The 461,373-nt window shown below is 72.9% G+C and carries 385 protein-coding genes, 5 tRNA genes and 1 riboswitch (2 of these 391 running past the window's edge); of the genes, 158 read left to right on the top strand and 232 right to left on the bottom strand.

The annotated features are described in order from the left end of the window. On the top strand, window positions 1-1,385 hold the 3' portion of the coding sequence (locus ACZDYF_RS02455; protein WP_475052857.1) for a cation:proton antiporter. It extends 316 nt beyond the left edge of the window; 1,385 of the gene's 1,701 nt are visible here — the last part of the coding sequence; its start codon lies off the left edge, out of view; its stop codon occupies window positions 1,383-1,385. A gap of 9 nt (window positions 1,386-1,394) precedes the next feature. Here the strand turns inward: ACZDYF_RS02455 and ACZDYF_RS02450 are convergent, their stop codons facing one another. The 3 genes from ACZDYF_RS02450 to ACZDYF_RS02440 form a co-directional block, all read right to left on the bottom strand. Continuing rightward, the gene (locus tag ACZDYF_RS02450; protein ID WP_191790808.1) at window positions 1,395-2,186 is read right to left on the bottom strand and encodes a M15 family metallopeptidase; all 792 of its coding nucleotides are present in this window, start codon (window positions 2,184-2,186) and stop codon (window positions 1,395-1,397) included. A gap of 211 nt (window positions 2,187-2,397) precedes the next feature. Next, window positions 2,398-3,519, bottom strand: a complete 1,122-nt coding sequence (locus tag ACZDYF_RS02445; RefSeq protein ID WP_191790809.1) for a hemolysin family protein — start codon at window positions 3,517-3,519, stop codon at window positions 2,398-2,400. Then, on the bottom strand, window positions 3,516-4,979 hold the full coding sequence (locus ACZDYF_RS02440) for a hemolysin family protein (protein WP_475052846.1): 1,464 nt from the start codon (window positions 4,977-4,979) through the stop codon (window positions 3,516-3,518). Before ACZDYF_RS02440 ends, ACZDYF_RS02445 begins: the two co-directional genes overlap by 4 nt. A gap of 221 nt (window positions 4,980-5,200) precedes the next feature. Here ACZDYF_RS02440 and ACZDYF_RS02435 point away from each other — a divergent pair, with 221 nt between their 5' ends. The 3 genes from ACZDYF_RS02435 to ACZDYF_RS02425 all read left to right on the top strand — a co-directional run bounded on the left by ACZDYF_RS02435 (window position 5,201) and on the right by ACZDYF_RS02425 (window position 11,220). Beyond that, entirely contained in the window at window positions 5,201-5,962 is a 762-nt protein-coding gene (locus ACZDYF_RS02435) for a response regulator transcription factor (protein WP_225227495.1), read from the top strand. Then, window positions 5,959-7,113: a sensor histidine kinase gene (locus ACZDYF_RS02430; RefSeq protein WP_475052840.1), complete on the top strand. Its 1,155-nt coding sequence runs from the start codon at window positions 5,959-5,961 to the stop codon at window positions 7,111-7,113. The genes ACZDYF_RS02435 and ACZDYF_RS02430 overlap by 4 nt, the downstream gene beginning before the upstream one ends. A gap of 255 nt (window positions 7,114-7,368) precedes the next feature. Then, window positions 7,369-11,220: a multifunctional oxoglutarate decarboxylase/oxoglutarate dehydrogenase thiamine pyrophosphate-binding subunit/dihydrolipoyllysine-residue succinyltransferase subunit gene (locus ACZDYF_RS02425; protein ID WP_475052834.1), complete on the top strand. Its 3,852-nt coding sequence runs from the start codon at window positions 7,369-7,371 to the stop codon at window positions 11,218-11,220. An 89-nt stretch (window positions 11,221-11,309) separates the two neighbouring features. On the opposite strand, the gene ACZDYF_RS02420 is transcribed toward ACZDYF_RS02425, so the two are convergent. Next, a complete protein-coding gene (locus tag ACZDYF_RS02420; RefSeq protein ID WP_204809648.1) occupies window positions 11,310-12,305 on the bottom strand; it encodes an aldo/keto reductase in 996 nt (331 codons plus the stop codon). A gap of 148 nt (window positions 12,306-12,453) precedes the next feature. Between ACZDYF_RS02420 and ACZDYF_RS02415 the strand changes: the two genes are divergently transcribed. Together ACZDYF_RS02415 and ACZDYF_RS02410 are read left to right on the top strand one after the other, a co-directional pair. Further along, window positions 12,454-13,368 carry an aldose 1-epimerase family protein gene (locus ACZDYF_RS02415; RefSeq protein ID WP_475052821.1) on the top strand — a complete coding sequence of 305 codons (915 nt, stop codon included), beginning with the start codon at window positions 12,454-12,456 and terminating at the stop codon, window positions 13,366-13,368. A gap of 88 nt (window positions 13,369-13,456) precedes the next feature. Then, complete coding sequence (locus ACZDYF_RS02410; RefSeq protein WP_307824175.1) at window positions 13,457-14,062, top strand: GDSL-type esterase/lipase family protein; 606 nt, start codon at window positions 13,457-13,459, stop codon at window positions 14,060-14,062. 148 nt (window positions 14,063-14,210) lie between these two features. On the opposite strand, the gene ACZDYF_RS02405 is transcribed toward ACZDYF_RS02410, so the two are convergent. From ACZDYF_RS02405 to ACZDYF_RS02395, 3 genes are all read right to left on the bottom strand, one after another. Further along, window positions 14,211-15,008: a DUF4097 family beta strand repeat-containing protein gene (locus tag ACZDYF_RS02405; protein WP_239528040.1), complete on the bottom strand. Its 798-nt coding sequence runs from the start codon at window positions 15,006-15,008 to the stop codon at window positions 14,211-14,213. Window positions 15,009-15,112: 104 nt separating this feature from the next. Next, a complete protein-coding gene (locus tag ACZDYF_RS02400; RefSeq protein ID WP_191790816.1) occupies window positions 15,113-15,715 on the bottom strand; it encodes a PadR family transcriptional regulator in 603 nt (200 codons plus the stop codon). Next, on the bottom strand, window positions 15,715-16,692 hold the full coding sequence (locus ACZDYF_RS02395) for a DUF4097 family beta strand repeat-containing protein (protein WP_364074439.1): 978 nt from the start codon (window positions 16,690-16,692) through the stop codon (window positions 15,715-15,717). The genes ACZDYF_RS02400 and ACZDYF_RS02395 overlap by 1 nt, the downstream gene beginning before the upstream one ends. A gap of 148 nt (window positions 16,693-16,840) precedes the next feature. On the opposite strand from ACZDYF_RS02395, the gene ACZDYF_RS02390 reads away from it, so the two are divergent. Further along, window positions 16,841-16,915, top strand: coding sequence for a 50S ribosomal protein bL37 (locus ACZDYF_RS02390; protein ID WP_156968370.1), 75 nt, complete (start codon window positions 16,841-16,843; stop codon window positions 16,913-16,915). Between the two features lie 189 nt (window positions 16,916-17,104). Here the strand turns inward: ACZDYF_RS02390 and rsrA are convergent, their stop codons facing one another. Both rsrA and ACZDYF_RS02380 read right to left on the bottom strand, forming a co-directional pair. Further along, window positions 17,105-17,428 carry a mycothiol system anti-sigma-R factor gene (gene rsrA / locus ACZDYF_RS02385; protein WP_191790818.1) on the bottom strand — a complete coding sequence of 108 codons (324 nt, stop codon included), beginning with the start codon at window positions 17,426-17,428 and terminating at the stop codon, window positions 17,105-17,107. Next, a complete protein-coding gene (locus ACZDYF_RS02380; RefSeq protein ID WP_475052814.1) occupies window positions 17,425-18,234 on the bottom strand; it encodes a sigma-70 family RNA polymerase sigma factor in 810 nt (269 codons plus the stop codon). The genes rsrA and ACZDYF_RS02380 overlap by 4 nt, the downstream gene beginning before the upstream one ends. A 159-nt stretch (window positions 18,235-18,393) precedes the next feature. On the opposite strand from ACZDYF_RS02380, the gene ACZDYF_RS02375 reads away from it, so the two are divergent. The 5 genes from ACZDYF_RS02375 (at window position 18,394) to hisN (ending at window position 23,204) form a co-directional block, all read left to right on the top strand. Beyond that, window positions 18,394-18,939 carry a ferritin gene (locus ACZDYF_RS02375; RefSeq protein WP_191790819.1) on the top strand — a complete coding sequence of 182 codons (546 nt, stop codon included), beginning with the start codon at window positions 18,394-18,396 and terminating at the stop codon, window positions 18,937-18,939. A 199-nt stretch (window positions 18,940-19,138) separates the two neighbouring features. After that, window positions 19,139-19,753, top strand: coding sequence for a DoxX family membrane protein (locus ACZDYF_RS02370; protein ID WP_191790820.1), 615 nt, complete (start codon window positions 19,139-19,141; stop codon window positions 19,751-19,753). A 176-nt stretch (window positions 19,754-19,929) separates the two neighbouring features. Then, window positions 19,930-21,273 (top strand): 3-phosphoshikimate 1-carboxyvinyltransferase, encoded by a 1,344-nt coding sequence (aroA, locus tag ACZDYF_RS02365; protein WP_475052807.1) that lies wholly within the window; start codon window positions 19,930-19,932, stop codon window positions 21,271-21,273. Continuing rightward, the gene (gene rsgA / locus ACZDYF_RS02360; protein WP_475052805.1) at window positions 21,273-22,421 is read left to right on the top strand and encodes a ribosome small subunit-dependent GTPase A; all 1,149 of its coding nucleotides are present in this window, start codon (window positions 21,273-21,275) and stop codon (window positions 22,419-22,421) included. The genes aroA and rsgA overlap by 1 nt, the downstream gene beginning before the upstream one ends. Window positions 22,422-22,424: 3 nt before the next feature. Continuing rightward, entirely contained in the window at window positions 22,425-23,204 is a 780-nt protein-coding gene (gene hisN, locus ACZDYF_RS02355) for a histidinol-phosphatase (RefSeq protein WP_400274693.1), read from the top strand. Between the two features lie 150 nt (window positions 23,205-23,354). Here the strand turns inward: hisN and ACZDYF_RS02350 are convergent, their stop codons facing one another. The 3 genes from ACZDYF_RS02350 to ACZDYF_RS02340 are packed head-to-tail and all read right to left on the bottom strand — an operon-like array spanning window position 23,355 to window position 25,976. Next, entirely contained in the window at window positions 23,355-23,879 is a 525-nt protein-coding gene (locus ACZDYF_RS02350; RefSeq protein ID WP_191790824.1) for a DUF6912 family protein, read from the bottom strand. Window positions 23,880-23,883: 4 nt separating this feature from the next. Continuing rightward, the gene (locus ACZDYF_RS02345) at window positions 23,884-25,290 is read right to left on the bottom strand and encodes a CpaE/TadZ family protein (RefSeq protein WP_475052800.1); all 1,407 of its coding nucleotides are present in this window, start codon (window positions 25,288-25,290) and stop codon (window positions 23,884-23,886) included. Then, entirely contained in the window at window positions 25,287-25,976 is a 690-nt protein-coding gene (locus ACZDYF_RS02340; protein ID WP_475052798.1) for a hypothetical protein, read from the bottom strand. The genes ACZDYF_RS02345 and ACZDYF_RS02340 overlap by 4 nt, the downstream gene beginning before the upstream one ends. A 177-nt stretch (window positions 25,977-26,153) precedes the next feature. Between ACZDYF_RS02340 and ACZDYF_RS02335 the strand changes: the two genes are divergently transcribed. Then, the gene (locus ACZDYF_RS02335; protein WP_191790826.1) at window positions 26,154-26,369 is read left to right on the top strand and encodes a helix-turn-helix domain-containing protein; all 216 of its coding nucleotides are present in this window, start codon (window positions 26,154-26,156) and stop codon (window positions 26,367-26,369) included. Window positions 26,370-26,466: 97 nt separating this feature from the next. Here ACZDYF_RS02335 and ACZDYF_RS02330 read toward each other — a convergent pair whose 3' ends face one another. Continuing rightward, window positions 26,467-26,991 carry a hypothetical protein gene (locus ACZDYF_RS02330; RefSeq protein ID WP_475052790.1) on the bottom strand — a complete coding sequence of 175 codons (525 nt, stop codon included), beginning with the start codon at window positions 26,989-26,991 and terminating at the stop codon, window positions 26,467-26,469. 172 nt (window positions 26,992-27,163) lie between these two features. Here ACZDYF_RS02330 and ACZDYF_RS02325 point away from each other — a divergent pair, with 172 nt between their 5' ends. After that, window positions 27,164-28,285: a LysM peptidoglycan-binding domain-containing protein gene (locus ACZDYF_RS02325; RefSeq protein ID WP_475052785.1), complete on the top strand. Its 1,122-nt coding sequence runs from the start codon at window positions 27,164-27,166 to the stop codon at window positions 28,283-28,285. Window positions 28,286-28,392: 107 nt separating this feature from the next. Beyond that, a complete protein-coding gene (locus tag ACZDYF_RS02320) occupies window positions 28,393-28,920 on the top strand; it encodes an Rv3235 family protein (RefSeq protein ID WP_475052780.1) in 528 nt (175 codons plus the stop codon). 31 nt (window positions 28,921-28,951) lie between these two features. Here the strand turns inward: ACZDYF_RS02320 and secA are convergent, their stop codons facing one another. From secA to mtrA, 7 genes are all read right to left on the bottom strand, one after another. Continuing rightward, a complete protein-coding gene (secA, locus tag ACZDYF_RS02315; RefSeq protein WP_475052777.1) occupies window positions 28,952-31,972 on the bottom strand; it encodes a preprotein translocase subunit SecA in 3,021 nt (1,006 codons plus the stop codon). 186 nt (window positions 31,973-32,158) lie between these two features. Continuing rightward, a complete protein-coding gene (locus ACZDYF_RS02310; protein WP_191790830.1) occupies window positions 32,159-33,430 on the bottom strand; it encodes a winged helix-turn-helix domain-containing protein in 1,272 nt (423 codons plus the stop codon). 95 nt (window positions 33,431-33,525) lie between these two features. Continuing rightward, window positions 33,526-34,173: a ribosome hibernation-promoting factor, HPF/YfiA family gene (gene hpf, locus ACZDYF_RS02305; protein WP_400274695.1), complete on the bottom strand. Its 648-nt coding sequence runs from the start codon at window positions 34,171-34,173 to the stop codon at window positions 33,526-33,528. A gap of 97 nt (window positions 34,174-34,270) precedes the next feature. Then, complete coding sequence (locus tag ACZDYF_RS02300; protein ID WP_475052772.1) at window positions 34,271-35,257, bottom strand: ComF family protein; 987 nt, start codon at window positions 35,255-35,257, stop codon at window positions 34,271-34,273. Between the two features lie 190 nt (window positions 35,258-35,447). After that, window positions 35,448-37,178 (bottom strand): LpqB family beta-propeller domain-containing protein, encoded by a 1,731-nt coding sequence (locus tag ACZDYF_RS02295; RefSeq protein WP_475052769.1) that lies wholly within the window; start codon window positions 37,176-37,178, stop codon window positions 35,448-35,450. Then, window positions 37,175-38,863, bottom strand: coding sequence for an MtrAB system histidine kinase MtrB (gene mtrB, locus ACZDYF_RS02290; protein ID WP_475053183.1), 1,689 nt, complete (start codon window positions 38,861-38,863; stop codon window positions 37,175-37,177). The genes ACZDYF_RS02295 and mtrB overlap by 4 nt, the downstream gene beginning before the upstream one ends. A gap of 101 nt (window positions 38,864-38,964) precedes the next feature. Then, window positions 38,965-39,648: an MtrAB system response regulator MtrA gene (gene mtrA / locus ACZDYF_RS02285; protein ID WP_030150009.1), complete on the bottom strand. Its 684-nt coding sequence runs from the start codon at window positions 39,646-39,648 to the stop codon at window positions 38,965-38,967. A 207-nt stretch (window positions 39,649-39,855) separates the two neighbouring features. On the opposite strand from mtrA, the gene ACZDYF_RS02280 reads away from it, so the two are divergent. The 6 genes from ACZDYF_RS02280 to ACZDYF_RS02255 all read left to right on the top strand — a co-directional run bounded on the left by ACZDYF_RS02280 (window position 39,856) and on the right by ACZDYF_RS02255 (window position 47,111). After that, window positions 39,856-41,148, top strand: a complete 1,293-nt coding sequence (locus tag ACZDYF_RS02280; protein ID WP_475052764.1) for a proline-rich domain-containing protein — start codon at window positions 39,856-39,858, stop codon at window positions 41,146-41,148. After that, window positions 41,145-41,894 carry a DUF4129 domain-containing protein gene (locus ACZDYF_RS02275; RefSeq protein ID WP_475052759.1) on the top strand — a complete coding sequence of 250 codons (750 nt, stop codon included), beginning with the start codon at window positions 41,145-41,147 and terminating at the stop codon, window positions 41,892-41,894. The genes ACZDYF_RS02280 and ACZDYF_RS02275 overlap by 4 nt, the downstream gene beginning before the upstream one ends. Next, on the top strand, window positions 41,891-43,150 hold the full coding sequence (locus ACZDYF_RS02270; RefSeq protein ID WP_475052756.1) for a DUF4350 domain-containing protein: 1,260 nt from the start codon (window positions 41,891-41,893) through the stop codon (window positions 43,148-43,150). The genes ACZDYF_RS02275 and ACZDYF_RS02270 overlap by 4 nt, the downstream gene beginning before the upstream one ends. An 83-nt stretch (window positions 43,151-43,233) precedes the next feature. Beyond that, on the top strand, window positions 43,234-44,337 hold the full coding sequence (locus ACZDYF_RS02265; RefSeq protein ID WP_475053181.1) for an AAA family ATPase: 1,104 nt from the start codon (window positions 43,234-43,236) through the stop codon (window positions 44,335-44,337). 24 nt (window positions 44,338-44,361) lie between these two features. Next, complete coding sequence (locus tag ACZDYF_RS02260) at window positions 44,362-45,654, top strand: DUF58 domain-containing protein (protein ID WP_475052751.1); 1,293 nt, start codon at window positions 44,362-44,364, stop codon at window positions 45,652-45,654. A 275-nt stretch (window positions 45,655-45,929) separates the two neighbouring features. After that, window positions 45,930-47,111, top strand: coding sequence for a winged helix DNA-binding domain-containing protein (locus ACZDYF_RS02255; protein ID WP_475052747.1), 1,182 nt, complete (start codon window positions 45,930-45,932; stop codon window positions 47,109-47,111). A 25-nt stretch (window positions 47,112-47,136) separates the two neighbouring features. On the opposite strand, the gene ACZDYF_RS02250 is transcribed toward ACZDYF_RS02255, so the two are convergent. After that, window positions 47,137-48,126, bottom strand: a complete 990-nt coding sequence (locus ACZDYF_RS02250) for a stage II sporulation protein M (protein WP_204809664.1) — start codon at window positions 48,124-48,126, stop codon at window positions 47,137-47,139. 118 nt (window positions 48,127-48,244) lie between these two features. On the opposite strand from ACZDYF_RS02250, the gene ACZDYF_RS02245 reads away from it, so the two are divergent. Continuing rightward, window positions 48,245-49,066: an RDD family protein gene (locus ACZDYF_RS02245; protein WP_191790837.1), complete on the top strand. Its 822-nt coding sequence runs from the start codon at window positions 48,245-48,247 to the stop codon at window positions 49,064-49,066. Here ACZDYF_RS02245 and ACZDYF_RS02240 read toward each other — a convergent pair. The 5 genes from ACZDYF_RS02240 to ahcY form a co-directional block, all read right to left on the bottom strand. Then, window positions 48,978-50,204 (bottom strand): acyltransferase family protein, encoded by a 1,227-nt coding sequence (locus ACZDYF_RS02240; RefSeq protein WP_475052735.1) that lies wholly within the window; start codon window positions 50,202-50,204, stop codon window positions 48,978-48,980. The two genes, ACZDYF_RS02245 and ACZDYF_RS02240, sit on opposite strands and share 89 nt — an antisense overlap. A 309-nt stretch (window positions 50,205-50,513) precedes the next feature. Then, window positions 50,514-51,173 carry a response regulator transcription factor gene (locus ACZDYF_RS02235; RefSeq protein WP_191790839.1) on the bottom strand — a complete coding sequence of 220 codons (660 nt, stop codon included), beginning with the start codon at window positions 51,171-51,173 and terminating at the stop codon, window positions 50,514-50,516. Window positions 51,174-51,252: 79 nt separating this feature from the next. Continuing rightward, complete coding sequence (locus ACZDYF_RS02230; RefSeq protein WP_475052725.1) at window positions 51,253-52,728, bottom strand: sensor histidine kinase; 1,476 nt, start codon at window positions 52,726-52,728, stop codon at window positions 51,253-51,255. 128 nt (window positions 52,729-52,856) lie between these two features. Then, complete coding sequence (locus ACZDYF_RS02225) at window positions 52,857-54,290, bottom strand: hypothetical protein (RefSeq protein ID WP_475052721.1); 1,434 nt, start codon at window positions 54,288-54,290, stop codon at window positions 52,857-52,859. A gap of 213 nt (window positions 54,291-54,503) precedes the next feature. Then, window positions 54,504-56,036, bottom strand: coding sequence for an adenosylhomocysteinase (gene ahcY / locus ACZDYF_RS02220; RefSeq protein ID WP_475052715.1), 1,533 nt, complete (start codon window positions 56,034-56,036; stop codon window positions 54,504-54,506). A 552-nt stretch (window positions 56,037-56,588) separates the two neighbouring features. On the opposite strand from ahcY, the gene ACZDYF_RS02215 reads away from it, so the two are divergent. The 3 genes from ACZDYF_RS02215 to ACZDYF_RS02205 all read left to right on the top strand — a co-directional run bounded on the left by ACZDYF_RS02215 (window position 56,589) and on the right by ACZDYF_RS02205 (window position 59,928). Next, window positions 56,589-58,010 (top strand): quaternary amine ABC transporter ATP-binding protein, encoded by a 1,422-nt coding sequence (locus tag ACZDYF_RS02215; protein WP_475052709.1) that lies wholly within the window; start codon window positions 56,589-56,591, stop codon window positions 58,008-58,010. Beyond that, on the top strand, window positions 58,007-58,882 hold the full coding sequence (locus tag ACZDYF_RS02210; RefSeq protein WP_191790844.1) for an ABC transporter permease: 876 nt from the start codon (window positions 58,007-58,009) through the stop codon (window positions 58,880-58,882). The genes ACZDYF_RS02215 and ACZDYF_RS02210 overlap by 4 nt, the downstream gene beginning before the upstream one ends. A 128-nt stretch (window positions 58,883-59,010) precedes the next feature. After that, window positions 59,011-59,928 (top strand): glycine betaine ABC transporter substrate-binding protein, encoded by a 918-nt coding sequence (locus tag ACZDYF_RS02205; RefSeq protein ID WP_475052702.1) that lies wholly within the window; start codon window positions 59,011-59,013, stop codon window positions 59,926-59,928. Between the two features lie 133 nt (window positions 59,929-60,061). On the opposite strand, the gene ACZDYF_RS02200 is transcribed toward ACZDYF_RS02205, so the two are convergent. The 4 genes from ACZDYF_RS02200 to rfbB form a co-directional block, all read right to left on the bottom strand. Further along, the gene (locus ACZDYF_RS02200; RefSeq protein ID WP_400274704.1) at window positions 60,062-61,006 is read right to left on the bottom strand and encodes a cation diffusion facilitator family transporter; all 945 of its coding nucleotides are present in this window, start codon (window positions 61,004-61,006) and stop codon (window positions 60,062-60,064) included. Between the two features lie 172 nt (window positions 61,007-61,178). After that, window positions 61,179-61,397, bottom strand: a complete 219-nt coding sequence (locus ACZDYF_RS02195; protein WP_475052698.1) for a Trm112 family protein — start codon at window positions 61,395-61,397, stop codon at window positions 61,179-61,181. A 10-nt stretch (window positions 61,398-61,407) separates the two neighbouring features. Beyond that, window positions 61,408-62,886: a phosphomannomutase/phosphoglucomutase gene (locus tag ACZDYF_RS02190; protein WP_475052695.1), complete on the bottom strand. Its 1,479-nt coding sequence runs from the start codon at window positions 62,884-62,886 to the stop codon at window positions 61,408-61,410. Window positions 62,887-62,938: 52 nt separating this feature from the next. Beyond that, window positions 62,939-63,934 carry a dTDP-glucose 4,6-dehydratase gene (gene rfbB, locus ACZDYF_RS02185; RefSeq protein ID WP_475052690.1) on the bottom strand — a complete coding sequence of 332 codons (996 nt, stop codon included), beginning with the start codon at window positions 63,932-63,934 and terminating at the stop codon, window positions 62,939-62,941. A gap of 160 nt (window positions 63,935-64,094) precedes the next feature. On the opposite strand from rfbB, the gene rfbA reads away from it, so the two are divergent. Next, on the top strand, window positions 64,095-64,961 hold the full coding sequence (rfbA, locus tag ACZDYF_RS02180) for a glucose-1-phosphate thymidylyltransferase RfbA (RefSeq protein WP_475052686.1): 867 nt from the start codon (window positions 64,095-64,097) through the stop codon (window positions 64,959-64,961). 10 nt (window positions 64,962-64,971) lie between these two features. Here the strand turns inward: rfbA and rfbD are convergent, their stop codons facing one another. After that, window positions 64,972-65,832 (bottom strand): dTDP-4-dehydrorhamnose reductase, encoded by an 861-nt coding sequence (gene rfbD / locus ACZDYF_RS02175; protein ID WP_475052683.1) that lies wholly within the window; start codon window positions 65,830-65,832, stop codon window positions 64,972-64,974. Between the two features lie 110 nt (window positions 65,833-65,942). On the opposite strand from rfbD, the gene ACZDYF_RS02170 reads away from it, so the two are divergent. Further along, window positions 65,943-66,572 carry a dTDP-4-dehydrorhamnose 3,5-epimerase family protein gene (locus ACZDYF_RS02170; RefSeq protein WP_475052681.1) on the top strand — a complete coding sequence of 210 codons (630 nt, stop codon included), beginning with the start codon at window positions 65,943-65,945 and terminating at the stop codon, window positions 66,570-66,572. A gap of 9 nt (window positions 66,573-66,581) precedes the next feature. On the opposite strand, the gene ACZDYF_RS02165 is transcribed toward ACZDYF_RS02170, so the two are convergent. Beyond that, on the bottom strand, window positions 66,582-66,935 hold the full coding sequence (locus ACZDYF_RS02165) for a DUF3499 domain-containing protein (RefSeq protein WP_030150032.1): 354 nt from the start codon (window positions 66,933-66,935) through the stop codon (window positions 66,582-66,584). Between the two features lie 109 nt (window positions 66,936-67,044). Here ACZDYF_RS02165 and ACZDYF_RS02160 point away from each other — a divergent pair, with 109 nt between their 5' ends. Continuing rightward, the gene (locus ACZDYF_RS02160) at window positions 67,045-67,596 is read left to right on the top strand and encodes a metallopeptidase family protein (protein ID WP_307824181.1); all 552 of its coding nucleotides are present in this window, start codon (window positions 67,045-67,047) and stop codon (window positions 67,594-67,596) included. Window position 67,597: 1 nt separating this feature from the next. Here the strand turns inward: ACZDYF_RS02160 and ACZDYF_RS02155 are convergent, their stop codons facing one another. The 3 genes from ACZDYF_RS02155 to ACZDYF_RS02145 all read right to left on the bottom strand — a co-directional run bounded on the left by ACZDYF_RS02155 (window position 67,598) and on the right by ACZDYF_RS02145 (window position 73,272). After that, window positions 67,598-69,310: a DUF5719 family protein gene (locus ACZDYF_RS02155; RefSeq protein WP_475052672.1), complete on the bottom strand. Its 1,713-nt coding sequence runs from the start codon at window positions 69,308-69,310 to the stop codon at window positions 67,598-67,600. Window positions 69,311-69,315: 5 nt separating this feature from the next. After that, complete coding sequence (locus ACZDYF_RS02150; protein WP_475052667.1) at window positions 69,316-72,834, bottom strand: glycosyltransferase; 3,519 nt, start codon at window positions 72,832-72,834, stop codon at window positions 69,316-69,318. A 108-nt stretch (window positions 72,835-72,942) separates the two neighbouring features. Next, complete coding sequence (locus tag ACZDYF_RS02145) at window positions 72,943-73,272, bottom strand: WhiB family transcriptional regulator (protein WP_036570549.1); 330 nt, start codon at window positions 73,270-73,272, stop codon at window positions 72,943-72,945. A gap of 150 nt (window positions 73,273-73,422) precedes the next feature. Here ACZDYF_RS02145 and ACZDYF_RS02140 point away from each other — a divergent pair, with 150 nt between their 5' ends. From ACZDYF_RS02140 to ACZDYF_RS02125, 4 genes are all read left to right on the top strand, one after another. Next, window positions 73,423-74,241 carry a TIGR03089 family protein gene (locus ACZDYF_RS02140; RefSeq protein ID WP_475052665.1) on the top strand — a complete coding sequence of 273 codons (819 nt, stop codon included), beginning with the start codon at window positions 73,423-73,425 and terminating at the stop codon, window positions 74,239-74,241. 198 nt (window positions 74,242-74,439) lie between these two features. Continuing rightward, window positions 74,440-75,432 (top strand): ATP-grasp domain-containing protein, encoded by a 993-nt coding sequence (locus tag ACZDYF_RS02135; RefSeq protein ID WP_475052661.1) that lies wholly within the window; start codon window positions 74,440-74,442, stop codon window positions 75,430-75,432. Further along, on the top strand, window positions 75,429-76,082 hold the full coding sequence (locus tag ACZDYF_RS02130) for an HAD family hydrolase (protein ID WP_475052658.1): 654 nt from the start codon (window positions 75,429-75,431) through the stop codon (window positions 76,080-76,082). Before ACZDYF_RS02135 ends, ACZDYF_RS02130 begins: the two co-directional genes overlap by 4 nt. Continuing rightward, entirely contained in the window at window positions 76,079-76,888 is an 810-nt protein-coding gene (locus ACZDYF_RS02125) for a polysaccharide deacetylase WbmS family protein (RefSeq protein ID WP_475052656.1), read from the top strand. The genes ACZDYF_RS02130 and ACZDYF_RS02125 overlap by 4 nt, the downstream gene beginning before the upstream one ends. 69 nt (window positions 76,889-76,957) lie before the next feature. On the opposite strand, the gene lhgO is transcribed toward ACZDYF_RS02125, so the two are convergent. From lhgO to ACZDYF_RS02105, 4 genes are all read right to left on the bottom strand, one after another. Then, window positions 76,958-78,151: an L-2-hydroxyglutarate oxidase gene (gene lhgO / locus ACZDYF_RS02120; protein ID WP_475052654.1), complete on the bottom strand. Its 1,194-nt coding sequence runs from the start codon at window positions 78,149-78,151 to the stop codon at window positions 76,958-76,960. 73 nt (window positions 78,152-78,224) lie between these two features. After that, entirely contained in the window at window positions 78,225-80,489 is a 2,265-nt protein-coding gene (locus ACZDYF_RS02115) for an N-acetylmuramoyl-L-alanine amidase (protein ID WP_475052648.1), read from the bottom strand. Window positions 80,490-80,875: 386 nt separating this feature from the next. Next, window positions 80,876-81,928: a lysylphosphatidylglycerol synthase transmembrane domain-containing protein gene (locus ACZDYF_RS02110; protein ID WP_475052645.1), complete on the bottom strand. Its 1,053-nt coding sequence runs from the start codon at window positions 81,926-81,928 to the stop codon at window positions 80,876-80,878. Continuing rightward, window positions 81,928-82,812, bottom strand: coding sequence for an acyl-ACP--UDP-N- acetylglucosamine O-acyltransferase (locus ACZDYF_RS02105; protein ID WP_475052643.1), 885 nt, complete (start codon window positions 82,810-82,812; stop codon window positions 81,928-81,930). The genes ACZDYF_RS02110 and ACZDYF_RS02105 overlap by 1 nt, the downstream gene beginning before the upstream one ends. Window positions 82,813-82,914: 102 nt before the next feature. Here ACZDYF_RS02105 and ACZDYF_RS02100 point away from each other — a divergent pair, with 102 nt between their 5' ends. Beyond that, window positions 82,915-84,015 carry a DegT/DnrJ/EryC1/StrS family aminotransferase gene (locus ACZDYF_RS02100; protein WP_475052638.1) on the top strand — a complete coding sequence of 367 codons (1,101 nt, stop codon included), beginning with the start codon at window positions 82,915-82,917 and terminating at the stop codon, window positions 84,013-84,015. Next, window positions 84,015-84,980 (top strand): Gfo/Idh/MocA family protein, encoded by a 966-nt coding sequence (locus ACZDYF_RS02095; protein WP_475052635.1) that lies wholly within the window; start codon window positions 84,015-84,017, stop codon window positions 84,978-84,980. Before ACZDYF_RS02100 ends, ACZDYF_RS02095 begins: the two co-directional genes overlap by 1 nt. Before the next feature lie 85 nt (window positions 84,981-85,065). On the opposite strand, the gene ACZDYF_RS02090 is transcribed toward ACZDYF_RS02095, so the two are convergent. The 3 genes from ACZDYF_RS02090 to ACZDYF_RS02080 all read right to left on the bottom strand — a co-directional run bounded on the left by ACZDYF_RS02090 (window position 85,066) and on the right by ACZDYF_RS02080 (window position 87,681). Then, window positions 85,066-85,524 carry an acyltransferase gene (locus ACZDYF_RS02090; protein ID WP_475052632.1) on the bottom strand — a complete coding sequence of 153 codons (459 nt, stop codon included), beginning with the start codon at window positions 85,522-85,524 and terminating at the stop codon, window positions 85,066-85,068. After that, window positions 85,524-86,456 (bottom strand): NAD-dependent epimerase/dehydratase family protein, encoded by a 933-nt coding sequence (locus tag ACZDYF_RS02085; RefSeq protein ID WP_475052628.1) that lies wholly within the window; start codon window positions 86,454-86,456, stop codon window positions 85,524-85,526. The genes ACZDYF_RS02090 and ACZDYF_RS02085 overlap by 1 nt, the downstream gene beginning before the upstream one ends. A gap of 85 nt (window positions 86,457-86,541) precedes the next feature. Beyond that, window positions 86,542-87,681 carry a DegT/DnrJ/EryC1/StrS family aminotransferase gene (locus tag ACZDYF_RS02080; protein ID WP_475052622.1) on the bottom strand — a complete coding sequence of 380 codons (1,140 nt, stop codon included), beginning with the start codon at window positions 87,679-87,681 and terminating at the stop codon, window positions 86,542-86,544. A gap of 70 nt (window positions 87,682-87,751) precedes the next feature. On the opposite strand from ACZDYF_RS02080, the gene ACZDYF_RS02075 reads away from it, so the two are divergent. Continuing rightward, window positions 87,752-89,767 (top strand): SpoIID/LytB domain-containing protein, encoded by a 2,016-nt coding sequence (locus tag ACZDYF_RS02075; protein WP_475052619.1) that lies wholly within the window; start codon window positions 87,752-87,754, stop codon window positions 89,765-89,767. 112 nt (window positions 89,768-89,879) lie between these two features. Here ACZDYF_RS02075 and ACZDYF_RS02070 read toward each other — a convergent pair whose 3' ends face one another. The 8 genes from ACZDYF_RS02070 to ACZDYF_RS02035 all read right to left on the bottom strand — a co-directional run bounded on the left by ACZDYF_RS02070 (window position 89,880) and on the right by ACZDYF_RS02035 (window position 99,979). Then, window positions 89,880-90,890 (bottom strand): glycosyltransferase family 2 protein, encoded by a 1,011-nt coding sequence (locus ACZDYF_RS02070; protein ID WP_475052616.1) that lies wholly within the window; start codon window positions 90,888-90,890, stop codon window positions 89,880-89,882. Beyond that, entirely contained in the window at window positions 90,883-93,144 is a 2,262-nt protein-coding gene (locus tag ACZDYF_RS02065; RefSeq protein WP_475052612.1) for a hypothetical protein, read from the bottom strand. The genes ACZDYF_RS02070 and ACZDYF_RS02065 overlap by 8 nt, the downstream gene beginning before the upstream one ends. Further along, window positions 93,137-93,862 (bottom strand): ABC transporter ATP-binding protein, encoded by a 726-nt coding sequence (locus tag ACZDYF_RS02060; protein WP_475052609.1) that lies wholly within the window; start codon window positions 93,860-93,862, stop codon window positions 93,137-93,139. Before ACZDYF_RS02060 ends, ACZDYF_RS02065 begins: the two co-directional genes overlap by 8 nt. Further along, entirely contained in the window at window positions 93,862-94,731 is an 870-nt protein-coding gene (locus ACZDYF_RS02055) for an ABC transporter permease (RefSeq protein ID WP_475052606.1), read from the bottom strand. Before ACZDYF_RS02055 ends, ACZDYF_RS02060 begins: the two co-directional genes overlap by 1 nt. Continuing rightward, entirely contained in the window at window positions 94,728-96,689 is a 1,962-nt protein-coding gene (locus ACZDYF_RS02050) for a glycosyltransferase (protein WP_475052603.1), read from the bottom strand. The genes ACZDYF_RS02055 and ACZDYF_RS02050 overlap by 4 nt, the downstream gene beginning before the upstream one ends. Next, complete coding sequence (glf, locus tag ACZDYF_RS02045; RefSeq protein WP_475052598.1) at window positions 96,686-97,873, bottom strand: UDP-galactopyranose mutase; 1,188 nt, start codon at window positions 97,871-97,873, stop codon at window positions 96,686-96,688. Before glf ends, ACZDYF_RS02050 begins: the two co-directional genes overlap by 4 nt. A 239-nt stretch (window positions 97,874-98,112) precedes the next feature. Next, window positions 98,113-98,997 carry a glycosyltransferase gene (locus tag ACZDYF_RS02040; protein ID WP_475052595.1) on the bottom strand — a complete coding sequence of 295 codons (885 nt, stop codon included), beginning with the start codon at window positions 98,995-98,997 and terminating at the stop codon, window positions 98,113-98,115. Continuing rightward, window positions 98,990-99,979, bottom strand: coding sequence for a glycosyltransferase (locus ACZDYF_RS02035; protein ID WP_475052592.1), 990 nt, complete (start codon window positions 99,977-99,979; stop codon window positions 98,990-98,992). Before ACZDYF_RS02035 ends, ACZDYF_RS02040 begins: the two co-directional genes overlap by 8 nt. An 876-nt stretch (window positions 99,980-100,855) precedes the next feature. On the opposite strand from ACZDYF_RS02035, the gene ACZDYF_RS02030 reads away from it, so the two are divergent. Further along, a complete protein-coding gene (locus ACZDYF_RS02030) occupies window positions 100,856-101,815 on the top strand; it encodes an LCP family protein (protein WP_475052590.1) in 960 nt (319 codons plus the stop codon). 18 nt (window positions 101,816-101,833) lie between these two features. Here ACZDYF_RS02030 and ACZDYF_RS02025 read toward each other — a convergent pair whose 3' ends face one another. The 3 genes from ACZDYF_RS02025 to ACZDYF_RS02015 all read right to left on the bottom strand — a co-directional run bounded on the left by ACZDYF_RS02025 (window position 101,834) and on the right by ACZDYF_RS02015 (window position 105,943). Then, window positions 101,834-103,972, bottom strand: coding sequence for an acyltransferase family protein (locus ACZDYF_RS02025; RefSeq protein WP_475052588.1), 2,139 nt, complete (start codon window positions 103,970-103,972; stop codon window positions 101,834-101,836). Between the two features lie 144 nt (window positions 103,973-104,116). Beyond that, the gene (gene purE, locus ACZDYF_RS02020; protein WP_475052584.1) at window positions 104,117-104,659 is read right to left on the bottom strand and encodes a 5-(carboxyamino)imidazole ribonucleotide mutase; all 543 of its coding nucleotides are present in this window, start codon (window positions 104,657-104,659) and stop codon (window positions 104,117-104,119) included. A 3-nt stretch (window positions 104,660-104,662) separates the two neighbouring features. Then, entirely contained in the window at window positions 104,663-105,943 is a 1,281-nt protein-coding gene (locus ACZDYF_RS02015; RefSeq protein ID WP_475052580.1) for a 5-(carboxyamino)imidazole ribonucleotide synthase, read from the bottom strand. A gap of 101 nt (window positions 105,944-106,044) precedes the next feature. Between ACZDYF_RS02015 and ACZDYF_RS02010 the strand changes: the two genes are divergently transcribed. Continuing rightward, a complete protein-coding gene (locus ACZDYF_RS02010) occupies window positions 106,045-106,659 on the top strand; it encodes a GtrA family protein (protein ID WP_475052575.1) in 615 nt (204 codons plus the stop codon). On the opposite strand, the gene ACZDYF_RS02005 is transcribed toward ACZDYF_RS02010, so the two are convergent. Next, the gene (locus ACZDYF_RS02005; RefSeq protein ID WP_191790877.1) at window positions 106,656-108,008 is read right to left on the bottom strand and encodes an ATP-binding protein; all 1,353 of its coding nucleotides are present in this window, start codon (window positions 108,006-108,008) and stop codon (window positions 106,656-106,658) included. The two genes, ACZDYF_RS02010 and ACZDYF_RS02005, sit on opposite strands and share 4 nt — an antisense overlap. A gap of 33 nt (window positions 108,009-108,041) precedes the next feature. Then, window positions 108,042-108,725, bottom strand: a complete 684-nt coding sequence (locus tag ACZDYF_RS02000; protein WP_191790878.1) for a response regulator transcription factor — start codon at window positions 108,723-108,725, stop codon at window positions 108,042-108,044. A gap of 331 nt (window positions 108,726-109,056) precedes the next feature. Between ACZDYF_RS02000 and ACZDYF_RS01995 the strand changes: the two genes are divergently transcribed. The 5 genes from ACZDYF_RS01995 to ACZDYF_RS01975 all read left to right on the top strand — a co-directional run bounded on the left by ACZDYF_RS01995 (window position 109,057) and on the right by ACZDYF_RS01975 (window position 119,575). Next, window positions 109,057-110,631, top strand: coding sequence for a sensor histidine kinase (locus tag ACZDYF_RS01995; RefSeq protein ID WP_475052565.1), 1,575 nt, complete (start codon window positions 109,057-109,059; stop codon window positions 110,629-110,631). Beyond that, window positions 110,628-111,350, top strand: coding sequence for a response regulator (locus tag ACZDYF_RS01990; protein ID WP_191790880.1), 723 nt, complete (start codon window positions 110,628-110,630; stop codon window positions 111,348-111,350). Before ACZDYF_RS01995 ends, ACZDYF_RS01990 begins: the two co-directional genes overlap by 4 nt. Before the next feature lie 286 nt (window positions 111,351-111,636). Next, a complete protein-coding gene (locus ACZDYF_RS01985; protein ID WP_475052556.1) occupies window positions 111,637-112,473 on the top strand; it encodes an ABC transporter ATP-binding protein in 837 nt (278 codons plus the stop codon). A 23-nt stretch (window positions 112,474-112,496) separates the two neighbouring features. Next, window positions 112,497-115,130 (top strand): ABC transporter permease, encoded by a 2,634-nt coding sequence (locus ACZDYF_RS01980; RefSeq protein WP_475052551.1) that lies wholly within the window; start codon window positions 112,497-112,499, stop codon window positions 115,128-115,130. Between the two features lie 110 nt (window positions 115,131-115,240). After that, window positions 115,241-119,575, top strand: coding sequence for an FtsK/SpoIIIE domain-containing protein (locus ACZDYF_RS01975; protein WP_475052544.1), 4,335 nt, complete (start codon window positions 115,241-115,243; stop codon window positions 119,573-119,575). A 2-nt stretch (window positions 119,576-119,577) separates the two neighbouring features. On the opposite strand, the gene ACZDYF_RS01970 is transcribed toward ACZDYF_RS01975, so the two are convergent. After that, window positions 119,578-120,051 carry a hypothetical protein gene (locus tag ACZDYF_RS01970; protein WP_475052541.1) on the bottom strand — a complete coding sequence of 158 codons (474 nt, stop codon included), beginning with the start codon at window positions 120,049-120,051 and terminating at the stop codon, window positions 119,578-119,580. 221 nt (window positions 120,052-120,272) lie between these two features. Here ACZDYF_RS01970 and ACZDYF_RS01965 point away from each other — a divergent pair, with 221 nt between their 5' ends. Then, on the top strand, window positions 120,273-120,521 hold the full coding sequence (locus tag ACZDYF_RS01965) for a WhiB family transcriptional regulator (RefSeq protein WP_030150075.1): 249 nt from the start codon (window positions 120,273-120,275) through the stop codon (window positions 120,519-120,521). A 109-nt stretch (window positions 120,522-120,630) separates the two neighbouring features. On the opposite strand, the gene ACZDYF_RS01960 is transcribed toward ACZDYF_RS01965, so the two are convergent. Further along, window positions 120,631-122,118: a sensor histidine kinase gene (locus ACZDYF_RS01960; RefSeq protein ID WP_475052537.1), complete on the bottom strand. Its 1,488-nt coding sequence runs from the start codon at window positions 122,116-122,118 to the stop codon at window positions 120,631-120,633. Between the two features lie 123 nt (window positions 122,119-122,241). Here ACZDYF_RS01960 and ACZDYF_RS01955 point away from each other — a divergent pair, with 123 nt between their 5' ends. The 6 genes from ACZDYF_RS01955 (at window position 122,242) to ACZDYF_RS01930 (ending at window position 129,072) form a co-directional block, all read left to right on the top strand. Continuing rightward, window positions 122,242-122,748, top strand: coding sequence for a DUF2505 domain-containing protein (locus tag ACZDYF_RS01955; protein WP_475052533.1), 507 nt, complete (start codon window positions 122,242-122,244; stop codon window positions 122,746-122,748). Between the two features lie 310 nt (window positions 122,749-123,058). Beyond that, window positions 123,059-124,393 (top strand): ABC transporter substrate-binding protein, encoded by a 1,335-nt coding sequence (locus ACZDYF_RS01950; protein ID WP_364074578.1) that lies wholly within the window; start codon window positions 123,059-123,061, stop codon window positions 124,391-124,393. Between the two features lie 103 nt (window positions 124,394-124,496). Then, the gene (locus ACZDYF_RS01945; protein ID WP_364074581.1) at window positions 124,497-125,624 is read left to right on the top strand and encodes a carbohydrate ABC transporter permease; all 1,128 of its coding nucleotides are present in this window, start codon (window positions 124,497-124,499) and stop codon (window positions 125,622-125,624) included. Then, a complete protein-coding gene (locus ACZDYF_RS01940; protein ID WP_138823337.1) occupies window positions 125,621-126,550 on the top strand; it encodes a carbohydrate ABC transporter permease in 930 nt (309 codons plus the stop codon). The genes ACZDYF_RS01945 and ACZDYF_RS01940 overlap by 4 nt, the downstream gene beginning before the upstream one ends. Then, entirely contained in the window at window positions 126,547-127,998 is a 1,452-nt protein-coding gene (locus tag ACZDYF_RS01935) for a GH1 family beta-glucosidase (protein ID WP_475052527.1), read from the top strand. Before ACZDYF_RS01940 ends, ACZDYF_RS01935 begins: the two co-directional genes overlap by 4 nt. Before the next feature lie 57 nt (window positions 127,999-128,055). Then, complete coding sequence (locus ACZDYF_RS01930) at window positions 128,056-129,072, top strand: LacI family DNA-binding transcriptional regulator (protein WP_475052524.1); 1,017 nt, start codon at window positions 128,056-128,058, stop codon at window positions 129,070-129,072. Between the two features lie 10 nt (window positions 129,073-129,082). Here ACZDYF_RS01930 and ACZDYF_RS01925 read toward each other — a convergent pair whose 3' ends face one another. After that, a complete protein-coding gene (locus ACZDYF_RS01925) occupies window positions 129,083-129,457 on the bottom strand; it encodes an SdpI family protein (protein ID WP_475052521.1) in 375 nt (124 codons plus the stop codon). Window positions 129,458-129,739: 282 nt separating this feature from the next. On the opposite strand from ACZDYF_RS01925, the gene ACZDYF_RS01920 reads away from it, so the two are divergent. Then, window positions 129,740-130,468 carry an anaerobic ribonucleoside-triphosphate reductase activating protein gene (locus tag ACZDYF_RS01920; protein ID WP_475052519.1) on the top strand — a complete coding sequence of 243 codons (729 nt, stop codon included), beginning with the start codon at window positions 129,740-129,742 and terminating at the stop codon, window positions 130,466-130,468. Between the two features lie 69 nt (window positions 130,469-130,537). On the opposite strand, the gene ACZDYF_RS01915 is transcribed toward ACZDYF_RS01920, so the two are convergent. Continuing rightward, a complete protein-coding gene (locus ACZDYF_RS01915; RefSeq protein ID WP_475052516.1) occupies window positions 130,538-134,074 on the bottom strand; it encodes a proline dehydrogenase family protein in 3,537 nt (1,178 codons plus the stop codon). A gap of 53 nt (window positions 134,075-134,127) precedes the next feature. Here ACZDYF_RS01915 and ACZDYF_RS01910 point away from each other — a divergent pair, with 53 nt between their 5' ends. The 3 genes from ACZDYF_RS01910 to ACZDYF_RS01900 all read left to right on the top strand — a co-directional run bounded on the left by ACZDYF_RS01910 (window position 134,128) and on the right by ACZDYF_RS01900 (window position 137,133). After that, window positions 134,128-134,895 carry a helix-turn-helix domain-containing protein gene (locus tag ACZDYF_RS01910; protein ID WP_475052513.1) on the top strand — a complete coding sequence of 256 codons (768 nt, stop codon included), beginning with the start codon at window positions 134,128-134,130 and terminating at the stop codon, window positions 134,893-134,895. Between the two features lie 51 nt (window positions 134,896-134,946). Beyond that, complete coding sequence (locus ACZDYF_RS01905) at window positions 134,947-135,717, top strand: aldo/keto reductase (protein WP_191790895.1); 771 nt, start codon at window positions 134,947-134,949, stop codon at window positions 135,715-135,717. A 102-nt stretch (window positions 135,718-135,819) separates the two neighbouring features. Next, the gene (locus ACZDYF_RS01900) at window positions 135,820-137,133 is read left to right on the top strand and encodes a Glu/Leu/Phe/Val family dehydrogenase (RefSeq protein ID WP_435876361.1); all 1,314 of its coding nucleotides are present in this window, start codon (window positions 135,820-135,822) and stop codon (window positions 137,131-137,133) included. 118 nt (window positions 137,134-137,251) lie between these two features. Here ACZDYF_RS01900 and ACZDYF_RS01895 read toward each other — a convergent pair whose 3' ends face one another. Then, window positions 137,252-138,088: a tryptophan-rich sensory protein gene (locus tag ACZDYF_RS01895; RefSeq protein ID WP_475052510.1), complete on the bottom strand. Its 837-nt coding sequence runs from the start codon at window positions 138,086-138,088 to the stop codon at window positions 137,252-137,254. A 128-nt stretch (window positions 138,089-138,216) separates the two neighbouring features. Between ACZDYF_RS01895 and ACZDYF_RS01890 the strand changes: the two genes are divergently transcribed. Next, the gene (locus ACZDYF_RS01890; protein ID WP_475052507.1) at window positions 138,217-138,537 is read left to right on the top strand and encodes a hypothetical protein; all 321 of its coding nucleotides are present in this window, start codon (window positions 138,217-138,219) and stop codon (window positions 138,535-138,537) included. On the opposite strand, the gene hemQ is transcribed toward ACZDYF_RS01890, so the two are convergent. From hemQ to ACZDYF_RS01850, 8 genes are all read right to left on the bottom strand, one after another. After that, window positions 138,522-139,256 carry a hydrogen peroxide-dependent heme synthase gene (gene hemQ, locus ACZDYF_RS01885; RefSeq protein ID WP_191790899.1) on the bottom strand — a complete coding sequence of 245 codons (735 nt, stop codon included), beginning with the start codon at window positions 139,254-139,256 and terminating at the stop codon, window positions 138,522-138,524. The genes ACZDYF_RS01890 and hemQ overlap by 16 nt on opposite strands. 67 nt (window positions 139,257-139,323) lie before the next feature. Continuing rightward, window positions 139,324-140,520 carry a ferrochelatase gene (locus tag ACZDYF_RS01880; RefSeq protein WP_191790900.1) on the bottom strand — a complete coding sequence of 399 codons (1,197 nt, stop codon included), beginning with the start codon at window positions 140,518-140,520 and terminating at the stop codon, window positions 139,324-139,326. Window positions 140,521-140,648: 128 nt separating this feature from the next. Then, window positions 140,649-141,536 carry a carbohydrate ABC transporter permease gene (locus ACZDYF_RS01875; protein ID WP_475053180.1) on the bottom strand — a complete coding sequence of 296 codons (888 nt, stop codon included), beginning with the start codon at window positions 141,534-141,536 and terminating at the stop codon, window positions 140,649-140,651. A gap of 221 nt (window positions 141,537-141,757) precedes the next feature. Then, window positions 141,758-142,630, bottom strand: a complete 873-nt coding sequence (locus ACZDYF_RS01870) for a carbohydrate ABC transporter permease (protein WP_475053178.1) — start codon at window positions 142,628-142,630, stop codon at window positions 141,758-141,760. Window positions 142,631-142,973: 343 nt separating this feature from the next. After that, window positions 142,974-144,359: an ABC transporter substrate-binding protein gene (locus ACZDYF_RS01865; protein ID WP_475052502.1), complete on the bottom strand. Its 1,386-nt coding sequence runs from the start codon at window positions 144,357-144,359 to the stop codon at window positions 142,974-142,976. Between the two features lie 43 nt (window positions 144,360-144,402). Next, entirely contained in the window at window positions 144,403-146,115 is a 1,713-nt protein-coding gene (locus ACZDYF_RS01860; protein ID WP_475052500.1) for a glycoside hydrolase family 13 protein, read from the bottom strand. A 347-nt stretch (window positions 146,116-146,462) separates the two neighbouring features. Beyond that, on the bottom strand, window positions 146,463-147,482 hold the full coding sequence (locus tag ACZDYF_RS01855) for a LacI family DNA-binding transcriptional regulator (RefSeq protein WP_239527429.1): 1,020 nt from the start codon (window positions 147,480-147,482) through the stop codon (window positions 146,463-146,465). 62 nt (window positions 147,483-147,544) lie between these two features. After that, window positions 147,545-147,910 (bottom strand): ACT domain-containing protein, encoded by a 366-nt coding sequence (locus ACZDYF_RS01850; RefSeq protein WP_204809704.1) that lies wholly within the window; start codon window positions 147,908-147,910, stop codon window positions 147,545-147,547. Between the two features lie 119 nt (window positions 147,911-148,029). Between ACZDYF_RS01850 and ACZDYF_RS01845 the strand changes: the two genes are divergently transcribed. From ACZDYF_RS01845 to ACZDYF_RS01820, 6 genes are all read left to right on the top strand, one after another. Beyond that, complete coding sequence (locus tag ACZDYF_RS01845) at window positions 148,030-149,787, top strand: beta-N-acetylhexosaminidase (protein ID WP_475052495.1); 1,758 nt, start codon at window positions 148,030-148,032, stop codon at window positions 149,785-149,787. After that, on the top strand, window positions 149,784-151,397 hold the full coding sequence (locus tag ACZDYF_RS01840; RefSeq protein WP_475052493.1) for an N-acyl-D-amino-acid deacylase family protein: 1,614 nt from the start codon (window positions 149,784-149,786) through the stop codon (window positions 151,395-151,397). Before ACZDYF_RS01845 ends, ACZDYF_RS01840 begins: the two co-directional genes overlap by 4 nt. Beyond that, entirely contained in the window at window positions 151,397-152,239 is an 843-nt protein-coding gene (locus ACZDYF_RS01835) for an IclR family transcriptional regulator (protein WP_475052490.1), read from the top strand. Before ACZDYF_RS01840 ends, ACZDYF_RS01835 begins: the two co-directional genes overlap by 1 nt. Continuing rightward, entirely contained in the window at window positions 152,236-153,636 is a 1,401-nt protein-coding gene (locus tag ACZDYF_RS01830; RefSeq protein ID WP_475052487.1) for a type III PLP-dependent enzyme domain-containing protein, read from the top strand. The genes ACZDYF_RS01835 and ACZDYF_RS01830 overlap by 4 nt, the downstream gene beginning before the upstream one ends. A 46-nt stretch (window positions 153,637-153,682) precedes the next feature. Continuing rightward, the gene (locus ACZDYF_RS01825) at window positions 153,683-154,090 is read left to right on the top strand and encodes a RidA family protein (protein ID WP_138823291.1); all 408 of its coding nucleotides are present in this window, start codon (window positions 153,683-153,685) and stop codon (window positions 154,088-154,090) included. A gap of 111 nt (window positions 154,091-154,201) precedes the next feature. Beyond that, on the top strand, window positions 154,202-155,440 hold the full coding sequence (locus tag ACZDYF_RS01820; RefSeq protein ID WP_475052479.1) for an AAA family ATPase: 1,239 nt from the start codon (window positions 154,202-154,204) through the stop codon (window positions 155,438-155,440). Window positions 155,441-155,455: 15 nt separating this feature from the next. On the opposite strand, the gene ACZDYF_RS01815 is transcribed toward ACZDYF_RS01820, so the two are convergent. From ACZDYF_RS01815 to ACZDYF_RS01790, 6 genes are all read right to left on the bottom strand, one after another. After that, window positions 155,456-156,688 carry a glycerate kinase gene (locus ACZDYF_RS01815; RefSeq protein WP_475053175.1) on the bottom strand — a complete coding sequence of 411 codons (1,233 nt, stop codon included), beginning with the start codon at window positions 156,686-156,688 and terminating at the stop codon, window positions 155,456-155,458. A 61-nt stretch (window positions 156,689-156,749) separates the two neighbouring features. Then, window positions 156,750-157,847, bottom strand: a complete 1,098-nt coding sequence (locus ACZDYF_RS01810) for a hypothetical protein (RefSeq protein ID WP_475052473.1) — start codon at window positions 157,845-157,847, stop codon at window positions 156,750-156,752. A 191-nt stretch (window positions 157,848-158,038) separates the two neighbouring features. Further along, window positions 158,039-159,937, bottom strand: coding sequence for an alkaline phosphatase (locus ACZDYF_RS01805; protein WP_191790931.1), 1,899 nt, complete (start codon window positions 159,935-159,937; stop codon window positions 158,039-158,041). 195 nt (window positions 159,938-160,132) lie between these two features. After that, entirely contained in the window at window positions 160,133-160,732 is a 600-nt protein-coding gene (locus tag ACZDYF_RS01800; protein WP_475052459.1) for a CE1759 family FMN reductase, read from the bottom strand. Beyond that, window positions 160,729-161,235: a MarR family winged helix-turn-helix transcriptional regulator gene (locus ACZDYF_RS01795; RefSeq protein WP_475052451.1), complete on the bottom strand. Its 507-nt coding sequence runs from the start codon at window positions 161,233-161,235 to the stop codon at window positions 160,729-160,731. The genes ACZDYF_RS01800 and ACZDYF_RS01795 overlap by 4 nt, the downstream gene beginning before the upstream one ends. A 153-nt stretch (window positions 161,236-161,388) precedes the next feature. Continuing rightward, window positions 161,389-162,150 carry an isoprenyl transferase gene (locus ACZDYF_RS01790; RefSeq protein ID WP_191790934.1) on the bottom strand — a complete coding sequence of 254 codons (762 nt, stop codon included), beginning with the start codon at window positions 162,148-162,150 and terminating at the stop codon, window positions 161,389-161,391. Window positions 162,151-162,538: 388 nt separating this feature from the next. Here ACZDYF_RS01790 and trhA point away from each other — a divergent pair, with 388 nt between their 5' ends. Beyond that, the gene (gene trhA / locus ACZDYF_RS01785; protein WP_225227141.1) at window positions 162,539-163,225 is read left to right on the top strand and encodes a PAQR family membrane homeostasis protein TrhA; all 687 of its coding nucleotides are present in this window, start codon (window positions 162,539-162,541) and stop codon (window positions 163,223-163,225) included. A 71-nt stretch (window positions 163,226-163,296) separates the two neighbouring features. Here trhA and ACZDYF_RS01780 read toward each other — a convergent pair whose 3' ends face one another. From ACZDYF_RS01780 to mca, 3 genes are read right to left on the bottom strand one after another with little or no spacing between them, the layout of a single operon-like run. Next, window positions 163,297-164,145: a carbon-nitrogen hydrolase family protein gene (locus ACZDYF_RS01780; protein WP_475052439.1), complete on the bottom strand. Its 849-nt coding sequence runs from the start codon at window positions 164,143-164,145 to the stop codon at window positions 163,297-163,299. 1 nt (window position 164,146) lies between these two features. After that, window positions 164,147-164,557 (bottom strand): hypothetical protein, encoded by a 411-nt coding sequence (locus tag ACZDYF_RS01775; RefSeq protein WP_475052436.1) that lies wholly within the window; start codon window positions 164,555-164,557, stop codon window positions 164,147-164,149. Further along, the gene (gene mca / locus ACZDYF_RS01770) at window positions 164,554-165,423 is read right to left on the bottom strand and encodes a mycothiol conjugate amidase Mca (protein ID WP_191791079.1); all 870 of its coding nucleotides are present in this window, start codon (window positions 165,421-165,423) and stop codon (window positions 164,554-164,556) included. Before mca ends, ACZDYF_RS01775 begins: the two co-directional genes overlap by 4 nt. 166 nt (window positions 165,424-165,589) lie before the next feature. Between mca and ACZDYF_RS01765 the strand changes: the two genes are divergently transcribed. The 3 genes from ACZDYF_RS01765 (at window position 165,590) to ACZDYF_RS01755 (ending at window position 168,160) form a co-directional block, all read left to right on the top strand. Continuing rightward, window positions 165,590-166,081, top strand: coding sequence for a DUF4307 domain-containing protein (locus ACZDYF_RS01765; RefSeq protein WP_475052433.1), 492 nt, complete (start codon window positions 165,590-165,592; stop codon window positions 166,079-166,081). A gap of 276 nt (window positions 166,082-166,357) precedes the next feature. Beyond that, the gene (gene greA / locus ACZDYF_RS01760) at window positions 166,358-166,840 is read left to right on the top strand and encodes a transcription elongation factor GreA (RefSeq protein WP_191790938.1); all 483 of its coding nucleotides are present in this window, start codon (window positions 166,358-166,360) and stop codon (window positions 166,838-166,840) included. A gap of 336 nt (window positions 166,841-167,176) precedes the next feature. Next, window positions 167,177-168,160 (top strand): endonuclease domain-containing protein, encoded by a 984-nt coding sequence (locus tag ACZDYF_RS01755; RefSeq protein WP_475052429.1) that lies wholly within the window; start codon window positions 167,177-167,179, stop codon window positions 168,158-168,160. 165 nt (window positions 168,161-168,325) lie between these two features. Here ACZDYF_RS01755 and ilvA read toward each other — a convergent pair whose 3' ends face one another. The 3 genes from ilvA to ACZDYF_RS01740 are packed head-to-tail and all read right to left on the bottom strand — an operon-like array spanning window position 168,326 to window position 172,190. After that, the gene (gene ilvA, locus ACZDYF_RS01750) at window positions 168,326-169,492 is read right to left on the bottom strand and encodes a threonine ammonia-lyase (RefSeq protein ID WP_475053174.1); all 1,167 of its coding nucleotides are present in this window, start codon (window positions 169,490-169,492) and stop codon (window positions 168,326-168,328) included. Window positions 169,493-169,542: 50 nt separating this feature from the next. Then, window positions 169,543-170,961, bottom strand: coding sequence for an AI-2E family transporter (locus ACZDYF_RS01745; RefSeq protein WP_475052426.1), 1,419 nt, complete (start codon window positions 170,959-170,961; stop codon window positions 169,543-169,545). Continuing rightward, complete coding sequence (locus ACZDYF_RS01740) at window positions 170,958-172,190, bottom strand: cystathionine gamma-synthase (RefSeq protein ID WP_204809718.1); 1,233 nt, start codon at window positions 172,188-172,190, stop codon at window positions 170,958-170,960. Before ACZDYF_RS01740 ends, ACZDYF_RS01745 begins: the two co-directional genes overlap by 4 nt. Window positions 172,191-172,364: 174 nt before the next feature. Here ACZDYF_RS01740 and msrA point away from each other — a divergent pair, with 174 nt between their 5' ends. Continuing rightward, entirely contained in the window at window positions 172,365-173,027 is a 663-nt protein-coding gene (msrA, locus tag ACZDYF_RS01735) for a peptide-methionine (S)-S-oxide reductase MsrA (protein ID WP_475052422.1), read from the top strand. 159 nt (window positions 173,028-173,186) lie between these two features. On the opposite strand, the gene ACZDYF_RS01730 is transcribed toward msrA, so the two are convergent. Further along, complete coding sequence (locus ACZDYF_RS01730) at window positions 173,187-174,098, bottom strand: glycoside hydrolase family 19 protein (RefSeq protein ID WP_475052419.1); 912 nt, start codon at window positions 174,096-174,098, stop codon at window positions 173,187-173,189. 237 nt (window positions 174,099-174,335) lie between these two features. Further along, a complete protein-coding gene (locus tag ACZDYF_RS01725) occupies window positions 174,336-175,109 on the bottom strand; it encodes a phosphatase PAP2 family protein (protein ID WP_475052415.1) in 774 nt (257 codons plus the stop codon). 189 nt (window positions 175,110-175,298) lie between these two features. Here ACZDYF_RS01725 and ACZDYF_RS01720 point away from each other — a divergent pair, with 189 nt between their 5' ends. Next, window positions 175,299-176,084: a CPBP family intramembrane glutamic endopeptidase gene (locus tag ACZDYF_RS01720; protein ID WP_225227146.1), complete on the top strand. Its 786-nt coding sequence runs from the start codon at window positions 175,299-175,301 to the stop codon at window positions 176,082-176,084. Between the two features lie 31 nt (window positions 176,085-176,115). Here ACZDYF_RS01720 and ACZDYF_RS01715 read toward each other — a convergent pair whose 3' ends face one another. From ACZDYF_RS01715 to ACZDYF_RS01705, 3 genes are read right to left on the bottom strand one after another with little or no spacing between them, the layout of a single operon-like run. Continuing rightward, entirely contained in the window at window positions 176,116-176,751 is a 636-nt protein-coding gene (locus tag ACZDYF_RS01715; protein ID WP_475052412.1) for an SRPBCC family protein, read from the bottom strand. Further along, window positions 176,748-177,155 carry an ArsR/SmtB family transcription factor gene (locus ACZDYF_RS01710; protein ID WP_475052408.1) on the bottom strand — a complete coding sequence of 136 codons (408 nt, stop codon included), beginning with the start codon at window positions 177,153-177,155 and terminating at the stop codon, window positions 176,748-176,750. The genes ACZDYF_RS01715 and ACZDYF_RS01710 overlap by 4 nt, the downstream gene beginning before the upstream one ends. 46 nt (window positions 177,156-177,201) lie before the next feature. Beyond that, on the bottom strand, window positions 177,202-178,170 hold the full coding sequence (locus ACZDYF_RS01705) for a LysR substrate-binding domain-containing protein (protein ID WP_475052404.1): 969 nt from the start codon (window positions 178,168-178,170) through the stop codon (window positions 177,202-177,204). Between the two features lie 59 nt (window positions 178,171-178,229). Here ACZDYF_RS01705 and ACZDYF_RS01700 point away from each other — a divergent pair, with 59 nt between their 5' ends. Continuing rightward, a complete protein-coding gene (locus ACZDYF_RS01700) occupies window positions 178,230-178,673 on the top strand; it encodes a DUF5997 family protein (RefSeq protein ID WP_204809723.1) in 444 nt (147 codons plus the stop codon). Between the two features lie 130 nt (window positions 178,674-178,803). Here the strand turns inward: ACZDYF_RS01700 and ACZDYF_RS01695 are convergent, their stop codons facing one another. Next, entirely contained in the window at window positions 178,804-179,112 is a 309-nt protein-coding gene (locus ACZDYF_RS01695) for an Rdx family protein (RefSeq protein ID WP_475052399.1), read from the bottom strand. Window positions 179,113-179,147: 35 nt separating this feature from the next. Next, window positions 179,148-179,759 carry a LysE/ArgO family amino acid transporter gene (locus tag ACZDYF_RS01690; protein ID WP_204809724.1) on the bottom strand — a complete coding sequence of 204 codons (612 nt, stop codon included), beginning with the start codon at window positions 179,757-179,759 and terminating at the stop codon, window positions 179,148-179,150. Between the two features lie 69 nt (window positions 179,760-179,828). Between ACZDYF_RS01690 and ACZDYF_RS01685 the strand changes: the two genes are divergently transcribed. Further along, window positions 179,829-180,698, top strand: a complete 870-nt coding sequence (locus ACZDYF_RS01685; RefSeq protein ID WP_475052393.1) for a LysR family transcriptional regulator ArgP — start codon at window positions 179,829-179,831, stop codon at window positions 180,696-180,698. Window positions 180,699-180,832: 134 nt separating this feature from the next. Further along, on the top strand, window positions 180,833-182,008 hold the full coding sequence (locus tag ACZDYF_RS01680) for a class I SAM-dependent methyltransferase (RefSeq protein ID WP_475053168.1): 1,176 nt from the start codon (window positions 180,833-180,835) through the stop codon (window positions 182,006-182,008). 40 nt (window positions 182,009-182,048) lie between these two features. Here ACZDYF_RS01680 and ACZDYF_RS01675 read toward each other — a convergent pair whose 3' ends face one another. Further along, the gene (locus tag ACZDYF_RS01675; protein ID WP_191790950.1) at window positions 182,049-182,453 is read right to left on the bottom strand and encodes an FKBP-type peptidyl-prolyl cis-trans isomerase; all 405 of its coding nucleotides are present in this window, start codon (window positions 182,451-182,453) and stop codon (window positions 182,049-182,051) included. Between the two features lie 105 nt (window positions 182,454-182,558). On the opposite strand from ACZDYF_RS01675, the gene ACZDYF_RS01670 reads away from it, so the two are divergent. From ACZDYF_RS01670 to ACZDYF_RS01655, 4 genes are all read left to right on the top strand, one after another. Further along, window positions 182,559-184,544 (top strand): glycoside hydrolase family 15 protein, encoded by a 1,986-nt coding sequence (locus ACZDYF_RS01670; RefSeq protein ID WP_475052386.1) that lies wholly within the window; start codon window positions 182,559-182,561, stop codon window positions 184,542-184,544. Window positions 184,545-184,625: 81 nt separating this feature from the next. Next, window positions 184,626-185,480 carry an alpha/beta fold hydrolase gene (locus ACZDYF_RS01665; protein WP_475052382.1) on the top strand — a complete coding sequence of 285 codons (855 nt, stop codon included), beginning with the start codon at window positions 184,626-184,628 and terminating at the stop codon, window positions 185,478-185,480. Further along, window positions 185,473-186,072 carry a TetR/AcrR family transcriptional regulator gene (locus ACZDYF_RS01660; protein WP_204809728.1) on the top strand — a complete coding sequence of 200 codons (600 nt, stop codon included), beginning with the start codon at window positions 185,473-185,475 and terminating at the stop codon, window positions 186,070-186,072. Before ACZDYF_RS01665 ends, ACZDYF_RS01660 begins: the two co-directional genes overlap by 8 nt. Before the next feature lie 59 nt (window positions 186,073-186,131). Further along, window positions 186,132-186,830 carry a hypothetical protein gene (locus ACZDYF_RS01655; RefSeq protein ID WP_475052373.1) on the top strand — a complete coding sequence of 233 codons (699 nt, stop codon included), beginning with the start codon at window positions 186,132-186,134 and terminating at the stop codon, window positions 186,828-186,830. Between the two features lie 105 nt (window positions 186,831-186,935). On the opposite strand, the gene ACZDYF_RS01650 is transcribed toward ACZDYF_RS01655, so the two are convergent. The 3 genes from ACZDYF_RS01650 to ACZDYF_RS01640 are packed head-to-tail and all read right to left on the bottom strand — an operon-like array spanning window position 186,936 to window position 189,782. Further along, window positions 186,936-188,336 (bottom strand): cystathionine beta-synthase, encoded by a 1,401-nt coding sequence (locus ACZDYF_RS01650; protein WP_191790955.1) that lies wholly within the window; start codon window positions 188,334-188,336, stop codon window positions 186,936-186,938. A gap of 7 nt (window positions 188,337-188,343) precedes the next feature. After that, complete coding sequence (locus ACZDYF_RS01645) at window positions 188,344-188,835, bottom strand: hypothetical protein (RefSeq protein ID WP_204809730.1); 492 nt, start codon at window positions 188,833-188,835, stop codon at window positions 188,344-188,346. Between the two features lie 59 nt (window positions 188,836-188,894). Beyond that, window positions 188,895-189,782 carry a Bax inhibitor-1/YccA family protein gene (locus tag ACZDYF_RS01640; RefSeq protein ID WP_475052368.1) on the bottom strand — a complete coding sequence of 296 codons (888 nt, stop codon included), beginning with the start codon at window positions 189,780-189,782 and terminating at the stop codon, window positions 188,895-188,897. 286 nt (window positions 189,783-190,068) lie between these two features. Between ACZDYF_RS01640 and ACZDYF_RS01635 the strand changes: the two genes are divergently transcribed. From ACZDYF_RS01635 to ACZDYF_RS01615, 5 genes are all read left to right on the top strand, one after another. Next, a complete protein-coding gene (locus tag ACZDYF_RS01635; protein ID WP_191790958.1) occupies window positions 190,069-191,043 on the top strand; it encodes an ABC transporter ATP-binding protein in 975 nt (324 codons plus the stop codon). Next, entirely contained in the window at window positions 191,040-191,888 is an 849-nt protein-coding gene (locus ACZDYF_RS01630) for an ABC transporter permease subunit (protein ID WP_191790959.1), read from the top strand. Before ACZDYF_RS01635 ends, ACZDYF_RS01630 begins: the two co-directional genes overlap by 4 nt. A 167-nt stretch (window positions 191,889-192,055) precedes the next feature. Continuing rightward, entirely contained in the window at window positions 192,056-193,405 is a 1,350-nt protein-coding gene (locus ACZDYF_RS01625; RefSeq protein ID WP_475052356.1) for a sensor histidine kinase, read from the top strand. 113 nt (window positions 193,406-193,518) lie between these two features. After that, window positions 193,519-194,163 carry a response regulator gene (locus ACZDYF_RS01620; protein WP_191791084.1) on the top strand — a complete coding sequence of 215 codons (645 nt, stop codon included), beginning with the start codon at window positions 193,519-193,521 and terminating at the stop codon, window positions 194,161-194,163. A 101-nt stretch (window positions 194,164-194,264) separates the two neighbouring features. Beyond that, on the top strand, window positions 194,265-195,542 hold the full coding sequence (locus ACZDYF_RS01615) for an alpha/beta hydrolase family protein (RefSeq protein WP_475052354.1): 1,278 nt from the start codon (window positions 194,265-194,267) through the stop codon (window positions 195,540-195,542). Between the two features lie 72 nt (window positions 195,543-195,614). On the opposite strand, the gene ACZDYF_RS01610 is transcribed toward ACZDYF_RS01615, so the two are convergent. Beyond that, window positions 195,615-198,833, bottom strand: a complete 3,219-nt coding sequence (locus ACZDYF_RS01610; protein ID WP_475052351.1) for an efflux RND transporter permease subunit — start codon at window positions 198,831-198,833, stop codon at window positions 195,615-195,617. Window positions 198,834-198,990: 157 nt separating this feature from the next. Between ACZDYF_RS01610 and ACZDYF_RS01605 the strand changes: the two genes are divergently transcribed. Then, window positions 198,991-199,509 (top strand): MarR family winged helix-turn-helix transcriptional regulator, encoded by a 519-nt coding sequence (locus ACZDYF_RS01605; protein WP_191790964.1) that lies wholly within the window; start codon window positions 198,991-198,993, stop codon window positions 199,507-199,509. Between the two features lie 66 nt (window positions 199,510-199,575). Here the strand turns inward: ACZDYF_RS01605 and ACZDYF_RS01600 are convergent, their stop codons facing one another. Then, on the bottom strand, window positions 199,576-200,814 hold the full coding sequence (locus tag ACZDYF_RS01600; RefSeq protein ID WP_475052340.1) for an MFS transporter: 1,239 nt from the start codon (window positions 200,812-200,814) through the stop codon (window positions 199,576-199,578). A gap of 128 nt (window positions 200,815-200,942) precedes the next feature. Here ACZDYF_RS01600 and ACZDYF_RS01595 point away from each other — a divergent pair, with 128 nt between their 5' ends. From ACZDYF_RS01595 to ACZDYF_RS01575, 5 genes are all read left to right on the top strand, one after another. Then, window positions 200,943-201,497: a MarR family winged helix-turn-helix transcriptional regulator gene (locus ACZDYF_RS01595; RefSeq protein ID WP_475052334.1), complete on the top strand. Its 555-nt coding sequence runs from the start codon at window positions 200,943-200,945 to the stop codon at window positions 201,495-201,497. Window positions 201,498-201,584: 87 nt separating this feature from the next. Continuing rightward, the gene (locus ACZDYF_RS01590; RefSeq protein ID WP_400273671.1) at window positions 201,585-202,214 is read left to right on the top strand and encodes an ArsR/SmtB family transcription factor; all 630 of its coding nucleotides are present in this window, start codon (window positions 201,585-201,587) and stop codon (window positions 202,212-202,214) included. Next, window positions 202,211-202,438 carry a hypothetical protein gene (locus ACZDYF_RS01585; protein WP_475052330.1) on the top strand — a complete coding sequence of 76 codons (228 nt, stop codon included), beginning with the start codon at window positions 202,211-202,213 and terminating at the stop codon, window positions 202,436-202,438. The genes ACZDYF_RS01590 and ACZDYF_RS01585 overlap by 4 nt, the downstream gene beginning before the upstream one ends. 126 nt (window positions 202,439-202,564) lie before the next feature. Beyond that, the gene (locus ACZDYF_RS01580; protein ID WP_475052327.1) at window positions 202,565-203,197 is read left to right on the top strand and encodes a ClpP family protease; all 633 of its coding nucleotides are present in this window, start codon (window positions 202,565-202,567) and stop codon (window positions 203,195-203,197) included. Beyond that, window positions 203,197-203,802 (top strand): ATP-dependent Clp protease proteolytic subunit, encoded by a 606-nt coding sequence (locus tag ACZDYF_RS01575; protein WP_204809740.1) that lies wholly within the window; start codon window positions 203,197-203,199, stop codon window positions 203,800-203,802. Before ACZDYF_RS01580 ends, ACZDYF_RS01575 begins: the two co-directional genes overlap by 1 nt. Before the next feature lie 65 nt (window positions 203,803-203,867). Here the strand turns inward: ACZDYF_RS01575 and ACZDYF_RS01570 are convergent, their stop codons facing one another. Next, window positions 203,868-204,632, bottom strand: coding sequence for a DUF6882 domain-containing protein (locus tag ACZDYF_RS01570; RefSeq protein WP_475052319.1), 765 nt, complete (start codon window positions 204,630-204,632; stop codon window positions 203,868-203,870). A 106-nt stretch (window positions 204,633-204,738) separates the two neighbouring features. Next, window positions 204,739-205,176 carry a helix-turn-helix domain-containing protein gene (locus tag ACZDYF_RS01565; RefSeq protein ID WP_191790973.1) on the bottom strand — a complete coding sequence of 146 codons (438 nt, stop codon included), beginning with the start codon at window positions 205,174-205,176 and terminating at the stop codon, window positions 204,739-204,741. Between the two features lie 155 nt (window positions 205,177-205,331). Here ACZDYF_RS01565 and ACZDYF_RS01560 point away from each other — a divergent pair, with 155 nt between their 5' ends. After that, window positions 205,332-205,727, top strand: a complete 396-nt coding sequence (locus ACZDYF_RS01560) for a VOC family protein (RefSeq protein ID WP_191790974.1) — start codon at window positions 205,332-205,334, stop codon at window positions 205,725-205,727. 16 nt (window positions 205,728-205,743) lie between these two features. Here the strand turns inward: ACZDYF_RS01560 and ACZDYF_RS01555 are convergent. The 5 genes from ACZDYF_RS01555 to ACZDYF_RS01535 all read right to left on the bottom strand — a co-directional run bounded on the left by ACZDYF_RS01555 (window position 205,744) and on the right by ACZDYF_RS01535 (window position 210,468). Continuing rightward, window positions 205,744-205,817, bottom strand: a tRNA-Leu gene (locus ACZDYF_RS01555). Window positions 205,818-205,921: 104 nt separating this feature from the next. Continuing rightward, window positions 205,922-206,779 (bottom strand): oxygenase MpaB family protein, encoded by an 858-nt coding sequence (locus ACZDYF_RS01550; protein ID WP_475052311.1) that lies wholly within the window; start codon window positions 206,777-206,779, stop codon window positions 205,922-205,924. 202 nt (window positions 206,780-206,981) lie between these two features. Beyond that, window positions 206,982-208,538, bottom strand: a complete 1,557-nt coding sequence (locus ACZDYF_RS01545) for an NAD(P)/FAD-dependent oxidoreductase (RefSeq protein ID WP_400273745.1) — start codon at window positions 208,536-208,538, stop codon at window positions 206,982-206,984. Between the two features lie 188 nt (window positions 208,539-208,726). After that, window positions 208,727-210,139 carry a hypothetical protein gene (locus ACZDYF_RS01540; protein ID WP_475052309.1) on the bottom strand — a complete coding sequence of 471 codons (1,413 nt, stop codon included), beginning with the start codon at window positions 210,137-210,139 and terminating at the stop codon, window positions 208,727-208,729. Next, window positions 210,136-210,468 carry a PadR family transcriptional regulator gene (locus tag ACZDYF_RS01535; protein WP_191790979.1) on the bottom strand — a complete coding sequence of 111 codons (333 nt, stop codon included), beginning with the start codon at window positions 210,466-210,468 and terminating at the stop codon, window positions 210,136-210,138. Before ACZDYF_RS01535 ends, ACZDYF_RS01540 begins: the two co-directional genes overlap by 4 nt. Before the next feature lie 302 nt (window positions 210,469-210,770). Here ACZDYF_RS01535 and ACZDYF_RS01530 point away from each other — a divergent pair, with 302 nt between their 5' ends. After that, a complete protein-coding gene (locus ACZDYF_RS01530) occupies window positions 210,771-211,673 on the top strand; it encodes an endonuclease domain-containing protein (RefSeq protein WP_475052298.1) in 903 nt (300 codons plus the stop codon). 58 nt (window positions 211,674-211,731) lie between these two features. On the opposite strand, the gene ACZDYF_RS01525 is transcribed toward ACZDYF_RS01530, so the two are convergent. The 11 genes from ACZDYF_RS01525 to ACZDYF_RS01475 all read right to left on the bottom strand — a co-directional run bounded on the left by ACZDYF_RS01525 (window position 211,732) and on the right by ACZDYF_RS01475 (window position 224,648). Further along, a complete protein-coding gene (locus ACZDYF_RS01525; RefSeq protein ID WP_475052292.1) occupies window positions 211,732-212,685 on the bottom strand; it encodes a Ppx/GppA phosphatase family protein in 954 nt (317 codons plus the stop codon). 114 nt (window positions 212,686-212,799) lie between these two features. Then, window positions 212,800-213,264 carry a DUF501 domain-containing protein gene (locus tag ACZDYF_RS01520; protein WP_475053162.1) on the bottom strand — a complete coding sequence of 155 codons (465 nt, stop codon included), beginning with the start codon at window positions 213,262-213,264 and terminating at the stop codon, window positions 212,800-212,802. 369 nt (window positions 213,265-213,633) lie between these two features. Beyond that, window positions 213,634-214,572 (bottom strand): FtsB family cell division protein, encoded by a 939-nt coding sequence (locus ACZDYF_RS01515; protein ID WP_225227125.1) that lies wholly within the window; start codon window positions 214,570-214,572, stop codon window positions 213,634-213,636. Window positions 214,573-214,793: 221 nt separating this feature from the next. Continuing rightward, a complete protein-coding gene (gene eno, locus ACZDYF_RS01510; protein WP_191790982.1) occupies window positions 214,794-216,074 on the bottom strand; it encodes a phosphopyruvate hydratase in 1,281 nt (426 codons plus the stop codon). A gap of 259 nt (window positions 216,075-216,333) precedes the next feature. Further along, complete coding sequence (locus ACZDYF_RS01505) at window positions 216,334-217,107, bottom strand: nucleoside triphosphate pyrophosphohydrolase (RefSeq protein ID WP_475052287.1); 774 nt, start codon at window positions 217,105-217,107, stop codon at window positions 216,334-216,336. A 74-nt stretch (window positions 217,108-217,181) separates the two neighbouring features. Continuing rightward, a complete protein-coding gene (locus tag ACZDYF_RS01500; protein ID WP_475052282.1) occupies window positions 217,182-219,284 on the bottom strand; it encodes a carbohydrate-binding module family 20 domain-containing protein in 2,103 nt (700 codons plus the stop codon). Between the two features lie 239 nt (window positions 219,285-219,523). Further along, window positions 219,524-220,357, bottom strand: a complete 834-nt coding sequence (locus ACZDYF_RS01495) for an ABC transporter ATP-binding protein (RefSeq protein ID WP_475052278.1) — start codon at window positions 220,355-220,357, stop codon at window positions 219,524-219,526. Next, window positions 220,354-221,232 carry an ATP-binding cassette domain-containing protein gene (locus ACZDYF_RS01490; protein WP_475052275.1) on the bottom strand — a complete coding sequence of 293 codons (879 nt, stop codon included), beginning with the start codon at window positions 221,230-221,232 and terminating at the stop codon, window positions 220,354-220,356. Before ACZDYF_RS01490 ends, ACZDYF_RS01495 begins: the two co-directional genes overlap by 4 nt. After that, on the bottom strand, window positions 221,229-222,170 hold the full coding sequence (locus tag ACZDYF_RS01485) for an ABC transporter permease (RefSeq protein WP_475052272.1): 942 nt from the start codon (window positions 222,168-222,170) through the stop codon (window positions 221,229-221,231). The genes ACZDYF_RS01490 and ACZDYF_RS01485 overlap by 4 nt, the downstream gene beginning before the upstream one ends. Beyond that, window positions 222,167-223,135 (bottom strand): ABC transporter permease, encoded by a 969-nt coding sequence (locus tag ACZDYF_RS01480; RefSeq protein ID WP_475052268.1) that lies wholly within the window; start codon window positions 223,133-223,135, stop codon window positions 222,167-222,169. The genes ACZDYF_RS01485 and ACZDYF_RS01480 overlap by 4 nt, the downstream gene beginning before the upstream one ends. Before the next feature lie 10 nt (window positions 223,136-223,145). After that, window positions 223,146-224,648, bottom strand: coding sequence for an ABC transporter substrate-binding protein (locus ACZDYF_RS01475; protein WP_475052261.1), 1,503 nt, complete (start codon window positions 224,646-224,648; stop codon window positions 223,146-223,148). Window positions 224,649-225,170: 522 nt separating this feature from the next. On the opposite strand from ACZDYF_RS01475, the gene ACZDYF_RS01470 reads away from it, so the two are divergent. Then, a complete protein-coding gene (locus ACZDYF_RS01470) occupies window positions 225,171-225,866 on the top strand; it encodes a hypothetical protein (RefSeq protein WP_475052258.1) in 696 nt (231 codons plus the stop codon). 75 nt (window positions 225,867-225,941) lie between these two features. Next, window positions 225,942-227,033 carry an acyltransferase family protein gene (locus ACZDYF_RS01465; protein ID WP_475052255.1) on the top strand — a complete coding sequence of 364 codons (1,092 nt, stop codon included), beginning with the start codon at window positions 225,942-225,944 and terminating at the stop codon, window positions 227,031-227,033. On the opposite strand, the gene mfd is transcribed toward ACZDYF_RS01465, so the two are convergent. The 4 genes from mfd to ACZDYF_RS01445 all read right to left on the bottom strand — a co-directional run bounded on the left by mfd (window position 226,996) and on the right by ACZDYF_RS01445 (window position 234,038). After that, window positions 226,996-230,694, bottom strand: coding sequence for a transcription-repair coupling factor (mfd, locus tag ACZDYF_RS01460; RefSeq protein WP_475052252.1), 3,699 nt, complete (start codon window positions 230,692-230,694; stop codon window positions 226,996-226,998). The two genes, ACZDYF_RS01465 and mfd, sit on opposite strands and share 38 nt — an antisense overlap. A gap of 283 nt (window positions 230,695-230,977) precedes the next feature. Beyond that, complete coding sequence (locus ACZDYF_RS01455; protein ID WP_475052248.1) at window positions 230,978-231,475, bottom strand: hypothetical protein; 498 nt, start codon at window positions 231,473-231,475, stop codon at window positions 230,978-230,980. A 182-nt stretch (window positions 231,476-231,657) separates the two neighbouring features. Next, window positions 231,658-232,806, bottom strand: coding sequence for a GNAT family N-acetyltransferase (locus ACZDYF_RS01450; protein WP_475052245.1), 1,149 nt, complete (start codon window positions 232,804-232,806; stop codon window positions 231,658-231,660). A gap of 68 nt (window positions 232,807-232,874) precedes the next feature. Continuing rightward, window positions 232,875-234,038 (bottom strand): GNAT family N-acetyltransferase, encoded by a 1,164-nt coding sequence (locus ACZDYF_RS01445; protein WP_475052241.1) that lies wholly within the window; start codon window positions 234,036-234,038, stop codon window positions 232,875-232,877. 261 nt (window positions 234,039-234,299) lie between these two features. Here ACZDYF_RS01445 and ACZDYF_RS01440 point away from each other — a divergent pair, with 261 nt between their 5' ends. Further along, entirely contained in the window at window positions 234,300-234,965 is a 666-nt protein-coding gene (locus ACZDYF_RS01440; protein ID WP_475052236.1) for a phosphatase PAP2 family protein, read from the top strand. Window positions 234,966-234,997: 32 nt separating this feature from the next. Here the strand turns inward: ACZDYF_RS01440 and ACZDYF_RS01435 are convergent, their stop codons facing one another. Continuing rightward, window positions 234,998-236,170 carry a glycosyltransferase family 4 protein gene (locus tag ACZDYF_RS01435; RefSeq protein ID WP_475052231.1) on the bottom strand — a complete coding sequence of 391 codons (1,173 nt, stop codon included), beginning with the start codon at window positions 236,168-236,170 and terminating at the stop codon, window positions 234,998-235,000. 84 nt (window positions 236,171-236,254) lie between these two features. Between ACZDYF_RS01435 and ACZDYF_RS01430 the strand changes: the two genes are divergently transcribed. Next, window positions 236,255-237,358: a glycosyltransferase family 4 protein gene (locus ACZDYF_RS01430; RefSeq protein ID WP_475052226.1), complete on the top strand. Its 1,104-nt coding sequence runs from the start codon at window positions 236,255-236,257 to the stop codon at window positions 237,356-237,358. 6 nt (window positions 237,359-237,364) lie between these two features. Here the strand turns inward: ACZDYF_RS01430 and ACZDYF_RS01425 are convergent, their stop codons facing one another. After that, window positions 237,365-240,739 (bottom strand): hypothetical protein, encoded by a 3,375-nt coding sequence (locus tag ACZDYF_RS01425; protein ID WP_475052221.1) that lies wholly within the window; start codon window positions 240,737-240,739, stop codon window positions 237,365-237,367. Between the two features lie 106 nt (window positions 240,740-240,845). Between ACZDYF_RS01425 and ACZDYF_RS01420 the strand changes: the two genes are divergently transcribed. The 7 genes from ACZDYF_RS01420 (at window position 240,846) to ACZDYF_RS01390 (ending at window position 248,077) form a co-directional block, all read left to right on the top strand. Beyond that, window positions 240,846-241,970: a glycosyltransferase family 4 protein gene (locus ACZDYF_RS01420; RefSeq protein ID WP_400273764.1), complete on the top strand. Its 1,125-nt coding sequence runs from the start codon at window positions 240,846-240,848 to the stop codon at window positions 241,968-241,970. Window positions 241,971-242,089: 119 nt separating this feature from the next. Further along, window positions 242,090-243,298 carry an ABC transporter ATP-binding protein gene (locus tag ACZDYF_RS01415; protein WP_475052212.1) on the top strand — a complete coding sequence of 403 codons (1,209 nt, stop codon included), beginning with the start codon at window positions 242,090-242,092 and terminating at the stop codon, window positions 243,296-243,298. Between the two features lie 2 nt (window positions 243,299-243,300). Next, window positions 243,301-244,119, top strand: coding sequence for an ABC transporter permease (locus ACZDYF_RS01410; RefSeq protein ID WP_475052209.1), 819 nt, complete (start codon window positions 243,301-243,303; stop codon window positions 244,117-244,119). 20 nt (window positions 244,120-244,139) lie between these two features. Next, complete coding sequence (locus ACZDYF_RS01405; protein ID WP_475052203.1) at window positions 244,140-245,342, top strand: glycosyltransferase family 4 protein; 1,203 nt, start codon at window positions 244,140-244,142, stop codon at window positions 245,340-245,342. Then, window positions 245,339-246,499 carry a GNAT family N-acetyltransferase gene (locus ACZDYF_RS01400; RefSeq protein WP_475052198.1) on the top strand — a complete coding sequence of 387 codons (1,161 nt, stop codon included), beginning with the start codon at window positions 245,339-245,341 and terminating at the stop codon, window positions 246,497-246,499. The genes ACZDYF_RS01405 and ACZDYF_RS01400 overlap by 4 nt, the downstream gene beginning before the upstream one ends. A gap of 29 nt (window positions 246,500-246,528) precedes the next feature. Beyond that, a complete protein-coding gene (locus ACZDYF_RS01395; RefSeq protein ID WP_138823125.1) occupies window positions 246,529-246,717 on the top strand; it encodes a hypothetical protein in 189 nt (62 codons plus the stop codon). Window positions 246,718-246,844: 127 nt separating this feature from the next. Further along, entirely contained in the window at window positions 246,845-248,077 is a 1,233-nt protein-coding gene (locus ACZDYF_RS01390) for a GNAT family N-acetyltransferase (protein ID WP_475052190.1), read from the top strand. Here the strand turns inward: ACZDYF_RS01390 and ACZDYF_RS01385 are convergent. Continuing rightward, window positions 248,049-252,473: a LamG-like jellyroll fold domain-containing protein gene (locus tag ACZDYF_RS01385; RefSeq protein ID WP_475052188.1), complete on the bottom strand. Its 4,425-nt coding sequence runs from the start codon at window positions 252,471-252,473 to the stop codon at window positions 248,049-248,051. The genes ACZDYF_RS01390 and ACZDYF_RS01385 overlap by 29 nt on opposite strands. Before the next feature lie 208 nt (window positions 252,474-252,681). On the opposite strand from ACZDYF_RS01385, the gene ACZDYF_RS01380 reads away from it, so the two are divergent. The 4 genes from ACZDYF_RS01380 to ACZDYF_RS01365 all read left to right on the top strand — a co-directional run bounded on the left by ACZDYF_RS01380 (window position 252,682) and on the right by ACZDYF_RS01365 (window position 256,899). Then, window positions 252,682-254,040 carry a hypothetical protein gene (locus ACZDYF_RS01380; protein WP_475052183.1) on the top strand — a complete coding sequence of 453 codons (1,359 nt, stop codon included), beginning with the start codon at window positions 252,682-252,684 and terminating at the stop codon, window positions 254,038-254,040. Window positions 254,041-254,170: 130 nt separating this feature from the next. After that, window positions 254,171-254,908 (top strand): protein kinase family protein, encoded by a 738-nt coding sequence (locus tag ACZDYF_RS01375; RefSeq protein WP_191791014.1) that lies wholly within the window; start codon window positions 254,171-254,173, stop codon window positions 254,906-254,908. Window positions 254,909-255,013: 105 nt separating this feature from the next. Next, entirely contained in the window at window positions 255,014-255,856 is an 843-nt protein-coding gene (locus ACZDYF_RS01370) for a polysaccharide deacetylase family protein (protein ID WP_191791015.1), read from the top strand. After that, a complete protein-coding gene (locus tag ACZDYF_RS01365; RefSeq protein ID WP_475052167.1) occupies window positions 255,853-256,899 on the top strand; it encodes a glycosyltransferase family 2 protein in 1,047 nt (348 codons plus the stop codon). Before ACZDYF_RS01370 ends, ACZDYF_RS01365 begins: the two co-directional genes overlap by 4 nt. 40 nt (window positions 256,900-256,939) lie before the next feature. Here the strand turns inward: ACZDYF_RS01365 and ACZDYF_RS01360 are convergent, their stop codons facing one another. Then, window positions 256,940-257,926 (bottom strand): glycosyltransferase family 2 protein, encoded by a 987-nt coding sequence (locus ACZDYF_RS01360; protein WP_475052164.1) that lies wholly within the window; start codon window positions 257,924-257,926, stop codon window positions 256,940-256,942. A 78-nt stretch (window positions 257,927-258,004) separates the two neighbouring features. On the opposite strand from ACZDYF_RS01360, the gene ACZDYF_RS01355 reads away from it, so the two are divergent. Genes ACZDYF_RS01355 through ACZDYF_RS01340 form a run of 4 tightly spaced genes read left to right on the top strand, consistent with a single transcriptional unit; the run spans window position 258,005 to window position 263,809 of the window. After that, a complete protein-coding gene (locus ACZDYF_RS01355; RefSeq protein ID WP_475052161.1) occupies window positions 258,005-260,152 on the top strand; it encodes a glycosyltransferase in 2,148 nt (715 codons plus the stop codon). Then, a complete protein-coding gene (locus ACZDYF_RS01350) occupies window positions 260,149-261,573 on the top strand; it encodes an O-antigen ligase family protein (protein ID WP_475052156.1) in 1,425 nt (474 codons plus the stop codon). The genes ACZDYF_RS01355 and ACZDYF_RS01350 overlap by 4 nt, the downstream gene beginning before the upstream one ends. Then, window positions 261,570-262,643, top strand: a complete 1,074-nt coding sequence (locus ACZDYF_RS01345; RefSeq protein ID WP_475052150.1) for a glycosyltransferase family 4 protein — start codon at window positions 261,570-261,572, stop codon at window positions 262,641-262,643. Before ACZDYF_RS01350 ends, ACZDYF_RS01345 begins: the two co-directional genes overlap by 4 nt. Continuing rightward, on the top strand, window positions 262,640-263,809 hold the full coding sequence (locus ACZDYF_RS01340) for a glycosyltransferase (protein ID WP_475052144.1): 1,170 nt from the start codon (window positions 262,640-262,642) through the stop codon (window positions 263,807-263,809). Before ACZDYF_RS01345 ends, ACZDYF_RS01340 begins: the two co-directional genes overlap by 4 nt. Here ACZDYF_RS01340 and ACZDYF_RS01335 read toward each other — a convergent pair. The 10 genes from ACZDYF_RS01335 to ACZDYF_RS01290 form a co-directional block, all read right to left on the bottom strand. Further along, window positions 263,769-264,977, bottom strand: a complete 1,209-nt coding sequence (locus tag ACZDYF_RS01335; RefSeq protein ID WP_475052138.1) for a glycosyltransferase — start codon at window positions 264,975-264,977, stop codon at window positions 263,769-263,771. The two genes, ACZDYF_RS01340 and ACZDYF_RS01335, sit on opposite strands and share 41 nt — an antisense overlap. Next, window positions 264,974-266,812: a polysaccharide biosynthesis tyrosine autokinase gene (locus ACZDYF_RS01330; protein WP_475052135.1), complete on the bottom strand. Its 1,839-nt coding sequence runs from the start codon at window positions 266,810-266,812 to the stop codon at window positions 264,974-264,976. Before ACZDYF_RS01330 ends, ACZDYF_RS01335 begins: the two co-directional genes overlap by 4 nt. After that, window positions 266,809-268,011 (bottom strand): glycosyltransferase, encoded by a 1,203-nt coding sequence (locus ACZDYF_RS01325; protein WP_475052133.1) that lies wholly within the window; start codon window positions 268,009-268,011, stop codon window positions 266,809-266,811. The genes ACZDYF_RS01330 and ACZDYF_RS01325 overlap by 4 nt, the downstream gene beginning before the upstream one ends. A gap of 184 nt (window positions 268,012-268,195) precedes the next feature. After that, window positions 268,196-268,795, bottom strand: a complete 600-nt coding sequence (gene pth, locus ACZDYF_RS01320) for an aminoacyl-tRNA hydrolase (RefSeq protein WP_138823097.1) — start codon at window positions 268,793-268,795, stop codon at window positions 268,196-268,198. A 141-nt stretch (window positions 268,796-268,936) separates the two neighbouring features. Next, complete coding sequence (locus ACZDYF_RS01315) at window positions 268,937-269,539, bottom strand: 50S ribosomal protein L25/general stress protein Ctc (RefSeq protein ID WP_191791024.1); 603 nt, start codon at window positions 269,537-269,539, stop codon at window positions 268,937-268,939. Window positions 269,540-269,828: 289 nt separating this feature from the next. Continuing rightward, the gene (locus ACZDYF_RS01310; protein WP_475052124.1) at window positions 269,829-270,524 is read right to left on the bottom strand and encodes a GOLPH3/VPS74 family protein; all 696 of its coding nucleotides are present in this window, start codon (window positions 270,522-270,524) and stop codon (window positions 269,829-269,831) included. A 62-nt stretch (window positions 270,525-270,586) separates the two neighbouring features. After that, window positions 270,587-271,261 carry an SIMPL domain-containing protein gene (locus ACZDYF_RS01305; RefSeq protein ID WP_475052120.1) on the bottom strand — a complete coding sequence of 225 codons (675 nt, stop codon included), beginning with the start codon at window positions 271,259-271,261 and terminating at the stop codon, window positions 270,587-270,589. Between the two features lie 165 nt (window positions 271,262-271,426). Next, entirely contained in the window at window positions 271,427-272,410 is a 984-nt protein-coding gene (locus ACZDYF_RS01300; protein ID WP_138823089.1) for a ribose-phosphate diphosphokinase, read from the bottom strand. Next, window positions 272,407-274,107, bottom strand: a complete 1,701-nt coding sequence (gene glmU / locus ACZDYF_RS01295; protein WP_204809778.1) for a bifunctional UDP-N-acetylglucosamine diphosphorylase/glucosamine-1-phosphate N-acetyltransferase GlmU — start codon at window positions 274,105-274,107, stop codon at window positions 272,407-272,409. The genes ACZDYF_RS01300 and glmU overlap by 4 nt, the downstream gene beginning before the upstream one ends. 17 nt (window positions 274,108-274,124) lie before the next feature. Continuing rightward, window positions 274,125-274,196: transfer RNA gene (locus ACZDYF_RS01290), tRNA-Gln, on the bottom strand. A gap of 245 nt (window positions 274,197-274,441) precedes the next feature. Between ACZDYF_RS01290 and ACZDYF_RS01285 the strand changes: the two genes are divergently transcribed. The 4 genes from ACZDYF_RS01285 (at window position 274,442) to ACZDYF_RS01270 (ending at window position 277,894) form a co-directional block, all read left to right on the top strand. Continuing rightward, window positions 274,442-275,053, top strand: coding sequence for a TetR/AcrR family transcriptional regulator (locus tag ACZDYF_RS01285; RefSeq protein ID WP_191791028.1), 612 nt, complete (start codon window positions 274,442-274,444; stop codon window positions 275,051-275,053). A gap of 100 nt (window positions 275,054-275,153) precedes the next feature. Further along, window positions 275,154-276,089 (top strand): ABC transporter ATP-binding protein, encoded by a 936-nt coding sequence (locus ACZDYF_RS01280; RefSeq protein WP_475052114.1) that lies wholly within the window; start codon window positions 275,154-275,156, stop codon window positions 276,087-276,089. Continuing rightward, a complete protein-coding gene (locus ACZDYF_RS01275; RefSeq protein WP_475052111.1) occupies window positions 276,086-277,312 on the top strand; it encodes an ABC transporter permease in 1,227 nt (408 codons plus the stop codon). Before ACZDYF_RS01280 ends, ACZDYF_RS01275 begins: the two co-directional genes overlap by 4 nt. Before the next feature lie 81 nt (window positions 277,313-277,393). Next, on the top strand, window positions 277,394-277,894 hold the full coding sequence (locus ACZDYF_RS01270; RefSeq protein ID WP_191791031.1) for a MarR family winged helix-turn-helix transcriptional regulator: 501 nt from the start codon (window positions 277,394-277,396) through the stop codon (window positions 277,892-277,894). A gap of 50 nt (window positions 277,895-277,944) precedes the next feature. Here ACZDYF_RS01270 and ACZDYF_RS01265 read toward each other — a convergent pair whose 3' ends face one another. The 13 genes from ACZDYF_RS01265 to ACZDYF_RS01205 all read right to left on the bottom strand — a co-directional run bounded on the left by ACZDYF_RS01265 (window position 277,945) and on the right by ACZDYF_RS01205 (window position 295,522). Further along, window positions 277,945-279,828 carry an ABC-F family ATP-binding cassette domain-containing protein gene (locus ACZDYF_RS01265; protein ID WP_475052108.1) on the bottom strand — a complete coding sequence of 628 codons (1,884 nt, stop codon included), beginning with the start codon at window positions 279,826-279,828 and terminating at the stop codon, window positions 277,945-277,947. A 131-nt stretch (window positions 279,829-279,959) separates the two neighbouring features. Beyond that, window positions 279,960-280,898 carry a 4-(cytidine 5'-diphospho)-2-C-methyl-D-erythritol kinase gene (locus ACZDYF_RS01260; RefSeq protein ID WP_191791035.1) on the bottom strand — a complete coding sequence of 313 codons (939 nt, stop codon included), beginning with the start codon at window positions 280,896-280,898 and terminating at the stop codon, window positions 279,960-279,962. Then, entirely contained in the window at window positions 280,895-281,815 is a 921-nt protein-coding gene (gene rsmA, locus ACZDYF_RS01255) for a 16S rRNA (adenine(1518)-N(6)/adenine(1519)-N(6))-dimethyltransferase RsmA (protein WP_191791036.1), read from the bottom strand. Before rsmA ends, ACZDYF_RS01260 begins: the two co-directional genes overlap by 4 nt. A 68-nt stretch (window positions 281,816-281,883) precedes the next feature. Then, window positions 281,884-283,020, bottom strand: coding sequence for an aggregation-promoting factor C-terminal-like domain-containing protein (locus tag ACZDYF_RS01250; protein ID WP_475052100.1), 1,137 nt, complete (start codon window positions 283,018-283,020; stop codon window positions 281,884-281,886). Between the two features lie 562 nt (window positions 283,021-283,582). After that, a complete protein-coding gene (locus tag ACZDYF_RS01245; RefSeq protein WP_475052094.1) occupies window positions 283,583-284,737 on the bottom strand; it encodes a transglycosylase family protein in 1,155 nt (384 codons plus the stop codon). 562 nt (window positions 284,738-285,299) lie between these two features. Continuing rightward, window positions 285,300-286,454, bottom strand: a complete 1,155-nt coding sequence (locus ACZDYF_RS01240; RefSeq protein WP_475052094.1) for a transglycosylase family protein — start codon at window positions 286,452-286,454, stop codon at window positions 285,300-285,302. A gap of 554 nt (window positions 286,455-287,008) precedes the next feature. Further along, on the bottom strand, window positions 287,009-288,196 hold the full coding sequence (locus ACZDYF_RS01235; RefSeq protein ID WP_225227129.1) for an aggregation-promoting factor C-terminal-like domain-containing protein: 1,188 nt from the start codon (window positions 288,194-288,196) through the stop codon (window positions 287,009-287,011). Window positions 288,197-288,331: 135 nt separating this feature from the next. After that, a complete protein-coding gene (locus tag ACZDYF_RS01230) occupies window positions 288,332-289,261 on the bottom strand; it encodes a TatD family hydrolase (RefSeq protein WP_475052090.1) in 930 nt (309 codons plus the stop codon). A gap of 2 nt (window positions 289,262-289,263) precedes the next feature. Continuing rightward, on the bottom strand, window positions 289,264-290,901 hold the full coding sequence (metG, locus tag ACZDYF_RS01225; protein ID WP_225227130.1) for a methionine--tRNA ligase: 1,638 nt from the start codon (window positions 290,899-290,901) through the stop codon (window positions 289,264-289,266). Between the two features lie 96 nt (window positions 290,902-290,997). After that, entirely contained in the window at window positions 290,998-292,227 is a 1,230-nt protein-coding gene (locus tag ACZDYF_RS01220; protein ID WP_475053159.1) for a PQQ-dependent sugar dehydrogenase, read from the bottom strand. A 144-nt stretch (window positions 292,228-292,371) separates the two neighbouring features. Continuing rightward, complete coding sequence (locus tag ACZDYF_RS01215; RefSeq protein ID WP_204809784.1) at window positions 292,372-293,568, bottom strand: aminotransferase class I/II-fold pyridoxal phosphate-dependent enzyme; 1,197 nt, start codon at window positions 293,566-293,568, stop codon at window positions 292,372-292,374. Window positions 293,569-293,632: 64 nt separating this feature from the next. Beyond that, on the bottom strand, window positions 293,633-294,796 hold the full coding sequence (locus tag ACZDYF_RS01210; RefSeq protein WP_475052083.1) for a DsbA family protein: 1,164 nt from the start codon (window positions 294,794-294,796) through the stop codon (window positions 293,633-293,635). 198 nt (window positions 294,797-294,994) lie between these two features. Next, window positions 294,995-295,522, bottom strand: coding sequence for a MarR family transcriptional regulator (locus ACZDYF_RS01205; RefSeq protein WP_191791042.1), 528 nt, complete (start codon window positions 295,520-295,522; stop codon window positions 294,995-294,997). 109 nt (window positions 295,523-295,631) lie between these two features. Between ACZDYF_RS01205 and ACZDYF_RS01200 the strand changes: the two genes are divergently transcribed. Beyond that, window positions 295,632-296,237, top strand: coding sequence for an isochorismatase family protein (locus ACZDYF_RS01200; RefSeq protein WP_475052077.1), 606 nt, complete (start codon window positions 295,632-295,634; stop codon window positions 296,235-296,237). A 57-nt stretch (window positions 296,238-296,294) separates the two neighbouring features. On the opposite strand, the gene rsmI is transcribed toward ACZDYF_RS01200, so the two are convergent. Beyond that, window positions 296,295-297,359, bottom strand: a complete 1,065-nt coding sequence (rsmI, locus tag ACZDYF_RS01195; RefSeq protein ID WP_475052074.1) for a 16S rRNA (cytidine(1402)-2'-O)-methyltransferase — start codon at window positions 297,357-297,359, stop codon at window positions 296,295-296,297. Between the two features lie 25 nt (window positions 297,360-297,384). Between rsmI and ACZDYF_RS01190 the strand changes: the two genes are divergently transcribed. Next, a complete protein-coding gene (locus ACZDYF_RS01190; protein WP_475052072.1) occupies window positions 297,385-299,082 on the top strand; it encodes a dolichyl-phosphate-mannose--protein mannosyltransferase in 1,698 nt (565 codons plus the stop codon). 120 nt (window positions 299,083-299,202) lie between these two features. Here the strand turns inward: ACZDYF_RS01190 and ACZDYF_RS01185 are convergent, their stop codons facing one another. The 3 genes from ACZDYF_RS01185 to ACZDYF_RS01175 form a co-directional block, all read right to left on the bottom strand. Beyond that, on the bottom strand, window positions 299,203-300,666 hold the full coding sequence (locus ACZDYF_RS01185; protein WP_475052065.1) for a family 20 glycosylhydrolase: 1,464 nt from the start codon (window positions 300,664-300,666) through the stop codon (window positions 299,203-299,205). A 124-nt stretch (window positions 300,667-300,790) separates the two neighbouring features. Continuing rightward, entirely contained in the window at window positions 300,791-302,452 is a 1,662-nt protein-coding gene (locus tag ACZDYF_RS01180; protein WP_475052062.1) for a hypothetical protein, read from the bottom strand. A 107-nt stretch (window positions 302,453-302,559) separates the two neighbouring features. Then, complete coding sequence (locus tag ACZDYF_RS01175; RefSeq protein ID WP_475052060.1) at window positions 302,560-303,648, bottom strand: fatty acid desaturase family protein; 1,089 nt, start codon at window positions 303,646-303,648, stop codon at window positions 302,560-302,562. A 272-nt stretch (window positions 303,649-303,920) separates the two neighbouring features. Between ACZDYF_RS01175 and ACZDYF_RS01170 the strand changes: the two genes are divergently transcribed. Together ACZDYF_RS01170 and ACZDYF_RS01165 are read left to right on the top strand one after the other, a co-directional pair. Then, window positions 303,921-304,469 (top strand): DUF4190 domain-containing protein, encoded by a 549-nt coding sequence (locus tag ACZDYF_RS01170; protein ID WP_475052055.1) that lies wholly within the window; start codon window positions 303,921-303,923, stop codon window positions 304,467-304,469. Between the two features lie 121 nt (window positions 304,470-304,590). After that, window positions 304,591-304,893, top strand: coding sequence for a hypothetical protein (locus ACZDYF_RS01165; protein WP_191791048.1), 303 nt, complete (start codon window positions 304,591-304,593; stop codon window positions 304,891-304,893). 67 nt (window positions 304,894-304,960) lie between these two features. On the opposite strand, the gene ACZDYF_RS01160 is transcribed toward ACZDYF_RS01165, so the two are convergent. The 5 genes from ACZDYF_RS01160 to ACZDYF_RS01140 form a co-directional block, all read right to left on the bottom strand. Further along, a complete protein-coding gene (locus ACZDYF_RS01160) occupies window positions 304,961-305,821 on the bottom strand; it encodes a carbohydrate kinase family protein (RefSeq protein ID WP_475052049.1) in 861 nt (286 codons plus the stop codon). Between the two features lie 33 nt (window positions 305,822-305,854). Further along, window positions 305,855-306,655 carry a carbon-nitrogen hydrolase family protein gene (locus ACZDYF_RS01155; protein WP_475052045.1) on the bottom strand — a complete coding sequence of 267 codons (801 nt, stop codon included), beginning with the start codon at window positions 306,653-306,655 and terminating at the stop codon, window positions 305,855-305,857. A 327-nt stretch (window positions 306,656-306,982) separates the two neighbouring features. Further along, window positions 306,983-307,058: transfer RNA gene (locus ACZDYF_RS01150), tRNA-Ala, on the bottom strand. Between the two features lie 85 nt (window positions 307,059-307,143). Further along, a complete protein-coding gene (locus ACZDYF_RS01145; RefSeq protein WP_475052039.1) occupies window positions 307,144-308,550 on the bottom strand; it encodes a hypothetical protein in 1,407 nt (468 codons plus the stop codon). Window positions 308,551-308,631: 81 nt separating this feature from the next. Continuing rightward, a complete protein-coding gene (locus tag ACZDYF_RS01140) occupies window positions 308,632-309,297 on the bottom strand; it encodes a GNAT family N-acetyltransferase (protein ID WP_475052035.1) in 666 nt (221 codons plus the stop codon). 240 nt (window positions 309,298-309,537) lie between these two features. Between ACZDYF_RS01140 and ACZDYF_RS01135 the strand changes: the two genes are divergently transcribed. Further along, complete coding sequence (locus tag ACZDYF_RS01135) at window positions 309,538-310,176, top strand: 5-formyltetrahydrofolate cyclo-ligase (protein WP_138823037.1); 639 nt, start codon at window positions 309,538-309,540, stop codon at window positions 310,174-310,176. A gap of 157 nt (window positions 310,177-310,333) precedes the next feature. Here ACZDYF_RS01135 and ACZDYF_RS01130 read toward each other — a convergent pair whose 3' ends face one another. Further along, on the bottom strand, window positions 310,334-313,030 hold the full coding sequence (locus tag ACZDYF_RS01130; RefSeq protein ID WP_475052030.1) for a penicillin acylase family protein: 2,697 nt from the start codon (window positions 313,028-313,030) through the stop codon (window positions 310,334-310,336). Window positions 313,031-313,201: 171 nt separating this feature from the next. On the opposite strand from ACZDYF_RS01130, the gene ACZDYF_RS01125 reads away from it, so the two are divergent. The 3 genes from ACZDYF_RS01125 (at window position 313,202) to mscL (ending at window position 314,935) form a co-directional block, all read left to right on the top strand. Beyond that, a complete protein-coding gene (locus ACZDYF_RS01125) occupies window positions 313,202-313,534 on the top strand; it encodes an FmdB family zinc ribbon protein (protein WP_475052026.1) in 333 nt (110 codons plus the stop codon). A 99-nt stretch (window positions 313,535-313,633) separates the two neighbouring features. Continuing rightward, entirely contained in the window at window positions 313,634-314,320 is a 687-nt protein-coding gene (locus ACZDYF_RS01120; RefSeq protein WP_475052023.1) for an SAF domain-containing protein, read from the top strand. A 141-nt stretch (window positions 314,321-314,461) separates the two neighbouring features. After that, window positions 314,462-314,935: a large conductance mechanosensitive channel protein MscL gene (gene mscL, locus ACZDYF_RS01115; protein ID WP_475052020.1), complete on the top strand. Its 474-nt coding sequence runs from the start codon at window positions 314,462-314,464 to the stop codon at window positions 314,933-314,935. Between the two features lie 129 nt (window positions 314,936-315,064). Here the strand turns inward: mscL and ACZDYF_RS01110 are convergent, their stop codons facing one another. The 3 genes from ACZDYF_RS01110 to ACZDYF_RS01100 all read right to left on the bottom strand — a co-directional run bounded on the left by ACZDYF_RS01110 (window position 315,065) and on the right by ACZDYF_RS01100 (window position 320,510). Then, window positions 315,065-315,295: a hypothetical protein gene (locus tag ACZDYF_RS01110; RefSeq protein WP_191791056.1), complete on the bottom strand. Its 231-nt coding sequence runs from the start codon at window positions 315,293-315,295 to the stop codon at window positions 315,065-315,067. 88 nt (window positions 315,296-315,383) lie between these two features. Next, window positions 315,384-319,493, bottom strand: a complete 4,110-nt coding sequence (locus ACZDYF_RS01105; protein ID WP_475052018.1) for a hypothetical protein — start codon at window positions 319,491-319,493, stop codon at window positions 315,384-315,386. A gap of 372 nt (window positions 319,494-319,865) precedes the next feature. Next, entirely contained in the window at window positions 319,866-320,510 is a 645-nt protein-coding gene (locus ACZDYF_RS01100) for a vitamin K epoxide reductase family protein (RefSeq protein ID WP_475052015.1), read from the bottom strand. Between the two features lie 708 nt (window positions 320,511-321,218). On the opposite strand from ACZDYF_RS01100, the gene ACZDYF_RS01095 reads away from it, so the two are divergent. Next, entirely contained in the window at window positions 321,219-322,463 is a 1,245-nt protein-coding gene (locus ACZDYF_RS01095) for an alpha/beta hydrolase (RefSeq protein ID WP_475052011.1), read from the top strand. Window positions 322,464-322,499: 36 nt separating this feature from the next. On the opposite strand, the gene ACZDYF_RS01090 is transcribed toward ACZDYF_RS01095, so the two are convergent. The 6 genes from ACZDYF_RS01090 to ACZDYF_RS01065 all read right to left on the bottom strand — a co-directional run bounded on the left by ACZDYF_RS01090 (window position 322,500) and on the right by ACZDYF_RS01065 (window position 327,647). After that, window positions 322,500-322,575 (bottom strand) — tRNA-Arg (locus ACZDYF_RS01090). A 46-nt stretch (window positions 322,576-322,621) separates the two neighbouring features. After that, on the bottom strand, window positions 322,622-323,692 hold the full coding sequence (locus ACZDYF_RS01085) for a glycoside hydrolase family 6 protein (RefSeq protein WP_475052008.1): 1,071 nt from the start codon (window positions 323,690-323,692) through the stop codon (window positions 322,622-322,624). Window positions 323,693-323,897: 205 nt separating this feature from the next. Next, window positions 323,898-325,097 (bottom strand): ABC transporter permease, encoded by a 1,200-nt coding sequence (locus tag ACZDYF_RS01080; RefSeq protein ID WP_475052005.1) that lies wholly within the window; start codon window positions 325,095-325,097, stop codon window positions 323,898-323,900. Beyond that, complete coding sequence (locus ACZDYF_RS01075; RefSeq protein WP_475052003.1) at window positions 325,091-325,927, bottom strand: ABC transporter ATP-binding protein; 837 nt, start codon at window positions 325,925-325,927, stop codon at window positions 325,091-325,093. Before ACZDYF_RS01075 ends, ACZDYF_RS01080 begins: the two co-directional genes overlap by 7 nt. After that, window positions 325,924-326,958 (bottom strand): peptidoglycan-binding protein, encoded by a 1,035-nt coding sequence (locus ACZDYF_RS01070; RefSeq protein WP_475052001.1) that lies wholly within the window; start codon window positions 326,956-326,958, stop codon window positions 325,924-325,926. The genes ACZDYF_RS01075 and ACZDYF_RS01070 overlap by 4 nt, the downstream gene beginning before the upstream one ends. A gap of 71 nt (window positions 326,959-327,029) precedes the next feature. Continuing rightward, complete coding sequence (locus ACZDYF_RS01065; protein ID WP_475051998.1) at window positions 327,030-327,647, bottom strand: hypothetical protein; 618 nt, start codon at window positions 327,645-327,647, stop codon at window positions 327,030-327,032. Between the two features lie 116 nt (window positions 327,648-327,763). Between ACZDYF_RS01065 and ACZDYF_RS01060 the strand changes: the two genes are divergently transcribed. After that, window positions 327,764-328,420: a response regulator transcription factor gene (locus tag ACZDYF_RS01060; RefSeq protein WP_191791062.1), complete on the top strand. Its 657-nt coding sequence runs from the start codon at window positions 327,764-327,766 to the stop codon at window positions 328,418-328,420. Continuing rightward, a complete protein-coding gene (locus ACZDYF_RS01055) occupies window positions 328,417-329,790 on the top strand; it encodes a sensor histidine kinase (protein ID WP_475051994.1) in 1,374 nt (457 codons plus the stop codon). Before ACZDYF_RS01060 ends, ACZDYF_RS01055 begins: the two co-directional genes overlap by 4 nt. On the opposite strand, the gene ACZDYF_RS01050 is transcribed toward ACZDYF_RS01055, so the two are convergent. The 3 genes from ACZDYF_RS01050 to ACZDYF_RS01040 form a co-directional block, all read right to left on the bottom strand. Then, the gene (locus ACZDYF_RS01050) at window positions 329,723-331,201 is read right to left on the bottom strand and encodes an ATP-binding protein (protein ID WP_475051989.1); all 1,479 of its coding nucleotides are present in this window, start codon (window positions 331,199-331,201) and stop codon (window positions 329,723-329,725) included. The two genes, ACZDYF_RS01055 and ACZDYF_RS01050, sit on opposite strands and share 68 nt — an antisense overlap. A 108-nt stretch (window positions 331,202-331,309) precedes the next feature. Next, window positions 331,310-331,909, bottom strand: coding sequence for a dihydrofolate reductase (locus tag ACZDYF_RS01045; protein WP_475051983.1), 600 nt, complete (start codon window positions 331,907-331,909; stop codon window positions 331,310-331,312). Then, a complete protein-coding gene (locus ACZDYF_RS01040; RefSeq protein WP_400273806.1) occupies window positions 331,906-332,718 on the bottom strand; it encodes a thymidylate synthase in 813 nt (270 codons plus the stop codon). Before ACZDYF_RS01040 ends, ACZDYF_RS01045 begins: the two co-directional genes overlap by 4 nt. 108 nt (window positions 332,719-332,826) lie before the next feature. Here ACZDYF_RS01040 and ACZDYF_RS01035 point away from each other — a divergent pair, with 108 nt between their 5' ends. From ACZDYF_RS01035 to ACZDYF_RS01025, 3 genes are all read left to right on the top strand, one after another. Next, window positions 332,827-333,303 carry an OsmC family protein gene (locus ACZDYF_RS01035; RefSeq protein ID WP_191791066.1) on the top strand — a complete coding sequence of 159 codons (477 nt, stop codon included), beginning with the start codon at window positions 332,827-332,829 and terminating at the stop codon, window positions 333,301-333,303. Between the two features lie 64 nt (window positions 333,304-333,367). Then, the gene (locus tag ACZDYF_RS01030; RefSeq protein ID WP_475051974.1) at window positions 333,368-334,390 is read left to right on the top strand and encodes a hypothetical protein; all 1,023 of its coding nucleotides are present in this window, start codon (window positions 333,368-333,370) and stop codon (window positions 334,388-334,390) included. Further along, a complete protein-coding gene (locus ACZDYF_RS01025) occupies window positions 334,387-334,953 on the top strand; it encodes an SRPBCC family protein (protein WP_475051972.1) in 567 nt (188 codons plus the stop codon). The genes ACZDYF_RS01030 and ACZDYF_RS01025 overlap by 4 nt, the downstream gene beginning before the upstream one ends. A 135-nt stretch (window positions 334,954-335,088) precedes the next feature. Here ACZDYF_RS01025 and ACZDYF_RS01020 read toward each other — a convergent pair whose 3' ends face one another. Then, window positions 335,089-336,024: a PadR family transcriptional regulator gene (locus ACZDYF_RS01020; protein WP_475051969.1), complete on the bottom strand. Its 936-nt coding sequence runs from the start codon at window positions 336,022-336,024 to the stop codon at window positions 335,089-335,091. Between the two features lie 387 nt (window positions 336,025-336,411). Here ACZDYF_RS01020 and ACZDYF_RS01015 point away from each other — a divergent pair, with 387 nt between their 5' ends. The 5 genes from ACZDYF_RS01015 to ACZDYF_RS00995 all read left to right on the top strand — a co-directional run bounded on the left by ACZDYF_RS01015 (window position 336,412) and on the right by ACZDYF_RS00995 (window position 341,988). Next, a complete protein-coding gene (locus ACZDYF_RS01015) occupies window positions 336,412-337,362 on the top strand; it encodes a dimethylarginine dimethylaminohydrolase family protein (RefSeq protein ID WP_475051963.1) in 951 nt (316 codons plus the stop codon). Beyond that, on the top strand, window positions 337,359-338,621 hold the full coding sequence (gene rocD, locus ACZDYF_RS01010; RefSeq protein WP_475051956.1) for an ornithine--oxo-acid transaminase: 1,263 nt from the start codon (window positions 337,359-337,361) through the stop codon (window positions 338,619-338,621). Before ACZDYF_RS01015 ends, rocD begins: the two co-directional genes overlap by 4 nt. A 10-nt stretch (window positions 338,622-338,631) precedes the next feature. Next, window positions 338,632-339,897 (top strand): aspartate aminotransferase type Ic, encoded by a 1,266-nt coding sequence (locus tag ACZDYF_RS01005; protein ID WP_475051953.1) that lies wholly within the window; start codon window positions 338,632-338,634, stop codon window positions 339,895-339,897. A gap of 181 nt (window positions 339,898-340,078) precedes the next feature. Further along, complete coding sequence (locus tag ACZDYF_RS01000; RefSeq protein WP_475051951.1) at window positions 340,079-341,146, top strand: ATP-binding cassette domain-containing protein; 1,068 nt, start codon at window positions 340,079-340,081, stop codon at window positions 341,144-341,146. Continuing rightward, entirely contained in the window at window positions 341,146-341,988 is an 843-nt protein-coding gene (locus tag ACZDYF_RS00995) for an ABC transporter permease (RefSeq protein WP_475051946.1), read from the top strand. The genes ACZDYF_RS01000 and ACZDYF_RS00995 overlap by 1 nt, the downstream gene beginning before the upstream one ends. A 76-nt stretch (window positions 341,989-342,064) precedes the next feature. Here the strand turns inward: ACZDYF_RS00995 and ACZDYF_RS00990 are convergent, their stop codons facing one another. From ACZDYF_RS00990 to ACZDYF_RS00980, 3 genes are all read right to left on the bottom strand, one after another. Further along, a complete protein-coding gene (locus ACZDYF_RS00990; protein ID WP_475051939.1) occupies window positions 342,065-343,009 on the bottom strand; it encodes a universal stress protein in 945 nt (314 codons plus the stop codon). 187 nt (window positions 343,010-343,196) lie between these two features. Next, a complete protein-coding gene (locus tag ACZDYF_RS00985) occupies window positions 343,197-343,847 on the bottom strand; it encodes a C40 family peptidase (RefSeq protein WP_364074252.1) in 651 nt (216 codons plus the stop codon). 137 nt (window positions 343,848-343,984) lie between these two features. Further along, window positions 343,985-344,147: riboswitch (cyclic di-AMP (ydaO/yuaA leader) on the bottom strand. A 259-nt stretch (window positions 344,148-344,406) separates the two neighbouring features. Next, window positions 344,407-345,123 carry an iron-dependent transcriptional repressor DtxR gene (locus ACZDYF_RS00980; RefSeq protein ID WP_475051931.1) on the bottom strand — a complete coding sequence of 239 codons (717 nt, stop codon included), beginning with the start codon at window positions 345,121-345,123 and terminating at the stop codon, window positions 344,407-344,409. A gap of 133 nt (window positions 345,124-345,256) precedes the next feature. Here ACZDYF_RS00980 and serC point away from each other — a divergent pair, with 133 nt between their 5' ends. Beyond that, window positions 345,257-346,390, top strand: coding sequence for a phosphoserine transaminase (serC, locus tag ACZDYF_RS00975; protein ID WP_475051927.1), 1,134 nt, complete (start codon window positions 345,257-345,259; stop codon window positions 346,388-346,390). Between the two features lie 124 nt (window positions 346,391-346,514). On the opposite strand, the gene ACZDYF_RS00970 is transcribed toward serC, so the two are convergent. The 5 genes from ACZDYF_RS00970 to ACZDYF_RS00950 form a co-directional block, all read right to left on the bottom strand. Further along, on the bottom strand, window positions 346,515-347,861 hold the full coding sequence (locus tag ACZDYF_RS00970; protein ID WP_191789490.1) for an MFS transporter: 1,347 nt from the start codon (window positions 347,859-347,861) through the stop codon (window positions 346,515-346,517). Next, a complete protein-coding gene (locus tag ACZDYF_RS00965) occupies window positions 347,858-348,325 on the bottom strand; it encodes a MarR family winged helix-turn-helix transcriptional regulator (RefSeq protein WP_204809811.1) in 468 nt (155 codons plus the stop codon). The genes ACZDYF_RS00970 and ACZDYF_RS00965 overlap by 4 nt, the downstream gene beginning before the upstream one ends. A 51-nt stretch (window positions 348,326-348,376) precedes the next feature. Then, a complete protein-coding gene (manA, locus tag ACZDYF_RS00960) occupies window positions 348,377-349,663 on the bottom strand; it encodes a mannose-6-phosphate isomerase, class I (RefSeq protein ID WP_475051921.1) in 1,287 nt (428 codons plus the stop codon). Window positions 349,664-349,679: 16 nt separating this feature from the next. Continuing rightward, window positions 349,680-351,152, bottom strand: a complete 1,473-nt coding sequence (locus ACZDYF_RS00955; protein WP_191789493.1) for an NCS2 family permease — start codon at window positions 351,150-351,152, stop codon at window positions 349,680-349,682. A 98-nt stretch (window positions 351,153-351,250) separates the two neighbouring features. Then, window positions 351,251-352,768, bottom strand: coding sequence for a sugar transferase (locus ACZDYF_RS00950; RefSeq protein WP_475051918.1), 1,518 nt, complete (start codon window positions 352,766-352,768; stop codon window positions 351,251-351,253). Between the two features lie 639 nt (window positions 352,769-353,407). Here ACZDYF_RS00950 and ACZDYF_RS00945 point away from each other — a divergent pair. Continuing rightward, a complete protein-coding gene (locus ACZDYF_RS00945; protein ID WP_475053157.1) occupies window positions 353,408-353,692 on the top strand; it encodes a DUF2530 domain-containing protein in 285 nt (94 codons plus the stop codon). Here ACZDYF_RS00945 and ACZDYF_RS00940 read toward each other — a convergent pair. Genes ACZDYF_RS00940 through ACZDYF_RS00925 form a run of 4 tightly spaced genes read right to left on the bottom strand, consistent with a single transcriptional unit; the run spans window position 353,689 to window position 359,597 of the window. Next, complete coding sequence (locus tag ACZDYF_RS00940) at window positions 353,689-354,933, bottom strand: MFS transporter (RefSeq protein WP_475051914.1); 1,245 nt, start codon at window positions 354,931-354,933, stop codon at window positions 353,689-353,691. The genes ACZDYF_RS00945 and ACZDYF_RS00940 overlap by 4 nt on opposite strands. Further along, window positions 354,930-358,214, bottom strand: coding sequence for a sacsin N-terminal ATP-binding-like domain-containing protein (locus ACZDYF_RS00935; protein ID WP_475051911.1), 3,285 nt, complete (start codon window positions 358,212-358,214; stop codon window positions 354,930-354,932). Before ACZDYF_RS00935 ends, ACZDYF_RS00940 begins: the two co-directional genes overlap by 4 nt. Continuing rightward, complete coding sequence (locus tag ACZDYF_RS00930) at window positions 358,211-359,215, bottom strand: DUF3027 domain-containing protein (protein ID WP_475051908.1); 1,005 nt, start codon at window positions 359,213-359,215, stop codon at window positions 358,211-358,213. The genes ACZDYF_RS00935 and ACZDYF_RS00930 overlap by 4 nt, the downstream gene beginning before the upstream one ends. A gap of 1 nt (window position 359,216) precedes the next feature. After that, entirely contained in the window at window positions 359,217-359,597 is a 381-nt protein-coding gene (locus ACZDYF_RS00925) for a cold-shock protein (protein ID WP_030144143.1), read from the bottom strand. A gap of 230 nt (window positions 359,598-359,827) precedes the next feature. On the opposite strand from ACZDYF_RS00925, the gene ACZDYF_RS00920 reads away from it, so the two are divergent. Then, window positions 359,828-361,801 (top strand): DUF3352 domain-containing protein, encoded by a 1,974-nt coding sequence (locus tag ACZDYF_RS00920; RefSeq protein WP_475051902.1) that lies wholly within the window; start codon window positions 359,828-359,830, stop codon window positions 361,799-361,801. Between the two features lie 36 nt (window positions 361,802-361,837). Here ACZDYF_RS00920 and ACZDYF_RS00915 read toward each other — a convergent pair whose 3' ends face one another. Both ACZDYF_RS00915 and ACZDYF_RS00910 read right to left on the bottom strand, forming a co-directional pair. After that, window positions 361,838-362,320: a GbsR/MarR family transcriptional regulator gene (locus ACZDYF_RS00915; RefSeq protein WP_475051897.1), complete on the bottom strand. Its 483-nt coding sequence runs from the start codon at window positions 362,318-362,320 to the stop codon at window positions 361,838-361,840. Further along, window positions 362,317-363,123 (bottom strand): alpha/beta fold hydrolase, encoded by an 807-nt coding sequence (locus ACZDYF_RS00910; RefSeq protein WP_475051892.1) that lies wholly within the window; start codon window positions 363,121-363,123, stop codon window positions 362,317-362,319. The genes ACZDYF_RS00915 and ACZDYF_RS00910 overlap by 4 nt, the downstream gene beginning before the upstream one ends. Before the next feature lie 81 nt (window positions 363,124-363,204). On the opposite strand from ACZDYF_RS00910, the gene ACZDYF_RS00905 reads away from it, so the two are divergent. Together ACZDYF_RS00905 and ACZDYF_RS00900 are read left to right on the top strand one after the other, a co-directional pair. Further along, window positions 363,205-365,787, top strand: coding sequence for a helicase-associated domain-containing protein (locus ACZDYF_RS00905; protein WP_475051889.1), 2,583 nt, complete (start codon window positions 363,205-363,207; stop codon window positions 365,785-365,787). A 48-nt stretch (window positions 365,788-365,835) separates the two neighbouring features. Then, window positions 365,836-367,503 carry a DNA repair helicase XPB gene (locus ACZDYF_RS00900; protein WP_191789502.1) on the top strand — a complete coding sequence of 556 codons (1,668 nt, stop codon included), beginning with the start codon at window positions 365,836-365,838 and terminating at the stop codon, window positions 367,501-367,503. A 657-nt stretch (window positions 367,504-368,160) separates the two neighbouring features. Here ACZDYF_RS00900 and ACZDYF_RS00895 read toward each other — a convergent pair. After that, the gene (locus tag ACZDYF_RS00895; protein WP_475051883.1) at window positions 368,161-368,760 is read right to left on the bottom strand and encodes a TetR/AcrR family transcriptional regulator; all 600 of its coding nucleotides are present in this window, start codon (window positions 368,758-368,760) and stop codon (window positions 368,161-368,163) included. Between the two features lie 119 nt (window positions 368,761-368,879). On the opposite strand from ACZDYF_RS00895, the gene ACZDYF_RS00890 reads away from it, so the two are divergent. Then, window positions 368,880-369,833: an alpha/beta hydrolase family protein gene (locus ACZDYF_RS00890; protein ID WP_475051875.1), complete on the top strand. Its 954-nt coding sequence runs from the start codon at window positions 368,880-368,882 to the stop codon at window positions 369,831-369,833. A gap of 553 nt (window positions 369,834-370,386) precedes the next feature. On the opposite strand, the gene ACZDYF_RS00885 is transcribed toward ACZDYF_RS00890, so the two are convergent. From ACZDYF_RS00885 to ACZDYF_RS00870, 4 genes are all read right to left on the bottom strand, one after another. After that, window positions 370,387-371,412 (bottom strand): hypothetical protein, encoded by a 1,026-nt coding sequence (locus ACZDYF_RS00885; protein ID WP_475051872.1) that lies wholly within the window; start codon window positions 371,410-371,412, stop codon window positions 370,387-370,389. After that, window positions 371,409-371,990: a SigE family RNA polymerase sigma factor gene (locus ACZDYF_RS00880; protein WP_475053151.1), complete on the bottom strand. Its 582-nt coding sequence runs from the start codon at window positions 371,988-371,990 to the stop codon at window positions 371,409-371,411. The genes ACZDYF_RS00885 and ACZDYF_RS00880 overlap by 4 nt, the downstream gene beginning before the upstream one ends. A 436-nt stretch (window positions 371,991-372,426) precedes the next feature. Then, the gene (locus tag ACZDYF_RS00875; RefSeq protein ID WP_475051868.1) at window positions 372,427-373,332 is read right to left on the bottom strand and encodes an alpha/beta fold hydrolase; all 906 of its coding nucleotides are present in this window, start codon (window positions 373,330-373,332) and stop codon (window positions 372,427-372,429) included. After that, window positions 373,325-374,350 (bottom strand): NADP-dependent oxidoreductase, encoded by a 1,026-nt coding sequence (locus ACZDYF_RS00870; protein WP_475051863.1) that lies wholly within the window; start codon window positions 374,348-374,350, stop codon window positions 373,325-373,327. Before ACZDYF_RS00870 ends, ACZDYF_RS00875 begins: the two co-directional genes overlap by 8 nt. A 108-nt stretch (window positions 374,351-374,458) precedes the next feature. Here ACZDYF_RS00870 and ACZDYF_RS00865 point away from each other — a divergent pair, with 108 nt between their 5' ends. Further along, a complete protein-coding gene (locus tag ACZDYF_RS00865; RefSeq protein WP_191789508.1) occupies window positions 374,459-374,866 on the top strand; it encodes a winged helix-turn-helix transcriptional regulator in 408 nt (135 codons plus the stop codon). 199 nt (window positions 374,867-375,065) lie between these two features. On the opposite strand, the gene ACZDYF_RS00860 is transcribed toward ACZDYF_RS00865, so the two are convergent. Beyond that, window positions 375,066-375,767: a DUF5701 family protein gene (locus ACZDYF_RS00860; protein WP_475051856.1), complete on the bottom strand. Its 702-nt coding sequence runs from the start codon at window positions 375,765-375,767 to the stop codon at window positions 375,066-375,068. A 169-nt stretch (window positions 375,768-375,936) separates the two neighbouring features. Here ACZDYF_RS00860 and ACZDYF_RS00855 point away from each other — a divergent pair, with 169 nt between their 5' ends. Both ACZDYF_RS00855 and ACZDYF_RS00850 read left to right on the top strand, forming a co-directional pair. Beyond that, window positions 375,937-378,060: a TPM domain-containing protein gene (locus tag ACZDYF_RS00855; RefSeq protein WP_475051853.1), complete on the top strand. Its 2,124-nt coding sequence runs from the start codon at window positions 375,937-375,939 to the stop codon at window positions 378,058-378,060. Between the two features lie 84 nt (window positions 378,061-378,144). Next, window positions 378,145-378,942 carry a PspA/IM30 family protein gene (locus ACZDYF_RS00850; protein ID WP_191789510.1) on the top strand — a complete coding sequence of 266 codons (798 nt, stop codon included), beginning with the start codon at window positions 378,145-378,147 and terminating at the stop codon, window positions 378,940-378,942. 74 nt (window positions 378,943-379,016) lie between these two features. Here ACZDYF_RS00850 and ACZDYF_RS00845 read toward each other — a convergent pair whose 3' ends face one another. Both ACZDYF_RS00845 and ACZDYF_RS00840 read right to left on the bottom strand, forming a co-directional pair. Beyond that, complete coding sequence (locus tag ACZDYF_RS00845; protein WP_475051850.1) at window positions 379,017-379,313, bottom strand: Dabb family protein; 297 nt, start codon at window positions 379,311-379,313, stop codon at window positions 379,017-379,019. An 87-nt stretch (window positions 379,314-379,400) separates the two neighbouring features. Continuing rightward, entirely contained in the window at window positions 379,401-380,159 is a 759-nt protein-coding gene (locus ACZDYF_RS00840; protein ID WP_475051846.1) for a type 1 glutamine amidotransferase, read from the bottom strand. Between the two features lie 147 nt (window positions 380,160-380,306). On the opposite strand from ACZDYF_RS00840, the gene ACZDYF_RS00835 reads away from it, so the two are divergent. Further along, window positions 380,307-380,915 (top strand): NYN domain-containing protein, encoded by a 609-nt coding sequence (locus ACZDYF_RS00835; protein WP_204809824.1) that lies wholly within the window; start codon window positions 380,307-380,309, stop codon window positions 380,913-380,915. 81 nt (window positions 380,916-380,996) lie between these two features. Here the strand turns inward: ACZDYF_RS00835 and ACZDYF_RS00830 are convergent, their stop codons facing one another. Then, on the bottom strand, window positions 380,997-382,196 hold the full coding sequence (locus tag ACZDYF_RS00830; RefSeq protein WP_475051838.1) for a winged helix DNA-binding domain-containing protein: 1,200 nt from the start codon (window positions 382,194-382,196) through the stop codon (window positions 380,997-380,999). A gap of 170 nt (window positions 382,197-382,366) precedes the next feature. Here ACZDYF_RS00830 and ACZDYF_RS00825 point away from each other — a divergent pair, with 170 nt between their 5' ends. From ACZDYF_RS00825 to ACZDYF_RS00800, 6 genes are all read left to right on the top strand, one after another. Then, complete coding sequence (locus ACZDYF_RS00825; RefSeq protein ID WP_030144130.1) at window positions 382,367-383,116, top strand: response regulator transcription factor; 750 nt, start codon at window positions 382,367-382,369, stop codon at window positions 383,114-383,116. Further along, entirely contained in the window at window positions 383,113-384,849 is a 1,737-nt protein-coding gene (locus ACZDYF_RS00820) for a sensor histidine kinase (RefSeq protein WP_475051835.1), read from the top strand. Before ACZDYF_RS00825 ends, ACZDYF_RS00820 begins: the two co-directional genes overlap by 4 nt. 62 nt (window positions 384,850-384,911) lie before the next feature. Continuing rightward, window positions 384,912-385,649: an HD domain-containing protein gene (locus tag ACZDYF_RS00815; protein WP_475051832.1), complete on the top strand. Its 738-nt coding sequence runs from the start codon at window positions 384,912-384,914 to the stop codon at window positions 385,647-385,649. Between the two features lie 200 nt (window positions 385,650-385,849). Beyond that, the gene (locus tag ACZDYF_RS00810; RefSeq protein WP_475051827.1) at window positions 385,850-386,140 is read left to right on the top strand and encodes a WXG100 family type VII secretion target; all 291 of its coding nucleotides are present in this window, start codon (window positions 385,850-385,852) and stop codon (window positions 386,138-386,140) included. 72 nt (window positions 386,141-386,212) lie between these two features. Further along, entirely contained in the window at window positions 386,213-387,814 is a 1,602-nt protein-coding gene (locus ACZDYF_RS00805; protein WP_475051822.1) for an outer membrane protein assembly factor BamB family protein, read from the top strand. A gap of 20 nt (window positions 387,815-387,834) precedes the next feature. Then, entirely contained in the window at window positions 387,835-388,788 is a 954-nt protein-coding gene (locus ACZDYF_RS00800; protein ID WP_475051816.1) for a 4'-phosphopantetheinyl transferase family protein, read from the top strand. A 16-nt stretch (window positions 388,789-388,804) separates the two neighbouring features. Here the strand turns inward: ACZDYF_RS00800 and ACZDYF_RS00795 are convergent, their stop codons facing one another. The 18 genes from ACZDYF_RS00795 to groL all read right to left on the bottom strand — a co-directional run bounded on the left by ACZDYF_RS00795 (window position 388,805) and on the right by groL (window position 420,346). After that, complete coding sequence (locus tag ACZDYF_RS00795) at window positions 388,805-389,962, bottom strand: FecCD family ABC transporter permease (protein WP_475051813.1); 1,158 nt, start codon at window positions 389,960-389,962, stop codon at window positions 388,805-388,807. Next, window positions 389,959-390,999, bottom strand: coding sequence for a FecCD family ABC transporter permease (locus tag ACZDYF_RS00790; RefSeq protein ID WP_475051811.1), 1,041 nt, complete (start codon window positions 390,997-390,999; stop codon window positions 389,959-389,961). The genes ACZDYF_RS00795 and ACZDYF_RS00790 overlap by 4 nt, the downstream gene beginning before the upstream one ends. Further along, entirely contained in the window at window positions 390,996-391,991 is a 996-nt protein-coding gene (locus ACZDYF_RS00785; protein WP_475051804.1) for a thioesterase II family protein, read from the bottom strand. Before ACZDYF_RS00785 ends, ACZDYF_RS00790 begins: the two co-directional genes overlap by 4 nt. After that, window positions 391,984-392,880 (bottom strand): siderophore-interacting protein, encoded by an 897-nt coding sequence (locus ACZDYF_RS00780; protein ID WP_475051801.1) that lies wholly within the window; start codon window positions 392,878-392,880, stop codon window positions 391,984-391,986. Before ACZDYF_RS00780 ends, ACZDYF_RS00785 begins: the two co-directional genes overlap by 8 nt. Next, window positions 392,877-394,232: an enterobactin transporter EntS gene (gene entS / locus ACZDYF_RS00775; RefSeq protein WP_475051797.1), complete on the bottom strand. Its 1,356-nt coding sequence runs from the start codon at window positions 394,230-394,232 to the stop codon at window positions 392,877-392,879. The genes ACZDYF_RS00780 and entS overlap by 4 nt, the downstream gene beginning before the upstream one ends. Next, entirely contained in the window at window positions 394,229-394,474 is a 246-nt protein-coding gene (locus ACZDYF_RS00770) for an MbtH family protein (protein WP_475051791.1), read from the bottom strand. The genes entS and ACZDYF_RS00770 overlap by 4 nt, the downstream gene beginning before the upstream one ends. 3 nt (window positions 394,475-394,477) lie before the next feature. Further along, window positions 394,478-398,554 carry a non-ribosomal peptide synthetase gene (locus ACZDYF_RS00765; RefSeq protein WP_475051786.1) on the bottom strand — a complete coding sequence of 1,359 codons (4,077 nt, stop codon included), beginning with the start codon at window positions 398,552-398,554 and terminating at the stop codon, window positions 394,478-394,480. Then, window positions 398,551-406,905, bottom strand: coding sequence for a condensation domain-containing protein (locus ACZDYF_RS00760; protein ID WP_475051781.1), 8,355 nt, complete (start codon window positions 406,903-406,905; stop codon window positions 398,551-398,553). The genes ACZDYF_RS00765 and ACZDYF_RS00760 overlap by 4 nt, the downstream gene beginning before the upstream one ends. After that, on the bottom strand, window positions 406,902-410,324 hold the full coding sequence (locus ACZDYF_RS00755) for an amino acid adenylation domain-containing protein (RefSeq protein WP_475051779.1): 3,423 nt from the start codon (window positions 410,322-410,324) through the stop codon (window positions 406,902-406,904). Before ACZDYF_RS00755 ends, ACZDYF_RS00760 begins: the two co-directional genes overlap by 4 nt. Beyond that, entirely contained in the window at window positions 410,324-411,352 is a 1,029-nt protein-coding gene (locus ACZDYF_RS00750; protein WP_475051777.1) for an ABC transporter substrate-binding protein, read from the bottom strand. Before ACZDYF_RS00750 ends, ACZDYF_RS00755 begins: the two co-directional genes overlap by 1 nt. A 102-nt stretch (window positions 411,353-411,454) precedes the next feature. Next, the gene (locus tag ACZDYF_RS00745; protein ID WP_475051775.1) at window positions 411,455-411,709 is read right to left on the bottom strand and encodes a phosphopantetheine-binding protein; all 255 of its coding nucleotides are present in this window, start codon (window positions 411,707-411,709) and stop codon (window positions 411,455-411,457) included. Then, window positions 411,706-412,539 carry an ABC transporter ATP-binding protein gene (locus ACZDYF_RS00740; RefSeq protein WP_475051772.1) on the bottom strand — a complete coding sequence of 278 codons (834 nt, stop codon included), beginning with the start codon at window positions 412,537-412,539 and terminating at the stop codon, window positions 411,706-411,708. The genes ACZDYF_RS00745 and ACZDYF_RS00740 overlap by 4 nt, the downstream gene beginning before the upstream one ends. Then, window positions 412,536-413,882 (bottom strand): lysine N(6)-hydroxylase/L-ornithine N(5)-oxygenase family protein, encoded by a 1,347-nt coding sequence (locus tag ACZDYF_RS00735; RefSeq protein ID WP_475051769.1) that lies wholly within the window; start codon window positions 413,880-413,882, stop codon window positions 412,536-412,538. The genes ACZDYF_RS00740 and ACZDYF_RS00735 overlap by 4 nt, the downstream gene beginning before the upstream one ends. Beyond that, window positions 413,879-415,612, bottom strand: a complete 1,734-nt coding sequence (locus tag ACZDYF_RS00730) for a (2,3-dihydroxybenzoyl)adenylate synthase (protein ID WP_475051765.1) — start codon at window positions 415,610-415,612, stop codon at window positions 413,879-413,881. Before ACZDYF_RS00730 ends, ACZDYF_RS00735 begins: the two co-directional genes overlap by 4 nt. Further along, complete coding sequence (locus ACZDYF_RS00725; RefSeq protein ID WP_475051763.1) at window positions 415,609-416,892, bottom strand: isochorismate synthase; 1,284 nt, start codon at window positions 416,890-416,892, stop codon at window positions 415,609-415,611. The genes ACZDYF_RS00730 and ACZDYF_RS00725 overlap by 4 nt, the downstream gene beginning before the upstream one ends. A gap of 99 nt (window positions 416,893-416,991) precedes the next feature. Further along, the gene (locus ACZDYF_RS00720; protein WP_191789532.1) at window positions 416,992-417,783 is read right to left on the bottom strand and encodes a 2,3-dihydro-2,3-dihydroxybenzoate dehydrogenase; all 792 of its coding nucleotides are present in this window, start codon (window positions 417,781-417,783) and stop codon (window positions 416,992-416,994) included. Further along, complete coding sequence (locus ACZDYF_RS00715; protein WP_475051760.1) at window positions 417,780-418,439, bottom strand: isochorismatase family protein; 660 nt, start codon at window positions 418,437-418,439, stop codon at window positions 417,780-417,782. The genes ACZDYF_RS00720 and ACZDYF_RS00715 overlap by 4 nt, the downstream gene beginning before the upstream one ends. A 272-nt stretch (window positions 418,440-418,711) precedes the next feature. Continuing rightward, window positions 418,712-420,346 carry a chaperonin GroEL gene (gene groL / locus ACZDYF_RS00710; RefSeq protein ID WP_056645303.1) on the bottom strand — a complete coding sequence of 545 codons (1,635 nt, stop codon included), beginning with the start codon at window positions 420,344-420,346 and terminating at the stop codon, window positions 418,712-418,714. Window positions 420,347-420,582: 236 nt separating this feature from the next. Here groL and ACZDYF_RS00705 point away from each other — a divergent pair, with 236 nt between their 5' ends. Next, complete coding sequence (locus ACZDYF_RS00705) at window positions 420,583-422,037, top strand: glycoside hydrolase family 15 (RefSeq protein ID WP_475051756.1); 1,455 nt, start codon at window positions 420,583-420,585, stop codon at window positions 422,035-422,037. Between the two features lie 10 nt (window positions 422,038-422,047). Here ACZDYF_RS00705 and ACZDYF_RS00700 read toward each other — a convergent pair whose 3' ends face one another. The 4 genes from ACZDYF_RS00700 to ACZDYF_RS00685 all read right to left on the bottom strand — a co-directional run bounded on the left by ACZDYF_RS00700 (window position 422,048) and on the right by ACZDYF_RS00685 (window position 424,890). Continuing rightward, window positions 422,048-423,538, bottom strand: a complete 1,491-nt coding sequence (locus ACZDYF_RS00700) for a phytoene desaturase family protein (protein WP_475051753.1) — start codon at window positions 423,536-423,538, stop codon at window positions 422,048-422,050. A gap of 5 nt (window positions 423,539-423,543) precedes the next feature. Beyond that, complete coding sequence (locus tag ACZDYF_RS00695) at window positions 423,544-423,747, bottom strand: cold-shock protein (protein WP_475051751.1); 204 nt, start codon at window positions 423,745-423,747, stop codon at window positions 423,544-423,546. Window positions 423,748-423,869: 122 nt separating this feature from the next. Next, a complete protein-coding gene (locus ACZDYF_RS00690; protein ID WP_475051748.1) occupies window positions 423,870-424,538 on the bottom strand; it encodes a LytR C-terminal domain-containing protein in 669 nt (222 codons plus the stop codon). A gap of 31 nt (window positions 424,539-424,569) precedes the next feature. After that, entirely contained in the window at window positions 424,570-424,890 is a 321-nt protein-coding gene (locus ACZDYF_RS00685) for a DUF3263 domain-containing protein (RefSeq protein ID WP_191789537.1), read from the bottom strand. A 262-nt stretch (window positions 424,891-425,152) separates the two neighbouring features. Between ACZDYF_RS00685 and ACZDYF_RS00680 the strand changes: the two genes are divergently transcribed. Beyond that, window positions 425,153-425,809, top strand: coding sequence for a uracil-DNA glycosylase (locus ACZDYF_RS00680; protein WP_225226752.1), 657 nt, complete (start codon window positions 425,153-425,155; stop codon window positions 425,807-425,809). Between the two features lie 102 nt (window positions 425,810-425,911). Beyond that, window positions 425,912-426,733, top strand: coding sequence for an SGNH/GDSL hydrolase family protein (locus tag ACZDYF_RS00675; protein ID WP_307824216.1), 822 nt, complete (start codon window positions 425,912-425,914; stop codon window positions 426,731-426,733). Window positions 426,734-426,854: 121 nt separating this feature from the next. Here ACZDYF_RS00675 and ACZDYF_RS00670 read toward each other — a convergent pair. The 4 genes from ACZDYF_RS00670 to ACZDYF_RS00655 all read right to left on the bottom strand — a co-directional run bounded on the left by ACZDYF_RS00670 (window position 426,855) and on the right by ACZDYF_RS00655 (window position 430,909). Beyond that, window positions 426,855-426,927, bottom strand: a tRNA-Thr gene (locus ACZDYF_RS00670). A gap of 129 nt (window positions 426,928-427,056) precedes the next feature. After that, complete coding sequence (locus ACZDYF_RS00665) at window positions 427,057-427,899, bottom strand: DsbA family protein (protein WP_204809848.1); 843 nt, start codon at window positions 427,897-427,899, stop codon at window positions 427,057-427,059. Window positions 427,900-428,033: 134 nt separating this feature from the next. Further along, window positions 428,034-428,648: a hypothetical protein gene (locus ACZDYF_RS00660; protein ID WP_191789540.1), complete on the bottom strand. Its 615-nt coding sequence runs from the start codon at window positions 428,646-428,648 to the stop codon at window positions 428,034-428,036. Between the two features lie 50 nt (window positions 428,649-428,698). Continuing rightward, window positions 428,699-430,909: a serine/threonine-protein kinase gene (locus ACZDYF_RS00655; RefSeq protein WP_475051731.1), complete on the bottom strand. Its 2,211-nt coding sequence runs from the start codon at window positions 430,907-430,909 to the stop codon at window positions 428,699-428,701. Between the two features lie 120 nt (window positions 430,910-431,029). Here ACZDYF_RS00655 and otsA point away from each other — a divergent pair, with 120 nt between their 5' ends. From otsA to ACZDYF_RS00635, 4 genes are all read left to right on the top strand, one after another. Beyond that, window positions 431,030-432,520, top strand: a complete 1,491-nt coding sequence (gene otsA / locus ACZDYF_RS00650) for an alpha,alpha-trehalose-phosphate synthase (UDP-forming) (RefSeq protein WP_225226723.1) — start codon at window positions 431,030-431,032, stop codon at window positions 432,518-432,520. Beyond that, window positions 432,517-433,413, top strand: coding sequence for a trehalose-phosphatase (otsB, locus tag ACZDYF_RS00645; protein ID WP_475051727.1), 897 nt, complete (start codon window positions 432,517-432,519; stop codon window positions 433,411-433,413). Before otsA ends, otsB begins: the two co-directional genes overlap by 4 nt. A gap of 247 nt (window positions 433,414-433,660) precedes the next feature. After that, window positions 433,661-434,785 carry an ABC transporter ATP-binding protein gene (locus ACZDYF_RS00640; RefSeq protein WP_191789543.1) on the top strand — a complete coding sequence of 375 codons (1,125 nt, stop codon included), beginning with the start codon at window positions 433,661-433,663 and terminating at the stop codon, window positions 434,783-434,785. A gap of 130 nt (window positions 434,786-434,915) precedes the next feature. Then, a complete protein-coding gene (locus ACZDYF_RS00635) occupies window positions 434,916-436,157 on the top strand; it encodes a DUF4032 domain-containing protein (RefSeq protein WP_364074118.1) in 1,242 nt (413 codons plus the stop codon). A 33-nt stretch (window positions 436,158-436,190) separates the two neighbouring features. Here ACZDYF_RS00635 and ACZDYF_RS00630 read toward each other — a convergent pair whose 3' ends face one another. The 5 genes from ACZDYF_RS00630 to ACZDYF_RS00610 all read right to left on the bottom strand — a co-directional run bounded on the left by ACZDYF_RS00630 (window position 436,191) and on the right by ACZDYF_RS00610 (window position 441,512). Next, on the bottom strand, window positions 436,191-436,907 hold the full coding sequence (locus tag ACZDYF_RS00630; protein WP_475051720.1) for a DUF1275 family protein: 717 nt from the start codon (window positions 436,905-436,907) through the stop codon (window positions 436,191-436,193). A gap of 131 nt (window positions 436,908-437,038) precedes the next feature. After that, window positions 437,039-438,061, bottom strand: coding sequence for a 23S rRNA (guanosine(2251)-2'-O)-methyltransferase RlmB (gene rlmB / locus ACZDYF_RS00625; protein WP_191789546.1), 1,023 nt, complete (start codon window positions 438,059-438,061; stop codon window positions 437,039-437,041). Between the two features lie 95 nt (window positions 438,062-438,156). After that, window positions 438,157-439,596, bottom strand: a complete 1,440-nt coding sequence (gene cysS / locus ACZDYF_RS00620) for a cysteine--tRNA ligase (protein WP_364074114.1) — start codon at window positions 439,594-439,596, stop codon at window positions 438,157-438,159. Window positions 439,597-439,700: 104 nt separating this feature from the next. Further along, window positions 439,701-440,096, bottom strand: a complete 396-nt coding sequence (locus ACZDYF_RS00615) for a PPOX class F420-dependent oxidoreductase (RefSeq protein ID WP_191789548.1) — start codon at window positions 440,094-440,096, stop codon at window positions 439,701-439,703. A gap of 87 nt (window positions 440,097-440,183) precedes the next feature. After that, window positions 440,184-441,512 (bottom strand): alanine racemase, encoded by a 1,329-nt coding sequence (locus ACZDYF_RS00610; protein ID WP_475051704.1) that lies wholly within the window; start codon window positions 441,510-441,512, stop codon window positions 440,184-440,186. 36 nt (window positions 441,513-441,548) lie between these two features. Here ACZDYF_RS00610 and ACZDYF_RS00605 point away from each other — a divergent pair, with 36 nt between their 5' ends. Then, a complete protein-coding gene (locus ACZDYF_RS00605) occupies window positions 441,549-442,952 on the top strand; it encodes a D-arabinono-1,4-lactone oxidase (protein ID WP_475051702.1) in 1,404 nt (467 codons plus the stop codon). 5 nt (window positions 442,953-442,957) lie between these two features. On the opposite strand, the gene ACZDYF_RS00600 is transcribed toward ACZDYF_RS00605, so the two are convergent. Then, entirely contained in the window at window positions 442,958-443,632 is a 675-nt protein-coding gene (locus ACZDYF_RS00600) for a TetR/AcrR family transcriptional regulator (protein ID WP_475051696.1), read from the bottom strand. A 212-nt stretch (window positions 443,633-443,844) separates the two neighbouring features. Between ACZDYF_RS00600 and ACZDYF_RS00595 the strand changes: the two genes are divergently transcribed. Then, the gene (locus ACZDYF_RS00595) at window positions 443,845-444,414 is read left to right on the top strand and encodes a hypothetical protein (protein ID WP_475051691.1); all 570 of its coding nucleotides are present in this window, start codon (window positions 443,845-443,847) and stop codon (window positions 444,412-444,414) included. 55 nt (window positions 444,415-444,469) lie between these two features. On the opposite strand, the gene ispF is transcribed toward ACZDYF_RS00595, so the two are convergent. The 3 genes from ispF to ACZDYF_RS00580 form a co-directional block, all read right to left on the bottom strand. Then, a complete protein-coding gene (gene ispF / locus ACZDYF_RS00590) occupies window positions 444,470-444,955 on the bottom strand; it encodes a 2-C-methyl-D-erythritol 2,4-cyclodiphosphate synthase (protein WP_475051687.1) in 486 nt (161 codons plus the stop codon). Next, entirely contained in the window at window positions 444,952-445,701 is a 750-nt protein-coding gene (gene ispD, locus ACZDYF_RS00585; RefSeq protein ID WP_191789554.1) for a 2-C-methyl-D-erythritol 4-phosphate cytidylyltransferase, read from the bottom strand. Before ispD ends, ispF begins: the two co-directional genes overlap by 4 nt. A gap of 171 nt (window positions 445,702-445,872) precedes the next feature. Continuing rightward, entirely contained in the window at window positions 445,873-446,355 is a 483-nt protein-coding gene (locus ACZDYF_RS00580) for a CarD family transcriptional regulator (protein WP_030144079.1), read from the bottom strand. Window positions 446,356-446,705: 350 nt separating this feature from the next. Here ACZDYF_RS00580 and ACZDYF_RS00575 point away from each other — a divergent pair, with 350 nt between their 5' ends. Further along, window positions 446,706-447,191 (top strand): hypothetical protein, encoded by a 486-nt coding sequence (locus tag ACZDYF_RS00575; RefSeq protein ID WP_191789555.1) that lies wholly within the window; start codon window positions 446,706-446,708, stop codon window positions 447,189-447,191. A gap of 222 nt (window positions 447,192-447,413) precedes the next feature. Beyond that, window positions 447,414-447,953: a septum formation family protein gene (locus ACZDYF_RS00570; protein ID WP_204809858.1), complete on the top strand. Its 540-nt coding sequence runs from the start codon at window positions 447,414-447,416 to the stop codon at window positions 447,951-447,953. An 80-nt stretch (window positions 447,954-448,033) separates the two neighbouring features. Here ACZDYF_RS00570 and pstB read toward each other — a convergent pair whose 3' ends face one another. From pstB to pstS, 4 genes are all read right to left on the bottom strand, one after another. Further along, window positions 448,034-448,813: a phosphate ABC transporter ATP-binding protein PstB gene (gene pstB / locus ACZDYF_RS00565; protein ID WP_191789557.1), complete on the bottom strand. Its 780-nt coding sequence runs from the start codon at window positions 448,811-448,813 to the stop codon at window positions 448,034-448,036. 65 nt (window positions 448,814-448,878) lie between these two features. After that, complete coding sequence (pstA, locus tag ACZDYF_RS00560) at window positions 448,879-449,967, bottom strand: phosphate ABC transporter permease PstA (protein WP_191789558.1); 1,089 nt, start codon at window positions 449,965-449,967, stop codon at window positions 448,879-448,881. Continuing rightward, on the bottom strand, window positions 449,967-450,950 hold the full coding sequence (gene pstC, locus ACZDYF_RS00555) for a phosphate ABC transporter permease subunit PstC (RefSeq protein ID WP_204809859.1): 984 nt from the start codon (window positions 450,948-450,950) through the stop codon (window positions 449,967-449,969). The genes pstA and pstC overlap by 1 nt, the downstream gene beginning before the upstream one ends. A gap of 133 nt (window positions 450,951-451,083) precedes the next feature. After that, window positions 451,084-452,220 (bottom strand): phosphate ABC transporter substrate-binding protein PstS, encoded by a 1,137-nt coding sequence (pstS, locus tag ACZDYF_RS00550; RefSeq protein ID WP_475051674.1) that lies wholly within the window; start codon window positions 452,218-452,220, stop codon window positions 451,084-451,086. Window positions 452,221-452,546: 326 nt separating this feature from the next. On the opposite strand from pstS, the gene ACZDYF_RS00545 reads away from it, so the two are divergent. After that, entirely contained in the window at window positions 452,547-454,430 is a 1,884-nt protein-coding gene (locus ACZDYF_RS00545; RefSeq protein WP_475051669.1) for a BCCT family transporter, read from the top strand. An 84-nt stretch (window positions 454,431-454,514) separates the two neighbouring features. On the opposite strand, the gene ACZDYF_RS00540 is transcribed toward ACZDYF_RS00545, so the two are convergent. Together ACZDYF_RS00540 and ACZDYF_RS00535 are read right to left on the bottom strand one after the other, a co-directional pair. Further along, window positions 454,515-455,216, bottom strand: a complete 702-nt coding sequence (locus tag ACZDYF_RS00540; RefSeq protein ID WP_191789560.1) for a response regulator transcription factor — start codon at window positions 455,214-455,216, stop codon at window positions 454,515-454,517. Then, entirely contained in the window at window positions 455,213-456,661 is a 1,449-nt protein-coding gene (locus ACZDYF_RS00535) for a sensor histidine kinase (protein ID WP_475051665.1), read from the bottom strand. Before ACZDYF_RS00535 ends, ACZDYF_RS00540 begins: the two co-directional genes overlap by 4 nt. Window positions 456,662-456,830: 169 nt before the next feature. Between ACZDYF_RS00535 and phoU the strand changes: the two genes are divergently transcribed. Continuing rightward, window positions 456,831-457,499 (top strand): phosphate signaling complex protein PhoU, encoded by a 669-nt coding sequence (gene phoU, locus ACZDYF_RS00530; protein WP_191789746.1) that lies wholly within the window; start codon window positions 456,831-456,833, stop codon window positions 457,497-457,499. Between the two features lie 100 nt (window positions 457,500-457,599). On the opposite strand, the gene ACZDYF_RS00525 is transcribed toward phoU, so the two are convergent. Beyond that, window positions 457,600-458,337, bottom strand: coding sequence for a phosphoglyceromutase (locus ACZDYF_RS00525; protein ID WP_030144068.1), 738 nt, complete (start codon window positions 458,335-458,337; stop codon window positions 457,600-457,602). A gap of 135 nt (window positions 458,338-458,472) precedes the next feature. Between ACZDYF_RS00525 and ACZDYF_RS00520 the strand changes: the two genes are divergently transcribed. After that, complete coding sequence (locus tag ACZDYF_RS00520) at window positions 458,473-458,910, top strand: nitroreductase family deazaflavin-dependent oxidoreductase (protein ID WP_475051661.1); 438 nt, start codon at window positions 458,473-458,475, stop codon at window positions 458,908-458,910. Window positions 458,911-458,956: 46 nt separating this feature from the next. Here ACZDYF_RS00520 and mshA read toward each other — a convergent pair whose 3' ends face one another. After that, window positions 458,957-460,192, bottom strand: a complete 1,236-nt coding sequence (gene mshA, locus ACZDYF_RS00515) for a D-inositol-3-phosphate glycosyltransferase (protein ID WP_475053147.1) — start codon at window positions 460,190-460,192, stop codon at window positions 458,957-458,959. Window positions 460,193-460,221: 29 nt separating this feature from the next. Next, window positions 460,222-461,373, bottom strand: partial view of a lactonase family protein gene (locus tag ACZDYF_RS00510; protein ID WP_475051659.1) — the 3' portion only. 3 nt of this gene lie beyond the right edge of the window; only the last 1,152 of its 1,155 coding nucleotides appear in the window; its start codon lies beyond the right edge, outside the window; its stop codon occupies window positions 460,222-460,224.

Below are 461,373 nucleotides of genomic sequence, written 5' to 3'. Positions count from 1 at the left end.
CCGACCTGCCGTTCGCCGCGGCGCTCGTGCTGGGCGCCGTCGTCGCTCCACCCGACGCGGTCTCCGCGGCCGCGGTCGGCCGACGGCTCGGGCTGCCCCGCCGGGTCATGACCCTGCTCGGAGGCGAGAGCCTCATCAACGACGCGACCTCCCTCACGCTGTACAAGGTCGCCCTCGCCGGCGTCGCGACGGGTGCCTGGGTGTGGACCGAGGGCATCGGGGTCTTCACGCTCGCCGTCGTGGTCGGCGTGGGCGTCGGGCTCGTCATGGGCATCGGGATGCATGCCGCCCGCCTGCGGCTCGCCGACCCCCTCCTGACGAGCGTCGCCGGGATCATCCTCCCCTTCGCGGCCTACTGGATCGCCGAGGAGCTCAGCGGGTCGGGGGTGCTGGCCGTGGTCGCCGCAGGCCTCTACCTGGGCCACACGGCCCCGACCGCGGGCTACGAGACACGACTCGTCGAGGAACCGCTGTGGGACAGCCTCGACCTGCTGCTCGAGGCCATCACGTTCGCGCTCATCGGGCTCCAGCTCAAGTCCGTCGTCGAGACCGTCGTGGACTCCGACGAAGGGCTCAGGACGGCGGTCTGGGTGTCGCTCGCAGCCCTCGCCACGACCATGGCGATCAGGCCCTTCTGCGTCTTCGCGACGTCCTGGCTCGACCGTGTGCACCTGCCCGGCTCGAGACGCGCGCGCGGCGACCGGCTCGACTGGCGCGAGTCCCTCGTCGTCTCGTCCGCAGGCATGCGCGGTGTCGTCACGCTCGCCGCCGCGGCCGCGATCCCCGTGACGCTCGGCGGCGCCGAGTTCCCCGGCCGGGCCACGATCCAGCTCGCGGCCTTCACGGTCGCGATCGGCACGCTCCTCCTGCAGGGCGTGACGCTGCCCTGGGTCATCCGGGCGCTCGGCGTCGGCGGAGAGGACGAGGCCGCGAGCGACGCCGCCGAGGAGGCACGGGTCCGCCGGCTCATGGCCGAGGCGCAGGCCGAGGCCATCGCGCACGCCACGAAGGAGTGGGCACCCGTGATCGGGGAGGAGAAGGCCGAGGCCACCCGAGCGGCGATGTCCGCCGCGATCGTCGGTCGCGCCCAGGCCGCGGCCCGTCTCCTGTCCCCCGAGTCCGAGGCCGAGGAACCGGTCGAGCAGGCCCCCGTCCGGGCGCGCCCCACGGGCGGACGCGCCTTCCCCGTCGCCCGGCCCGGCGACCGGTCGGAGGACCTTCGGCGGCTCAACGCGCTGCGCGCCGACATGAACAGGGCTCAGCGACAGGTGCTGGTCGACGAGCGCGACGCGGGACGCCTCAACGAGGCCGTGATGCGCAGGATCCTGCGCGAGCTGGACATCGAGGCCGAGGCGCTGGCCGAGTCCTGGGTCAACCGGATCTGACGGGACCCGTCAGAGAAGGCCACCGTGCTCGACGACACCCTCGGTGAACTCGAAGTGCCACGGTTCGTAGGCGCCGCCACCGCCACGCTTGGCCCACGACGGGTTGGCCCAGCCGTACAGACCGCCGTTCTTGTTGATCCACGAGTAGACCTCGCGGTTCCCCGTCTCGCTCGAGCACAGGTCGATCGCGAGGCCCCAGCCGTGGAACGAGGTCCCCGGCTTGGCGGCGAACGCCCCGCGCGACCCCTTGAGGGAGACCTGCGAGGCGATCGTCCGGTAGCTCGAGACCAGGCACATGTCACGGCCGAACGTCGACCGGAAGGCCTCGTTCATGGCCGACAGCGCCACCGCCGCGTCCGGACGCAACGACTCGCCCGGCTGCCACAGGTCGCACAGCTCGTGGCCCGTGAGCTTGCCGTTGGCGCTCGTGACCTTGACCGTCGGGTCGCAGTCGGGCAGCGGGGCACGTTCGACCGAACGGCTCGCGGCCTGGGTCCGGCCGTCGATCTTCGGAGCCGACGCGACGTACTCCGACGTGGCCTCGGCCGCGGTCGGGTTGTTCACGAGGTCAAGCGCGCTCGGGCCGGTCGGCCTGCCGTCCGGCCCGAAGGGGGCCGCCGGGCCGTCCTGCGCACCGGCCGAGAGCGGCATGGCGATGGTAGCGACCGCGAGCGTCCCGAGGACCGCCATGCGAGGGGCCCAGCGCTGATGAGAGGGGATCTCCGCCCGACGACGTCCCTTGTGCCCGGTCTCCGCCTCGCGCCGAGCGCGCCGGGAGTCGGAGGACTGGGACGTCGACATCGACTCCACCGGACCTCCGCTCGAAGAACCACCCGGACACCTCACGGTGGCCAGGGCGGCACTGACGACATGAACGCCGCACCTCGCAGAAGGGATGAGCCTCCTGTACCGGAGGAACCGTGCGAGACGAAGCATCGGACACGATATCCGTGGGCGCGTGGGAAGCCAAGTCCCCTGCTCAACGAGCTGCGGGCGGCCCGAGGCGACCCGCTCAGTGCACGCGCCGCTGCATCGCGTCCCGCACCTCGCCGACGAGCTCCTCCAGGATGTCCTCGAGGAAGACGACGCCCAGAGCGCCCGGACCGCGGTCCGGTGCGGCGCCGTCGGGCAGCGCGGTCACGACGACCGAGCCGTCCGAGACGCCGCCCTCGCGCTCCGAGGTCCCCTCGTCCACGCGCGCCAGGTGCGCGCCCGAGCGCTGCATGGCGCGCAGGGTGTCCTCGATCTCGTCGCCCGGCTCGGCCGTCGCGAGCGCGCGCACCCGCCACGACGGCACCGGCCGGAAGCGGTCCTCACCGCTCGCGTACAGCACGTCCTTGAGGTGCAGGTACCCCACGAGCTCGCCGTGCACGTCGGCCACCGGGAAACGGCTGAACCCCGTCTTGGCGACCAGGCGCTCGATCTCGTCGGGCGTGCACCCCTCGACCACCGTCACGAGACGGTCGACCGGCACCATGACCTCGGCCGCCGTGCGCTCCGAGAACTCGATGGCCCCCGAGAGCAGGCCCTGCTCGTCCTGCAGGAGCCCCTCGGCCTGCGAGTGCTCCACGATCGACTGCACCTGCTCGGCCGTGAAGACCGACGCGACCTCGTCCTTGGGCTCCACCCCGGTCCAGCGCACCACGTGGTTCGCGAGCCAGTTGAGCGAGACGATGATCGGCCTGAGGATGCGACCCAGCACGACGAGCGGCGGACCGAACCACATGACGGCCTTCTCCGGTCCCGACACCGCGAGGTTCTTGGGGACCATCTCGCCGAGCACGACGTGCAGGTAGACCACGATCGCCAGCGCGATCACGAAGGCGATCGGGTGCGTCAGCGACGGGCTCACACCCAGGGCGTGCAAGGGCACCTCGATGAGGTGCGCGACGGCCGGCTCCGCGACGACACCCAGCCCCACCGAGCACACCGTGACGCCGAGCTGGGCGCACGCGAGCATGAGCGAGACGTGCTCCATGGCCCACAGGACCGTCTGCGCCCGGCGGTTGCCCTGCGCCGCGAGCGGTTCGATCGCGCTGCGCCGGGCGGAGATGATCGCGAACTCCGCGCCCACGAAGAACGCGTTCGCGGCCAGGAGGAACAGGCCCAGGAGGAGGGCTGCGGTCGAGCTCATCGCGCACCTCCGGGCGTCCGGGGGGAGCCGCCCGCGCGCGGGGCCGCGCCCGGCGGGGGTCCGGGCGGCGCGAGCACTCGCACCCGCAGACGCTCGACGCGGCGCCCCTCCATGGCCTCGACCCGCAGCACGACGTCGCCGGCCCGGACCTCGTCACCGACCTCGGGCACCCGGCCCAGGTCGGCCATGACGAGCCCGCCCAAGGTCTCGTACGCACCGTCCTCGGGGACCTCGAGCGCCGTCGACTCGCGGAGCTCGTCCGGCCGGATGACCCCCGGCACGATCCACGAGCCGTCGGTCCCGCGGGCCACCCCGGCCCGTCGGGGGTCGTGCTCGTCCGCGACGTCCCCCACGAGCTCCTCGACCACGTCCTCGAGGGTCACGACCCCCGACGTCCCGCCGTACTCGTCGACGACCACGGCCATCTGCAGGCCGAACCCGCGCAGCTCGACGAGGAGCGGCCCCAGTGCGACCGTCTCCGGGACGCGCGGGGCGTCGACCATGAGCGCGGCCGCGGGCACCTCGGCGCGACGCTCGTGCGGCACCCCCACGGCACGGCGCAGGTGGACCAGGCCGAGCACGTCGTCGCGGTCCTCACCGATCACGGGGAAACGGGAGTGCCCCGAGGTGCGGGCGAGCGCCACGACGTCCTCCGCCGTGTCGTCGCGACGCAGGACCACCATGCGCATGCGGTCCGTCATGACGTCGACCGCGCTGAGCTCGTCGAGCTCGATCGAGTTGGTCAGGAGCGTGGCCACCGAGGTGTTCAGGGTGCCCTCCTGGGCCGACCGCTTGACGAGGGCCGCGAGCTCGGACGCGGAGCGCGCGCCCGACAGCTCCTCGCGCGGCTCGACGCCCATGCGGCGCAGGATCGCGTTCGCCGAGCCGTTGAGCACCGAGATGACCGGGCGGAAGAGCTTGGTGAACTGCCGCTGGACCGGGACGACCTGGCGGGCCGTCGCGTACGGGGTCGACAGCGCGAAGTTCTTGGGGATGAGCTCGCCGAAGAGCATCGAGAAGAGGTTCACGACGACGAGCGCCAGGACCACCGCCAGGACCGTGGCCGCGCTCGCGCCGAGGGCCGTGCTCCCGAGGGCGTCGCCGATGAGGTTCTGGAGGGCCGGCTGGGCCGTGTAGCCGAGCAGGATGGTCGTGATGGTGATGCCGACCTGCGCCGAGGAGAGCTCGGTCGACAGGTGCTTGAGACCGGCCCGGACGCTGCGGTCGCGGCGGCTGCTGCGCGCCTGCGTCCCGGGGACGTCCGCCTCGCGCGCGCCGTCCGGCGCCGCACCTCGTGCCGTGCCCTGCCCGGCGACGTCGGCGTCGTCGTCCTCATCGCTCCCCGGCCTGGCCAGGACGGCGGGGTCGAGGGTCACGAGGGAGAACTCGCTCGCCACGAAGACTGCGGTACCTGCGGTCAGGAGCACCCCCAGCGCGACCATCAACCAGTCGCCTACCACGGGGTGCTCCACGGATATCGGGGTGCGCTCTTCATCGTGGAGACGATGTTATCGGGCCAAGGCGCGGCGTCCATCCGGAGCGGGTGCGCCGCTCCCGGCTCCTGACCAGCACCGGACGAGCACCTGACCAGCACCGAACGCCCACCGGAACACCACGGACACCGGCCGATCTTCCGTCCGTCGTGCGACCATCGTCGCCCCCTTTGTGCCACGCTGGTGCCATGACAGCCAGCGCATTCCCCACCGGCACCGGCGCGACGAGCGCTGGTGGTCCCGCAGGCACACCCGCGCAGTCCGCGAACATCCTCGTCGTCGAGGACGAGCCGGCGATCGCCACGGCCATCGCCCAGCGCCTGAGCGCCGAGGGCTGGCGCGTCGAGGTCGCACGCGACGGGCTCTCGGGCGTCGAGGCCGCGACCCGCCTGCGACCCGACGTGATCGTGCTCGACGTGATGCTGCCGGGCATCGACGGCCTCGAGGTCACGCGCCGCATCCAGGCCGAGCAGCCCGTCCCCATCCTCATGCTGACGGCGCGCGACGACGAGACGGACATGCTCATCGGGCTCGGGGTCGGCGCCGACGACTACATGACCAAGCCGTTCTCGATGCGCGAGCTGGTCGCCCGGGTCAAGGCGCTCCTGCGGCGCGTCGACCGCGCGGCCCAGGCGGCGACGTCGACCCCCACGGACCCGCCCATGGTCGTGGGCGACGTCGTGATCGACCGCGCCCAGCGGCGCGTGCACCGCGCGGGCGAGGAGGTCCACCTGACCCCCACCGAGTTCGAGCTGCTCGTCATGCTGGCCAGCTCGCCCAAGACCGTCCTCACGCGCGAGCGTCTCCTCGCCGAGGTCTGGGACTGGGCCGACGCGAGCGGGACCCGCACGGTCGACTCCCACATCAAGGCGCTGCGCCGCAAGCTCGGACCGGACCTGATCCGCACGGTCCACGGGGTCGGGTACGCGTTCGAGCCCCCGGTCGCGTGACCTCCGGCCCCCGGACCATCCGCCCCCACCTCCCGGACGTCCGGCCCCTCGACTCGTTCCGGTCGCTCAAGATCAAGCTCGGCGTGCTGGTCTTCGCGACCGTCACGCTCGCGGTCCTCATCACGTGGCTCGGGCAGCAGAACAAGCTCGGCCCGACCCGCACGTTCCCCCTCGCGATCGTGCTCTCGCTCCTGCTCACGCAGATCCTGGCGCGCGGCATGACCTCTCCCCTGCGCGAGATGACGGCGGCCGCGCAGTCCATGGCCGACGGCGACTACACCCGGCGCGTGCGAGCGACGAGCCGCGACGAGGTCGGCCAGCTCGCGGTCGCGTTCAACATCATGGCCGAGGACCTGGCGTCATCGGACCAGATGCGGCGAGAGCTCATCGCGAACGTGTCGCACGAGCTGCGCACCCCCATCGCGGCGCTCCAGGCCCAGCTCGAGAACGTCGTCGACGGCGTGAGCGAGGCGAACCCGGCGACCATGGAGATGGCGCTCGCCCAGACCGAGCGCCTGACCCGCCTCGTGACGTACCTCCTGGACCTGTCCCGGATCGAGGCGGGTGCTGCGGCCCTCAACTTCCAGGACATCCCGCTCGGCGACTTCCTGGAGGAGAACGCCGACGCCGTCTCGATGGTCGAGGCCGGCAAGCAGCTCCAGTACGTGGTCGACGTGACCCCCGAGGACCTGACGCTGCCCGCGGACCCCGAGCGGTTGCGCCAGATCATCACCAACCTGCTCCAGAACGCGATCCGGCACTCGCCCCAGAACGGCGAGATCCGCCTCGAGGCCTACCCCGTGGACGACGACGTGGTGATCGAGGTCATCGACCAGGGACCGGGCATCGCGAAGAAGGACCGCGAGCGGATCTTCGAGCGCTTCGCGCGGGGCAACGCCCCCTCGCAGGGCCACTCGTCGACCGGGGGGACCGGGATCGGGCTCGCGATCGTGCGCTGGGCGGTCGACCTGCACGGCGGCCGCATCGAGGTCGCGGACTCCCTGCAGGGCGCGACCATGCGACTGACCTTCCCTGCCCGTCCTCAGCCTCACACGACGGGGCTGCCGGACGACCTTCCGGAGATCCTGGGACATCCCGGGACACCTCGGCCGACCGGCCAGGAAGGGCGCTCTCCGGACGCCACCGAGTGAGATCTTCGTCACACTCGGTGGCGTCCATACCCGGGGATGGTCTAAACGACCTGACCTTTGGTCAGCGAACAGGTCGCTGTTGCCCCCCTGTTTGCCTCTGGCAGACGTCCCGTGAAGAACCGGCCGACACCCTGCACATTTCCGCCGACCAGCGCCTCGGCGAGCGGGTGGGAGGGCCTAGGCTTGACGGGTCCGGTTCCGGACTAGGTACCCGATATCCAGTGACGATCAGTGGTGAAAGTGGGCGATCCTCGCGTGTCCCCGAAGGCTGAGTCAGAGTCGATCAGCGCAGCAAGTTCTGTGTTCGGCGCCAACGAATGGCTCGTCGACGAGCTCTACGAGCAATACCTCAAGGACAAGAACGCGGTCGACCCCGCGTGGTGGGAGTTCTTCGCGGACTACCGTCCCGGGGACAAGGCGAGCGAGGTGAACGGGAGCAGCACGCCTGCCGCCCCCGCCGCCGGGACCACGACGCAGCCCGTCGCGACCCCGGCCCCCGCGGTCCAGATCCCGGCGAACGCACCGGCAACGCCGCCGGCCCGCACGGCCGCCGTCCCCGCGACCGACGGCTCGGCCGCCGGCGAGTCGGCGCAGCGCCCCAAGTCTCCCGTGGTCCCCGCCGACCCGACCGTCAACGCCGCGATCGCGGCCGTGAAGGCCAACCGCCCGGTCGCGACCGCGCAGCCGGCGACGGCCCCCTACGCCGCGGTCGCCGCTGCGAAGTCGAAGTCCGACACGCCCGACGCCGCGGACGACGTCCAGAAGCTGCGCGGCCCCGCCGCGCGCGTCGTCGTGAACATGGAGGCGAGCCTCGAGGTCCCCACGGCGACCTCCGTGCGCGCCGTGCCGGCCAAGCTCATGGTCGACAACCGCATCGTGATCAACAACCACCTCGCCCGTGGGCGCGGCGGCAAGATCTCGTTCACGCACCTCATCGGGTACGCGCTCGTCGAGGCCCTCGGCGAGATGCCGGCCATGAACGCGAGCTACACGCAGCTCGACGGCAAGCCTGCGGTGAACAACCCGGCGCACGTCAACTTCGGTCTCGCGATCGACCTCGCCAAGCCGGACGGCACCCGCCAGCTCCTCGTGCCGAGCGTCAAGAAGGCCGAGCAGATGGACTTCGCCCAGTTCTGGGCGGCCTACGAGGACCTGGTCCGCCGGGCTCGCGGCAACAAGCTCACGGTCGACGACTTCGCCGGCACCACGATCTCGCTCACCAACCCCGGTGGCATCGGCACCGTGCACTCGGTCCCGCGCCTCATGCAGGGCCAGGGCACGATCATCGGCGTCGGCGCCATGGACTACCCCGCGGAGTTCGCGGGCGCCTCGGTCGAGCAGCTCGCGCGCCTCGGCGTCTCGAAGGTCCTGACGATCACGTCGACCTACGACCACCGCATCATCCAGGGCGCCCAGTCCGGCGAGTTCCTGCGCATCCTCGGCACCAAGCTGATCGGAGAGGACGGGTTCTACGACCGCGTCTTCGCTGCGCTGCGCATCCCCTACGAGCCGGTCCGCTGGACCCGCGACAACACGACGGACGCCGAGATCGAGGCCGCCAAGCCCGCCAAGATCGCCGAGCTCATCCACTCGTTCCGCTCGCGCGGCCACCTCATGGCGGACACCGACCCGCTCGCCTACCGCCAGCGCAAGCACCCGGACCTCGACGTCCAGACCCACGACCTCACGCTGTGGGACCTGGACCGCACCTTCCCCACGGGCGGGTTCGGCGGCAAGACCAAGTCGACGCTGCGCGACATCCTCGGCCTGCTGCGCGACTCGTACTGCCGCTCGATCGGCATCGAGTACATGCACCTCGCGGACCGCGCCCAGCGCCGCTGGCTCCAGGAGCGCCTCGAGTCCGGGTACGCCCGCACCCCGCGCGAGGACCAGCTGCGGATCCTGCGCCGCCTGAACTCCGCGGAGGCCTTCGAGACCTTCCTGCAGACCAAGTTCGTCGGCCAGAAGCGCTTCTCGCTCGAGGGTGGCGAGTCCGTCATCCCGCTGCTCGACGCGGTGCTGTCCAAGGCGGCCGACGGCGGCCTCGACGAGGTCTGCATCGGCATGGCGCACCGTGGCCGCCTCAACGTCCTCGCGAACATCGCGGGCAAGAGCTACGCGCAGATCTTCGCGGAGTTCGAGGGCAACCAGGACCCCAAGAGCGTCCAGGGCTCGGGCGACGTCAAGTACCACCTCGGCACCGAGGGCACGTTCTCGGCCGAGTCGGGTGCGCAGACGCGCGTCTACCTCGCGGCCAACCCCTCGCACCTCGAGGCGGTCGACCCGGTGCTCGAGGGCATCGTGCGCGCCAAGCAGGACCGCATCGACCTGGGCGGCGACGGGTTCTCCGTCCTGCCGATCCTCATCCACGGCGACGCGGCCTTCGCGGGCCAGGGCGTGGTCCCCGAGGTCCTGAACCTCGCGCAGCTGCGCGGGTACCGCACGGGCGGCACGATCCACGTCATCATCAACAACCAGGTCGGCTTCACCACGGGCCCGTCCTCGTCGCGCTCGACGCTCTACTCGACCGACGTCGCCAAGGGCTACCAGGTCCCGATCTTCCACGTGAACGGTGACGACCCGGAGGCGTGCGTGCGCGTCGCCGAGCTCGCCTTCGCGTTCCGCGAGCAGTTCGACCGCGACGTGATCATCGACATGATCTGCTACCGCCGCCGCGGGCACAACGAGGGCGACGACCCCTCGATGACGCAGCCGCTCATGTACAACCTGATCGAGGCCAAGCGCTCGGTGCGCAAGCTCTACACCGAGAACCTCGTCGCACGCGGCGACATCACGCTCGAGGAGGCCGAGCACGTCCTGCAGGACTACCAGGCCCAGCTCGAGCGCGTCTTCACCGAGACCAAGGAGGGCGGCTTCACCCCGTCGCCCGCGACCGAGCCCGTCGCGGGCCTGGAGCGTCCTGAGTCCCAGCGTGAGGACGCCGGCACGATGGTCGGGTGGAAGACCGCGATCGACCAGTCGATCATCGAGCGCGTGGGTCAGGTGCACGTCTCGCCGCCCGAGGGCTTCACGGTCCACCCCAAGCTGGCTCAGCTCCTCGAGAAGCGCAACCAGATGTCCGCCAACGGCGGCATCGACTGGGGCTACGGCGAGCTGCTCGCGTTCGGCTCGCTGCTCGTGGAGGGCACGCCCGTGCGCCTTGCCGGGCAGGACTCTCGTCGCGGCACGTTCGTGCAGCGCCACGCCGTCCTGCACGACCGCGAGACGGGTGCCGAGTGGACCCCGCTGCTGTACCTGTCGGCGGACCAGGCGAAGTTCTGGGTCTACGACTCCTCGCTGAGCGAGTACGCGGCCCTCGGCTTCGAGTACGGCTACTCGGTCGAGCGTCCTGACGCCCTGGTGCTGTGGGAGGCGCAGTTCGGCGACTTCGTCAACGGCGCCCAGACCGTCATCGACGAGTTCATCTCCTCGGCCGAGCAGAAGTGGGGCCAGAACTCCTCGGTCGTCATGCTGCTGCCGCACGGCTACGAGGGGCAGGGGCCGGACCACTCGTCGGCGCGTATCGAGCGCTTCCTGCAGATGTGCGCCGAGAACAACCTCACGGTCGCGCAGCCCTCCACACCGGCGTCGTACTTCCACCTGCTGCGTCAGCAGGCGTACGCCCGCCCGCGTCGTCCGCTCGTGGTGTTCACGCCCAAGCAGCTGCTGCGTCTCAAGGCGGCCGCGTCCGGGGTCGAGGACTTCACGACCGGCACGTTCCAGCCGGTGCTCGGGGACCCGACGGCGAACCCCGCGTCCGTGGACCGCGTCCTGCTCTGCACGGGCCGCGTCTACTACGACCTGGTCGCCGAGCGCGCCAAGCGTGGGGACGACAAGACGGCCATCGTCCGCCTCGAGCAGCTCTACCCGCTCGACGTGGACGGCATCCGCCGGGAGCTCGCCAAGTACGCGGGCGCCGAGGTCGTGTGGGTCCAGGACGAGCCGGAGAACCAGGGTGCGTGGTCGTTCGTCCACGTGAACCTGCCCGAGGACCTGCCTCGCGTCCGGGTCGTCTCACGCCCCGCGTCGGCCTCGACCGCTGCCGGTACGGCCAAGAAGCACCAGGCACAGCAGGCCGTCCTCCTCGAGCAGGCGTTCGCCCGCTGAGCAGGACCCGCACGCTGAGCCTCTGAGGGCTACGACGAAGGCCGCCTCCCTGGACGGGAGGCGGCCTTCGTCGTGCGTGCGCGGGAGGTCTACCAGCGGCCGTGGACCTGCTCGCGCAGGTAGCGGTCGTAGATCTCCCGGACGCCCGACGCGAAGAGGGGGCCGAGCACCTCCGCGGAGCCGGCCTCGGCGTTGGCGCGGGCCTGGTCGACGTTGCGGGCCCCCGGGATCACGGTCGAGACACCGGGCTGCTGCCAGATCCAGGCGATCGCGGCCTGGGCCGGGGTCACGTCGGGTCCGAGCACGTCGTGCACGAGCGCGGTGAACTCCCCCGCCGCGGTGAGGCCGGTCGCGAAGTCGACCCCGGAGAAGGTCTCGCCGACGTCGAACGCGGAGCCGTCGCGGTTGAAGCTCCGGTGGTCGTTCTCGGCGAACGTCGTCTCGCGCGTGTACTTCCCGGACAGCAGGCCCGACGCCAGCGGGACGCGGGCGATGATCCCCACCCCTGCCTCGGAGGCCGCGGGGAGCACCTCGTCGAGGGGCTTGAGCCGGAACGCGTTGAGGATGATCTGGACCGTCGCGACGCCGGGGCGCGCGATGGCCGCGAGCGCCTCGTCGACGGTCTCGACGCTCACGCCGTAGGCCGCGACGGCCCCCTCGGCCACGAGCGTGTCGAGCGCGTCGTACACCTCGTCGTCGTCGACGACCGACGACGGCGGGCAGTGGAGCTGGACGAGGTCGAGCCGGTCGGTGCGGAGGTTGCGGCGCGAACGGTCCGTCCACTCGCGGAAGTTCGCGAGCGTGTAGCTCGCGGGCTCCTGCGGGGCTCGTCGGCCCATCTTGGTCGCGACCGTGATGCCTGCGCCGGGGTTGTCCGCGAGGTAGGACCCGATGATCTCCTCGCTGCGGCCGTCGCCGTAGACGTCGGCGGTGTCGAAGAAGGTCACGCCCGACTCGGCCGAGGCGTCGAGCACGGCGCGGGCGTCGGCCTCGCTGACCTCACCCCAGTCCGCCCCGAGCTGCCAGGTGCCGAGCCCGACGACCGAGACCAGTCGTCCGGTGCGTCCGAGCACTCGTCGTTCCATGTGTTCCTCCTCGTCCTGCGGGTGGTGCTCCCGCTCCCGGAAGGACCGGGGACGGTGCGTCGCTGGGCCGTGCCCCCGAGAGGGTGGCGCAACCGGGTTCTACTGTCCCTGCTCGACGGGCGTTCCGCACCCAGTAACGTGTGTGATCGTGAACATCCACCCGCCCTCCGGTTCCCAGATCCACATCGAGCACAGTGACCACCGTGCCACGCTCACGGAGGTCGGTGCGACCGTCCGGACGTACTCGGTCGCCGGCCGGGACGTCTTCACCCCTTTCGGCGAGGACGAGATCGCCCCCGCGTCGCACGGGGCCGTATTGCTCCCCTGGCCCAACCGCCTGCGCGACGGGCAGTACACGTTCGACGGGATCGAGCACCAGCTCCCGGTCACCGAGGTGCCGCGGAGCACTGCCATCCACGGCCTGGTGTGCTGGGAGCGCTGGGACGTCGTCGAGCAGTCCCCCTCGGCCGTGACCTTCGAGCTGCACCTCGTCCCCACGCCCGGCTACCCGTTCGCCCTCGTGGCCCGCGTCACGTACGCGCTGAGCGACGCGGGGCTGCGCGTCACGGCCCGCACGACGAACGTGGGCACGACCGACGCACCCTACGGCGTCGGGTTCCACCCGTGGCTGTCCCCCGGCGACGCATCGGTCGACGAGTGCACGCTGCGCCTCGACGCGCGCACGCGCGTCACCACGGACGATCGGCTGCTGCCGACGGGCACCGAGCCCGCGGCGGGCGACTACGACCTGCGTGAGCCCCGCCTGCTCGCGGGCATCGACCTCGACGACGCGTACGTCGACGTCCTGCGGGACGAGGACGACCTGTCCTGGATGCGCCTGGCCGCTCCCGACGGCCGCACGGCAGCGGTGTGGATGGACCCCTCGATGGGCACGTGGCAGGTGTGCACCGGCGACCACGTCTCGGCGGCCGGGTACCGGCGCACGGGGGTCGCGGCCGAGCCCATGAGCTGCGTCGCGGACGCGTTCCGGACGGGCGAGCGCCTCGTCCGGCTCGCCCCCGGGGCCTCGCACGAGGCCGTGTGGGGTGCGACGCTCCTCTGACGCGATGCCGCCCGACCGGCCGGACATCCCGCACGGGAGCCCGGTCGTGACAGACAATGGTGCGCGAGCGAACGAGGAGCACATCACCGTGGGAGAACCTGAAGTACGGATCTGCGTGGTCGGCGACGAGCTGAGCGCGGGCGTCGGCGACGCCAAGGGCCTCGGCTGGGCCGGGCGCGTGGTCGCGCGCACCCGTTTCCCGGGGACGGCGATGATCTTTCCTCTCGCGATCCCGGGCGAGACGACGACGGCGATGAGCCAGCGCTGGGACGCCGAGACGACCAGGCGTTTCGACCACGACCCCGAGGCCGACAACCGGCTCGTCCTCGCCCTGGGCCGTCACGACCTCGACGCGGGCCTGTCGGTCGCGCGGTCGCGCCTGAACCTGGCGAACGTCCTGGACGTGGCCGAGCACCGTCGTCTGCCGACGTTCGTCGTCGGCCCGCCGCCGGGCCGTCCCGAGGACAACGACCGGGTCGCCGAGCTCTCGGCGGCCTTCGCGGACGTGGCCAACCGGCGGCGCGTCCCGTACGTCGACACGTTCACGCCCCTGGTCACGCACGAGCAGTGGCTCGCGGACCTCGCGACGAGCGGCGGCGGGTACCCGGGCCAGGCGGGCTACGGCCTCATGGCCTGGCTCGTCCTGCACACGGGCTGGCACGCGTGGCTCGGCCTGCCCGACGACGTCACGTAGGCCGGGCGTCCGGCCCGCCGAGGGCGACGCTCCCGCCCGCCGAGGGTGGCCGGACCGGGCTGATGCGACGACAGCGGCCTGCGGCCGCCCCGTGCAGGGGCGACCGCAGGCCGCTGTCACGTCTCCGGGCGCAGGCCGCCCGGTGTCGTCAGCCCCGCGAGACCGTGAGGTTGCCCGAGACCGTGCTGACCGACACGTAGGCGCCGCTCGTGCCCTCGGAGTGGTCCACGGACGTGGTGCGGGACTGCGCGCTGGGGACGGGGGCGCCGTCGAGCACGACCTTGCCCGTGACCGCGCGCGCCTTGAGGTTGACCCCCGCGCCCTCGCTCAGTCGCAGCGTGACGTCGCCCGAGACGGTCTTAGCGGTCACGAGAGGTGTCGTCTCGCGGGCCTCCACGACCACGTCCCCGGTGACCGTGCTGATCGTGACCCGTCCGAGCGCGCCCTCGGCCTCGACGCGGCCCGAGGCGGTGCCGACCTTGACGTCCCCGTCGTGCGTGGTGACGGCGACGCGGCCCGCGACGGTCTTGACCGAGAGCGGACCCACGGTGTCGGTCACGGTGACCGCCCCGTCGGCAGTCGTGACCGACACGGGGGCGCGCGTCCCGCTGACGGTCGCCGCCGCACGCGCGGTCGCGATCTTGACGGGCAGGTGCGCCGGGAGCACGACCCGCAGTGTCGCGGTGTCCTTGTCCTTCAGTCCGCGCACCCGGTCCACGACGCCCTCGACGCCGTCGAAGTCGTACGCGATCTTCAGCTCGCCCGCGTGCGTGGTGACCCGCAGGGGCCGCGGGCTCACGTCGGTCACGTCGACGGTCGCGCCGGACTCGCGGCTCGGGTCGCTCACGACCTCGACCGCCCCGTTGTTCAGGCCCACGACGAGCGACGCCACGTCGGCGACCTCGATCTGCTGCGGTGCTGCGATGACCCAGGACTCGGTTCCCATGTCGTTCTCCTTCGTCGTCTGCGTGCGGTGCTGGTTCGTGTCGTGCTGGTTCGTGTCGTGCGGGCCGTACCGGTCGACCGGACCCTCCGCCGCGGGGCCGCCCGTCACGGCAGCGTCCCCCGGACCGCCCGCCGGGCGGAGTCCAGGACCGTCCGCAACGTCTCGAGCGTCAGCTCGGTGACCGCGCTGCTCGCGTCGGCTCGCCGGAGGTCGGCGCGGACGTCGTCGCGGAACCGCTGCACCATGGCCTCGGCCTCGACACGGCGGGCGTAGGACTCGCCGCGGCGAGGGTCCGGGGTGGCGGCGGGCCGCGGGCGGACACGCGCCTCCTGGGCCGCGGCCGCGAGCTCGGCGCGCAGCCCCTGCATCGAGCCCTCGATGTCGGCGCGCAGGGCGTGCGCCCGGGTGCGCACGGTCTGGGCGATCCCGTCCTCGAGCGCCGCGACGTCCGCCCGGCGGGCCGCGACCTCGGCCCTCCCGGCGGGCGTGAGCTCGTACGTGGACTTGCGGGCGCTGTCGCTGCGCCGCACGAGGCCCTCCCCCTCGAGCCGGGCGAGGCGCGGGTAGATGGTGCCGGCGCTGGGGCGGTAGGTCCCCCCGAAGCGGTCGCTCAGCTCGGTCATGAGCTCGTAGCCGTGCTTGGGTCCGGACTCGAGCAGCGCGAGGAGGTAGAGCCGGAGCTCTCCGTGGGCGAAGACGGAGGCCATCAGCGGTCCGCCGGTCCGTCCGCGGGCCCGCCGCCGGTCCACGTCGCCCGGCTGTCCGCCGTGCCCCACGGGGCGCCGTAGCCCGGGTACGCGTCGGTCGGGGCGTCGTCGTACGACCACGGGTGGGCGCCGGTGCCGGTGGCCTGACCGGCGGGACCGTCCCACGCGGCGGCGTCCGCGGGCTCGCCGCGCAGCACCGTGACGTTCCCCGAGACCGAGTTGACCTGGAGCTTCTTTCCCGGGGTCCCGGACGGGCCGGCCTGGCGGTAGGCGCCGCCGGGCGTGCCGCGGTGCTCGACGCCGTCGACCACGAGACGACCGCTCACGCAGCGCAGCGTGTAGTCGAGGTCGTCGGGCTCGGGGACGCGCACCAGGACGTCGGCCGAGACCGCGTTGACGTTCATCACGTCGGGCGTGGCGCTCGAGTCGAGCGTGACGTTCCCGGAGACGGTGTTGAGCTTGACGTCGGTCAGCGCCCCGGAGGCCGTGAGGTCGCCCGAGACGGAGTCCATGACGAGGGTGCCCACGTGGTCGCGGACCGTGACCTCGCCCGAGACCGTGTCGACGCGGACCGCGCCTGTCGTCTGCGTCGTCATGACCGAACCGCCTACCGTGGCGACCGAGACCTTCGCCTGGGTGCCGGCGACGAGGCCGTCGCCGCGCACGGTCGCGAGCTTGACCCGCACGTGTGCGGGCACGCCGACGTAGACGTCCGCGCGGTCCTTGCCGCGGTAGTTGCGGAACGAGTCGAGGAAGCCCTGCCACCCGCCCGTGGGCGAGTACCCGACCGTGAGGCGGTCGCCGTCGAGACGCACCTCGAGCGGGCGCCCCTCGATCGAGTGGACCTCGACCCGGACGCCGGGCTCGTCGTGCACCACGACGTCGATGCGTCCGTTGAGCAGGTTCGCGTCGAGGCGGGCCACGGGCCCGACGTCGATCGTCTGCGGACCGGTCACGGTCCAGTTCTCGGTCGCCATGTCTCTCCTCGCGTTCCTGCGGTGTCCCACCCGGTCCCATGAACGCGATGTATCGCGTTTCTGGTCACACGATATATCGCGTCTTGGACCAGGACAAGCCCCAGATGTGGGAACATGGAGCAGACAGAATCCGGCGTGAGGAGCAATCATGAGCAAGCGCGGACGCAAGCGTCGCAGCCGCAAGGGCAGCGCAGCGAACCACGGCAAGCGCCCCAACGCCTGATCACGAGCCCGCCAGGGCCGCGATCACGCGCCCTGCGGGCGAGTGCGACGAAAGGGCCCGTCCTCACCTCGGTGAGGACGGGCCCTTTCGACGTTCGCGGGAGGCGGCCCGACACGGCCGCGGCGGACGGGAGGCCGGCCCGCGCAGGAGCGGAGAGGTGCCCGACGGCGTCACTCCCCGGACGGCGCGTCAGATGCCCTCGACGACCGTCGTCGTACGCAGTACGGTGAACTGCGCCTGGATGCGCAGCCGAAGCTCGACGGGAGCCTGCTCGTGGCACGAGCGGCGCACGAGCTGCTTGACCAGCTCCTCGGCGCTCAGCTCGGCCAGGCACGGCGAGCAGTGCGCGACGTGCGCACGCATGCGCACCTCGTCGTCGGAGGTCATCTCCGAGTCGAGGTACTCGTACAGGTGCTTGAGCGCGTGCTCGCACTCGGTCTCACCCTCGGTCGAGTGGGGGATCGGCACGATGACCTCGTCCTGTGCCTCCGTGCCCACGTTCTGCTGACTCACGACTCACCTCCGGGGGTCTTGGCCCCCACCAGTCCTCGGTCCTTTGCGTAGTCGCTCAGGAGATCACGCAGCTGGTGCCGACCACGGTGGAGCCGCGACATCACGGTCCCGATCGGCGTGCCCATGATCTCGGCGATCTCCTTGTACGGGAAGCCCTCGACGTCCGCGTAGTACACGGCCATCCGGCGGTCCTCCGGCAGCTCCTGGAGAGCCTTCTTCACGTCGGAGTCCGGGAGCCGGTCCAACGCCTCGGCCTCGGCCGAGCGCAACCCCTGCGACGTGTGCGACGCCGCGCGGTGGATCTGCCAGTCCTCGACGTCCTCTGCCGCGGACTGCAGCGGCTCGCGCTGCTTCTTGCGGTAGTTGTTGATGAACGTGTTGGTGAGGATCCGGTAGAGCCACGCCTTGAGGTTGGTGTCCGGGCGGTACTGGTGGAACGCCGCGAACGCCTTGGTGAACGTCTCCTGGACCAGGTCCTCCGCGTCGGTCGGGTTGCGCGTCAGGCGCAGCGCCGCCGAGTAGAGCTGGTCGAGGTACACCAGCGCGTCGCGCTCGAAGCGCGCCGAGCGGGCCGCGTCGTCCTCCGTGGAGGGGGCCCGGTGGGTGTCCTCGGCGTCATCGGCGCCCGAGAGGTCGCCTGCGCTGCTGCTGCTGATCTGGTCCGTCATCGACAACGAGCCTAGTCCTCCTGCCGGTCGGGTGTCCGCCGAGAGCGCAGAAGGTGCGACCGCGCCGAACGGCACGACCTCGAGGCTCGGTGCGGCGGGGGCGCTGACGGCCGCTTCCGCTTCCAGTACACATGTCACGCTCAGCACAACCGCCGGGTGCCCCCTGACATTCCCGCAGCCGCCTGATGCCGCGGGTCCCGCCTCCGCGGGGCGGGCGGAGGGTCAGGCGAGCCTGTGCTCAGCGAGGGCAGGCAACCATCGGGTGTGCTCGGGCGCGATCCTCGCTAGCGTGACCGCATGACGACCACGACTCCCGACTCCCGGTTCCGCACCCTCCTGCGCGAGCAGGTCGGCCACGAGCTCGACGCCCACCAGCAGTACATCGCGATCGCCGTGTGGTTCGACGCGCACGACCTGCCCCAGCTCGCCGCGCACTTCTACCGCCAGTCGGTCGAGGAGCGCAACCACGCCATGATGATCGTCCAGTACCACCTCGACCGTGACCTGGAGATCTCGATCCCCGGCACGGGCGCGGTGCGCAACGACTTCGACTCGGTGCTCGAGCCTCTCCAGCTCGCGCTCGACCAGGAGAAGCAGGTCACCGACCAGATCGAGGCCATCTTCCGCGCGGCCCGCGAGGAGGGCGACGCCCTGGGCGAGCAGTTCCTGCTGTGGTTCCTCAAGGAGCAGGTCGAGGAGGTCGCGTCCGCCACGACGCTCCTGACGGTCGCCCGCCGTGCCGGCGAGAACCTGTTCGACCTCGAGAACTACGTGGCCCGCGAGACCATCGGGGACGGCGGAGAGTCCGCGGACGCCCCCGAGGCGGCCGGCGGAGCGCTCTGACCTGACGAGCTCACGGACGGAGCCGGGCCGGTCCCGGCTCCGCCCTCGAACACCCCGCTCCCGGCGCGTGCGACCCCGAGGGTGCACGCCCGGTGGCATGCTGAGCAGCGATGGGACAGGCTGGGTCGACCGGGGGCGGCACCAGCGTCCCGGTGTCCGCCGCTCTCACCGGCACCCGCTCGACGAAGGAGACCCACCGATGCTGCTGCGTCACGTCGCGAGGCCCATGCTGGCCTCCTGGTTCATCTACGACGGCGTGCAGGCCGCCCTCAAGCCCGCGGAGCACGTGCGCGCCGCCCGGCGGGGCGTGAGCCTCGTCGGCCAGCAGCTCGGCGTCGAGGAGCCCCTCAGCGAGAAGCAGGTCTCGGCGCTCGTCCGCGCGCACGGCGCCGCGACCGCCGTGGCCGGGCTGTTCCTCGCGGTCGGCAAGGCCCCACGGACCGCGGCCCTCACGCTCGCGGCCCTGAGCGTCCCCCTCGCGGTCGTCAACCAGCCCTTCACCCCGAGCGACGTGCCTCGCGACGTGCGCACCCGCAAGTTCGTGGCCAACCTGGGCGCGATCGGCGCGGCTCTCATCGCCGGGGCCGACTACGAGGGTCGCCCCGGCGTCCGCTGGCGCGTCGACCGCGCCCGCAAGGACATCGACCTCGCCAAGAACGCCAAGCACCAGGTCGACGCGGCCAAGCACAAGGTCGAGTCCGTGACGGACAAAGCCACGCACGCCGTGACGGCGAGCACCCGCAAGGCGGGCAGGACGGCGCGACGCGCCGCGAGCTCGGCGACCGGTGCCGTCAAGGGCGCCGTCTCGCACTGACGGCACTGACGGCACGCCCGGCACGCCCGGCGCGCCCGGCACGCCCGGCGCAGCCGACGCGTCGCTCACCGCAGCCGGACCACGGCAGGTGAGCGACGCCGTCGGGCCGCGGACGGGCCCGGCCGAGGACCGGACGGAAGGCCCTTCCCGAGTCCCGGTGCCATAACCTGGGGCATGTGACCAGCGACCTTCCTGCCGCCCGCCCCGCCGAGACGACCCCCGCGCTGCCGGCGTGGCCCGCGCCCAGCCGGACGGGCACGACCGCCGGTGCCCCGCTCGACGCGACCGTCGCGGTCCCGGGCTCCAAGTCGCTCACCAACCGCCTCCTCGTGCTCGCGGCCCTCGCCGACGGGCCCGGCGTGCTGCGCGGCGCGCTCCGCAGCCGCGACACCGACCTCATGGCCGCGGCGCTGCGCGACCTGGGCGTGGGCATCACCGAGGGCGACGACCCGAGCGAGCTGCACGTGACGCCCGGCGCGCTGCACGGCCCCGCCGAGATCGACTGCGGCCTCGCCGGGACGGTCATGCGCTTCGTCCCCGCGGTCGCGGCCCTCGCCGACGGCACCGTGCGGTTCGACGGCGACGAGGGCGCTCGCGTGCGCCCCATGGGGCCCGTGCTCGACGCGCTGCGCGACCTGGGTGTGCCGGTCGAGGGCAAGGACACGCTGCCGTTCACCATCACGGGACGCGGCGCGGTGCGCGGCGGGCACGTCGACGTCGACGCGTCGGGGTCGAGCCAGTTCGTCTCGGGCCTGCTGCTCGCCGCCGCGCGCTTCGAGGAGGGCGTCACACTGCGCCACACCGGCCCGACGCTGCCGAGCGTGCCCCACATCGACATGACCGTGGAGGTCCTGCGCGAGGTCGGCGTCGAGGTCGACGACTCGCGCCCCACGATCTGGACCGTCTCCCCCGGGCCGATCGCCGCGCGCGACGTGTACGTCGAGCCCGACCTCTCGAACGCCGGGCCGTTCCTCGCCGCGGCCCTCGTGGTCGGCGGGACCGTGCGCGTCCCCGGCTGGCCCGCCGTCACGACCCAGCCGGGCGCCATGATGGCCGAGCTCCTCACCGCGATGGGCGGCCGCGCCGAGCTGGCGGACGGGGTCATGGCCGTGACCGGGACGGGCGAGATCCGCGGGATCGACGTCGACCTCCACGAGGCGGGCGAGCTCGCCCCGACCATCGCGGCCCTCGCCGCGATCGCCGACTCCCCCAGCCGCCTGCGCGGCATCGCGCACCTGCGCGGGCACGAGACCGACCGCCTGGCCGCGCTCGCGACCGAGATCACGCGCCTCGGCGGGCAGGCCGAGCAGACGCACGACGGGCTCGTCATCACGCCGCGCCCGCTGCACGGTGCCACGTTCCGCACGTACCACGACCACCGCATGGCGACCTCGGGCGCCCTCATCGGGCTGCGCGTGCCCGGCGTGCTCGTCGAGGACGTCGAGACGACCGCCAAGACCCTGCCCGGGTTCACCGCCATGTGGGACCGCATGCTGAGCGCCACGGGATCGGCGAGCTGATGGCGCGGCGCGTCCGCGACGAGTCCGACTTCCGCGACCGGGCGAGCAACAAGAACTCGCGCCCGCGGACCAAGCAGCGCCCTCAGCACGAGGACGCCGAGACCGGGCTCGTCACGGGTGTCGACCGCGGGCGCTACACGCTCCTGCTCGACGAGGACCAGCCGACCGAACGCGCCATCCTCGCGATGAAGGCGCGCGAGCTGACGCGCAACCGCGTGGTCTGCGGCGACCGCGTCGACATCGTGGGCGACACCACGGGCGAGGACGGGACGCTCGCGCGCATCGTGCGCATCCAGGAGCGCACCTCGACCCTGCGGCGCACGGCCGACGACACCGACCCGTACGAGCGCATCATCGTCGCCAACGCCGACCAGCTCGTGATCGTCACGGCCCTCGCCCAGCCCGAGCCCCGTACCCGCATGATCGACCGCTGCGTCGTGGCCGCGTACGACGCGGGCATGGACGTCCTGCTGTGCCTCACCAAGGCGGACCTCGCCGACGCGACCCCCCTGCGCGAGCTCTACGAGCCCATCGGGGTCAAGGTCGTCGTGACGCGGCGGGTGCACGACGATGCTCTCGCCGGGACCGGCACCGGCGACGGGGCTGGGCACGGCGGGCACGGCGGGCACGGCGACGAACCCGGCCACAACGCCTCCGACGCGGCCGAGGACGCGTGGCGCATCGTGCCGCTCGAGGCCGTGCGCGCCGAGCTCGAGGGCCGCACGTCGGTCCTCGTGGGCCACTCGGGCGTCGGCAAGTCGACGCTCGTCAACGCCCTGGTGCCGGACGCGTACCGGGCCACGGGCGTCGTCAACGACGTCACGGGCCGGGGGCGGCACACGTCGACGTCGGCCGTCGCGCTGCGCCTGCCCGACGCCGACGGCAACCCCGCGGGGTGGGTCATCGACACGCCCGGCGTGCGGTCGTTCGGGCTCGCCCACGTCGACGTCGAGAACCTCCTCAAGGCGTTCGACGACCTCGACGTGGTCGCCGAGGACTGCCCGCGCGGCTGCACGCACCTCGACGGGGCACCCGACTGCGCGCTCGACGACTGGCTCGAGGCGTCCCCCGAGGACGAGAAGGCGGCGCGTACCGCGCGTGTCGAGTCGTTCCGACGTCTGCTGGCGGCGCGCACCGGTACGGTGTGAGCCATGCCGACCTACGACGACGACCTGCGCCTGGCTCACGTGATCGCCGACCAGGTCGACTCGCACACCATGTCCCGCTTCAAGGCCCTCGACCTGTCCGTGGAGTCCAAGCCGGACAATACCCCGGTCAGCGACGCCGACCGCGCCGCGGAGGAGATCATCCGCAGCCACCTCTCGCGGGCCCGCGGGCGCGACGCGATCGTCGGTGAGGAGTTCGGCGAGACCGGGCACGGCGCCCGCCGGTGGATCATCGACCCGATCGACGGGACCAAGAACTTCGTGCGCGGGGTCCCGGTGTGGGCAACGCTCATCGCGCTGGCCGACGGCGACGAGATCGTCGTCGGGCTCGTGTCCGCTCCTGCCCTGGGCCGCCGCTGGTGGGCAGCGAAGGGCACGGGCGCGTGGAGCGGCCGCTCGCTCGCGGCCGCGAGCAGGCTGCGCGTCTCGCAGGTCGGCAAGCTGGACGACGCCTCGCTGTCGTACTCGTCGCTGTCCGGGTGGGAGGAGCGCGGCAAGCTCGACGCGTTCCTCGACCTGACCCGCGAGACCTGGCGCACGCGGGCCTACGGCGACTTCTGGTCCTACATGCTCGTGGCCGAGGGGGCCGTGGACGCGGCCGCGGAGCCCGAGCTCGAGCTCTACGACATGGCGGCACTGGTCCCCATCGTCACCGAGGCCGGCGGGACGTTCACGTCCCTCGACGGCGCGCCCGGTCCGTGGGGCGGCAACGCGGTCGCCACGAACGGCCTGCTCCACGACGAGATCCTGGGCCGCCTCTCCTGACCCTGCCGGCCGGGCGGCTGCCCCGCTGCCCGCTCGCCCGGCTGCCCGCTCGCCCGGCTCGCCGGGCGCCCGGCGGACGAGAACGGACCTGAGGTCGTCATCCGGTGGATGGCGGCCTCAGGTCCGTTCTCGGCACCTGCTACCGCAAGGTCACTTGGCGCGGGGGACGCTCTTGAGCTCCGACCAGTCGTACCAGAGCAGGTCGCGCTCGCTCACGCGGTCGAGCGCGGCGTCGAGGTCCTCGTCGCGGTCCTCGTCGGCGGCCGCGAAGACCTCGGCGATGTCCGTCGCGGCCTCGGGCTCGTCGACGTGGACGCACACGATGCGCACCTCGGGGATGGACGCCGTGACGTCGACCGCGCTGGGCGCGAGGTCGTCGGCAGACTCGTCGTCGCCGGGCTGGGTCAGCGCGACCATCTCGTCGGGCACCTCGACCGTGACGACGAGACGCTGACGCGGGGCGCCGACGCGACCGGCGATGAGCGCGAGGGAGTCGTCGGCGGCCTCGAGGGCCGCGGCGAACTCCAGCCCCTCCTCGTCCTCGTCGGGCAGCTCGCGGGAGAGGGCGGACGTGACGGCGTGGGCGGCTCGCGGAGCGAGGGACCAGACGGCCTCGTCGCCGGTCACGGTGACGGCGTCGAGCTCGTCGACGGTGGCGGGAACGTAGATGCGCATGGGATCAGTGTGCCGGTTCCGGGACGCGTTCGCGTGGTCCGCCCGGCGCGGTCGTGCCAGGGACGGCACCGACGTCCGTCCGTACGCGCTGCGCGAGCTCCGCGACGGCCCGACGGACCAGGGTCTCGGGTGCGTGCTCGGCGAGCGTCCTGCCCGCGAGCAGCGCCGCGTCGAGGGTCACCCGGTCGTCCGGGACGACGTGCAGGTCCGTGACCCCGCCGTACCGGCCGAGCGCCTCGCGCACCGCCGCCTCGGGCCGGGGGCCGGCCGCCGAGGACCTGACCCGGTTCGCGACCACGATCCGCAGCGCACCGCTCGTCGCGCCGCTGTCCGCGAGGTCTCCCAGTCCGCGGACGAGCCGTTGGATCCCCACCGCGTCCGAGCCGCCGACGACCAGCACGACGTCTGCCGCCGCGAGCGCGCTGAGCGTCGCCCCGTTGCGCTGCGGGGCGCGCGTGTCGTAGGACAGCAGCTCGTCCTGCTCGAGCCCGAACCCGCAGTCGATCACGGTCCAGTCGGCCAGCGCCCGGGACAGCTCCCAGACGACGTCGAGCGAGGTCGGCGGGAGCTCGGGCCAGCGCGCGGCGCGCGAGATGCCGGTCAGGACGCGCAGTCGCGGCACGACGAGCGGGGCCAGGCGTGCCAGGCCCGCGAGCTCGAGGGTGCCCTGCCCCGCGCTGCGGGCCGCCGCCGCGAGCCCTGGTGACTCGTCGAGCAGACCGAGGTGCTGGGCGACGGACCCTGCGTAGGTGTCTGCGTCGACCAGGAGGACCTCGTCGGTCCGGCTCCCGTCCGTGCCCGACGGCGCGCCTCGCCCTCGGCGTCGACGTCGCCCGCCGCTGTGCGCCCGCCGGTCGCCCGCACCGGCCAGCTCGGCCGCGAGGTGCACCGCGAGCGTCGTCCGCCCGGGGGCCCCGGTCGGACCCCAGACCGCGACGACCTTGCCCCGCCGCCGGACCCGGCCATCGCCCGTCCCGCCCTGTCCACCGGGGACGTCTCCCGGTGGCGGTCCTCCCCCGTCGTCGTGGCGTCCGCGTCCGTGCGCCTCGTCGCGGACCGTCGCGACGAGGACCGTGCTCGGGGTGTCCTCGTCGAGGACGACGTCGACGCCCACGGCGCGGAGTCGGTCCGCGACCCAGTCCTGGTCCCCGGCGAGCGCGACGACCCGCACGCCGCACGCGTGCAGGTGCGCGACCGTCTCGAGGTTGATCCCGGGGAGGTCGGCCGAGATGATCGCGGCCGTGCCCGCGCCGGCCCCGGCCGCGGCGAGGAGCTCCGTGAGGTCCGCGCACCGACGGGCCACGGAGACTCCGGACCCGGGCGCCGTGAGCGCCGTGACGACCGCGGTCTCACCGCTGCCGCGCACCGCGCACAGCACGGCGGCGACCGGGAGGGTCGCATCCGCGGTCATGCTCCACCCCCGGGGACGGGCACGACCGCGATCTCGCCCTCGGCCGCGAGCGCGGCCAGGACTCCGGGGAGGTCGTCCGTGGGCACCAGCACGTGGAGCGTGGTCGGCCCTCCCGTCACGAGCGTCCCCGAGGTCTCCGCGACCTGAGCGACCACGACCTGCGAGGCGAGCGCGTACGGCTCGCGCGCGCCCTCCCCGACACCCTTCTCGCCCGCGCCGGCCACGCTCCCGTCCTCGACTGCCGGGATGAACCAGACGTCCACCAGCGTGCCGTCCGTGACCCTGTCCGACAGCGCGGCGGTGACCGGGACCGCCACGGCGCGAACGGCCAGCTCTGCCGCCCCGCCCACCGCGGTGCGGGCCACGAGCTCACCGTCGCCCACGACCCGCAACGCCACCAGGTCGTCGGGGAGCGCCTGCCCGGCGGGGAAGTACTTCTCGTCCCCGGACCCGAGGCGCACCTCGACGGTCCGGAGGCTGCTCGCGTCGACCGGCTCACCCGGCGTGAGCGGTCCGGCTGCGGCGTAGACGGCGACGGTCCGACCGGCCGAGGACACGGCCCACGAGCCGAGGGCGACCGAGGCGGCGACGAGCACGAGACCGAGGAGGAGGCGAGGGTCCCGCCAACCGGGGCGCCGCAGCCGGGCGACGGTGGGGGTCGGCAGCGGGTCGAGGGTGCTCGTCATGAGGGTCCGTTTCGTCGTCGGGCGGATCGGGCGGTCTGGGTCGGGCGCCACGCCCCGGAGCCGCGGGCACCCCGGGGACTGGGAGCCATCATGCCGAGCGGAGCGTGGGGACGGGGCGAGCAAGGCATCGCCTGTGGACAACCAGGACCGGTATCGGCGCCGTGAAAGACTGTGGCCATGTCACAGCGCTTCCTCACCCTCGCGGACGTCACGGAGGAGCTCAACATCTCGGCGGCCCAGGCGTACGCCCTGGTCCGCAGCGGTGAGCTCCCCGCGATCCAGGTCGGCGGACGAGGCCAGTGGAGGGTCGAGGCCAGCGAGCTCGAGGGCTACATCCAGCGCATGTACGCCCAGACGCGTACCCGCATCGACGCGGGCGACTTCGAGTCCTGACCCCCCGCCGCGTACCGCTGCCCGCCGTCGGCGCGGCATGCACCCCACGCGGCGCGCTCCCCTGCTCCCCCTGCATCCGATCCGCCCCTGGTCTCGCCTAGGTCTCGCTCACGCACACGAGCGCGACGAACGGGACGACGTGACTCGCCCGGGCGCCGCCCGAGGTGGCCAAGAGGTCCAGGTGGTCCTTGCCGACCCGCGCGACACGACCGTCGAGCTCGCCGGCGAGCGTCCGCACGTGGACGACGGCACGGTCTCGCATGAGCGTCCTCAGCAGGGCGGGAAGCCCGCGCCCGGCTCCCGTGCCCGAGGGGCCGCGGACGGCGTGCGTGGCGAGCCCGTCGATCACCGTGGCCGCGAGCAGGGGTACGACGTACCGCCGGTTCCCGTCCTCGAGCAGGAACCAGTCGGACGCGACCGCTCTGACCTGTCCGGTCAGCCGCGACCCGTCGGTGAGCCGCACACCGAGCGGCGGGCCGAGCACGCTCGCGCGGAGTCGGTCCCCGAGCGTGATCGTGGCCTGCTCGGCACGCGTGAGGTCCGCGAGCACGTGGGCGTCGGCCTGGGCGTCGCCGGCGTCGAGCTGTGCCACGAGGTCGGCGAACAGCAGGTCCCAGCGCACGCCCACACCGTAGCGGCAGGCCCGGGGGTTTCGTCCAGGGGTGTCCGAACTACGAACCTCCTGTGGACAACAGAAGTGCGATCTAGTTTGATGTAGCACTATCAAACTGCATCAAACGCGATGATCGCTCCGAGCACGGACCCGACGTCGTCGTCCATCTTCAGGGGGAAGCATGGCGCACCATCCCGGACCCGGCCGAGCGAGCGCGCGGGTCGTGCCACGACAGGGGCCACGGCTGGCCGCTCTGCTCGCCCTCGCGACCGCCGCGGGCCTCGTCGGCGTCCTGCTGGCCCTGCGAGCCCTGTCCGTCGCAGGCGACCTCCCCAGCCCTCGCTTCGAGACCTATCTGGAGATCCCGCTCGTCGGCGCGGGAAGCCTGCTCGCGGCCTGGGTGTCTCTCAGCTCCGCGCTCGCCGCGTCGTGCGTCCTCGTGCGAGGCGTGGGCCGCCGGTGGGCAGCAGGAGAACGACTCGTGCTGCTGCACGCCCCGGTCCTCGTCCGCCGGCTCGCCGGCTCCGGAGTCGCGGTGTCGATCGGGGCCGGGCTCGTCCTGGGGGCAGGGAGCGCCCAGGCTGTGGAGACCGAGCCCGCGGAGCCCGCGACGAGCACCGCCGTCGTCGATCTGGGATGGCAGAGCACCGCTCCCGCGCCCACCGGCACCGCTGACCCTGCGAGCCACGGTGCCGGACCGTCGGTCGTTCCGCTCGCCCCCGCCGCAGACGAGAAGCCCGAGGCGCTGCGCTCACCCGACGAGTCTCGGGACGGGGGCACCACCGACGCCGCGACCGATACCTCGGCGATCGACCCCGCGCCCCCCGTCCCCTCCGTCACGGACGGCGCGCCCGAGGCGGCCTCGGTGGGCGAGGCACCGCGCACCCACGACACGGGCGCCTCCGCCCCGACCCCGTCGCCCGCAGGGGCAGAGCCGGGTGGGCCGAACCCTGGCCATGTCCCGCTCAGCGGCCTGATGGGCGGCACGCAGCACGCCGCACCCGCCCAGTCCGCCGGGGTCGCTCCGCTTGCCCCGCCCCAGCCCGGAGGCGCAACCCCGGGCGGCTCCCTGGCCGCCGTCCCGTCGTCCGTCGCGCAGACCGACGCCTCGAGCGTCTCGGTCGTGGTCCTGCGCGGCGACACCCTCTGGTCCCTCGCCGAACGAGCCCTCGGACAAGGCGCGACCGACGCCCAGATCACCGTCGAGTGGCAGCGCTGGTACGCGGCGAACCTGGACGTCATCGGTCAGGATCCGGACCTCATCCGACCAGGACAGGTGCTGCAGGCCCCTCTCACCGCCTGACCTCAGCGCAGGCACGCACGGCCCTCCGCTCCACGCCAAGAACCCCGTACACCGTCCCACCGGGCGTCTCTCGACGCGCCGGCCCTCGCCGACCCCAGGAGAACGCCATGTCGACCACCACCGTCCGCCAGCACCCCCGCACGCTCCGTTCCGGTGCGACGCCGCGACTCGCCGGCCCGGCCACCCTGCCTCGCGCGGTACCACGGACGCCGCGCGTCCTGACCTTCGGCGGCGCTCCGCAGTTCCCGGTCGCCGAAGACCTCGCCGACAACGGTCGACCCGTGACGTCGACGCCGGACCTCCCGTTGCCGGACCCGACGTCGATCTGCTGCTCGGTCGTCCGGGCCGCGGTCGAGGTCCTGCGCGGTGAGCGTCCCGTGGCCCAGCTGCAGCGGTGGCTCGCCCCGGACGTGTTCGACGCCCTGGGGCGACGCGCACTGCTGATGCAGGGAGCGGCCGGCGTGGACGCCGCCGCGCGGCCCGTCGCGATCCGTCGTGCGCGGCTCGTGCGTCTCGGCGACACGACGGCAGAGGCCACGGTCGTCCTGGAGGACATGGACAGAGTGCGAGCGGCGGCCCTCCGACTCGAGGCCCGACGCGGCGTGTGGCGCGTCGTGGTCCTCGAGATCGGCTGACCGCCGCTCGCGGGTGTCCTCGTGGAGAGGGCTACTCCTCTTCGTTCAGACCGTGGCAGAGCTTGTACTTCTTGCCCGAGCCGCAGGGGCACTTGGCGTTGCGGGGCGTGCCGGGGAACGTGCGCCCGTCCCCCTCGACCGCGGTGGCCTCGCCGTGCAGGGCGCGGCGGGCGCGGCGCGAGCCGTCTCCTGAGACCACGGCCTGACCCGAACCGTCGTCGGACGGAGCCGAGTACTGCAGCGGCACCTGCTCGGTCGGGCCGTCGAGACCCTTCGCGATGAGCGTCGGCTCGGCCTTGGGGGCAGGTGCGACCGGCGCGTCCACGATCTCGTCGTCGACGGGTGCGTCCTCGACAGGCCGGTCTGCGTCGGCCTGCGCCGCCGCCTGGACCCGTGCCCCCTCGGCCGCCTTGGCGTCCGCCGCAGCCTTCGCCGCGGCTCCGGCCGCCGCAGCAGCCCCCGCGGCCCCGGCCGTGCCGCCGAACGCCTGACCGGCCACCGACTGCGCGGCAGCCGCGGCCGACACCGGGTTGACCGGCGACGCGTCGGGCTCGGCGACCTTGACCTCGAGGTTGAACAGGAAGCCGACCGACTCCTCCTTGATGGCCTCGGTCATGGCCTGGAAGAGCTGGAAGCCCTCGCGCTGGTACTCGACCAGCGGGTCGCGCTGCGCCATGGCGCGCAGGCCGATGCCCTCCTTGAGGTAGTCCATCTCGTAGAGGTGCTCGCGCCACTTGCGGTCCAGCACCGAGAGCACCACGCGGCGCTCGAGCTGACGCATGTTCGAGCTGCCCAGCGACGCCTCGCGGTCCTGGTAGGCCACGCGGGCGTCGGACAGGATCTCCTCGAGGATCAGCTCACGCGTCAGACGCGTGGCTCCCCCGGCCTGCTCGAGCACCTCGTCGACCTCGATCGAGACCGGGTACACCGCGCGCAGCGCCGTCCACAGCGCCTCGAGGTCCCAGTGCTCCGGGTTGCCCTCGGACGTGGCGCCGTCGACGTAGGCCGTGACGACGTCCGTGATGAAGTGCTGGACCTGCTCCTGCATGTCCTCGCCCTGGAGCACGCGGCGACGCTCGTCGTAGATGACGGTGCGCTGGCGCGAGAGGACGTCGTCGTACTTGAGGACGTTCTTGCGGATCTCGAAGTTGCGCGCCTCGACCTGTCCCTGCGCGCTCGCGATGCCGCGCGTGACGATCTTCGACTCGAGGGGCACGTCGTCGGGGAAGCCCGCGCGGTTCATCATGGACTCGGCGAGACCCGAGTTGAACAGGCGCATCAGGTCGTCCTGCATCGACAGGTAGAAGCGGGACTCGCCCGGGTCGCCCTGACGGCCGGAACGGCCACGGAGCTGGTTGTCGATACGGCGCGACTCGTGGCGCTCGGTGCCCAGGACGTAGAGCCCGCCGAGCTCGGTGACCTCGTCGTGCTCCGCGGCCACGGCGGCCTTGGCGCGCTCGACGGCCTCGGGCCACGCGGCCTCGTACTCCTCGGGGTTCTCCGCGGCGTCGAGCCCGCGCGCGGCGAGGTCGGCGACCGCCATGAACTCGGCGTTGCCACCGAGCATGATGTCGGTACCACGGCCGGCCATGTTGGTCGCGACAGTGACCGAGCCCTTGCGGCCCGCCTGCGCGACGATCGCGGCCTCGCGCTCGTGCTGCTTGGCGTTGAGGACCTCGTGCGGGACGCCCTGCTTCTTGAGCTTCGAGGACAGGAGCTCGGACTTCTCGACGCTCGTGGTGCCGACCAGGACCGGCTGCCCCTCGGCGTGGCGCTCGACGATGTCCGCGACCACGGCGTCGAACTTGCCCTCCTCGTTCTTGTACACGAGGTCGGGCTGGTCCACGCGCTGCATCTTGCGGTTCGTGGGGATGGGCACGACGCCCAGCTTGTACGTGCCCTGGAACTCGGCGGCCTCGGTGTCAGCCGTACCGGTCATCCCGGAGATCTTGTCGTACAGGCGGAAGTAGTTCTGGAGCGTGATCGTGGCGAGCGTCTGGTTCTCCGCCTTGATCTGCACGCCCTCCTTGGCCTCGATCGCCTGGTGCATGCCCTCGTTGTAGCGGCGGCCCGCGAGGATACGGCCCGTGTGCTCGTCGACGATCATGACCTCGCCGTTGAGCACGACGTAGTCCTTGTCGCGCTTGAAGAGCTCCTTGGCCTTGATCGCGTTGTTGAGGAACCCGATGAGCGGCGTGTTGAGCGACTCGTACAGGTTCTCGATGCCGAGGTAGTCCTCGACCTTCGCGATGCCGGGCTCGAGCACGCCGATGGTGCGCTTCTTCTCGTCGACCTCGTAGTCGGTCTCCGGGCTCAGGCGGCGGACCACCTTGGCGAACTCGCCGTACCAGCGGTTCGCGTCGCCCGACGCGGGGCCCGAGATGATGAGCGGGGTACGTGCCTCGTCGATGAGGATCGAGTCGACCTCGTCGACGATCGCGAAGTTGTGGCCGCGCTGCACCAGGTCGTCGGTGCTCCACGCCATGTTGTCGCGCAGGTAGTCGAACCCGAACTCGTTGTTCGTGCCGTACGTGATGTCCGCGGCGTACTGCTCGCGACGCACAGCGGGCGTCTGACCGGAGATGATGCAGCCGGTCGTGAGGCCGAGGGCGCGGAAGACGCGGCCCATCAGGTCGCTCTGGTACTTGGCCAGGTAGTCGTTGACCGTGACGACGTGCACGCCCTTGCCCGTGAGCGCGTTGAGGTACGCGGGGAAGGTGCCGACGAGGGTCTTGCCCTCACCGGTCTTCATCTCGGCGATGTTCCCCAGGTGCAGGGCCGCGCCGCCCATGAGCTGCACGTCGTAGGCGCGCTGCCCGAGGGTGCGGCGGGCGGCCTCACGGACCGCGGCGAACGCCTCGGGGAGGATCTCGTCGAGCGTCGCGCCGTTCTCGAGCCGTTCCTTGAACCGGTCGGTCTCCTCGCGCAGCTCCTCGTCGGTCAGGTCCTCGAAGCTGGGCTCCAGCTTGTTGACCTGCTCTGCCAGGCCGGACAACTTCTTCAGGATCCGGCCCTCGCCGAAGCGCAGGACCTTCTCGAGGATCGCAGGCACGCAGTACTCCCGTATCGATCGCGCCCCCGGGCCGGACGGTCCGGGGCGAATGCGAGGCGACCACCTGGCGGCAGTCGGCTGGATCACACCACAGACCATCGTAGGCGAGTCCGGCAGGTGGGTGGGCTTCTGTCCGGTACCTGTGGTTTCGCTCTACGGCGAAAGTGGCTGTACGCCCCGCGTGGCCTACCCGGCCGCCCCGGCGTCGACCCGCCCGACCTCGGCCGCGAGCGCCGGCGCCAGGTCCCCCGACGGCCCGACGACGACGTCCGCCATCCCGAGCCAGGTCGCCATGAGGCGGAGCTCGGCCGCGAGAGCCGGCGCGGTGTCGGCGTCGGCGTGCTCCTCACGGTGCGCCGACAGCACGCGGAGCAGCCCGGCGCGACGGTCCGCCTTGAGGTCGACCTTCGCGGTGATGCGGTCACCCTGGAGGAACGGCAGCACGTAGTAGCCGTGGACCCGCTTGGCCGCAGGCACGTAGATCTCGATGCGGTAGTACGTGCCGAAGAGCCGTTCGAGGCGCGTGCGCTCGAAGACGAGAGGGTCGAAGGGGCTGAGCAGAGCGCGCCCCTGGGCGCGGCGCGGGAGGGCGGCGTCGCGGTGCAGATAGGTGACCTCGTCCCAGCCTCGGACCTCGACGGGACGGAGCACGCCGTCCTCGACGAGCTCGGCCAGCGCGCGGCGCGGGGCCGGTCCCTTGAGCCGGAAGTAGTCCTGGAAGCAGCGCAGCGTCCCGACGCCGTGCGCCCGTGCCCCGATCTCCAGCAGGCGGCGGACCGCGTCCTCGTCGCTCACGGCCGGTGCGGCGAGGACCGCGGGCGGCAGGACCCGCTCGGTGAGGTCGTAGCAGCGCTCGAACGCCGCGTTGCGGCGCGCTGCCGTGATCTCGCCCGTGAAGAAGAGGAGCTCGAGGGCCCGCTTGGCGAGCGACCAGTTCCAGCCCCACTCCACGGTGCCGCGCGCCTCGCCCATGCCCTGGGCCTCGAGGATCTCGTGGACCTCGCTCGCCGTGACCGGCCCGCGCTCGGCCACGATCTGGCGGACGTGCTCCACGACGGCCGAGTGCGAGGCCTCGACCCCGCTGATCGTCCCCCAGGCCTCGGTACGGTACGCGCGCTGGCGCCACTCGAGGAGCCGGTAGGTCTCGGGCGGGACGTAGGACGCGACGTGCGCCCAGTACTCGACGAGCCGTCGCGGTGCGCGACCCGCCGCGCGGTCGAGCAGCGACACGTCGTACGGGCCGAGCCGCGAGTACAGCGGGACGAGGTGGGCCCGGGCCAGGACGTTGACCGAGTCGATCTGCAGGAGGCCCAACCGGTCCACGGTGCGCTGCACCTGACGCAGCGTGACCTGCCGGGGCGCGGCGTCGTCGGGCCGTGGGGCGTGCAGGCCCTGCGCGGCGAGGGCGACCCGGCGGGCCTGGGCGAGCGACAACGACTCGGTCTTCACCCGACCCATCCTGCCGCGCACCCCTGACACCCGCCCGGACGCGCCGACGGGGCGGCGCCGCCTGGTCGGCGGCGCCACCCCGTCGGGTCAGCTGGTCGTGGCGGTCAGCCCGCGTCGGACGCGGTCTTCAGGCCGCCGGCGCACGACGTGTCGAGCGCGATGACCCCGTAGCTCCAGCCGCGGCGCCGGTAGGCGACCGAGGGGCGCGCCGTCTCGACGTCGACGAAGAGGTAGAAGTCGTGGCCCACCATCTCCATCTCGTAGAGGGCGTCGTCGATCGTCATGGGCTCTGCGGAGTGGAGCTTCTGACGGATGACGACGGGCGAGTCGCCGAGCTGGGTCTCGACCGCGTCTCCCGGAGCGGCCGGGTGCTCCGGCGCGGGCTCGGGGGTCTTGTCCTCCGGGATGAACGGCCGGACGTCGACGGGCGGTGCGGGGTTGTTGTTGCGGTGGTCCTTGCGACGGTCGCTGACTCGTCGCAGCCTCTCCTGGAGCTTGTTCATGGCCAGGTCGAGTGCCCCGAACCGGTCGTCTGCTGCCGCCTCGGCGCGGACGACGGGTCCCTTGGCGCGGACGGTCAGCTCGACCCTCTCACGCACCTCGGACAGTCGGGGGTTGTTCTCGTGGGTGACCTCGACGTCGATCCGCTGGGCGGTCGGTGCGAGCTGCTCGAACTTCGCGAGCTTTTCTTCCACGTGTCGGCGGAAGCGGTCAGCCACTTCCGTGTGCCTGCCGACGACAACGATCTCCATGTGAGCCTCCGCAAAGGGTCTCGGACGCTCTCGATGCTTCCAGAGCGTCCCGTGTGGTCCTGGGTCTGGTTCCCCCGAGGGGGATCCGGAGTACCTATCACCTCCCTGCCCGAGGACCTTGCCTCGGGTCGATCGCTCTGTGGCCGCACGGGTCCCCTACCAACCGTTCCCCGTGACGACTGGTCCCCAGGTTAACCCTCCCGGTAGGTAAAGGCAGCATCTGCGGAAGATGAACTTCAGGTGGCGTGTCACCCCGCCGCGGAGGGGGCGTCGCGGCGAGCACGACCGCACCGAGGACGTCGGCACCGGCGTCTTCCAGCGCCTGCTCGCACGCCGCGAGCGTGGCCCCCGTGGTGAGCACGTCGTCCACCAGGAGGCAGGTCGCGCCAGGCCGCGGGAGGCCCCGCCGCGCCGCGCCGCGGGCGACGCGGACGCCCTGGAGGCGCGCTCCACGGCTCCTCGACCCCAGGCCCACCTGGTCCCGTCCCCGCCGCCCGCGCTGCGCCAGGACGGGGGCGGCGACCGCGTCGACCCCCGCGTCCACGAGGCCCCGGGCGACGGCGCGGGCGAGCCCCTGGACCGGCTCGGCACCCCGCGCGCGGCGCGCCGCGGCGGACGACGGTGCGGGCACGACCAGGACGCGGGACGGCGCACCTGCCCACGGTCCGCCCACCTGCCCGACGACGTCGCGCACCCAGGGCGCGACGGCCCGTCCCGCGCGGTACGCGGCCGCCTCCACGTCCCTCGAGAGGTCGTGTCGCCCCTTGTCCTTCCACGCGACCACGATCCCTCGCAGCGGGCCGGCGTACGGCGCGAGCGCCCACACCGGCAGGGGGGAGGTCCCGTCCATGCGGTCGAGCCGCGGGGCGTCGGCCTCCCTGCGCGCCGGGGCCGTCCGCAGCGCCCCGGCGCATGCCGGGCAGAGCGCGACGTCCGGGGTGCCGCAGCCCGGGCACTCGACCGGGACGAGCAGGCGCGCGAGCGTCCGCGCCCAGCCGCGCAGGGCGGCGAGAGGGCCGGTGGGACGGCCGGCTAGCGGGCCGTCGCGGCGGAGGAGGTCGGGCTGATGGGGGCGGTCGCGCACGGCCCGAGGGTGCCAGGTCGCCGCGCACCGCGCGGGGTTCAGGACGCGCCCTGTGGACGGGGAGCGTCCTGCACGGCCTGTGCACGGCCGGGCAGGGCCGGGCACGGCCGGACAGGGCCGACAGCCTGGCCGGTCCGCACCAGCAGGGCCAAGGGGGCGTCAGACCACCGGGCAGCGAGCCGTTCCGGCCTCAGCCCGGGAACGTCGGCAGCGCGACGTTCTCGATCCGCTTCTCCCAGACCGCGCCCGACCGGCTGCGCCCGAACAGCGTCCCGTCCTGCGTGAGGACCTGGACCGTCCGGTCGCCGTCGCCCGCGCTGATCGCCGTCGCACCTGCGACCGGCGACAGTCGCGTGGTCTCCCCCCCGACCAAGACGAGATGGACCGTCGGCGCGGCCTCCGTCTCGTCGGTACCCAGGACCGCGAGCGTCGTCTCGTCGGCCCACACGACCTGCGAGGCCGAGGTGATCGGGGCGCCGACCCGGAAGGGTTCCGAGAGCCCCGTCGGGACGTCCTTCTCGTCGCGCACGATGCCGGCGACCTCCACCCGGGTAGCGGTGCCGTCCGAGCTGACCACCGCGATCCGGGCTCCGTCGTGCGCGACCCGGATCGACTGCACGGTGCGTCCGGCCAACCACGGCGCGGCGACCGTGACGGGGTCACCCGCCTCCGCGAGGTCCCCCCGGACGACCTGCAGCGCGCCCTGCTGCGCCGTGGGCCCCGACCACACACCACCGAACCGGTCGACGGTCGGGGCCAGGAGGTCCTCCCCGGTCAGGAGCGGGACCTCGGGCAGGTTCTTCGTCGCGAGCCGCACGAGGCTGCCCGTCCCGTCGCGGACCACGAGCGGACGCGCGTCGCTGCCCTGCGCCAGGGCGGTCGCCGTGGTCCCGGCGAGCGAGACGGCAGGGGACAACGACACCGCCTCGTCCGCTCCGCCGTCGAGCACCTTGACCTCGCCCTGCGCTGCGACGACCTCGCTCCCCTCCGTCACGGCCTTGATGGGCACGGCCCCGCCTGTCGGGGTGCTCAGCAGGTCCTCCCCGCGGTAGAGGTTGACGGTGAGCGGCAACGCGTCGAAGAGCGTGGCCTCGAGCTGGGCCTTGAGCAGCGCACGGTCCTCGGGGGGAGCCAGCGAGATGGTGTCGGTCAACCGCACCTCGGACACCCCGCCCTCGCTCGGTACCGCGTCGATGCTCAGGCGCGTCCCCTCGGGGACCACGGGCGCGGTCGACCCTCGGAGCCACTCGACGGGCCCCACCAGGATCTCCGTGACGGCGCTCGTCTGCCACCCGCGGTTGGGGAACCAGCGGTCGTCGGGGACCAGCACCTCGCGGTCGGCCGACGGGAAGTACAGGCGGGTCTGCCGGAAGGCGGCCTGGAAGCTGCTCTCGGAGAGCAGCAGCCCGTCCTCGGCCGTCTCGATGCGCCACTGCCCGTCGACCTGACGCACCAGCCCGAAGGACACCGGCACGGCACCCTCCACGCCGGGGACGTCCTCGGTGTAGACGCCGCGCTTGTCCAGGGCCCCGACGACGGTCGCGCTGCCCGTGACCGTGACCTGCCCGGACTTCATGGCCTCCTTGTCCACGGTCAGGTCGAGGTCGCCGTCGAAGACCAGTACCTGGGAGTCCCAGCTCCAGGCGCCTGCGTCGGTGAGGAACTCCTGGGCGACGTCGAAGTCGCCCGCCGGGCCGGCCGCCTGCGCGGTCAGGAAGCCCGACACGATCCGCACCGGGTCGTCCCCCGCGACAGGTCCCCGTGCGCGCAGCCCCGGCGCGTTGTACCCCTGCACCACGTCGCTGCCGCGGATCACCGGGCCCGAGGTGGGGATCGACGCGCAGCCGGACAGCGCCAGGGCCGCCGCGACCAGCCCAGCCCCGAGAGCACCCCCGGTCCTGCCGGGTCGTCGGTCGGTCATCGTTCCTCCTCGTCGACGGTCGCGCCGGGCCGGTCCGCGACGCCGTGACGGACGAACGTGAGGGCCTCGTCGGGCAGCACGGGTAGGGCCGAGGGGCTCGTGGTCCCCTCCGTCGGGTCCTCGACCCGCTCGATCTGCCCGGTCGGCGGGCGCAAGCCACGTCCGCGGGTCGGGTCCTGCGGGACCAACGGCAGGGGCGAGGCCTCGAGCCGGATCCCCGCGCGCAGCGGGAGCGTGAGCCGGAAGGCGGCTCCCTGCCCGGGACGACCCCAGACCTCGAGCCACCCGCCGTGCAGGTGCGCGTCCTCGAGCGAGATCGCGAGGCCGAGCCCGGTCCCGCCGGTGGTGCGAGCACGTGCCGGGTCGGCCCGCCAGAAGCGGTCGAACACGTGCAGCGCCTCCTCCTGCGTCATGCCCACACCGTGGTCGCGGACCACGATCGCGACCGCATAGCGGTCGTGGGCGACCGTGATCTCGACGGGCTTCTCCTCGGCGTGCTCGATCGCGTTGACCACGAGGTTGCGCACGATGCGTTCGACGCGGCGCGGGTCCACGTCCGCGGTGACGGCCCCGTCCGGGAGGTGCACCGACATCCACACGCCCTTGCGCTCCGCGAGCGGCGCGGCGAGCTCGACCGCGGCGTTGACGACGTCGCGCACGTCGCGGCGCTCGGCGTCGAGCTGGGCGGCCCCCGCGTCGAACCGGCTGATCTCCAGCAGGTCGGCCAGGAGGTCCTCGAACCTGTCGAGCTGGGTCTGGAGCAGCTCGGCCGACCGCTTGGACGCAGGGTCGAAGTCGTCGCGCGACGCGTGCAGGACCTCCCCCGCCATCCGGATGGTCGTGAGCGGCGTGCGCAGCTCGTGCGACACGTCCGACACGAAGCGGCGCTGCAGGAGCGAGAGCTCCTCCATCCGACCGATCTGGAGCTGCAGGCTCTCCGCCATCTCGTTGAACGAGCGGGCGAGCGTCGCGAGCTCGTCGTGGCCCTTGACGGGAAGGCGCTCGTTCAGGTGCCCGTCCGCGAGACGCTCGGCGACCCCCGCGGCGTTACGGACGGGCTGGACGGCCTGACGGGTCACGACCCACGTGATGAGGCCCAGGATGCCCACGACGAACACGGCACCGACGACCAGCGTGCGCTGCAGGAACGAGAGGGTCTCCTGCTCGGGCGCGAGCGTGTAGAGGAAGTACAGCTCGTAGGTGCCGACCGTGGGCACCTGGACCTTGGACCCCACGAGCACACCGGGATCGACGGGAGAGCTCGGGTCCGACGGGTCGCGCGGGATCGCGACCGACTGGAGCTCGCGGCCGTCGCTCTCCATGACGGCGTCGCGCAGCTCGTCCGAGACGAGGCTCGCGAGCTGGTTGTCGGTGCTCACGTCGTTGAGGCGCGACGGTGCGCCCTCGGGCCGCATGAGGAAGATCTTGCGGTCGGGGCTGCCGCTCGTGCGCAGCGTGTTGTGCACGTCGAGCAGGAGCGTCTGGATCTCGGAGTCCTTGGTCTTGGACACCGAGGCCGTGAACAGGCTCTGCGCCTGCTGGATCGAGTTGGCGCTCTCGACGTTGATCTGCTCGAGCCGCTGGTCGAACAGCCCGTCCCGCATCGTGCTCGACAGGTACGCCCCGAGCGCCGCGACCGTGATGACCCCGACGACGAGCGCCGTCCCGACCACGCGCAGCTGCATCGACGACCGTGCCCGCCAGGTGAGCCGGCCGACCGCGGCGCGCACCCGTCGTCGGGCACGACGGAACGACCGCCCCACCCGCGCGCGCAGCGACGGAGCGCTCACCCGCGCGCCGCGCCCGCCTTGTACCCGACGCCGCGGACGGTCAGGACGATCTCCGGGTTCTCCGGGTCGTGCTCGACCTTCGAGCGCAGGCGCTGCACGTGGACGTTCACCAGGCGCGTGTCCGCCGCGTGACGGTAGCCCCAGACCTTCTCGAGGAGGACCTCGCGCGTGAAGACCTGCCACGGCTTGCGGGCGAGCGCGACCAGGAGGTCGAATTCGAGGGGCGTCAGCGCGATGGGGCGGCCGTCGCGCGTGACCCGGTGCCCGGTCACGTCGATCTCGACGTCGCCGATCGCCAGGTGCTCGGGGGCGGGCTCGTCCGAGCGGCGCAGGCGCGCCCGGATGCGCGCCACGAGCTCCTTGGGCTTGAACGGCTTGGAGATGTAGTCGTCGGCGCCGGACTCCAGGCCCAGGACGACGTCGACCGTGTCGCTCTTGGCCGTGAGCATGATGATGGGCACCCCCGACTCCGCACGGATCAGGCGGCACACCTCGGTGCCATCCTTGCCCGGCAGCATGAGGTCGAGCAGGACGAGGTCCGGCTGCGTGCTGCGGAACGTCGCCAGGGCGAGGTCTCCGTCCGCACAGAACACCGGGTCGAACCCCTCGGACCGCAGCACGATGCCGATCATCTCGGCGAGAGCGGTGTCGTCGTCGACCACAAGCACACGTACCTTCATGGCCCCATTTTGCCATTGACGGCGGGGTCGTCGGTCCGACCCACCGTACGGCGTCCAGTGTTCACCCGAGCGGCCCGGCCACCGCGTCCGCCGGTCCCCCGTACTAGGGTGGTCCGCTACCGGGCCGGACACCCTCGCGGCGTCCTGCACGGCCTCACCAGGACGAGCCCACGGGCCCGACAGAACCGAGCGGGGACAGCAGAGCAGATGACGACGCCCGACGACGCCGGCACGCCAGCACCGGACGACACCCCGCGCTACGGCCAGCGCGCCCCGCAGCCGCCGGGATCGACGCCGCCCGCCGGCGGGCCGCCCGCTCAGGGCGGTCAGTACGGTCCTGCGGCGCAGCCCGGTCAGCCCGCGCCGACCCAGCCCGCGTCGAACGCGTGGGGGCAGCCGCAGTACGGCCAGCCCGGCCAGCCCGGTCAGTACGGCGCCCCCCAGTACGGCCAGCACGGCCAGCCCGGTCAGTACGGCGCCCCGCAGTACGGCGGGCCCCAGCAGCCCGGCTACGGTCCGCCGTCGTTCGCGGGCAAGCCCTACGCGCCCCCCGCGAACAAGCCCGGCATCATCCCGCTGCGCCCGCTGAGCCTCGGCGAGATCTTCGACGGCGCGTTCGGCGCGATCCGCGCCAACCCCACGGTGATGCTCGGGATGAGCGCGACCGTGATCGCGATCGCGACGGTCCTCGGGCTCGGGCTGGGCGTGCTGATCAGCGGGATCTTCTCGCCCCAGCTCGCCCAGGTCGAGGCGGAGCTGAGCGTCGAGATGGGCGCCGACGCCACGGGCCTCACGGAGATGTTCCCCCTGCTCGGCGCCTCGATGGTGTCATCGGTCGTGCTGGCCCTCGCGATGCCCGTCGTCAACGGCCTGCTCATCACCTCGGTGGGCCAGTCCGTGATCGGTCGCAAGGCGAGCGCGAGCGAGGTCTGGGCCCAGGCGAAGTCGAAGATCTGGCCCCTGCTGGGCTTCTCGATCCTCTGGTCGATCGCTCTCGGGGCCGTCTGGTTCGTCTACCTGCTCCTCACGGTCCTCGCGTTCACGGCGGACGTCGGCCTCGGCATCGCCGTCGCGCTCCTCGGGCTGCTGGGTCTCGCCGTGTTCGGCGGCTGGTTCCTCGTCCGCACGCTCCTCGTCCCGCCCGCCATGGTCCTCGAGGGCCAGGGCTTCGCGAGCGGCGTGAAGCGCGGCTGGACGGTCTCTCGCGGCTCGTTCTGGCGGCTGCTCGGGATCTACCTCCTGGCCTCGATCGCGGTCGGCACCATCACCTGGCTCGTCTCGCAGCCGTTCGGGATCATCGGCGGCATGCTCTCGATCTGGAGCATGTTCGCGATGTACGCGGTCGTGGCCTTGGGGTCGATCGTCACGGGCGTCATCAGCGCGGTGTTCCTCGCGGGCGTCGTCTCGCTGCTCTACATCGACGTCCGCATGCGACGCGAGGGGTTGGACGTCGAGCTCACGGCCGCGGCCGAAGACCACGCGGGCCACGGCCCGGCGTGACCAGCGCGCTCCCTGCGTCGCTCGCCGCCTGGCAGGCGGCTGCTCCGGCGCGCCTCGGCCTGGGGGTCGGTGCCGACGTCCCGGTCGTGCCCGACGCCGACACCGCACGTCAGTGGTTGAAGGAAGAGCTTCTCGACCCCGTGTACGTGGACCAGCCCTCGCTCCTGTCGCGCTTCGTCGACTGGCTGACCGGCCTGTTCACCGACGTCCGGGTCCTCGACGTGAACCCCGTGGTGGCCTCGCTCGTGATCGTCGGGCTGGTCCTCGTCGTGGCGGTCGTCGCCTACGTGGTCACAGGCCCGGTCCGCCTGTCCCGCAAGGCCCGTGCGTCGGTCGCGGTGTTCGACGACGACGAGCGCTCCGCCGAGGAGCTCCGGGCCGCGGCCGACGCCGCCGCCTCGACGGGCGACTGGCCGACCGCCGTCGTCGAGCGCTACCGCGCCGTCGTGCGTTCGCTCGAGGAGCGCGTGATCCTGGACCCGCGCCCCGGTCGCACGGCCCACGAGGCCGCGGACGACGCCGCCGTGCGCCTCCCTGCGCTCGCGGAGCGGCTCGCGGCCGGTGCACGCCTGTTCGACGACGTCCGCTACGGGAAGGTGTCGGTCGGGCCTGCGGCCGACCAGGCGCTGCGCGAGCTCGACGCGGCGACGCTCGCCACGACGCCGACCCCGCCCGCCCACCTGTTCGGCGCCCCGGAGCCCGGCTCCCCCGCCCAGGTGCCCACCCCCTCCGGAGGCTCCCGGTGACCGCTGGACTCGACGCACCGCCGCCCCCGGTCTCCGCCCCCGACACGTCCGCCCCGGCCGTCACGACCGCCTACGTCCCGGTGCGGGTGACGGGCGACGGCACCACGGCCAGGTCCCGGGCGGCGCGCCGGTGGCGTGCGGCCCGCTGGCCGCTCGCCGTGCTCCTCCTGGTGGCGATCGTGGCGGGACTCGCCGCGCTGTCGCGGCCCGCCGTCTCGAGCACCCCGCTCGCCCCGGACAACGCCGGTCCGAACGGAGCCCGGGCCCTCGCCCAGGTGCTCGGTGACCAGGGCGTCGAGGTCGCGTACGTGACCACGACGGCGGACGCCGCCTCGCGCGCCGACGCCGGGACGACGCTCCTCGTGACGTCCGACCTCAACCTGCTGCCCGAGCAGGTCGACGCACTCCTCGCGACCGAGGCCGACCTGGTGCTCCTGGAGCCCGGCTACGACCTGCTCGAGGGCGCGACCGACGGGACCGCGTCCCTGGGCGACGACTGGTCGTCGCCCGACTCCCTGCGCAGCCCGCAGTGCACGGACCCCGACGCGGTCGCCGCCGAGGAGATCCGCAGCACGGGCTTCGGCCTGACCGCGTCCGGACCAGGCTCGGTCGTCTGCTTCCCCGGTGACGACAGCCCGCCGGACACGGGCGCGTACCTGGTCCACGAGGGTCAGCGTCGCGTCGTCGCGTTCGACGACGCGACGCTGCTCACGAACGCCCGCGTCGACCAGGACGGCAACGCCGCCCTCGCCCTGCGTGCGCTCGGTCGCCACGAGACCCTGACGTGGTTCGTGCCCGACCTGCTGGACACCTCGTCGACCGGCGACTCCTCGGTCGGGGCGGCTGCCCTGCCTCCCTGGGTCACGATCGTGCTCGTCCAGCTCCTGGTCGTCGCCCTGTTCGCGGCCCTCTGGCGCGGCCGCCGCCTCGGACCGCTCGTGACCGAGGACCTCCCGGTCGTCGTCCGCGCGTCCGAGACGACGCGTGGCCGCGGCCGCCTGTACCGCCGGTCCCGCTCCCGCGGGCACGCCGCGGCCGGCCTGCGCGCCCACGGAGCCGACCGTATGGCCTCGCGGCTGGGCCTGCCGCGGTCGGCAGCCGCGCCCGTCCTGATCGACGCGATCGTCCGCGCCACGCACCGCCCGGCCGAGCAGGTCGCGCACCTCTTGTACGGCCCACCACCCGCCGACGACGCAGCGCTGCTCGAGCTCGCGCGTCACCTTGACCAGTTGGAGAGCGAGGTCTTCCACCCGTGACGCACCACCCCGAGGGGTCGAACCCCTATCAGCAGCCCGCGGACCGCTACGCGCCGCCGCAGCCTGCACAGCCGGAGCAGCCCGTGCAGACGGCGCCGTCCTCCGCCCACCCCCACGGCCAGGCCGAGCCCCCGGCGCAGCCACCCGCCTACGGCGCCCCGGTCCCGCAGGCGCCCGCCGCCCCCGTCGCGCACCCCGTCGCCGACGCACCCGCCCAGGCTGCGCCGTCGGGTCCCTCGCACGAGCTTCGCGCGGCCCTCGCGGCCGTGCGGACGGAGGTCGGCAAGGCCGTCGTGGGCCAGGACGCCGCCGTGACGAGCCTGCTCATCGCGATGCTCTGCAAGGGCCACGTGCTGCTCGAGGGCGTGCCCGGTGTCGCCAAGACGCTGCTCGTGCGCACGCTCGCGGCCTCGCTCGACCTGGACACCAAGCGCGTCCAGTTCACGCCGGACCTCATGCCGGGCGACGTCACGGGCTCGCTCGTGTACGACGCACGTACGGCCGAGTTCTCGTTCCGCGAGGGCCCCGTCTTCACGAACCTGCTCCTGGCCGACGAGATCAACCGCACTCCCCCCAAGACCCAGGCCTCGCTGCTCGAGGCCATGGAGGAGCGCCAGGTCTCGGTCGACGGGACGCCGCGGATGCTGCCGGACCCGTTCCTCGTCATCGCGACGCAGAACCCCGTCGAGTACGAGGGCACCTACCCGCTGCCCGAGGCCCAGCTCGACCGCTTCCTGCTCAAGCTCGTCCTGCCGCTGCCCGAGCGCGACCAGGAGATCGAGGTCCTCGCACGCCACGCCGCGGGCTTCAACCCGCGCGACCTCGCCGCCGCGGGCGTGCGCCCCGTCGCGGGCCGCGAGGTCCTTGACCGCGCGCGCGCCGAGGTCGCCCAGGTCCAGGTCTCGCGCGAGGTCCTCGGCTACGCCGTGGACCTGTGCCGCGCCACCCGCCACTCGCCCTCGCTGTCGCTCGGTGTCTCGCCCCGTGGTGCCACGGCGCTCCTCGCGACCTCGCGCGCGTGGGCGTGGCTGTCGGGTCGTGGCTACGTCACGCCCGACGACGTCAAGGCCCTGGCCCACCCGACGCTGCGCCACCGCGTCCAGCTCCGGCCCGAGGCCGAGCTCGAGGGCGTGACCGCCGAGAGCGTGCTCGACACGGTGCTGGCCTCCGTGCCGGTCCCGCGCTGAGCGCCGGCAGCCTGAAGGGATGACATGGCTCTGACGTGGCGCGCGGTCGCGCTTGCGGCCCTGGGCGTGGTCGCCGTCCTCGCGGTGCCCTCGTACGGCACCGTGCTGCTCTGGGCGCTCGTCGTGGTGGCGCTGTGCGCGCTCGACGTGATGCTCGCGGCCTCGCCGCGCCAGGTAGCGGTCGAACGGCGCGTGCCCGGATCGGTGCGCCTCACGGGGCGCACGACGTCGCAGCTCGTCGTGACGAACCTGAGCGGACGGCGCCTGCGGGCCGTGGTGCGCGACGCGTGGGCTCCTTCCGCGGGCGCCCAGCGCAACCGTCACGCCGTGGACCTGCCCGCCGGGGAGTCGGCACGCCTGGTGACCACGCTCGTCCCGACGCGGCGCGGTGACCGCGCCGCGGGCGCGGTCACGATCCGTTCGGCGGGTCCGCTCGGGCTCGCGGCCCGCCAGGTCTCGCTCGACGTCCCCGGACGGCTGCGAGTGCTCCCCGAGTTCGCCTCGCGCCGCCACCTGCCGAGCAGGCTCGCACGCCTGCGCGAGATGGACGGCCGCTCGGCCGTCCAGGTGCGGGGCGAGGGGACGGAGTTCGACTCGCTGCGCGAGTACGTGATCGGCGACGACGTCCGCTCGATCGACTGGCGGGCCTCGGCCCGCCGCGCGGACATGGTCGTGCGGACCTGGCGCCCCGAGCGCGACCGCCGCGTCCTGATCGTGCTCGACACGTCCCGGACGTCCGCCGCGCGCATCGGTGACGAGCCGCGGCTCGACGCGAGCATCGAGGCGGCCCTGCTGCTCTCGGCCCTCGCGGGACGCGCGGGCGACCGCGTCGAGCTCTTCGCGTACGACCGCGGCGTGCGCGCCAGGGTCGCGGGGGCGGCCGGCCCCCGGCTCATGCCCGCGCTCGCGGACGCGCTCGCGCCGGTCCAGCCCGCGCTGCTCGAGACCGACTGGCCAGGGCTCGTGGGGTCGGTCCACCAGCGGCTCTCGCAGCGCGCGCTCGTCGTGCTGCTCACGACCCTCGACCCGGCCGCGGTCGAGACCGGCCTGCTCCCCGTGGTCGGGCAGCTGACGTCCACGCACCAGGTGGTCGTCGCCTCGGTCGCGGACCCCGAGGTCGCGGCCCTGCGTGCGGCACGGGACTCGAGCGCCGAGGTCTACGACGCCGCCGCCGCGGCGCGCGTCGAGCTCGAGCGCACCGCGGTCCGCACCGTGCTGTCCCGCAAGGGCGTCGAGGTCGTCGAAGGGCTGCCCGAGGAGCTCGCGCCCCGGCTCGCGGACACCTACCTCGCGCTCAAGGCAGCCGGACGCCTCTGACGCCGGGCGCTCTCACCGCACCGTCACACGGCCCGTCGAGATGCTCCCACCCCACCGCCTAGGCTGGAGGTGGAAACCCCCATCTCCCGAGGAGCACCACCGTGACCCGACCGGCCACCCCGCGCGACCGTGAAGCCCGCAACCGACGGGTCGCGATCATCGTGATCTTCGCGCTGTCCGCGACCTTCGTCATCCCGGCGCTCGGCTTCCTGATCTTCTGACCCGACCGGCCCGCGACGCCGCGCTGAAGGGGCGTCGCGCGGCAGGATGGTCCCATGACCGCCGACGGCCGCCACGGGCCCACCCTCAGCCTCGACGACCTCAACCGGGCGCTCCTGGCCCGTCAGCACCTGCTCGCCCCCGCGCCGTGGGCCCCCGTCGCCGAGGTGGACCACCTCGTGGGACTTCAGTCGCAGGCTCCGACGAGCCCCTACCCGGGGTTGTGGTCACGCCTCGACGGCTTCCGGACCGACGACCTCGCGGACAGGTTCCTGGACCGGTCGGTGACCCGCATCGCGGTCATGCGCGGCACGGTCCACCTCGTCACCGCTGACGACGCCCTCGAGCTCCCCGGTGCGCTGCGCCCTCTGCTCGAGGCCGGGGTGCGCACGGGCAGCGCGCACGCCAAGGCGCTCGTGGGCACGAACCTCGACGACGTCGCCGCGGCCGCGCGGGACCTCCTGACCGGGTCCCCCCTGACCTCGGGCGACCTGGGGCGACTGCTCGGCGAGCGCTGGCCCGACGTCCACCCTCAGCACCTGGCCTACACGGCCCGCTGCTTCCTCCCCCTCGTCCAGGTCACGCCCCGCGGGCTGTGGGGCGCGAACGGCTCTGGCACGACGACGACCTGGACCACGGCCGACGCCTGGTTCGGACGGCCGAGTCGCACGCTCCTCGACCCCGACGAACGCGCCGCTGCGCTCGTGCGCCTCGTCCGCCGCTACCTCGCGGCGTTCGGCCCCGCGACCGTCATGGACGCCCAGCGGTGGGCCGGGCTGACGGGCCTGCGCGACGCCGTCGGGCGGCTGCGGCCCGAGCTCGTGACCTTCACCGGGCCCGACGGGAAGGAGTACCTCGACCTGCCCGACGCCCCGCGCCCCGGTGCGCAGGCCCCCGCTCCCCTGGTGCTCGTGGCCGAGTTCGACAACCTGGTGCTGGGTCACGCGGACCGCACGCGCGTCGTCGACGACGTCCGCCGCAAGGCCATCACGACCGTCAACGGTCAGGTGCCCGGGACGGTCCTCGTGGACGGCTACGTGGCCGCGACGTGGAAGGTGCGCCGGACCGGGACGCGCTCGGCCACGACGCCCGACGCCGTCGCGCACCTCGACGTCGTCCCGCTCGGGCACACGTTCACGCGCGCGCAGCGGGCCGCGCTCGACGCACGGGGCGGTGAGCTGCTGCGGTTCGTCGCACCCGAGGCGGCCGAGCACGTCGTCACCGTCGCGGGCACGTAGCGCGGCCTCGGCGGACCCGGACGGCTCAGGCCGCGACCGGTGCGACGTCCCCCGCGAGGTCGGCCGAGAGGTCGCCCGTCTCCCCCGCCAGCACGGCCCGGCGCCCGAGCACGATCGTGTACGCCCAGAACGCCGCGAGCGCGATCGCCCCGATGACGATCTTGAGCCACCACGCCATGCCCGACCCAGTGACGAACCCCTCGATCAGCCCCGAGACCGCCAGCACCACTACGAGCCCGATCACGACCGTGAAGAGCGAGCGCCCCTCTTCCGCGAGGGCGCGCAGGCGAGGGCGGGGCCCCGGGTCGACCATGGTCCAGAACAGACGCAGCCCTGCTGCCCCGGCCACGAAGATCGCGGTGAGCTCGAGCAGGCCGTGCGGGGCGATGAGCGTGAGGAAGGTGTCGAGCTCGCCGTAGGACGCCATCATGCCGCCCGTCGAGCCGACCGCCACGGCGTTCGAGAACAGCAGGTACGCCGTGAAGACCCCCGTGATCCCGAACGCGACGCACAGCGCGGCGAGCCACGCGTTGTTGGTCCAGACCACGGCGGCGAAGTCCACCCCGGGGTCGTAGTAGCTCGCGAACGCCTCGTCGACGTAGGCCTCGCGCTGGCTGGGCGTGCCCATCGAGGCGAGCGCGTCGGGGTTGGTGGCGACCCACCAGCCCGAGACCACGGCGACGAGCAGGAACAGGGTCATGACCGTCACGGTCCACCACCGGATCCGGTAGAGCGCGGCAGGCACCGAGACGGTGGCCAGGCGCGTCACGTCGCGCCACGCGGGCTCGTGCGCGCCCGCGATACGGCCCCTCGCGCGTGCCAGGAGGTCGGAGAGCCGCGTGACGAGGACCGGGTCGGGGGCCGACGAGCGGATCGTCGACAGGTGCGTCGCGACCGACTGGTAGAGGCGGACGAGCTCGTCCGCCTCGGCGCCGTCGAGCGAGCGCTTCTTGGTCAGCTCGGCGAGCCGCGACCACTCGTCGCTGTGCACGGCGTTGAAGGCATCGAGGTCCACGCGGCTACCCTGCCACACCTTGCCCTACAGTGGGCCGGACCCCTCGTCGCGTCCTGGTCCCCCCTCCGGGCGCGGCGACGACCCCGCGACCTGTGTCGACGACCCTGGAGGAGCACGCGTGCGAGACGGCATCCTGACCGGCGAGGGAGTGGTCCTCGACGCGCGGCCCGCGTCGTTCGTGACGCGCGCCCTGGGAGCCGTGATCGACCTGGTCGCGCTCGGGATCGTGATCCTGGTCGTCCTGTTCGCCGTGGCGGGGGCCGCGCTCAACGCGGTCAGCATCGACTTCGCCCCGGCCGTGTGGATCGTCCTCGTGGTCCTGATCATGGTCGGCATCCCCACGACGGTCGAGACCCTCTCGCGCGGCCGGTCGCTGGGCAAGCTCGCGACGGGCATCCGCGTCGTGCGCGACGACGGCGGCCCGGTCCGTTTCCGGCACGCCTTCATCCGTGCGCTCGTGGGCGTGGGCGAGCTGTGGATGACGTTCGGCTCGGTCGCCATCGTCGCGTCGCTGTCGAACGACAAGGGCAAGCGGGTCGGCGACATGCTGGCCGGTACCTACGCGATCCGCGTGCGCGGCGGGAAGCCGACGTACGCCGCCATCGCGATGCCGCCCTACCTCGCCGGCTGGGCCGCGCACGCCGACATGCGCCGGCTCCCGGACGGGCTGGCCCTCGCGGTCCGCCAGTTCCTGGGCCGCGCCACCCAGCTCAACCCCGCCTCGCGCGTGCGGATCGGCCAGGAGCTCGCGGGGCGGATCGAGCAGTACGTGGCCCCCGGGCCGCCGCCCGGGACCCCCGCCGAGGACTTCCTGTGCGCTGTCCTCGCCGAGCGGCGCAGCCGGGACTGGGTCAGCGCCCAGCGGGGACGGGTGCTCGCTCAGGAGCAGGGCGAGATGCTCCACCGCCTGCCGTACTCGGTGCCCGACCCCCGGACCTGACGGGCGCGTTCCGCGCTCCCGCCCTGCGCGGCGACCCGCCCGCCCTGCCAGGAGTCCCCGCCTCGAACCGCCCGAAGGCCAGCACGAGCGCGCCGAGCACGAGCGCGGCCGCGCCGAACCACAGGGGCCGGCTCGCCCACCAGTCGGCGCTCCACGACGCGGGCAGGGGCGTGCCGAGCCCCAGCAGGACCACGCCGAGCACGACGAACATCGCGGTCAGGTGCCACAGGTACAGCGTCATGGACCGCCCCGCGACCCACGCCACGAGGACCGCGCCGCGCCCCTGCGCCCAGCGCACGACGACGTCGCGCACCGCGAGCGCCACGCTCACCTGGAGGACCGCGTGGGTCACGGCGAGCGCGGTCGGCGGCCCGAGGTTGGAGATCGCGTCCCCCGGCATCCCGATGAGGCTCAGCGGGTAGGGACCGGCGACGACGAGGCCCGCCATGGCCGCGAGGGCGCCCGCGGCCACGACGGCGAGCGTGCGGCGGGAGGGCAGCGCGTCGCGCCGCACGAGGTCGACGTAGACGATCCCCAGGACGTAGGGCACGGCCCAGCCGAGCAGCACGTTCGCGACGGCCACCTCCTCGACGCCCACCGCGAAGCGCAGCACGTCGACGACGAAGGGTGCGGCGACGACGACGGCGACCGTGCGCCAGCCCCACGCCCGGTAGGCCCGCAGCAGGGCCGGGGTGACCGCGAGCAGCAGCAGGTACACCCCGAGGAACCACAGGAGCTGCGGCGCGATCCGGGCGACCTGCAGCACGGCCGTCTCCGGCACCCCTGCGACGACGAGCACGACGGCCGCCACGGCCCACGCACCGACGAACGCCGCGACCGGCTTCCAGATGCGCGGCATCCGGCGCCGCACGACGTCCCACCCCGCCGCCACGAGGCCCGGTGCGGCGAGGCCCGGTGCGGCGGGGCCCGGGCGCCAGAGCTGGTACGCGGCCGACGCCCCGGCCGCGAAGAACAGCAGGGGCAGGACCTGCAGGACCCACGTGAGGGTCCACGCGCCGCCGTGCGACAGGGCGTTGCCGATCCCCAGGCGTGCGCCGTCCCACGTGACCTCGGGCATGAGCCAGTGGACGCTCAGGACCGCGAGGGTCGCGAGCGCGCGCACGGCGTCGACGAACACGTCTCGACGCGCGGGAGCGCCGGCGCCTTCCCGACGGCGCGGCGCGGGCTCCCGGCGCCGGGCCGCGGAGGCCGCGACGACGGAGGGCGGGCCCGCGGGCCGCGACGGACGGGGCGCCCGGGTGGGGCGAGCGGGAAGACGAGGGACGTCGACGACGGCCACGGGATGCTCCTCGGGACGAAGGGAAGTGGTTCCCCACCAGTCTCGAAAATCCCGGTACGTCCCGGAATGGGAGCCTCCCCCGAGGCCCCGGCGGCGGTCCGGTCACCCGCGCGGGGGATGTCCCCCGCAGGCACCACCGCGACTCGCTCAGTCCCGCAGGTACCTGAGCACCGCGAGCACCCGGCGGTGGTCCCCCGCGTCCTGCGGCAGGCCGAGCTTGCCGAAGATCGCCGTGACGTTCTTCTCCACGGCCCCGTAGGACAGGAACAGGTTCTCCGCGATCGCGGTGTTCGAGCGGCCCTGCGCCATGAGCTCGAGCACCTCGCGCTCGCGCGGCGTGAGGCGCGCCAGGCCGTCGTCCGAGCGTGAGGCGCCCATGAGCTGGCTCACGACCTCGGGGTCGAGCACCGTCTGCCCCGCGGCGATGCGCGTCAAGGCGTCGAGGAACTCGCTCACGTCCGCGACCCGGTCCTTGAGGAGGTAGCCCACGCCCTCGGCGCCGCCCGTGAGCAGCTCGCTCACGAAGCGCGTCTCGACGTACTGCGAGAACAGCAGGACCCCCAGTCCCGGCGACGCCGCGCGCAGCGCGAGCGCAGCACGCAGGCCCTCGTCCGTGAACGACGGGGGCATGCGGATGTCGATGATGACGACGTCGGGCAGGTCGCCGAGGGCGGCGAGGCGGGCCACCTCCGCGACGAGCGCGTCGCCGTCGCCCACGGCCGCGACGACCTCGTGGCCTCGACGGGTGAGCAGGGCGACGAGCCCGTCGCGCAGGATGACGGAGTCCTCGGCGATCACGAGCCGCACGGTGGTACCTCTTCTGTGTCGATGGGTCGGCCCGGGCGCCTCGGTCGAGACGCCCGGGCCGCTCCGCGGGTGGGGCCGGCTACACCCTGCTCGGCAGGACGACCGTGACCACGGTAGGCCCACCGACCGGGCTCACGAGGTCCAACGTGCCGTCGACCGAACGAACCCGCTCCTCGAGGCCCGCGAGCCCCGACCGGTGGCCGCGCGCGTCGGGCGTCGAGATGCGCGCGCCGCCCTGCCCGTCGTCGCGCACGCGCAGGCGCAGCCGCGACCCCTGCTCCTCGACGAGCACGTAGACGCCCGTGGCGCGCGCGTGCTTGGCGGCGTTCGTCACGAGCTCGGCGACGCAGAAGTACGCGATGGTCTCGACGGCCGGCGACGGCGCGATGCCCGGGTCCACGTCGACCGTCACGGGCAGCGGGGACCGGGCCGCGAGCGTCTCGAGAGCGACCGCGAGGCCGTTGTCGAGCGCGGGCGGGTGGATGCCCCGGGCCAGCTCGCGCAGCTCGACGAGCGCCTCCTTGGTCGACGCGTGCGCGTTGTCGACGAGCTCGAGCGCCTCGGACGCGTCACCGCCCGCGGCGAGCTGCTCCTTGGCCTCACCGAGCTGCATCGCGACCGCGACGAGCCGAGCCTGGGTGCCGTCGTGCAGGTCCCGCTCGATGCGGCGCAGCTTGGCGTCCGCGTCCTCGACGGTCTTGCCACGGGACTTCTCGAGGTCGGCCACGCGCAGGCTCGCCCGGGTGGGGCCCAGCAGGTTGACCGTCAGGAGACGGAAGAGCTGGGCGAACCCGCGCACGATCTGCGGCCACAGCCACCACAGCGCGACGCCCACGGCCGCGAGCGCCGACTGGCGCAGCGGGGTGTCGACGTACCAGTCGGGCCCCATCTGCGCGCCGCGGTGCCACGAGCCGTCGGCAGCCATCTGCGCGGGCAGGAACTGCGACCAGAACCAGTGCGTCGCGGCACCCAGCGAGACGAAGAAGAAGGTCACCGACGTGACGAAGGCGACGAGCGCCAGGAAGAAGCTCACGAGCATGAACGTCATGGCCCGCCACCCGGGGCCGTCCGAGAGGTTCGACCAGAGCATGCGCCAGAACCCGCGGCGCTGCGTGTGCGGTGCGGGGGCCAGCACGTCCACCGACAGCATCGACCGCGCCATCGAGCGGTACATGCCGCCCCAGCCGCGCGCCCCGAGGACCAGGGCGCCCGAGACCACGAGGCCCACGACCGTCACGAGGATCCCCGCGGTGAAGCTCACGGTGAACATCACGTACGTGAACGCGAAGGGCGCGACGAGCAGCGACAGCCACAGGTAGCCGAACTCGCGCCAGGTCTGGCGCGAGAACGGCGCCGCCAGGAAGCCGACCGGCTCGCGCAGGTCCACGTAGCGGGGGTCGAGCCCGCCGGGGACGTGCCCGAGGTGGGACAGGTCGCCGGTGGGCACGGCCGACGGGGTCTCGACGGACAGGACCGGCTCGGCGGACGGCGCGTACCCGGGCGAGGGCACGCCGTCGGGCGCGGCGTCGCCGAGCGGCGGCTGGGGGGATGTCACAGCAGACATGGTGGCAGGACTCCTGGGTCTGGTTCGAGCGGTACCACCAGTCTTCCCGACCGGCGCCCGCACGCCCAGGGTGCGCTCCGCCGTCGTGCAGGGGGGATGTCCCCCGTCTCGTGGCGTGCTCAGCGCGCGACCGGAGTCCCGGCCTCCTCCTCGGCGGCCCCCTGCTGCCCGACGGCGCCGCCCGGCTCCCCCGGCCCGCTCACCGTCGCCGCGCCACGCGCGGGCGCGGAGACCACCTGGATCGCGATCACCAGGACGGCCGCGACCAGCGCGATGACCAGGATCGTGGTCCCGCTCGGGTAGCGCGAGAACACCAGGACGGCCAGCGCCCCCGCCAGGACGAGCGCGATCAGCGGCCAGCGCAACCTCGCGACCCAGATCTCGAACGGGTGCGGAGCGCGCCCGCTGTCGCCCGCGTGGCCACGGCTGGCGGCGCGGACCAGCCAGTTGAACCCGCCCCGCACCGCGGCCGCAGACCGGCTGGGGCCCGTGAGGTAGGCGGCGAGCACGACGACCACGCCGAACGCGAACACGGCCCGCAACGACGTGCGCAACGGGACCAGGACCGCGTCGATCAGGGCCGTCGCGGCCGAAGGTGACAGGACGTCCGACGGCACCGCGCTCAGGTACAACGAGCGGCCGACCGTGATCCCGACCGCGAGGATCGCCATCGCGACGACGTACGCGACGCCCGCGAGGACCACGGCCCGGCGGCGCCGCCCGCGCGGGGCCGCCCACACCGCACCGGCCGCGACCAGCAGCGAGAGCCACGGCAGGACGTTCGCAGACGTGTTGAGGAACGCCACGGCCCGCTGGGCCTTGACCACGTCCTGCGACGTGAACAGCACGAACTGCGGGTCGATCGAGGGCAGGCTCTCGACGAACGTGAATCCTCGCGCGGAGAGCCGCTTGCTGACCTCGTCGATCATGGGACCGAGCGAGAGCGTGACCTGCCCGTTCGCGTCGGCGGTGATCGCGGTGTCCCCCTCCCCCGTGAGGACGGCGACCAGGTTCTTGTGCGCCTGGCGGTTCGCGACGATCCACAGCTCCTCGAACGTCGGCGACGTGACCATGCGGTCGACGGTCGAGCGCACGAACGACTCGCCCTGGCTCGCGAGGAGCGGGGCGAGGGCCTGCACCTGGGCAGGGACCTGGTCGACGTTCTGCGTGAGCGTCGCGAGGGCCTGCGCGGTGACGGTCTCGAGGTCGATCCGTTCGAGGATCGCGTCGGAGACCTGGGTGCTGATCTCCGCCTGGATCGCCGGGTCGGACCCCAGCGGCGTGACGGTCGCGACGTACTTGTCGGTGTCGAGGATCTCGGCCCGCACGTACCGCGCGAGGACCGAGCCGAGCATCAGGACACCCGCGAGGACCAGGAGCACCGCGACGGCCGTCCAGCGGAGCCACCCACCGCGGTGTGCCGGTGCGGCGACGACCGCCCCGGCGGGCGGTGCGGCACGCTCGGCGCGCAGGCGCTGGACCTCCGCACGCAGCGCCTCGAGCTCCGCTCGTTCGGACTCGCTGATCGTGGGCTCGCTCGGGATCGTCGCCATCGTCTTCTCCTGTCAGCGCGCTGCTGGGACCATCCTTGCGCAGGAGTGCCGGAAGCGCTCAGGGGGGACGGGCCGGACCGACGACGGTGACGCACCCGCCCGCCGCGCACGACGGGCCGACGCACCCCGGGTGACCGCACGCGAGAGGCCGGGCTCCTCCCGGAACCCGGCCCTGCGCCGTCGGACCCCTTGCTCAGGGGCTCACGCGTCCGCTCAGTAGCGGTAGTGCTCCGGCTTGTACGGCCCCTCGACCGGGATGCCGAGGTAGTCCGCCTGGTTCTTCGAGAGCTCGGTCAGGCGAACGCCCAGCGCGTCGAGGTGCAGGCGCGCGACCTTCTCGTCGAGGACCTTGGGCAGGCGGTAGACCTGACGCTCGTACGTGCGCTCGTCCTCCGGGCGCTGGGCATCCTCGAAGAGCTCGATCTGGCCGATGACCTGGTTCGAGAACGAGTTGCTCATGACGAACGACGGGTGGCCCGTCGCGTTGCCCAGGTTCAGCAGGCGCCCCTCGGACAGGACGATGATCGAGCGCACCTCCTCGCCGGCGCCCGCGGGGAACGTCCACTCGTGGACCTGCGGCTTGATCTCGGTGCGCGTGACGCCCGGGATCTGCGCGAGCCCCGCCATGTCGATCTCGTTGTCGAAGTGGCCGATGTTGCCCACGATCGCCTTGTTCTTCATCGCGGCCATGTGCTCGGCCGTGACCACGTCCTTGTTGCCCGTGGTCGTGATGAAGAAGTCGGCCTCGCCCAGGACGTCCTCGATGCGCGCGACCTGGTAGCCGTCCATCGCGGCCTGCAGCGCGCAGATCGGGTCCACCTCCGAGACGATGACGCGTGCGCCCTGTCCGCGGAACGCCTCGGCCGCCCCCTTGCCCACGTCGCCGTAGCCGGCGACGAACGCGACCTTGCCGCCCATGAGGACGTCCGTCGCACGGTTGATGCCGTCGGGCAGCGAGTGGCGGATGCCGTACTTGTTGTCGAACTTCGACTTGGTGACCGAGTCGTTGACGTTGATGGCCGGGAAGAGCAGCTCGCCCGACTCGGCGAGCTGGTACAGGCGGTGCACGCCCGTGGTCGTCTCCTCGGTCACGCCGAGCAGCTGCTCCGCGACGCCCGTCCAGCGCAGCGGGTCGGCCGCGAGCGCCCGACGCAGGACCGAGCGCACGACGTTCATCTCGTGCGTGTGGTCGGGCTCGCCCGGGAGCGTGTCCGGGGGGACCGTGCCGAGGCGCTCGTACTGCAGCCCCAGGTGGACGAGCATCGTCGCGTCGCCGCCGTCGTCGAGGATGAGGTTCGCGCCCTCGGCGCCGTTGCTCCCCGGCCACAGCAGGATCTGCTCGGTGCAGTCCCAGTACTCCTCGAGGCTCTCGCCCTTCCAGGCGAACACCGGGACGCCCTGCGGGTCCTCGGGCGTGCCGTGGGGGCCGACGACGATCGCCGCGGCGGCCTCGTCCTGCGTCGAGAAGATGTTGCAGCTCGCCCAGCGCACCTGCGCACCGAGCGCGACGAGCGTCTCGATGAGGACGGCCGTCTGGACGGTCATGTGGAGCGAGCCGGCGATGCGCGCGCCCGCGAGCGGCTGCGACGCGCCGAACTCGGCACGCAGCGCCATGAGTCCGGGCATCTCGTGCTCGGCGAGACGGATCTGGTGGCGTCCCGCTTCCGCGAGGGACAGGTCACGGACCTTGTAACGGCCGGGGACCTCGTCGAAGGAGGCCTGGGCGGTGGGCGTGGCAGAAGACATGCTGCTCCGAACGACGGTTCTGACGATGTCGTTCCAGACTACCGGGGGTGACTCTCGCAGCGCCGAGGGTGCCCATCGTGGAGGCCGAGGGTGGGCCCGACGGCGTCGCCGTGGGCCCTCGTCCCCGCCGGCAGTTCGCGCCCGCGCGCGATAGCAAAACTCCCTGACCACTTCAAGATCACGAAGCGATAACGATCCCGTGAATGGTCAAAACCGCGCGCTTTCAACGATTGCACGGTCAAGCATCTCCCTCGAAACCGCCATGCACACCGGCCACTCGGTAGCAATTCGTCCTGGGATCGGGCAGGGTGCTGGAGACAGATCGACCTGGCCGGGCTCGGCACCACGCCGGCCCACGACAGGTCAGCGCCCGTCGCGACTTGCGGCGGCCACCCTCCCGGGTGGCCCCCGGCGGCGGGCCTCGATCCGGTGGACCGTGACGCGCCTCGCGGCGCTGAGCGCACCGGGAGGTCGCTGCCAGGTCACCCTGGCGCCCTCCGCGGAGCGTTCCGGACCCGCCACGACACCTGGAAGGTGGCGAGACCCGCCAGCATGACCGCCAGCAGCACCAGCACGAGCACCGAGCCACCCACGAGCACCACCCCCGTCCTCATCCCGGTCGAGACCGAGCCCTTCCCCGGCGCCCACGGCGCCGCCCCCCTGCCCGACGACCGGCCCGTGGCCGTGAGCGTCCGGGGCGTCTACAAGGTCTTCGGACGCCGCCCGCAGGAGGCGGTCCGCCGCCTCAAGGACGGCGCGAGCCGCGCCGACGTCAAGCCCCTGGGCACGGCCGCTGTCATCGACGCGAGCTTCGACGTCAAGCAGGGCGAGATCTTCGTCGTCATGGGCCTGTCCGGCTCGGGCAAGTCGACGCTCATCCGCATGCTCAACGGCCTGTGGAAGCCCACGGCGGGCCATGTCCTGCTGGGCGACGACGACCTCGCGACCGTGAACGCCAAGGAGCTGCGCGCCCTGCGCCGCAGCCGCGTGAGCATGGTCTTCCAGCACTTCGCGCTCCTGCCCCACCGCACGGTCCTGGACAACGCGGCGTACCCGCTCGAGATCCAGGGCATGAGCAAGGCCGAGCGCCGCGAGAAGGCTCAGCAGGCCCTCGACCTCGTCGGCCTGGGCGGCTGGCAGGACTCGCTGCCGTCGCAGCTCTCCGGCGGCATGCGCCAGCGCGTGGGACTCGCCCGGGCACTCGCCGCCGACACCGACGTGCTGCTCATGGACGAGGCGTTCTCCGCACTCGACCCGCTCATCCGCCGCGAGATGCAGGAGCAGCTCCTCGATCTCCAGCAGACCCTGGGCAAGACCATCATCTTCATCACGCACGACCTCAACGAGGCCATGCACCTGGGCGACCGCATCGCCGTCATGCGCGACGGCCGCACGGTCCAGATCGGCACGGCCGAGGAGATCCTGTCGGACCCCGCGAACGACTACGTCGCGCAGTTCGTCGCCGACGTCGACCGCACGCGCGTCCTGACGGCCGCCTCGGTCATGGTCCGCCCCACGGCCGTCGTGCCGCTCGGCGGCGGCCCCCGTGTCGCGAGCCGCACCATGCGCGAGGCGCAGGTGTCGGCGGCCTACGTCGTCGACCGGCAGCGCGTCCTGCGCGGCGTCGTCCGTGACGACGACGCGGTCGCCCTGCTCAAGTCGAGCGGTGACCACACGACGAGCATCGAGTCGATCGTGCACGACGGCGTCGCTCCCGTGAGCGTCGACACCCCCCTCGCCGAGCTCTTCGCGCCCGCGGCCGAGTCCCCCCTGCCCGTCGCCGTGACGGACGACAAGAACCGCCTGGTCGGCGTCATCCCGCGCGTGACCCTCCTCGAGGCCATGGTGCCGCCTACGCTCGACGACCCCGACGCCGTCGGGCCCGACGAGGACACGGACGCCCCGCCCACCGGCGCAGCCGAAGGCGCGACCGCCCCGCACGACGCAGCCACGACGGAAGGAGCGGACGCATGAGCACCACCGACACGTTCGTCCCCCGCCTGCCCCTCGGTGACTGGGTCGACCTCTTCGTCGCCTGGCTCATCGCCTCGTTCAAGCCGTTCTTCGCGGTCGTCAAGGACGTCCTGCTGTCCTGCTACGACGCGCTCGCGCTGGTCCTCCAGGGCCCGCCCTTCGTCGTCGTCGCGCTCGTCCTGGCCGCCCTGGCGTTCTTCGCCAAGGGCTGGAAGCTCGCCGTCACGACCCTCGTCGGCTTCGTCGTCATCGCGAGCGTCGACCAGTGGGACAACGCGATGGCGACCCTCGCCCTGGTGCTCGTCGCCAGCGTGATCGCCCTCGCCATCGGCATCCCGCTGGGCATCTGGGCCGCCCGGAACGACAAGGTCTCACGCGTCGTGCGCCCCGTGCTCGACTTCATGCAGACCATGCCAGGCTTCGTCTACCTCATCCCCATGGTCATGATCTTCCTCACGGGCGCGGTCCCCGGCATCGTCGCGACCGTGGTGTTCGCCCTCGCCCCTGGCGTCCGCTTCACCGAGCTGGGCATCCGCCAGGTGGACTCGGAGGTCGTCGAGGCCGGCCACGCGTTCGGCTCCACGCCCGGGCGCATCCTGCGCCAGATCCAGCTGCCGCTCGCCATGCCGACCATCATGGCCGGCGTCAACCAGGTCATCATGCTCTCGCTGTCGATGGTCGTGCTCGCCGGCCTGGTCGGAGCAGGCGGGCTCGGAGGCGACGTCGTCGCGGCCCTCCAGCGCATCAACATCTCGCTCGGCTTCGAGGCCGGCCTGTCCGTGGTCATCCTCGCGGTCTTCCTCGACCGCGTGACCTCGGCGCTCAGCACCCGTTCTCCCGTCGCCAAGGCCCTCGCGGCCACCGCGGTCTGAGGCGCTGCGGGCCGGGCGGCACCTGCCGCCCGGCCCACGCCGTCCAGCACGCTCGCACTCCTGCGCACCACCACCAACCCAGGCTCGACCCGCCGCGCCCGCGGCCGGTCCGCCGAAGGAAGGACACCATGTCTCCCGCACGTCACCACCAGGCGCGTCGTCGCACCGCGATCGTCGCCTCCTCGCTCGCGCTCGGGCTCGGGCTCTCGGCCTGCGCCTCGGGCACCGACGCCGGCTCCGGAGGGGCCGACAAGGACCTCACGATCGCGATCCACTCGGGCTGGGACGAGGGCATCGCGGTGTCGCACCTGTTCAAGGCCATCCTCGAGGACGAGGGGTACACGGTCCGCACCGAGACGGCCGACCCCGGTGTCGTCTACACGGGCATGGCCGGGGGCGACTTCGACGTCAACTTCGACATGTGGCTGCCCCTCACGCACGCCGACTACAAGGAGCAGTACGGCGACGACCTCGAGGACCTCGGCTACTGGTACGACGACGCCAAGCTGACCGTGGCGGTCAACGAGGACGCCCCCGTCGACAGCCTCGCCGAGCTCGCGGCGAACGCCGACCTGTTCGGCAACCGCATCGTCGGCATCGAGTCCGGTGCGGGCCTGACCCGCATCACGCAGGACGAGGCCATCCCGACCTACGGCCTGGACGACATGGACTTCGTCATCTCCTCGACCCCGGCCATGCTCGCCGAGCTCAAGAGCAAGACCGACGCGGGCGAGAACGTCGCCGTCACGCTGTGGCGCCCCCACTGGGCCTACGACGCGTTCCCCGTCAAGGACCTCGAGGACCCCGACGGCGCCATGGGCGAGGCCGAGAAGATCCACTCGGTCGCCCGCACCGGCTTCACCGAGGACCACCCTGACGTCGCGTCCTGGATCTCCGCGCTCACGCTGAGCGACGAGCAGCTCTTCTCGCTCGAGAACATCATGTTCAACGAGAACGACGGTACCGACAACGACGCCTCGGTGCGCGAGTGGCTCGAGGCCAACCCGACGTTCGTCGACGACCTCAAGGCCGCTGCGCAGGCCTGAGCCTCGTCGGGACGAGCACGACAGGCCGGCATCCCGTGCGGGGTGCCGGCCTGTGGTGCGTCCCAGGCCCGACGGCGGAGGTGGGCCCGCGCACGGCGCCCACCTCCGTCGTCGGGCGCCCGGCGTCCGCACCTCAGTCCGGGGTCGCTCCACCCGAGGCGGCGGGCTCCGCCCGGCGCAGGTCCGGCTCGAGGTAGATGGCGCGCGCGATGGGGACGGCCGCACGGACGCGTTCCTCGGCGGCGTCGATCGCGTGGGCGATCGACGCCCCGTCAGCGGTCGCGGTGACCTCGATCTTGGCCGCGACGAGCAGCTCCTCGGGTCCGAGGTGCAGCGTCTTGAGGTGGATGACCGACGCGACGCCCTCGCCCACCAGCGCGCTGCGGATCGCGGCGACGTCGTCACGGCTCGCGGCCTCGCCGAGCAGGAGCGACTTGGTCTCCACGGCCAGCACGATCGCGATGAGGACCAGCAGGATGCCGATGCACGCGGTCCCCGCTGCGTCGTACCGGCCGTCGTCCGTGACCAGGGTCAGCCCCACCCCTCCGAGCGCCAGGACCAGGCCGATCAACGCACCGAAGTCCTCGAGCAGCACCACGGGGAGCTCGGGAGCCTTGGCGTTGCGGACGAACGAGGGCCAGGACTGCTCGCCGCGCACGGTGTTCGACTCGCGGATCGCGGTGCGGAACGAGAACCCCTCCATGCCGATCGCGACCAGCAGCACCGCGATGGGCACCCACTGCCACTCGGTGATGGGGTGCGGGTCCTCCCACTTGTGCCAGGCCTCGTACAGCGCGAACAGGCCACCGACCGTGAACAGCACGATCGAGACGATGAACGCGTAGACGTAGCGCTCGCGGCCGTAGCCGAACGGGTGCTCCTCGTCGGCGGCCCGCCGAGACTTCTTGCCACCGAGCAGCAGCAGCGCCTGGTTCCCCGAGTCGGCGAGCGAGTGGACGCCCTCGGCGAGCATCGACGACGCTCCCGTGAGTCCCCAGGCGACGAACTTGGTGACCGCGATGCCCATGTTCGCGAGCAGGGCCGCGATCACCGCCCGGTTGCCTCCGTGAGCTGACATGGCGTGGCTCTCCTTCGACTCGGCCGGCCCTGGTCCGGCCCGTGACGCGTGCTCGGTCCAGCATCGCACCGCACGCTCCGGGGAGGGACGCGGAGCGTGGGACACGCCGCGAGCCCGGTACCCGTCAGGGGCACCGGGCTCGCGGTCGTCGTCCGCGGACGAGCTGTGGGGACTAGAGGGCCCGCGCGTCGCCCTCGAGCAGGACGGGGATGCCGTCGCGCACCGGGTAGGCGAGCGGCCGCTCCGGGTCCGTCGAGCGGAGCTCGGGGCTGCCGTCCGGGGCCGTGCCGTCCACAAGGGTGGCTCCGGTCACGGGGCACCTCAGCGCCTCGCGGACCCACGGGTCGAGGGTGACCGTCCCGGGGGTGCCCGGCGTCGTGTCGTCGCTCATGTGCTCGGTCTCAGCTCTCGTTGTCGGTGGTGGGATGCTCGGTGGCACGCACGAGCGACAGGACGTCGTCTCGCACCTTCTCCATGATGTCCTCGTCGGCGGCCTCGACGTTGAGCCGCAGCAGCGGCTCGGTGTTGGACGCGCGCAGGTTGAACCACCACTGGGGGTGGGAGTCCCAGTGGGAGACCGTGAGCCCGTCGAGCTCGTCGACCGCGACCGGCCCTGCCCCCTCCTCGGTCACGTACGCCTGGACCACGCGGGCCCGTGCGGCGGGGACGTCGCCGACCTGGGAGTTGATCTCGCCGCTCGCGGTGTACGGCTCGTAGACCTCGCCGAGCGCGGACAGCGGGTGCTCCTGCCCGCCCAGGGCCGCGAGCACGTGCATGGCCGCGAGCATACCGGTGTCCGCGAAGAAGAAGTCACGGAAGTAGTAGTGGGCGCTGTGCTCGCCGCCGAACACCGCGTCGTTGTCGGCCATCTGCGCCTTGATGAACGAGTGGCCGACACGCGTGCGCACGGTCTTCGCTCCTGCCGCGGTCATGAAGTCCGGGACGGCGCGCGACGTGATGAGGTTGTGGATGATCGTCGGGACCCGTCCGGCGGCCTTCTCGCGCTCGACCTCGCGCAGGCCCACGAGGGCCGTGATCGCGGACGGGGACACCGGGTCGCCGTGCTCGTCGATCACGAAGCAGCGGTCGGCGTCGCCGTCGAACGCCAGGCCCAGGTCGGCGTCGTGCTCGACGACCGCGGCCTGCAGGTCCAGCAGGTTCTTGGGGTCGAGCGGGTTGGCCTCGTGGTTCGGGAACGTCCCGTCGAGCTCGAAGTACAAGGGCACGACGTCGAGCGGCAGCGCCTCCAGGCCTGCCGCGGCCCCCAGGACTGCGGGCGCGGTGAGGCCCCCCATCCCGTTGCCCGCGTCGATCACGACCTTGAGCGGGCGGATGCCCCGCAGGTCCACGAGCGAGCGCAGGAATGCCGCGTAGTCCGCGAGCATGTCCCGGTCGGTGATCTCGCCGCGGTCCTCGACGGGGGCGGGCAGCTCGCCGTCGAGGTACTCCTGGGCCAGCTCGCGCACCGCGACCAGGCCCGAGTCCTGCCCCACCGGGCGCGCACCGGCACGGCACAGCTTGATGCCGTTGTAGACGGCGGGGTTGTGCGAGGCCGTGAACATCGCCCCGGGGACGTCCAGCGCGCCCGAGGCGTAGTAGAGACCGTCGGTCGAGCACAGACCGATCAGGAGGACGTCCACCCCGGCCTCCGCGAGCCCCTGGGCGAACGCGTCGACGAGCTCGGGCCCGCTGTCGCGCATGTCCCGCCCGACGGCGACGCGCGGGCGGGCGGGCGATCCCTCGGCCCCGCTCACCTCGGGGAGCACGACGACGCGCGCGAAGGCTGCGCCGATCGCTCGGGCAACCTGCGGGTTGAACTGGTCCGGGACGGTGCCGCGGACGTCGTAGGCCTTGATCAGCTGGGTCAGGTCGATGGGCACCGGTTCAGCCTAGCCGTGTCTGCCGGCGTCGGTCCTCGGGAGGGGAGGCGAGTCACTGTCCCGAGCGCGCGTAGCGCGCCTCGGTCGTCTCCTTGGCGGGACGCCACCAGGCCTCGTTCGTGCGGTACCAGTCGACGGTCGACGCTAGCCCCTGCCTCAGGTCGGTGAATCGAGGCCGCCACCCGAGCTCGCGCCGAAGACGTGAGGAGTCGATCGCGTAGCGCAGGTCGTGCCCCGCCCGGTCGGCGACGAACTCGATCTCTTCCTCGTCCCGGTCGAACAACGCGAGGAGCTCACGGACGATCTCGAGGTTGGACCGTTCGCCGTCGGCGCCGATCAGGTAGGTCTCGCCCGGGACGCCCCTGTCGATGATCCTCCAGACGGCGTCGTTGTGGTCGTCGACGTGGATCCAGTCCCGGACGTTGAGCCCGGCCCCGTACACACGCGGGGACCGGCCGTCGATGAGCTCGGTGATCTGACGAGGGATGAACTTCTCGACGTGCTGGAAAGGTCCGTAGTTGTTCGAGCAGTTCGAGATCGTGGCGTGGACCCCGAACGACCGCACCCACGCCCTCACGAGGAGGTCGCTCGACGCCTTGGTCGCCGAGTACGGCGAGGAAGGCTCGTACGCCGTCGACTCCGTGAAACGGACCGGGTCGTCCAGGGCGAGGTCTCCGTAGACCTCGTCGGTCGAGACGTGGTGCAGCCGCCTCTTGTGCCGGCGTACGGCCTCGAGAAGGGTGAACGTGCCGACGACGTTGGTCCGCACGAAGGGAGACGGGTCCGCGAGCGAGTTGTCGTTGTGCGATTCCGCGGCGAAGTGCACCACGACGTCAGCACGGGATACCAGGTCGTCGACGAGGTCCGCGTCGGCGACGTCTCCGTGGACGAACGTCACGGCGTCCGACACCGACGCCAACGACGACACGTCGCCCGCGTAGGTGAGCGCGTCCAGGACGATGACCCGGACGTCGGGGCGCTGCGCGACCGTCGACCGTACGAATCCGGACCCGATGAAGCCCGCACCACCCGTCACCAGGACACGCACGACGACCTCCAGGGAGTACGGGCCACCAGGCGCGGGGCAGGGGGCGGCGGCCCCGACGCGTGCAAGTCTAGCGACGACAAGGCCTCGCGCCCCGGGTGCCGGGGGCCATTTCACCCGCTAGCGGCTGCGCCGTGGCGGGAGGGCATGGGATTCTTCCGAGATGAAGGGGATCATTCTCGCCGGCGGCTCGGGCACTCGCCTGCATCCGATCACGCTCGGTACGAGCAAGCAGCTCCTGCCCGTCTACGACAAGCCGATGATCTACTACCCGCTCTCGACACTCATGCTCACGGGGATCACGGAGATCCTCGTCATCACGACCCCGCACGAGGCCGAACCGTTCCGGCGGCTGCTCGGAGACGGCTCGCAGTTCGGGATCTCGCTCGACTACGCGGTCCAGCCGACACCCGACGGGCTGGCGCAGGCGCTCCTGATCGGCGCCGACTTCCTCGGCGGGGATCGGGTCGCCCTCATACTGGGAGACAACATCTTCTACGGACCGGGACTGGGCGAGCAGCTCCAGCGGTTCGCCCAGGTCGACGGCGGCGCCATCTTCGCGTACCGCGTGGCCGATCCCTCCGCGTACGGCGTGGTCGAGTTCGACGCCCAGGGACGGGCCGTCTCCCTCGCCGAGAAACCGGCCGACCCCAGCAGCCGCTACGCGGTCCCCGGACTGTACTTCTACGACTCCGACGCCGTCTCGATCGCCGCGGGGCTCGCGCCGTCCGCCCGCGGCGAGTATGAGATCACGGACGTCAACCGGCACTACCTGGAGCGGGGGCGCCTTCACGTCGAGGTCCTCCCCCGTGGCACCGCCTGGCTCGACACGGGGACGTTCGACGCACTCATGGACGCCGGGGACTACGTCCGGGCGATCGAGCAGCGCCAAGGGCTCAAGGTTGGGGCCCCGGAAGAGATCGCCTGGCGACGGTCCCTCATCTCGGACGCGGAGCTGGAGACCCGGGGCCTGCTGCTCGAGAAGTCGGGCTACGGACGCTATCTCCTCGATCTGCTCGATGCACGATGACGTCCGCCGCTCAGGGCCCGGCCAGGACCTCGTCGGCGGCCACGCGCCATCTCTCGCGCCAGTCCCCGATCGGTGCCACCCCGACCCTCTCCAGATCGTCGTGAGCGAGGACCGACCAGACGGGCCGAGGCGCGGGCCGCGGGAAGGCACCGCTCGCGCACGGATGGACACGCTCGACAGGCAGGTGGGCGGACCGCAGGACCTCGCGGGCGAGCCCGTACCAGGTGGTCGCGCCGCTCGCGGTGCCGTGATAGGTCCCCGACGGGACGCCAGCGTCCACGAGCCGCACGAGGAGCAGCGCGAGATCCTTCGTCCAGGTGGGCTGCCCGACCTGGTCGTCGACGACGTCGAGACGCTCACGCTGCGCGCCCAGCGCCGCGATGGTCCGCGGGAAGCACCGTCCGTTCCGACCGTACAACCAGGCGGTACGCACGATCAGGTAGTCCTCGTGCTCGGCCCGGACGGCGCGCTCGCCCAGGTCCTTGGTCCGCCCGTACACGCTGCGCGGGTCCGTGGGCGCGGTCGCCAGGATCGGGCCGTCGGCCGGGTCCGACGCACCGAAGACGTAGTCTGTCGACACGTGCACGAGGCGGGCCCCGACCTCGCGGGCTGCCGCCGCGAGCAGTCCGGGTGCGAGCGAGTTGACCTCTGCCGCACGCGCCTCGTCCGACTCCGCGTCGTCCACGGCCGTGAAGGCCGCGCAGTTCACGACGACGTCCGCTCCACGCAGAGCGAGCAGCGATGCGTCACGGTTCGTGACGTCGAGCTGATCGCGCGAGAGCGCGACAACGTCGTCCTGCTCCCGTCCGGCGAGCAGCTCCACGACCTCGGCACCGAGCATCCCTCGGGCCCCTGTCACCACCCAGCGCACACGCGCTCCTCCCGACCTCCGACCGGGCGCACCGACGGCGCACCCTCGACGACAGAGCTGTCCGGCACCGCCGACGGGCGCGCCGCCTCCCACCCAGAGAGAGGCTACCCGTGCTCGTCCGAGAACTGACCGTGCCCGGTGCCTGGAGCATGACACCGACCCGCCACCGCGACGACCGCGGCGTGTTCCTGGAGTGGTTCACCACGGACTCGTTCCAGGGGGCGGTCGGTCATCCCCTGGGCCTGACCCAGGCCAACCTGTCCGTCTCCGGCGCCGGGGTCGTGCGCGGGGTGCACTTCGCCGACGTCCCCCCGGGTCAGGCCAAGTACGTGACGTGCCCGCGCGGCGCGGTCCTCGACGTGGTCGTGGACCTGCGGACGGGTTCACCGACCTTCGGTCAGCACGACACGGTGCTGCTCGACGACGTCGACCATCGTGCCGTCTACCTCTCCGAAGGACTGGGGCACGCCTTCATGTCCCTCGAGGAGGGATCGACGGTGGTGTATCTGTGCTCCACGGGCTACGCCCCCGAGCGGGAGCACGGTATCGACCCGATGGACCGTCTGCTCGACATCCGGTGGCCCACCGTCGACCGTCTCGGGCGACCGCTGACCCCTGTCCTGTCGCCCAAGGACGAGCAGGCACCAGGGCTGTCCGCGGCTCTGCGCCGCGGTGAGCTCCCCAGGTGGGAGACGACCCAGGCCTACGTGGCGGCGCTCCGGGCGCGCGCCACGTCGTAGGAACGGGGCTCAGTCGCCCTCGGCCCGCAGCACCCGCAGGTGACCGCGCCGCCCGACCTCGGTGACGTCGTCGGGCTCGGGGCCGGGGCGCGGACGGCCGGCCTCCCGGACGGCCTCGGCGAGCGCCGAGAGGTCGTCGGCGCTCGGGCCGGTCTCGACGAAGTGCTGCGCGAGGCGCACGACCTCCCAGCCGCGGGGCGCGGTCAGGCGCTCGGCGTGCTCGGCGCACAGGTCGTAGCTGTGGGGCTCGGCCAGGTGGGCCAGGGGCCCGAGCACGGCGGTCGAGTCCGCGTAGACGTAGGTGAGGGTCGCCACCGAAGCACGGGTGCATGCGGTGCGCGAACACTGTCTGACGGATCTCACGCGCTGACACTACGCCCTGAGCGGTGGTCGCGGTGCTATACACGCCGTGCGGCAGGTTCGCACGTCGCGCTCAGGGCGCCGGGACCGCGGTTCGTCTAGGCTCGGAGGCGTGCCCGGTCATTCGCCCTCCCCCGCCCCGCACGGCTCGCGCCGTCGCCCCGAGAAGACGTCGACCGACGCCCCGGCGCCGCTCGTCGCCTCGCTGCGCATCCCCGCCCGCGGCCCGGACCTCAACGACGTCGGGCCGCACCCACGCCGCCGGGACCGCCGAGGTCGAGGAATCCGCGGACCGCTTCTGCCGCCCTCGGCTCCGGCGAACCGCACCCGCGGAGAGAGGTTCGACGAGCAGGTGATCGCGACCATCGGCCTGATCGAGCGAGGATGGTCGCGGCAGCTCCACGGCACCGAGTTCGCGGTCGAGGACGTGCCGCCCTCGGACCCGGCCCCCTGGGAGGACGCAGGGGTCCCCCTCGGGCGCTACTTTCCCGCCGACGCGGGACAGCCGGCCCGCATCGTCGTCTACCGCCGCCCCGTCGAGTCCCGGGCGTTCGACGACGACGACCTGGCCGACCTGGTGCGCGACGTCGTCGTCGAACAGGTCGCGCACATGCTCGCGCGCACGCCGGAGGAGATAGACCCCCGCTACCAGCGCGGTCGCTGAGTCAGTCGGGCAGCCCCGCGGTACGCGTGGCACGGACGTCCACGCTCCCCTGGCTCTCGGCCGGAGGGACCGGCAGGAGCACGGACACCAGGGTGCCCGGCGCGCCCTCCGGCGCCCCGGTGAGCGGGGCTCCAGCCGTCGCCAGGACCGACCAGACCGGCTCCGACCCACCCTGGTCGGTACCCGCCTCGTCCCCGCGCGCATCGAGCGTCAGGACGGCGGGGTCGACACCTCCACCCAGCTCGACGGCGCCGAACGTGACGGTCGACCCCGCGGGCACGTCGAGCGCCCTCTCCCCGAGCAGGACGCCGTCCGGCCCGTAGGCGCGCAACGTGCCCCGGAAGGCACCGGTCGGCTCGGAGTCCTCGGACCGCTCCCGAGGGACCGCACCCACGCGGACCACGCTCGACGTTCCGGGCACGAGCGTGACGGTGCCACGGTCGCGCGTCCGGTGGGGGCGGGCGGGCGTGGCGTCCTCCTCGGAGGCGGCTGCGGCGACCGCGATCGACGCGATCCACGCACGGTCGACCTGCGCCGCGCCCGAGGGCGAGTCCTCGGCGGCGTCGCCCGCCCGGGCCTCGACCGCGCCCGCCACGACGGGCACCGTCGAGTCCACGACGACGGTGTACGACCCGGCGGGCAGACCGCCCAGGGACTGGTCCGTCACGACCCCCGGCGCGAGCTCGACCTGCTCGCCACCACGTACCCGCACCCGACCGTCGGCGCCGTAGACCGTCAGCGTCGCCGTCCCCGCCTCGGCACCCGGCGCGAGAAGCCTGACCTGGGGCGCCAGCACGTCGTCGACAGCCTCGCCCGAGCTCGTGAAGGAGACGGCCGTGCCGAGCGACGGCGCGGCCCCGGGGACGACGTAGTCGACGCCCAGCGGCACGAGGCCGGCCAGCGTGCTGTGCTGCAGGTAGGCCGCGACCGTCCCGCCGGTCGACTCGACGCGGACCGCGAGCCGCCGCTGCTCCGGCGCGGCCGCCTCGACCAGCGTCATGACCTCGCCGCCGGGCGGGACCAGGTACTGGCCTCCACCGCTCAGGACGACCGGACCGCCAGGACCCCACACCTCGATCCGCACGGTCGCGGGGGTGCGGCCGGGGTTCTGGAGCACGAGCTGAGCACTGCTGCCGACCTCGGTGCTCCCCCCGACCAGCCAGTGGTCGATGTCCGGGGTCGCGCAGCTCGCGGCCGCGAGCCCGCGCAGGTCGCCCGCGGTCGTCGTCGACGCCACGGCGGCGGCGACCCGGGTGTCCACCGGCATCCCGGCACCCACCCGCAGAGCCTGCCCCTCGGACACGTCGGCCAGCGAGACCACCGTGGCCCCGGAGTCGTCCTGCTCGAGCGGTGCCGAGTCGAGCGCCTCGAGCCCCGTGAGCGTCACGGGCGTCTCGCCAGGTCCCCCCGTCGCCCCCGCACCGACGACCCCGGCGCGGAGCACGGTCGTCGTCTCGACGGGCGCGGCGCCGAACTGGGCGTCACCCACCTGGGTCGAGTCCGCCAGGCGGACGGGGGCGGGGCACACGAGCGTCCGCTCGGGCGTCGACGCCTCGATCCGCTCGACGTCAGGCACGGCCCCGGCGACGGACCCGAAGTCCCCCGGCAGCCCGACGGCGGCCACGGCCCCCGTGAGGGCGACGGCCAGCAGGCCGGTGCCGATCGTCGCGACCCGGCGGAGCACGGGACGAGGTCTGGAAGATCTGGTGGTCACGGGCACTACCTCGTTCCGGTCCGACGACGTCCCACCGGTACGGCGAGGAGCACGAAGATCAGCAGGGTCAGCCCCGCCACGGCGAGCCAGGGCGGTCGGTGCGCGGGGACGAAGTCGATCGACAGGGAACCCGCCTCGGAGCCGAGGAGGAAGGCCTGGCGTCCGTCGACCTCGGCGCGCTCGAGGACGCGCCCGTCGAGCGTCGCGACCCACCCGGGGTCCGCGGTCTCGGCGAGCACGATCGCGCGCTCGGCACCGCCCGCCTCGACACGCGTCTCGACCGACTTGTCGTCGGCGGGGAGGAGCCGCTCGACCACGACGGGCCCGGCCTCGTCCTCCTGGTCGGAGGTCGGCACGGCAGCGACCACCCGCGCCCACGCCGGCGCGTCCGTCTCCAGCGGACCGGGAGCGACGCGCCACAGGACCGACGTCTGGCCCTCCGTCACGCGCTCGAGCCCCGGCACCATGTCGAGACGGGCCACGAGCTCGGCGCGCTCGCGCTCGGCGACGGCGTCCTCGGTCGTCGAGGTCGGCAGCACGACGGCCCCGACGCCCAGGTCGCCGAGCTCGCGCGCCGCACCGGCAGCACTCCCCGTCGCCATGCCTGCCACGACCGCGGGCAGGTCTCCCTGCGCGTACGCCGGGTCGGTCATCGCCCGCGCCTGCACGACGCTCGACGCGTCGATCATCTGCGGGCCGTCCCCTCGCAGGAGCGCGTACTCGATGACGCCGCCGGGGGCGAGCTCGAGCGACAGGACGCGCACCTCGCGTTCGGAGTCCTGCATCTGCTGGCCGACCTTGGGGACCACCGGCTCGGTGGCGACGACCAGGTCTCCGACGGCCCCGTCGCGATCGGTGGCCGCCATGGTCCACGACGCCACCGATGCGACAGGGACCACGACCGCGACCAGCGCGAGCAGAGCGACGCTGCCTGCACGCCACCCGGCGAGCGCGCGCTCCCGTCGCTGGCCACGCGGGCCCTCCTCGGGGGGAGACTGCCGGCTGACCGTGCCTGCGGACGACTCTCCGGACGACTGCGCGACCTCCGCCTCCGGGATCGCGACCGGGTCGTCCTCCGGGGCAGGCCGCCGAGCGGTCCGCAGCCCGGGAGCGCCGAGCAGAGCAGCGCCCAGCAGCCCCAGCAGGACGACCGAGACCCCGGCCCCCGGCCAGCCGTGGACGGGCCCCTCGGCCGAGCCGGCAACCTCGATCGCCCCGGTGACCACGGCGGCCGCGAGGCCCAGCGCGGCGATGAACCATGCACAGGCCACACCCGCCACCCGTGCGCGGAAGAGGGCGAGCACGGCCAGCACGGCCACCAGGGCTCCCGTCGCCATCGGCGCGAGACGCGCGACCTCACCGAGCACACCGCCGTCCAGACCGAACCACGGGGCACCCGTCACCGGGAGGCCGAGCAGCTGCTGCCAGGCCGGTGCCGCGTCGGAACCGACGGGCACTCCGGGCCCGGTCGCCAGGAGGCGCCACCCGCCGTCCGTCCAGGTGGTGCCGATGCGGTACCAGAAGGGAGCGAGGAGCACGAGCGAGGGAAGCAGCACCAGGAGCAGGTACCGGCGGTGCTGACGGGCCGCCACCGCGACCACGCCCAACGCCAGGACGAACACCGGGAGGAGGATCGGGGCTCCGCACACCGCGACGAGCAGGGCGAGCCCGGCGGCTGCCGCCGCGCCGACCGATCCTGGCCGCCGACGTCGAAACGCACGGCGCCCCGACGGGTGGACACGGCCGGGTGCCCCCAGGGCGGGGCTGAGCTCGTCGTACGCCTGCACCCCGAGGGCACGCAGGATCCCCAGCGCGGCCCAGGGAAGAGCGGCGTGCGCGACGAGGGCGCCGAGCCGCCCGTCGCCGAGCGCGAGGACGAAGGAGGGGGCCGCCACCCACACGATCGCCGCCCAGGCGCGCAGCGAGACCGAGCGGGTCACGCCGCCCGCGGCGAACCAGGCGCCCAGCCCCGCCACCACGAACGACAGCACCACCATGACGCCGACCGCCGGCTGCAGCGACCCGCCGCCGAGCAGCGCCAACGGGAGGAGGAACGTCGTGAAGGGGTCCGCAGGTGCGGGCGCTCCCAGCCCGTCCGCGACCCAGCCGCCGGTCGCCGCCTGCCAGATGGCCGCGAGGCTCCCGTCCGCCGGGAGGAGCTCGCCACCGACGAAGCGTCCACCCGCGGCAAGAGCCCCCAGCACGGACCCGAAGACGATCGCGGTCAGTGCGAGGAGGCCGAGCGTCAGCTGCCCGAGCATGGCCCGACGCCGACGACCGATCGCGCGGAGCTCGGCCCGCTCGAGATCCGTGGGAGCCGTCGAGACCCGGTGCTCCTCGGCGTTCGCCAGCCGGTGGTCCCGGCGCTCCCCGAGGACGTCGCGCCAGGAGCCCTGGAGAGGTGTCAGCGCGCGTCGGGGAAGGACGCTCGTGCGGCGGACCGCCCGGCGAGACCTGGCGAGCGCGGGGAGCCGCACGACGGCCCAGAGCGGCGCCAGGAGCTCGTCCCGCGCCTGGGCCGGTCGCTTGATCGTGAGACGGTACATCGCCTGGAACGGCGCCCACAGGATCATGGCGAGCACGGCCGGCACGAGCATCGGCCACGCGACGCTCACGAGCCGGTAGTGCAGGTGGCTGCGCCGCCGAGGTCCGTACGACGCCTCGACGTCCGGCACCCGGGACTCGTCCTCGTCCTCGTGGCGCCCCTCGTCGCGCAGGTCGAGGAGCGACGCCTGCGCGTGCCGGACCACGGCACGCGGCACGACCACGACACGGTGCCCCGCGAGGCGCGCGCGGCGGCAGAAGTCGAGCCCGTCACCGAACACCCCGTACTCGGGGTCGGTACCCTCCAGCGCCTGCCAGACCGACGTGCGCACCAGCGCCCCGGCGAGGCCCACCGCGAAGACGTCCTCGCGGGCGTCGTGCTGCCCCTGGTCGATCTCGTGCTCGTCGATCCCGGTCATCCGGCGACCGAGCGGGGAGACCGTGAAGCCGACCTCGAGGAGCACCCCGTCGGAGTCGCCGTCCAGGTCCCAGCGGCGCTGCTTCGCGCCCGCGACCGCCACGGCGTTCGAGTGCTCGACCGCCCGGAGCTGCTCCGCCAGGGCGCCGGGCTCGGGGGTCGAGTCGTCGTGCAGGAGCCAGAGCCAGGTCGGCGGGTCCTGCGCGCCGCGAGACGCGAGTGCGATGTCCACGGCCTGCCCGAAGGTGCGTGCGTGAGGGGCCGCGAGGAACCGCGCGCCACCGAGCTGGAGCTCCTGGTACTCGCTCATCGCCTGGGACGCGGCGACGTCCACCACGATCACGGCGTCCGGGGCGACCGACTGCGACCGGACGGCGTCGAGCGTGTGCGGCAGGTAGCGCGTGTGGCCCTGGGTGACGACCACCGCGGTCACGGAGACGACGGCGGGCACCGAGCCGGTCACCGCCGCAGCGGCGTGGGGCGACGCACCACGTGCGCGCTGCTGCGCCGCACCTGGCTGCTGGAAGGGACCGGTCACCGTGGTCGTGTCTGAAGAAGTCATCCTGGCCACATCATGACCCGCGCTCTGCGCAGATCGTGGGACCTCGACACGGCAGGTCGTCGACCCGAGCGACAGTTCGCCCGCTCCGACCTGATGGCCGGAGAGGGCTCAGACCACCCGGCGCTTGAGCTTGCGACGCTCGCGCTCGGAGAGCCCGCCCCAGATGCCGAAGCGCTCGTCGTGCTCGAGCGCGTACTCGAGGCACTCGGCCCGGACCTCGCAGCCCGTGCAGACCTTCTTGGCCTCGCGCGTCGATCCCCCCTTCTCGGGGAAGAACGCCTCGGGATCGGTCTGAGCGCACAGCGCGCGCTCCTGCCAACCCATGAGCCCGTCGTCCACGACCTCGCCGAAGAGAGGCAGCACAGGAGCCACCGTCTCTACCGGCTGACCTGCGTCCGAGGGAAAGGCCCCCAGATCATCGCCCAGCACGTTCCACATGATGCGCCCCTTCATGCCGTTATATGAAAACTGCATTAGAGAAATTACACGCGTGTCATCCACGTCCGTCAAGCCGAAATGTGCTATCCGGGCGATTCGGTGGGTGAAATCACGACGTCGGACGTCTCGGCGCGTCCTAGGCTGGGCCGCATGGCCGCATCCTCGACCCCTCCTATGCACATCGCTGACCTGCAGCGTCTCATCACCCGAGACCCCGGTCGACCACGTCTCACCTGGTACGGGGAGGACGGCGAGCGCGTCGAGCTGTCGGGCGCGGTCCTGCACAACTGGGTCAACAAAACCGTCAACCTGCTCGTCGAGGAATTCGACGCCGCCCCCGGAACCCGTGTGCTGCTCGACCTTCCACCGCACTGGCGTTCGATCGTCTGGGCGCTCGCCACGTGGCGAACAGGTGCCACGCTCGTGCTGGCACCGCAGACCGACGGGAGCGACGGCGTCGGACAGGCCGACGCGACCGGTCAGAGCCTGGCGGCCACAAGCCCGGGCGTCGACGTCGTCGTGACCTCCCGCCCGGCCTCGTGGCAGGGCACGGACGGGCAGCTCGTCGCCGTGCCGCTGCCCGCGCTCGCACGCCGGTTCGACGGCGACCTGCCCGCCGGGACGATCGACGCCGGCTCGGCCGTGATGACCTACGGCGACCAGATCGGCTGGGTCGAGGAGATCGATCCCGGTGCCCCCGCGATCGAGAGCGAGACCACCACCGTCCCCCACACCGACCTCTTCGCGCGGGCCATGCCCGATACCCCCGCGGCCGGGACCCGCGCGCTCGTCCGGAGCGACGACGTGCTGCAGCTCCTGCAGCAGGTCCTCTCGGTCCTGTCTGTGGACGGCTCGGTGGTCGTGGTCTCCGGTGCGACCGCCGCAGCATGGGGAGCTGACCCGGACCACCTCGAACGACTCCTGCGCAGCGAACGGATCGACGCCCCCGGGGCAGCACCGAAGCGCTGATCGCTTGGATACCATGTCCGGGGACGATCGACGATCTTCCCGAACCTGCGCCGGACAAGGTCTGGACAGGCCATCTACGCCACCGGTCGACTGCTGTGGGTCCGCAGTCACCATGTACAGAAGGACCGCCGCAACGTGTCGAACCTGAAGCCCCTCACCGTCCTTGCCACAAGCGTCGGAAACGACGGATTCCCGTCCGTGTTCAAGGCGCTCAAGGAGAACGGTGAGCGTGACGTCAAGATCGTCGGTGTCGACGTGAGGCGCTCGGCCGCCGGCCTGTACCTGTCGGACGCGAGCGCACTCGTCTCCACGCGCGACGTCGAGGACGGACAGGCAGTCCTCCGCGAGCTGCTCGCACTGATCGAGCAGCACGACGTCGACGTCCTCCTCCCGCTCTCGACCCAGGACCAGTCGTTCTTCGCGACGCACCGCGACGTGTTCGCCGCCGTCGGCGTCCCGGTCATCGTCGGCACCCTCGACTCGATCGAAACGTCGAACAACAAGCTCGCGCTGCTCGAGGCGAGCTCGACCGCCGGCATCCCCTGCCCGGACTACGTCGCCGTCGACTCGGTCGAAGAGGTCGAGGCCGCGCTCCCCCGTCTCGGGTGGCCGGAGCGGCCGTTCGTCTTCAAGACGAACCTCGGCACGGGCGCTCAGGGAGTCAAGATCGTCGAACCGAACCGCCCGGCCTTCGAGCGCCTTCTCGACCGCGACAACATGCGCATCCCCCTGCGCGACCTTCTCGAAGGGCTCTCCGCTGCGGACCTGTTCCCGCCGAGCCACCTTGCCGAGTTCCTCGTCGGCGAGGAGTACAGCGTCGACGTCCTGTGCCACGACGGCGTGTCCCTGAGCGTCGTCGTGCGCGACCGCCTCGCGACCCTCTACGGTCTCGCGACGCACTCCGTCGTCATCGACGACCCGGAGATCCACGAGGCTGCGGTCCGCGTGGTCAAGCTCATGAGCCTGAGCTACGTCGTGAACGTCCAGTTCCGCCGCGACGCGGCCGGCACTGCCCGCCTCATGGAGGTCAACCCCCGCATCCCGGGGACCATCGGTCTCTCGGTCGAGGCCGGGGTCAACATGCCCTACCTCGCCATCAAGCTCGCGCTCGGCGAGGAGTTCGACGCTCCCCAGCCGCGGATCGGCACCGAGCTGGTGCGTACCTGGCAGACCCTGACCATCGACGCATGACGGCGCCCCTGGGCTCCGCACTCCTCTTCGACCTCGACGAGACGCTGGTCGGGCTCCGTCCGGGCGCCCCGGGACTCGAAGCGCTCCGCTACGACCTCCTCAGCGTCTACCAGGCGCACGACCTAGTCCCCGCGCACCGGAGCATCTTCCGGATGTACGCCGAGCTGTCCGACCTCGGGCACCGCGACGTGGCTCACCGGACGATCGACCGCCACGAGGTCCGGTGGGCCGAGGAGAGCGCCGTCTCGCTGATCGACGCGGGCACAGTCGCGACGCTGACCGCGCTCCGCGGGAGCACCGCGCTCGTCACCAACAACGGTCGCGGCTGCGTCGACGTGCTGATGCGCCGCGGACTGCTCCCTGACGTGTTCGACGTCGTCGTTGCCCGCGACGACGTCGAACGCCTCAAGCCCGACCCCGAGCCTGTCCTCCGAGCGATCTGTGCCGTTGCGGGCTCCGGCGAGCGACCGACGGTGTTCTTCGGTGACAGCGTGTCGGACCGAGAGGCTGCTAAGGCGGCTCGGTCCGCTACCACCGCACCGCTCGCCTTCGTCCACGTCGACGCCTCCAGGGGGGTCGTGGTGAGCACAGCACTGCTCGATCAAGCACTGACCCCCACCTTTCCGAACACACCGAAGGACTTCGCATGACGTACACGTCCCCTTGGGCAGACCTCGCGGAGCAGCGGCACTTCTCCGTCACCGCCGACCAGGACTGGGCGCCGGAGTGGGCGACTCGATTCCTGCTCGAGTGGGCAGAAGAGCGCGAGATCCCGTTGCACTTCTTCACGACGAATCCGTCGGAGACCATCCTCGGCGCCTACCGCGTCGGCCGGGTGGGCCTCGGCTGGCACCCGAACTTCCTTCGACAGTCGACCCACGGGACGACCGAGGCAGAGGTCGTCGCACACATGGCGGGCTTCGCACCCGACGTCCGTTCGGTACGCAGCCACGCGTTCTCCGAGAGCTCGCTCGCATGGTCCGCGCTCGAAGGGGCCGGCATCACCGTGGATTCGCAAGGGCCGTCGGACATGGCTGGCTACCTCGTCCCGTTCGTCCACGCCTCGGGGATCGTCCGTTTCCCCGTCTGGTTCGAGGACGACGTGTGGCTCAAGAACCTGCCCGAGGACGCGGACCCCGCGATGCTCTGGCCGTCGTTCGACACCCCAGGGCTCAAGATCCTCAACCTCCACCCGATCCACATGGCACTGAACACGCCGACCTTCGAGTACTACGACGACCTGCGCCCACGTCTCTATGCCGAAGACGCCGCGGACATTCCCTCGGCGCCTTGGGGGGTCCGTGACGTCGTCGAGGCGATCGTCGACCGCGTGCGCGACTCGGGCGAGACTTTCCACCCGTTCGAGGAGCTCGCCGACAAGGGGCTCACCCTCGCGCAGGCCTCTCCTGTGCTGTCCCTGTCGCGGGTCGCGGCACGGACCGTCCTCACCCGCTGACCTTAGGCATGCAAAGGGGCCCGTCGCACCATCAGTGCGGCGGGCCCCTCGCGTCCGCGCAGCGAGAGGCTAGGCGTTCGCGTGCTGGGCGTCGAGCGAGGCGACGATGTCCTTCGCGATCTCCAGCGCGGCCGTGGCGGCCGGCGACGGAGCGTTCAGCACGTGCACCTGACGGTCGGTGGTCTGGATCAGGAAGTCGTCCACCATCGACCCGTCCTTGCGCAGCGCCTGGGCGCGCACGCCCGCCTTCGTGGGGACGAGGTCGGCACGGGTGACCTCAGGTACGAGCTCCGCGAGGCTCTTGGCGAACAGCGAACGCGAGGCCGACCGGAGCCCCTCCTTCATCCCTGCCGAGACGTTGCCGTTGGCCAGCCGCCACAGACCGCTCCACGAGAGCGAGAGCATGAGCTCCCGCACGTTGATGTCGCGCCAGCGGTAGCCTTCTCGCGCCAGGGCGAAGACGGCGTTCGGGCCGGCGTGGACCCCGCCGTCGATCATCTTCGTGAGGTGGACACCGAGGAAGGGGAACTTCGGGTCCGGCACCGGGTAGATGAGCCCCCGGACGAGGTCCTCGCGTCCTTCCTTCAGCTCGAAGTACTCACCACGGAACGGGATGATCCTCGCCTCGGGCGTGAGTCCCGACGCGGCGGCGACACGGTCGCTGTAGAGCCCCGCACAGGCCACCATGTAGTCCGCCTCGAACGTTCCGGTCGATGTGTGGACGACGACACCAGCGTTCTTCGTCTCTGCACTGACGAAGGCGCTACCGAAGCGCACCGCTCCACCCGCCGCGACGACCCGGTCCGCAAGCACCTGGCAGACACCCGTGTAGTCGATGATGCCGGTGGTCTCGACGCGGAGTGCCTCGACGGCGCGGACGTGCGGTTCGTACTCCTTGGCCTCCTCGGCGGAGATCAGGCGAGCCGGGACCCCGTTCTGCTGGGCGCGCGCGGCCAGCTTGTGCAGCTCGGGACGTTGAGACTCCGACGTCGCCACCACGAGCTTGCCGCACTGTTCATAACGGACTCCGTGCTCCTCGGCGAAAGCCATCATCGACCGTACGCCGTCAGCGCACATGATCGCCTTCTTGCTCCCAGGTGCGTAGTAGAGACCCGAATGGATGACGCCGGAGTTGCGGCCTGTCTGATGCTGCGCCAGCGCCGCCTCCTTCTCCAGGACGATGACCTCGTCACCACGGGTGGCCAGTCTCTCAGCCACTGCCAGTCCGACGATTCCAGCTCCGACGACGATCACTCGCGACATGGGTCACACGTTCCTTGAATGAGTAGCCAGCGAACCGGCCCGACCGGGTCCCGACCCGCAGGACGGGAGGTTCTCAGTTCCCGCTCTGGGTCGATAGGTTACCCCTCTCGAATCTCTGCTGGACGACGCCCCCGCTGACCACCTGCTCCGCGATCGGCATGCCGAGCGAGCCGTCCTCGCCGCCTCGCGCCATCCACTGGCTCAGCAGCGGCTCCCGGACCGCGATGGTCCCGCGCGCAGGGGTCCACACCAGCCGTGCCGACTCGAGGGCGCTGTAGCCACCCGCTCGGTTCGTGTAGTTCACCGGCTCGGCGACCGGGTAGCCGAACCGCTCCGGCCCGCCCTTGGTGCGCCACGAGCTCGCGATGTCACCCCAGAGCACGTGCGTCCCGGTCCGAGCGCTCCAGGTCACGATGGCCCCCGACGACAGCGGCGAGTAGCCGCCCGAGGGTGCCGTCGAGTTGACGGGTTCCGTGGTCGGGAACCCCATCCGCGACGGACCGCCGTCGGCCATCCAGCGATCACGGATCGACCCCCAGATCGAGTGCGCTCCCGTGGACTGGCTCCAGGCGATCCAGGCGCCACTCGTGAACGGGCTGTAGCCGCCGCCTCCGGGGAAGTTCTGCGGCTCCCCGGACGGGTGGCCGTACATCGCCCATGCACCGTTCTGGGCCCACTGGTCCTTGATCGCACCCCACAGCGGGTAGGTGCCGACTCCCGGGCCGTCGACGATCCACATGTCGTACTCGAACGGCGAGTAGCCTCCCCGCCCGGCAGGGAAGTTGACCGGCTCCCCGGCCGGGAAGCCGAATCGGGCGGGGCCCCCGTTGCTGAGCCAGTAGTTGCCGATCCCGCCCCACACTGTGCGGGTCGCGCCGGACGGGAGCCGCACGAGCCTCGCCCCGGAGTCCAGGGACAGGACGAGGCCGCCCGAGCCGGTCGACTGCTGGTCGCCCACGGGGTAGCCGAGACCTCGCGCACCACCGCGGGCCCACCAGGACTGGCGCATCTGCGGGCCGACGGCGAACGCGCCCGTCGTCGGCGACTGGAGCAGCGACATCCCGCTCGAGAAGTTCTGTACGGTGCCGCGACCGTCGCCCACGGGGTCCTCGGTCGAGGCGGCGAAACCGACACCGTCCAGGCCCCCGTTGCGGAGCCACCCCTGCCTCATGCGCGGCGAGACGAGGTGCGTCCCGGCGTCGTTGCGCTGAGTGATCGAGTAGCCGCCGGTGAAGTAGGCCGCGGAGCCACCGAGCGTCGCGCTCTCGATCTGGTGCACGTCGCCCAGCGGACCCGTCCGTCCACCGTTGTACACCCAGAGGTCGTACACCGGGGTGCGGGCCTGACCAGTGAGCTGGTCGACACGTTGGCGGATTCCCGGGAGAGCGGCGTAGCCGGCGGCACCAGGGCACGCGGTGTTGCTGACGTCTCGGTGCCCGATGACGTGGTAGACCGGGACCACGGTCCCCGCCGGGTACCTGCTCGTGCTGCTCGCTCCCGCGACCAACGTCTCCGAACCCAGGGCATCGAAGCGGTAGCTTCCGCCGATCTTCCAGGCGATGATCCGGGCGACCGATTCGCGGAGCGCTGCCGACGGGGTGACGGACGAGTAATCACCCATCATCGACACTCCGAACGTCCCCGAGTTGTAGCCGCCCGCATGCGCCCCGACCGTTGGCAGGGTCAGGCCCCCGGCACGTCCCTCGAAGATCTGGCCATACTGGTCGACGAGCACGTTGTACCCGATGTCGCCCCATCCCCGCGAGGTCGCGTGGTAGGAGTAGATGCCCCGGACGATGCCCGCCGACTGCGCCGCCGTATAGGTGTTGACACCAGCGGTGTGGTGAACGACGGCGGCAAGAGTTGTCGACGCATAGCCGGGGGTCCACGTGAGGAGGCTCGGGTCCGCGCCCCACTGCGAACGCGAGATCACCGTCGGCATCGTCGGTGCCGCCGCGAGTGTCATCACGGACGCATCGCTTGTGGCTGCGGTCCTGGTGGCCGTCCCGGTCGCCGACAGTGATGACTGCGCGACCCTCAGCGAGCCGGAGGTGATCCCCTGAGCCTCGACCAGCTTCTCGTCCGTGGCCGTGACCTCGGTGTCGATGGCCACGAGCTTCAGCCCGCTGACGGCGTCGACGCCGTCACGCCACGCGCGGACCTCGACGCTCTCGCTGCCCCCCGTCCACCACGGGTCGGTCCCGCCCCCGGGCTCGGCGTCGTCGAGGTCGAGCGTGGTCCAATCGGTCCAGGTCCCGTCCTCGGAGTGCGCGCGGAACTCGATCCCATCGGGAGCCTCCCCCGACCACGTCACGCCGATCAGGGATGCGCCGTCCACGTCCACCGACCGTGCGACCGGCCCCTCAGTCGGGGCGGCTTCCGTCGCCGACCGTGCGCGTAGCCCCACCTCCGGAGTCTGGCCGTCCGCGACAGGTGCAGAGTCGAGAGGTGTCTCGACCAGGGCCGAGCGCGTCGGCGCGGGGTCTGCGACGTCAGGATGCGCCAGCCCGTCGTCGCCCACCCGCACCGCGACGCCAGCCGTCCGGACGATCTCCCGTGGGGCCGCCTGTGCGGGAGCTGCTACCAGCCCTGACGCCACGAGTGCGGCGATGCCCACCCCCGCCCATACGATGGTTCCAGTGCTGCTCGCCACGATGCCGTACCCCTCTCGTCAAGGAGCGGGCGCTCTTGTGCGCACGTCCCCTGGCAGTCTAGGTCGGCAGGTCAGTCGATCCCGGGATCTCCGTGATAGTGGCCGAGTCGCCGCTTGGCGAGGACCGCGAGACCGGCCGAACCGCCCGCGGTGGCAAGGTCCGCGACCGTGAAGATCAGGCGCGACACGGCCGCATAGGCGGTGGCCGCACCAAGTCCGACGAGCGGCGCGAGTGCGGTCACGATGATCAGCTCACGCACCCCCGCCCCAGAGGGCAGGATGAAGGCGAACACACCGGCGAGCATCGCAATCCCCATCGCTCCGACGCACAGGAACAGAACACCGACGCTCAGGTCGGCGCCGGAACGGGCCAGGACCCAGAGGTGCACTCCGTAGCAGAAGTACGAACCGAGCGACCAGCCCAGGGACGAGACAACGGTCCGGTACGACACCGGGTGGTCCGGACGCGGGCGCTTCAGGATCTTGAACCCGAAGCGGGCCGCGGCGGTGAGGACCCGAGGATGCAGGGCGAAGAGCGCGAAAGGCAGCAAGATGTACAGCCAGTAGAGCCAGGAAAGGTCGGGGTTCTCCGCCACGATCTCCGGCAGCGCGAGCGCACCCGCGACGAGTGCGCCGACCATCCCGACCGCGATCGAGAAGACGGTCGCCGCGAAGACCCGAGCGCGCGCGAGGCCCGCCTTGCGTCCCAGCTCGAGCTGGAGGACGTAGGCCCACACAGAACCGGGCAGATACTTGCCGAGCTGGCCGACGAGGAAGATCTGCGCACCTCGGCCTGCGCCGATCGGCTTGCCGAGATCGTCGACGAAGACCTGCCAGCTCATGGTGCCGCAGGCGATACCTGCGACCACGAGCACGAGGGCGATCACCAGGGTCGTCCCGGAGATCTCGGAGAGGCGAGGGCCCACCTCGTCCCAGTTGCTCCAGAGGTAGTAGCCGGCGGCGACCACGACCACGCCCAGGAGCGCGTAGCGGGCGGCGTTGATGATCTTGTCGCGCTTGGTCGGGGCAGGCTTGACGACCGCGGCGACGCTCTCCTTCACGATGGACTCGTCGTGCGCGAGCTCCTGGCCGTCGTCGTGCGGCGACTCGTGGACCGCGGCCATCACTCAGCCCTCGAACCGTGGGCGGCGCGCACTGGACGCGGCGACGGCTGGCTCCGCCATTCGTCGAGCTCGGCGGCGATCTCCTGCAACGACTCCGCCACCGCAGACGAGGTCAGGTCGACGTCGCCGTCGCCGTAGAGCCGCACGAGCTCTGCGATCACCTGATCGTCGATCCCACGACGGCGCATCGCGACGACGTTCGGACCGTGGAGCCGCGGAGGGACCCCGTAGACCTTGCCGAAGGGAGGGACATCGCCAGTGAGCGTGGTGCCCATGCCGATCATCGCACCCGCGGAGATGAACCTACGCTGGTGGATGGTGGCGTTCATGCCGATCGTCACCCGGTCTCCCACCGTGCAGTGCCCACCGATGCTCACCCCGGCCGAGACCGTGACGGCGTCGCCGAGCTGCACGTCGTGGGCCAGGTAGGCGCCGTTCAGGAGCCAGCAGTCCGCGCCCACCACGGTGCGACGCTCGCTCCCCTGGTGCACGACGACGCGCTCGCGGATGACGGAGCGGGCACCGACGACGACGCCCTGATGGTCCAGGTCGCCGGTCCAGGCAGTGTTCTGGCGGAGGCTCGAGATCTCGGGGGGAGCCCCGATCGAGGCACCTGCGCCGATCCAGACCCCGTCAGCAATCACGGTCGGGCCGAAGATCGTCGCGAAAGGTCCGATCGAGACACCTTCCCCGAGCTCGACCCCCGGGCCGATGTAGGCGGATGGATGGATCATCGGCACGGCTTCAGAAGCCACGTCTCTCCTTCTGTTGACACACACGAGGCGCGCGACGGGCGAGTAGTGGTGATGCCGCTGCCCCCGCTCCAGAGCGGCAACCCGAGTGAATCGAGTCACCATCGAAGTGGATATGATGGGCGACGACATCTGACCGGCGAGAGTCTATCGAACCCTTGCGCGGCCACCTCACGCCGCCTGGTCCCTCTCACCGATACGGGGCCGAGGCACTGTCGAAAGTAGGCCAGGAACATGATCCCCATCTCCGTCGTTCGACTCAGCCCCGAGACCGAAGGTCTAGTGATCGACGTCATCCGGTCAGGCATCATCGCACAGGGGCCCAAGGTGGCTGAGTTCGAGCGGAAGTTCGCGGACCTGGTCGGCGCGGAGCATGCGGTCGCCGTCAACAACGGCACGACTTCCCTCGTGGCGTCGCTTCAGGTCCTCGACCTGAAGCCCGGCGACGAGGTGGTTACCAGCCCCTTCACGTTCGTCGCGACCCTGAACGCGATCCTTGAAGCCGGTGCGACCGCGCGTTTTGGCGACATCTCCTACGACGACTTCAACCTGACCGCGGCGTCGGTCGAGTCGCGCCTCACGGATCGCACCAAGGTCATCATGCCGGTGCACCTCTACGGTCAGACTGCGGACATGGGTGCCATCGGCGCGCTCGCGACGCAGCACGACCTGCACATCGTGGAGGATGCCGCCCAGGCCCATGGTGCGACGTTCGAGGGACGGGGCGCCGGTTCCTTCGGGACCGGCAGCTTTTCGTTCTACGCGACCAAGAACCTCACGACGGGTGAGGGCGGGGTCATCACCACGAACGACGCCGAGCTCGCGGACAAGCTCCGGGTCCTGCGCAACCAGGGCATGCGTCAGCGCTACCAGTACGAGGTCGCGGGCCACAATTACCGTATGACCGACCTCCAGGCCGTGATCGCCCTGCCGCAGATCGACGCCTACCCGGGCCAGCTCGCCAAGCGACGGACGAATGCCGCCCGCCTCATCGAGCTGCTAGGCGACGTCGAAGGGCTCGTGCTTCCCCAGGAGCTGCAGGGACGTGAGCACGTCTGGCACCAGTTCACCGTTCTGCTCCCGGAGGAGCGGGCCGAGGACCGCGAGAACATCATCGACACACTGCGGGACGAGCACGGCGTGGGCAGCGGGATCTACTACCCGAAGCCCGTGTACGACTACGACTGCTACCGTGACCGCGAGGACGTCATCATCACCGAGGCGCCGGTCGCCGAGGACGTCGCACGTCGTTGCCTCTCCATCCCGGTGCACGCCTACCTCACCCCGGACGAGGTCGAGACGGTCGCCGGCGCGCTGCGCAAGGTGCTCTCCTGATGGCGGGCGCAGTACGCGTCGCGCTCATCGGCGCAGGCTCGATGGGTCAGAACCATGCGCGTGTCATCGCCAACTCCCAGCGCGCCGACCTTGCGGTCGTCATCGACCCTAACGAGACCGTCGGTCGCGCGACCGCCGAGCGCCTCGGCGCAGCATGGTCTCCCGACACGTCGGGGCTCCAGGGCGTCGACGCTGCGGTCGTCGCGGCGTCGACCGAGTACCACTACGGCATCGCGATCGACGTCCTCTCCGCAGGCCTGCCCGTACTGATCGAGAAGCCCGTGTGCCCCTCCCTCGAGCAGACCGTCGAGATCCTCGACATCTCGTCACGCGGCGGGATCCCCGTCATGTGCGGGCTCCTCGAGCGGTACAACGCGGCCGTCATGACTGCCCTGCAGATGGTGGAGTCTCCGGTCCTCATCCGTGCCGAGCGCCACTCCCCGTATGCGCCGCGCATCCGCACCGGCGTGGCCTGGGACCTGCTGGTCCATGATGTCGACCTCGTCTCGCGCTTCTTCGGAGGACAGGACCCGACCTCCCTCGGGGTCGAGGTCGGGTACTTCAACCCCCTCTCCGCCGAGGCCGCAGAGGACGTCATCGAGACCTCGATGCGTTTCGCGAGCGGCGGGATCGCCACGGTGTCGGCGAGCCGCGTCGGACAGCGCAAGGTTCGAACGCTGGTGATCCAGGAGCTGGACCGGATGATCGAGGTGGACCTCCTCCGCCGTGGGGTGACGGCCTACCGGCACACCACGATCGAGGCGCAGGCTGGCGGCGCGGGCTACCGTCAGGCGACCGAGATGGAGGTCCCCGAGATTGCCGGGGCCGAGCCGCTCGTCACTCAGCTCGACCGCTTCGTCGACCTGATCGAGGGCAAGGTGGATGCCGACGTCGAGCGTGCGTCGATCCTGCCCGCACACCGCATCGTGGACGCTGCCCTCGCAGCGTCACGCGTCGCTGCCTGACGAGGGCCGCGCACGACGACAGGTGGTACGCAGAAGGGGCCGAGGTCGAGAACATCGACCTCGGCCCCTTCTGTGCGTAGGACCGTCAGCTGCCGGGCTCGCGCAGGGAGCGGAAGACCGGCAGGGCAGCGTCCACCAGGTCGACGGTCGCAATGACGCGCGCCGGCACTCCCGCGACGACTGACCGCGCCGGGACGTCTGCGGTGACGACGGCACCTGCGCCGACGACACACTCGTCGCCGATGCTGACCCCCATGTTGACGACGGCGTTCGCGCCGATGAAGACACGGTCCCCGATCGTTACCGCCCCACGCTCCACCTCGGGAAACGCGCGTCCAGAGACGCAACGCTTCGCCGAGGAGTGCGTGTAGATCTGGACCCCGGCGGAGATGTCGCACCCCTCGCCGATCGTGAGACCACCGGACCCGTCGATGACCGTGAAGGCACCGATCCAGGTCCCGTCTCCGATAGACGGCTCCCCGACGATCCATGCCAGCTCGTGGTACGGATTCTCCGGGAGCCGTCCCGGGGTCCGGGGGGGCATCAGCCGCCGATCCGGATCAGCTCGGCCATCCCGTCCTCGACGGCGATGGTCGGCTCGAACCCGAGGACCTCCTTGGCGCGCGTCGTGTCGGCAGCGCGACGGCTGACCAGGACGTCGCGCGGGTTGAAGATCGGCTCGACGTCTGCACCCACGGCGTCGATGAGGATGCGCGCCAGGTCGGCGATCGTCGTGTCGATCCCCGTACCCACGTTGACGGGCACGTTGTCCTTCTCGGACTCCATCGCGAGCACGACAGAACGGGCGATGTCGTGCACGTGGATGAAGTCCATCGACTGCTCGCCCTTGCCGTCGATGACGGGAGGCTCGCCATTCTTGATGCGGTTCACGAAGTGATTGATCACGGACGTGTAGTACGCCGTGGTCTTCTGTCCGGGGCCGTAGACGTTGAAGAAGCGCAGGGCGATCCACGAGAGGTTCGCGCGACGCTGGTAGTACCCGAGGAGGTCCTCACCAGTGCGCTTCGAGATGCAGTACGGGGTCAGCGGCGAGAGCCGGTCGTCCTCGTGCATGGGGAGCTTCTCGGGGTCGCCGTAGACCGAGGCGCTCGAGGCGAAGACGAGGCGCTTCACGCCGTGGTCCGCTGCCGCGGCGAAGACGTTGTGCTCGCCGATGGTGTTGATCTCCATCGACTCGTAAGGGTCGGCCTGGCTCTTGTTGATCGAGACCGCGGCAAGGTGCACGACGTGGCTGGCCCCCTTCATCGCTGCGTGGACCGCGCCGCCGTAGCGGATGTCCTGGTCGATCAGCTCGACGTCGCCCCGCTCGGCGAGCTTCGCCACCTCGGACCGGTCGCCGCGAAACATGTTGTCGAAGATGCGGACCTTGTAGTCCTTCTCCAGCAGCTGCGAGACGACGTGGAGGCCGATGAAGCCGGCCCCACCGGTGATGAAGGCGGTACGTGATTCAGTCATGGACGAAGACTCCTTGTGGGTGGGTCGGTCTCGGCGTCGAGGGCATGACAAAGGACGTCGAGCGCTGGTGTGGCGGCGGGGGTGCTCAGCGGCGCGACGTCGGCAGGGCGATGACGTCCTGCACGACCTGGGCGACGTACTCCACGTCGTCCTGGTCGAGGTTCGCGTGCATCGGGATCGCGATGTGTCGCTGGAAGAGGTCGGCGGAGACGGGACAGGGTTCGGTCTGGCCGTACAGAGGCTGGACGTGGCTCGCGTAGGTGCCGAAGTTGCAGCCGACGCCGCGCTCCCGCAGGGCGAGCGCGACCGCACCGCGGTCGAGCTCGGGAGCAAGGGTGATCACGTACGACTGCCACGGGTGCGTGCGGTCCTCCAGCTCGACCGGGAGGATCAGCTCCTCGACGCCACCGAGAAGCTCCTGGTACCAGCCCGCCGCGGTCGCGCGCGCCTTGAGGAGCTGCGGGAGACGGTCGACCTGGACGCGCATGATCGCCGCAGCGACGTCGGACATCCGGTAGTTGTACCCGAGCTCGTCGAACGTCGGGACCGGCAGCTCTGCCGAAGCGTCACGGACGATCGCCGGGGCGATCCCGTAGGTGTGGAGCTTGCGAGCGTGGTCTACCAGGTCCTTGCGGGAGCTGACGAGAGCACCACCCTCGCCTGCGGTGATCCCCTTGCGGCCGTGGAAGCTGAATGCGGCCGCGTCGGCCAGGCTGCCTGCGGGCCGTCCCTTGTAGGTCGCACCGGAACTGCACGCGGCGTCCTCGATGAGCCAGAGGCCGTGCTTGTCAGCGATCGCTCGGAGCTCGTCGTAGTCGGCGGGCTGGCCGAAGACGTCGACCGCGAGGATACCCACGGTCCGCGGGGTGATCGCCGCCTCGACGGCAGCCGGGTCGACGGACCAGATGTCCGGACGGATGTCGGCAAACACCGGCTTGGCCCCGGTCCACATGACCGAGTGACCCGTGGCCGGGAAGGTGTAGTCACCGACGATCACCTCGTCGCCCGGACCAGCGCCCAGCGTGAGCAGCGCAAGATGCAGCGCGGTCCCGCAGTTCGAGGTGGCCAGGACGTTGTCGACGCCGGCGACGCCGGCGAAGTCCTTCTCGAAGGCCAGGCACGCGGGCCCAGCGCCGGACAACCAGCCTGAAGAGAAGACGGCCGCGACTGCGGCAAGCTCTTCCTCTCCGACGGTGGGCTGGCCGAGTGCGACATTCCTTGACATGTTCCTCCTAGGTCCGCAGAAGTCTATCAAGGCGCACGTACCCTGGAGCCCCCCATCTGATCGGAGCATCATGCGCAAGACCCTCGGTATCCTCGTCACCGCCGCCCTCCTGGTCGCCGGGACGGCCGTACCGGCGCAGGCCACCGAGAGCCACACGCCGGCGAACGGAGTGTTCTCCCTCTCCGGCCACGGATACGGTCACGGGCGCGGGATGTCGCAGTGGGGCGCCTACGGCGCGGCCGAGCAGGGCCTGAGCTCGCAGAGCATCCTCGCGTTCTACTACCCCGGGACGTCGTACACGGGGCAACCGAACACGGCGATCCGCGTGCGTCTGTCGACCGGTCGTTCGTCCGAGGTCTCCGTGGACGCCGGGGCCGGGATGAGCCTGGTCTGGCGTGACGGAGTCCTCGCACTGCCCACCAAGAGCTCGTCGGCCGCCTCGATCCTCAACTGGCGGTTGCGGCCTGCCGGGGGCGACCTCATCCTCGACTATGTCGACTCCACGGCCGCGGTATGGCGGCAGTACAGCTTCGTCCCCGGCGCCGAGGCCAGCTTCTCGTCGAGCAACGGGAGCGTGTTCCTCAACCAGCCCGACTTCCGCCGTCGCGAGTACCGCGGGCTCCTCGGCGCCCGTAACACGGGCGGGAACGCCGTTCTCACGGTCAACACGGTGCCGATGGAGGACTACCTGCGCTCGGTCGTCCCGGCGGAGATGCCGTCCTCGTGGCCGCGGGCGGCCCTCGAGTCACAGGCGGTAGCCGCCCGGACCTATGCCTCCTTCGAGCGGCACAGCGCGACCGGCACGACTCAGACGTGCGACACGACGGCCTGCCAGGTCTACTCCGGGAAGTCGCTCTACGAGGCAGGACTCTCCGGGCGGCTCGTGAGCACGTACGAACGCGCCACGTCGGACGCCGCGATCGCCGCGACGTCCAACGGTGTCCTCGTGACGGGCGGTCCGTTCACCTACGCCTTCACGCAGTTCTCGTCCTCGAACGGCGGCTGGTCCGTCTCGGGTACCCAACCGTATCTCGTCGCCCGGCCCGACCCCTACGACGGCTATGTCAAGAACGTCGCGAACACCTGGAGCACCGACATCAGCACGGCCACCGTCAAGAGGGCGTACCCGAGCGTGGGCGAACCCCAGCGGATCGTGGTCCTGGGGCGCAACGGCAACGGTGAGTGGGGAGGGCGAGTCACGCAGGTCCGGATCGAAGGCACTGCCGGGAGCGTCCAGGTCAACGGAGACGCTCTTCGCTCGGCACTCGGCCTGCGTTCCACCTGGTGGACGACGACGAGCGGCAAGCAGCTCGCTGGCGGTCTGGTCGTCGACACGACTGGCGACGGGCTACCGGACCTCTACGCCCGAAACCTCGCCACAGGAAGCCTGTTCGTCTACCCAGGCCGCGCTGACGGCACGTACGGTTCGCCGCGAGACGGCGGGAGCGGCTGGGGCATGCACGACTGGCTGGCCGTCGTCCCTGACACGACCGGAGACGGGTTGCCGGACATCTACGCGCGCGAGCGTGCGACCGGACTCCTCTGGCTCTACACACTCGACCGCTCGGGCGTCCCGTCGTCCCGACGCGTCGTGGGGTCCGGCTGGGACACGGTCGACACCATCGTCTCCCCGGGCGACGTCGACGGCGACGGTTGGCCCGACCTGTACGGACGTGACCGGACCACGGGGAACCTCTCGTTCTACCGCGGCGCCCCCGGAGGCGGCCTCTCGTCCGTCAGGGTGGTGAACGTCGGCTGGCACAGCATGGATGCCATCACGTCCGCAGGCGACGTCACAGGTGACGGCGTCCCCGACCTGCTGGCTCGCGACCGCTCCAGCGGCAACCTCTACCTGCACACCGTGGCTCGCGACGGTGCTCCCGTCTCGGCACGTCAGATCGACGGCGGCTGGGGAATGTTCGACCAGGTCGTCGGGGGCAAGGGTCCAGGAGGGCCCTTCCTCCTGGGGCGCGTCGCGGGCGTAGGTTCCGGCTCGCTCAGGTCGTACCCGATCTCGACGCCGGGCGTCGTGCGTCCGGGCGTCGAGATCGGGACGGGCTGGAACATGCACGCACCGATCTTCTGAGGTCCGCGCCCAGCGAGCATGGGTGACGACAAGACCTCCGGGGCGTGGCGCCTTGACGGGCGCCACGCCCCGGAGGTCTTGTCGTCGCACGACGACGCTAGTGGTCGGTGGGCTAGCGCTCCGTCGACGTCCCGTGAGTCGTGTGCTTCGAGACGATGAACACGGGGCGACGACGAGCGTCGTCCCCTGCCCGCCACATGTACTCGCCCACGAGCCCGAGCGCGACCAGGTTCACTCCCCCCACCGCGAGGACCAGCCCGCTGACCAGTGCAGTTCCCGCGGGCGCGCCGTCGAAGAACACCAGGACCAGAGCGGTCACGAGCGCGAGCGCGCCGATGCTCCCGAAGACAATTCCCGCGTACGCCAGGAGACGGATCGGCGCCGAGGAGAACTCGATGAAAGAGTCGAGGACGAGCTTGACCTTCTTCTTGCGCGTCCACTTGCTGACGCCGTGCGGTCGCGGCTGCTGCTCGAAGAACACCTTGCGCTGGTCGAACCCGAGCCACGCCACCATCGCGAGGACGTTGCGGTTGATCTCGGGCATGCTCGCGAGGACGTCGATCACCTGGCGGGTCACCAGGATCTGCGAGGGCCCCTCCTGGGGGTACGTCGGGACCTCGGAGTGCTTGTTGAACACTCGCGAGAAGGAGGTCGCGAAGTACTCGGCGATTCCCTTGCGCGTAGCCCGGACGGACCGCAGGCCCCAGACGATCTCTCCACCCTCGCGCCAGGCGTCGATGAACTGGGCGATCGCCGACAGCGGTTCCTGCTGGTCGGCACTCAGGGTGAGGGCGATGTCGCCCGTGCAGTGGACGAGGCCTGCGGTGACGGCCGCGTGCGAGCCGAAGTTCCGCGAGAGGGTGACAACCTGGGCTCGGTCGTCGTCCTGGAGCGCGGACAGGAGGGCCTCGCTCGTCCCGTCGTCCGAGCCGTCGTCGACGACGACGAGCTCGATCTCGAACTCGTCGTGGATCCGACGGACGTCACGGTAGAAGCCGAGGATCTCGTCGACGCTCTCCTGCTCGTTGTAGGCAGGGACGACGAGGCTCAACCGGGTACGTCGACCGCTCTCGTCGGCGGACGCCGAAGGTTCCGTCGCCTCCGTCTGCGTCACTTCACTCATGGACCTCATCCTTCATGTTTGCAGCCATAGGTCGCCTCCGGCGGGAGGCGATTTCGATCACAGCCATCGCAGCTGCACCCAGGAGCCCGACGGCGAGGGCGGTGAGCCCGACACGCCATCCTGGCGGTTCGAACGAAACGACGACGTCGGCACCGTCGAGATTCGCGGGGAGCTCGACGCGCAGCAGCCCGGCAGGCCCGAGCTCCGGCTCGGCCTCGATGCCGTCGACGGTGACCGTGTAGCCGGGCCAGGCCAACCGCGAGAACGTCAGCTGACGGTCCTCGTTCTGCGCTCCAGTGCTGACGACGAGCTCCTCGTGGACGTCGCCCGAGGAGACGTCGCTCTCGACCGTGACCCCCTCGCCCGCGACCGACACGCGCCCCTCGGGGAAAACCGCTGCCTCGTCGCGGCGGAAGACCGTGACGAACTCGGTCTCATCCGACTCGTGCCACCCTTCGGGTGCCTCGAGCTCTTCCACGAAGCCGTTCTGGACCACGACGGTCTCGACCCGCAGAAGGTCTGCGAGCGTCTCGGTCTCTCCCTCCGGGGCCTCCCACAGCGAGTCCCACGCAGCGGGGCAGGTCGCACCGAAGTAGTTGAAGCACAGAGCCGCATCGTGCGCGTTGATGCCGATACCGGTGTACGCGGTCGTCGACTCCACGCCCGACAGCGAGTACGTCTCCCCGTAGAGCATGTCCTTCCACGCCCCCTCGGGGTTGGCGGTCCCGGGCGGGAGAGAGTAGATCGATCCGATCTGCACCGTGAGCCCCTCGTACCGACCCTCGAAGTTGCTCTCCATCTCCGAACGAGACTGGGGGAACTGGTAGTTCGCCACGTTGGCGTTGACCGGCATCCACATGGTCTGGAAGAAGAGCACGACCAGGAGGCCCACGGAGAGCACCCCGAAGCCCCGGCCCTTCTCCGGAGCCGTCCGCAGGAGGACGACCATCAGGACAGCGACGAGGACGACGCTGAAGCCGACCCACTTCCAGTTGTCGGGACGGTCGGCGTAAGCCTGCCAACCTCCGAGAAGAATGATGGTGCCCGTCAGGATCCATCTGAGACGGAGCCGGTCCCGGGCGATCCCCTTGCTCAGCAGGACCGCGAAGAGGACCATGACGGCGAGCCAGAGGAAGGGCAGGAGCCTCGCAGGCCAACGGAACATCCAGATCTGCGACGGGCCGAGGACCAGGAGCAGGTAGAAGATGCCGAAAGCGAGCACACCCGTGACGCGCTTCCACCAGCTGGACGGGTTCGACCACTTGAGCCAGGGCAGGAGCGGTAGGACGAACCATGCGAGATACAGCCCCGGGAATGTCATGAACGGCAGTCCCCAGGTGCCGATGTACGGCTGGAAACCGGGCGTGCTCATCCCGAGCAGGTCGGACAGGCCGGGCGCGAGGAACTCGTCGTTTCCCGTCTCACTGCCCGCGCGGCTGCCCACGCTCGAGGTCAGGAGGAACGGCAGGTAGACGATCACCGCGGCGAACAGCGCGATCGCGAGCTGGCACGCGAGCCACCAGATGCGACGGGCACGCCCGACGAAGATCATCTCCACGCCGACCGCTGCGAGGACGGCGCCCAGAGCGAGCATGCCGTAGGGGTTCCCCGTCGAGACCAGGAGGTAGCCCGCGAGGAGGGCGAGCAGGACGGACCCTCTGCCGTACGCGTTGCGTCGGACGGCCCACCACATCCACGGTGTGAACGCGCTGATGGCCAGACCGTTGATCCAGGAGGTCGCGTCCATGTACAGCGTGTAGCCGCTGAGCCCCAGCGCGACGCCGATCGCGGCGGCTGGCCAGGCCTTCGCACCGTACTCGCGCGCGAGGAAGTACACACCGAGCGCAAGGATCCCCAGCAGGACGAACTTGCTCAGCGTGATCGCCAGCGCGACGTTGTCCAAGGGGTGGGTCACGAGCATGAGGCAGAGCATCACCGGGTTCCAGAACCCGGTCGCGGCCTCTGCGGCGAAGTTGCCCCCACGCCACATGTCGATCTGGAGCATCGGCAGCTGGCCCGAGAGGACGTCCTCGGCTATCCGCTGCCAGACGCCCACGGCGGCACCCGCCGTGTCGTCCCAGTAGTAGAAGATCCGTGACGTCCGGAGCGGGAGGAGCGCCCCGACGGCCAGGGCCACGAGCATCGCGACCGGCGGCAGCCAACGTCGACCTGTTCGCGCCGGGGCGACAGCTGGGCCGGAGACCGCGGTCACGGGCTTCACGGGAGTCGTGACGGCAGAAGACTGATCAGGCATGAGACCTCATTCTTGCGACGATGCTCGCGCTCGGACCGTCGTCCACGAGACTTCCGTGCTCGAGGAGGACCCCCCTCTCGCAGAGCGAGCTGACCATATCGAGGTCATGGCTCACGATCACCAACGTCCGGCCCTCGTCCCGGAGGGTCCGCACACGGTCGAGGCACTTGCGCTGGAAGGGTTCGTCTCCCACGGCGAGGATCTCGTCGATCAGGAAGACTTCGGGGTCGGAGTGGACCGACACCGCGAAGGCGAGCCGCAGGAACATCCCCGAGGAGTAGAACTTCACCTCGGTGTCGATGAACTTCTCGATCTCGCTGAAGTCGACGATCGCGTCGAACCGCTGCTCGATCTGCGACTGGCTCATGCCGAGGATCGCACCGTTCAGGTAGACGTTCTCCCGACCGGTCAGGTCCGGGTGGAAACCCGCCCCGACCTCGATGAGGCCGGCGACCCTGCCCCTGGTCCCGACCGTGCCTGCGTCCGGCTTGAGGACGCCGGAGATCAGCTTGAGGAGCGTCGACTTGCCAGAACCGTTGAATCCCAGCAGGGCAACTGTCTCCCCTTCCTCGACCGTGAACGAGACGTCGTCCAGGGCGAGGAAGGTGTCGCTCAGGTCCTTGCCGCGCACCGCGGCGACCATCAGCTCCTTCAAAGAGCGGTTGTGTCTGAGGGTGAATCTCTTCTCAAGGTTCGCGACCTCGATCGATGTCGTCATCAGAGCTCCTGTGCGAAGCGCCCCTCGAGGCGCCTGAAGACGGACTGTCCGAGCAGCACGGTACCCATCGCGATGAGGAGGCCGAGCCCGCCGAAGAGCCAGAGGTTCGGTGGCATCTCGATCGGCGGGACGGCGTCCGCACCAGCGGTGGCCGGGAACCAGAAGCAGTAGTGGAAGAGCTCGACGGCAGCCGTGAGCGGATTCAGCTGGTAGAGGGTGAACAACCAGGACGGGAGCACAGCCTGGACCATCTCCCACTGGTAGAGGACGGGTGAGGCCCACGTCGCGACCATGACGATGAGGTCGACGAAGTTCTCTGCGTCACGGTAGAAGACATTGATCGCGCCGAAGAGCAACCCGAGTCCCAGCGAGAGCATCGCGACGATCACGAACCCCAGGACCCCGGCGAGCAGCTCGACCGGACCTGGACGCCAGCCCGCGATCACGGTCCCGACGAGCAGGACGACGAGCTGGGGGAAGAAGTGGACCGCCGATACGTAGAGCGACGCCACGGGGAAGAGCTCGCGCGGCAGATAGATCTTCCGGACCAGCGCCCCGTTCCACACGATGGAACGAGTCGCGTTGCCGAAGCCCTCGCTGAAGAAGTTGATGACGACGATGCCCGAGAAGAGGTAGATCGGGTAGTCGTCGATCTGATCCCGGAGATTCATGAAGATTCCGAGCGCGACGAAGTACACCAGGAACTGCACCGCGGGCTTGACGTACGACCACGCCATGCCCAGCACCGAGCCGCGGTACCGGACCCGCAACTCCTTGCGGACGATCAGCTGAAGAAGGTAGCGGCGACGGAAGACGTCGATCAGGCCACGTCCCTGGCCGGGAGAGATGAGTGAGGTCGCTCCGCTCACGACTCTTCCCGGTTGGTGCGTTCAAACGTCTTCTTCCACTCCTCCTGGCCGACGAGGTCGGACATGGACTCGCGGTACTCCGCCGAGAGCCCCACCCAGTCGCGCAGGACGCGCTCGTGGAGCGCGACGCTGCGGCGCATGAGGTCGCGGAAGGTCTGGGGGTCGCGCTGGTACCAGGACGCGCCCGAACCGTCGGAGGTCGAGACGACCGCGGAGTCGAACTGCGCCAGGAGCCACCACCGGGCGTCCATCGCGGGAATCTCCGCCTCAGGGTGCTGTCGGCTCAACGGCTTCGCGGGGCGCACCGCCTTGGCCATGCCCACTGCGGCCGCGATGGCCTGTGACACCTTGCCCTCCGAGACGGACGTCTCCTTGCCACGACGGGGCAGTCGCTCGCGGCGAGGCACGGGGAACGCGTCGGGCGACTTCTCGACCCGGGCGTCGGCAAAGCCCGAGCGGGTGGCGCGGATTTCCGGAAGCTTGCTGTCCAGGTCGCGGTGCAGGTGCTCCGGGCCCGACAGCAGGTCCTCGAGTGCCTGCAGACGGAGCTCTGCCACCGAGTACTGCGCGGCCAGGATGTGCCGCACCTGGTGGATGAAGCTCTCGCGGACAAGTCGCCCACCCCGCTCGTACCGCGAGTGCAGGAGCGCCGCGACGAATCTGTTGCGCTGGTGGTAGTACGCCTGCCAGTCCAGGCTGTCGTCCTTGTCCGTCCACGGGACGTGCCAGACGGCGGCTCCCGGCAGCGTCACGGTCGGTACCCCGGCCGCCCGGGCGCGGATGCCGTACTCGGCGTCGTCCCACTTGATGAAAAGCGGGAGCGAGAGCCCGAGGTCACGCATCACGGACGTGGGGATGAGCGTCATCCACCACCCGTTGTAGTCGACGTCGATGCGCCGGTGCAGCGCGGGGCTGCTCCGCAGCGCCGACTCGTTGAGGTGGTGCCCCGAGGTGCCCGCGAGAGCCGGACCCCACCAGAAGCGCCACGGCTGGATCCGCTCACCCATGGAGTGCAGGTAGGCCCGGTCGTACATGGAGAACATGTGGCCGCCCACGATGGTCGGCGTCCGGGCGAGGTCCGCGAAGCGCACGGCACGCAGGATGCCCTCGGGCTCCGTGCGGACGTCGTCGTCGGAGATGAGGATGTAGTCGCTCTCGTTGGCGTCGAGCGTCTCGCTCATCGCCCGGGAGAACCCGCCCGAGCCACCGAGGTTGGCCTGACGGATGATCCTCAACCGGTCGCCGAGCGACGCGGCGGCCTGCTCGAACCCGGGGCGATCCTCAGCGTGCTGCGTCCCCTGGTCGATCACGAGCACACGGTCCAGCACGTCGAGGAGGTCCTCGTCAGCACCGAGCTGCGCCAGGAGGGCTACGACGTCGTCGGCACGGTTCAGCGTCGTGATGCCGATGGTCACGGTCCCGGCGGGGCGGTCGGAGTCGGTCTCCCACTGAGCAGACTTGAGGACCGCGCCGTGGTCGCCGCCCAGGACGTCGAACCAGTACCAGCCGCCGTCGATGAAGTTGGTGAGCGGAAGGTCGAACGTGACCTCCGTGCCCCCCGGACGGTCCTTCTCGACCTGGTGGGAGTCGACCCGGTAGATGTTGCCCTTGGCGTTGGAGCGGTAGACGAGGATCGAGCCGGTCCCCTCGAGCACCACGCGAAGACGCACCGACGAGACGGTGGTCCACCGACGCCAGTAGCTGGCGGGGAAGGCGTTGAAGTAGGTACCGAACGAGGTACGTGCGGCAGGAGCGACGTCGAAGCTGCGCCTCGACCGGACCTGGCCGATGTCCTGACGCCCGGCCGGTGCGTTGTGGGACGTGCGCTCGACCCCGTCGGAACCGATGCTCACGACAGGCTGGCCCAGCTCGCCCTCCGCGTACAGGGAGATGATGTCCTGGTCCGGCTCGAGGGGCAGGACGACGCGCTGGAGGATGCGCGTGTTCTCGGTGCTCATGCGTCGACCCCGCCGCTCTCGAGGCCGGCACCGCTACCGAAGTACGGCGCGAGCTTGTTGTCGACCATGGAGAGCGCGGAACCGATCGCCATGTGCATGTCGAGGTACTTGTACGTGCCGAGACGTCCTCCGAACAGGACGTCCTTCTCGCCTGCCGCGAGGTCGCGGTACGCGAGCAGCCGCTCACGGTCAGCGGCCGTGTTGATCGGGTAGTACGGCTCGTCGGCCTTCTCGGCAAACCGAGAGAACTCGCGCATGATGACCGTCTTGTCCGACGGATAGTCCCGCTCCGGGTGGAAGTGCCGGAACTCGTGGATCCGCGTGTAGGGGACGTCGGCGTCCGCGTAGTTCATCACGGAGGTTCCCTGGAAGTCCCCGACGGGGAGCACCTCCTCCTCGAAGTCGAGGGTGCGCCAGGAGAGGTCGCCCTCCGCGAACCCGAAGTAGCGGTCGACCGGCCCCGTGTAGACGACGGGGACGTTGCCGACCACGTTGGACTTGTTCACGGGCTGCGACTCGTCGAAGAAGTCGACGCCCAGGCGGACCTCGATGTTCTTGTGATCAGCCATCCGCTCGATCCACCGGGTGTATCCGTCGACCGGCAGCCCCTCGTAGGTGTCCGAGAAGTAGCGGTTGTCGTAGGTGTAGCGCACGGGCAGGCGCGAGATGATGCTGGCGGGCAGGTCCCTGGGGTCGGTCTGCCACTGCTTCGCCGTGTAGTCCCGGATGAACGCCTCGTACAGCGGGCGACCGATGAGCGAGATGCCCTGCTCGTCGAGGTTGTCGGGCTTCTTGTCGCCGAGCTCGGCAGCCTGCTCGTGGAGCAGGTCGCGCGCGGCCTGAGGGCCCAGGGCAGAGCGGAAGAACTGGTTCACGGTGCCGAGGTTGATCGGCATCGGGTACACCTCGCCCTTGTGCGTCGTGTAGACCCGGTGGACGTAGTTCGTGAAGGCGGTGAAGCGGTTCACGTACTCCCACACGCGCTCGTTCGAGGTGTGGAAGAGGTGGGCGCCATAGCGGTGCACCTCGATCCCGGTGGACTTCTCGGCCTCGCTATACGCGTTGCCACCGATGTGGTTCCGGCGGTCGATGACCAAGACCTTCCGTCCGTGCTCCTCGGCAATCCGCTCTGCAACAGTCAGGCCGAAGAAGCCCGAACCGACAACGACAAGATCCGCGTCCACATACACTCCCAGGTTGGCGTAACAGCCGCACAAGCCTAGCGTGCGTTCCGACACGACCGGATCAGAGGACCTTTGCTGGCGCCTTTCACACAAGACCTTCACTGACCACGACACGCGTGCGCCCGACGAGCCCGCTCGACGGCATCGGGAGGCGCACCGAGGGCGCAGCGTCCCCTTGGCCGGGGAGGTGCGCGCCTGTCGGCCGAGGTACCCGCTGGGGTGATGCCGCTGCGACCTCGCTAGGAGCCGCTGCGCGGCCCGTTGCCCGACCGGTCGACGAGGAACGTGCGGTACATCAGCCGCCGGAGGGCCTCGGGCACCAGCCGGTAGCCACCTCGCACGAGGACGTTGCGCACGAGCTGTGGCGCGGTCGAGAAGCCCAGCCGCCACATCCTCCACTGCAGCCGCACCTCGGAACCAAGCAGCCGCCAGCCGCCACGACGGGCGTACGCCCCGGCACCTACGCGGTACAGGACGAGCGGGTCGGGAACGTTGACGGCCGCCGCCCCGGCGTGGAGCATCCGGACGAAGAGCCAGTAGTCCTCCATGAGCGGGAGGTCCTCGTATCCCCCGGCCGCTGCGACGGCCGACCGTCGGTAGACCACGCTCGGGTGGTTGAACGGAGAGTGGAAACGCGCACCGGAGGCGATGTCCTCGGCGGACAGCGGTGGCGTGCGGACCACCGCACCCTCGTCCTGGAGCCGGGCCTCGTGGGCGAACTCCTGGATGGCGGAGCCGACGAGGTCGAGCCCCGCGGCGACGAGAGGGACCTGCACCCGGAAGCGGTCGGGCCGACTGATGTCGTCCGCGTCCATGCGGGCGACGATCTCGGTGGAGCACCGTCGAAGTCCGTGCTCGAGGGCGCGCGCGAGGCCGACGTTCTCCGCGAGCTCGACGACGACGACGGGCACCGGGCTGGTCGCCGTGAGCTCGACGAGCAGTGCCCGGAGCTCGGGGCCCACAGGACCGTCCCGGACGATGACCACCTCGGTGGGCCGGAGCGTCTGCTCGACCGTCACCGAGTCGAAAGCCCGGCGCAGGAAGGGCGGTTGGTCGCGGTGGTAGACGGGCAGCAGCACGCTGAACTCGGTGGCCGCGGGCACCGGGGTCCGAGGGTCAGGCACGTCCGGCGCCGGCCTCGACCTCAAGGATCTCCTTGGCCGGGACCCCGGCCCCGTCGAGCACCCTGACGGTCGGTCGTGGTGAGCGCAGTATCCCGTCGCGCGCACCCTTGAGGGCCGCTCGACGAAGCACGTCACGCCGCGACGACCTGGCGAAGGTGCGTACCCATCGGCGCAGCGAGGACCCGGTGTACAGGAGCCTCTCCTCGGGCGAGAGGGACGGCGAGCGCGTGAGCATCCAGAGCTTGTTCCGGACCTCGTAGTAGAAGCGGTCTCCCGGATCCACGTCGGTCGCACCGAAGACCTTCGTCCGGTGCTCGACGACGCTCCCTGGCACGTACAGCCCGATGCCGCGACGCAGCAGCCGGCACGAGAACTCGAAGTCGTCGTTCCAGATGAAGTAGTCGGCGACCGGCAGTCCGTGAAAGCGGATCGCTCGGCTGTCGACGAGCATCGACACGAACGAGGAGGAGCGCACTGGCACCGCCCCGACGGCCTGGGAGTCCTTGATCTCGTCGCTCGTCGCCCCCGGGCGGCGGCGCGGGGTGTTCATCGGGTGGTCCCGCCCGTCGCGCCAGACCACCCTGCTGCCGAGCAGGGCGACCGGTTCCGGATACTCAGCACGAGCCCTGACCAGCTCCTCGAGAGCCGTCGGCGTCGGGATCGTGTCGTCGTCCATGAGCCAGACGCACTCGGGGCCGAACACGCTCAGCGCGTGCGCGATGCCTGCGGCGAAGCCGCCCGCACCGCCGGTGTTCCGGCTCAGCGACAGGACCTCGGCCCCGATGGGGTGCTCCGCTGCGACGACCTCGGAGTCGTCGTCGGACCTATTGTCCACGACGACGACGCCTGCCAGCCGGTGGGTCTGCGCGGCCAGGGCGTCGAGCGCTACCTTGAGCAGGTCGCGGCGGTTGTACGCGACGACGACGGCGACGACCGAGACCTCGCGCTCGGGGGCGGAGGTGGGGGTATCTGCTGCTGACACGCTGGAAGCGTACCCGAGGCGAGTCTGCACAAGTCCTCCACCCGAAGCGCTCCCGGCCCGCTCGGCGTGGCCGCGCACGACCAATAGGCTCTACTCCCGTGACGACCTGCTCGCATTTCCCGCCAGTGTCTGGCTGTGCCTGTGGCACGCCGGGTCCCTCGGGTGGAAGGATCGCCTCCATGACGTGCGCAGCCGCTCGGTCTCTGGCCGCAAGGACAGGGGGCGGTCCTCGCCTGCCCGACGACGTCGCGCCGGTCGGCGGCTGAGGTCACGATGTCCCACGACGAGTCCCCGTCCGGACCGGTCCGCCCGCCGAGCTTCACGCCGCAGTCGGGACGGGCAGCCCGCCCGCCGAGCGCCGGAGACGCCATCACGGTGGGGTCTGACGGGTCTCGACCAACAGACCGGCGCTCCGAGAAGCCGATCCCGCCGGACGTCCCGCTCTCCGCCGAACCACGGATCAAGCGACAGTCCTCGAGGACCGCTTCCGCCCCCACGTCTCGTCCCGGGACTCCTCCACCGGCGATCCCGGCACGGTCGGTCGGCTCCCAAAGCACCGAGTACGGCGCGAGCGACAACGACTCCGCCCACCGGAGCTCTGCGACGAACGCGGACGCCCCGCCGTCGCTTCCTCCCGCTGCAGGGAGGCCGTCGCGTCCGTCGGCCTCCCCTGCCCGGCAGGGCGTCGTGGCGGGGGCAGAGCGCGTTCGACCTGGTCCCGCTGAACGCCCCGCCACCGGTCCGGCCCGGTCCGGTCAACGGGCGACTGCGGCCTCGTCGACGACCCGCGGCCGGACGGCGTCGGGTACCGGACGGGGTGGACGTCCTGCGCCCTCCTCGCCCGGCGCTCGCGTCGTGTCCGGTGGCCCTCGTGCCGTGCCCCCCCGCCGCGGGCGTGCACGGCGAGGACGGCTGGTCGCGCTGGTCGGTGTCTTCGCGCTCGTCCTCCTGCTCGCATGGCCTATCGGGCTGCTCGTGTGGGCCAACGGGAAGATCCAGCACGTCGACGCTCTCTCCGGCGCCGCAGGCACCTCGGGCGAGACCTATTTGCTCGCCGGCTCGGACGCCCGTGGCGAGGGGATCAGCGAGGACGGTACCGAAGGCGCACGGACCGACACGATCATGCTCCTCCACAAGCCGCGCAGCGGACCGGTCTCGCTCATCAGCCTGCCGCGCGACACCTTCGTCGAGGTCCCGGGCAAGGGCCCGGCCAAGCTCAACGCCGCCTACTCCTGGGGAGGGGCTCCGCTCCTCGTCCAGACCGTCGAAGGGCTCACTGGGCTCACGGTCGACCACTACGTGGAGATCGGGTTCGGGGGGGTCGAGGGCATCGTGGACGCGTTGGGGGGGGTCGAGCTGTGCCTGGACCAGGACGTGGACGACCCCCGGAGCGAGCTCGTCTGGACTGCCGGGTGCCACCCTGCCGACGGGCACACGGCGCTGGCCTTCTCCCGGATGCGCTACTCGGACGTCAAGGGCGACATCGGTAGGGCAGAACGCCAACGACAGGTCATCAGCGCCGTCACGAAGGAGGCGGCGGACAAGAGCCTCCTGTTCAAGCCCGCCGCCCAGGTGTCTCTCCTGGACGCCGGTCTGGGGTCGCTCGTCGTCGACGAGCGGACGGGGATCGTCGACCTGGGCAGGATGGCTCTCGCGTTCCGCGCGGCCAACGGACCGGACGGCGTCACCGGCACCCCGCCGATCTCCGACCCGGACTACCGCCCCGGAGGCATCGGTTCGACAGTACGGCTCGACCCTGATCTGAGCCCCACGTTCTGGACCGACGTGCGAGACGGCCGGCTGACAGCCGGGATCGTGGGCGGGCTGCCCGGGTAGGTACCGCCACCGGCGCGGTCACCACCCCAGAGCCGCGAGCACCCGTTCTCCGAGCACCGTCGCGAGCGTCTGGACGTAGGTGGCCGTGAGGTGGTGCTCGTCGCGGTACACGATCCTGTTCCCCTGGACGAACGTGCACGTGTCGCCAGGACAGACCACGTCGTTGAGGTCGATGAAGTGGACGCGCTCGGAGGTCGCGTCGTTGACCTCGACGAGCGGGTCGATCTCGTCCAGCACGTCGGTCCTGCTGACGCTGCACTCCGCCGCGTACGGGCCGTAGGCCTCGAGGCAGGTCACCGGTGAGAAGCTGAGCCAGGGGGTGTCGCGGATGGCAACGATCTCGATCCCGCGGTCGGCCAGCCGCTCCCACGCCGCGACGTAGGCCGAGGGCACGACCTCGCGACCGGGCACGTCCAGCGGCGCCGGCCGCGTCGCCGTCGTGAAGACGGCGCCAGGCCGGAGCTCGAGGATCCGGTCGATAGCGTTCTGCGACCATTGCGCACAGCTCGGGTCCTCGGCGAAGAACTCGACGCCGCCCAGGCCGCCGTCGACCAGCGAGCAGCCCCACTTGATCATGGTGTCGACCCGGAACCCCTCGCGCTCCCCCACCTCCGCCAGCGCGTCGATCCAGTGCTCGGCGTGAGACCCCCCGACGACAGCGATCGACCGGTCGGCGGTCAGCTCGCCGTAGCTGCAGACCCTCACCTTCGCGTCGTCGCCTCCCGTCCCGCAGCCGTCGAAAACCGCTCGCGGCTTGTCGTCCAGGGCCACGAGCGTGGGCGGGATGGGCATGAGCGCCGTGTCCACCGTGAACACCCCGGGGTCGAGCACGGCGAACGCGCCTGGGTACTTCTCGAGGTCGGCGAGAGATATGGACGAGCGGTTCTGCACCTTGACCACGTCGACGTACCCGAGCCATGCCGTCGGTAGCACCAGGACCACCGCCACGAGGGCGACCAACGGCGTCGTGACCCGCAGCCTGCGCACCGTGCGGACATGCTTGGCCCGCGCCGACGCGGTGGAGACCGGCACCGGCTCCGAAGCCCCCCAGCGCCTGATGGGATCCTCGACCCAGCGCTTCGTCGCCCAGGCCAGCCCTGCGGACACCACGAGCACCGCGGAACCCGCCAGCCACCCGACGGGACGGTCCCGCACCGCGATCACGAAGACGAGGACCGGCCAGTGCCACAGGTAGAACGCGTAGGCGTAGGCTCCCGCGACAGCCAGGGGCCGCCATGCGAGCACGCGTGAGACCCCGACGGCGTGGCCACCCGCCCCGGCGAGGACCACGAGCGCGGCACCGGCGAGAGGCACGAGGGTCCACGGCCCGGGAAAGAGCATCCCGCCGTCGAGCATCACGCCGGTCGCCAGGACGAGAGCCAGGCCGCACCAACCGGCGAGGAGGCGGGTCGTCCGCGTCCAGGACGCGCGCGACACGACGAGCGCAAGGATCGCTCCGGCCAGGTACTCCCAGGCTCGCGCGAACGTGTCGTAGTACGCGCCAGGCTGATCGATGCGGGTCAGGAGGACCGCGTAGGCGAAGGAGGCCACCGCAGCGACGGCGAGACCTGTCCGCAGGACCTGCAGGCGAGCCTGGTGGCCCTGACGGCGGCCGAGCCACCATAGCCCCAGCAGGAAAAGCGGAACCAGGACGAAGAGCTGTCCTTGGACCGAGAGCGACCAGACGTGCTGCAGCGGGCTCTGCCCGATGTCGGCGGCGCCGTAGTCCTGTCCGGACAGGGCGAGATACCAGTTCTCGACGTAGGCGAGCGACGCGAGAGACTGTGCTGAGACGTCCGACCACCTGGACCGCGGAAGGAGCACCAAGGTCGCGGCCACGACGCCGAGCAGTGTCACCGCCAGGGCGGGGAGAAGCCTGCGGGCGAGCCGGGGGAGATACGTCCCCAGCCTCACCGGACGCCCTCGGGCGAAGCTCCTGAGCAGACCGCCACCGACGAAGAAGCCCGACAGGAAGAGGAAGACGTCCACCCCGCCCGAGACCCGGTGCACCCACAGGTGAAAGATCGCGACGAGGAGGATGGCGACAGCACGGAGGCCGTCGAGGTCGTCCCGTCGACCGGACGCGACGGGGTCCGGCACCGCCAACGGGGTCGATGGCTCGGGGCGCACGGTGGGGACCGGCGTCGGGAGGGTCACGGTCTGTTCCTTCGTTCGACGTCGACCGTGACGCTCCCCCACCGTCCGTGCAGCCGTGCACGGACGCGACGCGGCCTCACGGGCCGTGCCTCGTCGCGGTCCAGGCATCCTACGTGCCGCGCCGAGCGGCACGAGAATCGTGCCCTACGCCCCGAAGCCCGTGCGGCGCTCTCCGGCGACCGTGGCGCGCAGCGCAGCCCCCTTGGCGTGCGCCTGCTCACTCAAGACCTCCTGGAAGGCGACCATCTTCTCGCGCAGGCGCGCTGCGGCGTCGTCCGTGCCCGAGGCGAGGATGCGCACGGCGAGCAGGCCTGCGTTGCGAGCGCCCCCGATCGAGACGGTCGCGACGGGCACGCCCGCGGGCATCTGCACGATCGACAGGAGCGAGTCCATGCCGTCGAGGTGGCGCAGCGGCACGGGCACGCCGATGACCGGCAGGGGTGTGACGGCCGCGAGCATGCCCGGCAGGTGCGCGGCGCCCCCGGCGCCCGCGACGATCACGCGCAGCCCGCGCTCGGCGGCGCTGCGCCCGTAGTCGATCATCTCGGTGGGCATGCGGTGGGCCGAGACGACGTCGACCTCGATCGCCACGCCGAACTCGCGCAGCGCGGCCGCAGCCTCCTGCATCACGGGCCAGTCGGAGTCGGATCCCATCACGATGCCCACCGTGGGCGTGCTCTCGGTCATGTCTCAGGCCTTCGTCTCGTCGGTGGTCCGGTTCTCGGGGAGGGGTTCGCCGCGCAGCAGCGCGGCCGCGCCCAGCGCCCGACGGCGGACCTCGCCCAGGTCATGACCGCTCACGTTCACGTGGGCGAGCTTGCGGCCCGGGCGGACGTCCTTGCCGTACAGGTTGACGCGCGCGTCGGGGAACGCGCCCAGGACCCCGGGCAGCGCGTCGGTGAGGGCGGGCAGGCTCGACCCGAGCACGTTGGCCATGACCGTCCACGGGGCCGTGGGCGACGTGTCGCCGAGCGGCAGGTCGAGGACGGCGCGCAGGTGCTGCTCGAACTGGCTCGTGACCGCGCCGTCGATGGTCCAGTGACCGGAGTTGTGCGGGCGCATCGCGAGCTCGTTGACCAGGACGCGGCGGGCGGGGCGACCGTCCGCCGACCCGGCGACGCCCAGGGCGTCGACGGGGCCGTCTGCGCCGACAGCGCCATCAGCGACCTCGAACATCTCGACCGCGAGGACGCCGGTGACGTCGAGCCCCTCGGCGATCGCGACGGCCACCTGGCGCGCCTCGCGGGCCTCGGCGTCCGTCAGGTCGGGGGCGGGGGCGATCACCTCGGCGCAGACGCCGTCGCGCTGGATCGACTCGACGACGGGCCACGTGCGGACCTCGCCGCTCGGGCGCCGCGCGACCAGGACCGCGAGCTCACGCGTGAACGGGACCTTCTCCTCGACGAGGAGCTGTGGGCCGCCCGCTGCCGCGGCGGCGAGCCAGTCGGCGGCCTCGTCGGCCGAGGTCACGACGCGCACGCCCTTGCCGTCGTAGCCGCCGCGCGACGTCTTGACCACAGCCTCGCCGCCGACCTCGGCGAGGAAGCCGGCGAGCGTCGCGTGCCCCTGCTCGGGGTCGACGGGCAGCGGGGCCCAGCGTGGGCACGGCGCGCCGAGCTCGTTGAGCCGGCGGCGCATCACGATCTTGTCCTGCGCCTGGACCAGGGCGTGCGGCGCGGGCCGCACGGGGGTGCCGTGCTCGATGAGGTCGGTCAGCAGGTCGTTGGGCACGTGCTCGTGCTCGAACGTGAGGACGTCGGCCGGAGCCCTGCCGTCCGTCGGTGCGATGAGGTCTCGGATCGCGACCTCGTCGGTGGCCGATCCCACCGGGGCGTCGGTGACCACCTGGGCCGCCGACGTCCCGGGAGCCTCGACGAGCACCCGTAGGTGCACCCCGAGCTCACCGGCCGCAGGGGCCATCATGCGGGCGAGCTGCCCGCCTCCGACAACGGCGATCACTGGTGCTGACACGTGTACCGAGGGTAGTCGCTCGACCGACCGTCGGACGACCCGTCCCACCCGGCGGTTGCTCCTGGCAATCTTTCCCAGGTCCACGGCGTACCCTGCCGACCATGTCCAGCCAGGTCGACGAGCTCTCGCTCAGCCCCGTCCGGGCGCCCGTCCCCGTCGGGGCCGCCGCCCGCCTCGCGTCCGACGCCGCCCGACGTCGGACGCGCGTCGTCGCGCGCCTGGCAGAGCTGGGTCGGTTCAGCTTCGTGGGAACCGTCGCCTTCTTCGTGGATCTCGGGCTGTTCAACCTGCTGCGCTTCGGCCCCTGGGAATCGTTGAGCGCGAGCCCCCTCGAGGCCAAGGCGATCGCCGTGAGCGTCGCGACGGTCGTGTCGTGGCTCGGCAGCCGCTACTGGACCTTCTCCGACCGCCGCACGAGCCGCCACGGCCGCGAGCTGCTGACCTTCCTGCTGGTCAACGCCGCGGGCATGGCCATCTCGCTCGGCGTGCTCGCGTTCACGACCGACGTCCTCGGGCTGACGTCCCCCCTCGCGGAGAACGTCGCGGCGAACGGGGTTGGTCTCGCACTGGCGAACGTGTTCCGCTACGTCGCCTACCGACGTGTCGTGTTCACGGGCGCGGGGGTCGGCCCCCGTACGCTCGACGGGGCCGCGACGCTCGCCGCCACCCCTTTCCCTGACCCGGTCGCGACGGGCAACCCTTCCGACAAGGCCTAGCTCTCGGCGTCCCGCCCGCGCCTGCGTCGCCGCTTGCGCGCCCCGGACGCCGAGATCGTGGTCCCGGTGGGCAGCACGATCCGCGGGTCGAGCGTGCGGGGCACGCCCGCGAGGAAGAGCGCGAAGATCGGCGGGCGACGCTGGGCCAGCTCGAGCCGACCCCCGTCGGCCGCGGCGAGGTCACGGGCGAGAGCCAGCCCGAGCCCCGTCCCCGCTCCCGAGGTCGCGCCGCGCTCGAAGACGCGCGAGGCCATCTCGTCGGAGACCCCCTCGCCCTCGTCACCGACCTCGATCGCGACGGCGCCGCTGGTCCCGCTCGGGCGGGCACGCACGGTCGTGGTGCCCGCACCGTGCTTGAGCGAGTTCTCGATGAGGGTAGCCAGCACCTGCGCGAGAGCGCCGGGGGTCGCGAGGACCTGGTAGCCGTCGGGCACGTCGACCACGAGCCGGCGACCGGCCTTGGCGAACGTGGGGACCCACTCCTCCTCCTGCTGGTGCACCACGTCGATCAGGCGGACGGCCTCGGTCGTGCCGCCCTGTGCGCGACGCGACTGCGTGAGCAGGTCGTCGACGACCGTGACGAGGCGCTCGACCTGCTCGAGCGAGATGCGCGCCTCCTCCTGGATCTCCGGGTCGTCGGAGGCCATCGAGATCTCCTCGAGCCGCATGCTCAGCGCGGTCAAGGGCGTCCGGAGCTGGTGCGAGGCGTCGGAGGCGAACTGGCGCTCGGCGGCCAACCGTCCGGCGAGGCGGTCGGAGCTGCGCGCGAGCTCGGCGGCCACGAGATCGATCTCCTCGACCCCGGAGAGCTCGAGCCGGGGTCGGACCTGGCCGGACCCGAGCTGCTCGGCCGAGGCGGCGAGGTACACCAGCGGCGCCGACAGCCGGTTGGCCTGCCACACGGCCATCGCGATGCCTGCCGCGAAGGCGACGACCGAGGCCGCGACGACGAGCAGGACGATCTTCGCGGCGTTCCAGTAGCTGTCGGCGAACGACGTGGTCAGGGCCACGGTCGCGTTCTGGTCCGTCCGGTCCGCGGCCTCGTTGACCCGTCCGGAGATGACCTCGCCCGCAGTCATGTGCTCGCCGTCGGGCAGGTTGACGAAGACGTACGCGGGCAGCTCGCCCGGGCGCCCCTCGGACGCGTTGTCGAGGACCGACTGCGGGATCGGCTCGTTCTGCGAGAGCCGGGCGTCGATGTTCCGGGCGAGCGTGTCCACCCGTCCCTGGAGCTGGGCCTTCTCGTTGGCGAGCACGAACTGCGCGCCGAGGAAGGCGAGGGGAAACCCCAGGAGCAGGACGGCGACGGCGACGGCCGCGACCGTCGCCTGCAGCACGCGTCGACGCACGCCCCTACTCCTTCGCTCAGCCCTGTGGGCTGATCAGCCCTCGCCGGTCTCGAACCGGAAGCCGAGGCCCCGGACCGTCGAGACGTAGCGCGGCGAGTTGGCGTCGTCGCCGAGCTTGCGGCGCAGCCAGGACACGTGCATGTCCAGCGTCTTGGTGGAGCCCACGGGCTCCGAGCCCCACACGTCGCGCATGAGGGTGTCACGCACGACGACGGATCCCGCGCTCGCGATGAGCACGCGCAGGAGCTCGAACTCCTTGGTGGTCAGGTGCAGCTCGCGCTCGCCCTGGAAGGCGCGGTGGGCGGAGACGTCGATGCGGACGTCCTGCGCGACCAGCTCCTCCTCGTCCGTGGTGTCGCCGTGGGTGCGTCGCAGGAGCGCCCGCACGCGGGCGAGGAGCTCGGCCAGGCGGAAGGGCTTGGTCACGTAGTCGTCGGCGCCGGCGTCGAGGCCGACCACGAGGTCGACCTCGTCGGCACGTGCCGTCAGCACCAGGACCGGCGTCGTCAGACCCTTGTTGCGGATCTCACGTGCGACGTCCAGGCCGTCCATGTCCGGGAGGCCCAGGTCGAGGACGACGATGTCGACGCCGTTCGCGGCGTCGATCGCTCCTTGACCAGTTCCTTGCACGACCACGTTGTAACCCTCACGCGTCAGCGCACGCGCCAAAGGTTCGGCAATCGCCGGGTCGTCCTCCGCTAGCAGTACGTGGGTCATTCGATCATGCTAGGGCATTCGTAGAACTTTGGCGTTATCCGGCAGGCGTTGTGGGACACCCATGGCACACCTGATGGACACCGATGGCCCAGGTGTTCTGCTCTGCCCGGGTCTGCCCGGTTGCACCCGGTAGGCCCGGCCATGCGGACGCCGTCGGGACGTCACGGGAAGGCGTTCGCACGACCCGTGTCCGGCGTCTGCGCCCCCACGGGCCGCGACCCGACCGGCCGCTCCCGCGACCCCGGATCATGCCCTGGTCGGGGCGGGGCACGCCCCCGGTCCGACCACGGGTGGACGCCTCCGACGGCGGGCCCCACCTAGGCTGGCAGGCATGGGCTGGTACGAGAACATGGGCAAGTGGTGGGAGCGGCACCGGTTCGGTGTCGACATGACCACGACGCTCGTCGTCGCGCTCGCCTTCGTGCCCGCGGCCTGGGCGCTCGGGACGTCCGCCACGGGCGGTTCGACGCTCTCGACCCTCTTCACGATCGGCATGATCGCCCCGCTGCCGTGGCGCCGGGTCCGGCCCGTGGCGTCGGCGATCACGGTCTACTCGGTCGCGCTGCTCCACCTGCTGTTCGGGATCGTCTTCCTCCCGGCCGACTTCCTCCTGCTCATCTCCCTCTTCTCCGTCACGGTCTACGGCCCCCGGTGGGCGCACCGCACCGCGATGATCTCCTCGGCCGCCGGTTCCCTGGTCCTCGGGCTCTCGCTCGCCATGCAGGCGAGCGGCCCGGGCGAGGCGGCCGGGGTCCTCGTGTTCACCACGATGTTCACGACCATGATGTTCCTCGCGGTCTGGGCGTTCGGCCTGGTCCGCCGTTCGCGGCGCGAGACCATCAACGCGTTGGTCGACCGCGCCGAGCGCCTCGAGGTCGAGCGCGACCAGCAGGCGCAGATCGCGACGGCCGCCGAACGTTCGCGCATCGCCCGCGAGATGCACGACATCGTCGCCCACTCGCTGTCCGTCATCATCGCCCAGGCCGACGGTGGGCGCTACGCCGGTGCCACGGACCCGGCCGCGGCCACGCGCGCACTGACGACGGTCTCGGAGACGGGTCGTGCCGCGCTGGCCGACATGCGCCGGCTCCTCGGGGTCCTGCGCACGGACGACCGCGACGCCGTCGCCGGGCCTGCCCAGCTCACGCACGCCCCCGGCCTCAACAACCGTCCCCGACCCCTCCCCCCAGGAGGTCCCGCGAGCGCCGTCGCCCCCACCGGCTCCCCCCGCACGGACCCCGCCCCCGTCACGGGCGCGACCCGCCGCATCGAGCTCAACCCGCAGCCCGACTCGGCCGACCTGGAGACCCTCGTCGCCCAGGTGCGCGAGAGCGGCATGCGGGTCTCGCTCGTCCGCATGGGCACGCCGCGCGCCCTGCCTCCGGGGGCGGGGCTGACCGTGTACCGGGTCTGCCAGGAGGCGCTGACCAACATCCTCAAGCACGCAGGCCCGGACCCGACCGTCACGGTGGTCGTGACCTGGGGCGTCGACACGCTCCAGCTCGCGGTCGACGACGACGGGAGGGGCGCCTCCGCGGACGGCTCGCACTCGCCCGGCTACGGTCTGCTCGGCATGCGCGAGCGCGCCGTGATCTTCGGCGGCTCCGTGACGACGGGCCCCCGCCCCGGGGGCGGCTTCCGCGTCCGGTTCACCATGCCCATCCCCCGGCTCGACGGCGTCGCTCCCCTCCTCCCGTCGCCTCCCGGTCCGCAGTCGCCACCGCACGGCCCGACGGCGGGTCCGGCAGCCGGTCCGGCGGCGGGTCGGTCGGCGGGTCCTGCCCCCGTGCCACCCCCGCCGGACCACCTGTCGGGCAGGATGGACCCTCGCGGCACCCGGCCCGCACCCGCACCCGCACCCGCACCCGCACCCGCACCCGCACCCGACGATCGTCAGGACCCATGACCTCCACCTTCTTCGCCCCCGACCCGCCCGAGCGCGCCCCGATCCGGGTCGCGCTCGTCGACGACCAGCAGCTCGTGCGGGCCGGCTTCCGGATGGTGATCGACTCGCAGCCCGACCTCCAGGTCACGGTCGAGGCCGGTGACGGGCTCCAGGCGCTCCGGCTGCTCGCGGACCACCCCGTCGACGTCGTGCTCATGGACGTGCGCATGCCCCACCTCGACGGGCTCGCCGCGACGGCGCAGCTCACGGCCGCGGCCGCCGAGGGGCAGCACGTGCCGCGCGTCATCGTGCTCACGACGTTCGACCTCGACGAGTACGTCCTCGAGGCGATCCGCTCCGGGGCCAGCGGCTTCCTCCTCAAGGACGCTCCCCCCGAGGAGATGCTCGCGGCGATCCGCACCGTGCACTCGGGGGACGCGGTGATCGCCCCGTCCTCGACCCGCCGGCTCCTCGAGCACCTGGTCGTGGCCCTGCCCGCCGAGCAGCTCGTCGACACGGGCGCCCAGCAGCAGGTCTCCTCGCTCACCGAGCGCGAGCGCGAGGTGCTCGTTCTCATGGCGAAGGGCCGGTCGAACACCGAGATCGCGGGCGACCTGTTCGTCGCCGAGGCCACGGTCAAGACCCACGTCGGGCGCATCCTCGCCAAGCTCGAGGCGCGCGACCGCGTGCAGGCCGTGGTGACGGCCTACGAGACCGGGCTGGTGCGCCCGGGCGCGTGACGCCGTCGGGCAGGGGCTTCGCCGGGGCCGGGCGGACTCTGACCGCGGGACCGCTCGACGTGCGGCGTACCGCCCGACCGGGCGCGTACGACCACGGGATGACTCCCCCTGCGGCCAGGACCAGCCCGTCGCCGGACGCGGCCGCCACCACCCGGCTCCTAGTGTCGTCATCAGGTGGGAACGAGGGCCTCGGCTCTCCCCCGCACCCCCTCGGCCCCGGCGCCGGGCGCACCACGCGCCCCGCCCCGGGACCGGACCTACCGACGACGAACTCCCTGGAGCAGACGTGGACACCACCGTGTACCAGCCCATCCCCGGCACCGCCGCCTCACCGGGCACCCCCGCGGTGCGCGCCCGGTCCCTGACCAAGCTGTACGGCAAGGGCGAGGCGACCGTGCGCGCGCTCGACGGCGTCGACGTGGACTTCGAGAAGGGCGCGTTCACCGCGATCATGGGCCCCTCGGGCTCGGGGAAGTCCACGCTCATGCACCTGCTCGCAGGGCTCGACACCGCCTCGAGCGGCCAGGGCTTCATCGGCGACACCGAGATCACCGCGCTCGGCGACAACCAGCTGACCCGGCTGCGCCGCGACCGCGTCGGCTTCGTCTTCCAGTCGTTCAACCTGCTGCCCATGTTCACGGCCGAGCAGAACATCACGCTCCCGATCGAGCTCGCCTCGGGGACGGTCGACAAGGAGTGGCTCGCGACGCTCGTCCAGACCCTCGGCCTGGGCGCTCGCCTCACCCACCGCCCCAGCGAGCTCTCGGGCGGGCAGCAGCAGCGCGTCGCGATCGCCCGCGCCCTCATCGCCAAGCCCGAGGTCGTGTTCGCCGACGAGCCCACCGGAAACCTGGACTCGCGCTCCGGCGCCGAGGTCCTGAGCTTCCTGCGCCGCTCGGTCCGCGAGCTCGGGCGCACCATCATCATGGTCACGCACGACCCGACGGCCGCCGCGTACGCCGACCGCGTCATCCTCATCGCGGACGGCCGCATCGCGGGCGACATCGACGACCCGACGCCCGAGTCCGTCCTCGCCGGCCTCGACGCGCTGCGCACGCTCGAGGGCGACCCCGCCGACGCCCTCGCGGGCGGCTCGACCGGTTCGACGGCGGTGCGCGCCTGATGGTCCGGCTCACCCTGGCGCAGATGCGCCGAAGCATCGGGCGGCTCAGCGCCGCCGGCATCGCGATCCTCATCGGGACCGCCTTCCTGACCGCGACGCTCCTCGCCGGGAACGTCATGACCCAGGTCACCAACGGCTCGATCGCCGCGCGCTACGCCGACTCCGACCTGGTCGTCGCGAACGACCAGGGCCTCGACGCTGCGGAGATCGCCGCGGTCGGCACGACCCCCGGGGTCGAGGCCGCCGACGCGCGCAAGCTCCGAGCCTTCCAGCTGGTCTCGGGCGGCAAGCGCACCTTCCAGATCGTCAGCCCGGTCATGACCGACCCGCGGTTCGAGCCGCAGGAGGTCACCGCGGGCGCCCAGCCGTCGGCCGCGGGCGAGATCGCCCTCCCCGAGGAGACTGCGGACCGCCTGGGCCTCGAGCTCGGCGACACCGTGACGCTCGTGCGCTCCGTCTGGCAGCCTGCTGCCGAGGGCGCGACCGCGCCGGACGGCACGGACGGCACGGACAGCAGCGCGACGTCGCCCGACGAGGCCCCGCTCGGTGAGTACACCGACGTCGACGAGAAGCTGACTCTCGTCGGCCTCCTCGACGACCCGATGGGCGCCCACTCGCAGTACGGCGGCGCGGGCCTGGTGGACGCGACGGAGCTGACGACCTGGGACGACTCGGCCGCAGAGCCCGGCGCCTCGGCCGACGTCACGAACGACGTCCTCGTGGCTCTCGCCCCGGGCGCCGACGTCGAGACCGTCCGCACCCAGATCGCCGACTCGCAGGAGGACGGCACCACGGTCATGACGACCGACGAGTACGCGAAGAAGGTCGCTGCCGAGATGACCGGCGGCGAGGACGTCTTCACCTACATGATCCTCACGTTCGCCGCGATCGCCCTGCTCGTCGCGGCCCTGGTCATCGCGAACACCTTCCAGGTGCTCGTCGCCCAGCGCACCCGGACCCTCGCGCTCCTGCGCTGCGTCGGCGCCGACCGCAAGCAGCTCGCACGATCGGTGCTGCTGGAGGCCACGATGCTCGGGATCATCGCCTCGGTCGCCGGGATCCTGGTCGGCACGGGGCTCGTCCAGCTCGCGCTCACCGTGGCCGGCGGCATGGACCTCGGCGTCCCGCTCCCGGAGCTGGTCCAGATCACCGTCCCGGTCGTCCTGGTACCTCTGCTGGTCGGCACCGTCGTCACGCTCGTCGCGTCCTTCTCCCCGGCCCGCGCAGCGACCCGGGTCGCGCCGCTCGCCGCGCTGCGCCCGTCGGACGCGCCGACCGTCTCGACCGGAGCCGGGCGGGTCCGTCTGGTCGCCTCGATCCTCCTGGTCGTCGGTGGCGCGAGCCTCCTCGCCCTGGGCATCGTCCTGGGGCAGCAGGGCAGCGCCGAGATGGGGCTGCTCGCGGCGACGGCCGGTGGCGCCGCCTCGTTCGTCGGGGTGCTGATCGGCGCGATCTTCTGGCTCCCCCGGGTGGTCAGCGTCGTCGGCAAGGCCCTGACGGGCTCCGGCAGCACGGCCAAGCTCGCGGCGGCCAACACCCTGCGCAACCCGCGCCGCACCGCTGCCACCAGCACGGCGCTCCTCATCGGTGTGACGCTCGTGGCCATGATGTCGACCGGCGCGGTCAGCGCACGGATGAGCATGAACAACGAGCTCGACAGCCGCTACCCCGTGGACGTCTCGCTCGCGACGGACGGCTACGACGACAACGGGGGCAACGACCCCATCGAGCTGCCGCAGACGACGATGAGCACCGCCGAGAGCACCGAGGGCATCGCGAGCGTCGTCCCGCTCACCGCGGCGACCGTCTCGGTCGACCTGGACGGACAGTCCATCACGTTCCTCGCGCGCGGCGTCGACCCCGCCGACGCCGTGGGGCTCGTGCGCAACGCGAAGGCCGTCGAGGGGCTGGTGCCCGGCACGGTCGTCGTCCCCGAGATGGTCGCCAAGGACTGGAAGATCGCCACGGGCGACGAGCTGTCGCTGGCCGCGACGGCCCCGGAGGGCACGAGATCCCCCGCCACCCTCGAGGCGCTGGTCACCCCGATGGGCGGACGCGCCCTCCTGGTCACCCCCGACACGCTCGACGGCATCGCCCCCGGCGCGCCGGTCACGACCGCCTGGGTGGGGCTGACCGACGTGACCGACGCGGGGTCCGTGGTCCCCGCGCTCCAGGACGCGCTCGCCGAGAGCAGCATCCCGATCGACGTGACCGGTGCCGCCGTCGAGCGCGCCCTCTACCAGAAGGTCGTCGACACGGTCCTCGGCATCGTCGTCGGGCTCCTCGCGGTCGCGGTCGTCATCGCCCTGATCGGCGTCGCGAACACCCTGTCGCTCTCGGTCATCGAGCGCCGCCGCGAGTCCGCGACCCTGCGGGCCATCGGCCTGAGCCGGTCCCAGCTGCGCTGGATGCTGGCCATCGAGGGCATGCTCATCGCGGGGGTCGGCGCGGTGCTCGGCATCGTGCTGGGCGTCCTGTACGGCTGGGCCGGGGCCTCCGCGGCACTCGCCGTGATGGGTGACGTGACCCTGGCCGTCCCGTGGCGCGACGTCGCCCTGGTGCTGGTCGTGGCGCTCGTCGCCGGTCTGCTCGCCTCGGTGATCCCGGGCCGCTCGGCGGCCCGTACCTCCCCCGTGGAGGCGCTCGCGGTCGACTGACCCGCCATCCAGCGGCACCGTGCCCGACGGCGCGCCTGTGGACGATCTCCTCGTCCACAGGCGCGCCGTCGGCGTCTGCGGAGCCCTTCGGGGGACGGCAGGATCGGCGCGTGCTCATCACCCTCCATCCCGGCGTCGACCTCGACGTGACCCCCGGCTCGCGCCTGGGAGACCTCCGCGCGGACCTGGCGCGCGTCGCGTGCCGCCCCGAGCTCGCCGGCGCCCCGCTCGAGGTCGACGGGGTCGTCCTCGGCGAGGACCACCGGGTCGGGACGCGTCCCCTGCTTCCCGGGGCCATCCTCCGCGTGACGGGGAACGCGAGACGCACCCCTGCGGGACGCGCGGACGGGTCCCGGTCCGCGAGCGCCGAGCGGGACCAGGACGTCGCCGCGCTCCGTGCCCCCTGGCACGTCGCGGTCCTGAGCGGGCCGGGATGCGGGGGCCTGCTGCCGGTGCGGCCGGGCTCTGCGCTCCGCCTGGAGCACGGGAGCGGTCCGTGCGTCGTCGTCACGCTGCGCGCGGCGGGCCGTCGGGGGTGGTTCCCGGTGGCGGGGGGCCGCGCCGCAGACCACGCGGGGGCCGCGGCAGGAGCGGACGGGACGGACGTCGGGTTCGAGGTGCGGGTGCGGGTGCGGGTGCGGGGTGCCCGGCGCGGGGAGCGGGCCGTGCCGGTCCGCCGGGAGCCCCCCGAGGGCAGGTCGCGGCGCGTGCGGCGCGGAGCGTGGCGACGCTGGCGCCCCGGTCACGTCCTGCGGGTCGGGCCCACGACCTACGACCTACGCCCACGGCCCCGCCTCGAGGAGTGGGACGTCACGAGCGGGCTCGCCCGTCCGGTCACGGCCGCGCCGCGCGAGGCTCTCGGTCCGGCCGCGCTCCTGATGGCCGTGACCCCGGCCGTCGGGTCGCTCGCGCTCGCTGCGAGCACGCGCCAGCCCGTGTTCGCGCTCCTTGCGCTGATCGGTCCGCTCACGCTCCTGGTCCCCCTCCTCGCCCGACGGCGCCGCTCGTCCTCGCTCGCACGCTCGGGCACGGGCGAGGGGCACGTCGGGCGGCCCGGCGCGTCCCCCGGAGCGGGCGGCGACCGGGCGCGGCCCGCGAGCCGCCCCGGTACCCGCGATCACGCCTCCTCGGCCCCGCGGGGGTCGCTGCGCGACGACCGGTCCCCTGTCCCGGGCGGCCTGCTCGACCGGACCGGGTACCCCGCGCCGCACCCTGCGGACCTCATGACCGCGGCGTTCGCCGCCCACCATGCGGCCGACCTTGCGCCGACCGCCGACCACCCGACCAGCGGTGCACGCACGCTGGGTGAGCCGGCACCCCGCCCGGAGACGCCGAGCGCTCAGGGCACGCACCTGCCCGACGGGTGCGTGGCGGTGGTCGGACCGCGCGAAGCCCGCCTGGCGGCCGGTCGTGCGCTGCTCCTCGCCCAGGTCGCCTCGGGCGCCGAGGTCGATGCCGTGCACCCGGACGACCTCGCACCGGACTGGTCCTGGTTGCGCTGGCTGCCCGGCTCGCGCCGGAGCGACCTCGTGCCAGGTGCGCGGCGGGAGGGCGGGACGAGCCCGCCGACCGACCGCGTCGTGCTCGTGGACGTCGACCGCTCCACCACAGGCACCGGGACGGTCGAGCCCCTCGAGTCGTGGTGGGCGCGGCGTACCGGGACGGAGCGGCTGATCCTCCTCGCCCCCGACCGCAGGTCCGTGCCGGCCTGGTGCCGCACGGTCCTGGACACGAGCCGGGGCACGTGGCACCTCGCCGACGGTGCGGCCGAACCCGCCCCGGAGCTCGGGGTGTGCGCCCCGTGGGCCGAGCGGTACGCACGGCACGTCGCCGCCGCGGCACGCCTCGGCCGCTGGCCCGCGGGCACCGCGCCCGGGGGGCCGGTCGACCGCACGGACCCCGTCCACCCCGACCTCGCGGCGAGCGTCTCGCTGGCGGGGCTGCTGCTGGCCCCCGTCCCCCACGAGCCTGCCTCGCTGACGTCGTGGGTCGCCGCCCGGTGGTCGGTGCCCGCGGACGGGTCTCGCCCGGGCCTGGTCGTCCCGCTCGGCACCGACGCGCAGGGCAGCACCGTCCACGTCGACCTGGTCCGCGACGGGCCGCACGCCCTCGTCGCCGGGACCACGGGAGCCGGCAAGTCCGAGCTGCTGCAGTCGCTCGTGCTCGGGCTCGCCCTCACCCACAGCCCGCGCGACCTCGCGATCGCGCTCGTCGACTTCAAGGGCGGGGCGGGCTTCGGCGACTGCGTGGACCTCCCGCACGTCGTCGGACGCGTCACGGACCTCGAGCCAGGGCTCGCCGGCCGAGCCCTGGCCGGCCTGCGCGCCGAGCTGCGCCGGCGTGAGCAGGCCGTGGCAGAGGCAGGGGCGACCGACATCGACGGCCTGCCCGTCGGGACGCTCCCCCGGCTCCTCGTGGTCATCGACGAGTTCCGGGCGCTCGCCGACGACCTGCCGGACTTCCTCCCCGGCCTCCTGCGGCTCGCCTCGCAGGGCCGGTCCCTCGGGGTGCATCTCGTCCTGGCCACCCAGCGCCCCGCAGGTGCCGTGACCGCTGACATGCGAGCGAACATCTCGCTGCGCCTGGCCCTGCGGCAGATCGACCCGGGCGACTCGCGAGACGTGATCGACGCGCCCCATGCCGCGCTCATCCCTGCCGGTCGGCCCGGCCGAGCCGTGCTGCGACGAGGCACCGAACCGCCGCTCGTGGTCCAGTGCGCGCACGCGGGGACGGCCGCGCCGCGTCCTGGGGCCCAGGTGCTGGCCGCCCGACGCTGGGGAGCGGCTCGTGGCACGACCACCGCCGTCGACCTCACGCCCGACCTGGTCGCCCGGCTGGTCGCGGCCGCCGTCCTCGCGGCGCGCGCCGCCCGTCTCCCGGCCCTCGCCCCGCCGTGGCTCCCCGCGCTCCCTGCGCGCGTGACGCCGTCGGACCTGCGGGACGTCGCGCTTCCTGGCGACGTCTCCGACGGCCTGCCCCTCGCCCTGTCCGACCTGCCGGACCAGCAGCGGCGCGGGCTCGTCTCCTGGCAGCCCGACCGCGGGCACCTGGCGGTCGTCGGGCGGCCACGGTCCGGGCGCTCGACGACGCTGCGCGCCCTCGCGGTCGCCGCTCTCGACCGCGGCTGGGACGTCCACCTCGTCGGCGACGCGCCGACGCTCACGCACGGGCTGCCGGGTCACCCGTCGTGCGGGACCGTCGCGCCTCGCCACGACGCGCGGCGGGTCGCACGCCTCGTCGACCTCCTGCTGGGCCGCCCGCAGGACCGCCCGACCCTCGTCCTGCTCGACGAGGTCGAGGACCTGCGCGCCTCCCTCGCCCGGCTCGCGTCGGGCGCCGGGGCGGACCAGCTCGCCCGGCTGCTCTCCGAGGGTCCCGCGAGAGGCGTGCACGTCGCGCTCGCGGGTGGCTCCCCGGGGCTGGCAGGCCTGTCCTCGCGCGTGGGGCCGCGCCTCGTGCTGGCCTCGGGCACCGTGCCCGACGACGTCGCGCTCGGCGTCCCCTCACGGCTCGCCGGGCGCGGCGGTCGTCCGGGCCGTGCCGTGTGGCTCGGGGCGGGCGACGCCGTCGAGTGCCAGGTGGTCGTCGGCTCCGAACCCGGCGACCCGACGGACGGCCCTGCTGGTCTGCGCGGCACGAGGCGTGATCGGCCGGTGCGGTTGCTCCCGCTGCCCCGGATCGTGACCGAGCCGGACGTCACGGGCGACGCGGCGGACGGAGTCGGTGCTGACGCCGGCGCTGCAGCGGGACGTCTCGTGGTCGGACGGGGCGGCGACCACGCGGACCGTGTCCTCCTCGACGTCTCGCGCGGGGCGCTCGTCGTGGGGCCCCCCGGCAGCGGGCGCAGCAGCGCTCTGCTGGTCCTGGCGCGTCAGGCCCACGCCACGGGCAGGCTCCGGGCGATCGTCTCGCCCGACGAGCGCTTCACGGAGCTCGAACCGCTCGGCGCGTCCGCGGACGGGCCCGGTGCGACCGAGCCGTTCGCGGCCACCGGTCCTCGCGCGTCGGCGCGGGTGCGGGCCCTGCTCGGCACCCTGCCGAGCGTCGGGCTCGGCGCGGGCGACGTGGTGGTCGTCGACGACCTGGACCTGCTCGTCCAGACGTTCCCGCTCGAGGCGGACGTCCTCACGGACCTGGTGCGCACAGGCGTCGTGGTCCTTGCGTCCTGCACGACCGCGGCGGCGGCGATGGCCCACCGGGGGCCGGTCGCCGAGCTGCGGGGCGCACGCAGCGGCCTCGTCCTGGCCCCCGAGGAGCGTGGCTCGGGCGAGGTGTTCGGGAGACCGCTGGGCGGTTCGGTCGACCCTGAGGGCGGACCGGTCGGTCGGGCCGTCGCCGTCTGCGGGAACGACCTCGTCCCTGTCCAGGTCACGGCTCCCGGGACGAGCCGGGTGCCATCGGTGGTCGCCCGGACCGCGGCGCTCGGCGTCACGGACCGGTCGTGACGTCAGCCCTCGGTGCGGGCAACGTCCCGGGTCGTCGCGACGACGACGGGGCGCAGCATGAGTCCGACGAGCACGACCAGGGCGAGCGCCATGGTGATGATCCCCCCGGACGTGACCTCGTACTGCAGCCAGCTGAAGGCGACCACGATCTGGAGCAGCTGCCACGTGGCCGCGGGCGAGCGCGCCCACCGCTGCCCGCGCAGCAGGCCGCGCGCGCTGGCACCGAGGACGACCGCGACGCCGGCGCAGAACAGTGCGAGGAAGATCGAGACCCCGGCCGAGAAGGAGCCTCCCGTGAGGAGCTCGAACAGGACGAGCACCGCGGCCGCCGCGAGGGCCAGCGCCTCGAGGACGATCCCGGCGATCACGACCCACAGTGCGGGCGGTCGCGCCCCTGCCGGGAGGCTCGACGAGGGGGCCTTGCCCTCCTCGGGAGGCTCGGGGGTGGATTGATTCGGGGTGCTCACTGGTGCCACGACAACCCAGAGTACGCGTGACCTGCACCTTCACCGAAGTGTGACCAAGACCTCACGGTTCACCCCGCAGAAACTTTCCGGTAACCCCTTGTGCTGGGCTTCACGAGGTGTGAACCTAGTTCAAGCATCAATTACCCCCCACCTGAGCCTGAAGCCCATTGTGGACGTGCGTCCGACACATTCACGAAGCGGCCTTGCTCGCCATGCCAAGGAGACCTCACATGGACTGGCGCCACCGCGCAGCCTGCCTGGAAGAAGACCCTGAGCTGTTCTTCCCGATCGGGAACACCGGCCCTGCCCTCCTGCAGATCGAAGAGGCGAAGGCCGTGTGCCGTCGCTGCGACGTCGTCGACACGTGCCTCAAGTGGGCGCTCGAGTCCGGTCAGGACGCAGGCGTCTGGGGCGGGCTGTCCGAGGACGAGCGCCGCGCTCTCAAGCGCCGCACCGCTCGCGCCCGTCGCGCAGGCTGAGCTTCACATACTTTTCTCATAAAGGGCCGTCACCACCTGGTGGCGGCCCTTTATGTTGCCCACGGAAGAGAATTCTCGACCGATCCGATCCTGTCCGTGAACCCTCTGCTCAGCCCTGCCGCGAGCCCCCGCCGTCGCGCAGGACGAGCTGGAGGACGACCTGCGTCCCACCCTCCGGACGGGCCGACCACTCGATCGTCCCGCCCAGCTCGTTCGTGACGAGCGTCGCGACGATCTGCGACCCGAGGCCGCTCTTCTTGGGCTTGACCGCAGGATCGGTACCCGGTGCCGGCATGCCCACGCCGTCGTCCGCGACCACGATCCGCAGGGCGGAGCCGTTGCGCCGGGCGTCGATCTCGACGGTCCCGTCCTTGCGGCCCGAGAAGCCGTGCTCGACCGCGTTCGTCACCAGCTCGGTCAGCACGAGCGCGAGGGGGGTCGCGTCCTCGGCCGGGACCAGGCCGAAGCTCCCGGTCTGCACCGTGCGGACCTTGGTGTCGGCCGAGGCGACGTCGGCGGCCAGGCGCAGGGCCCTTCCGCCCATGTCGTCGAACTCGACCTCCTCGTCGAGAGTCTGGGACAGGCTCTCGTGCACCAGGGCGATCGTGGCGACGCGGCGCATGGCCTCCTCGAGCGCGGCTCGCGCCTCGGGCACGTCCATGCGTCGCGCCTGGAGCCGCAGCAGCGCGGCGACCGTCTGCAGGTTGTTCTTGACGCGGTGATGGATCTCGCGGATCGTCGCGTCCTTGGTGATGAGCTCGCGCTCGCGACGACGCAGCTCGGAGACGTCGCGGCACAGCAGCACCGCGCCGATCCGCTGCCCCGACTCGGTGAGCGGCAGGGCGCGCAGGGACAGGGCGACCCCACGGGCCTCGATGTCCGTGCGCCACGGCGCACGTCCCATGACCACGAGCGGCAGGGACTCGTCGACCGGGCTCTGGTGCTCGATCAGGTCGGTCGTGACCTCGATGAGCGAACGTCCGACGAGGGGTCCGATCACACCGAGGCGGTGGAAGCAGCTCAGGGCGTTGGGGCTCGCGTAGAGGACCTCACCCTCGGAGTTGAGCCTGATCAGCCCGTCCCCGACACGGGGGGCGCCACGCCGCGGGCCGGTCGCCGCGTTGGGCGCGGGGAACTCGCCGCGGGAGATCATCGCGATGAGGTCGTCGGCGGCCTCGACGTAGTTGAGCTCGAGCCGGCTGGGCGTGCGCCCGCTGCCGAGGTTCGTCTGCCGCGCGACGACCGCGATCGCGTGCCCCTCGTGCACGACGGGGATGGCCTCCTCGCGCACCGCGTACGCACCGAACCAGCGGGGCTCGCGCGATCGCTGCGAGCGGGCCTCCGAGAGAGCGCGCTCGAGCTGAGGACGCTGGCCGTCGGGAGCCATCGAGCCGACGATGTCGTCGTAGTGGACGGTGGCCCCGGTGCTCGGTCGGCACTGGGACACGGCGACGAAGTTCCCGTCGCCCGTGGGCAGCCACAGGACGAGGTCGGCGAACGCCAGGTCGGAGATGACCTGCCAGTCCCCGACGAGAAGGTGCAGCCACTCGTTGTCGGCAGGCGACAGCTCGGCGTGGCGGGAGATCAAGTCACTCATGGCAGACACGGGCTCCAGCGTACGCATGCCCTGCCGTCTTCACGGGATCGGGGCCCTTCCTTGGGTAGAGTCGGTCTCCCCGGCGCACCTTGCGCGCCGGTCAGCACGTCCCGAGGAGATCCTGTGCACCTGAGCGTCGATCTGCACTACCCCGCCGGTCTGGACGACGTCACCGCGATGCTCGCGAGCGAGGCGTTCGTCCGGTGGCGCGCGCAGCGCACGGGTGGCCCGCAGAGCCTCGTGGACCTCGCGGACGTGACGGGGTCGCTCGCGGAGGGTTTCTCGGTGGTCGTGCGGCGCACGCTGCCCACGGACCAGATCCCCGGCCACCTGCGCGCCTTCGTGGGGAACGCGCTCGAGATCCGCCAGGCCGAGGTCTGGGAGCCAGCGGTGGACGGGGTGCGGCGGGGAACCGTCTCGCTCGAGATCACGGGCGCGCCCGTGCGCATGACCGGCACGGTCTCGCTCGAGGCCCTGCCCGACGGCGGGACCCGCCAGTCGTACGAGGGCGAGCTCAAGGCGACGGTCCCCTTGTTCGCGGCGACCGTCGAGGACGCCGCGGCAGGCGCCGTCCGGGCCACGCTGGCGTCCGAGGAGCAGGCCGGCGTGGAGTGGCTCACGGCCCCTTGACGGTGACGGCGGCGGGCTCCGGACTGGGTTGTGTCGAGCGCCGGACGACGGGTCTGCGCGAGTGCCCAGCGCACGCGGCGAATCCCATACACGCGGTCGGTAACCGATAACGATTCGGGTACGGGATTTCGCAGGAAAACGTCCTGACCTGCACAGATGCCGCCGTGGGAGCGTTTCCACCACGTTCTGTCACCTCCCGAGGTTGACATCCCGAGAAGTCAGCAGCCACCATCGTGGCACTTCGTGGGAGCGCTACCACTCAAAGGAGGATGGGAGCGCTGCCACGCCGATCATCGACAAGGGAGTCACCGTGCTGAGCAGCACCCGTTCGACCCGCACCCGCACAGCAGCAGCCGCCGTCGCGGGGGTTGCGGCCCTCACCCTCACCCTGACCGCCTGCTCCTCGGGCTCCGGCTCGTCGGACGAGGGCAGCGGTTCGTCCGACGGCGAGAAGATCACCCTCACCGTCGCGACGTTCAACGACTTCGGCTACACCGACGAGATGCTGACGTCCTACACCGACGCTCACCCGAACGTCGAGGTCAAGCAGGTCAAGGCGGCGAAGTCCGAGGACGCACGCACCAACCTGACCACCAAGCTCGCCGCCGGCGGCGACGGCCTGGCCGACATCGAGGCCATCGAGGTCGACTGGCTCCCCGAGCTCATGCAGTACCCGGACCTCTTCACCGACCTCACGGACCCCGAGCTCGCGGACCGCTGGGTCGAGTGGAAGTCGCAGCAGGCCACGACCCCCGACGGCAAGCTCATCGGGTACGGCACCGACATCGGCCCCGAGGCCATCTGCTACCGCTCCGACCTGTTCGCCGCAGCCGGGCTGCCGACCGACCGCGCCGCGGTCGCCGAGCTCCTCGGCGGCGCCGACGCCACCTGGGACGACTACTTCGCCGTGGGCAAGCAGTACAACACCGCGACGGGCAAGGCCTGGTTCGACAGCGGTATGGCCACCTACCAGGGCATGGTCAACCAGCTCGACAACGCCTACGAGAACTCGGACGGCACGCCCAAGGACCTCGCGACCAACTCGGACATCCAGGGCCTGTACGAGTCCGTGCTGACCGCGTCCGTGACCGACAACCTCTCGGCACACCTCGAGCAGTGGTCGGGCGACTGGGACGCCGCGTTCCAGAACGACGGCTTCGCGACCATGCTGTGCCCCGCCTGGATGACCGGCCCGATCGAGGAGCGCTCGGGCGGCGTCACCGGCTGGGACGTCGCCGACGTCTTCCCCGGTGGCGGTGGCAACTGGGGCGGATCGTTCCTCACGGTGCCCGCGTCCGGCAAGAACGCCGACGCCGCCAAGGAGCTCGCCGCCTGGCTGACCGACCCCGCGCAGCAGACCGCCGCGTTCGAGTCCGCCGGAACCTTCCCCTCGCAGGTCGAGGCGCAGGACTCCGAGGCCGTCCAGGCCTTCACGAACGAGTTCTTCAACGCCGCGCCGGTCGGCGCGATCTTCGTCGCCCGCGCCAACGCGATCGAGGGCGCGCCGTTCAAGGGTGCGAACTACTTCGCGATCCACCAGACCGTCCAGGACGCCATCAAGCGCACCGACGTCGAGAAGACCGACGACGCCAAGGCGTCGTGGGACAAGGCCGTCCAGTCCTTCAAGGACCTGGGCCTGAGCTGATCCGGCGCGCGGGGTGACCCCCTCGGGAGGTCACCCCGCGCTCCCCCGTCCCAGCCCGCCGTCGGGCATCGCGTCCCCGCTCGACCCAGCACAGGAAAGTCGGATGAGCGTCCTCACTCCCACCCAGCCCAACCAGGGCCTCGACGGACCGGCACCACGCCCCCAGCGGCGCGTCGGCTTCTCCCAGCGCCTCGGCCGCTGGGACGTCAAGCTCTCCCCCTACCTCTACATCTCCCCGTTCTTCATCCTCTTCGCGATCACCGGGCTCTTCCCCCTCGTCTACACGGCCTTCGTGTCGGTGCACGAGTGGAACCTGCTGGGCGGGCAGGGGGACTTCGTCGGTCTCCAGAACTTCTCCGACGTGCTCGCGCAGCCCACCTTCTGGAAGTCGCTGCGCAACACCTTCTCGATCTTCCTGCTCTCCTCCGTGCCGCAGGTCATGTGCGCGATCATCATCGCGGCGCTGCTCGACCAGAACCTGCGCGCCGCGACGTTCTGGCGCATGGGCGTCCTGCTCCCCTACGTCGTGGCCCCCGTCGCGGTCGGCCTCATCTTCGGTCGCCTCTTCGCCGACCAGTACGGCCTCATCAACGGGCTCCTCGGGGTGATCGGGATCGAACCGATCCGCTGGCACGCCGACGCCCTCGCGAGCCACGTCGCGATCGCCTCGATGGTCAACTTCCGCTGGACCGGCTACAACGCGCTCATCTTCCTCGCCGCGATGCAGGCCGTCCCGCGCGAGCTCTACGAAGCCGCGATCATCGACGGCGCGGGCCGTGTGCGGCAGTTCTTCTCCGTGACCGTGCCCCAGATCCGCGCCACGATCATCTTCGTCATCATCACCTCGACCATCGGCGGGCTGCAGATCTTCGACGAGCCGCGCACGTACGACGCGCAGGGCCTCGGCGGCGCCGACCGCCAGTGGATGACGACGGTCCTCTACCTGTACGACGTCGCGTGGGGCAACCAGAAGAACTTCGGCCGCGCCGCCGCGATCGCCTGGATCCTGTTCATCGTCATCCTGCTCATCGGGCTCGTGAACTTCGCGATCACGCGCAGCATCTCGACGTCAGGCCCCAGCAAGAAGGCGCCGCGAGCGGTCCAGCGCGCTCGACGCAAGGCTGCCGCCGCCGCGGTCCGCGCCCAGAACGCGTCCGGCCCGCGCCAAGGATCCTCCCCCCGCCGACCCAGCGCGCCCACGAGCGCACCGAACGAACGGAAGAAGCGATGAGCTCGATCCCCGTCGTCGCGCAGACCGCCGGAGCGGGCGCCGCCCGGGCGGCCGCGCGCCGCCCGAACCGCCGCCCCGTCCGCAAGGGCACGGGCGGTCACACCCGCCGTCCGGGCTGGGTCACCTACACCTTCCTCGGCCTCGTGCTGCTGATCTCGATCTTCCCGCTGTACTTCACGCTGATCCTGGGCTCGTCGACCCCGGCCGAGATCTCCAAGGCGGCGCTGCCGCAGCTCCTGCCAGACGCGAGCCTGTTCACGCAGTTCGCCGAGGTCATCGGGTCGAGCGCGATCAACTTCTGGAAGGCGTTCGCGAACTCGGTGATCATCGCGGTCATCACGTCGCTGTCCGTGGTCCTGTTCTCCACGCTCGCGGGCTACTCGTTCGCCAAGCTCCGGTTCCGTGGCCGCGGCCCTCTCCTCGTCTTCGTCATCGCCACCATGGCCGTGCCGACCCAGCTCGGCGTGATCCCCATGTTCATCCTCATGTCCGACCTCGGGTGGATCGGGAAGCTGCAGGCCGTGATCGTGCCCGCGCTCGTCACCGCGTTCGGCGTGTTCTGGATGACGCAGTACCTGTCGGAGTCCCTGCCGTACGAGCTCATCGAGGCCGCACGCGTCGACGGTGCCTCGATGTTCCGGACCTTCTGGTCGATCGCCCTGCCCGCAGCACGGCCCGCAGCCGCGATGCTCGGCCTCTTCACGTTCGTCCAGCAGTGGACGAACTTCTTCTGGCCGTCCATCGTGTTGAACCAGGAGAACCCGACGCTGCCGCTCGTGGTGCGGTCGCTGCAGGCGAACTACTTCGTGGACTACTCGCTCGTCATGGCTGGCGTGTTCCTCGTGACGCTGCCGCTGATCGTGCTGTTCATCTTCACCGGTCGCCAGCTGGTCGCCGGCATCATGCAAGGAGCTGTCAAGGGATGACCGAGATCATCACCCCCCGCCACCTGGGCGCCACCGACCGCGTCGAGTTCCCCCAGGGATTCCTCTGGGGCGCCGCGACCGCCGCGTTCCAGATCGAGGGGGCCGCGCACACCGACGGCCGCGAGGACTCCGTCTGGGACACGTTCTGCCGCGTCCCGGGGGCCGTCCTGGGCGGCGACGACGGCGAGGTCGCGTGCGACCACTACCACCGCTACCGCGAGGACGTCGCGCTCCTGTCCGACCTGAACCTGGGCACCTACCGGTTCTCGTCGTCGTGGGCCCGCGTCCAGCCGGGCGGCGGCGCGGTCAACCAGAAGGGGCTGGACTTCTACTCCCGCCTCGTCGACGAGCTCCTCGCCAAGGACCTGCTGCCCTGGATCACGCTGTACCACTGGGACCTGCCGCAGGCGATCGAGGACCAGGGCGGATGGACGAACCGCGACACGGCCTACCGCTTCGCGGACTACGCCGTGACGATGCACGAGGCGCTCGGCGACCGTGTCGGGGTCTGGACGACGCTCAACGAGCCATGGTGCTCGGCCTTCCTCGGGTACACGGGCGGCGTCCACGCCCCCGGGCGCCAGAGCCGCCCCGACGGGCTCGCCGCGGCGCACCACCTGCTGCTCGGCCATGGCCTGGCGGTCCAGGCGCTGCGTGAACGCGCCCCCGAGGCGAACCTCGGGATCACGCTCAACTTCACGGTCGCCGACCCCCTCGACCCGACCGACCCGGGCGACGTCGACGCGGCCCGCCGCATCGACGGTCAGTTCAACCGGATCTTCCTCGACCCGGTCATCAAGGGCGAGTACCCGGCCGACGTCCTGGCGGACGTCGAGGAGTACGGTTTCGCGGCGCACGTCCAGGACGGCGACCTCGAGATCATCTCGTCGCCCATCGACGCGCTCGGCGTGAACTACTACCACGGTGAGCTGGTCTCCTCACGGCCCGCGTCGACCACGCTGGACGGCTCCGCGCCGGTCGAGCGCCCGACGTCGAGCCCGTACCCCGCGGCCGACGGCGTGTTCAACCACCCGCGCGGGCTGCCCGTCACGGACCAGAGCTGGGAGGTCCAGCCGGAGGGGCTCACCCGCCTGCTCAACCGCCTCCAGGCGGACTACACGGGCCCCGCGGGGGTGCCGCTCTACATCACCGAGAACGGCTGCGCCTACGACGACGTCGTGGAGGCCGACGGGTCGGTCGACGACCAGAACCGCCTCGAGTTCTTCGACGCCCACCTGCGGGCCGTCAAGGACGCGATCGACGACGGCGCCGACGTCCGTGGCTACTTCGCGTGGTCGCTCCTGGACAACTTCGAGTGGTCCTGGGGCTACTCCAAGCGCTTCGGGATCGTCCGGGTCGACTACGAGACCCAGGAGCGCACCGTCAAGGCGAGCGGGCACTGGTTCGCCCAGGTCGCGTCCCAGAACGCGGTTCCCGCCCGCCCCTGAGGGCGAGCCTCCGAACGTGGCAGTTCTCTCATCCAGGCCTGGCAGGATACTGAGACCATGAGCACCCTGAGTTCCGCGCCGACCCTGGACGAGGTCGCACAGACGGCCGGCGTGTCCCGCTCGACCGCGTCCCGTGCCATCAACGGCGGCCTGCGCGTCTCCCCCGAGGCGCAGGCCGCCGTGGACGCGGCCGTCGCCCAGCTCGGGTACACCCCGAACAGGGCGGCACGGTCCCTCGTGACACGGCGCACCGACTCGATCGCGCTCGTGGTCCCCGAGCCCGACGAGCGCATCCTCACGGACCCGTTCCTGTCGGGGACCCTGCGCGGGGTCAGCGCGGCGCTCGCCCCCACGGACCTGCAGCTCGTGCTGCTCATCGCTCGGCCCGACGAGCACGCGGGCCGCATCGTGCGCTACCTGCGCAGCGGTCACGTGGACGGCGCGATCATCACGTCGCACCACCGCGAGGACGACCTCGAGGGCGCCGTGCTCGCCTCCCCGCTCCCCGCGGTGTTCGTCGGGCGACCCTTCACGGCCATGGACGACCTGGTCTACGTCGACGTGGACAACGTCGAGGGCGGACGCATCGCGACCCAGCGCCTGATCGACGGTGGCTACCGCCGCATCGCGACGATCACCGGCCCCCAGGACATGACGGCGGGCGTGGACCGCCTCGCCGGCTGGCGCGAGGCGCTGCGCGCGGCGGGCCTGCCCGACGACGCGATCGCCTCGGGGGACTTCGCCGCGGCCGGCGGGGCGGCGGCCATGGAGGAGCTCCTGGACCGCCACCCCGACATCGACGCGGTCTTCGCCGCCTCGGACCTCATGGCCGAGGGCGCGCTGCGCGTGCTCCGTGCACGGGGCAAGTCCGTGCCTGGTGACGTGGCCGTCGTCGGATTCGACAACCTCGGCGTCGCCGGGGCGACCAGCCCGGCCCTGACGACCGTGCAGAACCCCGTCGTGGAGATGGTCAAGGCCGCGACCGGGATGCTGCTCGACCTCATCGCGGGCCACCCCGTCTCGCGGTCCCCGCGCGTCTTCTCCCCCGAGCTCATCCGCGGGGCGTCGGACTGACCGTGGCGCGCTAGTCGACGTCCCACTGCTCGGCGCGCTCGGCGCCCTGTCCTGCGTCCGCGCCGCGCGCCGCGACCTCGGCGACCACCGCCGCCGCGATCCCCTCGGTGAGGAGCGCTCCGGCGACGACGAAGAACACGACGTCCGTGGCGCCGTCGGGCCCCATGACGCTCCCGACGACCGCGAGCGCCACGACGAGCGCCGCCCCCGGCAGCACCACCTTGAGCGCCGCGCGGTGCCCGGCGATCCACCCCGCGTCGCTGCGCTGGGTCGCGGGGGTCCGGATGCCGATCAGACCGTTGCGCGTCATCCGGTCGGTCGCTCCGAGCCAGGCGAGCCACGCGACGAGGAGCGCCACGACGACGATGATCCAGACAGCGAGCACGGGGCCTCCTCGACGAGGTCGGACGTGTGCCGCGGTCGGCGGGCGACGCCCCGGCCGCGGGAGCACGGCACGAGCCTAGGCCCCAGCGCACGAACCACGGGTGCGACCGGCCCCGCCGCGCTCCGGATCATGCTGACAACCCCTTGTGAAAGTTCTCACAAAGGGTGTCGGTGAGTCGCGCGCCCCCTCGCCGTACCGTCGAGGCACGTCGTGCCGACGCTGACCCGAGCCTGCCCGGGGACCGCTTCACGACCCCTGACGACCGGCCGGAAGGACACGACATTGACCGCCACCGCAGGCACGTCCGAGGCCCGTGCGCTCCCGCCCCTCGTGGTCGCGGGCCTGACCACGCTCTCGACCGTCGACTGGCCGGGCCGGCTCGTCGCCACGGTCTTCCTCCAGGGCTGCCCGTGGCGCTGCACCTACTGCCACAACCCGGACCTCGTCACCGCCGCACCCCGCAACGCGCAGCGCGCGATCCCCTGGACCGCCGTCCTGGCGTTCCTCGCGCAGCGGCAGGGGCTGCTCGACGGCGTCGTCTTCTCGGGCGGTGAACCGACCCTCCAGGCCGCGCTCCCGGCGGCGATCGCCGACGTGCGCGACCTGGGCTTCGGCGTCGGGCTGCACACCGGGGGCGCGTGGCCCGTACGCCTCGAGCACGTCCTGCCTCTCGTCGACTGGGTCGGCCTCGACATCAAGGACCTGCCCGACCAGTACGCACGGATCACGGGGGCCGGGCCCTCGGGAGAGGCCGCGTACCGGTCGCTCGCGACCCTGCAACGCTCGGGCGTCCCGCACGAGGTGCGGACCACGGTCGACCCGACCGTGCACTCGCGCCACGACGTCCTCGAGCTCTGCGGGCAGCTCTCCGCGATGGGGGTCCGGGGCCACGTGCTCCAGGAGGCACGCGACCTCGGGACCGACCCCGCGTACGCGGCCGCGCTCGCCGGTCGACGACTGTCCGACGTGCTGCGCGACGACGACCTGCCCCTGACCCGGCGGCGCACCTGACCGAGCCTCGGGGCGACCTCGTGCCAGGACCAGCGTGCCCCTGGGCCACGCTGGTCCTGACACGTCGGGTCAGCGCGTCACGTGCCCGAACCGGTGCATCGTCCGGCTGATCGCCTGCTCGCGCAGGACCGTCAGCAGCTCGCGCCGACCGCTCGCGAGCACCGCGTGGTCCAGCACCGTCACGTCGCCCACGTGGCCCGCCGCGGCCTCGCGCAGCCCGGGCGCCGAGCCCACGACGCGCACCCGCCCCGTGACCTCGCCGCGCCCGACCGACGCGGCGAACGCCTCGTGCCTCACGGCCGACGGCCCGTCGGCGCGGCTCACGACGACCGGCACCCCGGCCGTGCGCGCCGCGGACAGCACGCGCTCGACCTCGACCGGCGCGGCGCCGTCCCCGACGCGGACCGTCAGGACGTCGATCGGCCGGTACCGCAACACGTTCGACTCGACGTGCAGCGCCGACGGGTCGTGCTCGACCGCGAACTCGTGCGCCCACCAGCGGGCGTCGTCGGCCCGGGCCCACGCGAGCCACGCCTCGGGCGAGGTCTCCCGCGCGGGGACGGCTCCGGCGTCGGGCACCGCGCTCGACGAGCCCGCGGTGACGGCGTCGCTCCATGTGCCCAGCTCGGCCACGTAGTTGGGGCCGCCCGCCTTCGCGCCCGGGCCCACGGCCGAGCGCTTCCAGCCGCCGAACGACTGGCGCTGGACGATCGCGCCCGTGATGACGCGGTTGACGTAGGCGTTGCCGACCTGGACGCGGTCGAGCCAGGTGTCGACCTCGGTGTCGTCGAGGCTGTGGATGCCGCCCGTGAGGCCGAACGAGACCGCGTTCTGCAGCTCGATGGCCTCGTCGAGCGTCGCGGCCGTCATGATGCCCAGCACAGGGCCGAACACCTCGGTGAGGTGGAAGAACGATCCGGGTGCGACGCCCGAGCGCAGGCCCGGGGTCCACAGACGCCCGTCCTCGTCGAGCCGGCGCGGCGCGACGAGCCACTGCTCGCCCGGTTCGAGCGTCGTCAGGGCACGCAGCAGCTTGCCCTCGGCGACCTCGGTGAGCGGCCCCATGGTCGTCGAGACGTCGGTGGCCGGGCCGACCGCGAGCGAGCGGACCGCGTCCACGAGCTGCACCGAGAACCGGCGACCGGTCTCGGTGCGTTGGTCGCCGACCGAGCCCACGAGGATCACGAGCGAGGCCGCCGAGCACTTCTGCCCCGCGTGACCGAACGCCGAGCGCACGACGTCGGCCGCCGCGAGGTCCAGGTCGGCCGACGGGGTCACGACGATCGCGTTCTTGCCCGACGTCTCGGCGAGCACGTCCAGGTCGGGGCGCCACGACGCGAACGTCTGCGCCGTCTCGATCGCCCCCGTGAGGATCACGCGGGCCACGCCCTCGTGCGTCACGAGGTGGCGGCCGAGGTCACCGTCGGGCACGCGCGCGAGCTGCACGACGTCGCGCACGGCGTCCGCCGTCAGGGAGCTCCCGGCGGGCGCGTCCGCCACGGCGTCCGCGAGCCCCGCGTGGATCGCGTCGACCGCGACCTCGAGGCAGCGCGGCGTGGCCGGGGCCGGCTTCGCGATCACGGCCGAGCCGGCCGCGAGCGCCGCGACGATCCCGCCCACGGGGATCGCGACGGGGAAGTTCCACGGCGGGGTCACGAGCGTCACGCCGTGGGGCGTGAACCTCGCGCCGGGGACCTGGTCGAGCGCCTCGGCGGACTGCGCGTAGTAGCTCGCGAAGTCGACGGCCTCGCTGACCTCGGGGTCGGCCTCGGCGACGGTCTTGCCGGGCTCGTGCACCATGGCGGTGACGAGGTCGGTGCGGGCCTCCTCGAGCCGGGCGGCCACGGCGCGCAGGGCGCGGGCGCGGTCCGCGGGGGCGACCTGCGCCCATGCCGCGGTGGCCCGCCCGGCGCGCGCGACGACGTCGTCCACCTGGTCCGTGCTGGTCACCTCGGGCGACTGCGCGGGGACGAACCCGGAGTCCGGTCCGACGATCCGCGCGGCCCAGGCGCGGTTCGCCGCGACGGCCGGGTCGGTGTCGGAGGCGTTGGTGAACCGCTCCCCGGCGGCCGCGTGCCCGACGGCGGCGCGCGCCTGGCGACGCGGCGTCACGTCCGCGTCGGAGTAGCGGGTACCGAGCTCGACCGAGGCGCGGTAGGCGGCCTCCTGGCGGTCCATCGCGGTGTCCGAGGGGTGGTCCGACGGGTGGTCCGAGGGAGCGAACATGGCGTGCAGGAAGTTCTGCTCGGCCGCGTTCTCCTCGAGGCGGCGCACGAGGTAGGAGATCGCGACGTCGAAGTCCTCGCGGGCCACGACCGGGGTGTACAGGACGACGCGGCCCGCGTCCCGAGCGACCTCGTCCCGCACCGCCCGCGCCTCGCCCGGCGCCATGCCCTGCAGCATCTCGACGTCGAGCGCGTGGGCGACCCCGCGCGCTCGTGCGGTGAGGATCGCGAGCGCGACGTGGAACAGGTTGTGGCTCGCGACGCCGATGCGCACGGCGTCGGTGCGGGGGGCGCGCAGCGCGTGGTCGACGAGACGCACGTAGTTCGCGTCGACGTCGGGCTTGGTCGGGTAGGGGGCCTGGGCCCAGCCGTGGAGCTCGGCCTCGACCTTCTCCATCGCGAGGTTCGCGCCCTTGACGAGACGCACCTTGACGGGGGCGCCGCCCGCCGCGACGCGCTCGGTCGCGAACGCGGTGATGCCGTCGAGCGCGCCGAGCGCGTCGGGCAGGTACGCCTGGAGCACGATCCCGGCCTCGAGGCCGCGGAACTCCTCACGCCCCAGGATCGCCTGGAAGACCTCGGTCGTCAGGGCCAGGTCGCGGTACTCCTCCATGTCGAGGTTGAGGAACACCCCGTGGTCGCGCGCGGCGCGGTACAGCGGCAGGAGGCGCTCGACGACGCGGTCGCGCGAGCCATCGAGGTCCCACGTGACGAGCTGGGAGGCCACCGAGGACACCTTGACCGAGACGTAGTCGACGTCGGGACGCTCGACGAGCGCGATGGTCCGCGCGAGCCTGGCCTGGGCCTCGTCCTCGCCGAGCACGGCCTCGCCGAGGAGGTTGACGTTGAGCGCGTACCCCTCGGCGCGCGTGCGTGCGAGGTGCTTGCCGAGCCCCGGGCCGGCGTCGGCCACGAGGTGACCGACGAGCTGGCGCAGGCGGATCCGTGCGGCGGGCACGACGATCCTCGGCAGCACGGGGGCCATGCGGGCGCCGAGGCGCAGCAACGCGGTGTCGACGGGGCCGAGGAAGCCCTTCGCACCACCCGCGAGGTCGCCCAGGAGGCCGAGCTCGTGCGCGGCGACCTGGACGTCCTGGGGGCGGGCGACGTTGTCGACGAACCGCACCGCGAGCTCGAGGCCCGCGGGGTCGGACACGAGGGCGCCCAGGCGCTCGGCGGTCCTGCGCTCGCGCGCGCCCTCGGAGGCCGCGGCCGCGGCGGCGATCCAGCTGCGGGCGAGGCGCGCGGCGTCGTCGGTCAAGGTCTCGACCGGGGTGTCGGTCTGGACGTCGACGCTGGTCAGGGGCGCGGAGTCGCCGGCTCGTGACCGGTCGTCCGCGCGTGGAGCACCGGCGGGGGCGCTCGAGTCGTGGCTGCTCATCCTCCTAGCGTGCCTCCGTTGCTGACGCTTCGTCTTGTACGATCCGGGCTGTCATGGCATCGCTTCCGGACAAGTCCACCCCACCACGCACCTGGCCAGGCGGCGAGGCGCTGCTGGCTGCCCTCAGCCCCGCGATGGTCGACCTCATGGACGAGCTCTCGTCGACCATGTTCTGCGCCAAGGACGTCACGGGTCGGTACGTGCTGGTCAACCGTGTCTTCGTCGCTCGCACGCACGAGCGCTCGCGCCGCGCGGTCCTCGGCAAGCGCGCCACCGACCTGTTCGTCCCCCAGCTCGCCGAGCGCTACGACCAGCAGGACGCCGAGGTCCTGCGCACGGGCCGCCCGCTGCGCAACGAGCTCGAGCTCATCCGCCGCCTGGGCGGCACGCCCGGCTGGTTCCTCACGTCCAAGCTCCCGGTGCACGACGGCGCCGGTCACCTCGTCGGGCTCGTCTCGGTCTCGCAGGACCTGCGCGAGGACGACGCCGACGACGCCTCGATGGACTCGATGGCGCGGCTCGTCGCGGGCATCGAGGAGCGTCTGGGGCAGGCGCTCACGGTCGCGGACCTCGCGGCCCTCGCAGGGTGCACGCCCGCGGTGCTCGACCGCCGCGTGCGGCGCGTGTTCTCGCTCAGCCCGCGCCAGCTCGTGCTCCGCTCCCGGGTCGACCGGGCGGCCGAGCTGCTCGCGGCGACGGACTCACCCATCGCCGAGATCGCGGTCGTCACGGGCTTCTACGACCAGCCCGCGTTCACCCGGACGTTCGCGCGCCTGACGGGCGAGACTCCGTCGTCCTTCCGGCGGCGGGCGCGGCGGTAGGTCGCCCTCCCGGCTCGCGCACCCGCGCGTCCCGTGCCAAGACTGGGAACCATGACCTCGATCCCCACCGCCGCCCTGCCCGGCGGAGACATCCCCCTGCTCGGCCTCGGCACGTGGCAGTCCGAGGGCGACGACTGCTACCGCGCGGTGCGCCACGCGCTCGACGTCGGGTACCGCCACATCGACACCGCGACCATGTACGGCAACGAGGAGCAGGTGGGTCGCGCGCTCGCCGCCTCCGGTGTGCCGCGCGAGGACGTGTTCCTCACGACCAAGCTGCGCCCCGCCGACGTGGGCCGCGAGCACGAGACCCTGGCACGGTCGCTGCGCCTGCTCGGCACCGACTACCTGGACCTGTGGCTGATCCACTGGCCACCGTCCGGCGACGCCTCGCCCTGGGTGTGGGCCGAGCTGCTCGCGGCGCGCAACGTGGGCCTCGTGCGGTCGGTCGGGGTGTCGAACTACTCGGTGGACCAGCTCGACGTCCTGTCCGAGCAGACCGGCGAGACCCCTGCGGTCAACCAGATCCCGTGGGGCCCCGACGACTACGACGCACGCGTCGTCGAGCAGCACGCCCAGCGCGGCGTGGTGCTCGAGGGGTACAGCCCGTTCAAGCGCACCAACCTCGACTCGCCCGCACTCCAGGCAGTCGCGAACGCGCACGGGGTCAGCACCGCGCAGGTCGTCGTGCGCTGGCACCTGGACCACGGTTTCGTCGTGATCCCCAAGTCGGTGACCCCGGCCCGGATCGAGGCGAACTTCGACGTCACGGGCTTCTCGCTGAGCCCCGACGAGCTCGCGAGCATCGACACGCTGGGGTGACGATCCGGCCGGTGACGTGAAACGGGCCACGACCTGGCGGTACGTTGGACGGGCACGGTCCCTCACCTCGGGACCGGAAAACCCTCATCACCCGGAGGAAGAGTGACGACGACGTCAACGCCGCCCACCAGCGGTGCCACCCAGGCCGGATCCACCACCGAGTCGCCCCACCAGAAGGCCTCGGCGCTCGCGACGGCCCACAGCCAGCTCGCGAGCGCGGTGGAGATCCTCGGCTACGACCCGGGCCTGCACGAGATGCTCGCGACCCCACGCCGCGAGGTCAACGTCTCGGTCCCGCTGCGTCGCGACAGCGGAGAGATCGTGCTGTTCCGCGGCTACCGCGTCCAGCACAACGTGTCGCGCGGCCCCGGCAAGGGCGGGCTGCGCTACCACCCGAGCGTCGACATCGACGAGGTGCGTGCGCTCGCCATGTGGATGACCTGGAAGTGCGCCGTCGTGGACCTGCCGTACGGCGGGGCCAAGGGCGGCGTGTCGATCGACCCGCGCCAGTACTCGCAGGCCGAGCTCGAGCGCGTGACCCGCCGGTACACGAGCGAGATCATGCCGGTGATCGGCCCCGAGCGGGACATCATGGCCCCCGACATGGGGACCAACGAGCAGACCATGGCGTGGGTCATGGACACCTACTCGGTCAACCAGGGATACACGATCCCGGGCGTCGTGACGGGCAAGCCGATCCCCGTGGGCGGCTCGCTCGGACGCACCACGGCGACGTCGCAGGGCGTGGTCCACACGACCAAGGCAGCGCTCGCCGAGGCGGGGCTCGAGCTCTCGGACGCGTCGATCGCGGTGCAGGGGTTCGGCAAGGTCGGCTCGCACGCCGCCGCGATCCTCGCGGGCCAGGGCGCCCGGGTGGTCGCGGTGAGCGACCAGTACGGCGGCATCCACGACGAGGACGGGCTCGACGTCGCGGCGCTGTTCCGGCACGTCGCCGAGACCGGGACCGTGGTCGGCTTCGAGGACGCCGAGCCGATCGACAACCACGCGCTGCTCGCGCTGCCCGTGGACGTCCTCATCCCGGCGGCCGTGGAGGGCGTGCTCGACGACGAGACCGCGCACACCGTCAAGGCGCGCTGGGTCGTCGAGGGAGCGAACGGTCCGACGACCGCCGCGGGCGACCGCATCCTCGCCAAGAACGGCGTGACCGTGGTGCCCGACATCCTCGCGAACGCGGGTGGCGTCGTCGTGTCCTACTTCGAGTGGGTCCAGGCGAACCAGGCGTACTGGTGGACCGAGCAGGAGATCGGCGAGAAGCTCGAGCACCGCATGCACGTGGCCTACCAGGGCGTGTCGTCGCTGGCTCGTCGCGAGGAGATGAGCCTGCGCGACGCCGCGCTCGTCATCGGCATCCAGCGCACGGCCGAGGCGCACCAGATCCGCGGGCTCTACCCGTAGCGATCGTCCGTCGCCCCGGGCAGGGCGGTCCTCGCGAGGCGAGGGCCGCCCTGTCGCACGTCCTGGCCGGGCGGCCCCGCACGTCCCCGGCAGGACCTCCCTGCCCGACGACGCCGCGTCAGCCGCGTCGTGCGCGCAGCGTGGTCACGACGGGGGCCAGGAGCGCGACGGCTGCGGCGACGCCCGCCGCCACCGCGACGGTGCCGTCGACGAGGGGACCGTTGGCGCGACCGTAGGCGATCCAGCCGAGCCCCCAGGCCATGGCCAGGCCGATCGCGATCGCGACCACCGGCCTGCGCGCCGCGAAGAGGGCGTAGGCGACGGCCAGGACCGCGCCGGCCGCGACGACGAGCACGCCCCAGGCGGTCGCGCCGAGACCCATCTCGCCCACGCCCGCGTCGGTGAGCGCGGCGGCGACGTTGGCGAGCGTCGCGACGCTGGCCCAGCCCAGGTAGAGGCCGACCGTGCCGTCCAGGACGACGGCCTGGACCGTGCTCGCGGGCGGGGTGCGCACGAGCCGCACGAGGATCACGGCGAGCACCGCGACGAGCAGGCCGATCACGACGACGCTGAGCGGCAGGACACCCGTCTGGACCACGCCGATCCAGGCGGCGTTGAGGAGCATCGAGACCAGGACCCACCACGACACGGACCGCAGGCGGGAATCGGTGGCCTGGCGCGGGATCGCCTGGTAGACCGCGAAGACCGCGAGCCCCAGGTAGATCACCGACCAGATCGAGAAAGCCGGACCGTCCGGCGCGACGGGGGTCGCGTCGGCGGCGAGGGCTCCCCCCGACGCGTTCTGGACGGCTTGTCCGCCGAACGCTCCGGAGCCGAAGGCCGCGCCGACGATCGCGATCACGGCTCCGACGAGGACGGTGACCTGGCGGACCCGGTCGGCGGTCGTGGGGGCCGCGGCGGGCTGGGCTGACGTGGTTTCTCGGGTCGCGCTCATGCTCCCAGCATGCCAACACTCAGCATGCTGAGCATCTTGTGCGCACCCCGCTGGCGTCGAGCGCCCTCGACCGGTTACGCTCCGGCGCCAGCAGATCGCCGCGACGCGGCCCGCCGTCGGAGAACCACATGAACAGCTTGCTGCGAGCCACGCTCGGCGCCCTCGTCCGCGCGTTGGCCCCGGGGGCCGCGACGTCCGGTACCCCTGCGGCATCTGCGTCGTCTGCAGGGCTCACGGCGACGACAGCCCGCACCTTTTCCGAGCAGCAGTACGTCGCCCCGGCGTGGGAGCACGGACACGTCCCGCTCTCGGTCGACCTGTACGGAGCGTTCGGCCGCATCCTGGACTCGCGAGAACCTCTGAGTGCGGAGCAGTTGTCGCGGATCGGGCAGATGGGCGACAACTACTCCGCACTCAGCGGCAGGACACGAGCTCAGGACAGCGGCTGACGCCCCGCCCACTCGATCAGCGTGGTCCGGGGACCCGTGAAGAACGGCGTCTCCTCGCGCACGTGGCGGCGCGCCTCGGTGGCCCGCAGGTCGCGCATGAGGTCGACGATGCGGTGCAGCTCCTGGGCCTCGAAGGCCAGCAGCCACTCGTAGTCGCCGAGGGCGAAGGAAGCGACCGTGTTGGCCCGCACGTCCGCGTAGTCGCGGGCCGCGAGGCCGTGGTCGCGCAGCATGGTGCGGCGCTCGGCGTCGGGCAGGAGGTACCAGTCGTACGACCGCACGAACGGGTACACGCACAGGTACGCGCCCGGCTCCTCGTGCATGAGGAACGCAGGGACGTGGCCACGGTTGAACTCGGCCGGGCGGTGCAGGGCCGCGTTCGACCAGACCGGCTCGAGGTGACGGCCGAGCTCGCTCGCCCGCAGGCGCTGGTAGGCGCCCTGGACCGACTCGACGGTCGGACCGTGCCACCAGACCATGAGGTCGGCGTCGGAGCGCAGGCCCCCCAGGTCGTACCAGCCGCGGACCACGAGGTCGCCCTCGACGGCCGCCGGGTCGTCGCCGCCACCGACCGCGGCGAGAGCGGCCTCGACCATCTCGGTGCGCTCGGCGGCGTCGGCCGGCAGGGACTCGGCCAGCGCGAAGACCGACCACATCGTGTAGCGGATCGAGTCGTTGATCTGCTCGTGGTCCACGGGGACGCGGTGCGCGTCGTTCATCGTCGTGCCTCTCTGGAGTGCGTGCTCCCGGTACGTCGCCGTCCTGGGAGTCGTGCGGGTCGTCTGGTCAGCGGTGCAGGTCGGTGCTGCACAGCGCGGGGATGCCGCTGGGCTCGCCGTCGCGGCGCAGGCAGCAGTCCGGTGCGCAGACCGAGCGGAACGGGCCGAGCTCGCCGACCACGGCCTCCGTGAACTTCTCGTCGCGCGCGATGGCCGCCCGCTCGAGGACCAGGTCCACGAGGCCCTTGACGAAGGGCGCCCGGGTGCCGACGGTCCCGGCGCGCACCGCGGTGATCCCGAGGCGCGTCGCGGTCTCCATGGCCTCGGTGTCGAGGTCGTACGCGACCTCCATGTGGTCCGACACGAAGCCGATCGGCGAGAGCACGACGTTCGTGACGTCGTCGGCGGCCAGCGACTCCAGGTGGTCGTTGACGTCCGGCTCGAGCCACGGCTGAGCGGGCGGGCCGGAGCGCGAGCAGAACGTGAGGTTCCACTCGACCTCGTGACCGAGGCGGGCCGAGACCTCCTCGGCGACGACGCGGGCCAGGTCGAGGTGCTGGCGCGAGTAGGTGGCGTGCGAGATGCGCGACGCGGCCTCCATGGTCAGCGGGATCGAGTGCGTAACGAACACGAGCCGGGCCTCGCGCACGTCGCCGCCCTTGGCCGCGAGCGCCTCGTACGCCTCGAGCACGGCGTCGACGTTCGCCTGCGCGAAGCCGGGGTGGTTGAAGTACGAGCGCACCTTGTCGAACTGGATGCCGGTCGAGCCGTCGGGGCCGAGCTCGCCGCGGGCGTCGAGCGTGAGCGCGAGGTCCTCGCGGTACTGGCGGCAGCCCGAGTAGGACGAGAAGGCCGAGGTCACGAGGGCAACGGCGCGCTTCGCGCCGACCTCGGCGAGCTGCTCGACGGCGTCGCGCGTGTAGGGCTCCCAGTTGCGGTTGCCCCACACGACGGGCAGGTCGATCCCGCGGTCCGCGAGCTCTTCCTCGAGCGCGGCCTTGAGGGCGAGGTTCTGCTCGTTGATGGGGCTCTTGCCGCCGAACCCGTAGTAGTGCTCGCCGACCTCCTCGAGACGTTCGTCGGGGATCCCCTTGCCGACCGTGACGTTGCGCAGGAACGGCACGACGTCCTCGGGCTTGTTGGGTCCTCCGAACGAGTAGAGGAGGAGGGCGTCGTAGGGGCGGACTTCTGCGGCAGCGGCAGGAGCGGTGCTGGTCCGTGCACCGGGTCCGGCGGCCGTCGTCTGGGGCGAGTACGAGGGCATGTCCGCATCCTCTCAGGCGTACCTGGGGGTTCTCCGCCCGAGGAGTGCGACGCCGACGTGACATTGACGGGACAGTTCGTCAGAACGTCTCTCGACCTCGCCCGGGGCGTGGGGCCGCTGCCCCGCGCCTACCCCTTGACCGCTCCCCCGAGGCCCGCGCCCTGCAGGAACGTGCGCTGGAACACGAGGAACAGCAGCACCGGGATGATCGTCGAGATCGCGAGCGCCGCGAGGAACACCCCCTTGTCGGTCGTGGCCGCGATCGCGGGCAGGCGCACCGACAGCGGCTGGATCAGGGGGTCCTTGAGGACCAGGAGCGGCCACAGGAAGTCCTTCCAGCTCGCGATGATCGCGAACACCGACACCACGCCCAGGATGGGCTTGGACATGGGCAGCACGATCGACCAGAACAGCCGGTAGGGCCCTGCCCCGTCGACGCGCGCGGCCTCGAAGACCTCGCGCGGCAGGTTGTCGAAGAACCGCTGCACGAGCAGCACGTTGAACGCGCTCGCGCCCGCGGGCAGCCACACGGCCCAGAAGCTGTTGATGAGCGAGGTGCCCAGCAAGGGCGGGTCCAGGATCGTCAGGTAGAGCGGGACGAGCAGCACCACGGCCGGGATGAACATGGTCGACAGCACCGCGGCCTGGACCACCTTGCCGTAGCGCGGGCGCAGCACCGACAGCGCGTACCCGGCCGTCGTCGCGACGACCATCTGCACGGCCCACGACCCCAGCGCGAGCCAGATCGTGTTGAAGAAGTACTTGCTGATCTGCACCTCGTTCCACGCCTTGTCGAGGTTGTCCCACGCGATGCCGTTCGGGAAGACCGCCATGGGCGTGCGCAGGATGTCCTGCGTGGGCGTGACCGCGAACTTCGCGAGCAGCAGCATGGGCCCGAGCCCCGCGACCACGAGCAGGACGAGCAGCAGGACGTGCGTCCCGCCCATCCCGAACCGCACCGAGGGGCGGCGCCAGTCCGCGTCGGACACGGCGCCGCGGTCGGCCACGCCGTCCATGGCCCGACGGCGCCGCTTGCGCTCGCGCGCCGCGTCGCCCTCGCGGCGGGTCAGGTAGGCCCTCTCGGCGAGCCCTGCCATGGAGCCGCCGCCCTGGGCCGAGATCTCCACGGGCGAGGGGTGCTCGCCGGGGCGGGCTGCGCCGTCGGGCTCGGTGACGTCGGGCGTGCTGCCGGACGCTCCGGGCGGGACGGCTGCGGGACGGTCGGTGCGCGGGGTCGTCATGAGGTGCTCCAGGACCGGGTCAGGCGGAAGTACAGGGCGGAGAAGGCCGCGAGGGCGAGCGCGAGCATGAGCGAGAGCGCGGTCGCCGCGCCGTAGTTGCCGCCCAGGCTGTTCGCGAACGCGTAGTTGTAGATGAGCAGCAGGATCGTGATGGTCGAGTTCGCCGGGCCGCCGCCCGTGAACAGGTACGGCTCGAGGAACACCTGCGCGGTCCCGATGATCTGCAGGATCAGCGTGATGAACAGGACCCCGCGGAGCTGGGGCATGGTCACGTGCCACACCTTGCGCCACACGCCCGCGCCGTCGACCTCGGCGGCGTCGTAGAGCTCGGGCGGGACGCTCGTCAGGGCCGCGAGGTAGATGATGATCGTGCCGCCGGCCCCGGCCCACGTGGCCGCGAGGACGAGCGACGGCATGGCCGTGGTCGCGTCCTGCAGCCAGGGGTAGGGGCCGAGTCCCACCCAGCCGAGGATCGTGTTGAACACGCCGTGGGGGCCGGCGTCGTAGAAGAACTTCCACAGCAGCACGGCCACGACGGGCGGCACGACGACCGGCAGGTACGCGAGGGCCGAGTACAGGCCCTTGTACCGCCGCACCTCGCTCATGAGCACGGCAGCCACGAGCGGGATCGGGTACCCGAAGAGCAGCGCGAGGAGCGCGAAGTACGCCGTGTTCTTGACCGCGGTCCACAGCAGCGGGTCGGCGAGCACGTACCGGAAGTTGTCGAGCCCCACGAACTGGGTGTCGACGAGGTTCGTCTCCTGCACGCTCATGAGGAGCGCGCGCACGATCGGGAACCAGGAGAAGACCCCGAAGATCACGATCACGGGCAGCATGAAGACCAGGTTGCTGGGCCCGCCGCCGCGCACCCAGGTCGCGGGCGACCGTCGTCGGGCGGGCTTGTCGGCCGGCGCTTCGTGGCGTCTGCGCGCCGGTGCACTGGTGGCGGTCACGGAAGGTCCTTCGGGGTCGAGGAGAGGAGGAGTGTCCCCGGTCGGTCGCCAGAGGGGGCTCGCGACCGACCGGGAGAACGAGGAGCCGGGCTGCCCGCCCGCTCTCACGAGCACCGGGTGAGCCCCGGGCGAGACAGGGTTGCCGGCCGGGAGGGGATGCGGGGGACGGGGCCGGGCCGTGGCGGGTCTGGCGGGAGGCCGAGGAACGAGGCCGGATGGAAGGCCCGGCCCCGTCCCCCGCGTCACCTCACCCAGCACGTCACCCCTGGTCGAGCAGCGCCTGGGCCTGCTTGTTCGCGTCCGCCAGCAGCTTGTCGATGTCGGCGTTCTGGTCCGTCAGCACGGCCTGCACGACGGGGTCCATGAGCGCGTAGATCTCCTGCGTCTTCTGCGACGGCTCACCGACGAGGGGCAGGTCGAACATGGTGTCGGTGTACCCGGTCATCTGGTTGAGCGGGACGTTGATGTAGTCCTTGATCCACTCCTGGTTCTCGAGGTACTGCTCCTTGCTGAACATGGGGAGCACGGGCGTGCCGACGGGCTGGTCGCTCGCGACGAGCGTCTGGGCGTCCTTGACGGCGGCGTCCTGGTCGACGAGCTTGTTGAGGTAGAAGAAGTCGATCCACTTGACGGCGGCTGCCTTCTTCTCGTCGGTGGCCTTGGCGGGCATCGCGGCGAGGGTGCCGCCCGTCAGGACGCCGGCGTCGCCGCCGTCGAGGGGCAGCGCGGTGAGCCCGTAGGTCGCGGGGTCGAGCCCGTTGGACTGGACCATGGAGGTGTAGACGTCGGAGCCCGACGTGTACATGCCGACCTGTCCGGCGGCGAAGGCCTCGTTCATGGTGCCCCAGTCGAGGAGGAAGTTGCTGCCCATGGAGTTGTCCTCCCAGCGCAGCGCCTTGAGGAACTCGAGGGCTTCCTTGGTGCCGTCGTTGTCGAGCGACTCGGTGGCCGTGCCGTCGTCGGCGACGTCCTGGACGCGGCCGCCGCGCGAGTAGGTGTTGACGGTGAGCTGCCAGCCGCCGGTGTTGTTCTGCGTCATCTGGGCGTAGCCCGCGACGCCGGGGTTGGCGTCGGCGATCTTCTTGGCGTACTCGCGGACCTGGTCCCAGGTGGTGGGCGGCGAGTCGGGGTCGAGGCCTGCGGACTCGAACAGGGCCCGGTTGTAGTGGAGGCCGACGCCGTAGACGTTCTTGGCGGGGATGGCGTAGACGTGGCCGTCGGGTCCGGTGCCGGCGTCGATGATGGCGGGGTTGAACTTGTCGGCGTAGGGCAGGGTGCGGAACTGGGTGTCGAGGTCCGCGATCTGCTTGTTCTCGACGAGGGTCTTGGCGTCGGTGAACGGTATCTCGAACACGTCGGGCAGGGTGCCGCCGGCGAGCTGGGCGGCGAACGTGGTCGCCTTCCACTCGTACTCCTCGGGCACGACGTCGATGTCGGGGTTGGCGTCCTCGAACTGCTCGACCTGCTCGTTGAAGGCGTCGATGGCTTCGGGCTCGGAGCCGGGCAGGAGGGAGACGACCTTGAGGGTGGTCTTCCCGTCGGCGGACTCGTCGTCGCCCGAGCCGGAGCTCGAGCAGGCGGCGAGGGCGGTGGCGGTGAGGGCCCCCACGAGGGTGAGGGCGATCGCGCGGCGTGTGGACTTCATTGTCTCTGCTCCTTGTCGGGCGGGTGTGCGGGTCGGGCGGGTGTCAGGCGGGGGTGGTGCCGGTCGCGTGGCCGGGCGGGGTGCGCCGGAGCCATGCGGCCGTGTCGGTGGGGAGCAGGGCGCCTGCGGCGCTCTGCGTGAGGTCGGCGCTCGTCAGGAGCACGTCGTACCCGGCGGGCAGCGGGACGGCGGGTCCGAGGTTGACGACGCACAGCACGTCGTCGCGCGTGAACGCGAGGAGGTCGCCGGTCGCGTCGGCCGTGCCGTTGCCCACGAGGACGTCGTCGGCCCACGCGAAGTCGCCGCGGAACGCGGGCTCGGTGCGGCGCAGCGCGAGGACCTGGCGGTAGAGGCTGAGCATCGACGCGTCGTCGCCAACCTGCGCCTCGACCGACAGGTCGCCCCACCCCGCGGGCTGGGGCAGCCAGGGGTGGGCTCCGCCGTCGGGCCCGAACCCGTGGCTGGTGCCGCCACGCGTCCACGGCAGGGGGACGCGGCAGCCGTCGCGGCCGGGGTCCACTCCCCCGGACCGGAAGTGCATGGGGTCGTTGATGACGTCGAGCGGGAGGTCCTCGACCTCGGGCAGGCCGAGCTCGTCGCCCTGGTAGACGTACAGCGATCCGGGGAGCGCGGCGGACAGCAGGGCGGCCGCCCGTGCCCGACGGCGGCCCGCGGCCAGGTCGGTCGGCGTCCCGAAGCGCTTGGCCCCGAACGCGAACGCGCTGTCCTCGCGGCCGTAGCGCGTCACGGGGCGGGTCACGTCGTGGTTGGACAGGACCCACGTGGCGGGGGCGCCGACGGGGGCGTGCGCGTCGAGCGTGGTCTGGACGGACTCGCGCAGGGCCTTGGCGTCCCAGGGGCGGGCCATGAAGTCGAAGTTGAACGCGGTGTGCATCTCGTCGGGGCGCAGGTACTGCGCGAACCGGGCACGGTCGGCGAGCCAGACCTCCCCGACGAGGACGCGCGGCTCGTCGTAGGACTCGGCGACGGCGCGCCAGCCGCGGTAGACGTCGTGGATCTCGTCGCGGTCGACGTGCGGGTGCTCGCCGGGGCCGGGGTGGGCCGGAACCTCGGGCAGCGTGGCGTCCTTGACGAGCAGGGCCGCTGAGTCGATCCGGATGCCCGCGGCGCCGCGGTCGAACCAGAACCGCAGGATGTCCTCGTGCTCGCGCCGGACGTCGGGGTGGTTCCAGTTGAGGTCGGGCTGCTCGGGCGTGAACAGGTGCAGGTACCACTCGCCGGGCGTGCCGTCGGGGTTCGTGGTGCGGGTCCAGGTGGTGCCCTGGAAGTCGGAGACCCAGTGCGTGGGCATCTCGTCGCCGCCCGGGCCCTTGCCGGGGTGGAACCAGAAGCGCTCGCGCTCGGGCGAGCCGGGGCCGGCCGCGAGCGCGGCCTGGAACCAGCGGTGCGCGGCCGAGACGTGGTTGGGCACGACGTCGACGATGGTGCGGATGCCCAGCTCGCGCGCCGCGGCGATGAGCTGCTCGGCCTCGGTGAGCGTGCCGAACTGGGGGTCGATCTCGCGGTAGTCCGCGACGTCGTAGCCGCCGTCGGCGAGCGGGGACAGGTACCAGGGGGTGAACCAGATGGCGTCGACGCCCAGGTCCCGCAGGTACGGCAGGTGCTGCCGCACGCCGGCCAGGTCGCCCGTGCCGTCGCCGTCGCCGTCCGCGAAGCTGCGCACGTACACCTGGTAGATGACCGCGTCCCGCCACCAGGTGGGGTCGGTCCCTCGGGTCGAGTCGTCCTCGCGCACCGTGTCCTCGTCTTCCGTCCGTCCCGTTCAGCCGTGAACGGGTGCTCCTCGTCGAGCGCGGCGACCCGGGTGGGTGTGCCGCTGGACTCCCGATCCGTGGGATCCGGCGTCTGGGGATCAACGTAATCACTCGACAGCAATCACGCAAGAACTCGACAGGAGCGTTATGAAAACGCGACCTTCGCCGGGAGGCGCCTCGCTGTGTGCGGAGCAGTTGCTCCCGTGAAGGCGTGGGCGGTGCAACTACTCCGCACTCGACGACTGGCGGGGGCCGGGGCAGACGCGGGCAGCACGGAGGGCGCCGCCCCGGGATCCCCCGGGACGGCGCCCTCGTCGGCGGCGCGTGGCTAGTCGGTCGCGGCGCTCCGCAGGGGCGCGGTCGAGCCGCGCACCACGAGCTCGGGTTCGAACAGCAGCTCGTCGCGCGACACGTCGGCTCCCGCGATCATGCTCGCGAGCAGGTCGACGGCCGCACGCCCCATGGGCTCGATGGGCTGGCGGACGGTCGTGAGCGCGGGATCGGTCGAGTTCATGAGCGCCGAGTCGTCGTAGCCCACGACCGAGACGTCGGTCGGCACCTGCTTGCCGGCCCGGCGCACGGCCCGGATCGCGCCGAGCGCGAGCGGGTCGCTCGCGCACACGATCGCCGTGGCTCCGGCGTCGAGGAGCCGCACCGAGGCGGCCTGGCCGCTCTCGAGCGAGTACTGGCTGTGCTGGACGAGCGCGGGGTCGATGGTCACGCCGTGGCGGGCCGCGAGCGCGTGGGCCGCGGCGAGCTTGCGCTCGGACGGGATGTGGTCGGTGGGACCGAGCAGCAGCCCGATCCGGCGGTGCCCCAGCGACAGCAGGTGCCCGAGCGCCTGGTTCATGGCGACGACGTCGTCGCACGAGACCCGCGGGAAGTCGAGCGACTCGATCGAGGCGTTCATGAGGACCACGGGCAGGTTGCGCTCGGCCAGGCGCCGGTACGGCTCGTGGTCCGCCTCGCGCTGGGCGTAGAACCCGCCCGCGAAGAGCACGCCCGAGACCTGCTGGCCGAGGAGCAGGTCGATGTACTCGGACTCGGTGATGCCGCCCGCGGTGCGTGTGCAGAGCACGGGCGTGAACCCCTGCTGCGCGAGCGCTCCGCCGATGACCTCGGCGAACGCCGGGAAGATGGGGTTGGCGAGCTCGGGGAGCACGAGGCCGACGAGCCGTCCGCGCTCACCGCGCAGCTTGGTGGGGCGCTCGTACCCGAGCACGTCGAGGGCCGTGAGGACGGAGTCGCGCGTCGCCTGGGAGACCCCGGGCTTGCCGTTGAGCACGCGGCTGACCGTGGCCTCGCTGACACCGACCTTCTTGGCCACCTCGGCAAGTCGTCTGGACATGCTGCTGACTATACGCAGAGCGCAAGCGGCTTGCGTTCGCTTGCGCAACCTTGAGCGGCCCGTCAGCGTCCCCGCGTGACGGTGTGCCCCGCGTCGGTGAGCACGTCCGCGGCGGACTCGACCGAGTCCTCGGGGACCAGCACCAGGTCCGCGTGGAACGTCGACGCGACGAAGACCGCGATCCCCGCCTCGGCGAGCGGGCCCACGATCGCCGCGAGCATGCCGGGCTTGCCGAGTCCGTGGGGGTCGCCGTAGAACCCGGCCCACCGGTCGCCGCCCCCGCCGAAGGGCGAGGCCTCGCGCAGGACGGTCAGTCCCTCGGGTGCGCGGACGAGCGCGACCCACTCGTCGTCGTCGGGGAAGGACGAGTGGGGCTCGTGCGCGAGCGTGAAGAACGAGTCGAGGAGGCGGAGCTTCTGCGCGGACATGCCCGCGAGCCTAGGCCGCGCCACCGACACCTGGATCGCCCCCGAGAAGTGTCGTGCAGTGCACAACAACCCCTGTGCGCGGCACACCTCGAGCGCCGAGCCGTGGTTAGGCTCGACGCGTGAGCGCCCCCACCCCCACACCCGGGCTCCTGCCCGCACCCGTGAGCCTGCAGCCTGCCGCCGGCTCGTTCCCGCTGACGGACGGCACGCCGGTCCGCACGGACCCCGCCCTGGCCGCCGCCGCGCGCTGGTGGCGCCGGGTCACCGAGGACGCGTTCGGCCTCGAGCTGCCGTTCGGTCCCGTCACGGCCGAGGACCAGCCCGACGGCGTCGCTCCCACGGGCGTGACCCTCGCCCTCGACGCGTCGCGGCTCGCGGGCGGCTACCGCCTCGAGATCACCCCGCAGGCCGTGCTGCTCACGGCCGCCGACGCGGCCGGCGCCCACGCGGGCGTGCAGACGCTGCGCCAGCTCGCGGGACCGCAGGCGTACCGCACGGCGCCGGTCGCCGCGCCGGTCCCCGGTGTCCCCGCAGACGCCGTCCGGCTGCCCGCCCTCACGATCGAGGACCACCCGCGCTTCGGCTGGCGAGGCGTGCTGCTCGACGTCGCCCGGCACTTCCTGCCCAAGCGCGAGGTGCTGCGGTTCGTCGACCTCGCGGCGGCGCACAAGCTCAACGTCGTCCAGCTCCACCTCACGGACGACCAGGGCTGGCGCATGCAGGTCCACCGCTACCCGCTCCTCACCGAGGTGGGCGGCTGGCGCACCGAGTCGAACGTCGGGACGTGGCGTACGGGCGTCTTCGACGGTCGCCCGCACGGCGGCTTCTACTCCCAGGACGACCTGCGCGAGATCGTCGCCTACGCGCGCGAGCGGGGAGTCGTCGTCGTGCCGGAGATCGACGCGCCCGGGCACGTCGAGGCGGCCGTCGCGGCCTACCCGTTCCTCGGGACCCGCAAGGCGCCGCACACGGTGCGCACCACGTGGGGCGTGAGCACCGAGGTCCTCGATCCCTCGGACGAGGCGCTCGAGTTCTTCAAGCACGTGCTGGACGAGGTCCTCGACGTCTTCGACTCCCCCTGGGTCGCGATCGGCGGCGACGAGGTCCCCACGACGCTGTGGCGCGAGAGCCCCGCGATCGTGGCCCTCGCCGAGGAGCGCGGCCTCGCGGACGTCGCCGACCTCGCGGGCTGGTTCCTGGCCCGCCTGAGCGAGCACGTCACGGCCCGGGGCCGTCGTGCGGTCGTGTGGGACGAGGGCTTCGGCGCGCAGCTCCCGCGCGACGTCGTCGTGACCGCGTGGCGCGGCTTCACGGTCGGCGCAGACGCCCTCGAGGCGGGCAACGACGTCGTCATGGCCCCCGAGCAGGTCGTCTACCTGGACCACCGTGCGGGCGACGGCGAGGACGAGCCCGTGCCCGTCGGCTTCCTGCGCACGGTCGAGGACGTCTACGCGTTCGACCCGTTCCCGCCCGAGGTCCTCGCGCAGTACCCGGGCCTCGACTCCGCGCCCGGCCGCCTGCTGGGCGCGCAGGCCGAGGTCTGGTCCGAGCACCTCGACTCCCCGCGCCGCGTCGACTACGCGGCGTTCCCGCGCCTCGCGGCGTTCGCGGAGGTCGTCTGGAGCCCGACGGCGGAGCGCACCCCGGGCGGGTCGTCCTCGGCCGAGTTCCTCGCGCGGCTCGAGCGCGACCACCTGCCGCGCCTCGACGCGGCAGGGGTCGAGTACCGCCCGCTCGACGGGCCGAGGCCCTGGCAGCAGCGTCCGGGCGTGCACGGCTTCCTGCGTCACCTCGACCAGGAGATGGCGGCGGGCGGCTGGGCGGGCGTGGGCGGCTGGGTCGAGGGACGCGACGAGCACTCGGAGGGACAGGCATGAGCACCACGGAGCAGCCGGTGACGCTCGTCGTCCGCGGCGCACGGCTCACGACCCCGGAGGGGTTGTCGGAGCCCGTCGACCTGCTGGTCGCGGGCGACACGATCGACGACGTCGTCCCCGCGAGCACCGTGCCCGTCCCCGCGGGGGCGCACGTGGTCGAGGCGGCGGGGCGCATCGCGTTCCCCGGCTTCGTCGACTCCCACGTGCACGGCGAGGCCGCGGTCCTGGACCCTGACGTGCAGCTCGCGATGCTGCGCCAGGGCGTCACGAGCATCGTCGTCGGGCAGGACGGCGTCTCCTACGCCCCCTCCGCGCCGCTGCCCGTCGGTGACGGAACCCCCGACGCGCACACCTGGGCCACGGGCTACTTCAGCGCGATCAACGGCGAGCACCCCACGTTCCGTGGCGGCTCGGTCGCGGACCTGCTCGCGACCTACGACGGCACCACGCCGCTCAACGTCGCCTACCTCGTGCCGCACGGCACGCTGCGCTACGGCGTGCTGGGTGGCGCGGCCCGCCCCGCGACGCCCGAGGAGACCGATCGCATGGTCGCGCTCCTGCGCGAGGCGCTCGACGACGGTGCGTGCGGCATGTCCACGGGCCTCGAGTACGCCCCGGCCTCGAACGCGACCGACGACGAGCTCGTCGCCCTGGCCCGCGTCCTCGCCGAGCGCGACCTGCCGCACGTGAGCCACATGCGCGGCTACGAGGACAAGGCCGGGACCGCGATGGCCGAGCTCGTCAGGGTCGCCCGGGCGTCGGGCGTCGCGACCCACGTCTCGCACTACCACGGCCCCGCGGCCGAGCTCGTGGGCTACGTCGAGGACGCGCACGCGGCCGGTCTCGACGTCACGTTCGACTCCTACCCGTACCTGCGCGGCGCCTCGATCCTGTCGATGGTCTCGCTGCCCACGTGGCTGCCCATCGCGGACCCGGACGCCACGGTCGCGATGCTCCAGGACCCCGACGTCGTCGCTCGCCTCCAGGCCGAGCACTTCCCCGGGCTCGCCGACCTCTGGGAGCGCGTGACCATGGCCGCCGTCCCCGGCGAGCTGCGGTGGAGCGAGGGCATGGCCCTGCTCGACGTCGCCGACCGGCTCGGCCTCGACCCCGTCGACACGACGCTGCGCATCCTCGTCTCGACGCACCTGCGCGCGGGCTGCGTGTTCGCCCAGCCGCCGACCAACTCCCCCGAGTCCGTCCGCACCCTGCTGCGCCACCCCGCCCAGATGGGCGGGTCCGACGCCATCTACCAGGGCGGACGGCCCCACCCGCGCGGCTGGGGCGCGTTCGCGCGCTTCCTCGCCGAGCACGTGCGCACGCTGGGCGACTGGACGTGGCACGACGCCGAGCGGCACCTGTCGACGGCCGCCGCCGAGCGCTTCGGGTTCACCGACCGGGGCCGCCTGGTGCCCGGCGCGCGCGCCGACGTCGTGCTGCTAGACCCCGAGACCGTGCAGGACGTCGCGACCTACGAGGACCCGCGCCGTCCCGCGACCGGGATCGACGACGTGCTCGTCGCCGGCGTCCCCGTGCTCGCGGGCGGCCTGCCCACCGGGGCCACCCCCGGGCGCGCGCTGCGACCGGCCGTCACGGCGGACCGCGCGTGATGGCCGGCCCGCGGGCCACCGCGACCACCGCCGCCGCGATCGCCGACACCGCGAGCAGGAACTCGTCCCAGTCGCTGCGGCGAGCGCTCGGGATCCTCGACGCGCTGCGTCACGACGCGGCGCGCGGCCTGAGCCTCGTCGAGCTCGCGGACGTCCTCGGGACGCACAAGAGCACGGTCTCGCGCCTGCTCGCCCCGCTCGTCGAGGTCCATCTCGTCCGGCGCACCCCGACCGGGCGCTTCGTGCTCGGCGCCGGGACGCTCCGGCTCGGCCAGGCATACCTCGAAGGGCTCGACCTGCGCACGGTCGCCGAACCGCACCTCGCGGCGCTCATGCGCGCCTCGGGGGCCACGTGCCACCTCGTCGTGCACGACGGCCTCGACGTCGTCTACATCGACAAGAAGGAGAACACCGCGGTCGTGCGGATGGCCTCGCGCATCGGGCGCCGCATGCCGCTGTACTGCACGGGCGTCGGCAAGGCGATCCTCGCGGCGAGCGACGCCGACCTCCTCGACGCCGTCCTCGAGCACCCCATGCCCGCCGTCACGGCCCGTACCGTCACCGACCCCGACCACCTGCGGGCCGAGATCCGCACGGTCGCCCAGCGCGGCTACGCGATCGACGACCGCGAGAACGAGGCCGAGGTGCGCTGCGTCGCGGCCGCCGTCGTCGACCACACGGAGACCGCGATCGGCGCGCTCTCCGTCTCCGCCCTCGCCTCGCACATGCCGCCCGCACGGGTGCGCGAGCTGGGCCCCCTCGTCGTGCAGGCCGCCCGCGCGGTCTCCGCCGGGATGGGCTCCGTGCGCTGCGGCTACGAACCCACCGGGAGGAACGCATGACCCACCCCACCCAGCCGTCCGGCCGCGCGAGCGTGCCGGGGGACCCGAGCCTCGTCGTCGGACCCGCGACCAAGGGCCTGCGGCTCGACGCCGAACGGACCGTCGCCGACGTCCTCGCGGACTCCCCGCGCATCACCGACGACGCCTTCTCCTGGCCGCTCCTGACGCTCGACGACGCGGCGCTCGACCACAACGTCGCGCTCATGGCGCGCCTGTGCGCCGAGCACGGCGTCGAGCACGCGCCGCACGTCAAGACCGCGATGTCCCGCTCGCTCTACGCGCGCCAGGCGCGCGCCGGGGCGTGGGGCGCGACCGTCGCGAACCCCGCCCAGCTCCGCGTCGTGCGCTCGTGGGGGGTCGAGCGGGTGTTCCTCGCGAACGAGCTCATGGACCCGCGCGACATCGCGTGGCTGCGCCGCGAGCTCGAGGCCTCCGTCGCACCGGGCGGCACGCCGTTCGAGGCGTGGGTCTACGTCGACTCGATCGAGGGCGTCGGGCTCCTCACGCGCGGCTTCGCGGGGGCGCCCGCCGACGTCGTCGCGGGGCTCGGCGTGCTCGTCGAGGTCGGCGTCCCGGGCGGTCGCACGGGCGTGCGCAGCATGGCCGACGCGCTGGGCCTGGCCCGCGCGGTGCGCGCCGCGGGCCTGCGCGTGCCGGGCGTCGCCGGGTACGAGGGGTCGGCCGCTGGCGGCACCACGCCCGAGGACCTCGCCAAGGTCACGGCCTACTGCCAGGGCCTGCGCGACGTCGCGGCCGCGTTCGTCCGCGAGGGCCTCGTGCCCGACGGCGAACCCGTGGTCGTGACCGCGGGCGGCAGCTCGTTCCTCGACGTCGTGCTGGCCGAGCTCCCCGGCCCGCTCACGATCCCGGGCAGCGCCGGGACCGACGGACCGGACGGCTCCTCGGCCACGCGCGACGTGCGGGTCGTCGTGCGCTCGGGCGCGTACGTCACGCACGACCACGGCTTCTGCGCACGCATGGACCCCTGGGACCGCATCCCGGGCGGCGAGCCCATGCACGCGGCAGCCGTCGTGTGGGGGCAGGTGCTCTCGGTCCCCGAGCCCGGCCTCGTGCTGTGCGGCGTCGGGCGGCGCGACGTGTCCTACGACATCGACCTGCCCACGGCCCTGTGGCTGCGCACGCTCGACGAGAACGGGGACCTGCGCCCCGCGCACGACCTCGCGGGGGCCCGCGTCACCGGCCTCAACGACCAGCACCTGTACCTCGCCATCGACCCCACGCCCGCGGGCAGCTCCCCCGTCACGACGCAGATCCGGCCCGGCGACGTCGTCGGGTTCGGGATCTCGCACCCGTGCACGCTGTTCGACAAGTGGCGCGTGGCGGCCGTCGTGGGCGACGACGACCAGGTCGTCGACGTCGTCGGCACCGAGTTCTGACACCGGTCCCCGGACCACCTGCACCCTCCCGAGAGAAAGAGACACGATGAGCACCCCCAAGACCCCGATCAGCACCCCGCACGCACCGGCGCCGGCCCACACCTTCCACCAGGGTGTGCGCAAGGGCCCGTTCGTCCAGGTCTCGGGTCAGGGCCCGGTCGACCCCGCGACGAGCGAGTACCTGTACCCCGGGGACGTCGCGGCGCAGACCACGCGCACCCTGGAGAACGTCAAGGCCATCGTCGAGGGCGCGGGCGCCACGTTCGACGACGTCGTGATGCTGCGCGTCTACCTCACCAAGCGCGAGGACTTCCCGATCATGAACGACGCGTACGGCGCGTTCGTCGAGGCGAACTGCCCGGGCGGCGTGCTGCCGGCCCGCACGACGGTCTTCACGGGCCTGCCTCGCGAGGAGATGCTGGTCGAGATCGACGGGCTCGCGATCACGGACTGACGGTCCGCCGCCGCTGAGTGCGGAGCAGTTGTCGTCCGGGACGTCCTGGGACGACATCTACCCCGCACTCAGCAGGCGCACGCCGTGGGTGGCCGCGCCTAGCCTGGCGGGATGATCGAGACGCTCGCCATCGAGGGCTACCGCTCGCTGCGGCACCTCGTCCTGCCGCTCGGCCGTCTCACGGTCGTGACGGGCGCCAACGGCGTGGGCAAGTCGAGCCTGTACCGCTCGCTGCGCCTGCTCGCCGAGTGCGCGCTGGGCGGCGCGGTCGGGGCCCTGGCCCGCGAGGGCGGCCTGCCCTCGACGCTGTGGGCCGGTCCGGAGGTCATCGGGCGCTCGGTGCGCGAGGGCGTGCACCCCGTCCAGGGCACGGTGCGCGGTGGCCCGGTCGCGCTGCGGCTGGGCTTCGCGAGCGGCCCGGCCCCCCTGCCCGACGGCACCGCGTCAGCGGGTGCGTCCGGTGCCCTCGGCTACGCGATCGACCTCGGGCTGCCGCAGGACGGCGGCGCGTCGTTCGGCCTGGATCCGGAGATCAAGACCGAGGTCGTCTGGTCGGGCCCGGTGCTGCGTCCCGCGACGCTCGTCGCCGACCGGCACGGACCCTCGGTCCGGCTGCGCGACGACGACGGCTCGTGGCAGGTGTCGGGGCGCCGGCTGAGGTCGTTCGACAGCATGCTCTCGGAGGTCGTGGACCCCGTGGGCGCCCCCGAGCTCGTGCTGGTGCGCGAGCGCCTGCGGTCCTGGCGCTTCTACGACCAGTTCCGCACCGACGCCCTTGCCCCGGCCCGTGCGTCGCACGTCGGCACCCGAACCCCCGTCCTCGCGCACGACGGCGCCGACCTGGCCGCGGCCCTCGAGACGATCCGCGAGCTGGGCCTTGCCGACGACCTGGACGACGCGGTCGAGGACGCGTTCCCCGGGTCGAGCGTGCGCGTGCGCGTGACGGACGACGGCCGGTTCTCGCTCGAGCTGCGCCAGCACGGTCTGCTGCGTCCGCTCGGCAGCGCGGAGCTGTCCGACGGCACGCTGCGGTACCTGCTCTGGGTCGCGGCGCTGCTCACGCCCCGCCCGCCCGAGCTGCTCGTGCTCAACGAGCCCGAGACGAGCCTGCACCCCGAGCTGCTGCCCGCGCTCGGGGCCCTGGTCGCCGGAGCCGCGCGACGCACGCAGGTCGTGGTCGTGACGCACTCGCACGCGCTGGTCCGGGCCATGGAGGATGCGGCGGGCCGTTCGCGTGCCGCCTCCCCGGCGCTCGAGCACGTCGAGCTCGTCAAGGAGCTCGGCGAGACGACCGTCGCGGGCCGTGAGGGACCGCTCGACCAGCCGCAGTGGCACTGGCCGAAGCGCTGAGTGCATGATCCGGGCTCAGCGGCGCACGGACCCCAGGTACAGGCTGGTGACCGACGCCGCGACCTCGGTCAGCCGGCTCGCGGTGCGCCCCACGAGCTCCTCGAGGTCGATCGGTCCGGGCGCGATCGAGAACGCGGCCGTGATCCCTGCGGCGCGCGCCTGACGCGCGGGCAGCAGGACCTGCCCGGCGATCACCACGACGGGCGGGTGGCCCGGCGCGGCGGCGGCGAGCGCCCCGATCCGGTCGGCGACCTTGCCGTTGACGGACTGCGAGTCGAACGAGCCCTCGCCCGTGAGCACCAGGTCCGCGTCCGCGACGGCCGCGGGCAGCCCCACGGCCTGCGCGACCAGGGTCGCGCCGAGCTCGAGCTCGGCGCCGAGCACCGCGACGAGGGCCGCGGGTACCCCACCGGCGGCTCCCGCCCCCGACAGGTCGTGCGTGCGGACCCCGGTCTCGCGCTCGAGGAGGTCCGCCCAGCGCTCGAGCGCGGCGTCGAGGAACGCGACGTCCGCGTCGCTCGCTCCCTTCTGCGGCCCGAACACGGCCGCCGCCCCGCGCTCACCCACGAGCGGGTTCGTCACGTCGACGGCCAGCCGCCATCGCACCGCGCGGGCCCGCGGGTGCAGTCCCCCGAGGTCGAGGCCGACGACGCGCGCGAGCCCCTCGCCGCCGTCGGGCACGAGCGTCCCGGCGAGCTCCCCGTCCGTCGACGAGGGGACCGTCGCCGGCGAGTGCGCGAGGAGCCGGGCACCGAGCCCCGTGAGGACGCCCGCGCCGCCGTCCGTCGAGGCGGACCCGCCGAGGCACAGGACGACCTCCTCGACCCCGGCGTCCAGGACCGCCGCGCACGCCGCTCCCGTGCCGCGCGTGTGCGCGTGGAGCGGCTGGAGGACGACGTCGCTGACGGCGGGCAGGCCGCTCGCCGCGGCGAGCTCGACCACGCCGATGCGGCCGTCGGCGGACACCCCGTAGCGTGCCGGGCGAGGGCGCCCGATCGCGTCGACCGTCCCGACCTCGCGCGCCTCGACCCCCCACACGGACAGGAGCGCGTCGAGAGTGCCTTCGCCTCCGTCGGCCATGGGCAGGAGCCTGACCTCGGCGTCCGGCGCCGCCACCAGGACCCCGTCCGCGAGGTGGCGGGCCACCTCCGCGGCGGTCGCGGAGCCCTTGAACGAGTCGGGCGCGACCACGACGCGCAGCGGCCGTGGACCGGTGCGCGAGGGGTCCCCGGTCGTGGGAGCGTTCATCGTCGGAGGCACGCCCCGATCGTAGCCAGCGGGTCCGGCCCGCGCCGGGTGGAGAGCCTGGTCAGGACGCCGCCGCCGCGCTCGTGGGATCCGCGGCACCCGCGGTGCCTGTCCGCGCCGCGACCGCAGCGTCGATCCGCGCCTGCGTGCGTGCCTCGCGGCGCCGGCGCGCGCGCAGCACCGCGAGCGCCACCCCGACCAGGACGAGGAGCGTCCCGAGCTGGACCCACGGCAGCGTCCACGCCGCATAGCTCCCGGTCGCCTGGGCCAGCGCGACCTCGACCACGTCGTCGCCCACGACGAGCGGGGTCGTGGTCAGGTCGCCCGAGGCCTTGCCCAGCGGCCAGACGCCGTCGAGCACGACGCTCCCCCTCGTCTCCTGACCGGGCAGCACCTCGCGCTGAGCGGGCGCGACGACGTCGCGAGCGTTCCAGCCGAAGAGGCCGGCTCCCGCGACCTGGGTGTCCGCACCGAGGCGCACGTTGCCCTCGTTCGCGACCGTGTAGTCCACGCGCACCGCACCGGGCGCGAACGGGTTCCAGCTCGGCTCGTACGTCGCGCGGACGTCCGTGAGCGCGAGCACGGGGACCAGGTCGCCCGCCACCCGCAGGTGCAGGCGCGCCCCCACGCGCGTGTCGAACGTGACGGCCCGTCCGTCACCCTCGGGGCGGGCCAGGGCCGCGACGACCCCGGCAGGGTGGTCCCCGGGCGTCGCGTCGGCGGGGACAGCGACCGTGAACGGTACGGTCACCGACGACTCGGCGGCGACCTCGACGCGCTGGGTCGACCCGGCGGCCTGTCCCTCGCCGAGCGTGATCCACGCGCCGCCGTCGACCGGGGTCGTGCCCGCGGGGAGCAGGTCGAACTGCCCGTCCGCGGTCACGACGCCGTCGCTCGCGTACACGTCGAACGTCGCGGGATGGTCGCTGAAGTTGGTCACGGTCACGTGGTCGCCCGCCTGCCCGCCGGGGTCGACCGTCAGGCGGAACGACACGCGCCCGTCGGGCCCGTCGGCCGTCGCGGGCTCGACGGCCCACGTGGTCTTCGCGGGGCCCGGGTCGGACGCCGCGGTCGCGGACGGGCCGGGCAGTCCGGACAGTGACGCAAGAGCGAGCGCGAGGACGGCTGCGGGCCGGACGGCGCGAGAGAGGACGTTCATCGATGGGCTCCGAGCGGGGGAGGGTGCACGACCCGCTCCGGTCGGCGACCTGCGCGCACGTGGCGCGCGACGCCGTCGGGCGGGCGGGCGGGCGGACGGGAGGGCGGACGGGTGCGCCGCCGGGAGACGGCCCGTCGGACCCCGGTGCGCCACGAGAGCGCACCGGGGCCCGACGGTTCATGAGTCGACGGTCAGTCGACCGGGAAGAGCGAGACCGTCAGGGCGCCCGCGTAGTCGCCCGCGCGGGTGTCGACGGGGACCTCGAGCGCCAGGTCGGCCGAGACCGTCGTGGTGCCCAGACGCCCTCCCGCCGTCGCGGTCGCGAGCGTGGCCGGTGCCGCGAGGCCCGTGCCGCCGCCCAGGAGCGACGCGACGGGCGAGCCTGCGCTCACGCCGTCCTTGGCCGAGACCAGGCCCGGGGTCCAGCCGAGGTTCTGGGCGCGCAGCGTGCGCGGCCCCGACGTCAGGTCGCTCGACTGGCCCGAGACGGTCCAGCCGCCTGCGCCGACCGTGGCGGCCGCACGCGAGTCGGTCACCGAGACCTCGGGGAGCCGTCCCGCGAAGCGCAGTCGGTCGCCCACGTTCTCACCACCCGTGAGCGCGACGCCCGCACCGGCGTCCGCGACCGACAGCGTGAGCTTGCCGCCCACCTCGCCGGCCTCGGGCACGGTCGCGAGCAACGGGATGCCGTCCGCGGCGTTCGCGGCCCACAGCTCGTTCGAGACGCGGCCCACGTCGGCGTTGTCGAGGTACGCGCCCCGCACCGGGTCGGTGCCCGTCGCAGCGGCCGCGAGCAGCTCGGAGCCCGGGCCCTTGGCGTACACGGGCACGAGGTGGTTGGTGTGGCCGCCGCTGTTCCAGCTGACCTGCGGGGCGCCGCCCTGCACGCCCTGGACCGGGGTCCAGGCCGGGTTCGCGGCGGGGCCGGAGAGGTAGCCGCACTCGTGGTCGGCCGTGATGACGACGAGGGTCTCGTCCCAGCTCGAGTTCTCCTCGACCCAGTCCACGACCGTCTCGATGGTCCGGTTGAAGTCGACCTGCTCCTCGACCGCGCCCGCGGTGTTGTTGTCGTGCGAGGCCCAGTCGATCGCGCCGCCCTCGATCATGACGAAGAAGCCCTCGTCCGAGGCGTTGGACAGCACGTTGAGCGCGGCGTCCGTCATCTGCGGGAGCGAGGGGACGTTGTCGTTCTGGGGGGCGGTGAAGGGCACGTCGCCCGGCTTCAGGGCCGTGCGGTCGGCCTGGAGCGTGCCCGCGACCTGCGCGGTGCCCAGGACGTGCGTGGGCGTGTCGCCCTCGGCGAGCGCGAGGAAGTCGTCCTTCGACTCGACCAGGTCGAACGCCGACTGGCCGTCGACCAGCTTGGTCCACTCGGTCTCGCCGACGTAGTCGTACTTCGGGGTCGCGCGCTTGTCGCCGTTGTCGTCGTACCAGGGGTTGCCCGCACCGAAGATCACGTTGGCGCCCGAGTCCATCATGTCGGCGGCGATGTCGTGGTAGTTGTTGCGGTGCTCGTTGTGCGCCAGGTAGGACGCGGGCGTCGCGTGGGTCCACGGCACCGAGGTGACGACTCCCGTGGCCTTGCCCAGCTCGAGCGCGCGCTCGGCGACGGTCTTGAGGTCCTCGTGGTTCTCGTCCTGGCCGATCACGTTGTTGAGCGTCTTGACGCCCGTCGCGAGCGTCGTGGCGGCCGCGGCCGAGTCGGTCGAGCTCTTGAGCGGCGCGGAGAAGCTGCTCCAGTTCTGGGCCGGGTCGTACGTGTTGCCGAACTGGTAGGTGGACATCGCGAGGGCGACCGGGAACTCCTGGTACACCTGCGTGCCTGCCTGGCCGGGGACCGGGGTCGAGACGCCGCCGGGCTTCACGGTGGTCTGGTAGGCCGTGCGGCCGTGCTCGAACTGGCTGCCGAGGTCGACCTGGTTGAACCCCATCCCGTCACCGATGAGGTGGATGATGTTCTTCGGTCCCGGCGCCCCGGGGTCGGCGGACGGGGCGGCGAGCGCCGGCGTGGTCGAGGAGATCGCGATACCCGCCGCGAGGACGCCGGTCCCGGCGATCCGCAGCCACTTCATCGGTACACGTGAAGTCATGGTCTCTTCCCTGTCGAGGTCTGGTCCGGTCCGGAGTCGAGTTCCGGCCGGCACGTCAGAGCCAAGCGGTCAGAGGTGGCGAGGGGGTGAACGGCGCAGGGCCACGGGGGGACGGATGGGGTAAATGTCCGTCTCAGCCCGGCGGGTCGCGGGCAGGCGCGCCGGGGCAGTGCGCGTCGCGGCAGGCGCGCTGCCTCAGCCCGGCGCGGGCAGGTCCGCGAACCGCACGAGCTGGCCCACGGCCCGCTCGGCGCGCTCGTCGAGCCACGGCATGGGGAAGAGCTCGATCGTCCAGTCCTCCTTGGACGCGAACACGCCCGTGGGCACGATCAGGTCGCCCATGAACGCGAACAGGGGCCGCAGCGCCTGGTCGATCACGAGGGTGTGGCGGGCGGTGCCGCCGGTCGCGGCGAGCAGCACGGGCTTGTCGACCATCGAGAGCGAGTCGACGAGGTCGAAGAAGGACTTGAAGATCCCCGAGTAGGAGCCACGGAACACGGGGGTCGCGACGATCAGCAGGTCGGCCTGCTCGGCGGTCTTGAGCGCGAGCTCGAGCTCCTCGCTGCGCATCCCGATCACGGTCGCGGTCGCGACGTCCTGCGCGTGGTCGCGGACCTCGATCGTGCGGGCATCGACCTGGACGCCTGCGGCGGTCAGCCGGGCCACGGTCTTGTCGAGCAGCAGGTCGGTCAGGGCGCGCGTGGTCGAGGGGAAGCTGACCCCGCCGGTCACGGCGACGACGCTCAGCGAGCGGGGGGTGGCGGCCGTTCCCACGGCCTGGGGGCCGACGCTCACGCCGTGCTCCCGTCGCGCGCGGGGATGTCGCCCTGGGCGTCACGGAGCTTGTCGAGCAGGCCCTTGAGGGTCGCGAGCTCGTCGGCGTCGAGGGCCGCGCCCACGTAGGCGCCGATGGTGCGGACGTGCTTGCGCCCGATCTCCTTCTGGAGCCGTGCGCCCTCGGGGGTGAGGCGCACGATCGTGCCGCGTGCGTCGTCGGGCGCGGGGACGCGTACCACGAGGCCGCGCTGCTCGAGGCGCTCGGCCATGCGGCTGAGCGAGGGCTGGCTGATGAGGACGTACTCGTTGAGGTCGCGCAGGCGGGTGCCGCCCTCGGGGCAGCCTGCGAGCGTGAAGAGCACGTCGTACTCGCGCATCGTCAGCTCTTCCCAGATGTCGTCGGCCTGGAACCGGCGCATGAGCGCGACCTGGGTGCGGAAGAGCGACTCCCAGGTCTCGGCGGCCTCGCGCGTGGTGGCTCGGTCGTGGACGGCGGGCGGCGCTGTGGTGGGGCTGGTCATGTGTCTCTCGATCCTGCCGGGTGCACCGGCCCGACGGCGCCGCTCGCCTCGTCGGCAGACGTCACCCGGGTAGATGCGTTCGTATGAACTCGAGCGGTACAACCGACGGGGCGAGAGGTGTATTCCGGGCGCCCCGGAACCTCGGAGCGCGACCTACCTGCCGAGCCGACGCTCGCGCTGCGAGTACGAGCGCAGGGCGCGCAGGTAGTCGACCCGGCGGAAGCTCGGCCAGTACGCCTCGCAGAAGTAGAACTCGGCGTGCGCGCTCTGCCACAGCAGGAACCCGCCCAGGCGCTGCTCCCCCGACGTACGGATCACGAGCTCGGGGTCCGGCTGACCCTTGGTGTAGAGGTGCTCCTCGATGTGCTCGACGTCGAGGTTCTCGGCGAGGTCCTGGAGCGAGGCACCGCTCGCGGCCTGCTCGCTCAGGTAGGACCGCACGGCGTCCGCGATCTCGTGCCGACCGCCGTACCCGATCGCGACGTTGACCTGCAGCCCGTCGACCCCGGCCGTCCGCTCCTCCGCGTCACGCAGCGCCTTGGCGAGGCGCTCGGGCAGGAGGTCGAGGCGGCCCATGACGCGCAGGCGCCAGCGGCCGGTCTCGGCGAGGTCGCACACGGCGTCCTCGATGATGTCGAGCAGCGCGCTGAGCTCCTCGCGCGAGCGCGAGAGGTTGTCGGTCGAGAGCATCCAGAGCGTGACGACCTCGATCCCGAGGTCCTCGCTCCAGGTGAGGAACTCGGCGATCTTGTCGGCGCCGCGACGGTGGCCGGTCGCGGCGGTCTCGCCGAAGGACTTGGCCCAGCGACGGTTCCCGTCGAGGATGACGCCGACGTGGCGCGGCATGGCCTCGCGCGGCAGCGAGGCCGCGAGGCGTCGTTCGTACAGCCCGTAGAGCAGGTGGGGCATGCGCACGTGGGGTCCTTCGCGGTGTGTAATGGATGAGCGGCGACGGGGCCGGACGGGGCCCGGGAGCGTCGCGCGAGCGACGCGGAGGTCGCAGGACGGTCGTCGGTGACGATCGTCGTCGCTCGCCAAACGGTACCGGAGGCAACAGTCGAGATACCCCGAGGTCCGGTCCTGAAGATGGCTTTACGCAGGATCTTCACAGTCCCGCGCAACAACCTACGGTGACGTAACTTACGATGGCGTAAGTTGTTCCTGAGCCACGCACGTCGACTCACGCGCACCCCCCGGGTCAGGGACATCCCGTCCGCACGCCCGAACCGCCGACACGAGCAGGAGTCTCTCCGTGGCACGACCCTCCGACCGCCCGACCTCCGGCGACACCGTCGAGAACTCGCTGGACTCTGCCGCAGGCGCCGTGTCGAGCGCCGCCGAGAAGGTCGCGGAGGCGATCAAGCCTCGGCTGCGCGGCTGGATCCACGCCGGCACGTTCCCCGTCGCGCTCGTCGCGAGCATCGTCCTGGTGATCCTGGCCCCCCCGGTCGCTGGCAAGGTCGCGTGCGCCGTCTTCGGCCTGAGCGCGTGCCTGCTGTTCGGCACGAGCGCGGTCTACCACCGCGGCACCTGGTCGCCGAAGGTCGCGGGGATCCTGCGCCGGGCCGACCACTCGAACATCTTCCTCATCATCGCGGGCACCTACACCCCGCTCGCGGTGCTGCTCCTGCCGCAGCGGACCGCGACGATCCTGCTGCTCGTCGTGTGGGTCGGCGCCCTGCTGGGGCTCGCCGCGCGCATCATCTGGCTGGGCGCCCCGCGGTGGGTCTACGTACCGATCTACGTCGCGCTCGGGTGGGTCGCGGTCGGGTACATGCCGCAGTTCTGGACCACGCCGTCCGGCCCGGCGATCGTGTGGCTCGTCGCGATCGGCGGCCTCGCCTACACGCTGGGGGCGGTGGTCTACGGCCTCAAGCGCCCCAACCCGAGCCCGCGCTGGTTCGGCTTCCACGAGATCTTCCACGTGCTGACCGTCGTGGGGTTCGGGTGCCACTACGCCGCGATCATGATCGCGGCGCTCAACGCCTGAGCCTGGCTGTCGTCCGCTGAGTGCGGAGCAGCTGTCGCGGATCGGCTCGACCTGCGACGGCTGCTCCGCACTCAACGTTCTGGCTGCTCCCGAGGCACGACGACGTAGCGACGGTTCGCGAGGGACGGGTTCGCCTCGCGCACCGCACCCAGGGCGTCGGGGTCGACGTCGGCGGTCCGCAGCCCCGCCCGCTCGTCGAGCTCGAGCCCGACCTGCCCGTCCGGTCCCACGAGCAGCGACCTCCCGGTCACGCCCTTCCCCGCCTGCCCGACGGCGAGCACCACCGACGTGTTCTCGATCGCCCGGGCGCGGGCCAGGGTGCGCCAGTGGTCGGCCTTGAGGTCGCCGGCGGCCCAGGCAGCTGGCACCACGAGGACGTCCGCACCGGCGTCGACCAGCCGGCGTGCCGACTCGGGGAACCGCAGGTCGTAGCAGGTCATGACGCCGAACGTCAGGCCGCCCACGGACATCGTGGTGGGAGGCCCGTCGACCGGGCCCGGCTCGAGCCGGTCCGACTCGCGATGGCCGAACGCGTCGTAGAGGTGCACCTTGCGGTACACCCCGACCAGGTGACCACCCGCGTCGATCGCGACGACCGCGTTGACGGCACGGGTGGCACCGGTGCCGGTGCCGGTGCCGGTGCCGGGGAGCGTCGTGCCCGCGATCACCGCGACCCCCGTCTCCGCGGCCCAGCGCTGGAGGGTCGTGACGAACGGGCCGTCGAGCGGCTCGGCGTGCTCGATCCCCACGCCCCGGGGGTCGAAGCCCGAGGCGTACTCGGGAAGCACCAGCAGGTCGGCCTGGAGGCGCTGCGCCTCGGTGAAGGCCGAGCGCACCACGAGCAGGTTCGCCGCGTGGTCGTTCGAGACCTCGATCTGGGCGATCGTGACCCGCACCGGACCACGCGGCGAACGCGTCACGTCAGTCGCCGCCGCCGCCGGAGTCGCCGCCCGAGCTGCCGGAGTCGCTCGAGCCGTCGCTCGAGCTGTCGCTCGGGCCGTCGTTCGAGCGCGAGCCGCGGTCCGAGGGGCCGCCGTCCGACGAGCCCCCCGCTCCGCCGCCGCCGGGGTGGGCCGACCGTTCGTCGTGACGGACCTTGCGGAGCTGCTTGTTCATCGACAGGAACAGCGCGACGCACGCGAGCGCGACCGCGAAGATCGTGAGAAACCCCGGCAGGCCGGGAGAGACGTCGGTCGGCTCGAGGCCCGGGCGCAGCTCACCACCCGTCGGAGCAGGGGACGGTGTCGTCTCGGCCGTCACGCCGGCGGCCCAACCGGGCCCTCCCGCGAGGTGGGACGACAGGTCGACCGCGAGCTGCGGCGTCGGGCTCATGCGTGGCCTTCCTCGGTGCGGATACCGGCGAACAGGTCGTCCTCCGGAAGCGTGGTCGGGACGCGTGACTCGGCGAGCTCGAACTCCTCGATCGGCCACACCGCGACCTCGAGGTCCCGCGGGATGGCGAAGAAGAAGCCGTCCGGGTCGATCTGCGTCGCGTGCGCGATGAGCGCCGCGTCGCGCTGCGGGAAGTACGGGGCGACCTCGACGCGCGTCGTGACCTCGCGCTCGGGGATCTCGCGCGCCGCCCGCGACTCGACCCAGTCGCTGAACGGCGACTCGAGACCGGCGTCCACGACGGCCTCGTGGATCGTGCGGATGCGGTTCATCGAGAAGTCGTGGTTGTAGTACAGCTTGAGCGGCTCCCACACGGGCGCGCCGCCCTCGACCTGGTAGCGCTCCGGGTCGCCCGCGGCGTGGAACGCCTCGAACGCGACCTTGTGGCACATGATGTGGTCCGGGTGCGGATAGCCGCCGCTCGGGTCGTACGTCGTGATGACGTGCGGGCGGAACTCACGCACCAGCTCGACGAGCGGCGCCGCCGCCTCCTCGAGCGGGACGAGCGCGAAGCAGCCCTCCGGCAGCGGAGGCAGCGGGTCGCCCTCCGGCAGCCCCGAGTCGACGAACCCCAGCCAGCGGTGGCTCACACCGAGCGCCCTGGCCGCCGCCGCCATCTCCGCGCGGCGCAGCTCGGCCATGCCCTCGGGGGTCGAGGGGACCTCGCCGAAGCTCGGGTTGAGCACGTCGCCGCGCTCACCGCCCGTGCAGCTCACCACGAGCACCTCGACGCCCTCCGCGGCGTAGCGGGCCGACGTCGCGGCGCCCTTGCTCGACTCGTCGTCAGGGTGCGCGTGGACGGCCATGAGGCGCAGCGGTGCGCCGTCGACCGTCCCGGCCGCCGATGCAGTACGCGGGCGCGCCGTCGATTCGGTCACAGGTCCTCCAGGGGGTACTCCGGGGCGAAGAAGTTCAGAGACAATGATGTCTCATGAGCAGGTAGTCCACCCAACCCCTGGACCTCGATTCACCATGACGAACAGCACTCCCCCGTCGGGAACAACCCCGCAGGTCGGCCCCGACGCGCTCGACGAGCACGAGAACCCGATCGGGCTCGCGCCGCAGCCCCCCGCACCGCAGCCGCCCGCGGGCCGCTACGGACCCGCGCCGACGCCCGCCCGCCGCCGCCTCACGATCGCGGGCATCGTCGCCGCCGCGGTCGTCGGCGTCGCGATCACGGTCTGGATCGGGCTCGGGCAGGCCTCGACGCCCGTGCGCTACGACGACTTCGGGTTCAAGGTCGTCAGCTCCGAGCAGATCGACGTGACGTTCCAGGTCTCGATGAAGCCCGGCACCCAGGCCGAGTGCACGATCGACGCCCTCGCCGAGAGCTACGCGCAGGTCGGGACGGTCGACGTCGTCGTCGGCCCGAGCGACCAGCTCGAGGGGCGCTACACCGTGAGCGTCGCGACGTCCGAGCTCGCCACGACCGGCATCGTCGAGAGCTGCCGCGCACTACCCTGACGGGGCGACGCCCGCTGCGGCTCCCCCGGGCTCGTCCGGGGTAGACCCAGGGGTGAGGAGCGGTGTGATGCAGCGGACATTTGGTATCCTGAGGGATTCACGCTGCCCCAGAAGCATCAGGTCCAGCGAAACCCGCCACGCGGCGTCGGCGACCGGCCGACGTCACCACCCCGGGCAGGCAGCGGAGTCGCTCTCACCCGCACCCACTGCCTCACCCTGTGCGGTCACGTCCACCGACGTCGACCGCAGGAACGCAAGGAAAGGAAGGAGCGAACCGTGACCGAGACCAGCGTCACCTGGCTGACCCAGGAGGCACACGACAGGCTTCAGGCCGAGTTGGCTCACCTGTCCGGTGCCGGCCGCACCGACATCGCCGAGCGCATCGCTGCCGCCCGCGACGAGGGTGACCTCAAGGAGAACGGCGGCTACCACGCCGCCCGCGAGGAGCAGGCCAAGAACGAGGCGCGCATCCGCGAGCTGACCGCGAAGCTCCGCAACGTGCAGATCGGCACGCCGCCGGACGACGGCAAGGTCGAGCCCGGCATGGTCGTCACCGCGCTCGTGGCCGGCGAGGAGATGTCGTTCCTGCTCGGCTCGCGCGAGATCGCGGGCGGCACGGACATCCGCGTCTACTCCCCGACGTCCCCGCTCGGCGAGGCCATCAACGGCACCTCGATCGGCGACAAGGTCTCGTACGCCGCCCCCAACGGGAACCAGATCCAGGTGGAGATCCTCGCGGCCAAGCCGTTCGAGGCGTGACCCACCGCTGACGCACCGGGCCACCACCGACGGTGGCCGCTACGCACGGGGAACACGCGTCGCGAGCACGCAGGCCCGGGAACCTCAGGGTTCCCGGGCCTGCGTGCGTCCGGGTGCGCCCCGGTGCGGGTCCAAGGCCCCACCCACCTGCTCGGCATCCGCCTGCTGATGCCAATCGGCGAGATGCGGTCAACTGGGGTCCTGCGGGCGGATCGACCCCAGATGGCCGCCTCTCGCCGGCGTCGCAACGACACCCAGGAGACACCTGGGCGTCCGTCGTCCACAGGTACCACCCCAGGGCCCCACGGGGACGCACGGATCTGCGACCCTCACCTCGTGCCCAGCGCCCTCGTCCCGCTCCCACCCACCCCGTTTCGTGTGGCCGACGCCCTCGCGGCAGGCAGCACGGCGGACCAGCTCCGTAGTCCGGTGCTGCACGCGCCGGTACGTGGGGTCCGCATGGCGGCCGCATCAGCTCACGACCTCGAGGCGCTCTGCCGGGCCGTCGCCCTGACGTTCCGCCCCGGCGACACGTTCTCTCACCTCACGGCCGCCGCACTCCTGGGGCTTCCCCTGCCGGCCGACCATCGACCGCTCGAAAGGCTGCACGTCTCCAGCACCCACGGGGTCCGCGCCCGGGAGGCGTCACTGCTCGTCGGGCACTCCGGGGCGCTTCTTCGGCACGTGTTCCAGTACCGCCAGCTCCCGGTCACCATCCCTGCCCGCACCTGGTTGGACCTGGGGAGCGCGACGGGTACCGGAGCAAGGGCCGTCCTGACCGCCGAGGACCTCGTCGTCCTGACCGACGCGGTCCTGTCCCTGCGTCACCCGGCCACCTCGCGGCTCGAGCTGGAGCGTGCACTGGCATGGTTCGTCGGCGGACGGGGCACACGGGCTCTGCGCACCGCGCTCGCCGCCGCACGGGCTTTCGTCGACTCTCGCATGGAGACGCGGGTCCGGCTCCTGCTTGTCCGGTCGGGATTTCCGTGCCCGGTGGTCGGCGCTGACCTGTTCGCGGAGGACCAGTGGGTCGCGCGACCGGACATGTGCTGGCCCGAGGCACGCATCGCGATCGAGTACGACGGCGCTCACCACTACTCGTCCCAGCACCAGATGCGCAGCGACGTCGCACGACGGGAGAACATGGAGCGGCTGGGGTGGCGGGTGATCGTGCTCTACTCCCAGGACGTGCTGACAGCATGGGAAGCAACCTGTGGGCGGCTGCTCACCGCGTTCGGGGACCAGGGGGTGGACCCGCGCCGTCTCACGGACGCACCTGACACCTCGGTGCGCCCCCGCATCGTCGTTGCCCGGCACTGATTGCCCGACGACCGCGCACTCCGGCAGCCGTCGCCTCCTGTCCAGTGTCCGAGCACGCCGAGACGAGGCCAACCGGGGTCGAGACGGTGCTCGAACCCCAGTTGGCCTCACCTCGACGACAGCTCGTCGAGACGGTGGACGGCGGGCCCGCCGAGCGGCAGCCCGTCAGCCCGTCAGGACCCGGTACCCGGCACCCCGCAGCTGCGCGACGAGCGCCTCGCAGTGCTCCTGGCCCTTGGTCTCGACCTGCATGCGCACCCACGCCTCCCCGATCGCCAGGTGCACGTCGGTGCGGTCGTGGTCGATGTGCATGATCGAGCCGCCGACGCCGGCGATCACGTCGAGCATCTGGGCCAGCGCCCCGGGGCGGTCGTCGAGCAGGACCTGCATCTGCATGTACCGCCCCGCGGCCGCGAGCCCGTGGCGCAGCACGCGCAGCAGGACCAGGGGGTCGATGTTCCCCCCGGACAGGATCGCGACCACCGGCCCGTCGAGCCCGCTCGGGTCCGCGAGCAGCGCCGCGACGCCCGCTGCCCCCGCAGGCTCGACGACGAGCTTGGCCCGCTCGGTGATCATCAGCAGCGCACGGGACAGCTCGTCCTCGGTCACGGTCCGTACCTCGGCGCCCAGCTGGGACACGATCGAGAACGGTACGGGGCCCGGGGTGCCCACCGCGATGCCGTCGGCCATGGTCGAGCGGGCGAGCGACGTCGTCGGGACTCCTGCGGCGAGCGAGCCCGGGTACGCGGCCGCACGCGCGGCCTGGACCCCCACGACCTTGACGTGCGGCGCGACCTCGGCCAGGGCCGCCGCGACCCCCGCGACCAGCCCGCCACCGCCGAGCGGCATGACGACGGTGCGGACGTCGGGCACCTGCTCGAGGATCTCGAGCGCGATGGTGCCCTGGCCCGCGACCACGTCGGGGTGGTCGAACGGGTGGATGAACACCGCGCCCGTGCGCTCGGCCTCGGCCTTCGCGGCCGCGAGGGTCTCGTCGACGTCGACACCCACCAGGCGCACCTCGGCCCCGTACTCGCGCGTGGCGGCGACCTTGGGCAGCGCGGCGTCGACCGGCATGTAGACGACGGCCTGGATACCGAGCAGCCCCGCCGCGAACGCGACGCCCTGCGCGTGGTTCCCGGCGCTCGCCGCGACGACGCCCCGCGCCTTCTCCTCGGCCGAGAGCCGGGCCATGCGGATGTACGCCCCGCGGATCTTGAACGACCCTGCGCGCTGGAGGTTCTCGCACTTGAGCACCACGGGCACACCCGCGACCTGGCTGATCGCGCGGCTGGTCTGGACAGGGGTGCGGTACGCGACGCCGTCGAGCATGCGGGCGGCGTCCCGGATGCTGTCGAGCGTCACGGCGGGCTGAGGGAGGGTCACGCGTCCTCGCCCGTGCTCGCCGCGCTGCCCGACGACGGCGCTCCCCCACGGCGCGTGGCCCTGCGCCCGGTGGTGCGCGCCGAGGCGGGCACCTTCTCGTCGTCGGCGAGATCGTCCACCTTCTCGTCGTCGGCGAGGTCGTCCTCGGCACGCCGGACCATGACCGGCAGCACGGGCTTGCCGCGTATCACGAGGGTGTCGTCGGTGCCGAGGTCGGGGAACTTGTCGTGCCCGTTGAGGTACAGGACCACGGTGTTGATCAGGGCGGCGAGCGGCACCGCGAACAGGGCGCCGACGATCCCGGCGGCGAACCCGCCGGCCGCGACCACGAGCAGCACCGCGACGGGGTGCAGCGAGACCGCGTGTCCCATCAGGAACGGCTGGAGCGCGTGGCTCTCGATCTGCTGGACCGCGAGCACGATGCCCAGCATGATGAGCGCCGCGACCCACCCGTTCGCGACGAGCACGACGAGCACCGCGACCGCGCCCGTGACGACGGCACCCACGATCGGGATGAACGAGCCCACGAACACCAGGATGCCCAGGGGCAGCGCGAGCGACGGCACGAAGAACGCCGCACCGACACCGATACCGACCGCGTCGACGAGGGCCACGAGGATCTGGGTGCGCGTGTAGGCGGACAGCGTGACGATGCCGCGACGCCCCGCCTGGTGGATCGTGTCACGCGAACGCGCCGGGAACAGGCCCACGCACCAGGACCAGATCGTCCGGCCGTCGAGCAGGAAGAAGAACGTGCAGAACAGCGCGATCACGGCGCCCGCGGCCACGTGGCCCACGGTCGTCGCCGCGCCCAGCGCCCCGGACACGATGCTGTCCTGGCTCGAGCTGATGAACTTCTCGAGCTCCTTGAGGTAGCCGTCGACCTGCTCCACGCCGATCCCGAACGGCCCCGCCTGCAGCCAGTCCATGAACTCGTTGAAGCCGTCGATCGCCTGCTCCCGGAGCTCCGAGATCCCGCTCACGATCGTGCTGCCCGCGACGGTGACGAGGCCGCCGACGACCAGGAGGAGCCCGAGCAGCGCCGAGATCGACGACAGCCCGCGCGAGAACCGCAGGTGCTTCTCCAGGAACCGACGCACCGGCGTGAGCAGGACCGTGAGCAGCAGCGCGATCGCGACCGGAACGACGATGACCTTGAACAGCCCCGTGACGTACAGGCTCGCCGTGACGAGCGCCCCGATCAGGAGCAGGCGCCACGACCAGGCCGCTGCGGTCTGGATCGACGGCGGCACCGCAGCGGCACCGTGCGGCGTGCCATCACGCAGGCCTGCGCCGACCGCGGCCTTCCCGGCCCCGGCGGTGGCGACCGCTCCTGCCGAGGTGGGCGACGTCGTCGGGCGCGGGGCGTCGGCAGGTACGCCCGCGGCGCGGCCCTTGCGCGCAGCCGCGCTCACGCGAGAGCCCGCGTGAGGTCCGCGATCAGGTCCGCCGCGTCCTCGATGCCGACCGACAGCCGCACCAGGTCGTCAGGTACCTCGAGCGCCGAGCCCGCGACCGACGCGTGCGTCATGCGCCCCGGGTGCTCGATCAACGACTCGACCCCGCCGAGGGACTCCGCGAGCGTGAAGACCTGGGTCCGGGCGCAGACCGCGAGCGCCTTCTCCTCGCTCCCCACGCGGAAGGACACCATGCCCCCGAAGCCCCGCATCTGCCGCGTGGCGAGCTCGTGCCCGGGGTGCGACGCGAGGCCGGGGTAGACGACCTCCGTCACCGCGGGGTGCGACGCGAGGAACTCCGCGACCGCGGCCGCGTTGGCAGAGTGCCGGTCCATGCGCACCGCGAGCGTCTTGAGACCGCGCAGCGTGAGCCACGCGTCGAACGGCCCGGCGACCGCGCCCGAGGAGTTCTGGTGGAACCCGACGGCGTCGGCCAGGCCCCGCGTCCCCGCAGGTGACACGAGGTCCCCCGGGAGCTCGGCGCCGTCGGCCACGACGAGCGCTCCCCCGACGACGTCGCTGTGCCCGCCGATGTACTTGGTCGTCGAGTGCACGACGACGTCGGCGCCCAGGCCGATCGGCTGCTGGAGGTAGGGCGTCGCGAACGTGTTGTCGACCACGAGCGTCGCGCCGTGCTCGTGCGCGACCTGCGCGAGGGCGGCGATGTCGCTCACGCCCAGCAGCGGGTTGGTGGGCGTCTCGACCCACAGGACCTTCGTGCGGCCGGGCTGGACCGCGGCCCGCACTGCGTCGAGGTCCGTCAGGTCCACGGCCGTGTGCTCGATGCCCCACGGACCGAAGACCCGTGCGACCAGGCGGTACGTGCCGCCGTACGCGTCGTCGGGCACCAGGACGTGGTCGCCCGGGCGCAGCGTCGCCCGCAGCAGCGTGTCCTCCGCCGCGAGGCCCGAGGAGAACGCGAACCCGCGCGCCGGCTCGGCGCCCGCGGGCGTCTCGACGGCGCCGAGCGCCTCCTCGAGGGCGGTACGGGTGGGGTTCGCGGACCGGGAGTACTCGTACCCCCCGCGCAGACCGCCGACGCCGTCCTGCTTGTAGGTGGAGACCTGGTAGATCGGGGGCACGACGGCCCCCGTCGTCGCGTCCGGGTCCTGTCCCGCGTGAATGGCGCGGGTCGCGAAGCCGGTGCTCGACCAGTCAGGGTGGGAGGGAGTGCTCGCGCTGCTCATCCTGTGAGCCTACGTGCCCACGGGCCGCGCGTTCCTGCGGAACACGACGGTTCTCGCAGAGCGGATGTGGACATTTCGCGCGGACCGTCGGGAGGGGACGGTTCCTGGGGAGCCCGGGGAACAGGCGACGACGGCGAGGTGTTGCCCAGGTGTCGGCTACAGGTGGAGGTAAAGATGTTCGAGTCGTTGTTCGGGTCCTCGATGAAGACCCAGATGGTCGCGCCCGAGAAGGCGCTCGCCGGGCGGGACCAGCCCGTGCTCCCCACCGCCCGCCCGCACACCGTGCTCGGGACGTCGATCACCGGGCCCTGGCCCGAGGGGACCCGCGTGCTGTACCTCGCGATGGGCTGTTTCTGGGGGGCCGAGGAGATCTTCTGGCAGGTGCCGGGAGTGATCTCGACCGCCGTCGGCTACATGGGCGGCACCACCCCCAACCCCACGTACGAGGAGGTCTGCACCGCGCGGACCGGGCACACCGAGACCGCGCTCGTCGCGTACGACCCGTCCGTCGTGAGCGAGGAGGAGCTGCTCAAGATCTTCTGGGAACGCCACGACCCCACGCAGGGCTACCGGCAGGGCAACGACGTCGGCACCCAGTACCGCTCGGCGGTCTACTGGACGACGCCCGAGCAGGAGGCCGCGGTCCGCGAGACCGAGGAGCGGTACCAGAAGGTCCTGACCGCACGCGGGCTCGACCCCATCACCACCGAGGTCGCGCCGGCCGAGGGCCGCACGTTCTACTACGCCGAGGACTACCACCAGCAGTACCTCGACAAGAACCCCCACGGGTACCGCTGCCACGCGACGACGGGCATCCCGTTCCCCGACGCGGCGTGACGCTGGCCTGAGCGGCCCCGCCAGGCTGAGCGGCCCCGCCGAGAAGTGAGTAGGTGCCCCTGATCCGGCCGGATCAGGGGCACCTACTCACTTCTCGGCGGGTCGGCGCTCCGCAGACGAGGCGCGAGGCCCCCGTCAGCGGGTCAGCGGGTCAGCGGGTCAGCACGTCAGGCCCGAGCCCGGCGCGACGCCCAGGATCGCCGTGATCTTCTGATAGCGGTCGACCCGGCTCTGGACCGACGCCGGGTTGCCGCCGTCGCACTCGAGCGCCCCGTTGAGCGAGTTGATCGTCTGGCCGAACCCTGCGCCACCGATCATCGCCTCGTGCGACGTCATGACGCCCGGACCGTTCTGCGTGTTCCAGTACCAGAGGGCCGTCTGCCAGGCGATCGACGGGTCCTGCTCGACGAGCCACGGGTTGTTGAGCAGGTCGATGCCGAGCGCGTCACCGGCCGCCTTGTAGTTGAAGTTCCAGCTGAACATGATCGGACCACGGCCGTAGTAGGCCTTCTGCCCGGCCGGGCAGCCGAACGGCTGCGAGTAGTCGCACTTGATCCAGTAGTTCGCCTCGTTGATCTCCTTGACGTACCGCAGGCCGACCGACTCGAAGTCGGCGTGGGTCAGGAACGCCGCCGCCTCCTGGGTCCGGGTCGTCTCGGTGCCCGTGTTGGCGAACCTCGGGTACGCCGCCAGGGCGTCGACGAGGCCCTGGTAGGTGTAGAACGCGTTGCGCTTCGGGAAGATCGCGTCGAACTCGGCCTCGCTGATCACGAAGTCGGACGTTCCCCCCTGACAGGCACCCTTGTCCGCCCAGACGGTCGTGGCACCGGGGTTCTCGCGCTGCGTCCACCACTTCGCCGTGAAGTTGCGGCCGTGGTGGGAGACCGTGGCCCCGCCCTGGTACGCGCTGGTCTCGCTCCACGTCGCGGCGCACGGGTTCGCGGGCGCTGCGGTGGCGACCGTGAGCGGTGCTGCGGCGGACAGCGCGACGGCGCTCGCCGGCACGGCGGCTGCGGTCGCGACGACCGCGCCCACGAGCCCGGCCGCGATCATCGCGGCTCCACGGCGCATGCCGGAGACAGTTCTCTTGCCAAACATGTGAGCCCCCATTTTGCTCATCGTTGAACAATCCTTGTGAACGGCTGGCGCCGCGGGTGACAAAGTAGCGATGCGCACAAATGTCAGCAACTCGAACAAACTGCCTGCTCGCGCAGCGCCCGGGCACGTCCGGGCACTCCGCGGCGACGCGAGTCCGCCGAGGGTGACGCCCTCGGCAGGTGCCTGCGCCCCCTTCGGGGCGCGTCCCCCTCAGCGGTGGGCCAGGGCCCGCTCGTCCGCCCCTGCCCGCACCTCCGGCGCGAGCAGCAACCGGCCCAGGGCCTCGTTGCGGCACAGCACCGCCAGCCCTGCGGCAGCCGGCCCGCGCAGCGCCAGGACGAGCGCCACGACGACGCACACCCCGACCGTCGCACCGGCGACGACGTCGTGCGGGAAGTGGACCCCCTGCACGAGGCGCGCCGCCCCCGTGACGACCGCGAGGATCGCGGGCGCGACGACCATGACGCGGTACGGCGGGAGGCGACGGGCGCGCCGGAACCGGAGCGCCGTCGTCGTGCCGAGCGAGTCCCGCGGGCGGCCCGTGGCGAGCGCCGTGAGCACCACGGACGTCGCGAGCGCGAACGCGATGGTCGTGTGGTTGCTCGGGAACGACCAGTCCCCCGCGGCAGGACAGTGCGCGATCTCGATGAGGTCCCAGCACCCGCGGGGCTGCTGGACGATCGTCTTGGCGACCTCGGACGTCGCGTACGCGACCACGGTCCCGGCGCCTCCGACGAGCGCCGTCGCGACCGCGACGAGCCCCGCCCCGCGCGCCTGCCAGGCCGCGAGCAGCCACAGCAGCGCGAGCACGATCACGCCGGCCTCGGCGACCAGCTCGACCCCGGGAAGGTCCGCGGTCCGGGCCGTCACGGCGAGGTAGAGCTCGGTGCTGGGCCCGCGCAGGAGCAGCAGGGCCGGCACGACGACGGCGGCCGCGAGCAGCCAGAGCAGGGCCAGGAGCAGGGACGATCTGGGGGACTTCACCCCGGAATGGTACGGAGGTGAACGGCCGATGAACATCAGACCGCGGTCGGACCCGGACACCTCCCGGCGTCCCCCTCGCGGCCCACACCCCGCCTTCACGTCCGTCCCCGTGGCAGGGTGGGGCGCGTGACCGACGCCCGCACCGCCGCGACGCCCGACGCCCCCCGCGCGCCCGCCCGCACGACCACCCTGCGCCTGCTGGCCGCGGCGCTGGTGTGCGGTTCGGCGGTCCTGCTGTTCGCGGTGCACGTCCGACCGCTCGGGTACGTGCCGCTCGTTGGCGGTGTCCTGCTGGGGCTCCTGGTCGACCGGCGGCTCGGGCGCGACCTGCTGCTGATCGCGCTCGGCATGGGCATCATCAGCACCATCCCGCTCGCGGCGGACCTGAGCGACGCCGGGATCGCGCGCTTCGCCGTCGTGCTCTCGCTCGCGGTCCTGGTGCCGTGGGCCGTGTCCCGCTACGTCTATCGCGACGACGCGATCCGGTTCCCGGTCCGCACGGGCAGGCGCTGGAACCGCACCCAGATCGTGTACCTGCTGGTCGTGCTCGTCGCGGGCTACCTGATCCTGCCCGCGTACTTCATCGGGTCCGGCTCGTACCAGAACTGGCCCGCGATCGAGACGCCGCAGGAGATCGCGCGACTGTTCGTGGGCGTCAACGCCGTGGGGATCTGGGACGAGCTGTTCTTCGTGTGCGTCGTGTTCGCGCTGCTGCGCCGCCACTTCGCGCTGTGGCCTGCGAACCTCCTGCAGGCCGCCGTGTTCGTGTCGTTCCTGTGGGAGCTGGGCTACCGCAGCTGGGGGCCGCTCCTGACGATCCCGTTCGCGCTGGTCCAGGGCTGGATCTTCGCGCGCACCAAGTCGCTCACGTACGTGGTGTGCGTGCACCTGCTGTTCGACGCGATCGTGTTCGCGGTGCTGGTGCACGCGCACCATCCGGAGCTGTTCGACGTGTTCGTCACGGGCGGGCGCTGAGGCGCCCGCCCGAGGTCACGCCCAGCGCGGGTCAGGGTGTCGCGTCCTCGTCGAGCGGCGGGACGTAGAACGCGGTGGTCGCGGCGGCGGCAGCCTCGGCCGCCGACGGGTCCGCGCCCGACGCCTCGTGCGCGCCGCGCCAGAGCTGGGCGCTGGCGGTCTGGAGCGCACGCATCTCAGGGCTCGTCTCGAGCGTGGCCGGGTCGCCCAGGTCGACGCCCGCGACGTGCGCGGCGAGCCCGACGAGCGCGAGGTCCCAGCCGACGCCGACGGCCCCCGGGCCGAACTGGTCCCAGAACTCGGGCGGCACGACCGCGACGTGCTCGAGCGTGAGCTCGGTGGCCCCGCCGTCGGCGGGCGCCAGGCGGAGCTCGACCGTGCTCCGGTCGTCCTCGCTCATGCCCCAGGTCACGAGGAACCGGCGCGGCGGTTCGCACTCGCGCACCTCGCCGCCCGCGTTGCCCTGGAGCTGGTAGCGCCCGCCCAGGCGCAGCTCGCCGGTCACGGGCAGGAACCAGCGGGCGATGCGCTCGGCGTCGGTGCACGCGTCCCAGACGTCCTCGACCGGGGCGTCGTAGGTGCGGCTCAGCAGCACGACGCGGGCGTCGTCGCGCCCGCCGACGGCGCGGCGCGCCTTGTCGATCTCGGAGCTCAGGTCGAACGTCATCTCGTGGCCTCCTTCGCGGGGACCGGTCGCGGGTCTGCGGCCGGGGCGGTGCGGGAAACGTCCGGGGACGAGACGGCCCGACGGCGGGTGCGGCGCCCGCGGGCGAGCTCGGTGCCCAGCGCGTCGAGGCGCTGGTCCCAGAACCGCCGGAGGTCGTCGAGCCAGTCGTCGACCTCGTCGAGCGCGCCGGGGTCCAGGGCGTAGAGCCTGCGGGTGCCGGCTGCCTGGACGGTCGCGAAGCCGTTCTCGCGCAGGACCTTCAGGTGCTGGGAGACTGCGGGCTGGCTGATCCCGAACTCGTCCCGGATCACGGCTGCGAGGTCTCCGGCGGACGTCTCGCCGCCGGACAGCAGCTCGAGGATCCGTCGCCGGACGGGGTCGCCGAGGACGTCGAACGCTTCCATCCGTCAATCTTTCACCTGTGGCTTATATAAGTCAAGAGTGAAGGAACTAGCGCCCCTTCTTGCGGCCCTTCATCGACTGCGACTTGCCGAGCCGCTTCGCGACCGACTTGCCGGACTTCTTGCCGCCCTTGGGTGCCTGCTTCGCGCCGCTGCGCGCCGCGCTCGCGGTCTTGGCCCCCTTCGAGCCCTTGCCGGCCGCCCCACCCGCGCCGCTCTTGGCGCCCGACGACGAGCGCCCGTCCCCCTTCTTGCTCGCCTCGGGCGTGGGCGGGGTGGAGCCCGCGACGCCGCGCGAGCTGTTGGCCGTGCGGCCGCGCACGATCCCGATGAACTCCTCGACGAGGTCCGACTTCTCCTCGGTCACCCAGCCGAGCGCGACCGGCGCCTCGGGCCCCCCGTCGAGGGTCCGGTACGTCAGGTCCTTGCGGTGGTGCAGGCGGGCGAGGGACTGCGGCACCACGAGCAGCCCGATCCCCGCCGCGACGAGCTCGATCGCGTCGGCCGTCGTCGCGGGGCGCTCCAGTGCCGGCTTGCCGGGCAGGACGGGAGGCGTCGGGTCGCCGGACGCCTGGGCGCTCGACGAGCCGGCAGCGACCGAGGCGGCCTCGGCCCAGCCCAGCACGTCGTCGAGCGGGTGCAGCACGACCTCGTCCGCGAGGTCCGCCACGGTGAGCGCTTCGTCACTCTCGAGGGCCGCGAACACGTGGTCGCGCGGGATCACGACGACCGGCACCTCGGTGTACATCGCGATGTGGCTCAGCCCCTCGCTGCGCACGGGGCGACGCAGTATCGCGACGTCCGCTCCGCCGTCGTGCAGGAGGGCCTCCACCTGCGAAGCGGGGACGGCCAGCGCCTCCAGGCGCACGCCCGGGACCCGGTCGATCCACGTCCGCACCCACTTCGAGGGCGTCACGCCCGGGACGTACGCGAGGCGGAACCCGGGGACCTGCGCGTCGGTGACGTCCTCGGCCGGTCGGTCGGCGTCGTGCTCGGCGCTGCGCGCAGTCTCTTCCACCCCACAACCCTAGCCGCCCCAGGACAAGGAAACGGGGCCGGGACCGATACCCTGGGACCATGAGCACCCCGCACTCCTCCCAGACCATGAAGCCCGCGACCGCGGCGAAGAAGCTCGGGGTGTACCTTCCCGCCACTCCCCCGGAGTTCCAGGAGGGGACCATCACGCGCGGCCGGCTCGAGGAGCTCGAGACCAACCCGCCCGAGTGGCTCGTCGACCTGCGCCGCAACGGTCCCCACCCGCGCCCCGTCGTGGCCGGCCGCCTCAACGTCTCGATCGCGGGCCTCGCCCGCGGCGGCGTCGAGGAAGCGCTGACCACCGAGCAGATCAACGAGCTGCGCGAGGACCCGCCGGCGTGGCTCGTGCGCGAGCGCGAGATCCAGGCAGAGGTCCGCGCCGAGGAAGAGCGCATCAAGGCGCGCGACCTCAAGAAGGCCAAGAAGGTCGCCCGTGCGAACCGCGAGGCCGAGCAGGCCGAGCAGAAGGCGCCGTCGGCCGAGTGACGCCGCGTGGCGCCCGGTGGGGCGCCACGCAACCGCCGGGCCACCTGGCGTCTCGGCGCTCCCCTGGCGCACCGTGGCGCCCGGGCACCCCGCGAGAGCTCGTCCGACGAAGCCGCCCGCGCAGCCGACGCTAGGAGGCGCCACCGACACGGTCGGTGTGACCGAGCGAGAGTCCGGGGGCCACGTGGTCACGCACGATCCGCTTGAGGACCGGCACCTCGGGGAAGCCCTTCTTCTCCTTGCGGTCCCACACGAGCTCGTCGCCCACGTGGACCTGGAAGATCCCGCCCGTGCCGGGCACCAGGGCGACCTCGGTCAGCCTCGTGCCGAAGGTCGTCAGGAGCTCCTGCGCGAGCCAGGCGGCACGCAGCATCCAGTTGCACTGGGTGCAGTAGGTGACGGTCACGCGGGCCGGGGTCACGTCGGTCTGTTCGTCCACGGGCCCAGCGTGCCAGAGGCGGCGCCGACCTCGCGTCACCCGACCACGAGCATCACCGCGAGGACGGCCATGACGAGCGCGATCACGCCGTCGAGCACGCGCCACGCGACGGGTCGCGCGAAGACGGGTGCGAGCACGCGCGCCCCGAAGCCGAGCGCCGTGAACCACACGATGCTCGCGATCCCCGCCCCGACGCCGAAGACCCAGCGCCCGTCGTGGCCGTACCCGGCCGCGACCGAGCCGAGCAGCAGGACCGTGTCGAGGTAGACGTGCGGGTTGAGCCAGGTCAGGGCGAGGGCTGTCCCGACGGCGGCGCCCGCCGACATCCGCAAGCCCCCCTCGGCCGCTTCGAGGGTCGCGGGGCGCACCGCGCGCCGGGCCGCCTGCACCGCCAGGACCAGCAGGAACAGGGCCCCGCCCCAGCGCACGACCGCGAGCAGCACGGGGGCGCGCGAGACCAGCACCCCCAGGCCCGCGACCCCGGCCGCGATGAGCACGAGGTCGGAGAGCGCGCACACCAGCACCACGGGCAGGACGTGCTCGCGGCGCAGGCCCTGGCGCAGCACGAACGCGTTCTGCGAGCCGATCGCGACGATGAGGGACAGTCCGGTGCCGAGGCCGGCGAGAAGAGGAGCGAAGGAGAGCACGCCCTCCACGGTAGGCACGGCCTGGCGTTCAGTACAGCGAATGTTTCTGTCGAACCTTAAGATCTGCTCATGGTGGACCTCCAGCCTGACCAGCTCCGCGCGCTCGACGCGATCGCGACCACGGGCACCTTCGATGCCGCCGCTCAGCACCTCGGCGTGACCCCTTCGGCGGTCAGCCAGCGCATGCGCACGCTCGAGACGGCCGTGGGCCAGGTGCTCGTCCGTCGGGGCCGGCCCGCGACGCTCACCGCGCCCGGTGAGGTGCTCGTCCGGCACGCGCGCCACCTCGCGCTCCAGCACGCCGAGGTCCTGGCCGAGCTCGACCTGACCTCGGGCAGCACCCCCGAGCTCACGCTGGTCATCACGGGCGACGCCCTGACGACGTGGGCGCTGCCCGTGCTCGCCGAGGCGTCCGCGTGGGCGCGGCTGGAGATCCTGCGCGAGGACCAGGACCACTCGATCGACCTGCTGCGCGACGGGACGGCCGTCGCGGCGATCACGTCGGTCCCGACCGCCGTGCCGGGCTGCCGTTCGACCCCCCTCGGCCGCATGCGCTACCGCCCGACGGCGAGCCCCGCGTTCGTCGAACGGTGGTTCCCGGACGGCCCCACGACGGCTGCCCTCGCCGTCGCGCCCGTGCTCGTCTTCGACCGCAAGGACGACCTCCAGGACCGGTACCTGGGTCGCCGCCCGGGAGGCCCCCGACACCACGTCCCGGCCTCGCACGAGTTCCTGCGCGCGGTCGAGCTCGGTATGGGCTGGGGCATGCTGCCCGACCTCCAGAGCCACGACGCCGAGGTCGCCGGGCGTCTCGTCGGGTTCGACGACGCCGCGAGCCTGACCGTCCCGCAGTACTGGCAGCAGTGGCGCCTGCACTCCCCCACGCTCGACCGGGTGGCCGCCGCCGTCCGTGAGGCGGCGGCCACCCACCTGCGGTGACCTCGGGCCCCCACCCGGGCCCGCGCGCAGGGCAGACTTGTCCCGTGCCCCCTCTCCCCAGCGACGCCTCCCTGCCCGACGACGCCGCCCACACCGACGCGTCGGCCGACCCTTCGCTCGCCGCCAGGGACGTCCTGCTCGCCGGGCTCGAACGCTTCTCGTCCGACGCGCAGCCCGGCCCCGAGCACCGCACCGACGGCGCCACGCGTGACCCCGACCCGACGCTCGTCGCGGTCGACGCGACCGACCGCCTGCTGCTCGACGAGGGCGCGAGCGCCCTCGCGTCCGCCGGGCCGGGCGAGGTCGTCGTGATCGACGACCGGTTCGGGGCGCTGACGCTGGGCGCCGCGGTGGCACATGGCCTGACGGGCGTCCGTGTGCACCAGGACGCCGTCACGGGCGAGGTCGCGCTCGACCGGAACGCCCGGGAGGCCGCACGCCGTGCCTTCCAGGGGCTGGACGCCACGTTCACGCACCTGCCGCTGGGAGAGGACCTGCTGCGCGGCGCGCGCGTCGTGCTGCTCCAGCTCCCGCGCTCGCTCGCGGCGCTGCGGGACGTCGCGGAGCACGTCGCGCGCTTCGCGGACCGTGACGTGGTCCTGCTCGCGGGGGGCCGGATCAAGCACATGACGACGGCCATGAACGACGTCCTGGCGGAGTCCTTCACGGACGTGCGGGCGAGCCTGGCGCGGCAGAAGTCCCGCGTGCTCGTGGCCCGCGGTCCCCGCCCCGGCGTCCACCTCACCTACCCGGTCACGGAGCACCTGACCGAGCTGGACCTCGACGTCGTCGCGTACGGTGCGGCGTTCGCAGGTGCGAGCCTCGACCTCGGGACGCGCTTCCTGCTGGGGTTCCTGGACCGGGTCCCGCCGGGGGCGCGCGAGGCCGTGGACCTGGGCTGCGGCACGGGCATCCTCGCCGCGTCCTTCGCCCGGGCGCGCCCGGACGCCGTGGTCGTCGCGACCGACCAGTCCGAGGCGGCGGTCCGCTCGGCCCGAGCCACGGCGATCGCGGCCGGTGTGGGTGAGCGGGTCCGGGCGGTGCGCGACGACGTCGGGTCCTCGCTCGCGGACCGCAGCGCCGACGTCGTGCTGTGCAACCCGCCCTTCCACCAGGGCGCCGCCCTGAGCACCGACGCGGCGCTCCGCATGTTCGCGGCCGCGGGCCGCGTGCTGCGGCCCGGCGGCGAGCTGTGGACCGTGTACAACTCGCACCTGCGCTACCGGCCCGCGCTCGAGCGCGCGGTCGGGCCCACGACGCAGGAGGGCCGGGACCCGAGGTTCACGGTGACGCGCAGCGTCGCCCGCTGAGAACCCAGGGCCCCGGCCCGTCAGGCGCGAGGGATCGAGGTCACTCGACCCCGACGACGTCCACCACGAAGACCAGCGTGTCCGTGCCGCCGATGCCCGCCTGCGGGACGCCGCGCATGCCGTAGCCGTGCTCCGGCGGGACCGAGAGCAGGATGCGCGAGCCGACGTTCTGGCCCACGAGGCCCTTGTCCCAGCCACCGATGACCGCACCGGTCCCGATGGGGAAGCTGATCGTCTCGCCGCGGTCGTACGACGTGTCGAAGATGCCGCCGTCCCAGACCTGGCCCAGGTAGTGCACGACGATCGTGCGGCCAGCCATCACGACCGGGCCGCTGCCCTCCTCGAGGACCTGGACCTGGAGGCCGGCGGGAGCGCCGCCCTCGGGGAACGTCAGGACCGGCTTGTCGCCGAACGAGCCGGACGCGGTGGGGAGCTGCGTGCTCATGGTGCTACCTCTCGGTGGAGTGTCGGGGGTCGGGGACAAGCCTAAGCGCGAGCCGTGCGGCCGGCCCCGCCTGACAACCGCAGCGCGCGGGCGCACGCTGGACGGATGGACTCCTTCGACGACGAGGCCGACACCGCCCGCCCCGTCGACACGACCGACCTCGACGCACCCGTGACGCACGCGGGCGGGGCGCAGGTCCCCACGGGCAGGCGCTCGGCGTTCCCCGGGATCGCGGAGTACGCGTTCCTGTCGGACTGCGAGTGCAACGCGCTCGTCGCGCCGAGCGGCGCGATCGAGTGGATGTGCGTCCCGCGGCCCGACTCGCCCAGCATCTTCGCGGCCGTCCTCGACCGTGGTGCGGGCTCGTTCCGCGTCGGGCCGTACGGGGCGCGCGTGCCCGTGGCGCGGCGCTACATCCCCGGCACGCTCGTGCTCGAGACCACGTGGCAGACACCCACGGGCTGGCTCGTGGTGCGCGACGCGATGCTCATGGGGCCGTGGCACAACGTCGACGAGCGCTCCCAGACGCACCGCCGCACCCCCACGGACTTCGACGCCGAGCACATGCTGCTGCGCACGATCCTGTGCGTCAACGGGACGGTCGACGTCGAGGTCGTGTGCGAGCCGCTGCCCGACTACGGGCGCGAGGCCGCGCGGTGGGAGTACGACGGGCAGACGTACCAGAGCCTCGTGACGCGCGTCGCGCACGCCTCGACGCCCGACCTGCGCCTGAGCAGCAGCCTGCGCCTCGGCGTCGAGGACCGCCGCGCGCAGGGGCGCACGCGCATGGCCGCGGGCGACAAGGCGTTCGTCGCGCTGTCGTGGTCCGACCGCCCCGCGCCCACCACGTGGCCCGACGCCGCCGACGCCATGGGACGCACCGAGCAGTACTGGCGCGACTGGATCACCCAGGGCGTCTTCCCCGACCACCCGTGGCGCTCGTACCTCCAGCGCAGCGCCCTCACCCTCAAGGGCCTGACCTACGCCCCCACGGGAGCGCTGCTCGCCGCCGCGACCACCTCGCTGCCCGAGACCCCGCACGGCGAGCGCAACTGGGACTACCGGTACGCGTGGGTGCGCGACTCGACGTTCGCCCTGTGGGGCCTGTACACGCTGGGCCTCGACCGCGAGGCGAACGACTTCTTCGCGTTCGTGCACGACGTGTGCCGTGACGACCGCGAGCTGCAGATCATGTACGGCGTCGGCGGCGAGGACCGGCTCGAGGAGAGCACGCTCGACCACCTGTCGGGGTACGAGGGCGCCCGACCCGTGCGCATCGGCAACGCCGCGTACGACCAGAAGCAGCACGACATGTGGGGCGCCGTCCTCGACTCGGTGTACCTGCACGCCCGGTCCCGCGAACAGCTCCCCGAGTCCCTGTGGCCCGTCCTCAAGGCGCAGGTCGAGGAGGCCGCGAGGCACTGGCACGAGCCCGACCGCGGCCTGTGGGAGGTCCGCGGGGAACCCCAGCACTTCACGTCGTCGAAGGTCATGTGCTGGGTCGCGCTCGACCGCGGTGCCCGCCTGGCCCGCATGTACGACGCGCAGGACTACGCCGACCAGTGGCAGAAGATCGCCGACGAGATCCGTGCCGACGTGCTGGAGCACGGCGTCGACTCCCGGGGCGTCTTCGTGCAGCGCTACGGCTCCGACGCACTCGACGCCTCGCTCCTGCTCGTGCCGCTCCTGCGGTTCCTGCCCGCCGACGACCCGCGCGTCGCCGCGACGGTCGACGCGATCGCGCACGAGCTCACGGTCAACGGCCTCGTGCTGCGCTATCGCACCGACGAGACCGACGACGGGCTCTCGGGCGAGGAGGGGACGTTCACGATCTGCTCGTTCTGGCTCGTGTCCGCGCTCGTCGAGGTCGGGGAGCTCGACCGGGCGCGGGCGCTGTGCGAGCGGCTTCTCTCCTTCGCGAGCGAGCTCAACCTGTACGCCGAGGAGATCGACCCGCACTCGGGGCGGCACCTGGGGAACTTCCCGCAGGCGTTCACGCACCTGGCGCTCATCAACGCGGTGGTGCACGTGGTGCGGGCCGAGGAGCGGCGGGACGGGACGGGTCACTTCGAGGCCGCCCACCGAGGCTGACCGACCCGCCCGCCGAGGGTGACGAGAACTCGTGCTCCGTCCCCCTTGCACCCCCTGGCTAAGGACATTAGCCTTTGGGCTATGAACACTCGCCAAACCGTGGAGCTCCTCCCCCGTCCCGAGGGCCGCCTCGCCTACACCGTGACCGGCACCGGCCCTCTCGTCGTCGCCGTCCCCGGCATGGGCGACCTGCGCTCGACCTACCGCGACCTCGTCCCCCCGCTCGTCGAGGCCGGCTACCGCGTGGCCGTCATGGACCTGCGCGGGCACGGCGACAGCGACACGACCTTCCGCACGCACGGCGACGTCGCGACCGGCCAGGACCTCCTGGCCCTCGTCGAGCACCTGGGCGGTCCGGCCGTGCTGGTCGGGAACTCGATGGGGGCCGGCGCCGCTGCGTGGGCGGCCGCCGAGGCGCCCGACGCCGTCGCGGGCCTCGTCCTCCTCGGCCCCTTCCTGCGAGACCCCGCCACGGGGGCCGTGAAGACCGCCGCGAGCAGGCTGCTCTACCGCGTCGCGCTCGCCCGTCCGTGGGGGGCCGCCGCGTGGGCGGGCTTCTACTCGACGCTGACCAAGGGCCGCAAGGCGCCCTGGCATGCCGAGCACGTCGCCGCGATCCGTTCCTCGATGCGCGAGCCGGGCCGTCTGCGGAGCTTCCGCGACCTGGCCCTGGCCCTGACGCACGCGCCCGTCGAGGCGCGCCTCCCCGAGGTCCACGCCCCGGCCGTCGCCTTCCTGGGTGCGCTCGACCCCGACTTCGCCGACCAGGGCGCGGAGCTCGCCTGGATCCAGGAGGCCGTCGGCGCCCAGGGACACCTGGTCCCCGGGGTCGGGCACTACCCGCAGCACCAGGCGCCCGACGTCGTCGTGCCCGCGACGCTCGCGTTCCTCGCCGGCCTGCGCGACGAGGCCCAGGGCTGGAACGCCCGTGGCTAGGGCCGGGTTGAGCCGCGAGGGCGTCACGGCCCTCGCGCTGCGCGTCGTGGACGACGGCGGAGCACAAGGGTTCGCCGACCTCACCCTCGCGAAGGTCGCGGCCGCCGCAGGGGTCGCGACCCCGAGCCTCTACAAGCACGTCGGCTCGCTCGCCGACCTGCGCCGGTCCGTCGCGCTCGTCGCGGTGAACGACCTGACGCGCGCGACCGCCGCGGCGACGATCGGGCGCTCGGGCCCGGACGCGCTGTCCGCGCTCGCGCGGGCCGTCCGCGACTTCGCGCGCGAGCACCCGGGCCGCTACGCCGCGATCCAGCTCTCGCCCGACCTCGGCGCCGCCGACGACGACCCGCTCTCGCTCGCGGGCGCCGAGACGATCGCCGTGATCGTCGCCGTGCTGCGCGGCTTCGACCTCCCGGAGGACCGCACGATCGACGCGATCCGCGCCGTGCGGTCCGCGGTCCACGGGTTCGTCTCGCTCGAGCTCCAGGGCGGCTTCGGCCTGCCCGACGACGTCGACCACAGCTTCGAGGTCCTCGTCCGTCTGCTCGTGGCCGGGATCGAGGACCTCGCCGACGTGTCAGAACCAGCATGACCCCCAGGCCTCGCTCGTCCTGACGACGAGCGGGCCGCACCCACCGAAGGAGAGCCGCCATGGCCGCACCGTCGATCGACCGGACGCACCCCGACCTGGGCCTCGTCCGTCCCCGTACCGGAGCCGTCCTGCTCGCGGTCGCGGGAGCCCTCTTCCTCGCGTTCCCTCTCCTGCGCCCGTGGGTCCCCGAGGGCGTCGCCACCCCGGAGCTCGCGGCGGCGTTCGCCTCGGGACGCTGGATCGCGGCGCACCTGTGCGGCGCGGCCGGGTTCTGGCTGCTCCCGGCCGCGTTCCTCGCGCTGCGCGGACGGTTCGACGGGACGCGGGGCCGGGCTCCGTCGTCGGGCGCGGTCGTCACGAGCTGGCTCGGCGCCGGGCTCGTCCTGCCCTACTTCGGAGCGGAGATCTTCGGTGTCCAGGCGATCGCGCGCGGCGCCGTCACGACGGGCGCCCTCGACTTCCTGCCGACGATCGACGCGGTCCGGACGCAGCCCGTCGCGATGACCCTGTTCGGCGCGGGGCTGCTGCTCGTGGGGGCGAGCGGGGTGCTCGCCGCCGTGGCGGCGTGGCGTGGCGGACTCGCCCCACGATGGGTGGGGATCCCGCTCGCCGCGGGCCTGGTGCTGTACCTGCCGCAGTTCTTCATGCCCCCGGCGGGGCGGATCGCGCACGGGGTGCTGCTGGCCGCGGGATGCTGGCTCGTGGCGTGGGCCCTGCCCTCGAACGCCGAGGGCGACCGACACCGACGCCGAGGGTGACATCTGATGTCACCCTCGGCGGTCGGGCACGTCACCCTCGGCGGACCGGCGGACCGGCGGACCGGCGGACCGGCGGACCGACGGACCGACGCACCCGAGGGAGCGTCAGTGCGCCAGGAAGCCCAGCAGGTCGTGGCGCGTGAGCACCCCGACCGGGTCGCCGTCGTCGATCACGAGCAGCGCGTCGGCGTCGTGCAGCGCGGCCCGGATGGCAGCGACGCCCTCTCCCGCCCCGATGAGCGGGAACCGCGGCTCCATGTGCTTGTCCACGCGGTCGGCGAGAGATGCCCGCCCGGAGAACACGGCGTCGAGGAGCGTCCGCTCGCTCACGGCCCCGGCGACCTCGCCGATCTTGACGGGCGGCTCAGCCCCGACGACGGGCATCTGCGAGACGCCGTACTCCCGCAGGATCTCGATCGCGTCGCGCACGGTCTCGCCCGGGTGGGTGTGGACGAGGCTGGGGAGCTGCCCGCTCTTGGAGCGCAGCATGTCGCCCGCGGTCACGCCCTCCTCGGCGTCGAGGAACCCGTAGGACCGCATCCAGGAGTCGTTGAAGATCTTGGACAGGTAGCCACGTCCGCCGTCGGGCAGGATCACGACGATCACGGCGCGCGCCGCGGCCTCGGGGTCCTCGTCCTGGAGGCGGCGGGCCAGTCGCAGCGCCGCGACGACAGCCATGCCGCACGAGCCGCCGACGAGCAGGCCCTCCTCGCGGGCGAGCCGGCGGGTCATCTCGAACGAGTCGGCGTCGCTCACGGCGATGATCTCGTCGGGCACGGTCGGGTCGTACGCAGCGGGCCAGAAGTCCTCGCCCACGCCCTCGACGAGGTACGGACGGCCGTCGCCGCCCGAGTAGACGGACCCGGCGGGGTCGGCGCCCACGACGTGCACCCGCCCACCGGCCGGACGCGACGCCGACACGTCCTTGAGGTACCGGCCGGTCCCGGTGATGGTGCCGCCCGTCCCGACCCCGGCGACGAGGTGCGTGACGCGGCCGTCGGTGTCGGTCCAGATCTCGGGGCCGGTGCTCTCGTAGTGGGACGCAGGGCCGTTCGGGTTGGCGTACTGGTTGGGCTTCCAGGCCCCGGGGATCTCGGCGACGAGACGGTCCGAGACCGAGTAGTAGGAGTCGGGGTGGTCGGGAGCCACGGCGGTAGGGGTGACGACGACGCGTGCGCCGTAGGCGGTCAGGACGTCGCGCTTGTCCTGGCTCACCTTGTCGGGGCAGACGAACACGCAGTCGTATCCCTTGCGCTGCGCCACGAGCGCGAGGCCGACCCCGGTGTTCCCCGAGGTCGGCTCGACGATCGTGCCGCCGGGCGCGAGCTCCCCGGAGGCTTCGGCCGCCTCGATCATCTTGAGCGCGATGCGGTCCTTCACGGACCCGCCAGGGTTGAGGTACTCGACCTTGGCGAGGATCGTCGCGGAGAGGCCGTCGGTCACCGATCCGAGCCGGACCAGGGGTGTCCCGCCGACGAGGTCAGAGATGTGGTGTGCGAATTTCATGCACCGATCATGCGCTGCCGAGGGCCATTCCGCCGAGCACGGCGCACAACGCGACGCTCACGCCGAGGATCACGACGAGCAACGGACGGTCCGCGGCGTCGCGTGCGAAGTACCGCCCGACGGCGGCGCTCAGCCCGCCCGCGACGGCCAGGTAGAGCACCGACGCCAGGGCGATCCCGCTCGTCGCGGTGGTCGGGTCGCCGGTGGCCGCGCCGAGCAGCGAGCCCAGCACCATGAAGCTCCAGATCCCGACCCCCAGGAACCCGAGGGCGAAGAAGAGCGTGGTCGCCTTGCGGTCGTCCCACTCGCGCGAGATGCGGTGCCCGAGCCAGGCGAGCACCGCCCCGGCCGTGAGGGTCACGAGCAGGATGACGACGGCCGAGACCGTGACCCAGGCGACGGCGTTGGGGGCGCTGCCACCGACCAGGAGACCGTAGGGGACCTGGAGGACGAGCAGCGTGAAGGCGGCCAGGGCGAGGCCGGCGGCAAAGACCGGCACCCGCGTCGGAACGGGTTCCGATGCGGGTGCCGGGGACTTCTTCCGGGAGTCGGCCAAGGTCAGTCGCTGCTCTGCAGGATCGCGAACAGGCGCAGGAACTCGAGGTACAGCCAGATGAGCGTGACCATGAGCCCGAACGCGGCCGACCAGGCGAACTTGGCGGGCACGCCCGCCTCGACGCCACGCTTGATCGAGTCGAAGTCGACGATGAGCGACGCAGCCGCGAGACCGACGGCGATCAGGCCGATCGCGATGCCCCAGCCACCCCCACGGGCGCCCCAGCCGTCCAGCACGCCCGTCATGATGAGGACCATGTTGACGAGCGAGAAGGCCAGGTAGCCGACCATCGCGATGAGCAGCCAGCGCGTGAACTTGGGCGTGACCCGCACCTTGCCGGACTTGAAGAGGAACAGCGCCGCGGCGAAGGTCACGACGGTCGCGAGCACGGCCTGCAGGACCACGCCGTTGAGCTGGACGCCGTTGATGACCATGGAGTCGTAGTACTTGCTGATGCCGCCGAGGAACGCACCTTGCGCGATCGTGTACGCCACGATGAGCGCGGGGCTCGGGTTCCGCTTGAACGCGTTGACCAGACCCAGGACGAGGCCGACGATCGCGCCGCCGATCCAGATGAACGGCATGGTGTCGACGAGCTGCCAGCTGCCGGCCGCGACGACGACGAGCAGGGCGAGCAGCCCACCGGTCTTGATGATGACGTCGTCGTACGTGAGGCGCTTGGTGTCCGCGGTGGTAGCGGTCGGCGCGTTGTACATGGCGTCGAGCGTCGCGGCGTCGGCGGTCTGCGCGCCGTAGCTGCCGTACTGCGCCTGCTGGGGCGGGGTGCCGTACGCGGGGTTCTGCTGGACGGTGCCCGCAGCCCCCTGGCCGGTGCGCGCGCGCTTCGGCTCGCCGAAGATGGCGCTGTTGTTGAAGACGGGGTTGCTCATGCTTCCTCCTGGTCGCGGCGTCCAGTGCCCTCTGGCGAGGCGGGTGTCGCTGGCCGTGTTTCCATCCTATGCAACGAGTGGGTTCGCGCCGGTGTTCCCGGGGGTTTCATCCGACTTTTCCGGCCCTCGCGGGCCAAGATCGCTCGACCGGCCGACGGGCGTCATCCTTGCGGCGTACGGAGCCACGCCGAGAAGATCGACCGTGAGGGGGCATCGCGGGCAGGGCCTGGCTCTCTAGGCTGGGGAGGTACCCAGCCACCATCCGCAACCCACCCGAGGGGCGAGCATGATCGAAGCACGAGGCCTGACCAAGCGGTACGGGCCCAAGACCGCTGTCGACGGGATCTCCTTCACCGTCCAGCCCGGCCAGGTGACGGGCTTCCTGGGCCCGAACGGCGCCGGCAAGTCGACCACGATGCGCATGATCATGGGGCTGGACCGTCCCACGGCCGGTTCCGTGACCGTCAACGGCAAGCCGTACGTCGCGCACCGTTCACCCCTGACCGAGGTCGGGGCGCTCCTGGACGCGAAGGCCGTGCACACGGGCCGCAGCGCCTACAACCACCTTCTCGCGATGGCGGCCACGCACAACATCCCCAGGACCCGCGTGCAGGAGGTCATCGAGATGACCGGCCTGCAGTCGGTCGCGAAGAAGCGCGTCGGCGGCTTCTCGCTCGGCATGGGCCAGCGCCTGGGCATCGCGTCCGCGCTGCTGGGCGACCCCAAGACGCTGATCCTCGACGAGCCGGTCAACGGCCTCGACCCCGAGGGCGTCCTGTGGGTCCGCAACCTGGCGCGCTACCTCGCCTCGGAGGGCCGCACGGTCTTCCTGTCGAGCCACCTCATGAGCGAGGTCGCGCTGACCGCGGACCACATCATCGTGATCGGCAAGGGCCGGATCATCGCGGACGCCCCGGTCAAGGACATCGTCGACGGCGGCGCTCAGCACACCGTGCGCGTCCGGACCCCGCAGGCCACGCAGCTCGCCGAGCTGCTGACCCGCGACGGAGCGACCGTCACGTCCGACGAGCCGAGCCTGCTCCAGATCACGGGGGCCGAGGCCGCCGGGATCGGCGAGCTCGCCGCGGCCTCGGGCATCGTCCTGCACGAGCTCACGCCCGTCACCTCCACCCTGGAGGAGGCGTACATGCTCCTCACGGCCGACGCGGTCGAGTACCAGACCGAGTCCGCCGCCCAGCACATCGGCCACGGCGTGGACGTCGCGGCCGGCGCCCAGATCTCCGAAGGAGCCAAGCGATGACCGCCGCCACCGTCTCCGCCGCCCAGCCGACGGCGAAGCGCACCACGTCCGCCCGCCTCAGCGTGGGCGGGGTCCTGAAGTCCGAGTGGATCAAGTTCCGTTCGTTGCGCTCGACCTGGTGGACCGTGGGCTCGACCGTGGTCGTCATGGTGCTCATCAACCTGGCGACGGCCGCGTCGCTGAACTTCGCGGCGAGCCAGCCGGGCATGGCGGAGCAGATGGGCAACATCTCGACCGTGCAGGCGCTGGTGTCGGGCTACGTGTTCGCCCAGCTCGCGGTCGCGGTCCTGGGTGCGCTGATCATCACGGGTGAGTACTCGACGGGCATGATCCGTTCGACCCTGAGCGCCGTCCCGACCCGCCTGCCCGCGCTGTGGGCCAAGGTCGCGATCATCGGCGTCGTGACGTTCGTCGTCGGGCTCGTCGGTGTCGCCCTGTCGTACGTGGTGACGGCTCCCATCCTGTCGGGCAACGACCTGGTGCCGGACCTGGGCGACCCGGTGGCGCAGCGCGTCGTCCTCGCGTGCGCCGCGTACCTCACGCTCGTCGCGATCCTCGCGGTCGGCGTCGGCACGATCATGCGGCACTCGGCGGGGAGCATCTTCACGCTCGTCGCCTTGCTCTTCGTGCTGCCGCTCGTGACGGCCTTCCTCTCGCAGGACTGGGTCCAGGACATCGCGAGGTTCCTGCCGATGAACCTCGGCACCGCCATGATGGCGATCACGGAGGCCGACGCCGGTGGCGTCGACGTCCTCACCCCGGGCGGGGCGACGATCGCCATGGCGGCGTGGGCTGCGGTCTCGCTCGTCGCGGCCGCCGTCGTCCTCAAGCGTCGGGACGCCTGACCATCCCTCGCACCGCGCACAGCCCGGCGCCGGACCACGAGACCCGTGGTCCGGCGTCGGGCGCTGTGCGTCCTGAGGGGGACGACGTCCCGGGTGCCGCCGGCGGCACCCCGGCCGCGGCCCTCTCACCCCGGGCTCCCCTCCGGCCCCGGCCCGGCAGCGCCGCGGTGTTCACCGAGCTCGACGCCCGCAAGCTCGGGCCGGTACGCCGGTACTTCGTGCGCCACCCGGTCGTCATGGACTGGTTCGTCGCGGCCTGGTTCGCGGTCCCGGGCCTGCTGGTCGCCCTGCTGTACCCGGAGCCGCGCTACGGCGTCGCGGTCGCGACGCTCGCGGGCGGCGCGGCACTGCTGTGGCGCCGCCGCTACCCGCTGTGGACCGCTGCAGCCATCGGTGCCCTCGCGATCCTGACGCTCGCGCTGACGGGAGACTCCGCAGGCTTCGAGCTCGCCACCGCGTTCGCCGTCTACGCGGTCGCGACGACCTACCGGCCGGCCGTGGCGTGGAGCGTGCTGGGCGTCCTGGTCCTGACGGTGTGCACCGCGGAGATGCTCTGGTACGACTTCACGGTGAGCGAGACGGGCGCCGTGGTCCGCGCCGAGGTCGGCAGCGGCGAGCTCACGGGGCAGCGCATCGCCACGATCGCGATCACGATCACGTTCGCCCTGCTGGGCATCGCGATCGGGTCGAGCGTGCGAGGTCGTCGCCTGCACGTCGCCGACCTCGTGGGCCGCGCGAACGCGATCGCACGCGACCGCGACCAGCAGGCGCAGCTCGCGGCCGCGGCCGAGCGGGCGAGGATCTCGCGCGAGATGCACGACGTCGTCGCGCACTCCCTGACCGTCATGGTCGCGCTCGCGGACGGGGCCAAGGCGCTCGGCGCGAAGGACCCCGAGCTCGCGGGGCAGGCCCTCGACGAGCTCACCGAGACCGGGCGCGCGGCCCTCGCCGACATGCGCCGCGTCCTGGGGGTCCTGCGCGACCCCGACGGCACGGTCGCCCCGCTGACCCCGACCGCGGACGTGCCGAGCATGGAGGACATCGCCGAGCGGTTCCGGCACGCGGGCCTGCCGGTGCGCCTGGTGCGCGTGGGCGTCCAGCCCGACCCGGACCCGGGGCTGCGCCAGGCGGCGCACCGGATCGTGCAGGAGTCGTTGACGAACGTCTTGCGGTACGCGCCGCTGACCCCCGTGGTCGTGGTCGAGATCGCCCGGCGTGACGCGGGCGCGCCCGACGGTGGAGACTGGCTCGAGATCACGGTCACGAACAAGGCGGGGCGTGCCCCGGGCGGCACGGCCCGCGACGGGGCGGACGCCCGCCCGCTGCCTCCGGGCATCACGGGCGACCAGCCCATCGGCACAGGAAGAGGGATCATCGGGATGCGCGAACGTGCGGCCGTCTACGGGGGCACGGTCACGGCCGGGCCCACGGCCTCGGGGTGGGAGGTCGTCGCGCGGCTGCGCCTCGACGGCGCCACGCAGCCCCGGCCCGACGGCGGAGCCGGGGTCGCGCTGTGACCCTCCCCTACCCGGGCGACGCGGCGGGCGGCGCGACCGGTCATGACGGCTCGCCCCACGACGCCGCCCACCCGGTCCGGGTCCTGCTCGTCGACGACCAGTCGCTGCTGCGCATGGGCTTCCGCATGATCCTGGCGGCCGAGGACGACATCGAGGTCGTGGGCGAGGCGAGCGACGGCGAGACCGCGTTCGCGCAGGCCACGGCGCTGCGTCCCGACGTGATCCTCATGGACGTGCGCATGCCGGGCGTCAACGGGATCGACGCGACCGAGCGGATCGTGTCCGCGCTGCCCGAGAGCCGGGTCATCATCCTCACGACGTTCGACCTCGACGAGTACGCGTTCGCGGCGCTGCGCGTGGGCGCGAGCGGGTTCCTCCTCAAGGACGCGCGGCCGGCCGACCTCGTCGGCGCGATCCGCAACGTGGCGAGCGGCGACGCGGCCGTCTCCCCGCGCATCACGCGCCGCATGCTCGAGATGTTCGCGGGCTACCTGCCGGAGAACTCGCAGAGCCAGGGCGCCGCGGCTCCGGGCCACGGGGTCGACGACCCGCGGCTGCGCGAGCTCACGGCCCGCGAGCTCGAGGTCTTCGCGGCGCTCGGCGAGGGACTGTCGAACGCCGAGATCGCGGCACGCTTCGTGGTCTCCGAGGCCACGGTCAAGACGCACGTCGGGCGCGTGCTCGGCAAGCTCGGCCTCCGGGACCGGGTCCAGGCTGTGGTCCTGGCCTACGAGACGGGCGTGGCGCGCCCGTCCTGAGCGGCGCCGTCGGGCCCCGAGTGGTGCGGGCCGCCGCCTGCGGGCATGGTCGTGGAGGGGAGCGTTCGGCTCCGTCGTCCACGACGCGGGAGGCAGCCACCATGCCCGACCACCACGACCCGTTCTCGACCGGCTTCTCCGGCGACCACGGGCGAGACTTCGAGATCCGCAGCGTCCTGGGCGGCGCGTACAGCGGCACGGCGGACGTGGGCGAGGTCCTCGCGGCCGTCGCGCACGTGCGCGACAAGGACCATCAGGGCTGGTTCGACGCGTGGCACTCGCTCGGCGACCGCGTCGCGCAGTTCGCCGCCGACGCCGCCGCGGCCGGGCACGGGACGAGCGCCGCCGCCGCGTACCTGCGGGCGTCCGCGTACTACGCGGCCGCGGTCAACGCGGTCGCGGCGCTCGAGGTCGACGACGACCTCCTGCCGACGTTCCGCAAGCACCGCGCCGCGTGGGACCGGTGGGTCGACGCGAGCGGGCTCGTCGTCGAGCGCCTCGCGGTCCCGTACGAGGGGACGACGCTACCGGGGTACTTCTTCAGCGCGTCCGACGCCGCGTCGACCGCGGCGATCGCGGCGGACCCGGGACAGGTCCGTCCGCGGTCGACGCTCGTCGCCGTCAACGGGTCGGACGGCTCGCTGACGTCGATGTGGACCGCGTGCGTCGCGGGCGCGCTGCGCCGGGGGTATCACGCGTTCGTGTTCGACGGCCCCGGGCAGCAGTCGATGCTGTTCGAGCAGGGCGTGCCCTTCCGGCCCGACTTCGAGGCCGTCCTGACCCCCGTGCTCGACGCGCTCCTAGGACGCCCCGACGTCGACGAGGGACGCATCGCGGTGTACGGGTCGAGCCAGGCCGGGTACTGGGTGTCCCGCGCGCTCGCGTTCGAGCACCGGCCGGCTGCGGCCGTCGTCGACCCGGGGGTCGTCGACGTCTCGGCGTCGTGGACGGGCTCGATGCCCAAGAGCCTGCTCAAGCTGCTGCAGGAGGGCAAGGACCACGCGTTCGACCGCGACATGGAGCTGGGCCTGCGCCTGTCGAAGGCCACCGCGGCCACGTGGCGCTTCCGTGCCCGCCCGTACGGGACCGACGGCTACGCCGCGACGCTCCGCGAGGTCCAGAGGTACGACGCGCGGGACGTCGTCGGGCAGATCACCACTCCCCTGCTCGTCACGTCGCCCGAGGGTGAGCAGTTCTGGCCCGGCCAGTCCGAAGAGCTCGTGCGGCTCACACCCGGCGTGTCGACCCTGGTGCGGTTCACCGCCGCCGAGGGCGCGAACCTCCACTGCCAGCCCCTCGGGCGAGCCCTGACCGAGCAGCGCGTGTTCGACTGGCTCGACGAGACGCTCGCACCCCGGCTCGTCGGGGACGACGACTGAGCCTGCCCCGGACGCGGGAGGCCCGCCCGTTCGTCGAACGGGCGGGCCTCTCTCGTCCCGGAGCGGGTCGGGTCAGCTGCGCGCGGCAGGTTCCGCCGAGGTCTCCGCGGCGTGCCGGCCCACGAGCTCGGCGGCCTTCGCCTCGTGCTTCGCCTCGCGGCGGGCCGCCCGCTTCTCGCCCGCACGCTCGGCGAGCGTGTAGAGCACGGGCACCACGACGAGCGTGAGCAGCGTCGAGGACAGGAGCCCGCCGATCACGACGAGCGCGAGCGGCTGCGAGATGAACGAGCCGCCGCCCGTGATCCCGATCGCCATGGGCGTGAGCGCGAAGATCGTCGCCGCGGCCGTCATGACGATGGGTCGCAGCCGCTTGCGCGAGCCCTCCATCACGGCGTCGTCCAGCCCGCGCCCCTGCGCACGGTACTGGTTGATGAGGTCGATCAGGACGATCGCGTTCGAGACCACGATCCCCACCAGCATGAGCATGCCGATCAGGGCGGGCACCCCGAGCGGCGTGCCGGTCGCGAGCAGCAGGAGCAGCGCACCGGTCGCGGCGAACGGGATCGACACGAGCAGGATGAACGGCTGCAGCAGGCTGCGGAACGTCGCGACCATGACGAGGTAGACGATCGCGATCGCGACCAGGAGCGCGAGGCCCAGGTCGGCGAACGCGTCGGCCTGCTGGGTCGCGACGCCGCCGAGCTCGACCGTGGCGCCGCCCGGCAGCTCGAGGTCGTCGATCGCGGCCGTGAGCGCCGTCGTGAGCGTGCCGAGGTCCTGGCCCGCGGGCGTGACCGCGATGGTCGCGCTGCGCTCGCCGTTGACCCGCGAGATCGAGGTGGGCACGTCGACCTCCTCGATGCTCGCGATCTGCGTGAGCGGGACGACGCCCGCGGCCGTGGGCACGACGAGCGCCTGGAGCTCGTCGACCGTGGCGGGCGCCTGCCCGACGGCGACGCGCACCTGCACGGGCCCGTCCCCGAGGTTCACGGTCCCCACGGGCGAGGGCGACATGAGGCTCGCGACGGTCCCCGCGACCTGGGTCTCGGTCAGCCCGACGGCGGCTGCCGCGTCCCGGTCGACCGTCACCTGGATCGTGGACTGGGCGCTCGCGAGGTTGTTGGTGACCTCGGACGCCCCCTCGGTGTCCTCGGCGACCTGCTGGACCTGGTCGGCCGCGGCGGCGAGCGTCTCGGTGTCGGGCGCGCGGACGACGAGGTCGACCGTCGAGCTGCCGAACGCGGCGTCGGCCCCGGCGACCGTGATGCCCTCGGAGTCCTCGCCGCCGAGGTCCGCGACCGCGTCCCGGACCTCCTGCTGCGCCGTCACGCCGTCGGCGTCCGCGTCGAGCGTGAGCGAGAACGTGGCCTGAGGCGAGCCGCCGCCGCCGAAGAACGCGGCCTCGGGCCCGCCCGCCGAGCCCACGGTCGTCTGGACCGTGTCGACCACGTCGAGGCCCAGGAGCACGTCCTCGACCTCACGCGCCGCGGCGTCCTGCGTCGCGAGCGACGTGCCCGGGGCGAAGGTCTCGGTGACCGTCAGGGTGTCCTGGCCCGAGTCCCCCAGGAAGTTGGTCTCGAGGCGCGGCACGAGCGCGACCGTGCCCGCGAGCACCGCGACCGCGATGGTCAGGGTGATCGCGGGGTGGCGCAGCGCGGCGCGCAGCGTCGGCAGGTAGCCCCGCTGCCACAGCCCGCGACGCTCCTTGGCCTCGGCGACCTCGCGCGCCTGGTCCGCGAGGACCTTGGCCTGCTCGGGGTCGGCGGGGACGACAGGAGCCTTGATGAACCAGTAGGCCAGCACCGGCACGATCGTCAGGGCGACGAACAGCGACGCGGCCATGGCGATCGCGACGGTCATGGCGAACGGGCGGAACAGCTCGCCGACCATGCCGCCGACCAGCGCGATGGGCAGGAAGACCGCGACGGTGCAGACGGTCGAGGCCGTGATCGCGCCGCCGACCTCCTTGACCGCCTTGAGGATCGCGGCGGTCTTCTGCTCGCCGTAGGACAGGTGCCGCTTGATGTTCTCGATGACGACGATCGAGTCGTCGACCACGCGCCCGATCGCGACCGTCATGGCACCGAGCGTGAGGATGTTCAGGGTGTATCCGGTCGCGTTCATCACGATGAACGTCACGAACAGCGAGAGCGGGATCGAGACGGCCGAGACGAGCGTCGAGCGCAGCGACGTGAGGAACAGCAGGATCACGACGACCGCGAAGACCAGGCCGAGCAGGCCCTCGGTCGCGAGTCCCTCGATGGACTCCTCGATGAAGGGCGCCTGGTCGAACACGACCTCGACGCGCACGTCCTTGGCCTCGAGCGCACCGTTCATGTCCTCGATCGCGCTCTGGACGGCGTGCGAGACCTCGACCGTGTTGCCCGCCGGCGTCTTGGTGATCGCGACGGCGAGCGCGGGCTCGCCGTCCAGGCGCGAGTAGGAGGTCGCGGGCTGCGGGGCCACGGTGACCGTGGCGACGTCGCCGAGGGTCACCGGTGCGTTCGGCGCGCCGGGCGCCGTCGGGCCTGCTGCGGCCGGCGCCGACGGCGACGCGACGAGCGGGAGGTCGATCAGGTCGTCGGTGCTCGTGACGGCCGTGCCGACCTGGACGGACAGCGTGCGGTCGCCCGCGGCGACCGTGCCGGCGGGGACCACGACGCCGTTGTCCTGGAGGATCGTGGTGACCTGGGCCGGGCTGAGCCCGGCCGCAGCGAGGGCCGCGACGTCGAGGTCGATCGTGACCTGCTGGTCGGCGATGCCGCTGACCGCGACGCTGCGCACGTCGGTGACCTCTTCGAGGGCGGGTACGACGACGCTGTTGACGGTGTCCGCCAGCGCGGTCTCGTCGGCGCCGCCCGAGACCGCGAGCTGGACGACGGGGAGGTCGTCGACCGAACCGGTCACGACGGTCGGGTCGACGTCGGCGGGGAGCTGGCTGCTCACGCGCGTGACCGCGGTCTGCAGCTGCTGCGCGGCGAGGTCCATGTCGGTGCCGTACGTGAACTGCACGGTCGTCACGGACATGCCCGTCGAGGAGCTCGACGTGACGTCCTCGACGCCGTCGACCCCCCGGGCGGCGGTCTCGAGCGGTGCGGTGACCTGCTGCTCGACGATCGCGGGGGCGGACCCGGGGTACACGGCGACGACGGCGGCGGTGGGGATCTGCAGGCTCGGGATGAGCTCCTGCTTGAGCGATCCCATGCTGACGACGCCGAACACGGCTATCGCGATCGTGGCGAGCGCGACGACGGCGCGGTTCGCCAACGACGTTCGGGCGAGACGGAACACGGGGCCTCCAGGGCGCGGTGGATGGTCACGACGTCGTCGTCGCAGAGTCGTTAGCCTAACGCTAAGCAAAACGGGAGAGTTCCCGCGTCTCGCGGACCGGTCCGACCCGCTCCGACTGCTCGACCGCCGCCGGGAGCGCCTCCGATAGAGTCTCGCCGTGACCTCGGACCCCCCTGGCGATCGCGCCCGGCTCCAGCGCGAGCTGATCGACGCGCAGCACACCCTCCAGGAGCTCGTGCTCGCACGCCGCCTCGAACCGCTCATGCGCACCCGCCTGACCGCTCAGCAGATGCGCGCCCTGGGGATCCTGCTCATCGACGGAGAGCGCAGCACGGCCCACCTGGGCGACGTCCTGGGCGTCAGCCCCGCCACGATCTCCGGGATCGTCGACCGGCTGGAGGCCGCGGGCATGGCCTCCCGGCGCCCCGACCCCGAGGACGGCCGGGTCCGGCTCGTCGCCGCGACCGAGCGCGGGGCGGAGGCCGTGCGGAGCATCGTCGCGAGCGACGCGCCCGCTGGGCCCGAGACGCTCGAACGCCTCACGCTCGACGAGCTCGAAGGTCTCCGGCTCGGGCTCGCGGGGCTGCTGCGCGTCGTGCGCGAGAGCGGCGACGAGGTCGAGGGCAGCACGAGCACCGGGGGCGGCCCGGCCGCAGCGGCCTCGGGCGAAGCGTAGGCGGGAGGCGAGCGGCGCCGTCGGGCCGGCCTGCGCACCCCTGCCCGACGACGCCGCGCCTCCCGCTCAGATCTCGCCCAGCGCCTCCTCGGGGGCACTCTCGACGGCTCGGGCCCGCCGGTTCCAGCGCGACCACAGGACCGACTCCCCCAGCTCGCCCGCCATCCGGTGCGCGGTCGCGAGGAACGCGACGACCCCGACGAGCAGCACCCCCGCGCCGACCCAGTACGGGACCGACAGGCCGACCGGGTGGAGCAGGCCGGCGATCACGGGCGCCGGGGCCGCGAAGCCCCACCGGACCAGGTTGAACGCACCGGTCGTGACGCGACGGTCCGGGCTGCCGAGCGCGAGCGAGAGGTCCGTGAGGTTCGCGTTGGCGATGCCCATGAACACGCCCGCGACGACCAGGACGACGATCGAGCCGGCCGTGCCGAGGTCGAGCGCGAGCGCGACCGTGGCCAGGAGCACCCCGACGACCGCGATCCCCATGGTCTGCACCGCGCCGACCGTGTGCGCGAGCTTGTGCCCCACGACCAGGATGCCGAACGCGAGACCGATGCCCCATGCCGTGAAGACGAGTCCGAGCGGGATGACGTCGAGCCCCAGGAACACCGGGGTGTAGCCCAGGATGATGAAGAAGACGAAGTTGTAGGCCGCGGTCACGATGCACAGCGCCCGGAAGCCCGGCTTGCGGAAGAGCGCGAAGACCTGGCCCACGTGGAGCGGCACGGGCTTCTCGGCCGGGTCCTTGAGGCGCGTGATCGACAGCGCGAGCGCCACGATCATGAACAGGCCGCACGCGAGGAACGGGATGCGCCACGAGAACTGGCCCAGCAGGCCACCGATGAGCGGGCCGACCGCGAAGCCCAGGCCCACGCACGTCTCGAACAGCCCCACGACCCACTCGCGGTCGTTGGCGAGCGAGACGAGCAGGACCATCGCGGTCGCGAAGAACATCGCGTTGCCCAGCCCCCACAGGCCGCGCAGCGCGGCGAGCTGCCCGATGTTCTGCGAGAGCGCCGCGAGGATCGCCGCGACGGCGACGAGGCTCACGCCCGCGCCGAGGATCTTCTTGTAGCCGAACCTGCCCGTCGCCAGGACGGCCGGGATCATGCCGATCGCCATGACCGCGATGTACGCCGTGAACAGGAGCTCGATCTGCCACGTGCTCGCGCCGATCTCCTGGCCGATGATCGGCAGGATCGGGTCGACCACCGCGATGCCGGCGATCGCGAAGAAGGCGGTGAGGGCGGTCGCGTAGATCGCGGTCTTGTTGGGCTCGTTCCTGGTGGTGGTTCTGGACACACGTCCCCCGAGGGTCTGGTGGGTGCTTGGTGGGTGCGGTCGGCGCGGACGCGCTGGTCTGCGGGCCCGCGGCGAAGCCGGTCGCGATTTATCTGCATCATGCAGGTAACTCCCTGTAGAATACACCTATGACAGTTGCTCGGGGTAACAGTTCTGGGGACGGGCCGACCGAGAGGCCAGGCGACGGGCCGGATCTCGCCTCACAGGAGGCCCTGTCGACCATCGAGCTCGAGCTCGCCCAGCTCCTGCGACGGGCCGAGCGCACCACGGCCGCCGGGCGGGCCAAGGCCGTCCGCGCAGGCGGCCCGCCGAGCGGCACGCTCGACCGCTCGGCCTACCTCCTGCTCCACGACCTGCTCGTCGGCGGGGCCCAGAACGTCAACATCCTCGCCGACCACCTGGGCCTCGACGCCTCGACCGTGACCCGTCAGGTCGTGGCCCTGGAGAAGGCCGGGCACGCACGCCGCACGCGCGACCCCGCCGACGGGCGCGCCGTCCTGGTCGAGGCCACGCCACGAGGGATCGAGGAGCTGGCCCGTCACCGCGAGCTGCGCAGCGAGCTCTACGCCGAGGTCCTGGCCGACTGGTCCCGGCTCGACCGCGCCCTGCTGGGCGAGCTGCTCGAACGGCTCAACGACGACCTGGACACCTACAAGCGCAGGGGGCGCGGATCGGTGGACTGAGGCACGTCCAGGAGCGGGCACCACTTCCAAAGAACCAGTTGCAAAGAAACTCTTGCAAAGAGACCTTTGCATCGCTACGGTGGTGCCATGCCCACGAACCACGACACCGAGCAGGCCCCCGAGCCCCGCACCCAGCGGGCCGTCGGACCTGCCGCGCTCAAGGCGCTCTCGCACCCGCTGCGGATCCAGATCCTCGATCTGCTCGGCCACCACAGCGCCCTGACCGCGAGCGGTCTCGCCGAGCTGCTCGGTGAGACGAGCGGCGCCACGAGCTACCACCTGCGTCAGCTCGAGCGCCACGGGTTCGTCCAGGAGGTCCCCGGGCGCGGCACCGCGCGCGAACGCTGGTGGGAACGGACGCCCGGCGGCTTCACGATCGAGCTGCCCGACGACGAGGCCGGGACCGGCGACGGCACCCTCACCGCGACGGTCGCCGTCAACCGCGAGTTCGAGGCCATGCGCCAGCGCAAGATCATGGACTTCCTCGACGGCGCCCGCTCCCTCGACCGCGCCTGGCTCGAGGCCGGGGCGACCCTCTCCACGATCAACATGTGGCTCACCAAGGAACAGCTCGCGGAGGTGCAGGCCGAGTGGCAGCGCTTCAGCGACACGGTCCTCGACCGCTTCGCCGGCCAGCAGGACACGCCCGGGGCCCGCCCCGTCCAGGTCCACTTCAACGCGTTCCCCCTGATCAACGGCAAGGAGAACCCCTCATGAGCACCTACGCCCCGACCCGTTCAGACCTTCCTTCACCGTCGCTGCGCGCCCTGCGCCCGAGCGACCGGTTCCTCGTCGCCGCCGGTGCCCGGCTCACGACGTGGGGCGAGCACCGCGCCGCCTCGCACGCGCAGCGGACAGCCCGGCACGCGGTCCTCGACGCCGCCGCCGAGGACCGCGCCCGCCTCGCCGCCCGCCAGCACTCGGGCCGCCCGGTCGCCTGACCGTCTCCCGCGTCCGTCGCCGCACCCGACCGCAGCCCGGACGACCGAGCAGCCGTCTGCCCTCGGCAGATCCGCCCCGGGCAGATACCCGAGCCCCGGCCCCCTCCCCGGAGGCAGGGTCGAGGCATGACGAACCAGCCACCGCTCCTGCGGTCCGAGGCGGCCCCGCCGCCCACCCCGTTCGACGACCAGCTCGCCTCGCGCCTGCTGCACCAGCGCATCGTCGTCCTCGGCACCGCCGTCGACGACGCCGTCGCGAACCGCGTCTGCGCCCAGCTCCTGCTGCTCTCGGCCGAGGACCCGCGCACCGACATCGCCCTCTACATCAACTCGCCCGGCGGCTCGGTGAGCGCGGGGCTCGCGATCTACGACACCATCCAGCTCGTCCCCAACGACGTCAGCACGCTCGCCATGGGCTTCGCCGCGAGCATGGGTCAGTTCCTGCTGTGCACGGGCACCGCGGGCAAGCGCTACGCGCTCCCCCACGCGCGCATCATGATGCACCAGCCGTCCGCCGGGATCGGGGGCACGGCCGTGGACATCGCGATCCAGGCCGAGAACCTCGAGTACACCAAGGGCCTCATGCACCGGCTCACGGCCGAGCACACGGGCCAGACCGCCGAGACCGTGACCGCGGACAGCGACCGCGACCGCTGGTTCACGGCATCCCAGGCCCTCGCCTACGGCATGGTCGACCACGTCGTCACGTCGGTCGACGACGTCCGCCCCACCGCACACTCCCGGAAGGTCGGCCTCTGATGTCCAGCTACACGATCCCCACGGTCGTCGAGCGCACCCCGCTCGGCGAGCGCGCGTTCGACGTCTTCAGCCGCCTCCTGTCGGAGCGCATCGTCTTCCTCGGCACCGAGATCGACGACGGCGTCGCGAACGTCGTCATGGCCCAGCTCCTGCACCTCGAGTCGGATGCCCCCGACCAGGAGATCGGGCTCTACATCAACTCCCCCGGCGGCTCGATCACCGCCCTCATGGCCATCTACGACACGCTCCAGTTCATCCGCTGCGACGTCTCGACGATCTGCATGGGGCAGGCCGCGTCGGCCGCCGCGGTGCTGCTCGCCGCGGGCACGCCCGGCAAACGGTTCGTGCTCGAGCACTCGCGCGTCCTGCTGCACCAGCCCTCGGGCGGCGCCGAGGGCACCATCTCCGACCTGTCCCTCCAGGCCCAGGAGATCCTGCGCCTGCGCGAGGAGACCGAGCTCGTCCTCGCGCGGCACACGGGTCAGTCCGTCGAGCGGCTGCGCGCCGACACCGACCGCGACCGCATCTTCACCGCGCACCAGGCTGTGGAGTACGGGCTCGCCGACGCGGTCGTGACCTCCCGCAAGCTGGCCGTGGCCGCGTAGGTGAGCGGCGCCGTCGGGCCTTCTCCTGCCCGACGGCGGCGCTCACCCAAGCGCCCGGGTGCGCCCTACTTCTTGCGGCCGAACCAGCCGCGGCGCTCGGGCTGCGCGGGTGCGGGCGGCGGCGCAGGGACCGGCTCGGGGGCGGCCGCGACCGACGTGGACAGGCCGCTCAGGCGACCGCGCTCGTCGAACGACACGGTCACCTCGCCGTCGCTCGCGCCCACGAGCGCCGTCTGCTCGTCCTGCCAGCGGATGTCGAGCCCGCGCAGGACCGCGTAGGCCCGCACGGCCCGGCGATGGTCGGCCACGGCCGTGCTGCCGATCCCCTCCGGGACCACGCGCGCGACCCGCGCGACCGTCGCGGGCGGCAGCTCGAACCGCGGGTGCGTCACGAGGAACCACGCGCACGTGCCGCCTCCCGTCGGCCCGGCGAAGTGCGTGAAGTGACCGGTCACGGCCTTGGCCGCGAGCGCGAGCCGGTACGGGACGGCGTCCGTCAGGAGGATCTCCGGCGTGCTCAGCTCGAAGATGCCGCCCGTGACCCCGCGCTGGTGCACGTGCTCGGCCGCCGCGACGACGCCCTCAGGGAAGTGGTTCACGTTGTGCCAGCCCCACAACCAGCTCTGCGTCGCGGGTGCCGCCGTGCCCAGGAAGTGCGCCCCGCACACGAGCGGGATCTCGCTGTGGAACGTGAGCGTGCCGGCCTCCAGGTCCGCGTCCCACGCGGACTCACCGCCCAGGTCGGCGAAGTGCGCCTGGTGCTCGGCGGACAGGATCACGGCGCGGTCGACGAGGTCCTGGAGGGTGGGCGCCGGGTTCGTCTGCGACATCCTGACAGCACACCACCGACGGCCGCTCGGCGCGCGGCGAAACGGACAGATCGCCGCCGCTCGCGGCGGGATTCACCCTGGGCGGAACCGACGGCGCTCCGACCCCTCAGGCGGCGAGCAGCAGGACCGTCGTCGTGGGCGTGCCGCTCGTCACCGAACGGGCCGGTGGCGCGGACCGCCGCGGCGACGCGGCGAGCGCATGCAGCTCGCGCACGGCCCGCGGCTGCGAGGAGAGGCTGCGGCGCTCGGCTCCCGCCCGACGGCTCGCCTCGGCGTCGAACTCGTCCTGGCTGCGCGCCAGGAGGTCCACCACGCGCAGGCCCAGAGCGCGGCAGATCGCGGCCAGGACCTCGGACGACGCCTCCTTGCGACCGCGCTCGACCTCCGACAGGTACGCCGTGGAGACCTGCGCCGCGAGGGCGACGTCGAGGAGCGTGCGCGCCTGCTCGGTGCGCTCGGCACGCAGGATCCCACCGACGACGTGCCGCAGCAACGGCTCGGCGGTCCGGCGCTCGAAGAGCACCACCTGGCCTGCGGCTGCCATCGCGTGCTCCCTCGTCGCGGGTCGTGGGGCGCGGGTGCGCCGTCCCCTCAACCTAGCGCCGCCCCGTGCGGCCGACGCCCGCAGAAGTGGCCCGTCTGCTGCTGGCGTAACGTGGGAACGGCTCCGAGGAGACCTTCGCGAGAGGCGGCCCACCGATGTTCCGCACGCTCTTCCCCATCCTCACCACGACCGACCTCGACCGGTCGCTCGTCTTCTACCGCGACCTGCTTCGCGGCACGGTCACCTACCAGTTCCCCGACGACGGACCACCCGTGTACGTCTCGGTCGCCGTGGGCGACGCGTCGCTGGGGATCGGGGTCGACCGCGAGAGCACCGACGTCGGGCACGCGCACCTGTGGGTCACGGTCGACGACTGCGACCAGGCCGTCTCCCACCTGGCCGCGGCCGGGGTCGTCGTGGTGTCCCCGCCCGCGGACCAGCCGTGGGGCGAACGCGTCGCCCGCGTGCTGGACCCCGACGGGAACCAGGTGTCGCTCGGGCAGGAGGCCGCCGAGGACCCCGAGCCGGACGGGCCGACGGGGTTGTCGTAGTACCCCCGCGTCGCGGTGCCCCCACTGGGACTCGAACCCAGACTGCGCCGATTTTAAGTCGGATGCCTCTGCCGATTGGGCTATGGGGGCCGGGGGTGAGGATATCCCGGCGGAGGTCGGGCGGACAGGCGGGACCAGGATGCCGGTCCCCGCCTTCGACGCTCGGGACGGTGACCCGGCAACGGTCGCTACCGCTACCGCGACCCGGCCAGCGCCCAGCGGATCGCCTTCGTGACCGTGCGGCCACCGGCCCGCACCAGCACCGACTCCCCCCGCACCGGCCACCGCACCGGGATCATGCGCCGCGACCACGAGGGCAGCGACGCGACCGAGGCCGCCCCCAGCGCCGCGTACGGGCCCCGGGCGAGGAATGGCAGAGGGGGCTCGGACAGCAGGAAGCGAGCGACGTCGTCGGACTCGGAGGTCCTCGCGAGCTGCGGGCGGAACTCCTCGAAGGCCCTCGCCAGCTCGGCACGCGAGCGCGGCGGGTCCACGGCCCCGAGCCGGTCCGCGATCGTCGCGGCCTGGGCCAGGTACTCGTCGCAGCCCGCGGCATCGAGCGGGCGCTCGCCGTAGCGCTGGTGCGCGGCGAGGAAGCTGTCGGCCTCGGCGACGTGGACCCAGCGCAGCAGCCACGGGTCGTCGGCGGCGTACGGGCGCCCGTCGGAGGCCGTGCCGCGTACGCGGACGTGCACCGAGCGGACGACGTCGATCGCCTGCTGCGCGTGCTCGACCGTCCCGAACGTCGTGACCGCGAGGAACGTGCTCGTGCGGGCCAGACGCCCCCACGGGTCGCCCCGGTACCCGGAGTGCGCCGCGACCGCGGCCATCGCGAGCGGGTGCAACGACTGGAGAAGCAGCGCGCGCAGGCCGCCCACGAACATCGACGCGTCGCCGTGCACGCGCGCGATCGCCGAGTCGGGCGGGAACCAGCGCGGGCCAGGGGTGTCGTGGATGCGGGAGCGCTCGGCCGGACCGTCCGGGCCCGCGACACGTTCGAACAGGACTCGGCCTGCACGGGACCTCAGGTCGTCGACCACGCGAGTGCTCACCCGACCATTGTGCGCCGCGACGGATTCACGTGAAACGGGTGGTCCGGTCCGAGACGGGTGCCCAGGACAGCGGCCGGAGCACCCGTCTCGGCCCGAACCACCCGTCTCGCGGCTACCGGCCGCCCCGACGGCGCAGCAGAACGCCGTGAGGGCGGTCCCACCAGGGACCGCCCTCACGGCGTGTGCAGAGCTGCGAGCAGGCTCAGGCCTTGGTCGCGGCCTTCTTGGTCGTCTTCTTCGCGGGCCCGTGACCCTCACCGGCAGCGGCGGCCTCGGCCGGAGCCGCCTTGGCGCCGGCCTCTGCCCCGCCGTTCTCGGCCTCGGCGGCCGACGACACGGCCTGCTGCTTCACGGGCTCGCCCGCACCCTTGGGCGGCACGGACGCCTGGCGGAACTCCGCGCGCGGGTCGTGCAGCGAACCGAGCGAGACGAGCTCGCGGCCCATGAGGAACTGGCCCATCCAGCCGATCGCGATGCGGATCTTGCGGTTGCCCGTGGGCATCGCCATCACGTGGTAGCTGCGGTGCATGGCCCAGGCCAGGAAGCCCTTGAGCTTGAAGATGCCGAACAGCTCCGCGACGCCCTTGTACAGGCCGAGCGAGGCGACCGTACCGACGCTCTTGTGCTTGTACTCGACGGGCTCGTCGCTGTGCAGGATCGCGACCAGGTTGTCGGCGAGGCGCGTGGCCTCGCGGATCGCGTGCTGCGCGTTCGGCGGGCAGAACTTGCCGGGGTTCAGCAGGTCCGGGACGGCGGCGCAGTCGCCTGCGGCCCAGGCGTCGGGGATGACGTTGCCGTCCTCGTCCGCGACCTGGAGCGTCGGGAGCACGATCACGCGGCCGAGCTTGTCGACGGGCAGGTCCGAGCTCTCCTTGAGGACCGGGTTCGCCTTGACGCCCGCGGTCCACACGATGGTGTCGGTGTCGAACTCGACGCCCGTCGAGGTCACGACGTGGCCGTCGACGCACGACGACAGGAACGTGTTGAGGTGGAACTCGATGCCGCGCTTCTTGAGCTCCTCGAGCGCGTACAGACCCATGGGCTCGGAGACCTCGGGCAGGATGCGACCCGAGCCCTCGATCATCACGAAGCGCAGGTCCTCGGGCTCGATCGTCGGGTAGTTGCGGGTCGCGTAGCGCGCCATGTCCTCGATCTCGGCGATCGCCTCCATGCCCGCGAACCCGCCACCGATGAACGCGAACGTGAGCATGCGCTTGCGCAGCTCCTGGTCCCAGGTGGACGACGCGACGTCCATCCGGTTGATGACGTGGTTGCGGACCGCGATGGCCTCTTCGACGTTCTTGAAGCCGATCGCGTTCTCCGCGAGGCCCGGGATGGGCAGCGTGCGCGAGACGGAGCCGAGGCCGACGATCAGGTGGTCGTAGGAGACCGAGTAGTCGTCGCCCTCCTCCGGGTGGATCGTGATGCTGCGGCCGGCGTGGTTGATCTCCACGACCTTGCCCTGCAGCACGTCGACGCCCTTGAGGGCGCGGCGGTGAGGGGCGACGACGTCGCGCGCGTCGATCGAGCCCGCGGCGGCCTCCGGCAGGAAGGGCGCGTACGTCATGTACGGGCGCGGGTCGACGACCACGATGGCCGCCTCGCGCTTGCCGAGCTTCTTGCGGAGACGGCGCGCCGAGTACAGACCGACAGAGCCGCCACCCAGGACGATGATGCGAGGGACCTTGCGGGGACGCGGCGAGGCAGCGACGTCCGCGTTCTGGGCAGGGGTGACCGAGGTCAGGTCATTCTGAGGCATGAAACCAGAGTATTACTGTCTTCAACTTCTTGGTGAACATCTGTCCGATTGGTGAGCGTGACAACCTTCACAAGCGCCCGGGAGGCCGCCCTTTTGGGGTGTTGCTGCGGTTTCGGACCGTGCTGGCCCGAGGTCGGCCAGGCAAGCGGCGAAGGTTGCCTGACCGGCCTCGGGTTCCGCCGCGAGAATCAGCCGCCCGACGGCGCAGCTCCAGTCGAGGCTTCGAGCACCGGCGCTCCGGTGGCCGGGGAGGGCGTCCCCGGTACGCGGGCAGAGGGTGCGGTGGTCCCGTCGACCGACTGGTCCGCAGGCCCCTCGCCGCCCGTCGGAGCCTGCGGGGTGGCGGGCGCCCCCGGGTCGGCCGGGGCCGTTCCGGCATCAGGTGCGGTGCCGGGAGCGGGGGCCGACGCGCTGCCGCCCGTCGAGGGCACCAGGAGCGGCTGCGCCTGGAGGAACGGTGACGGCATGGACCGGGGCTGCTCACCCTCGAGCGGGACCGGACGCTCGGAGCCGTCCCACTCGACCGCGTCCTCGGGCAGACCGCGCAACGGGTAGACGTTCCAGCGCTCACGACCGTCGGTCGAGAACGACGGCTGGAAGTACCACCCCTGCTCGAAGTCGGGGAGCGTCCACGGCTGGGTGGCGTCCTCGGCAGTGATCGTCCGCACGGCCCGGCCCTGGTCGTCGAAGATCTGGACGTCCTGGAGGGCGCGCCCGCTCGCGTCGTAGACGAACAGGTTGCTCACGGGCGAGCCGTCGACGAAGACCCCGCTGTCGCCGTACCCGGCGCGTACGCCGCTCGCACCGAAGATGCCGGACGAGCTGTCCCGGACGCCGTCGTCGTAGCCCAGCTGGTACGACGCCGAGGAGCCCGCCGGCAGCCCGTTGAGCTCGGCGTTGGTCCCGAAGGCCGCACTCACGAAGAACGGCACGGCCACGAGGACCGCGAGGACGTCGACCGCCCTGCGCAAGGGGCGCATGCCGCGCCAGCGCAGCCACCGACCACGGCCCCACTGCACGCTCACGACGATCGCGAGCACCAGCAGGATCCGCCAGTAGGTCGCCTGCGGCACGAGCTCGAAGCTCTGCGGCCGGTGGAACCCGGAGTAGGCGACGAGCACCACGACCCACGCCCGCAGGACCCACCACGCGGGCCGCAGCACCGCGGCGAACTCGAGAAACGCGGACCACTGCGCGGAGGAGGTCAGGGGGGCCCACAGGGACCTCCACTCCGACATGAACCGCCTGCCGTCCGCGGCCAGGCGGTCCCCCAGGCTGCGCCGCGGCCGAGGTCCCGGAGCGGCAGGATCCAGGCCCGCGGCGGACCGGAGCTCGGCCGCGTACCCGGCGACCGGACCGAAGCGGGCGGCGACGTCGAGGAGGGTGGTCGCTCCGCCGTCGGGCAGGTCGCCTCCCTCCGGGAGCGGACGCAGCGCGCCCGGCATGTCGGCGAGCGCCTCTGCGAGGTCCGCCTCGAGGCCGTCGGTGAGGTCGTCGACCTGCTCGGGCGACAGGTCGGCGAGGTGCGCGCGGACTTCTGCGGCGTAGCGGCGGACCTGGTCGAGGATCACGGCCTCGGGGCTCAGGGTCGTGGACATCATGCGGCTCCTTCCGAGGTCTTGAGGAGGCCGGTCAGCGTGCCGGAGAACTCCTGCCACTCCTTGCGCTGGGTGTCGAGCATGGCCCGGCCCTGCGCGTTGATGCCGTAGTACTTGCGGTGCGGGCCCTCGTCCGAGGGGACGACGTAGCTCGTGAGCATCCCGCCCGCGTACAGGCGGCGCAGCGTGCCGTAGACCGACGCGTCCCCCACCTCCTCGAGACCTGCGGCCCGCAGGCGCCTCACGACGTCGTACCCGTACCCGTCCTCGTCCGCGACGACGGCGAGGACCGCCGCGTCGAGGACGCCTTTCAACAGCTGTGTGGTGTCCACCCTGACTCCCTGCTCGCCCGACTCCTGTGCGGCAGACACTACTACGCAACCCGCACTACCCGACAGAGTGAACTACCGCGTGTCGCACACCTACCGGCCCGCATCCGCCGAGCCGCTCCCGCCCATCCGCGGCCGCGGCCGCCGAGAAGTGAGTAGACGCCCCTGGATCGCTCGATCCAGGGGCCTCAACTCACTTCTCGGCGGGACAGGGTCCGCGTCCACAGAGTGCGCCCCGGACACCCGTGTCCACAGATCGCCCGCTCCAGCCCCCCTCACCGACCGCGGCGCGGCACAGTGCCCGCATGCGCACCGACGAACCGTTCACCGTGGCCGAGGGCCGGGCCTCCGGACTCTCCCCGAAGATGCTGCGCCACCCACGCCTCGCGATCCCCACCCGGGGCCTGCGCGTCGCGGCAGAGCATGCCGACGTGCTCTCCGTCCGGGCCGCCGCCGTGATGCGCTCCGCGCCCGTGGGCTCGGCGATCAGTCACGGCAGCGCACTCCGCCTTCACGGCGTCGACCTCCCCTGGCAGGTCGCACGCGACGACCGTGTGCACCTGAGCGTCCCCAGCAGAGCCGTCGTCCCGCGTCGCACCGGATACGTGGCCCACACGCACGACGCCGACCTGCTGCCGGTGCGGCACCTGGACGGGCTGCTGGTCGTCACCCCCGAGCACGCGTGGCGACAGCTCGCCGGGACCCTGCCTCTCGACGAGCTCGTGGTGCTCGGGGACTCGCTGCTGCGCCGCAAGTCCCCGGCCTCGACGCTCGGGCAGCTGCGGGAGACCGTGCGCGGCACGCCGGCTGGTGCACGCGGAGTCGCACGGATGCGGACCGCCCTCGACGACCTCCGCACCGGGACCGACTCGCCCATGGAGACGCGAACCCGACTCGTGCTCGTCCGCGCGGGTCTGCCGTGCCCGCAGGTCAACGTCCCGGTCCTCGACCAGGACGGCCGTTTCGTCGCCCTGCCTGACATGGTCTACGTCGCCGAGAGGGTCGCGATCGAGTACGACGGCGACGTGCACCGCACCGACGCCCGGACCTGGCGCCGGGACGTCGCGAAGAGGCAGTGGCTCGAGGACCTCGGGTGGCGGACCGTGGTCGCCACGGCCGACGACGTCTACCGCCACCCGGCGCGCCTCGTGGCGCGCGTTGCCACGCTGCTCCGGTCTCGCGCAGTCCCTGGCCCCGCCGAGAAGTGAGTTGACGCCCCTGATGCGTGCGATCCAGGGGCGCCAACTCACTTCTCGGCGGAGGAGATCACGCGATCGACAGCGCGATCCCGTCCAGGATGTCGTGCTCGCTCGTCACGACCGACGTGAGCTCGCCGCCCGCGGCCGCGACGTCGTCACGCACCCGGCGCACGACCTCGGCCCACACGAGCGCGCCCGCACCGATCACGTCGATGCGGCCCGGGTGCATGAAGCCCAGCGCCTCGCGCTCGGCGCGCGTGCGGCCCAGCAGGTCCTCGCACGCGGCGAGCGTCTGGTCGACCGACAGCACCGCGCCGTCGATCCGGTCGCGGTCGTACCGCTCGAGCCCGAGCGCGTGCGCGGTCACGGTCGTGACGGAGCCCGCGAGCCCCACGAGCGTCGCGGCCTTGCCGAGCGGGACGGTGAGCGACGCCGTGTCGAGCGCGCCCCGCACGTCGGCCCGCGCCGCCGCGATCTCGTCGGCCGTCGGCGGGTCCGAGCGCAGGTGACGCTCGGTCATGCGCACGCAGCCCACGTCCATGGACCACGCCGCCTCCGGTGCGTCGGTGCCGAGCACGAGCTCGGTCGACCCTCCCCCGAGGTCCACGACCACGAACGGGCCGGGGTGGTTCGCCGCGACCACGCCCGTCGCGCCACGGAAGGACAGCTCGGCCTCCTCCGTCCCGGACACGACCTCGGGCTCGACGCCCAGGCGGGCCAGGACGCCCTCGACGAACTCGCCGCGGTTCTCCGCGTCACGGGTGGCCGACGTCGCCACGAACCGGGTGCGCGTCGCACCGAGATCCTCGATCACCCGGGCGTACTCGGCCGCCTGGTCGAGCGTGCGGGCCAAGGCCTCCGGGGCCAGGCGTCCCGTCCGGTCCACGCCCTGACCGAGGCGCACGACCTCCATGCGACGGTCGAGCTCGGTGAGCACGCCCGTCTCGGGGTCGACGTCGGCGACGAGGAGGCGGATCGAATTGGTGCCGCAGTCGATCGCGGCGACGCGAGAAGAAGTCATGACATCAAGGGTGCCACCCGCCGGACCCGCGGCGGTCTCGGACGCCGCCCGTGGACGGTCGGCGTCGCGAGCGTCACACCGCGACGGCCGCGAGCCCGCCCGCAGGCCGCCCGCTCAGCAGGTGCAGCGGTCCGCGCGCCAGGTGCCGGCGATCATCACGAGCGCCTCGTCGCCCAGCGGGTTCACGCCGGGCCCGGCCGCGAGCGCGTGGCCCACGAGCACGTGCAGGCACTTGACGCGCACCGGCATGCCACCCGCCGAGATGCCCGCGATCTCCTCGACGCGCCCGAGCGACTCGCGCGCCGCGAGGTAGTGCTCGTGCGCGCGGCCGTAGGCGGCCGCCAGCTCCTCGTCCTGCGTCAGGCGCTCCGACATCTCCTTCATCACGCCGTTCGCCTCGAGCGTCGAGGCGCCCGCGACCGCGCCGGGGCCCGTCAGGTAGTACGTCGTGGGGAACGGGGTGCCGTCGGGCAGGCGCGGCGCGGTGTGCACGACGAGCGGGCGACCGCACACGCAGCGCGCGGCGATCCCCACGACGCCGCGCGCCGGGCGGCCGAGCTGCTCCTGCAGGACCTCCAGGTCCTCGGGCGTGACCTCGGGGCGCGAGCGGTCCGCCTCGGGGACGGCCGGGGCGTCGGCGCTGCGCGCGGGACCGCGGTCGGTCACCGGTGCCGCGTCACGGGCTGCGGCGTCGGCTGCGCCACCGTGGTCCACGGAGTCCGGGGCGGAGGAGGTCGAGTCGTTCACGAGAGGTTTCCGATCTGCGGCGTGCGGTGCTGGTCCGGCGCCGGGAGCCGACGCCCTCCCATTGTCCCCGGTCGAGCGGCCGGATCGGCAATCGGCCCTCACCGGGACGCTCGAAGGACCTGAGGGCGTGGCAGACCTGGCCGAGCCCGTCGTGCGGACCATGGCTGCCGGCACGCTCGCCGAGCGGGCGCGGCACGGCGCCTACGGTGTCGGGGCGTCCGTGGCCGGAGGGCCGTCGCTCCCCTGCTCGACCGGCGAGTCGCCGGGAGCCGGCTGCTCCCCCGCGAGCTGCACGGACCGCCACAGCGAGGTGTACCAGGGCGCGCCGTCGTTCCCCTCGACCCCGACAGGACCGTCCGTGATCTTCCGACCCGTCTCGGGATCGAGGTCGTCGACCACCGTGTCCGGGTCGATGACCCGCCACGCACGCTCGCCCGGCATCACATAGCTCAACCGGTCGCGCGCCTGGGCGATCACGTACGCCTCGTCGTCCCAGCGGCCGAGCTGGACCTGGAGGTCGTCGCGCTCGGCCTCCGCGGCCGCGACCTCGGCCCGCAGCGCGCGCAGCTCGCCCGTCTGGTTCACGTAGGCGCGCAAGGTCGGCAGGAGCAGTACGACCGCGAGGAGCACGACGACGGCGATCACGAGCGAACGGACCGTCACGACCTCGGGCAGCAGGAGGCCGTTGCGGCTGCGTCGACGGTCCGCGAGCGCCGGGGCCCGTGTCGAGGCGGTCGGTCGCGGGGTCCGCGGGGTCCGCGCCGTGCGTGCCGCGCGCGTCGTCGTGGAGGTCGAGGACTTCGAGGAACCACCCGACCGGCCGCCTGTGCCCGAGCCTCCCGAGGTGGCCGACGGCTTGCGCGGCGCTGCGGGCTTGCGCCCCGCGCCGGTCGCGGGCCCCGAGCCCTTGGCAGTGCTCGCGTCCTTGCCCGCCCCCTTCGCGGGACCGGCCTTCGGGGCACCCGTGCCGGCCCCGGACCTGCTGGACGTGCCCGCGTCGGAGCGCGACGTCGTCGGGCCGGAGGTGCCCCGTGCGCGACCCGTCGACGAACGACCGTCGCCGCGTGCGCCTCCGCCTCCGCGCCCGCCGCCCGGGCGCGGCGACGCGCCGGGCGTGGACGGACGACGGTTCGTGGGCATGGAGCCGATTGTGCCGTCCCCCGCAGCCGCTCGTGCGCAGGGTCCACGGCGTGCCGGGACAACGTGGCCGGATCAACACCAAGCGTTCACAACCAGAGCCGTCCTCGACGGCCTCGACGGCACAGCACGGACGCCCGGTGGTTCCGAGGAACCACCGGGCGTCCGGGTGCTGCGTGACGGCCGGACCGGGGTCAGGCCGTGCTCAGCGGGAGAGCGTCAGCTCACGCCTTCCAGCGCGGGAACGCCGAGGCGCCGGCGTAGCGGCCCGCGTCGTCCAGGGCCTCCTCGATGCGCAGGAGCTGGTTGTACTTGTTGATGCGCTCGCCACGGGCGGGAGCACCGGTCTTGATCTGGCCGGCGTTGACGGCGACGGACAGGTCCGCGATCGTCGTGTCCTCGGTCTCGCCCGAACGGTGCGAGACCATCGCGGTGAAGCCGTTGCGCTGGGCGAGCTCGACGGCGTCGAGCGTCTCCGAGAGCGTGCCGATCTGGTTCAGCTTCACGAGCAGCGAGTTCGCCGACTTGAGCTCGATGCCCTTGGCGAGACGCTCCGGGTTGGTGACGAACAGGTCGTCGCCGACGATCTGCACCTTGTCGCCGACCTCGGACACGAGCTGCGACCAGGCGCTCCACTCGTCCTCGGACAGCGGGTCCTCGATCGAGACCAGCGGGTAGTCCGCCACGAGCTGCTTGTAGTAGGCGATGATCTCGTCCGAGCTCGTCGCCTTGCCCTCGAACTGGTACGCGCCGTCCTTGAAGAACTCGGTCGCGGCGACGTCGAGCGCGAGGCCCACGTCGACGCCCGGCTTGAAGCCGGCCTGCTCGATCGCGACGAGGATCAGGTCGAGCGCGTCGCGGTTGCTCGGCAGGTTGGGGGCGAAGCCGCCCTCGTCGCCGAGGCCCGTCGCGAGGCCCTTGCTCTTGAGCACGGACTTCAGGGAGTGGTAGACCTCTGCACCGGTGCGCAGCGCCTCACGGAAGGACGTGGCGCCGATCGGGGCGACCATGAACTCCTGGATGTCGACGTTGGAGTCGGCGTGCGACCCACCGTTGAGGATGTTCATCATCGGGACGGGCAGGACGTGCGCGTTCGGGCCACCGACGTAGCGGTACAGGTCCAGGCCCGAGCTCTTCGCGGCGGCCTTCGCGACCGCGAGCGAGACACCGAGGATGGCGTTCGCGCCGAGCTTGCCCTTGTTCGGCGTGCCGTCGAGCTCGATCAGCGCCTGGTCGATGAGGCGCTGGTCCTCGGCCTCGAAGCCGAGCAGCTCGGGGGCGATCTCGTCGATGACGGCGTTGACCGCGCCCTCGACACCCTTGCCCAGGTAGCGGGACTTGTCGCCGTCACGACGCTCGACGGCCTCGAAAGCGCCGGTAGAGGCGCCCGAGGGGACGCCTGCGCGGGCAAAGGTACCGTCGTCGAGCACGACCTCGACCTCGACGGTGGGGTTTCCGCGCGAGTCGAGAATCTCGCGTGCTCCAACGGCTTCGATGCTTGCCACGGTTGCTCCTTCAGCTGCTTCCAGGTCCGGAGCGCAGGGCAGGCGACGATGGCGGTCGGGCGCGTCCGGGGTTGTCGCAACCCAGCCTAGTGGTCGGGAACACATAGTGCTTCGGGCGTCGCCTCGTGGACACGATCGCCCGCATGTCGGCCGTGCTGCTCGCCGGGGGTGTGCACGCGCCGAGGGTGACAGGTCGGGACGCCGACGGTGACCCGACGCGGTGCCGAGGGTGAGGCCGAGGCCGAGGGTGACGCTCGGGTCACCCCCGGCGGGCGTGCCCGTCACCCTCGGCGGAGACGATCGCCCGCTCGACCTCGCGCAGCGCGACCCGCAGCGCCGTCTCGGCGTCCACCCCGTCGGCCTGGGCGCGGCGCACGACCTCGAGCAGCTCGTGCCCGTACGCCCGTTCCGCGTCGCCCGGCGTGCCCGACGGCGCCGCTCCCCTCCCGTCCCCCACCTCACCGGGGGCGACAGGAGGGACCGACGCGACGACCGCCGTCGGGCCGGTGCCCGCGACGGCCTCCCCCAGCCCGGCGCGCTGCGCGCGGGACAGGACCTTCTGGGCGCGGGCGAGCGCTCCCTGCGCGAGCGGGATGCCCTCGAGGACGGACTCGCGCTGCTTCTCCTGCTGCTTGATCTCGTCCCACTGCGCGTACAGGGCCGCGTGGCCGTCCCCCGTGGTGACCGCGGTGTCCGCGAACACGTGCGGGTGACGCCGGACGAGCTTGGCGACGAGGTCGGCCGCGACGTCGTCGACCGTGAACGGGGCGACCGGGTCCTCGCTCGCGATGCGCGCGTGGAACAGGACCTGGAGCAGCAGGTCGCCCAGCTCCTCGCGCATGCCCGCGCGGTCGCCCGTCTCGATGGCCTCGGCGAGCTCGTGCGCCTCCTCGAGCAGGTAGCGGACCAGGGTCTCGTGCGTCTGCTCGCGGTCCCACGGGCACCCGCCGGGCGAGTAGAGCCTGTCCATGACGGCGACGGACTCGCGCAGGGGGTCGACGGGACCGGGGTGGTTCGGCTCGCTCGTGGTCATGCGCCCATCGTAGGGAGGCGGACCGGAGGGCCCCTGGACGGGAGCCCTCCGGTCTGTTGCCTGGCGGGAGCCGGCTACCTCCAGGTGTCGGTGAGGGTCACGGCCCCGTTCGGTCCGACCGTCGCGGTGCGGTTGGCGCCGCTCTCCCAGACCACGGTGCCCGCGCCGTCCTTCTTGACGTACTTGTACTCGAAGGTGGTGCCGGCGGGCAGGTCGAGCACGACCTTCCACACGGGGTACGTCGCGGAGGACAGGGGCTTGGCCGCGGCGGGAGCCCACGAGCCGAGGGCGGGGATGCTGCCCACGACGTAGACGTTCTGCCCCAGGACCGTAGTGGCGTTCACGGAGAAGCTCGCGTCGCCGTCGGTCTCACCGGGACCGCCACCGGTCCCCGCGCACGGGTTGCCCGCGGTCACGACGCCACCGGAGACCTGGACGTGGTGCCCGGTCAGGGCGTAGTCCTTGCCGCCGTTGTTGTCCCAGGTGCCCGAGCCGTTGGTGAACGCGGCCGTGACCGTCGCCCCGTTCGCGGGGACCTGGCGCGAGACCCAGCCCGTGCAGGCTGTGGTCATGTCGACCCCGGGAGCCGTGGTCCAGGCGCCCGCACCGACCTTGTAGTGGACCTTGTACGCGTTCCACCCCTTCGAGGTCGAGTAGTAGACCGTGGTGGCGGAGGTGGTCGGGCAGTCGACCGTGCACGGCGTGCCACCGGTCTTGCCGACGTGCAGCGCGAGCGCGCCGAACGCGGGCACGGTCGCGGTGAAGGTCCCCGAGGCGCTCACGGTCCGGGTCACCGAGCAGTCCTTGGCGGCCACGACGTCGCAGTAGGTGCCCGCGGGCAGCGACGACTGGTAGGTGCGCGTCACGGCGGAGGCTGTGTTGTTGATCGCCACGTAGCCCTTGGCCCCGCGGCCGAACGCGATGTTGTTGTTGCCGTCGTCCCACCAGTTCGTCACGGACGTGCCCTCGACCGTGTTGTGGAAGCCGACCATGCCGGCGATCTCGGTCCAGCGCTGCGTGCAGGTCCAGGCGCTGTTCGAGCAGCTCGCGTCGGGGACCGAGGCGCTGGTGGCGCCGGGAGCGCCGGCGTCCTTGTCGGTCCACGTGTAGCCGGTGTAGACCGCGGGCGAGCCGTAGGGCCAGGAGAGCATGAACGCGTTGGCGAGCTTGTACTTGGCGCCCCACTTGTAGCTCATGGTCTCGCCGTTGCGCTCGGTGTCGTGGTTGTCGACGAAGACCCCGGCACGGTCGGAGGTGAGCAGCCCGTTGCCGATCTCGTCGAGGCTCGCGATGCTGCCGTCGAAGCGGCTCTTGAGGGTGCGGGCGTAGTTGAACTCGTGCGAGTCGCCGCTGCCCAGGTACTCGGAGGGCTGGACGGGTTCTCCCCCGGCCCCGATGACCTCGTGGACCCAGTAGACGTTGGGGTTGGTGAGCTTGGCCTTGATGGCCTCGAGGTCGGCGGCCGGGATGTGCTTGGCCGCGTCGATGCGGAAGCCTGCGACGCCCAGGCCGAGCAGGTCGTTCATGTAGCCCGCGATCTTGCCGCGCACGTAGTCGGAGCCGGTGCGCAGGTCCTGGAGCGAGACGAGGCGGCAGTTCTGGACGTTGTACCGGTCGCCGTAGTTGGTGATGTTGGCGCGGCAGTCGTTGAAGTCGTTGTACCCGTAGGGCACGCCGGGGAAGCTGTCGACCGAGTAGCCGGTCCCACCCGTGCCCGTGCCCGACCCGGTGTCGGCTCCCGCCATGTGGTTGACGACCGCGTCAACCACGATGCCCACGCCGGCGGTCCGACACGTGCTGACCATGTTCTGGAACTCGGCACGGTTGCCGAGCTTGGACTCGATCTTGTAGCTCACGGGCTGGTAGGAGGTCCACCAGGCGGTGCCCTGGATGTGCTCCTGGGGCGGGGAGACCTGGACGTAGCCGAACCCGGCGGGCCCGATCGTGCTCGTGCACTCGGCGGCGACGGCGTCCCAGGTCCACTGGAACATGTTGAGGACGACGTTCCCGCGACCGTTCTCGGAAGCGACCACGGGGGAGGGCGTGGGCGCCTTGGCCGCGGCGGGCACGGCCCCGGCGACGAGTCCCGACGTGACCACGGCGAGCGCCGTGAGCCCGGCGAGAAGTCTGCGCCGCGGCTTCGTGCGGACCGGTCTGGTTGTTCGGCTGAGCATCATTGCTGCGTTCTCCGTTTCGGTGCTGCGCACAGCCCCGCATCGGCGCGTGGCTGCCCGTCCTTCGCCCCGGCGTCGGCGCCGGCGCGTCTACCGCTTCCCCTGCCATCGCTCCGGTCCGATCGACCGGCCGAGCCCAACCCCCTGCCACTTTGCAGAGATTTGCGGGTTCTTGCTGAAAGATTACACAGACGGATGGGACGTGTCAGCCCTTTCGGACACGCAAGAAGGTTGCAGGTCGCTCACGGCAGCGTCGGCACCGCCGCGAGCAGCTCGCGCGTGTACGCGGCGGCCGGCCGGGTCAGCACCTCGCGCGTGGGGCCGGCCTCGACGACCTCTCCCCCGCGCAGCACCACGGTCTCCTCGCACAGCTGCCCGACGATCGCCATGTCGTGGCTGACCAGGACGAGCGTGAGCCCCAGCTCGCTCTGGAGCCGGCGGAGCAGGTCCATGACCTGCTCGCGGACCGACACGTCGAGCGCGCTCACGGGCTCGTCGCCCACCAGGACCGACGGCGAGGGCGCGAGGGCTCGGGCGATCGCGATGCGCTGACGCTGGCCGCCCGAGAACTGGGCCGGGTACTTGGTCCGGGCGTCGGGGTCGAGGCCGACCCATCCCAGCACCTCGTCGACGCGCGCCGACACGTCGCCGCCGATCTTGAGCGAGCGCAGCGGCTCGGCGACGATCCGCGCGACGGTCATGCGCGGGTCGAGCGACGTGCGCGGGTCCTGGAGGACGACCTGGACCTCGCGGCGATACCGCCGCATGAGCGCGCGGTCCCGGCGGTCCAGGGGCGCGCCGCGGTAGGAGACCGTGCCGCGGGTCGGGCTGTCGAGCCCGAGCAGCAGGCGCAGGAGCGTCGACTTCCCCGCGCCCGACTCCCCCACGATCCCCACGCTGCGGCCCGCCCGGACCGCGAGGTCGACGCCCGCGAGCGCCGCCGTCGGAGGCGTGCGGCGCGATCCGCCGAACTCGCGCCACACCCCGTCGAGCGCGACGAACGGTGGGGCGTCACTCCCGGGGTTCCGGTCACCCCCGGCACGCAGGGCGTCACCCTCGGCGGGCTGGTCGCTCATCGGTCCTCCAGGGGCGTCGGGTGCAGGGTGCGCGTGGTCGGGTGCAGCGTGGTCGAACTCGGGTGCTGCGTCGGTAGGTGGGTCACGGCGCGCGCCGCGGCGAGCAGCGACCGGGTGTACGGGTCCTCGGGCGAGTCGAGGGCGCGGGCCACGGTCGTGGCCTCGACGACCTGCCCGTGCCGCATGACGACGAGGTCGCGCGCGACGCGGGCGACGACCGGCAGGTCGTGCGACACGAAGACCAGGGCCGTCCCGGTGCGTTCGATGAGGTCGTCGAGCAGGTCGAGGATCTCGGCCTGGACGGTCACGTCGAGGGCCGTGGTGGGCTCGTCGGCGATGAGCACGTCGGGCTCGCACGCGAGCGCCATGGCGAGGCACGCGCGCTGGCGCTGGCCACCGGAGAGCTGCCAGGGATAGGACCCGAGGATGCGGTCGGTGTCGTCGAGGCGCACGAGGCGGCACAGGTCGGCGGCGATCTCGGCGGCCCGTGCGCGCGAGACCTTGCGGTGCAGCCGCAGCGGTCCGGCGATCTGCCGCCCGATCGTCATGAGCGGGTCGAGCGCCGTGAGGGGCTCCTGGAAGACCATCGCGATGCGGGCCCCGCGCACGCGGCGCATGGCCTTCTCCCCGAGGGGCAGCAGGTCGGTCCCGTCGAGCAGGACCTGCCCGGTCGCGGTCATGCCGTCGGGCAGCAGCCCGAGGATCGCGGCCGCGGTGAGCGACTTGCCCGAGCCGGACTCGCCGATCACGCCCAGTCGCTCGCCGGGGGCGACGTGCCAGCTCACGTGGTCGAGCAGCACCCGGCCCGACGACGTCCGTACCGTCAGGTCGCGCACCTCGAGCCCGGTGGTGCTCGTCGCGGGAGTCGCGGTCATCGGTCGCCTCGCAGGCTCGGGTCGGTCCGTTCGCGGATGCCGTCACCCAGGAGGTTCAGGCCGAGAACGGTCCACGCGATGAGCAGCCCGGGCAGGATCGCGCCGAGCGGCTGGACCGCGACGGACTTCTGGGCGGCGCTGAGCAGCCGCCCCCAGGACAGGGCGGTCGGCGAGCCGAGCCCCAGGTAGGACAGCGACGCCTCGGCGAGGATCGCGCCGCCCGCGAGCAGCATGAGCTGGACCAGCAGGGTGGGGGCCACGTTGGGCAGGACGTGGCGCAGGATCGTCCCCCACCATCCGGTGCCCGACGCCGTCGCTGCCGTCACGTAGTCCTCGCGCAGCACGCGCGCGGCGTTGACCCGCGTGACGCGCGCGATCACCGCGGCCCCGGAGATGCCGATCGCGACGACGGCCGAGGTCAGCGACGCACCGCGGACGGTCACGATGAGCATGGCCAGCAGCAGGGTCGGGAAGGCGATCATCAGGTCGATGACGTTGAGGAGCGCGACATCGGCCCACCGGGTGGTCGCCGCGGCGACCACGCCGATCGCGATGCCCAGCACGCCCGCGATGACGACCGACGCGATCGCCACGGTCATCGCGACCGTGGCCCCGCCCATGAGCTGGCTCAGCAGGTCGCGTCCGAGGCGGTCGGTGCCCGCCCAGAACTGGGCGCTCGGTCCCTCGAGCCGCCCGCCCGTGCCGGCCGCGCCCACGCCCACGTCGTACGGCGTCCAGAAGACCGCGACGACACCGACCACGACGACCAACCCGACCATGACCAGACCCGCGACGAACGACGGGCTGACGCTCCGCCGTCGGGCACGCTTGGCACGACCGTCCCCGGGCGACGGCACGAGCCCGCCCTCCTCCCGCGCCGGGGCCAGGCGCCCGGATCCTTCGACGACGGGGATCTCCCCGCCCAGGTCGATGCTCATCGTGCGCCTCCGAGGGCAGAACCGGCACGCAGCCGGGGGTCGATGCCGCGCTGGGCGAGGTCGACCAGGAAGTTCGTGACGAGGACCAGGGCCGTCAGGCCCAGGACGAGGGCCTGCACGACAGGCAGGTCGCGCCCCGCGACCGACGACACCAGGAGCGTGCCCAGGCCCGGCAGCGCGAAGACGTTCTCCACGACCACGGCCCCCAGCAACGACGTCGCGAGCTCGATGCCGAGGATCGCGACGACCGGGACCGCGCCATTGCGCAGCCCGTGGCGCGCCAGGGCGTGCCACCGGCCGTAGCCGAGCGACCGCGCCGTGCGGACGTAGTCCTGGTCCAGGACGTCGAGCGTCGCCGACCGCACGTAGCGGACCATGACCGACGACATGGCGATCGCCACGGTCGCCACCGGCAGGACGAGCGACCGCACGGCCGCCGCGGGGTCCTCCCAGCCCTGGCGCGGGAACCCGCCGGGCGGCAGGACCCCCGCCTCGAGCGCGAAGACCCACACCAGGATGACGCCGACCCAGAAGACCGGCACCGCGACGCCGAGCTGGGACACGGCCGAGACCGCGACCCCCACGACGCCGCGGCGCTTGACCGCCGCGACCACGCCGAGCGGCACCGACACGAGCACCGAGACCGCGAACGCCGCGAGGCTCAGCGGCAGCGTGATCGGGAGCTTGCTCGCGATCAGCTCCCCCACGGGCAGGCGCGAGACGAACGACGTCCCGGCGCTGCCCGAGAACAGTCCCGCGACCCACTGCCCGTACTGCGTCCACAGGGGCTGGTCGGTGCCGAGGTCGGCACGCAGCTGGTCGAGCTGGTCGCTCGTGGTGCCCACGCCGAGCGACGTGCCCGCGCTGTCCCCCGGCAGGAACCGGAGGACGGCGAAGACCACGACGCTCGCGAGGACCAACGACAGCAGCAGCGTGCCGACGCGCGTCAGGAGGTAGCGGGACATGGGTGCTCGGTCAGCCTTCCCGCACGATGTCGGCGACGTAGAAGCTCTCCGTCACCTGGTTCACCGGGAAGCCCGTGATCTCGGCGCGCGCGACCCGGATCTGCGGGTCGAGGTACAGCCAGGCGCTCGCCGCTTCCTGCCCGATGGTCTCGTTGACCTGGGTCAGCAGGGCCGTCTGCTCGTCGGTCGTGGCCGCCTGGTCGGCGTCCGCGACCCACTGCTGGACGTCCTCGTTGTCGTAGCCCCAGTAGAAGTCCGGGTTGGCGTACCAGACGACGTCGCGCGGGTTCACGTGGCCCATGAGCGTGGTCTGGAAGTCGTGGTCCGTGTAGATCTTCTGGTACCAGGTCGCGTCGTCGACCGGGTTGAGCGTGAGCGTGACGCCCACGGCCTTCAGGTCCGCCTGGAGGAGCTGGGCGATGGTCTCGGACGGGTCGCCCGCGACGTAGTCGACCGCGATGCTCAGGTCGCTCACGCCGGCCTGCGCGAGCAGGTCCTTCGCGGCCTGCGGGTCGTACGCGTGCACGTCGGCCTGATCGACGAACCACGGGTCGGTCGGCGGGACCATCGAGCCGATGACCTGACCGCGCCCGTCCCACACGGCGTCGAGGATCTTCTCGCGGTCGATCGCCTGGTAGAGCGCCTGGCGGACACGGACGTCGTCGAACGGGGCGACGCGGTCGTTGAACGCCCAGATCTGCTTGGTCGTCGAGGTGCCCTCGGTGATGGTGAACTCGTCGTTCCCCTCGAACTGCAGGAGCTGGTCCGGGGAGTCCTCCGCGATGACCAGGTCGAGGTCGCCGGTCAGGAGCGCGTTGTTGAGCGCGGTCGTGTCCTGGAAGAAGCGGAACGTGACGCCCGAGTTCTTGGCGGGCTCGCCCCAGTAGTCGTCGTTGCGCTCGATCGTGAGGTGGTCGCCCTGCGTCCACTCGACGAAGCGGTACGGGCCCGTGCCGTTGTCGCTCGTCAGCTCGGTGTCGCCGTCCCGCACGATCGTGACCGACGCGAGGTAGAACGGCAGCGACTGGCTGCGGCGCGACAGGTCGAGCTGGACCGTGGCGTCGTCGGGGGCCGTGATCGCGGAGATGACCGACAGGTCGTTCTTGCGCGCGCTCTTGGACTCGGGCGCGATGGTCTGCGAGATGCTCCACACGACGTCCTGCGCGCTCAGCGCGGACCCGTCGTGGAACGTGACGCCCGGCTGCAGGTGGAACGTGTAGACGAGGCCGTCCTCGGACACGTCCCAGTCCTTCGCGAGCGTCGGGACCACCTCGCCGTCGACGTCGACCGAGGTCAGGCCCTCGAACACGTTGCGCGTCATGGTCTGCGAGACGCCCGAGCTGCCGCCGACGTTGCGGACCAGTCCGGTGGGCTCGTTGGTCGAGCCGATGACGATCTCGGCGTCTGCGCCGGCCGCGGCGCTGCTGCTCGCGCTGCCGGACCCACCCGAGCCGCACGCGGCGAGCAGGAAGGTCGTCGCCAGGACCGCGGCGGCTGCCTTGAGGGTTCTCATGGGGGTTCTTCCGTTCCAGAAGGTGCAGCGGGGCCGCACGGGGACCACCCCGTTCTCGCGACCTGGGGCGCGGGACGAGGTGGTGAGGGGTTCGTGGAGCGCGGTCGTCCGACGGATGGCGGGGGCCGGGTGGCGGAGACCGGGAGGGCTCGGGCGTCACGAGCGCGGCCGACGGTGCGGGGCGCTGCGATCACGGGGCACGACGACGCGTGCGACGGGAGAGCCGGAGGTTCAGACCTGTGCGTCAGGGGCGGTCACGTCGGGGAGCACCCGCGACGGACGCCGCCTGTCAGCGGCTGTTCAGAGACAGCGACAACAGCGGGCGGCGCTCGTCGAGCCGTGCCGTCCGGTGCTGGTGGTGCGCGTGGAAGCGCTCAGGTCGAGAAACATGATGCGACAACTATCTCACCGACCAGGCGGTATGGATGCGTACGACCGGTGTGGCGGTCGTCACGTCCCCGACCCCGCTGCTAGGGTCGCCGAGCCGAGCGTGAGCTCGCCTGGGTCGTCGATGGAGCACTCATGCTGCGTGTCACCGTGCCTGTCCGGGTCCTCGTCCGCCGCCTCGCGCTGGCGATCGCGATCCTGGCCGTCCTGCACCTCCTCGCCAACTTCCTCGAGAAGGGCGCCGACCTCCACGGCGGCGTGATCGAGCCGCTCGTCCACTACTTCAGCATGGACGAGGAGGTCAACGTCCCCACCTGGTTCACCGTGGTCCTGCTGGCCTCGACGGGACTCGTCACGGGCGACCTGCTGCACGTCGAGCCCGTCCCGGCGCGACGGTGGGCCTGGGGACTCATCGCGTTCGTGCTCCTGTACCTGTCGATCGACGAGATGACGAGCTTCCACGAGCACCTGGGCACCTCGCTCGAAGAGCACTTCCGGAGCATCGCGGACCTGCCGTTCAACGGCTGGATCGCGTTCTACGGCCCGCTGGCGCTCGTCGTGGCCGCGATCGTCGTCCCGCTCCTGTGGGGACTGCCGAGCAGGTTCCTGCGTCCCATGGCCCTGGCCGGGGTCCTCTACGTGGCCGGTGCCGTCGGCTTCGAGGCGATCGCGGGGCTGCTCGAGGACCAGGGCTTCGACCGGGCGACGTTCGTCGGGCAGCTCGCGGTGCTCGGCGAGGAGAGCCTCGAGATGGTCGCGGTGCTCGTGTTCCTCGTGGCCGTGGTGCGCTACCGCGACTTCCTCGACGACGGGACCACACTTCATCCTTGACCCTCTCCCGCCCAGGCGCCCACGATGCAAGAGCGGCCTCTCGACGGGGCCGCGCACCAGCGGCAGGGGACCTCGATGACGACTCCGGCGGAGACGAGCAGCGCCCCGCGCCAGCTCCCCTCCCTCACGGCGATCCGCGCGGTCGCCGCCGCGGCGGTCCTGGTGTTCCACCTGGACTACTGGCAGGTGGTCGACATCCCCGGGGCCTACTACGGCAGCACCGGGGTCGCACTGTTCTTCGTGCTCTCGGGCTTCATCCTGACGTGGACCGCCAACCCCGCGCTGGCCCGCCGCGGCTTCTACCTGCGCCGCGTCGCGCGGGTCTACCCCGATCACCTCGTGACGCTGGTCGCGGCACTGGTCATCGCCCTGGTCCTGGGCAGTCCGCCCGTGACCGGGCGCATCATCGGCGCCAACGTCCTGCTGCTCCAGGCCTGGTCCCTGGACCCCACGGTCGTGTACGGGCTCAACGGCGTCGCGTGGTCGCTGTCGTGCGAGCTCGCGTTCTACCTCGCCTTCCCGTTCCTCCTGCCGCTGCTGCGGCGCTGGTCGCCACGGACCCGGCTCGTGGTGACCCTCGTGGCGCTCGCGATCCCGCTCGTCGCGACGGTCGTGGCCCCCACGACGTACCAGGTGCTCTACCACTTCCCCCTCGCCCGGTTCCCCGAGTTCGTGCTGGGCGTCGTCGCGGGGCTCGCGTTCGTCGAGGGCCACCGGTCGCGGATCCCGTGGGCGGGGGTGCTCGGGATCCTCGCCGCGGTGCTCGTCGCGGCCGAGCTCACGCACGCGACCGAGGCCGTGGCCCGGGTCGGGCTCGTCCTGCCGTTCGCGCTGTTCTTCATGCTCTGCGCCGAGCGCGACCTGCGGGGCCGGCGGTCGGTGCTGACGCACCGCGTCCTGATCGTCGCGGGCTCGGCCTCGTACGCGTTCTACCTGGTGCACGAGCTCGTGATCCGTCGCGTGCTCGACACCCCCCTGACGGGGGTGCTCGCCGCGGTCGTCATCACGGTCGCCGCCGCGGTCCTGGCCTACGCGCTCTACCGGTTCGTCGAGGAGCCCGCCCGCCACCTGATCGTGAACCGCTGGGGGCGGCGGCGCGTCCCGGCCCCGGCGGCCGCACCGGAGACGGCTACCGCTTCGACGTCCCCACCGTCGCCGCCGCGCTGACGTCTCCCGTGATGACCGCGTCGATGAGCTGGCGCGCCCAGGCGAGCACCTCCATGCCCCGCAGCGGACGGCCTCCGATGCGCGCCGTCGTCGGGAAGGGGACGAGGAACGCGCGGATCGCGGGCTTGAGCATGGTGCCCGGGTAGAGGCGCTTGAGGCGCAGCTCGGCGGACTCCGGGAGGTCGACGGGCGCGAAGCGCACGAACTTGCCCTGCGCCGTGACGTCCGCGAGGCCTGCGCGGCGCGCGTGGTTGCGGAAGTCGGCCACCGCGAACAGGGCCTCGACGACCTCGGGCAGCGCGCCGTAGCGGTCGACGAGCTCGGCCTTGACCTCGGCGAGCGCGGGCTCGTCCTGGGCCGCCGCGATCTTGCGGTACGCCTCGAGGCGCAGGCGCTCGTGCGCGATGTAGTCGTGCGGGATGTGCGCGTCGACCGGGAGCTCGATCGAGACCTCGGGCGCCTCCTCCTCGACCTCTCCCTTGAACGACGCCACGGCCTCGCCGACCATGCGCACGTACAGGTCGAACCCGACGCCTGCGATGTGCCCCGACTGCTCGCCGCCCAGCAGGTTGCCCGCACCGCGGATCTCGAGGTCCTTCATGGCGATCTGCATGCCCGCGCCGAGGTCCGTGTTGGCAGCCATGGTCGCGAGGCGGTCGTGCGCGGTGTCGGTCAGCGGGCGCTCGGGCGGGTACAGGAAGTACGCGTACGCGCGCTCGCGCCCACGACCCACACGACCGCGGAGCTGGTGGAGCTGGGACAGGCCCAGCATGTCGGCGCGCTCCAGGATGAGCGTGTTGGCGTTGGAGATGTCGAGGCCGGTCTCGATGATCGTGGTGCAGACCAGGACGTCGAGCTCCTTCTCCCAGAACGCCGTGATCGTCTGGTCGAGCTGGGCCTCGCTCATCTTGCCGTGCGCGACGCCGATGCGGGCCTCGGGGACGAGCTCGCGCAGGCGCTGGGCCGTGCGGTCGATCGTCTCGACCTTGTTGTGCACGTAGAACACCTGGCCCTCGCGCAGCAGCTCGCGGCGGATCGACGCAGAGATCTGCTTCTCCTCGTACGCGCCCACGTACGTGAGCACGGGGTGCCGCTCCTCGGGCGGGGTCGCGAGCGTCGACATCTCGCGGATGCCCGTGACGGCCATCTCGAGCGTGCGCGGGATGGGGGTCGCGCTCATCGCGAGCACGTCGACGTTGGTCCGCAGCTGCTTGAGCGTCTCCTTGTGCTCGACGCCGAACCGCTGCTCCTCGTCGATGATGACCAGGCCCAGGTCCTTGAACTTGATGGCCCCGGAGATGATGCGGTGCGTGCCGATCACGACGTCGACCGAGCCGTCCTTGAGCCCTTCGACCGTCTCCTTGGACTCGGCCTCGGTCTGGAAGCGCGAGAGCGCCTTGACCGTCACGGGGAACGCCGAGTAGCGCTCGGCGAACGTCTGGAAGTGCTGCTGGACCAGGAGCGTCGTGGGCACCAGGACCGCTACCTGCTTGCCGTCCTGCACGGCCTTGAACGCCGCCCGGACCGCGATCTCGGTCTTGCCGTACCCGACGTCGCCGCACACGAGCCGGTCCATGGGGACGGGCTTCTCCATGTCGGCCTTGACCTCGTCGATCGTGACGAGCTGGTCGGGCGTCTCGACGTACGCGAACGCGTCCTCGAGCTCGCGCTGCCACGGGGTGTCGGGCCCGAACGCGTGCCCCTGCGTGGCCATGCGCGCGCTGTAGAGGCGGATGAGCTCGCCCGCGATCTCCTTGACGTGCTTGCGCGCCTGGCTCTTGGTCTTGGCCCAGTCCGAGCCGCCCATCTTGTTCAGGCTGGGCGACTCGCCGCCCGTGTACTTGGTGACCTGGTCGAGCTGGTCGGAGGGCACGAACAGGCGGTCGCCCGGCTGGCCGCGCTTGCTGCTCGCGTACTCGATGACGAGGTACTCGCGCGTCGCGGCGTTGCCTCCGGTGCCGAGCGTGCGCTGCACGAGCTCGACGAACTTCCCCACGCCGTGCTGCTCGTGCACCACGTAGTCGCCCGCGCGCAGCGCGAGGGGGTCGACGACGTTGCGCCGCCGCGAGGGCATCTTGCGCATGTCGCGCGTGCTCGACCCCTGGCGTCCCGTGAGGTCCGACTCGCTGAACACCGCGAGCTTGAGCTCGGGCGCGACGAAGCCCGGCCCCACGGGCGCGGGCGTCACGAGCACGACGCCGCCCTCGGGCTCGGTGTCGATCGACGCGACCAGACGGGCCGCGGTGTCGACCGCGGACAGTTGCTCGGTCATGCGGCGTGCGGGGCCGTGACCCTCGGTCGTCAGGACCAGGCGCCAGCCCGCGTGCTGGAGAGAGCGCAGGTCGTCGAGCGCCCGCTCGACGTCGCCGCGGTAGGACTCGACGTTGCGCGCGGGCACGGTGAAGGTGGTCACGCCGTCCGTGCCCATGCCCGACGTCGGGCCCTCGCCTCCGGGGAGCGCCTCGCCCGGGTGCGACTCGCCGTCGGGGGTGGCGCCCTCGTCGAGGCCGAACGGGCTGAGCGTCCACCACCCGAGGCCCCGACGCTCGGCGACGTCGTGGACGTCGGCGAACGTCTCGAACGACGCGGCCGAGAGGTTGATCGGGGTCGAGCCGCCCGCGGCGGCGCCGGTCCAGGCCGCGGCGAGGAACTCCTCGGTCGTCGCGACGAGGTCGTGCGCGCGGCGGCGCACGCGCTCGGGGTCGTTGATGATCAGCAGGGCGTCGTCGGGGACGAGGTCCAGGACGGGCAGCATGCGGTCCACGAGGACGGGCGCGAGGGACTCCATGCCCTCCACGGCGATGCCGGCCGCGAGCTTGTCGAGCATGTCGGTCGCGCCGGGCAGCGTCTCGATGAGCTCCGCAGCGCGGGCACGCACCGCGTCCGTCAGGAGGATCTCGCGGCACGGCGGCGCCCACACGCCGTGGTCCGCGATCTCCAGGCTGCGCTGGTCCGCGACCGCGAACCAGCGGATCTCGGTGACCTCGTCGCCCCAGAACTCGACGCGCAGCGGGTGGTCCTCGGTGGGCGGGAAGACGTCGAGGATGCCGCCGCGCACCGCGAACTCGCCGCGCCGCTCGACCATGTCCACGCGCTGGTACGCGGCCGCGCTCAGGCGCTCGGCGACGTCCGTGAGGTCGGCCGTCTCTCCCGTGCTCAGCTCGACCGGCTCCAGGTCGCCCAGGCCCTCGACGACGGGCTGGAGCAGGGCGCGCACCGGCATGACCAGCACGCGCACCGGCCCGGACTGGCTGACCTCGCTGGTCGGGTGCGCGAGGCGCCGGAACACCGCGAGCCGCTTGGCGACCGTGTCGCTGCGCGGCGACAGCCGCTCGTGCGGCAGCGTCTCCCACGCGGGCAGGACCGCGACCAGGTCGCCCAGCTCGTCGGGCAGGTACGCGCGCACGCTCGCGGCGAGCTCGTCGGCCTCGCGTCCCGTCGCGGTCACGACGACGAGGGGGCGCGAGCCCTGGGCAGGCTCTCCCTGTGCGGCCCCGGCGGCTTCCCCGGTCGCGGTCGCCCCCGCCATCGCGGCGAGCAACGGCGGACGCACGCCCACAGGTCCGACGACGTCGACCGCGCCCCGCAGGCGCACGTGCTCGACGACCGCACGCGCGGTCGGGTCGGCCAGGAGGGCGGGCAGGATTCCGGTGAGGTTCATGAGTTCCTTCGAGCAGAGTCACCGACGGCGTGGGCGTCCACGGGCGCAGGCCCGGGCAGGGGTGGACGTCGTTCGACGCGACCCGCAGCGAGGCGCGGGCGCGCCGGAACAGCACGAGCGGCCCGGACCGAGGTGAAGACGGTCCGGGCTGAGGGTGCGAGCACCAGGTTACGCCGAGGGGGTGACAGGGGGCGCGGTGGTTCGTGAGATGGCGGGGTGGGATCAGAACTGAGCGCGGCCGCGACGTGCGAGGCCCCCGCGTGCGTTGTCGAGGCGCACAGTGCTAGAGCCTAGAAATCTGCTCCCGAGCAATGTCGAGCAGCCCCGGCGCGGCCATCTCGCACCACCGATCCACGTAGTCCAGGTCAGGCAATGGAAAGAAGGCATCACGGTTCGTCAGTCGCCACTCTAGATACCTGGAATCATCTAGATGCGGATCCTCTGAACGGTTCGTCAGCGGCAGCACAACCCGAGCCGCACTCTCCCGCAGCAGCTCGCGGTCAGGCGCGGAGAGAACATCAAACAGCATCGTCGTCTTGTAGACGGTCGTCGCGATGTTGTACATCTCCCATCCCACCGGCCCGTAGCCCCCCTCGGCACCGACGCAGGCCATCTTTCTCATTTCGCCACCATCGATCAACGAGAACATCCGACCAACGGTCTCGAATCGCAGCCACACGGCGACACCCTTGCCCTGGTCGTTCGACCTCACCCACCCCGAAGGCGCGCCGCTCAACCGCTTCATCCCCAGCGCCTTGAACTGACCGTCGAGTCGACCCATCACCGCAGTTCTCGCCGCCGCGCGACTGAGTAGTTGTGACGCCATCAATACCTCACCAACACCCTCTGCATGCCATCTCCGCTCTGAGGAACCGCTACCAGCAGTGGTTCATCCTGCGTGATCCCGTCGCAGTTCGGCGCGAGTTGGCTGCAACACGACGATGAGCCGCCACGCTTCGTTGCCTAACCCCGCCGCTCCCGCAACCACCTACGGCCCCGCCCCGCCGCCACGATCGCCGACAGCAGCACCCGCGACGGCCAGCTCCCCACGGCGCACGTGACCGAGACGAGGTCCACGCGGTCCGGGTAGAGCAGCGTCTCGTCGGGGTACCGGCGCGGGTCGATGCAGCTGTCGACCAGAACCGTCCCGGGCACCTCGGCGAGCAGGCGCATCCCGAGCAGCCGTCCCCACGCCCCGGGTGAGTGCGCCGACCAGGCCGGGTCGTAGGCGTCGGAGATCGAGAAGACCACACCGTCGCGCCGGACGCGCACCGCGAGGTACACGGGCGCCCCGGCCGGGCCGACCCGCAGCACGTGCGCCTCGCCGCGCTCGCGATACGCCTCGACCAGGCCCGTGAACCACGCCGCGGCGCCGGGCACCACGCGCCGGGCCTCCCCTCCCTTGGCCCGGTCGCCCTTCCAGCCCGCGGCCTCCAGGTCGAGGAACTGCTCGACGACGTCCGGCTCGTCCGTCGCGTCGACGATCCGCAGCTCGTGCCCGACCTCCTCGACGAGGTGTCGCCGCCCGCGCCGGAGGTTCTTGCGCCGCGAGGTGGACAGGTGCGGACCGAGCACGTCGCCCGCCTCCTGGCCCGCCCCTGACCCCGGCCCCGGCCCCCGCACCGGCCCCTCCCCCGGCACGAGCGCACCGCGCGAGATCCGGTCCCACTCGCGCACCGGCATCCCGGCCCGGGCGAAGGCCTCCAGCAGCAACGTCGTCGTCTCCCCGGACGCCCTCAGCAACGGGAGATCGACCGCCTGGCCGAGCGCTCGCCGTCGGGCATGGAGCGCCGCGACCAGCGACGCGACCGCGAGCCGCGGGCGGGCCGCGTCCACGAGGGGCGCGCGCAGCGCCGCGAACCGCTCGACGAACGGCCCGTCGAGGCTCGCGTGCCGCGCGGGCCACAACCGGTTGCGCCCCACCGTCTCGAACGGCAGGAACGCGAGCCAGCCCGACCCGTCGGCCACGACGAGCGCCCTGACCGCGCGTCCGCCCCCCATCTCGCGCGCTGCCGCCCCCAGGACGGCGGGCTCGAAGTACGGGTTGGGTTCGAGCGAGGAGTCCGCGAGGCGCTGCCAGGCCGCGAGGTCCTCGGCGCCCAGGTCAGCCACGCGCACGATCCTGCTCGTCACACCAGTCCCCGTCGCCCGGGCCTTGCCCGGGGCACCCGCAAAGGTCGTCACCGGAAGCGCCGCACCACGCGCGCGGCGGCGCGCATGACCCGCATGGTCAGGCGCGCGACGACGCCCCCCGTGACGACGGTCGACGAGACCATCGTGAGCCGGTCGGGGAACAGGTCCGTCGCGTCCTTGTACAGCGAGGGGTTCATCGAGCTGTCGAACACCTCGACGTCCGAGTTCTCGTCGAGCCACGACAACGCCATCATGCGCCCGATCGCGCCCGGCCCGTACCGCGCCCACTCCTCGCTGTACACGTCGAAGTAGCCGAACGCCGTGGACCCCGTGCACACGATCACCGCCATGTGCAGCAGGACCCCGCCCGCCACGAGCGCGAACACGTGCGCCCGCCCGGTCTCGGCGAAGCCCGCGAGCATCTGCGTGAACCACTCCTGCCCGCCACGGCGGCTCCGGAACCCCATGCCGCCGCGGGACGCGTCGCCCTTCCACCCCTGCTGCTCGAAGTCGAGGAACGCCTTCGCGATCTCCGGGTCGTCCGCCCGGTCCTCCAGCACCAGGGTCTCGCCCACCGCGCGCTCGAGGCGCCGCCGACCGCGCGCGAGCGACTTGCCGCGAGGCATACGCTCGGCCCAGCTCCCGGACTCCCCCTCGTCGAACCGGACCGCTCCGCGGGGGTCGCCACCCCACGTGTGCACGGGGATGCTCCGCTCCCGGCACACCTCTTCGAGCCGCCCGCCGACCCGGCCGTCCTGCACCAGCAGGTGCAGGTCGATCGCCTGCCCGAGCTCACGGCGTCGCTCGTGGAACGCGTCGACCAGCGCCTCGACGGCCTCGTCGACGCGCGCTCCGTCGACCAGCGGCGTGCCCAGCGGACAGTACAGCGCCAGGAAGTCCGACCCGGTCGAGGCGTGCCGCCACGGCCAGTGCTTGTCGCCCGGGACCATCTCGAACGGGAGCGCGGCCCACCAGCCGCCGGGCTCGGCCCCACTGAGGTCCCCGACACCCGGGCCCATGGCCCCGCCCGGGACCTCGTCGACGACCAGGAGCCGCAGCCCGGACCCACCGCTGAGCTCGCGCACCGCGGGCACCAGCATCTCGGGCTCGAAGTACGGGTTGGGCTCGGCGGCGCGGGCTGCGAGCGCCCGCCACGCCTCGATCTCCTGATCCGTCAGGTCGATGATGCTCAGCACACGACTACGTGCCATGAAGGACCTTCTGTCGTCCGGCGATCGCTTTCCCTGGACCTCGCGAGATCGGTGCCCGGGGCATCTGCAGTACGACGGTAGACACCGAACGACGCCGGGGCCACAGTGGGAGCACTGATTTCACCCGACCGGATTCCCCACGCCGCGCCGTCGTCGTCCGACAGCGGTCGCAGCACCGCCCGCAGGTGCCCGCAGGCGCTGGTCGGACGCTCGTCAGGCGCTCCCCAGGCGCCGCCCGACCCACTCCCAGGAAGGCTGCCCGTGACCACGGACGAGCTGCACGACGTCGGCACCCGCCGCGGGCGGTCGGCCCGCGTCCCGCTCCTGCTCGCCGGGGCGATCCTGCTGGGCGCGGTGTTCGCCGCGACGTACGTCGTGACCGTCCGCACGCTCACGGGGCAGCAGCTCGACAACGGCGCCTTCGTCTCGTGGCAGCAGCTCAACCCGTTCCTCGGGTCGTTCGCGCAGGTCCTGCGACCGGCCCTGCCCGTGGCGCTCGGGGTCGTGTGCGCGGTCCTCGGGGTGCTCGCGCTGCGGGCCCGCCGGTGGCGGGCCGTCGCGCGCGCCGTGGCCGTCGTGGTCGTCACGGTCCCGCTCGCCCGCTGGCTCCGCGACGGGGCGCTCGACCGGCCGGACCTCGCCGACCTGGCCTACCCCCAGAACACCCTGCCCTCGGGGCACGTCGCGGTGACGGCCGCGCTGTGCGTCGCGGTCCTGTTCCTGTGGCCGCGCCGCTCGGGAGCGCTCGTCGCGTGGGCCGTGGTCGTGAGCCTCGTGGCGTGCGTCGCGTCGCTGCTCGAGCACGCGCACCGCCCGAGCGACGTCGTCGCCTCCCTCGCGCTGGTGGGGGCGCTCACGTGCCTGGTGCTCGCGCTCACGCAGCGCCGGGTCGTCGCTCGCGAGGTAGAACTTCCTGCGTCGAGGTAGTGCCCGCTGAGTTCTACCTCGCGCAGGGGGTTCTACCTCGGCGCGCGTGCTCGCCGGGCCGCACGGGATCTCAGGACGCGCTCGTAGACGTCGTCGTACCGGTCCACGACGGCCTCCCACGTGTAGCGCTCGACCTCGCGGCGGCCCGCGGCCCCGAGCGCGGCCGCGAGGTCCGGCGCGTCGAGCAGCGACCCGATCGCGCCCGCGAGCGCCGCGGCGTCCCGGGGGTCGACGAGCAGGCCGTCGACCCCGTCGGTGAGGAGCGTGCGGGGGCCCCCGAGCACGGTGCCCACCACGGGGCGCCCGGCCCGCCAGGCCTCGAGCACGACGATCGACGCGGCCTCCTTGCGGCTCGGCACGACCACGACCGTGGCCGCCGCGAGCGCCTCGGCGACCGCGTCCGGCCCCAGCATCCCGGGGAAGGACACGCGGTCCTCGACCCCGAGCGTCCGCGCCCGACGCCGCAGCTCCGCGAGCTCCGACCCGTCGCCCACGATCGTGAGCCGGGCCCGCTCGGCGAGAGGTGACGCCGCGAAGGCTTCGAGGAGCAGGTCGAAGCCCTTGACGTGCTCGACGCGGCCGACCGCCAGCAGCACGGGTTCCGCCGTGTCGGCGGCAGCCACAGGGTCGGCGGCGCCCGCCCCGAGCTCGACCCCGTTCGGCACGACGACGGCGCCCTCGTACCCGAAGCGCGCGGCGAGGTCCTCGGTGACGATCGTCGAGCAGCCCGTCACGGCGTCCGCACGGCCGAGGGCCGCGCCGAACCAGGTGCGCATCCACCAGGACGTGCCGAGCGCGTCGTGGTCGTCCGCGAACGTCTCGCCGTGGGAACTGACGACGAGCGGCGTGCGGGTGACGCGCCCCAGGGCCGTGGCGTAGACGCCGTTGGGGCCGAAGCACTGCACGTGCAGGACGTCGGGGCGCAGCGAGCGGTACGCGCGGGACCATCGCCAGGCGGCCACAGGCCAGCGGACCGCGAAGGACAGGACGCCGCGAGCGCCGCGCGAGGGCTGGGGGGTGGGCAGGTAGCGGACCGTGACGCCGTCGAGCACGCGGGTCCCGAGGTGCTCGCCCTGGTCGACGGCCCACACCTCGACCGTCTCGCCGCGGGCGGCGAGCACGCGCGCGACGTGCTGGACGTGGGTCTCGACGCCGCCCGTGCGGGGCGCGTAGGAGCTGGTGACGAGCGCGGTGCGGGGACTCATTTCGCCCCCTGGAGACCGTGGTCGGGGCGCCGCGCGCCGCTAGAGTGGGGCACTTCCCGTGCCGCGAGAGAACGGACTCCCCGCATGCCGCAGCTGGTGATCGCGACCGTCGCGGTTGAGGTGCCCATGGGCGCGCAAGTTTATCAGGAGGAGGTCGCCACCCGGGCGGCCCGAGCCCTCTCTGCACCCCCTGCGGACACTGTTTCACCCACCGTGTCGCAGGCTCCCGCACGGGCCGAGGACTGGACCGTGAGGCGCACCGTCGCCCGCTCGCTGCGCTCGCCCCTGCCGGGCACGCTCCGCCTCCCGCTCTCCCGCCTCGGTACCGCCTCGCCCGCGCTCCGCAGGGCCGCAGGCCGGGTCGTGTACCCGCGCGGCGCCGTCGTGCACCGCGTCGGGCTCGAGCTGCCCCCGCACCCGACGCGCGACGTCGTCACCATCCAGGACGTGGTGTCCTGGCGGTTCGACGACGAGTCCCGCCCGGTGCGCGCAGCCGCCGAGGAGGCCCGGCGCGCGGCGGCCGTCGTCACCGTCTCCGAGTTCAGCGCCGACGAGATCGCCGAGCTGCTCGGCGTCGAGCGCCCGCACGTCGCCTACAACGGGGTCGACGAGCGCTACTTCCGCACGCCGCCCCTCGACGCCGCGGCGCTCGACGCGCTGGGCGTCACCGGCCCGTACGTGCTGCACGCGGGCGGCGCCTCGCGGCGCAAGAACCTCGAGAGCCTCGCCGCGGCATGGCCCCTGATCCACAGCGCGCGCCCGGACCTGACGCTCGTCATGAGCGGTCCGCGCAACGCCCGGCGCGACGCGCTGTTCGGCGCGCTCGCCGGCACGCGCCTCGTGGGCCGCCTGCCCGACGACGTCATGCCGGGTCTGGTCGCGGGCGCCGCCGTCGTCGTGGTCCCCTCGCACTACGAGGGCTTCGGCCTGCCCGCGCTCGAGGGCATGGCCGCGGGGGTGCCCGTGGTCGCGGCACGCACGAGCTCGCTGCCCGAGGTCGTGGGCGACGGCGGGCTGCTCGTGGACCCGACGCCCGACGAGATCGCCCAGGCGACCCTGTTCGCGCTCTCCGACGACCCGGAGGTCGCGGCCATGGTCGAGCGCGGCCGGGCCCGCTCGGCCGACTTCACGTGGGAGCGCAGCGCGGCGCAGCACGCGGCCGTGTGGCGGGCCGTGGCCGCGCGCTGACGCGGGTCAGGACCCAGGGCCCCAGGCCTGGAGCGCGCTCACGGTCGCGACGTACGCGCTCTCGGTGCTGAGCGGCAGGAAGGACGGGTGCAGCCCGCCCACGACGCCCGAGTAGTTCGCCGCGAGCACGGGAACTCCTCGCTCGGTCGTCATGGGCACCGAGACACGCACCGCGGTGACCTCGACCGGGTCGATCTCGAACACGGCGACCCGGTCGGAGAACTGGTCCTTGCGCTGGACCACGTCCTGCCAGGTGCCGTCGGGGAGCTGGACCGAGACCGTGTAGTCGCGCAGCCCCATGCTGCAGCACCGGATCCCGGCCGTCGCGACGCCGATCCGGTCGATCGTCTGCGGCCCGTCGGTCGTCACGGTCACCGACGGGTTCTCGTCGACGACGTCGTCCGCGAGGCGACCTGACCGCCACGGGTCGCGCACGTCGAACGTCCCGGACGTCACGACCTGGGCGTCGGCCTCCTCGTGGGTCGAGGTGGCCGTGACGGGCCGCCCGGCCAGGAGGTCCGGGCCGAACGGCCGGGTGGCCTCGACCGCGAGCGCCTGGCCCGGCGCACCCACGAGGAAGACGGGCGCTCCCGTGACCGGGAGGTCGGCACCGTCCGGGCCGACCTCGATGCTCGTCTCGGCCCCGTACTGGTCGACCACCCGCAGCGTGCCCGGGCCGCCGTCGGCCGTGACGCGCAGCGTGGTCGACAGGTCGTCGCCCCAGACCGCGAGCAGCTGCTCGCCCGCCGGCCCCTCGGCCGAGGCCGCGAACGTGCCGGGCGCGCCCGTCTCGACGAAAGTGGGCGCCCCGTAGGGGGCGAGCAGGGCCGACGTCGCGGCGAACGCCGCCCCGGACGGCTTGACGTAGCTGCCGTACTGGACGAGCGACCACGAGTTGCCCGACTCCCCGAATCCCCCCTCGGAGAAGAAGTACGTCCACTCGTCGATCCCCTCGGACCCGTACCAGAGGAGCTTGCGCGCGACGTCCGAGCCGCCCGCCCAGAAGTTCGCGACGCCGTCGGACCACCAGCCGGACTCGGTGTCCCAGACGGGCAGGTCCCCGCACGGGGCCACGGCCTCGCGCAGCGCGTCCAGGTCGTCGCCCGGCTGCGAGAACCCCTGCTCCTCCCACGAGCGGTTGAGGCCCGTGTAGGGGTGGATCCCGACGACGTCCATCGAGGCGCACCCGCCGGCCTCGACGAGCGCGGCCCACCACTCGGGCACGATGCCCAGGGTGTTCCCACCGACGATCCGGACGCCCGGGAACGCCGCGCGCGCCCCGGCCGCGAACGGCGCACCGATCTGCTCCTCGTACTGCGCGCCGTCGTCGAAGCCCGTGTTGCTGGGCTCGTTCCACGGCTGCCAGGCCACGATCCCCGGCGCCTCCTGGGCGATCGCCGCGACGATCTCGCGCGACCAGCCCTCCCACGTGCCCGCGTCGACCGCGGCCCGCTCGGCCTCGCCGCCCGACCCGAGCTGCAGCGTCAGCGTGACCCCGCTGGCGTCCGCGAGCGCCGCGGCGGCCTGGAGCTCGGCGAACGGGTCGGCCTCGGCGCCTTCCTCGGGCTCGGGCACGCCGGCGCTCGGGAGCGAGTCCCAGACGAGCCCGTCGGCGCTCGGGGTGCCGGTCGGGTCGGGCACGATCGCCCCGAAGTCGAGCTGCCAGCGGAAGCTGCCCACGCCGAGCTGGTCGGCGAGCTGCACGCCGCGCAGGACGGAGGCCCCGCCCCAGTCGGCGCCGTCGGCCAGCCCGGCGAGGTCGAGCGGGGCACCCGGGGCCCCGACCGTGTAGCGCAGGCACGTCCCCGAGACCGGGTCGCCGCTCTCGCGGTCGACCAGCGCCGCGTCGACCTCGTAGACCCCGGGTCGTGTGGCGGGCAGCGTCACGGGCACGTCCCCGCCGTCGGCAGGGAGGTCGACGACCTGCTCGTCACCCACGACCGGGTCGAACACCCGCGGGTCGCCCCGCACCTGGAAGCGCAGCTCGTACCGGTCGGCCCAGCGTCCCCACGAGTCGTCGAGGCTCAGGCGGACCGCGGGCTCCTCGCCCGGCGGGAAGTAGTTGTAGACCTCGTCCGTGACGAGCCCGGCCCCCGCGCCCATGACGGAGAGGAACCCGTCGTTGATCGCGTTGTACTTCACGGGCGCGCCGAGCTGGTAGGCCATGCGGTCGGCCGTGACGGCGGTGAGCGCGACGGCCCCCTCGCTCGTCGTCAGCGCGTAGTACGTGCCGTCGTCGAGCACGAGGGGCGACCCGTCGAGGAGCGTGAAGTCCGCGTCGAGGTCGGCGCGCGCGTCGGGCCACACGCCGCGGCGGACGCCGTCCGCGCCCACGTGCTCGAACCCGAGACCGTCCTCGATCACCACGAGCCCGTCGCCGTCGGGGGCCGGCGCGACGCCGACCACGGAGTCGAACCAGTGCTGCGACGGCTTGGCGAACGCCCACTTGCCGTTCGCGGTCGCACCGAGGTGCAGCTCCTCGGCCCCGTCCTGGTCGAGGACCGTCAGGTCGTCGGTGGCCCCCGCGTCCGACGTCCCCGACGACTCGAGCACCAGCCCGCCGTCCGGGAGCTGCCCCAGCACCTGGCCCGGGAAGTCGTCCCGCGTGCCGACGATCTTCCCGTCGGTCCCCACGAGGTGCAGGGTGCGCTCGGTCTCGTGCACCCCGATCACGGGCCGCCCGTCGAGGTCGTCCCACATCGCCATGCCGTACAGGTCGAGGACCCCGCCCTCGGTCTGGTCGCCCTCGGGCAGGTGCGTCGTCCAGGACCGGGAGCCGTCGGGCTCGAAGCGGACCAGGTCACGGCGCTGCATGAGCGTGTCGAGGAAGTAGATACCGCCGTCGGCGTCGACCTCGAACTGCTCGGGGCTGAACGCCTCGTTGCCCTCGTCCAGCTGCAGCTCGAAGTCCGTCGTGCCCTTCGCCTCGCCCGTCGCCACGTCGTAGCGGGTCACGCGGTAGGCGCTCGACCGGTCCCACTCCAGGACGTACGCGAGCCCGTCCCGGACCCGCATCGAGAGGACGGTGCCGTCCGTCAGGGTCGCGACGTCGTCGACGACGTCCCGGCGACCGCCCAGGTCCGCCGGGTCGACGCCGTCGTGCGTGATCTTGTCGACCACCGGGAACCCGCACACCGGGACCGCCCCGGGCTCGCTCACGCTGACGACCGAGGGCATGGGCGCCCCGGACGCCCCGGGGTCGGCGGCCGCTCCGTCACCGACCGCGCGGACGACGAGCACCGCCGCCGTGGCGACCACGACCGTCCCCGCGACGCCGACCACCCAGGCCCGGCGTCGTCGGTACCAGGGCGTGGGGCGCTCGCTCGGCGCTGGCGGGTCGGTCACGTCGGTGCTCCCGTCGGGCCCGGAAGGGTGGGCCAAGGGTCGATCGTACGTCCGCGACCCCCGTCGGGCGGGGCGACCGCCCGCGGATTTCACCCTCACGGCGGGGCCGTCCGGGCAGGGGGCCATCCCCTACGCTGACCGCATGGACACGGACCCGCCCGACGCCGCCCGTGCCCGGGGCTCGGTCCTCTGGCTCAGCAACGAGACCCCCGACCGCGACGGTCAGGGCGGCCAACGACGCCAGTACTTCCAGATCCGTGCCCTGGTCCGCGCGGGCTGGTCGGTCCACGTCATGACGCTCGCCGGGGACCAGGACGACACGACCCTGCGGGAGATCGCGACCGTCGAGCGCTTCGCGCCGTTCCTCCACAAGCGCCTCCCCCACCCGACCCGCTACTTCCTCGCGCGCCGTCGCGCGCGCTCGGGTCGGTACGACCACGTGATCGTGGCCCACCTCGAGTCCTGGGCGCTGCTGCGCGGAGCAGGGCGAAGGCTCGGCGTCCCCGTCCTGGTCGACGTCCACAACGTCATGAGCCCCTGGCTGTCCCGGTACGGCAGGACGCGTGAGGCCGCCACGTTCCGCCAGATCGAGGACCGCGTCCTGCGCGACGCGTCGGCCGTCTCCGTGTGCTCCCCCGCCGAGCTCGACCGCCTGCCGGACGGCGGGACCGCGCGGCGGATCGTCGCCCCGCACGGGATCGACGCGACCGAGTGGCCGCCGCCCCCTGCCGCCGCGCCGCCGCCCGTGGTCGGCATGTTCGGCAACTGGTCCTGGACACCGAACACCGCCGGGATCGCATGGTTCGCCAAGGACGTGTGGCCTCGGGTGCGCGAGGCCGTGCCCGACGCCGAGTGGCACGTCGCGGGGAACGGCACCCCCGCGCGGTTCGCCGAGATCGAGGGCTTCCGCGCGCTCGGACGCGTCCCCGCGCTGTCCGACCTCACGGCGGTCTCGCGCGTGGTCGGGGTCCCCGTGCGCGCGGGGGTCGGCGCCCCCGTCAAGTTCGGCGAGGCCCTCGCGACCGGGCGCCCCGTGATCGCCACGACCGACGGTGCGAGCGCACACCCGGGCTCCCCCGCGCGCGTCACGAACGACACCGACGAGTGGGTCGCCTGGCTCGTCGAGCGGCTGGGGCCAGACCGGGCGCTCGCCGACGACGAGGGGCGACGGACCTACCGCTGGGCGATGGACGAGCTGCCGTGGGAACGCACGACCGCACCGATCGTCGCGTGGCTGTCGGAGAATTCCACCCGCTCCAGGCCCTGATACGGCGCGCGCCCGCTGATAGTGTGCCCGTGTCGTAGACGGCCCGGTTCTCACCGGTCGAGACGCCTCCGACCACCACTCGATCCGCATCGCGCGGACACCATGCCGAAGGGGACACCGTGGCGGATCCCGCTGTTGCCGTGAAGGGCCTGGGCAAGTCCTACCGCATCGCGAAGAGCGGCTTCCGGCCGACGACCGCTGCCGAGGCAGTGATCAACCGGGTCAAGCACCCGCTGCACAAGCCCGAGTTCGAGGACTTCGAGGCGCTCAAGGACGTCGACTTCGAGGTCCCGTGGGGCGAGGCGCTGGGCATCATCGGGCGCAACGGTGCGGGCAAGAGCACGCTCCTCAAGCTCCTGACCCGGATCACCGCACCGTCGGCGGGTCGCATCGAGCTGGGCGGCCGCGTGGGCAGCCTGCTCGAGGTCGGCACCGGCTTCCACCCCGAGCTCACGGGTCGGGAGAACGTCTACCTCAACGGCACGCTCCTGGGCATGCGGCGCAAGGAGATCCAGCGTCGCTTCGACGAGATAGTGGACTTCTCGGGCGTCGAGAAGTTCCTCGAGACCCCGGTCAAGCGCTACTCGTCGGGCATGTACGTGCGCCTCGCGTTCGCCGTGGCGGCGCACCTCGAGACCGAGATCCTCGCGATCGACGAGGTCCTCGCGGTCGGCGACGCCGAGTTCCAGGCCAAGTCGCTCGCCAAGATGCGCGACGTCGCGCGTGACGGTCGCACGGTGCTGTACGTGAGCCACCAGGCGCAGACCGTCTCCGCGTTGTGCACCCGGGCGATCTACCTCGACCAGGGCAAGCTCACCTACGCAGGCAACGTGGAGGACGCGCTCGCGGAGTACCGCAACAGCTTCACGAGCTTCCACGTCGCCCAGCAGGACGCGTCCCGGCGCGCCGGCACCGGCGAGCTCCGCTTCACCGAGGCGACGATCGCCGAGGAGACCATGGAGCCCACCGAGGACAAGGTCATCGAGTTCGCGGTGAACGCCAACCCGGACCTGGTCGGCAACTACTTCGTCTCGTGCCACGTCAACGACATGAACGGGAACATCGTCGTCCAGTGCGACTCCCGCCTCGTGGGCCTGTGGCTCGACCCGACCGTCCCCCAGCGCGGCGCGCTGACCATCAAGGACCTGTGGCTCAAGCCGGGCAAGTACACGTACGACCTGTACGTCTGCAAGACCGGCATCCTCGACGCCTGGGAGGGCGCGGGAGCCTTCGAGATCCTGCCCAACCCGCCGTACCCCGAGGTCACGTCCGACGAGGCGCTGACCCACGGCATGGTCCTGGCCGACTTCCAGTACGAGAGGTGGTGACGATGAGCAAGACCGTGATCACCCCGCCCGGGCGGTGGGACCTGCCGTCGGTCAAGGAGCTGTGGGAGGCCCGCGAGGTCCTGATCAGCTTCGGTCGGCGCGACGTCCTGCTGCGCTACCGGCAGACCGTGATCGGTGTCGCCTGGGTCATCCTGCAGCCGCTCGCCGCAGCCGGGATCTTCGCGATCGTGTTCGGTCAGGTCGCGGACCTGCCGAGCAACGGCGTCCCGTACTTCATCTTCGCCTTCGCGGGCCAGCTCGCGTGGAACGTGTTCAGCGGCGTCGCGAGCCGCTCGTCGTCGTCGCTCGTGGCGAACCAGTCGCTCGTGTCGAAGGTCTTCTTCCCGCGCATGCTCGTGCCGCTCTCGACGATCCTCGCGGTCCTCGTCGACTACGCCGTCGCGTTCGGGCTGTTCGTGATCCTGCTGTTCGTCTACGGGATCAACCCCGGGTGGCCCATCCTGCTCCTGCCGTTCTGGACGCTGCTGGCCGTGCTGCTGGGCGCTGCGATCGGGGTCGCGAGCTCGGCCGTCATGGTCAAGTACCGCGACGTCGGGTACGCCCTGCCCTGGGTCATCCAGATCCTCATGTACGCGACCCCCGTCGCCTACTCGTTGGAGGCCGTCCCGGCGAACCTGCTGTGGATCTTCAACATCAACCCGCTCACGTGGCTGCTCGAGGGCTTCCGCTGGTCGCTGCTCGGGCAGGCGGCCCCCGAGGCGTGGCAGGTCGTCGCCCTGGTCGTGGTGTCGGGGCTCGCCTTCACGGGTGGCGCACTGATCTTCCAGAAGCTCGAGCGTGGCTTCGCCGACGTGATCTGACCCGGTCAGGAGGGGTCCCGATGAAGCGGTCCGACCAGGCTCTGCCCGCACGCGAGCACGTCCACGTCCTGACCCCTGGCGACCACTACTCCCCGCGCACGGGGAGCGCCGTGCCGACCGTCGTGGACGGCCTGGTGCGCGGCGCGTCCGCAGGGTCCGCGCCGTCGTCGGTCGTCGTGGCGCGCGGCACCTACCCCGACCGCTACGACGGCGCGCACGTCATCGAGTACCCGCAGGCCTCGGCACGAGGTTGGGAGCGTTACACCGACGCGGCCGCCTCACGCGTGGGGCTGCCCCGTCACGGCGCCCGCCGCGCCTTCGGGGCGACCGTCCGCGACCAGGGCGCCTGGGCGCCGTCGTACGTGTTCGCGCACAACGCCCCCCAGCTCGTCCCGCTCGTCGACGCCGAGCAGCACCTGCCCGTGCTCTACGCGCACAACCAGCTCCTGCGCACCTACGGCCACCGCGAGCTGGCCCGCACGCTCGGGCCGGTGCACCGCATCGTGTGCGTGAGCGCGTTCCTGGCCGACGAGACGACGGCGCTGCTCCCGCCCGGTCTCCGGGACCGCGTGGTCGTGGTCCACAACGGGGTCGACGCCCCGACGACGAGCGGCGGGGCACCCACGACGGGCCGTCCCGCGCGCGGCGACGTGCTGCACGTGGTCTTCGTCGGTCGCACCATCCCGGACAAGGGCGTGGACCTCGTCGTGGACGCCGTCCGGCGCCTCGCGCGCTCCGACGTGCGGCTCACCGTGGTCGGTGCCGCGGGCTTCGACGCCGCGGACCCCCTGACGCCCTACGAGCGCGACCTGCGCCGACGCGCCGCGGGGACGACCGTGCCGACGACCTTCACGGGCTTCCTCCCGCGCGGCGAGGTACGCGAGGTCCTGCGCACGGCCGACGTGGTCGTGGTCCCCTCACGCTGGGCCGAGCCGTTCGCGCTGACCGCGCTCGAGGGCATGGCCACAGGGGCCGCCGTCGTGGCCTCCGACATCGGCGGGATCCCCGAAGCCGTCGGGACCGCCGGGATCCTCGTGCCCCCCGGCGACGTCGCCGCCCTCGCCGAGACCCTCGCCGCGCTCGCCGACGACGAGTCCCTGCTCGACCGCACCCAGGAGGCGGGGCACGCGCGCGCGGCCGAGATGGACTGGTCCCACGCCCGCGCACGGCTGGACCAGGTCCTCGCCGGCACCCTGGCCCACAGCCCCGGGAGACCGGCGTGAACCCGGCGGGCGTCGTGAGCGCCCGGACGCTCCGGCTGGGCGACGTGACGCCCGTCGAGGCCGAGCGCTGGGCCGACCTCGTGGACCGCGCGCTCGAGCCCAACCCCTTCCTGTCCCCCGCCTACCTGCTCTCGGCCTCCCGGTGGCTCGCACGGACCGCGGGGATCGTGCTCCTCGTCGTCGAGCGCGACGACCGCATGATCGCGCTCCTGCCCCTGAGCCGCGACGAGCGGTTCCACGGCACCCCGCTGCGGTACGCGACGACCGCGGGCGCCTTCCTCAAGGACGACGCGCCGCTGTGCGCGCCCCTCGTCGACACCGAGCACGCGGCGACCGCGCTCGACCACCTGCTCGGCTTCCTCGCGGACCGGCGCAACGGCTTCCCTCCCCTCGTCGAGCTCACCCTGCTGCCCGGCGAGGGAGCGTTGAGCGACGCCCTCCACGACGCGTGCCGCCGCGCCGGTGTCCCGATGCTCGAACGGTCCCGGTTCGAGCGCGCGTTCCTCGACCGCGCGAGCGACGCGCCCGCCCCTCGGGACGCCCTGAGCCGCTCCAAGCGCAAGCAGGTCGAGCGCCTGACCCGACGCCTCGAGGAGTCGACCGGACGGCCGCTCGTCATGGAGGACCGCGGGGCGGACCCCCGGGCCTTCGAGGACTTCGTCGCTCTCGAGGCCTCCGGCTGGAAGGGCGACGTCGACCAGGACGGCGGGGCGCTCGACGTGACGCCGGGAGCCGTCGCGTGGTTCACCGACGTGACCGACGGCCTGCGCGACCGCAAGAACCTCCACCTGCTCACGCTCGTCGCGGGCGACGACGTGGTCTACATGTCGATGCTCCTGGGCGCCGGCGGGACGCTGTACTCGCTCATGGACACGTACGACGAACGCTTCGCGAAGTTCAGTCCGGGCGTGATCGGACGCGTCATGGAGCAGGAGTTCGTCCTGGGGAGCACGACCGCGGACCGGTTCGACCCGTGCCTGCACCCCAAGAACGTCGGCCCGAGCGGCCTCTACCGGGACCGCCGGACGCTGGTCGGCGTCGTGCTCGCGACGCGGGGCCTCCTCCCGCGCCTCCTCGTGCGCTCGGTGCCGACCCTGCGCCGGCTGCGTGCTCGCGTCGTGGGCACACCGCGCGAGACGGCCGAGGACGCGTCATGATCGGGACGACACCTGGTGGGGGGCGAGCGATGGCATGGAACGACCGCGGCATCCTCGCCGCGACGCTCGGGCACACGGGGCGGGCATGGACCGACGCGTCCTCGGACCCCGCCCCGGCTGCCCCCGTGTACCTGCGTCGCACGGCCTACCGTGGCCCCGAGCTCGGCCTCCTGCACCCCGGTGAGGGCCCGCCGTCGGGCCTCCCGACGGTTCGCTGACACCTCCTCTCCTCCCTGACCGGGTCGATCGAGGATCTTCTCTCGCCCCCGCCGCTCCCCCGTGCAGCCCGCAAGGGCTCGCTCCGCCGTGCGGCCCCTCGTGCCGCCTCCCCTCGAACGGGACCCCATGCCTTCGAACGACTCGCCCCGCCTGTCCGTCCGCCTCGCCGCGGTCTCCACCCTCGGGCCCGAGGACGTCTCCCGCTGGAGAGACCTCGCCGACCACTCCGCCGAGCCCAACGTGTTCTACGGGCCGGACTTCCTGGTCCCGACCGCCGCGCACTTCGACCCGGACCGCACCCTGCGCCTGGTGGTCGTCGAGTCGGACGGCACGTGGCTCGCACTCATGCCCTACGAGATGGTCCCGGCGAACCGTCGCTGGCCGCACCGGCACGCGTCGAACGACGGGCCGATCCTCAACCAGTTCACCTCGCTCGGCGTCCCGCTCCTGCGCGAGGGCAACCCCCGGCGCGCAGCGACCGGCCTCGTGCGAGCGTTCCGGCGGTTCTCGCACGAGCTGGGCGGGAGCATCGAGATGGCGTTCGTCTCGGGCGACGGGCCGGGCGGAGCCGCGCTGCAGCGGGCCTTCGCGGACGAGGGCTCGACGCTCCACGTCTGGGGCGGCGACGAGCGCGCCGCGGTCCGCTTCGCCGAGGTCGAGGCCCCGGGGAGCTTCGGCTACCTCCCGAGGTCGCGCGCCAAGGCCGTCCGCCGTCGGGCCCGTCGCCTCACGGAGGCAGCCGGCGTCCCTGCCGAGCTCGACACGCTGACGCTCGAGGTCGTCGAGGACCCCGCCGAGTTCCTCCGGTTCGAGCTCGAGACCTGGAAGGCGGACCCCGACCGCAACGGGGTCGGCTTCTCCCGGCTGCGCGAGGGACCCGAGTGGTTCGTGGACGTCTTCCGGGCCCACGCCGCCGCGGGGCGCGCGACCCTCCTGGCCCTGCGGCCCGCGGGCGAGACCCTCTACATGGCCGCGTTCCTGCGGTCCGGAGGCACGCTGTTCGCCTGGTACGACGAGTACGCCGAGAAGTGGGCGCAGCACGCGCCCGGCGTCCTGGGTCGCCTGCTGACCGTCAAGCGGTTCGCCGCCCAGGGCGACCTCGACCTGCTCGACTCGTGCATGCACCCGTCGCTGTACCCCGACCAGAACGAGCTCTACCCCTCACGGCTGCGCACGGTGTCCTTCACGGCCGCACTGGGTCGCTGGCCGGGGCAGCTGCTGCTCCGGGAGATCGTGGCCCTGGGGCACGGCCGACGGGTGCTCGCGGGCCGGGTCCGCGCGGCCCGGGACGAGCGTCGCTCCCGCGGAGAGCGATCTGCGTCCCGGGACGTCAGGCAGGCGGCGGAGTCTGCGTCCTGAGCGTGGCGACCTCGGCCGCGCTCAGCGCCCGGTCGTAGAGCCGCACGCCGTCGACGGCTCCCTTGAGCGGGAGCGTGCCGCCGGGCTGCCCGCCCAGGAGGAGCGGGAGCGTGTTGACCCCGGCCGCCGCGGGACCCGCGACGTTCCCCTGCTCGACGCCGTCGACGTACAGGCGCATCCGCTGCCCGTCGTACGTGCCCACGAGGTGCACCCACGTGGTGCCGTCGGACGGATAGGTCGACGTGGCGTTGACGCGGAACGTGTCGCCCGACGTCGCCTGGTTGAGCCGCAGGAACGCCTTGCCCGCGCTCGACAGGCCGAGCTCGAACCCGTCGGTCGCGCTCGGTGCGGCCTTCTTGACGACGTACTGGGTCGCGACCTGCTCGGGCCGCACCCAGGCGGCGACCGTCAGCGCGGTCGAGACGTCGAGGGCGTTCGCGTCGGGGATCGTGACCTTGCCCGTCGCGCCGTCGAACCGCACGGCAGACCGGCCCCCGGCCGTGACCCATGCCGTCCCGCCCGAGAGGGTGCCTGCGTTGCCCCAGCCCGACGAGTCGGCCGTGGCGAGGCCGGTGCCCTCGTCGAGGTCCCACGCGCCGCGGAGACCGTCTGCGGGCGCCACCTGGACGGTCGCCGTCGCGACGTTCGACCAGAGTCCGTTCGCACCCACGCGGAACGTGAAGCTCGTCGTCCCGACGAAGCCCGCGGGGGGCGTGTAGGTGAACGCGCCCGTGGCCGGGTTGGTCACGGTCACCGTGCCCGACGACGGAGCGGCCACCACCTCGAACGTCAACGTCCCCCCGCTCGGTGAGCTGCCGGTGAGCGTGCCCGTGACGGGCGTCCCGCTCACGGTCGACGCGGACACGTCCTGCGCGACGGGCGGTGCGGCCGGCGGCTGGACGGCCTGGCGGAGTGCCTGGACCTCCGCCCCGGACAGCGCCCGGTCGTACAGCCGGGCCTGGTCGACCGCGCCCTGGAAGGGGTACAGGCCGTCGGGCTGCGCGCCGATCGTCAGCGGCAGCGTGTTGACGCCCACCGACGCGGGACCGGCGATCGACCCCTGCTCGACACCGTCGACGTAGATCCGCAGACGTTGCCCGTCATAGGTCCCCGCCAGATGCACCCACGTGGTCCCGTTCGTCGGGAGCACCGACGTCGCGTTGACCCGGAACGCATCCCCCGACGTCTTCTGGTTGACCCGCAGGAACGGCTTCCCGGCGCTCGAGATCCCCAGCTCGTACCCGTCCGCAGAACCCGACACCGCCTTCTTCACCACGTACTGCGTCGCATGGCGCTCGGGGCGCACCCACGCCGACACGGTCAGCGCCGCTGACACGTCCAGTCCGTCCGCGTCCGGCACCGCGACCTTGCCCGCGGTGCCGTCGAGGTGCACGGCCTTGCCGTCGACCCCGGTCACCCAGGCGGCGCCGCCCGACAGGGTCCCGGTCTGGCCCCAGCCCGACGAGTCGGCGGCCGTGGTCCCGGTCCCCTCGTCGAGGCCCCACAGGCCGCGGATCCCCGCGACCGAGGTCACGCGCACGCTCTGCGTCGCGACGTTCGACCACGTCGTGCCCGCCTTGACGCGGAACGTGAAGCTCGTGGCCCCGACGAAGCCCGCGGGGGGCGTGTAGGTGAACGCGCCCGTGGCCGGGTTCGTCAGAGCCACCGTGCCCGACGACGGAGCGGCGACCACCTCGAACGTCAGCGCACCGCCGCTCGGCGAGCTGCCCGCGAGCGTGCCCGTGACCGCGGTACCGGTCGTCGTGGTGGAGGCCCCGTCGGTCGCGACCGGGGTCGTGGGCACGGGACCGCCGCCCTGGACGAGCTCGGCGACCTGGGCCGCGGTGAGCGCCCGGTCGGACAGGCGCACCGAGTCGACCGCGCCCTGGAAGGGGTACAGGCCGTCGGGCTGCGCGCCGATCGTCAGCGGCAGCGTGTTGACGCCCACCGACGCGGGACCGGCGATCGACCCCTGCTCGACACCGTCGACATAGATCCGCAGGCGCTGCCCGTCATAGGTCCCCGCCAGATGCACCCACGTGGTCCCGTTCGTCGGGAGCACCGACGTCGCGTTGACCCGGAACGCATCCCCCGACGTCTTCTGGTTGACCCGCAGGAACGGCTTCCCGGCGCTCGAGATCCCCAGCTCGTACCCGTCCGCAGAACCCGACACCGCCTTCTTCACCACGTACTGCGTCGCCGACCGCTCCGGACGCACCCACGCCGACACCGTCAACGCCGACGACACGTCCAGCCCGTCAGCGTCCGGCACCGAGACCCGGCCCGTCGACCCGTCGAGACGCACGGCCTTGCCCGCCTTGCCCGTGACCCAGCTCGTCCCCCCGGTCAGCGTGCCCTGGAAGCCCCAGCCCGAGGAGTCCGCCGTGAGCACGCCCGCGCCCTCGTCGAGCTCCCACGTGCCCCGGGCACCGGCCACCGCCGTGACCCGCACGCTCTGGGTCGCGACGTTCGACCACGTCGTGCCCGCCTTGACGCGGAACGTGAAGCTCGTGGCCCCGACGAAGCCCGCGGCAGGCGTGTACGTGAACGCGCCCGTGGCCGGGTTCGTCACGGTCACCGTGCCCGACGACGGAGCGGCCACCACCTCGAACGTCAGCGCACCACCCACCGGCGACGACCCCTTGAGGGTCCCGGTCGCGGCGACCCCGACGGACGTCGCCGTGAGTCCCGCCGTGGCGACCGGCCCGCGCGGGTCGATCCACGGCAACCGCGCCGTGCCCGCGGTCGAGCTCGAGGCGGCCATGACGAGCGTCGCGCCCGGTACGTTCTGCTTGGCGCCCGTGACGTTGTTGTACGTCCCGTCGAGAACGGTCGTGGCGCTCTGGGAGAAGCTGATCGACGCGAGCGGCGTCACCTTCTCGATGATGTCGTCGAGGACCTCGCTGTGCGTGTAGACGACGCGCAGGAGCCCCGTGACCTCGTCGATCTCGACGATCGGGCGAGTGCCCAGCCGGTCGACCTCGTAGAACGGGTCCCACGTGCCGTTCGGGCGGCGGACGAGGAGCCCGATGACCGTGGCGCCCTGGGAGTCGTACGACGTCTTGACCGCGGCGTACAGGGTCCCGTCGGACGCGACCGCCACGTTCATGTGGTCGTCGGCCATGCCGTCGCCGAGGTCCAGGGCCGAGGACTGCGCGGGCTTCTCGTCGGCCGTCCACGTCGCGGGAGCAGCGCCGTCGACGTGCGTGCGGAAGCCGAAACGCTCGGTGCTCTGGTTGGACCAGAGCACCCCGATCTTCCCGCCCGGCAGAGCCGTGACCATGCCGATGTCGTCGTCCAGGACACCCGAGGCCACCGTGACGGGGGCCGAGAACGACGTGTACGGGGAGTCGGCGTAGCGCGCCTGGATGCTCGTGCTCGTGTCCGAGACCAGCCACAGCCGGCCCGTCGAGTCGACGTCGATCGTGCCCGTCTCGCTGCCCGGCAACGAGACCGGGGTCGCGGTCTGCCGCTGGGACCACGGCTGGTAGGAGCTCGAGGACGCGACGTACTCGACCGAGACGAGCGACGTCGTCGGGCCGTGGAGCAGGACGTGCGCGACCTCGCCCACGACCTTGACGTCCGCGCGCACGTCGGTGCGGTCCGAGATCCGCACGACGTTCGTCCAGGTCCCCGCAGCCTGGTCGTAGCGCCAGACCCACGTCCCCGCGGGGGTCGTGCTCGTCGACGCGAGCGCGGCCCACCAGGTGTCGTGCGCGAACCACAGCTTGGACTGCGGCTTCTCCCCCGTGTTGCCGCTCAGCGGGACCGCCGTCGTGGTCAGGGCGGTCTCGGCGGCCAGGGCGCTCGGCCCGCTCGGCGTGCTGGGCACAGCGTCGAGCGACGGCGCGGGCTCCTGCCAGGCCAGCGTCACGAGGCCCGGCTCGCCGGCCTTGGTACCGACCTCGACGAGGTACTCCTCACCCTCGACCGCGTCGAACGTCACCCGGGAGGTCGAGACGTCGCCGTCGTCGTCGTTGGTCGCGACCACGGTCCTGGGTGCGGACGCGCGGCGCACCGCGACCGTCGTGTCGAGCTCGCTGCCGCTCGTCGAGAAGCTGATAGGGCCCGACGTCGGAGCCGTCCACCGCCACCACAGCGACTTCGCGACGGTCGACGGCGTCTCGGGGCCGGCGCCGTCGGCCGAGAAGTTGGGCGCGACGTCCTGCCCGACCGCCCCGCCGATGGCACGGCTCTCCGACCGGCTGTCGCCCTCGACGGCGGTCACGGGGACGGGCGTGGGCGATGACGCCGAGGCGGGCCCTCCATCCACCGTCACGACCGACCCGGCCGTGGCGAGGACGAGCCCGGCGACCACGAGGGGCGCCACGACGCGCGCGATCCTGCGGCGGGCGGTCGGCGGTCGACGGGGCGGGCCGTCGGGGCGTGCCGTCATGATCGATCCTGTCCGGAGTCCCTGGTGGTGGATCCGTACGCGGCGAGCGACGGCTCGCGACGTACCCCCGGAGCGGCCACCAGGTCCCATCGAACCATCGGCGCGGAATCCTGCGGAAGGTCGGCGGTCAAAGTTCACCCGGGCGAGAGGCCCCTCCCAGCGCGTCGCAGCCCCGCACGACGAACGAGGTGTGCGTTACTGTCGCGCCATGAACCGTCCCGGCAGCGACCTCGACCCTGCGCGGACCGAGCCTCCTGCCCGGACGCCCGTCTCCTCCTACGACCCCGCGGACCTGACGTACCGGTGGTCGCCCGAGGTCGGTGCGTTCGCCCACCAGTACGACCGCGACCTCCAGCTCCTGGTCGTGTGGTCCGGGGGGCGCACCCACGAGGCGGAGATCCTCGAGCGCGTCGCGGCCGACTTCACGATCCTCGCGCAGGTCGAGGTCCGGTGGAGCGCCGAGAAGATGGTCAACGACTTCGAGCGGCTCTACGGGCAGACGCTGTGGGGCACCTCGCCCAAGCACGAGGAGGTGGGCGACGGCCCGTTCCTCCTGCTGATCCTGGAGGACCACGCCCCGGCCTACTCCTACCGGCAGAACGTCACGGGCTACGTCGAGCTCACCAACGTCAACGTCGCACGCGTCAAGGCCGCGGCCCGCGCGCTCACCGGCGGGTACCGCATCCACTCGAGCAACAACATCCGCGAGTTCTTCCGCGACGCGACCCTGGTCCTGGGCCCCGAGCGCCTGCACGAGATCATCGCGCAGGACGGCCCCTCGAGCGGCACCACGGTGCTCGCGGAGGACGTCGTGGGCAGCCACGGGTGGGACAGCCTCGACCAGGTGTTCCGCACCCTGCGCTGGACGTCCCGGTACGTCGTGCTGCGCAACTTCGACGACCTCCCCGGCGCCCTCGAGGACGACCACGAGATCGACGTGCTGTGCGACGACCAGACGGACCTCGCGGCCGTCCTCAACGCGACCGAGGTCTATCCCGGTCCCGAGGGGGCCCAGTTCCGCACCCTGGTCGGGGGCGAGGAGGTCTTCTTCGACACCAGGTACGTCGGGGACGGATACCTCGACACCGAGTGGCAGCGCGAGATCCTCGCACGCCGCGAGTGGCGGGACGGCCAGGTCGCGGTGCCCCGGCACGACGACCACCTCTTCTCCCTGCTCTACCACGCCAAGGTGCAGAAGCCCGCGGTCAAGCCCGCCTACGTCGGGCGGCTCACGCAGCTCGCCCTCGACGTCGGGCTGCCCGAGCAGGTCGCGCGCACCGTGACGCACGACGCGGTCGCGGCCTCCCAGCTCGACGGATACCTCGCGGGGCACGGGTTCACGGTGCCGCTGCCCGTCGACCCCGCGGTGCACCGCAACGCCGAGTTCCTCGCGCTCTTCCGGCTCACGCCGCTCGCCGACCCGCCGCTCAAGGTCGCGACGGCCGAGCTCTGGCAGTCCGCGAAGCGCAGCCCCGTGGCCCGCGCCCTGGGCAGGTCCCGCGCGGTCCGGGGCGCGTACCACCGGCTGCGTTCCGCGTTCCACGCCCTCAAGGACCGCGGGGCCTGACGGGCGTCTCCCCGCGGATTTCGCCCGCTCTCGCGGCGTCCTGCCATGGACCGCCCGCAGCGCTCACCGCTACCGTTGCCGGATCGATCGTGGGGGTCCGCGACCGCACACCACCAGTCGAGGAGTCGTCATGAGCATGCCTGCCGTCCAGGCGGAGGGCCCGCCCCGCTCGCTGGTCCGCAGGGTCGTGGACCGGGCGCGGATGGTCTACATCTTCGGCAGCCCTGTCGGTGCGACCTTCGTCAAGGCCACCGACCGCTCGGTGACCGTCTACACCACGACCGGCGGGCGACCCACGGTCTCGAAGTACTTCGCCCGCACCCGCGTCGGCAAGGACGCGTTCCTCGCGGAGAAGGCCACGGGAGACCTCTTCGGCGACCGGCCGTGGCGCATGCCCGTGGTCCGGTGGCACCGTCGCGGGTTCACGGTCCCGCGCCTGCCGGACGAGTCCCGGCTCGACGTCGCCGGGCAGCAGCTCTCGCGGGAGGACCGGGTCGACCTGGGGGCGTGGACCCTGGACGTCCTGCTCGAGATCTACCTCACGGGCAACCTGCACGGCGACCTGCAGCCGCACAACATCTGGATGCTCGACGGCAGGCCCGTCGTGACCGACTTCGAGACCTTCGGGCCGCGGACGCGGGGCATCCCGTTCCTCGACTCGGGGGACATCACGGGCAACGACCCGCGCCCGCGCGACCGGAGCCTCGACCCGGCCTTCGACCCCGAGGACGACTGGTCGTTCCACCACATGCTCGGCGTGAGCCTCCAGGACGCGCTCGACGCCCTCCGGCCCCGGCTCGTCGCCGCGAGCGCCGAGGACCCTGCGGCCCTCGCGAAGCTCGAGGCGCTCGACGGGGTCCGCACCTAGGCGGGACGCGCACGCGCCCGCCCCGTGGCACCCGTAGCATCTGCACCACCCCGCCCGGCCCGTCCGGCGCGGTCCCCGTCCCGGACGACCAGAGAGGGTCAGCCGATGTCCGAGTCCCTGCCCGGCGGATCCCGTACCGCGGCCCGTCGCGCTCCCCGCGGGATCGTGGTCCGTCGCCGCGACATCGAGAGCAGGCCCGCGCCCGTGGGGGGCGGGTTCGCGGAGGTCGCGTACACGCGCCTCCCGCTCCCTCGCGCCCTGACGCGCGCGCTGGGCACGTTCTGCGTCAACACGTCGGACCGGGTCGTGTCGATCACGTACGACGACGGCCCGCACCCCGAGCACACGCCTCGCCTGCTCGACCTGCTCGCCGCGCGCGGCGAGACCGCGACGTTCTTCGCGCTCGCCCGGCAGGTGCGGGCGCACCCGGAGATCGCCCGCCGCATCCTCGCCGACGGCCACGAGCTCGCGCTCCACGGGCAGGACCACCGGTCGCTGCTGACGATGGGGGACGCCGAGGCGGTCCGGTACGTGCGGGACGCGAGGGACGAGGTCGAGTCGATCGTCTCGGCGCCGCTCGTCTCGTTCCGGCCCCCGTACGGCGCGCACACGGTCCGCCAGGCGCACGGCATCGCGGGCCTGGGCATGGACGTGCTCATCTGGTCGGGCGACGCGTTCGACTGGGTCGACGACGAGGAGGAGCGGATCGCCGAGCGCGCCCTGTCGACGATCTTCCCCGGGAGCATGCTGCTGCTCCACGACGACCGGGGCGACCCGGAGACGCTCGGGGACGACGAGGTGTTCCCGGCCTTCGACCGTGCCCGGGTCCTGGACCTGCTGCTCGACCGTCTCGCGGCCGACGGCTACCGGACCGTCACCGCCCACGACCTGGTGACCACCTACCAGCCCGTCATGAGCATGGCCCGCGAGAGGATGCGTCAGACATGAGCACACCCACCGGCGCGCAGGCCCCCCCGGAGCTCTCGGTGATCATCCCGGCGTACGACGCGCAGGAGACCCTCGGGGTGCAGCTCGGCGCGCTGCTCGCGCAGCGTCCCGCGTGGCCCTGGGAGGTGATCGTGAGCGACAACGGGTCGAGCGACGGGACCCGTCGGCTCGTCGGGGAGTGGACCGAGCGCATGCCCGAGCTCCGGCTCGTCGACGCCTCGGCCCGCCGCGGCCCCAGCGCGGCCCGCAACATCGCCGTCGCGCAGGCGAGGGCGCAGGCCCTGGCGTTCTGCGACGCCGACGACATGGTCGCGGACGGCTGGGTCGAGGCGATGCACCGCGCGCTGGCCGAGCACGAGTTCGTCGCGGGCCCGTTTGAGGGCTCCCGGCTCAACGCCGGCCTGACGTCGTCGGTCACGTGGACGGCCCAGACGGACCGGTTGACGGTCAAGCCCGGGCTGGAGCAGTTCGTCACGGCGGGCTCGGGCAACATGGGCGTGCGCACAGCGGTCTTCGACGAGGTCGGGGGCTTCTACGAAGGGGCCCGGACCGCGGAGGACGACGACTTCTGCATCCGGGTCCAGCTCGCGGGCCACGACCTGGTGTTCGACCCGGACATCGTGCTGCACGTCCGGCGCCGCGACGGTTTGCGGAACATCGCCCGGCAGTCCTTCGCGTACGGCGCGGGAGAGCGCTGGCTGAGCCACCGCTACGCGCTGCTGTACGCGCAGGCTCCGCGCACGACGGGCACCTCCGAGCCCCCGGTCACGGCCGTCGTCGCGGACTCCGCCCCGGCGGAGAGCGCGCAGCGGGCGGGCGTCACAGGCCGCCTCGCGGGGATCGCCCGGCGCGGCCGGGTGTTCGCCGTCCGTGGTGGTTCGTTCGTCCGGAAGGCGCTGCGCAAGGCGTCCACGATCCGGCGCCCGGGGGACCTCTCCGACCTGGTGTGGCGGCTGGCCTGGAGCGCCGGGTGGAGGTTCGGGCGGGTCCCTGCGGCTCCGCCGATCGTCCCGCCGCCGACCTGGCGGCAGGACGAGTCCTAGTCCTTCGTCTCGCTGGCACCGGCACCCGTCGCGCTGCCCGTCACCTGCCGACGGCCCGCCGCACCCGCTCGCGGACCCAGTCCAGGGGCGCGAGCGGCGCGAACCGCGCGGCCCAGGCGACGTGGCCGAGCGCGGCGCCGAACCGACGGGCCGAGATCTCGGCCCGCGCAGCCCGCGCAGCGCTCCACGCCGCGAAGCGGTCGTTCGCGCGGAGCCGGTCGCGGTAGGCGGCGTCGAGTCCGCCCCGACCGGCATGGTCGGCATGGTCGGCAGGGCCCGCAGGGCCGCCGCGCTCGGCCGCGCGTGCCTGCGAGCGCCGCTCGCGCAGGATCACCCGGATGCCCGTGGCGAGGTCGCGGTAGGCCCGCGTGGTGTTGCCCGGGTGGTACCGGTAGTCGACGAGGACCTCGTCGACGAAGACGAACGGCCCGAGCGTCGCGGCCGCGAGGACCAGGTCGAGGTCCTCGCCCTGCCGGTACGCGGGGTCGAACCCGCCCAGGGCGTCGAAGGCACCGCGGCGGATCACGAGGTTGGGCAGCATGATCCCGGTCCGGCCGCGGACGACGTCCCGTGCGTCGCGGGCCGGGCGCTGGTCGGCGCCCACGAGCTGCTCGCCCGCCGGGTCGACCGTGCGCATCGCGCAGTAGGAGATCACGGCGTCGGGTCGGGCGGTCAGCGCGTCGACCGCGAGGCGCAGCCTGTCGGGGTGCCAGCGGTCGTCGTCGTCGAGGAACGCGAGCAGCTCGCCCCGGGTGTGCCGGACGCCCGTGTTGCGCGCCGTGGAGACGCCCGACGGGTCCAGGCGCAGGACCGTCCCGACCCCCGCCTCCTCGACGAGGCCGCGGATCACGGCCGGGTCGGGCGATCCGTCGTCGACCACGACGAGCTCGACGTGGGGGTAGGTCTGCGCGGCGACCGAGGCCAGCGCCTCGGCCAGGAACGGCCCGCCCCGGTTGGTGGCGACGACGACGCTCACGAGCGGTGCGGCGACGGCAGCGCCTGCGGCGTCGGGACCTTCGTCGGGCACGGCGCTCCTCGGTTCGGTCGGGGTGAATTCGGTGAGATCGCAGGGGCCGAGACCCCTCGCTGGTGGACAATCTCCCACATGAGGATCCTCCGCGTCTCGCACAGCGCCGTGGTCGACGCGTGGCGCGAGCGGGAGCGGGAGCTCCGGGCGGCCGGGCTCGACGTCGGGCTCCTGTCGGCGCGGGCGTGGGACGAGGGCGGCACGACGGTCCCGCTGACGCCCCGACCGGGCGAGCCCGTCGAGGGCGTCCGGACGTTCGGGTCGCACCCCGCGCTGTTCGTCTACGCCCCTGGCCCGCTCTGGCGCGCCCTGGGGCAGGAGTGGGACGTCCTCGACCTGCACGAGGAGCCGTTCGCGCTCGCGACGGCCGAGATCCTGGCGCTGCGACGGCTCCGAGCCCTCGTCCCGGCCCGGCGTCGTCGCCCGGCGCCGCCTTACGTCCTGTACTCGGCGCAGAACATCCCCAAGCGCTACCCCTGGCCGTTCCGCGCGTTCGAGGCCGCGGCCCTGCGTGGCGCGGCCGCGGTGTCGGTCTGCAACGAGGCCGCGGCGCGTATCGTCCGCGCCAAGGGCGCGCGGGGGGCGGTCGAGGTGGTCCCGCTGGGCGTGGACCTGTCGGTCTTCTTCCCGGGCGGGGCCGTCACCCCCGGCCCGTCGGCCCTCCGGCCCGACGGCGTCGCGCCCGTCCCCGGTCCGGGTCGCCCCGGGACGGGGCCGGCTGGGGGGCCGGTGCACGTGGGCTACGCGGGGCGTCTCGCCCCGCACAAGGGCGTGGACGTCCTGCTCGCCGCGGCCCGCGACGACGACCGCCTGCACGTGACGCTCGCGGGCGACGGCCCGTCGGCCCGTACGCTCCGCGACCGGGCACGGCCGCTGGGCGACCGGGTCCGGTTCGTCGGACCGCTCGCGGGCGACGATCTGGTCGCGTTCTACCGTTCGCTCGACGTCCTGGCCGTCCCGTCCCTCGACACCCCTGGCTGGATCGAGCAGTTCGGTCGGGTCGCGGTCGAGGCCATGGCGTGCGGCACGCCCGTGGTGGCGAGCGACTCGGGGGCCCTGCCCGACGTCGTGGGCGGCGCGGGCCTGCTCGTGCCCCCCGGTGACGCCGGGGCGCTGCGCGAGGCGCTCGTCCGGGTCGTCGACGAGCCTGGCCTGGCCGAGACGCTGCGCGCGCAGGGACTGACGCGCGCCGCGTCGTGCGCCTGGCCCGAGGTCGCCCGCCGCTACCTCGCCCTCTACGAGACCGCGGCGGCGCACCCCTCGCCCGCGTCCCCCGCCGGGACCCCGACCCGTGCGGGCGGCGAGCACACCCCGGGAACGGGTGCTCCGCCGTCGGGCAGCGGGCTCCTGCCGCCTGAGGTGGTCCTCGTCGCGTACGGCTCCCCCGACCTGGTGCGCGACGCGCTGGGACCGCTCGTCGGCAAGCTCCCCCTGACCGTCGTCGACAACTCGTCGTCGCCGGAGATCCGCGAGGTCGCCGAGCTCGCGGGCGCCCGCTACCTCGACCCCGGGCGCAACGGCGGCTTCGCCGCGGGCGTCAACCACGCGCTGCGCCACCGCCAGACCCCCGGGTCGGACGTCCTCCTGCTCAACCCGGACGCCGTCGTGAGCCCCGAGGACGTCCTGACCCTCCAGACCCGGCTCCACGCGGCGCCGGACCTCGCGAGCGTCGGCCCGGCGCAGGTCGACGGCGACGGCGGGGCCGCGCGCGTCGTCTGGCCGTACCCGTCCCCGGCCGGTACCTGGATCGAGGCCGTCGGTCTCGGCTCGCTGCGCCGGACCCCGGCCGACCGGTCGTTCGTCATCGGGTCCGTGCTGATGCTGCGGGCCGACGCGCTCGAACAGGTCGGGCTGTTCGACGAGAGCTTCTTCCTGTACGCCGAGGAGACCGACTGGGCCTACCGGGCGACCCGCCTCGGCAGGCGACACCTGGCCGTACCCGAGGTCCAGGCGCTGCACCTCGGCGGTGCCACGAGCGGTGACCCGACCCGCCGCGAGACGCACTTCCACGCCTCCCAGGAGAGGTACCTGCGCAAGCACTTCGGCGCGACGGGCTGGCACACGGCACGAGCCGGGGTCCTCGCCGGCTCGGCCGCACGCGCCGTCGCGCTCCGGGGTGCTGGTCGCGACCTGGCGCGGCTGCGGCTCCGGCTCTACGCCCGCGGCCCCCTCTCGGCCGAGGCGGCGATGCTCGCCCGCCCCGCGACCCCGGACCCCACGACGTGATCCGCCGGTCCCTCGCCTGGGCCGCGGGATCTGTCGCGGTCGCCGTGGTCCTGGTCGGGATCGGCCTCCTGGTGCCCGAGTACACCGCGATCTCGGTCGCGGTCGCCGCGCTGGTCCTCGTCGTCGGGATGACGATCTACGAGCCGGCCGCCATGCCGATCCTCGCGATGCCCGCGATGGTGGTCGTCCAGCGGGTCGGCGGCGACGCCGTCAACCTGTCGCTGAGCGACTTCGCGCTCTTCGGGGCGTTCTGGTTCGCGCTCTTCTTCACGCAGCGGCCCCTCTCGCGCCCCATGCGCTCGCTCCTGTGGCTCTCGGCGTTCTACCAGGTCGCCACGCTCTTCACCGTCATCGCCAACCCGTACACCGCGAACACCGTCGAGTGGTTCCACGCCTGGCTCTCGGTCGGCGGCGCCCTGCTCGTCGGGTGGGCCGTGGGCCGGGCGGGACGCGCGCGGCTCGGGCTCACGCTGTTCATGATCCCGTGCCTGATCATCGCGGCCCTGACGTGCTTCACGGCCCTGCAGCAGCTCGCCGCGGGCAACACCGGTCCCGTGTACCTGCAGATCCCGTTCCCGATGCACAAGAACTTCGTCGGGTGCGTCCTGGGGAGCGCGGCGCTGCTGGCCTACGCCCGGCCGTGGTGGGTGGGGTGGCCCAAGGCGTTCACCTACCCCGCGTTCTGGCTGTTCGGCCTCGCGGTCCTCGCGTCGCAGTCGCGCCAGGCCCTGATCGGCCTCGCGATCGGCGTCGTCCTCATCACCCTGCGCGCGGACCCGGACCGCAAGCGCTCCAAGCTCATCCTGCTCGCCGCGATCCCCGCCGTGTACTTCGTGTGGGCCGCCGTCCAGGAGCAGCTCGCGACCAACGACCAGTTCAACTCCGCCTACCAGCGGCTCACCTGGTACGAGCAGGCCATCGACGTCTGGGAGCGCAGCCCGTGGGTCGGGGTCGGGCTGCGCTGGTGGGTCGCGAACCGCACCGAGTACACCTTCCAGCCGCCCAACGCCGAGCTCGAGGTGCTCACGTCGGCCGGGATCGTCGGGCTCGTCGCGTTCCTCGTGCTCTTCTTCGGGTCGCTCGTCGTGCTGTGGCGCCTCAACCCGCGCTTCGGGACGCTCGCGTTCTCGGTGCTCCTCATGCGCTTCATCCAGGGACAGTTCGACCTCTTCTGGGTCTCGGTCCAGGTGTCCGTGCCGTTCCTCATCGTCGGTGTCTGCGTGGGCGCGGACGCCTACGCCGAGTCCCGGCGCGCCGCGCGCGAGGAGACCGGCGACACGCTGCCCGTCGACGACCTCCGGTCGATCGAGGAGATGCTCGACGCCACGGGCCCCACGAAGCACGTGGTGCTCACCCCGTCCGTGATCCCCGCCCCCCAGCCCGAGCCGACGGGCCGCCACCGGAAGGACCCGACCACGTGAGAGTGCTCCACGTCGTGCACTCCGACGCCTTCGCGGGCGTCGAACGGCACGTCGCCCGACTGGCACGCGCGCAGGCCGCCCACGGGGACCAGGTCGTCGTGGTCGGCGGCGACGTGCCCCGCATGCGGGCCACCGTCGACGACCCGACCGTGCGGGTCCTGCCCGCAGGGTCCCTCGCGCAGGTCGTGCGCACGATCCGCACGACGGCGCGGGGGGCCGACGTCCTGCACGCTCACATGACGTCGGCCGAGATCGCGGCCTCGCTCGCGGGCGCGACGCTCCGGCGCATGCCGCCCGTCGTCGCCACGCGCCACTTCGCACGGACCCGGGGCAGCGGCCCGGCCGCCGGCCTGAGCGCTTCGGTCGCCCGCCGACCGGTGCGCGCGCAGATCTCCATCAGCCGGTACGTCGCCGACCACGTCGACGGCGACAGCGTCGTCGTCTACCCCGGGATCGACGACCGCCCCACCGCCCCGCCCGCGGCCGGGCGCGACCGCAGCGTCTTGCTCGTCCAGCGGCTCGAGCCGGAGAAGCGCACCGACCTGGGCGTGCTCGCCTTTGCGGCGTCACGCCTGCACGACGACGGCTGGCAGCTCCTCGTCGCGGGCGACGGGTCGCAGCGTGCCGCCCTCGAGGCCCTCGTCGCCCGTGAGGGTCTCGCGGGGCACGTCCGGTTCCTCGGCGCCCGCTCCGACGTCGACGACCTCATGCAGCGCGCGGCGGTCCTCCTGGCACCCTGCCCGGTCGAGGGGCTCGGGCTCAGCGTCCTGGAAGCCATGTCCAACGCGCTGCCCGTCGTGGCGGCCGGGGCCGGTGGGCACCTGGAGACGCTCGCCGGGCTCGACCCGCTCGCCCTGTACCCGTCGACCGACGTCGACCGGGCGGGCGAGAACCTCGCGGCCCTGGCCCGGTCCGCGTCCCGGCGCGACGCGTTCGGCGAGGCCGCGCGCACGGTCCAGCGGACCCGTTTCACCCCTGAGGCCCAGGTCCAGGGAACGGCAGCGGTGTACCGCGGCGTCGTCCGCCCGAGGACCCGCCCGCACGACGAGCATCGGAGCCCCACGCCGTGAGCTACCTTCCCCCTGCGGTGCACGAGCTCGTGGTCGTCTCGCTCGAGTCCTGGGACCTCGTGTGGCGACGCAACCAGTACCTCGTGACCGAGCTCCTGCGGGCCGACCCGTCGCTCGTGGTCCTGTTCGTCGAGCCTGCCGCGGACCCGCTGCACGAGGTCCGTCGTGGCTTCCGCCCCCGGGCCGGGCACGGGCTCCGGCGCGCGGACCCGGTCGAGGGGGTCGGACCCGACCAGCTGTGGCTCTACCAGCCCACCAAGATCCTGCCGCGCCGCGTCGACCCCCGGGTCGACGCCCGCCTCGCGTCGCTCGTGCGCCGGGCCGCACGCCGCGTCGGGCTCACGCGTCCCGTGCTGTGGGTCAACGACCCCGCGGCCGCGACCCTGGTCCGGGACACCGACTGGCCGTCGCTCTACGACGTGACCGACGACTGGGTCGCGGCCGACCGCCCGTCCGAGATCCGCCGTCGGCTCCTCGCGGACGAGGCGCTCCTGCTGGAGGCCTGCGAGGAGGTGACCGTGTGCTCGCCCCACCTCGCCCAGAGCAAGGGCGCCGAGAGGGCCGTCACGCTCCTGACCAACGGCGTCGACGTCGAGCGCTACCGGCAGCCCAGGGAACGCCCTGCGGACCTGCCCGACGGACCCGTGGCCCTCTACCTGGGCACCGTCCACCGCGACCGCTTCGACCTCGACCTGGTCGCCCGGACCGCCACGACCACGTCCGGGGCCGGCACGGTCGTGGTCGTCGGCCCCGTGCTCGACCTGACGAGCCAGGAGTACGACGACCTCACGGCGGCCGGCGTACGGCTGCTCGGCGCACGCCCCTGGACCGAGGTCCCCGCCTACCTCCAGCACGCGACCGCGCTCCTCGTGCCCCACCTCGTCGACGACTTCACGGACAGCCTCGACCCGCTCAAGCTCTACGAGTACCGGGCCGTGGGGCGACCGGTCGTCGCGACCCCGGTCGCCGGCTTCCGCGACGCCGACGACCCACGGGTCACGGTCGCCCCTCCCGCGGACTACCCGCAGGCCGTGCGCGCCGCGCTCACCGCGCCGGCAGCGACCGACACCCACCAGGACGACGACATCCCCACGTGGGAGGCGCAGGGCCGCGCGATGCGCGACGTCATCGAGAGGACCTGGCGGCTCGCCCCCACACCTCGCTGACGACCTCCGCGGTCCGCGTCGCCGCGAACCGGCGCCGCGCGACGCCGGCGGCGCGACGGGCCCTGTCCGCTGCGGACCCCGGGTCGACGAGCACTGCCGAGATCCCCCGGGCCAACGACTCGACGTCGCCCGGCTCGACGAGCTCGCCCAGCGGCGCGGGGTCCTCCGGCGACCCCGCGAGGATCTCCACGACGCCCCCCGCCCTGGTCGCGACGACCGGGACCTCACGGACCATCGCCTCGACCACGACCTGGCCGAACGGCTCCGGGACGGGAGACGCGTGCACGCACACGTCGAACCCGTCGAGCTCGGCCGACGGGTCCGCCGCGAAGCCCGTCCAGACGAAGCGCTCGGCGACACCGAGCCGCACCGCCTCGGCACGCACCTCCTCGGCGTAGTCCTCGGCGCCGAAGCTCGGCTCGCCCACGACCCGGAAGGTCACCTCGGGGTGCTCGTCGAGGACCTGGCGCGCGGCGCGCACGAGCTCGAGCTGCCCCTTCGTCGGGCTGATCCTGCCGACCATGCCCACGACCGGTGTGCGACGGTCCGCACGCGTCGGGCGCCCATCCGTGCGCACCTGACCGGCCGCGAACCCCGGGTAGGCCACGGTCGAGCGGCCGGGCAGGGTCGAGGCCGTGGCCTGCGAGTTCACGACCACCTCCCGGGGAAACCGCGTCGAGGCCCAGCGGAAGACACGCGCGACCCGCGCCGGGAGGTAGTCGTCGGCGATCCGGTCGTGGACGTGCCAGACGAGCGCGGCCTGCGCGGCCCGCGCCGGCACGACACCCAGCACGTCCGCCTTGAGCGAGGTCGTGTGGACGACGTCCGGCCGCAGCGCGCGAACCCGGCGCGAGAGCCGCCACGTGAACGGCACGAGCCGCGCCGTCGTGACGAGCTGGCCGAGGCCCGCGCGCCCTACCGCGCTCCGCGACGTGGACGCCATCCCCGGGTCGAGCGGCAGGACCTCGACGACAGCCCCCGCTGCCCGCAGCCGAGCGACCAGCGGGCCGTGGGAGAACAGCAGCACGCGCACGTCGACGTCCGGGCCCAGCACCTCGACGAGCCGGACGAGGGCCAGCTCGGCACCGCCGAGCTCACCCGTGTGGTCGAGGACGAGGACCCGCACCGGTCGGCCGGGCGGCGATCCCCCCGCGCGCCGCGTCGTCACCAACGGAACGGCAGCTTGCGCCCTGTGCCGCTGCCGCCCTGCTCCGGCTCGTCGTTCGTGCGGGCCGGGGCCGTGCGGGGACGTGCCTCGCCCTGCCCCCCGGGCACGGTCGTGATCTTGCCCCACTCCGGCGACAGCAGGGGGCCTTGGCGGCCTCCGGCGTCCCGCCGGGCCGCAGCGGTCGCCGCGGGCTCGGCGGCGGGACCGGCGACGACGGCCGCCGCCCGCTCACGGGCTGCGCGCCGCGGCTCGTCGACCTGCTCGACGCCCGGGGCTCCCCTGTCTGGTCGCTCGGCCGCGAGCGCGGGCGCCTGCGCGACCGCGTCGCCTCCCGGCGACCGGGTGGGATGCCCGTCCTCCTGACGTTCCGGGTCACCGTAGGTCGAGGCGTAGAGCATGCGCCGGTCGCTCTTGACTCCCGCGAGCGCGATGCCGACGAGGGGCACGTTGTTGATGCGCAGGCGCTCGGAGGCCTCGGCGAGCACCGCCCGGTCGGTCTTCCCCGCGGAGGCGATGAGCACCACGCCGGTCGCGTAGCGTCCGAGGATCGTCGCGTCCGCGGCGGCGAGCACGGGCGGGGCGTCGATCACGACCACCTCGGCGTCGTCGCTCAGGTCGGCGATGAGCTTTCCCGCGCGGGTCGTCGCGAGGAAGTCCGCCGGGTCCATCTCCTCCTCGGGGACGGGGAACACGCCCAGGTTGGGGATGCTGGTGGGGCGCAGCGTGTGCGGGTCGCCCGACCAGCCCTCGGGCGGCGGCAGGACCCGGTCGAGCTGAGGGCGGCGCAGGTCGCCCGAGACCGCGATCGTGCGGCGACCGCTCAGCGCGAACGAGGCCGCGAGGTTGGCCGCGATGAACGTGCGGGGCGCGTGCGGGTCTGCGGCCGTGACGACCACGACGACCCGGTCCGCCTCCGCGAGGGAGACCTGGACGGCGGTCCTGAGCTCGCGGATCGACTCGGTGAAGGGGGTGGCGACCTTGCGCGAGACGGGCAGCGTGTGCGAGTGGCTGTAGTCACGGTCCGACGTGCGCACGCCGTAGAGCTCGGCCAGCACGGGCGTCTGCGCGAGGCGGGCAGCGTCGGCCGCACCACGCACCCGGACGTCGAGGCCGCGACGGGCGAAGGCCAGCCCGATGCCCGCGACGAGCCCGGCCAGGGCCGCGAGGGCCAGCACCGTGCTCCGTCCCAGGCCCAGCGCCTCGGCGCTCGTGGCGGGCGTCTCGACCTCAGCGGGGACGGTGATCGCCCGGAGGGTGTTCGCCTGGACCGTGAGCGAGGTGTAGTCGGTGACGATGGTCTCCTTCTCGGCGAGCGCGAGCGGGTCGTCCGAGGCCACCGAGAGGCGGGCCGTGACGCCCGCGAGCTGCTCGGCGAGCGACTGCCTCCTCGCGTCGAGCGCCGCCACCTGTGCGTCGCGCAGGACCGTGAGCTGGGCGACGTACGCGTCGGCGAACGCGTTCGCGACGTCCTGCGACTCCTGGGGGTCGAGGGTCTTCGCGCTGATGGCGATGAGGCTCTGGCTCTCGGTGGGGTAGTCGGCCGAGACCTGCGCGGCGAGCGCCGCGGGGTCGCCCGTGTAGCCGAGCGTGGTCGCGGCGGCCTCCACGACGGGGTCGGACGTGACGTCCCCCAGGTCGGTGTCGACCGTGACCTCGACGACCTGCTCCCCGCCCTGCGCCGACTGCACGCCGACGAGCCGTACGCTCGCGGTCGCCTTGTAGACGGTCTCCTGCTGGTTGAGGTAGACGAACGCCGCGGCCACGACCACGAGCACCGCCGCCAGCACGTAGTACTTACCGGCCCATACCGTACGGACGAACTCCCGGACTGTCATGAGTTCCTCTCCCCTGAGGTGCTGGCACCGGCGTGCACGAGGCCTCGTTGCTCGTCGACCACCTCGCGCAGGCGCGCGACGAAGCGCGGGAGCGCGAAGGTCTCGACGTGCGAGGTCAGGACGTCATCCTCCCACGGGACGGCCGACGCGTCCTGGACTGCCCGCGCGACGAGATCGGGCTCGGGGGCGTCGAAGAAGGCACCCGTCACGCCCTCGACCACGGTGTCGAGATACCCGCCGTCCCGCAGGACGACGGAGGGCCGTCCGAAGGCACCGGCCTCGAGCGGCGACAGGCCGTAGTCCTCGTACGAGGCGGCGACGAGCATCGAGCAGCTCCGGTAGAGCCAGCGCAGCTCGGGGTCGTCGACCCGGCCCAGCAGCGTCGTCCCGCGGGTGCCCGACGACGCGCCCCACCTCCCGGAGACGGGGCGCCCGCGCGCGGCGAGGCCTTCGAGGCGCGCCCGGTCCGGTCCGTCTCCGACGATCACCAGGTGGCGTCCCGCGAGGCGGGCCGCCTCGACCAGGACGTCGACGTTCTTGTACGGCAGGAGCCGTGCGACGCACAGCAGGAAGCCGGGTTCGATCCCGGGGACCTCGCGCTCGGGGCCGGCGGGCAGCATCGCGGGGGGCGGCGGCAGGATCTCGGCCTCGATGCCGTAGGCCTCGCGGACCGCACGCTGGGTCACGGTCGAGTTGGCGAGGTAGACGTCGGCGCGCCCGGCGGCCCGCCGGTCCCAGCCGCGCAGCGCGGGGCTCAGCGCGGCGAGGGCGGCGGAGGCGACACCGCCCCGGAGGCGGTCGGTCCTGCTCGCGCCGTCCCTGCCGCCGAGGTAGCGGTCGCGCTGGTAGAGCCACCGGGCGGGCGCGTGGCAGTAGACGACGGTTCGACCCGCGCCGCGGTACCCGTGGGCCCAGCCCGTGGAGCTCGCGAGCAGGACGTCGGCGTCGACGCGCTGGGCCGAGACCGCGGGTGCGAGGAGGGGCAGCGCGAGCCGGTGGTGGCGGCGCAGCGCACCGACCCGGTCGAGCGCGGACGTCCGCAGGTCGAGCCGGGAGAACTCGGGGAACGTGCCCGCCTGGTCGTAGAGGGTCGTGTACATCGGCGACCCGGGGAAGGCCTCGGCCAGCCACAGGGCCACCCGTTCGGCGCCCCCGCGTTGCGTCGCGTAGTCGTGCGCGAGCGCCACACCCTCGGTCATCGTGCCTCCGTCGTGGGGCAGGAGACGGCTGCCCGCCCAGGTTGGATATCGATCCAGCCTAGGGCGAGCGAACGGGCCAGAACGGACGAAGAGGACACGTCACCCGGGTGAAGTCCGCTCTCGCGGACCACGTCCGCCGGGCCGCGGCCGACCGGGCGTCGACCAGGTCACGGCGCCCCGGACGTCAGGCCTTGGTGTGGAACTTCCCCTGGGCCGCGAGGAGCCCCTCGGTGAGGACCATCTCGACGGCGTCCGCGGCGTCGTCGAGCAGGAACGGCAGCTCCTTGGCCTCCGCGCCCGAGAAGTTCTTGAGCACGTAGTCCGCGGTGTCCATGCGGCCCGGGGGGCGTCCGACGCCCGCGCGGACGCGCACGTAGTCACGGGTCCCGAGCGCCTTGGTGATGTCGCGCAGGCCGTTGTGACCGCCCTCGCCGCCACCGGACTTGAGCTTGATGTCCCCGAACGGGATGTCCACCTCGTCGTGGACGACGATCACGTGGTCGGGGTCGATCCCGAAGTACTGGGCGAGGCCCGCGACCGGTCCGCCCGACGTGTTCATGTACGTCGAGGGCTTGGCCAGGAGCACCCGCGGCCCGGGGGCCCCGCCCGGCAGCACGCCGAGACGCGCCTCGGCCACCGCGGCGCGCGCCTTGTGGGCGCTGAACGTCGCACCGGCACGACCGGCCAGGACGTCGAGCACCATGTGGCCGACGTTGTGACGGTTGCCCGCGTAGGTCGGTCCGGGATTCCCGAGCCCGACGACGAGCCACGGCTGGTCGGTCATGTCACCTGGTCCTTCATCGACGTCTGGGGGAACGTTCGAGGCGTCCGGCGCCGTACGGCACCGGACGCCTCGAACGTACGTGTCCTGCGGTCCGCCGGCTCAGGTCCGCCGAGGCGGGTCCGAGCCGGGGGACGGTGAGGCTCAGGCCTCGGCGGGAGCCTCGTCGGCTGCCTCGGCGGCCTCGGCCTCTGCCTCGGCAGCGACCTCGCTGCGCGGCTCGGTGATCGCGACGACCGCGAGCTCGGCGTCGCCGTGGAACACGGAGCCCTTGGGCAGCGTGATCTCGCCGGCGCGGACGATGTGCCCGGCCTCGAGGCCCTCGATCGAGACCTCGACGGCCTCCGGCAGGTGCGTGGCCTCGGCCTCGAGGAGCAGCGTCTGCGACTCGACGACGTGGATCGTGCCGGGAGCGGACTCGCCGACGACGTGCACGTTGACCTCGACCTCGACCTTCTCGCCCTTCTTCACGATGAGGAGGTCGATGTGCTCGACGACGTCCTTGACCGGGTCGCGCTGGACGTCCTTGGCGATCGCGAGGACCGGCTTGCCGTCGAGCTCGATCGAGAAGAGGGCGTTGGCCTGCTTGAGCGCCAGCGTCGTCACGTGACCGGGGAGCGCGATGTGGACGGGGTCCGTGCCGTGCCCGTACAGGACGGCAGGAATCTGGGAAGCGCGGCGGATGCGGCGGGCGGCACCCTTGCCGAACTCGGTGCGGGCCTCTGCGACAAGCTTGATCTCGGACACGTGAACTCCTGAAGAACGGTTGCGGGCCGACCACCAGTGGGAAGCGATCGGCTGTCCGGCCGGCTGGTTGGCACCGGAGGACGGGGCGGCTGCGTCGGCGCGGGACACATGACGGGCGCACGAGGACGACCGCCCAGTCGATTACGGGGACCCATCAGGATCCTGCTGACCTTCCGGTGTCTCACCGGCCGTCAGACGTCCCTCGCCGAGGCAACCGAACTACTGTACCCGGGCGCGCCACGTCAACGGAAACCCGCGAGTGTCGCGGCGCGCGGCTGGACGTGCACGGTCAGGACTGGGCGCCCGCGATGACCACGGTCGTCGTGAGCGCCGCGGTCGTGGCCGCCGTGATCTCCTCGACGTAGCGCCGGGTGGCTCCCGCGGCCCAGCTCCCCTCGGCGAGCTCCTTCGCGCGGCGGTCGATCTCGCGACGGTCCGACGCGGTCAGCTCCGCGCCCGCGGCCATGACCCGGCCGGCCTGCTTCGTGGCCGCGAGGATCGCGACGAGCGCCCCCGTGCGCTCGTCGGGAGCGCCGCCGTCGCGCAGGACGAGGGCGAGGGTGCGCCGCACCTCGCCCTCGTGGCGCGAGTCAGCGGCGGGCCAGCGGGTCGTGGGGAAGATGCCCAGGATGCGGCCCTCCTCGCGGCGCAGCAGACCGCGCGCCACGAGGCCGTCGAGGGCGGCGTCCGCAGGCCTGGACCGCGACAGCACCTCGACCAGGCTCTTGGGCTTGGAGCCCTCCTTCGACTTGACCGTCGCGAGCGCGTCGTCGAGCAACGGGCTCCCGGTCGGCGACTGGTCGCGGACCACGACCCGCCCCGACCGCCATCCCGAGGCGTCCCCCGCGAGGTCGACGCGTCCCTTCAGCGCGAGCTCGACGAGCAGCGCACCGGCCGCCACCTGCTGGAGGTACGAGGCGTCACCGACGGGCCGGCCCGTGACGTCGTCCAGCACGAGCAGGAGGTAGTCCTCGATGATGAGCATGCATCCAACCTACTGGGGCGACGTCGCCGACCGCCCTGAGAAATGTCACGATCCTGCGGCGATCAGTCCGCCCACGCCCACCGCACGGTCACGCTCGCGTCGACCTGCTCGCTCCCCGGGTCGACCGCCATCGCGTCGAAGGACCCGACCTTGGCGGACATCGCGCGGGGCATCGGCGCGGACCCGCCACCCTGCTCGCTGACCTCGACGACGGGCCCGAGCGCGCGCCCCGCGAGCGCCGCGTACTGCTCGGCCCTCGCGCGGGCGTCCGCGAACGCCTCCTCGCGAGCGGCGACCGCGAGAGGCCCGGGCTCGCTCACCGCGAACCGCATCGAGTCGAGCCGGGCGACGGGGCCCGCCGCCCCGAGTGCGGCCCGCACGAGCTCCCCCGACGCCAGGACGTCCCGCACGGTGACCCGCAGCGTCAGGCGAGCCGTGACCGCGAGCGTCGTGGCGCCGTCGGGCTGCTGCGAGGACTGCGTCCAGGTGGACGTCTGTGCGGTGCGCAGGTCCTGCGCCGCCACGCCGCCGGCCAGCAGCGCCTCGCGCGCCGCGCGCACCCCCCCGTTCGCGGCGTCGAGGGCCACCTGGACGTCGGCGCCGGACGCCTCGGCGCCGAGCTCGACCACCACGACGTCGGGCACGGCGGACGCGGCCCCCCGCCCCGTGGTGGTGACCCCGGCGAGCGGGTCGAGGGCGGGCTGGGTCGGCTGGGTCGGCTGGGTCGGCTGGGTCACAGCTGACATGCTGCCAGCCCGACGCCGCCGCCGCCCAGGCACGGCGCGCCCCCGAGCGGCGGGCCTCCGACGCGAGCGACCCCGCGCAGAGCCCGGGAACGGCGACGGCCCGCCCCGTCCGACCAGGTCGGTGGGGCGGGCCGTCGCGCGGCGTGGGCCGAGGGCTCAGCTGTTGCCGTCGAACAGCGACGTGACCGAGCCGTCGTCGAAGACCTCGCGGATCGCGCGCGCCAGGAGCGGCGCGATCGACAGGACCGTGAGCTGCGGGAAGTGCTTCTCCGCCGAGATCGGCAGCGTGTCGGTCACGACGACCTCGCTCGCGCCGCACTCGGACAGGCGCTGGGCCGCCGGGTCGGACAGGACACCGTGCGTCGCCGCGACGATGACCGACTTGGCGCCCGCCGCGAGGCAGACCTTGACGGCCTCCGCGATGGTGCCGCCCGTGTCGATCAGGTCGTCGACCAGGACGCAGTCGCGCCCCTCGACGTCACCCACGACGCGGTTCGCGACGGCCTGGTTGGGGCGTGTGATGTCGCGCGTCTTGTGGACGAACGCGAGCGGCCCGCCGCCGAGCTTCGCGGCCCACTGCTCGGCCACGCGGATGCGGCCGGCGTCGGGCGAGACGACCGTGACGTTCGACGTGTCGACCCGCGAGCGGACGTAGTCCGTGAGGATCGGCATGGCCCACAGGTGGTCCACGGGCCCGTCGAAGAAGCCCTGGGTCTGCGCGGCGTGCAGGTCGACGCTCATGAGGCGGTCGGCACCGGCCGTGCGGAACAGGTCCGCGATGAGGCGCGCCGAGATCGGCTCGCGACCGCGGTGCTTCTTGTCCTGGCGGCCGTAGCCGTAGAAGGGCTGGACGACCGTGATGGTCTTGGCCGAGGCACGCTTGGCCGCGTCGACCATGAGCAGCTGCTCCATGATCCACTGGTTGATCGGCGCCGTGTGGCTCTGCAGGAGGAAGATGTCCGCACCGCGGACGCTCTCCCCGAAACGGACGTAGATCTCGCCGTTGGCGAAGTCGTACGCGGTCGTGGGAAGCAGGTCGATGCCCAGCTCCCGCGCGACGTCCTTGGCGAGCTCGGGGTGCGCGCGTCCGGACGCGAGGACGAGGGACTTGTCCCCGTTGCCGGCGATCGTGCTGCTCATCGTGGGGAAGGCCCTTCGTTCGTGCTGCTGGTCGTGGTGCTGGGTCCGTCGGGGACCGTGGGGACACCGGGGCTCGCAGGCGCCGGGGTCGGTCGGGGGGCCGGGGTCGCCGCGGTGGCCTCGGCGAGCTGCGCCTGGGCCTGGGCTCCCAGCGGAGGGGGCGTCTCGCCGTCGTTCTCGTGCGCCCGCGCCGCGGCGTCCGCGGCGGCGGTGCCGGGGCGACGGCGGGCGACCCAGCCGTCGACGTTGCGCTGCGGGGCGCCGCTCACGCCGAGCGCACCGGCCGGCACGTCGCGGCGGATCACGGAACCAGCGGCCGTGTACGCGCCGTCGCCCACCGTGACGGGGGCGACGAACATGTTGTCCGCGCCGGTCCGCGCGTGCGAGCCGATGACCGTGCGGTGCTTGGAGACGCCGTCGTAGTTGACCGTGACGCTCGCGGCACCGATGTTGGTGTGCTCGCCGATGGTCGCGTCCCCCACGTAGGACAGGTGCGGCACCTTGGAGCCGGTGCCGATCGTCGCGTTCTTGGTCTCGACGAACGTGCCGATCTTGCCCTTGGCCCCGAGGTCCGTGCCGGGGCGCAGGTAGGCGAACGGTCCGACGCTCGCGCCGTCACCGACGACCGACAGGCTGCCGTGCGTGCGGGTCACGGTCGCCCCCACACCGACCTCCATGTCGGTGAGCGTCGTGTCGGGGCCGATCGTCGAGCCCGCCCCGATCGACGTCGCGCCGTGGAGCTGGGTGCCCGGCAGCAGCGTGACGTCGTGACCCAGGTCGACGTCCACGTCGACCCACGTCGTCGCCGGGTCGATCACGGTCACGCCCTCGAGCATCCAGCGCGTGAGGAGGCGGCGGTTGAGCTCGGCGCGCAACGTCGCGAGCTGGGCGCGGTCGTTGGCTCCCTCGACGAGCAGCGGGTCGGCGACCTTGAGCGCCCCCACGCGGCCGCCGCCCTCGCGGGCGATCTGCAGGACGTCGGTCAGGTAGACCTCGCCCTGCGAGTTCTCCTGGGTGACCTGACGCAGCGCACCGCGCAGGATTCCCGCGTCGAAGACGTAGACCGAGGAGTTGATCTCCCGGATCGCACGCTGCTCGTCCGTCGCGTCCTTGTGCTCGACGATGGCCAGGACTCCCCCGGCGTCGTCACGGACGATCCGTCCGTACCCCGTCGCGTCGTCGACCTCGGTCGTCAGGACGGTCACGGCGTTGCCGTCCGAGTGGTGCACGTCGAGCAGCCGGGTGAGCGTCGCTGCGTCCAGGAGCGGGATGTCGCCCGCGAGGACCACGACCGACCCGTCGAGGCCTTCGACGGGACCACGTCCCTCGTGCCCGATCGGCACACCGTGCGCGGCCGCCTCGGCCTGCGCCCTGACGTCGAGGGCCTCGACCGCGCACTGCACGGCTCGCCCGGTGCCCGGCACCTCGTCCTGGTCGACCACGAGCGCCGTCGGGACGACCTCGAGCGCTGCGGACGCCACGAGCTCGCGCTCGTGGCGGACCACGACCGCGATGCGCCGAGGGGACAGGTCGCGGGCCGCGACCATCGCGTGGCCGAGCATGCTGCGACCGGCGAGCGTGTGGAGGACCTTCGGGGTCGCGGACCTCATCCGCGTCCCCGCACCAGCGGCGAGGACGATGACTGCGGCGGGCACTGGCGGTGCGTCGGGCACAGCGTCGGTCACTGGGGCTCCCATCGGGTTGGTTGCACGTGCTCCGCCCCCAGGACTCGAACCTGGACTAAAGGCACCAAAAACCCTTGTGCTGCCGATTACACCAAGGCGGAACGGACTGGACACGGCGCACGGTCGGAGGGTGAACCTCCCTCTCGTGCGCACCATCGCTCGTCCGGAGAACAGTCTGCCAGGTCTCGCACGGTGCTCCACGCCCGAACCGGCTCTGGACGTGGAGAAAACGTGTGAGGAGAGAGTCACAGGGCGCCGCACGACATCTCATCCCGGCCCTCGGGGCGACAGGGCACGGCATGATGGTGCCGTGCCCGCAGACTCCAGACGTCCTCCCAGATCCCGTATGACCGCGAGCCAGCGCCGTGAACAGCTCCTCGCGGTGAGCCGCGTCCTGTTCGCCGAGAAGGGTTTCGAGGGGACGAGCGTCGAGGAGATCGCGGCCCGCGCCGAGGTCTCCAAGCCCGTGGTGTACGAGCACTTCGGGGGCAAGGAGGGCATCTACGCCGTCATCGTCGACCGCGAGATCCAGGGCCTGACCAGCGCGCTCACCGGGGCGCTCTCCTCGGGCGGGCACCCCAAGGTGCTGCTCGAGCGCACGGCGCTCGCGCTGCTGACGTACATCGAGACCTCCGAGGACGGGTTCCGGATCCTCGTGCGCGACTCCCCGGTGGCCCAGGCGACGGGGACGTTCTCGAGCCTCATCGGAGACGTCGCGACGCAGGTCGAGCACCTGCTCGCGGACCAGTTCAAGCGGCGGGGCCTGGACCCGCGGGTCTCGCCCATCTACGCGCAGATGCTCGTCGGCATGGTCGCGCTCACGGGGCAGTACTGGCTCGACGTGCGCAGCCCCAAGAAGACCGATGTCGCGGCGCACCTGGTCAACCTCGCGTGGAACGGCCTGTCCGGCATGGAGAAGAAGCCGTCGCTCACGGCCAAGGACCGCACGGACGGCTGACCCGGACCGGCACCCTGGGGCTCGTGCGGAGCCGCACCGCCTCCCGAACCCGTGACATTCCGCCCGTGACGGCGCGCCCCGCCCATGGTTTCGTTGTCACATGGCGACTCTCGAGATCGACAGGCTGAACAAGACGTACGGGACGGTGCGCGCGCTGCGCGACATGTCCTTCACCGTCGGTGCGGGCGAGATTTTCGGCTTCGTCGGCTCGAACGGGGCCGGCAAGACGACCACGATGCGCATCGCGCTCGGGGTGCTCGCCCCCGACTCGGGCGAGGTGCGGTGGGACGGCCGGCCGCTCGACCTGGCCATGCGTCGTCGGATCGGCTACATGCCCGAGGAGCGCGGGCTCTACCCGCGGATGAAGGTCGGTGACCAGCTCGTCTACCTGGCCCGCCTGCACGGGCTGAGCCCCGCCGCGGCGCGCACGGCGATGGAGCACTGGACGCAGGTCCTCGGGATCGACCCCCGCCGGGGCGACGAGGTCCAGAAGCTCTCGCTCGGCAACCAGCAGCGCGTGCAGCTCGCCGCCGCGCTCGTGCACGACCCGGACATCCTGGTGCTCGACGAGCCGTTCTCCGGGCTGGACCCTGTCGCGGTCGACGTCATGAGCGGCGTGCTGCGCGACCGCGCCGCCGCGGGCGTACCCGTCGTCTTCTCGTCGCACCAGCTCGACCTGGTCGAGCGGCTGTGCGACCGCGTGGGGATCGTCAAGGCGGGCGAGATGGTCGAGGTCGGCGGGATCGAGGAGCTGCGCGCGACGCAGCGCCCGCAGTGGGTCGTCGACGCCCCGGCGGCGCCGCTCGGCTGGGCGTCCGAGATCCCGGGCGTCCACGTCGTGCGGTACGACGGCGCCAGGACCTTCCTCGAGGTCGACTCGCCCCAGGACGGGGCCGAGCAGGCTGTCCTGCGGGCGGCCCTGGCCACGGGGCCGGTGCGCGAGTTCACGCCCCAGCGCCCCTCCCTGACCGAGCTCTTCCGGCACGTCGTCAGCAGCGACGACGCCGCCGCCACCCGACAGGAGGTCTCGGCATGAGCACCCTGCGACAGCCGACGACGCCCCACTCCCCCGTGAGCACGTGGGGCGCGGTGTCCCTCGTGGCAGGCCGTGAGATCTCGACCCGCATCCGGTCCAAGGCGTTCGTCTGGACCACCGTGGCGCTGCTCGTGGGCGTGGTGCTCGGCGGGTTCCTGCTGAGCCTCGTGGGCGACCAGGGCCCCGCCGTCCAGAAGGTCGGCGTCACGTCGGAGGTCGAGGCCCTGGGGTCCCAGCTCACGGCAGCGGGCGAGGCCGTCGGGACCGAGATCCAGGTCAGCGAGGTCTCGGAGCCCGAGGGACGGACGCAGCTCGCCGACGGCGACCTCGACGCCCTGGTCACCGGTACCCCCGGGTCGTTCACGGTCGTCGTGAAGGAGGAGCTGGGCACGACCTTGACGCCCGTCTTCACGGGCCTCGCGCAGCAGGCGGCCCTGGCGGGGGCGATCAGCGACCTGGGCGGCGACCCGTCCGCCGTCGCGCAGGAGATCGCCTCTGCCGCACCCACGGTCGAGACGCTCGAACCCACCGAGGTGCGCGACCCCGCCCAGATCGTCACGGGCATGGTGGGCGGCATCCTCATCTTCATCGCGCTCATGACGTGCGGGCAGCTCGTGGCCCAGGGCGTCGTGGAGGAGAAGACGAGCCGTGTGGTCGAGCTGCTGCTCGCGACGATCCGGCCCTGGCAGCTCATGGCGGGCAAGGTCCTGGGCATCGGCGCGATCGGTCTGATCCAGCTCGTGGTCGTGGTCGGGGGCGGTGTCGGGACGGCGTTCGCCCTGGGGCTGGTCGACGCGAGCAGCGTGAACCTCGGGGCGACCGCGGCCTGGGTGCTCGTGTGGTTCGTGATCGGGTTCGTCATGTACTCGCTCGCGCTGGCCGCGCTCGCCGCCCTGGTCTCGCGCCAGGAGGACGTGGGCTCGGTCATCACACCGGTCCTGATGCTCATGATGATCCCGTACATCATCGGGATCTCGATCGGCCCGTGGGACCCCGAGAACCCGCTGGTCGTGTGGCTGTCGTACATCCCGTTCTGCTCGCCGCTGCTCATGCCGATCCGCATCGCGCTGGGCACGGTCGAGACGTGGGAGATCCTCCTCGCCGTCGGGCTCTCGCTCGCGCTCGTGCCGGTCCTGGTGTGGCTCGCGGGCAAGATCTACTCGAACGCGGTGCTCCGCACGGGCGGTCGGGTCAGGCTCCAGGACGCCCTGCGCGCGAGCTGACGGCGGGCTCTCCGGGCCACGGAGGGCACGCCTCGGCCGTCAAGACTCTTGATGTCGAGGAACATCGAGTAGCCTCACGTCATGCAGCACCCGCACCCGGACGAGGTCGACCGCATCGTCGACGCCTGGCAGCGCGAGCGTCCGGACCTGGACGTCGAGCCGCTCACCGTGTTCTCGCGCGTCAGCCGGCTGGCCCGGCATCTGGACCTCGCGCGCCGCAGCGCGTTCGCGCGCGGGCACCTGGAGACGTGGGAGTTCGACGTCCTGTCGGCGCTGCGCCGCGCGGGCGAGCCGTACCGCCTGTCCCCCGGAGCGCTCATCACGCAGACGCTCGTCACGAGCGGCACCATGACGAACCGGATCGACCGCCTCGAGGCCCGAGGCCTGGTGCAGCGGCACCGCTCGCCCGACGACCGGCGAGGAGTGCTCGTCGAGCTCACCCCCGAGGGCCTGGAACGCGTCGACGCCGCCATGAGCGACCTGCTGGCCGTCGAGCGCGAGGTCCTCGCAGCGCTCGACCCCGCTGACCGGCTCCACCTCGCGAACCTGCTCCGCACGGTCATCGGGCAGTTCGAGGCCTGATCGCGCGACCGCACGGGCAGGGCTCGTGCGAGCCCTGCCCGTGCGGTCCGTCAGTCGAGCAGCTCGGCCGCTTCCATCCACTCGGCCTCGAGCGTGTCCTTCTCGGCAGCGAGCTCGCGGAGCTGCTTGTCGAGGTCGGTGACTGCGGCGTGGTCCGTCGCCTGGGCGGCCATCTTGTCGTGCAGGCGCGCCTCGAGCTCGGCGATCTTCGACAGACGCCGCTCGATGCGCCCGATCTCCTTCTTCGCGGCCCGCACGTCCGCCCCGGACGGGGACGCCTGAGCGGTCGCGTCACCCGCGGCACCGGTGCTCCCCGTGCCCGACGACGGCGCACCGGCCCCGGAGCCCGTCGCGCCGGCACGCGTCCCGGCGACGGCCGCCGCCATCGCGGCCTTGCGCAGCGCGAGGTACTCCTCGACCCCGCCCGGCAGGTCGCGGATGGTCCCGTCCCCGAGCAGCGCGACCTCTCGGTCGCAGACCCGCTCGAGCAGATAGCGGTCGTGCGAGACCACGACGAGCGTGCCGGGCCATCCGTCGAGCAGGTCCTCGATGGCCGCGAGCGTGTCGGTGTCGAGGTCGTTGGTGGGCTCGTCGAGCAGCAGCACGTTGGGCTCGCCGACCAGCAGGCGCAGGAGCTGGAGCCGGCGACGCTCGCCACCCGACAGGTCGCGGACGAGCGTCTGCGAGCGCTCGCGCGTGAACCCGAGGCGCTCGACGAGCTGGGCCGCCGTGAGCTCCTTGCCGTCGACCGCGACCGTGCGCTTCTCCTGCTCGATGACCTCCACGACGCGCAGGCCGCCGATCTGGTCGAGCTCCTCGACGTCCTGCGTCAGCTCGGCGACGTGGATCGTCTTGCCCCGCTTGACCGTGCCCTGCGTGGGGGCGAGCCGGCCGGCCAGCAGGCGCAGGAGCGTCGTCTTGCCCGCCCCGTTGACCCCGACCACGCCGTAGCGGTCGCCCGGACCGAGGCGCCAGGTGACGTCGTCGAACAGGACCTTTTCCGCGGAATCAGGATCCCCGTCGCGCGCCGGCATGCGCACCGTGACGCCCTCGAGGTCCAGCACGTCCTTGCCCAGACGGCGCGTGGCCATGCGCGTGAGCTCGAGCGTGTCACGGGGGTCCGGCTCGTCGGCGATGAGCGCGGCCGCGGCGTCGAGGCGGAACTTGGGCTTGGACGTCCGCGCCGGGGCTCCGCGGCGCAGCCACGCGAGCTCCTTGCGGAGCAGGTTGTTGCGCTTCTCGGCCGTGACGGCCGCGGTGCGCGCCCGCTCCGCACGGGCCAGGACGTACGCGGCGTACCCGCCCTCGTACCCCTCGACCGCGCCCGAGCCGTCGCCCGTGACCTCCCACATGCGCGTGCAGACCGCGTCGAGGAACCAGCGGTCGTGCGTCACGACCACGAGCGCCCCCCTGGCCCCCGGACGGTCGTAGCGCGCCTGGAGGTGCTCGGCGAGCCACGCGACGCCCTCGACGTCGAGGTGGTTGGTGGGCTCGTCGAGGAACAGCACGTCGTGCTCCGCGACCAGCAGGGCCGCGAGCGCCACCCGGCGGCGCTGGCCACCCGACAGGGTCGACGCCGGTGCGTCCAGGTCCAGGTCCGCGAGGAGCCCCGCGTGGACCGCACGGATGCCCGCGTCGCCGGCCCACGTGTGCTCGGCCGACTCGCCGTGGACCAGGTCGCGGATCGACGTGCCCTCGGGCGACTCGTCGCGCTGGTCGAGCATCCCGATCCGCAGCCCGCCCACCCGGGTGACGCGTCCGGCGTCGGGCGTCGCGGTCCCCGCGAGAAGGCGCAGCAGCGTGGACTTGCCCGCACCGTTGGGGCCGACGACGCCTACGCGGTCGCCGTCGTCGAGGCCCAGGCTGACGCCGTCGAGGAGGGTGCGGGTGCCGACGACGAGGCGGATGTCGTCGGCGCCGAGGAGGTGTGCCATGAGTTCCTTCGAGAGGGGGGGTACGTGCCCTAGCGAGGATACGCGTGGGCACGCGAGCGCAGTGACGCCGGAGCGTGGACGGAGCAGCCGTGCGGCGGGGCGGGCACGAGCGCCAGCACCAGCGCCCGGGGTCAGGAGGACAGGACGCGCGCCCCCGACGCCGGGCCCGTGGCGCAGTGCACCGAGTCTGCGACGCCCGCCGCGGTCCACGAGGCCGCGATCGCGAGCGCGTGCTGCCTGCTGCGGGCGAGGGCCGCGATCGTCGGGCCCGAGCCGGAGACGATCGCGCCGAGCGCACCGGCGTCGCGCGCGACCTCGAGGGTCCGGCCCAGCTCGGGGGCCAGGGCGAGCGTCGCGGCCTGGAGGTCGTTGTGCAGCGCGCGGCCGAGGCCCACGGGATCGCCGGCACGCAGCGCCTGCATGAGCTCGGTGTCGTCGGACAGCTCGACGTCCGCGCTCCCGCCCACGACCTCGTCGAACGTCCGGAAGACCTGGGCGGTCGACAGACCCTCGTCGCGCACCGCGAACGCCCAGTGGAACTCGCCACGCGACATCGCGGGCGTCAGCAGGTGCCCCCTCCCGGTACCCACGGCGGTGTGCCCGACGAGCCCGAACGGCACGTCCGAGCCGAGCCCCGCCGCCAGGTCCGACAGCTCGGCCCGCGAGAGACCGGTCTCCCACAGCAGGTCGCACGCCACGAGAGCCGCCGCGGCGTCGGCCGACCCGCCGGCCATGCCGCCCGCGACAGGCACCCCCTTGTGGAGGTGCAGACGGACGTCGGGGTCCACCCCCGTGTAGCGGGCCAAGGACTCCGCGGCGCGCCACGCGAGGTTGCTCTCGTCGACCGGGACCCGGTCGGCCTGGGCACCCGACACGGTCAAGGAGATGCCGGCGCCAGGCGTCGCGAGGGTGGCCTCGACCTCCTCGGCCAGCGAGACGGCCTGGAAGATGGTGACGAGCGGGTGGTAGCCGTCGTCCTGGCACGCGCCGACCCGGAGCGACAGGTTGACCTTCCCCGGGGCCCGCACCCGCACGGCCACCGGCGGAGCAGCGGACAGGTGGGAGCTCACGCGTCCACTGTGCCAGGTCGGTCCGGGTGCTCGCCTGCGGAAGCGGCCGCCTCGGCCCGGACGAGCGGGAGCTGCTCGGCGATGCGGGCGAACTCCTCGACCGTGAGCCTCTCGCCGCGCGCGGTCGGGTCGACGCCCGCGCGCTCGAGCGCCTCGACCGCGGCCGCCGACGAGCCCGCGATCCCGGCGAGGGCCGAGCGCAGCATCTTGCGGCGCTGGGCGAAGGCCGCGTCCACGACCGCGAAGACCTCCTCGCGCGTGGCCGTCGTCGCCGGTGGCTCGCGGCGGTCGAGCGCGACGAGCGCCGAGTCGACGTTGGGCACCGGCCAGAACACGCTGCGCCCCACCGTCCCGGCCCGCGAGGCCGAGGCGTACCAGGCGGCCTTGACCGACGGCACGCCGTAGGTCCGGCTGCCGGGCGGCGCCGCGAGGCGGTCCGCGACCTCGGCCTGGACCATGACCAGGACCCGCTGCAACGAGTCGAACCGCTCGAGGAACGTCAGGAGGACGGGGACGGCGACGTTGTACGGCAGGTTGGCGACGAGCGCCGTCGGCGCCTCGCCCGGGAGCTCGGTCACGTCGAGCGCGTCGGCGGCCACGACGGTCAGCCGGTCGGCGGCGTCGGGCTGGTGCACGGCGACGGTCGCAGCGAGCTGCTGCGCGAGCGGTGGGTCGATCTCCACCGCGACCACGCTCGCCCCGACCTCGAGCAGCCCCAGGGTCAGCGAACCGAGCCCGGGACCGACCTCGACCACACGGTCCCCCGCCCCGATCCCGGCCGTCCGGACGATCTTGCGGACGGTCCCGCCGTCGTGCACGAAGTTCTGGCCGAGGGTCTTGGTGGGCCGCACGCCCAGACGCCCTGCCAGGTCGCGGATCTGTGCCGGACCGAGCAGGGCGTTGGGGGTGGCGTTCATGCAGGGAAGCCTACCGGGTGACCTGGTGCGGACCCCTCCGCCGAGAGGGCGTCACGACGTCCGTGGGGTCAGTACCAGTTCTTCGCCTGGGAGTGGCCCCACGCGGCGCACGGGGTGCCGTAGCTGCCCGCGATGTAGTTCAGGCCCCAGGTGATCTGGGTCGCCGGGTTGGTCTTCCAGTCGGCTCCCGCGCTCGCCATCTTGGAGGCCGGCAGGGACTGCGGGATCCCGTACGCGCCCGACGACGAGTTCGTCGCCGACGAGTTCCAGTTGCTCTCCTTGGTCCAGAGCCGGTCGAGGCACTGGAACTGGTCGCCGCCCCAGCCGCGGGCGGCGACGAGCTGGCGTCCGATCTCGCGAGCGGACCCGGCGGCGGCCGGGCCGCTCGGGCGCTCCTTGGTGCCCTGCACCACGATCTTGGCGACCGGCTCGGCAGTGACTCCGTCGGAGACGACCTCGCGGGACTCCTCGACCCCGTCGACCACGGTGACCCGCTCGACGACGGTGTGCGTGCCCTCGACGCCCTCCTGGGCGACGGTCTGCGCCTCGCCCTTGTAGACGTTCGCGTCCTCCTGGACCGTCGTCTCGAACGGGAGGGCGGTCACGGTGGGGACGTCGGTCACGGTGACCCTGTGGACGACGACCGAGACCGCAGGGTCGGCCGTCTCGTCGCGGGCGACCGAGACGCGGTCCTGCTCGCCGAGCGTGATGCCCTGCTGCTCGAGCAGGGCGTCGATGCCGATGGACCCGTCCGGCGCGACGACCTTCTGGCCGTCGACGACCACGTTGACGGGCCCGTTCGCGTCGAGCTTCACGCCGAGCTCGGGGCGCCCGTCTGCCGTGGAGCGGGAGGCGACCAGGCGCACGTCCGCGCCACGACCCGAGAGCGTGTCGAGCGCCTCGTCCGCGTCCAGAGCCGTGACCCACACGTCGCTCTGCTGACCATCGGTCTGCACGGTCACCTGACGCCCGTACCGCACGACGACGTCAGCACCGTTCTTCAGCGCCGCATCACCCGCAGGAGCGATCAGGTCCTTGTCGGTGACACGCACACCCTCCTCGGCGAGGAGACCCTCGACCGAGCCGGCGAACGTGCTCACCGTCGTGATCTCACCATCGACATCGAGCTCGACGGTCTTCTTCGCGGAACCATAAGCAACCGCACCCGTCGCCACGAGCGCGACAGCAGTCGCACCGGCGATCAAGGGCCAACGGCGACGCCGCGAAGCAGGAGTGGCGGAGGCCTCAGCCTCGACACCATCAGAAGTCGAAGAAACGGGGGCGGAGCGATGCGCCGGGCGCCGGGCGCTCACGGTGTCGCGGAAAGGGTTCTTCACTCGGGTCCAGTCGTCGTGCTGTCCGGGCACGGGGGGTCGATGGGCTCCTGACGGGCTCTCCCCGGTCCGCGCGGGGCGCGAGGGCGACGAGGTCGCTCCGGGTTCTCGACCAGCCGATCCGGCGGTCCGGGCACCCCGGGCTTCTCCCCGGTTGGCACCACCCGCGGCTGTCACACTCTGGTGAGCTCTGCACGCGAGACACTCGACCGTAACCGATTCGTTATGGATCACCAAGTCGATCCGGTAGCACGCGGGACACGTCACAGGACGAAGCGGGAACCTGACCGCAGACCTCGCACACCGCCCGCCCGCTCGGGGCGGGGCCGGCCCGCCGCACCTCGGGGACGACGAAGGGTGCGGCCCGCAGCTCTCGCTGCCGACCGCACCCTCGTGCGCGACGGGCTCAGGGCCCGTCAGGCCGTCCTGCTGCTCAGCGCAGGCCCAGCTTCTTGGAGCAAGCGGGCCACTGTCCCCAGCCCGAGCGCGCCTGGAGCATCTGGGCGCGCATCGTCTGCTCCTCGGCGGACGCCTGCGACGGGAGACCGGAGCCACCCATGGCCCTCCAGGTGCTGGCGGAGAACTGGTACAGGCCGTAGTAGCCGTTGCCGGTGTTCGTCGCGGGGTTTCCGCCCGACTCGCACTTCGCGAGAGCGGCCCAGACGTCACCGCCGACCGTGCTCGGAGCCGCCGCAGGAGCGGGGGCGGGGGCGGCCGGTGCGCTCGCCTTGGGGGCTGCCGCCGCGGCCTTGGGAGCCGGAGCGGGCTTCGGACGCTCCTTGGTGCCCTGCACCACGATCTTGGCGACCGGCTCGGCCGTCACACCGTCGGAGACCAGGGCGCGGGACTCCTCGACGCCGTCGACCGTCGTGACGGTCTCGACCTTGGTCGAGGTGCCCTCGACACCCTCCTGCTTGACGACCGGGTCCAGGTCCGCGAAACGGTTCGCGTCCTGCTCGGTGACCGTCTCGAAGGGGATCGGCGTGACGGTGGGGACGTCGCTCACGGCGACGCGCTGCACGACCAGGGAGACCGCGGGGTCCGCAGCCTCGTCGCGGGCGACCGAGACGCGGTCCTGCTCACCGAGCACGACCCCCTGCTGGTCGAGGATCGAGTTCACGCCGATGCTGCCGTCAGGGGCCGTCGTGGTCTGGCCGTCGGCCACGACGGTCACGGGCCCGTTCGCGTCGAGGCGCAGCGGCAGCGCCGCACGGCCGTCGGCGCCGGAGCGGGAGGCGACCAGGCGCACGTCCGCGCCACGACCCGAGAGCGTGTCGAGCGCCTCGTCCGCGTCCAGAGCCGTGACCCACACGTCGCTCTGCTGACCATCGGTCTGCACGGTCACCTGACGCCCGTACCGCACGACGACGTCAGCACCGTTCTTCAGCGCCGCATCACCCGCAGGAGCGATCAGGTCCTTGTCGGTGACACGCACACCCTCCTCGGCGAGGAGACCCTCGACCGAGCCGGCGAACGTGCTCACCGTCGTGATCTCACCATCGACATCGAGCTCGACGGTCTTCTTCGCGGAACCATAAGCAACCGCACCCGTCGCCACGAGCGCGACAGCAGTCGCACCGGCGATCAAGGGCCAACGGCGACGCCGCGAAGCAGGAGTGGCGGAGGCCTCAGCCTCGACACCATCAGAAGTCGAAGAAACGGGGGCGGAGCGATGCGCCGGGCGCCGGGCGCTCACGGTGTCGCGGAAAGGGTTCTTCACTCGGGTCCAGTCGTCGTGCTGTCCGGGCACGGGGGGTCGATGGGCTCCTGACGGGCTCTCCCCGGTCCGCGCGGGGCGCGAGGGCGACGAGGTCGCTCCGGGTTCTCGACCAGCCGATCCGGCGGTCCGGGCACCCCGGGCTTCTCCCCGGTTGGCACCACCCGCGGCTGTCACACTCTGGTGAGCTCTGCACGCGAGACACTCGACCGTAACCGATTCGTTATGGATCACCAAGTCGATCCGGTAGCACGCGGGACACGTCACAGGACGAAGCGGGAACCTGACCGCAGACCTCGCACACCGCCCGCCCGCTCGGGGCGGGGCCGGCCCGCCGCACCTCGGGGACGACGAAGGGTGCGGCCCGCAGCTCTCGCTGCCGACCGCACCCTCGTGCGCGACGGGCTCAGGGCCCGTCAGGCCGTCCTGCTGCTCAGCGCAGGCCCAGCTTCTTGGAGCAAGCGGGCCACTGTCCCCAGCCCGAGCGCGCCTGGAGCATCTGGGCGCGCATCGTCTGCTCCTCGGCGGACGCCTGCGACGGGAGACCGGAGCCACCCATGGCCCTCCAGGTGCTGGCGGAGAACTGGTACAGGCCGTAGTAGCCGTTGCCGGTGTTCGTCGCGGGGTTTCCGCCCGACTCGCACTTCGCGAGAGCGGCCCAGACGTCACCGCCGACCGTGCTCGGAGCCGCCGCAGGAGCGGGGGCGGGGGCGGCCGGTGCGCTCGCCTTGGGGGCTGCCGCCGCGGCCTTGGGAGCCGGAGCGGGCTTCGGACGCTCCTTGGTGCCCTGCACCACGATCTTGGCGACCGGCTCGGCCGTCACACCGTCGGAGACCAGGGCGCGGGACTCCTCGACGCCGTCGACCGTCGTGACGGTCTCGACCTTGGTCGAGGTGCCCTCGACACCCTCCTGCTTGACGACCGGGTCCAGGTCCGCGAAACGGTTCGCGTCCTGCTCGGTGACCGTCTCGAAGGGGATCGGCGTGACGGTGGGGACGTCGCTCACGGCGACGCGCTGCACGACCAGGGAGACCGCGGGGTCCGCAGCCTCGTCGCGGGCGACCGAGACGCGGTCCTGCTCACCGAGCACGACCCCCTGCTGGTCGAGGATCGAGTTCACGCCGATGCTGCCGTCAGGGGCCGTCGTGGTCTGGCCGTCGGCCACGACGGTCACGGGCCCGTTCGCGTCGAGGCGCAGCGGCAGCGCCGCACGGCCGTCGGCGCCGGAGCGGGAGGCGACCAGGCGCACGTCCGCGCCACGACCCGAGAGCGTGTCGAGCGCCTCGTCCGCGTCCAGAGCCGTGACCCACACGTCGCTCTGCTGACCATCGGTCTGCACGGTCACCTGACGCCCGTACCGCACGACGACGTCAGCACCGTTCTTCAGCGCCGCATCACCCGCAGGAGCGATCAGGTCCTTGTCGGTGACACGCACACCCTCCTCGGCGAGGAGACCCTCGACCGAGCCGGCGAACGTGCTCACCGTCGTGATCTCACCATCGACATCGAGCTCGACGGTCTTCTTCGCGGAACCATAAGCAACCGCACCCGTCGCCACGAGCGCGACAGCAGTCGCACCGGCGATCAAGGGCCAACGGCGACGCCGCGAAGCAGGAGTGGCGGAGGCCTCAGCCTCGACACCATCAGAAGTCGAAGAAACGGGGGCAGTGGCGCTGGCCGCGTGTGCGGTCCGGTTCAGGGGGTTCTTCACTCGAGTCCAGTCGTCGAGCCTCCCGGGCACGGAGTTCGGGCGGCGCGGTGCGCCACCGGCGGTCCCGCCGCTCCGAGGAGCGTCGGGGCGGGTCGCCCGAGGGCGTCCCACCGCAGGGTCCGAAACGACCGATCCGGCTGTCGTTTTCCGCCGACGGTCCGGTGCTCAGGACCACAGCAGGACGCGCACCCTCCGGTCCTGGGGACCCCGGTGATGGGCGGGTTCCGCACCCGGCGATGAGCGGGTGACGACAGGACGGGCAGCAGCGCGCGACAGTTGACCGTAACCGATCCGTTATCCGGTGCCAACCCTGCGACACGCGCCCCGGGATGGTTCTGTCCGCTTTCCTCCACCTATGTCACGGGCGTGATACGCGGCTCGTGGGTGAAACCTTCACAGTTTCCCGAGAACGTCGGCGCCTCCCCGAGCGGTCAGTACCACCCCTTGGCCTGCGAGTGGCTCCACGCTCCGCAGGGCGTGCCGTACCGCCCCTCGATGTACCCCAGGCCCCAGGTGATCTGGGTCGCGGGGTTGGTCCGCCAGTCGGCTCCTGCGCTGGCCATCTTGGACCCCGGGAGAGCCTGCGGGATGCCGTAGGCACCGCTCGACCGGTTCTCCGCGGTCGCGTTCCACTTGCTCTCCTTCGTCCAGAGCAGGTCGAGGCACGCGAACTGGTCGTCGCCCCAGCCGCGCTGGGCGGCGAGCGACTTGGCGATCGCCTTGGAGGAACCCGGGTCGACCTTGATCGTCGACGGGTCGAGCGTGCCGACCACGACGACCTCGGTGCGCGGCTCACGGACGACCGTCCGCTCGAGCACCGTCCGCGAGACCTCGGCCCCTCCGACCGTCTGGATCTCGTAGGTCGTGATCGCCTCGCCGACCTTGCCGGAGGTCCGAACGTTGCGCTGCCCCTGCGGGAGATAGGGGTCCTTGACCTCCTCCGTCGCGAAGGGCAGCGATTCCGTGACGGTTGCCGCGCCCTGCGCTGCGCGGGTGACCAGGATGAGCATGCCGTCGACCGCCGCGGCACCGAGGGGCACCGACACCGCATCCCCGGCGGCCAGGACGATCCCCGCGTGGTCCAGGACCCCCTGGACCGACGCCTCGGCCGTGGTGGCCGAGACGATCCCGCCGTCGACGGCGACGTGGACCGTCTTGAGCGTCGAGACGCGGATCTGCTCACGCCCGATCGACTGGGAGCGTGAGGCCGACGTCTTGGCACCTTCGGCTCGCGGACCGAGGGCGCTGATGAGCTCCCCCACGGTGCTCGCGGTCGTGACGAAGGTCTGCGGCTCCCCGTCGAGCTCGAGGGAGACCTCACGGCTCGTCCGGACGACGATCGTGCCTCCGTCGCTCGCCGCGACCGTGGTCGCCGGCTCGACGAGGTCACCGTCCTTGACCGCGATCTTCTGGAACGCCAGCAGCTCGCCGACCGTGGAACCGTAGGCGCTCACGGTGCGGACCTCGCCGTCGAGGTCGATCGTCACCGACTTGTGGGCGAGCGCGAAGACCCCGGTCGCACCGACCACGGTCGCGAGGACTGCCGCCTGCGCGACCAGGCGCCGCCTGCCCGTCAGGGAGTCCCTGAGGGCGCTCGCGCGACCCACCACGTGAACCATCCGTTCTTCTCGCATCCTTGCCCGTGATACACCGGGCATCACGGACATGCAGACCGTAATGGATACGTGACCCCCGGGGGAAGCCCGTCCGGCGCGTCGTCGCCGCGACGCCCCGTCGCGTCGGTCAGGCCCGGGTCACCAGGGTCCGTAGACCTGCTCGGCGGTCGCGCTCAGCCGTTCGCAGACCTCGACGAGGGGCGACCCCGTGACAGCGGCGACGGTGCGCACGGTGTGCGGCAGGAGGTAGGGCGCGTTGGGCCGCCCGCGGTACGGGTGCGGCGTGAGGTAGGGCGCGTCGGTCTCGACGAGGACCTGTCCGAGCGGGACCGCCGCCAGGGCCGCCCGCAGCTCGTCGTTGGCCCCGAACGTCACCGGACCGGCGAACGACAGGTACCAGCCCTGCGCGGCGCACAGCCGCGCCATCTCGGCGTCGCCCGAGAAGCAGTGGAAGACCGTCCGCTCGGGCGCACCGTCGGCGAGCAGGACCTCGATGACCTCGTCGTGCGCGTCCCGGTCGTGGATCTGGAGCGGGAGCCCGAGCTCCTTGGCGAGCGCGACGTGCGCGCGGAACGACCCGCGCTGGACCGCCGCGCCCTGGGGACCCGTGCGGAACAGGTCCATGCCCGTCTCGCCGATCGCGCGGATCCGGTCGTTGCCGCGAGCGATCGCGGCGATCTCCGCGATCGCGTCGTCGAGCCCGACGGCGTGACGTGCCTCGGGCGTCGGCGTCAGCCCGTCTGGCCCCACCTCCGTGACGCCTGCGTGCAGGGTCGCCTCGTTCGGGTGGATCGCGATCGCCCCGACCAGCGCCCGGTGCTCACGCACCAGGGTGTCCGTGAGGCGGGCCGAGGTCAGGTCGCAGCCGACCTGGACCATGCGGTCCACGCCGACCCGGGCCGCGTCCTCGAGATGCTGCGTGACCGTCGGGACGGGGACCGCTCGCCCCTCCTCGTCGACGTCGGGCAGGACGCCCGCGATCGACTCGAGGTGCGTGTGGTCGTCGACCACGGGCAGCGGCAACGCCTCGGGGGCGGGCGGCCACCCGCGCTCGCGCTTGCGGGCCACGGTCAGGCGCCCTCGACGACCGGGTCCTCGAGCCGCGGGAACAGCGACGCGCCCTTGGTGACCGTGGTCCCCGCCGGGAGCGCACCGAAGCGGGCGGCGCCGTCGACCGGCTGGACCGCGAGCGCACCGAGCGGCGCCTCGGCACCGAGCGAGGCCCAGAGCGCCTGGGCGGCCTTCGGGGTGATCGGGTGCAGCAGGACCGCGAGCGAGCGCAGGGCCTCGGCGGCCGTGACGAGGATCGTGGCGAGACGGCCCTCCTGCGTCGATCCGCCGTCGGGCAGCTTCTCCTCGTCGGCCTTGGCGACCTTCCACGGCTCCTGCTCCGTGAGGTACAGGTTCGTGGCGTCGACCAGCGTCCACACCGCGTTGATGGCCTCGTGGATCGCGAGCGCGTCGATCGCCTTCTCGGCGGCTGCGACCGCCTGGGCGGCGACCTGCTCGAGCGCCTGCTCGGCCGGGCCCGCGGGGCCCGCGAGCGGCAGCACGCCGCCGTAGTACTTGCCGACCATGGCCGCGACGCGCGAGGCCAGGTTGCCGAACCCGTTCGCGAGCTCCGCGTTGTAGCGGGCGGCGAGGTCTTCCCACGAGAACGACCCGTCCTGGCCGAACGCGATGGCGCGCATGAAGTAGTAGCGGAAGGCGTCGGACCCGAAGTGGTCGATGATCTGGCTCGGCGCGATGCCCGTGAGCTTCGACTTGCTCATCTTCTCGCCGCCGACCAGGAGCCAGCCGTGCGCGAACACGGTCTTGGGCAGGGGCAGGCCCGCGGCCATGAGCATCGCGGGCCAGATCACCGCGTGGAAGCGCAGGATGTCCTTGCCGACGAGGTGCACGCTCGCGGGCCACGTGGCCGCGAACTTGGCCTGCTGCTCCGGGTCGTCGCTGTCCAGCCCGACGGCGGTCGCGTAGTTGAGCAGCGCGTCGAACCACACGTAGAGCACGTGCGTGGTGTCCCACGGGATGGGGATGCCCCAGTCGAACGTGTTGCGCGAGATCGACAGGTCCTGGAGCCCGCCCTTGACGAACGCGAGCACCTCGTTGCGGGCGCTGGCCGGCTGGACGAACTCGGGGTGCGCCTCGTAGAGCGCGAGCAGGCGGTCCTGGTACGCGCTCATCTTGAAGAAGTAGTTCTGCTCGGAGAGCATCTCCACGGGCTTGCCGTGGATGGGGCAGAGCTTCTGGCCCTCGTGCTCGCCCGTGCCGTCGACCAGGTCGCCCGGGAGCTTGTACTCCTCGCAGCCCACGCAGTACGGACCCTCGTACGAGCCCGCGTAGATCTCGCCCTTGTTGTACAGGTCCTGGATGAACGCCTGTACACGCTCGGTGTGGCGCGGCTGGGTGGTGCGGATGAAGTCGTCGTTGAGCGCGTCGAGCGTGTGCAGGACCGGCTTCCACGAGCTCTCGACCAGGCGGTCCGCCCACTCCTGGGGGGTCACGCCGTTGGCCTCGGCCGTGCGCATGACCTTCTGCCCGTGCTCGTCCGTCCCCGTCAGGAACCACACGGGCTCCTGGCGCTGGCGGTGCCAGCGGGTGACGACGTCGGCCGCGACCGTCGTGTACGCGTGCCCGATGTGCGGGGCGTCGTTCACGTAGTAGATCGGGGTCGTGAGATAGAAGGTCTCCGAGGCTGCGTCAGGCATGGTCCTCATCGTAGTTGGCCCGGCCCGGCTGCCGCGCCGCCGTCCCAGGACCATGCCGAGGGCGACGCCCCGGACCACCGAGGGCGACGCGTCCGCTCAGCCGGTCGTCAGGTCGACCCGCAGCAGGTGGTCGTCGCCCGCGGACGGGCTCCCGCGCCCGTCCGTCTCGTTCGTCAGCACGAGCAGCGACCACGGTCGCTCGGGGTCCGCGACCGGGGAGGGGAACGGGACCACGGCCCGCAGCCGCCCCCACTCCCCCGCGAGCAGGGCCTGGGGTGCGCCGAACGCCGAGGGCGGGGCCGCGCCGTCGGGCACCTGGTCCTCGCCCCACGCGAACGGCAGGCGCCACAGGCGCTCGCCGCGCAGCCCCGCGACGTAGACGCCGTCGGGCAGGACCGCGAGACCGCTCGGGCTCGCCTCCGACGTGGGCCAGGTCGCGACCGGGTCGACGAACACCGTGCCGTCCGCGGCCGCCGTCCCGCCGAGCGTCCCCTCGCGGTCCGGCCAGCCGTAGTTGCCGCCCGGGACGATCACGTTGAGCTCGTCGAGCGTGCTCTGCCCGAACTCGCTCGCGAACATCCGCCCCGTCGCGTCCCAGCCCAGGCCCTGCACGTTGCGGTGGCCCAGGCTCCACACGCGCGAGCCGTCCGGATTGCCCGGGGCTGCCTCGCCGTCGAGCGTGACTCGCAGGATCTTGCCCGCGAGCGAGTCCGGGTCCTGCGCCGCACCCGACTCCGTCGCGTCGCCCGTCGCGACGTACAGAAACCCGTCGGGCCCGAACGCGACCTGTCCGCCGTTGTGGTTGCCCGCCTTCGGGATGCCGTCCACGACGGTCCTCAGCTCGCCGAGCACGGCCGCACCCGGGTCGAGGGTCCCGCGCAGCACCTCGTTGCCGTCCGCGCCGGTCCGGTAGACCACGACCGTGCCGTCGGCCGAGAAGGTCGGCGAGACCGCGACGCCCAGCAGTCCCCCCTCGCCTCCGTGGTCGGTCCCGGACGCGAGCGCCTCGGCGCCAGGACCCGAGACCACGGCGACCGTGCCCGCCGCCAGGTCCAGGAGGCTCACGGTCCCCTCGTCGCGCGACGTCACGACCAGCCGACCGTCCGGGAGGGCCGCCAGACCCCAGGGGGACGCGAGGTCGTCGACCAGTGCGATCGCCGTCGTGCCGACCGTCGGGACCACCGTCGTCCCCCCGCCGGGAGCGGGCGAGGAGGTGGGCGTCGGGACCGGCGGGGCCGTCGTCACCACGCTCGGCCCGGGGGCGGGGCCGCCCGAGCACGCGGCCGCGAGGCCGAGCACTGCCACGAGCAGCACGACGGACGGCATCTGCCTCACGGGCGCCTCACCTCCGGGACGGGGTTCGCTCATCGTCGCAGCGATCGTGCGCCGCGGCACGCGGCGCCCTCGCCCCCTCGCCCGACGGCGGAGCGCACCCGTCCGCGCGGGTACGCTCCGCCGTCGGGCCGGGTGCTACTGCAACCGCGTCAGGCCCTTCTTGAGGTTCCGGATCGCCTGCGCCGTGCGCTGCTCGTTCTCGATGAGCGCGAACCGCACGAACCCGTCACCGCCCGGGCCGAACCCGACGCCGGGCGAGACCGCGACGTCGCACTCCTCGATCACGTGCGTCGCGAACTCGATCGACCCCATCTCGCGGTACGGCTCGGGGATGCGCGCCCACGCGAACATGGTGCCCTTCGGCCGGTGGATGTCCCACCCGATACGGTCCAGGCCGTCGCACAGCGTGTTGCGGCGCGACTCGTAGACCGCCGAGACCTCCGTGGGAAAGTCGAGGGCCTCGTTGAGCGTCACGGTGGCCGCGATCTGGATGGGCTGGAACGTGCCGTAGTCCAGGTACGACTTGAGCTTGGCGAGCGCGCCCACGACGTCCGGGCGGCCCACGAGGAACGCTACGCGCCAGCCCGCCATCGAGTACGACTTGGTCATCGAGTAGAGCTCGACCGCGACCTCCTTGGCCCCGTCGCACTCCATGATCGAGGGCGGACGCCAGCCGTCGAACGTCATGTCGGCGTACGCGAGGTCGTGCACCAGGACCACGTCGCGCTCGCGGGCCCAGTCGACCAGGCGCTGCAGGTCCTCCTTGGTCGCGATCGTCGTGGTCGGGTTGTGCGGGAAGGACAGCACGACGACCCGCGCCTTGGGCCACCCGTACTCCCACGACTCCATCACGCGGTCGATGTACCCGGCCGCGTCCGTGCCGTCACCGATGGCGACCTGCCGGGCGTCGGCCCCCGCGAAGTACGGGCCCCAGATGTGGATGGGGTAGCTGGGAGTGGGCACGATCGCGGCGTCGCCCGGCTGCAGCAGCACCCACATGAGGTGGCTGAACCCCTCCTTGGCGCCGATGGTCGAGATGATCTCGGTGTCGGGGTCGAGCGTCACGCCGAACCTGCGCTGGTACATGTCCGCCGCCGCCTGGCGCAGCTTGGGGATGCCGCGCGACGCCGAGTAGCGGTGGTTGCGCGTGTTGTGGACCGCCTCCGCGAGCTTGTCGACCGCGATCTGCGGGCTCGGCAGGTCGGGGTTGCCGAAGCCCAGGTCGATCACGTCGCGCCCGGCGCGGCGTGCCTCGAGCTTGAGCGAGTCGATGATCGTGAAGACGTAGGGGGGCAGGCCGGGGATCCGGCGGAACTCCATCTCGCGTGGCATGCATGGCAGGGTACGCCTGCCCCGCGCCGGGGCGTCGGCCGGTCCGCGGGGTCGGACGACGGGCTCAGACGGACTCGCCCTCGACCGCTTGCGTGAGCGCCTGCGGGTCGGTCCAGTCCCCTTCCCAGCGCTCGCCGTCGATCACGATGGTCGGCGTGCCGAAGCCTCGCGGGCCCGCGAGGGCCGGGTCGCCCGTCGCGGTGCCGGTCGCCGCAGCGACCCAGCTCGCGAACTGGGACGCGCTGCCGTCGGCGATCTCGGCGACGACGTCCGCGGGCACTCCCGCCGCACGGGCGACGTCCGCGATCTGCCCGTCGCTCAGTCCTGCCGTCCCCTCCTCCGGCTGTCCCGCGAGGAGACCGGCGTGGAAGTCCTGGAACGCGTCAGGGGCCCGGTCGGCGACCAAGGCGGCCGACGCGGCCGCGCGCGTCGAGTACCGCGAGCCCTGCGAGTAGCGGTCGAGGATCGCGACGGGATGGACGACCACGCGGGCGCTCCCTCCCTCCCGCAGGGCCGTGAGCCCCGGGCCGTTGATCTCCTCGAACTGGCCGCAGATGGGACACATGTAGTCGACGTAGACCTCGATCGTCACGGGAGCAGCCGGGTCGCCGGCCCCGGCGAGGAGGCCGTGGTCGGGCGTCGCGTTCGCGGGCGCGTCCGACGTGGACCCCTCCTCTGGCGCCGGCGAGGTGCCGGGCGAGGCGCTCCGGCCTGGCTCTGCCGGGGCCGCGGGCGCGGCGGACGGGGTTCCGCCGGTCGTGGCCAGGAACACGACGAGCGCCACGAGGAGCACCAGGACCAGGCCTGCGAGCACGGCGAGCAGGGTGACGCGGGCCCGCCGCCGGGCCGAGGGCTGCGGCCCGTGGGCTGCGGCGACGTGCGGCCCGACGGCGTAGGGCGCCCCGCCCGGGTACGTCGCGGCGGGGTGGGTCGCCCTCGGGTACGCCGCGGCGGGACGTGGTGCGGTCGGGTACGCCGTCGCGGCGGGGCGGGGTGCGTAGGGCGAGGCGAACCGGGGCGCGTCGGCCCCCTCCTGCGCACGGGCTGCGAGCGCGGCGTCGACGGCCGGGTCGCCCCAGGCCGCGAGCCAGGAGAGCAGGTCGGGGTAGGCGCCGGGGTGCGCGGCGACGCGCGGGCGCAGGTCGGGGTGCTCGGCCGCGACCTGGGCGAGCACGCTCGCCGGGGCTGCCGGGTCCTGGACGGCGCGAAGGGCCTCGTCGTGAAGCATGGTCGGTCCTCGGTGTCTCGTCGGGCGGCGGTGTCTCGTGAGCGGGCGCGGGCGGCGACCGTGGACGGCGGGCGTGAGCGGCGCCGTCGGGCAGGACCGTTCCCCTGACCGGTGCGGCTCGCGCCGTCAGGGTACGCGGTCCGGGTCCCCTCGGCGGCGTGATCCACAGGCGCGCGGCCGCGCCCGCCGTCCCTGCGCTCAGGTCCCCGGTGCCCACCCGAGGTTGCGGGCCATCTGCTCGAGGGTCGCGATCGTCTGGTCGTACTGCTCGCGCGTGATGCCCTCGGCGAGCCGCTCGCGCGAGATCGAGACGGCGTCGAGCAGGTCGTGGTAGGCGTGCTGGCCCGCGACCGTCACCTCCCAACCCGATCCTCCCTGAGCGACCCAGCCTCGGGTCCGCAGGTCGGAGATCTCGGCGGTGACCCCGGCCGCCTGGCCCGTGGCCACCCCGGTACCGCCGGGCGTCGCGAACGGCGACAGGACGCTGTCGACCGTCGTGGCGTCCGAAACGCCGTCGCGGATCATGTTGAGGACCTGCCAGTGGCGGCGGGTGAGGCCGGTGCGCAGGAAGACGTCGTCGAAGCTCTGGTCGATCAGCCGGTCGACGAGCTTGAGCCAGTACCCGACGGGCCGCTCCCCCGGCGCGGGTCCCGCGGACGGCGCCGGCGCAGGCTCGGTCGCCTGCTCGGTCGGGCTCGGGCGGTCGGTCGCGCCTGTGGTGCTCATCGTCGGGCTCCTTCGCTCGGACCGTCCGACGAGGTCCGCCGGCGGATCTCGACCCAGCCTACGAACCACGAGCGTTCCCCGCCCCACCAGGCGGTGGCAGAGTGGTGCCATGACCAGCACCGACACCCCGGCCACGGGCCGCGCCCTGATCGTCGTCGACGTCCAGCCCACGTTCTGCGAGGGTGGTGAGCTCGCGGTCGAGGGCGGCGACGCGGTCGCCGAGGCCATCGCGGTCTTCGCCGCCGAGCACCGCGCGGGCTACGACCTCGTGGTGACGACCCAGGACTGGCACGTCGACCCGGGCCACCACTTCGCGAGGGCCCCCGAGGTTCCTGACTTCGTCGACACGTGGCCGCCGCACGGCCTCGCGGGCACGCCGAACGCCGAGCTGCACCCGGCCCTCGCGGACCTCGCTCCCGATGCGAGCGTCAGGAAGGGCGAGTACCAGGCGGCGTACTCGGGCTTCGAGGGGGTCGACGGCGAGGGCCGCTCCCTCGCGCAGATCCTCCTGGAGGCGGGCGTCGCGTCGGCCGACGTCGTCGGGATCGCGGAGTCGCACTGCGTCCGGGCGACCGCGCTCGACGCGCACGCGCTGGGGCTCGCGACCCGGGTCCTGACGGACCTCACGGTGCCGGTGTCGGCCGAGCTCGGCGAGGCGGCCCGGGTCGAGCTCGCGGCGGCCGGCGTCGAGCTGGTGCGCTCGACCGAGGCGTGACGGTTGTCAGAACGAGCGTGGCCCCGGGGTCCCGCTCGTTCTGACACACGGCTCCCGTCAGGCCTTGCGCGCTGCGAGCGCCGCCGCGTACAGGTCGCGCTTGGGCACTCCCGCGGCGGTCGCGACCTCGGCGACGGCCTCCTTGAGACGCTCCCCTGCGGCGACCCGGGCGAGGACCTCGGTGACGAGCTCCTCGACGGACACGGCCTCGCGCGCCGGTGCCCCGGCCACGACGACGCAGATCTCTCCACGGAGCTGGCGGTCGGCGGCCTCGACCGCGAGCTCGCCGAGCGTGCCGCGCAGTACCTCCTCGTACGTCTTGGTCAGCTCGCGGCACACCGCCGCGGGCCGGTCTGCGCCGAAGCCCTCGGCCATCGCGGCGAGCGTGTCGTCGATCCGGTGCGGGGCCTCGAAGAAGACCATGGTCCGGGGCTCGCGCGCGAGCGCCTCGAACGTGCGCGCCCGCTCGCCGGGCTTGCGCGGCGGGAAGCCCTCGAAGCAGAAGCGGTCGGTCGGCAGCCCCGACAGCGCGAGCGCGGTGAGGACCGCGCTGGGGCCGGGGGCCGAGGTGATGGGCAGGTCGCGTTCGACGGCCCGCGTCACGACGCGGTAACCAGGGTCCGAGACGGAGGGCATGCCGGCGTCGGTCACGATCACGACCGTGCCACCGCCCTCGACGACGTCGAGCAGCTCGTCGGCCCGCTCGACCTCGTTGTGCTCGTGATAGCTCACGACGCGCCCGCCGATCGACACGCCCATGCGCGTGGCGAGGGCGTGCAGCCGGCGCGTGTCCTCGGCCGCGACGACCGCGGACTCCGCCAGGAGGCGTCGCAGCCGCGGGCTCGCGTCCTCGACGTTGCCGATGGGTGTCGCGGCCAGGACGAGATGCCCGTCGTCCTTGGCACCGCGCCCGACCGGCTCCTGCTCGTCCGGGGTCTCGTCGTCCCTCGCCGTGGAGGTCTCGTCCTCCGGCCCGACGCCGTCGCGCGCCTCGGGCGCGTCGCCTCCCACGTGCTCGCCCACCTCGGCGGGGTGCGCTGCGGCCCGGACCGGTGCGGCGCCGTCGGGCAGGGGGGCGGGCGACTCGGGGGTGGACGCGGGCGTGGGGCGGGCGTTGCTCATACCCCCTAGCGTTCCACGTCCTACGATGGCCGACGTGCCCCAGCCTTCCTCGGACCCGACGCCGGCCGTCCCCGCCCCCGCGACCGGCGACCCGTTCCCGGCACCCCGGGCCGAGGCGGTCGAGGCGACCGACGCACCGGACCCGGCCCTGCCCGCCCGCGACCGCCTGCTGCTCACGCTGCTCGGCGCGCGCCGCCTCGCGCTCGGTGCGACGTCGAAGGACCGGCTGTGGGGCTGGCTCGGCCCCGGGCTCGTCGCGCTGCTCGCCGGTGTGCTGCGCCTGTGGGACCTGGGGCGCCCCGGCACCCTCGTCTTCGACGAGACGTACTACGTCAAGCAGGCGTACACCCTGCTGCGGGTGGGGTTCGAGGCAAAGTGGCCGGACGAGCCCAACCCGGCGTTCGAGGCCGGGAACGTCGACACCTTCCTGAGCGTGCCCGACTACGTGGTCCACCCTCCCCTGGGCAAGTGGATGATCGCGGGCGGCATGCAGCTCTTCGGGGGCGCCGAGAACCCGTGGTCGTGGCGCATCTCGACCGCGCTGGTCGGCGTGCTCGCGGTGTTCCTCCTGGCCCGGATCGCGCGCCGCCTGTTCGCGTCGACCGCGATGGGCATCCTCGCGGGCGGGCTGCTCGCGATCGACGGCATGGCGATCGTGCACTCGCGCACGGGGCTCCTCGACAACTTCCTCATGTTCTGGGTGCTCGTCGCGTTCGGCTTCCTGCTGCTGGACCGCGAGCAGGCGAGGCGGCGGCTCGCCGACAAGGTGGGGGCGATCCTCGATGCGGGCCAGGAGATCGGTCGGTACGGGCCGTGGCTCGGGTGGCGGTGGTGGCGCTTCGCGGCGGCGGTCTCGCTCGGCCTCGCGTGCGGGGTCAAGTGGTCCGGGCTGTACTTCCTCGCGGTCTTCGCCCTGCTGTCGGTGCTGTGGGACGCGAGCGCGCGCCGCGCCGTCGGGATCAAGCGGTGGTGGGAGGACGCGCTCCTGCTCGACGCCGTCCCCGCCGCGCTGATCATGCTGCCCACCGCGGCGCTCACCTACCTGGCCACGTGGTTCTCCTGGTTCCGCTCGCCGAGCGCGTACCTGCGGGACTGGGCCGCGGAGCACCCGGGCGAGGGCGTGCAGTGGCTCCCCGAGTCGTTGCGGTCGCTGTGGGCGTACCACCAGAAGATGATGGACTTCCACACCGGGCTCAGCGCCGAGCACGCGTACGCCTCCAAGCCCATCGGCTGGCTGGTCCAGTGGCGCCCGACGTCGTTCTACTACCGCGACGGGTCCGACGGCGTGACGGGCTGCGGCTACGACGAGTGCGCGCGCGTCGTCACGTCGCTCGGGAACCCGGTCCTGTGGTGGTCGGCGGCCCTCGCGGTCGTCGCGACCGTGGTGCTCCTGGTGTGGCGCAAGGACTGGCGGGCCACGGCCGTCCTCAGCGGCCTCGTCGCGGGCTGGCTCCCCTGGTTCGCGTACCCGGACCGCACGATCTTCACGTTCTACGCGATCGTGTTCACGCCGTGGGTGGTCCTCGCGCTCGTCTACGTCGTGACGGTCCTGCTCGAACGCACCGAGCGGCTCCCCTCGGCCAGGGGCTGGGTGATCTGGGGGGTGACCGCGCTCATGACCGTGATCGTGGTGATGAGCATCTTCTTCTACCCGATCTGGACGGCCATGAACGTCCCCGAGTGGTTCTGGCGCCTGCACATGTGGCTGCCGAGCTGGATCTAGCCGGCCCCGGGGCCGGACGCGGACCCGGGGCCGAAGCCGAGGCCGAGGCCGAGGCCGGGGCCGGGGCCGGGGCCGGGGCCGGGCATGCGGTCGACCGCATGCTCGGCCCCGAGCGGTCCGCTAGGACCAGTCGACCTGCGGGGTCTCGTGGAACGGGAGCCCCTCACGGCGCCACGTCGCAGCCTCGCTCACGACACGGCGACGGTAGTCCTCCCAGTCCTTGCGCTCGGGAGCGGTCCAGGCGACCTCGGCGGCGGCGGACAGCCTGGGCAGCAGCATGTGGAACAGCTCCTCCTGCGTCGACAGCGTCTCGGTCCAGATCGCGGCCTCGACCCCCTCGACCTGGTCGGCGGGCAGCCCCGGGATGATCTCGGCGGGGTCCCAGTCGTACGCGGTGCGCAGCTCGATCAGCCCGGCCCAGTCCTGCCCCAAGGGGTACTCGGCGGTGTACTTCATGTCGAGGTACGCGTGGTTGCCGGGGGACATGATGAAGCGCGAGCCACGCGCGGCAGCGGCCAGGAAGGGTGCGACGTCGGTGCGGGTGTCCCAGTACTGGACCAGGGTCTCGGGCCGGGTGTCGGCCTGCGCGGCCTCCTGCCAGGCGACGACCTTCTTGCCCGTGCCGAGCACGATCTCCTCGAGCAGGCCGATGAACTTCGCGTACTCCTCCGCCCCGAGGGTCAGGGCCTCGTCGCCACCGACGTGGAGGTAGTCGCCGTCCGTGATCGCGGCGATGTCTCCGAGGACGTCGCGCAGGAAGGGCTCGGTCGCGGGCAGGCCGTAGGTGAGCTGCGAGAACCCGACCTCGATGCCCTCGTACCTGGCGGTGCGCTGCCCGTCGGCGCGCAGCTCGCCGTAGACCGCCGTCGCGGCGTTGGTGTGCCCGGGCAGGTCGATCTCGGGGACGACGGTCACGAAGCGGTCCGCGGCGTAGTCCTGCAGGCGGCGGAAGTCCGCGAGGCTCAGGTGGCCCCCGGCCTTGCCGCTCGTCGAGGTGTCGGACGAGAGCTTCGCGAGCTCGGGGCGCGACGGCGTCTCGATGCGCCACCCCTGGTCGTCCGTGAGGTGCAGGTGCAGGACGTTGAGCTTGTACGACGCGAGGACGTCGATCACGAGCTCGAGCTGCTCGAGCGGGAAGAAGTTGCGGGCGATGTCGAGCGAGAGGCCGCGCCAGGCGTAGCGGGGGGCGTCCCGCACGACGACGGCGCCCACCTCGGCGCCGTGCTCCCCCTCGGTCACGAGCTGGCGGAGGGTCTGCACGGCGTCGAACAGACCGACCGGCAGGGCAGCCGTCAGCACGGCCCTCGACCCGCTCACCTCGATCGTGTGGCGCTCCGGGCTGACCGAGCCCACTGGGCCCGCGTCCTCGGCGAGACGCAGCTCGACGGCGGGGGCGCCGTCGAGCAGGGCGTCCGCCACGGTGACCGGTGTGCCTGCCGCACGCGTCAGGAGCTCGGCCGCGTACGCGGCGACGTGCTGCTCGGCCGCGGAGGGACCGGCGACGACGACGGCCCCTTCGAGCCGGAGCGCGTCGTCTCCCGCCCGGGAGTCGACCTGCAGGGGCTGGGGAATGATGGCGACCATCGGGGACCTCGTCGTCGTGGTTGTCTCGAAGCGACCGAATCGAATCGATTCGTCTGTGCTGGCCGACATACCGTAACCGGCCCGGCTGAGCGAGACAAGAACGTGACGGCGCGGCGAGCCCGACCTACTCGACGACGACGACGAGAGGATCCGGCGTGACGGGCTCCGTGGTCGCGGCCCGCTCGGGCGTCACCTCGCCCACGAGGTCGGTCCGACCCCAGCGCAACGCTCCCGGCGCCCCGGCCGTGAGCGTCTCCCAGGCCTTGGTCCGAGCGGCGTAGGACCCCGCGACGTCGGAGTGCACCACGACGACGACCGAGTCGCTCGTCGTGACGAGAGCCCCCATGTTCGTCACCGACCTCGGCGTCGAGGCGTGCACGACCAGCAGCTTCTGCGGCAGCGCCTTGGCCTTCACGAGGCTCTCCAGCGAGGAGACGACCTCGTTGATCTCCTCGGCGGGAACCTCGCCGTCCTTCTTCACCGTCCCGCCCGCGCGTCGTGCGTCGAGGTCGAGCGAGACGCCCACGCCGGGCAGCGCGAGCAGGTCGGCGTACCGCTCGACCTGGTCGGCGAACGTCGCCCGGCCGGGCTGGATCTCGAGGAGCACCTGCTGCCCCGCGTCCAGCGCGGCCTGCACCGCAGGACGGACCGCCTCGACAGCGAGCTCGGTCGAGTAGTTGCCGTCCTTGCCCGCGGCCCCGGACGACTCCGTCACGACGAGCTCGACCGTCGGGACCGTCACCGTCTGGTCGCCCTCCGCGGTCGCGACCGCGACGTACGGCTCGGCGCGGGCCGCCGCCTTCTCGACCATCTCCGCGGTCCTGGCAGGCGTCGACGGGACCGTGGTCGAGGGCAGCACCACGTAGCGCTTGCCCGCGGACACGAGCTGCCCGCCCCCGGCGAGCTCCACGCCCGTCTCCGCGGCGCGCACGCGCGCCGTGAGGTCCTCGACGGTGCCGAACGACTCACCGATCCCGACGACGGCCAGCGCCTTGGCCTTGGCCATGGCCTGGACCGATGCGCTCGTCGCCCGCGGGTCCCCGCCGGCGACCGCGAACGGAACCACCCCGGCGGCCCGCGCGGTCGCGAGGGCCGCCGTCTGACCCGGCGCCTCGTCGACGAGCGCGAGGACCTCCGTCAGGAGGCGGGGTGACGCGGTGTCGGGGAGCTGGGCGCGCACCTCTGCGAGGTCGTTCTCGTCGATCTCGGTCCCACCGTCCACGGTCTCGACGAGAGCACCTGCGTCCAGCGCGACCGCGTCGAGGGAAGGGGCGATGGCCTCGACCGAGCCCTTCGCCTCCTGCTCGAGATCCTCGCTCGACGCCGCGGGCACGGCGGCCGCTCCCGCCGTCACGACCCCGGCCGTATCCACGTTCGGCGCTCGGTCCGGCGTCAGGACGACCGCGGTGACGGCACCGAGGCGCTCGATCTCCTTGGCGAGCCCGCTGTCGGCGATCGCCCCGCCCATGAGCAGGACCGGAGCGTGCAGCTCGAGCGCAGCGGCTGCGGCGGCGTCCTGCGCGGTCTCGTCGTCCGCGTCGGCCAGGACCACGACGGGGGCCCGCGAGAAGAACGACTGGCTCGCCGTGAGCGCCAGCTCGGCGGGGTCGGTCGAGGTCAGGACGAGCACGGGCGCGATCTGGTCGACCGTCGCGGCACGCAGGTCCTCGGTCTGGGCCTCGGGCCGCTCACCCGTCACGTCGCCGTCGCCGCAGGCGGCCAGCAGGGACGTGGTCAGGGCGAGGGTCGAGGCGACCAGGACAAATCGGGCCTTCCGTGAATTCACGTCTCTATCATCCCCTACTGCGTGTGCCGCGCCGAGTCGCGGCGCGTCGCCGTGGGGCTCCGTCGCCCGATGTCGCGCGAGCCAGCCGGAGTCGACAGCCCGCAGGCTCAGCGTACCGAACGGTACTGAGCCGTGAGGGGGCACTGGAACGGGTCGCGCGCCGCGAGGCCCACCCGGTTCAGGTACCGGACGACGATCCGGTACGAGTCCACGAGGGTCGTCTCGGTGTAGAGGATGCCCCGCTCGGCGCAGAACTCCTTGACGATCGGACGGACCTTGCGCAGCGAGGGACGCGGCATGCTCGGGAAGAGGTGGTGCTCGATCTGGAAGTTCAGGCCGCCCATCGCGACGTCGACCCAGCGCCCGCCCGTGATGTTGCGGGACATGAGCACCTGACGACGCAGGAAGTCGATCTTGACGTCGGGTGCGACGGTCGGCATGCCCTTGTGGTTGGGCGCGAAGGACGCCCCCATGAGCACCCCGAACAGGCCGAGCTGGACGCCGAGGAACGCGAAGGCCATCCCCACCGGCAGGACCAGGAACACCGCTGCGAGGTACCCGCCGAGGCGGGCTACGACGAAGACGATCTCCACGGTGCGGCGCTTGACGGGCCCGCGGCCGAAGATGGTCTTGATCCCCGCGACGTGCAGGTTGAGGCCTTCGAGCAGCAGCAGGGGGAAGAACAGGTACCCCTGGCGTGCCGCGAACCAGGCGCGCAGCCCGCTCTTGGTCTCGGTGAGCGTCTCGGTCTCCCACACGAGCACGCCGTTGATCATGTCCGGGTCGCCGCCACGCGTGTTGGGCTTGGCGTGGTGACGCGAGTGCTTGTGCTGCCACCAGCCGTAGGACAGCCCGCCCAGCAGGTTGGCGACGACCAGGCTCGCCCAGTCGTTCCAGCCGCCGGACCGGAAGATCTGGCGGTGCGCAGCGTCGTGGCCGAGGAAGGCGGTCTGCGTGAGGAGCACCGAGAGCAGCGCGGCGATGCCCATCTGCCACCAGGACTCGCCGATGAGCACGAAGGCGACCCCGGTCGCGGCGAGCAGCGTGAGCAGGACGGCGAACTTGGTCCAGTAGTAGCCGTAGCGGCGGCGCATGAGGCCGAGCTCCTGGACAGTGCGGGTGAGGGCGGTGAACTCGCTGACCTGGCGTTCACGCGGAGACTGCGTACGGCCAGGAGCGGTGGCGTCGAGCGTCAAGGGATGGCCTCTCGTGGTCGCAGACGCGGCGCCCGGAGGCAGCACATCCGACGGGTGGTTTCGTCGCGAACGTGACCGACAGTACCCGCACAACCTACGCAAGCGTAGGTTTTGTCCGCCACGAGATCGTCGACGCCACGAGACCTTCACATCCGGTCGGCTCGTCACCGGCCCGACGACGTCACGCCCGACACGGCGTGAGCACCCGTTGTCCAGGGTCACCGGGCACGCCATACTGGGCCGCGAACCCTGCCCGCACCACGAGGAGCGACATGTCCAACCCCGAGCAGAACCCGTCCGGCACGCCCGACCCCTACGGCGCCCCCCAGGACCCGGCTGCCGGCCAGGCACCCCAGGCGCCCCAGTACGGCGCACCGGCTTCCGGCGCGCCGCAGGCACCCCAGTACGGCGCGCCGCAGGCACCCCAGTACGGCGCGCCGCAGGCACCGCAGTACGGCGCGCCGCAGGCGGCCCAGTACGGTGCACCGCAGGCACCCGCCCCCCAGGGGTACGGCGCGACCGCCCCCGCGACCGACCCCGGCAAGACGCTGGGCATCGTGGGCCTCGTGCTGTCCATCCTCACCTGCACGTCGCTGATCGGTGTGGTCCTGAGCATCGTCGCGCTGGTCAAGTCGAAGAAGGCCGGCTACAAGAACGGCTTCGCCCTCGCCGGGATCATCGTCGGCGCGGTCCTGCTCATCGCCTCGATCGTCGTCGGGATCTTCTTCCTCGTGGCGGGCAACGCCCTCCTCGAGGCCTGCGAGGGCGTCCCCTCGGGCGAGACCATCGTGTGGCAGGGCGAGACCGTCCCCTGCCCGTGACACCTGTCACCGCACCGCGCCCCGTGGGCCTCGACCGATCTCCGGTCGGGGCCCACGGCCGCTCGTGCGCCGAACACCCGCCGCACCCGCACGCCCGCACCGCAGACACCGAGGAAGCACCGTGACCCACCCCGAGCCCGTCGTCCACAACCCCGGCAAGGTCCTCGGCATCGTCGGGCTCGTGCTCTCGATCCCTCTGTCGCTGGTCGGGCTCGTCCTCGGGATCGTCGGGCTCGTGAAGTCACGCCGAGCCAGGCTCAACAACTGGTGGGCCGTGGCCGCGATCACGATCTCGTTCCTCGTGATCGTGGCGATCGTGATCTGGGCCGCGACCCTCGTGTGGCTCATGGGCGAGTGCGCAGAGCTCGGCCCGGGGATCCACGACGTGAACGGCCGCCCGATCGAGTGCGTCGCCGGTTCCTGATCTCCCCATCGCGGGCAGCGGCCCGCGATGAGACTGGCGCCCGGCGCCCCGCCCGCGGCGCCGTCGGTCAGCCGAGCGGCGCCAGGTCCGGGCTCTGCACGCACAGCGCACCGCGCCGCGCACCCTCTCCCAGCGCCTCGGCGACCCCCGAGCCTCGCAGGTGGGCGTCGAGGTACCCCGCGAAGAACGCGTCGCCCGCACCGTTGGTGTCCACGACGCGCTCGACGGCGACGGCCGGCACCTCGACCCAGTCGCCGTCTGCGGTGAGGGCGCTCGCCCCCCGTGCACCGTGCGTGCACACCACGAGCCGCGCACCGGCCGCCACCCGGGCCTCCATGAAGGCCCGGTACCCCGGGAGCCGGTCCGAGCTGAGGAACAGGAACGACGCCGCCTCGACGAACTCGCGGTGGAACTCGGCCTCGCCGTCGTAGTCGTGCACGTCGCACCACACGTCCTTGCCCAGACGGCGCGCCTCGCGCAGCAGCGGCAAGGCGGGCAGCGCGAGGTCGACCACGACGGCCGGGGCCGCGATCAGCGCTGCGACGGCGGCGTCCCACGTCGACCCCGGGGCCACCTCGCCGGGCGCCTGGAGGTAGATGGACAACCGCTCCCCCGCCCCGCCCATGAGGTTGAGGTGGCGCTCCGTCCGGCCGTCCGGCGACGGCTCCACGAGGAGCGTGACCCCCGCCCGCCGCAGGACGTCCTCGACGCGGGGAGCGGCGTCGTCGGACCCCAGGACCGTGCGCAGCACGACCTCGCGGCCCACGGCGCGCAGGTTGAGGGCCTTGCCCGCCGACGTGCCACCGACCGTGGCCCGGTGTCGCTCGGCGAACAGCGTCTGCGAACGCGGCTCGGGCAGGGCGTCGAGGTAGACGAGCTCGTTCCACGAGGCGGGGCCGGCGACGAAGACGGGCGCGGAGGTGTCCATGGACGCCGACGCTACCCGCGCACCCCGCGTGGGTCAGCCCGGTGGGACCGTCTCGCGGGCCCGCTCGCCGAGCGCCGGGCACCTGTCCGCCCACATGCGCTGCGCGTCGCGGGCCGCCGCGAGCACCGCCGGATCGACGTCGGCGATCGCCAGCCCCTCGCGGGACTCGACGTGCGCGACACGACGCCCGACCGGGTCGAAGACCGCCGACCCGCCGATGAAGTCGCTCGGGGCCCCGACGAGACCGGCGAAGACGACGTACATCCCGTTGTCGAGCGCCCTGGCTGCGTAGTGAAGGTCCCGCCGGTGGGCCCCTCCGGGGAAGTACGCGCCGCTGTTGACGTAGACGCTCGCCCCGTCGGCTGCAGCCACGGCGGCGTGCTCGGGAAAGTTCGCGTCGTAGCAGACGGAGAGGGCGACCTCGATCCCGTCGACGGTCAGGCTCGCGCCGCCGGGCCCCGCGGAGAAGGTATCGCGCTCGCTCGCGTGCAGGTGCTGCTTGTCGTACGCGACCCATGGAGCGCGCCCCGGGGCGAGCACCAGGTTCGTCAGCGCGCGACGGTCCCCGTGGTCGAGCGCCGTGTTCAGCACGACGACGGCCCCCGTGGCGTCGACCGTACGCTGCAGCGGCGACGCCCAGGACAGGTCGCCGGCGCGAGGCAGCGGTCGCGCGAAGACGGCGTCGTCGTAGCCCGTCACGAACGCCTCGGGGAAGACGACGAGGCGCGCACCCGCCGCGGCCGCCTCGGCCGTGAGACGTGCGGCCTTCTCGACGTTGGCGACCGTGTCGCCCGGGATCGCCTCCGCCTGTACGGCGGCCACTCTCAGCTTCACGGGATCACGGTAGCGGTTCCGAGGAGCTGGTTCGGGCGACGGACTCAGCGTGTGGACGGCCCCGGTGACCGGCAGCGCGCCGGGAGGTACGACCAGCGAGACCCACCCCGCGGCCGAGTGGCTCACCGTCATGCCTACCGCATCACCGACCTCGTGCCCTCGGCCGCCGGCGGCTTCGCCCAGGCCGTGCACGACGGCCTCACGACACGCCTGAACGCCTGAACGCCTGACCCGGGCATGACGAACGATCCCCCCACTTGGCCCCCAGCCTGTACAGGGTGACGGAACGACGAAGGCCCGGAACCTGACGGTTCCGGGCCTTGTGCCTGGTGGAGCTAGGGGGATTCGAACCCCCGACCTTCTCATTGCGAACGAGACGCGCTACCAACTGCGCCATAGCCCCAGAGCGAGGTCAACATTAGCACCTGATTCGAGTGCTTCGACAATCCGTCGCCCTCGCGGCCCCGCCAGGCCCCCGCGCGGGGGACCTACCCGCCCGAGACGCGCCTGCGGGCCAGGATCTCGTTGAGGTCCAGGCCCAGCGTCTCGGTCTTGGGCTTCTTGTCGTCGCCCGCCGCAGGGACGGCAGGACGGGTCGACACCGGCACGGCCGGCACCACCGGCGAGCCGGTCACCCCCACGCCCGGCCCCTCGGGGGCGGGACGAGGCGTGGCAGCCGGTGCGACGGGGACGGCCACCTGGACCGGTGCGACGCCGGTCTCGGAGGCCGTGGGCTTCATGGTGTACGTCGGGCGTGGGACCGGCACGGGCTCCCAGGCGTCGCCGGCCTCGCCGTCGGTCGACGGTGCCGTCCGCTCGGGGCGGGGCGCCTCGTCGCGCGCCTCGGCAGGCGCGACCTCGGCGACCTCCGCCTCGACCACGACGACGACCGGCTTCTCGCGCTGCCGGTCATCGAACAGCTCGCCGCCGCTGGCCCCGGTCCGGGGTCGGGGTAGGTCGGGCTCCGGTTCGACGCGGGCGGTCGATCCGGTCGCCGGACGCCGGTCCCGGCTGCGCGCGGCACCACGTTCGAGGTCGGCGGGCGTGACGCGCGGGATCATCTGGGTGCTCGTCTGCGAGGGCCGCACGGCGTGCCCCGTGACGCGCGAGGGGTGGACGTTGCGCGGAGCGACCGGGCTGCCCTGCACGGGCCCTCGCGAGGCGCGTGCGGCCTCCCTGGCGGCGGTTCGACGCTCCGCGAGCCACGCGGCGTCGGCCCGGCGCGCGGTGAGCACCGCCTGGCGCCCCAGGACGAGGACCAGGAGCAGCGCCGCCGTCGGGCCTGCGGCCGCGTACCAGGACACCAGGCCGAAGCCGACGGCGACCCACGCGCCCGCGGTCGCGAGCAGCAGCAGGAGCGTCAGCACCAGGCGGCGCCGCGCCGCCTTGGCGCGGCGCTCGAGCAGGGCGATGCGCGACGACGAGGGCGCCTTGCGGGGCACGGACGTGTCGGCGGTGCCCCCCTCGGCGCGCCGCCCGGGCGCGATGGACGGGCGAGGGTCTCCCGTGCGGACGTCGTTCTCCATGGTCTGCGGCCCCTCCTTCGACGACGACCGGTGGCCGGTGCCACCGGTCGTGACCTGCTGGACTTCTCTCGGTGCGTCCGTGCCTGCGTCCGAGACCCGCAGCAGGAGCCCGACGTCGGGCTCGGTCGCGAGGGCCGGCCCCAGGAGCAGCGATCGCCCCTCGGCAGCCCCCAGGTGGCCCGGGGACGCACGGCGCTCACGCTTGCCCGACGCGACCCCCAGGACCCGCAGCGAGCCGGAGAACCGGTCCTCGACCCGCGAGTCCAGGAACTGCTGACGCTGCTTGACGCGGTGCGGCACGTAGTAGGCGAACCAGATCACGAACAGGGCAAGGACCGCCACGCCTGCCGAGCCCGTCGTCGATTCCACATGCCGACCGTAGGCGAGCCGCCAGGTGGGCTCCCGGACGCCGCACGGCGTGTCGGTCCTTTTCCCTGACCGGACCATGCACTATGGGGCGTCGCGGCGCCGCTCCTGCCAGCGGGTCAGCAGGCCGTCGGGGACCTCCTCGGTCGTGATCGCGAAGGTCCGGTGGTCGCACCACTGGCCCTGGATGTGGAGGTAGCGCTCGCGCACGCCCTCGTCCCGCAGGCCCAGCTTCTCCACGACGCGCAGGCTCGGACCGTTCTCCGGGCGGATGTTGATCTCGATGCGGTGCAGGCCCAGGACCTGGAAGCAGTAGTCGACCGACATCGCGACCGCGGTGGGGATCACACCGCGTCCTGCGACGTGCTCCCCCACCCAGTACCCGACGCTCGCCGAGCACAACGACCCGTACGTGATGCTCGACACCGTGAGCTGCCCGACGAGCTCGCCGTCCAGCTCGACCGCGAACGGCAACGTCGTGCCCGCGCGCGCCTGGGCGGACAGGATGCGCACGTACTCCCCGAAGGTCGGCGGTCCGCCGCCCGCGCCGGGCCGGGGCGACGTCGCCTCCCAGCGTTCGAGCCACGACGCGTTGCGGGCACGCAAGGTCATCCACGCGTGCCCGTCCTTGCGGCGCAACGGTCTCAGCACCACGCTGCCGTCGGTGGCGTCCTCGCGGAGCGTCACCGGCCACGGCTTCGACACGCTCCACGTCCGCGCGAGCTTGCTCGTCATAGTTCCCGTGCCCATCGATCGTCCGTTCTCGGCTGCAGAGCCCGAGACGTCGTGCCTTCGAGCACCAGGATCACCGACGTGACGCCTGGTGGACAGGGTGTATCACGACCTGACACACCGACACCAGCAGCAGCATGCACCCGGGCGGACGGCACGGCATCCGTTGCGCACCCTCGACCCTCCGCGATCCGGACCTTTCCGTCCGACGACGGCACCACGGACACTTCTTGCCCGAACCTTTGCGACAATAGGCGCATGAGTGGCCCGGTTCAGCCGTATCCCCTGCATGGAAGCATCGAACCCGAGGACGCGAAGGAGATCCTCCGAAAAGCCATCCGCACTGCTCGATCCGCACGCACCGAGCGCCGCCGCGACGAAGCGGCCCAGGCGATCGCCGACGTGATCGAGACCATCCCCGAAGTCCTGTCCGCGCGGTGCGTCGCGACGTACGCGGCGCGCCCCACCGAGCCCGGCACCACCGCGATGCTCGAGCGGCTCTCCGCCCGGGGCGTCCGCGTCCTCCTGCCCGTCCTGGGCGCCGGCCTCCAGCGCGACTGGGCCGAGTTCGACGGGGCGCACGACCTCCAGGTCCGCGCCCCGGGCAGGCCGCCCGAGCCGAGCGGCCCCACGCTCGGGGCGGCCGCGCTCGCCGACGCCGACGTCGTCATCGCGCCCGCGCTCGCGGTCGACTCGAACGGGGTCCGCCTCGGGCAGGGCGGCGGCTGGTACGACCGCGCGCTCGAGCACGTGCGCCCCGGCACCAAGGTGATCGCGGTCGTCTTCCCCGAGGAGGTCTACGACGCGACCGACCGTCCGCTGCCCCTCGAGAAGCACGACCGCACCGTGGACGCTGTCGCGACTCCCCTCGGGTGGCGCTGGATCGGTCAGGACTGACCGGCTCCGCCGTCCCTCGCGCACGACGAAGGGCCCGCCCGGGCAGCTCGCCCGGGCGGGCCTTTCGTCGCTCTCCCCCGGCCACCCAGGCGGGTGGGCCGGTCGGGCGGGGTGCGCGGCGTCGTCGGGCAGGTGATGCCCGACGACGCCGCACCCGTCAGGGGACCAGCGTGAGCGTGTCCTTGGTGCCGGAGCGCACGGCCTCGGCCGTGAACGGCCACGCGTAGGTCTCGCCCGCGGCCCACGTGCCGAGCTGGTCCTCGTAGTGCTTGGACGCCGGGTGCCCGGAGGTGCCCGTGACGGTGACCCAGGTCGAGGCGTCCAGGTCGGCGAGGTCGACGACCATGCGCATCGACGGACCCGACGTGACCTCGAAGCTGCCCGAGGCCGCGTCCCACGACGTCGCGTTGACGATCGACGAGCCTCCCGGCATGGCCACCGTGCGGGGGTTCACGTAAGCCCGGACGAAGCCCGGGACTGCGTCGTTGTCGAGGACCACGTGACCGAGCGAGAGCGTGTGGAGCTTGCCCCACTCCCAGTCGGTCGTCTTCTTCGACAGCTCGGTCGTCAGGTCGAGGCGGGCCGAGGTGATCGCCCGGTTGAGGACCTCGTCGCGGGTCTCGACGACGCTCACGGTCTGGCGGTCGTCCCAGAACGCGTTGGTCTCGTCGGCGAGCATGTTCTGCACGACGGCGAGCCAGCGGCTGCCGCCCGCGGGGCGGATGTTCTCCGGCAGGTCGTCCCAGAACGTGATCTCGAGCAGGTTGCGCCACACCGCGGCGAAGTACGCGGCCGCGGCCGAGTCCTTGTCCATGTGCTGGTCCCAGTCGGCGAGGAGGTCCTGCCCCTCGGCCGCGAAGTCGTTGCGCACCCCCTTGCTGTTCTCGATGTCCTGCTCGAGCAGGAGGGGCACGAGGGCCGCGGCGTACGGGCTCCAGTCGTCGTTCTGGATCTCGTTCATGGTCTGGACGTCGACCTTGCGGCCCGAGTCGATCTCCTCCTGCAGGAGGGTCCGGATGCGCTGCGAGCGGTAGCCGTAGTCCCAGTCCGTCGTGAGGAACGGGGTGGTCCCTGCCGGGAGCACCGCCTGGTTCGCCGCGACGACGAACCCCTCCTCGGGGTCGACCACGCCCGGCATCTGCGCGGCGGGCACGTAGCCGGTCCAGTCGTAGCGCTCGTCCCACCCGGGTCGCGGCCACGTGCCGTCCGACGGCACGGGCCCCTCGACGTTCGCGCGCACCGGGATCCGGCCCGGCGCCTGGTAGCCGATGTGCCCGTCCGTGGTCGCGAAGACGATGTTCTGGGCGGGGACCTCGAACAGGGCCGCGGCGGCCTTCATGTCCTCGGCGTCCGCCGCGAGGTTGAACGCGAAGACGGCGTCGGCGGTGCGGCCGGGCTCGAGCGCGGTCCACCGGAGCGAGACCTCGTAGTCGCCGAGCGGGGTGCCCTCGGTCGGTGAGGCCGCGACCTTGTCCATGGGCAGGACGGTCGAGACGATCGGTCCGTGGACCGTCGAGGCGACCTTGAGCTCGACGTCCTCGCCGCCGTTGACCTTGATGGTCTCGGTGCGGGTCTCGAGAGGCTCCCAGTCGTCGCCCCGCAGGTACGTGTCGTCACGCACGCGCTCGATGAAGAAGTCGGTGACGTCGGCGCCCATGTTCGTCAGGCCCCAGGCCAGGTCGGCGTTGTGCCCGATGATCACGCCGGGGAAGCCCGCGAACGAGAACCCCGAGACGTCGAACCCGCAGGCCGGGCTCACCTCGTTGCAGTGGAGTCCGACCTGGGCCCACACGCTGGGGGCCTGGAGGGACAGGTGGGGGTCGTTGGCGAGCAGCGGCTTGCCGCTGGCCGTGTGCTCGCCCGAGACGACCCACGAGTTGGACCCGGTGCCCTCGCCGCGTCCGACGAGCACAGGCACGGCCGCGAGCGCGGCGTCGGCCGCGGCGACGGCCGACTGGAGCTCGCTGCCCGCGAGGGTCGGCGCGTACGCGGTCTGTTCCGCGCCCTCGACCTGGACGGGTTCGCTCGTGGTCGGCACCTCGGACGGGTCGAGGATGGGAAGGTTCGCCTGGGCCGGGTACGCGGGGAAGAGGGTGCCCACACGGGCCACGTCCTGCGCGACCTTGGCGGGGTCCTGGGCTCCGCTCGAGGCTCCCGCGAAGCCGCCGTACGCGATGGCGCGCTCGAGCTCGTCGTCGTAGTTTCCGCGCAGGTCCCAGGCCATGGCCTTGAGCCACGCGAGCGAGTCGATCGGGTCCCAGGGCTCGGGGTCCGGCACCGAGACGCTCGTGCCGAGCACCGTGTACTCGAGCGCGATCTCGCTCGGGTCGCGGTCATCGAGGTAGGCGTTGACGCCGTCCGCGTAGGCCTGGAGGTAGGCCTTGGTCTCGGGGGCGAGGATCTTCCACTCCTCCTCGGCGACCAGGCGCCAGCCGAACGTGCGCGTGACCTTGTCCGCGTCGATCGCGACCTGGGAGTCGCCGACGAGCTCGGCCAGACGCCCCGCGGTCACGTGGCGGCGGTAGTCCATCTCGAAGAAGCGGTCCTGCGCCTGGACGTAGCCCTGGGCGCGGAAGAGGTCCTCGGGCGTGTCGGCGTAGATCTGCGGTACGCCCTGCGCGTCGCGGAGCACGCTGACCTCTGCGTCGAGGCCCGTCAGGGTGAGGGTGCCGTCGGTCTGCGGGAGCGGTCGGCGGACGGTGACGACCGTGAACACCGACGCCGCGACCAGGAGCACGACGACGAGCGCGGCGATCGCGATGATGCCGCGACGGGCGCGAGAACCTCCCCGGCGGGCAGCAGGGACGGGCGGCGGGGGGTCGCCGTGGACTCCGGCGGGGACATCAGCAGACACGGTGCGAGACTACCCCGGGCGGGCCAGGCGTATGATTAGCACTCAGAAGACCCGAGTGCCAGTCCGGCTGTGTCCTGCCGTCGACCCGACGCGCACGCCGGACGCCGCGGAGCAGGCTCGCACCCGCCCCGTGACGACCGCACCCACCCCCGCGACCTCTGAGGAGAGACCGTGCCCACCTACGCGTACACGTGCACTGCCTGCGGCCACGCCTTCGACATCCACCAGGCGTTCACCGACGACGCGCTCACCGTGTGCCCCGAGTGCGGCGGTCGCCTGCGCAAGGTCTTCTCGTCGGTCGGCGTGACCTTCAAGGGCTCGGGCTTCTACCGCACCGACTCGCGCTCCTCGAAGTCGTCGAGCACGGGCTCGACCACGCCCGCGACGCCCGCGAAGTCGTCCGACTCGTCGAACAGCTCGTCCTCGGGCTCGTCGAGCACCGGGTCGTCGTCGAGCGGTTCCTCCTCGAGCTCGTCGGGCTCCTCGACGCCGTCCGCGGGCTGACCGCACTCCGGACCGTGCACAGGTAGGCCCCCGGGGCGCCTGTCCACAGGCCGCCGCGCCGCGCCGCGGGTCGCCCCGGCGGGCACCTAGCGTCGACGCATGGCTCCTCCTGCATCGACCGCGACCGGCCCGTCGGGCCGCCGTGCCTCCACTGCCCGACGGCGCCTGCGCGCCCTCGTCTGGCGCGCACGTCTCGTGGCGCTCGCCCTGGGCTGCGGACTGGTCGCCGCCGTCGTGGTCGACCGCCTGAGCCCTCCCCCGCCGGCCACCCGGCCCGTGGTCGCGACGGCGCGCGCGGTCGAGGCCGGCACGGTGCTCGTCGAGGAGGACGTCACGGTCGTGCACGTCGCGGCCGCGCTCGCCCCGCAGACCTCGCTGACCAGGGTGAGCGACGCCGTCGGGCGAACCACCTCGGTCGCCCTGCCGCCCGGCCAGACGCTCTCCCCCTCGCTCGTCGCCGCGGGCGACCTCGCCGCCATGGCCCCCACCGGGACCGTCGTGGCGCCCGTGCGGCTCTCCGACCCCGACGTGGCCGCGCTCCTGCATCCCGGCGACCGGGTCGACCTGCTCGCGGCCACGGCCAGCGGCGAGACCGGGACCGGCAGCCACCTCGCGCGGCGCGCCCTCGTGGTGGCGGGGTCCCCGGCGCCAGCCTCGCCCGGTGGTCTGCTCGGCGGCGGGACGCCCGAGGGCGGCGTCACGCTCGTCGCCGTGCTCCCGCAGGAGGCCGCCGCGCTCGCCGGGGTCGGCGACTGGGGCGGCCTGTCGGTGGTCCTGGTGCCCTGAGCCGGACCGCGGCCTCCGAGACGTGCGGATGCGCGCCGCAACGAGCATGGAAGGATCACGTCCGGACCTCGCTCGTGCCACGGGCGCCGCCGCGAGACCGCCGCGCGCACCCGGTCCGCGCCCTCTCGAAAGGAACCCCGTATGCAGAACGTGCTCAACGGCTTCAAGGACTTCGTGCTCCGCGGCAACGCGATCGACCTCGCGGTCGGTGTCGTGATCGGTGCGGCCTTCACCCAGGTCGTCACGGCGATCGTCGACGGCCTCATCAACCCGCTCGTCGCGGCGATCTTCGGCAAGCAGGACCTGAGCAAGGTCTGGACGTTCGAGGTCAACGAGGCGATCTTCAGCTTCGGCCTCGTCCTCGACGCGCTCTTCAAGTTCCTCTGCGTGGCAGCGGCGCTCTACTTCGTCATCGTGCTGCCCATGAACCACCTGGCGGCCCGGCGCAAGAAGGGCGAGGAGGCCGCCCCCGCGGCCCCCGCCGAGGACGTCCTGGTGCTCCAGGAGATCCGCGACCTGCTGGCCGCGCAGAACGCACGCGGCGCTGGTCCCGCCGGTCCTGCGACGGGCACCGGCCCGTTCGGCGGCCCGACCGACGGTCCTGGCGGCCGCTGACCGCTCACGCGCCGTCCACGAACGCCCCGCCGGTCTTCCGGCGGGGCGTTCGTCATGCTCGGGCCACGTCGCACCTACTGCGGGCGTCGAGCGGGACCGGCAGAGCAGGCAGAGCAAGCAGAGCGGCCCTCAGGACCAGTGCGGCGGCACGTCGCGCAAGAGCTCGGCGTCGTGGCTGTCGGTCGACGCGCCCGGTCGGACGTCGCCCCAGACCGCGGCGTCGTCGTCGGACCCCAGGCCCGCGACGCCCGCCTGCTCGGTGCCCGGGCGCACGACGCGGCGCGACCGACGGCGCGGCGCGGTGGGCGCTGCCGGGTCGGCCGGGGCGTCGGGGGCAGGGGCAGGATCGACGGGGGTCACGACCCCATTGTCTCAGCGCCCCGGACGGCCCCGACGCGTCCGCCGCCCCCACCTGCCACGATGCGAACGGCCGACCCCGGCCGACCCGTCAGTCCGTCCCGAACTCGTCGTCCGCGACCGTCGGCACGACGACGATGCGGTCGCGCCCACCCGTCTGCGCGATCCCGCCGATCTCCGGCAGCCGCGCGTCGCGCACCGCCTGGACGACCCGGCGGATGCGCTCGGCCTCCTTCGCGGGGTCGAGGAACGCCGCAGCGGACCACACCTGCGCGACGACCCAGCCCGTGCGCTCGAGACGCTCGGCGAGCTGGCGGTCGCGCACCCGCACGCTGCGTTCGGCGACGTAGGCGTCGTCGTCGGTCAGGACCGCGACCAGCAGCTCGCCCGGGATGTCGGGGTGACCGACGACCAGCGGGATCCGGTCGCCGCCGACCACGCCGTAGTCCGTCTCGACCACGAGCCCCGCACGCCACAGGCGCTCGGCGAGGTCGATCACGAGCCGGTCGGGGTTGCCGCCCACGTCCACGCCGTTGCCGAGCGTGACCTGGTCGGCGCGGCCGCTGCGCTGCTCGGTGAGGTCGAGGACCTCCGCGAGGAGCTTGGCCCCGCGCCCGCGCAGACGCTCGGGGTCGAGGTCGGACGCCGTGAAGCACGTGACGACGTGCAGGCGCCGACGGGTCGAGCCCAGGGTGTCGAGGAGCATGGCGTCGCCACCCGGTGCGTTGAGCACGCCGAAGCGGTGCAGCACGCGACCGTGCGGGGTCCGCCCGTAGCCGATGGACAGGACGATCGCGTCCCGGGTGAGCCCCGCGACGCCCGAGACCTCGGCGACCACGACGGGCTCGGCGCGAGCGCCCGAGAAGAACACGGCCAGGGCCGGGTTCTGCCGGACCTCGCCGAGGAGCGCGTCACGGATGCGGTCGGCGTGCACCGAGCTCACCGTGACGATCGCGAGCGACTCCTCGGGTCGGGTCATGGCGTGCTCGATCGCGATCTCGACGACGCGGTCGACCTCGGCCTGCGTGCTCTCGACCGCCCCGGACGCCGGGTCCGGCATGCCGGCACCGTCGACCAGGTCGAGGTGGACGAGCGGCTCGGCCCGGGGCAGCGGGCTCGGGCGCAGGACGCCCTCGTAGCCGTGCGCGGCGAGGAAGGCCGTGAGGTAGGGGTCGCGGCGGGTCCCGCCCGCGGACAGCGCGACGGTCGGCAGGATCTCCGCGAGCTCGCCCACGGTCGTGCCCGAGGCGGCCCGCGGGTCGCCGAACACGACGACCTGACGACCGCGCGCGAGCGAGGACAGGACCAGCTCGACCGGGATGTGCTGCGCGGCGTCGAGGATCACGAGGTCGACGGTGCGCGTCGGGGTGAACAGGTGCGGCACCAGCGTCGGGGACGCGACGACGCACGGCCGCAGGCGCCGCAGCACCTCGGGGTAGCGCTCGTGGGCGTCGCGCAGGCTCGTCATCCGGCCTTCGAGGAGCTCGGTGAACAGTGCCTCGGCCTCGGCCCGGTGGTCGCGCATCGCGGCGCCGAGGTGCTCGCGCACCGCGAGCCGGACCGGGGCGGACAGGGCGGCGACGTGCGTGCGGTCGAGGTCGCGGAACCTGCGTGCCAGCGCTTCGAGGCCCGCGCCGTCCTGGCCCGCGAGCGCCGGGTCCTGCGCGAGGATCTGCTCGAACACCGAGCTCCACCAGGCGAGGTCGAGCTCGGGTCCCACGAGCTCGGGCTCGACGCGGCGCGCCGAGAGGTCGTCGAGCAGGTCGCCGAGCCCCTCGTCGCGCAGGGTCCGCAGCGTGGAGGTCCGCGCGGGCAGGTTGTCGAGGGCCTCCTGGTCCTCGCCGAGGCTCGCGAGGCGCGCGGCCAGCTCGCTGATGGGCAGGTCGAGCAGGTCGGACCCGACGGGGGTCGTGGCGAGGACGGGGTCGAGGTACTCGAGGTCGATCCGGACGGCCTCGTACGTGTCCTCGATCGCGGCGAGCCCCTCGGGGAGGGTCGGCCACCCGCCGCGCGGGCACTGCGCCTGCCAGACCGCGCGCTGCGCCTGGACCTGGATGAGCGCGGCGTGCAGGTCGGGGACGCGGACGCCTGGGCGGAGCATGTCCTTGGCCTGCCGGCGCAGGCGTCGGCGGAGCCCCCAGCCCATGTCGATGCCGTTCTCCGCTCTCCACTCGCGCGTGCCCGTCGCCTCGACGAGGTCGGTCGCGGTGCGCTCGAAGATCATGGGTTGGAACGCGTCGAGCGTCCCGCGCATCCCGCCGAGCATGCGGAGCTGGTCGCCCCACTGCCGGACGGTCGTGGCGGTGGTCAACCCCGTCGTCGTCGCGACGGAGGCCACCTGCTCGCGGAGCTGGGGCAGCGTCTGCCCCGACAGCCGCTGGACCCGCAGCAGCGCGTCCTGCGCGTTCTCGGCGCTCGTGATGTCCGCGCCGAACCAGGGCGTCGACGTCGAGCGGAGCGTGAAGGCCCCGACCTCGGCCGCGCGCACGAGGCGGGCCGAGAGCTCGGCCCGGCGCTCGGCGCCGATGCGGACCGTGACCTCGGGGCCCAGGCGGACGGTCGTGCCGGGGGCAGGGCGCTGCGCGGTGAGCCGGGCGAGGGCCTGCAGTGCCGCGTAGGCGGACACGCCCCAGGGCTCGCGGACCAGGTGCAGGGACTCGATGTAGCCCGAGAGCTGTGCGCGCGCACCCAGCAGTCCGTCCCGGACGCGCGCGACGGCGTCGGTGTCGACCGTCTCCGCCTCGGCGGCCATGGCCCCCAGGAGGCGCTGCGAGGCCGTGGTCCGCCACGTGGGTTCGGGGGCGATGTCGAGCAGCAGCCCGTCGAGGCCGAGCGCGGCGAGCCGGGTCGAGAGGGTCTCCGCGGAGCGTCGGTGGCCCGGGACGTAGAGGATGCTGCGGCCGCTCGCCGCGGCCTCGGCGACGACGGCTGCGATGGTTCCTGCGGTGTCGGCCCCGGGGGGCGCGTCGACGAACAGGTGGCTGCCGGTCGCGAGCGCGTCGATGACGTGCCGCTGCGCGGGGTCGAGGTCGCCCACGCCCCGCTCCTGGGTCGGGTCGGCGTCGCCGACGCGCGGGGCCGGGAGCTCGCGCGCGAGCGCGGTCGCGGCCTCCTCAGAGCCGGCGAGGGCCGCGACGACCTCGTGCCGTTCGAGGCCCGACGCCAGCTCGTCGAGGTCGTCGACGAGGACCTGGCCGGGGTGGACGAAGGTCCCGACGAGGACGCGCTGCGCGAGCTCGAAGTCCCCCAGCACGGCCTTGCCCACGGCGGTGATGCGGGCCAGCGCGTCGGAGGGGTCGAAGCCTGCGGGCGTGAAGGCGCTGCGCGCGAGGGTCACGGGGTCGATCAGGCCGCCGTGGGCGCGCAGCGTGCGGGCCAGGACGGGGTTGATCTCGACGGTCGGCTCGAGCGTGAGGTCGTAGTCGGTCTCGCTGTCGCCGCGCGGGGTGAGCGTGAGGGGGCGCAGCAGGACGGGGGCGCGCACGGTCCGCGGGAGGGTGGGCTCGGCGTCGGGTCCTTCGGCGCCGTCGCGCGCGGGCCCTTCCCCCTGCCCGACGGCGCCGCTCCCCGTGGGCGGGGTGGTCGCGGTCTGCGCCGGGTCGGCCGGGTCCTCGGCGGCGGGTCCTGCGGGCAGGCCCGTCGCGCCGTCGATGGTCCGGCTGTACGTGGTGCCCGCGACGTGCGCGAGGGCGGCGACGTCGTCGGTCGCGAGGCGCGAGGGTTCGCCCTCGGTCCAGGTCGTGACGCCGATCGCGAGGTAGGTGGGCGCGACGCCGTACCGCTGGGCGTGCTCCTGCGAGCGGACGACGACCGCGCGCGCCCGGCGTCGGGCGGCAGGCAACGACGCGCCCTCGCGGAACAGGTTGGACAGACGGGTCGGGCGCCCGGCGAAGAGCTGCGCCACCCCCGAGGGGTGGGCTGCCGTGAGGTCGACGACCGCGTCGCCCAGCAGGCCGATGTCGGCGAGCGACGACCCGCCCGCGAGCTCGACGAGCGAGGCCCGCCACGACCGGACGGCGTCCTCGACGAGCTCGGCCGTGGTCGGCGCCTCGACGAGGGTGGGCCTCGCGAGCGTGGTGGGGCCGTCGACGTCCGGGGCCGCACCGCGGGCGGCACGCTCGTGCGCGTCCTGGTCGGTGAGCGGCCGGGCGGGATCGGCCACGGTCTCGCGGGCTGATGGGTTGCGGGCGGCTGCGTTCACTCTCGCACGCTAACCGTCCGGTCGGCAGGATCGGGGACCGGCACGCCGTGGGCGGTGACTTCTGGTCGGTCACGGGGCCGAGGGCCGCGGACCGGGAGTTCTGAGGGGGGACGGCGCCTGCTGCCTCGCGTGCGTCGTCGCACGGGGGGGAGGGCCGGGAAGAGTGAGAGGACGGTGCGCACCGCGCAGGGGGCAGGCGATACGCACCGTCAGAGATGATTCTGCAAGGTCTTCGCGCATTCGTCAAATGTGAGGACGACCACGGTGACGCAGAGATGGACAAGCGTCCAGTTCGATGCGGCGGATTGTTCCTGGACGACCGGGCGGTGCTGTCGGGCCGAGGACCTCCCCCGGCCCGACCGCTCGCGGTGCTCAGCTGAAGAGCTTGGACCCGTGCTTGAGCAGGACGCCCGCGATCATCAGGACGACCCACGTCGCCGTCAGGAACACGTCCGCGTCCGAGCGGACGAAGGACAGCGCACGCTCCTGCGCCCTGGCCGGCAGGTACAGGTTGTCCTCGATGATGTTCCAGTGCAGCAGCGTCATGAAGACGAGCGTCGTCGAGAGCGTGACCAGCAGGCACCAGGGGCACAGCGCGCCGATCACGAACATCGACTGGTAGAAGAGCCAGTAGGCGAAGATCAGGCCCAGCGCGTACACGACCTGTGCGGAGAACATGAACCAGCGCGGGAACCGCACCCCTCCCAGGCTCGCGACCGCGATCGTGATCACCACAGGCTCCGCGATCAGCCCCAGGAACGCGTTGGGGAAGCCGAACAGCGACGACTGCCACGCGACCCCGACAGCACCGCAGGACAGGACCTCGTTGACGTTGCACGAGAGCTCGGCCGCAGGGTTCGCCGCGAGCAGGACCGCGTCGTAGGACAGGACGAACGAGGCGGTCAGGCTGATCAGCGCGGAGACCAGCATGGTGCCGAACACCCACTGCCTGCTGTGCCGGAACCCCTCGATGCCCGGCGGGTCGGTCCTACGGTCGTCGTGCAGAACGTCGCTCATGCGTGATGCCCTTCCGGCGATGGCCCCCGGCCATCCCCGGAAGCCCCTCCAGCCTAGAGGCGGCTGCCGCGCTGAACCCGCCGGTGGGGCGTCTCGCGGACGGGTCGCGATCAGCAGATGGACGAAGGTTTGTCGAAGGCCGAGAGCGGACGTGCGGTCCGACCGCGCGGATCTTTGTCGTCGGCCCCGGAAATGTGCACGGAGAACGGCTCATCAATGCGCGCGGCGACAGCCAGAATTAGCACCCGGAGAACCGCGAGGCCGATGCACGGCGCCGTGGACATCAATTCCGGAAAGGTGCGACGAATCGTCTGCCCGCGATCGTGGAGGATCCGCCGCCCCAGCCACGCCGCACCATGGCGACCTGGTGACACGTCGGCCCGGGCGCGCCCCGAGGTCGGGGACTTGAGGTCCGGTGATCGTTGCCCGTCCCGCCGGGGCTGCTCGGGGAATCGCCCACAAAAGTGGGCACCGCCGAAAGCTCGCACCCGGTCCGAGCCGTCCCGGATCTCCCACCGATCCGGCACCCGCCAGGAATTCGGTTCGCCTTTCAACTACTTTGAGCCGGTGCGGCGTGAGCCGCATTCGCCTGCCGCGCTGAAACCAGGCCGCCGCTACGACCGGACGGCCCGACGCGCACCTCCGTGCGCGCCGGTGTAGACCGGGAACCAGGGGTGCGCCGCACCCACCGGCAGCGAAGGAGCCGCCATGCCCATCGGGTACCTCGTGCCCATCCTGCTCGTCGCCTGCTGCACGACGGCGTCGCTCACCCCCGCCCGCCGACCTCCTCGGCTGGGACGCCTCGCCTTCCGGATGAGCGTCCTCGTCAACGAGCAGCCGTTCGCCCTGCTCCTCGCCCTCGGTGCGATCACGGCGGTCGCGGTCGCCGACGGCGACCTCGGGGCGCCGGGAGGGCGCGTCACGCTCGTCCTGGCCGTGCTGACGGCGCTCGGCCTGCTCCTGGTCGCCCGACGCGGCCTGCGGGCGGCGCCCGTGCTCGACCACGCCCTGGTCGACGACCTCCACGTGGGGCCGGGCACGGTCACGAACCGCCGCCTGCCCTGGACGCAGATCCTCCTGGCGCCGTTCGCGGTGCGCCGGCGCGACGTCGAGCGGCTGGCCGACCTTGCCTATGGCGAGGAAGTCGAGGGTGGGGTCGGCGGGGGCAGCGACGTCGGGGACGACGGGAACGTCGGGGAGCCAGGTCGCCGGGAGCGCCGGCTCGACGTCTACCGCCCCCGGTCGCGTCCGGCCGACGGCCCGACTCTCGTCTACTTCCACGGCGGCGGCTACGTGAGCGGACGCAATGAGCTCGAGGCCCGCGCGATGCTGTCGCGGCTCGCGAGCCGCGGGTGGGTGTGCGTGAGCGCGAACTACGGCCTGCGCCCGACGACGAACTTCCCCGGGCACCTGATCGACGCCAAGCGGGTGCTCGCCTGGGTCCGGGCCCACGGCGCCGAGCACGGGGCCGACACCTCCCGCGTCCTCGTGGCGGGCAGCTCCGCGGGCGCGCACCTCGCGTCCCTCGCGGCCCTCACTCCCCGCGACCCGCGGTTCCAGCCCGGCTTCGAGGATGCCGACACCACCGTGGTCGGGGCCGTGTGCCTCTACGGCTACTTCGGCGAGTACTACGGCAGCGGCCGCGACCCGGGTGTCGAGTCGGCGCCGGGCGACTACCTGCGACCCGACGCGCCCCCGTTCCTCGTGGTGCACGGCGACCAGGACACCCTGGTCCCCGTCGAGGGGGCGCGGCACTTCGTCGCGGGGCTGCGCGGAACCTCGACGAGCCCGGTCGTGTACGCCGAGCTACCCGGGGCGCAGCACGGGTTCGACCTGTTCCACTCGATGCGGTTCGACGCGGTCGTCACGGCGGTCGAGGAGTTCGCGGAGCGGGTGGTGGCGGCGCGGGACCGGGCGCCCGAGGTGCCGGTCGAGCGGCACGAGGAGCGGTGAGGCGGGATGGTCCCGACCTGATGCCGCGGGGTGTGGTGGTGCGCCTGGCCAGATTCGAACTGGCGACACCCGCTTTAGGAGAGCGGTGCTCTATCCCCTGAGCTACAGGCGCGTGGGCGCGAACACGGCGGATCGGGCCCGGTGGGACGCCCGACAGCCTAGCGTCCCGGCCCGGCAGTGTCCCAACCCGCGCGATCCACGAGCCCGATCGCGTACTCGGGCCAGAACGTGCCGGCGGCCGGGTCGCCCCGGTCGCACTCGCCGTCGGACTCTCCGGGGACCTTGATCCAGAGGTACGCGTCGAGGGCGCTGCCGTCGTCGACCGCACCGGGCTTCTCTCCGAGCGCCCGACCTGCGGGGTTGCACCAGTCGAGTGGCCCGTCACCCACGGGCCCGAGCCCGTTGCGCGACGTGTCGACGACGTAGTGCGTCCCGAGGAGCGCGGCGAGCCGGTCGGCATAGGCGCGCTCGTCGGCCGTGGTGCGGTAGTTGGAGACGTTGGTCGCGAAGCCGCGGGCGTCGTCGATCCCGGCCTGCCGCAGCCGGTCGGCCATGGTCGGGGCGTCGACCCACGCCGAGTTCCCGGCGTCGAGGTACACGCTCGCGCCCGCGTCCGCGAGCGCCGCGGTGGCCTGGCGCAGGAGCCCGGCGCGGTCGCCCTGCTCAGGGCACGCACCGAGGTCGGGCAGGGCGTCGGGTTCGAGCACGACGGCGGTGCGTGTGCCGCGCAGCCCGTCCGCGACCGCCTGGACGAACGCCGGGTACTCCTCGGGGGTCAGGCCGCCCGCGGAGAAGGACCCGCAGTCGCGGGCCGGGATCGCGTAGAGCGTGACGATGCCGGTGCGTCCGGCCTGGTTGGCGGCGGTCGCGTAGTCGCGCACGAGGGTCTCGGCCTCCGCCGGCGCGAACCAGTCCCCGACCCACAGGGACGCGCCCGCCTCGCTGATGACGTCGAGCGCCGCGGCGGCGTCGGGGTCGCTCGTCCGGAGCGCCTCGGCGGCGTGCACGGACTGCATGTCCGGGTGGGCGTAGGGCGCGCCCGCCAGGAAGGGGTTCGCGTCGGCACCGACGGGCTCGACGGGGTCCGCCGGGGGTGCCTCGACCGCGGTGGCCTCGGGCTGCGTCTCGGCGGGCTCGGACACCCCGGGAGAGCACGCCCCGAGCCCGACGGCGAGGATCGCCGCCCCCAGCGTGGTCGCGGTCAGGTGCCGGTCGGCTCGCGCGCGCATGTGTCCCCTGTCGTGGTGCGGAGCGCGGGATGCCGGGCGAGGCAGGCCGCGGTCGGTGGGTCGACCCTGCTCCTTCGGGTGCCACCGGCTGCAGGCACGCTACGTCGTCGGGGGCGACGCTGCGTCGTCGTCCCACCGTGGCGCCCGGTCGTCAGGACGAGCGTGAGCCCTGGCTCACGCTCGTTCTGACGACCCGCCGGACGGGTCAGACCGCCGTGAGCGCCTCCGTGGGGGACATCCGTGCTGCCCTGACCGCGGGGTAGAGGCCCGCGACCGCGCCGATCCCGAGCGTCGCGACGAGCCCGCCCACCACGACCACGGGCGGGACGGAGACCGGCCACTCCTGCGACGTGGCGTACCCGGCCGTGATGCCGATCCCGATCAGGACCCCGGCGGCCCCGCCTATGAGCGAGAGCACCAGCGACTCCACGAGGAACTGCCCGCGGATCTGACCCCGGGTCGCGCCGAGCGAGCGGCGCAGGCCGATCTCGGCGCGTCGTTCGAGGACCGAGATGACCATGGTGTTCGCGACCCCGATCCCGCCCACGAGCAGCGCCACCGCCCCGAGCCCGACGAGCAGCCCCGTGAACGCCTCGTCGGAGGCCTGCTGGGCCGCGAGCGCGTCGGACGGGCGTGAGACGTCGACCTCGTTGGGCGCCTGCGGGTTGGCCGTGGCGCCGAGGACACCGCGGACCTGCTCGACGGCGTCCTCGCGGGTGCGCGTGTAGATCATGGTCGGCAGCTCGTCCCAGTCCAGATAGGTCACCGCGGCCTCACGGCCCACGAGCGCCCCCAGGTCCATCTCCGGAGCGAGCGGCACGGGGTCGAGGATGCCCACGACCGTGAACCACTCGCCGCCGATCCACACCTTGACGGCCGGGTCCGGCGTCGTGATCCCCAGGCGCTTCGCGGTCGTGTGCCCCAGCACGACGGCCGGGTACCGCGCCGTCGCCTCCGAGAGCCAGGCGCCGTCCGCGACCGTGCCACCGACGGACTCGAGCAGGTCGAGGTCCGCCGCGTAGACGCCGATACCTCCCGACTCGCCCGTCGGGACCAGGTCCGAGCGGTACGCCTTGGCGTCGAGCTGGGCTACCGACGTCGCGTTCTCGACCGGGGCGATCCGCCGCACCATCTCGACGGACTCGGGCGGCAGGGTCGCGGCCTCCCCGAACAGGTCGGTCCCGGGCGCGACGCGCAGGAGGTTCGTCCCGAGGGCCGTGAGCGTCCGGTCGAGCTCTGCCCTCGACGAGCTCGAGATCCCGACGACCGCGACCATCGCCGCGATGCCGATCGCGATGCCCAGGGCCGAGAGCACGGCCCGCAGCGGGCGGGTGCGCAGCCCGGTCGCGCCGACGCGCAGGATGTCGGGCGGGCCGAGGCGCGCGGGGCGCAGCGTGGTCAGCACGGTGCCTCCTCGTCGGTCGCCGTCGCCGGGACGTTCGCGAGGACGGTTCCCGCACCGCTCGGGGGCAGGGTGCCGTCCGCGACGATCTCGCCGTCGCGCATCGCGACCTGCCGGGGCAGGGAGGCTGCGAGCTCGCGGTCGTGCGTGATGATGACGACCGTCGTCCCGGCCGCGTTGAGCCCCCGCAGCACGTCCATGACGCCGGCCCCGGCGGCCGTGTCGAGCGCTCCCGTGGGTTCGTCGGCGAGGAGCAGGGGCGGGTCCCCGACGACGGCGCGCGCGATCGCGACGCGCTGCTTCTCGCCACCCGACAGCTCGTGCGGGCGGTGCGTCGACCGGTGTCCGAGCCCCACGCGCTCGAGGGCCTCGGCGGCCCGACGGCGTCGCTCGCGTCGCCCGACGCCCCGGTACAGCAGCCCGTCGGCGACGTTGTCGAGGGCCGAGACACCGACGGCGAGGTGGAACTGCTGGAAGACGAACCCGATGCGGCTCGCGCGCAGCGCGGACACCTCGCGGTCGTCGAGGTCCTCGACGAGGAAGTCGTCGATCAGGACCCGGCCCGACGTGGGCCGGTCGAGCGTCCCGATGACGTTGAGCATGGTCGACTTGCCCGAGCCCGACGGCCCCACGATCGCGAGCAGCTCGCCGCGGTGGACGTCCAGGTGGACGTCGCGCAGCGCGGCGACCCCGCCCGGGAAGACCCGGGAGACCTCGTGCAGGGTCACGACGGGCCCGCCGCCCGCGCCCGGGTCGGTGCCCGGCAAGCCGGTGGCGGTGCCCCAGGTCTGCGGGTGGGCGACGGCGTCGCGCGCTACGGCGAGCGCGCTCACGACGGCATCCCGACGACGTCGCCCTCGACCACGTCGCCCGTGATCTCGACGCTCCCGTCCGCGAACATCCCGGTTTCCACGGCCACGATCCGGCTCGTGCCGTCCTCGACGACCTCGACCCCGTACCCGCCCTCGGCGAGCGCGAGGAGCGCCGCGACGGGCACGGTGAGGACGTCGGGGCGCTCGGCCGCGACGAACGTGACCTTGACCGAGCCGGGGTCGGCGTCGGTCCCGTCGGGGAGCGTCACGGTCACGGGGATCGTGGTCTTGTCGGAGGCGCCGGGCATGCCGCTCTCGTCCTCGACGACCTCGGGACTCCCGACGGCGGAGACCACCGCTTCCGTCGTCGCACCTCCCGGCAGCTCGACCGTCACGGTGCCGCCCTCGACGGCCCGGTCGCGGTCGCTGATGTCGAGGTCGACCGAGATCGCCCGGTCGACACCCGTCGTCGTGAGGATCTCCGCGGCAGCGGCGTCGCCGACGCGCACCTTCAGGGCGTCGACCCGCACCGGCCCGGAGGCCACGAGGACGTCGGACGGACCGACCATGCCCGTCTTCTCGACGCCGCGGTCCTTCTGCCACTTCTTGACGGCCTGGGCGGTCGAGTCCGTGAACGTCGTGTCCACGGTGAAGCCCGTGTAGCCGAGGGCCACGAGGTTCTCCTCGAGCTGGCGCACGTCCTCGCCCTCGGCGCCCGTGCCCAGCTCGCGGTACACGGGCAGCGCGCCGAGCAGGAGGACGGTCGGGCGTTCGTCGACCTTGAAGAGCACTCCCCCACGGTCGACGACGTCGCCCACGCCCGGCAGCCACGTCACCGTCCCCCCGCCCTCGGCTCCGCCGGCCCCCTGGTGCCCTCGCACGACGGCCTCGCCGTGGCCGAGCGTGCCCTTGACGGTCGTGCGCTGCACGAGGGTCTGCCGGGTCACGGTCGCGGTCTCGTCGGGACCGGTCGCGGCGGGTGCCGGGTCGCCCCCGCGGCCGAAACCCGTCAGGGCCAGCACGACGCCTGCGCCGACCACCGCGGTGCCCACGACCCCGCCGACCACCAGCCCGCGGCGCCGACGCCTCGGTCCGGGTGCTCCGGGCACCGCGCTCCGGCGGCTCACTCGTCGTCTCCGGGCGCGCTCTTCTGGACGCTGAGCCCGGCGCCGGAACCGGACTCGTTGCACGCCTCGAGCGCCGCGTCGAAGGCCTCCATGTCCTCGGGCAGCTCGAGCGCACCCGTCATGCCGCCGTTCGGGTCGGGGTCGGGCATGTCCACGCCGTGCTCGCGCATGCACTTGGCGAACGCACGCTGGGTCTCCAGGTCCTCCGGGGTCATCTTCACGGGCTCGCCGCCGTTCGGCATGAACTCGCGGCAGGCCTCGAAGGCCGCGTCCATCTCGTCCACGCTGCCTGCCTCGACGGTGCCCGACGCCACCGACAGGCCTCCGTCGGTGTCGGGGTCGGGCATGTCGACGCCGTTGTCGCGCATGCAGCTCGCGAACTTGCGCGCCATGTCGTCGCGCTCTGCGTCGGTCATGTCGTCGAACGACTTCTCGTCCCCGGCCTCGGTGGTCTCCCCCTTCCCGTCGCCCGCGCTCGCGACGCCCGGGGCGTCGTCGGGCGCGCAGGCCGAGAGCGTGACCGCGAGCAGGGCGACGACGAAGGCTGCGGACGCCGACCGGCGGCGCGTCCCGGTACGGACGGCCCCGCCGGGCCGCGTCTGGTGGGTGGTCATGATGTGGTCCTCACGTCGGGGAACGGGTTCAGGAGCAGTCCACCCGACCCCCTGTGAGACCCCCGTGAGCCGCGACCTCACAGAGATCTCACAGCGCTCACCGTCATGCTCCTGGGGTGCGAGTACTGGTGGTGGAGGACGAGGAGCTCATCGCGCAGGCCGTCGCGACGGGCCTGAGACGGCTCGCGATGGCGGTCGACGTCGCTCTCGACGGGCACGAGGCCCTGGCCCGGATCGACGTGAACGCGTACGACGTCGTCGTGCTCGACCGGGACCTGCCGGGTGTCCACGGCGACGACGTGTGCCGGGCGATCGTGGCCTCGGACGGGGACTCCCGCGTCCTCATGCTCACGGCGTCAGGCGGAGTGCTGGACAGGGTGACCGGGCTCGACCTCGGCGCCGACGACTACCTCGTCAAGCCGTTCGCGTTCGCCGAGCTGAGCGCCCGCGTCCGAGCCCTGGGACGCCGCGCCCGGCCGGCCGCCCCACCCGTGCTCGAACGCTCGGGACTGCGCCTCGACACGAGCCGGCACGAGGTCTACCGCGAGGGCACGTTCGTGCACCTGTCGCGCAAGGAGTTCGGCGTCCTGGAGGAGCTGCTGCGCGCCGACGGGCGGCCCGTGTCGGCCGAGCACCTGCTCGAGAAGGTGTGGGACGAGAACATCGACCCGTTCACGGGCGTCGTCCGCTTCACCATCAAGCAGCTGCGCCGCAAGCTCGGGGAGGCGTCGCTCGTCGAGACCGTCACGGGCGTCGGGTACCGGGTCCCGTGAGGCTCCCCCGCCCCGCGCTGCGCCCGACCCTGCGGGCCCGGCTCACGGCCGTCTACGCCGTGGCGTTCGTCGTCGCGGGTGCCGTGCTCATCGCGGTCCTGTACGTCCTGCTCGCGACGGCGATCGACCGGCAGCCCGTCGACTCGGTCGGCCTCGCGGTGGGCGCGGTCGAGGCGTCCGACCTCGGTACGTACTCGACCCTCGACCCGTCGCTGACTGCCGACCTGGTCGCGGGGCAGAGCTTCCCCCTGAGCACCTCCGCGAGCACCATGGACCCGGCCGCGGCACTGTCCACCGGCTCGGACACGTTCGCGGACCTGCGCCGGGTCGTCGAGCTCAACAACCAGGAGGCCCGCGACGCCACGCTGCGCAACGTGCTCACGTGGTCGATCCTCGCGCTGCTCGGGATCGGGGTCCTCGCGGTCGGCTTCGGGTGGGTCATGTCGTCGCGCGCGCTCGCCCCGCTGCACCGGATCACGGCCACGGCCCGCCGCGTCGCGGACGACAACCTGCACGAGCGCATCGCGCACACGGGCCCCGACGACGAGCTCAAGGACCTCGCGGACACGTTCGACCAGATGCTCGAACGCCTCGACCGGGCGTTCGACGGCCAGCGACGATTCGTCTCGAACGCGTCGCACGAGCTGCGCACCCCACTGACGATCACCCGTACCGTCCTCGAGGTCGCGCTCGACGACCCCGGCACGCACGACGACGCACGCCACCTCGGGACGACGCTGCTCGCCGTGAACGCACGCCAGGAGCGCCTCATCGAAGGCCTTCTGACGCTCGCCGCCGTCGACCAGACGCCGCTCGTCCCCGAGCCCGTCGACCTCTCCGAGATCGCCGCACAGGCCGTCGCGACCGCGGGGGCCGCGGCCCGCGAAGCCGGCGTCGACCTGCACCTCGACGCCGAGCCGACCCCGACGCAGGGCGACGCGGTCCTGCTCGAACGCCTCGTCCAGAACCTCGTGGACAACGCCGTGCGCTACAACGAGCCGGGCGGCCGCGTAGCCGTCGCGACACGTCCCGGACCGGACGGCTCGGCCGAGGTCGCGGTGTCCAACACGGGACCGGTCGTGCCGTCCTACGAGGTCGAGGCGCTGTTCGAGCCGTTCCGGCGGCTCGGCCGCGACGGCGCCGTGGCGGACCGGCGGGGCGGCTACGTGCGCGGCGGCGTCGGGCTGGGGCTGTCGATCGTGCGCTCGGTCGCGGCCGCGCACGACGGTCAGGTCACGGCCGAACCCCGCGAGGGCGGTGGGCTCACGGTCGTCGCGCGGCTGCCGGGTGTGAGGGGACCCGTCAGCCCGGCATCGGCACCGGCACGTCCGAACCGCCCTCGACCGTCCGCCGCGCTCCCATCTGGATGATCGCCGGGGCCGGCACGAACCCGCCCGCGACGAGCGCTTCTCCCTGCTGGAAGTAGGGCGTGGCCGCGAGGAGCTCGGGCGGCGCGAAGCCGAAGACGGACTCGAGCTCGGCCACGTCCGCGGGCGAGCTCATGCGCATGACGATCACGTTGTCGCACTGCGAGAGCACGTTGGGGTGGATCTTGGAGGGCCGCTGGGTCGACAGCAGCAGCCACAGCCCGAACTTGCGGCCCTCGGCCGCGATCTGGATCACGCGCTCGGTCGTGAGCCGCTGGAGCTGGGTCACCGGCTCGGCCGAGACCACGTTGTGGGCCTCGTCGATCACGACGAGGCGGGGCGACCGGGACTCACGGTCCGCCCACAGGTCGTCGAGCAGCGCGAGCGAGACCGCGAGCTGCTCCTCGTGCGTGTGCAGGCTGCCGAGGTCCACGACGACCGCACGCGGGCCCTCGTCGAGCACCTCGCTGACCGACTGCCCCACCCTCGCCCACACGTCCCACTCCAGGATGCCGAGGTTCTCGATCCGTTGCGCGAGGGCCAGCGCGTCCGGCTCCTCGCTCGCCCGCAGCGCCCGCGGGATGGACCGCGGGTCGATCGTGCCGTCCTCGGCGATCTCGCGGGCGACCGCGGCCGCCGGGTCGATCGCGCCGGAGGTCGTGCCCTGACCGGTCGCGCTCTCGAGCATCCGCAGGAACGTGTTGTACTCGCCGCGGTCCGTGAGCGGGTCGAGCTGGAGCACGGCCGCCTGGCTCGCAGCCGTCATCGCGGTCAGCCGCGCGCTCACGGGGTGGTGCTCGCCGTCGTTGCGCAGGACGCGCACGTCGAGCTCGCGCAGGCGAGCGGCGTCCTCGGCCGAGGCGGACGAGAGCAGCTCGCCGATCCGCACGAAGTCGGAGTTCGGGTCGAGGATGACCATGGGCAGGTCGGTGTCGATGAGGAGCTGTTCGAGGAGCACCCCGAGCGCGTACGTCTTGCCCGAGCCCGACTGCCCGCACAGGAACGTGTGCCGGTTGAAGCGCAACGGCTGGAGCAGGGCGTCGACGTGCCCGCGGCTGTGGTGCAGCTCGCCGATGCGCAGGGTCGCGCGCTCGCGCGCCTGGAGCGCCTCCAGGACGCCCGCCCCGGCGGGCGTGAGGTCGCGCGAGGTGAAGGGGTCACCCCCGGACCCGGCCACCGTGCCGTCCGGCCGCAGCTCCCCGAGGACCCGCCCGTGCCCGACGGCGTCGCCCCTCTCGGTCGCGCGCGTCAGGATCTGCCCCATCACCAGGGCGTCGCCGGGGTGCTCGGCCGTCTCGGGGAACGTGACGCCGATCGTCACGAAGTCCCCCGGCCCGATGCTCGACTCCCTCGGCAGGCGGTACGTGAACCGGCGTCCGTCGAAGGACTCGGCGAGCGTGGTCTCGGTCGTCATGCGGGGCCTCCGGGGTCGCAGGTCGCGGTGCACGACAAGGATCGACCCGCACGCCCGGAAGCGCACCCGCAGGCGAGGAAGCGGCCGGGTTGGTCCGGCCCGCCCCGGCTAGGGCCGTCGCTCGTACGTGCGGAACCGGAACCTGACGCCGTCGGCCGAGGCCTGCCATCCGTCCCCGTCCGTGCCGGGATCGCCCGCCGCGCCGCCCGCGAGCGCCCAGTCACCGTCCGGACCGGCCCCGAGCGCGGGCGCGAAGGCGTCGCCCTCCACCACGAGGTCGATCTCGGTGACCACGCAGCGGTCCGCGAGCGGCAGGGTCGCGGCGTACACCTGCGCGCCACCCATGACCCAGACCTGCCCCGAGCCCGACTCCTCGGCGGCCGCCGACGCGAGCGCCAGCCCCTCCTCGACGGACGGGGCGACCACGATGCCGGTGCCGGTTCCGCCCGGGTGCGCGGCGCCGTCGGGCACCCAGCCCTCCTGGCGCGTGACGACCACGTTGAGCCGTCCCGGCAAGGGACGGAAGCGCGGCGGGAGCGAGTCCCACGTGACCCGACCCATGAGGACCGGGTGACCCGTGGTGACGCGGCGGAAGTGCGCCAGGTCCTCGGGCAGGTGCCACGGCATCCCGCCGCGGGCACCGATCACGGGACGGCCCGCGGCGTCGCGCGCCTGGGCCCAGACCAGCCCGAGCGCCGGACGGCTCACACCGCCACCGGCGCCTTGATCGTCGGGTGGTGCTGGTAGCCCACGACCTCGACGTCCTCGTACGTGTAGTCGAACAACGAGTCGCGCGGAGCCAGGCGCAGCGTCGGGGCCGGATAGGCCTCACGGCTGAGCTGCTCGCGCACCTGCTCGACGTGGTTGTCGTAGATGTGGCAGTCGCCGCCCGTCCACACGAAGTCGCCGACCTCGAGCCCTGACTGCGCCGCGACCATGTGCGTGAGCAGCGCGTAGGAGGCGATGTTGAACGGGACGCCCAGGAACAGGTCCGCGCTGCGCTGGTAGAGCTGGCACGAGAGCCTGCCGTCGGCCACGTAGAACTGGAACATCATGTGACAGGGTGGCAGCGCCATGCCCCCGAGCTCGCCCACGTTCCACGCCGAGACGATCATGCGGCGCGAGTCCGGGTCGGTGCGCAGGGTCTCGAGGACCTGGCTGACCTGGTCGACGTGCTGGCCGTCGGGCGTGGGCCACGAGCGCCACTGGACGCCGTAGACGGGGCCGAGCTCGCCGTCCTCGTCGGCCCACTCGTCCCAGATCTTCACGCCGTTCTCCTGGAGCCAGCGCACGTTCGAGTCGCCGCGCAGGAACCACAGCAGCTCGTAGACGATCGACTTCAGGTGCACGCGCTTGGTCGTCACGAGCGGGAAGCCCTGCGACAGGTCAAAGCGCATCTGGTGGCCGAAGACGCTGCGCGTCCCCGTCCCCGTGCGGTCCGACTTGTGCGTCCCGGTCTCCAGGACGAGCCGGAGAAGGTCCTCGTAGGGCGTGGGAATCGGCTGCTGCTCAGGCATGTTGCGAGTGTAGGCAACCCGATCACCGCGGCGCGCTCCGGACCACCGGGCGTCCTGCGGTCCGAGCACCCGGATCGGCACGACCCCGAGGATGGGAAGATCAGCAGCATGACGAACCCCACAGCCGCCGAAGAGATCCCCGCGTCGTCCCCGTCACCGACGGACGCCCTGTGGGTCGAGCGCACCGGCACCCGCACGTACACCGGCTTCTCGGCGCGCGGTGCGAGCGTGTCGATCGGCCCCGCGAGCGCGGGGGCGGTCTTCACGCCCGGCGAGCTCCTCAAGATCGCGCTGGCCGCGTGCGCGGGCATGAGCAGCGACGCACCGTTCGCACGCCGCCTGGGCGACGACTACGAGGTCACGATCCGCGTCGACGGCGCCAAGGACATGGCCGAGGACCGCTACACGGCCATCACAGAACACTTCGAGATCGACCTGACGGGCCTCGAGGACGACGCTCGCGAGCGTCTCCTCAAGGTCGCGGACCGCGCGATCGAGACCACGTGCACCGTGGGGCGAACGGTCAAGAACGGTGCGACAGTGGAGCACACCTTCGGCCCGGTCGTGGGTGCGGTCGGCGAGTGATCGCCGCCTGACCCCGCGGCCACGGGTCGTGGGGTCACCAGGAGCCACAGGAGGGAGTCGTCCGATGGGTCGCAAGAAGAAGGACACCGACGCCCAGATGGCCGTCTGGGGAACGTCGGACAGCGTACGACCCGTGCCGCAGCCGCACACGCGCCTGACGGCCGTCCAGGACGTCCCCGAGGGGGCGCCGACCGACGACTGGGGAGACCTGCGCGGCACACCCCTGCTCGACGCCGCCCTGGACAAGGCGGTCACCATCCCGTCGTCGGCCATCCATGCGCACGTCGACGGCCTGCGCCGCCGCAACCCGCACGCGACCCCCGCGCAGATCATCGGCATCCTCGAGCGCGAGTACCTCATGGTCATCGGGACGGCCGGCGGCGCGGTGGGGGCGGCCGCGGCCTTCCCTGCCGTCGGCACGGGCGTGGGCATCGCGCTGACCGCGAGCGACGTCGTGACGTACTTCGGGTCCTCGGCGGCGTTCTCGCTCGCGGTCGCGGACGTGTACGGCTTCGAGGTCGACGACGCCGCGCGCCGCCGCGCCCTCCTCCTCGCGTCGGTCCTCGGGGACAAGGGATCGCAGCAGGTCGAGAAGGCTGTGGGCGGGTCCGCCATGGCCTGGGGCAAGGTCCTCATGACGAGCATGCCGTCGAGCACGATCAAGCAGGTCAACAAGGCCCTGACCAACAAGTTCCTGCGCACGCAGATGGTCAAGCACGGCGGCCTCGCGATCGGGCGGCTCGTGCCGTTCGGCGTGGGTGCGGTCGTGGGGGTCGCGGGATCGCGGGCCCTCGGCAAGACCGTGATCAGTCAGACGAGGCGGGCCTTCGGTCCGCCGCCCCTGGGGTTCCGGCCCGTGCTGGAGGTCGTCGAGGTGCCCGACGGCTCCGCTCCCCCGCTGCTCGTCCCCGCACCTACCGACCGGTTCGGCATCGTCGACGCCCCGGTGTCCGGTGCGGGACCGGGAGTGGTCGACGAGGTCGCCGAGCGAGCCGCCGCACGACGGGCCGGAGGCAGGACCGGGGCGGACGGCCCGCCACGGGGCATCCGGTCGGTGCGGTGGCGCCGCCCCAAGAAGTCCTCGTGACGCCTGGGGACCAGGCGGGGGTTCGCACCCCCGGCCGCGTCGAGCTCACGCACGTGCTCCCGATCAGCGCCGAGCGCGCGTTCGCGCTCGTCGCGGACGTACGGACGCACCCGCGGTGGGTGCCGCTCAGCCGCGGTGTGTTCCACGGGGCCGGTGGCTCACCGGTGCCTGCGACGACCTGGCGGCCCGGGGTCGGGGCCGAGTTCACGATGGTCTCGGGACCGTTCGCCCCGCAGGGTGCGCCGGGCTTCCCCGACCGGATGCGGATCACGCGGTGGGAGCCGCCGGGGGCCGAGGGACAGGCAGGTCGCGCGACCTACCTGAAGCTCGGGCCGGCGCTGCTCGGGGAGGCGGGGATCGTCGTCGTGCCCCTCGCCGGCCATCACCTGCCCGCCGCGTCGCCGCACGAGCCGGTCGCCCGGTGCGCCGTGACCTGGTGGGAGGACGTGTACCTCGCCGGCCCGCTGCCCAGGGCCGTGACGGCCCCGTTCGCCGCGCGCGTGCTGGACCTCATGATCCGGCTGTCGCTGCGCCGTCTGGACCGGATCGTGGCCCGGGGCTGAGGCTGAGGCCGAGCCCCTCCACGGTGCCGGTGCCGGTGCCGGTGCCCAGCATGCGGTTGGCGTCGGCCGAACATGCGGTTGGCGTCGGAATCCGACTGGATTCCGACGCCAACCGCATGTTCGGCACCGTGGGGGTCAGGCCTCCGGGGTCGGGGACTCCGGGGTCGGCGGCGTCTCGGCCGCCGGTGCCTGCGACTCGGGCGTCTCGGCCGGGCCCGCGAGGATCAGGTAGAGCTCGCGGCGCGTGCGCTCGAGGAGCGCCACGGCCTGGGCCGTCTGCTCGTCCGAACCGGACCGCGCGACCTGCCGGAGCGCCTCGGCGACCTGCTGGAGCGCGCCGCGGAGCTGACGGGCCGGGCGGACACCGCCGTCGGCGGCATCCTGCCACGGCGTGCCGAGCTCGTCGGCGTGCTCGGTGACATAGGTGCGACCGTCGTCGGTGAGGCTCGCGAGCTTGCGCCCGCCCTCGGCCGTGATGGTCACGAGGCCCTCGTCCTCGAGCAGGCTCAGCGCCGGGTAGATCGCCCCGGGGCTCGGCCGCCACGCACCCGAGGTGCGCTCGCCGATCTCCTGGATGACCTGGTAGCCGTGCATGGGCTGCTCAGCGAGGAGGAGCAGGACAGCGGCACGGATGTCGCCGCGTCCGGCACGACCGCCCGGTCCACGACCGCCGGGGCCACGGTGTCCGCGACCGCGCCCGCCACCGGGGCCACCTCCCGGACCGCCGCGGTGCCCGCGGGGGCCGCGGCCCTCGAAGCGGTCGTCGAACCGCTCGTCGTGGCCGTGGTGACCTGGGTGGTCGTGATGACCGTCGTGGTGCCCGTCGAGACGGCCGGAACCGTCAGGACGACCGGAGCCGTCGGGACGGCCGGTGCCGTCAGGACGACCGCCTCGACGGCCGCGCGGGGCACCGGGGAAGTCGCCCCCAACGTCGGGTCCGAAGCCCTCGGGCTGGGGGAAGTCGTCGCGTCGGCGACGGGGTCGGCCCCCGGAGGGGTCGAAGATGCCTGCGCGGCCGGAGCGGTCGCGGGGCGGGCGGGAAGCATCTGGGTGCTGGTGGGGGGTACGCATGGGGTGTCTCCTGACGAGTCCGTCTGTCTGTGGGTGCCCCTCCGCAGGGGCGGGCCGAGCGATGGCTCGGGGGCGGGTGCGGGCGGGTTCTCGTCGGTGTCTCCGACGGGCCCTCGGCCTGGCATCCGGGTCCTCGACGCCGTGCGGTCTGTCCGCACTCTCCGCGTCGATGAGTTAAAGATATATCGTTGACGTATCGATAGTCAACCCCGGATCTCGATCAGGTCGCGGAGGCCGCGCGAGATACCGTCCAGGTCGTACAGTGACGGGAAGGCCCGGCGGCGCTCGCACCCCGGGACCGGCAGTCGCTCAGCAGTCACCGTGCAACGACGCACACCCCGCACCGTCGCACGTCCCACGCCCGCACCGGACCAGACAGAGGCGCAGATGACGACCAGCACCCCGGGACCCACGCAGGTCCCCCGGCACTACCTGATGTGCCGCCCCACGTACTTCACGGTCAGCTACGAGATCAACCCGTGGATGGACCGCGCGCTGCCGGTCGACACCGCGCTCGCCGTCTCCCAGTGGGAGCGCCTGCGCGACGTCTTCCTCGACCTCGGGCACCGCGTCGAGCAGATCGACCCCGAGCCCGGCCTGCCCGACATGGTCTACGCGGCCAACGGCGCGACCGTCGTCGACGGCCTCGTCTACTCGGCGCTGTTCCGCCACCCCGAGCGCGCCCCCGAGGGGCCGGCCTACCTCAAGTGGTTCGCCGACCGCGGGTACGTGACCCACTCGGCCGACCACGTCAACGAGGGCGAGGGCGACCTCCTCGTCGCGGGCGACGTCGTCCTCGCCGGCACGGGGTTCCGCACCGAGCGCAGCGCGCACCAGGAGGCCGCGAGCCTCTGGGACCGCGAGGTCGTCACGCTCGAGCTCGTCGACCCGCGCTTCTACCACCTCGACACCGCGCTCGTCGTCCTGCGCGGCAGCGAGGGTGCTCCACGCGTCGCGCCGAGCGGTACGCCGCCGCCGTTCCTCACGCCCCAGCCCGACGGCGCCGCTCACCCCGCCGACCCACCGCGCCCCGGTGCGCCCCGCCCCGCAGCCGACGCGACCGTGGACCTCGCGTACTACCCGCCGGCCTTCTCGCCCGCGTCCCAGGAGCTCCTGGCCGAGCGGTTCCCCGACGCGCACCACGCGACCGAGGCCGACGCGCTGGTGCTCGGGCTCAACGCCGTGAGCGACGGTCTCCACGTGGTCCACTCCCCCGCCGCGACCCACTTCGCCGGAGCGCTCTCGGAGCGCGGCTACGAGACGATCGCCGTGGACACCTCCGAGCTCCTGCGCGGCGGTGGCGGCGCCAAGTGCTGCACGCTGGAGATCCGCTCATGAGCACGGTCCAGCCGATCGACGTGGAGGCCTCGTCCCGCGCGACCGACCACCTCGCGCACAACTACCACCCGTTGCCCGTGACGGTCGCGACGGGCGAGGGCGCCTGGGTCACCGACGTCGACGGTCGGCGCTACCTCGACCTGCTCGCCGGGTACTCGGCGCTGAACTTCGGGCACCGCCACCCCGCGCTGATCGAGGCGGCGACCGAGCAGCTCGGACGCGTGACCCTGACCTCGCGTGCTTTCGACCACGACCTGCTGCACCCGTTCGCGGACCGTCTGACGCGACTCGTCGGTCCGCTGGTCAAGGGCGGCGGCCCGGGCGCGACCCCGATGATGGTCCCCATGAACACCGGCGCCGAGGCCGTCGAGACCGCGATCAAGATCGCCCGCAAGTGGGGCTACGAGGTCAAGGGCGTGCCGGCCGGGCGGGCGAGCATCGTCGTCGGGCGCGGGAACTTCCACGGGCGCACCACGACGATCGTGTCGTTCTCCGACGACCCCGACGCGCGCGACGGCTACGACCCGTTCACGCCCGGGTTCCGCCTCGTGCCCTACGGCGACGCGCAAGCCGTGGCCGACGCGATCGACGAGACCACCGTGGCCGTCCTCATGGAACCGATCCAGGGGGAGTCCGGCGTCGTCGTGCCCCCGGACGACTACTGGCCGACCCTGCGCCGCGTGTGCGACGAGCGTGGCGTCCTGCTGATCGCGGACGAGATCCAGTCCGGGCTCGGCCGGACCGGGACCACGCTCGCGTGCGAGCTCTGGGACGTGACGCCGGACCTCGTGACGCTCGGCAAGGCTCTCGGCGGGGGCGTCGTGCCCGTGTCGGCGGTCGTCGGCAGCAGCGACGTCCTGGGCGTCCTGACACCCGGGACCCACGGGTCGACGTTCGGCGGCAACCCGCTCGCGTGCGCGGTGGGCCTCGCGGTCGTCGGCCTCCTCGAGACGGGCGAGCACCAGGCGCGCGCCCGCGACCTGGGGGCGCACCTGCACGCACGGCTCGCGAGCCTGGTCGATGACGGGCTGCTGACCGGTGTCCGAGGCGTCGGGCTGTGGGCGGGGATCGACCTCGACCCGGCCCGTGGGACGGGCCGGGACCTGTGCGAAGCGCTGCTCGCGCGGGGCGTCCTGGCCAAGGACACGCACGGCTCGACCATCCGCCTCGCACCCCCGCTCGTGATCGACCGTCCAGACCTCGACCTCGGGATGGCCGCTCTGCGTGACGCACTGACGCAGCTCGCCGCAGATCGGTAGAGTCCGGAGGGTGACCACTCCTGCCTCTGACACCTCCACCCGCCTCGCCGAGTGGCAGCAGGCCTACACCGACCTGCAGTCCCTCGGCCTGAAGCTCGACCTGACGCGCGGCAAGCCCTCCGCCGAGCAGCTCGACCTCTCCGACGCCCTCCTGGCACTGCCGGGCGCAGGAACGGTCACGGACGCCGACGGCACCGACGTGCGCAACTACGGCGGGCTCGACGGCCTGCCGCAGATCCGCCGGATCTTCGCCGAGCTCCTCGACGTGCCCGTCGCCCAGCTCCTCGCGGGCGGCAACGCGAGCCTCACGCTCATGCACGACACGCTCGCGTTCGCGATGCTGTTCGGCCTGCCCGGCTCGCCGCGTCCCTGGTCGCGCGAGGAGAAGGTGCGTTTCGTGTGCCCCGTGCCGGGCTACGACCGCCACTTCGCGCTGTGCGAGGCGTTCGGCATCGAGATGGTCACGGTCCCCATGACGGCCGACGGTCCCGATGCCGAGGCCGTCGCCGCGCTCGTCGCGGACGACCCGAGCATCAAGGGCATGTGGGTCGTGCCGACCTACGCGAACCCGGACGGGTCCGTGGTCTCGCGCGAGGTCGCCGAGCGACTCGTCTCGATGCCCGCCGCAGCCCCCGACTTCCGCATCATGTGGGACAACGCGTACGCGGTGCACCACCTCACGGACGTCGAGACCGAGTCCGCGCCCGCCCTGGCCCTGGCCGCCGAGGCCGGGAACCCGGACCGCGTGCTGCTCTACGCGTCGACCTCCAAGATCACGTTCCCCGGAGCAGGTGTCGCGTTCCTGGGCGCCTCCCCGGCCAACATCACCTGGTACAAGAAGCACCTCGCGGCCCAGTCGATCGGCCCGGACAAGATCAACCAGCTCCGCCACGCCCAGTTCTTCGGCGACGCCGAGGGCGTGCGCGCCCACATGCGCAAGCACCGGGACGTGATCGCGCCCAAGTTCGAGGCCGTCGACACGATCCTGCGCGAGCGCCTGGGGACGGGCTCCGGCGCGTCCTGGACCGCGCCCCTCGGCGGCTACTTCGTGTCGCTCGACGTCGTGCCCGGCACCGCGGCACGCGTCGTCCAGCTCGCCAAGGAGGCGGGGATCGCCCTGACCCCCGCGGGCGCGACCTTCCCGTACGGCAAGGACCCCCACGACGCCAACATCCGCCTCGCCCCGACCCTGCCCCCGCTCGACGAGGTCCGGGTTGCGATCGACGGCGTGGCGACGTGCGTGCTGCTCGCAGCGGCGGAGAAGGCTGCGGCCTGACGCTCGTCTGACACGTCCTCACCGCACCGCTCCCGACGGGCGGCCCCGGACCCCTGGTCCGCGGCCGCCCGTCGTCGCATGATGGAGGTCTCGCCCGGCCGCCCACGGCACCGATGAGTTCCCACGCCCCGAGCGGTCGAACACTGGACAGACCCGTGCACCACCCACCGAGGGAGCACGCATGACCAGCGCACCAGATCTCGCGATCGAGGCCCGCGGCCTCGTCAAGCACTTCAAGGAGACCCGGGCCGTCGACGGGATCGACCTCGCCGTCCCGACCGGCACCGTCTACGGCGTCCTGGGCCCCAACGGCGCGGGCAAGACCACGGCCGTCCGCATGCTGACGACCCTCCTGCGTCCCGACGCGGGCACGGCCCACGTCCTGGGCCACGACGTCCTCACCCAGCCCGACGCCGTCCGCTCGCTCGTCGGGCTCACCGGCCAGTACGCCTCGGTCGACGAGGACCTCACGGGCGCGGAGAACCTCGTCGTCATCGCGCGCCTGTACGGCTTCACGACGCTCGCCGCGAAGCGCCGGGCCCTGGACCTCATGGAGGCCTTCGGCATCGCCGAGGCGGCGAACCGGCCCGTCAAGACGTACTCGGGCGGCATGCGCCGCCGCATCGACCTCGCCGCGAGCCTCGTCATGAGCCCGCGCGTGCTGTTCCTCGACGAGCCCACGACCGGCCTGGACCCCCGCAGCCGCAACCAGGTGTGGGACATCGTCCGCGTCCTCGTGGCCGACGGCGCCACGGTCCTGCTCACGACCCAGTACCTCGAGGAGGCCGACCAGCTCGCGGACCGGATCGCGGTGATCGACCACGGCAAGGTCATCGCGGAGGGCACCGCGACCGAGCTCAAGCGCTCGGTCGGCGAGGGCTCGGTGACACTGCGCCTGGCCTCGTCGGGCGACCGCGGCCGGGCAGCGGAGATCGTCGAGCGGGTGCTCGGCGCGGAGGTCGCGCTCGCCCAGGACCCGTACGCGTTCTCCGCGCGCGTGCCCGACGACGGCGCGGACCTCGCGGCGCAGCTCCTGCCCGCGCTCGCGGACGCCGGGATCGCGGTGCCCGAGTTCACGCTGGGGCAGCCGAGCCTCGACGAGGTGTTCCTGGCCCTCACGGGGCAGCCCGTCGACGAGGACGACGACGATCGCCCGGGTGCCGAGGGCAACGGTCCGGGCGCCGACGGCAGCCCCCGGGACGGCCTCCGTCACAGCGACGACAGCACCAGCAACGGGGAGGTGGCCTGATGGCCGCGACTCAGACCGAGGTGATCACGACGCCGGAGGCGCAGGTCCTGCGCGCGGCGATCGCGATCGACCAGCACCCGACGCGACCTTCGCCGCTCGCGAACACCCTGACGTTCGCGTGGCGGGCGCTGCTCAAGATCAAGCACGTACCGGAGCAGCTCTTCGACGTCACGCTCACGCCGATCATCTTCACGCTCATGTTCACGTACCTGTTCGGCGGCGCGATCGCCGGTGACCCCGAGACGTACCTGCAGTACCTGCTGCCCGGGATCCTGGTCCAGACCGTCCTGATCATCACGGTCTACACGGGCTTCACGCTCAACACCGACATCACCAAGGGCGTCTTCGACAGGTTCCGCTCGTTGCCCATCTGGCGCCCCGCCCCGATCGTCGGGGCGCTCCTGGGCGACACCGTCCGCTACACGATCGCCTCGGCGATCACGGTCGGGCTGGGGCTGGCGATCGGCTTCCGGCCCGACGGCGGTGTGGTCGGCGTCCTGCTGGCCGTGGCCCTGCTGCTGGTGTTCGCGTTCGCGATCAGCTGGATCTTCACGATCCTCGGCCTCGTCATGCGGACGCCCAACGCCGTCATGGGCGTCTCGATGCTCGTCCTCATGCCCTTGACGTTCGCGTCGAACATCTTCGTGAACCCCGACACGATGCCCTCGGGGCTCAAGGCTTGGGCGGAGATCAACCCCGTGAGCCACCTGGCCACCGCGGTGCGAGCCCTGATGGCCGGCACGGCGACGTTCGACCAGATCGGCTGGGTGCTCCTGGTCTCGGTCGTGCTCACGGCGATCTTCGCGCCGATCACGATGCACCTGTACCGGACGCGCAACTGACCCAGGAGCGCCCCGGCGTGCCGGAGCGGGCGTGACCTCGAGGTCACGCCCGCTCGGACGGGTCCTTCGACGACGGTCAGCGGGCCGGGTCGTCCACCGTCGGTGCCGAGTCGTCCTCGCAGCGCTTGGTCACGACCATCACCGGGCACGCCGAGTGGTGCAGCACCGCCTGGCTCGTCGACCCCAGGAGAAGTCCCGTGAAGCCGCCGCGCCCGCGCGAGCCGACCACGATGAGGTCCGACGCCGTCGAGAACTCCGTGAGCAGCTCGGCACCGGTGCCGTCGAGCACGATGCGCTTGATCGTGACGTCGGGGTTCTCGGCCTCGTGCCTGTCCACGATGACGTTGAGTCCCTCGGTGATGTCGTCGAGCACCTGCTGGTGGTCGATCGAGGCCGGCAGCCACGCGAGGAGCCCCGCTCCCGCACCCACGGGGACGCCCGCCACCGCGACGAGCTCGGCCCCCCATGCCCGGGCCTGCTTGATCGCGTGCCGGAGCGCGATGTCGGCCGACGGCGACCCGTCGACGCCCACCACGATCCGCTTGAGCGGGTTGACGGCAGGAAGCGTGTCGTCGTCGCCCGGTCCGTTCTTGAGCGGCACCACGACCGTGGGGCACCTCGAGTGGGCGGGGAGCGCCGAGGACACGGTGCCCAGGAGACGCTCCGTGAAGCCTCCGCGTCCCCTCGTGCCGACCACGACCAGGCCGTAGTCCTTCGAGAGCTCGACGAGCACCCCGGCGGCGTCGCCCGTGGCGATCGCGGCGGTCGTCCTCACGCCCGCGGCCTCGGCACGCTGGGTGGCCTCGGCGAGGACGGCCTTGGCCCCCTCCTGGATCGCGGTGTCGTCCAGCGCCGCGTAGCCGCCGTCGAGCGAGGCCGCGGTGAAGGAGGGGAGCGAGTACGAGCACACGACGTGCAGTGGCCAACCGACCTGGCGGGCGTACGCGGCCGCCCAGTCCAGCGCGTGCAGGCTGGGGCTCGATCCGTCGACGCCGACGAGCACGATCTCCGCACGGGTCATGGTTCCGTCTCCTTCCGAGGGCAAACGTCCATCCTGAGACAAACCTATCGAAAGAACTGGCAAAGTCACACCGGCACGCGCGCGCCGCGAGGCACGGCCGACGCAAGAAACCCCGCCCTCCCGCACGAAGCGGAAGGACGGGGTTCTCAGCTGGGTGGCGGCAGCTTCTCCGCTCGTCCAGGGGGTCTCAGGCGACGCGGATGAACGTCGGGTTCGACTGCCAGATCTGACGGATCTGGATCGTCTTGCCGGGGCGCGGCGCGTCGATCTGCATGCCGTCACCGGCGTAGATCGAGATGTGACCGGGGGTCCAGATCAGGTCGCCGGGCTGGGCCTCGGCGCGCGAGACCTTGGTGCCGACGCTGCCCTGGCCGCTCGAGGTGCGGGGCAGGCTGATGCCGGCCTGGGCGAAGACGTACTGGGTGAAGCCCGAGCAGTCGAAGCCGTCGGGCGACGTGCCGCCGTAGACGTAGGGGACGCCCACGTAGCGGCTGGCGATCGAGACGATCGACGAGCCGGCTGCCGAGGCGGGGACCTGGACGGCCGCAGCCGTCTCGGTGGTCGCCGTGGTGGCGGCGACGGAGGCGCGCTCGTTGGAGCGCGACGGGGTCTGCGTGGCGCGCGTCTGGACGACTCGCTCGACGACGGGCTCCGGCGCCGGGGTCACGGCGACGGCCGCGCTCTCGATCGCGAAGCCGGCCTCGGCGGCGACCGTGACGGCCGGGGCGGACTCGAGCGCAGCGCGGGCCTGGGCCGTGAGCGCGTTCAGGTCGACGGTGTTGAGCTTGGTCGAGTCCTGCTCGACCGGCGCTGCGTTGGCAGCCGTACCGCCCAGCATCGAGACGATGAGTCCCGACGAGGCAGCGACGACAGCGGTGCGGCGGCCGACGGACGAAGCCGTCGCCGCCGAAGCAAGGGTGGAAAGCGGGCGCCGTGCTGCACGATGGCGTGCGCCGTTCGTCACTGCGTTCACTGGATACCTCTCCTGGACGCCTGCGAGGTCAGCTGTCGGGTTCGGGTGGGAGAATCACCCGGCCGTCCGGACCGAGGTCCTTCTGGCTTCACCCCAAGGGCACCGTTGCCGGTACCCGAATTTGGGTCCCCCGTCCCTGTCAGCGGGTCGTGGTGTTCCTCTCGCGGTGACAGGGTTAGGCGTTCCGCGCGAGGGCTTCGACGAATGAGTCTTCCGTGAAGCAGAACCGAACGTACACGACCCTGGGGTGAATGTCACGTTCCCATCACGACGTCCTGGAGCACCCTGGAACGACGGGACGAACCGGCACAAGACCGTTGCCTCGGGCGCGGCGGCACCCTCGCCTCATCCGGCGCGTGACGCACGTCGCCCCGCATCCCGGGTGGGGGTGCGGGGCGGTGGGGTGTGCTGGGGTGGGTGGTGGTCAGGGGGCGGTGACGAAGAGGTGGCGCGCGACGTCGTCGGGCAGGTCCAGGACGGTCTCGGCGCCCTGCGCGGAAACCGTGTACGACCCGGCCTCGGGGGTGATCGTGACCTCCTGGCGGGGCAGGATGCCCGCGGCCGCCAGGCGCGCGAGCAGGTCCGTGTCGGTCTGCAGGGGCTCGGCGATGCGCTGGACGACCACGCGCAGCGCGCCCGGCGCGCGCCCGGCACGGTCGGCCGCGGCCACGTACGCGGGCAGCGACACGACCCCGTCGAGGTACTCGATCTCCACGATGTCCTCGCCCAGCTCCGACAGGCCCGGGATCGGGTTGCCGTACGGGTCGTGGTGCGGGTGGTCCAGCAGACCGATCAACCGCTTCTCCACGAGCTCGCTCATCACGTGCTCCCACCGGCACGCCTCGACGTGCACGAACTCCCAGTCGAGCTTGATCACGTCCGTCAACAACCGCTCCGCCAACCGGTGCTTACGCATCACCCGCTGCGCCTTGGCGTGCCCGTCCGGGGTGAGCTCGAGATGACGATCCCCCGTCACCACGACCAGACCATCACGCTCCATGCGCGCCACCGTCTGCGAGACCGTCGGACCCGAATGACCCAGCCGCTCCGCGATCCGCGCACGCAGAGGGACGATCCCCTCCTCGTCCAGCTCGTAGACCGTCTTCAGATACATCTCGGTGGTGTCGATCAGGTCCGTCACGTCGCGCTCCTGTCGCTTGGGGGCTTGGGGGCACCTGCCGCACCGGCGGGCCGCTGACCACTAGTTTAGGTCCGAGCCACCGACATTGTGGACGGCGAGCGGTGTTCGCGCCAGGCCGGACTATCGTTGCCCCGTGCCTGAGCCCACCCAGATCACCGTCCCCCCGCACCTGCTGCCTAGCGACGGCCGCTTCGGCTGCGGCCCGTCCAAGGTTCGCGAGGCGCAGGTCCGCGCGCTCACGGAGGCGGGCACGTCCCTGCTGGGGACCTCCCACCGTCAGGCACCGGTCAAGTCCCTGGTCGGTCGGATCCGGTCGGGTCTCGCCGACCTGTTCGACGCCCCGGAGGGCTACGAGGTCGTCCTGGGCAACGGCGGGTCGTCGGCGTTCTGGGACGTCGCGACGCTGTGCCTGGTGCGCGAGCGCGCCCAGCACGCGGCGTTCGGCGAGTTCGGCGCCAAGTTCGCGGCCGCGACCACGCGTGCACCCTTCCTCGAGGCCTCGCAGGTCATCACCGCTCCCCCGGGGTCGGTCGCCGTCCCCGAGGCCGCGGACGGGATCGACGTCTACGCCTGGCCCCACAACGAGACCTCGACGGGGGCCATGGCCCCCGTGCGCCGTGTCGCGGGTTCCCGCGAGCAGGGGGCGCTCACCCTGGTCGACGCGACGTCGGGCGCGGGCGCCCTCCCGGTCGACCTCGCGGAGACGGACGTCTACTACTTCGCGCCGCAGAAGGTCTTCGGGTCCGACGGCGGGCTGTGGGTCGCGATCATGTCGCCCGACGCCGTCGCGCGCGCCCAGGAGATCGAGTCCGGTGACCGCTGGGTCCCCGAGTTCCTCTCGCTCGGCGCGGCGATCACGAACTCCCGCCAGGACCAGACCCTCAACACCCCGGCGGTCGCGACGCTCGTGACGTTCGCCGAGCAGGTGGACTGGCTCAACGAGCAGGGCGGCCTCGGGTGGGCGAGCGCCCGGTCCGCGTCGTCGGCCCGGACCCTGTACTCCTGGGCCGACTCCCGCGACTGGGCCACCCCCTTCGTGACGCGCCCCGAGGACCGGTCCACGGTCGTCGGGACGATCGACCTCGACGAGTCGGTCGACGCGGCACAGGTCATCGCCGCCCTGCGTGCCAACGGGATCCTCGACGTGTTCCCCTACCGCAAGCTCGGGCGCAACCAGCTCCGCATCGGGATGTTCCCCGCGATCGAGCCGGCGGACGTCGAGCTGCTCACGCGAAGCATCGACTTCGTGGTGGACTCCCTGGTCTGACCCGTCGACGCACGACGCCCGCCCTGCCGACGAACGGCGGGGCGGGCGTCGTGCGTTCCGGGCCGGGCGACGTCGCCGGCGACGCGACGTCGTCAGGTGAGCGGCGCCGTCGGGCCGGGAGCCGTCATGCCGCCGTCGCGGCGTCCTCCGCGTCGTCCACGCCGAGCCGGCTGCGCGTCTCGCCGCGAGCCCCCACCCGGCGGGCCGCACCGCCCTCGGGATAGGTGACCAGGAGGTGCGGGCGCTGGGTCACGCGATAGCTGACGGTGAACTTCCAGTTCCGCATGGCCCAGATCGCGGCCCCCACGGAGACGAGCAGTGCCGTGATGGAGCCGATCCCGATCGCCCAGCGGGGCCCGTAAGCCTCGGCGATCCAGCCGACGATCGGTGCACCGACGGGCGTCGCACCCAGGAACACGATCATGTACAGGGACATGACGCGTCCGCGCATCACGGGGTCGGTCGTCATCTGGATGGTCGTGTTGGCCGCGGTCATCATGGTCAGCGACATGAACCCGACAGGGATGCACGCGATCGCGAACGTCGTATAGCTCGGCATGAGCGCCATGACCCCGGTCGCGATCGCGAAGCCGAATGCCGACCCGATCACGAGCCGCACGCGCGGCCGCTCCCGGCGGGCAGCCATCAGGGCCCCCGTGAGCGAACCGATCGCGAGGATCGACCCGAGCATGCCGTACTCCCCCGCGCCCATCCCGAACTCGACGCGCGCCATCATCGCGGACGTGAGCTGGAAGTTGAGCCCGAAGGTCGAGACGACGCTCAGGACGACCATGATGACGATGATGTCGGAGCGGCCGCGCACGTACCGGATGCCCTCACGGATCTGCCCCTTCTCGCGCGAGGCGCTGGGCAGCTTGTGCATCTCCCGGGTCCGCATGCGCGACAGCGCGAAGATGGTCGCGCCGAAGCTGATGCCGTTGATGATGAAGACCCAGCCCGTGCCCACCGCGGCGATCAGCAGCCCGGCGACGCCGGGGCCGATCAACCGGGCCGCGTTGAACGACGCGCTGTTGAGGCCCACGGCGTTCGACAGCTTGTCGCTCGGCACCATCTCCGCGACGAACGTCTGGCGCACCGGGCCGTCGAGCGCGGACACGCACCCGAGCGCGAGCGCGAAGCCGTAGACGTGCCACAGCTCGACGTGCCCCGAGAGCACGAGCGCGCCGAGCCCGAGCGCGAGGAGGCCCGAGGCGCCCTGGGTGGCCATGAGCATCTTGCGGCGGGGCAACCGGTCCGCGAGGACGCCCGCCCAGGCGGACAGCGCCAGGACGGGCGCGAACTGGAGCGCCGTGATGACGCCGACGGCGACACCGGAGTTCGCAGTCAGGACGGTCAGGACGAGCCAGTCCTGCGCGATGCGCTGCATCCAGGTGCCGATGTTCGCGACGAGCGCGGACCCGAACCAGAGGCGGTAGTTGAAGTACTTGAGGGAGGAGAACGTCGCGCTCATCGGGCGGCGATCCGGGTCAACAGGTCACTGGCGCGGGCCAAGGTCTCTCTTTCGTCGGGGGTCAGGTCGGTCAGCTGCTGGGTGAGCCACGCGTCGCGGCGGCGACGGGTCTCCTTGACCTCGAGGACGCCGGCCTCGGTGAGGGCCACCATGACGAGCCGCTTGTCGGTGTCGTGCTCGAGCTTGTGGACCAGGCCCAGCTCGACGAGCGCGTTCACGGTGCGGGTCATGGACGGCGGGCGGATGCGCTCGTGGGTCGCGAGCGCGCCGGGGGTCATCGCGCCGTGCTTGTGGAGCACCGTCAGGACGCCGAACTGGCCCTCGGGCAGGTCGGCACCACCGCGCTGGGAGCGCAGGGCGCGCGAGACGCGCGTGAGGGCGACACGAAGGTCACCGCCGAGGGTCGCGGGCCGACACTGCGCCTTCGTGGGGGACGAGGGCGTGGTCTGTTCCGCAGGAGGCATCTCTTTACCTTAACTCATTACCTTAAGTAATGAAATGGGGAGTGAGCGAGATCACGGCACGTAGGCGACCACCAGCTCGCCCACCCCTCGCACGTCCAGCGCGCCGGCGCCGTGCGGGACGAAGACCGACTCGCCCGGCCTCAGGAACACCCGCCCGTCCGCGCCACGGGGCGAACCTCCGTCCGCCTCTGCCCGCCCCAGCTCGAGGCGACCGTCCAGGGCGAGGACGATCCGCGGCCCCTCGGTCGGCAGAGCCACGGCCTCGGCGCCCACCGCGCTCACCGCCCCCATGACCAGCGCGAACTCCGCGATCGACGCCCGGTACTCGCGCAGCCCGCCGTCCACCGCCGGCCGGTCGTGGCTCCTCGACGCAGCGTCGACCAGCCGCCGGATCCGCGGGCGAGCCGCCGGCCCCGGGGCATAGCTCACGCACGCCAGCAACGACTCGACGTCCACGTGCTTGGAGGTCAGTCCCGCGCGCAGCACGTTGTCCGAGCTCGACATGACCTCGACCGCGCACCCCGACAGGTAGGCGTGCACGTGCCCGGCCGGGACGAACATCGACTCCCCCGGCTCGAGCGTGACCCTGTTGAGCATCATCGACACCAGTGCGCCGGGATCACCGGGGTGCTGTTCCGCGAGCGAGACCACGGTGGCGTCGGCACGGGGCGACGTCGTTCCCGACTCCAGGCGAGCCTCGACGTCGGCGACCGTCGTCGCCAGGTCCGCGGCGACGTCGGGAGAGGTCCGCGCGCGCAGCGCGAGCGTGAACGCCTCTCGCAGACCGGCCGCGGCGGGCTGGACCTCGAGCGCCGCTCTCATGCTGGTCACCAGGTCCCCGCGCAGCCCACCCAACAGCTCCAGGATCCGCTCAGGTCGCCGGAAGCCCGAGAGGCCCTCGAACCGCGAGACCGCGACGACCATCTCGGGCTTGTGCTGGTCGTCGTGGAAGCTGCGCTCCGGCGACTCCCGCGGGACGCCCTGCCGGTTCTCCCGGTTGAACCCCGCGCGGGCACGGTGCGGCTGCGGGTGCACCTGCAACGACAGCGCGCGCTCCGCGGCGAGCACCTTCAGCAGGTAGGGCAGTCGTGGACCGTAGTCGTCGAGAACGCGCTGCCCCAGCATCTGGAGCGGGTCGTTGCGGATCATGTCCGCGAGGGACGTCGAAGGCCCGCCGTCGGCCGAAGCCGACGACGGGCCCTTCGGGTGCGCCCCCATCCACAGCTCGGCGAGGGGCTCCCCGTCCTGCGCCAGCCCGAGGAGCGCGTGCAGCGCGCTCCTCGATCCCCAGTCGTAGGACTGGAGCGTCGGCGTCAGGCGCAGGATCGGGGTGCTCATCGCCTGTGAGCGTACGTCAGACGCCCAGGGCGTCGCTGATCGGGTCGAGGGTGAAGTAGATGATGAACGCGACGGCCGAGACCCACATGAGCGGGTGGATCGCCTTGACCTTGCCGAGCGCCAGCTTGATGACCACGAAGGCCAGGAAGCCGGCGCCGATGCCGGCCGTGATCGAGTACGTGAACGGCATGAGGGCGATCGTGAGGAACGCGGGGATCGCGACCTCGACGTTGGTCCACTTGATGCCCGTGATCTGCGTCATCATGAGGAAGCCGACCAGGACCAGGGCGGGCGCGGCGGCCTCGCTCGGGACCAGGGCGACGAGGGGAGACAGGAACGTCGCCAGCAGGAACGCGATGCCCGTCACGACCGCCGCGAGACCAGTGCGCGCCCCTTCGCCCACGCCGGTCGTGGACTCGACGTAGCTCGTGTTGGAGGAGACGCTCGCGGCGCCACCGGCGGCTGCGGCGACCGAGTCGACGATGAGGATCGCGCGCGACTTCGGCGGGTTGCCCGTCTCGTCGAGCAGCTTGCCCTCGGCGCCGACCGCGACCATGGTGCCCATGGTGTCGAAGAAGTCCGCGAGCAGCAGCGAGAAGACGAGCAGGACGACCGTGACGATGCCGACCTTCTCGATTGACCCCAGGAGGGAGAACTGACCGAGCAGGCCGAAGTCCGGTACCGCGACCGGGCTGCCGTCGAGCTCGGGCGCGTTCAGGCTCCAGCCGTTCGTCGCACCGCTGCCCTTGGTGGCGACCCCGGCGATCGCCTGGATCACCACCGCGACGACGGTCGCGGCGAGGATCGAGATGAGGATCGCTCCACGGACCTTGCGGACCCACAGGACGATCATGAGGACCAGGCCCACCACGAAGACGAGGATGGGCCAGCCCGCGAGCGAGCCGGTCGCGCCGAGCTGGAGCGGCGTGCCACCGCCCGCGGCGACGAACCCGGCGTTGACCAGACCGACGAGCGCGATGAACAGGCCGATGCCGACGCTGATCGCCGTCTTGAGCTCGACCGGGACCGCGCGGAAGACCGCCTCCCGGAAGCCCGTGAGGACGAGCACGAGGATGATGAGGCCCTCGATCACGACGATGCCCATCGCGTCGGCCCACGTGACCTCGGGGATCGAGGCGATCGTGAAGGCCACGACCGCGTTCAGGCCCAGACCGGCCGCGAGAGCCATCGGGTAGTTCGCGAAGACGCCCATCGCGATCGTCATGATGCCCGCGACGAGCGCCGTGGTCGCGGCGATCATCGGGAAGTTCGCGCCGTCCGTGCCGCCGCCCAAGAACTGCCCCGTGCCGTCAGGAGCCGTCCCCAGGATGATCGGGTTGAGGATGATGATGTAGGACATCGCGAAGAACGTGACGAGACCGCCACGGATCTCGGCGCCGATGGTCGAGCCGCGCTCGGTGATCTTGAAGAAGCGGTCGATGCCGCTGGAACGCGGGGGGGCTTCGCGCTCGTCAGTCGTGGTGGTCATGGGGAGAATGGTGCCAGATCCCGTGTTGCGCTTCAGAATCGTCCACGTTACGTGCTAGGAGGACGTGTCGCCCGTCACGTCCGTCCCGCCGACGACGCTCAGTACGCCCCGTGCCCGGAGACCACGGCCCTGGCCGTGCGCGCCAGGATCAGGATGTCGCCGAACAGCGTCCAGTTCTCGACGTAGTAGACGTCGAGCCGCACGCTCTCCTCCCAGGACAGGTCGGACCGTCCCCCGACCTGCCACAGGCCCGTCAGGCCGGGCTTGACCAGCAGGCGCCTGCGCACCTTCTTCTCGTACGTGCTGACCTCGCGCGGCAGCGGCGGACGAGGCCCCACGAGGCTCATGTCCCCCCGCAGGACGTTGAAGATCTGCGGCAGCTCGTCGAGCGAGTAGCGACGGATGAAGCGGCCCACGGTCGTGACGCGCGGGTCGTTGCGGATCTTGAAGAGCGGCCCGGACCCCTCGTTGTCCGCGGCGAGCGCGTGCAGGTCGATGTCGGAGCCGACGCGCATGGACCGGAACTTGAGCATCGAGAAGGTCTCGCCGTTACGTCCCACGCGCTGCTGGGAGTAGAAGACCGGTCCACGGCTCGTGAGCCGCACCGCGAGGCCGACCGCGATCAGGACGGGCAGCAGGAGGAACGTCAGGATCGCCGCGCCGAACCAGTCGGAGATCGACTTGACGACGAACTTGGGACCGCTGAACCGGGGCGCGTCGACGTGCAGGAGCGACACCGACTCGGACGGGGTGATCGTGATGCGCGGACCGGCGACGTCGACCAGCTCGGTCGTCAGCATGAGGTCGACGCCGAAGGGCTCGAGCTCCCAGCTGAGGTGGCGCACCACATCTGCCGTCACGGCGTCCGACCCGCTCACCGCGACACAGCCTGCGCCCACGCGTGCTGCGATCTCGCCCGCCGAACGGAGGTCTCCGAGGACGGGCACGCCCAGGATGGCGTCCCCCTCGCCGACCCGTCCGCTCGGGGTGCACACGGCGACGACCCGGTAGCCGGAGCTGTCCCGGTCGTTCAGGTCGCGGATCAGGCGCTCGGCCTGGTCCCGGTGGCCGATCGCGAGGACGGCGGTCCGGTGAGAACCGGCGGCCCGCTTGCGGTGCAGCCACTGCCGCCAGAAGTAGCGTCCCAGGAGCAGCCCGGCGAGGCCGAGAGGGAAGGCGAAGATCAGGTAGCCGCGGGCCTCCTGGAAGCGCAGCAGGAACGCGAGGATCGCCAGGATCCCGAAGAGTCGCCAGGACGCGTCGAAGACCCGCTGGTACTCGGTGGGCCCGCTGCCCACGACCCGCACGTCCCGCGTCTTGGCGAACGCCAGGGAACCCGCCCAGGCGAGCCCGATCAGGATGCTGAGCGCGAGGTACGGGAGGAACAGGTTCTCCCGGACGGGCTGGCTGATGAACTGGTCCCATCGCAGGAAGTACGCCGCCGTGACACCGATGGTGATCGCCAGCGTGTCCGTGGCGACGAGGCGGACCTTGTACGACCGCTCCCACGTGACCGACTCGAACGCCGCACGGACCGCCCGGAGTGGACCGGGCGGTGCTGCTGTCAGGATGTGGCGGAGTCCACGACGCGAATCGTGAATGACGCTTCCGGCCATGGGCCCGGCTACCTCTCGATCAATCCGTCAGCCGCTTCTGGACCGCCGGAACGCCTCATCGTAAGAGTCGGCACACAAAGAAATGAACGACCGACCAACCTTTTCACCCGGGTGAGAAGACCCCGCCTCTCGGCGAGTCCGAGCCCCGGATCCTGCGGATCCTGAGTCCCGACCTGGAGACTGGTGTGGTCAGACAATAGAGATGGACACGTGTCCAGAACGAGAAATGCACCGCATTCCTCGGAGCGACGAGCAACTACCGTCCCCAACTTCTTGCACACCTGTCCAACGAAGCAGGGGAGGCGAAGTTCGGATCGTAGCGGCTGGCGATACGGCCTCGGAACCCTGTCCGCTGCACGTCTCACCCAGGAGAGACCGCTCCTCGGCCGTCCTGTGACAGCGGTCACGGGTGAAATGGGGCAAGTCTTCCTAGCGGGTCGCGCTCCTGGTCGGGGCCGCCGAGGTCGCTTGCGCCTGGTTCACCCTGATAAGCGAGGTTCGCGCGGTGCCCTCGTTGCCGCACCGAGGCCCGATAGCACGGGAGCCCCTCGGGTGGGGGCTCGGACACGCCGGGCAGCGCCACCAGTTTTTTTCACCCGACGGAACCTTCACGAGACGTAGACTGCGAGCGTGCCCTCGATGCTCTCCCTGCTGATCCACCCGGAGCGGCGCCGCCCCAACCCGCCGGCGCTGCGCGTCGACCTGCGGCCGGTGATCCTGGTCGGTATGAGCCTGTGGGCCGTCGCGCTCGTGGTCTCGGTCGTCCTGCTGCTCCTCGACAGGGCGACGTTCGAGCTTCCCGCGACCTGCGCGGCCGGGATCGTGCTCGGCATCATCGGGCTCGGTTGGGAACGCCGCAACCGGAGCGAGTACCGTGCGCGCCCCGACGAGTCGGGCGACGGCGCCCAGGGGACCCCCGCCTAGCTCTCGATCCCCGCCCGACGGCGCGTGGTCCGGTTCGCGTGCACCGACCACCGCGGGACCCACCGCGCGAGCGCGACCGCACCGAGCAGGCCGACCGTGCCGGACGCGACGATCCCGCCCGCGAGGCTTCCCAGCGCGGCACCGGCCGAGACCACGAGCGGACCGAGCGCGGTCCCGGAGTCCTGGAAGAGCCGCCAGATCCCGAGGAACTGCGCGCGGACGTCCGGGGGCGCGACGTCGGCGCCGAGAGTCATGAGGATGCCCGACCCGATCCCGTTGCCGAAGCCCATGACCATCGCCACCACGGCCACCCCGGCGACGGTGCTCGTGAGCGGCAGCACGACGATCGCCCCGCCCAGCACGACCATGCACGGGATCGCGACCCACAGCCTGCCCCACCGGTCCATGACCTTGCCCGCGGGGTAGAACAGCAGCATGTCGACGGCTCCCGAGAGGCCGAAGATCACGCTCGTCGTGGCGGGGCTGAAGCCCAGGTGCTCGGACCACAGCGGCAGCACCACCTGCCGGGCGGCCCGCGTGGCCCCGACCATGACGACCGCGATCCCGAGCGTCGCGAACACCCGCCAGTTCGCGGCCAGCACCGTACGGAAGCTGACGGGCACCCCGGACCGCCGGAGGGCCGTCGAACCCGCCGCGACGTCAGGCACGAGGGCCGTCACCAGCCCGGCGACGACGCTCGTGCAGACGGCCAGCCAGTACACCGCGGGCAGGTCCCAGAGCCACAGGACCGCGGCCGCGGCGAACGGCCCGACGAAGGCGCCGATCCGGTGCGTGCCCGCGAGCGTCGACAGCGCCCTGGCCCGTTTGAGGACGGGCGTGACCTCGGTCAGATAGGCCTGCCGGGCGAGCATGAACACGGCGTTGGTCATGCCGACGCAGAACACGCCCGCGCCCAGGACCCACAGGTTGGGGGCGAGCGCGCACGCCACGAGGCCGACGATCGAGGCGGCCGCGGCCGTCATCATGGCTCGCCTGTCACCGAACCGCGCAGCGAACGCCCCGGCCGGGACGTCCCCCGCGATCTGCCCGAGCCCCAGCAGCGCGACGACGAACCCCGCCAGCGCGATCCCGGCCCCCATCGAGATCGCGCTCAGCGCGACCACGGGCACGATCGCGCTCACCCCGGCCTCGAACACGAAGGTCGGGACGTAGACGCCGCCCACGAGGCGACGGTCGAAGATGCCGGACGGTCCGGGGGCGGGTCCCGCCGCCCGGCTCACGCCTCGTCCCACGCCGTCTCGGCGAGCAGGTCGTCGGCGGAGGCCGGGTCGAGCAGCGCGGACTCCAGCAGGTGCCGCGCCGCAGGCCGGCCGGCCGCCGCGGCCAGCCCGCGGGCCAGGCCGGCGGTCGTCGAGGCGTGGACCTCGGGTCCTGCGCCGCCCGAGCTCACCCACCAGTCGACCTCGACCCCGTCCACCGACAGCGCCTCGTGCTCGAACCAGCTGCCGGGCACGCCCGGGACGAGCCGCGCGACCCGGGCGTCGAGCTCCTGGGGCGAGCCGGCGTCGTCGGGCAGGGGGACCTCCGGCGCACCCGGGGGCGGCAGCAACGGCAGGTCGAGGAGGTCCGCCAGGACGGCTCCCCCGTCCGCGACCGACGCGACCGGGAGCACGGTCCGCACCTGCGCCCACATCGCGCTCGTCGCCACGGCCAGGTCCTCGGCCGGGACGCACGTCGTGGTCGACCCGCGCAGGCCCGGCAGGCGGTCGGGCAGCTCGTCGAGCGCGTGACCGTTCGCCGTGCGCGCGAGCGCGCCCAACCCGCGCCAGACCGCGAGCGCGGCGGGCAGGTCGAGGGGCGTGCCGACGTCGGGCAGCGCGGCCAGGTAGTCCGGCCAGTCCGCCGGGGCGAGGTCTCCCAGGTCCGCGACCCCGCCCAGCGCGCGCACGACCTCCGCGTCCAGGCCGTGGGCCTCGTCGGGCGGGTCGGGCAGGAAGGGCGCGCCGCCCGGCACGGCCGCGAAGGGCGCGCCCAGGTGCCGGCGCAGCCACCACGCGGTGTACGACGGCGCGTCCCCCGCCCGGGCACCGCCCTGGCTCCGGACCGGGGCGAGCAGGGCCGCGCGGGCGTCGGGGTCGCCGGCGAGGCGAGCGAGGAACGCGGGCCACGCGTCGTCGGCGACGGCGTCCAGGTCCGCGACCGCGTCGAGGTCGCCCACGAACGCGCCTCCCCCGACGTGGCCGCCCAGGAAGGCGAGGTAGTCGGCCCACCCGTCGAGCCACGACTGCGGGTCGTCCGGGTCGTCGGGCAGGTCCGCGTCGGCGTCCCACGGCGTCAGGACGTCGCGGACCCGGTGGACCGTCACGTCCGCGGGGACCCCGACCGCACGCAGGACGTCCTCGCCCCACCGCTCGGCCACGCCGTCCGCGAGCGGCACGAGGCCGTCCAGGACCCCGTCCGCCCACGACCCCGGCACGACGCACTCACGTGCCGCCGACAGGTCGCCCTCGGCCGTGGGCAGCGGGAGCTCGCCCCACCAGAAGGGCACGTCCTCGGGCTGCGCGCCCTCGGCGAGCGCGGAGCGCACGAGGGCCAGCACCTGCCCGACGGCGGCGGGCACCGGGTCCGTCCCGTCGAGCAGGTCGTCGTCCGCGGCCAGGTCCGCGAGGTGCAGCACGTGCTCCCTGACCGCAGGCTCGGTCAGCAGCCCACGGAACGAGGACGGCGTCGCGCCCAGACGCTCCAGGAGCAGGTGCACGGCGTCCGGGTGCACCAGACGCAGGCCCAGCGAGCGCGCGAGGGTGAGGAAGCCGGAACCTGCCGTCGCCTCCTCGGCTGCGGGTTCGGCACCCAGGAGCAGGACCCCGCGAGCTCCCCGCGCGGTCCGCCCGTCGGCGAGCGGGACCGTCACCGCACCGAGCGCGTCGCGCACCCCCGGCTGCCCCACGTGCGGGGCGAGGGCCGCGTAGACCTCGCGCCACGCCGCAGGACCCATCCCTGCGGGCAGCTCGTCGAGCAGGTCCGCGAGCTCGCGGGACCGCACCCCGAGCGACCGTGCGACCGCGTGCAGCGACGACGGCACGTCGACCAGGTCCGGCACCGCCCGACCGAGCACCGCCACCACGGCCGGGTCGCGCCCGACCTCGCCCGCGAGGACCTGGGCGTCGCGGGGCGCGACCAGGTGCCGTCCGCCGGGGCGCACGGGTTCCTCGTCGAGTCCTGGACCGTCGAGGTCGACGGGGACGACGGGGCCGGCGGGTGCGTCCTGCGCGTCGTCGTCGCCGGCGGGGACGGCCACCGGAGGCGGTGGCGACAGCAGCGGCGTGCCGCGCAACGCGGCGAGCGCCGCGTCCCGGACCTGCGCGTCGAGCGCCCCGGACGGCAACCCGGTGGGCACGAGAGCGAGCACCGAGGCCCCCCGCTCAGCGGCGACCAGACCGAGGAGCCGGGCGAAGGCCTCCCCCGCGGACGCGGCGAGCGCGTCCGTCACAGGTCCGGGCAGGACGTGCCGACGGCTCGGGTCCAGGGGGAACGACGCGACGAGCAGCGCCGGGAAGGTCGTCGGCTCGTCGGTCGGCGTGGGAGCGTGCACCACGCCCGCGACGGCCTCGCCGGGTGCGGCAGCCGACCGCGGCAGCGCCCACAGCAGGCTCCAGCCCCCGTGGCGCTGCTCGACCGGGAGCGAGTCCAGGACGCGCGCGTCGAGAACCCCGCGCTCGCGCACGACCGTCCAGCGGGCAGCCACGTCGTGCAGGCGACGCGACCGCAGGTTCCCGGCGTCGTCCTCGATCTCGACCCCGACCTCCGCCAGGGCGGGCAGCGCCAGGAGCAGCGCGTCGTCCACCTCGTCGAGCTGGGCACGGACGGCCTCGACCGCGACCCGGTCCCGCAGGCGCAGGGCCACGACCGTGGCCGGCGTCGCGAGACCCGTGGCGATGTCGCCGGGCAGGGCGTCCGCCGCGAACGGGAGCCGCAGCACGGGCAGGGCGTCGCCCCGCTCGCGGACCGCGGCCTCGAGCCGGTCGGCCGCCGCCGCTCCCCCGTCCTCCCGCGCACCTGCGACCGCGTCGGACAGTGCTGCGACCGTCCGGTCCAGGGAGAACGTCACTCCCCCGAGCGTCGAGCGCACCGAGATCTCGTCCGCGACCGAGCGCACGGCCGCGAAGCCCACCCCGAACCTGCCCACCCGCCCGGGTGGGCCGTCTACGGACCCAGGCTCCGCCGTCGGGCCGGACGGGCGCGCGACCTTGGCCGACGCGCGCATCGACGCCAGCGACGCGACGCCCCCCGCGTCCAGCGGTGCGCCCGAGTTCTCCGCCGTCAGCCACCACGCGCCGCCCGCTCCCCGGGCAAGACGCAGCACCAGGTGTCCCGGGGAGCCTGCGTGCGCCGCGGCGTCGGCCGCGTTCTGCGCGAGCTCCACGACCACCCGGTCGCGGTAGTAGCCGCGGGCGTGGTCCTCCTCGGTGTTCGCGTCCTCCCGGAAGCGCGTCGGGGACGCGAGCCACGCCTCCGTGACGGCCCGGCGAAGAGCCGAGGTCCCGAAGGCGTCCGTCGTCACCGTGCCGGCTCGTCCGGGTCCGCGTCCGGCGAGGCGTCCGGTCCGGTCTCCGAGGCGTCCGCCGCGGACGACGACCTCCCGGGCTCCGGGAGCGCGATCCGCGACAGCGCCAGCTCGATGCTCGCCGCAGCCTCCGCGGACCGCTCGGTCGCCGGGCTCGCGGGCGCCTCGGCCGTGGCCGTGGCGCTCGCCGCATCACGGGCGGCGTCCAGGAGCTGGACGATCTCGACGTCCATCTCGTCGATCAACGGGTCGGCGGCCGGCCAGTCCGTCGGGTGCGGCTCGACGTCCGTCTCCGAGTGCGCACCGCACCCGTGGTCGAGGCTCACGACCTTGCCGTCGTCGGGCGACCACGCGTTCGCGCACACGCCGAAGACCTGCCCGAGCGCCCCCTGCAGGGGCACCAGGAACCCGCACGACCCGCACTCCGCGCCCGAGGCGACCGCGCCCGGCGCCGTAGGACCGCGCGTACCGCGGTACCAGCGCTCGGCCGCCTCGTCGCGTCCCTCGGGGGACAGCACCCGGACCCGGGCGAGCGCGAGCTCCTCGATCGCGACGGCGTCCTGCTCCTCGTCGCCCGTGGGCACATAGCCCGGCTCGAGGCGCGGGTCGTCCGCCTGGAACGGCAGGACGTCGCCCACACCGATGTCGCCCGGCTGCAGACGCTCCGACCACGGCAACCACTCGGGCGCCAGGATGGAGCCCTCGCCCGGCAGGAGCTCGACCTCGCACACCGTCGCGGTGCGACCGCGCGGGACGCGGGCCACCGTCACGGTCCAGCGCCACCCCCGGTAGCCGAGCATGGTGCACGCGAACTGGTGCGAGATCAGGCGGTCCTCCTCGACGACCGTCCCGAGGTGCTCACCCACGTCCCCCACGTGCTCGGCGACCTGTTCCGCCGCAGCACGCGCGAGGTCCACCGCGCCCGTGAGCACGGCGTCCTTGGCGGCGCGCGCGCTCACACGACGGGTCGATCCTTCAGCGGCGGCTACGGCAGCCATGTCATGCCTCCAGGTCGTCGGCGACGGCGCGCAGCACCTTGGCGAGCTGGGCTCCCTGCGCGGCGTCGGGGTACCGGCCACGGCGCAACGAGCCCCCGACCTTGTCCATGACCTTGATGAGGTCCTCGATCACGACCCCCAGGTCCTCGGCCGGGCGACGCTGGGCCTTGGCCACGGAGGGCGCCGGGTCGAGCAGCTTGATCGCGAGCGCCTGCGGGCCGCGCCGCCCGTCGGCCACGCCGAACTCCACCCTGGCACCGGGCTTGGGCGCCGCGCCGTCAGGCAGGGCGGAAGCGTGCAGGAAGACCTCGTCGCCCTCATCGCTCGCGATGAAGCCGAACCCTCGTTCGGTGTCGAACCACTTGACCTTGCCGGTGGGCACGTGAACCTCGTTTGTGCTCGTGGGAATCAGAACTCCCAGGTTACCGGGACAGAGCCCTCACAGTCGCATCCGCCGGGCCGCACCCCGCCGAGCACGTCCGGGTGAGTTCCCGCGGCGGGGAGTTCTCCCCATGGATGGGGGCTGCGAGCCGTCGGCGGCCTCCACTAGCCTTCGGCTCGACCGCCGACGCACCGCGCCGGTCGAGCCGACGCCGACCCAGAGGGTTCACCATGACCACGCCGCCCACCTTCCCTCCTGCCGATCCCTCGGGGGCGTGGCGACCACCCGCCGGTGACACGCCTCCCGCCCCGGTCACGGTCGTGACCGTCCGGCCGTCCCGGCTGCGCACCGGCCTGGTGCTCGGCGGCGCGGCGACCGCGGCCCTCGTCCTGGTCGGCGGGGGCGTCTTCGCCTACAGCGCGCTCGACGGCGGCGGAGCGCAGCCCGAGGCCGCCCTCCCGGACACCGCGTTCGCCTACGTGCGCGTGGACCTCGACCCGTCGGCCACGCAGAAGGTCAACCTGCTGCGCCTCGCGAACAGGTTCCCCGATCTCGCCACGGACCTCGACGTGGACCTCGGCGAGGACGCCGACCTGCGCCGACTCGTCGTCGACGCGATCTCGAAGAGCGGCACGTGCGAGATCGACTACGCCGCCGACGTCGAACCGTGGATCGGCCAGCGCGCCGCCCTCGCCGCGCTGCCGCCCGTCGAGGGCGCGGCGACCGGGGACGCAGGAGCCGCACCCGAACCCGAACCGGTGCTCGTCCTCCAGGTGACCGACGAGGCCGCCGCCCGGACCGCCATCGAGTCGGGCCTGGGCTGCGGCGACGGCGCGAAGGCCGCACAGGTCGCGTTCACGGGCGGGTACGCCCTGATCACCTCCGAGCGGGTCGCGGCCGCCGACGTGGCGGCAGCCGCGAAGAAGGCACCGCTGGCCGACGCCCCGCGGTTCACCGCGGACATGAAGGCCCTGGGCGACCCAGGGCTCGTCTCCTACTGGGCGGACGTCGAGGGCGCGATCACCGCGCTCGAAGGACAGGAGGGGGCCGAGGAGCTGGGCGCAGCCGTCGACGAGGGCCTGCGCACCGTCTCCGGAGCGGCACGGGCAGGCACCGACCACCTGGAGATCGTGATCGCCGTCGGCGCCGACGAGAAGGTCCTCGCACCCTTGAAGGGCTCGGGGACGTCGCTCCTCACCGGCCTGCCGGACAGCACCCTGTTCGCGTCGGCCGCGACGATCGACCCCGCGTCGGTCGACCAGCTCTGGGAGCAGCTGAGCACCCTCGCCGACACGTTCGGGTCGAGCGGCCTGGGGAGCCTGGGCTCCGGAGAGGACCTGCTCGGCGACGACTGGACCCTGTCCTCGCGCGAGGTCCGCACGGCAGGGACGCTGCCCAGCGCCACGGAGGCCGAGTGCGCGGCGCTGCTCGCGCTGCCGGAGAACGCGTTGGACGCGTCGGGCTGGGGCTTGACGCCCGAGGAGCTCGCCGAGGTCACCCAGAGCTACGACGAGTCGTTCATGGCGGGCTGCACGGGGGACTACTCGTCGCTCGAGGGCCTCGACACCGCCCCGGGCACCAAGGAGGCAGACCTCTTCGGGGACGACCCGCAGGCGGGCACGACGACCGACGACCTCCTGTCGAGCGGCCTCGGCTTCCAGGAGACGGTGGACGAGCTCGAGAAGACCTACGACCTGCGGCTGCCCGAGGACCTCAAGACCCTCCTGGGCGAGCAGGTCGTCGTCGCGCTCGACTCCGCCGGTCTCGACGACGTCTCGGCCGTGACCGGCCTGGCCGACCTCGACCTCGGCGCTCGCACGATCGGGGACAAGGCCGCGCTCGAGGACCTGCTCGGCCGGATCGACGCGATCCTCGTGGACGCCGGTGCGGAGAGGCTCACGAGCGCGACCACGAAGGACGGGCTCGTCGTCGCCTCGAACGAGGCGTACGCCGCGCGCCTCGCCCAGGACGGGACCCTCGGCACCGTGGGAGCCTTCCGGACCGTCGTGCCCGACGCGAAGGGCGCGGCGAACGCGGCGTACCTCGACATCGACGCGCTCGAGTCGGCCGCCCGCGCGAACATCGACGCGACGGGCGGCGACGACTCGTGGATCGCGTACGTCGAGCCCTTGCGCGCCCTCGGGCTCTCCAGCCGTGTCGACGGCGGGCACAGCCTCACGAGCCTGCGCGTCAGCTTCGACTGAGACCCGCCCGTCCGGGGAGCCGGCGGCCGGTCGCGATCACTCGTGGCGACCGGTCGCCGACCTGCCCGGCGCGGAGCGAGCACCACCCCCGCGTCGAAGGATCTGCTCGCCCGCGGCGACGTAGCCGTCGAACAGGTCGATGACGTCCGCGAGCCGCTGCTGGGCGACCGGCAGCCCGTCGACGAGCGTCCGGCCCGCCTCGAGGGCGTCGACGAACGTCCGCACCCGGCGGTGCGACGCCTCGAGCAGGGTGTCGAGGCCCTGCGTCGCCTCCACGAGAAGGCGACGGCTGCCCGGCTGAGGGAGGGTGCGGGCCAGCCCCCAGGCCGCGAGCTCGCGTGTCGACGTGCTGACCTGCCCCTTGCTGAGCCCCACGACCTCGCCGAGGTGGTCGAGCGAGACGGGTCGGTCCTCCAGGAGGAGCGCGCCGTAGACGCGCCCGGTCGCGCGCGACAGGTTCCACGACGCCAGCAGGTCCCCCACCGCGTGCAGGAACGCGTGCTGGTCGGACGTCGTCATCGCGTCTCCCCGAGGAGGTCGAGGAAGCGCACGAGCTCCTCGGTCACGGCCTGGGGGGCGTCCTGGCTCACGAGGTGACCCGCCTGCGGCACGACGACGTCGCTCACGTTCTCGTGCCGGGCCCACGCGGGCATCGCCGTCCTGATGTTCCCGGTGCGGTCCTCCTCGCCGCGGACCAGGGCCAACGGCACGGGGGTCCGGTACGACGGGTCGGGAGCGACGAACGCCGTCGTCGCCCGCCAGATCTGCAGGAACTGTGCCTTCGACACCTGGCCGAACGCGCGTTCCGCGTCCCGGCGGGCGGCCTCGGTCGTCGCCGACGCGGTGGCCATGAGCCGCGGGAGCCGCCGCGCGGGGACGAGGGACAGGCCGGGCGCGGCGAGCCTCAGGAGCTGACGCTCCCACCGGCTCAGCGGCCCCGTGTTCCAGGTCGCCCCCAGCACGACGAGCCCGGCGTACCTCTCGGGGGTGCGCCGGACGAGCTCCTGGGCCAGGTTCCCTCCGAGCGAGTGCCCGACCAGCACCGGCCTGTCCAGGCCGAGCGCCGCGACGAGGGCCTCGACGTCGGCGACGAGCAGGGGGGCCGTGAGCGGGGTGCTGTTCGGACGGGAGGCACCGTGGCCGCGCAGGTCCGGCAGGACCACCCGGCTTCCGTGGGCGGCGAGCGCCGTCGTCTGGTCGGCGAACGTCCGGTGGTCCGCGCCCGCGCCGTGCAGGAGCACGACGGCGGGACCGGGCCCGCCGGAGTCGTGGAACGCCAGGGTGGCCCCGTCGAGCCGCAGACGTCCCTCTAGATTCAGCATATTTCGAATATAGGTCAGGCTCCCGTCCGCGCGAGGGGTGCCCGAGACGGGAGAACCCCCGACCCGCGTAACATCGGACGGATGGCCTCAACGCCTCCGGCTCCGCGCCGGACCTTCCCCGAGGCTCTTCGCTCCCGCAGCGACGAGCACCTCGTCGCGCTGCTGCTGCAGCGCCCTGACCTGGCCACTCCTTCGCCGTCGACGCTGCGCTCGCTCGCAGCACGTGCCACCAGCCGTACCAGCCTGGACCGGGCGATCGCCCGGCTCGACGCCCTCGAGCTCCAGGTCCTCGAGTCCGTCCTCGTCCTCGGGGACCAGCACGCTCCGCGGACGCCGACGTCCCGCCCCGCCACCTCCCGGCCCGCCACCCGCCCCGCGGGCGAGGACACGGCCGTGACGGTCAACCGCGTCCTCGCGGCGCTCGGTGCGAACGACGGGGACGCACCGGTCGTGCGGGCCGCGGTCGCGCACCTCGAGGAGGCCGCGCTGCTGTGGGACCGTGACCCGTCGTCGCGCACCGACCTCGCGGTCGCGCCGGGCCTGTCCGAGGTGCTCGGCCCCTACCCCGCGGGCCTCGGCCCCGCCGACCCGTCGTCGCCGCTCGCCGCTCCACCCACCGGCGACCCGGCGTTCGGCCCGCCCGGGACGACGACCCTCGGCGACCTCCTCGCGGACGCGCCGCCCGGAGCCCGCAACATCCTCGACGCCCTCACGTGGGGGCCGCCCGTGGGCGTCGCGCCGCGCGCCGACCCGGCGGGCCGTGAGGCGACGACCTGGCTCCTGCGTCGGCGCCTCCTGCTCGCCTCGGACGAGCGGCACGTCGTCCTGCCCCGCGAGGTCGCCCTCGCCCTGCGCGGGGGCCGCACGCACGCCCGGCCCCTCGCGCACCCGCCCGAGCCCGAGGCCCCGCACTTCGCCGAGGACACCATCGCCGCAGAGGCCGCGCGCGCGGCGCAGGACGCGGTCCGGCTCGTCGCCCACCTCCTCGCCCTGTGGCAGGCCTCGCCGCCGAGCGTCCTGCGCGCGGGCGGGCTCGGGGTGCGCGACCTGCGCCGTCTCGCGACGACGCTCGAGGTCGAGGAGCCGACGGCCGCGTTCGTCGCCGAGCTCGCGCTCGCCGCGGGACTCGTGGTCGACGACGGCGAGGACCCTCCCACGTTCACCGTCACGGTCGCGGGCGAGGACTGGCTCGACCTCCCCCTCGCGCCACGCTGGGCGCTGCTCGCCGCGGCCTGGGCAGGCTCTGGCCGCACGCCGTGGACCGTCGGCAGCCGCGACGAGCGCGGCACGCTGCGCGCGGCGCTCGAACCCGACCTCAGCCGCCCGTGGGTCCCGCGCCTGCGCTTCGACCTGCTGTCCGCGCTCGCCGACCGTCCCGGGACGGCGCTGACCTCGGCCGACCTCCTGGCCGTCCTGCGCTGGGGTTCGCCCCGGTCCGTCCCACCGGTCCAGGCCATCGAGGGCCTGCTCCACGAGGCCCACCTCCTGGGGGTCACGGGGGTCGGGGCGCTCGCCCCCACGGGCCGTGCGCTCCTGCTGCCCGACGGCGCCACGCCCGCCGTGCAACCCGGCGCACCCGCGGCGCCGAGCAGGTCGGGAGCGCCCGCGCTCACGTCCGCGGAGACGACGCTCGCGACCGCCCTCGAGTCGGTCCTGCCGCCCGAGGTCGACGAGCTCCTGCTCCAGGGCGACCTCACGGGCATCGTCCCGGGGCGTCCCAGCACGGCTCTCGAACGGCTCCTGGAGGACGCCGCCGAGGTCGAGTCGCGCGGGGCCGCGATCACGGTCCGCTTCACGCCCGAGTCCCTGACCCGGGCGTTCGACGCGGGCCGCACGGCGGACGACCTGCTGGCCGACCTCGCAGGCCACTCCCGGACGACGCTCCCCCAACCTCTCGACTACCTGGTCCGCGACACGGCCCGGCGCCACGGGCGGTTGCGGGTCGGGAGCGCGTCGAGCTACGTGCGTGCCGAGGACGCCGCGCTCCTGACCGGTCTCGTCGAGGACCCGTCGCTGCGACACCTCTCGCTGTTCCGCATCGCGCCCACCGTCCTGGTCTCGCTCGTCCCCGCGGCGACGCTCCAGGCCGCGCTGCGCGACCGCGGCCTCGCCTCGACCGTCGAAGGACCTGACGGGCGGGTCGTGCGCACCGAGCGGCTCCGGACCACAGCGCGTTCCCGCGTGGGCGGGCGACGCCCGCTGGACACTGCCACCCGGGGGCGCTCCGCCGTCGGGCCGGCGGTGCACCAGGAAGATGCCGCAGCCCGGCGCGAGCGGTACGCCGAGCTCGTCCCTCGCCTGCGCGCGGCCGACGACGCGGCCCTCGCCGCACCACCTGCGGCGACGACCCGTGACGACGTCGTGCCCGAACCTCGCGGAACAACCGAACCCCCCGCGGCGTTGGGACTCCTGCGCGACGCGATCGACGCGGGCGACCACGTGGTCCTCGAGACGATCGACCCCACCGGTCAGCCGACCCGGCGCCGCGTCAAGCCCCTCGTCCTCGAAGGCGGCCGCCTGCGCGCCCTGGACCCGGCGCGCGACGCCGAGCTGACCGTCGCCGTCCACCGCATCGCGGGCGTCTTCACCGACGCCCCCGCCCCCACCCAGGACGCGTCGACCGACACGACCACGAACGCGTCGGCGGGGGCGCCGAACGACTAGCCCGCACCACCCGCGTCACGACACGGCGCACCACCCGGAAGGACGCCCATGGCCGACGGCCCCCTGATCGTGCAGAGCGACAAGACCTTGCTGCTCGAGGTCGACCACCCGCGCTCGGGCGACGCCCGACGGGCGATCGCCCCCTTCGCCGAGCTCGAACGCGCCCCCGAGCACGTCCACACCTACCGGCTCACGCCGCTCGGGCTGTGGAACGCGCGCGCCGCGGGGCACGACGCCGAGCAGGTCGTCAACGTGCTGCTCGAGTACAGCCGCTACCCCGTGCCGCACGCGCTGCTCGTCGACGTCGCGGAGACCATGGCACGCTACGGGCGGCTCCAGCTCGTCGCGCACCCCACGCACGGGCTCGTGCTCCAGGCGACCGACAAGGCCGTGCTCGCCGAGGTCCTGAAGTCCAAGCGGACCGCGGGCCTCGTGGGCGACCGGCTCGGGGACGACTCGGTGATCGTGCACCCGTCCGAGCGCGGCCACCTCAAGCAGGTCCTGCTCAAGCTCGGCTGGCCCGCCGAGGACCTCGCGGGCTACGTCGACGGCGAGAAGCACCCGATCGACCTCTCCCCGACCGACCCGGCGCACGAGGACAAGCCCTGGGCCATGCGGCCCTACCAGCAGCAGGCCGTCGAGGGCTTCTGGCACGGGGGCAGCGGCGTCGTCGTGCTCCCCTGCGGCGCGGGCAAGACGATCGTCGGCGCCGGAGCCATGGCCAAGTCCGGCACGACGACCCTGATCCTCGTGACGAACACCGTGAGCGCGCGCCAGTGGCGCGACGAGCTCGTACGACGCACCACGCTCACCGAGGACGAGATCGGCGAGTACTCGGGTGCCCGCAAGGAGATCAAGCCCGTCACCATCGCCACCTACCAGGTGCTCACGACCAAGCGGAAGGGTGTCTACACGCACCTCGAGCTGCTCGACGCCCGCGACTGGGGACTCGTGGTCTACGACGAGGTCCACCTGCTGCCCGCCCCGATCTTCCGCATGACCGCCGACCTCCAGGCCCGCCGCCGCCTGGGCCTGACCGCGACGCTCGTGCGCGAGGACGGACGCGAGGACGAGGTCTTCAGCCTCATCGGGCCCAAGCGGTACGACGCCCCCTGGAAGGACATCGAGGCCCAGGGGTACATCGCGCCCGCGGACTGCGTGGAGGTGCGCCTCACCCTGTCCGACCGCGACCGCATGGCGTACGCGACCGCCGAGCCCGAGGACAAGTACCGGCTCGCGGCCACCGCAGCGGGCAAGAACCGCGTCGTCGAGCAGATCGCGGCCGCGCACCCCGACGACCAGGTCCTCGTGATCGGCCAGTACCTCGACCAGCTCGAGGAGCTCGGCGACCACCTCGACGCGCCCGTCATCACAGGGGCCACGACCGTGCGCGAGCGCCAGCGGCTGTTCGAGGCGTTCCGGTCCGGGGAGATCTCCCGGCTCGTCGTGAGCAAGGTCGCGAACTTCTCGATCGACCTGCCCGAGGCGTCGGTCGCGATCCAGGTGTCCGGGTCGTTCGGGTCGCGCCAGGAGGAGGCCCAGCGCCTGGGACGCATCATGCGCCCCAAGCAGGACGGCCGCACCGCGCACTTCTACGCGGTGGTCTCGCGCGACACCGTGGACCAGGACTTCGCGGCGCACCGCCAGCGCTTCCTGGCGGAGCAGGGCTACGCCTACCGCATCGTCGACGCCGAGGACCTGGGCGTCGTGCAGTGACCGGTGGGGACCCGGGCGTCGTCTAGCAGAGGGGCGCGAGGCTCGCGGGGTGGTGGGTGTGTTTGCGGCGGACTGGCAACATTCGTTGCCGCTCCGCAGCAGGACACCCCCGCCCCTGCGCCCCGACCGCGGGTCGAGCCCGCGCCGCTCGGGGTGCCGCGTCTCAGAGCTCGCGGTAGTAGTGCACGAGCGGCAGCGCGGTAAACCCGCACACCTCGTACACCGCGCGGGCGGCCCCTACCCGTCGTCGCCTCCGGTCCAGACGCTCGCGTAGGCGCACCCGGCCTCGCGCATCCCGTGTCCCGACCGTTGCTCCTCAGGAGGAGTGGGACGACTACGAGTGGGCGTGGACGGGGGCACCCGCTCGCTGGGCGGTCGAGAACCCGGACCACCCCGAGGCGCGTGAGGTGCTCTCCGCGGTCGAGACGCACCGCGACGGCTGGCTCCAGGGATACCGTGGCGGTCTCGGGTTCGTCACGCTGGTCCTGCACCCGGGTCGGGCGTCCGTCACGAGTCCTCGAGGAACGGCCCACCGGTAGCGGTGTCTGGACTCCGCTGGACCGACCGGTCGTCGGGCGTCGGGCAGCGCAGCAGTAGGTCGCGTGATTCTCGCAGGGCTTCCTGTCGTGCTCCGCGCGAGGAGGCGATGGGCCTGAGTCAGTGAACTCTTGGGCTCAGCACGCCTGAGACGAGCAGTTGTACGAGAACGGCGGCGTCGTACCGGTCATCGACCGCTGCACCGATGCAGAGGTTTCCGATGCCCTTGAGCACGTTGTACGCATCCACCGGCGGAGCTGTATCCATGGGCTCCAGCGCTGCCTCGAGGAGGGCACCAGCTACCGGCACGAGACGGCCGACGAAGTAGGCGTGCAACGCGTCGGACCCTGCGCTGTCTCCTTGCAGTGCGGCAGCGAGCCCGTGCTTGGTGACGAGGAACTCCACGAACAGCGCCACCCATGCCCGCAGGGCTGCCTCGGGCGTCTCGCTCTCCGCGAGCAGCCGTGGGCCAGCGTCAGCACATGCCTCGACCTGGTGCCGGTACACCGCCACCACGAGCTCTGCGCGCGTCGGGAAGTGACGGTAGATCGTCCCCACGCCGACGCCGGCCTTCGCTGCGATCTCCCGCACTGGAGCATCGACCCCGGACGTCACGAACACCGCTGCCGCTGCGTCGAGGAGCGCCTGCTCGCTCCGGCGCGGACGGCCCGCTCGGGGTGCCCCCGCACTGCGCAACTCGTCGCCCTGGGTCTCAGCCACGCCTGTCCTCACCGATTTCTTCGCCCATGGATTGCATTACGGAGCGACGTTCCGTAATGTTTCGGAACGGTGCTCCGTTCGAGGGTACTGCAGAGCGCGCCCTTCGGAAGGACCCCGTCATGACCTCATCGCTCCTCGACTCCCTGGACCGCACCATCGGTGCCGGCGCCCCGGTCGTCTCCGTCGCTCCGATTCAGCTGTTCGCCCCGGATCGACCGGTCCCGCTGGAAGTGCGCGCATCTGCCCCCGCCACAGGCGCGAATCTCCCCGTCGTGGTGTTCTCCCATGGCAACGGATGGAACTTGGATGGGTACGCGCCGCTCACAGCGTTCTGGGCCTCCCGCGGGTTCGTCGTGATCCAGCCCACCCACTTGGACTCGCGCCGCAACGGCTTCGGGTTTGACCACCCGGTCTTCCCGACGATCTGGACGGAGCGAATCGCGGATCTCGTACGCGTACTCGACCAGCTCGACGCCGTCGAGGCCGCGGTCCCCGGCCTGGCCGGGCGCATCGACCGCAGCCGCGTCGCCGCGACCGGTCACTCCTGGGGCGGCCAGACGGCGCAGTCGCTTCTCGGCGCCCGAGTCTTTGACGAAGCGGGTCATGTCGGGGCGGACATGGCCGACGGGCGCGTCACCGCTGGCATCCTGTTCGCCGCAACCGGAGTCGGTGGGGATGACCTGCACCCGTTCGCGCAGGCGAACTTCCCCTTCATGCGCCCCTCGTTCCAGGAGCTGACGACGCCGACCCTCGTGGTCGCGGGCGACCACGACCAGTCGAAGATGTCCAGCCGGGGCCCTGACTGGTTCACCGACGCCTACACCTACAGCCCCGGCGCGACAGACCTCCTCACTCTCTACGGCGCAGAGCACGCGCTCGGTGGAATCGTCGGATACGAAGTCGCCGAGACCACCGACGAGAATCCGGAACGGGTCGCAGTCGTCCAGCGGATGAGCACCGCCTACCTTCGGACCGCTCTGCACGTCGACGAGAACAGCTGGCCGGCCGCCCGCGCCGCACTCACGACCAGCACCGAGCCGATCGGACGCGCCGACAGCAAACGACAGGCGTAGCCGGGCCCGTCGCCACGCATCAGCGGTCGTCTGCGAGAGCCCGACGGCAGCACATGATCGGCACCGCACCTGCGGGCGAATCCGCACGCTCGACGCGAACACGGCGTCGACGGCGGCGGAGAGGGTCGTCGAGTCGGCAGAGAGCGCGGCGTTTGTGTCATTGACGACCGTTTGTCCGGCGGCGCGGAAGAAGGTCGTGCGACGTCGGAGCTACGCCAGTTCTCAGACGGTCGCGTCCGCCACGGCCGCGTCGCTGCGGCCTATGCGGTTCGCCAAGCATGAGCCGAGGGTCGCGGCGGCGCCGGCGGCGAGAAGCAGCAGTGCGGCGGTGAGCAGTGTCTCGTGCACGTGCTCCCCGCGTTCGTGGACCCCTCGGGCAGAGTCAGAGTCTTCGCTGTCCAGAGGGCGGGCGGAGCGTGTGGTTCCGTACCAGCCGTTGGCCCACGCGACGAGGTTGGCGACGCCGAGCGTCCCGCCGCACAGAACCACGGTTCGTAGCCGTCACCCTGGGCATCGGCATACCAGCCGGCGGGAGCCTGCATGGTGGGGTCGCTCACCATGTGGCCGGGTCCATCGACAGGCCTTGCTCCTGGAGGTAAGCCCGCGAGGCCTCGAGCGCGGCCTGCTCGACGGGACGTCGCAGCTCGAGGTAGTCCCTGGCGCGGGTGATGTACTCGCTCTCCTGGGCAGCCTGGATGTCCGCGAGCCGCTGGACGGTCCCGAGCTCGTCCTTGCACGCAAGGTCGATCTCACCGATCCGGATCACCTCGTCAGGGGACGCGTCACGCACCCCGGGAGGGACCATTCCCTCGTCTGGCCCAGGGGGTTCGACCCCTCGCCCTGCCAGACACTGCTTCCACTCGTCGACGACACCGATCCCCTCCGGCGTGGTAGTCGCCGGGGTGACACCGGTCGGAGCCACCGCCTCGAACTGACCTGGGTCGTAGGAGAGCCCGGCTTCGATCACCTGACCGAAGCACGAGCGCTGCTGCTCGATGGCGGCCTCGTCCTCTACCCGAGCGCGAAACCGGTTGGGACTCTCGACGGGTTCTTGGGTGTAGCCGTCCGTCGCGAGCGAGCCGTGACGCCACAGGCCGAAGCCCGCGCCGTCGAAGGTCTTCTCTGCAGGGACAGGACCCACGAGCTGCACGAGATCCTCGTAGCCCGCTGCGGTCATGCACCGCGCGACGAAGACGTCCCGTGCGGTATCCATCTCGGCGCGCTCCTCGGCGCCGACGAACCAGCCGTCCAGAGGGGTCGTGATCGTCCCCGCGTCCTCGTCGACGATCGCCCGAGCCGGTTCCGCGGTCGCGCTCTGCGTAGGGTCCGGGCTCGTCGTTGCGATGCTCGTTGCGGGCATGAGCAGAGCCTCACGGGGTGGTGGTGCCACGAGGTCCGGGACGGTCACCGCAGCCACGGCCACGACGGTGGCGACAGCCAAGGACGCCGCGGCACGGCGGCTCCGGGTCCGGCCTGCCCGGCGGCGTGCGACGTCGAGGGCGAGGTTCGGATCGATCGGCGCTTCTGGCAGCGCCTCGTCCACGAGCTCCCGCAGACGTGTTGAGAAGTCGTCGGTCACGGCGTGCTCTCCGCTCCATCGATGGGGTCTGACAGGGCCCGGCGTAGTGCGGTGAGCCCGCGTGCGCCGGCGGACTTCACCGTGCCGCGGGCGATCCCGAGCTCGACGGCGACCTCGGCCTCCGACATGTCGAGCAGGTGGCGCAGCACGACCACGCGCCGCTGCTTGACCGGAAGTGCGCGAAGTGCCCGGGTGAGCTCGTCGCGCAGGACGATCTCGGTGCTGCGGTCGCTCTCGCCGTGGTCGGGCAGCTGGTCCTGGGTGAGCAACAGCTCACGGCGGGTGCGGCGCCAGGTGTCGATGCGCAGGTTCGCCAGGATGCGCCGGGAGTAGGCCATCGGGTCGCCGTCGCGGGCGCGGCCCCACGCGCGGTAGGTCCGCTCGAGCGTCGCCTGGAGCAGTTCCTCCGCGCGATGCGGATCGCCACTGAGGAGCGTCGCGATCCGTCGCAGCGTCGCACCGTGCTCAGCCACGAAGGCCACGAACTCGGCGTCGCGCGACCGTCCGGAGACGACCACGTCGACGACGGCACCCTCGGCCTGCCAGTCCTCCTCGACGTCCACCTCAACGCCGACCATCACGCCACACCCTCATACCCCCATCACGCAGCAACAGGGCATCCGGTTCCACCCACATCATCTGAGTTCGCACGATCGGGATCTGCGTCATGAAAGCGAACCCGATACCTCGGACTCTCCAGAGCATGACTGACGGGTGCGAGTTGTTCGACGAGGCAAAACCGACCGTTTGGCAGGCGTTGCATGAATGGGTTCTGCGACGTCGTAGAACCCCGGGCTTTCGCTGCGTGGGCGACGAGGAGACCCCTGATCTCGCGCCAGCATCTTGGGCGAGCCAGTGGTCTCGTCACCACGAGAATCTGAGCGACCGAGCGCATGTCGAGCAGGTCCGCCGGGACCAGCCCGCGGCCTCTTGGCGGTCCAGGATGTCTCGACCGATCGACGGTGGCGCTCGGCGGCTGATCGTAGACGTTCTCCTGCTGTAAGGGGCCCGGGGTCAGGCGTCGAGGTGTGCCAGGAGCGTGGGGATGAAGTCGCGATGGTGGTGGAAGACGCCGCCGTGGCCTGATCCCGGGTAGATGGTGAGGGTGCTGTCGGGGATGCGGGCATGCATGTCGCGGGACAGTGCGGTGGGGACCATGCGGTCGTGGTCACCGTTGGCGATCAGCGTCGGCGCCGTGATCGCCGTAAGGTCCTGTTGCCGCTGGCGGCCCCAGGCCTTGATGCCGGTGATCTGGCGCCGGAATGCGGTCAGAGTGATGGGGTCGTCGCGGTCCATCACGCGTTCGCGGATCCTTATGAGGTAGTCCTTCGCAGCGGCCTTGCCTGCGGGCGTGCGGGGGAAGAAGAGGAACTCCTTGACGTCGGTGCGGGCGAGCGCGGCGCGGACCATGTCGACGTAGATGTAGGCGCCGCCGGTGGGGTGGTCGATCCCGGTGCCGCCCGCGGGCCCGGTGCCGGTGAGGACGAGCCTCCGCACGAGTCCGGGATCGTCGAGGGCGACCTGCTGCGCGACGAACCCGCCGAGGGAGAAGCCGAGCAGGTCGATCCTGGTGAGGCCGAGCGCGGCGACGAACGCACGCGCGGCGTCGGCCATGCCCTCGACGGTCAGGGGGACGGTGCCGGTCGATCTGCCCACTCCGGGTAGGTCTAGGGCGATGACGCGACGACCGGCGGCCAGGGCGTCGACGACGCGCGGGTCCCACTCGTCGAGGGTGGCGCCCAGGTGGGTGAGGAGCAGGACCGGCGTCCCTACGTCGGCGCCGAGCTCGCGGTAGGCGAGGGTGTCACCGGCGACGTCCAGATGGAGGGTGGGGGCGGTGACCCAGGTCATCGCTCGTGCTGCGCCGCTGACGGTCTCGCGGATGCGATGGCTCGCCGGGGTGGCGGGTGCGTCAGGCATGGTTGACGCCCCCCTCGGGGGTCGTGGTGACGAGGATCTTGCCGCGAGCTCGACCAGCGAGGAGCTGATCGAGTGCGACCAGGGTGTCGTCGAACGGCAGGACGCGGTCGACGACCGGGCGCAGGACGCCGTCGTCGACGAGCCCGGCAGCCGCGGCCAGGGCTTCGCCGTCGGGCTGGATGAACAGGAACCGGTAGCGCACGCCGAGGCGCCGGGCCTGCCGCCGCAGGCGGAGGCTGAGGACGGCGAGCGCGGCCTTGACGACGCGTCCCGCGCCGGCTTGGTCGGCCAGGTGCGGGTCGGGTGTCCCGGCGATCCCGACGACGAGGCCGCCGCGACGCAGGACACGGAGGGAGCGGGTGGTGATGTCGCCGCCCTGGGTGTCGACGACGATGTCGACGGGGACGTCGGCGAGCCGTTCGACGAAGTCCTCGCTGCGGTAGTCGATGACGACATCGGCGCCCAAGGCTCTGACGAGGTCGGCGCTGTCGGCCGATGCCGTCGTGGCGACGGTGGCACCCAGGTGCTTGGCGAGCTGGATCACGGCCGAGCCGACTCCGCCGGCCCCGCCGTGCACGAGGACGGTCTGCCCCGGCCGGACCTGACCGAGGGTGACGAGCGCCTGCCATGCGGTCAGGGCGACGACGGGCAGGGCGGCAGCGTCGACGAGAGGGATGCTCGACGGGGCGGGTGCCAGGGCGGCGGCGTCGACGGCGACGACCTCGGCCCAGGAGCCCATGCCGACGACGCCCGTGTAGCCGTAGACCCGGTCACCGGGGCCGAAGCCGGTCACGTCCTCACCGACGGCGATGACCTCGCCGGAGAGCTCTCCACCCATGACCTTGGGCAGGTCGAGGTGGAAGACGGCCTTGAACTCGCCGATGCGGGTGCGCTCGTCGGCGTGATTGACCCCGGCCGCGACCATCCGCACGAGAACCTCGTGCGGGGCCGGCATCGGCTCGGGCATCTCGACCGCCCGGAGCGGCTTTCCGTACGTCTCCAGGACGAAGGCCTTCATCGTGTCTCCTCGGGCCGGCCGAAACCAGCCAAGTAGTTGCATTGTGTTACTGCTTGGTTTCAGCGTAGAGTGAGTGATCACGAAGTGCAACTACCTGGATGGAGGGCGATGATCTCCGAACCGCGATCGTCGTGCCCGATCAATCGCAGCCTGGAGCTGCTCGGTGATCGGTGGAGCCTGCTGATCCTGCGTGATATCGCCTTGCACGACCGGCGGTCCTTCCGCGAGCTGCTCACCGGCAGTCAGGAGGGCATCAGCGCGCCTGTCTTGTCGCGCCGCCTGGCCGACCTCGTCGATCAGGGCCTCCTGACGAAGGCCGAGACCGCCCGCGGCAAGCAGGGCAGGTACTCGCTCACCGAACTCGGACTGGCGACGATGCCGCTCCTGGTCGAGCTCGCACACCTGGGAGGGCGGCTCGACCCCTCCACCCGCGCCTACGCGCCCGACATCGGCGACGGCCCCGACGCGATCGAAGCAGCCGTCTCCGCCCTGCGCGCAGCGCACATCGGCCCCTGACGCGCGCCACCGCCTGTGCCGGCCATGCAGGCACCAGCAGAACCTCGACGCCTTCACCGGACCTGGCGGCCTCGACGAGCGCGACGTCGTCGCGAGAAGGCGTCCGGCACCTGCGAGGACCGCCCCGGGCTCACCCGAGTGCTCGCCGGCCTGCGCGAAGGAGACCCCCTGGTCGTCGAGCTCGCGCGCGGCGCCCGAGCTACCCCTGCGGCGTCCCGACACGACCCGCGCCCGACGCGAAGCCGAGCCACGTGTGCCGGTTGCCGGCCCAGCACCAGCCGACCTTGGGCGCACCGCGGCGTTCCTTGCCGTCGCGGCCGGTGCCGTTCGAGATCCACACGGCGGGCGTGCGGGAGTCGAGGCGTCCCTCGTCCTTGCGGAGCCGCGACCCGATCGTCATGTAGCAGTGGTTGCGCTCGACGACGTCGGGTGCCTGGAGCGCCCAGTGGATCCCTTCGCTGAGGACGAGCGGCGTGCGGCCGCGTCGGGTGATCTCGGGCAGCGCCTCGTCGGGCGACCAGTTCGCCATGTCGTCGCCGCGGTCGACGTCGGTCACGACGTACAGCGGACCGCCCGGCAGGGTGAGCCCCTCGAGGGGTTCGAAGCGGTCGACGTCGTCCATGTCGACGACCACGAACCCCTCCTTGTCGCCGAGCCTCAGCAGGGGTGCGAGGGCGGACGGCGGGGCGAGGCGGGGGTGCACGGTGAGCAGCCCGCCGTCGGGTGCGCCGTGCGCAAGGTGCCCGACGGCGTCACGCACCTCGTCCACGGCCAGCCCGGCGAGGGTGTGGACACCGAGGGCGATCAGGCGCTCGGCCTGGTCGGCCAGCGGCGGCAGTGCCGCGCCCGGGCTCGTCGGGTGCGCGGGCATGGTCGTCGTGGTCGTGGTCATGGTCGTCATGCGTTCCTCTCGTCGACGTCCTCTCCACAACACAGTACGCCGTACGAACATTCCCCACGCGGGCTTCTCGACGCCTGCCGCACGCATCCGGCGGCCAGGTCGGGTGAAATGCCCCCTGCTGTCCCGTTTCGCGATTGCGGGCCCCGCACCGGTGGGAAAGGATCACGAAGTGGCCTTGTCGTCCGTCTCCCCCGCACTCCATCACCCGTCCCGCCCTGGGCGCCGGCCCGTCCTGCGACGCGGTCTGTCGATCGGCATCGCTGCTGCGCTGACCCTCACCGGCCTCGGTGCCGCCTCGCTCACCGCACCGGCCGTGGCCTCGCCGGCCACTGCCTCGCTCCCCGCCGAGCAGCCCCTCGACCTCCCGGGCCGCATCACCGACCCGGCGGGGGTGCTCGGCGACCAGACCGACGAGGTCGAGGCCGCGATGGACCGCCTGGAGGAGGACACCCCGTACCAGCTCTTCGTCGTCTACGTCGACACCTTCGACGGGCAGGACGCGCAGTCCTGGGCCGCTGCGACGGCCAACCTGTCGGGCATGGGCAGGGACGACGTCCTGCTGGCTGTCGCGACCCAGGACCGGCGCTACGACCTGTCGGCCGACCACAACATCGGGCTGTCCGAGGCGTCGCTCGACACGGTGCAGGAAGCGATCGAGGACCGGCTCAGCCAGGACGAGTGGGCAGGTGCCGCGGTCGCCGCGGCCGACACCCTGCGCGCCGAGGCGACCGGCTCGTCGTCGTCGGGCGGCTCGGGCTGGCTCGTGGCGCTCGTGGTCGGCCTGCTCGCCATCGCGGGCTTCTTCGTGGTCCGCGCGATCCTGAACAAGCGCCGTGGGACAGCCGCGAAGCCGGGCGGCGCGGACGAGGCAGACGAGCTCGCCCAGCTCCCCACCGACGAGCTGAACCGCCGGGCGAGCTCGGCCCTCGTCGCGATCGACGACGCCATCAAGACCTCCGAGCAGGAGCTCGGCTTCGCACAGGCCCAGTTCGGCCTCGAAGCGACGAAGGAGTTCCAGGTGGCGCTCGAGACAGGCAAGCAGAAGGTGTCCCAGGCGTTCGCGCTGCGTCAGCAGCTCGACGACGACACCCCGGAGGCCGAGCCCCAGGCCCGCACGATGATGGCGCAGATCATCGCGCTGTGCACCGAGGTCAGCCAGTCCCTCGACGCCGAGTCCGACCAGTTCGACGAGCTGCGCGACCTCCAGGCCCGCGCCCCGGAGGTCCTCGACACGGTCGAGCGCCGCGCGGGCGAGGTCGAGGCTCGCGTCGCCCCGGCCCGCAGCACCCTCGCGGCCCTGTCCACGACCTACCCTGCGGCGGCGCTCGCGTCGGTGTCCGCGAACCCCGACCAGGCCCTCCAGCTCGTCGCAGGCGCCCGCGAGGCCGTCGCCGCGGGCCGTGCGGCTCTCGAGGGCAAGGACCGGGCGTCCGCCGTCGCGCACGCCCGCGCGGCGGAGAACGCCGTGGGCCAGGCCGTGACCCTCCTCGACGCGATCGACTCGGCCGGCGAGGTCCTCGCGCAGGCCAACCAGCGACTCGACGTCGCGGTCGCGTCGATCACCGCCGACATCGCCGACGCAGCCCGCCTGGCACCGGCCGACCCGACCGTGACTGCCCGCGCCGCCGAGGCCCAGGCCGCCGTGGCCGAGGCCAGGACCGCTCGCGACGGCGGCGACCCCATCGCGGCGCTGCGCCGGCTCACCGACGCCGAGGCCGCGATCGACGCCGCACTGGCTCCGTTCCGCGCGAGCGCCGAGCAGGCAGCACGCGCCGCGGCGCTCCTTCGCGACACGATCGGGCGCGTCGACTCCCAGATCCGCGCGACGAACGACTTCATCGAGACCCGACGCGGCGCCGTCGGGCCAGAAGCCCGCACCCGGCTCTCCGAGGCGATCCGCTACCTCGGCGAGGCCCGCGCCCTCCAGCCCTCCGACCCCGTGCGCGCGCTCGCCACCGCCCAGCAGGCCGACACGCTCGCCCAGACCGCGGCGCAGCTCGCCCAGCGCGACGCGTCCGCGTGGGAGTCCCAGCAGAACGACGCCGGGATGTTCGGCGGCGGCACGGGAGGCGGCGGGAACAACGTCGGCGGCATGGTCCTCGGCGGCATCCTCCTCGACCAGATCCTGCGCGGCGGTGGCGGCGGACGCCGCTCCGGAGGCGGGTTCGGCGGGGGCTACGGCGGCGGAGGATTCGGCGGCGGCGGCTTCGGCGGGTCGTCGAGAGGCTCGTCGGGCGGCCGGTCCTCCCGGGGCTCGTCGGGCGGCCGGTCCAGCAGAGGAGGACGGTTCTAGGGGCCGACCGCGGTCCCCAGGTCGAACGGCAACCACGCACGACAGCACCGCGTACCCGCATCCACGAGCAGGAAGGCACGACCCATGGCAGAGAAGCAGAGCATCTTCGGACGCATCACCCAGCTGGCCAAGGCGAACATCAACTCGCTGCTCGACGGCGCCGAGGACCCGCAGAAGATGCTGGACCAGCTCGTCCGCGACTACACGAACAGCATCGCCGACGCCGAGCAGGCCGTCGCGCAGACCATCGGCAACCTCCGGCTCGCCGAGCAGGACTACAACGAGGACGTCGCGGCCGTGCGCGAGTGGGGCGACAAGGCCGCCGCCGCGTCAGCACAGGCCGACCGGTTCCGCGCCGAGGGGAACGCCGCCAACGCCGACAAGTTCGACAACCTCGCCAAGGTCGCGCTCCAGCGACAGATCTCCGCCGAGGGCGAGGTCCGCCAGGCCGAGCCGCTCATCGCGTCCCAGCGCGAGACCGTCGAGAAGCTCAAGACCGGCCTCGCGCAGATGAAGGGCAAGCTGGGCGAGCTCAAGTCCAAGCGCGACTCCCTCGTCGCCCGTCAGAAGTCCGCCGAGGCGCAGCAGACCGTCCAGGGCGCGATCAGCTCGATCAACGTCCTCGACCCCACGAGCGAGGTCTCCCGCTTCGAGGAGAAGGTCCGCCGCGAGGAGGCCAAGGCGCTCGGGCAGGCCGAGGTCGCCGCGTCCTCGCTCGACGCGCAGTTCGAGGAGCTCGAGGCGTCAGGAGCGAACATCGAGGTCGAGGCACGGCTCGCGGCGCTCAAGAGCGGCGGGTCCTCCCCCGCCCCGCAGATCACGCCCACGACCGTGACGTCGATCGAGGCCGGTACCGAGGACGCGCCGTCCGGGGGCTGGTAGGCATGTCCCTCGACGGACGACGGCGGCCGGTGCCCTGGTGGGGCGCCGGCCGCCGCCGTGTCACGAGCACCCGCTCAGGTCGGCAGCGGCTCGTAGTCGATCTCCAGGAAGTCCTCGACCTCGGGGACCCAGCGGTCCGCGACGAACGCCCGGTGGTCCGGGTGCCGGTCGTAGGCCGCGTAGGCGTCGGCGTCGGCGAACTCCATCGAGAAGCCGAACGTGAACGCGTTCTTGGCGCTCGTCTGGCGCAGCTGCTCGAACCTCTCGACGCCGGGGATCTGCGCCAGGACGCGCGCGTCGGTCAGGAAGGCGGCCTCGGCGGCGGACCCCGCGGGGTGGCGCAGGCGGAAGGCGACGGTGTGTCGGATCATGCCGACACCCTGCCACCGACCACCCGGTGGTGATCACCGGACACGCAGCAGGCGCGGGCAGCCCGGTGCGGCCGGCCGCCGCAGGACCTACGCCCGCACGACCCGGCGAGCGACGTCGTCGTGCACGACGGCGAGGAACGACTCCGCGAGCAGACGTCCCGTCTCCAGGACGTCGCCCTCGAACGGAGCGGCCTCGGCGAGGACGTTCTCGGTGTCCACGTCGCCGTGGTCCGCGGCCCAGCGGCGGACCGTGTCGAGCGTCGCCTCGGGGTGGAACTGGACGCCCAGCGCGGAACCGTGGCGGAACGCCTGGTACGGGTACATGTCGGACATGCCGAGCCAGGTCGCGTCCTCGGGCAGGTCGATGATCGCGTCGGCGTGCATGCTGAGCGTGAGCGAGCGGGCCCGCTTGCCGGTCCCTGCCGCGGCCCGAGCCAACGCCCCGAGCACCGGGTCCGCCTCCGCCCCCGACCTCCAGAACACGCGCGTCAGGCCGACCTCGCGCCCCGGAGGGGCCGCGACCTGCACGTGACCGCCACCCGCGACCGCGAGGAGCTGGGCGCCGAGGCACACGCCGAGCGTCGGCACCGCGGCGAGCACCGCGGCGCTCAGCAGGTCACGCAGCGCGGGGAGCCAAGGGGCCACGTCGTCGTCGTAGGCGGACATCCGTCCGCCCAGGACCACGAGGCCGCCGCCCAGGTCGGCGACGTCCGGCAGAGCGTCCCCCGCGAAGGGGCGCACGAGGCGGACGTCCGGCCCGAGCCGGTCCGCGAAGGTGTCCAGGGTGACGTCCGGGGAGTTCTGGACGACCGTGATCCGGACCGGGTCGAGAAGCTGGAGGTTCACCGCTGAAAGGTACTCGTAACCTGGGGTTCACATGCAAACCGTGCCCACGCCTCGGCGGGATCCGTGTCAGAGGACGGGTCGCCCAGCGCGCCGCGGGCTGCGACCGGACGGCCGGCCCGACCTGCCGTGACGGATAGGCTGGACCCCATGTCGGACTCCAGCACGTCGAACGGCCTCGTCAGCACGCAGGGTGAGGCCAGGCGGCGCACCTACCTGATCGTCGACGGGGAGAACATCGACGCGACGCTCGGCATGAGCGTCCTGGGCCACCGCCCCAACCCCGAGGAGCGCCCACGCTGGGACCGCATCGTCGACTTCGCGGCGAACCTGTGGGGCCAGGACGTCACGCCCCTGTTCTTCCTGAACGCGTCGTCCGGCCAGATGCCCATGGCGTTCGTCCAGGCGCTGCTCGCGATGGGCTACCGCCCCATCCCGCTGGCCGGGTCGAGCTCCGAGAAGGTCGTCGACATCGGTATCCAGCGCACGCTCGAGGCGCTCCAGGGCCGCCCCGGCGACGTGCTCCTCGCGAGCCACGACGGCGACTTCATCCCCCAGGTCGAGGACCTCCTCGAGGACGGCGACCGCCGCGTCGGGCTGCTGTGCTTCCGCGAGTTCGTCAACTCGCGCTTCTCCGAGCTCGCGTCGCGCGGCCTGAGCTTCCACGACCTCGAGGACAACGTGGGCGCGTTCACCACGGTCCTGCCGCGCGTCCGGATCATCCCGCTCGACGAGTTCGACCCGCTGCGCTACCTCTGAGCCTCCTCGGAGCCCGGGAGGGCGGGGCCGCGCACGTCGCGCGGTCCCGCCCTCGTCGTGTCCCCGGGCGGCGGGAAGCGCTCAGCCCCGCAGCTCGCGGTACAGCGGTGTGGGGAACGACGCCGTCACGCCCCCGCCGTCGAGCAGCCCGGTGATGCGCGCCGCCTCGGCGTCGACGGCCGCCGCAGCGTCCGTCCCGACGTCCTCGAGCAGGCGCACCGCGGGCGAGCCGTCGGCCCGCACGGCCCACGCCCCGACGATGCGCCCCTCCCACCAGACGGTCGCCCCGATGTTCCCGGCCGTGTCGAAGAGCTGTTCGCGGTGCGGCCCGAGGTACCAGTCGCGGTGCTTCCAGCCCATGGCCGTGGGGTCGAGCGAGGGCAGCAGGGCCACGTGACCGGCGGCGGCGTCCGGTGCGGGCGTCAGGTCCGTGGTCCGGAGCGCCACCCCGGCGCCGAGCCCGTCGAGCTCGACCTCACGCACGTCGAGCGCCGCGAGCGCGGCCCGCGCCTGCCCCAGGTTCCAGCCGGTCCACCACTGGAGGTCCGCGACGGTCGCGGGGCCGAAGGACTCGAGCCACGCGGACGCGAGCCGCACCCGCGCCTCGGCCTCGTCGATCTCGGTGATGCCGCCCGGCAACCAGTCCTCGACGGGGTGCCACAGGAAGCGGTTGGAGGACCACCCGCCGGTCGGCTCGCCCCGGACGATGCGACCCTCCGCCGACAGCAGCGACAGCAGCGGTGACGTCAGCGAGCGCCGCACGTCCCACGACTTGGTGGTGGTCGGCAGGAACGCGGTCCGCAGCACGGGGGCCCGCGCCGAGAGCTGTGCGCCCGTGAGGGGCCCGTGCTGCGCGAGGGCGTCGTGGACCTGCTCCTCGGCACCCGCGAGGAACGCCTCGGCGTCCCCGACCGGCGGGTCGGTGGGGATCGTCGCGAGCTCCTTGAGGAGCCTGGCCCGCAGCCGTCGCCCGACGGCGGCGCTCGCCCCCGCGTGGACGACGGGCACCAGGTCGCGCGCCACGACGAACAGGGTGCGGCGCATCGCGAGGACGCGCACGAGGGAGCGCCGCTCGTACAGGGCGGCCTGCACGTCCTCGACGCGCAGCGCGGGGACGCGCGCGAGGACCGAGAGGTAGACGCTGGGGGCATCCGTCGCGTGGAGCGCGACGAGGCGGTCGACGACGCCCTCGACCGTGGTCTCGGGTCGCGGGCCCGCAGCCCCGAGGTCGAGCTGGTGCGCGACGAGGCGCGCCCTGCGGTCGTGGTCGCTGATGCGCATCCTGGTCCTCGTCCTGGTCGTCCGCGCCCGTCCCGGGCCCGGGGCGTGCAGGCCCATGCAACCACCGTCCGCCGACACGGGCCGCGCGCCACCTGGCCGATGCTGCGCGCGCCATGCGTCGCACCGCTGCCGCCCAGGCGACTCCCAGGGTTCGGTCGCACACTGGAACCATGAGCGAACCCGAGGCACGGCTGGTCGTGGTCGACGACGAGCCCAACATCCGCGAGCTGCTGTCCACGTCCCTGCGTTTCGCCGGATTCGAGGTCTACGCGGCCGCGGACGGCACGAGCGCGCTCAAGCTCGTGCGCGAGGTCGAGCCGGACCTCGTGGTGCTCGACGTCATGCTCCCGGACATGGACGGGTTCACCGTGACGCGCCGCATGCGCGCCACGGGCCAGCACACGCCCGTGCTGTTCCTCACGGCACGCGACGACACGCAGGACAAGGTCACGGGCCTCACGGTCGGCGGGGACGACTACGTGACCAAGCCGTTCAGCCTCGAGGAGGTCGTGGCCCGCATCCGTGCGGTGCTGCGCCGTACGCACGCCGAGCCCGAGGACACCGCGGTGCTGCGCTTCGCGGACCTCGAGCTCGACGAGGACTCGCACGAGGTGCGCCGCGCGGGCCAGGTCGTGGACCTGTCCCCCACCGAGTTCAAGCTCCTGCGCTACCTCATGCTCAACGCCGGCCGCGTGCTGTCGAAGGCGCAGATCCTCGACCACGTCTGGCAGTACGACTGGGGCGGCGACGCGAACATCGTCGAGTCCTATATCTCGTACCTGCGCCGCAAGATCGACAACCTCACGGTGACCGGCCCCGACGGCACCGAGGAGCCCGTCCAGCCGCTCATCCACACCAAGCGTGGCGTCGGGTACCTGCTGCGCACGCCCCCGGAGTCCGGGAGCACCCGCCGGTCATGAGCACGCCCTCCTCGCCCGGCGGTCCGGCCGGAGCGCCGGGCCGCTCGGGCGCGCTGCCCCCGGTCCCACCGCCGCCCGGCCCGACGACGTCGCGCCCTCCCTCGGCACGCCCCGCCCCGGGCGAGGCACGTCCTGGGACGAGGGCTCTGGCGTCGGGCGCGAAGGACGGCGCGACGCCGCCCGCTCCCCCGCTGCCCGCGCCCGACGAGCCGCGCCCCTACGGCAAGTCCGTGCCCACCGAGAACTGGGGCTGGTTCGCACGCATCCCGCTGCGCACACGGCTCGTCACGATCATCATGCTGCTGCTCGCAGCGGGGCTGGGGATCGCGGCGGTCGCGACCAGCGCGTTCGTGTCGAACTTCCTGGTGGATCAGGTCGACGACCAGCTGCAGAACGAGGCGGTCGCGGTCGCGAACGCGCCGCTCCGGCAGGGTACGTCGAACAGAGCGTCGCTCCCGAGCGACTACTACCTCCTGTACCGGCTCGCGAACGGGAAAGCCCTCGAGGTCGTCCGTCCCGAGACCACGGAGCGGTACGGGAACCCCGACATCCCCGCACTGTCGGTCGACGAGGTCCGTCGGATGGAGAACGAGCACTTCACGGTCGGCGCAGCGACCACGCCGTTCGTCCCGACGATGCCGTCGGACTGGCGGGTCATGCCGCTCCTCATCGACGACGGCAACTCGGGGACCGTGTTCGTGGCACTGCCTCTCTCCGGCCTCCACCAGACCGTCCGCTACCTGGGGACGGTGCTCGCGTTGAGCGGACTGGGGATCGCCCTGATCGGCGGTGCGATCGCGTTCGTCGCCGTCCAGCGCGCCCTCAAGCCGCTGCGCGAGATCGAGGAGGCTGCCGCCGACATCGCCGGTGGCGACCTGACGCGCCGTGTCCGACCCGCCCCGCCGACGACCGAGGTCGGCTCGCTCGCGGACTCGCTCAACACGATGCTCAACCACATCGAACGGGCGTTCGCGGCCTCCGAGGCCTCGGAGGCGCGCATGCGACGCTTCGTCTCGGACGCGAGCCACGAGCTGCGGACCCCGCTCGCGACCGTGCGCGGCTACGGCGAGCTCTACCGCATGGGCGCCCTGACGACGCCCGAGCAGATGGACGACACCATGCGCCGCATCGAGGACTCCGCGACCCGCATGGGCACCCTCGTGAACGACCTCCTCGCGCTCGCGCGCCTCGACGAGGGCAGGCCCATCCGCCACGAGCCCGTGAACCTCGCGGCCCTGGCCCGCGACTCCGCGGGCGACCTGCACGCGCTGGACCCCACGCGCGAGGTGCGCCTCGTGGGGCTGGGCGGAGCGCCGGGGGACGCCCCCGCGGACGTCACCGTGATCGGCGACGAGGACCGGCTGCGGCAGGTCCTCGCCAACCTCATCGGGAACGTCTCGCAGCACACCCCGGCAGGCACCCCCGTGGAGATCGCGCTCGGGACGCAGGTCTCGGCGGGTGGGGCTCCCGTGGGCGTCCTCGAGGTCCGCGACCACGGGCCGGGCATCACGCCCGAGCAGGCGGCCCACGTGTTCGAGCGGTTCTACCGCGCCGACTCGTCGCGCAACCGTGCGTCGGGGGGCTCCGGGCTGGGCATGGCGATCGTCGCGGCCATCGTCGGGGCGCACCACGGGCACATCTCCGTGGCCCCCACGCAGGGCGGTGGCCTCACGGTTCATGTGGAACTCCCGACACAGGGCTACGATGGCGGGTCGTCGGCGGATCGGACGTAGGCTCGAAGGAGCATCCGCGCTCGACGACGCATCCTGTTCCCGCATCGAAGAAGGCTGATCTCATGGGCGTCACCACCTCTGACGCACCGCAGTGGTTGCTCACCTCCTGGACCCGTAGCTGCAAGGGCGCCGGGGCGAGCGCCCCCACCGAGGAGATCCTCGCTGTCGGCGAAGGGCTCCTCGAGCGCTGGAACCAGCCCGACCGCCACTTCCACAATCTGCGTCACCTCGCCGACGTCCTCGGACGTGTCGACGAGCTCGCGGAGGAGACGCACGACGCCGACGTGGTCCGCCTCGCGGCCTGGTACCACGGCGCGATCTTCGACGCGGCCCGCAAGGCCGCGTACGCCAACAAGGGGGGCGAGGACACGAGCGCGAGCGCGGCGCTCGCGTTCGAGCAGCTCTCGGGCCTGGGCGTGCCGGAGAAGGCGTGCCGACGCGTCGAGTTCCTCGTCAACGCCCTCGTGCGCCACGCGCCGGACCCCGCGGACTTCGACTGTGCCGTGCTGTGCGACGCGGACCTGGCGATGCTCGCGGCCGAGCCCCAGCGGTACAAGGAGTACCTGAAGGACGTGCGCGACGAGTACGCGCACATCCCGCAAGCGGACTACCTGCGGGCACGCACCGCGATCATCACCAAGCTGCTCGAGCGTCGTTCGCTGTTCTCGAGCCCGCTCGGTGCCGCGTGGGAGGAGCCCGCGCGCCAGAACCTGGACGCCGAGCTGCAGCGCCTGCGCAAGGAGCAGAAGAAGCTCGAGGCATCGGCCCCTCCCGCGCTGGTCGCACCCTCGCCGTCCTGAACTGTCAGCGGTAGCCGCGCGCTGCCGCTGGGCTGCGAGCCGTGCACAGGCACGCGTCCTGACGCCGCTCCCACAGGCCACGGGACGTCCCCTGCCCGACGGCGCCGTTCAGCTCTAGCGTCCTGCTCACCCGGTCGCGCGCCGCGCCCGGGGCGGGGCGCCGACCGGTGCCCCGCAGGCTCGGTGAGAGGCAGGACGGCATGAGCAGGTACGAGGTCGACAGTGCGCGGGTCGCGCAGGCGAGCGCCGCGGTCGGAGGGTCGGTGACGGCCATCCGTGCCGAGGTCGGGGCCATGATGCGCAACCTCCAGGACCTCCAGGCGAGCTGGCAGGGCGGCGCCGCGACCGCGTTCGCGGGCGTCATGGCCGAGTGGCAGGGCGCCCAGGTGCACGTCGAGACCGCGCTCGACTCGATCACGACCGCGCTGGGCTCCGCCGCCCAGACGTACGCGGACGCCGAGGCCCAGGCCGCACGGCTGTTCCTGCGCTGACGAGCCTCTTCCTTCGGTGGCGGGCCGCGGTGGCGCTCGTGGCGCGCTGCCGGGGCCGCTAGGCTCCGCTCCATGCGCCGCCGCCAGTCCGCCGCCTCTCGCACGGTGTCCTTCGAGGTCGTCGAGGACCTGGACGACGTTCTCTCGGCGCCGCCAGGTCCGACCGAGAGTGCGGAGGCTACCGGGTCCGACGAGTCGGCCGTCGCCACGGGCGGCGCGTCCGGTGCTGACGGCTCCCGTGACGACCTGGGCGACGGGGACCCCGGGGCAGGGGGCGGCGCGCCGTCGGGCAGGAAGCGTTGGAGACCGTGGGCCGCTGCTGCCGGTGTCCTCGCCCTCGTGGCCGGCGGGCTCGCGGTCGGCGGCCAGATCGAGGAGCGGCGCACGCAGTCGCGCCTCGTCGTGAGCGAGGGCGGAGTGCTGCCCTTCACGGGACCGCCGCAGGAGATCTGGTCGAGGGACGTGGCCGATCAGGTCTGGACGCCCTGGGGCGGGCTGCTCCTCGGCCGCGACGCCAGCGGTAGCGACGAGACCGTCACCGCCGTCGACGTCCTGACCGGGCAGGACGTGTGGGAGGCGACGGTCGGGCCCCAGGCGATCTGCGGTCGGAGCAGCTTCTGGCAACCGTTCGCCGTGGACGACGGTCCCCTCCTGTGCCTGTCCGGCGCCCTGGAGGTCATGACGGTCACGGCCCTGGACCCGGACGGGCGGGTCACGGGGCGCAGGGACCTCGGCACGGTCGACGAGGCGTCGGGCTACGCCGTCGGGCCCGGCAGCACGGTCGTGACGGTCCGTCGCGACGGCCCCGTCGGCCCGCCGGTCGGCCGGCGCGAGGTCTGGACCGAGAACGGGTCCCCGACGTTCGTCGACGTACCCGGAGGGCGAGGCGTCGTCGTGACCCTGGAGGACGCGCTCTCCGGGGACGTGCTCTGGGAGAACCGGGTCCCGTTCGTCGCGCCGGACGAGGTCTGGGAGTGCCAGGGGCGCGGGACCGAGCCCGTGCTGGCGCTCGACCAGGTGACCACCTGGACGACCGGCTACGTCGTCCAGGTCGACGGCTGCGGTATCAGTGCCTCGTTCGACGCCGGCGGTGCCCGCCTGGACGACCCGGCCGCCCCGGAAGACCGGGTCGAGCCGTTGACGGCGACCGCCGTCAACAGGTTCGACCAGACGACCACGCACACGACCGTGCTGGACCGAACGGGCTCCCCGGCGTGGGACGTCACCGGGCAGATCCTTCGCCCGTCCACGACCGACGGGACAGGTGAGAGCACGGTCTTCGTCGACGTCCTGGGCGGCCTGGCGGCCTTCACGCCCGAGGGCAAGGAGCTCTGGGACGTCTCGGCGTACGCGAGCAGGATGTACGTGCACACGAACGCCGTCATCGTCGTCGACGACGGCGCGAACGGCCTGACCGCGCTCGACCCGAGCACGGGCCGCAGGCTGTGGACCGTGCCCGGGGAGGACTCGATCTACCCGTTCGGTGTCGCGACCGACGGGTCCCAGCTGGTCGTCGTCGCCCACGGTTCCGACGGGGCGCCCCGGACCTCGGGACACGACCTGGCGACGGGTGACGTGCTGTGGACTCTCGATGAATCGCCGGGCCAGGGCCTGATCGGCTACCACGGTGCGCTGCTCCGCCTCTCCGAGGACTCCGTGGGCAGGGTCGGGTGACCCCGCCCCGACGACCTGGGGTGCCAGGTCTGCCGACGTCCCACCTCACCGCGAGCGTCACGGTCTGGTGCGCCCCTCCGACCTCGAGCCTGCCGGGCCAGGAGGCCTGGCTGTCGGCCGACGAGGCGTCCAAGGCGTCGAGGTTCCGCCGGGCGGTCGATCGCGACCGGTTCGTCACGGGACGGCTCCTGATCCGGGCCGTCCTCGGGGAGCGACTCCACCGGGCTCCCGAGGACGTCGACATCCGGCTCGGGGCGCGCAAGGGCGCGACGCCCGGCCGACCGTACGTCGACCCAGGGCCGTCGTTCTCGATCGCGCACGCCGGATCCTGGGTGCTCGTCGCCGTCGTCGATCCGGCGGCGGGGTCGTCTCTGCCCGGGACCGCTGCCACGGCGGTTCCGGGGGCCGGGCGGGACGTCGGGGCGGGGGTGGACGTCGGCGTGGACGTCGAGTCCACGGCCCCTGCGCGCGCTCACCTCACCGAGCTGCTCGACGCCGTCCCCCCGGGCGAGCGCCCGGCCCACGGATGGGACGCCGAGTCGTTCACCCGGTCCTGGGTCCGCCGCGAGGCCGTCCTCAAGGCGGTCGGCACAGGGCTCCTCGCACCGCGCGACGACCTCCTCCTGTCCCGCGCGGACCGGCCGGCCGGAGTCGTGCGCAGCGGAGGGCTTCTCCCCGCTCCCGACCTTCTCGTCGTGCAGGACCTCGAGCTCCCGGTGGCGAGGCCGTCCACCTCGGCAGACCAGGACGTCACCCTCGGCGGTCGGGAGCGTCACCCTCGGCGGTCGGGAACGTCACCGTCGGCGGACGGGGACCGGGGCGCAGGCGCCGGCGAGGGCGCGACCTACCTCGCCGCCGTCGCGCTCCGCTCGCACCGTGGCCCCGCCGCGCTCGGGAGCGTCCGGGTGGCCGACGGGGCCACGCTCCTCGCCCGGCACGGCGTCACCGCGCGGGCCGTGCTCGACCTGCCCTGAACCCTGCGCTCAGCGCTCAGCGATCCTTGCTCTCGCGCACGAGCAGCCACAGCAGGAACGGCGCACCGATCGCCGAGGTCACGACCCCTACCGGCAGGTCCACGGGCAGCGAACGTGCTCCGAGATCCGCAGCGAGCACCACGCACGCCCCCACGAGCCCTGCACCGAGAGGCGGCGGTCCCTGTGCCGCGAGCGCCCGCCACGCGATCTGGGGCGCGACGAACGGGACGAACGGGACGGGCCCGGCCGCCGCCGTCGCCGCAGCCGCCAGGACCACGGCCAGGGCGATCTGGAGCAGCTGAGCCGCCGAGCGCCGGACCCCCAGCCCCACGATCACGCGCGAGTCGAAGCGCAGGATCGCGAGCCACCGGGTCGAGAGCGCGCTGACCACGACGGTGACCGCGACGACCGCCGCGACGGGCCCCACGACCTCGAAGCTCGCGCGGTTGAGGCTCCCGGTCATCCAGATGAGGGCCGCGTTGAGGTCGGGCAGCTCGGCGCGCACCAGCATCCACGACGTGATCGCCGACGCCCCGGCGTTGACCCCGAGCCCGACGAGCACCAGACGATACCCCTCGATCCCGCCGCGCCACGCGAGCAGGCACACGAGAGACGTCGCGACGAGCCCTCCGACGACCGCGACGACCGGCAGACCGGCCGTGACGAGGAGGCCGCTCACGGCCCCGGTGCTCGCCAGCACGATCGCCGCGACGGCTGCGGCCGTCGCACCCGCCGTGACCCCCAGGATGTCGGGGCTCGCGAGCGGGTTGCGGGCCACGGACTGCGTGATCGCCCCGGCCGCGCCCAGCGCGAAGCCCACGAAGATCGCGGTCGCGGCCCGTGGCGCACGCAGGCCCAGGATCACGAACCTGTCGGCCGGGTCCCCGGCGCCGAGCAGGGTCCGCACCACGTCCCCCGCGGGCAGCACGTACTCGCCGACCATGATCGACGCGACGAGCAGGACGAGCAGCAGGACCACGAGCCCTGCCCCGACCAGCACCTGTCGGCGGCCGCCAGGGTGGCGGCGCAGCGGCCGGAGGGCGCGTCGGAGCGTGAGGCGCCGTCCCGTGGGGCCTGGGTCGTCGGTGCCGGGCCGGTGGCCTCCCCGGGCCGGCTCTGTCGGCTCGTCGGTCGGCCTGCTCCCCGGGGCGTTCCCCGGCAGGGTGGTGGTCACGATCGGTCTCCCAGGTAGCCGCGGGCGAGGACGACGAACAACGGCGCACCGACGAGCGCGATGACGATGCCGACCTGGATCTCCGAGGTCGCGGGGGCGAGGCGCCCGACGACGTCGGCTCCCAGGACCAGGACGGCCCCGCACAGCCCGGCGACCGGGACGCGCCACGCGGGTCCCCCGAGGCCGAGCCGCGTCGCGGCGTGCGCGGCCGCGAGGCCGACGAACGCGATCGACCCGCACGCGGCCGTCGCGGCCCCGGCCAGCAGCGTGACGGCCAGCAACCCCACGGCCCGGTCTCGCACGACGTGCCGCCCGAGGGCCACACCGAGCTGGTCGCCCATCTCGAGCGCCCCGAGGGTCGGCGCGTTGACGACCGCGAGCAGCAGCCCGAGCAGGAGGAACGGGGCGACGGTCCAGATGACCTCGGGCCCGCGGCCCACGAGCGACCCGATGCTCCAGAACCGGAAGACGTCCATGGTCGTGCGGTCGAGCAGCAGGACGCCCGACGTGATCGACGCGAGCAGCGCCGTGACGACCGACCCCGTCAGGACGAGCGTGACGCCCGGCGCGAGCACGCGGATGCGCTGCGAGAGCACCACGACGATCCCCCCGGCGCACAGCGCGCCGACGAGCGCGAAGCCGACTGCCCCCGACGGGCTCGTGACACCCGCGTGGATCGCGAGCACCACGGCGCACGCCGCGCCCGACGTCACCCCGAGCAGTCCGGGGTCGGCCAGCGGGTTGCGGGTGTGCGCCTGCGTGAGCGCACCGGCCACGCCGAGCGCGACCCCGACGAGCAGCCCCAGGATCGTGCGCGGCACGCGCATGTCCCACACGACGGCCGAGGCCTCGCTCGTGCCCGGCTCGCGCAGCACCGCGAGCACGTCGGGCAACGGCACGGGCTGCGACCCGAACGCGATGCTCGCGGCCACCGCGACCAGCAGCGCGAGCGCGAGCGCGGCACCCCCCAGGGGCACCCGGCTCCCAAGCCGTCGCATCGTGCGGACCGCGACGACCGGGGTGTCCGTGCCGCTCACGACGCCGTTCCTGCCGTGACGCCCTCGAGCCGCCGCAGGTCCGCGGCGACGATCTCGCGCGACCACACCCACCGTTCCTCGGCGGTGGGACGTGCGACCTGGTCGGCGTACGTGCCCGCCGCGACGGCCGTCAGCGCGACCCGCAGCGCCTCGACGACCTCCGGGGCGCGGTCGCCCACGAAGAAGTGCCCGCCCTCGACGACCCGCCGTCGGACGCCCGCCCGGGCGCGCTCCGCCCACGGCGCGACGGCCTCGGGGGGCGACGCGACGTCGTCGGACCCGGCGAGCAGCAGGAGCGGCACCGTGATCCCCACGGGTTCCCCCGCCCCGGCGGTCCCGAGCGAGTCGTGGACCGAGAGGTCCGCGCGCAGGACCCGCGCGTGCAGCGCGAAGAACTCGGCGTCGGCGAGCAGCTCGGTCGGCGTGCCGCCCAGCGCGGTGATCCACGCCCGCAGCGCGGAGTCGTCGCGCGCGGTGAGCCGCCCCGGCCCGACGACGTCGCTCCCGTCCCCGTCCCGGCCACCTGACCGTGGACGGTCGGCACGCGCGGCGCGCCCCGAGACCACGAGCAGGTCCGGTCCCTCCCCCGGCCCGAGGCCGGCCGCGACACGGACCGCGACCGACGCCCCGAGGCTGTGCCCGAGCAGGACCGTGGGGACGTCGTCGGCGAGGAGCGCCCGCACGGGACCTGCGACGTCCGCGAGGAGGTCGGTCATGGTCTGCACGGGAGGCTCTGCGAACCGGGTCTCGCGGCCCGGGTACTGCACGGCGACGACCTCGGGGGCCGAGGCGAACGGCGCTGACGCCCCCCTCGGACGCCTGGGGTGCCCGCCGACCGCCCGGTCGCGGGCGAGGACGAGCCGCCGGTAGTAGCTCGCTGCCCCACCCGCGTGCGGGCACACCACGACGCGCCACGTCGCCCCCGGGGGCGAGGACAGGACACGCAGCGCCGGGTGGTCGCGGCGCGGTGCGGGATTCGCCACGTCAGTCACGAGGGGACTCGTCGGCCTCGGACGCGGGGCCGGTCTCGTCGGTGTCGTCGTCGTGGTGGTCGTGGTCCGCGACGCCCTTGCGCCAGTACCCGTCGACGTCGAAGTTGTCGCGCCCCAGCCCCACCTCGTTCTTGAGGTAGCGGCGCAGCGGCTTGATCGAGAGCGACTCCCCCGCGACCCACACGAACCCGTTGCCGGGCGGCAGCTCGGTGCCGCGCACCGCGTCGGCGAGCAGCGCCGTCGTGCCCGGTGCGCGGTCCTCGCGGAAGAGCCACGTGACGTCGACGGCCGCGGCCGACGCGAGCGGCAGCACGTCGCCCTCGTCCTGGACCTCGACGAAGACCGTGACGGGGACCTCGGGGCGCAGCTCTTCGAGCCAGCGCGCAGCCGCGGGCAGGGCCGTCTCGTCGATCGCGAAGACGTACCAGTCGAACACGTCGTTCACCAGGAACGAGCCGCGCGGGCCCAGGACACCGACCAGGTCGCCGACCTGGGCCCGCCCCGCCCACCTCCCGGCGATCCCGTGCTCGTGCACCACGAGGTCGATGTCGAGCGTGCGGGCCTCCCGGTCGAAGGACCGCACCGTGTAGTCGCGGCTCGTGAGGTGGCGGCCGCCGACCCAGCGGTCGTCGACCACCTGCGGCATCTCCGGGGTGCCGCCGGGCTCGGTCGGCAGGAAGATCTTGACGTGGTCCTCGGGGGCCGCGGTCACGAAGTCCGCGAGGTCCTCGCCCGTGAGGCGGACCCGGACCATGCGTGCCGCGATCTGCTCGACGGCCGAGACCGTCAGCAGCCGGGGGCGGAGCGGGTGGGTCAGGAGGGTCACCTGCTCGACGGGGTCCGCCGTGGCCTGCTCGGTCGTGTCGAGCCTGTTCGTGGTGCTGGTCATGCGTTCTCTCCTCGGGTGGTGCCGACGATCGCGTCGACAGGCTGGGGGGAAGGTTCGGGGTGGTCGAGGACCGGGTCGGGCTCGGTGACCGCGCGGCGCAGCCCGGGGACCGCGAGCGCGACGAGGCCCGTCGCGACGGCCGCGAGCGCCCCGCCCACGGCAATCGCACCGCCCGCGCCGAGGGCCCGTGCGACGAGGGTCAGCAGCGGGCCGCCGAGCGCGTCGCCCGCGGTGCCCTGCGCGGTCCACAACGCGCTCACGCGGCCGCGCAGGTGGTCGGGCGTGCGCTCGTAGAGCAGCGTGAACCGCAGGATCTCGCCCAGGACGTCGCCCGCCCCGACCAGGGTCATGGCGACGACCGCGAGCGCGACCGACTGCGACAGGCCGAGCATCGCGACCCCGGCGCCCGAGGCCGCGAACACCACGAGCAGGACGCGACCCGTGCGCCGGACGCGCCCGGTCCACCCGCTCGTGAGCGTCGCGACGAGCGCGCCGACGGCCGGCGCGCTGAAGAGCAGTCCCACGACCTCCGGCCCGGCGCCGAGCTGCTTGTCGACCAGCTCGGGGATCAGGACGTGCGGGGACGCGAACAGGATCTGGACGAAGCCCAGCAGGATGATGCCGCCGATCACGCGGTCGGTCGCGACGAAGCGCAGCCCCTCGACCAGGTCGTCCCACGGGCGCGGCGCTCGGCCGTCGGGCACGCCGGGCACGCCGGGCTCTACCTCCCCGCCGCCCGGCGGCAAGGACGGGAGGCGCACCAGGAAGCCCAGGCTCACGACGCTCGCCACGACCACGACCCCGAACACGAGGCTCGACCCGCCGTGCGCGATCGCGATCCCCGCGACGAGCGGGGACACCACCGCGCCCAGGTCGAGCGAGATCGCCTGGAGCGCCGCGACCGCGGGAAGCTGGCCGCGCGGCACGAGCGAGGGCACCGCGGCCGCGAGCGCGACCACGCTGAAGCCGCCCGCCAGGCCGTCCCACGCCGCGACGACGTAGATCGCCGTGAGCGAGGGCGACTCCGCGAGCGAGTTCACGAGGAGCGCGGCGAAGCCCGCGATCGCGGCCGAGCGCGACCACAGGACGACGCGCCGCCGGTCCGTGCGGTCGGCGACGACGCCCGCGACGAGGGTCCCCGCGAACGCCGCGACGCCCAGGGTCGTGTTGACGCCCGCGACGTGCAGGGACGTACCCGTGAGGGCGTAGACCTGCACGGGCAGCGCCACGACGAGCATGCCGAGCCCCAGCAGGGACACGACGCGCCCGGCGAAGAGCAGGCGGAAGCTGCGGCTCGCGCGCAGCGGGGTCAGGTCCAGGGCGAGTGCGGACAGGAAGGCCGGGGCGCTCACGTCGCCGTCGTCGAGGTCCGGGGCCCCGAGGGAGCGGAGGCGTCGAGCGCGCGACGCAGGCTCGCGGGTCGCAGGTCCGTCCAGTGCGCGTCGACGTACGCGAGCGCGACCGCCCGCGTCGACGGTCCCAGCACGACGTCCCACCCGGGCGGTACGGCCGCGAACTCGGGCCACAGCGAGTGCTGCTGCTCGTCGTTGACGAGCACCAGGAAGGTGCCCTCGGAGTCGTCGAAGGGGTTCATGGGTCAGTGCCTCTCGTCGGTGCTGGGTCGGGTGGCCGCAGGGGCCTGGGTGAGGTGGCGGGCGAGGACCGGGCCGAGCTGGCCGATCGCCGCGGGCGACACCATGTCGTGGTGGCCTGCGAGGACCGCGTGCTGGGTCACGGTGCCGGTCACGTGCGGGGCCCAGGCGTCGCGCTGGGCCGTGAGGTCGTGGCGGTCGGCCCCCTCCTGTGCCGTGAACAGCAGCAGGTCTCCGCGGAACGGTGTGTAGCGGGCCTCGACCATGAGGTCGCACGAGTACAGGTACGTGTCGACGACGGCGGCGAGCCCGTCCTCGTCCAGGTCACCCCACGCGCCGGGCGCGTCGGCCAGGACGTCGAGGACGTCGTCTCGCGTGGGCGCGGAGAGCAGGTCGGGGTCGGCGCCGCCCGCGGCGAGCAGCGACCGCAGGGCGTCGACCTCGGCGTCCCCCGCCGACGGCGGCGAACTCCCCTGCCGAGGGTCCCCGTCCGGCCCGACGGCGCCGCCCACCCCCAGCACGACGGCCTCGGCGTCGAGCATCGTCAGGCTCGCGACCACGTCCCCGGCCTCCTGCAGGCGGGTCGCCACGAGGTGAGCCAGGTGGGCACCGAACGAGTAGCCGAGCAGGTGGTACGGCCCGCGCGGCGCCACCTCGCGCACCGCCCGGACCGTCTGCTCGGCGAGGTCGACGAGCGAGGAGGGGGCGCCGTCGGGTCCCGCGAGACGCGGCGACTGGAGCGCGTGCACCGCCGTCCCGGCCGGGACGTGCGGGACGAGCGAGGCGAAGGACCACCCGAGGCCGCCCGCCGGGGCGAGGCAGAAGAGCGGGGCCGCCTCGCTGCCGGGCGAGGGGGCGCGCAGCGTGAGCGTGCCGGCGAACGGGTCGGTCTCCGGGGCGTCCCAGTGCGCGACGATCGCCTCGACCGTCGGGGCGGTGACGAGGACGCCGACGCCGAGCGGGCGCCCCAGCCGCGTGCGGACCATCGAGACCGCACGCATCGCCAGGAGCGAGTGGCCCCCCGCGGCGTAGAAGTCGTCGTCGGCGCCGAAGGTCGTCACACCCAGGACCTCGGCGAAGATCGCGCACAGCTCGCGCTCGAGGTCGGTCCGGGGCTCGCGCCCGCCCTCGCGCGTGAGGTCGGGAGCGGGCAGGCGCCGGACGTCGAGCTTGGCGTGCGGCGTCAGCGGCAGCTCGTCGATCGGGACGAGGGCCGAGGGGACCAGGTGGTCGGGGACCGTTCGGCGCACGGTCCGCAGGATGTCCGCCAGGATCGTGTCACCGGCGGAGGTCTCGGCACCGGCGGCGAGCACCACGTAGCCCACGAGGACGTGCCCGCCCCCGGCGCCCCGGCGCGCGACCACCGCGCACTGCGCGACGCGCGGGTCGCGTGCCAGCACGGCCTGCGACTCCCCCGGCTCGACGCGGTAGCCGCGGATCTTGACCTGGCCGTCGCTGCGGCCCAGGAAGTCGAGCTGCCCGTCGGGCCTGCGGCGCACCACGTCGCCCGTGCGGTACATGCGCGCGCCCGGCGTACCGAAGGGGTCCGCGACGAACCGCTCGGCGCTCAGACCGGGCTCCCCGTGGTACCCGCGGGCCAGCCCGATCCCGCTCACGTACAGCTCGCCCGGCGTGCCGTCCGGCACGGGCGCGAGCCCCGAGTCCAGGACGTACACCGACGTGTTGGCGATGGGACGCCCGACGGTCGGGCGCCGGCTCTCGTCGGTGCCGCCGCCGAGCGTGTTGATCGTGTACTCGGTGGGGCCGTACAGGTTGTAGCCGCGCGTCCCCGGGGTGGCGACGATCGCGTCCCACACCTCCGCGCCCACCGCCTCGCCGCCCAGCAGCACGAGGCTCGGGCGGTACCGGCCCTCGTCGAGCAGCCCCTCCGCGAGGAGCGCCGAGCACACCGAGGGCGTCACGTTGACGACGTCGATCCGTTCCGCCGCGCAGTACGTCGCCATGGCGTGCGGGTCGCGTCGCACGGCCTCGTCGAGCAGGTGCACCTCGTGGCCGTCGACGAGCCACAGCAGCTCCTCCCACGACATGTCGAACGCGAACGAGACCGTGTGCGCGACCCGGACCGGCTCTTCGCGGAGCGCGGCCGGGCGGGAGGCGACGAGCGGCTCGAAGATCTCCGCCCGGTGGTTGCGCAGCATGTTGACCAGCCCGCCGTGCTCGATCGCCACCCCCTTGGGCGCTCCCGTCGAGCCGGACGTGTACATGACGTACGCGAGGCGGTCGTGGCGGTAGGCGGGCCACGGGTCGTCACCGCGGGCCGGGGTCGCGTCACCCTGGGGGGACGTGTGCGTCACCGTCGGCACGACCGCGCGGCCCGCGAGCGCCGGCCCCACGAGCCCACCGAACGACTCGTCCAGCACCACGGCGCGGGCACCGGCCGCCTCGACGATCGCGCACAACCTCTCGGCCGGGTGCGCGGCGTCGAGCGGCACGTACGCCGCCCCGGCCCGCAGCGTCGCGAACAGGGCGACGACGAAGTCGATCCCGCGCGGCACCGCGAGCGCCCCGACGTCCTCCGGCCCGGTACCGGCCGCGACCAGGGCGCGCGCGAGCGTGTCGACGCGCGACCCCAGAGCGGCGAACGTCACCGAGTCGGTGCCGTGGACCAGCGCGGTGCGCAGCGGGTGGGCCGCGACGGCCCGGTCGAGCAGGTCGAGGAGCGAGTCGTCGCCCACGTCCTGCGCCGCTCGGACGCCGCGTGACAGGAGGAGGGGCGCGACGTCGTCGGGCACCGCGGCGACCCGGGCGACCGGTGAGCCCGGCTCCCCCACCGCGCGGCGCAGGACCGCCTCGACCTGGTCGAGCAGGGCGCTCGCCCGGGTGGCGTCCACGACGTCGGCGCGGTGCGACAGGATCAGCCGGTACGGCTGCCCGGGGTGCACCACGAACGTCAGCGGGTAGTGCGTGGCGTCGCCGCCCTCGACGTCCTCGAGGCCCACGGACGCGCTGAGGCGGTCGAGCTCGGCGTCGTCCTCGGGCGTGTTGCGCATGACGTAGAGCGTGTCGAACAGCGTCCCGACGCCCGCCCGGCGCTGGAGCTCGCCCAGGCTCACGTGGTGGTGGTCCATGAGCTCGGCCTGCTCGGACTGGAAGCGGCGCACCAGGTCGCGGAACGGCTCGCCGGGGCGCGTCGCGAGGCGCACGGGCACGGTGTTGAGGAACAGCCCGACCATGTCCTCGACCCCCGCGAGCGCAGGCGGGCGACCCGAGACGGTGCTGCCGAACACGATGTCGTCGCGCCCCGTGACCGATCGCAGCGCGAGCGCCCACGCGGCCGAGTAGACCGTGCTGACCGACACCGCGCACGTGCGCGCGAGGGCGAGCACGGCGAGGGAGAGGGTCGGGTCGAGGTCCCGCTCGACGACGTCGGGCATCGACGCCCGACGGCGCGGGTCCGGCGGCGCGACGAGCGTCCCCTCCGCGAGGCCCGACAGCGAGACGTCCCACGCGCCCGCCGCCGCGTCGTCGTCCTGCGCCGCGACCCACGCGAGGTAGTCGCGGAACTGCGGGGCGGGCGGCAGGCTCGTGTCCTCACCGCCCGCGGCGTAGTGCCGCAGGAGCTCGGTCACGAGCAGCGCGTCGGACCAGCCGTCGAGCAGGATGTGATGGTTCGTCACGACGAGCGCGGCCCCCTGCTCACCGAGCCGCACGAGCACGAAGCGGACGAGCGGCGGGCGGTCCATCGTGAAGCGGCGCTGGCGCTCGTCGTACTGGAGCCGGTCGAGGGCGTCGGCGCGCGCGGCGCCCCCGAGGTCGGAGAGGTCCTGGACACGCCACGGGACCGTGACCGCGGTCGGCACGAACTGCACCGGGCGCGCGAAGCGCTCGTGCGCGAAGCCCGCTCGCAGGACCGCGTGGCGCCGCAGCAGCGACTCGCACGCACGCCGCATCGCGTGCTCGTCGACACCGCCCGGGAACCGGTAGGTCGACTGCATGGTGTAGACGTCGAGGCCCGTGTCCTCCGAGACGGCGTGGAAGAGCAGGCCCTCCTGGAGCGGGGCCAGGGGCAGCACCTCGGCGATCGTGGGAGCGGGGGCCGTGCGCTCGTCGGTCGTGGTCATGTCAGGTTCCTCATCAGGTCGTCGAGGTCGCCGAGCTCGCCCGCGGACAGCGCGAGGAGCGGGGAGACGTGCGGGGAGCCGTCAGGACCAGCGAGGTCCCGAGGGCTCGCTGGTGCTGACACGTCGGCGGTGGGGACGGCGGCGGGGCGGGCCCGCAGCGCGAGCGCGGCCGGGGTCGGCGCCGCGAACACCGACCGCGGGTCGACCGTCCAGCCCCGCGCGCGGAGCATCGTCGTGACCTTCATCGCGACGATCGAGTCGCCGCCCAGCGCGAAGAAGTTGTCGTCGTCGGCCACCCGCCGCACGCCCAGGGCCTCGGCGAAGATCTCGCGCACGACGAGGACCGGTGGGGCGACGGGCGCGCCCTCCGGCGCGTCCACCGTGGAGCCCTCGGCCCCGAGCGGCCCCGCCGACGCGCGCTCGCGCAACGCCGGGTACCGCTCCGCGAGCCCGGCCAGCACGTCCTCGACCGGCGTCGACGGGGCGTCGGCCAGCAGCCCGAGCACCTCGACGACGGCCGCGAGCGCCGCGCCCGCCCGCTCGGCGGGCACCGACGCCAGGTGGTCGAGCTGCACGGCCAGCCCCTCGGACGCGTCGACGGTCAGCGCGAGCGGGTACTGCGTGCGGTCGTCGCCCTGGACGTCGGTGATCCGCAGCCCGACCCCGGCGCCCGGCTGGGCGTCGGCGTCGCGCGGGTAGTTCTCGACCACGAGCAGCGTGTCGAACAGCTCGCCGACCGCGAGCGCGCGCTGCACGTCCGCGAGCGCGACGTGGTCGACGTCCCGCAGGCGCGCCTGCCGCTCGTGGACCGAGCGGACCAGGTCCGCGAGGGTCCCGGTCGTGCTGTCCTCCGGCCCCCCGACCGCGATCCGCACGGGCACCGTGTTGACGAACATCCCGAGCACGTCGTGCGCGCCCTCGATCTCCGCGGGCCGCCCGGCGACGGTCGTCCCCGTGAGGACGTCGCGCTCCCCCGTGAGGGCCGCGAGCACGAGCCCCCAGGCCGAGGTCACGACGTCGGCCGTCGTGACCTGCGCGGCGCGTGCGGCGGCGACGAGCCGCGCGCCCAGGCCCTCGGGGGCCGCGTGCAGCACGGCCGGCCGCTCGCCCGTGTCCTCGGGCTCGGCCACCCGGACGGGCCGTGCCCCGGCGAGGGCGTCTCGCCACACCGCGACCGCGCCGGCGTCGCGCCGCGCGAGGCGCCGCGAGAGCTGCCAGGCGGTGCTCGGCGTGGGCGGGACGAGCCCGGTCGGGTGCGTCGTCGGTCCGCTGCCCGACGGCGTCGCTCCCGTGGGTGCACCGACGCGCCGAACGTACGCCCCCAGCAGGAGGTCGACGAGGAACGGCACCGACCAGCCGTCGAGCAGCACGTGGTGGTTGGTCACGACGAGCCGGTGCCGGGCGCCCTCGTGGGAGCCGACCCGGACCACGACGAGCCGCAGCAGCGGCGGGCGCGCGAGGTCGAAGGGCCGGTCGAGCTCGTCGGCCACGATCTCGTCGAGCGCGCGGCGCACGGCGTCGGGGTGAGCGACGTCGTCGGGCAGCGTGACCTCGCGCAGCGGGACCTCGGTGACGTCCGTGACGACCAGGCCCACGTCCTGCGGGCCGCGGACCGCGACCGCGAGGCGGAGCTGCGGGTGGGCCGCGAGGACGTCGGCCGCGGCGACGCGCAGCGCGGCGACGTCGAGCGGGCCGTCGAGGCCCACGTCGATCGCGCTCGTGTACCGGTCGACCGGTGCTTCGAGGGCGTGCAGGACCATGCCGCGCTGCACGGGCGTGAGCGGCCAGGGAGCCCCCGTCGGGAGCGTCGTCGCCGCGCCCTCTGCGGGGTCGGCCTCGGTGGCGGCCCCGCGGACGAGCCCGCGCAGCCGACCGAGCCACGCCTCGACCAGCACCTCGCCCACCGGGCCTGCGCCCTCGCCGACGGTGACCGGCGTGCCCGCCGGCGGTGACGCCGCACCGCGCCCGGACACCGCGGGGGCCAGGAGCCAGCGCGCCACGAGCTCGGGCCCGTCAGCGCCGTCGGCCACGTACGCGTTGAGCTCGACCGGGTGCGACAGCGGCAGGTCGGCGTGCAGGTCGAGCGCGGACTCGACGTGCGCGGCGTCGGCCGCACCGCCCCAGTCGTCGGCGCTCTCCGTCTCACGCCCCAGGTAGTTCACGAGGACCTGCGGCGGGCAGGCCGCCGCCGCGTCGCGCAACGCCGCGGACGTGCCCGGCGCCAGGTGCCGCAGCAGGCCGTACGCCCGCCCGTCTCCCGGGATCGCCGCGGCCTGACGGGCCGTGGCCCGCAGGTGCGCGGTCGGCGTGACGCCCGGCGCGGCGTGCAGGCGCAGCGGCCAGGTCGTCGTGAACCAGCCGAGCGTGCGCGACAGGTCCGGGCCCTCGCCGTCGAGGCGTCGCCCGTGCCCCTCGGTCTCGACCACGAGGTCCAGGCCGCCTCGCGCCGAACCCGCCGCCGCGTCGGCGGCTGCCGCGTCGACAGCCGACACGTCCGCCGCCGCGAGCGACAGCGCCGCGAGCAGCACGTGGTCCGTACGGTGCTCGGGGGCCAGGCCGAGCAGGAGCCGGGTGTCGTCCGCACCGAGACGCACGACGACCTCACGAGCGCTGGACACCGTGTCGCGCGCCCGGTCGAGCGGTCGAGCCGTCAGCGAGACGGCCTCGCCCGAGTGCACGTCGACCCACGCGGGCAGCTCGCCCGCACGGTCCGCGGCCTCGTGGTGCATGGCCGTCGCCGCGGCGCGCAGGCTCGCCGACGAGGGAGGAAGGACGCCGCCCGCCGCGAGCGTCCGCAGGTCGTCCACGAGGATGCGCCACGACACCGCGTCGACCGCGACGTGGTGCGCCACGAGCGCGAGCTCGCGCGCCCCCCGGTCCCAGACCGCGCGGAGCACGCGGCCCGTCGCCGGGTCGATCTCGGCCGCTGCGGCGCGCAGCGCCTCGTCGAGCCCGTCGTCGGTCACGCGCAGCACGTCGCCCGTCCCGGCCACGACGGTAGGCGCGGCCGCGTCGAGGACGTGCGCGGCGCCGTCGTGCACCACGAGTCGCAGTGCGCCGTGGGCCTCGACCAGGGCCGCGAGCGCCGCCCGCAGCACGCCCTCGGTGAGGTCTGGAGGAGTCCGCAGGACACGCACCTGGACGAACCCGCCGTGATCGCCCCCGGTCTCCAGGAGCCACGCGAGCGCGGGGGTGAGAGGCAGGTCGCCCGACACGGTGACCGCTGCGGTGCGGGCCGTCGGTCGCGCGGGAGCGGGTGCGACCTCGGTCGCCGCGCCTGCGATCCCCGCCGCGTCGCGGCCCGCGAAGACCGCCCCGACCGTCACGACCAGCCCCCGACCGCGCAGCGCCCCGACGAGCTGCATCGCGCTGATGCTGTCGCCGCCCGCGGCGAAGAAGTCGGTCGCCGGTCCGACGTCGAGGCCCAGGACGCGGGCGATCTCGGCACGGACACGCTCGGTGCGCTCGTCCGTCAGGGGGTCGCCCGGCCCGACGGCGGTGCTCACCCGCGCGCTCGCGTCCCCCTGGGCGTCGGTGCGGGGCTCGGCCCGGGGCGCGGGACGCGACCCGGCGCGGGCCTCGGCGGGGCCCGGTCGCGGGACCCGCACCTCGCCGACGAGGGCGTGGGCGCTCGGGAGGGTGCCGCCGCGCGCCAGGTGCTCGACCGCTGCGGTGAGCGCCGCCGGAAGGACGGCGCTCACGGCCGGGTCGAGCGTGCCGGGACGCTCCTCGATCTCGATCGCGAGACCACCGTCCGCGGAGGGCAGGACCGTGACGGTCACGGGGTAGTGCGTCGCGTCGTGACCACCGGTGGGGACGACGTCGACGGGCCGGTCGACGGGGCGGTCGACGGGCCGAGGGTGACGCCCTTGCCCGCCGACGGTGACCGCAGCGGGCTCGCGCGGGTAGCTCTCGACGACCACGAGGGAGTCGAACAGCGCATGACCGGCGATCCGCGCGATCGACGGCAGGCCCACGTGATGGGCGTCGAGCAGCCGGGCCTGACGCGCCTGGACGTCCTGGAGCAGCGCGTCGGCGGTGAGGTGCGTCCCCGCCGGGACACGGACGGGCGACGAGCTCACGAACATGCCGATGATGCGGTCCGCTCCGTCCAGGGCGGTCGGGCGTCCGGCGACCGTCGAGCCCACGACGGCCTCGGACCGCCCCGTCAGTGCTGCGACGACGAGGCCCCATGCCGTCTGGACGACGGTCGCGGGCGTGACCTCGGCGCGACGAGCAGCCTCCCGGAGTCCTTCGCCTCCCGTGGGGAGCGTCGTGACGACGCGAGCGTCACCGTCGGCGGACGAGACCGTCGCCGTCGGTGCGGGGGCGGGCAGCACACCCAGCAGCGACGGCTCCTCGAACCCGTCGAGCTCCGCCCGCCACAGGGCCTCGACATCGGCACGGGTGCACTCCGCGTCGCGCAGCCACGACAGGTAGTCACGGAAGGTCGGCTCGCTCGTCTCCGCACGGCCCGCCCGGGCGGCCGCCGTCCCGTCCGACGCCGCGTCCGACGTGAGAGCCCTCCGCAGATCCGCCGCCAGGAGCGGCACCGACCAGCCGTCGGTCAGCAGGTGGTGCATCGCGAGGACGAGCACGTGCTCGTCCTCGCCCGTCCGCACGACCGTGCCCGACACGAGCGGTGCCGAGGACAGGCCGCCCAGCCGCGAACGCTCGGTGAGGTCCACCTGGTCGAGCAGGGCGGCCAGCGCCGCACGGTCGAGCCCCCGCGCGTCGCGCGCGGAGACCGGCACCACGACGACGTCGGGCACGAAGAACACCGGCGCGGGCAGGTCGAGCTGGAGCACCCCGCCGCGCAGGTTCGGGTGGCGGCGCACGAGCGCCTGCACGGCGTCCGCGACCCGCGCGGTCCCGTCGTCGCCGAGCCCGGTCACGGTGAACCGGGTCGTGGTGCGGTAGGCGTCGGCCGCGTCGCGCGCGCGTTCGGCGACCATGCCGAGCTGGGTCGGGGTCAGGGGCAGCACGTCGACGACGCGCGTCGCGCCCGGTACCCCCGCGCGCACGTGCTCGTCGAACGCGGCGGACTGCACGCGGGTCAGTGCCACGAGCACGTCGGCGGCGCCACCCGCACCGGCGCCCGAGGCGACGGACCCTCCCGCGCTCGCGGCGTCGTCGGGCCGGACGCGCCGGGCCATCTCGCGCGGCGTGCGCGCCGCGAACAGGTCCGCGGGCGAGAGGACGAGCCGCTCGCGGCGCAGCGCGGCGACGAGCTGGAGCGCGTCGATGCTGTCGCCGCCCGCGGCGAAGAAGCTCTCGTCGAGGCCCACACCGTCCCCGCCCAGGACGCGCGCGGCGGCCGCGCGGACCTGGGCCTCCAGGGGCGTCGGCTCGGCGGCGGGGCGCCCGGCGGGCTCGGGGCCGCCGGTCCCACCACCGGACGTCCGAGACCCGTGCCAGTCGGGCGCGGGCAGCGCACGGCGGTCCAGCTTGCCGTGACGCGTCAGCGGAAGGGCGTCGAGCACGACGAACGCGGTCGGCACGAGGTGCCGCGCGAGACGCTCGGCCGCCGCGGCCCGCAGAACGTCCGGGTCCAGCCCGGCTCCCGTCACGTACGCCACCAGCCGAGCACCCCAGCGCGGGTGCTCGGCGAGCACGACCGCGGCCTCCGCCACACCCTCGAGCGCGACGAGGGCCTGCTCGACCTCGCCCGGCTCGATCCGGAACCCGTGCAGCGAGATCTGGTCGTCGTTGCGCCCCAGCAGGCTCAGGGTGCCGTCCTCGGCGCGGCGCGCGAGGTCGCCCGTGCGGTACATGCGCTCCCCCGGGACCCCGCCGGGACGGGCGACGAAGCGGCTCGCGGTCAGCCCGGCGCACCCCAGGTACGCCTCGGCGAGCTGCGGCCCCGCGAGATACAGCTCGCCCACGGTGCCTGCGGGGACCTCGCGCAGCGCGGCGTCGAGCACCACGGCCTGCGTGCGTCCCACGGGCCGCCCGACGACCGGCTCGACCGTGTCCGCGACGTCCGCCGCGAGGGCGTCGACGGTCGCCTCGGTCGGCCCGTACAGGTTGACGACGCGCGCGCCCGTGGGCGCCGCGAGCGCGCGCATCCGCGTCCACAGCGCCGGTCCGAACGCCTCGCCGCCCGCGACGCAGATCCTCGGCAGGCGCGCCCACTCGGCGCCCGCGAGCAGCGCACCCCAGACCGTCGGCGTGAAGTCGAGGTAGTCGATCCCGTGCTCGGTCGCGTAGTCGCGCAGCGCGACCGGGTCGAGGAACACGTCCTCGTCGAGCACGTGCAGCTCGTGCCCCGCGGCGAGCGCGAGGAACGCGTCGTAGTGCGCGTCGAACGAGAACGCCGCGGTGTGCGCGACGCGCAGGCGCTCGCCCGGCGGGTAGAGCTCGGTGCGGTGCCGCTCGAGCAGGTGCGCGAGCGCGTCCTGCCCCACGGCCACCCCCTTGGGCTCGCCCGTCGAGCCCGACGTGAAGATGATGCTGCCGACGCACGCGCGCAGGGTGGCGTCGTCGGGGGCGGGCGGCAGCTCGGGCCCGACGGCGGCGCTCGCCCCGGCTGCGTCTGCCGCGCTGCGGGCGGGCACGGGAACGTGCGCGGAGTCGAGGGGGCGCGGCCCGGCCTCGTCCCACAGGAGCCGTGCGCCGCTGATCCGCAGGACGTGCGCGCGGCGCTCGGGGGCCCCGTGCGGCAAGGGGGTCACGGCCAGGCCGCGGCGCAGGGCCGCGAGGATCACGTGCACGATCCGTTCGTCGCGCGGCAGGTCGATCGCGAGCGCGTCGCCCGACCGGGCCCCGCACGCCGTGAGCCGACGCTCGGCGCGCGTGACCGCCAGGTCGAGCTCGGCGAACGTCCACCGTCGGTCCCCGACGACGAGCGCGCCCGCGTCCGGGTGACGGGCGATCGAGCCGGCGAGGACCTCGGTCACGAGGGCGGGGCGGCGGGTCGACGCGGGGGCCGTCCCCGCCGTGCCCGCGGCGTCGGCACGCCGCGGGACGAGGTCGAGGCTCGCGACCCGTGCCCCCGGGTTCGTGGCGGTCGCGAGCAGGATCCGCTCGAACGTCGCGAGGAGAGCGTCGGCGGCCGACGTCGTGAAGGCGGCCGTGTGCGCGTCGAGCGCGAGGTCCCACGTGTCGGCTCCGGCGTCGACCGCGAGCGCGAGGGGGAAGTGGGTCGCGTCGTGGGTCGCGAGCACGCGCAGGTGCACGGGGTCGAGGCCGACGACCGTCGGCGCGACCACACCTGCGCCGGGCGCCTGCTCGAACGACACGAGCGTCGTCGCGACGGGCGTCTCGGTCCCGGCCGCCGCCTGGATGCCGCGCAGCCCGACGTGCTGGTGCTCCCACGAGGCGTTCCACCGGCGCGAGTGGTCGGCGACGACCTCACCGAGGGTCGCGGCGGCGTCGGCGTCGACCCGGGCCACGACCGACTCGGTGAGCATCCCGACGATCTCGTCGGCGTGCGCGACCTCGGGGCTGCGCAGGGCGACCGGGACGGCGAAGGTCGCGCAGGTCGACCCGGCGTGGGCCGCGACGGTCAGGCCCCAGGCGGTGCGCACGAGCGTGGCCGAGGTGACGCCCTGGGCGCGGGCCCCCGCGCGGACGGCCTCGACGGTGGTCGGGTCGAGGGTCCGGTGGGTCGTGGACGCGTGCACGGGGGTTCGGTCCGTCGTCGTCCACGCGGCGGCCACGGGCCACCCGGAGGGTTCCACGTCGGCGAGGGCATCGCGCCAGTGGGCACGTGCTGCCTCGGCGTCCTGCCGTCCCAACCACACGAGGTGGTCGACGAACCGGCCTCGGGCGGGGGCGAGGGCGTCGCCCTCGGCGGAGAGCTCGGCCCCGTAGAGCTGCGCGACCTCGCGCACGAGCAACGGCATGGACCAGCCGTCGAGCACCAGGTGGTGGCTCGTGACGACCAGCACGTGGTGCTCGGCCCCCAGCACCACGACCCCGAACCGCACGAGCGGCGGGACGGCCGGGTCGAACGGGAGCGACCGCTCGGACGCGGCCGCGGCACGGGTCGCGTCCTGCAAGGCCCGGTCGGCTCCGCGAGCCGCATCGGCACCGCCCGCCGCGCCGGCCCCGGCGGAGCCCGGGACGTCCGCGTCGTACCAGACGACCTCGGCCGTGGCCTGGCTGGGGACGAACTGGACCGGGTCCAGGTCGTCGTCGACCGCGAAGCCCGCGCGCAGGTTCGGGTGGGCCACGAGGAGCGCGTCGAGGCTGCGTTCGAGGGCGGGGCCGTCGAGCGGGCCCCGCAGCTCGACGAGGGTCTGACCCACGTACGGGTCCGTCCCGTCGGTGAGCCCCGCGTGCGCGGTCAGCGCACGCTGCAGCGCGGTGAGGGGCCAGACGGCCTCGATGGCCTCGGTCGAGCTCATGGTCGTGCCTTCCGTGTGCGTCGGCGGTCGCCGAGGAGTGCGCCGAGGCGGTCGAGGTCGCCGGGTGCGAGGTCGAGGAGCGGGGCTGCCGCGTCCGAGGGGGTGGTGCTCGCGGCGTGCGCCGTCCGTGCGGGCTGGGCGGCGGGCAGCGCGACCGGTTCGAGGGGCCGCAGCCGGGCCGCGACGCCCGCGACGGTGCGCTGCTCGAACACGTCCTGCACGCTCGACCGCCACCCCTGGTCGCGCAGGCGTGCCACGACGTGGATCGCGCGGATGCTGTCGCCGCCGAGCGCGAAGAAGTCGGCGTCGGGCGGGACGGGGCCGCTGTCGAGGGCCGAGGCGAACGCGAGGGACACGTCGGTCGCCCTCGGCGGGAGGTCCGGTCGCCCTCGGCGGGGGCTCCCGTCACCGTCGGCGGGCGGGTCCGTCGCCCTCGGCGGGAGAGTCGCGGGCTCGGGGAGGGCCGCGACGTCGAGCTTGCCGTTGGTCGTCAGCGGCAGCGCGTCGAGCACCACGACCACCGACGGCACCAGGTGCTCGGGCAGCGCGTCCGCGAGCGCCGCGCGCAGCGCGTCCCCTGCCAGCCCAGGGGCCACGACGTACGCGACCAGGCGCGCCCCGAGCGGGGACCTGCGCGCCTGCACGGTCGCCTGAGCGACGCCGGGCAGCGCGAGCAGCGCGGCCTCGGTCTCGCCGGGCTCGACGCGGAACCCACGGATCTTGACCTGGTGGTCGCGTCGGCCGACGTAGTGCAGCAGGCCGTCGTCGTCGCGGCGCGCGAGGTCGCCCGTCCGGTACATGCGCGTCCCGGGCGTCCCGAAGGGGTTCGCGACGAACCGTTCGGCCGTGAGGTCGGGGCGGCGCAGGTAGCCGCGCGCGAGCTGGGGGCCGGCGAGGTAGAGCTCGCCGACCACGCCGTCGGGCACGGGGCGCAGGTGCTGGTCGAGCACCAGGGCGGCCGTGGCGCTGAGCGGGCGCCCGATCACGGGCCGGTCCGCGTCGTCACCCGTCGCGCCCACGGCGTCGACCGTGTACTCGGTGGGTCCGTAGAGGTTGAGGACGTCGAGACCCGGCTGCGCACGCAGCGTGGTCCACAGCGCGGGCGGGCAGGCCTCGCCGCCCACGGACACGGTCCGCAGCACGTGGTCGCGCTCGAACAGGCCGGCCTCGACGACGGCCGACATGACGGTGGGCGTGAGGTCGATGCGGTGGATGCCGCGCTCGACCACGAGGTCCACGAGGGTCCCGGGGTCGCGGTACTGCTCGACGTCGAGCAGGTGCAGCTCGTGCCCCAGCAGCAGCGTGAGCAGGGTGTCCCACGAGCCGTCGAACACGAGCGGCATGGTCTGCGCGACGCGCTGCGCCGGGGCCGGGCGACGTCCCGCACGCGGCACGATGTGCTCCTGGTGGTGGGCGAGGAACTGCGCGAGCGCGCCGTGACTGATCCCGACAGCCTTGGGCTCGCCCGTGGAGCCGGAGGTGTGCAGGACGTAGGCGAGCGCGTCACGGGGCACGTCGAGCGCGTGCCACAGCGGCGCGGCCCCGTGGGCGGACGCGTCCCCGCGCGGCCCGACGACGACGCGCCCCGTCCACAGGGAGCCGTCGCCGCCGTGGAGGGACGGGGCGGCGGCCGTGACGTCGGCGACGACGATCCGCGCCTCGTGCCGGTCGGCGAGGGCGAGGCGTCGCGCGGGCGGGTTCCGGTCGTCGAGCAGCAGTGCGGCGGCCCCGCAGCGGTGCAGCGCGAGCAGCGTCACGACGTAGTCGGTGCCGCGCGGCAGGTCGATCGCGACGAGCGTGTCGGAGCGGGCGCCGGCGGCGACCAGGCGTCCGGCGAGGTGCGCGACGGCCTCGTCGAGCGCGCTGAACGTCGAGGTCTCGCGCGCGACGAGCGCCACGGCGTCGCCGCGAGCGGCCACGGCCTGGTCGAACAGCGCGCCGGCGGTCGACGGCGGGTCCCCGGGCAGTGCCGGGCCGGTCGAGCCGGTCACGATCGCGTCCTCGTCCGCCGCGGGCGCGAGGCCGAGGGTCCCCACGCGCGCGCCGGGCGCGGCCCGCCCCACGCTCTCCAGGAGATGGGCCAGCTCGCGCAGGCGCGCGGCGACGTCGGGCGCGGTGAAGAGCCGGGCGGGCGCGGTGCCCGCCAGGCGCAGCTCGTCGCCGTCCGGCCCGGGGACGCGCACGACCGAGACCGCGAGGTCGTCGACCGGTCCCTCGGCCACGTTGCGCAGGCGGCCGACGGCGGCACCGAAGCGCAGGTCGTGGTCGAAGAGCTTGACGTTGAGCTCGGCCGCGGTCACGGCCGAGCCCGCGTCGCGCGCGATCTGCTCGGCGGGGTAGCGCCCGTGGCGGCGCAGCCCGCCCACGCGGTCGCGCACCTGCGTCACGAGCTCGTCGACGCGCTGCCCGGGCGCGACGTCGACCACGACCGGCAGGACGTTGACGCGCATGGTCGGCACGACCGCCGCGACCGACCGCATGCGGTTCATCGCGGGCATCGCGACGGCCACGCGGCGGCGCCCCGCGACGAGGGCGAGGTGCACCGCGAAGGTGGCCGCGACGACGTCGGGCCAGCCGGCACCGGAGCGCGCGGCGACCTCCTCGAGCGGCCCGACGGCGCAGCCCGCGTCGTGCGCGACGCGGACCACGGCGTCGCCCGGGACGGGGTCCGGACCGACCGTGCCCACGGGCCCCTCGCTGAAGCTGCCCGGCCCGCCGTCGAGGTCAGCCACCCGGGAGGCCCAGTGCTCCCTGTCCCGCTCCCGCTCGGGGGACGCCGCGTACCGGGCCTCCTCGGCCACGACGTCCGCGACCTTCCCGAACGGGCTCGGGCCCACCTCACGCCCCGACGTGAGCGCGGTGAAGACCTCCGCGACGCGGCGCACGACGAGCGTGATCCCGTACGCGTCGAGGATCGCGTGGTGCACCACGAGGGACCACCACACGGTCGTGGCGTCGAGGCGCACGACCGCCTGGCGGGCCAGGGCCGGCACGTCGAGCGCGAAGGGCAGCGCGCGGTCGGCCTCGACGAGCGCGGCCGCGCGCTCCCGGGCGTCGGGCACCCCCGACAGGTCCAGGACCCGCAGGCCCCCCGTCGCGGCGTCCGCGCGCGCGCTCGTGAGCGCGGGTCCGCCGACCGGGTGGACGACCTGCGCGACGTCGTCGGACACCACGAACGCCGTCCGCAACGCCTCCGTCTCCCCGACCACCAGCTCGACCGCGAGGGCCAGCACCCCCGTGTCGAGCTCGCCCGTGATCTCGACGACCTCACCCACCGCGAACGCGGACGTGTCGGGACGCACGAGCTGCGCGCCGATCACGCCGAGCTGCGCGGTCGTGAGCGGAAGGCCTGCGGGCACGGCGAGCACGGCGGGGGCCACGTCGAGGGGCGCGAGGTCGGGGGCGGAGGACGTCGTCATCAGCCCTGGAGGTCCTCGAGCACGACCTCGAGCTGGTCGAGGACGTCGAGCGCCAGGCTGTAGCGGTCCGCGAAGAAGTAGCGGATGCCGTACGCGTGCCCTGCGGTCACTGCCGGCAGCGACTGGTAGGTCGAGGCGGCCGCGAGCTCCTCGGCGCCGGGTCCGGGCTGGCCGTCGACCGTCTGCTCGGTCAGCACGACGGTCGCGTCCGCGACCTGGCCGAGCTGCTCGTAGGACAGGAACGCTCCGTTCTCGGTCTTCTCCTCGGCCACGACCTCCGGCAGCGGCGCACCGATGTCGGTGAGGATGCCGCCGATCCACGAGATCTGCGAGTAGACCGTGATCTCCTCGAACGAGTCGAGCCCCGCGAACGTGTTGGCGGCGATGACGTCGCCGTAGGTCTCCTTGATCTCCGCGACGCGGGCCTCGTACTCGGCCTTGGTCGCCTCGGCCTCCGTACCGGCGCCGAGCGCCGACGCGATCTCGACCGACGCGTCCTTGACGGTCGCCGAGCCCGTCGCACGGATGAGGACCGTGGGGGCGATCTGGGAGAGCTTGTCGAAGTCGGCCTTCTTCTCGGCGCTGAGCTCTTCCTCCTTGCCGCCGCGCACGAACCCGACGATGAGGTCGGGTCTCAGCGAAGCGATCTTCTCGTAGTCCCAGCCGTCCGCGCCCATGACGATCGGCAGGTCCGCGACCTGCTCGAACTCCTCGGGCAGGTACGAGTCGGCGTAGTCGCCGTCCGCGGTCGCGACGGGCACGATGCCCGCCTCGAGGAGCGGCCCCGTGCCGCCCTCGAGCGCGACGACGCGCTGCGGGTCCGCGGGGACGTCGACCTTCCCGAACGCGGTCTCGACCGTGCGGGTGCCGGCCTCGGCCGAGGACCCGGGCGGCTCGTCGGCCACCGACGTGCCGCCCGCGCACCCGCCCACGGCGAGGACCGCGGCGAGGGCCGGGACGAGCAGCCAGGCGGTGGCGCGGGAGGTCCGGGTACCACGCGCGGCGGTGAGGGTTCGGGTGCAGGACATGCTGGGGTTCTCCTTGGGATGGGTCTGGCGGGGTCGTGCGGTGTTCGTCCGTGGTGCGGACGTGGTGCGGGCGTGGTGCGGAGGCAGGGCGGGCGGCCCGCCTCAGGCGGCGACGCCCAGCGCGCGCAGGCAGCCGCGCAGCGTGGGCTCGACCGCGACCTGGGCGAACTCGACGGACCGCCCCGCGGCGCGCCAGCGCTCGAGCAGGGCCATGAGCCGCACCGAGTCCAGCCCGTGGTCGGTCAGGTCGTCGTCGAGCCCGATCTCGTGGGCGGCCGAGCCGCCCGCGCCCAGGACGTCGACGACGTCCGCGAGCGCCTGCTCGCGCGTGACGGGTGTCGGGGTCGGGTGCGTCATGCGGTTCCTCCGGTGGCGCGGAGCGCGCCGGTGCGCGCGGGCGGACGCCTGGCCAGGACGTCGGAGCGGACGGGGACCACGAGCGGCCAGCCCTCGGGGTCGGTCATGACGTGGGCGCGGATCCCGAACACGTGCCGGACGACGTCGGCGTCCAGGACCTCCGCGGGGCGTCCCTGGGCCACGACCGCGCCGTCCTTCATGAGGACGAGCTGGGTCGCGTACCGGACGGCGAGGTTGAGGTCGTGCAGGACCGCGACGACCGTGCGGCCCTCGTCGTGCAGGCGCGCGCACGTGTCGAGGACGTCGATCTGGTGCGCGATGTCGAGGAACGTCGTGGGCTCGTCGAGCAGCAGCAGCGAGGTCTCCTGGGCGAGGGCCATGGCGATCCACACGCGCTGACGCTGCCCGCCCGACAGCTCGCTCACGCGCCGGGTCGACAGGTCGAGCGTGTCGGTCGCGAGGAGCACCTCGTCGATCACCCGGTGGTCCTCGGCGGACAGCGCGCGCAGGAAGCCCTGGTGCGGGTGGCGGCCGCGGGCCACGAGGTCGCGCACCCGGATGCCGTCGGGGCCGATCGGCGACTGCGGCAGGAAAGCGAGCCGCCTGGCGACCTCGCGCGGGGGCATCGACGTCACGACCTGCCCATCGAGCTCGACGGTCCCGGCCGTGGGGCGCAGGATGCGGGCGAGGGACAGCAGCAGGGTCGACTTGCCGCAGCCGTTGGGCCCGACGACGACCGTGAGCTCGCCCTGGAGGATCTCGAGGTCGACGCCCTGGAGCACGTCTCGCTTGCCGTAGCCGACGCGCAGGTCCCTCGTCGTGAGGCTCATCGGACGCCCACCGCGTCGGGACGGACGGCGGGCGCAGCCCGGCGGGCCAGGACCGACGCGAGCACCTCTCCGGCGCGGACGCCCAGCGTGGACAGCAGGGTCGAGCTGAGACCGTGCGAGTGCTCGGACTGCCCCACGAGGTAGAGCCCGGCGTCAGCGGGCTCGGTGAGCCGTGCACGGTGGTCGCGGTGCAGGTCCAGGGCCCCGTCGGCGTCGCGACCGAGCAGGTCGGTCGTGCCGCCGAGCAGGGTCGCCGGGTCCAGGGGGCGGTAGCCCGTGGCGAGCACGACCAGGTCCGCGTCGAGGACGGTCGTCGTCCCCGTGAGGTTCTCGGCGAGCGTCAGGGCCACCGGGCCGTCCGATGCGTCCCGCACGTCGAGCACCTCGGCGCACCGGTGCCAGTGCAGGCGCTCCCGGCCGAGCCACCGGTCGCGGTACTCGTGCTCGTGCAGCGCGCGGATGGTGTCCTCGGCGACGACCGAGTAGTTGGTGTTGCGGTGGTGCGCCATGAGCTGCGCGCGCCCGGCGGGCGGGGCGTCGTAGAAGACGTCGACCGTGCCCGGGTCGAACACCGAGTTGGCGTAGGGTGTCGAGTCCGAGGGCGAGAAGCCGTAGCGGCGCGCCACCGAGCGGACCTCGGCGCCGGGGAACCGGTCGTAGAGGTCGAGCATGATCTCGGCCGCGCTCTGCCCCGCGCCCACGACCACGGCGCGCCGCACGTCGTGGTCGACGAGCGCGATGCGGTCGAGGTAGCGCTGGTTGTGCCAGACCCGACCGGACTCGACGACGCCCGCCGGGAGACGGGGCTGCAGGCCCGCGGCCACGACGACGTCGCGGGCCCTGGTCCTGCTCTGGCCGTGCTCGCCCGCGACCGTGACGTCGAACGCGACGACCCGCCCGCCGTCGCGCACGGGCGTCACGGACTCGACCGACGAGCCGTAGCGCGTGAACCCCGCCAGGCGGGCCGCTGCCCAGCGCAGGTACGCCGCGAACTCGACGCGCAACGGCGCGAAGCTGCCCCGGTTGAGGAAGTCGACGAGGCGGCCCTGCTCGTGCAGGAACGCGAGGAACGAGTAGTCGCTCGTGGGGTTGCGCAGCGTCACGAGGTCCTTGGCGAACGCGACCTGCATGTGGGCGTCCTCGAAGAGCATCCCGTGGTGCCAGCGCGACGTGGCCTGGCGCTCGTGGAAGACCGCGCGCAGCGGTGCACGGACGCTCGCGTTGTGCTCCTCGATCGCGATCGCGAGCGCCATGTTGGACGGCCCGAAGCCGAGCCCCAGGAGGTCGACGTCGACGTCGTGCCCGGGGCGGCGGGGGTGCTGCGTGCGGGACGGGTTGCTCATCGCGGGCTCCACGGCTGGGTGCGGGGTTCGGTGCCGGCGGCCGCGGGAGCGGGGGCCGGGTGGGCACGGTCGACCTTGCCGACCGCGGTGGTGGCGAGCGCCTCGACGGACTCGAACCGGTCGGGGATCTTGTAGGCGGCGATGCCGCACTCGCGCAGGAACCTGCGCAGCACGGGGCCGGTCGGCGCGAGCGCCCCGGGGCGTACCACGACGCGCGCGACCGCACGCTCGCCCAGGTACTCGTCGGGCTCGCCGACGACGCTCACGTCGAGCACGTCGGGGTGCGCGCGCAGGTGGTTCTCGACCTCGGCGGGGGCGACCTTCTCTCCCCCGCGGTTGATCTGCTCCTTGGCGCGCCCGACGACCGTGAGGTAGCCGTCGGCGTCGCGCGTCACGAGGTCGCCCGTGCGGTAGAAGCCGTCGGCCGTGAACGAGCGGGCGTCGTGCTCGGGCGCCCGGTAGTAGCCGCGGATCGTGTAGGGACCGCGGGTCAGCAGGTGCCCCGGCTGCCCGTCGGCGACCGGCTCGTCGTGGTCGTCCACGACCCGGACCTCGTCGGCGGGCGAGATCGGGCGCCCCTGGGTCCTGACGACGACCTCACGCGCATCGCCCGCCCGGGTGTAGCAGACGAGCCCCTCGGCCATGCCGAAGACCTGCTGGAGCGTGTCCCCGAAGACCGCGAGCATCCGTTCGGCGGCACTCGTCCCGAGCTTGGCTCCCCCGACCTGGAGGACCTGGAGCGAGGAGAGGTCGTGCGTGGCGACGAGCGGCGAGGCGGCCCAGACGTGTGCGAGCGGCGGCACGAGGGCCACGTGCGTGACGCGGTGCCGCTCGACGAGCGCGAACGCCGTGTCCGGGGCGCCGTGCGGGGAGAGGACCACGGTCCCGCCCGCGTGCAGGACCCCGAGCACGCCGGGAGACGTCAGGGCGTAGTTGTGCGCGACCGGCAGCGTCGCGAGGTACACCGAGCCCGGGCCCAGGCCGCAGATCCGTGCGCTCTCGCGCACCGAGTACAGGTAGTCGGCGTGGGTGCGCGGGATGAGCTTGGGCGTGCCGGTGGTCCCACCCGAGAGCTGCAGGAGCACGACGTCGGACGGGTGCGCGGCGTCCTCGAAGGGCCCACGGACCGTGGTCAGGTCCGATCGGCGCAGGTCGTCGAGCGCGTGCGCGGAGAACGTGACGGACGGGTCCGGCCGCCCGTCGGGACCTGCCGGAGCGCCCCCCGCGACCACGACGTGCCGCACCGAGGTCACGGCCCCGGCGGCCTCGCGCGCGAGGGCCGCGTGGTCGAAGCCTGCCTCGACGCCGCCCGTCACGAGCGCGACGGCGCCCGTGTGCGCCGCGAAGTACTCGACCTCGGTGCGCCGGTGCGCGGGCAGCGCGAGGACCGGCACGACGCCCGACCGGCCGAGCGCGACCAGCACCTCGACCAGCTCGCTCGCGCTCGGGAGCTGCACGACGACACGGTCTCCCCTGCGCAGCCCGAGGGCCGCGAAGCCGTGCGCGAGGTCGTCGGCCGCGCGGTCCAGGTCCGCGTAGGTCAGGCTGCGGGCCGCGTCGACGAGCGCGGTCGCGTCGGGCCGTGCGGCCGCGGCGTCGCGCACGAGCGAGCCGAGCGTCTGGTCGGTCCAGAACCCGGCCGCGCGGTAACGGTCCGCGGCCTCGGCGGGGACGGGCACGACGCCGTCGAGCAGGTGGGGCACGGGACGCACCCGTGGGGCGGCCGTCACGACACGCTCCCCAGCGCGGACAGCAGCGTCGAGAACTTCACGGCGGTCTCGGCGTGCTCGCCCTCGGGCGTGGACCCGACGACGACGCCCGCCCCCGCGAACAGCCGCACGTCCGCGCCGCGCACCAGACCGCAACGCAGCACGATCGCCCACTCGCCGTTCCCGGCCTGGTCCGCCCAGCCGACGAGGCCCGTGTAGAAGCCGCGGTCGAACGGTTCGAGCGAGCCGATGAGCTCGCGCGCCGCGGCCTGCGGGTGCCCGCAGACCGCGGGCGTGGGGTGCAGCGCGTAGACGACGTCGAGCACCGAGACCCCCGGCTTCAGGCGAGCGCTGACGGGCGTGCCGAGGTGCCACAGGTGCGACGTCGCGACGAGCTCCGGGGTCGCCGGCACGTCCAGGTCGTCCTCGTGGGCGACGAACCCGCGCAGCACGTCGCGGATCGCGTCGGTCACGAACGCGTGCTCGCGCAGGTCCTTCTCCGAGGTCAGGAGCCGCTGGGCCGTCGCACGGTCCTCCGCGGGGTCGGCAGAGCGCGGCGCCGACCCCGCGAGCGGGTGGCTGTGCAGCACGCCGTCGCGTACCGAGACCAGGAGCTCGGGGCTCGCCCCGACCAGGTGCCCCTGGTCGCCCGGCAGCTCGACGTCGAACACGTACGCGTCCGGGTTCGCGCGCCGCATCGCCGCCCGCACCGCGCCACGGTCGAGCGGCCCCTGCGCGGACACGTCGAGGGTGCGCGCCAGGACGACCTTCTCGGCGACGCCGTCCTCGAGCTGGGCCACCGCCCGCCCGACGGCGGCACGGAAGACCGCGTCGTCGCGTCCGAGCAGCGCGGGCACGGGTCGGGTCGCGGGGGTGCCGTGCTCGCCCTCGGTGCCGTGGGCGCTTCGTCCACCCCCGGCGGGCTGCCGTGACTGCCACGACTGGTGCGCCGGGACGACGAGGTGCGCGGGACGCGAGGAGTCGAACGGGATGGTGCCCACGAGGACAGGTGCGGGCTCTCCGGCCCAGCGGGCCGAGGCCGCCCGCGCGAGGAGGTCCCGTGCCGCGGCCGCGACGGTCGGGCCGTCCCACGACCGCACGTCGAGACGGTCGCGCACACCGTGCGCGACGAGGCCCACGTCGGGCGACGCGAGCCGGAACTCGGCGTGCCCGAGGGGACCGCCGTCGTCGGGCAGGGTGCTGCGGGTCGAGGCGGTCGAGACGTGGTGGCGGCGCGCGTGCGCCGGGTCGAGCGCGACCGCGGGACCTGCCGGGTCGTCGAGCACGGTGAAGCCGGTCATGAGGCGTCCTCGGTGTCGATGGGGTGCGTGCGCCTGCGCGGTCGTCCGCAGGAGGACGGGCGAGAGGTCGTGCTGGGGGGAGGGTGGGGGTGCCCGCCGTCAGCGGAGCGTGGCGCCGCCGTCGACCACGAGCTCGTGCACCGTGATGTGCCGGGCCGCGTCGGAGGCGAGGAAGGCGACCGCGTCGGCCACGTCGCGGGCCTCGGCGAGGCGGCCCAGCGGGATGCCGAGCCGGAAGTCTTCCGGCACCCCGGCCACGACCCGCGCCTCGGCCGACTCGTCGAGGACCCGCAGGTCGTCCGGGCCTCCCGACCCGGCGAGCGCCGCGAGCATGGGCGTGCGGGTCGAGCCCGGCGAGACCACGTTGCAGCGCACCCCGTAGGGCGCGAGCTCGAGACCGAGCGACCGGGTCAGGCTCGACGCCGCGGCCTTCGAGGCCGCGTACGCCGCCATCCCGACGCGCGGGACGCCCGCAGCGTTCGACGCGACCGTGACGATCGCGCCCCGCCGACGGGAGGACAGACATCGCGCGACCTCGCGCGAGACGAGGTAGACGCCCGTCGCGTTGACCGCGAGCATGCGCTCCCAGTCCGCGAGCGAGGACTCGGTCACGACACCGGGACTCAGGACGCCCGCGGCGTTCACGAGCACCTCGAGCGGACCGATCTCGGCCTCGACCCGGGCGACGAGGCGCACGACGTCCGCCTCGTCGGTCACGTCGAGGCGCACCGGGACGACGTGACCGGCCGCTGCCTTCCCGAGCGGCGCCGTCGGGACCGTGCCGTCGAGGTCTCCCGCGACGACCACGTACCCCTGTGCCGCGAGCGCCTGCACGACCGCGGCGCCGATGCCGCCCGCGGCGCCGGTCACGAGGGCGACGCGGGCGCTCATGCCCCCGCCACCGCGGGGACGCGCGCCCCGAGGTGGGTCAGCACGTCGTCCGTCGTCCCGACGACGGCGCACCGGTCCGCCGCCCAGGCGAGGGCCTGGCGGTGGTGGGCGAGCGAGAAGTCCGCGACGGCGTCACCGACGAGGAAGGGCTGGACGTCGTGCATGAACGCGTCGCACGCCGTGACGAGGCAGCCGATGTGGGCGTAGACGCCCGTCACGACGAGCTGGTCGCGCCCCTGCTCGCGCAGGAGGTCGCGCAGGCCCGTGCGGACGAACGCGTCGTAGCGCCACTTGGTCAGCACGGTGTCCCCCGGCTGCGGGGCAAGCTCGTCGATCACGACGGCCGAGCCGTCGTCCGGGATGCCGGGTCCCCAGAAGTCGGTGAGCAGGCCGCGGTCGGCGGGGCGCTGCGCGGGCGGCTGGGCGGTCAGGACGACCGGTACGCCGAGCTCGCGCGCCGTCGTGGCGAGGCGCGAGATGTTGCGGACGGCGTCCCGCAGGACGGGCGACGCCGGGTCGAACGCGTTCACGAAGTACTGCTGCATGTCGTGCACGAGGAGCACCGCGCGGGCAGGGTCGACCTGCCACGCCACACGGTTGCTCGGGTACTCGTGCGGTGCCGGGCCGTCGTAGGCGGCGATCGTCGGCAGTCCCATGGTCCCCCCAGAGCCGGGCGTATCGAGCAGGTTAGTTGAGTGGGTTAGGTAAACCTTTCCTCACTGAGGTAGACCTAAGCACAGACTTCACCCGCCTGGGAAGACCCGTCCACGGAACGGACAGATGCCGACAATCTGCCATCTCGTTCACGGGTTGACGTGGACGTCCCCCCGAGAACGCCGAAGGGCCGTCCGGCCAGGTCTCCCTGGCCGGACGGCCCTTCGTGTCAGCTGCGCGGGCTCCTAGGAGCCCGGCCGCGTGAGCGGACGGATCAGAAGTCCATGCCGCCCATGCCGCCGTCGCCACCCGGCATCGGCTGGTTCTTCTCCGGCTTGTCCGCGACGACGGCCTCGGTCGTCAGGAAGAGCGCTGCGATGGACGCAGCGTTCTGCAGCGCGGAGCGCGTGACCTTGACCGGGTCGTTGACGCCTGCGGCGAGCAGGTCCTCGTAGACGCCGGTCGCGGCGTTCAGGCCGTGGCCCGAGGGGAGGTTGCGGACCTTCTCGGCCACGACGCCACCCTCGAGACCGGCGTTGATCGCGATCTGCTTGAGCGGAGCGTCGATCGCGGCACGCACGATCTGCGCACCGGTCGCCTCGTCGCCGACCAGGTCGGTGATCGCAGCGGTCTCGAACGCGACGGCGCCGGCCTGGATGAGGGCCACGCCACCACCGGCGACGATGCCCTCCTCGACGGCAGCCTTCGCGTTGCGGACGGCGTCCTCGATGCGGTGCTTGCGCTCCTTGAGCTCCACCTCGGTCGCGGCGCCGGCCTTGATGACAGCGACACCGCCGGCGAGCTTGGCGAGGCGCTCCTGGAGCTTCTCGCGGTCGTAGTCGGAGTCCGACTTCTCGATCTCGGAACGGATCTGGTTCACGCGACCCGCGATGAGGTCGGCGTCGCCGGCACCCTCGACGATCGTGGTCTCGTCCTTGGTGACGACGACCTTGCGAGCCTGGCCGAGCAGGTCGAGGGTCGCGGTCTCCAGCTTGAGGCCGACCGTCTCGGAGATGACCTGGCCACCGGTCAGGATCGCGATGTCCTGCAGCATGGCCTTGCGGCGGTCGCCGAAGCCCGGAGCCTTGACGGCGACGGACTTGAAGGTGCCACGGATCTTGTTCAGCACGAGGGTGGCCAGGGCCTCGCCCTCGACGTCCTCGGCGATGATGAGGAGGCTGCGGCCGGCCTTCATGACCTGGTCGAGCAGCGGCAGCAGGTCCTTGACGTTCGAGATCTTCGACTCGACGATCAGGACGTACGGGTCCTCGAGGACCGCTTCCTGACGCTCGGGGTCGGTCTCGAAGTAGCGGGCCAGGAAGCCCTTGTCGAAGCGCATGCCCTCGGTGAGCTCGAGCTCGAGGCCGAACGTGTTCGACTCCTCGACGGTGATGACGCCTTCCTTGCCCACCTTGTCGAGGGCCTCGGCGATGAGCTCGCCGATCGCGGGGTCACCGGCCGAGATCGCGGCCGTGGCGGCGATCTCTTCCTTGGTCTCGATGTCCTTGGCGGCGACGAGCAGCTGGGCCGTCACGGCCTCGACAGCCTTCTCGATGCCGCGCTTGAGGGCGATCGGGTTGGACCCGGCCGCGACGTTGCGCAGGCCCTCGCGCACGAGCGCCTGGGCGAGCACGGTCGCGGTGGTGGTGCCGTCACCCGCGACGTCGTCGGTCTTCTTGGCGACCTCCTTGACGAGCTCCGCACCGATCTTCTCGTACGGGTCGTCGAGCTCGATCTCCTTGGCGATGCTCACACCATCGTTGGTGATGGTGGGCGCGCCCCACTTCTTGTCGAGGACGACGTTGCGGCCCTTGGGGCCGAGCGTGACCTTCACGGTGTCGGCGAGGACGTTGAGCCCGCGCTCCATCCCGCGACGAGCCTCCTCGTTGAAGGCGATGATCTTTGCCATGGGGATTGATCCTCCGCTGGTGGCGTGTGACGGTCGGTCGGCGCCCGCGACGGACGGCTCGCGCACGCCGACGTTCATGTCACGCCGACTCGCGGGCCTCACCTGACGACCAGAGAAAACTGTCACTCTCATGACGAGAGTGCTAACGCCATTATTGGCACTCGGCCGGTGCGAGTGCAAGACCAGGCACCCCCTATCGCCCGTAGCGGAACGACGAGCGTCCGGCTCGTCCTAGGATGCGCACTGTGAGGTTCGCGACGACGCGGTGGCGACTGGCGGTGCTGGGTGCAGCGATCGCCCCTGTCGTGGTGCTCGTGACCGCGGGCGCGACCCCGGCCCACCGCCCGACCGACGTGCACGTCGACCTCTACCAGGACGGTGTCGCGACGGCCGGGGACGGTTCGCTGCTTCGCCTCCCGGACGGCATGGCGGCCACCTACCTCGACGGCAGCAGGGTCCTCGACCCTGCCGCTCTCGACCCCGGGTGGCTCGCAGGCGGCCTCGACCCCCGCGACGGCGAGGTCGACCGGCTGACCGTGATCGCCGGCCCTCCGCTCGCGCCGGACCAGCTCCGGGACGCCGAGGCCGCGACCCGCGCCGCGGAGGCCTCGCGCGCGTGGCTCGCCGCGGGCGACGTCCCCGGGGAAGGCACCCGGTTCGCGGCCCTCGGCCAGGACGCGCTGCTCGACCTGCACGCCCTCACGCTCGAGAACGGCGCCTCGCTCGCCGCCCCCTCCCCGAGGTGGCGCTTCGTGTGGCCGCGGGACGCGTCGTTCACGGCGGCCGCCTACGCGCGGACCGGGCACGTCGACGACGCCCTGAGGGTGCTCGACTTCCTGCGCTCGGTCCAGGAGGCCGACGGGTCGTTCCAGGCGCGCTACCGGCCCGACGCCTCGGGCGTGCCCGACGACCGCGGCAGCCAGTCCGACGGCAACGGGTGGGCCCTGTGGTCCGCCTGGACCGTGATCGACGCGATCGAGGACCCCCAGGACCGTGCGGCGGCGCGCGATCGGCTCGCACCTCTCGTCGACGCGTCGACGGACTACGTCCTGGGCGTCCTCGACGAGGACACGGCGCTCCCTCCGCCGTCGAGCGACTACTGGGAGGTCCACCCGACCGAGCTGACGCTCGGCACCGCGGCCCCCCTGCTCGCCGGTCTCGAGGCCGCTCGCTCGATCTACGCCGACGGCGAGCAGTGGGCACCGGCTGCCGACGCCGCTCGTGCCGCCGCCCGCCTGCGGACGGCGGTCGAGGAACGGTTCGGGCCCCAGGGATACCCGCGCCACGCGTCGGGTGGTCCGCAGGACGCTGCGACGACGTTCACCCTGCCGCCCTTCCAGCCCACGGCCCTCGCCGGGGCGCAGGACGCGTGGCGGTCGTCGGTCATGTCCATGCTCCGGCCCGCGGGCGGGGTCGCACCAGGGGCGGGCTGGCGCACCGACGGCATCTCGTGGACGCCCCAGACGGCCCTCTTCGCGCTGGCCGGGGCCTCGACCGGGGAGGTCGAGGCCGCCGAGAGCTGGCTCGACTGGCTCGCCACCCACCGGACGGCCTCGGGTGCGATCCCGGAGAAGGTCCTCGCGGACGGCTCGCCCGCGGCGGTCGCCCCGCTCACGTGGAGCTCGGCGCTCGTGGTGCTGACCCTGGTCGAGCTCGAGGACCAGCGCGCTGCAGCAGCAGCGCTGCCCTGAGTCCGGAGCCTCAGGGGGCCAGGCGAGGCAGGTGCGGCACGTCGAACTCGCGCCGCAGCACGCGCTGGGCCGCGTACCAGCCGCCGAGCCCGTGCACCCCCGGTCCCGGTGGTGTGGAGGCCGAGCACAGGTAGACCCCGTCGAGGCCGGTCGCGTACGGGTCGAGCCGGGCCGTCGGGCGGGCGATCACCCTCCACAGGTTGACGACCCCCGCCGCGATGTCCCCGCCCACGTAGTTGGCGTTGTGCTCGCTCATGCGCGCTGCGGGTACGCAGCGCGAGGTCACGACGACGTCGCGGAAGCCGGGTGCGAAGCGCTCGATCTGGGCGGTGATCGCCTCGGTGACGTCGAGGGTCGAGCCAGCGGGGACGTGCGCGTAGGCCCACAGGGGGCGGAGGTCCCCCGCCCTGCGCGACGGGTCGACGACGCTGGGGTCGCTCACGAGCACCATGGGACGCTCGGCGTGCCTGCCCTCGGCGACAGCGCCCTCTGCCGCGGCCATCTCGGCGCGCGTGCCGCCGACGTGGACGGTGCCCGCCCGTCCGACGTCGGCGTGCTTCCACGGCACGGGGCCGCGCAGGACGAAGTCGACCTTGCTCGCCGCGTTGCCGTACGGGAACGCCGTGAGCGCGCGCGCGGCCCGGCCGGTCAGGCGGGACCCGAAGACCTCGACGACCGTGCGCGGTGTCGTGTCGAAGATGATCGCGCGCGCGGGCGGGAGGTCCGACTCCGAGCGGACCGGGTGGTCGGTCACGACCTGGCCACCGTGCGCCTCGAGGTCCGCGACGAGCGCGGTCACGATCGCTCCCGAACCACCGCGCGGGATCGGCCAGCCGCCCTCGGAGTGCGCGAGCGAGGCGAGGAGCATCGCGACCCCGGCCGAGGCGAGCGACGGAACGGGGGCGATCCCGTGCGCGGCGACCCCCGTGAGGAGCGCCGGCGCGACGTCGCCCACGAAGCGCCGGTCCCACAGCCCCGTGCCCTGCTCGAGGACCCCGAGGCCGAAACGCGCCGCGGTCGGGATCCCGCGAGGAACGAGGCCCGCGGGGACGCTGCGCTTGTCACCGAGCGCCGTCGCGACCGCGTGCCCGGGGTTCCGGGACAGCGAGCCGAGGAGCGAGCGCCACGCGGCGCCGTCGGGCCCCAGGCCGTCGACCGTCCGGTCGAGGTCGCGATAGGCGATCCCCGCGCGACCACCCGGCAGCGGCTGGGCGTACGAGACCTCCGGGACGAGCAGCTCGACGCCACGCGACGGCAGGTCGAACGCCTGGAAGAACGGCGACGCCCACGCCATGGGGTGCACGGCCGAGCAGATGTCGTGGACAATGCCCTCGGCCAGCCCGAGGTCCAGCGTGCGGGAGCCGCCGCCGACCGTGGGCTGCGCCTCCAGGACGCGCACGGACAGTCCGGCCCGGGCGCACGTCACGGCCGCCGCGAGCCCGTTGGGACCCGAACCCACGACGACGACGTCCACCTCGGTCAGGTGCCGGGCGGGGGTCACGGCACTCAGAGCGCGCGCACCTGCTCGGCCTGGGGGCCCTTCTGCCCCTGCCCCTGCTCGTACTCGACCTGCTGACCCTCGTCGAGCGAGCGGTAGCCGTCGCTCTGGATCGAGCTGAAGTGGACGAAGAGGTCCTGCCCGCCCGAGTCCGGCGTGATGAACCCGAAGCCCTTCTCGGCGTTGAACCACTTGACGGTGCCCTGTGCCATCTGCGTCTCCTCGTGCGGTGCTGACGTCGAGACACGTCGTGCCCCGGGACGAGACCGAGCCTAGTGGCCCGGGTCACACGAGGAAAGCAGACCGCCGAGCGTGAAGGACCTGGAGCGGCTGATCAGGGAGCGGGCGTGAGCGCCGTCTTCACGACCACGACCACGTCGCCCTCGCGCACCTGCGTCTGGGTCATCTGCTCCGCGGGGATGCCGAGGACCGCGGCGACGGCCGTCGCCGTCTCCTTGCGGTTCGCGGTGTACCAGACGGTGTTGGCCGAGAGCCCGGAGTCACCGGGGTAGGGCGCGAACTCGACCTTGGTGAAACCCTTCGCCTGGAGCGCGTCCTTGCCGACGCGGGACTCGCCCTCGGGACCGTCGTCGTTCAGGACGCGGACGTACGCGCCCTTGTCCGCGGCCGCGAGCAGGGCCGTGACGTCCGTGGCCGGAGGCGCCGGCGTCTCCTCCGTGGTGGGGGGCTCCTCGGCCTCCTCGCCGTCCGCCGGAGGCTCCTCGGCCGCCCCGTCGTCCGCCGGAGGCTCCTCGGCACCCGCGTCGTCGGCCGGGGGCTGCGCGGCGGGCTGCTCCGCCTCGGCCGAAGGCTTCTGGCTGAACCCGCCGGAGATGGCAGCGACCCCGCCGACCGCGAGACCAGCGAAGATCACCGCGACGAGGAGGAAGGGCCAGGTCTTGCTCCAGCCGCTGCGTGGAGCGCGATAGACCCCCACGGGCGCGCCCTCGGGCGCGGGGACGTCGAACTCGTCAGGCGCGTAGGGGTAATCGCTCTTGCTCACGGCGACAGGTTAGCCCGACTTGGGCCAGCGACTAAATGTCGCCGAGGCGACGTGCGGAGCGTGCGCGCTGCCGGGTGGACCGCATCCGACGCAGCCGCTTGACGAGCATCGGGTCGTGCGCGAGGGCCGCCGGCGAGTCGATCAGGGAGTTGAGCGCCTGGTAGTAGCGCGTCGCGGTCATGTCGAAGAGCTCACGGACCGCCTGCTCCTTGGCCCCGGCGTACTTCCACCACTGCCGCTCGAAGGCCAGGATCTCCTGGTCGCGGGCCGAGAGCCCCGAGTCCGTGGCCGGCGCGTCGTCCGCCTCGGCGGGCGCGACGAGGTGCTCGGTCGCGGCGAACGCTTCGCTCATGGGCGGGATCCTCACTCGTCGGGACGCGACCCGCTCACGGAGCGGATACCTGGACCGCACCAGCCTACGCGCGAACGACACCCGTGTCATTCACCCGCTCGCGTACCCTCGCCGCGTGAACAGCTTCGCGACGCCACCGTCCTCGGGGTCCCTCGAGCAGGCCCCGTCCGTCACCTCTGACCAGGCCGACCAGGCCGACCCGGCCGGCCCGCCGCTCGGCGCGGCCGGTGCCGGCGCCCCCCACCGTCCGCTCGCCGAGATCATGGCCCCCGACTGGGCCGAGGCGCTCGCCCCCGTCGAGCCCCAGCTCCGGGCCGTGGGCGACTTCCTGCGCGCGGAAGCGGCGGCCGGACGCCCGTACGAGCCGGCGCCGTCGGACATCCTGCGCGCCTTCCAGCGACCGCTCGCCGACGTGCGCGTCCTGATCGTGGGCCAGGACCCGTACCCGACGCCCGGGCACGCCATGGGACTGTCCTTCTCGGTCCAGCCGCACGTGCGACCGGTCCCACGCTCGCTCCAGAACATCTACGCCGAGATGGCGACCGACCTCGGCACCCCCACGCCCGTGCACGGCGACCTGTCCGCGTGGAGCGACCAGGGCGTCATGCTGCTCAACAGGGTCCTGACGGTCGGCGCGGGCGACACCGGCTCGCACCGCCGCAAGGGTTGGGAGGTCGTCACCGAGGCCGCGATCCGCGCCCTCGTGGCCCGCGACCAGCCGCTCGTCGCGATCCTCTGGGGCCGCGACGCCGCGACGCTCAAGCCCCTCCTGGGCGACACCCCGGTCGTCGAGAGCGCGCACCCCAGCCCCCTGTCCGCGCGCCGCGGGTTCTTCGGGTCGCGGCCCTTCTCGCGCGTCAACGAGCTGCTCGTGGCCCAGGGGTCGGCGCCCGTCGACTGGACGCTGCCGACGGCCTGACGCACCTCGCCGGGCCACGGCCGCGCTACGTCGTCGGACGGGCCGCGCTGCGCCGTCGGGAATCCCCGGGACGCAGCGCGGCCCGTGTCACACAATGGAACGGTGACCACCTCGCACCCGGACAGAGACAACGCGCCCCGCTGGGCCAGCTACGTCGCGATCGGCGACTCGTTCACGGAAGGTCTCTGGGACCCCTACCCGAACGACCCGGACCGCCAGCGCGGCTGGGCCGACCTCCTCGCAGGGCACCTGTCGACGCGACGCAGCGCCGCAGGCCACGCCCCGCTCGAGTACGCCAACCTCGCGATCCGCGGCCGGCTCCTGCGCTCTATCCTCTCGGAGCAGGTACCGGCCGCGCTCGCGCTCAAGCCCGACCTGGTGAGCCTCATCGGCGGGGGCAACGACATCCTGCGCCCCGCGGCCGACATCGACCGCCTGGCCCGCAACCTGGACCACGCCGTGGGACGCCTGCGCGCCGAGGGCATCGACGTCCTGCTGGGCACGGGCTTCGACACGTCGGGCTCGCCCCTCGTGGGCCTCACGCGCGGACGGGTGGGCGTGTTCAACGCCCACATCTGGTCGATCGCGCGCCGCCACGGCGCGCACGTCCTGGACCTGTGGGGCATGGCGTCGCTGCACGACTGGCGCATGTGGTCCGACGACCGCATCCACCTCACGCCCGACGGGCACCGGCGCGTCGCGCAGGCCGCGCTCGTGGGCCTGGGCCAGGCGCCCGACGACGTCGCGTGGGACGACCCGTTGTCTCCCCTGCCGCCCGTCCCGCTCCTCGACCGTGCCCGGCAGAACGCCGAGTGGGTGCGCGTGCACGTGTACCCGTGGGCGACGCGGCGCCTGCGGGGCCACTCGTCGGGCGACCTGCGCGAGCCCAAGGCCCCCGTGCTGACGCCGGTGCAGTCGCAGTAGGCAGCCCGACAGGACAGCGCGGCGCCCGGCCTGCGGGCTCGGGCCGCAGACGTCCCCGGACGACGAAGGCCGGCGTCGCGCAGCTCGTGCTGCGCGACGCCGGCCTTCGTGGTGGGACCGGAGCCGCCTGTCGGGTTCGAACCGACGACCTTTCGCTTACAAGGCGAGTGCTCTACCAGCTGAGCTAAGGCGGCACGCCACCCGAGGGCAGCGGCACCGTGAGGTGCGCGAACAGCCTACCGGGTGCTGCGCGCGCGGTGGACGCGCGGCGAGCAGGCGGTCGGCGTCCGTCCCTCACCTGGGACGGACGCCGACCGGGCGGGTCAGCCCTTGGCTGCCTCGACGGCCTTCTTGAGCTCGGCCGGGTCGGTCCAGTTGCCGTCCCAGCGCTCCCCGTTGATCGTGATGGTCGGCGTGCCGAAGCCACCGGTCTGCGGGTTGGCGAGGTCGGGGTTCTGCGTGGCGAGGTTGGTCGCCCCCTCGGCCCACTTGCCGAACTCCTTGGTCGCGTCGCCCGCGGCGATCTTGTCCGCCACGTCGGCCGGGACGCCTGCGGTCGTGGCGATCTCGGCGATCTGCGCGTCGGTCAGGCCGGCCGTGTTTTCCTCGGGCTGGTTGGCGAACATCGCCTCGTTGAACGCGTTGAACTGCTCCGGGGCGTGCTCGGCGACGTACGCGGCCGCGGAGGCGGAGCGCGTCGAGAACTGGCTGCCGGACGAGAAGCGGTCGAGGATCGCGACCGGGTGCTGCACCAGGGTGATGTCCCCGGCCGTGCGCATCTCGTCGATCGAGGCGGCGTTGACGGACTCGAAGTCACCGCAGATGGGGCACATGTAGTCGAAGTACACGCCGAGCTCGACGGCACCCTCGGTGCTGGTCCCCGCGACGCCGTCCGTACCGACCGGGATGCCGCCCGTGTCGTTGGCCGCGGCGGGCGCCGTGACGCCCGTGAGCGGCTCGGTCTTCTGGGCGTCCTTCTGGTTCATCGCGGGGATGAAGACCCAGAGGAAGGCGCCGATGAGCACGGCCAGGCCACCGACGAGGGCGCCGATGGTGATCGCACGGTTGCGCTTGTCGCGCTTGGCCTGCGCCTCGCGCAGCGCGAGGGCTTCGGCACGGGCCGCGTCGCGGCGGTCGGCCTTGGTCTGACGGGGTTCGTTCGACATGGGAGTCCTTGGAGTCGTGTGGTGGCGCGGTCCCGCTCAGGGCCGCACTGGTCGCGAGGGTAGCGGTCCGTGCCACGCGAGCCCAGGGTGCGGGGCACCGGGTCGCGTGGCGGCGACGAGTCGGGATCGAGTCGTCAGGCGGCCGCGAGCGCGGCAGGTGGCCCGCGCAGCGAGCGCACCGCGGCGAGCGCGAGATGGTGCAGCACCTTGGTCGCGGACCGCACGACCTGGCGACACGAGAGGGCCACGGGTGCGAGCGGCGCCCGCAGCAGGGCGACCGCGCGGCGCGGGCTCAGGACCGCGGTGAGGCGGTCACGCACGCGCAGGGCCACGGCGGCCAGCCCGCACCCGGCGAGCAGCAGCGCGAGGTGGGCGAGCAGCACGGGCAGCGCGAGCACGCCGACGACGGTGACGACGCGGGCGGGATCTCCCCCGAGCGCGGCGGTCCCGGCGGGGCAGTCGGCGGTCTCCCGCAGGAGGGCCAGGTGCACGCCCGCGACGCCCCAGCCGCCCGGAGCGGGCACGCACTGGTGGACGAGGCTGAAACCACGGTCCGCGAGGAGCGTCAGGGTCCCGACGACCAGGAGGAAGCCGGCGACGACGAGCGAGGTCGCGGCGGTCAGCGACCGCGTCAGCAGACGCTCGGGGCCGTCCGTGCGCACGCGCGAGCGGGCCGCGGTCGCGGCCTCGTTCGGGGCTGTCCCGGAGGTCGCGCCGGTCGGCGCTCCCGGGGCGGACGTCCTGGTCACGGGGTCAGGGTACCCGCGCTGTCTGAGAGTTTCCGGTGAGGCACGTGGACTCACAGGCTCGGCGGCGGACCGGGGAAGGGCGCCCAGTCGATCGGCGTGCCGTCGCCGAGCGAGAAGAGCACGATCGCCGCGAGCACGAGCCCGGCGAGCACCAGGAAGATCGCCCCGACGCGACCGGGCGCGACGTGCGCGAGCGTGGTGCGCGCCCCGTACCGGGTGAGGCCGGACAGCGGCCCGAACCAGGCGAGCAGCACCGTGACCGCCATCGCGGCGCACAGCACGACGGTGAAGACCCAGGACTCGTTGGCACCGCCGACCGAGCGGGCCTCGACCGTCTGCTGGGGCGCGAGGACGAGCATCCCCGGCGCGAGCAGCCACCACGAGCCCACGACGAGCAGCACTCCCCCGCACAGCGCCACGAGCAGGGACGGCACCGCGCCCACGACGGCGCGCAGCGCGTACCAGGGCGCGGCGATCGCGGTGCGTGCCCCGTCGCCGCGCTGCACGCCCTTGCGCTCGCGGCGGCCGTGGAGCGAGTCCGCGCCCACGCCGACGACGCGCAGCACGACCACGACCAGCGCGAGCAGCACGAACGCGCGGCCCGGGTGCGACCCCGCGAGCAGCACGAGCGGCAGCCCGAGCGCAGCCACGGTCCCGGCCCGGCGGCGGTGGGCGGGGCGCGCGTAGCCGGGGGCGGAGATCACGCCGAGGGGGCGGCCGAACGCGTCGAGCGGGTCCCCGCCCTCGCGCTCGGCCGCCTGCGCGCCGCGCCCCTTCTTCCCGCCCGACGGCGGAGCGTTCGCGGGCGGCGCGGGCTGCGGCGCGTACGGGTTCTGGGTCGGCGGCGGGTACGGGCCCTGCGCCGGCGGGTACGCCCCGGGCGGCGCCGCGGGTACGGCAGGCTGCCGCAGGGTGGGCTGCAGGACAGCGGGTTGCACCGCGGTCGGCTGCACGGCGGCGGGCTTCGCGGCGGGCGGCACGGGTGGCGCCGGTGGCACGGTGGGCACCGCGACGGTCCGGCCGTCGTTCGCGATGACCTGGGTCGCGGCGAGGGGCGGGATCGACGGCGCAGGCGGGGTCGGCCGCGGCACGGGCACGGCCGAGCGGACGGTCGGGACGACGCTCGTCGGCTGGACGTCACCGGCCGAGGCGGGCAGGACGACAGTCGCCGCGGCCCCGGCCGCGCCGCCGGCCCCGTTCGAGGCAGCAGCGCCCGCGGGCCCCACGGCGGCAGCCCGCTCGGCCGCCGCGAGCGTCCCGCCGACGGCCGCCACGGCGGCGGCACCGGCGAGCGCCGCACCACCGGCCGCGCCGCCCCCACCACGGGCGGTCCCGCCTCCGCCGAACTGCTGCGGGACGACCGCCGTCGCGCCCGTGGCGAGCGACGGCGTCGGGCCGTCGCCGCCCTGCGCCGCGCGGTGCAGGACCGCCGCGACCTCCGAGGGGCCGAGGCGGGTCGCCGGGTCCGCCCGCAGCGCCGCCGCGAGCGCCTCGGCCGTGCGGGGGCCCAGGCCGTCGAGGTCCGCCTCCCCCGTCCGGGCCCGGGCGAGCACGGCCTCGACGGGGCGCATGCCGAACGGCGGCCGCCCGGTCGCGGCGAACGCGAGCAGCGCGGCCCAGCCCCACCAGTCGCTGTTGGCGCTCGGCGCCGCACCCTCGAGCAGCTCGGGGGCCAGGTACCCGGGCGTGCCCATGACGAGACCGGTCGACGTGGCGCGCGCCTCGTCGAGCCCGTGCGCGATGCCGAAGTCGATGAGGACCGGGCCGTTCTGGGTCACCAGGACGTTGCTGGGCTTGAGGTCGCGGTGCACGACCCCGGCCGCGTGGACCGCCTCGAGCGCCTCGGCGAGCTGGTCCGCGAGCTCGAAGAGGTCGCGTGCGTCGAGCGGGCCGCCCGTCGCGATCTCCTCCTCGAGGTTCGGGCCGTCGACGAGCTCGGTCACGATGAAGGCCTCGGAGCCGTCGAGCTCGACGTCGAGGATCTGCGCGACCGCGGGGTGCCGCAGCCGTTGGAGCGCGACGGCCTCGCGGCGAAGGCGCTCGCGCCCCTGCGCGTCGACGTCGAGGTGTGCGTGCAGGAACTTGATCGCGACGAGGTTTCCGCCGCCGTCCTCGGCCTCGTAGACGGCTCCCATGGCACCGGCACCGAGGCGGGCGAGGATGCGGTAGCCGCCGACCTCGCTGCCCGTGGGCAGCCCCCCACGCCGCGCGGCCCCGTTGCTCCGCGCCGGGTCGGCTGGTCTGCTGCTGGCCTCCTCCATGGTGTCAAGGTATCGACAAATCGAGGCCGTGCCCTGCGCTCCCGGGAGCAAGCAGGACGCGACACCGATAACCTGGGTGGAGTTTCACCAAAGTTCAACCGAATACCAAGGAGATCTCCATTGACTGGCAAAGACGGCTACGACCTCGTCGTGGTGTCCAACCGGCTTCCCGTCGACTTCACGGTCGACGACGAGGGCCACGTCGACTGGAAGCGCTCCCCGGGGGGGCTCGTCACCGCGCTGGAACCCGTCATGCAGAAGTCGGACGGTGCCTGGGTCGGCTGGTCGGGCGCCCCTGACCTCGAGGTCGACCCGTTCGACGCCGACGACATGCGCCTGGTGCCCGTGACGCTGTCCGCGACCGAGATCGAGCGCTACTACGAGGGCTTCTCCAACGACACGCTCTGGCCGCTCTACCACGACGTCATCGCGCCCCCGGCGTTCCACCGGCAGTGGTGGGACGCGTACCGCCGCGTCAACCAGCGCTTCGCCGACGCCGCCGCCGCGCAGGCCGAGCAGGGCGCGACCGTCTGGGTCCACGACTACCAGCTCCAGCTCGTGCCGCGCATGCTGCGCGAACAGCGCCCCGACCTGAAGATCGGCTTCTTCAACCACATCCCCTTCCCCCCGCTCGAGCTCTTCCAGCAGCTCCCGTGGCGGCGCCAGGTGATCGACGGCCTCCTGGGCGCCGACCTCATCGGCTTCCAGCGGGCCGGGGACGCGTCGAACTTCATCCGCGCCGTGCGGCGCCTCACGGGCTACACGACCCGCGGCCCCATCGTGACCGTGCCCGGTGCCGAGGACCGCCCCTCGCGCAACGTGCGCGCCGCCGCGTTCCCCATCTCGATCGACTCCCGGACCTTCGACGAGCTCGCCCGGACCCCCGAGGTCCAGGCCCGCTCGCGCGAGATCCGCGCCGACCTGGGCGACCCCGAGTGCATGATGCTGGGCGTCGACCGCCTCGACTACACCAAGGGCATCCGCCACCGCATCAAGGCCTACGGCGAGATCCTGCAGGACGGGCGCATCGACGTCGAGCACGTCACGCTCGTCCAGGTCGCGAGCCCGAGCCGCGAGAACGTCGGCGCCTACCAGGAGCTGCGCGAGCAGGTCGAGGGCCTCGTGGGCCGCATCAACGGCGAGTACGCCGAGATCGGTCACGCCGCGATCCACTACCTGCACCACTCCTACCCGCCCGAGGAGATGGCCGCGCTCTACCTCGCAGCAGACGTCATGCTCGTCACGTCGCTGCGCGACGGCATGAACCTCGTCGCCAAGGAGTACATCGCGGCCCGCTCCGACGACCGCGGCGTCCTGGTCCTCTCCGAGTTCACCGGGGCCGCCGACGAGCTCGCGGGCGGAGCCCTGCTCGTCAACCCCCACGACATCGACGGCATGAAGGACATCATCGTCGCGGCCGCGAACATGGACGTGCGCGAGCAGCGCAAGCGCATGCGCCGCCTGCGTCGCCGCGTCCTGGCCGACGACGTCTCGAAGTGGTCCGAGTCGTTCCTCGGCGTGCTCCAGGCCATGCCCTCGCGTGACACCCCGCGCACCCACGCCCCGTCCCGCGCAGCGGACGAGGTGCCCGTCGAGGGGGAGGGCGCGTGACGCCGTCGGGCACCGAGCACACCACGACCGGCGGGGCCGCCGACCTCACCGCGGCCCTCGCGGCCCTCGCGAGCGCGGCCGGGACGGCGCGCACGGGCGCACCGCCCGGCCCCGTCCTCGTGGCGAGCGACTTCGACGGGGTCCTCGCCCCGCTCGGGGACGACCCCCTCGCGTCCCGTCCCACCCCGGGCTCCGCCCTCGCGCTCGCCCGGCTCGCGGCGTGCGGACCCGACCGGGTGCGCGTCGCGCTCGTGTCGGGACGGCGGATCGAGGACCTCGCGCACCTCGCCTCGCCGCCGCCCGGTGCGCTGCTCGTCGGCAGCCACGGCGCGGAGACGGGCGAGGTGCTCGCACCGCTCCGTGACGGGGCCGACGACGAGCGCCGCGTGCGCGCCGACGGCACCGCGGCCCGGGTCCGCCTCATCCCCGTGACCCTCGACGACGCGCAGAGCGAGCTCCTGGCCCACGTCACCGCCGGCCTCGAGGAGATCGCGTCCCCCGTCGAGGGCGCCTGGGTCGAGCACAAGCCCTCGGCCGCGGTGCTCCACACCCGGCTGTCCCCCGCCGACGCGGCCCAGGCCGCGACGGCCGCGGCGGTCGAGCTCGGCGAACGACTGGGCGCGCACGTCATGGCCGGGAAGAACGTCGTCGAGATCGCGGTCACGAGCACCTCCAAGGGCATCGCGCTCGACGCGCTGCGCGAGCGGCTCGGTTCCCCGGCGGTGCTCTACCTGGGCGACGACGTGACCGACGAACGAGCCTTCGCGGTGCTCGGCCCGGCCGACGTGGGCGTCAAGGTGGGAGAGGGCGAGACCCTCGCCGCGTACCGCGTCGCCGACCCCGCCGAGGCCGCGGCCGTCCTGACGACGCTCGCCGACCTGCTGGACGTCTGAGCATCCGCCTCCCCCGGCGCCCGAGGACCGTGACCAGGACGTGACCTGGGTGTGACGGAGGACTCAGGAACCGGGGGTAGGATGCCGAGCAACGATGACGTCGGACCACCGGGTCCCCGGGAGACCGGAAGCCCTGGAGGTTCGACTTCTTCTGTGTCACAGCAGACACGCACCACGTGAAAGCGCGGCACGTCACTACACAACGGATCGTCCGGCACGTACCTGCCGGTGGAGGGATGTACCCATCATGGCTACGGTCACTTTCGACCACGCAACGCGGCTCTACCCGGGGACCGAGCGCCCTGCGGTGGACCAGCTCAACCTGCACATCGAGGACGGCGAGTTCCTCGTCCTCGTCGGCCCCTCGGGTTGTGGCAAGTCGACGTCGCTCCGCATGCTCGCGGGCCTCGAGGACGTCAACGGCGGGCACATCTTCATCGGTGACCGCGACGTCACCGACGTGCAGCCCAAGGACCGCGACATCGCGATGGTGTTCCAGAACTACGCGCTGTACCCCCACATGTCCGTCGCGGACAACATGGGCTTCGCGCTGAAGATCGCCGGCACGCCGAAGGCGGACATCCGCCAGCGTGTCGAGGAGGCCGCGAAGATCCTCGACCTCACCGAGTACCTGGACCGCAAGCCCAAGGCTCTCTCCGGTGGTCAGCGTCAGCGTGTCGCCATGGGCCGCGCGATCGTCCGTCAGCCCCAGGTGTTCCTCATGGACGAGCCGCTGTCGAACCTCGACGCCAAGCTCCGCGTCCAGACCCGTACGCAGATCGCGTCGCTCCAGCGTCGCCTCGGTGTCACGACCGTCTACGTCACGCACGACCAGACCGAGGCCCTCACCATGGGCGACCGCATCGCGGTCCTCAAGGACGGTCTCCTGCAGCAGGTCGGCACGCCGCGCGACATGTACGACACCCCCGCCAACGTCTTCGTCGCCGGCTTCATCGGCTCGCCCGCGATGAACCTCGGCACGTTCGCCGTGAACAACGGTCTGGCCGAGGTCGGCCCGGCCCGCATCCCGCTCGAGCGCGAGGTCGCCGCCAAGCTCACCGACGCCGACAAGGGCAAGATCACGCTCGGCTTCCGCCCCGAGGCGCTCGAGGTCACCTCGCAGGCCAACGAGAGCGCCTTCCCGGTTGAGGTCAACATCGTCGAGGAGCTCGGCTCCGACGCGTTCGTCTACGGCACCCTCAAGGGCGACCTGGCGACCAACGCGGACATCCACTCGGGTGCCGGCGACAACCAGATCATCGTCCGCGTCGACCCGCGCAACGTGCCCGCCAAGGGCGAGCGCATCTACGTGGCGATCCGCCCGGGCAACACGCACATCTTCTCGACCGCGACGGGCCTGCGTCTCAGCTGACCCACAGCGACACGGGGCGGGCTCGGCGACAGCCGGGTCCGCCCCTTTCGCATATCCTTCCCGGTGGTGCGGAACGTCCGCGCCACCACGCCCCCGCACGCGAACGGCCACCGCGGAGAAAGGACCTGTCATGGTGCAGAACCTGCAGATCACCGCGTCAGCCCCCGACCCAGCACTGCTCGACCTCCCCTGGGACATCCCCCTGGAGGAGTGGCCGGACAGCGTCCTGGCCGCCCTCCCCCGCGGGATCTCGCGCCACATCGTGCGCTTCGTGCGCCTGTCGGGCCGCGTCATCGCGATCAAGGAGATCGGCGAGTCCGTCGCGTACCGCGAGTACGAGCTGCTGCGCCAGCTCAGCCGTCTCGACGTCCCCAGCGTCGTGCCCGTGGGAGTCATCACAGGCCGGAGCGACGCGCACGGCGAACGCCTCGAGGCCGTGCTCATCACCGAGCACCTGCAGTTCTCGCTGCCCTACCGCGCGCTGTTCAGCCAGGCCCTGCAGCCCGACACCGCGACACGCCTCATCGACGCCCTCGCGGTGCTGCTCGTGCGGCTGCACCTCGTCGGCTTCTACTGGGGCGACGTGTCGCTGTCCAACACGCTCTTCCGCCGCGACGCCGAGACCTTCGCCGCGTACCTCGTGGACGCCGAGACGGGTGACCTGCACCGCGAGCTGAGCCCCGGCCAGCGCAGCTACGACGTGGACCTCGCGCGGACGAACATCATCGGCGAGCTCATGGACCTGTCCGCGGGCGAGCTGCTCGACGAGGACATCGACGAGATCCTCGTGGGCGACGCGCTCGTCGCACGCTACAACGAGCTCTGGGACGCCCTGACCAACGCCGAGACCTTCGCCTCGGACGAGCGCTGGCGAGTCGCCGCGCGCATCGACCGGCTCAACAACCTGGGCTTCGACGTGGGCGAGCTCGCCATCACGACCGACATCGACGGCACGACCGTCCAGATCCAGCCCAAGGTCGTCGACGCGGGCCACCACGCGCGCCGCCTGCTGCGCCTCACCGGCCTGGACGTCCAGGAGAACCAGGCCCGCCGCCTGCTCAACGACCTCGACTCCTACCGTGCGGCCGCCGAGCGCCAGAACGACGACGAGGAGTTCGTCGCGCACGACTGGCTCAGCGGGGTCTTCGAGCCCACGATCCAGGCCGTCCCGCGCGACCTGCGGCGCAAGCTGCAGCCCGCCCAGCTCTTCCACGAGATCCTCGACCACCGCTGGTTCATCTCGGAGAAGGCCGGCCGGGACATCCCCATGCCCGAGGCCACGGCGTCCTACGTCGAGAACGTACTCCGGCACCGACCCGACGAGAAGGCGATCCTGGGCCTCGCGCCGGGCGAGGTCGACCGCCAGGAGTGATCGGGGCGGGGCGTCGGGAGGCAGGCAGCCCTCTCACTCCTGTCCTGACGGCCCTGGCGAGGGCGCCGAACGCATCCCCGCGAGGTCCCGGCGCCGGTAGGTCTCGCCCACGATCGCCGTGCCCAGCGCGATCGCGCCCGGCACCACCAGCGCTGCCCCGGTTCCCGCGCGCAGCACGAGCGCCCCCACGGCGGCCCCGCTCCCGAGCGCGACGACCGCCGAGACCCGCCGCACCCAGGCCTCGCGGCCGTGGCTGCCCTGGAAGGAGTCCGCGGCCAGCCCCGTGAGCGTCGAGGTGACCACGGTGGTCGTCAGGTCCTTGACGGACAGGTGTCGGGCGGTCGCCGCCTGGACCCCCATCGAGACTCCCAGCACGGCCACGACCACGAGCAGGTGCCAGCCCCTCGGGGTGCCCACCGCCGCGGCCACGGCGGATGCCGCGAGCACCCCGATCCCGACGCCCGCGAACAGGCCCGTCGTCGTCCGGTGCCAGCCTGCCCTCTGGTTCCTGAACGCGAACCCCGCGACCGCCGCCCCCGCGACGTACGCCGCGAGCGCGACGAGCGGCCCGGCGGTGGGCACGTCCGGGCCGCCCGCGAGCCCCATCCCGAGGATCAGCACGTTGCCGGTCATGTTGGCCGTGAAGACCTGGTCGAGGGCCAGGTAGCAGATGCCGTCGATGATGCCCGTCGAGAACGTCAGCACCAGGAGCAGCACCCTGTAGTGCCGGTGCACGGGCTGAGGGTCCATCCCGCGAGCATCCCCCGGGCGGTCCCAGGGCGCACCCGCACACCGGGCGTCGCCCGGCTCCCGACGACGCAGGGCGCCCCGTCGCCCCACCGGGAAGGTGGTACGACGGGGCGCCCTGGACGAACGGTGTCTCAGTCCTCCGCGGAGCGCAGGCGCGCGACCTCGTACAGCGAGATCCCGGCGGCGACGCCGGCGTTGAGCGACTCGACGTCCGAGAGGATCGGGATCGAGGCGACGACGTCGCACGTCTCGCGGACGAGGCGCGAGAGGCCCTTGCCCTCGGACCCGACGACGAGCACGAGCGGGTCCTTGCCGAACGCGAGCTCGCCCACGGCGACCGGGCCGCCGCCGTCGAGCCCCACGATGAAGCAGCCCGCGGCCTTGTACTCGGTCAGCGTGCGCACGAGGTTGGTCGCGCGGGCCACGGGCACGCGCGCCGCGGCTCCCGCGGAGACCTTCCACGCGGACGCCGTGACGCCGGCCGCGCGACGCTCGGGCACGAGGACGCCGTGCGCCCCGAACGCGCCCGCGGAGCGCAGCACGGCGCCGAGGTTGCGCGGGTCGGTCACGCCGTCGAGGGCGACGATGAGCGGGGGCTCGCCTGCCTCGTGCGCGCGGTCGAGGAGGTCCTCGGGGTCGGCGTAGTCGTAGGGCGGGACCTGGATCGCGACGCCCTGGTGGACCGAGCCGTCGGTCATGCGGTCGAGCTCGGCCTTGGTGACCTCGAGGAGGTTGTACCCACGCCCGGAGGCGATGTTCAGGATCTCCTTGGTGCGGTCGTCGGCCTCGAGGCGCGTGGCGATGTACACCGCGGAGACCGGGATGTACGCCCGGAGGGCCTCGAGCACGGCGTTGCGGCCGTTGACGACCTCGTTCGCGCTGCTCGATCGCGTCGTGCGCGACGGCGTGCGCCCGCTCGGGCGCCCGCCACGAGCCGCGCTCTTGGCGTCGTGCGCGCGCGGCCCCGTCGAGGTGGCGTCGCGGCGTTCGGCGGCGACCTTGGCCTTGTGGGCCTTGTGGTAGGTGCGGTCCTCGGCCTTGGGCGTCGGGCCGCGGCCCTCGAGGGAGCGGCGGTTCTTGCCGCCCGTGCCGGCGACGGCACCCTTCTTGTTGCTGCTGCGGGTCGCGCCGCGTCGTTGTGAGTTTCCAGCCATGGGTCTGCCCCGTCGGTCGATGTGTGCGAGTGAAGTTGTGGTGGCGGACCCTGGGCCCGGGTGGGCCCGTCCTGCCGTGGGGCCAGGGTTCCGGGTCAGGTGCCCTGGCGTGCAGCGAGGGACCAGCGGGCCCCGTCGCTGGAGTCCTCGACGACGACCCCGGCGACCGCGAGGCGGTCCCGGATCGCGTCGGAGGTGGCGAAGTCGCGCGCGGCCCGTGCCTGCGCGCGGGCGTCGAGCTCGGCGGTGACGACTGCGTCGAGCGCCTGCCGGTACCGGGTGTCCCCGGCGTCGGCCCACTGCTCGCCCGCGGGGTCGAGCCCCAGGACGTCGAGCATCGCCCGGAGGGCGACGAGGTGGTGCCGCGCGACGGCGTCCGCGGCCGGCGAGCGGTCGGCGAGCGCCGAGTTCCCGGCGCGCAGGTGCTCGTGCACGACCGCGAGGGCCGCGGGCACGTTGAGGTCGTCGTCCATCGCGGACACGAAGGCCGCCGGGAGCTCGGCCTGGCGCACGTCGGCCGCGTCGATCGTCCCGACGCGCTCGCCCGCCCGCTGCACGAACCCGCTGAGCCGCTCCCACGTGGCCTCGGCCTCGGTCACGGTGTCCTGGGTCCACTCGAGCATCGAGCGGTACTGGACCGCGGCGAGCGCGTAGCGCAGCACGGCCGGGGTGGTCGTGCTGAGCACCTCGCGCACGAGCAGCCCGTTGCCGAGGGACTTGCTCATCTTGGCGCCGCCCTGCGTGACCCACGCGGAGTGGAGCCAGTACTGGGCGAACCCGTCGCCGGCGGCACGGGACTGGGCCTGCTCGTTCTCGTGGTGCGGGAACCGCAGGTCGAGGCCACCGCCGTGGATGTCGAACGTGCTGCCGAGGTAGCGGTGGGCCATGGCCGAGCACTCGAGGTGCCAGCCGGGGCGTCCGCGCCCGAACGGGGTGTCCCACGAGGCCGTGGCCGGCTCACCGGGCTTGGGGGCCTTCCAGAGCGCGAAGTCGCGGGGGTCGCGCTTGAGGGACTCCTCGGCCGAGTCCGCGGGAGCCGGCGTGAGGTCCTCGAGCCGCTGGTTGGTGAGCGAGCCGTAGTCGGCCCACGAGCGCACGTCGAACCACACGTCGCCGGGTCCGGTCGTGTAGGCGTGACCGGAGTCGACGAGCCGCTGCATGAGCTCGACCATGTCCGTGACGTGCCCCGTGGCGCGCGGCTCGTAGGTGGGCGGCGCGACGCCCAGGGCGTCGTAGGCCGCGGTGAACTCGCGCTCGTAGGTCGCGGCCCACGCCCACCAGGGCTCGCCGGCGTCGGCGGACTTGGCGAGGATCTTGTCGTCGATGTCGGTGACGTTGCGGATGAGGGTCACGCGCGAGCCCGTGCGGCGCAGCCAGCGTACGAGCACGTCGAAGGCCACGGCCGAGCGCATGTGCCCGATGTGCGGCGCCGACTGGACCGTCGCCCCGCACAGGTAGATGCCGACCTCACCCTGGGTCTGAGGGATGAAGGCGCGCACGTCCCGCGTCGCGGTGTCGAACAGTCGAAGGCTCACGCCCGCAAGGTTACCGGGGCACACCCCTCCCGGCAGAACCCGCCCTCCCGTGGGCGGCGTCCGGGTGCGCGTCCTCACCCGACGGAGCGGGTCGCGCAGCCCTGTCAGTCGCGCCAGTGGACCTTCGTCGGGCGCACGCGCACGACCACGCGGCGGTTGTCGGTGCCGTCGTCGCCGGTGTAGCGCTCGGCTCCCGTGTACTTCTGGGCGAGGGCGTGGATGAGCGAGGCGGACGGGTCTTCCTCGATCGCGGCCTCGCCGCGGACCTCGAGGTACCGGTAGGGCGCGTCGCGGGGGTAGACGAGCACGCTCAGGCGCGGGTCGCGCTGCAGGTTGTCGGTCTTGCGGCGGCCGTGGATCGTCGAGAAGAGGACGTCGTCGCCGTCGCGCGCGACCCACACGACCGAGGTCTGCGGGCTGCCGTCGGCCTCGATCGTGGCCACGGTCGCGAACTCGGGGGCGTCGAGGAGCGCCTTGGCGGCGTCGGGAAGGCTCGTCATGACGTGCTCAATCGCCCGGCCCGCCCGCCTATTCCCGAAACACCGGACTTCTCACCACCTGGACACGCACCGTGCCCGACGGCGCCGCTAGCCGAAGTTCCTGCCCTCGCCCCGGTAGGTGGGGACCTCCTCGACCACCTGGTCGCCGCGCACGAGGTGCACGCGGTCGAAGCGCTCCATGAGCTCGCCGGCCTTGGCGTGCCGGAACCAGACCCGGTCGCCGACGGCGAGCCGTCGCTCGGCCCCGCGCGTGGCCCGCAGCGGGGTCTGGACCTCGCCCACGCCCTCCGAGGACGTGAGCCGCCACCCGGGCTCGACGACACGTGGCACGCGCAGCGCCCCGGCGGGGCCCGAGGCCACGTAGCCGCCCGCGAACGCGGTCGCGTAGCCGGGCGCGGGCACGCGCACCACGTCGAGCCCGAAGTACGCGGACGGGTGCGGGGCGAACGACCGGTAGCCGTCGAACAGCCCGGGGACGTACAGCCCCGAGCCAGAGGTCACCTCGGTCACGACCGGGTCCGAGGCGGACGTCTCGAGCGACCCGGTGCCGCCCGAGTTCACGAGGTCCAGCTCGTACCCGACGGCGTCGCTCACGGCCGCGAGCACATCGGCCCGGCGCGTGGCCAGGTCCGCGACCGAGGCCTTCTTGACGAGCCGTACCGCGGGGCTCGTGTCGGGCAGGCCCGCGACCTGCGCCTCGTAGAACATCAGGCCACGCACGCGCAGGCCGGGGGTGTCGGCGACGACCCGCGCGAGGGCCCGCGCCTCGGCGGCCGTGTGGACGGGCGAGCGGCGGGTCCCGAGGTGGACGGTGAACGGACCGATGCCCAGGCGCAGCGACGCGTCGACGTCGAGGCAGAGCAGGACGGGCGGCCCGTCCGGCGCCCCGCCGCGGTCCTCGCCCGGGTGGTGACCCGCGAGCGCGGCAGCGACGAGCGCGACCTGCGCGACGTCGTCGACCATGAGGGTGATCTCGCGGCGTGCCGCCGGGTCCGCGGCGAGCTCGGCGAGCGCCCGTCGGTCGACCGTCGGGTACGCGACCAGGACGTCGCGCGCGCCCTCCTCGACGAGCCACAGGGCCTCCGCGAGCGAGTACGCCATGATCCCCGCGAAGCCCAGCTCGCCCGCGCGCCGGACGAGCGAGCGCACGCGCACCGACTTGGACGCGAGCCGCACGGGCACGCCGCCCGCACGGGCCAGGAGGTCGCGCGCGTTGGCGTCGAACACGTCGAGGTCGACGACCGCGACGGGGCCCGGGACGCGCTCGGTCGCGGCCGACAGCCGGTCGCCGAGCGTACGGCCCTCGGCCGCGGCCGACGCGTCGTGCGCTCCCTGTCCCCCGGGGCTCAACCGCCCCCGGGACCAGGACGGGGTGGACGGGTCCTGCGCGCTGCGCTGCACGGGCGTCGTCGTCATGGAAAGAAACCTACCCCTCGTGAGACAGTGCGTGGTGTGACGAGCCAGCAGGCTCCCGGTTCATGGACGAACTGGGCGCGAAACCAGACCGCCGTTCCCCTGCACCGTGCCGCCCCGCGCGACACCGACGAGCTCTCCGAGGTCGTGCGACGAGCCGCGGCCGACGGCCACCGGGTACGGGCCGTCGGCGCGGGGCACTCGTTCACGGGCGCCGCCGTGACGGACGGCGTGCTCGTGAACCTCGACGCGCTCGGGACCGTCGAGGACGTGACCCGGACCGATACCGGCGCGCGCGTGACCGTCGGGGCCGGCATCCGCCTGCACCGCCTCAACGCGGTGCTCGCGTCCGCGGGCCTCGCGATGCGCAACCTCGGGGACATCGACCGGCAGTCGGTCGCGGGCGCGATCTCGACCGGCACGCACGGCACGGGCGCCTCGCTCGGCGGGCTCGCGACGCAGGTGCGCGGCGTGCGCGTGGTCGGTGCCGACGGCTCGGTGACCGAGGCGACGCCCGAGCAGGACCCCGACCTGTTCGAGGCGAGCCGCCTGGGCCTCGGCAGTACGGGCGTGCTGGCCGCGGTGACGCTCGACGTGGTGCCCGCGTTCCACTTGCGCGCCCAGGAGGAGCCCTGGCCGCTCGACCGGGTCCTCGAGGAGCTCAGCACGGCGTCGGGCGGGCGCGGCGGCGGGACGGACGCCGAGGGCCTCGAGAACGCGCACGACCACTTCGAGTTCTACTGGTTCCCGCACACGCGCCGCGCGCTCACCAAGCGCAACGACCGCCTCGCCCCCGACGACGAGGCCGCTGCCGTCCTGCGCACGGCCCGCGGCGAGCGGCCCGGCGCCGTGACGCGCGCCCGCTCGTGGGTCGACGAGGAGCTGCTGTCCAACGGGCTGTTCGAGGTCGTCAACCGCGTGGCGACCGTGGCGCCCCGGGCGACCCCGCGGATCAACGCCCTGTCGGCGCGAGCGCTCGCCCCGCGCACGTACGTCGCGCCCTCGCACGAGGTGTTCGTGTCGCCGCGCCGCGTGCGCTTCCGCGAGATGGAGTACGCGGTGCCGCGTGCCGAGCTCGTGAACGTGCTCGAGGAGATCGACGCCTGGGTCCGGGCGTCGGGCGAGAACGTCCCGTTCCCGGTCGAGGTCCGCTTCGCGGCCGCCGACGACGTGTGGCTCTCCACGGCCAACGGCCGCGACAGCGCCTACGTCGCGGTCCACCAGTACGCACGGCTCCCGCACGAGCGCTACTTCGAGGGCGTCGAGAAGATCGTCGCGGGCGTCGGCGGTCGGCCGCACTGGGGCAAGCTCCACACGCTCGGCGCCGCGGACCTCGCCGAGCGCTACCCGCGCTTCGAGGACTTCCGTCGGGTCCGCGCGCAGGCCGACCCTGCGGGCGTCTTCGCCAACCCGTACACGGACCAGGTCTTCGGGCCGCGCTGAGGCGCCTACCGCGCGGCGGGAGCGGCGGCGTCGGGCCCTGCGTCGGGCGGTGCGTCAGGCCCAGCGACCGGTCGTGCGCGGGGAGCCGCCCCGTCGGGGTGCACCACGAGCGACAGGACGTAGTCCGCGAGCGCGTGGAAGCTGCGGATCGCGGCGTCGTCGTCCTGCTGGACGAGCCAGGCGATCTCGATGCCGTCGATGTAGCCCGCGACGATGCGCGACAGGAAGGGCGTGTCGATCGAGTAGGTGATCCCCGCGATCCGCGAGAGCTGGTCGAGGATGCCCTGCGTCATGGCCCAGGTCTGCTCGAGGTGCGCCTTCGCCACGGGGCGCAGCGCGCGGTTGCGCGAGCCCGCGGTCGCGAACTCGAACGTCAGCAGGCGCATGTGCCGTCGCGGTGTCAGGCCCTCCCACAGCCCGTCGGCCGCCGCGTGGGCGATCTCGTACAGGTCCTTCGTGGGGTCCATCGCCATGCGGACCGGTTCCGAGGCGACGACCGCGAGGCTGTGCCCCATGGCGCGGAGCATCGCGTCCTTGTCCTCGAAGCAGTAGTGCACCGTGCCCAACGAGATCCCGGCCTCGGCCGCGACGCCTCGGACCGTCACAGCCTCGACGCCGTCCCGGACGGCGATGGACATCGCGGCGTCGACGATCTGCGCCCGACGTTCCTCGATCGACATGCGGTTCATCGTCGACCTCCCTCATGACCACGCAGCGGCAGCACGACGGTGCAGGAACGCGCCGTCGTCGTCGCTGTCCACCATGCCTTCAATGTCGTATTTTCGCACGTGGGGGACGTTTCCCCGGCCACCTCGCGTCCAGCTGGTGGACGGGACGTGGCAGGCTGTGACCGGGGCCCTGAAGGGGCCCGACCGTCGCCGAGAGGATCCCCGTGCACCACCCGAGCCGCCCGCTCGCCGTCGCCGTGGTCGTCGCCACGGTGGGCGCACTGCTCACCGCGTGCGGGACGAGCGCTCCCCCCGCCGCCCCGACCGCCCAGACCTTCGAGGTCCCCGACAGCGCGGTGGGCGCGAGCGTGACGACCCCCGAGACCTGGGACCGCGCCGGACAGAGCGCCCCGCTCGTCGTCCGGTCGACGACCCCCTTCGGGGACCCCGGCTTCACGGCCAACGTCGTCGTCACGTCGAGCGAGCCCGGCACCGCGACGCTCGCCGACCGGACCGCCGAGGCGGCCGAAGCCCTCCAGACGTCCGACGACGTGCAGATGGACCCGACCCAGCCGGGCCCGGTCACGGTCGTGGGTCTGCCCGCCTACCGGCTCGGGGCCACGCGCACGGTCGACGGCATCCCCGTGACCCAGGTCGAGACGGTCGTCGAGGTCCCGACGCCCGCAGGGTCGGCGTTCGTCTACGTCACCGAGACCTACGCGACGGGCGACGCCGAGGGCGCGGCCCAGGCCCGCGCGGTCACCGACAGCCTGGTCGTCACGCCCGCGGGCTGATGTCCCGGTCCGCCCCCCGGTGCGGCCGGGACGGGTGGGCCGGCTGGTCGGTCGGTCAGTCGGCGCGCACGACCAGGGCGGTCGCGAGCGCCGCGACGCCCTCACCGCGCCCCGTCAGCCCCAGCCCGTCCGTCGTGGTCGCCGTGAGGGTCACGGGGGCGCCTGCGGCAGCACTCAGCGCCGCCTCGCCCTCGGCACGGCGCGGCCCGAGCCGGGGCCGGTTGCCGACGACCTGGACGGCCACGTTGCCGATCTCGTACCCCGCCGCGCGCACCCGTCGGGCGGCCTCGGCGAGCAACGACGCACCGCTGGCTCCGGACCACTCGGGGGCGCTCGTGCCGAAGTTCGAGCCGAGGTCCCCGAGCCCTGCTGCGGAGAAGAGGGCGTCGGCGGCCGCGTGCGCGGCCACGTCGGCGTCCGAGTGGCCTGCCAGGCCCCGTTCTCCGGGCCAGCGGAGTCCCGCCAGCCAGAGGTCGCGTTCCTCGCCCACAGGGGCATACGCGTGGACGTCGGTCCCGATGCCCGTCCGCGGGAGGTTCATCGCCCGTCCTCCGTCAGCAGCTTCTCGATGTAGTAGAAGTCGCGCGCGGTCGTGACCTTCATCGCGAGCTCGTCGCCGTCGACCACGAACACGTCCTCCCCGAGGGCCTCGACGAGCGAGGCGTCGTCCGTCGCCGCCGTGGCCTCCGTACGGGCGCGCGCGGCGCCTGCGGAGTGCGCGCGCACCAGGAGCGCCCGGTCGAACGCCTGGGGGGTCTGGACCGCGCGCAGCAGCGTCCGGGCCGGGGTCGAGGCGACCCGCTCGACCCCTGCGGGCAGCGCGCCGCGGCCGTCCTCCACCGGGCCGCGCGGGGCCAGGATCTTGACGGTGTCCATCACGGGGAGCCCGGGGATGACGGCCTGGTGGCCGGCCTTGACGGTCTCGACGACCCGACGGATCATCGCGGCCGGCGCGAGGGGGCGCGCGGCATCGTGCACCACGACCGTGTCGATGTCCGCGCGTGCCCGCGTCAGCCCGGCCGCGACCGAGGACTGGCGTGTGGTCCCGCCGGCGACGACGACCACGGGCACGCTCACGTGCGGGTCGTGCTCCAGGACGTCCGACATGACCGAGACGAGCCCGTTCGGTGCCGTGACGACGAGAGCGTCGACCACTCCCGAGGCGGTCAGGCGCCGGGCCGCGTGCAGGACGAGCGGGAGGCCGCGCAGCGGGACGAGAGCCTTGGGAAGGTCGAAACCGAGGCGGGTGCCGGATCCGGCGGCGGTCAGGATGGCGAGGGTCGTCACACCGATCACGGTAGACGATCTCGGCCTGCGGACCGTCCTCGGCCCGCTGACGAGACGACCGGTCGCGCCGAGCCGCTCTCGCGCACCCTCGCGCGGGGCGTCCGTGAACGACGACGACGCACGGACCGGGTAGGTCCGTGCGTCGTCGGTGGTGCGTGGGTGAGGCTCTGCTCAGGAAGCCAGGACCTCGTCGAGGATGGCCTCGGCCTTGTCCTCCTCGGTGTGCTCGGCCAGGGCCAGCTCCGAGACCAGGATCTGTCGAGCCTTCGCCAGCATGCGCTTCTCCCCGGCCGAGAGGCCGCGGTCCGCGTCACGCCGGGAGAGGTCGCGGACGACCTCCGCCACCTTGATCACGTCGCCCGAGGCCAGCTTCTCGAGGTTGGCCTTGTAGCGGCGCGACCAGTTGGTCGGCTCTTCGGTGTATGGTGCGCGAAGAACTTCGAAGACCTTGTCGAGGCCTTCCTGGCCGACGACGTCGCGGACGCCCACCAGGTCGACGTTGTCCGCCGGGACCTCGATCGTCAGGTCGCCCTGAGCCACCTTGAGCTTCAGGTAGATCTTGTCCTCCCCGCGGATGGTGCGGGTCTTGATCTCTTCGATCTTTGCGGCACCGTGATGTGGGTAGACAACGGTCTCGCCTACTGTGAACGTCATCTGCAGATGTCCCCTTTCGCGGAGGTCGATCTTACCACGGGGGGTACCTCCGTTCCGAGCCCCTGCCCCGGCCCGCAGGCGCACCGTGCCAGCGTTTTTCCTGGTCACGCCACGGTCCGGCCAGCAGCCCGGCACGAATACCTACCGCCCGCCCTGCCTGCGGACCGCCCGCAGCGCGCGAGCGGGGCCCCTGCCGCCCTCGAGAGACCCTCCGCAGACCGCCGAGCCGGATCCCCCGGCGAGCGACTAGGCTGTGGTCATCTGCGCCCGGGGGGCGCCGGCGGCGCACGAGCCCGCCCGGCAACGCCTCCTGGGCCCACCGAGACTGACCGCAGCACATTGGAGCGCACGTGACCCGCACCCCGTCCCGCCCGACCACGCCGCGCCGGTCGCTCATGCTCGCGATCCCCGTGATCGTGGCGAGCGCCGTCGCCGTGTCGGCCTGCTCACCCATCACGACGGACATCGCCTACTCGCCGTCCGACGGCATCCGCGTCAACCTGACCGACGAGGTCCGGGCCCTGAACCTGCTCATCGTCTCGGAGGCCGAGGGCGAGCCGGGGACGCTGCTGGGCGGCGCCGCGAACGACTCCGACGAGCCCGTGGAGATCACCATCGCCCCCGAGGGCACCGACCCGGTCGACGTCCCCCTCGAGGCCGGCGAGACGGTCTACTTCAGCGTCGACGACGGCTTCGAGGCGCAGTTCGGGAACATCGACGCCGCGCCCGGTGCGACGATCTCCGTCACGGTCACCGCGAGCACGGGCGAGTCCGAGACCGCTCAGGTCCCGGTCGTCAACGGCGCCCTCGAGGAGTACAAGGACTACCTGCCCTGATCGGCGGCTGACGGTTCGTCCCCCCTGCCGGCACCGGCGCTGCGAGGGACGACGAGCCGTGCCCGACGGCGAGGCTCCCTCCAGGAGGGAGCCTCGCCGTCGTGCTTCCAGGACCCGTGCGCCGTGCACGCCGTACACGACGACGACTGTCGGCTACTGCCAGTAACATCCCGGTCATCGGGATCGGCCGACGTGGCCTCCCCTTCGTAGAAGCGGCCTTCCATGGCAACAGCCCGTCCTCGCTCCGTCCGCACCGTCGCGGTCGCCGCAGGCCTCCTGACCTCCGCTCTCCTGCTCTCCGGGTGCGGCGCGATCATCGACTCGATCACCGGCCCGTCCGAGGCCCAGCGCGACGAGCCGGGCGGTGAGGTCACCGCGGCGTCCGACGCCGACGTCTTCTCGCTCCAGCTCGGCGACTGCATCAACGAGTCCGCCCCCGCGGAGACGGAGGAGACCGTCGAGTACGAGTCGCTCCCCGTCGTGCCGTGCGCCGACCCCCACACGGGCGAGGTCTACGCCGAGCACGAGCTCCCGGCCGGCGAGTTCCCCGGCGACCAGGCCGTCTCCGACACCGGCATGGAGCACTGCTACTCGGTCTTCGAGGAGTTCGTCGGCCTCAGCTACGAGGAGTCGACGCTCGACTTCTGGGCCATGTTCCCCTCGCAGGAGAGCTGGGACATGGCGGACGACCGCACGATCCAGTGCTTCGTGGGTCCGGTCGAGGACACCGTGACGGGCACGCTCGAGGGCGCTGCCGTCTAGCACTCCCCGTGACGTCCGACGGCGAGGCCCCCTCCTGGAGGGAGCCTCGCCGTCGTGCGTCGTTCTTCGTCGTGGTCAGGTCACCCGAAGCGGCCCGAGATGTAGTCCTCCGTGGCCTGCTCCGACGGCGACGAGAACATCGTCGCCGTGTCCCCCATCTCGATCAGCCGGCCCGGCTTGCCCGTGCCCGCGATGTTGAAGAACGCCGTGCGGTCGCTCACGCGGGCTGCCTGCTGCATGTTGTGCGTGACGATCACGATCGTGTACTCGTCCTTGAGCTCGGCCATGAGGTCCTCGATCGCGAGCGTCGAGATCGGGTCGAGCGCCGAGCACGGCTCGTCCATGAGGAGCACCTGCGGGCGCACCGCGATCGCGCGCGCGATGCACAGGCGCTGCTGCTGCCCGCCGGACAGGCCCGACCCGGGGCGGTCGAGGCGGTCCTTGACCTCGTTCCACAGGTTCGCGCCCTGGAGCGAGGTCTCGACCAGCTCCTCGGCGTCGGACTTGGAGATGCGCTTGTTGTTGAGGCGCACGCCCGCGAGGACGTTCTCCTTGATCGACATGGTCGGGAACGGGTTGGGCCGCTGGAAGACCATGCCCACCTGGCGACGGACGGCGACCGGGTCGACGTCGGGCGCGTAGAGGTCCTGGCCGTCCATGACGGCCTTGCCCTGGACGTGTGCGCCCGGGATGACCTCGTGCATGCGGTTGAGCGTGCGCAGGAACGTCGACTTGCCGCAGCCCGACGGGCCGATCAGCGCCGTGACCGAGCGCGGCTCGATCGCCATGGTCACGCCTTCCACGGCGAGGAAGTCGCCGTAGTAGACGTTGAGGTCGGAGACGTCGATTCGCTTCGACATGATGTGCTTCCTTCCGGCGGCCGGTCGCGCGGGGTGCGCTGCCCGGCCGGGCTGGTGGGCTCGGCTCAGCGAGCGGTCTTGGGCGAGAACAGGCGGCTGATGAGCCGGGCGATCAGGTTGAGCAGCATGACGATGAGGATCAGGGTCAGGGCCGCGGCCCAGGCCCGGTCGATCCCGACGCCGCCCTGCTCGTACTGGCGGTAGGCGAAGACCGGGAGGGTCGCCATACGTCCGTCGAACAGGTCCCAGTTGACCTGTGTGATGAGGCCGACCGTGAGCAGCAGGGGTGCGGTCTCACCGATCACGCGGGCGATCGAGAGCATGACGCCCGTGACGATGCCGGCGATCGACGTGCGCAGCACGACCTTGACGATCGTCAGCCACTTGGGCACGCCCAGCGCGAGCGACGCCTCGCGCAGCTCGTTGGGGACCAGGCGCAGCATCTCCTCGACCGAGCGGATCACGACCGGGGTCATGAGCAGCGACAGCGCGACCGCGCCCATGATCCCGGCCCGGTACGCGGGGCCGAAGACGAGCGTGAACAGCGAGAAGGCGAACAGGCCCGCGACGATCGACGGGATGCCCGTCATGACGTCCACGAGGAACGTGATCCAGCGGGCGAGGGCGCCGCGCCCGTACTCGACGAGGTAGATCGCGGTGAGCAGGCCGATCGGCACCGAGATGAGCGTCGCGGCCCCCGTGATGAGGAGCGTGCCGACGATCGCGTGCCAGATCCCGCCGCTCGTCATGTCGCCGTAGACGCCGACCATGTCGGTCGACAGGAACGTCGCCCCGAAGAGCTTGGCTCCGCGCGTGACCACGATCCACAGGAGCGAGACGAGCGGGATCAGGGCGAGCAGGAACGCGAACGTCACGAGCGTGGTCGCGAGGCGGTCGGTCGCCCAACGGGCGCCCTCGACGAACCGCGAGGTCACCGTCAGCCCGACGGCGTAGAGCACCGCGCCGAGGCCCAGCACCCCCGCGACGGTCGGCTTCCCGGCCACCGCGAGGATCGCGAACGCGACGAGGACACCACCCAGGGCGAAGGCCCAGGGGGCCCAGCGGGGCAGGCGCTTCTGCGTCGGGACGAGCTGGAGGGAGCCCGAGCCGTCGGGGGCGGCGGGCGTGGTGGGGGTGAGGTCGGTGGCCGTCATCAGTTCGCTCCCGAGAAGTCCTTGCGGCGCGCGATGATCCAGCGCGCGATCATGTTGACGACGAACGTGATGACGAACAGCGCGAGCCCCGTCGCGATGAGGGTGCTCACCGCGAGGCCGCTCGCCTCAGGGAACTTCGAGGCGATGTTCGCGGCGATCGTCTGCTGCTGCCCCGGCTTGAGCAGGAACAGCGAGTAGAGGAACCCGGGCGAGATGACCATGAGCACGGCCATGGTCTCGCCGAGCGCGCGGCCGAGGCCCAGCATCGACGCGCTGATCACGCCCGAGCGGCCGAACGGCAGGACCGCCATGCGCACCATCTCCCAGCGCGTCGCGCCCAGCGCGAGCGAGGCCTCCTCGTGCAGGACCGGGGTCTGGAGGAACACCTCGCGCGAGACCGCCGTGATGATCGGCAGGATCATGACGGCCAGGACGATCGAGGCCGACATGATGTTCTTCGCGGGGGCCTGGTAGCCCTCGAACAAGGGGACGAAACCGAGCGTGCCGCTCAGCCACGTGAAGAACGGGTTGAGGATCGGGAGCAGCCACAGCGCGCCCCACAGGCCGTACACGACGCTCGGGATGGCCGCGAGGAGGTCGATCAGGTAGCCGAGGCCTTGCGCCAGGCGCCGCGGCGCGTAGTGCGAGATGAACAGCGCGATGCCCACCGAGACCGGCACGGCGATCAGCAGCGCCAGGATCGAGGCCAGGAGCGTGCCGAACACCAGCGGGCCGATGTAGGCGAGCAGCGAGTCCGCCTTGAACCAGGAGATCTCCTGGAGCTCCTCAGGGCTTGCCGTCAGGGCCGGCCACGCCTCGATGACGAGGAACACGGCCACCGCGGCGAGGACGAGCAGGATGAGGATCCCGGCGCCCGTCGACAGGCCCGCGAACAGGCGGCCCGCCAGGCCGCCCTTGGTCACGGGGACCGTGGGTTCGGACCCGAGCCCTGCTCGGGTGGAGGGAGGAGAGGTGACGGCCACTGATGCTCCGATGACTGAGGTGCGGCGGTGGTGGGACGGGCTTGCGGTGGTCACGCACCCGTGGCGGGCCGCGTCGGGCGCAGTGCCTCGACGTGACCCGCCCCTGGGTGAGTGACCGTGTTCAGCTGTTCGGTCAGCTCTTGACGCTGATCGAGTCGAGCGCTGCCTGGACCTCGGTGCGCAGCGCGTCCGAGATCGGGGCGGAGCCGGCGACGGACGCCTCGGCGGCGCGAGCCTGGCCCTCCTCGCTGGCGACGTAGGTCAGGTACGCCTTGACGTTGGCGGCGTCCTCCGCCTTGTCGTAGGTGTCGCACGCGATCGAGTAGGAGATGAGGACCAGCGGGTAGGCGCCGGCCTCGGTCGTGGTGCGGTCGATCTCGACGACCAGGCGCTTGTCGGTCGCGTCCGCGGCGCGCGGCGAGGCGTCGACGACCTTGGCCGCGGCCTCGGGCGAGAACGGCACGTACTCCTCGCCGACCTTGATCGCGGCGGTGCCCAGGTCGCCTGCGCGCGAGGCGTCGGCGTACCCGATGGCACCCTCGGCGCCCGTGACCGTGTCGACGACGCCCTGGGTGCCCTGGCCGGACTGTCCGCCAGACAGCGGCCAGTCACCGCTGGCCTCGTGCGGCCAGGCGCCGTTCGAGGCATCCGCGAGGTACTCGGTGAAGTTCTCCGTCGTGCCCGACTCGTCCGAGCGGTTGACGGGGATGATCGCGGTGCCGGGGAGCGTGACGCCCTCGTTCTCCGCGGCGATGGCCGGGTCGTTCCAGGTCGTGATCTCGCGGTTGAAGATCTTCGCGAGGGTCTCGGCCGAGAGGTTGAGGTGCTCGGCGTCGAGGCCGGGCAGGTTGTAGATCACGGCGATGGGGCTGATGTACAGCGGCACCTCGATGGCCTCGCCGCCGAAGCAGCGGTCGGTCGCGGTCGCGAGCTCGTCGTCCTTGAGGGCGGCGTCGGAGCCGGCGAACTGCGTCGCGCCGGAGAGGAACTGCTCGCGGCCACCGCCGGAGCCCACCGCGTCGTAGCTGAGGGTCACGCCGGGGGCGATGTCGCCGAAGCCGGCGATCCAGCCGGCCACGGCCTTCTCCTGCGACGAGGCGCCCGCGCCGGCAAGCGTTCCCGTGAGGTCCTCGGTCGAGCCGTTCTCTGCGCCGTCGGTGGCAGCGCCACCACCGGAGTCGGTGCTGTTCGAGCCGCACGCTGCCAACGTCAACGCGAGCACGCCGATGGCTGCTGCGGAACCTGCGCGGGTGAATCGGCTGAGCTTCACTCTCTTCTTCCATCCTGTCAACGCGGAGGCACCAGCGAGCGCCGGTGACAACAACGACGCTAAGCAGCCCGGGTGACGCGCTCCGGTGCTCCGGGTGAACGACGGATGAACAGTGCACAGACTCTTGCGGCCTGTGGACAGAGCCGGGCCGGCGCGCCCGACGAGGGCCCGGTGAGCGAGAACACGCTCACCACGGGCCCCACCGGTTGCCCAGCCCGGACGGGTCGGGAAGTCTGGTGAGAACAGGTCACCCTGCCGTCACCCACGGCCCGGTGATCCGAGGTCGATCGACGACCGCACCACGACGGACGTCAGGAGGACCCCCTGTGACAGACGACGGCACGAGCCGTCCGTACCCGGCCGAGGGCGAGCCGGAGGAACGGGCGGCGACCCCGGTCGCAGACCAGGCCGGGGCCGCCGACGGCACCGTCCCCCCGCCCGAGGACGCGACGGCGTCGGGCACGGCGGCCCTGCCTGCCCCGCCCGGACGCATGTACCCCCGTGTCTTCTACCCCGCCGCGGGGCTCATCCTGCTCTTCGTGCTCCTCGCGATGGTCTTCACCGACGGGACCACCGCTGTCCTGAGCACGCTCCAGGCCGACGTCATCGGAGCGTTCGGCTGGTACTACGTGCTGATCGTGGCCGCGTTCGTCATCTTCGCGCTGTGGATGGGGCTGAGCCGCTTCGGCGACATCGTGCTCGGCAAGGACGACGAGACCCCGCTGTTCCGGCTGCCCGTGTGGTTCGCGATGCTGTTCGCGACCGGCATGGGGATCGGGCTCGTGTACTGGGGAGCGGCCGAGCCGCTGACGCACTTCGCGTCGCCCAAGCCCGGCGTCACGGGCGACCCGGCGGCGCTCGCGCAGGCCGCGATGGGGCAGAGCTACCTCCACTGGGGCGTGCACGCCTGGGCGATCTACGTCGTCGCGGGCCTCGCTCTCGCCTACGCGATCCACCGCAAGGGGCGGCCCGTCTCGATCCGGTGGGCCCTCGAACCCCTGCTCGGCGACCGGGTCAAGGGCCGCCTGGGCGACGTGGTCGACGTGGTCGCGGTGCTCGGCACCGTGTTCGGCGTCGCGACCTCGCTGGGCTTCGGTGTGCTGCAGATCGGGGCCGGGCTCGGCTTCCTGGACGTCGCCGAGCCGGGCCTCGGACTCCAGATCGGGCTCATCATCGGGATCACGGCCGTCGCGACCCTCTCGGTCGCCTCGGGCCTGGGGCGCGGCATGAAGTGGCTCTCCAACGGGAACATGGTCCTCGCGGGCGTCCTCGCCCTCACCGTGCTCGTCGTCGGACCCACCCTGTTCCTCCTGCGCGACTACGTGCAGTCCATGGGGTACTACCTGCAGAACGTCATCCGCCTCACGTTCGACACCACGGCCTTCCAGGGCGACGCGGGACTCGAGTGGCAGTCGTCGTGGACCATCTTCTACTGGGGCTGGTGGATCTCCTGGGCGCCGTTCGTGGGCGTCTTCATCGCGCGCATCTCCCGAGGCCGCACCATCCGTGAGTTCGTCATGGGCACGCTCCTGGTCCCCACGCTCGTGACGTTCCTGTGGTTCTCGGTCTTCGGCGGCTCCGCGCTGTACCGGCAGATCTTCGGAGACGGCGGGCTCATAGGCGCCGACGGGAGCGTCGACACCGACACCGTGCTCTTCCAGCTCCTGGGCGACCTGCCGGGAGGCCCGGTCCTCACGGTGCTCGCGATCGTGCTCATCGGGGTGTTCTTCGTGACGTCCGCCGACTCGGGCTCGTTCGTCGTGGGGATGCTGACCTCGGGTGGCGACCCGCACCCCGCGGTCTGGAACCGCATCCTGTGGGCCGTCCTGTCCGGCCTCCTCTCGATCGCCCTCCTGATCTCGGGTGGGCTCACCGCGCTGCAGACGGCTGCGATCCTCATCGCCCTGCCGTTCTCGGTCGTCATGATCGGGATGGCTCTGTCCACCGTGATCGCGCTGCGCGAGGAGCACAGCGCGATCCTGCGCGCCGAACGGGCACAGGCCCGGCTGGCCCTCACCCAGCACGTCACGCGCCGCGTCACCGAGTCCATCTCCGAGCAGTGGGACGAGCTGTACGGCAGCGACGGGCGCAAGCCGCCCAAGCCCGCGAAGCCTCAGAGGTCGCCTGCCGAGCGGCGAGCCGCGCTCATCGGACGGCCCCGGCGCCGCGCGGACAAGGACGCACCGCCCGGCGGGCAGCCGCCCGCCTGACGAGGGCGCGCGCCGCACGCGGTCACGGGCCGGCCGAGCACGCAGCACGGGGGCGCCCCTGGTGAGGCGACCCGCGCACCCGGCCTACGCGGCGCCGTCGGCCACCTTGTAGCCCAGGCCGCGGACCGTCAGCAGGTACCGCGGGGTCGCGGGGTCGGGCTCGATCTTGGAGCGGATGCGCTTGACGTGCACGTCGAGCGTCTTGGTGTCGCCCACGTAGTCGGCGCCCCAGACCCGGTCGATGAGCTGTCCGCGCGTGAGCACGCGTCCGGCGTTGCGCAGCAGGAGCTCGAGCAGCTCGAACTCCTTGAGCGGGAACGACACGAGCTCGCCGTGCACCGTGACGACGTGCCGGTCGACGTCCATCCGCACGGGCCCGACCTCGAGCGCCCCGTCGACCTCGGGTTCGGCAGGGGACTCGGCGCCGCCCTGGCGCCGCAGCACCGCACGCACCCGCGCGAGGAGCTCGCGGAACGAGTAGGGCTTGGTCACGTAGTCGTCGGCCCCGAGCTCGAGGCCCACGACCTTGTCGATCTCCGAGTCCTTGGCCGTGAGCATGATGACGGGCACGTTGCCGCGCTGTCGCAGCTCCCGGCACACCTCCGTGCCGCTCAGGCCAGGAAGCATGAGGTCGAGGAGCACCAGGTCCGCTCCCCCGGCGTCGTACGCGGCCAGGGCCTCGGGCCCCGTCGCCGCCTCGACGACGTCGAAGCCCTCGCGGGCCAGCTGATAGGTCAGAGGGTCGCGGTACGACTCCTCGTCCTCGACGACCAGGATGCGCGTCACGCACCCACCTCCTTGGTTCTGGGGGACGTGCCCTGATGGGGAGCTGTCTGGGAGGCCTGCGCCCGGGTGGGCGTCCGGCCGGACTGCGGGGGATCGGTGGGGGCGTCGGCTGCGTCGGCTGCGGCGCCTGGGTCGAGCAGGGCGGCCTGGGCGGCCTGGTCGTCGCCCGAGCCGCCCGAGCCGCCCGAGTCGCCCGAGTCGCCCGAGGTCGTCGTCGCGGCCACGTCGGAGGGGTCGGAGGGGTCGGAGGCGTCGGAGGACTCGGCCGCGCCGTCGCCGGAGGGGTCCGCGCTGCTCTCGAACCCCTCGGCGGTCAGGTTCGCCGCCGGGATGCGCAGCGTGAACGTCGAGCCCCGACCCGGCTCGGACCACATGGTCACCTCGCCGCCGTGGTCGGCCGCGATGTGCTTGACGATGCTGAGCCCGAGGCCCGTCCCGCCCGTGTCGCGCGAGCGCGCGGGGTCCACGCGGTAGAAGCGCTCGAACACGCGCTGCTGCTGCCCCTCGGAGATGCCGATGCCCTGGTCCACGACCGCGATCTCGACGAGGTCGCCGACCACGCTCACGCCGACCCCGACACGGGTGTTCTCGCCCGAGTAGGCGACCGCGTTGTCGAGCAGGTTGCGCACCGCGGTCACGAGCAGCGCGTGGTCCCCGTAGACCACGGCGTCGAGGTCGCCGCCGACGGTCAGCACGATGCCCTTGCCCTGCGCGGTGGTGCGTGCCCGGTCGACCGCCTCCTCCACGACACCGCGCACCGGCACGGTCGTGACGGCCTGGAGGGCTCCGGCCACCTGCAGCCGCGAGAGCTCGATGATCTCCTGGACCAGGGCGGACAGGCGCGTGGCCTCCTGCTGCATGCGGCCCGTGAAGCGGCGGACCGCGACCGGGTCGTCCGCGGCGTCCTGCACCGTCTCGGCCAGCAGGGCGAGCGCGCCCACGGGTGTCTTGAGCTCGTGCGACACGTTGACCACGAAGTCGCGGCGGATCGCGTCGACGCGACGCGCCTCGGTCCGGTCCTCGGCGAGGACCAGGATGTGGTGGGGGCCGACCTGGGCGACCCGGACCTGCAGCATGACCATGCCCCGCCCGACCGGTCCGCGCGGGAGCTCGAGCTCCTCGTCGCGGATCACGCCGTCGCGCTGGACCTCCTCGATCATGTCGAGGATCGGGGTGTGCACGATCGCGTCACCGCGGACCACGCCCAGCGCGTACGCCGGCGGGCTCGCCCGCACGACCTCGCCCTCGGCGTCGAGCACCACGGCAGCGGAGCGCAGCACCGCGAGGACACGGACCAGCCCCTCGTCGAGCTCGGGTGCCTCCTCGTCCGGCATGCGCCGCAGGGTCCGCTCGCTGAACCGGAACGCGAGCGTCGCGAAGACGCCGACGAGGAGCCCGATGACCCCTGCGACGAGCAACCCGACGCCCTCCTGGATTCCTTCCACCTCACCAGCGTACGGTCGACCCATGAGGCCGCCCGACCACGCGGGGCGGTTCGCACGACGCGTGTCCAAGAGTTCACGCGGCGTCGTCCAGCCGTTCACCTGGCCGTTCACCTTCCCGTTCACCGCGCCTGTCATGGTGGACTCTGCTGGTCACCAGGAAAGGGAAGCGATGCGGGAAATCTTCGAGGCCGAGCTCAAGCAGGTCGGCGACGACCTCGCCGAGATGAGTCGGCTGGTCGAGTCGGCCATCAGTCGAGCCGGGACGGCGCTGCTCACCGCGGACCTCCAGCTCGCGCAGTCCGTCATCGCGTCGGACCACGCGATCGACGCCCTGGAGCGTGAGCTCGACGAGCGGTGCGTGCTGCTGCTCGCGCAGCAGCAGCCCGTCGCGACGGACCTGCGCGTCGTCGTGAGCGCCCTGCGCATGAGCGCGACCCTGGAGCGCATGGGCGACCTCGCCCGGCACGTCGCCCAGGTCGCACGGGGCCGCTACCCGGCGCACGCGATCCACCCCCTGCTGGAGGGGACGTTCTCCCAGATGCACGACGCCGCGACCCGGGTCGCGCGCCGCACCACGACGCTGCTCACGACGCGGGACCTGACGGTCGCGGCCAACGTCGAGCGCGACGACGACCTGCTGGACCACCTCCACCAGGACACGTTCGCCGCGCTCCTGGGACCGGACTGGACCGGCACCGCCCAGGAGACGATCGACGTGACCCTCGTGGGTCGCTACTACGAGCGGTTCGGCGACCACGGGGTGTCGATCGCCAAGCGCGTGACGTTCCTCGTCACGGGTGACTTCGTGGACGGTCGCGGCCAGGCCATGCGCGCGTAGCCGTCCCGCGAGCCCTCCCGCTCCACCAACGCCCGACGGCGCCGCTCCCCTCGCGAGGGGAGCGGCGCCGTCGGGCGTTCGCGTCAGAGCGACGGGACGATCAGCGACCCTGGTTCGCGACCGCGGCGATCGCGTCCGCCGCAGCAGCCGGGTCGAGGTACTTGCCACCCTTGACGACGGGGACCAGGTTCTCGTCCAGCTCGTAGACGAGCGGGATGCCCGTGGGCACGTTGAGGCCCGCGATGTCCTCGTCCGAGATGCCGTCGAGGTGCTTGATGATCGCGCGCAGCGAGTTGCCGTGCGCGGCGACGAGGACCGTCTTGCCGGCCTTGAGGTCGGGGACGACCTCACCCTCCCAGTAGGGAAGGGCGCGCTCGAGCACGTCCTTGAGGCACTCGGTCTGCACGACCGGGGCGTCCGCGTAGCGCGGGTCCGTGTCCTGCGAGAACTCCGAGCCCAGCTCGATCGCGGGCGGCGGCACGTCGTACGAACGACGCCACAGCATGAACTGCTCCTCGCCGAACTCGGCGAGCGTCTGCTTCTTGTCCTTGCCCTGGAGCGCACCGTAGTGGCGCTCGTTGAGACGCCACGAGCGCTTCACGGGGATCCAGTGACGATCCGCGGAGTCCAGGGCGAGGTTCGCCGTGGTGATCGCGCGACGCAGCAGCGACGTGTGCACGACGTCCGGGAGCACCCCCGCGTCCGTCAGCAGGCTCCCGCCGCGCTTCGCCTCCTCGACGCCCTTCTCCGAGAGCGCGACGTCCACCCAGCCGGTGAACAGGTTCTTGGCATTCCATTCGCTCTCGCCGTGGCGGAGCAGCACGAGGGTGTAGGTCATGGTGACCATCCTGCCGCACGAGGGACCCGGCGACCGCGCTGTCCCGGGAAATGGTCACCGAACATCTACGGAACGGGAATCTCTCGTCGGCACGCGGCCCGGGAATGGTGACGCGCGCCACGCGTTGCACCAGGTATGCCGATCACCGGAGAGTACGCACCCAGCACGAGCGACTGGGCACGCAAGCAGGCCGAGCTGTACGAGTCGTCAGGAGGGACGAAGGGCACGACGCTGCGCGGCATGCCCGTCGTGATCCTGTGGACCCTCGGCGCGAAGAGCGGCAAGATCCGCAAGACACCGCTCATGCGCGTCGAGCACGACGGCGACTACGCCGTCGTCGCCTCGCTCGGAGGGGCCCCGCAGCACCCCGTCTGGTACCACAACATCGTCGCGAACCCGCACGTCGAGCTCCAGGACGGGCCCGAGCGCCACGACTACACGGCCCGCGAGGTCACGGGCGAGGAGAAGGCCCTGTGGTGGGAGCGCGCCGTCGCGGCCTACCCCGACTACGCGAGCTACCAGGAACGCACCGACCGCGAGATCCCGGTGTTCGTGCTGGAGCGGCGGGACTGACCGCAGGCCGACCAGGCCGGGGCCGGGCCCAGCACCGTCGCCCTGCTCAGCGCGGCCTGCGCGCCCGCACCTCGGCCGCCTGCTCGTACACCGCGAGCATGGCCTCTGCCGTCGCGTCCCAGCCGTAGCGTTCGCTCACCCGCCGGGCCCCCGAGGCGAGCTCCGCACGGCGCGCGTCGTCGGCGAGAAGGTCGCTCAGCGTCCGCGACCAGGTCCACGGGTTGTGGTCGGGGACCAGGATCCCGGAGACGCCGTCCTCGACGACCGTCCGCAGGCCGCCCACGGCCGCCGCGACCACGGGCGTGCCGGACGCCTGCGCCTCGGCCGCGACCAGCCCGAACGACTCGTTGTGCGACGGCACCGCGACGAGGTCCGCCGCGCGGTAGTAGCGCACGAGCTCGTCGCGCGGCACCGGAGGCCGCACGATCACCTGGTCGGAGACCCCCATCTGGTAGGCCAGCGCCTCGAGCTCGCGCACGGCCGTCATGCGCCCGCTCGGACCGCCGAGGACCACGAGCGTCGGCAGCGGTTCGTCGTGGTCCGCGAGGACGCCGAGCGCCCGGACCAGCACGTCAGGAGCCTTGAGCGGCTGGACGCGCCCCGCGAACAGCACGAGCCTGCCCGTCGTGGGCAGCCCGAGAGCAGCCCGCAGCGACTCCTTGGTCTGCCCCGCGGCGGGGGGCGAGAACAGCTCCAGGTCGACACCCGGCGGCACGACGTGCACCTTCGCCGGGTCCGCCCCGTACTCCTCGACGAGGTCCTTGAACTCCTCGGGCGTGCTCGCCACGAGTGCGTCCGCCTCGGCGACGACCTGCTCCTCGCCGATGATCCGCCCGAGCGGCTCCGGGGCGTCCCCCGGGGCGAGGGCCGCGTTCTTCACGCGGGCCATGGTGTGCATCGAGTTCACGAGCGGCACGTCCCACCGGTCGGCCGCGAGCCAGCCCGCCTGGCCCGAGAGCCAGTAGTGCGTGTGCACCACGTCGTACCAGCCCGCGTCCCGCCGTGCCTCGGCCCGCAGGACCCCGGCTGTGAAGGCGCAGAGCTGGCCGGGCAGGTCGTTCTTGTCGAGCCCTTCGAACGGACCGGCGACGACGTGGCGCACCAGGACGCCATCCTCGGCCTCGACCACGGGAGGCTGGGCCGACGACGTCGCGCGCGTGAAGATCTCGACCTTCGCCCCGCGCCGCGCGAGCGCCCGCGACAGCTCGGTGATGTACACGTTCATGCCGCCCGCGTCGCCCGTGCCGGGCTGGTCGAGCGGGGAGGTGTGCACCGAGAGCATCGCGATGCGCGGCGAGTCCTTCACGACGCTCAGGCCTCCACGACGCAGGCCGGGACGGGGATCGCGAGCTCGTCGACGAGCGTGCCCGCACCTCCGGCCCGCTCGATCCGCAGGACCGTGAGGTTCGACGAGTTCTGGTTCGCCACCACGACCAGGTCGGCGTCGGGGGTGACTTCGCCCGCAGGCGCCAGCACCGCGAAGTGACGCGGCCACGCACCGCCGAGCGGGGTGTCGGCGAGGTGCTCGAGGACGGGAGCGGCGCCGTCGGGCCCCGAGACCGCACGGGCGACCGCGAACGTCGACAGGACGTCCGCACCACGGATCGCGACGAACAGTCGCGTACCGTCCGCGCTCAGCGCGACGTGCGACGGGTAGTTGCGACCGCCCTCGGGAAGCGGGGCGGCCGTGGCCTCGACCGACGAGGCCACCTCGAAGGCTCCGTCGCCCGCCGGGACCAGGACGTACACGCGCGCGTCGAGCTCGGTCGCGACGAAGAGCGCGGCGGGTGTGCCGCGAGGACCGTCGAGGACCGCGAGGTGCCGCGGTCCTGCCCCACCCGGGAAGGTGGCGGCGACCCGGGCCGGACCTGCGCCGTCGGGCCCCTCGGCGAGGGAGCGAAGCTCGGCGACAGAACGCGGGTACGCGCGCAGCTCGTCCGTACCCAGGTCCACGACGACCGCCTCCCCCGCGACCTCCGCCACGAAGTGGGCGTGCGGCCCCTCCTGACGCTCGGTGTCCGGTCCGGTCCCCCGGTGCCCCAGGCGCAGCGGGGTTGTCAGCGCGCCTGACGCGTCGAGCGGGAGGACCGCGAACGTGCCGTCGCCGTAGTTCGCGACCTGCACGGCGTCGTCCGTCGCGACCAGGTGGCACGGGAACGTGCCCCCGCTCGGGACCGTGCCCGACGGCGCGAGGGACCCGTCCGGTGAGATCTCGAAGCCGCTGACCGCACCCGGCTCGGTCTCCGACACCGCATACAGGCGCGTGCCGCCCGGGGCGAGCGCGACGAACGAGGGCGACGGCGTCACGGCCGCGAGAACCGGCTCCCCGAGCTCACCCGTCGACCCGTCGACCGACAGCCGCCAGATCCCCTCACCGCTCCCGGGCTCCGCGCCGTCGGGGTACGTGCCGAGCCAGAGGGTCCGCGAGTCCGCACCTGCGGCCACGGGCGACGAGGTAGAAGT

Source organism: Oerskovia sp. PE-21s, assembly GCF_056158145.1.
The sequence above is the reverse complement of the archived record's forward strand: the minus strand, read 5'-3'. Positions and strand labels throughout refer to the sequence as shown.

Excerpts from the sequence above, each read along its gene's own strand:
- ACZDYF_RS02450 (WP_191790808.1), bottom strand. The coding sequence starts at position 2,186 with ATGTCGACGTCCCAGTCCTCCGACTCCCGGCGCGCTCGGCGCGAGGCG.
- ACZDYF_RS02445 (WP_191790809.1), bottom strand. The coding sequence starts at position 3,519 with ATGAGCTCGACCGCAGCCCTCCTCCTGGGCCTGTTCCTCCTGGCCGCG.
- ACZDYF_RS02435 (WP_225227495.1), top strand. The coding sequence starts at position 5,201 with ATGACAGCCAGCGCATTCCCCACCGGCACCGGCGCGACGAGCGCTGGT.
- ACZDYF_RS02420 (WP_204809648.1), bottom strand. The coding sequence starts at position 12,305 with ATGGAACGACGAGTGCTCGGACGCACCGGACGACTGGTCTCGGTCGTC.
- ACZDYF_RS02405 (WP_239528040.1), bottom strand. The coding sequence starts at position 15,008 with ATGGGAACCGAGTCCTGGGTCATCGCAGCACCGCAGCAGATCGAGGTC.
- ACZDYF_RS02400 (WP_191790816.1), bottom strand. The coding sequence starts at position 15,715 with ATGGCCTCCGTCTTCGCCCACGGAGAGCTCCGGCTCTACCTCCTCGCG.
- ACZDYF_RS02395 (WP_364074439.1), bottom strand. The coding sequence starts at position 16,692 with ATGGCGACCGAGAACTGGACCGTGACCGGTCCGCAGACGATCGACGTC.
- ACZDYF_RS02375 (WP_191790819.1), top strand. The coding sequence starts at position 18,394 with ATGACGACCACGACTCCCGACTCCCGGTTCCGCACCCTCCTGCGCGAG.
- ACZDYF_RS02370 (WP_191790820.1), top strand. The coding sequence starts at position 19,139 with ATGCTGCTGCGTCACGTCGCGAGGCCCATGCTGGCCTCCTGGTTCATC.
- rsgA (WP_475052805.1), top strand. The coding sequence starts at position 21,273 with ATGGCGCGGCGCGTCCGCGACGAGTCCGACTTCCGCGACCGGGCGAGC.
- hisN (WP_400274693.1), top strand. The coding sequence starts at position 22,425 with ATGCCGACCTACGACGACGACCTGCGCCTGGCTCACGTGATCGCCGAC.
- ACZDYF_RS02350 (WP_191790824.1), bottom strand. The coding sequence starts at position 23,879 with ATGCGCATCTACGTTCCCGCCACCGTCGACGAGCTCGACGCCGTCACC.
- ACZDYF_RS02345 (WP_475052800.1), bottom strand. The coding sequence starts at position 25,290 with ATGACCGCGGATGCGACCCTCCCGGTCGCCGCCGTGCTGTGCGCGGTG.
- ACZDYF_RS02340 (WP_475052798.1), bottom strand. The coding sequence starts at position 25,976 with ATGACGAGCACCCTCGACCCGCTGCCGACCCCCACCGTCGCCCGGCTG.
- ACZDYF_RS02335 (WP_191790826.1), top strand. The coding sequence starts at position 26,154 with ATGTCACAGCGCTTCCTCACCCTCGCGGACGTCACGGAGGAGCTCAAC.
- ACZDYF_RS02325 (WP_475052785.1), top strand. The coding sequence starts at position 27,164 with ATGGCGCACCATCCCGGACCCGGCCGAGCGAGCGCGCGGGTCGTGCCA.
- ACZDYF_RS02320 (WP_475052780.1), top strand. The coding sequence starts at position 28,393 with ATGTCGACCACCACCGTCCGCCAGCACCCCCGCACGCTCCGTTCCGGT.
- ACZDYF_RS02310 (WP_191790830.1), bottom strand. The coding sequence starts at position 33,430 with ATGGGTCGGGTGAAGACCGAGTCGTTGTCGCTCGCCCAGGCCCGCCGG.
- hpf (WP_400274695.1), bottom strand. The coding sequence starts at position 34,173 with ATGGAGATCGTTGTCGTCGGCAGGCACACGGAAGTGGCTGACCGCTTC.
- ACZDYF_RS02295 (WP_475052769.1), bottom strand. The coding sequence starts at position 37,178 with ATGACCGACCGACGACCCGGCAGGACCGGGGGTGCTCTCGGGGCTGGG.
- mtrB (WP_475053183.1), bottom strand. The coding sequence starts at position 38,863 with ATGCAGCTGCGCGTGGTCGGGACGGCGCTCGTCGTCGGGGTCATCACG.
- mtrA (WP_030150009.1), bottom strand. The coding sequence starts at position 39,648 with ATGAAGGTACGTGTGCTTGTGGTCGACGACGACACCGCTCTCGCCGAG.
- ACZDYF_RS02280 (WP_475052764.1), top strand. The coding sequence starts at position 39,856 with ATGACGACGCCCGACGACGCCGGCACGCCAGCACCGGACGACACCCCG.
- ACZDYF_RS02260 (WP_475052751.1), top strand. The coding sequence starts at position 44,362 with ATGGCTCTGACGTGGCGCGCGGTCGCGCTTGCGGCCCTGGGCGTGGTC.
- ACZDYF_RS02255 (WP_475052747.1), top strand. The coding sequence starts at position 45,930 with ATGACCGCCGACGGCCGCCACGGGCCCACCCTCAGCCTCGACGACCTC.
- ACZDYF_RS02225 (WP_475052721.1), bottom strand. The coding sequence starts at position 54,290 with ATGGCGACGATCCCGAGCGAGCCCACGATCAGCGAGTCCGAACGAGCG.
- ahcY (WP_475052715.1), bottom strand. The coding sequence starts at position 56,036 with ATGTCTTCTGCCACGCCCACCGCCCAGGCCTCCTTCGACGAGGTCCCC.
- ACZDYF_RS02215 (WP_475052709.1), top strand. The coding sequence starts at position 56,589 with ATGACCGCCAGCAGCACCAGCACGAGCACCGAGCCACCCACGAGCACC.
- ACZDYF_RS02210 (WP_191790844.1), top strand. The coding sequence starts at position 58,007 with ATGAGCACCACCGACACGTTCGTCCCCCGCCTGCCCCTCGGTGACTGG.
- ACZDYF_RS02205 (WP_475052702.1), top strand. The coding sequence starts at position 59,011 with ATGTCTCCCGCACGTCACCACCAGGCGCGTCGTCGCACCGCGATCGTC.
- ACZDYF_RS02200 (WP_400274704.1), bottom strand. The coding sequence starts at position 61,006 with ATGTCAGCTCACGGAGGCAACCGGGCGGTGATCGCGGCCCTGCTCGCG.
- ACZDYF_RS02195 (WP_475052698.1), bottom strand. The coding sequence starts at position 61,397 with ATGAGCGACGACACGACGCCGGGCACCCCCGGGACGGTCACCCTCGAC.
- rfbA (WP_475052686.1), top strand. The coding sequence starts at position 64,095 with ATGAAGGGGATCATTCTCGCCGGCGGCTCGGGCACTCGCCTGCATCCG.
- ACZDYF_RS02150 (WP_475052667.1), bottom strand. The coding sequence starts at position 72,834 with ATGACTTCTTCAGACACGACCACGGTGACCGGTCCCTTCCAGCAGCCA.
- ACZDYF_RS02145 (WP_036570549.1), bottom strand. The coding sequence starts at position 73,272 with ATGTGGAACGTGCTGGGCGATGATCTGGGGGCCTTTCCCTCGGACGCA.
- ACZDYF_RS02140 (WP_475052665.1), top strand. The coding sequence starts at position 73,423 with ATGGCCGCATCCTCGACCCCTCCTATGCACATCGCTGACCTGCAGCGT.
- ACZDYF_RS02130 (WP_475052658.1), top strand. The coding sequence starts at position 75,429 with ATGACGGCGCCCCTGGGCTCCGCACTCCTCTTCGACCTCGACGAGACG.
- ACZDYF_RS02125 (WP_475052656.1), top strand. The coding sequence starts at position 76,079 with ATGACGTACACGTCCCCTTGGGCAGACCTCGCGGAGCAGCGGCACTTC.
- lhgO (WP_475052654.1), bottom strand. The coding sequence starts at position 78,151 with ATGTCGCGAGTGATCGTCGTCGGAGCTGGAATCGTCGGACTGGCAGTG.
- ACZDYF_RS02110 (WP_475052645.1), bottom strand. The coding sequence starts at position 81,928 with ATGGCCGCGGTCCACGAGTCGCCGCACGACGACGGCCAGGAGCTCGCG.
- ACZDYF_RS02105 (WP_475052643.1), bottom strand. The coding sequence starts at position 82,812 with ATGTCGTCGCCCATCATATCCACTTCGATGGTGACTCGATTCACTCGG.
- ACZDYF_RS02100 (WP_475052638.1), top strand. The coding sequence starts at position 82,915 with ATGATCCCCATCTCCGTCGTTCGACTCAGCCCCGAGACCGAAGGTCTA.
- ACZDYF_RS02095 (WP_475052635.1), top strand. The coding sequence starts at position 84,015 with ATGGCGGGCGCAGTACGCGTCGCGCTCATCGGCGCAGGCTCGATGGGT.
- ACZDYF_RS02090 (WP_475052632.1), bottom strand. The coding sequence starts at position 85,524 with ATGCCCCCCCGGACCCCGGGACGGCTCCCGGAGAATCCGTACCACGAG.
- ACZDYF_RS02085 (WP_475052628.1), bottom strand. The coding sequence starts at position 86,456 with ATGACTGAATCACGTACCGCCTTCATCACCGGTGGGGCCGGCTTCATC.
- ACZDYF_RS02080 (WP_475052622.1), bottom strand. The coding sequence starts at position 87,681 with ATGTCAAGGAATGTCGCACTCGGCCAGCCCACCGTCGGAGAGGAAGAG.
- ACZDYF_RS02075 (WP_475052619.1), top strand. The coding sequence starts at position 87,752 with ATGCGCAAGACCCTCGGTATCCTCGTCACCGCCGCCCTCCTGGTCGCC.
- ACZDYF_RS02070 (WP_475052616.1), bottom strand. The coding sequence starts at position 90,890 with ATGAGTGAAGTGACGCAGACGGAGGCGACGGAACCTTCGGCGTCCGCC.
- ACZDYF_RS02065 (WP_475052612.1), bottom strand. The coding sequence starts at position 93,144 with ATGCCTGATCAGTCTTCTGCCGTCACGACTCCCGTGAAGCCCGTGACC.
- ACZDYF_RS02060 (WP_475052609.1), bottom strand. The coding sequence starts at position 93,862 with ATGACGACATCGATCGAGGTCGCGAACCTTGAGAAGAGATTCACCCTC.
- ACZDYF_RS02050 (WP_475052603.1), bottom strand. The coding sequence starts at position 96,689 with ATGAGCACCGAGAACACGCGCATCCTCCAGCGCGTCGTCCTGCCCCTC.
- purE (WP_475052584.1), bottom strand. The coding sequence starts at position 104,659 with ATGACCGAGAGCACGCCCACGGTGGGCATCGTGATGGGATCCGACTCC.
- ACZDYF_RS02010 (WP_475052575.1), top strand. The coding sequence starts at position 106,045 with ATGTCCAGCCAGGTCGACGAGCTCTCGCTCAGCCCCGTCCGGGCGCCC.
- ACZDYF_RS02000 (WP_191790878.1), bottom strand. The coding sequence starts at position 108,725 with ATGACCCACGTACTGCTAGCGGAGGACGACCCGGCGATTGCCGAACCT.
- ACZDYF_RS01995 (WP_475052565.1), top strand. The coding sequence starts at position 109,057 with ATGGGCTGGTACGAGAACATGGGCAAGTGGTGGGAGCGGCACCGGTTC.
- ACZDYF_RS01990 (WP_191790880.1), top strand. The coding sequence starts at position 110,628 with ATGACCTCCACCTTCTTCGCCCCCGACCCGCCCGAGCGCGCCCCGATC.
- ACZDYF_RS01980 (WP_475052551.1), top strand. The coding sequence starts at position 112,497 with ATGCGCCGAAGCATCGGGCGGCTCAGCGCCGCCGGCATCGCGATCCTC.
- ACZDYF_RS01965 (WP_030150075.1), top strand. The coding sequence starts at position 120,273 with ATGGACTGGCGCCACCGCGCAGCCTGCCTGGAAGAAGACCCTGAGCTG.
- ACZDYF_RS01960 (WP_475052537.1), bottom strand. The coding sequence starts at position 122,118 with ATGAGTGACTTGATCTCCCGCCACGCCGAGCTGTCGCCTGCCGACAAC.
- ACZDYF_RS01945 (WP_364074581.1), top strand. The coding sequence starts at position 124,497 with ATGAGCGTCCTCACTCCCACCCAGCCCAACCAGGGCCTCGACGGACCG.
- ACZDYF_RS01940 (WP_138823337.1), top strand. The coding sequence starts at position 125,621 with ATGAGCTCGATCCCCGTCGTCGCGCAGACCGCCGGAGCGGGCGCCGCC.
- ACZDYF_RS01935 (WP_475052527.1), top strand. The coding sequence starts at position 126,547 with ATGACCGAGATCATCACCCCCCGCCACCTGGGCGCCACCGACCGCGTC.
- ACZDYF_RS01930 (WP_475052524.1), top strand. The coding sequence starts at position 128,056 with ATGAGCACCCTGAGTTCCGCGCCGACCCTGGACGAGGTCGCACAGACG.
- ACZDYF_RS01915 (WP_475052516.1), bottom strand. The coding sequence starts at position 134,074 with ATGAGCAGCCACGACTCGAGCGCCCCCGCCGGTGCTCCACGCGCGGAC.
- ACZDYF_RS01910 (WP_475052513.1), top strand. The coding sequence starts at position 134,128 with ATGGCATCGCTTCCGGACAAGTCCACCCCACCACGCACCTGGCCAGGC.
- ACZDYF_RS01905 (WP_191790895.1), top strand. The coding sequence starts at position 134,947 with ATGACCTCGATCCCCACCGCCGCCCTGCCCGGCGGAGACATCCCCCTG.
- ACZDYF_RS01895 (WP_475052510.1), bottom strand. The coding sequence starts at position 138,088 with ATGAGCGCGACCCGAGAAACCACGTCAGCCCAGCCCGCCGCGGCCCCC.
- ACZDYF_RS01890 (WP_475052507.1), top strand. The coding sequence starts at position 138,217 with ATGAACAGCTTGCTGCGAGCCACGCTCGGCGCCCTCGTCCGCGCGTTG.
- hemQ (WP_191790899.1), bottom strand. The coding sequence starts at position 139,256 with ATGAACGACGCGCACCGCGTCCCCGTGGACCACGAGCAGATCAACGAC.
- ACZDYF_RS01880 (WP_191790900.1), bottom strand. The coding sequence starts at position 140,520 with ATGCCCTCGTACTCGCCCCAGACGACGGCCGCCGGACCCGGTGCACGG.
- ACZDYF_RS01875 (WP_475053180.1), bottom strand. The coding sequence starts at position 141,536 with ATGGACGGCGTGGCCGACCGCGGCGCCGTGTCCGACGCGGACTGGCGC.
- ACZDYF_RS01865 (WP_475052502.1), bottom strand. The coding sequence starts at position 144,359 with ATGAAGTCCACACGCCGCGCGATCGCCCTCACCCTCGTGGGGGCCCTC.
- ACZDYF_RS01855 (WP_239527429.1), bottom strand. The coding sequence starts at position 147,482 with ATGTCCAGACGACTTGCCGAGGTGGCCAAGAAGGTCGGTGTCAGCGAG.
- ACZDYF_RS01850 (WP_204809704.1), bottom strand. The coding sequence starts at position 147,910 with ATGTCCGCGCAGAAGCTCCGCCTCCTCGACTCGTTCTTCACGCTCGCG.
- ACZDYF_RS01840 (WP_475052493.1), top strand. The coding sequence starts at position 149,784 with ATGAGCACCACGGAGCAGCCGGTGACGCTCGTCGTCCGCGGCGCACGG.
- ACZDYF_RS01835 (WP_475052490.1), top strand. The coding sequence starts at position 151,397 with ATGGCCGGCCCGCGGGCCACCGCGACCACCGCCGCCGCGATCGCCGAC.
- ACZDYF_RS01830 (WP_475052487.1), top strand. The coding sequence starts at position 152,236 with ATGACCCACCCCACCCAGCCGTCCGGCCGCGCGAGCGTGCCGGGGGAC.
- ACZDYF_RS01825 (WP_138823291.1), top strand. The coding sequence starts at position 153,683 with ATGAGCACCCCCAAGACCCCGATCAGCACCCCGCACGCACCGGCGCCG.
- ACZDYF_RS01820 (WP_475052479.1), top strand. The coding sequence starts at position 154,202 with ATGATCGAGACGCTCGCCATCGAGGGCTACCGCTCGCTGCGGCACCTC.
- ACZDYF_RS01815 (WP_475053175.1), bottom strand. The coding sequence starts at position 156,688 with ATGAACGCTCCCACGACCGGGGACCCCTCGCGCACCGGTCCACGGCCG.
- ACZDYF_RS01810 (WP_475052473.1), bottom strand. The coding sequence starts at position 157,847 with ATGAACGTCCTCTCTCGCGCCGTCCGGCCCGCAGCCGTCCTCGCGCTC.
- ACZDYF_RS01805 (WP_191790931.1), bottom strand. The coding sequence starts at position 159,937 with ATGACTTCACGTGTACCGATGAAGTGGCTGCGGATCGCCGGGACCGGC.
- ACZDYF_RS01795 (WP_475052451.1), bottom strand. The coding sequence starts at position 161,235 with ATGACCAGCCCCACCACAGCGCCGCCCGCCGTCCACGACCGAGCCACC.
- ACZDYF_RS01775 (WP_475052436.1), bottom strand. The coding sequence starts at position 164,557 with ATGAGCCCGACGCCGCAGCTCGCGGTCGACCTGTCGTCCCACCTCGCG.
- mca (WP_191791079.1), bottom strand. The coding sequence starts at position 165,423 with ATGGCCGTCCACGCGCACCCTGACGACGAGTCGAGCAAGGGCGCCGCG.
- ACZDYF_RS01765 (WP_475052433.1), top strand. The coding sequence starts at position 165,590 with ATGACGAACAGCACTCCCCCGTCGGGAACAACCCCGCAGGTCGGCCCC.
- ilvA (WP_475053174.1), bottom strand. The coding sequence starts at position 169,492 with ATGCTCGACGGCGTCGCGTACCGCACCCCTGTCCAGACCAGCCGCGCG.
- ACZDYF_RS01740 (WP_204809718.1), bottom strand. The coding sequence starts at position 172,190 with ATGAGCAGCGCGAGCACTCCCTCCCACCCTGACTGGTCGAGCACCGGC.
- msrA (WP_475052422.1), top strand. The coding sequence starts at position 172,365 with ATGTTCGAGTCGTTGTTCGGGTCCTCGATGAAGACCCAGATGGTCGCG.
- ACZDYF_RS01730 (WP_475052419.1), bottom strand. The coding sequence starts at position 174,098 with ATGCGCCGTGGAGCCGCGATGATCGCGGCCGGGCTCGTGGGCGCGGTC.
- ACZDYF_RS01715 (WP_475052412.1), bottom strand. The coding sequence starts at position 176,751 with ATGACGTTCGACCTGAGCTCCGAGATCGACAAGGCGCGCCGCGCCGTC.
- ACZDYF_RS01710 (WP_475052408.1), bottom strand. The coding sequence starts at position 177,155 with ATGGAAGCGTTCGACGTCCTCGGCGACCCCGTCCGGCGACGGATCCTC.
- ACZDYF_RS01700 (WP_204809723.1), top strand. The coding sequence starts at position 178,230 with ATGAGCACCCCGCACTCCTCCCAGACCATGAAGCCCGCGACCGCGGCG.
- ACZDYF_RS01685 (WP_475052393.1), top strand. The coding sequence starts at position 179,829 with ATGGTGGACCTCCAGCCTGACCAGCTCCGCGCGCTCGACGCGATCGCG.
- ACZDYF_RS01675 (WP_191790950.1), bottom strand. The coding sequence starts at position 182,453 with ATGAGCACGCAGCTCCCCACCGCGTCCGGCTCGTTCGGCGACAAGCCG.
- ACZDYF_RS01670 (WP_475052386.1), top strand. The coding sequence starts at position 182,559 with ATGGACTCCTTCGACGACGAGGCCGACACCGCCCGCCCCGTCGACACG.
- ACZDYF_RS01665 (WP_475052382.1), top strand. The coding sequence starts at position 184,626 with ATGAACACTCGCCAAACCGTGGAGCTCCTCCCCCGTCCCGAGGGCCGC.
- ACZDYF_RS01655 (WP_475052373.1), top strand. The coding sequence starts at position 186,132 with ATGGCCGCACCGTCGATCGACCGGACGCACCCCGACCTGGGCCTCGTC.
- ACZDYF_RS01650 (WP_191790955.1), bottom strand. The coding sequence starts at position 188,336 with ATGAAATTCGCACACCACATCTCTGACCTCGTCGGCGGGACACCCCTG.
- ACZDYF_RS01640 (WP_475052368.1), bottom strand. The coding sequence starts at position 189,782 with ATGAGCAACCCCGTCTTCAACAACAGCGCCATCTTCGGCGAGCCGAAG.
- ACZDYF_RS01635 (WP_191790958.1), top strand. The coding sequence starts at position 190,069 with ATGATCGAAGCACGAGGCCTGACCAAGCGGTACGGGCCCAAGACCGCT.
- ACZDYF_RS01630 (WP_191790959.1), top strand. The coding sequence starts at position 191,040 with ATGACCGCCGCCACCGTCTCCGCCGCCCAGCCGACGGCGAAGCGCACC.
- ACZDYF_RS01620 (WP_191791084.1), top strand. The coding sequence starts at position 193,519 with ATGGGCTTCCGCATGATCCTGGCGGCCGAGGACGACATCGAGGTCGTG.
- ACZDYF_RS01615 (WP_475052354.1), top strand. The coding sequence starts at position 194,265 with ATGCCCGACCACCACGACCCGTTCTCGACCGGCTTCTCCGGCGACCAC.
- ACZDYF_RS01595 (WP_475052334.1), top strand. The coding sequence starts at position 200,943 with ATGACAGTTGCTCGGGGTAACAGTTCTGGGGACGGGCCGACCGAGAGG.
- ACZDYF_RS01590 (WP_400273671.1), top strand. The coding sequence starts at position 201,585 with ATGCCCACGAACCACGACACCGAGCAGGCCCCCGAGCCCCGCACCCAG.
- ACZDYF_RS01585 (WP_475052330.1), top strand. The coding sequence starts at position 202,211 with ATGAGCACCTACGCCCCGACCCGTTCAGACCTTCCTTCACCGTCGCTG.
- ACZDYF_RS01580 (WP_475052327.1), top strand. The coding sequence starts at position 202,565 with ATGACGAACCAGCCACCGCTCCTGCGGTCCGAGGCGGCCCCGCCGCCC.
- ACZDYF_RS01575 (WP_204809740.1), top strand. The coding sequence starts at position 203,197 with ATGTCCAGCTACACGATCCCCACGGTCGTCGAGCGCACCCCGCTCGGC.
- ACZDYF_RS01570 (WP_475052319.1), bottom strand. The coding sequence starts at position 204,632 with ATGTCGCAGACGAACCCGGCGCCCACCCTCCAGGACCTCGTCGACCGC.
- ACZDYF_RS01565 (WP_191790973.1), bottom strand. The coding sequence starts at position 205,176 with ATGGCAGCCGCAGGCCAGGTGGTGCTCTTCGAGCGCCGGACCGCCGAG.
- ACZDYF_RS01560 (WP_191790974.1), top strand. The coding sequence starts at position 205,332 with ATGTTCCGCACGCTCTTCCCCATCCTCACCACGACCGACCTCGACCGG.
- ACZDYF_RS01545 (WP_400273745.1), bottom strand. The coding sequence starts at position 208,538 with ATGCCTCAGAATGACCTGACCTCGGTCACCCCTGCCCAGAACGCGGAC.
- ACZDYF_RS01540 (WP_475052309.1), bottom strand. The coding sequence starts at position 210,139 with ATGATGTCCACGACCCTGAGCCCCGAGGCCGTGATCCTCGACCAGGTC.
- ACZDYF_RS01530 (WP_475052298.1), top strand. The coding sequence starts at position 210,771 with ATGCGCACCGACGAACCGTTCACCGTGGCCGAGGGCCGGGCCTCCGGA.
- ACZDYF_RS01525 (WP_475052292.1), bottom strand. The coding sequence starts at position 212,685 with ATGACTTCTTCTCGCGTCGCCGCGATCGACTGCGGCACCAATTCGATC.
- ACZDYF_RS01515 (WP_225227125.1), bottom strand. The coding sequence starts at position 214,572 with ATGCCCACGAACCGTCGTCCGTCCACGCCCGGCGCGTCGCCGCGCCCG.
- ACZDYF_RS01505 (WP_475052287.1), bottom strand. The coding sequence starts at position 217,107 with ATGACCACGAGCGAGCCGAACCACCCCGGTCCCGTCGACCCCCTGCGC.
- ACZDYF_RS01500 (WP_475052282.1), bottom strand. The coding sequence starts at position 219,284 with ATGATGCTCAGCCGAACAACCAGACCGGTCCGCACGAAGCCGCGGCGC.
- ACZDYF_RS01495 (WP_475052278.1), bottom strand. The coding sequence starts at position 220,357 with ATGAGCGACCAGCCCGCCGAGGGTGACGCCCTGCGTGCCGGGGGTGAC.
- ACZDYF_RS01490 (WP_475052275.1), bottom strand. The coding sequence starts at position 221,232 with ATGACCGCGACTCCCGCGACGAGCACCACCGGGCTCGAGGTGCGCGAC.
- ACZDYF_RS01485 (WP_475052272.1), bottom strand. The coding sequence starts at position 222,170 with ATGAGCATCGACCTGGGCGGGGAGATCCCCGTCGTCGAAGGATCCGGG.
- ACZDYF_RS01480 (WP_475052268.1), bottom strand. The coding sequence starts at position 223,135 with ATGTCCCGCTACCTCCTGACGCGCGTCGGCACGCTGCTGCTGTCGTTG.
- ACZDYF_RS01475 (WP_475052261.1), bottom strand. The coding sequence starts at position 224,648 with ATGAGAACCCTCAAGGCAGCCGCCGCGGTCCTGGCGACGACCTTCCTG.
- ACZDYF_RS01470 (WP_475052258.1), top strand. The coding sequence starts at position 225,171 with ATGCTGCGTGTCACCGTGCCTGTCCGGGTCCTCGTCCGCCGCCTCGCG.
- ACZDYF_RS01465 (WP_475052255.1), top strand. The coding sequence starts at position 225,942 with ATGACGACTCCGGCGGAGACGAGCAGCGCCCCGCGCCAGCTCCCCTCC.
- mfd (WP_475052252.1), bottom strand. The coding sequence starts at position 230,694 with ATGAACCTCACCGGAATCCTGCCCGCCCTCCTGGCCGACCCGACCGCG.
- ACZDYF_RS01455 (WP_475052248.1), bottom strand. The coding sequence starts at position 231,475 with ATGGGTCGACTCGACGGTCAGTTCAAGGCGCTGGGGATGAAGCGGTTG.
- ACZDYF_RS01445 (WP_475052241.1), bottom strand. The coding sequence starts at position 234,038 with ATGGCACGTAGTCGTGTGCTGAGCATCATCGACCTGACGGATCAGGAG.
- ACZDYF_RS01435 (WP_475052231.1), bottom strand. The coding sequence starts at position 236,170 with ATGAGTCCCCGCACCGCGCTCGTCACCAGCTCCTACGCGCCCCGCACG.
- ACZDYF_RS01430 (WP_475052226.1), top strand. The coding sequence starts at position 236,255 with ATGCCGCAGCTGGTGATCGCGACCGTCGCGGTTGAGGTGCCCATGGGC.
- ACZDYF_RS01420 (WP_400273764.1), top strand. The coding sequence starts at position 240,846 with ATGGACACGGACCCGCCCGACGCCGCCCGTGCCCGGGGCTCGGTCCTC.
- ACZDYF_RS01410 (WP_475052209.1), top strand. The coding sequence starts at position 243,301 with ATGAGCAAGACCGTGATCACCCCGCCCGGGCGGTGGGACCTGCCGTCG.
- ACZDYF_RS01405 (WP_475052203.1), top strand. The coding sequence starts at position 244,140 with ATGAAGCGGTCCGACCAGGCTCTGCCCGCACGCGAGCACGTCCACGTC.
- ACZDYF_RS01395 (WP_138823125.1), top strand. The coding sequence starts at position 246,529 with ATGGCATGGAACGACCGCGGCATCCTCGCCGCGACGCTCGGGCACACG.
- ACZDYF_RS01390 (WP_475052190.1), top strand. The coding sequence starts at position 246,845 with ATGCCTTCGAACGACTCGCCCCGCCTGTCCGTCCGCCTCGCCGCGGTC.
- ACZDYF_RS01385 (WP_475052188.1), bottom strand. The coding sequence starts at position 252,473 with ATGACGGCACGCCCCGACGGCCCGCCCCGTCGACCGCCGACCGCCCGC.
- ACZDYF_RS01380 (WP_475052183.1), top strand. The coding sequence starts at position 252,682 with ATGAACCGTCCCGGCAGCGACCTCGACCCTGCGCGGACCGAGCCTCCT.
- ACZDYF_RS01375 (WP_191791014.1), top strand. The coding sequence starts at position 254,171 with ATGAGCATGCCTGCCGTCCAGGCGGAGGGCCCGCCCCGCTCGCTGGTC.
- ACZDYF_RS01370 (WP_191791015.1), top strand. The coding sequence starts at position 255,014 with ATGTCCGAGTCCCTGCCCGGCGGATCCCGTACCGCGGCCCGTCGCGCT.
- ACZDYF_RS01365 (WP_475052167.1), top strand. The coding sequence starts at position 255,853 with ATGAGCACACCCACCGGCGCGCAGGCCCCCCCGGAGCTCTCGGTGATC.
- ACZDYF_RS01355 (WP_475052161.1), top strand. The coding sequence starts at position 258,005 with ATGAGGATCCTCCGCGTCTCGCACAGCGCCGTGGTCGACGCGTGGCGC.
- ACZDYF_RS01330 (WP_475052135.1), bottom strand. The coding sequence starts at position 266,812 with ATGACAGTCCGGGAGTTCGTCCGTACGGTATGGGCCGGTAAGTACTAC.
- ACZDYF_RS01325 (WP_475052133.1), bottom strand. The coding sequence starts at position 268,011 with ATGACCGAGGGTGTGGCGCTCGCGCACGACTACGCGACGCAACGCGGG.
- pth (WP_138823097.1), bottom strand. The coding sequence starts at position 268,795 with ATGACCGACCAGCCGTGGCTCGTCGTCGGGCTCGGGAATCCCGGACCG.
- ACZDYF_RS01310 (WP_475052124.1), bottom strand. The coding sequence starts at position 270,524 with ATGCTCATCATCGAGGACTACCTCCTGCTCGTGCTGGACGACGTCACG.
- ACZDYF_RS01300 (WP_138823089.1), bottom strand. The coding sequence starts at position 272,410 with ATGAGCAGCACGATCGCCGGCAACGGGGACAAGTCCCTCGTCCTCGCG.
- glmU (WP_204809778.1), bottom strand. The coding sequence starts at position 274,107 with ATGGGAGCCCCAGTGACCGACGCTGTGCCCGACGCACCGCCAGTGCCC.
- ACZDYF_RS01285 (WP_191791028.1), top strand. The coding sequence starts at position 274,442 with ATGACCGCGAGCCAGCGCCGTGAACAGCTCCTCGCGGTGAGCCGCGTC.
- ACZDYF_RS01280 (WP_475052114.1), top strand. The coding sequence starts at position 275,154 with ATGGCGACTCTCGAGATCGACAGGCTGAACAAGACGTACGGGACGGTG.
- ACZDYF_RS01275 (WP_475052111.1), top strand. The coding sequence starts at position 276,086 with ATGAGCACCCTGCGACAGCCGACGACGCCCCACTCCCCCGTGAGCACG.
- ACZDYF_RS01270 (WP_191791031.1), top strand. The coding sequence starts at position 277,394 with ATGCAGCACCCGCACCCGGACGAGGTCGACCGCATCGTCGACGCCTGG.
- ACZDYF_RS01265 (WP_475052108.1), bottom strand. The coding sequence starts at position 279,828 with ATGGCACACCTCCTCGGCGCCGACGACATCCGCCTCGTCGTCGGCACC.
- rsmA (WP_191791036.1), bottom strand. The coding sequence starts at position 281,815 with ATGAACGCCACCCCCAACGCCCTGCTCGGTCCGGCACAGATCCGCGAC.
- ACZDYF_RS01235 (WP_225227129.1), bottom strand. The coding sequence starts at position 288,196 with ATGGTTCACGTGGTGGGTCGCGCGAGCGCCCTCAGGGACTCCCTGACG.
- metG (WP_225227130.1), bottom strand. The coding sequence starts at position 290,901 with ATGCCTGACGCAGCCTCGGAGACCTTCTATCTCACGACCCCGATCTAC.
- ACZDYF_RS01220 (WP_475053159.1), bottom strand. The coding sequence starts at position 292,227 with ATGCCGTCCGTCGTGCTGCTCGTGGCAGTGCTCGGCCTCGCGGCCGCG.
- ACZDYF_RS01215 (WP_204809784.1), bottom strand. The coding sequence starts at position 293,568 with ATGCCACGCGAGATGGAGTTCCGCCGGATCCCCGGCCTGCCCCCCTAC.
- ACZDYF_RS01210 (WP_475052083.1), bottom strand. The coding sequence starts at position 294,796 with ATGCTTCACGACGAGGCCCTTCGCGCCGTCCAGGACCCGGCAGCCCCG.
- ACZDYF_RS01205 (WP_191791042.1), bottom strand. The coding sequence starts at position 295,522 with ATGAGCACCACAGGCGCGACCGACCGCCCGAGCCCGACCGAGCAGGCG.
- ACZDYF_RS01200 (WP_475052077.1), top strand. The coding sequence starts at position 295,632 with ATGACCAGCACCGACACCCCGGCCACGGGCCGCGCCCTGATCGTCGTC.
- rsmI (WP_475052074.1), bottom strand. The coding sequence starts at position 297,359 with ATGAGCAACGCCCGCCCCACGCCCGCGTCCACCCCCGAGTCGCCCGCC.
- ACZDYF_RS01190 (WP_475052072.1), top strand. The coding sequence starts at position 297,385 with ATGGCCGACGTGCCCCAGCCTTCCTCGGACCCGACGCCGGCCGTCCCC.
- ACZDYF_RS01185 (WP_475052065.1), bottom strand. The coding sequence starts at position 300,666 with ATGGTCGCCATCATTCCCCAGCCCCTGCAGGTCGACTCCCGGGCGGGA.
- ACZDYF_RS01170 (WP_475052055.1), top strand. The coding sequence starts at position 303,921 with ATGTCCAACCCCGAGCAGAACCCGTCCGGCACGCCCGACCCCTACGGC.
- ACZDYF_RS01160 (WP_475052049.1), bottom strand. The coding sequence starts at position 305,821 with ATGGACACCTCCGCGCCCGTCTTCGTCGCCGGCCCCGCCTCGTGGAAC.
- ACZDYF_RS01140 (WP_475052035.1), bottom strand. The coding sequence starts at position 309,297 with ATGGGCACGGGAACTATGACGAGCAAGCTCGCGCGGACGTGGAGCGTG.
- ACZDYF_RS01135 (WP_138823037.1), top strand. The coding sequence starts at position 309,538 with ATGAGTGGCCCGGTTCAGCCGTATCCCCTGCATGGAAGCATCGAACCC.
- ACZDYF_RS01120 (WP_475052023.1), top strand. The coding sequence starts at position 313,634 with ATGGCTCCTCCTGCATCGACCGCGACCGGCCCGTCGGGCCGCCGTGCC.
- mscL (WP_475052020.1), top strand. The coding sequence starts at position 314,462 with ATGCAGAACGTGCTCAACGGCTTCAAGGACTTCGTGCTCCGCGGCAAC.
- ACZDYF_RS01100 (WP_475052015.1), bottom strand. The coding sequence starts at position 320,510 with ATGAGCGACGTTCTGCACGACGACCGTAGGACCGACCCGCCGGGCATC.
- ACZDYF_RS01095 (WP_475052011.1), top strand. The coding sequence starts at position 321,219 with ATGCCCATCGGGTACCTCGTGCCCATCCTGCTCGTCGCCTGCTGCACG.
- ACZDYF_RS01085 (WP_475052008.1), bottom strand. The coding sequence starts at position 323,692 with ATGCGCGCGCGAGCCGACCGGCACCTGACCGCGACCACGCTGGGGGCG.
- ACZDYF_RS01065 (WP_475051998.1), bottom strand. The coding sequence starts at position 327,647 with ATGACCACCCACCAGACGCGGCCCGGCGGGGCCGTCCGTACCGGGACG.
- ACZDYF_RS01050 (WP_475051989.1), bottom strand. The coding sequence starts at position 331,201 with ATGACGACCGAGACCACGCTCGCCGAGTCCTTCGACGGACGCCGGTTC.
- ACZDYF_RS01040 (WP_400273806.1), bottom strand. The coding sequence starts at position 332,718 with ATGCCTGAGCAGCAGCCGATTCCCACGCCCTACGAGGACCTTCTCCGG.
- ACZDYF_RS01035 (WP_191791066.1), top strand. The coding sequence starts at position 332,827 with ATGACGAACCCCACAGCCGCCGAAGAGATCCCCGCGTCGTCCCCGTCA.
- ACZDYF_RS01030 (WP_475051974.1), top strand. The coding sequence starts at position 333,368 with ATGGGTCGCAAGAAGAAGGACACCGACGCCCAGATGGCCGTCTGGGGA.
- ACZDYF_RS01020 (WP_475051969.1), bottom strand. The coding sequence starts at position 336,024 with ATGCGTACCCCCCACCAGCACCCAGATGCTTCCCGCCCGCCCCGCGAC.
- ACZDYF_RS01015 (WP_475051963.1), top strand. The coding sequence starts at position 336,412 with ATGACGACCAGCACCCCGGGACCCACGCAGGTCCCCCGGCACTACCTG.
- rocD (WP_475051956.1), top strand. The coding sequence starts at position 337,359 with ATGAGCACGGTCCAGCCGATCGACGTGGAGGCCTCGTCCCGCGCGACC.
- ACZDYF_RS01000 (WP_475051951.1), top strand. The coding sequence starts at position 340,079 with ATGACCAGCGCACCAGATCTCGCGATCGAGGCCCGCGGCCTCGTCAAG.
- ACZDYF_RS00995 (WP_475051946.1), top strand. The coding sequence starts at position 341,146 with ATGGCCGCGACTCAGACCGAGGTGATCACGACGCCGGAGGCGCAGGTC.
- ACZDYF_RS00990 (WP_475051939.1), bottom strand. The coding sequence starts at position 343,009 with ATGACCCGTGCGGAGATCGTGCTCGTCGGCGTCGACGGATCGAGCCCC.
- ACZDYF_RS00985 (WP_364074252.1), bottom strand. The coding sequence starts at position 343,847 with ATGCTGGGCGGTACGGCTGCCAACGCAGCGCCGGTCGAGCAGGACTCG.
- ACZDYF_RS00970 (WP_191789490.1), bottom strand. The coding sequence starts at position 347,861 with ATGAGCGCGACGTTCTCCTCCCTCAAGTACTTCAACTACCGCCTCTGG.
- ACZDYF_RS00965 (WP_204809811.1), bottom strand. The coding sequence starts at position 348,325 with ATGCCTCCTGCGGAACAGACCACGCCCTCGTCCCCCACGAAGGCGCAG.
- manA (WP_475051921.1), bottom strand. The coding sequence starts at position 349,663 with ATGAGCACCCCGATCCTGCGCCTGACGCCGACGCTCCAGTCCTACGAC.
- ACZDYF_RS00955 (WP_191789493.1), bottom strand. The coding sequence starts at position 351,152 with ATGACCACCACGACTGACGAGCGCGAAGCCCCCCCGCGTTCCAGCGGC.
- ACZDYF_RS00950 (WP_475051918.1), bottom strand. The coding sequence starts at position 352,768 with ATGGCCGGAAGCGTCATTCACGATTCGCGTCGTGGACTCCGCCACATC.
- ACZDYF_RS00945 (WP_475053157.1), top strand. The coding sequence starts at position 353,408 with ATGCTCTCCCTGCTGATCCACCCGGAGCGGCGCCGCCCCAACCCGCCG.
- ACZDYF_RS00930 (WP_475051908.1), bottom strand. The coding sequence starts at position 359,215 with ATGGCTGCCGTAGCCGCCGCTGAAGGATCGACCCGTCGTGTGAGCGCG.
- ACZDYF_RS00920 (WP_475051902.1), top strand. The coding sequence starts at position 359,828 with ATGACCACGCCGCCCACCTTCCCTCCTGCCGATCCCTCGGGGGCGTGG.
- ACZDYF_RS00915 (WP_475051897.1), bottom strand. The coding sequence starts at position 362,320 with ATGACGACGTCCGACCAGCACGCGTTCCTGCACGCGGTGGGGGACCTG.
- ACZDYF_RS00910 (WP_475051892.1), bottom strand. The coding sequence starts at position 363,123 with ATGCTGAATCTAGAGGGACGTCTGCGGCTCGACGGGGCCACCCTGGCG.
- ACZDYF_RS00905 (WP_475051889.1), top strand. The coding sequence starts at position 363,205 with ATGGCCTCAACGCCTCCGGCTCCGCGCCGGACCTTCCCCGAGGCTCTT.
- ACZDYF_RS00900 (WP_191789502.1), top strand. The coding sequence starts at position 365,836 with ATGGCCGACGGCCCCCTGATCGTGCAGAGCGACAAGACCTTGCTGCTC.
- ACZDYF_RS00890 (WP_475051875.1), top strand. The coding sequence starts at position 368,880 with ATGACCTCATCGCTCCTCGACTCCCTGGACCGCACCATCGGTGCCGGC.
- ACZDYF_RS00880 (WP_475053151.1), bottom strand. The coding sequence starts at position 371,990 with ATGGTCGGCGTTGAGGTGGACGTCGAGGAGGACTGGCAGGCCGAGGGT.
- ACZDYF_RS00875 (WP_475051868.1), bottom strand. The coding sequence starts at position 373,332 with ATGCCTGACGCACCCGCCACCCCGGCGAGCCATCGCATCCGCGAGACC.
- ACZDYF_RS00870 (WP_475051863.1), bottom strand. The coding sequence starts at position 374,350 with ATGAAGGCCTTCGTCCTGGAGACGTACGGAAAGCCGCTCCGGGCGGTC.
- ACZDYF_RS00865 (WP_191789508.1), top strand. The coding sequence starts at position 374,459 with ATGATCTCCGAACCGCGATCGTCGTGCCCGATCAATCGCAGCCTGGAG.
- ACZDYF_RS00860 (WP_475051856.1), bottom strand. The coding sequence starts at position 375,767 with ATGACGACCATGACCACGACCACGACGACCATGCCCGCGCACCCGACG.
- ACZDYF_RS00850 (WP_191789510.1), top strand. The coding sequence starts at position 378,145 with ATGGCAGAGAAGCAGAGCATCTTCGGACGCATCACCCAGCTGGCCAAG.
- ACZDYF_RS00845 (WP_475051850.1), bottom strand. The coding sequence starts at position 379,313 with ATGATCCGACACACCGTCGCCTTCCGCCTGCGCCACCCCGCGGGGTCC.
- ACZDYF_RS00835 (WP_204809824.1), top strand. The coding sequence starts at position 380,307 with ATGTCGGACTCCAGCACGTCGAACGGCCTCGTCAGCACGCAGGGTGAG.
- ACZDYF_RS00830 (WP_475051838.1), bottom strand. The coding sequence starts at position 382,196 with ATGCGCATCAGCGACCACGACCGCAGGGCGCGCCTCGTCGCGCACCAG.
- ACZDYF_RS00825 (WP_030144130.1), top strand. The coding sequence starts at position 382,367 with ATGAGCGAACCCGAGGCACGGCTGGTCGTGGTCGACGACGAGCCCAAC.
- ACZDYF_RS00820 (WP_475051835.1), top strand. The coding sequence starts at position 383,113 with ATGAGCACGCCCTCCTCGCCCGGCGGTCCGGCCGGAGCGCCGGGCCGC.
- ACZDYF_RS00815 (WP_475051832.1), top strand. The coding sequence starts at position 384,912 with ATGGGCGTCACCACCTCTGACGCACCGCAGTGGTTGCTCACCTCCTGG.
- ACZDYF_RS00810 (WP_475051827.1), top strand. The coding sequence starts at position 385,850 with ATGAGCAGGTACGAGGTCGACAGTGCGCGGGTCGCGCAGGCGAGCGCC.
- ACZDYF_RS00805 (WP_475051822.1), top strand. The coding sequence starts at position 386,213 with ATGCGCCGCCGCCAGTCCGCCGCCTCTCGCACGGTGTCCTTCGAGGTC.
- ACZDYF_RS00780 (WP_475051801.1), bottom strand. The coding sequence starts at position 392,880 with ATGACCAGCACCACGAACAGGCTCGACACGACCGAGCAGGCCACGGCG.
- ACZDYF_RS00770 (WP_475051791.1), bottom strand. The coding sequence starts at position 394,474 with ATGAACCCCTTCGACGACTCCGAGGGCACCTTCCTGGTGCTCGTCAAC.
- ACZDYF_RS00765 (WP_475051786.1), bottom strand. The coding sequence starts at position 398,554 with ATGACCACGACCGACGAGCGCACGGCCCCCGCTCCCACGATCGCCGAG.
- ACZDYF_RS00760 (WP_475051781.1), bottom strand. The coding sequence starts at position 406,905 with ATGAGCTCGACCGAGGCCATCGAGGCCGTCTGGCCCCTCACCGCGCTG.
- ACZDYF_RS00755 (WP_475051779.1), bottom strand. The coding sequence starts at position 410,324 with ATGACGACGTCCTCCGCCCCCGACCTCGCGCCCCTCGACGTGGCCCCC.
- ACZDYF_RS00750 (WP_475051777.1), bottom strand. The coding sequence starts at position 411,352 with ATGTCCTGCACCCGAACCCTCACCGCCGCGCGTGGTACCCGGACCTCC.
- ACZDYF_RS00745 (WP_475051775.1), bottom strand. The coding sequence starts at position 411,709 with ATGACGCACCCGACCCCGACACCCGTCACGCGCGAGCAGGCGCTCGCG.
- ACZDYF_RS00740 (WP_475051772.1), bottom strand. The coding sequence starts at position 412,539 with ATGAGCCTCACGACGAGGGACCTGCGCGTCGGCTACGGCAAGCGAGAC.
- ACZDYF_RS00735 (WP_475051769.1), bottom strand. The coding sequence starts at position 413,882 with ATGAGCAACCCGTCCCGCACGCAGCACCCCCGCCGCCCCGGGCACGAC.
- ACZDYF_RS00725 (WP_475051763.1), bottom strand. The coding sequence starts at position 416,892 with ATGACCGGCTTCACCGTGCTCGACGACCCGGCAGGTCCCGCGGTCGCG.
- ACZDYF_RS00720 (WP_191789532.1), bottom strand. The coding sequence starts at position 417,783 with ATGAGCGCCCGCGTCGCCCTCGTGACCGGCGCCGCGGGCGGCATCGGC.
- ACZDYF_RS00715 (WP_475051760.1), bottom strand. The coding sequence starts at position 418,439 with ATGGGACTGCCGACGATCGCCGCCTACGACGGCCCGGCACCGCACGAG.
- groL (WP_056645303.1), bottom strand. The coding sequence starts at position 420,346 with ATGGCAAAGATCATCGCCTTCAACGAGGAGGCTCGTCGCGGGATGGAG.
- ACZDYF_RS00705 (WP_475051756.1), top strand. The coding sequence starts at position 420,583 with ATGCGCACTGTGAGGTTCGCGACGACGCGGTGGCGACTGGCGGTGCTG.
- ACZDYF_RS00695 (WP_475051751.1), bottom strand. The coding sequence starts at position 423,747 with ATGGCACAGGGCACCGTCAAGTGGTTCAACGCCGAGAAGGGCTTCGGG.
- ACZDYF_RS00685 (WP_191789537.1), bottom strand. The coding sequence starts at position 424,890 with ATGAGCGAAGCGTTCGCCGCGACCGAGCACCTCGTCGCGCCCGCCGAG.
- ACZDYF_RS00680 (WP_225226752.1), top strand. The coding sequence starts at position 425,153 with ATGGCCCCCGACTGGGCCGAGGCGCTCGCCCCCGTCGAGCCCCAGCTC.
- ACZDYF_RS00665 (WP_204809848.1), bottom strand. The coding sequence starts at position 427,899 with ATGTCGAACGAACCCCGTCAGACCAAGGCCGACCGCCGCGACGCGGCC.
- ACZDYF_RS00655 (WP_475051731.1), bottom strand. The coding sequence starts at position 430,909 with ATGGAGGAGGCCAGCAGCAGACCAGCCGACCCGGCGCGGAGCAACGGG.
- ACZDYF_RS00640 (WP_191789543.1), top strand. The coding sequence starts at position 433,661 with ATGGCTACGGTCACTTTCGACCACGCAACGCGGCTCTACCCGGGGACC.
- ACZDYF_RS00635 (WP_364074118.1), top strand. The coding sequence starts at position 434,916 with ATGGTGCAGAACCTGCAGATCACCGCGTCAGCCCCCGACCCAGCACTG.
- ACZDYF_RS00630 (WP_475051720.1), bottom strand. The coding sequence starts at position 436,907 with ATGGACCCTCAGCCCGTGCACCGGCACTACAGGGTGCTGCTCCTGGTG.
- rlmB (WP_191789546.1), bottom strand. The coding sequence starts at position 438,061 with ATGGCTGGAAACTCACAACGACGCGGCGCGACCCGCAGCAGCAACAAG.
- ACZDYF_RS00615 (WP_191789548.1), bottom strand. The coding sequence starts at position 440,096 with ATGACGAGCCTTCCCGACGCCGCCAAGGCGCTCCTCGACGCCCCCGAG.
- ACZDYF_RS00610 (WP_475051704.1), bottom strand. The coding sequence starts at position 441,512 with ATGACGACGACGCCCGTGCAGCGCAGCGCGCAGGACCCGTCCACCCCG.
- ACZDYF_RS00600 (WP_475051696.1), bottom strand. The coding sequence starts at position 443,632 with ATGTCGATCGAGGAACGTCGGGCGCAGATCGTCGACGCCGCGATGTCC.
- ispF (WP_475051687.1), bottom strand. The coding sequence starts at position 444,955 with ATGAACCTCCCGCGGACGGGCATCGGGACCGACGTCCACGCGTATGCC.
- ACZDYF_RS00580 (WP_030144079.1), bottom strand. The coding sequence starts at position 446,355 with ATGACGTTCACAGTAGGCGAGACCGTTGTCTACCCACATCACGGTGCC.
- ACZDYF_RS00570 (WP_204809858.1), top strand. The coding sequence starts at position 447,414 with ATGGCAACAGCCCGTCCTCGCTCCGTCCGCACCGTCGCGGTCGCCGCA.
- pstB (WP_191789557.1), bottom strand. The coding sequence starts at position 448,813 with ATGTCGAAGCGAATCGACGTCTCCGACCTCAACGTCTACTACGGCGAC.
- pstA (WP_191789558.1), bottom strand. The coding sequence starts at position 449,967 with ATGACGGCCACCGACCTCACCCCCACCACGCCCGCCGCCCCCGACGGC.
- phoU (WP_191789746.1), top strand. The coding sequence starts at position 456,831 with ATGCGGGAAATCTTCGAGGCCGAGCTCAAGCAGGTCGGCGACGACCTC.
- ACZDYF_RS00525 (WP_030144068.1), bottom strand. The coding sequence starts at position 458,337 with ATGACCTACACCCTCGTGCTGCTCCGCCACGGCGAGAGCGAATGGAAT.
- ACZDYF_RS00520 (WP_475051661.1), top strand. The coding sequence starts at position 458,473 with ATGCCGATCACCGGAGAGTACGCACCCAGCACGAGCGACTGGGCACGC.
- mshA (WP_475053147.1), bottom strand. The coding sequence starts at position 460,192 with ATGCTCTCGGTGCACACCTCCCCGCTCGACCAGCCCGGCACGGGCGAC.